Below are 461,373 nucleotides of genomic sequence, written 5' to 3' on the forward strand. Positions count from 1 at the left end.
CTGCTGCTAAAGGTGTATTTATGGCGGTTACCGGCTAGACTGGGCTGATCGAATTCGTAATCGCTGATCGGTTGACGGGGACTCGACGATGCGACGAGGCTGGTTCATTACTCTGCTGCTGATGTTTTTCTCGGTACATGCCCGCGCGCAAGGGCCGGCAGAAGAAGAGTTGCAATTCTTCGAGCAGAAAATTCGTCCTGTCTTGGTAAAGCACTGCTACAGCTGTCATTCGGCCGAAGCGCGCGAAGCGAAAAAGCTGCAAGCCGATCTCTACCTCGATTCGGCAGCGGGAATCCTCGCGGGTGGAGAAAGTGGCCCAGCGATTGTGAAGGGGAAGTCGGCCGAGAGCCTGCTGCTGAAGGCACTCAAGTTCGATGGCTTCGAAATGCCACCGACTGGCAAGCTGTCGAATGAGATTATCGCTGACTTCGCCAAGTGGATCGACAGCGGCGCTGCTGACCCGCGGCAGGATGGTAAGGTCGTCAAAGCCAAACGAGAAATCAACCTCGAAGAAGGTCGCCAGTGGTGGTCGTTTCAACCGCTCAGAGCCGTGAATCCGCCGCCGGTGCCGACGGGCGCTCGCATCCAAACGCCCATCGACCAGTTCATCCAGGCAGCGCTCGCTGAGCACAAGCTGACGGTGAATGGTCCCGCTAGCAAAGATAAGTTGATTCGCCGCGCTTATTTCGATTTGATCGGTTTGCCTCCCACGCCGGAACAAATAGCAACCTTTGTGGCCGATGATTCGCCCCAGGCATTCGAAAAAGTCATCGACGAACTACTTGCCAGTCCTCACTATGGCGAAAAGTGGGCGCGGCACTGGCTCGACGTAGCCCGCTATGCCGAGAGTGGCGGCTACGAGTTCGATGGCTTTCGTGGCGGAGCTTATCACTATCGCGACTGGGTCATCCGTTCTCTCAACGACGACCTTCCTTACAACGAATTTGTGCGTCAGCAGTTGGCCGGAGATAAGCTGCAGCCCGATGATTATGCCAGTGCCGCAGCCAGCGGCTTTCTCGTGGCTGGGCCTTATCCGGGGCAGATCACAGCCAAGACAGTCGAACGAATTCGCTACGACCAACTCGACGATATGCTCATGACCGTGGGTGGCTCGATGCTTGGCCTCACGCTGGGCTGCGTTCGTTGTCATGATCACAAGTACGATCCCATTCCCCAGCAAGATTACTATGCACTGGCAGCTGCCTTAGCCAAGACGGGACACGGCTCGCGGACGCTTGATCCCGACCCGAGTGCCACACAGCGGGCGATGGAGGCACACAGTGCCGCCCACGAGCCGCTAGTAAAGAGCCTGCAGCGGTTCGCGGCTGAGCAACTGCCGAAACACTTTGAAACCTGGCGAGCGGCCGAGCTCGGCAAGCAGCCTGAAGCACCGCGCTGGCAAATTATGGAAGCCGTCGACTGGGACGCTGAGCGTTCATGGCTTAAGGAGTTGCCTGGCGGCATCCTCGCTCACGATGGATTGCTCGTGGCCGGTGTGAACGTGCCAAAACGCGGTCAGGGTCGCAAAGTGGCAGCTGCCGAAACTTACAGCCTGAAGTTTCATACGCACCAAAAGAACGTGATGTCGTTCCGACTCGATGCGTTCACTGACAAGTCACTTCCGCAGCGCGGCCCCGGAGTGAACAACGACGGCAGCTTTCAACTGGCAGAGTTGAAAGTCACCGCGCGCCCTTTGGATTCCAAACTGAAGGATCCACCACAAGTTCTGAAGTTGAAGCCAGTCTTCGCGGCCTTTGAAGACAAAGATCAGCCCCTGGCTCAGGCTGTCGATGGCATGCCGGCCACCGCTTGGGTGGTGAAGACAAATGCCAAGAAGGACAATGCAGCGGTATTTGAACTGGAAGCTCCGCTGGCCGGCTTTGCCGGTGGAACCGAATTGGTTGTGGAACTGAAGTTCCGCGATTTGGGCATCGGCCGCCTGCGATTCTCGCTCAGCACCGAAGCCAATCCGGCCACGTGGGCCGGAGATTTTGTCCCACAACATGTGGGCGAAATTCGAGCTATTCTGGCAACCAACGGAAACAAGCTTCCGGCCGCACAGTACGAGGGAATGACGCGGTGGCTGGCTCCCTTTCATGCCGAGACCGCCAAGGCCTTCCGCACCGTGCGCGACCATGCCGCCGCCGAGCCTCGCCCGAAGTTAAGCGAGGTCTACACCACTGTTCCTGGCGGACAGGACGTGTTTCTGCTGCGGCGCGGCGAAGTCGAGAATAAACTCGGCAAAGCAGAGCCCGGCTTCATTCAAGTCTTACGGCGCGAAACGTCATCTCCGGTTTCGACATCAACGACAGTTGCCGGACCATCAATAGCTAGCACCGTTGAGCCACGCATCGCGCTGGCCGATTGGATGACAAACGTTGAGCAAGGTGCTGGACCGCTGCTGGCACGCGTGCAGGTCAATCGTTTGTGGCAACATCATTTTGGCCAGGGACTTGTCGGGACGCCGAACGATTTTGGCGCACAAGGCGAACGACCGACCCATCCTGAATTGCTGGAATGGCTGGCGAGCGAGTTTGTGAATCACGACTGGAAACTCAAGCCATTACATAAGTTGATCATGCTGAGCGCTACTTATCAGCAGGCGAATGATGTCAGTGCTGCGAATCTGAAAATTGATCCTGCGAATCGGTACTGGTGGCACTATCAGCCCCGCCGTCTGGATGCGGAGTTGATTCGAGATTCGCTCCTCGCCATTGGCGGCAATCTCGATAAGCAAATGTACGGCCCCAGCATCCTCGATGGCGTTCCGCGCCGCAGTATTTACCTGCGCGTGAAACGGAGTGAATTGATTCCGCTGATGACGATGTTCGATGCCCCGGAGCCGACGCAAAGCATTGGGGAACGAATTAGTACCACTGTGCCCACGCAATCGCTGGCGATGATGAACTCCCCGTTTGTCCGCCAACAGGCCGAGAAACTGGCGCAGCGGATCAAGCCGAATGCGGACACGTCGGTTGCTGCGGCGATTGACCAGGCCTATCAAATCACCTTCGCTCGGCTGCCGACCGAACCTGAAAGGGCTCGCCTGGTGGCGTTTGTGGAACAGCAAAAGGCCATGCTGGGAACGGATGCTGCGGCGACGGATAAGGCGCTGGTGGAGGTTTGCCAGTTGCTGTTGTGTTTGAATGAGTTTGTGTATGTCGACTAATACGAGCAGTGGCACCGGCGCCTGCTCACTCCGGCCATTGAATTTGTCCGCATCGATTGATTGATACGGAATTGCTAGGTTCTTTTGCAGTCCTAACCCCTCACCCCAACCCTCTCCCCGGAGTACCGAGGAGAGGGAGTAGGTCGAATGTGATGTTCAACGACAACTTACATCTCCCAAAACGTCGCGAATTCCTCAAATCCGCCGGCCTCGGTTTCGGCTCACTCGCGCTCGCGAGTATGTTGCAAAAAGATTCGCAAGCGGACGTGATACCCGCCGGGCCGCTCGCACCGAAGCAGCCGCACCTCCCCCCCAAGGTGAAGTCGATTATCTGGCTGTTTATGACGGGAGCCCCATCGCAAGTCGATACTTGGGACTACAAGCCTGAATTGCAAAAACGCGATGGCCAAGAACTGGCTGGTTCTGATCCCAAGACGGGCTTTTTCACCACCAGCGGAAAGTGCCTCAAGTCGCCATTCGAGTGGAAGCAGCACGGTGAGTCGGGCTCGTGGGTACCGGAGATTTTTCCGCACCTGTCGCAACATGTTGACAAGATGTGCTTCCTCCATTCGATGTACTTGCGCCAGAACAACCATGCTCCGGCCTCAATCGAACTGATGTGCGGCACGAACCGCCCCGGACTGCCTGCACTCGGTGCCTGGCTGACGTATGGCCTTGGGTCGCTGAATCAGGATCTGCCATCGTACGTGGTGATGCACGACACGCGCCCCCGCGGCGACGATCAGATCTGGTCGGCAGGCTTCTTGCCCAAAACGTACCAAGCGCTGGCGCTCGATGCCCGCCGCAAAGAGGCCATCGATAACCTGCTGCGCGATAATAAACACACCGACGCTCAGCAGCGGTCGCAGCTCGACCTAATGCGACAGTTGAATCAAGAACATGCGGCAACGCGGCCCACGCAAACGGATCTCGCCGCGCGAATCAATTCGTATGAGCTGGCCTATCGCATGCAAATGGCAGCGCCAGAGGCGATGGATCTGACGAAAGAAACTGCCGCCACGCACCAACAATATGGTCTCGATAAACCCGAGTGTGCCACCTTTGCGCGGCAGTGCCTCTTGGCGCGTCGCTTGGTCGAACGGGGCGTGCGTTTCGTCCAGATTTTCGCGGGTAAGGGTGTCGGTGGCGACGGGAGTGTGAACGATGTGCCGTGGGACTGCCACACCGATGTGCAGACGAATCATCGCTCTTGCGGACTGCATACCGATCAGCCCGCAGCTGCGTTGCTGGCTGACCTGTCGGCTCGCGGACTGCTCGAATCGACGCTCGTAATATGGGGCGGTGAATTTGGCCGTACCAGCGATTCACAGGGCGCGAAAGGTCGAGACCATAATCCGAACGGCTTCACCATTTGGATGGCAGGTGCCGGCGTGAAAGCCGGTTTGCATTACGGCGCCACCGACGAGTTCGGCTATAAGGCGGTCGAAAATAAGGTGCACGTCAACGACCTACACGCCACTTTGCTGCATCTGCTCGGACTGGAACACACCAAATTGACCTATCGCTTTAATGGGCGCGACTTCCGGCTCACCGATGTCGCCGGCGAAGTGCTGAAGGAAATCATTATCTGATGTCTGCGCTGCCTTTGTTGATGCGTCTTGTGCTCGTCGTGGCTTGTTTCCATTCGCTGACATACTCATTCGCCATGGCTGAACCGCCCCCCGTTGCTCCTGTGAAGACTGTCGTTGATACCTATCACGGGACGACGATTACCGATCACTATCGGTACTTCGAGGACTTCAAAAACTCTGCGGTGCAAGCCTGGGTAAAGCAACAGGCCGAGTATACCGAGCGTTCGCTCGAGGCGCTACCAGGCCGAGCAGCACTGCTCGCGCGCATTCAAGAGCTGGATGCCGGGATTCCATATACCTTGTCGGGTTTGACCCGCGTGCCCAGCGGCGAACTGTTTTACTTTAAGCAACTTGCCGGAGAGAACGTCGCCAAGCTCTACGTCCGCGAATCACAGCGTGGCACTGAGCGGTTGCTTATCGATCCCGAGAAGTTTCCTCCGCCCGCAGGAGGCGGCCACGTTACGCTCGGGTTCTATCGCGTTTCGCCAGACGCTAGCCAGTTGCTCTACGGGTTTGCTGCCTCGGGATCGGAGCAGACGACGCTGAAAATCTTCGACCGGCGAACCGGCCAGGATCTGCCCGAGAGCATCGATCGCATTGAGGCCGAGTATGCACTTCCCTACTGGTTGCCGGATGGTAAGAGCTTCGTTTACAGTCGGCGGCGACAGATCGGCACCGACGCTCCCGCCGCCGATGGCTATAAGTTCACACAGGCATTTCAGCACAAGTTGGAGAGCAATCCCAATCAAGACAGCCTGGTATTTGCCAATGGTGCTCCCGGTTCACCGCCGATGGCTGAAATGGATTTTCCGGCCGTTATCGCGCCCCTTGGCTCCGCCTGGGCCATCGGACAAATCAAGCACGGGGACGAAACGGATATCACCCTTTACGTAACCCGACAGGAGTCATTGGGCTCGCCCGCGCCGCGCTGGACAAAAGTCTGTGACCGAACCGATCTCGTTACGGAGTTTGCCGTGCATGGTGACGACATCTATCTCCTCACCGCGCACGACGCTCCGCGCTTCAAGGTCGTAAGGACCTCGCTCACCCATCCCGATTTTGCAACTGCAGAAGAGGTTGTGCCGCCGAGTGAGCAAGTCGTCGATTCTTTGGCGGTCGCCAAAGACGCGCTTTATGTCGGCGTGCTCGTGGGTGTTCCTAACAAAATTCTGCGAGTCCCCTACGCATCGCCGGCCAATGCCGAATTGATTGAACTTCCCCAGGATGAACCAGCGGCCCACATCACGGCTGCGCGTGCTGATCTGCCCGGTATATTTCTCAGCACGCGTTCTTGGACCCGCGCTGGCAAACTGTATGAATATGAGCCAGCAACCGGCAAGCTGACCGATACCGCGCTCCTCCCCACCGGCAAGTTCGACGCGCCGGATTGGCTCACTTCGACCGAGGTCATGGTCACCAGTCATGACGCCGTGAAGGTTCCGCTTTCCATCATTCACCGCCGCGATATCAAATTGAACGGCTTAAATCCGACGCTCCTCTCCGGCTATGGCGCGTATGGCTTCACGGCGTCCATGCGTTTCAAACCGACCGACCTGGCTTGGTTGGAACGGGGTGGCGTATTAGCGGTGGCGCATGTCCGCGGCGGGGGTGCCTTTGGCAAAGAATGGCACCACGCGGGGCGCAAACTAACCAAGCCCAACACCTGGAAGGACTTTATTGCCTGCGCCGAGTACCTCGTCCGAACCGGATACACTTCGTCTGCCAAACTGGCTGGCGAAGGCGGTAGCGCCGGAGGCATTTTGATTGGGCGCTCGATCACCGAACGGCCCGATCTGTTCGCGGCGGCCCATATTTCGGTCGGTTGCACCGACATGCTACGCTTCGAAACGACCATGAATGGCCCTCCTAATGTGCCTGAATTCGGCACCACGACTAAAGCCGACGAGTTTCAAGGTCTGCTCGCAATGAGCACGCTGCATCACATTGGCGACGGGGTAAAGTACCCGGCCGTGCTGCTGACGCACGGCGCCAACGATCCGCGCGTCGAACCCTGGATTTCGGCCAAGACCACAGCCCGCCTGCAGGCAGCCTCGGCCAGTGGCAAACCGGTTCTCTTTCGCGTGGACTATCATGCCGGGCACGGCATTGGCTCCACGCGCACTCAGCAGCAAGCTGAGGATGCCGACATCTCGTCCTTCTTGCTTTGGCAATTCGGCGACCCGGCCTTTCAACCCAGGCGTTAGTCCCACCGGAACCTCCCAGGATCAGCTTGTATCGAACTACGCATCCATGTAATCTGATGTGAACCTCACCACACTCCCTCCTGCCACCAACCACCCAGGTTGAGCGAAAGCCAGCTGATGGTTTGCTCTGTTTTCATCGCGCTGGTGCTGGCCTCCGCAGATCCTTCGGCCGCGGGCATCACTTCGCTAAGAATTGATCCACCGGCCCCCTTATTGCGCGGAGCCGACGCGAGCCAACAACTTCTGGTCACTGCGCTGCGCGACGGGGGCGAATTCGACACCACGGACGAAGCGAAATTTCAATCCTCGCAGCCCACCATTGCACTCGTTACTGCTGAAGGTGTCGTTCTGCCAGTCGCAACCGGGACCGCCAAGATCACTGCGGAATTCGGCGGACGAACATTTTCGGTTGACGTGAAGGTGGAGAATCCCACGCAGCTTCCATCCCTGCATTTTGGTCGGGATATCATTCCTGTGCTGACAAAAGCCGGCTGCAATTCGGGCGGCTGCCACGGCAAGCAAAGTGGCCAAAACGGTTTCAAACTGTCCGTGTTCGGGCACGACATCAAGGCCGACTATCATGCCCTCGTCAGTGAAGGTCGCGGGCGACGTCTCTCTCCTGCGGCGCCCCGCCAGTCGTTGTTATTGACCAAAGCGGTCAACCAGGTTCCGCATGGCGGCGGGCAGCGCTTGGACGTCGACTCGACGGAGTATCGTCGGCTCCTCCGCTGGGTAGACGCGGGAATGCCCCGCGGCGATGACGAGACGCCACACGTCGTCGCGATTGACGTGATACCCAAGCAGCCCGTCATGCAACCGCAATCGCGGCAACGGTTATTAGTCACGGCAAAGTACTCCGATGGCAGCTACCGTGACGTTACCAACGAAGCCGTTTACACCTCGAACGACGAAACTCGCGCAACCATTGATCCGGATGGGCGCATCGCGACGACGATGATGGCCGGTGATTCGGCAATTGTGGTTCGCTATCAGGAACTCATCGCTGCCAGTTTTGTCACGGTACCGTTAAATCGCGAACTTCTGGGAACCGCGCAGCTCGCGGGTTGGAATCGTGCTCACTTCATCGATCGTCTAGTGGCGGAAAAATGGGAGCGTCTGAAGCTGTCTCCTTCACCAGGGGCCGATGAGGCGACCTTTCATCGCCGCGTGTATCTCGATCTGATTGGCAAGCTGCCGACTCCGGTCGAAGTGACCACGTATTTGGCCGATCAAGCTGTCGACAAACGAGTTCAACTTGTCGATTCGCTCCTCGCCCGGCCAGAATATGCTGACTACTGGTCGCTCAAGTGGGCTGATCTGCTCCGCATCAATCGCGAAGACCTCGGTCCCAAGCCGGCCTATCGCTATCACCAGTGGCTCCGTCGCTCGCTCGAACGCAATCAGCCGTACGACGAGTTCCTGCGTGAGTTGATTACCGCCCAGGGCAATGGCGATACGAATGGCGCCGTGAATTTCTTTCGCGCATTCGATAAGCCGGACGATCTGTCGGTCGCTGTCAGCCAGGTCTTTCTCGGCGTGCGACTCGATTGTGCTAAGTGCCATCATCATCCGTATGAAAAATGGGGACAGGACGATTTCTACGGCCTGGCCGCTTTCTTCCCGCGCCTGCAGACAAAAAAGGGAACCGGAACCGACGTCAGCTTTTTCGTCGGCGACAAAGGAGATGTAAAACATCCGCAGACCAAAGAAGTCGTGAGTCCTCGCGTCTTGCTGGGCAAGCCACTGGAATCCGTTCCCGACACCGATCCTCGCGAGCATTTGGCTGCCTGGCTGGCCGCTCCCGATAATCCCTTCGTCGCGCGAGCGTTGGTGAATCGTGTGTGGGCACAGCTGATGGGGCGTGGCCTTGTTGAACCTGTCGACGACATGCGCGACACGAACCCGGCGACCAATGAGCCGCTCTTGGATGCTTTGGCTCGCGACTTTGTCGCCCAAGGTTTTGATCTCCGCCGCTTGATCCGCACGATAGCGACTTCGCAGGTCTACGGGCTCAGTTCGTTACCCAATGCCGACAACCTGCGCGATACGCAGAACTACTCGCGAGCCTACCGCAAACGGCTGAGTGCCGAAGTGCTGCTGGATGCCGTCTGCGATGTCACTGGCGAATCAGAATCGTTTGCTGGGATGCCCCCCGGAACGCGCGCCGTTCAATTGTGGGATCATCGACTTCCCTCCGCGTTTCTCGATACCTTCGGCCGGCCGCAGCGCAAGACCGTCTGTCAGTGCGAACGTCTGGCCGAAACAACCTTGGGCCAGGTCTTGCACCTGATGAACGCCCCTCCCGTCAACGACAAACTCAGTTCCCCTGTCGGTCGTGTCGCTCAGCTAGCCGCCAGCGAACGAGCGCCGGCGGAACTGATCGCCGAACTTTATTTGGCCGCCTTCGGCCGGCTACCGCGCGACGATGAAAAAACAAAAGCCCTCGCCGCATTTGCCCAGCCCGGAGCGACAAGGCGGAGTGCCGCTGAAGATATTCTCTGGGCTTTGCTGAATTCGTCTGAGTTTGTTCTGAATCACTGAACCCAATACTGCACGATTCCTTTACAAGGTAGTTCCATGACGAGCCGCTATTGCGACGGACACACGCGTCGGAACTTTCTGCAGGTCGGACTCTGCGGCCTGACGGGGCTTGGTCTGACTCCCTTGCTCCGCGCCACGGCAAGCGAAAGCAGTGCCAAGCCTGTTGCCGCCAAGGCCAAACGCTGCATCTTGATTTGGATGGACGGCGGACCAAGCCATCACGAATCGTTCGACTGCAAGCCCGACGCGCCCGTCGAAATCAGTGGGCCGTTCAGTCCCGTGGCGAGCAACGTCCCCGGCATTCAAGTTTGCGAACTGTTGCCCAAGGTATCGCAGGTGATGAACCTGGTCACGGTCATTCGCTCCGTCGCGCATCGCGATCCGGGGCATGGAGGCGGTAATCACTATCTGACTACCGGCCGCCCCACGCCCGTGCCCATCGGCTGCGGAGACTCGGCGAGCTTTCATCCCAGCCTTGGTTCGTTCATCGCCAAGGAGCGTGGTGCACCGCCGGGACTTCCCGCCTATGTGCAGTTTGCCTTGCCTGCGGCGCTACGTTCGGGCGGGCCGAACTTTCTCGGCAGCAAATACGCTCCGTTCCTGATTTCAAATAATCCGAACAATCCCGATTTCCAACTTCCCGATGTCACCTTGCCCCCCGGCATTGCCGAGGGGCGCGCTCAATCGCGGGTAGCGCTTCGCAAGTCCCTCGATAACCTGGAGCGAATCGGCGACGAAGCAGCAGCCGACCCGGCGCGGGCTCTCGATAGCTTTCACGAGCAAGCGCATCGACTGGTGACTTCGTCGCTGGCCAAGCAGGCCTTCGATATTAACGACGAACCGGAGAAGACTCGCGACGAGTACGGTCGCACGATGGTCGGTCAGCAGTGCTTGCTCGCCCGCCGTCTGGTTGAAGCGGGAGTGCCGTTCGTCACCGTGCAACACGCGGGCTGGGACCATCACACCAACATTTTCAAATACTTGAAAGATCGCTGGCTCCCCACGTTCGATGTCGCCTTCTCCGCCTTACTGCTCGATATGGAAGCGCGCGGACTACTGGAAGATACCCTCGTGTTGGCACTCGGTGAGTTTGGACGCACTCCCAAAATCAACAAGGACGCAGGGCGCGATCACTGGCCTGGCGCCATGTCGATTGTCGCTGCAGGCGCGGGTGTGCCGCGCGGTTTAGTGATCGGCGCGACCGACAAGCAGGGAGCGGCACCCAGCGAACGACCGCTGAAGGTCGAGGACTTCTTCTGTTCCATCTTTACCAAGCTGGGGATCAATCCGCACAAGGAGTTGTTGTCTCCCGAGGGGCGACCGATCGCCATCGTCAACGGCGGCAAACCGATCAGCGAGTTGTTTTAAGCGAATCCCTGGGAGTTGGTTCCTGTATGCTGAGCGATTGCACTCTCGTCCGCTGGTTTGTTGGTTGTTGCGCTGCGGCGCTAGTCGCAATGAGCGGTCCTTTTGCCAGCGCGCAATCGACTCCCAGAATTGAATTCCTCTTTCCGGCCGGAGCGCAGCGCGGGACCACTGTCGACGTGCATCTTGGCGGCGAGTTCATGCCACCTGGCTGTCGTTTGAGTATGGCCGGCGAAGGGATTGCTCTCGAGGCCGCCAGCGATCCCAATCGATACCGGTTCGCTGTCGCTGCCGATGCCAAAACTGGACCGCATGAAGCCCGGCTGTCGACAGTTCAAGGAGCTTCGTCCCCCTTTCCCTTTCTGGTCGGTGAGTTGCCCGAAGTCATCCATCGGGGCGAACAAAAGCCCTTGGAATTGAAGTTGCCGGTAACTGCCAACGGCCGACTGGACGCAGCTGGCGATATCGACGAGTACGGACTCACGCTCGCTGCAGGAACTCAAATTGTCTGCGCCGTAACGACCCGTGCCATTCGCTCGCCCGTCGATCCGATGCTGCGAGTGCTGGATGCCGCTGGCAAACCAGTGGCGAGCAGCTTTCCGCATCGTACGGCCGATGCACTATTGGTGTTTCGCGCACCGGCTGCCGGCCATTACACGCTTCAGATGTTTGATTTTCAGATGGCCGGCGGAGCTGACTTTATCTATCGCTTAACCGTGACCGATGGTCCATGGCTGGCTTACGCCTTTCCCGCGGGAGTATCGCGAGTAACGGAAACACCAGTCACTGTGTTCGGCTGGAATCTTCCTTCGCCGGGCGGAGAAAATCATGTGCTCAGCGTACCGCCGCAAAACGTGGAGCGCTTCGAACTGACGCTGCCCGGCTGCGTCAATCGCCTAAAACTCCCCGTCAGCGACAGTCCGAATCAAATCGAGACCGAACCCAACAATACGATCGAACAGGCGCCAACGTTGCCATTTCCTGCAACGTTGAACGGTCGTCTCGGCACGCCCGGCGATATCGACTTCGCTTCTTTCTCGGCCAAGAAGGGTGAGAAGATCGTGGTGGACGTTGACTCTGCGAACTTGCAGTTTGCGACGGACATTGTGCTGACTGTCCTTAGCGAAGCTGGCAAGTTGCTGATTGAAATTGACGATGCCAAGGGTTCGCGCGACCCGAGCTTATTATTTACCGCGCCAGCTGACGGTCGCTATTTCGTCTCGCTTCGCGATCGAAGTCGCGGCGGAAATGCAGAGTATATCTACCGCTTGCAGCTGACTTCGCAGCAGCCCGCCATGAGTGCCCGTGTCAACACGCCGTCACTGATGGTTCATAGTGGGCAGACTGCCAACGTCGCCGTCATCGTCGATCGAATCGATGGCCTGGCCGACGAGTTGGAAGTCACCGCCCTCGATCTGCCGGCGGGTGTTTCAGTGAAGCCGCAACCGGTGCCTGCCAAAACTCCTGCGACCGTTCAACTGCCGCTGACGATAGCCGAAACCACAGCGCCAGTTGGCGGACTCATCCGCATTGTCGTCCGCAGCACCAAGTCCGGCGAAGAGAAACAGAAAACGGCAATGATCGCCGAGGCTGCTACGGCTGGCTCCGGCAGTGAATCGCTGTGGCTGGCCATCAGTCCCGAGGTTCCGTTCACGCTCAAGACGACGACCACCATTCTCGATGCCCCTCGCACCGCCGCCTTTCCCTTTCCCGTCAGCGTAACTCGCAAAGAGGGCTTCACGGGACCAATTCAGCTGATTGGCGTCGAGCCCGATCGTCGTGGCACCTTGATTCCACTGACGGGTGAAATTCCGGCTGGCAGCGACAGCGGTTCGCTCCCCTTGGTGTTGCAGCACAAGGTGACGGAAGGCACGACTCACCGCAGCCGCGTAATGGGAGTTGCCGAAGTGCCGGGCAGTGATGGCAAGCTGTACGCCGTGTTTCATGTCGCTCCTGGCAGTATGTCCGTCGGCTGTCAACCCAGTTTGCTGACGATGACCGTTGCCCCGGGGATCGTCCAGCGCAGTCACGGAGAGACGCAGCGCCTGGAAGTGCAATTGATGCGGCGCACCACGATGCAGCCCATCACGCTGCGCCTGGCACTTCCCAAAGATGTTGTTGGCATCGAGTGCGAACCGGTTGAAGTCGCTGGCGATCAAAAAACTGCCCAGTTGGCACTGCGATTTCTTCCCTCTGCTGTCTTGCCGCCGCGAACAACAATTGAGATTCATGCTGAGTCTTCGCGCGATGGACTTCCAATTTACGCCACGACAAGTTTTCGTTTGGAATCGCAGTAAGGCAACTTTCACCGCGACGAAATTGAGCAAGGACCGCGAGTATGATGAATCGTTCCTGTATTCGCCAAGAGCATCGTGCCCATGCCTTCGACAACTATGCGGGGAATGTGGCCGAGGGGCTCACGTTGCGCAGTCGTCGCAACATGCTCAAAGCTGGCATGCTGGGCATGGCCGGTTTGCCACTCACGGAGTTGCTACGCGCCCGCACAGAAGCCGCCACAACTGGCCGCCCGATGAAATCGGCCAAGAGCTGCATTTTGCTTTGGATGACCGGTGGCCCGAGCCACATCGACACTTGGGACAGCAAACCCGATCGACCGGAGATCAACCGCGGACCGTTTGGCGTGACGCAAACCAAACTGCCGGGCGTGGTGATCTGCGAGCATTTGCCCAAGCAGGCTGCGATGCTCGACCGCTTCACGATCATCCGCTCGGTCGATGCCAAGCATAGCAATCACTCGCCCAACATCGTCTTTCAAACTGCCAACCTGCGCGCTGAGCCGCGCACCAATCCCGAGGCAGTGAAGTATCCCGCGTTGGCCTCGGTGATCGCCAAGCATCATGGCGCGAATCAGGCCGGTGTGCCTCCCTATGTCGCCTTCATGAAGTCGTCATCGCACCTGGCATTTTCGGGTTACCTGGGGAAGCAATTCGATCCCTTCATCGCCAACGATGCCTGCCTGCTACCCAAGTACGACCTTGTTGGCAACGACACTGGCGAACAAACAACCGGCAGCCTCTTTCAGCTACCCGACGGGCTTTCGATGGATCGGCTCCACGACCGTCGGCGACTGCTCACTGACTTCGATCGCCTGCGCAAAGGTCTCGATCAAAACGGTTCCATGGATGCGCTGTCGCATTATCAGCGACAGGCAGTCGAAATGCTCGTCGGTGGTCGGGCTCGGCAAGCCTTCGATTTGACGCGGGAAGACCAGGCCACTCGCGACCGCTACGGCAAACACTTGTGGTGCCAGCAGGCGCTCGTCGCGCGGCGACTCGTCGAGGCTGGCGTCGCCTTTGTGACACTCGATCTGAGCTATCACACGGCCAGCGGCACTTGGGATACCCACGGCGATAACATTCCGCCGTATGGTGGCATTAAGAAGGGGCTTGGACCATTGCTGCCCCTTTTCGATCACCTCCTCACAACCCTGGTGAGCGACCTCGAAGAGCGCGGCCTGCTCGACGACACTCTGGTGATTGCGATGGGGGAGTTTGGTCGATCGCCCACCATGGGAACCCAAGGAAGTACCGATGGCCGTAATCATTGGCCAGCCATCATGTCGATGTGCCTGGCCGGCGGTGGCTTGAAGCACGGGCAGGTGATTGGTGCCTCGGAGAGTGATGGGGGACAAATTCGCGAGCGCCCCGTGACGCCCGGCGATTTGGCTGCCACCTGGTTCAAATACTTCGACGTGCCAACCGGCGTGCAGTATCTCGACAACCAAGGCCGGCCGCGCAACGTGATCGATGGCGATGGCTCGCCCATCGCCGAATTGTTCTAAATTCGGCGATGCCTGGCTGCGTAATTGTCCACTACTTCACTTCGACCACGTCGACTTGAATGAACTGGCCATTGAACGGCTTGGGAGCGGGGGCCACATCGGGCACGACCAACTTCTTAAAGTTGGTAATCATCCGACCGTTCTGCCCATCGCCATGCAAGGTGATGGTTGCCCCGCCATCGATCTCGATGGTTTGGGTGTAGTCGATCGTGAAGATCTTGTGCCCGACTTTATCCTGGCGATTCAGGAAGTAGTGGCTCTCCGGCGAAGACACGCTGATTTGATAGATGTTGTAAGTGCCGTTGTTCTTCTCACCACCGATGTAGAAGTATTCGCCGACTTGCTTGCCGCCCTTGTACATCATTGGCTCGACCACGCCGCGGAATCGCAGCGTTACTTGATAGCGTTTTCCCTTCTCGCCGCCAAACTCCTTCTTTACCGTAAAGTTGTCCGTCGTCTTGGGATCGCCCGTGACCAGTCCGGATGGGCCGTCCGCACCTTCCTTCGGATTCTCGGGCATCGGATCTTTACAAGGGAATTCAAAGCGAAAACCATGAAGGGCGGCACCGGGCTTATCGCCTTCAGCGGCCTGGATCGACTGCAGACCAAGTTGGCTAACGATACCGACAACAGCCAGAGCAGTGACAGCAAAAAAACGTTTCATGAAAATCCTCGGAGTAGAGAGCGGTCGCGATAATCGCGCGGGAGGGATGCCAATGGAGTGAATCGTGTTAACGAAGTTTCCTACATGCGGTGGGAGCCGCAGATCAGAGCAACGATAACCTCTCCGGAGTTCACCTGGAAGCCGCAGACAGTATAAGCAGGTGAGACCATATTCCGTTCAACTTCCGTTGCAGCTGCCAAAAGCGATCCTCCGGCATCACGCGCGAGCTGGTGGCAAGTTGAGGTGGTTTGGAAGTCAGATGATCAGCATCGCGTCGCCATAGCTAAAGAAGCGATATTGCTGTTCGATCGCCCGCTGATATGCGCGGCGGATGAGTTGATCGCCGCCAAAGGTGCGGACAAGAACCAGCAACGTACTTTTCGGCAAATGAAAATTCGTCAGCAGGCCATCAATTGTCGAGATGTGATGCGGCGGCCGAATGAACAAGTCGGTCTGGCCCGTGAAGGGCTGCAGAACTCCGCCATTCACCGCCGATTCCAGCGTGCGGACCACGGTCGTTCCCACTGCGATCACGCGGCCGGCATTCGCCCGCGTCGAGACAATCTTCTGCAACGTCTCCTGCCCGAGTGAGGCCCATTCCTGATGCATCACATGATCTTCAAGTCGCTCGGCAGTTACCGGGCGAAAGGTTCCCACTCCCACATGCAAGGTGACCGCAGCGCGCGTGATGCCGGCCTTCTCAAGCTTCGATAAAAGTTCGGGCGTGAAGTGAAGTCCCGCGGTCGGCGCGGCGACGGCACCTGCGGTTTGGGCGAAGACTGTTTGATAGGCCTGCTCATCTTCGTCGGTCATTTCGCCATCGCGAATATACGGAGGCAGCGGCACGCGGCCGACCTGCTGCAATACCTCTAACGGATCGCCGAGAGGCTCGGGACGGACCACCCACACTCCACCTTCGAGTTTCGTCAGCAGTCGTAAGCGGGTGCTCTGCCGCAAATCCCAAGACAGCACCTGAATCGATTCTCCCGCTTCCAACTTGCCGCGGGTCTTGCTCAGAATCTGCCACGCACCGTGCTCATCCGCTTGCAAGAAAAGCCCGGTCCAACGAGCCCCGGTTCGTTCACGCCGGCCGACCAACCGGGCAGGAATGACGCGAGTGTCGTTCACCACCAGCAAGTCGCGCGGGCGCAACAGTTCCGGCAGGTCGCGAATGTAAGCGTGATCGATCATTTGCCGCGCCCGATCGACGATCATCAGGCGCGCATCGCTGCGCGTGGCGAGCGGATGCTGCGCGATCAGTTCGCGGGGCAGTTCATAGTCGTAGTCGGCAAGTTCCGTCATCGGTCGCGCTGATGTTGGTGCTGCAGGATGCAAGTTCGGTTACCCGGCGCATCGGCGCTGGAGACTTGCCATGAGACCTCGCTGAATCGGCCTTGTTCCGAACAGCCTCGCGAGCGAGTATAGGGGAATTGCGGCCCGCGTTATAGGCGGTCCCGTGCCCGCTCCTCCCCTTGATTTGCCTCTTGAGACCGCATGACGTCGCTTTCGCCGCGAGTAATCGTGCTGGTCATCACCGAACTGGACCCAGGCGGCGCCGAGCGAGCCTTCACGCACCTGGCCTTGCGTTTGGACAAGTCGCAGTGGCAACCAGTAGTGATTTCCCTGCGAGCGCGGCCCACGGCGGCCAATTCAATCCTGGTCGATCAGTTGGAAACGGCGGGAATTCAGGTTGAATTCCTGAATGCACGGCACAAGTGGCAATTTCCGTGGGCAATCTGGTGCTTGCGCCGCAGATTGCGCGAGCTGCGCCCCGCGATCGTGCAAAGCTTTCTGTTTCATGCGAATGTTGTATCGGCCCTGGCTGGACGCTTAGCCGGCACGAAAGTCGTGGCTGGCGTGCGCGTAGCCGACCCCAGCCGCAGCAGGCAGCGACTAGAACGCTGGCTATCGCCGCTCATCGCAAAATTTGTCTGCGTGAGCCAGAGCGTCGCAGATTTCTGCGAGCAAAGTGCGGGCATCGCGCGCGAGAAACTGCAAGTCATTCCTAACGGCGTTGATGTCGATCGGTTTGCGAACGCTACCTCCGCCGATCGAACCACGCTGGGTATGCCCGCAGATCGCAGGCTGATGATCGCCATCGGCCGACTCGAAAAGCAAAAAGGTCACGACTGGCTGCTACCAATTCTTGCCCGTGTATTTTCCGAGCTTCCGGCGCATGATTTACTACTCGTGGGCGATGGTACCGAGCGAACGCGACTGGAGCAGCAAGCGGTGCAGCTTGGAATTCGCCAGCGCGTTCACTTTCTCGGCCGGCGAACCGATGTTCCCGAGTTGCTTCGTGCAGCTGAGCTAATGGTCCTTTCGTCGCGCTGGGAAGGGATGCCGAACGTTCTACTTGAGGCGATGGCTGCAGGCCTTCCCGTAGTGACCACGCGTGTCGAAGGCGCGGATGAGATTCTCGGACCACTTGCGGCAAGACAGTGTGTCGCCAAGGGAGATTCACCTAGCTTCGAACGGGCTGTGCTAGCACTGGCTTGCGAGCCAGAACTGGCCGCCGCGTTAGGGAGGGCGAATCAATCCCGCGTGACAGCACGCTTTTCGCTAGCAGTCATGACGCAAGCTTATGAACAACTTTACATGCGGCTGACGAAGTCCTGAGAATTCTCGAAATTTCTCTTAGGGGCACTTTGGCGTCCCTTGCCGCGCAAAGACCGCGAATTGCTGCACGTTTGAGGCATTCCTGCTGCCGACAACTGCCGCTGCCCAACCAATCATTCAGTTGACGGACGCGAGGAGATTCGTATGTTGGGAACTTGTCCAATGACCCCAACAAACTGAGATACAAAATACAAGTTGTTGACCATGTTCAACTAAGTTGTATTGAATGTAGATTAGATAGTGTTCAGAATACGACAATGGTTTTGGTTGCAAATTGTCTTACGATCGTGTGCAGAGTTTGTCCGTGAGGTTGCGGCACTGGCGAGTGGAGTGTGGCGATCGGCCACCAGTCACACTTCATGCTGACGTTCCCGTAGTTCAGCTGCCGGTATTACGGAGGGCAAGATGTCCTCTGCCGCTGGGGTGAGTTGACCGAGCCTGATTGGCTCGGAAGGCTGACCAGCTTCGACCCATATGGGGGTGCACGGAAGCACTCCCGTGGTCGGGAAGCTGGTTCGACCGCGAGGTTGGCCAGGCACGTCAAGTGCCCCTGCCGGCGACCTGTCGCTGTGTTATCTTGCGGCATGGATTCCTTGCCCATTCACGTTGCCGTCTTGCCCGCCGAAATTGTGCAGTGGCTTAACCCGCAGCCCGGCCAGATTCTGGTCGATGGCACGCTGGGAGCCGGTGGTCACACGCGGCTATTGGCCGAGCGGTTGCAAGGCGCGGGCTATGTTCTGGCCGTTGATCGCGATCCAGCGGCCGTCGCAGCTGCCGAACAGAACCTGCGCGGTCTGAATGTGAAAGTGGCCGCGGCCAGCTATCTCGAGTTGTCCGAATTGCTGGCTGAACTCGACGTAAAGAGCGTGAATGGCATCGTGCTCGACTTGGGACTATCGAGCGATCAATTGGCCGATGAAAACCGCGGCTTCAGTTTTCATAGCACGGGACCACTCGACCTGCGCTTCAATCCCGAAGAGGGCGAACCCGCGTATCGCCTCCTGGCGAGGCTGCGCGAAAATGAACTGGCCGACATCATTTATCAATTCGGCGAAGAGCGTTTGAGTCGCCGCATCGCGCGGCAAATCGTCGCAGCTCGGTTGGAGCACCCGGTGCAGACGGCCGAACAACTGGCCACGCTTGTTCGCCGCTGTGTGCCGCGATCAAAGGATGGCATCGATCCCGCTACGCGGACGTTTCAGGCCTTGCGCATCGCGGTGAACGAAGAGTTGAAGGCGATTCAAATCGCCCTGCAAAAACTCCCGGCACTCCTGGCTCCTGGTGGCCGCCTGGCAGTGATCAGTTTTCATTCGCTCGAAGATCGGCTGGTGAAAGAAGCCTTTCGGAGCGATACGCGACTGAATGTACTCACCAAGAAGCCGCTCACCGCTTCGCCGGCAGAATTGGCTGCCAATCCCCGCAGCCGCAGTGCAAAGTTGCGGGTGGCCGAACGAATCGCCGCAAGTTAATGGCATGCTCATGTCTCTTCCTGCCAAACCCACTAGTACGATCAAATTACCTGCGATCAAGATCGTCAAGCGAATCGTCTCGGGTGGTCAAACGGGTGTCGATCGAACCGCACTCGAAGTGGCGATGGCCTTCCAGATCGAACATGGTGGCTGGTGTCCGCGCGGTCGCCTGGCTGAAGATGGCCCAATCCCCGCGCATTTTTTATTGCAAGAAACCGACAGCCCGCGCTATCACATCCGCACTGAATGGAACGTGCGCGATTCCGATGCCACGTTGATTCTGTTTCGCAATGCGATGAGTGGCGGAACGGACCTCACGCGTAAGTTCGCGGCCCAGCATCGCAAACAGCTCCTTTGCGTCGACCTCGCCCTGGGAGAACTCAGCGAGCAGGTGGTGACAATTCGCAGCTGGCTGCAACAGCACCAACCGGCTGTTTTAAATGTCGCTGGTCCGCGGGCCAGTTCAGCTCCCGGTATCTCTTTGCAATGCCGAGAGGTGCTCGCCAGTTTGTTCCGCAACTGATGCGCAGTCTTACTTCGGAATCAAGCCACGGTTCGTCACACTCGTAGTACCCATCCCTTTGCGCTTGGCCGGATCGAAGATACTGTCCGGAATATCAACCGTGGCAAAGAAGCCAGGGTTAGGTTTTTGCCAACGTTCCACTTCGCCTTGCAGGGTTTGCCCTTCGCGCAGTGAGACCATTCCGGGAGCACCGGTGCGAGTCCCCGACGACCAGGCTACCGTTTGATCGACGGTCAGGTTCAGGGACGAGATATAGGGAGTGATGGTAACTGACTCTTCGGAGACCGGCCTGCCGAACCCGCCCAGACGATAAGTGACCGTTTGCGATTCACCCTGCTTCATCGAAGCGGTCAGCACGGTGGTTGCATTGTCGTCACGAACCCAGCCATTCTTTTGAATTTCGGCTTCCAGTGCGGTTCGCACCTGAGCATCGTGTTCGCCACATTGCACGTCGAGTTTCACGGCGGTTCCTGGCTTCACGATCAATAGCGAGGCCGGATCGACGGCGTTGTCGGCTTCGTCGACCTTGGGACCAGGCAATTGCACAGCCCCCACTGCCAGGCCGTGATTCGCTCCTTGGCGAACCGAGGCGGCATAGACCAGGTGGCGATCGACAATTTCGTGCGTGCGCGTCGCCCCATGTTCAGGACGGGCATCCATATCCAGTTCGTAAGTCCACAGGGCCAGCCGACGTTTCAAGCTGAACAAGACCAATGACCCATGAAAATCGGAAGTCATCAGGCGGTCGGTGCCAACCCAGGTCATGGTAGTAGAAAACGGAGTGCCGATAGCTTCGGCGGCAATCCGTTCTTCCGCCGCGGCTGGATTGGTGACGTCCCAAATTCGCAGCGAATAGCGTTCGAGCGCAGCCAGTTTCGTGCCGTCTTCGCTGAGGGCAACGCTGGAAACGGATGCTGCTGCTGGTAGAGACGTGAGCGTTTGTCCGTTCGTCGTATCGATGATGCGCACGCGCTCGTCTTCGGGCAGCACGAGGTACTTGCGACCACCACTGATGATTGCGCTCGGAGCGAAGAACGATTCCTGCGAAACGCGATAGGCGATTTGCTTCCGTTCGGTATCCCAGGCGATGTATTTCTGCTTGTCTGCTCGCTGCAGAACCAGTTTCTCGTCGATGATGCGAGCCCAGGGTGTAGTGGCGCTGGGGCCTTTCTCTGCACGCCATTTGACGATTGGCTTTAGCTCTTTTTCGACAGGCGAAGCGCCCCATAAGGTGTAGGCTGTTTCCTCTCCCACGCCACCGCCACTTTGCGTCAGCAGTCGCTTCGCCTTGGGATGATAGTCGAGCACCACTTCACCGGGCGGGAGCATGTGCCGCTGCTGGACCTTCTGTTTGGCCAGCGAAACCCAGTACAGGCGGGTGCCAAACTCCTTCTCAAAACCATTGGTAACCACCCCCAAAATCCAACTATCTGTGCCGCCCAGGGGAATCACGGCGCTAATGCGATCGTGAAAATTGTCCAATGCCCAGGCAACGCCACCCTGTTTGATCTTTAGATAGGCGGGCAACGGATCGGGCGTGATGGCCGTTGTTTGTGCACCGAACGCGGGCGTAGAAGAGAACGCGTCTCCCGCAGCAAAGGTTTCGAGTGGAGGCGGTTCTACCCACTTCTTGCCGGAACTAATGTCGTCGGCAACTTTCTTTTGCAACGACTTCACAAACGACTGGTCGCTGGTACTCAAGTTGGCCACCTGAATCGTCAATTCCTTCATGTCGGGCTTACGAATGACGATCGCCTCGCCTTCGATCTTCAGTAGCGCCGCTTTGGTTTTGAAGGTGCCGCTGGGATCGGACCAGGTGCGAACGGGCGCGATTGCTCCCGACTCGCACTGGTAGCGCACCGCAGCATTCGCAAAAGCCTTGCGCTGGTTGCCGCCAGCGAATTCGTACTCGGCCATGACATCCCCGCGCGCGTTCGTAGCCACGACAGTCGCCGGCCACCACTTGCCGAGGAAGTTCACTTCGATCAAGTCGCCCTCTTTGTAAGTGTTGGCTCCACTCGCTTCGCGGGTTCCGGCAGCCAACAACCCAATCACCAAAGCACAAATGGGGAGTAATGAACGAACGGCGTTCATGGATGCTAGTTCCTGGGAAATCGGAAGAAGAAAAGTTTGGTGGGCATTTTAGGCACTCTGACCGAAGATCACAAACAATTCTCGTCGCCGAATTGGCACGGCAACTCTCGGCGAGATGTACTTGACAAGTAGTAAAGAGGTGTAAATAATTGAGGTGACCGTTTGGCAACTTGGTGGAAGGATCGTATCTGCTCGGCAGAAGCAGTTTGCGCGGCTGCGCGGAAATGTTTCTTGGCATCGCGAGTGAGGAGCAAGAAACGATCGTGGCGAGGTGCGCTGCAGAGTTTCAGCCACGGGGTTTATCAACAAACACGATGATTTCAGGTTTCGCAAGTTTGGCGCAATTCGTTGCAGCAGAACGGCTTGACAGTGCTGCACGCAAAAGGGGGGTGTTGATAAACCCTCGCGGTCCGGGGACGAAACCGGATACGGCGAATGCAACAACTGGAACCAGTAAACAAACCGATGGCACCTAGCGTGAGTGCAACGCAGCAGGCCACGACGGCGAATTTTGTAGCTCCACTGGAGAGTTCTGCTCTGAATCGCTTTGAATGCCGCAAAGGTGCTGGCAACTTGGTTTCGCAGCTAGGGCATGCTTCTTAAAATAGGTGTATGTCCAGTTCCAATCCCTTCGCCGAAGACGACGCGCTGCTGAAGGATCAGGAGCGGTCGCAATCGACAGCCAGTCCGCTCAATCCGTACGCAGCACCGCCGAGCAGCGGGGAGTATCACGCCTCGCGCGAGCTAGGCGTCGGGATCTGGCGCGAGCGGGATATGCTCGTGATCCATGCCGAGGCCGATTTTCCGCCGCGCTGCTTGCTTACCAATGAGCTGGCCGATGAATGGCGCAGCCAAGAGGTGAAGTGGTGGTACGCAATCGACTGGATGTCACGGAGGAAGACGTTTGTCTATGCCATCTCCGCCGAGGGCTACGCAGTAGAAGCTCGACAGCGACGCCGAAAATTCATGTGGGGACTTATCATGCTGGCGTTAGCGATTGCGCTCGTGACCGGCACCGCGCTAGTCGGACGTTTCGGCGGGAACATTGCGACTTTAGCGTATATTCTAGTATCCATCGGAGTCATTCTGCTGATATCCGGTTACCGTTATCAAAACACGCTGCAATTCCGTCAGATCAGAAAAGACTACTTCTGGCTGCACGGTGCGAAGCGAGCGTTTCTCGATTCGCTGCCGGCGTGGCCGGGAGTGGACTAAATTGGCGGACATGATCGGCCCCCCGAACACGCACTTTCAGCGTTCTCAGCCGATTTACAAGTGCTTTGCGCCTTGTCACACTGATGAACCAACCGTGCTTCGTTTGGCCCGCCCTATTTCCCGCGAACTTGAATCCAGGAATTCCTCTCATGCGTTACTTTGCCTCCCTACTCCTGGCCGCCATCGGCCTCGTTGCGACCCTTCAAGCCGAAGACAAAAAGTCGGATTGGGTGCAAATGTTCGACGGCAAAACTTGGGACGGCTGGAAGATTGCCGAAAACGAGAAGAGCTTCTCGATAAAGGATGGCGCCATCGTCGCCCATGGCACGCGCGCTCATGCGTTTTATACGGCCAACGATAAACCGTTCAAGAATTTTGAATTTAAGTGCGAAGTGCAAACCAAGACCAACAGCAACGCGGGCATTTTCATTCACACCCAGTGGCAGGAAAAAGATTGGCCGAAGATCGGCTACGAATGCCAGGTAAACAACAGCTACAACAAAGACCCGCAAAAGACGGGTGGCCTATACAACACGGTAAAAGTGCTGGAAGCTCCCGCCAAGGATGACGAGTGGTTCACGTACTACATCAAGGTCGACGGCAAACACGTAATGGTGAAGATCAACGACAAGACCGTGGTCGACTTCGAAGAGCCCGCCGACAAGTCGGGTACGATCAAGCTCAGCGAAGGAACCTTTGCTCTGCAAGCTCACGACCCAGGCAGCACCGTAATGTTCCGCAATTTGCAAGTTCGCCGCTTGCCGTAAGTTGGGAGTTGGGGGCTAGGAACTGGGAGCTGGGGACTTATGTTCTCAGCGTCTAAGTCGAATGTCTAGTTCTCAGCTCATGTCGATTGATTGTAAATTTCGCTTCGCCATTGTTGCACCTCATTCCTAATCTCCCAATTCCTAGCCACTAGCCCCCAGCCCACCATGCCCGTCATCACACCTGCTGCGCTCGAAAAGTTTGCTGAGAACCTGTTGCTCGCCGGAGGTGCTTCTGCCGAAGAAGCCACCGTCACTGCGCGAAGCCTTGTCGACTCCAACATGCGAGGCTACGACTCGCACGGTGTGATGCGGTTGCCGTACTACATTCAGGCCATCAAGGATGGCGAAGTCATCTCAGGCGCTCCGCTAACGGTGCTCGACGAAGGGCCGAGCCGAGTTGTGGCCGATGCCAACTGGGGCGTCGGTCAGGTGCAGGGCGTGCGGATGTTGAAGATGCTTGCCGAGAAGGCCCACAAGAGCGGGCAGGCCATTGGCACCATGACTCACTGCGGGCACATTGGTCGCTTGGGCGAATACTGCGAACTGGCTGCTGCCGAAGGGCTCGTCACGCTGCTGATGGTGAACTCGCACGGCGCTGCGGTGCGCGTGGCTCCGCCCGGTGGCAAGTCGCCCCGCTTGAGCACCAATCCTCTCGCCATTGGTGTGCCGCACAAAGATTCGCCGCTGGTACTCGACTTTAGCACCAGTGCCACTGCCGAAGGCAAAGTGCGAGTGAAAAAGATTGCCGGCGAGAAAGTTCCTGAAGGTTGGCTTCTCGACTGCGAAGGGAAGCCGACGACCGACCCGAATACGCTGTACGGCAATCCGCCAGGCTCGATTTTGCCGATGGGCGGAACGCAGGGCTATAAGGGCTTCGGGCTTGGTCTAATGATCGAGATCTTCACCGGGGCGATTTCTGGCGGCGTGACTGCCAGGCCGGAACTCTATCCCAAGAAGGGGAACTGCGTGTTTATGATGGTCATCGATCCGGGCCTCTATGGCGGTGCTTCGCACTTCAAGGCGGAGGTGGAGCAGCTGTGCGAATACATTCGCAGTTGCCCACGGATGGATGGTTGCGAAGAGATCATGCTTCCTGGCGATCCCGAGCGCAAGCTCTATGAACGGCGCAAGGCTTCCGGCTTATCGCTCGATGCTGAAAACTGGAACGCCCTAACCGCTGCTGCCCAAAAGTTGAACGTCGCCGTGCCGCAGGTCGCGTAGTTTTACTCGTAGTCGAGTTATTCCATGACTCGGTTGTTCCGGTCAGGGAATGACCGGACTACGGATTGACCCCGCCCTTACAAAAAGCCTGGCGGCAGAATGCTGATGCCCCAATAGATCATCAGCCCGGTGGCGGTAAGGATGGTGATCGTTGTGAATGCGCTCAGCCAGAGCGCTAGCAGCGTGAGGGTTCGACCGGCGGGATCGCGGGCACCAAGCCGCATGGTTCGCAAGTCGTCGGCAGCCAAAAAGACAACGGCAATTGACGGGACAATTCCGATTAATGGCAGCAGCCAACCGACCAGCATGAAGCTAGTGGCGGTAAGCCAGGCGACTCCACTGGCCAGAATCGTGATGGAGGTCAATATCAACAGCAGGCCGGCGCGATGATCGGCAGTCACCTCGTACTGCGGCACAAAGGGGCGACCACCGCTGCTGGCGGGCGCGGCGAAAGAGTTCTTGTCCCGCGTGGAGGCCGCATCTGCTTCGGCCTCCAGCACTCCGTCCCCTTCAGCATACGGATTCGCGCCGTCAGCTTGGGAGATCTGCTGCTTGCGAAAGCGGGGATCGTCGGGACGGAGCAACGGGTTCGACATAGCGGATTGGGTTAGGTTCCGATGCGGCAATGGGCCAGCATTTCGGCCGGCGTCATGATGTAGCTGACGAGGAACGGCCCGAACTCGGCGTACCGCGCACTGGCCTCGTCAAACCGCATGCGATAGACAATCTCGGTGAGGAACTGCGGATTCTTCGCCCAGAGCGTGACGCCCCATTCCCAATCGTCGAGGCCAAGGCCAACCGTAATCAACTGCGAGACCTTGCCGGCGAATTCCATGCCGCTGCGGGCGTGTTCGGCCATCTGGCGATTCCGCTCGTCGAAGGGGAGCAGGAACCAGTTTTCGCCAACCTTCCGCTTCTTGTTCATCGGATAGAAGCAGGTGGCCGGATAGGGAGGGAACTCGGGGGTCAGACGCTGCTTGTTCATCAGCGGCAGGCGATCGCCATAGGCCTTCATCTTGGCCTGATAGGTTGGGCTTCCCTCGGTATCACCTTCGGCGATCAAGCGCTTGCCGTATTGCTCGACGCTGGAGACGTACTCCGAGATTTCGGTGATCGACACGAACGAGTAGGTCGGCACGAGTGCCGGGCCCAAGCTGCCGCTGACGAGCGCTTGCTGCACCGCATCGATCTTGAGCGGATTCGCATCCATCAGCATCAGCCCGAAGTCGGCCTTCTGTCCGCTGACGACGCTGGTCTGTAGCCGTGCGCTGGCGTTCGGACCTTCTGGATTCAGTGCCGCGATGAGTTCTTCTTTGCCCCGGGCGATCTGCTCGGCCGACATGCCAGCGAGCACCCCGCGGTCAAACCGGTAGTAAAGATGGGTGCAGTGCCAGCCCTCTTTGGGCTCCAAACTGATCGGAATGGGTTCTGCTGCCGGAGGACGACCGTGACCGTGTGACATAGGAAGTTTTGAGCCAAATGCGGAGAGGACGGTGAATTTCGGCATTGTAACAGCAGGCCGCGGAATTCACTACCGACCAGCGTCGGCAGCACGAGTCACAATGCAATCAGCTCGCGGAGGATCCTTTTCGGAACACCTGCCACTTTCCGCCGCGCAAGTTCTGCAGGTCTGGTCGGCACTCCGCCCTGACAAATGCGGTTCGATGCGGCGCGCGGGCGATTTGGCAGGACGACAAAGGATCGCTTAGAATCCGCTGCGGATCAATGGTTGTCCCCGTGGTGCTGGCCGCCATGTCAGATGATCGCCGCAATTTCGTGCTGGGTGGAACATTGTTTTTGCATAGTGCTCAAACGCCGCGCTCCGCTGTTTGCCGATGAATGTGCGCGGCAACTGCTCGCAGAGCAGGCGAGTAAGAGAGCAGATTGTTTGTCGGGGCAGCGCTGGTTTGTCAGAGTGGAGTACCGACCTGACCTACAAACTTCGGCGGCTCGGTGCTGGCGTGTTCGCAAACACGTTGACGGCATTTCAAATCAATTCCATTCCATTCAAAGAACCGTGTTCCCATGGAAGTTCATTATCGACTTGCAGTATTTTGCGTATTTGTCGGGGTTCTCACTGCGCAGGCTGCCGGCGCGGATCCGCCCAAATTCGCTGTTCATTGCAAGATTGACAAGGCGGAGCATTCGACAGCCTCAGTCCTGCCTCTGCGAGTCGACATCAGAAACATCACCGGCTCGACCTTGGAGATTCCGAAAGAACTCGGTTGGGAGCACGGCACCATCGTGGTTTTTTTCGCAAGGCAAATAGTCAGGACACTTGGACCGAAATTGCTCCTTTCGACCGGTTTCCGGCCACCGGCGTCCGGCTTACCAAAGAATTTTTCCAGCCCGTTCGCTCGAGGTGTTACTATCTGGTAGTACCGCTCTGGCGGATATCCTACGATGCCCTGCAGTTTCGAGAATTAGATCTGCACGTCAAGTTACGCATCGGCAAAACGTCGGTTACATCCAACGAAGTTCGGATTCAGTTGGCGCCCGTGCCGCCCGAAACGCTGCAGTTCGTGAAACTGAATAGCGATTCGCTGCATCATTATCTTTCGGCCGATCGGCTGTTTTGGGATCGACCTTCGAATGAGTTAGTCGAGGCCTTGAGGAGTCTGCCTGAAACCAAGGCTTTGGGACCATGGCTCAAGTTGATGATTCGCCTGAGGCATCTTTGCTATACCGACCTACTACGGGAACAAGAGCTTCAGGACTTTTTTAAGGAACTGGACTCACTACCGCCAATCATGCGAGAAACTATTGGTCTGAAGTTGGGGCTTGAATTAAACAATTTTCTTATGCATCGCAATCGTGACAAGGAGCCGAATGTCCCCGTAATGCACGAAATGTTAGCAGTTGCGGAAGAATGCCTTGCTCCATGTCATAGCGGCAACAGTATGGCCGTGCATGTCCGGGAACTACTTCAGAGAACTAAACGTAATATGGCCAGCCGCGAGCCAGCAGGTCAAGTCGGTACTTCGCCCTGACAAATACGGTTCGATGCGGCGCGCGGGCGATTTGGCGAGACGACGAAAGATCGCTTAGAATCCGCTGTGGATCAATGGTTGTCCCCGGGGTGCTGGCCGCCATGTCAGATGATCGCCGCAATTTCGTGCTGGGTGGAACCTTGTTTTTACATGGTGATCAAACGCCGCGCTCCGCTGTTTGCCGATGAATGTGCGCGACAACTGCTCGCAGAGCAGGCTAGTAAAAAAGTAGGTTGATTGTCGGGGCAGCGCTGGTTTGTCAGGGCGGAGTACCGACCTGACCTACAAACTACGCTGAACACCGCTTATTATCGGCCTACAAGTTTACAACCGTGGCGCTGTAGGCTTGAACGCGGGTTGCCAGGCGTTAGCGCCGCTGACTTTCACTTTGCGCTTATAGACCCGGTCGCCGCAGGTCGCAAAGACAGTGTCGAACTTTTCGCCGCCAAAGCAGAGGTTCGAACACTTGCCATTGGGTGTGGGAATGATGCAATTCACGCGACCAGCCTGATCGCAGACTTGCAGGCCCATCTTCGTAGCGATCCACAGGCGGCCATCGCGATCGCAGCGCATCCCATCGGCACCGCTATCTTCGGCTGTGTCTGGCACATGCAGGTGATAGTACTTTTGCTTGTGAGCGAGCGAACCGTCAGGCTGGATCTGATAGCTGTAGACCCAATGCGTACGGCTATCGGCGACGTACAGCAGCGAATGATCGGGTGATACTGTCACGCCGTTTGAGAAGATCAAGCCTGAGTCGACGACCTTCTTCTCGCCTTGCGGGCTGATGTACCAGATCTGGCTCGGGCCTTTGTTGTCCCATCCGGGCTGGGTGACGTACATGCTGCCGTTGTGGAGCACGACGAGATCGTTGCCGCGAAAGCCATCAGCGACGACCGTGGCCTTGCCATCGGCGTCGTACTTCACCACTTGTTCTTTTCCCATCAGCACGGCGTACAGAGAGCCATTAGGTCCAAACGCCTGGCCATTCGAACGATTCGAGCTTTCGATAAAGGTGCTCACCTTCCCGTCGGCACTGAGCTTGAGTGTTTTCTCATTGGGAATGTCGTTGTAAAACACTTCTCCCTGGCCGTTGGCCGCCGGACCTTCGGTGAACTTGTAACCCTCAGCGACCAATTGCCAGCCTTCAACGGGTAGCAGGATTTCTTTCATCTGCGGCGAGCCAGCGCCGGCTTTGACCGGTTCCGGATAATTCTTCCACAGCCAGCGCATGGCATCGGGAAAGACTTCGGTCCCGTGCTTGCCGTTGTGTCCGCCGTCGCCCCAAACGTGATTCACTTCGTAACCGGCGAAGATTAACGAGCGCTCCAGTTCTTGGTTGGCCATCCACCAGTCCCCAGCGTAGATGTTTAAGTCGCCGCTGCCGTCCTGCAGAAAAATGCGGAGGGGTTTGGGTTCGACCTTGCGGACCAAGGTGGGATACTCGTTGCCGCCGCGCAAACCGACGTAGGTGCCAATGCCGCTGAAGACGCGACTGAACGCATCGGGGCGTTCCCAGGCCGCGGTGAATGCACAGATTGCGCCGCTGCTCGAACCGCCGATGGCGCGATCGTTGCCTTCTTTCGAGAGCCGGATTGCTCGGCCGTCGGTCGCGGTCTTCTTTTCGACTTCGGGAAGAATCTCGTCGAGGACGAAACGTGCATAGCCATCACCGAGGCCGTCGTACTCAAAGCTGCGGTTAAAACGATCGAGCGCTTCGCCATTCACAGCCTTCACACGACCGGGCTGAATAAAAACGCCAATGGTGATTGGCATTTCCTTGGCGGTGATTAGCTTGTCAAAAACCACTGGCGCATTCCATTGCACGCCGTCTTGATTCACATAGACGCAGGCCGGCTTCTCGGGGGAGTACTGCTGAGGAATGTAGACCCAGTAGTCGCGGGTGGTGCCGGGAAAAATCTTGCTCTCGGTAAAGCTAAATTTCAACACTTCGCCTTTGGGGGGCTCTTGGCCGTGCGCTGCCGGCGATGTCAGGTTGATTATCAACGCGGCTGCCAGAAGCAACGAACGGTGCAAAACAAGGTTCATCGAACGAACTTCCTGGGGGAGAGGTAACAAAGCTAGTAACAGCATCGACTAACGAGCCGTTTTGGCAGGAACGACTTCTGGCGGAAACTGCCTGTGTAAGGCAGTTCGCGCGGATTGCAAGATTGCCGGATCGGCGGGCGCTGACGAAGTGTTGTTGAGTTCGTGGGGATCGCTCGCATGCTCGTAGAGTTCCATCGCCAGGACTTTGCCCGTGTTCCAGTCGCGCCACTCGGTATAGCGAGCAGCTACGGTTTTCACGCTGTAGCCCATCGCAGTCGGGGTTTTACTGGGAGTCCGGTCGTAATACGCCGGGCGCGGATGCTGGGTGAACGCAATGGTATCACCTAATGCGGTGGCGTTAGTCAACGCCGGCGACAAGTCTTTGCCATCCAGCTTTTGCTCGGTCGTTAACCCGCAGGCTGCGATAAGTGTTGGAAACAAATCGATCAATTCGACGGGAGACAGCACCTTGCTCCCGCCGTTCTCGCCACTGGGTGGCACCACAATCAGCGGGACGCGTGCGTCTAGTTCGTAGCAGGATGTTTTGGCCCACAACTCGTGTTCTCCAAGGTGATAGCCGTGATCACCGACGAAGACGAGGTAGGTATTGTTGAGCTTGGCTTCTTCCACAGCCCGCAGGAACTTGCCCACCTGATCGTCGAGATAACTTGTATTCGCAAAGTAACCATGCCGCCATTCGGCAACGTCTTCGTCCGTCAGCTTAAGTCGCTTATCAGGGGGGCCGAGCAACTCCTGGCCTTCGTGCCTGGCAAGTTCTACCCCGTTCTTCGGCCACCTCGGATCGAGTTTCGGCAGTTGAGTCCGCTCGTAACGATCCCAATACTTCTTGGGCGCATTGAATGGCGCGTGAGGCTTCCAAAAACCAACCGCGAGAAAAAAGGGTTGGTCTTTAACTTCCTTCAGCACACGAATCGCTTCGTCGGCGACCCGGCCATCAAAGTAGGCTTCGTCGGGCACGTCGTAAGCGAATGTCTTGGGAGCTGTGGCGTGGTTCTTCAGGTCTGCGATGTTCACTCCCGGCAGTTTTGGTTGATCGTTGCCATGATTCTCGTAATGCAGAAACTCGGGAGCCGACCACGATTGGGGATCACCCTTCACGGCCGTGTGCCAATTGTGAAAAATCTTACCAACGTCACGCGTGACGTAACCATTCTTCTTGAAGACTTCGGGAATTGTGATCACATTCGGCCGCAAGTCGCGAAAGTGCGTGCCGTTGCACCATAGTCCCAGCGAATCGGGGCGTTGCCCGGTCATGAACGACGAGCGAGAAGGATTGCACAGTGCCTGCTGACAATAGGCACGCTCGAACAGCACGCCCCGCTTCGCCAAACTGTCGATGTGCGGCGTCTTCGCCAGCGAGCCATAACAGCCGAGTTCCGGTCGCAGGTCGTCGGCAACGATCAAGATCACATTGGTGCGTGGCTGTGCAGCAGTTGCACCACTGATGATTGCCAGCGAAAACGCGACCGACAGCAGGCTTAAGGAAGAGTGATTCAACATGGCACTCGATGCTCGCAATAAACGGGACTGTCGGCTCGGGGAGAGGCTGCCAGTTATACCCGTTGCGTAGTGGTTTTCACATCGTTTATCTCACCACCTGGAACTGACGGTGGGCTGACTTAAGCGACTGCCAGAACGAGAGAGATTCAAGTGACGGCTGGGCACGCAAACCGCAAAAGGGGGGTGTCCAACAATTGGGTCGATTGTTGGACAGCAGATAGCGCAACTCTTGGGTTTCCGAGGGATTTGTGTCCAACAATGAGGGTGCATGTTGGACACTTTGGTTGCAATTGGGCGGTAAGATTTCGCGGCGAAGGGCTGACCTGGCTGGTCAATCAAATTAGCCCACTTCCCGGGCTCTCGCCTCTAAGTACCATCAGCTTTTTTGCGTTAGAATGGGTAGCAACTCATTTGCAATGGAGGCTGGCAATGTCACGGCGACTGTTCTTGCAGAGTTCACTCGCGCTGGCTGGCAGCGCATCACCGACGGGCGCACTCCTCGCCAACTTGTCAGGCGCAACTGTTGGAATCAATGCGGCGAGCAGTGACAAGCAGAGTGAGGAAGTTCGTAACGTCGAACCTTTAGAACTCGCGATTGGCGGTGGCTTGGTCCGCTTGTTTCGCGGCACTCCGTTTTGCCACATCATGGTCGAGATCCCGCGCATGCGCCAGGCGTTTGCTGAAGAGGGAATTGCGATGCCACTTGTTCGCATTCGAGACTGGCTAACGCTCGGGAAGCTCAACTATGCGATTGACGTTTACGGAGTTCGCATGGCCGAGGCAAGTTGCGGCATGCTGCGGAATGTGACGAACGACGACGCAAACTACGCCACTCGCCGCCGCATCGCGGAAGATCAAATCCTGAATCATCTGCGCACCATTGTGCGCGAGGGTGCGTACTATCAGGCATTGAAATAACGCTGCGGTCTCGGCTTCCACTTCGCCATTTCAGCCAGCAATGCCTGCAAGGTTTACGCAAGCAGTACCACCGGAACAACGCCTACGACATTTCTGGTTGGAACTGTGCGCTTTTGCTTGTCGCGTCGAATTCGTCCGATAAGATTCACCTTGCAGGCCAGAAAAATCTTGAGCTGAATTCGAAAATTGCCGGTTGTAAGGAAAGTTTGTTATGAAGTCGCTACTTCGTCCGTCCTTCGCGCTGCTTGTGGCTGTCGTTGGGCTTTGTGGGTCGGCGACCGAATCGCAAGCCGAATGGCCTCGCTATCGAGTTTCAGCTTCCTATTCGCTCCCTTCAGCACCCGCCTATCGCCCCGTGTTACCCGGTGTGCAGATGCAGCCGGTCGCTCAAGCGTATCACCCGGTTTCACCACCACCGCCGGCCTTCTATGGTTCGCCAGTAGCACCTTCGTACTATGCTCCGCAGCCCGTCGCGGGATCGACGACCAGTTTTCATCCGTTGACTTCGCAGTACACACCGTACTCATATGCTCAACAGCCCTTCCCTCCGTATCAAGCACCAGTGCCACCGCGGTACAATCCGCAGATCAACACGGCATACTATGGCCCACAGCCTCATCAGACACCTTTGACGTTGCCGACAACTCCTCAATCGGTCCATACCTACGGCAACTACTATCAACCCGAGCGACCAGCTGCGTCTTACTCGCCGAATCCCGGCTTTCATTACCTGCAGCCGGCGCAAGGCCAGTACTAATCGCAACGCTTTTAGCAGGGAAGCCTATGTCGGTATCGTTTGCGGGTGAGTTACTCGCCATTGGGATTGCGCCGCAGGCGAAAGCACCGCTTGAACTATGCGAGTCAGTGGAAATCATCGCCGGGCGAGGCATCGTCGGCGATCGCTACTCAGCGGGCAAAGGCGCCGGGCAGAAGGGAAAGATCGACGACGAGCAGCAGGTGACATTGATCGCCGCTGAAGCCATAGCCGCGGCGTGCGAAGAATCCGGCCTCCCGATCACGCACCTGATTACCCGGCGAAATCTGCTCGTTCAAGGCGTACCGTTGAACGATCTTGTCTCCAAGACCTTTCGTGTAGGCGAAGTCATTCTCCGCGGTCTGCAGCCTTGCGATCCCTGTGGCTATTTAGAAAAGCAGACGTTTGCCCACATCAAGCAGGCCCTACTCAAGCGCGGAGGCCTGCGCACCGTAGTGCTGCAAGGGGGAACGATTCGCGTGGGAGATGCGGTGGAACTCGTTGAGTTGCCACGCAGCTAAGGGCCAGCTTTAGCGCGGCAAATCGAGCTTGCGAGGCAGATCGCGAGGATAGGGTGGCGGTAACATCGCCGGCATAGGCTGGCTGTTTTCCGCCGACCACATATCCCGCTCTTCATCCGTAGCGTAGTACGCGAGCCAGGTCTCGGCATCGAGATCTGCGTCGAGACAACGCCAGTTGAGATAGTTGTGAGGCAGGTCGATCATCTTTTCGTGCGAAGGCAGAATATCGCGGGCAATGAGGCAGTAGAGTTGGCGATCTGACAAGTGATCGGTTAGTTCCAGATAGATCCGGCGGGTACTTAGCTTTTCGATCACTGCGGTCAAGCGTTCGCGCAGTTCATCGTCGCTCAGCCGTTCGGGCGAAGCCAACTGCAGAGGAGGATTGAACCACTGGGCAATCGGCAGCGCGGGAGCCCGTTCCCAGGCCAGCATCGAGGCGAGAAATTCGTTCTCGTCCGAGGTGGGCAGTTGTTTGCAAGCCAGCACGTCGACCGATTCGTCCAGAAACGGCTCCAGCTCGTCACGCAGGCGAGCATTAAGGAGCAATTGGTCGACTTCCGTGTTTTCGCTTTGGGAACCCATAGCAGTCTCGAACCTTATCCAGCGGGGGAGTCCAGCGGCCGCGAGCAATGAGGGGGGAGTCGCAAACGCGCTGGCGTGATATCGACTTTAGCTACAGCGGCGCGGCTCTCCAACGCAAACTTGCGTAAATCTGTCGCGTGCGGCGCACTTTTTTGATGCTAGCCGCTGTAAGATCGTCACGAGCGTTTAAGTCGCTGTGAGCAAGCTTTTTGCAGATTTCCCTGCTTGCGGGATTGGTACAGTTTACGAGCGCAATCGCGCATCAAAACTGAAACGTCGGTGCCCTCTTATCGACGGATTATCTCGGGATTCAACCAGCCGAGAACCGGTTGATCGGGATCGACCAGATAAACCCGCACTTCTTCGGCGGCGGTAATGGGCTGGCCATGCTCATTGCGGTTTGATTTTCGCACGCCGGTGCTCGAAATGGCCAGCCGATCTTCGGCAATGCCGTGCCGATCCAAATAATCGGCCACACTTTGGGCCCGCGAAGTTGCCAGTTGGCGACCGCTCTTGGCCAGCCCCTCCTGAGTGCGCGAGCCACTGCGCTCAGCTGAAGTGGCAACCAGAATGCGGAACTTGCTCGCTGGGGATCTCTGCAGTAGCTTGGCCAGTTCGGCCAACTGTTGACGGCTCTCGGGCGTCAGAACTGAAGAGTTCTGTTCAAAGCCGATCCCTTCGGCCCAGACGCCCGCGCCAGTCTCGGCATCGACTTCAATCCGGTCATCCTGCCGTGCAAGTTGAGCGATCGCTGGCAGTGAAGCCGGGGGCTGCGTAGACGCCCGGTGCGGACGCCACGGCAGCGCCTCTTCTCCTGCAGGGGCCGGGGACTTGCTGGCCAACTTTGGTGCCGATTTAGAAGTTGTGTTCGCAGCGTATGAGGTCGGCTTCGGAGGGGTTGCCGTACGACTGGCTAACGGGCGGGGAGTGCCGCCGGCAAGTTGTGTTTCCGCCTGATCTAGCTTCTGTTCGAGTGACGCTAGTTGGGTTTGCAGGTTGCGATTGGCGTCGCGCTGCTGACGAATGGTTGCCAGCAGTTCGTCTTTTTCGCCTTGAATGCGCTGCACCTGCGTATTCGGGCTCGCGCAACTGCAGAGAACTGCACAAGCGAAGCAAAGGCCGATTCGGAATGATGTGCTGAGTTGTTTTAATGCCATGATTCGACTCCTTTCGAACCAAGCGGACAAACTTGTCGGCTTATTTTTCCAGACCAAACGTGCTGAGGGCGGCATCCATCAAGGCCATCGACATCGACGACTGGCTATCGAAGACCCACATGTTGAGCAGGATATCGACCGTCAGCATCCCGCAGCAAACAAGCATGATCGTGACCAAAAACAGCCCCAGTACGTTCCAAACAGAGTACGGTGCTTCGATCACCGGCACTTGTACGTAAACGGGCTGACCTGCCATGCCAGGCATGCCGGCCATTCCCATGCCGCCGGCGACGGGCATCGATTCGGCAAACGGCTCCATCACCATCTGGGCACTGGCGAAGGGATCTTCCGACATCGGTGCCGCACCCGCCGAGCGCAGCATCGTGGCGGCATCAGTATCGAACGATTCGGAATCTTCGAGGGCAATCACTTGCGAACCGCTATCCGATTCATCATCGCCGAGCGAATCGGTGGTCGACAACAGGAACTGATCGTCTTGTTTGAGTTGAGTCGCTTGGTCGGGATCGCCGGAGTCGTCGTCAAGCGCGATGACGTCGTCATCTTCGGGCAATTCGAGAGAATCGACGGCAGAACCGCCAAGATCGAGTGGCTCTTCCTCCAGCGAAAGACCGCTGTCGGTCGGCTTCAGGTTGATGCCTGAATCACCGCCGCGGAGGGCCAGGTCGCTGCCGATGCCGCTCCCAATCACACTGCCGCTGGCCATCCCTACGCTGTCGGAATCGAGATCGATCTCGTCCGAATCGTCATCGTCGATCGGGGCAGATTTCTTCGGTGGTTTCGAGATCGCAGGTTCGTCGTCCATCGACAGTTGCAAATCGTCTTCGCCCAGTTCCATGCCAGCACCAAGGGCCACATCGCTGCCGGACATCTTGATCGAACCGGTGCCACTGCCGCCGCCCAACTTGAGATCGGAACCGCCGAGAATGCCGGAAGCATCGAGCAGCGGGTTGCTGCCATCACCAGACATATCGGGCTCCGAAGCCAACTTCAAGTCGCTATCCGCAGCGGACTTCGCGCCCTTCTTCTTGCCAATGATCGTGCTGTTCGTGCCTTCGGGCGATTGGCCAAGTTCTTCTTCGCTGACGAGGATCGCTTCGTTGGCGTCCACATTGGAGGGAGACGAGAGGCCCGCGAGAGTCATATCAAAATCGTCGGCATTCAGCGCCGAGCCGCCGGCCCGCTCCGAAAGTACACGCTCGACTTCGTCGACTTTGAATTCCCAACCCGAGCCGGTGCGCACGCCAAAAATCTCGCCCTTTTGGCGCATCGTGGCGAGTTGGTCTTCCGTCACACCCAACTTCGCGGCTGCTTCACTGCTTGCGAGATTCTTGCCGGCCATTTCGTTACTCCGCGTCGACGGCCTGTTCAGGCCATCTGTTTTAACCGGCGTGGCGGCCGGTCAGCGCTGATCTGCGATGGATCGTATTTCGCGCGGCGTGGGGCTGCCGCTATTAAAGTCCTCCATGACCAGGTCCCACTGTACATTCCGAACACTTCGTAGGTTGATCGCGCCACTATTCCGGTCAATGTGATAGACGGCCATCACTTGTCGCCGCGGATCGACCACGGTGACTTGCTGCCGACCCTCAACATCCATTGATAGTGCAAGCAATTCGCCCGGCTGACCACGCTCGGCAACCCCCACGGGTCGCTGCGCTTGAGCTTGCGGAAAGTTGCTGGCACCCCAGACGAGAAGCACGAAACCAACGACGGCAAACCCCATCCACACACCACGCATTGCCAGCCTCCTTGCGAGTTGGCGGAAGATCGGGCCGTTACACCTATTCTAAAAGCCCCATTTTCCGTTTCAAGACTTATACTTACGCCGATTTTACATTCCGGACATCCGCCGGGCCGGAATAATCGGTCAGGTCGAATCGAACCGACCGCCCTATTTGGCGGGCCCAGCGAGCGCGGAGTGTACAAAGATGCCTCAATTCGCGAAAGCCGGTTTTTGCCAGCATTTCCTCCGTAGTCGAGTCATTCCATGACTCGTCCCCTGCGCCTCTTTCTCTGACATCCCCATTTGCCAGTGACAAAAATCCTCACAGAGCGACCGAGCAACGTCGCCCCCCTTACCTGACAGCTAGCGACGAATCTGCTAAAAAAGCCCCACTGCACTCCCCAAAACTTAGCTCAAAAACAGACTACTCTCAGCAAGGAGTTACCTCTCCCATGGCAACGAATTTTCCCCTGAACCGTAAGCTGCGAATGGCCCTGGTGGGTGGTGGACAAGGTGCTTTTATCGGCCGCGTGCATGCCACAGCCGCTGTCCTGGATAATCGCGCGGCCCTGGTCGCGGGCTGCCTGTCGAGCGATGCTGCCCGGGCCAAAGCCTCGGCCCCCGATTACGACATCCCCGAAAACCGCGCTTACACTTCGATCACCGAGCTGGTGCAGAAGGAAAAAGCACTCCCCGCCGATCAGCGCGTCGACTTCGTGTCGGTCGCCACGCCGAATCACACCCACTTCGAAATCGCCAAGACCGCGGCCGAAGCCGGCCTCAACGTCATCTGCGATAAGCCCATGACCTTCGACCTCAAGCAGGCTGAAGAACTGGCCGAAGTCGTCAGCAAGTCGGGTGTCGTCTTCGCCGTCTCGCACAACTACACCGGCTATCCCATGGTCCGGCAAGTTCGCGAAATGATCCTCGCCGGCGAATTGGGCGAGATCAACGCCATTCGCTCTAACTACATTCAAGGTTGGCTCCGGACCCGGCTGGAAAGTAGCGACCAGAAACAAGCGGCCTGGCGAACCGATCCCAAGAAGAGCGGCGCTGCCGGTTGCTTCGGCGATATCGCCACGCATGCTTACAACCTGGGCCGTTATATGACGGGCCTCCTCCCGAGCGAGATCAGTTGCCATCTGAAGACCTTCGAACAAGGCCGCGCACTCGACGACTACGGCACGGCCCTTATCAAATTCGAGAACGGCGCTTTTGGCTGCGTGACTGCTTCTCAAATCAGTCACGGCCGCGAGAACGACCTGTTCATCGAAATCGACGGTACGAAGGGGGCCATTCAATGGCGGCAAGAAGACCCCAACACACTCGTCTTCCGTCAGAACGGCCAACCTCACAAGCTTTACACGCGCAACGGCGGTCCCTATATCGGCAGCCTATCCGCTGCCTCATGCCGCCTCCCCAGTGGGCATCCCGAAGCCTTCTTCGAAGCCTTCGCGAATGTCTACCGCAGCGCGTACGACAACATGATCCTCCGCGCCGAGGGGAAGCCGTTCGAAAAAGTCGACACGATCTATCCGAACGTGAACGACGGCGTCGAAGGGATGTACTTCATTCAGCAAGCCGTCGAATCGAGCAAGCAGGGCGGAACCTGGCTGCCGCTGAAGCACCCTCTCGCGCGGCGTTAAAGGGACTCAAGATGACGGTCGTTTAACACCTAAACGTTCAACTTTTAATTGATAGTTGAACGCCAACTAGCAGTAAAACGCGAGGGTTGCGCTATCCGGTGTTCAATTAAGAACCTCTTAATTGAACACCCCCCGTTGGTGGTTGTTTTTTTCGGTGCTTGCGCTGCGTGAAGATTATTGGTTATCGATGTCGGTGCAACGGCCACTTACCCAGCCGTTGCCAGCGGGCGAGGTGCTGCCCCATTGGTAAGCGGAGCAGCATCGGCCGAGCGGACTAGTTCGGCAAACAGCCCATTCTGGGCAACCAGTTCCACGTACGATCCAATCGCGCTGATTCGGCCATCTTCAAAGACGAAGATCCGGTCGCAGTTTTTGAGCGTGGTCAAGCGGTGGGCAATGATAATCGTAGTTCGCTCGGTATTTTTGATCCCCAGAGCATTCTGCACCACGCGCTCGCTGATGTTATCGAGCGCGCTGGTTGCTTCATCGAGAATCAGAATCGGCGAGTTCTTCAACAGCAGTCGAGCAATTGCCAGTCGTTGCCGCTGACCGCCCGAGAGATTTTGCCCCCGCTCGGTCACCTCGGCTTGATAGCCTCCCGGCATCTGCATGATTTCGTCGTGTAAGTTGGCAAGTTCGGCCGCGCGCTGCACTTGGGCCAGTGTTACTTCCGAATTGCCGTAGGCGATGTTGTCGTGAATGGAACCCGAAAAGACGAACGGATTTTGTCCTACGTAACTAATCAGCTGCGCCATTTCAATTCGGCTTACATCACAAAGCGGTTTACCTCCGAGCAAGATTGACCCCTCATCGGGATGTAGCAACCGTAACAGCACTTTGATCCAAGTTGATTTTCCTGAACCCGATCGGCCCGCAATGCCGATTGTCTCGCCGTGCCGAATCGTGAGCGACAGGTGATCGAGCGCGCGGCGCATGCGATGATCGGGAGTGTTGTAATGCACCACCAGGTTTTCGACCTGAATTGCCGGCTCACCGCCTTGCAGTTTCAGGCCGTTGGTATCCGGCGTATCAAACGCACGATCCATGGGTGTGTGCAGCATCTGCAACAGGTCTCCCACGCGCAGGCTCGCCTCGTGACCCTCATCCAACACGCGGTGAACTTCGTTGAGCGGTGCCATCACATTCAAATACAAGACCGAAAATGTAAGCACGTCTCCGAACGAAATCTGGCCATTGATCGCCAGGTAAGTGGCCAGTCCTAGCACCACAATGTGGAAGAAGCCTTCGTTGAGCGCCTTCGCGCAGCCGTACAACGACATTTCAAAATGATGCCGCACTTCACTGGTGCGGCGTTTCTCGGCCCGATTAAACAGCCGCAGCATTTCTTGGTTATAGGTGTGCGCAACCCGAATGTATTCAGCACCATTCAATTGCTCGACCACCGCGCCGTCGATCTCTTCGCAGTCGCGCATCAAGCTCAGGCGCACACCCTTCTGCGACTTGAGTTGTCGCATTGTCAGAAAGACAGCCAGCGGAATCACGCCGAGCATGATCAGTCCCAACGCCGGCTGTTTAGTGAAGGCAACAAGCAACGCGAAGAAGCCGGTCAGAAATGCCGGTAAGCAGTCGAGAAACATCAGGCGCACAAAGCGAATCAAACCATCGACGCTGCGAAAGATCTTGCCGTGCAGCGCGCCGACCTTCTCTCCCGACAGCGAAACGAGATCGCCGCGCAGGGCATGACCCACAAGTTTCAACTGCATGTCGCGATTCAACCGCGCGACGCTCTTTTCGACAAACGAGCGGCGAACGACGTTCAGCCCTTCGCGAAACAAGTAGATGGCTGCTAGTCCACCCAAGATCCAACCCGCTGCCCAGTACATATCGTGATGGTTGAGCTTGCTCGTTGCGCCCGCTTGAATGCGATCGACGAGTTGTCCGAGCAGAATGGCCACGCCCGTGTTTGCTGCGCTCGTAACGCCCATGATGAGCGCTGCACTGCCGAGCGTCAGTCGATCTTCAATGGCAACAAAGGGCCAAACCTGAGTCGCGCGCCGCGCGAGCAAAGCTAGTTCGGAAAGGGTCCGCTGGGGAGTTTCCATAAGAGTTTCAACGACCTCTCGAGGTATATGCAGATAACCAACCGCCCGGAGAGGAGGGGCCTCCTTGCAAGCGACTCGCAGTGTGAGCAAACGCCATTCCATCCGCGTCGTCCCATGTCTATCTGCGGCCTATACTGCTAGAAGTAAGTCTTCTGATATGCGTTTTTATGATCGCTGCGCGTTCACTCTGATCGCAGCGAACGCATCTTTTCCGATGGTTTTGCCGCTAATTGCCTGCGTCGCTAGCAATGGATTTTTCGACGCCATTAGCGGTTTCTAACGCGTGTTTCCATTGCAGCACCCAGCGGCACAGCAGTTGCCTCTAAGGCTCGCATCTAAAACCCCTCAGGAGTCTTCCATGCCCACATTAACTGAATTGCAACGAGGCAATCCATTCCGTCCGCTTCGCGAAGACGCAACGTTTCAAAGTGAAGAGCTGATCACCGATTCACGAGCGACTCTCTCTCCCTCGCAACTGGTGGATCGCAAACTCCAAGCTCGCGTGCTGCCGGATTTTAATCGGCAGAAGTCCGACATCGTTCGCCCACGTGCCAAGTAATCGCCGCTGCCTTTGGCGGGTGCGCTGACGATCTTCCCTTCGAGAACCAGCAATGACATCCGCAACCACCTGCCCGGTTACGGCCGCGGCTGCTACCCCTGCGCTAGCTCCTCTGCGCGGAGAAGCTTTTAGCGCCGAACATCTGGAAGCTCATTTTGCCGAGTTAGCCAGAACGCTTGAGCTAGCAACAGAAAACTTTGAACGCGATCGTGATTTTTCCGCGCGCTTCGAAAGTAACGCCGTCCAGATTGCCGCCGTTTATCAGGTAATCACCAAGGCTGCGCGGCTCGGCGAAGTAGTACCCGCCGAGGCGGAATGGATTCTCGACAACTACTACGTTGTTGAGGAGCAACTCCGCGAAATACGTGACGACTTGCCGCGCGGCTTCTACCGCGAGTTGCCCAAGGTCACGTCCGGACATCCGCGTGTCTATGAGCTGGCTCGTGAACTGGTCATTCATACCGACAGTTCGCTGGACGAATCGTTGATTCAGCGCTGTGTGCAACAATTCCAAACCGTCGCACCTCTCACCATCGGTGAAGTGTGGGCGGTGCCGATCATGCTGCGCTTGGTGCTCATCGAGAATTTACGTCGCCTCTGCGAGCAGATGTTGCTCACCTATGAGTGTCGCCACTCGGCCCGGCAGCTACTCGACGAGTGGCGGCCCGAACGGAACTTCACGCTCGAAGCGCATGCCGAGCCGCGCTGCATTCCGACGATTATCCAACTGCTCGAACAGATTCCCGAGCGTGGACCGGAGCATCGCCCGGCGATTCGCTTACTGGAACGGCAAGTAGCCGATTTTGGCTGGAATCTGACCGATATCATCCATCACGAGCACAATCGGCAAGCCGCGAATCAAGTTTCGATCGGCAACGTTATCACCAGTATGCGGCTGATCGCCAGCCTCGACTGGATTGCTTTCTTCGAGCACGTGAATGCCGCCGAGCAAGTGTTGCGGCAGGATCCGGCGGGCGTCTATTCCCGCATGCACTTCGAAAGTCGCGACCACTACCGTCACGTGGTCGAAGAGCTGGCCAAGCGAACCGGCCAAACCGATATTCAAATCGCCGAGTTGGTGGTGAAGCAGGCCCGCGCTGCAACGTCGAGCGATGTCGACGTCGTCCGACGCCTGCACGTTGGCTATTGGTTGATCGACGAAGGTCGCAAACACCTCGAACAACAAATTGGTTATCGACCGCCGCTGCATCGCATCGTTCGCCACACCATGCTGCAGCGACCGCATGCCGCGTACTTTGGCCTGCTGACTGTCTTTTCGCTGATTGGCGTGGGCTGTATTGCGCTCCTCTGTGTCGCCCTGGGGATTTCACTTTGGCCAACACTACTGCTCGCCGCGCTCTGGTTATTTCCAGCCAGCGAACTCGCGCAAAGTGTCACAAATCTGCTGGTCACCAACATTTTGCCGCCGCGCTTGCTGCCGCGGTTTGACTTCAAAGCTGGCGTTCCGCTCCAGTATCCCACGATTGTCGTCGTCCCTTCGATGCTGAGCAATTCGCAGGAAGTCGATGCACTGTTGAATCGTCTGGAAAGTCACTATCTGGCGAATAGCGATGAAGCGCTGATGTTTGCCCTCCTCACCGATTTTAACGATGCTCCGCAAGAGGAGACTTCCAAAGACGCGCCCCTCGTGGCACGAGCGGTCGCCGGTATTCGCCGGTTAAACGCGCGCTATCGAGAAGGGGGGCGCCAGCCGTTCTATCTGTTCCATCGCCGACGGCAGTGGAATGCTTCCGAAGCAACCTGGATGGGTTGGGAGCGGAAACGCGGCAAGCTGATGGAGTTCGGCCGCTTGCTGCATGGCGAACAAGCCACTTCGTACGTCGTCCAAGAAGGCGATCTCGCCGCCCTCGCAAAATTTCGACAGGCGGAATTCACGCCATTCGTCATCACGCTCGACTCCGATACGCAACTGCCTCACGATGCCGCTCGCAAAATGATTGGCACGCTAGCTCATCCGCTCAATCGACCGCAGTTTTCGGCCAATCACAGCAAAGTTACCTCCGGATATACCATCTTGCAGCCGCGAGTGAATGTACATCTGGCCAGCGCTGGTCGTTCGTGGTTTGCCAAGATTTTTGCGGGGACGCCGGGTGTTGATCCTTACGCCACTGCCGCTTCGGACGTTTATCAAGACCTGTTTGGCGAAGGAAGTTTTACCGGCAAGGGGATTTACGACCTGCAGGCGTTCGAGCGTGCCTTGGCCGGCGCATTTCCAGAAAACGCGATCCTCAGTCACGATTTGATCGAAGGTTGTCACGCGCGCGTCGGACTGGTCAGCAACATTGAAGTTTACGACGGCTACCCCACCCGTTACGACGCCGAAGCGCGCCGCGCTCATCGTTGGGTGCGCGGCGACTGGCAGTTGCTCCCCTGGTTGTTACCATACGTGCCCTACGCCGAGGGTTGGAAGCGAAATCCGCTGTCGCTGCTATCTCGCTGGAAAGTGTTCGACAATCTCCGCCGCAGTCTTGTTCCCCCAGCACTCATCACAGGACTGCTCATCGGATGGTATCTAGCGCCGCGTGGCGCGTGGCTCTGGTCACTCGCCGCTGCCTTCGTGTTGGTGTTTCCGCTGCTGGCTCAGCTGGCGATGATCGCCCGCAATTGGTCGTGGAAGTTAAAGTTTGCCGAGCAAATCCGCGCGGTTTCCGGCGACGTGTTGAAGACAGTGTTGCAATGCGTGCTTGCCGCGGCAGTGCTGCCCTCGAAGGCCTGGTCGATGCTCGATGCCATTGCGCGCACCCTCGTGCGAATGTTCATCACGGGCCGAAGGTTGCTGGAATGGGAAACCGCAGCCGCCGTCGATATGCGGGTGGCCAATAGTCGCGGTTCACTACTGTTGCAGTTGTGGATGATCCCGGCGACGGCACTGCTGGTCGCGTTTACGTTGCCATTCGCAGCACTTCTGGCAGCAGCACCATTTCTCGTCCTGTGGTTTGTCGCGCCGGCAATTGCCTATTACATCAGTCAGCCGATTGTGATCGAACGTTCCCAGTGCAGCGAAACGCAAGCTGCCTGGCTGCGCGACGTCGTTTCGCAAACCTGGGCATTCTTTGAAGCCTATGTGGGAGATCGAGACCATTGGCTTCCGGTTGATAATGTGCAGGAAGAGCCGCACGAGAAGATTGCCCACCGCCTTTCGCCCACCAACGAAGGGCTTTATCTTCTGTCTGCACTTATCGCTCGCGACTTTGGCCTGCTCGGCACACACGGGTTAGTGCAGATTTGGGAAAACAACTTTCAAAGTCTGGAGAGGCTCGAGAAACTCAACGGGCATCTGTACAACTGGTACGACACCGAGACGCTGCAACCTCTGCTGCCGCGCTATGTCTCCACTGTCGATAGCGGCAACTTCGCGGCCTGCTTGCTCACCATGCAGGCTGGTGTGCACGACGTGCTCACGGAGCCGATCTTGCGCGATGAGACCTATCGCGGCGTGCTCGATAGCCTGGAACTGCTACGAGATGCCTACGAGCAAATTGGTGACGAAGATCCCGCGCAGCTCCGCTCGCTGCGGCAAACGCTCCGCCGGGTCGTGGGTGATCTCGAAGCGCTTCTTCCTGGTGAACCGAAGGAACTCAAGTCCTGGTATCAAACAACCCGGCTACTGCAGCAATTTGCCGAGCAACTGCCGCGGGTGCCGGATTCCAGTCTGTCGACCGCACAAGGTCATCACCTGAACAACAAAGTGCGGGTGGTCCGCAGTCGCCTGCAAAGCATCTGTCAGGATGTGGACCTCCTCTTCGCCTGGTTACCGATAATTGCTGAATCAACCGGTCGCAGTCAGTCGCTGCAGTTCAAGCTGGGTGCTGCCGCCAATTCATGGGAAGAGATCGAGAAGCTGCTCGATTCTGCGCGGACGCTCCCCCAAATTGCCACGCTCAATCAAGCAACCACACTTTCCTTCGACCGCCTACGTGAAGCCACCACCGACGCACCGTCACTACAGGTCCTGGAAGCGTTGTCGGCAGCCATCAGCCGCAGTTCTCGCGCCGCGACTGAGTTGCAACAACGGCTGGAACAGGTCAGTCACAAGGCCGAAGAGATGGCCCTGGCAATGGATTTTCGGTTTCTCTTCAATTCGCAGCGTCGCCTGTTTTCGATCGGCTACAACGTCGAAGATGGCCGCCTCGACCGCTCACACTATGACATGCTTTGCTCCGAGGCCCGGCTCGCCAGCTATCTGGCCATAGCCAAGGGAGATGTCGAAGCGACACATTGGTTTCAACTGGGCAGGCACGCGACGATTGCCGCGGGCAAATTCGCGCTGTTGTCGTGGGGCGGCACAATGTTCGAATACTTGATGCCGCAACTCTTTCAGCGGCAGTACGAGGGCTCGCTCCTGACGCAAAGTTGCCAGGCTGCCGTTTTGCGTCAGCAAGAGTATGGCCGACAAAACAATATCCCGTGGGGAATTTCCGAGTCGGCCTTCGGTGCGCTGGCGGTCAATGCCGACTATCATTATCGCTCGTTCGGCGTCCCTGGGCTCGGTCTCAAGCGGGGCCTCGCGAAAGACCTGGTTGTCTCGCCTTACTCCACACTGATGGCGCTCACCGTCGATCCCGCTGCGGCGGTGGCCAACCTGCACGTGCTGGAGGAAGAAGGCGCACTCGGCGATTGGGGATTTTACGACGCACTCGATTACACTCCGGAGCGCGTGCCTTTTGGCAAGCGGCGCTTAGTGGTGCGGTGCTACATGGCACATCATCAAGGAATGGGGCTGTTGGCACTTGCCAACGTGCTCGGCAAGAACAGCATTCAACGCCGCTTCAACGCGCATCCATTCGCACGGGCTACGGAACTTCTTCTGCAAGAGCGCGTGCCGACGGTGATGACGCCGTTCGAACCGCATGCCGACGAAGTCGAACCGGTCGCAGTGCAGCACGAAGAGCAACAACTCGTCAGTCGGCGACTGGTGGGAGTGCAATCGGCCAATCCGCGTACCCACATTCTCTCGAATGGCAAATACAGCGTGATGCTGTCGAGTGCCGGTGGCGGCTTCAGTCGCTCGCAACAACTTGATGTCACGCGCTGGCGATCCGATGCCACGCTCGATGCCTGGGGGCAGTTCCTTTACCTTCGCGACCTCGATAGCGACCAGATTTGGTCGGCCACGTATCAGCCCACGTGCGTCGAGCCCGATAACTACGAAGTAATCTTTGCCATCGACAAGGTCGAGTTCCATCGCCGCCAAGGTGAATGGGAAACACTGCTGGAAGTGGCCGTTTCGCCCGAGCATAACACCGAAGTCCGTCAGCTGCGAATTACCAATCACAGCGATCAGCCGCGGCGAATGCAAGTCACCAGCTATGCCGAAATCGCGCTGGCTCCGGCAGCGGCAGATCTGGCTCATCCTGCGTTTCAGAAGCTGTTTCTCGAAACGGAGTTCATTCCCGAAGAGTCGGCCCTCCTCGCCCGGCGGCGACCACGTGATGCTCAGCAGCAAGCGACTTATGCCGTACACGTCATGGCCACGCACACTGAGGGGACCAGTGATATTCAGTTCGAAACGAGCCGGCAAGAGTTTCTCGGCCGTCGTCATTCGCCGCTGAATCCACAAGCCCTGCGAGCGGCCAGGCTTTCTGGCACCGCGGGCGCGGTGCTCGATCCGATTTTCTCGCTCCGCACGACCATTCAGGTTCCAGCCGGCGAATCGGTGACGGTTGCCTATTCGACTGCGGTGGCCGCAACACGCGAAGAAGCGTTGGCCCTGGCGGATCAACACCACGAACTGCGCAACGTGCAACGCGTGTTCGAATTGGCTTGGGCCTATGCTCAGGTGGAACTGCGCCACCAGCACCTTTCTCCCGGGCAAGTACATCTCTACCAACGCCTGGCGTCGTACCTCCTCTATCCGCACCGCAGTTTACGGGGCGAAGAGGCTTTGCTTCGTTCGAATCGCCTGGGGCAAAGCGGGCTCTGGCGGCATGGCATTTCCGGTGATTTGCCAATTCTGGTAGCCCGCGTCACGGAACCCGAGCACGTTGCTCTTGTGCGCGACCTCGCACTCGCCCAGCGATTTTGGCGCGAGCGAGGCTTTCGTACGGACCTGGTGATTATCAACGACTATCCCGGCAGCTATCTCGACGCGCTTCAGGATCAGATGGTCTCGCTCATGCAGGAACTAAACAGCTCGGCCGAAAAGCCCGGCGTGTTTTTGCTACGCGGCGCTCATTTGCCCGCAGAGGAGCAGGCCCTGTTCGAAACGGTCGCAGCCTGTGTATTGCACGGCGAGCGCGGCACACTGGCACAGCAACTCGATGCGGGGAATCAACTGGCGATGAAATTGGCGGCTTACTCCACGCCGCGCAAACTCGAAACCAGTGGTCGGCAATGGATTCGACCGATCCCTGCACCCGCTGCGCCAGAACCATTGGAGTACTGGAACGGAACCGGCGGCTTCGCCCACGACGGTCGCGAGTATCGGATTCGGGTGAAGCCTGACCAATTGCCGCCAATGCCCTGGTCGCAAGTTGTTGCCAACGAACATTTGGGCTTCTTAGTGACAGAATCGGGGGGTGGGTATTCCTGGTTTGCTAACAGCCGCGAGAACAAGTTGACGAGTTGGTCGAACGATCCGGTCGTCGATGTTCCCGGTGAAGTATTGTATTTGCAGGACGAGGCGACCGGCGATTGTTGGCTGCCCCTTTCGGGCGGCATTCACACGAGTGAGTCATGGGCTCACTATGGGGCTGGCTTCGCTCGCTTCGTGCAGCACTCACCCGAGTTGCGGCAGGAAGTGATGCTGAGTGTCGATCCACAAGAACCGGTGAAGTTCGTGCGATTGAAGATCACCAATCGTTCGTCGCAGGCCAAGACGTTCGTCGCGAGCTACTATGCCGAATTGGTGTTGGGCGTGACGCGTGAGCAGACGCACCTCCATTTGCAAACCGAGTTCGACGCCCAATCGCAGGCTATCTTTTGCCGTAATCCGTATCACCCAGAATACGCTAATCAAGTCGCGTTTCTCAAAGTGCTGGGCGAAACCATCGGCTTTACGACAGATCGTGGCGAATTCCTCGGTCGCCATGGCACGTGGGAACGACCGCAAGGATTGCGTGGCAAGCAACTCTTGGGACGGGTGGGAGTCGGCTACGATCCGTGTGCCGTTGTCCAAACTCGGATCACTGTCGGGCCACAGCAGACAGCTGAAGTCGTGTTTCTGTTCGGTGCCGGTCAGGATGAAGCTCACGCTCGCGCGATCCTGCAGCAATTTCACTCCACCGCCATTGCCGAAAACGCCACCAACCGCAGTATCGCAGTGTGGAACGATATTCTCGGCGCGATCCAAGTAAAGACACCAAATCGAGCCTTCGACTTGCTCGTAAATCGCTGGCTCCTGTATCAAGTCCTGTGCTGCCGAATGTGGGCGCGCTCAGCCTTCTATCAGTCGGGGGGGGCGTATGGCTTTCGCGATCAATTACAAGACTCGATGGCGCTCGTCTACAGCCGACCGCAGTTGGTGCGCGAGCATTTGCTGCGAGCGGCCGCGCGACAATACAAACAGGGAGATGTCCAGCATTGGTGGCATCCGCCGTTGGGCAAAGGAACGCGCACGCGTTTTTCTGACGATCTACTCTGGCTGCCACTGGCAGTTAGCCATTACGTGCGCGTAACCGGAGACCGCAGTGTGCTGGACGAGTCGATTCCGTTTATTGACTCACCCGTGCTGCAGCCTCACGAACAAGAGCGCTACGAACAGCCGCGAGTCTCGAGCGAGACCGCTTCGCTTTACGAGCATTGCCTGCGCGCGATTGATCGTGGACTCCAATTTGGTCCGCATGGCTTGCCGCTCATGGGTTGCGGTGACTGGAACGACGGCATGAACAAGGTGGGCGAAGGAGGAACGGGAGAAAGTGTGTGGGTCGGCTGGTTCCTGCTGGTGCTACTAGATGAGTTCGCACCTTTGATGCGAGCAGCGCAAGATGTCGATAAGTTGCAGCATTACACCGAAACTGCCACGCAACTGCGCGCGGCACTCGAAGGCCAGGCCTGGGATGGAAATTGGTATCGCCGTGCCTATTTTGATGACGGCATGCCGTTGGGTTCTGCAGAGAACGACGAGTGCCAGATCGATTCGCTCGCGCAAACGTGGGCCGTGTTTGCCAAGGCCAATCCCGAGCGCAGCAGGCAGGGTGTGCAGGCGGCCGTCGATCGCCTGGTGAATCGCGAAGCAAAGATTATCTTGTTATTCACGCCCCCATTCGACCTTGGCGAACTCGACCCGGGTTACATCAAAGGGTATTTGCCGGGTATTCGCGAGAATGGTGGGCAGTACACCCACGCTGCCACGTGGATGATTCAAGCACTTGCTCAGTTGGATGAGCCGCAGCAGGCGATGTCGCTGTTCGATTTGATTAACCCCTTGCTGCACACGCAAACGGCTGCCGACGTCGCCAGGTATCAAACCGAACCGTACGTCATCGCCGCCGACGTATATGGTGTATCTCCGCATCAAGGGCGCGGCGGTTGGACCTGGTACACCGGTTCCGGAGCGTGGCTCTATCGGGTGGCCATCGAACAGTTGTTGGGGCTCAAGATCACCAGCGAATCAGCTACGCTCGAACCGAGTGTGCCACCTAACTGGAGTGAGTTTGAGGTAACCATGCAACGGAACGGCTCGCCGCACAAGTTGAAGTATAGCCGCGACGCCGGTGCTGCCATCGTCAATGGTGTTCAGCATCGAATCGATGATGGTCTCCACCAACAACCGGTCGCTATGCCGCCGGCACCGAGCACTCAGCCCAGCGGTTTGGTCGATACCTAAGTCAAGGCAAGATGCTTGGGTTAAATCAGCCGTAGAGTAGCGTTCATTCGGCGCTTGTCAGACGGGCTGCGGAACTGACTGCTACCATCGGGGCGACTCTTACTGTGGAAGGTTCGGGCGGGCTGTCTGGAGTAGTCCAGTACTTAGCGAAGACGGCGACAGCGATCCAACCCATCACCACCAGGTGATCGCGCAGATTGTCGGGCAGTTTGACTGAAGTTTTCATGGGGAACTCGCAGGTCATTCGGTTGGACGCGGACTGAGGCAACTAACTTGGCGAATTACGCAGAAGTCACTACGACTGGATCACGACCGACTTTGCGGTGGCACGAGAGTGGATGAGCAGACATCGACTTGTGGCTTTCCAGGCCGCGAATATCGAGCGTGCGGCCCACGACAAACCAGTCGTTCTTCAGGTCTTGCAGCTTGGCAAGTACGGTGTGATCGACCACGCGGGCCGACGAGAGATCCACAACAACTTTTTGCTTGTCATCCATCGCCTGCAGGCGTTGCTTCAGCCAAATCCAGGTGGTGAAGACCAGTGAATCGATTGCATTCACTACGATTCCCTCATCAGACTGCGTGGTCTTGATGTTGGGGCTGAAGATCGAGCGGAAGGAAATGCCCCTCAACAAGTGCAGTCCAAGTTCGACACAGGTGCCAATCAGAATGCCGACCAGCAGGTCGGTCGCGAGTACACCCACAATTGTCGCCACGAACACAAACAGTTGGTCGATACCCAGTTTGTAAGAGTGCATGAACTCTTTGTACGAAGCCAATCGCGAGCCGGTGTAGACCAGCATAGCGGCCAAAGCAGCCAGTGGAATCCGATGAATCAAGCTAGGAAGGAGACCGAGGAAACCGAGCAAAAATAGCCCGTGGAACATGTTCGAGAACTTGGTACGAGCACCGTTGTCGATGTTCGCCCGGCTGCGCACGATTTCCGAAATCATCGGTAATCCGCCGAGCAGGGCCGCCACTGTGTTGGCAACACCTACCGCCAGCAGGTCGCGGTCGAAGTTTGTTTTTCGCTTCCATGGGTCGAGCAAGTCGACGGCTTTCGCACTCAAAACTGATTCGAGCGAGCCAATCAAACAGAACATCACAATCCAGAAAATGCCCGTGCCGGTGAAGACTTTAGAGAAGTCCGGCGTTGCGATCGCGCCGAGCAAACTGCCAGGAACTGCAACCAGAAACTTTTCCGAGACTTCGTACTGATGCCCCCCGAGCGTGTACCGATGTAGTTGGTCGATGTTGAGGAAGTAAGCCATCGTCACACTGACCGCCACTACCACCAGCGGACCAGGAAGGCGGCTCAAGTAGGGAATCTTGACGTACGGCCACACAAAGAGAATTGCCAGACAGGTCAATCCGATCAACGCAATGGCGGGATTCATGCCGTGCATGATCGAGTGAGGAATCTCGGCAATCAGGTGCAGCGGCTCTTTGCCTTGCGCCGTGGCGCCCAACATTAGGTGCGATTGCTTAGCCATGATGATCACGCCGATGGCGGCGAGCATGCCGTGCACCACCGTTGTGGGAAAGACTTCGCTAATCACACCCATCTTGCAGAGAGCGAGGAGAATTTGAATCACACCGGCGACCACGCCGACTGCCAGCACGCTCCGATAGGCATTCCACTGCGCGGTTGGATCGTTCGGCACCCAGCCGAAAGCCAAGGCACATCCGGCGACAATCACAATTAGCCCCGCCGCGGGGCCTTTGATCGTCAATTGAGAATTGGTGAGGAAGGGAGTAAGTATGCCGCCCACGATGGCAGTGATTACACCGGCGACAGGAGGAAAGCAGCTCGCATTCGCGATGGCGAGACACAGCGGCAAAGCGATCAAAAACACTAAGAAGCCGGCTGTCGCATCGGACTTGAGCCGCGCTTGCCAATTGCCTAGTTCGGGAACGGAGCGGGACGCGACAGGAGCGTGTGAGTCAGACATTGTGCTTTTTTCTAGAAGTGGGCAGCCGAACATTCCGACTGCTGCTCCTAAAGCACGGGTTGTGCCGGCACTTGCCAATACGACTGACCGCTGAGCACCTTGAGAAATTGAAATGTTTGTCGTAAAGCCATGCCAGGCAAGCAACTACGCGCGAAACACTCGGCTCGTTTAGGGGGATTAGGCCGCCCTTGGCTTACAAACTTGTCAACTTGCCTGCACGTCAGGTGGCCAGCATCTAGCATGGGCATGAATAACTTTTTGCCAGCGGAGAATTGACCGGTGAGCGCGAGGTATTTCGTCGCATGATGAAGCGCATCGAGTTAATGAAGTTCATGGCACCCCTGGTGGGCATGAGTGTGCTGCTGGCCGTTCTCGGCGGAACCTCAGCCTGGTACGTGCAGCGGCAGCAAGTCACGGCATCCGATTCGATTGCGCGTGAAGTGCATGGCCTGGTGGCGATCCACAATCTCTACATTGTGATTCGCGAGGTTCGTTACCAACTGAATCAGTACTTGCGGTTTAGCGACGACGGGCGCCTGGACGAGATTGCCGGGCTCGATGGCCAGGTCGTGCAAATGCTCAAGGAGTCTCAGCAACTCTCCGACAAACCAATGCAGCGAGCCCAACTCCAAAAGGTGGCGGAGGGATACCAACTTTTTGCACAGGAGCTTGCCGCAGCCCGCAAACTGCCTGCGGACGGTCGCCACGCGATCTTGGACAAATGGGCGAATACCCAGATCAACGAATTAATTCTCAATCCGGCTCAACAATGCGTGCTACTGAACGAGAAAATAGTGACCAGCACGAATGAAGTGAATCGTCGCACTTCAAATCAGCTGACGCAAGTGTTTCTGTTTCTGGGCATTGCTGGCAGCGTTGCGGGGGTCTTAATGGGGCTGACGATTGCTCGCCGCCTGCAACGATCGCTGCAAGAGCTACACGGTTTTGTCGCGGGAGCGGCGGGACGATTAGAGGGACTGTCGGAACCGTTTCCTGCGCCCCCCACCGGTGAACTGATTGAGCTACGCCTGGGGGCCAAATCACTCGAACGCAGGGCCATTCAAGTGGTCGAGCAACTGCAGCAGCGCGAAATCGAAGTCCTCCGCAACGAGCAATTGGCTGCCGTCGGTCAACTGGCGGCCGGTCTGGCTCACGAACTGCGTAATCCGCTGATGCCGATGAAAATGCTTGTACAGGCGGCACTTTCCGGGCCAGCCAACAGTGGGCTCCAGGGCAGGCAACTGCAAATTTTGGAAGAAGAAATCTCGCGGATGGAGACGTCGATTCAATCGTTTCTCGATTTTGCCCGACCTCCCTCGATCGACAAACGCCGCACCGATCTCCGGCCGATCGTGGAACAGACGATCGAATTGATTTCTGGACGCGCGGCCGAGCAAAACATTGCCATTGAATGCGAGGTTCCTAAAATCCCCTGTGAACTCGAACTCGATCCGACCCAGATCAAGCAAGTGCTGCTGAATCTGTTGCTCAATGCGATGGACGAACTCGGCTCACATGGCAAGATTCGCGTCAGTGTCGAACTCGGTACTCCCTACGTCGAAGTCAACGATGGCGACGGACCAGTTGCCACGGCAGCCGGGGTGCGATTGGTGATTGCCGATAATGGCCCAGGGATTGCGCCGGACCTGCTTGACAAAATCTTCGACCCCTTCGTAAGTCACAAAGAATCGGGAACGGGCCTGGGTCTGACCATTTGCCGGCGTATCGTGGCTGGTCACGGCGGGCAAATCGTTGCCGCCAATTGCCCGGAGCGCGGTGCTGAGTTCCGGATTTGGCTCCCCGCCTAATGAATTGAAGTGAGCAACTTCGCTGTGAAGTGAAAGCCTAAGAACATGACAGCTCAACTGCTGGTGGTAGATGACGAGCCCAACATCTTGTTTTCGATCGAGCATTGCTTGAAATCGAACGATTTGCGGGTGATCACTGCCGGCACGGCGGTTAAAGGAATTGAGATTGTCCGCAAGGAGCGGCCCGATGCGGTACTGCTCGATATTCGCCTGCCGGATATGAACGGTCTCGATGCCTATTTGGAAATGCGCCGGCTCGATGCGAGCGTTCCTATCGTCCTTATGACCGCGTTTGCAAAAACGGCCACCGCCATCGAAGCAATGAGCCGCGGCGCATTCGACTATCTGATCAAGCCCGTCGATCTGGCCAATCTGAAAACCGTAATTGCCAAGGCACTCACCGTTAGCCGGTTGAATCGAGTCCCCGCTGTGCTGCCGACCGAGCACGAGTCGCTCGAACAGGCAGACCAGATTCTCGGTCGCAGTCCGCAGATGCAGGAAGTCTATAAAGCCATCGGTCGGATTGCGCAGCAAGATGCACCGGTGCTGATTCTGGGTGAAAGTGGCACGGGTAAAGAACTCATCGCCCGCGCGGTGTTTCATTACAGTCGCCGCAAAGACCGTCCATTCCTGGCCATGAACTGCGCCGCACTTCCAGAAACACTGCTGGAAAGTGAGTTGTTCGGTCATGAAAAGGGGGCTTTCACCGGTGCCGATTCGCGACGCATCGGTAAGTTCGAGCAGGTAAACGGCGGTACGCTCTTTCTTGACGAGATTGGCGACATGAGTCTGACGACGCAAGCCAAAGCGCTGCGCCTCTTGCAGGAACAGCAGTTTGAGCGGCTCGGCGGCAATGCAACGGTAAAGACTGACGTACGCATCATCGCAGCCACCAATCAGGATTTACCGCGGCGTGTCGCGTCGGGACTGTTCCGGCTCGATCTGTACTACCGTTTGAATGGATTTACGATCTCGCTGCCGCCGCTCCGCGAGCGCGCCACCGATATTCCGCTCCTCACCGATCACTTCCTGCGTCAAATGAGCACCGACTTGAACAAGCCAGTGCGCGGTGTCTCTGTCGAAGCTCGGCAAGTGCTGCAAGAACACGCCTGGCCTGGCAACGTGCGTGAACTGCAAAGTGCAGTCCGTTATGGAGTGCTGCAAGCTGCCGGCAATACTATCGAGGTCAGCGATCTGCCGGCCTCGTTGCGCCTGATTGGCAAGAGAAACGGCCTGTCCAGCGGCGAGCAACCAACAAGCTATGATCTCTCAGCGCGCGTGCGGCAACTGCTGGCGGCCGGCGATCGAGATCTCTATCGGCGACTTCAGAATGAGTTCGATGATGTGCTATTGAAACTGGTCTGGCAGGAGTCTGGAGGGAATCAGGTTCGCATGGCTGAGATCCTGGGCATCTCGCGAATGACGCTGCGCAGCAAACTCAGGGCGTGCGGACTACTGGGGGACGATGCCAACTAAATGCAGCAAATTCCGCCAATCTGTTGAACCAGCGCGGCACTTGCCGATAAACTGAACGTTGTCGCTTGAACGCAACCTTTCCTTTTGGCAATTCATCATGCAAACCAAAATCTGGCCCAGAATTTGGCAATGCCTGTTGTGGTCCTGTAGCAGTTGTTTGGTTTTTGCAGCGACGAATGCTTTAGCCCAAGCGCCAACGACCGTGCAGTTGCCGGTATTTCAAGTCTTTTCAGTCAACACAACTGTGTCTGTCCCCGATGGCGGCGGCATCCTGCTGGGTGGCATGAACCGGGCTGCTGACAGCAGCGTCACTCGCGGCCTACCACTTGGAAAAGGCCCGCTGACGGGAAGTCGTGGCCTAAGTAGTGTGCGGAGTGGTGCAAACATGAGCGTGCATGCCACGATCATCGACCATCAAGAACTCGATGCCGCTGTCCTGGCCGAAGCGGCCGCTCGACGCGCGGCGCGGGGTGAAGATCCTGCAGCAATGGCCGTGCATCAAAAGGCTGACAACCTCACTCGCAATCTGGCCCGCCCACAACGCAGCACGCCGGTTCACACTTCCGCGCAGCCAAGCCTGGCAGATATTCAAGAGCGGAACGAACTGGCAGCAGCGAACCGCTCCGCCGAAGCCGAGAGCTACCTCGCTAAGGCCCAAGCGGCGGAAGCAGCCAACAAGCCCGGCGTCGCCAAGATCTACTACCAAATGGTAGCGCGCCGCGATCAGGCTGGCCTCAAGCAGCAGGCCGAAGCTCGTCTGGCGGCACTGAATGCCCCCGCCGGCAAGTCGCTGGTTGCCAAGTAACACTGCAAAGTACTCAATGTGGGCTGCGGAACTTAGCGCTCCTGCGCGGGTTGATAGTGAGACGCCCTGCGCGCCTATTCGGCCTAGTATTTTCAGACTATATTCGTGGTCGCTCAGCAACCGATCGTTCGGCTGAGCGCAACGGGCCGTCGATGGCGAATCACGCCGGATAACCGCGATATGACTCTCCGCAAATTCGCTTGTTACCTGCTCATGCTCCTCGTCACACACGTGGCAGCCAGTCAGGCATGCGCGCAGGGCAAGGGTGGTGTTCTCGCACGGCGCTTGCCGGCTAAATTCCAAGGCCTAAGTAACGACCAGGCGCGCGAAATCGGCATGCTGGCCGAACTCAACATTAAATGGATTGGGGACATTCGCGAAACGCCCGGTGCCGACCCGGTTGTTGATTTGTTCGGTCCTTATGGTGGTCAACGGGCTACGACCGAAGACGAAATGGGCAATACCATCGTCGTCGACGAAAATGAACGGGGACTTATCGTTCTCTCTGGCCTTAGCCGCCCGCAAATGGGGAGTCTGCTCCGCATTGCAATGGATCTGAAGCCGTACTTGCGCGACTACTATCTGGCCCGCGCCAAACTGATCTCCAAAATCCGCCGCTGTCGCGATCGTGAAGAAAAAGAAACTGCTGCCGACGCCCGGACCTTCGAAAAAGAAGTGATCGAGCTAGGCAAACTGATGGGCGAAGCGGAGGCCCGCGTCGCCGTGAATCAGGCTTGGGCTTATATCGGTGCCGAAGCTGCTTTTGCCGAAGAGCAGAAGAACTACCTGCGCATGCTGCGGGAAAATCCCGATGCCTTCAAGCTCGATTCGCCGGCCGTGAAAGCCGCCCGCGACCTGCTCCAGCAACTCGAAGAGCCGTATCCTATCTTGCTGCAGGATACAGCCGCCAAGCTGGCTTCGTTTCTGGGTAACACGGCCGAAACCAACGCCGCTCGCCGGCCCCATCGCTCGGCCACGCTCTTGGGTAAAGCCAGCCCGCGCATGCCCGACGATGTTCCCCGCTTTCTCGAAACACTCACGCCCGCGCAACAAGATCGTCTGCTGCTTCTGTTGAATGCCGAGCGCCCTTTCACCAGCGACTACGTCAAAAAGCGAGTCGAGTTTTTGGTGGCCTTGGATGGCTTGAAAAAAGTCACCACGCTGCAAGACAAGAAGTTCATTGCTGCGGGTGCCCAGATGGGCGAGCTCGAAGCACGCATCGCATTGGCCCAAGCTCGCGCTTTCGAGCAATTACGCCTCTCACTTGCCCCTGCTCAACTCTTCTTTGTTGAGCAGAATCTGGTCAGCGGGCAGTAAACGAAAGAGGCCGGAATGCGCTGGACAAACGAAGTTCCGGCAGCCATTTGCGAGAGAAGATGTTCTCGCACGCTACGCTTTCGGCCCCTTCGGTCGAATCAACACAATCAGCAAAGCGCCAGGAAATAGGCTTCCAAATACGATTGTGGCAATAATTGTAAACCAGCGGTTGAGCGCAACCATTGGGGCAGGCATCGACATCAGCTCCGCCTGAATTTCAGATGCTTGTCCGCAGCTAATCGCGTAGGCGACCGTCCAGGCAAAACCGCAGATTGCGTTAAGCTGAGCGACTCGCCTCGCGACATTCGACCCACGATACAGGTAATATCCCGAGATGGCAAACACTAGCCCGCCCACTAACGTCAGGGGCATGTAAAAGAACCAGATGCCATGAATGGTGTCTGCTACCTTCATGACATCGATGCCATGTCGCTCGCCAGGACGCACTGGCATCATCCCCAGCATCGCTCGTTGCAGCGCGATAATCAGCAGGGCAAATCCAGCGAACAGGGTCATCAGGACGCCGAACACACCCGTAATAATTCCAGATGCAAAGTCGCTGCGAAGTGACATATAGCTACTGCAGAGTAGGCAGGAACAAAGTGTAGGGCGCGGTTCCTGCCTGCTTTAAAGTCTTGCTGAATAGCTGAACGCCAATGGCAATTATTCCCGCGTCTGCTGAAAATAGTGCACGCCCTTCTTGTTCGACGCGATAATGTCGAGCAGGCCATCGCCGTTCACGTCGGCCACTTCGAACTGCGTTCCCGGCCCGCTGTTGTGGTCGAACTGGTGCGGAATCCAGACCGGGCGGCCATTCTCGCGAGTCAGTTCGAACCAGTAGAAAACGGCTGGATCGTTCACCCCAGGATCGCCAGCTGCATGCGCCCACCAGCGCTTGCCGCAGACCAAATCGGGCAGTTTGTCGCCATTCATGTCGGCCAACATCACGCCGTGAATCTGCGAGAACGTCTTATCGATTTCATGTTGCTTCCATTGATTGGGGGCAACTTGCTCGTGCCACCACAGCCCAAAGGCGTGCGGGCTCGAGGTGACCACGTCATTGTCGCCGTCGCCGTCAAAGTCGTAGGCGTACATTTGCGCGGCCAGCCCAAAGTTCACGGGGTGAAACTTCCAAGGAGTTTCGCTGGGCGTGGCGGGTGCTTCCCACCATCCGCTGGCAGCCATGATGTCCTTGCGGCCATCGCCGTTGATATCTCCCACGCCAATCCCGTGGTCATACTTCTTCGCCCCTTGCACACCCTTTTCGCTAACCGCTGTCAAGATCCAAGGTTCGTTCGGATCCTTCGCAGGCTTGGCAAAACCCACTTGCCGATCAGGCCCATCGGAACTTTTCGTATCGGGAGCAAAGCCCAAAATCAACTCGCGCTTACCGTCACCATCCAGGTCGAGATACTGCGGGCTCTCGTTGTTGGTGACCGGCGTCACGGTTCGCTTAGTCCAGAGCTTGCCGGTTTCCTTGGGATTCTCAAACCACCACGTCGGCGTGCCGGGAAAATCAACAATCAGCAGGTCGCTCCAACCGTCACCGTTCACGTCTTCGGCAAAGCAGCAAAAGGCGTTGCTGTATCCCTTGGGGTTGTACTCTGGTGCCTTGTCGGTCAGTTGGTGCATCTTCCAATCAGGGGCTGCATACCAGACATAGCCGGCAGCGATGTCCTGCTTGCCATCTTTATTAAAGTCAGCGACCGCAACCCCTTCGCTGCGAAACTTATCATCCAGCTGTGTTCGCTGAAAGCGAACCTTGGGCGTTTCAGCGACCGTCAGCGCGGTGCTGACGAGCGCAAACAGAAGGGGGGCGGAGAGAGTCCGAAGCATGGCAAACCTTTCGTGCAGACCGAAATCAGTTTCGACGTGGACCGTGAAGACTGCATTATAAAGCCCGCTCCTGCGCGGGTCGAGCAGCCGATGTTTGGCGATTGAGAGAGCGGCGACCTTGGATCACCAAGAAACACACCGCCCCCGGTTATCTGGGTAGATAATCGGGGGCGTTTTCGGATCCGCGGGGAGGGAGTTCAGGATGGACTTGGGAGGCGAAATCGCGGCTGCGGTGTGTCGTTTCCCCTCTCGTCTCAGGTGCTGTCGTTCAATGATTCAGACTGCTGAGCGAGGGCAGGTTCGGTCAGCTTTGTTAGCAAGTTGCAGAGTGGGAAGCAGTTTGAAAACGTGGCGGTGGGCTTTGCTTCGCTCGGCCCACCTTTGACAATCGATTGGCAAGTTCGATTTAGAACCGGAATTCACCACCGACGTAGGCACCGTGCAGGAGCAGGTTGCCGTTGCTCTCGATTTGGCTCAGGTAGTGAGCATCGGAGAAGTCGTTGGGAATCTGGTGTTCGACCAAGCCGACACCGCTGACACCAACCATTCGGTAGCCAGCCTTCACAGAGAAGTGACAGTTGAATTGGTACCGAATTCCAAGGTCGATCTGGCCAATCATCGAGAGCTGATTCTTGCTGTTGTTGATATGGAAGGGATCGCCCGTCCAATCACCCGAGTTAAACGTGCCGTAGCCATTCTCGCCGCGGAACTCTTGCAGTTGGTTGATGCGGTTGTTGTAGATACCAGCTTTCGCCAAGCCGTACACTTGCAGGCAGTCGAGCACGTTCCAATTGAAGCCACCACCCACTTGAAAACCAATCAGGCGATTCTTCATGCGAACGTGGTAACACATCTCATTCGGCGAGCCGTCAAACACGTCATCAACATCGTCGGCTTCGAAAGAGAAGCCATCTGTAAAGTCGAAGTAGCGTACGCCCATCATCCAGCCGCAACCCCAGCGAGGAGCACAGCTTGGTCCGCACGTTCCGCCGTTGCAACCAGCACCGGTGCAGGTTGCCATGGGGCCGCCACCGATGAAGCCATTGCCATAGCATTGACCCAGCAGGTTGAGTTCGATGTTGTTCAGCGTGTTGTAGAAGCGGACGCGGTGGTGAACGGAGGTGTTGAACCAGTCGCTGGCAGGACCGGCTGGATTCACGCCATCATCGTAATCGATGGTCGAGAAATCGATTGGTGTACCGAGTTCGTTGGTGGGGCTGTAGGCATCCATCCAACGATCGCCAGGAAACAGCCCCCAGTAGGTCACTTCCAAGGCGTTATTGCCGCAGTTGAAGGTGCGGCCGAGCGTCGTTTCGAAACCGCCAGTCCATCCCATGTCACCACCGCACGAGCAAAGAATGCGTTCGTTGGTGGTGGTGTTTTCACTAATCAGAAAGCTTTCGCCCTGTGCGCGGGTCATGATCAGACCACCGGCGTAGCCATACCAAAAGTTCTGGCAGGGCGTGCCCGGCATACCGCAAGAGTCAGCCGTGGCGTCGTCATAGACAACGTCTTTGTCACCCCAGCCGCCGGTCGTGGCCTTTTTATAATCTTCGCTCAGCAGGCTGCGATCGGGCTGAGCCATCGGGGGAGCGGGCAGAATCGACGGGGAATCACTTGGGCTCGGCAGGTTGTCCGCCGATGGTGCCAGGTTCTCGTTATATGCGGCGACGGGCGAGACCGGATACGATTGCATTGCCGACGGAATTGGCAGCAACGAAGGTTGATTCAGATATTGTGCGTGCGCGGTATTGGCCAGACCGGCCAAACCAAGGGCAAACGCGAGACTGTGCGCATAGAAAGACTTCATGTAAACGTACTCCTTACGGGTGCGAGCCATCCTATTCGCGGTTGCGCCCTCCATTGTGCGCAACCGGGATGTGCTCGAAGGTCATCCTGGACTAGGGACCTCATGTCCCGCAAAGGCATCCGTTCCAAGGAGACGCGTCATGTGTCTCCACGCAGCGTTGTCCGTCGCCGCGTACTAACTGTTTCGTCAACAACTGGCCGCAGGTGTGTCGCAATCTGGGTCAGCGGGTAGGAATTTTCTAAAGGGCGGGTGAGTAAACGTCACCAGCGGTTTCCTGGTTGCAGCCGGACTTGCGGTCTTTGCCGAAGCGCTGCATCGCAGGGGACGACCGTCGCAACGACTCGTACGAGCGATATAATGCGACCACCGCGGTGGCCCTTTTTCACTTGCCTGCCAGCCGTTCGTATGCCCGGAGTTCCGCAACATGATCTGCGTCCCATCAGCATTTCGTCTGTCTGCCACATTGACCTTGCTCATGAGTATGAGCGGCCTAGTCACGCAGGCTCAGCCGGCAAAGATTCCTCCCGCGGACTCTGGGGAACAGGCAGTGCTGCCGGCCATACCGCCGATCAAACGGGTCTTGCCGCCGGAAGGGATTGAAGTGCCCACTAACGTCCGCGAACGACTCGTGAAAGAGTTGGAAGCCATCGGCCAGCGGTTTGTCGAAATCAAAGACCACGAGCTATCCGCAGACATCTTCGTCTTCATCAAGGCGGTGACTTATGCGCTAGAGAACCGCGAGTTTTACGATCCGAAGGATTTTGCCAAAGCCGATGCGCTGCTGAAGGAAGCGAATTTGCGGCTTGATCAGTTGGCAGCGGGCAAGCATCCCTGGACCACCGCCACCGGAACCGTTGTGCGCGGGTTTCATAGCGGCATCGATGGTTTCCCGCAGCCGTACGGAGCGGTCATTCCCAAAGATCATGACCTATCGAAGGTTGCCCCCCTATACGTTTGGCTGCACGGCCGAGGAGATAAGCAGACAGACCTGCACTTCATTTACGAACGGATGAGTAAGCCGGGGCAGATCGCTCCGCCGGGGGCGATTGTCGTTCACGCGTTCGGCCGGCAATGTGTTGGATATAAGCATGCGGGCGAAGTCGATGTGATCGAAGCCACGATGCATGCTGAAAAGCAGTACAACACCGATCCCAAGCGGCGCGTACTTATCGGTTTTTCAATGGGCGGCGCGGGCGCTTGGCATGTTGGAGCTCACTTTGCCGATCACTTCCGCGTGGTCGCACCTGGTGCCGGCTTCGCCGAGACCGCGCAGTACGTCAAGCTCAAGCCCGAAGACTACCCGGCGTGGTACGAGCAGAAGCTGTGGGGACACTACGACACACCGGCTTACGTCCGCAACTTGTTTAACTGCGATGTCTTCGCCTACAGCGGCGAACTCGATCGGCAAATTCAAGCTGCCCGCGTGATGGAAGCTGCCTATCAATCTGAAGGTCGCGAACTGACGCACCTAATCGGCCCCAAGACCGAACACAAGTACGAACCAACCGTGCTGAAGGAACTTCTCGCCAAGATCGATGAAGCAGTAAAGAAGCCCGCCGAAGATCCGCCCAAGAAGGTCTCGCTGCAAACCCGCACGCTCCGTTACGCCAGGCAACATTGGCTGCAACTCTTCCGGCTGGAAGAGCATTGGCAGGATACCCGTGTCGATGCCACACTCGATGGCAGCCAGTTCGACGTCACTACGAAGAACGTCGCCTTTCTCGGCATCATGCTCCCTAAGGACATACACGATAAAGACGGCAAGGTGCAAATCACAATCGATGGGCAGAATCTGGTGGTCGAGCGCAGTTCCAAAGGTTCCGATGAGATCTGTGCCATCTATAAAACTGACGGCAAGTGGGCCCACGAAGACTTAGCTAAGCTGTACACACGCGTTCAAGAGAAGGTGAAACGAATCGATTCGCACGGCCCGATCGACGACGCTTATCGCAATACGTTCGTCGTGGTCACTCCCAGCGGCAAAAGCAAAAACGCGCGGTTTCAAGCGTGGCAAGAGTTCGAACTCGAACATTTTCGCAGCCGGTGGCGCAGCTTGATGCGCGCGGAACTGCGGGTTATCAAAGACACCGAAGTGACCGACCAGATCATTAAACTGGCCAACCTCAGCTTGTGGGGCGATGCTGATTCGAATTCGGTCATCAAACAGATTGCCGCCGATTTGCCGATCAAGCGCGCTGGGGAGGATTGGGTTGTTGGCACGGAGAAGTACGATGCGGCCACGCACGTGCCCGTGATGATCTACCCCAATCCACTTGATAAGAACAACTGGCCGCCGAAGTACGTCGTACTTAACTCGGGCCTCACGTTCCGCGAAGCACACGATAAAACCAATTCCCAGCAGAATCCCAAGCTCCCCGATTGGGCCATGATCGACCTGACACAAGTGCCCGATGCCAGCGCACCGGGGAAGATCGTCAATGCCGGATTTTTTGATGAGAAGTGGGAATTGAAGCCAGTATCGAAGAAGTAGTTGCGGTTGCACTACCCAATTACGGCCACAAAATCCTCGGCCAGGCGGCCGAGGACTTCGCGCGTGACATGAGCCGGCACGATTTGCCGGGGTTGGCCCGCCGCTTTGTGGTAGCGGCGGAGGGTGACTTCGCCACCGCGGCGGACGAGAAGTTCGTAGTAACTACGACCATCATCGCCAACCTGCGGCGGACTTGAACGCATTTGAATTGAAACGCTCTCGGTGTCGGTCTCAAGCAGACTGATCGGCTCCATCAAGTAAGTGAGCCGTTGCTGAATCTTGTTGCTAAGAGCTTTCAGACTATCGACGGTGGCTGCGGCAAGGTTGGTCGACTGGTAATCGAAGCAAGTGAACGAGCAGCCCACGGCATCGACGACGTCGAGCTGGCTGACAATGCGGCCCGTCGCAGTGCGCACTTCCAGCTCACCGCCGCTGGGGGCGAGTCGTTGCAGTTCGAGAGCGATGTCTTGTTTGATGGTCATCATCAATCTCCGCCTGCCTTCCCGGCAGCAATTCGCTTACCAATTTCTCCGCTAGGCTTTCTTCTTATCTTCTGAACTCGTGTGCGATTTGCCGTCGAACGACCACAGCACTGTTGCCCCTTCTAACTTGGTTTCAATATGCACGGGCCGCTTCCACAGTTTGTAAAGCGACGTCAACGTGTCCTGTGCATAGTTCTGCTGCAGTTCTGCACCGCTGAAGCGATGCTCCAGCAGTAGTTCGCCGCGGTTCTTGTAGTTGCCGTCAGTCACGTAAATGATCGGTCGGCCCATGTTCGTTAAATTATAGAGAAGCCGCTGCTTTACGTTCGGAAATTCGCGGCTCTCGATTTCGTAGTAACCCGACTCCTGCTGATAGCCGAACGAGAACAACTTGTGCCGGCGGCAAAAGTCGAGCGTCAGGAACTCGTCGATGAACGTCAGATCGTTGTGAACCCTGCGAACTTCGAAGATCTTCTCCCGCCCTAGGCCCGCTTTCGTATTCCAGTGCTGTTGTTCTTGCCAGTCGTCGCAGTTGTCGAAGTCCTCACCAAAGGCACCACGATTCCAGCGGTCCTCGATATCGCGATACAACTCGACACCTAGCTTGTACGGATTCAGGCGCGTCCGCGATCCGGCCAACGTGCCGCTGCAGTGATCGGCGTAACAGATCAGGTCTTTGGCCTCCATGGCGTGCTTGGTCATGATCGTGCTGTGCCAGTAAGTGGCCCAGCCTTCGTTCATGATTTTGGTCTGTCCCTGCGGAGCAAAGTAATACGCCTCTTCGCGAATGATCGACAGCACATCGGCCTGCCAGTTCTTCAGCGGTGCGTTCTCGAGCACAAATAGCGTGACATCGCGCATCGGCTCTGAAGGGAAATTCTCCTTTCGCTCCAACTCTTTTTTCAGTTCAGCACGCTCGGCATCCATTGCTTTGCGTGGGTTCACGTAGTGGTCGAGATACCCTTTCGACTGATAGCGAGTGGGCGAAGTCGGATCGGCCGCGTCGTCATCATCTTCGTCGTGGCGCACCGGTGGTGGTTTGTCGTCGCGGCGTTTGATGTGTGGCGAGTAAATGTCGATCAGATCTTCCACGCTCAGGCAGCAGTCGATGAAGTTCTCGACTTCTTCGACGCCAAACCGGTCCATGTAGTTCCGGATGCGATTGCCGTGATTGGCCATGTCGTCGATCATGCGGCGATTGGTCTTCGCGAACCAGGCGTTGTTCTTGAAGAAGTCGCAGTGGCCATAGACGTGGGCCATCACCAATTTGTGATCCGTAATGCCATTGCTGCCGAGCAGGTAGGCGTAGCAGGGGTCGTTATTAATCACCAGTTCGTAGATCTTCTGCAATCCGTACGAATAGCCTTTTTGCAGCTGTTCGTATTCCATGCCGAACCGCCAGTGCGGATAGCGAGTCGGAAAACCGCCGTAGGCTGCGACCGCGTTCAATTGGTCGGCATCAACGACTTCGAAGATCGTGGGGAAGAAGTCGAGCCCATACGCGCGAGCATGACCTTCCATTTGTCGCTGAATTTCGATCAGCTCTTCGGTGAGGCTGCGAAATCGATGGAGAGCAGGCATGATTACTTCCCTTTCCCCAAAAACGTCTTGATCGATTCGTAGATCGCTTCTTTGTTCGCGATTTCGGATAGGACCAGTTGTTCATGCTCGCTGCCAAACGCTTCTTCCAGCACGCGGATGTACTCGCCACTGCCATAGGGACTTTCGACCTGGCCATAGCAGAACAGATTGCAGATCGGCAGCAGTTCGTCCTTGAGCATCGCCAGTGATTGCCGGTTGTCTTCGCCCCAGTTATCTCCATCGGAGAATTGAAACGCGTAGATGTTCCACTGCGTGGGGTCGAACTTCTCTTTGATTAGACTGAGTGCCACTTTGTAAGCAGTGCTGATGCGTGTGCCGCCACTTTCACGCGTGTGATAAAAGGTCTCCTCGTCGACCTCTTTCGCAGCTGCATCGTGAATGATGTACCGGCGCTCGATCCCCGTGTATTGACTACGCAGCCAGGTATCGATCCAAAACGCCTCGGTCCGGACGATCTCTTTTTGGTCGTCGGTCATGGAACCCGAGACGTCCATGATGTACAGAATTACGGCGTTCGCGACCGGTTCGGAAACCGTCTGCCACGAGCGATAGCGGCGATCATCTTTGTAAGGAATGACGCGTGGATCGTTAGGGCGATAGCTGCCCTCGGAGAGTTGCCGTTTGAGAGCCTGGACATATGTGCGGCGGAAGTGTCGCAGCGATTCTGGTCCTACTTTGCGCACGCTGGTGTAGCGAACCTTGTCATCTTCAATGTTCGCTTTGCCTTTGGGTTCAATCCGGGGGAGCTTCAGTTCCTGCCCCAGGATTTCGGCAAGTTCTTCCAGTGAAACATCGACTTCGAGGACGTGCTGACCTTCATCGCTGCCGGCCTGACCTTGCCCTGGTTCGCCATCGCCGCCCGGCGCGATGGGCTGGCCAACCTCACCTTCACCCTGGCCAACGCCCCCCTTGCCGTTTTGTCCGTAGCGGAAGTGGGGCACGTCAAGCTGCGGCAGCGGGATGGATACGAGATCTTTCCCTTTGCGGCCGATCATCTCGCCGTGCGTCACATACTTCCGCAGATTCTGGCGAATCTTCCCCTTCACAATCTCTTTGAAGCGGCTGTTGTCGCGATCAATCTTCATGACCATGGTCGCACCTTATTTCCGTTTCACATCGCCGCGGGCAAAGATACTGGCCACGTAATGCAGCACGTCGCCGGCGCTTTCGTCGTCGTAACCAAAGTCGCGGATCAGGCGGCTCTTGACCACATCGATCTTGGCTTGCGTGTCCTTGTCGACGACTTGCGACACGAGGCTCGTGAGCTTGATTGTGTCCTTTTGATCCTCGAACAATTTCAGTTGCAACGCGCGATAAAGTCGCTCGTTCGCCTTGTAATCGAAGGTCTTGCCATCGATCATCAGCGCGCCGATGTAGTTCATGATCTCGCGGCGGAAATCGTCCTTTCGACTCTCAGGAATGTCGATCTTTTCCTCAATCGACCGCATCATTCGTTCATCGGGCTCTTCGGTTTGTCCGGTGAACTTGTTGCGAACCTTTTCACGCTGAGTGTAGGCCTTGATGTTGTCGATGTAGTTCGCGCAGAGTCGCTTCAGCGCGTCTTCATCGGCGGCAATAGCCCGCTGAACTTCGTTCTTCACGATGTTCTCGTACTCCTCTTTCACCACGCCCAAGAGTTCGCGGTACTTCGCCCGCAATTCTTCGTTTGTGATGAGTGAATGATGCTTGAGCCCCGCTTCGAGTTCGTTCATCACCATAAAGGGATTGATCGACTTCGATTCGAGATTCGCGACCAATGCATTGCTGATCTTGTCCTGCACATAACGCGGACTGATGCCATGCAAGCCCTCGCTGATGGCCTCTTCCTTCATCTCCTTGATGTTCTCTTCAGTAAAGCCGGCCAACGTGCGGCCGTTATAGAGCTTCAGCTTCTGCAGCAAAGTGAGGCTGGCATTGTTCGGCGGTTCGAGCCTCGTCAGCACGGCCCACATGGCTGCCATCTCAATGGTGTGGGGGGCAATGTGTTTGCCCTTCACTTTGCCGCTGTTGTAATCCTTTTCATAGATTTTGATCTCGTCGCTCAAGCGAGTGACGTAGGGAACGTCGATCTTCACGGTACGATCGCGAAGGGCCTCCATGAACTCGTTGTTCTGCAGGCGGCGATACTCGGGCTCGTTCGTGTGGCCAATGATTACTTCGTCGATATCGGTCTGGGCGAACTTTTTCGGCTTGACCTTATGCTCCTGGCTAGCGCCGAGCAGGTCGTAAAGGAACGCTACATCGAGTTTTAGAACTTCGATGAATTCGATGATGCCGCGATTGGCGACATTAAATTCGCCATCGAAGTTGAACGCCCGCGGATCGCTATCGCTGCCATATTCGGCAATCTTGCGATAGTTGATGTCGCCGGTCAGTTCGGTGCTGTCCTGATTCTTCTCATCCTTGGGCTGGAAGGTGCCAATGCCGCAGCGGTCTTGTTCTGAGAGAGTGATCCGTTTGACGCGAATGTCTTGAATCACCTGCGTCCAGTCGCCGCCGTACTTCTTTAGTCGCTCGGTGTACATAAAGCGGCAGTACGGGCAGAGATCGCCGACGATCTTTACCTTGTATTGCTCTTCATCAGCATCGCCATTCAGATCTTTCAAAACGTCATCGCGGAAGCGCTCGGGTACGAGATGCAGCGGTTCTTCGTGCATCGGGCACCAGTGGACTTCCGTCGGCTCAGCTTCGTTCACCCAACCATGGGTATAGACGGCTCCCGCGTCGGTGGTCGAATACCGTTCTAAACCGCGCTTGAGGAGGCGCGCGATGGTGCTCTTGCTGCTGCCAACGGGGCCGTGCAACAGCAACACGCGTTTCTCAATGCCGTAGCCTTTAGCAGCCGACATTAACGCGTTGACGAAGCTTTCCAGCGTTTCATCGAGGCCGAAGACGGCATCGCGGCCGCCGTTATCGGGATCGTCGAAGAACTTGAAGTGGGTCCGTTTTACGCCGCGGGATTCGTCGTACACCGTAGTGCCGTACGAAATCACCATGTCGTAGACTCGCTCGAAGGCGTTGCGGGCGACTTGAGGCGTTTCTCGCACCAGATCGAGGTATTCCTCGAACGTGCCGACCCAACTCTTGCGACGGAACTGTTCCAGGTCTTGCCGACCGGCAATCAAAGAGATGATGTTCTTACCGCTGCTAGTCTTTAGTGATGTCATCGCACCGTCCTCCTCAGAACGCGCGTGATAGCTGCACGTTTGGTGCCCGAACTTGGCCACTTTCAATTGCGGGCCAATTCAACCACCTGCATGCTGCCTCGCTGGTGATGTTCCGGTCTGTCGACTGAACCTCATGTTCGTGAACTTCATGGCTCTCGCTCTGGCGGATGTGACACGATTTCCAGCCCTTTGACTCGCGGCTCTACCAACCGCGCAGCAGCCGATACTGCTGTCACCCGTGTTGGTACAAGCACGATGCGATTCAGCAGGCACAACGGGAAAGACATCGGGTTGCTGGCAACCGGCGGGGAGAAGATGCCGGGCAAGAATGCCGACGCTAAGTTGCGACCATGAGTCGCTGCGTCTCAAAGAACTTGCAAAAGAGCATTTCGTCAGAGGCGAGAGGATCGGTAAGGCGAGCCACCAGCTTACAAATGCTTTGGCTCCGGCTGTCCCTAGCCAATCAGTTCTCCTACCTCTCCTAAGTTAAGGTTATTTCGACATTCCCATTTCGGCAATAGCACATCGCTGCGAATTCCTCGACAAGGTGCAAAAATGCGGCCAAAAATGCAGCAAAACTGGTAATGATTCTGCTGACTAGCCCCACGCAAACTTGCTGGACAAAGCTTCAGTCCGAACGTTTGCCGCTCTTCCTCATCATGAAACGCTTCGGCGGCTCACCCCTTCGAGATACGTCAGCACGAGCGCCAGATCGGCCGGTGTGATGCCGCTAATTCGGCCAGCCTGAGCCAGCGTAATTGGACGTACTCGCAGCAATTTCTCGCGGGCTTCGGTGCGCAAGTGTTTGACCATCGCATAGTCGAAATGCTCGGGGATCTTTTTTTCCGAAAGTCGCTTTTGGCGATCGACCTGCTGTTCTTGTCGTGAAACATAGCCCGCATATTTCACGTCGTATTCAATTTGAATCGACGACTCGCGCGAGACTGCGCCCAATTGCGGCGCATGTTGAACGATTTGAGGCCAGGTGACTTCGGGCCGCCGGAGCAATTGTTCGAGTGTCACTTCGCCGGTCCGCTCGGTGCGCAGGATATGTAGCGCGCCGGAGATCTCTGCTTCTTTTTCTTGCAACCGCTGCCAGCGAGCATCGTCGACAAGTCCCGCGCGGCGGCCGATGGCCGTCAAACGTCGATCCGCGTTATCGTGCCGCAATAGCAGGCGATATTCCGCCCGGCTAGTGAACATGCGATAGGGCTCGTCCACACCGCAAGTCACCAGGTCATCCGTCAGCACGCCGATATAAGCCTGCTCGCGGCCAATCACGAGCGGTTCTTTCCCTTGCAACTTGAGTGCAGCGCTGGCACCGGCAATCAGGCCTTGCGCGCCAGCCTCTTCATAACCAGTGGTCCCGTTGATTTGCCCGGCGAAGAACAGACCGCCAACGCGCTTCGTTTCGAGCCACGGCCACAGCTGATCGGGAGGGCAAAAATCGTATTCGACGGCGTAGCCATAGCGCATGATCTGGGCCTTTTCCAGGCCGGGAATCAGCCGCAGCATCTGGTCCTGCACATCGCGGGGCAAACTGGTAGAGATGCCGTTTACGTACACTTCGTACGTCCGCCGACCTTCGGGTTCCAAGAAGAGCTGATGTTGCTCTTTCTCGGCAAAACGCACCACTTTGTCCTCGATGCTCGGGCAATACCGCGGGCCCCGCGATTGAATCTGCCCGCTGTACATGGGCGCCCGATGCAGATTCGCCCGAATCAGTTCATGTACCTGCTCGTTCGTGTAGGTGATGTAGCACGGAATCTGTTCGCGCCCCATCCGCTGCCGTTCGACCTCGCTGGTGAGAAACGAAAATGGCTCCGGGTCGTCATCGCCGGGCTGAAGTTCTGTGCGGCTGTAATCGATCGTCCGCCCATTCAACCGGCAGGGAGTACCCGTCTTGAAGCGCTGGACGCGGAATCCCAGCCGATTGAGCGCCCCGCTGATGCCCGCCGTCGTTCCTTCTCCTGCGCGGCCTCCAGGCGTTTGCACTTCGCCCGTGTGCATGATCGCTTGCAAGAATGTGCCGGTTGTGAGGACCACTGCAGGCGCGCGGTAAGTGATATCACCCCGCACACGCACGCCAACGATGCGCGCAGTTTGCTCGGTATTGCTGTCGGCGATTTCTTCGACGAGCAGATCCTCAACCACTTCCTGCCGGAGCGAGAGATTCGGTTGCTCCTCGACGAGCCGCTTTACTTCAAACTGATATCCCTTCTTATCCGCCTGAGCTCGCGGGCTATGCATGGCCGGCCCTTTGCGGCGGTTGAGCAGGCGAAATTGAATGCCTGTGGCATCGATGGCCCGCCCCATTACCCCACCCAGCGCGTCGATCTCGCGCACGATCTGACCCTTCGCCACGCCGCCAATCGCCGGGTTGCAGCTCATCTGGGCGACGGTATCGCAGTTGGTCGTGAGCAGGCAGGTCCGCAGCCCGACGCGGGCCGCAGCCATGGCCGCTTCGGTGCCGGCATGCCCCGCGCCGATCACCAGCACATCGTATTCGTAGTCACTGCGAGTCATAACTTCTTTCTGAGGTCACCCACTGCCAGACCGCAATCGCTGTTAATATCGACGAGCGGGCGGCTGGTCAGTTCGCTGCCAAGCGAGATAATTTTAGCAACCAATGCCCGTCAGCGTGGTCACCTCCCTCGCGAATCTCACTTCCGTGCCACCATCCACAACGAATCCGATCCGCCTGCACATCGGCGGCATGCATTGCGCCAGTTGCGTAGGACGGGTGGAAACCGCGCTCAGCCAAGTGTCAGGTGTGAAATCGGCTGCCGTTAATCTCGCCCTGCACGAAGCGGAAGTTCGGCCCGCGGGCGATGACATTCCCGTGCAGTCGCTGATTGCCGCAGTCGAACGGGCCGGGTATCAGGCCGAGGTAATTCGCCAGCAGCAGAATTCGCCAACAGCGCCCCATTCGCAGGCAGCCGAAGATCAAGAACAACGGGCCTGGGGCCTGCGTTTTCTCCTCAGCCTGGCAGGGCTGGTGCCGCTGGTCGTCATTCACTTTTTGCCCGGCGGTCATCATTCGTCGCCGCTGCTGGGGGTGACCCAGATTGCAATTGCTTGCCTCGTGCAGGTATTCGTCGGCTGGCCCTTTTTGGTGAGTGCCGCCCAGCGTGTGCGGTATGCCGCCGTAAACATGGACACGCTGATTGCCCTGGGCACCACTGCGGCCCTTGTGGCAGGCACACTGGAATGGATCACCCACCGCTCGGGCATGTCTCTCATGGACGGTGTGATGATCCTCACATTTGTCACGCTGGGTCGCTATCTCGAAGCCCGCGCACGGCGGCGAACTTCGCGTGCCATCTATCAACTGATGGATCTGACTCCCCGGGTCGCCAACATCCGCCGCGGTATTCAAGTGGTCAAGTTGTCGCTCGACAAAGTTCAACTTCGCGATGTGCTGGTGATTCGCCCGGGCGAGCGCGTGCCACTCGATGGGCAAGTAATCTCCGGCCACAGCGACCTGAACGAAGCCTGGCTGACCGGTGAAGCCTTGCCGGTCGAGAAGCAGGCCGGCGACAACGTCTTCGCCGGTACGCTTAATGGCAGTGGCAGTCTCGAAGCAACGGTGACCAAGCTGGCCGACGACACGCTCCTCGCGCAGACGATCGAGCTCGTGCGCCATGCGCAAAGTTCGAAGGCCAGTGTGCAACAGCTGGCCGATCGGGTCGTGCAATGGTTTGTCCCGGCGGTCCTGTTGATTGCGACTGCCACTTTCATCGCCTGGCTTGTGGTGAGTGGCGGCTGGCAATTGGCCTTGCTGCATGCGGTGGCAGTTCTGGTCGTGGCTTGCCCTTGTGCGCTGGGGCTCGCAACGCCCACTGCCATCATCGTCAGCTCCGGCGCGGCCGCGCAGCGAGGCATCTTCATCAAGAGCGCTGCGGCGCTCGAAGCGGCCAATCGGGTAACTACGGTGGTCTTCGATAAAACGGGCACGCTCACCGCAGGCCGCCCCGTTCTGCGATCCCTTCAGCCAGCCGAACACGTGAGTGAAGAGAGATTGCTCACCATCGCTGCAGCCATCGAGCGGCTGAGCAATCATCCCTTGGTCAAGGCCATTGTGCAGGCAGCCGACTCGCGACAATCGCCAGAGCAACTTCAAGCCACAGCGTTGCAGGTGCTCCCTGGCGAAGGGATCCAAGCTGATTCTTCGGCAGGGACCATCTACGTTGGCAACCAGCGACTGCTCGATCGGCTGCAGATCGTGCCCGGTGCCAACCAGCAAAATCAATCGGGCGAAATCAGGCTCCATGTCGTGCTCGCGGGAAAGTACCTCGGCAGTCTCGTTCTCCAAGATCAACTTGCCCACGGCAGTCAGGCAGCCGTGGCTGCATTACAGCAGTTGGGCAAACGAATTGTGCTGCTCACCGGCGATACTCGCGCAACCGCCGAAGCGATGGCACGCGAGGCGGGCATTCGTGAAGTGATAGCCGACACGAAGCCGGTTGATAAATGGCAAGTCATCGAGCAACTAAAGCACAGCGGCGAAGTCGTGGCCATGGTCGGCGATGGCATCAACGATGCCCCGGCATTGGCCGCAGCTGACTTGGGGATCGCGCTGGGCAATGGTGCCGACATCGCCATCGAATCGGCTGAGGTCGTGATCACGCAGCCCGACTTGCGGCGCGTCGTCACGACCCTCTCCCTGGCCCAGCGCACGCTGAGCATCATCTGGCAAAACTTGTTTTGGGCTTTGATCTATAACGTGATCCTCATTCCAGTGGCCGCGGGCTTGCTCTCTCCGTGGGGCATCAATCTCTCGCCATCGATGGCCGCAGCTGCAATGGCTGCGAGTAGTGTCTGTGTCGTGCTCAATAGTCTGCGGCTCGCGCGGCTATAAAAATCCAGCCGGTGCCTACCGCCACGCCAACTCCAGCTTCTTCCCGTGGGCCTCGTTCGCGGGGCCCACGCCATGCAGCGTCAGCTCAATTCCCTTGTCGCCGACCGCGGCTTCGACCCAACCGCTGGGCTTCTCCTTGGCAAAGACATACGCCACCGGCGGCAAGTTCACGAGGTGGATGCCGTCCTGCACTTTCTGCCCCCAGGCGTGCGTGTGACCATAAAACAGAATCTTCACGTGCTTGCGCGGAACCAAGATATCGAACAGCTCCTTCGTGTCTTGAATGCCGGCCACCTTATCGCCCTCTTTTTGCGGATGGTGATGCACCGAGATGATCGCGGGCTTATCGGCCTTGGCATCGAGTGCAGCTGCCAGCCACTCCAGTTGTGCGGTGCCCAACTTGCCTGGCGTCGAATTCACTTTCTCCAGCGAGTCGAGCATGAACCAGTTCGCCTGCTTGAGTTCCAAGATCGACACGTGATGCGATTCCAGCGGCGAAGCAGCAGCTGACTTGAGCGATTCCCGAAAGTTCGCGCGGTCGTCGTGATTGCCCAGCAGAAAGTGAAGTGGCACCGCCGACTTGCCGGCTGGCACAAGCAGCTGGGCTACCTGTCCGTAGTCTCCCATTTCTCCCTTCAAGAACGCGACGTCGCCATGGACGATGGCCGACGACAGTCGCCCGGCCGCTTCATTCACTTGTTGCCAGGCCTGTGTCAAATGGTCCGTCATGTTCACGCCGCGGGAGAGCAATTCCTTATCGGCCGAGATGTGCGTATCGGAGAGCAGGGCAATGCGCGTGGTTGCCGACTTGGCAATCTCTTCACCAGGCAAACGATTCGCGGCAATGACGGCAGCGGTCAGGCCAGCCCAGGCGAAAAATCGGCGGCGGCTGGCAAGTGGCTGATCGGCAGGCAAGATGTGAAACGTCATGAGGAGGTTCCAAGAGAGGGTCGTAGGTTGTGGTTTTGGGAATCGGATTTTGTTTTGATAACAGGTTTGAGATTCACCGGCGAGCAGTTTCGGGAAGTGGGGCGAGCGCGTGTCGGACACGCTGGGCGGCCGCGAGCAATCGCTCGCCTATCTGTCCCGCGTCAATGCCGCCGGTGAGTAACGTGCAAATAGGAGCGAATGGTTCGATGGTCGAATCCAGGCAAGGTAGATCGGCCGCGGTCACCTGTTCCTCAGCAAGTGAAGTCCAAAGTTCCGCTAGCCGCTGACCGGCGCTACCTGCTGCTGTTGCGTAGACAATTAACTTGCCGCGACAAGCACGGGATAAAGGTTCCGTGAATGATTCGATTTCCTCTCCAGCAACCACCCGGCAGTGGGCCGCGATCAAGCTTTGCCCGCGCAAAGATTCGTAAAGCTCCATACTCGCCGTATAGCGCGGGTTGACTTCAATCAGCGTCAACCCGGGACTCTCACCCGTCCGTCGAATGAAGTCGATGCCGAACAGCCCAATCAGCCCGGCATCTTCCACTAATCGAGTGGCAGTTTCCATTAACGCGGCCTCTTCGGCAGCCGTGAGTGGTGCCGGGGCGAGCGAACCGGCGTACTGAAATTCCTGCGGCGCACCCCAATTGGGACCGCACCACTGTTCAGCCACCCCCAGCAACTTGACCGATTTCCGGCTTGCCAGAAACGCAGCACTCAGCGGCTTCCCGGCCACGAACCGCTGCCAAACCATGTCCTTATAACCGCTGGTTCGGTTTCGGAAATTTCCGTTAAGTTCATGGGTTGCGTGTTCTCCAAGTGCTGCTCCTGCAGCGACTTGAGCTTCTGCACGGCCCTGTTCTCCACCATTCAGGTTTCCAGATTTCCAATTTCCAATTTCTCCAGTCTGCGGCTGTTCGCCCGTTTCTCGATTCCGGAAATTTCCATTAAGTTCATTCGATTCGTCCTCTTCAAACCCTTCACCGGTAATGACTTGAGTTTCGGAGGTGCCCAGTTTTCCACCAAATGAATTTCCAGATTTCCCAAATCCACTTTCCTCAATCACTCGCCCCGCGCCTCCTCGCTCCCGACTCCCAAATTCCGCCGCCTTTCGAATACCCATCCCGCTGCCCGATCGCAGCGGTTTCATCAACCAACCGTTATCTGTGATTGATTCCGGTGACAGGCAAGTTTCCGGATAGCTCATTCCGGAAATTTCCGTGAGCGTGGCCGCTAACCAACAGGGATCGCGCACCAATGCCAGCTGTTCGGAACCGTTCCCCAGAAGTGGACGAAGCTTCGCCAGCCGGGCGATCAGCCGGGGGTAGTTCTCTAAACTGCCGGTATAGATCCAAGGCGCCTGCGGACCCTTTGCCAGGGCTCGCAAAAATTCTGCCGGATAATTCTTGATCGGGGTCGTCGGCCCCAGCGTTTGCAGGTCGGCATCGCCGAACAGGTCGATTCCCCAGGGCTGATACCCGCCGCGCGCAGCAGATTCCGCCGCCGCGCGCACGCTGGCTCCCAGAATGATCAGCGTTCCTTTCTCTGCCATAGCCCCCTCTCCACAGCACGCACGAACTGCCAAGTCAAATTGTCAGCACTTTGTGATTACATGTCAAATTGTGGATCTCAACTTTCGTGAGCAATCCGCTCCGCACCCGATCCCGTCATCTTGTCACCCACTCTCCCCTCTCTCACCTTTCCTCCATCCGTCTGGCCCGAATAGACTTTCCAAGCTAGAGTAAGAGAAGTGGCAACAGGAAGCTTCGAGGCAGGCGGCAATTAGGCAAATATCGGACTCGCGTGCAGTACGAATACATCACTTCGCATCAACACCTGCGCGATTTCTGCGAGGTGATTGCTTCGGCAGAAATCATCGCCTTCGACACGGAGTTCGTCTCCGAAGATACGTATTTGCCGGAGCTTTGCCTCCTGCAGATTGCCGCCGATGGCCATCTGGCCATCGTCGACCCGCTGGAATTCAGCGATCTCACTCCCTTTTGGGAGCTCCTCTCGAAGCCGGGCAAAGAGTCGCTCGTCCATGCCGGCCGCGAAGAATTTCGCTTTTGCCTGCGTGCACTCGGCCATCGCCCCACGGACTGGTTCGATGTGCAACTGGCTGCCGGCCTGGTCGGGCTCGAATATCCCGCCTCGTACGGCACCTTGGTGCAAAAACTGCTAGGTAAGTCCCTCTCGAAAGACGAAACGCGGACCGATTGGCGGCGCCGCCCACTTTCGCAGCGGCAGATTGAATATGGTCTGCAAGACGTTGTCGACCTGCAGGCCATTCGCACGGTCCTGGTCAACCGGCTGAACGAACTCGGTCGGCTGGAATGGGTGAAGTCGGAACTTAAGGACTGGCAGGACGACGTCGAGCGGGCCGAACTGGGCGAACGCTGGCGGCGCGTCGGCGGCCTGGCTGGCATGTCCCCGCGAGCCCTGGCGATTGTCCGTGAACTGTGGATGTGGCGCGACGGCGAAGGTCAGCGGCGAAACATTCCCACGCGACGCATCCTGCGCGATGACCTGCTGTTGGAACTAGCCAAGCGACAAACTTCGGATCCCAAGCGAATGCGCGCGGTCCGCGGCATGGAGCGGGGCGAGATTCTCCGCCACTTGCCAAAAATCGGCAGCTGCGTCGAAAAAGCGTTAGCCATGAAAGACGACGAACTTCCGCAGACCGAACGCCGCAGCAGCCGTCCGCAATTGAACCTGCTTGGTCAATTTCTTAGCACCGCTCTCGGCAGCATTTGTCGCTCGGCCCAAGTGGCGCCGAACCTCGCCGGCACGGCTCAGGACGTGCGCGACCTGGTGGCCTATCGCCTCGACCTCGGCGGCTTTGCTGCCGACGAGAAGCCTCTTCTCGCTACGGGTTGGCGGGCCGAAGTTGTCGGCCAGGTCATCGATCAACTCCTCTCCGGCGAACTAGCAATCCGCATCGCCGACCCGCTCGACCACGAGCCTCTCGTCTTCGAACCGTGCACGCGCGGCGAATAGCGGTCGTCTTATTTCATTCTCTCCCAGCCGCGGAGCGGCGCAAGATGCCCAGCCCACGGCGTGAGCCGTGGGTATGAATGCAAAAGTGAATCAATAGCCCCGGTAGGGGCGACACGATTGCGGAAGCGCGAGATGTTATCTGCGCGGTCTCGGCGGGGACCAACATCTAAATCCGGTTTATTCTCCACCTCTTTCGCCCCTGCCGGGGCTTCCGTTTCGCGTGCGATCCTTTCCCACGGCTCACGCCGTGGGCTGGGCATCTGATCGCCGCTGCCGCGGCTGGGGAATAAACCGTTCGCTATCTCGACGACTTCCGACTTCCGACCTGTCCCGTCTACTGGCGAACGGACCGTGGGATCGGCGATGATGGTGAGGACGGGGCGATGGCATGCAACCTCAAGAAATCATCATTTTCGATTCCCTTTCTCCCTGCCCTTATCTCGAAGGGCAGACGGCGCGGTTGCCGCATCGTCAACCGTTAAAGCGGCTGACCCTCAACCAATTCGATGAGCGGTTAGAGATCGGCGATCGGCGCAGTGGAACGATGCTCTATCGCCCGGGCTGCCCGCATTGCCAGGCCTGTGAGCCGATTCGCCTGAACCTGCAAACGTTCCAGCCCAACGCCACGCAGCGGCGAACCTTTCGACTGGGAGAAGAACGACTCGAAACTCGCGTCGGCAGGCCAATCGTCGACGACCAGCGCGTGGAGTTGTTCAATTTGCATCGCGACTTGCGAGGACTCGACCGGGGGGATGACCCCATCGATGCTGCCGGCTACGAGCAGTTTCTAACCGACTCCTGCTGCCGCACCATTGAACTGAGCTATTGGCTGGCCGATCGGCTCGTTGGTATTGCAATTACCGATGTCGGCAGCCAGGCGCTCTCGGCGGTCTATTGCACGTACGATCCACGCCTGTCGGACCTCAGCATTGGCACTTACTCGGTGCTGAAGCAGGTGGAACTTTGCCGCGAGCAAGGTCGGCGGTACCTGTACCTTGGCTATTACGTCGCCGGGTCGCCGCACATGCTCTACAAGGCCAAGTTTCATCCGCACGAGCGGCGGATAAATGGCCAGTGGCAGTTATTTCCGTGAGGCGAGTGACCTCAAAAGATCAAAACTCGACCGGCGAAACGCCCTTCAGAAGGTCACCTACGGTCAAACTGGCATTGTATTTACGTCGATGGCTCCTAGAATTTCCTCTTTCCGGCTAGGTCTGCCCCAGGGACCCCGCCGGTCATTGAATCGTTTCGCAGATTTGGTTTCCGACACAGGCAACGAGCATGCTTCACCACATACGGCAAAATTCGAAAATTCTTCTGGCCGTTTTCGGCGTCATTCTGATTATCGCTTGGTTGGTTCTTCCTGCGATTCAGGGCATGTACGACTCGGCCGGGGGTGGTTCGCAGCGCGACCCGGTTGTGGTTACGTGGAAGGGTGGCAAGTTAACCGCCGGCGAATTGCGCCACTTGCGCGCGGTTCACAACACCACACTGCAATTCATCCTCTCGATCATTCAAGAGACCCGTACCCGTGGTGGCACACCGCGAGCCCCGGGCTACATGATGCTCATGCCCGAACAGCAATGGGTGGGCATTTCGCCCTACATGAACGAAGAAAGTCTCGTCAATACTCAGATTCTGGCCCAGCGCGCCCGGGCGATGGGTGTGGTTGCCAGCGACGAAACGGTGAAGCAGTTCCTGATCAAAATGAGCGACTTCATGCTCAACGAACGGGATCTGGCCGAACTCGTCGCCAAGGCAATTCCCGATGCGGCCATCATGGTGACGCAGGGTTCCGTCTTTGAGCACTTGAAGGACGAAATCCTCTCGCAGCAGATGCAGATCATGGCCCAAGCCGGCGTGAACACGCTGACACCGGGCGACTTGACCAATGTTCGCCTGCGCTTTGGCGATCACGGACTGCTGCCGCCGGGCGAAATGTGGAACTTGTACGAACGGTTCAATCGCAAGGTGGCGATTCAAGCGTATCCACTGGAAGTGACGAAATTCCTCGAACAGGTGAAAACACAGCCCACCGAAGAAGAGTTGAAGAAGCTGTTCGAAGAGGGACGCATGCTGCCGCCGAATCCGGAATTTCCGGAGCCCGGCTTCCGGCAGCCTCATCGCGTGGCCTTTGAATATGTAAAGGTCGAGACCGCTCCGTTCCTGGAAGCAGCGAAGAAGGAAATTACCGACGAGCAGATCGCCGCTGAGTACGAAAAAGGGAAGGCCGCCGGTCGCTTCAAGGTTGAGGAAAAGCCTGCCGAAACCCCAATGGACAAGAAGCCCGAAGAAACTCCCGCCGATCCCAACGCGCCGAAGGATCCCGCCGACCCGGCCAAGCCCGACGACAAAAAACCCGAAGAAAAGAAGCCTGAAGAAGCCAAGCCTGACGACAAAAAGCCGGCCGAAGCTAAGCCAGAGGAGAAGAAGCCAGAAGAAAAGCCAGTTGACGACACCAAGAAGGCCGCTGAGCCCAAAAAGAACGAAGGTTCAGCGATCTTGCGCGATGTCCAGCTAGTGAATTTCCAAAACGACGAGCCAAAGGCAAAAACCGAAACCAAGCAGGCTGAAGAAACCAAGAAAGACGAACCAGCCAAGCCAGCCGAAACCAAACCGGCTGATCCGAAGCCTGAAACAAAACCCGAGGAAGCAAAGCCTGCGGAAACAAAACCCACTGATCCTGCCGCCACCACTCCTGCTACTCCGGAACCGGCCAAGGAAGTCAAATTCAAACCGCTCGACGAAGTGAAGGAAGAGATTCGGACGCAACTGGCTCAGCCCATTGCTGCCGAACGTCGCCAGGCGGTCATTGGCAAGATCGTAGCGGCGGTCAATACTTACGCTCGTCAGTTCAATCGCTGGAAGGCGCATCAGGATCGGATCAAGCTCGACAAACAGGCCGCGAAGGTCGATGTCCCCAAGCCCGCGCCGCTCGACCTCGCAGCAATTCTGGGCGATGCCAAAGCCAAGGTCGAGATTGTGCCGCTGTCCGATGTTTATGAGATTCGCAAATTCGAACTGGGCCGCGATGCCAACCGCTTCGATACCCAAACCTTCCAGCAGTATCCGTTTGCCGCCGTGGCCTATCAGGAAAACGCCAGCACCTACCTGCCGGAAACGCTCCCCTTCTCGTTCGACAATAAGCAGTTCGTCGGTCTCTCGCCTACCATTTGGGTTTATTGGCGGACCGATGAACAACCGGCGAAGGAGCTGACCTTCAAGGAGGCCCGCGAGCAAGTCCTCGCTGCCTGGAAGCGTAAAGAAGCAATCAAGCTCGCTGAAGCCGAAGGAAAGAAACTGGCCGAGCAAGCCGCTGCCAAGATGGATTTGAAGGCCGTCGTCGACCCCAAGCTGGTCGTCGAGCCGCCCCCCTTCACCTGGATGACGACCGGTGCCCTTGGTGAACAATTCAACCAAGCTGCTCCCACCATCAGTGCCGTTCAAGGCATTCCGTTTGCCGGGCAAGATTTCATGCAATCGGTCTTCGACTTGAAGGTGGGCGAAGCCGGCACCGCGCTCAATCAACCACACGACACGGTGTGGGTCGTGCGTCTGGTCAGCGAAGAAACCGACCTGGCTCGTGATCGTGCTCGGTTCATCGAGACCGCCAGCACCCCCACAATGCTCGACTCGGCCTTCGGCGTCGAGAGCCAATTGCAGCGCGAGCTCTATCAAGAGCTGTTCAAAGAGTTCAACGTTCAATGGGTGCCGGCCTATCTGACCGGCGAACAAGAAGAAACGAATTAGCTCCTGGAGCAATTCAGCTTCAGAAAAGACGGGGCGGCAGACATTCTGCCGCCCTTTTTTTCGCACTTACTCGTCAGCTTTTTTTGCCCGTTCCAAAGCCTGGCGGCGAATCTCGTCCTTTGCTTTCGTCAGCCGATCGGGCCAGGTGAACTTTGGTGCCTGCTGCGGATCGTACCCGGCAAGGTGCCCCGTGAGTCGCGTCACCGGCTTGGTGTAGACCAGCTTCGTCTCGCCAAAGACTTCGCCACACAACGCAGCCAGCCCTGGATCGTATTCTTGCAGTTCGACCCGCGTATTCACGTGGTTGTGATCGTGGTCGGGCTCGCGATTGTTATCGAACCACGACTGCACTCCCTCGGCAAAGTACTCGTGGTGATTGACCGAGGCGTACTTTCCTTTCCACAAGCCGTTCTTCATCGCCGAGTCATACGTGGCCCGCAACCGTTTGTCGAATGTCGCATCGACACGGTCCAGCCCGCGCAAGTGAATGTTGTGGGCAAATTCGTGGATGAGAATACACTCGGTCGAATAAGGATCGCCAGCATAACCGAGCAAGTTCTCTTCGCCGCACGAACAATAGGGATCGCTCTTGCTGCCGCCGGTGCCGCGAGCCCGCGCATCCCAATAGTCCTTCGCGCTAATCGCTGCATACTCGCGCGGCGCGCGCAATTCGGCAAACTCCGGCAGGTCGGTGGTGAATTCACTCGCGCCGATGATGCACATGCGCGATCCGCTGGCGATCATCGCTTTCCGCACGTCGGGCCGGTGTGCCAACATCTGCTGCACCAGAAACGCAGCTTCCTTGATCGCGTAATCACTCACCTTCTCCGACGCGACAATCGGGTACCCCTCAACGTCGACATACTTTTTATAAAAGGCCGGCACCTTTAACTCAGCCGGCGGTGCGGTCACTTCGTACTCCGCAGCGTGCAAACTAGCCAGCGGCAGACACAAGAGAGAAATTACCCAGCACTTGCGCAACGTCATCTCGGCTTTCCTCATCATTGGCTGGCTTGCCAGTGCTTTTCGAAGCAGGGATCAAGCTACTTCTAGCCCCGTCATCGTGCCCGTGCTGGTCGCGAACTTCTCGACTTCCATTCCCGTCCGTTGCAGGACCGAAAGATACAGATTCGGCAGCGGATAGTTCTTGCCGCGGTTGAACGCAAGGTGTTGCCCATGCCGGAAGCCGCCGCCGGCAAACAGCACCGGCATGTTCTTATTATCGTGACTCGAAGCGTTCCCCAAGTTGCTCGTCAGCAATACGGATGTATGCTCGAGCAGATTCCCGCCGTGATCGTCGGTCTCTTTCAGCCCGCGCAGGAAATCGCCCCAAGCACGCACGATCTCTTTCTCCACGAGCGCCAGCTGCCGTAGCTTCTCGTCATCCTGGCCGTGATGGCTCAGGTTGTGATAACCTTCGTCCACTCCTTCGATCGGCAGCACGCCTCCCGAACCACCGAGATGCAGCGTGATGAATCGCGACGAGTCGGTCGCGAGTGCAAGCCGCACCATGTCGCTCATCAATCGTTGCCGGCCGATAAAGTCGTTCGGATTGCCAATGTCGATCGGCTTCGAAATATCAACCTGTGGCTTGGGCCGATTGGCCCAAGCTTCCGTATCCTTCAGCCGCCGCTCTAACTCGCGAACGCTGGTAAAGTAAGAATCGAGCCGGTCGCGGTCGCCGCGCCCCAATTGCGATTGCAAGGCCCGCGCATCTTCGGCCACAAGGTCCATCACGCTCCGCCCTTCGCGTGCCCGCGCGATCTGCTTCTTTTGCTCGGCGGGAGAATCGCTGAGAAACAAGCGCGCGAACAAGCGGGCCGGTGACTCTTCAGCCGGAATCATCGAGCCGTTTTCGGTATACGACGGACTATTGCTGCCGGACAGACTGAGCGTGAGGGAGGGAAACCGCGTGTGATGTCCCAAGTATTTGGCGAGCAACTGATCGAGCGAAACGGTGTTCCGCGACGCCGCAGCCGAACTCATCGGGGCCGCACTAAGCAAGCTCGCTTCAGCCCGATGCCCGCCCGAAACGCCCGGATGGGAAGTGCCGGAAATGACGGTGAAGTCGTTGCGGATGTTTTGAATTCCTGCCAGGTAGGGCGAGGCCTCGTAGACCTTGCCACCTACCTTGGGAAACAAGCTCTCGGCGTGCAGTCCCAGCCCCAGCGTCATTGCGACAAACCGTCGCGGCGGCGAGGTGGCCTGATTAGCACCGAAGGCCGGTGCCATCGCAGTTAGCCACGGCATCGCCAGCGAGATGCCCGCCCCGCGCAGGACCGTTCGCCGACTGAGCTGTTGTTGAAAGTTGAATTGAATGCCACGTTTCATGAGGTTCTCCTGCCATCATCCTACCGGATGCGCCACGACTCATTTGGTTAAAAACACGTTGCTCGCCGCAACTTCCTTCACAATCGTTCGGAAGCCAAAGCTATCCTTCGCCGTCGCATCCACAATTCGTTCCACTTCTTCCCGATCCGCAAAACTTACCGGACCACCCGTGCCATAGGTGAGCAACTTCTCCGCCAGATTTGCCGCCAACTGCCTGGGCTGATTCGCAATCAACGCGCGGAAGTCATCCACATTTTCAAACTTTCGTCCGTCCGGCATTTCATAACTCGCATCGATCTTCGGTCCTTGGGTTCGCTTACCGCTGGCCAGCAGGACGTACTTCTCTCGCCATCGTCCGGCGGGATCAAAATTCTCCAGTGCAAATCCTGGCGGATCGATCTTCACGTGACAGCTGGCACACGTATCCTGCGAGCGATGCTTCGCCAATTGCTCGCGCACACTGGTCGCACCGCGAATATCGGGCTCGATCGCCGGCACATTATCGGGTGGCGGAGGAATCGGCACGCCCATCAGACGTTCCGAAACCCACACACCGCGCACAACGGGCGAAGTGTTGGAACCATTGGCCGTCACCTTCAAAATCGCACCTTGGGTCAACACGCCGCCGCGATGACTCTCTGGCGCGAGCGTAATTTGTTGCAAGTTGTCTCCGGTAACGCCGCTCAAGTCGTAGAAGCGGGCCAGGCGACTATTCAAATATGTATAGTCGGACTTGACGAGCCGCGTCACGCTCTGATTCTTCTGCAACATCGTGGTGAGATACGTATGCGTTTCGTCGAGCATGCTGTGCTGCACGATCGAGTCATAATCGGGAAACAGCTTCGAATCGGGCTCGGTGAAATCGATCAGTTCCAGATCGAGCCATTGAGCCGCAAAGTCGACGACAAACTGCCGGCCGCGCTGGCCGGCAAGTAACCGTTCGACTTGTCCTCGCAGGACTGGGGACTTGTGCAATTGGCCGGCATCCGCGAGCGACGACAATTCTGCATCGGGCGTGCTGCCGGTCAGGAAATAACTCAGCCGAGCGGCAATCGCATGCTCATCGAGTTGGCCCGGCTCTTCGGTCAAATACAAGAACCGTGGCGAACAGAGCATTGCACGATAACCGATGCGAAGTGCTGACGAAAACTCAACACCGTCGTCGATCGCCGCGTGCACAATTTCGACATAGCGCTGCAATTGTTCGTCGCTGGCTGGCCGGCGGAACACGCGACGGGCAAACGCCTTGAGCAGTTGGGCCGCATCTTTTTTCGGAGCATTGGTCTCGACGTGATAGGTTCCGCCCTTCTTGTCCCGCACAACTTTCAGCGAACCAAACAGCAACTGACGAATCCCCTCGTGGGTCGCGCCATGATGAATCCGCTCCATCGTGATCTGTTCGATCGCGATACCGGGCACGTTCTGCGGGCCACCTTCTCCAGCGCCGACTTGCCCGCCGTTGAATCGCCCCTTCTTGAGCGTGATATCTCCCGGCCGAATCTCCAGCATGTGCCTGGCCGGCAACCACGCTTCGAATTCAATCTCCTTGGCGGCCTCTTCAGCTTCGAACGATGTTACCCAGTTGAGTAGCGGGGCGCTCGAGACACAGAGCCCCGTGCGCACGGTCGTCCATACGCCACCCGTTGCGGGCGCCTTCAATCCGGCTACGCGCACTTTAAAGCGATACCAGCCGCTCTCCTTAGCCGTCGTTACCGGCAACCGGCCATAGAAGATCAGTCCCGACGACCACGTCACCGCGCGGCCATCGAGCATCTCTGGCTCGCGCGTTCGCCTCTTCGGGTCGCTCCGGACGATTTCTTTGGGGCCGAAGACCTTCTGCAACGGTTCGTGTGGTGCCAGCGCGCGGTGAAAGGCCTCGTCCAGGGCCAGATCGACAACGGCCAGTTGCCGTTCCATTTGAAAGTGACTCATTGCCTGCCCGTCGGCCACGGTATTAAAGCCGGCCGAGCGCGCTTCTTCTGGCAATTGATCGGCGAGTGGAATATCGATTCCTAGCAAATCGTGCAGCGACCGTTCGATTTCTCGCCGCGTAAGCCGGCGCGATTGAACGCGGCCGATTTCGGCATCACGGGCGTGCTGGGTCTCGCGAATCCAGTTGCCTGTAGCCTGCAGAAACGCTTTCGTGGCCGCGACCGGCGGCCGCACGGCATCTTTCGGGGGCATCTCGCCACTCTGGACGCGGTCGAAAATGCGGACCCAAAAGTGCTCTGTCTTCTTATCACCAAGTTCGGTGCCAAGCTTCGTCAGATCGAGCCCCGCCTCGGCCGACTTTCCCGTATGGCAGTCGAGGCAATGCTCCTTGAGAAAGGTGGTGGGCTTGGCTGGAACATCCTGCGCGCCAGCGGCATTCACGCCGACCATGGCCAGCAGAATGAAGTGCGAAATGTGAGAGAAAGTACGCATGTGGCCAACCGGGAGGGAACTTGTCAATCGTGTCGTGGGGCAGGACCTTCATCATACCTGCTGGGCGGTTTGGAGCCCACCTGCTTTCTTGAGCCCGGGGGGCGATACCCACAGGCTGATGAGGCCCGCATCTTTGCCTCAGAATTGATCGGTTGGCAGTCACGCGAGGGTGTTCCTTTTCGAATCGCTTCATTCACAATTCTCTCCAGCTTGCAGTGGCATTTCGTTATGAGTCCGGCGATACTAACAATCCCGCCAGCTAACCGCGAGACAAGCCTCCATGCCTCGAACTCACCGCTCCAACTTTTGCCAGTCTATTTTTCCGCTGCTTGTCGTTTGCAACGCGACGATGGTAAGTGCGCAGGCACCATCGGCAGAGGATGTAAAGTTCTTCGAAAATAAGATTCGTCCCGTATTGGTCAAGCACTGCTACGAGTGTCACTCCAAGGACTCGAAAGAGGTCGGAGGTAAACTTCTCGTCGATAGTCGCGATGGGTTGCATCGGGGCGGAGAATCAGGTCCGGCCTTGGTCGCCGGCAAGCCGGCCAAGAGCCTTTTGATTCAAGCTGTTCAATACGACGGCCTGCAAATGCCACCCGATCAGCCCCTGCCCGAGGCGGTCGTCAACGATCTGATCGAATGGGTGCGACGGGGCGCGCCGGATCCTCGTCAACCCAAGGCTGTGGCGGTACGCCAGCGAGACGGTTCTACTGTTAGTGGCAACGAACCGTTGTGGTCACTCCAGCCGATCCAGAATCCGGCCGTGCCAGACGTTCTAAACGCTGAGTGGCCGCGCGATCCACTCGACCGGTTTGTGCTCGCCCGCATCGAGGCGGCGAAGCTCACACCCACCGCCGACGCAGAACCTCGCAAGCTCGCAAGGCGGCTTTATTTCGATCTGGTTGGCCTGCCCCCCACAATGAGCGCTGTCGAGGCGTTTGTTGCGGACTATGAATCGCGCGGCCCCGAAGCAACCGCGAATCTAATCGATCAACTCCTCGCCAGCCCGCAATTTGGCGAGCGCTGGGGGCGCTATTGGCTCGATGTCGCCCGCTATGGCGAATCGAACGGCAACGATGGCTTAAGCCGAAACCCGACGTTCCCCCATGCCTGGCGTTATCGCGATTACGTCATTCAGGCCTTTAATGCCGATACACCCTTCGATCAGTTTGTGACGGAGCAGATTGCTGGCGATTTGCTCCCGGACGACTCGCCCGAACAGAAAGATCGCCAGCGGATTGCCACCGGGTTTTTGGCCTTGGGATCAAAACCAGCCAAAGCGATGAACGCCAACTTTGAGATGGACGTGGTCGCCGATCAGATCGATGCGATTGGTCGCGGCATCTTGGGTTTAAGCGTGGCCTGTGCTCGTTGCCATGACCATAAGTTTGACCCAATTCCCACCCGCGATTATTACGCGCTGGCAGGAATTTTCACGAGCACTGAAACCATGTGGGGAACCGCGGCCCATGAAGGCTTGACGGCACCAGCCACCGATCTGCATGTGCTGCAAACTGCTCCGCACACGCCACCGCCGAAAGACTTTGTCGAGACGGTAGCAGTAACTGACTCGAACACGGGCAAGCCGAAAACCCCTCCTAAATCAAAATGGAAACCTGGTACCCCACTGGCCATGGGAGTTCGCGACCGCGCCAAGCCCGCCGATACCAAGGTGAACATTAAAGGCGAAATGGCGAAGACTGGCGAAGTGGTACCACGAGGATTTTTAACCGCCTGCGAATTGGCCGAAAAGTTGGAAGTTGACGCCACTCAAAGCGGCCGCCTGCAACTGGCCAAGTGGATCACGCACCCCTCTCATCCGCTGACCGCTCGCGTGCTGGCGAACCGCATCTGGCTGCAACTGTTTGGTGCGGGAATTGTCACAACACCAGACGATTTTGGCGTGTATGGAGAGCGGCCAACTCATCCCGAACTGCTCGACCATTTGGCGACCCGTTTGAAGGCTGGCAACTGGTCGATCAAGCAACTGATTCGCGCCATTGTCCTCAGTCGCACCTATCAACTGGCCAGCGATGCCGATGCGAAGTTAATCGAAGGGGATCCTCAAAACCGCCTGCTCACCCGCCACTCGCGCCGCCGGCTCGACGCGGAAATGCTGCGCGACAGTATGCTACAGGTCAGCGGACAATTGCAGTTGCAACCGGCCGAGGGTTCCCTCGTCAGGCACCGCGATATCCTGGTGAATTTGGCGGGTAATCTGCATCAGCCCAGCAACCATCGCAGCATTTATCTGTGCTATCTGCGTAGTTCGCCTCCACCGGAATTGGCAGCCTTTGATCTGCCCGATTTTGCCAGCGTGATCGGGCAGCGTGACGTGAGTACGGTGCCAAACCAAGCGCTGCATCTGTACAACAGTCCGTTTGTCATCGAGCAGTCGAACCATTTTGCTCAATGGGTACTAAGCGAAACGGCCTCGGCCGAGGGGCGGCTGCGATCGGCTTGGGAGCGTGCGTTGGGGCGAGAACCCAATCAGGCTGAAATCGCGAAAGCTTTGGAATTGGTGCGTCTGACAGAAACTGAGTTGGCCGATGAAGATAAGGCCTGGGCCAGTTTTTGCCAGGCGCTGTTGATTGCCAACGAATTTCGTTATGTCGATTAAAGTTTGCTGAACTAGCGTTGAAACAAAACCACTTTCCGGTGCGGAAGCTGTGATGAATTACTCGCGACGCGACCTGCTGCAAGCAACCTCCTGTGGCTTTGGATATTTAGCCTTGCAAGCCTTGATGGGGCAGCAGGCGTCGGCGGCACCAATCGCTCCGGCGGTGCCCAACACGCTCGCGGCTCGTCAGCCGCCACTGCTTGCGCGGGCCAAGCGAGTGATCTTTCTGTGCATGAGTGGCGGGCCCGCACAGATGGACACCTTTGATTACAAACCGCAGACCGGCAATAAGAAGCATCCCGGCTCTGTTTTTCCGTTCCAACAGCATGGTGAGAGCGGCCTGTGGATTTCGGATCTGCTCCCCGAAACAGCCCGGCATGCCGACCAACTCTGTGTGATTAACGGCATGCATGCCGATACCGGCATCCATGCTCAATCGTTCCTGCAATTGCACACCGGCGACCGTTTGCGCCAGCGCCCCAGCTTGGGCTCGTGGATCAGTTATGGACTGGGTACCGAGAATCAGAATCTCCCCGGGTTCATCAGCCTGAATACTTCGAAAAGCTCTGTCTATTCCAGCGCCTTCCTGCCATCGATTTTCACCGGCACACCGATTGGGGTGAATGGCGAGAACATGTCGACCGCTACCATCAATAATGTGGCCAGCGATCACTTGCCGCTCCCCGCCAAACGTCGGCAACTTGACCTGGTGCAACTGATGAATCGCCAGCACCTGGCTGAGCGCCCAGACGAACAAAAGCTGGAGAGCGTCATCCAGTCGATGGAGTTGGGCTTTCAAATGCAGGCGGAAGCGCCGGGCTGGTTGGACCTCAGCCGCGAGACGCAGGCCACTTTGGATCGTTATCGTGTCGGCAAGCAAGGCGAATCGGTTGGGGTTTGCAAACCTTCGGACTTCGGTCGCCAATGCTTGCTCGCGCGCCGCTTTGTCGAAGCGGGAGTGCGATTTGTCGAATTGAACCATGGCAGCTGGGATCAGCACAAGAATCATCGTCGCGATCTTCAGGCCAACTGCGAAGCCACCGACGCTCCCATTGCGGCATTGCTGGAGGATCTCAAACAGCGCGGCTTACTCGAAGATACCTTGGTCATCTGGGGCGGCGAATTTGGACGCCCTGGTCTCACGCCGGATGACGGCAAGAACGAAACTGATCACAATTACCGCGGCTTTACCTTCTGGCTCGCCGGTGGCGGTGTGAAAGGTGGCTATGTGCACGGCAAAACGAATGAGACCGGCGCGCAAGCTGTCGAAGGAAAAGTCCACTTCCGTGACCTGCATGCCACGATCTTTCACCTGCTGGGACTGCCCGCCAACGAGCTCACCTATTGGTACGCTGGCCGCGACCATCGGCTCACAGGCCCCGAGGGGGGGCAGGTAGTTCACGACCTATTTGCCTGAGCACTCGGGGACTCAGCTTGGCAAGTTGCCGTCGGTTTGCAATCGGCCAACTAAAATTCGCTCGGCAGGATGCGCAGTCAGGCTAGTTTCTGTCCTGCGCCTTCAACTCACCGTTCGCCTCTGAGCCACGACAATCAGAGACAATCACGCCAGCGCGAACCAGCCGATTTGGAATCTTCAACAGCGCCAAAACGCAGAGCGGCAAAGGTGCTGGTTCCGTTCATGTTGTTCTCCAACGAGAGATGCCAAGCGGGTCTCAAGCAGCGCATCGACGAGCGCCGGCCTCAAACAGGGCTTTCGATGAACGCCGTCAGAACCGAGCGAGAACTTGAAGGCAGCGTTTGCCGATCGGTCAGCGACAACACCTTAACATCGCAACAGGTATACTCCTGCGGTGAATACGACGTCGCTATCTTTGCTCGATCGTCTCAGCCGCGGCTCGGACCAAGCTGCCTGGAGCCGGTTTGTCGACTTGTACACGCCGCTGCTGCTCGCGTGGTGCAAGCGACTGGGATTGTCGGACGCTGATTCAGCCGACCTGATGCAAACCGTGTTCGTAACGCTCTGCGAAAAACTGCCGGCGTTTCGGTACGACCCGGCGCACAGCTTTCGCGCATGGCTCAAAACGGTGCTGCTGAATTCCTGGCGAAACCAGGCCCGCAAGCAGCGATCAGGCACCCCCGGAGCAGCTGCTGCGCTAGACCCCGATCAGCTGCCCGACACCGATCCGCGGTTGCAACTGGACGAAGCCGAGTATCGCTCGCACCTTGTGCGTCGCGCCCTCGCGATGATTCAGGAGCAATTCGAGCCGACTACCGCGCGAGCCTGTTGGGAATTTGTCGTTGAGGAGCGGCCCGCGCAGGAGGTGGCGGACGAACTGGGTATTAGTGTGAATTCCGTGTATCTCGCCAAATCGCGAGTACTTCGGCACTTGCGGCAAGAACTGCGTTGGCTACTCTGACGACCAACGGTTCTCTTGATTTTCGGCGTTTCTCAAGAATTTCCAAAAGGAGGTGACAGGTTTTCCATAACGACGTGTACTGTTCCTGCCAACATCGCGTCCGCGAAAGAGATATCTGCCATGCCTCCCCAGGTTACCTGTCCGCCGAACCGCGCGCTCGAGCATTTTTTGCTCGGCCGGTTGGAGGACGAGGATTCACTGTCGCTGGAAAACCACCTGACCAGTTGCACCAATTGCCAACAGCAATTGACAACCTTGGCGGCGGAAGATGAGTTCGTAGAGACGCTGCGGCTGTATTCGCGTCTGACCCCAGCCCATGAATCATTCGCATACTTGCCAGATGCCCCCGAGGAACTGGTTAAGTTGCTCGTGCCGCATTTCAAACAGATAACCCTGGCCATCGAAAGTACGATCGCGCTGCCGGTCTCCGCCGCCGATACGCCGACTTTTCCCAAAGGTTTACCTCTGCCCGCCACCTCGGCCGCCGACCCCTCACTGCCAAAGACAATCGGGCGGTACGAGATTCAAGGTGTGCTGGGGAGCGGGGGCATGGGGACTGTGCTCCATGCGCATGATCCGCTGCTCAAACGATCGGTGGCGATCAAGGTCATTCATGGCGAACTGCTTGCCGAAAAGGGTATCGCGACCCGCTTAGTGCGTGAAGCCCAAGCGGCTGCGGCAATCGAGCATGACCACATCGTTGCGATCTACTCGGTAGAAACGCACGAAGGTTTGCCGTGCATCGTTATGCCGATGTTGCGAGGTGTAACGCTCAAGCGGTGCTTGGAAGAAACCACGGGCCCACTGCCACTGGCCGAGATCCTGCGAATCGGACGCGAAGCTGCCAGCGGTCTGGCTGCCGCGCACTCCGCGGGTCTGATTCACTGTGACATCAAGCCCGCCAATCTTTGGCTTGAAACGCCGCGTGGACGTGTAAAGGTACTGGACTTCGGCCTGGCAATTGTCCACGGCGAGAACGATGCCGACACCGAGGCAATCTCCGGCACACCCGGGTATTTGGCGCCCGAGCAAGCTCGCGGCTTAGCCCTTGACCAGCGTTCCGACCTATTCAGTCTGGGCTGCGTGCTCTATCGCATGGCGACGGGGATTTCTCCATTCACAGGTGAACGGCGGATGCGGGCCTTATGGACGGTGCTTTCCGATCCACCGCCCCCCGCGACGAAGTTGAATCCCAAAGTCCCTACCGAGCTGAGCGACTTGATCGGCCGCATGCTAGCGCGCGATCCAAGCGAGCGGCCTGCAACTTCGGCTGCCGTTGTCGAAGCCTTGGAATCATTCGAGCGGCGTCTTGTCGATCAGCAATATCGCATGATTCGCCGACGCTGGTTCGCGGCCATGTTGGCAGTGGCGTTGATGAGTGGCTGTGCAGTTGCCTGGTGGGGAATGATGAACACACCAGCGGCTGAGGCTCCGGTGAAGGTGACTTTCAGCGGCGATGAGCCCTCGTTCGCCGTGGTGCTGCGACGCGATGGGCACGAGCAATCGTTGACGCTCGGCCGCGAAAAAACGCTCGACCTACAGCCGGGCGATTACACCGTCCGACCGGCGACCGAACTGCCAGGCCGGAGACTCGTGCCCGATCATTTTTCGGTGCTTGCTGACAAACCACAGGCACTGCGAATCGCACTTGTGGGCGAGATCACACAGCATGTGACGCATACTCAACCGGTGACCTGCGTTGCCGTGCGGCCCGGGTTGACTCCTCTGGTGTTGTCTGCAGGCCTCGACCGTACCTTGGTCGCCTGGGATCCCACGTCTTCAGCCACTCCGCGCTTTGTCGATCTACCACACGCTGCCCGCTGTTTGGCGGTTTCTCCCGATGGCAATTACGTGGCGACGGCGGGCGGTAACAAGCAGCCGCCCGCGGAACTGGCGATTCGGATTTGGGATGCACAGAAACTGATTCCGCGCGGAGAGCCCCTCGCCGGACATACCCGCATGATCACAGCGCTGAGCTATTCACCAAACGGTGAGCGAATCGCATCAGCTGGAGCAGATGGCGTATTGCTCTGGAATTTGAACACGGGTGAATCGCAAGCGCTCGTCCAGGAATCACCTCAAGTCATGTTCGCCCTCGCCTACTCTGCCGATGGCAATCAATTGCTGACTGGCAGTGACGAGGGGCAAGTCGTCGTTTGGGATAATCGCACACGCAAACGAGAGAGAGAGTACAGCGCCGGTTCTGCTGCGGTGCGCGCCGTAGCATTTCTTTCCGAACGACTGGTGGCCGCTGGTGACGATGGCGTCATCCGCATCTGGAACGCGGGCGCGCTTCAGCACGAATGGCTCGGTCACACAGAGCCTGTGTTGGCACTCGCCGTTTCTTCTGATGGCAGACAAATATTGTCGGGCGATGCTGCAGGAACGATTCGCGTCTGGTCGGTACCTTCCGGCCAGACAACTCATGTTTTGACGGGACACGATCGGGCGGTGCAAGCCGTCGCGTTTGTGGGCAACGGGAGACAGGCAGTATCCGGCGGCGCCGATGGCGTCGTTCGTTTATGGCAGTTGCCATTTAGAGATTGATTGGTTTGATCGTGGCCAGCGGGTGTTCCGCTGACAAGCGTACTTTAGTTTGCAGCTGAGGAGTTTAGATATGTTGTTGTCACGCACTAGTTGGTTGGCGTCCGTCGTTGCCGGATGCCTGTTGTTCTCTGGCACCACTGCGTCGGGTCAACAGACCGAAGCCGACGAGACGTCGAACGTCGTCGAGCAGATCGCGCTCGCAGCGGAATTGACCGCGTTTGGCCGGGGCGAATTGACCGATGCCACAGGTGTCAAGGACTTCAAGTCGGCAGAAGCACTGGTCGCTGCCGGCGGCATCCTGCTGCGAATCCACAAGCAAAGCGGCGGCAAAATGGCACCGTCAGATGCCACGGTGATGGATCAAGACGGCAAGGCGGTGGCGGAGGAAAGCGGCGCAGCCGAGTCGCTCGCCGACGAAGCGGCCGCGCTGTTTGATGAGGCCCGCGCCCTCCCCTCGAAGGACAAGGCCGCACTCGAAGCACAAATCAAGCAAGCGCAGACCGTCACAGCTCGCGCCGGCGGGTTAGGGCCACGGGTCGTCAGTCGCACGATTGTGACGGGCCACGCCCATACAGTTCGCATGGCGGTCCGGCCAAACGCTCCCGCGGTCGTTGTGCATGGGACGGCCAAAACTCACTTTCAAGCAATCGGTCCCGGCGGTAAAGTTATCTGGCACAGCCACGGCCCCAGGGGCATTTATCATCCCGGTGGTGCGAAAGACGTCACGCTCAAGGTTTTCAATCACGGCCCAGTTACCAAATACAAAGTCATTGGCAACTGAGGCGGCAATTAACGCTTGAAAGGTTTGTGGTCGACGGATGTTCCGTCGCCTTTAGTTCCCATTTGAAGAAGGAAGATCAGCTCATGTTCATGTCTCGATCAGGTTGGTTGGCTGCGGTTGTTGCCGCATGCATGATGTTCTCAGTCACAGTCGCGCAGGCTCAGAAGGCGGTTGAGGGATCTGCGGACCAAACAGAAGCAGAGAAGACCGCCGAACTCGTTGAAAAAGTGGCTCTCGCCGCGGAATTGACCGCCTTCGGCCGGGGCGAACTGGCCGACGCAACAGGCCTCAAGGATTTCAAATCACCCGAAGCACTCGTCGCCGCTGGCGGAATTCTTCTGCGACTTCACAAGCAAACCGGAGGTAAAGTGAATCCAGCCAATGCCGAGGTGACGGAAGATGGAAAAGCGGTAGCGGCAGAAGGTGAGACCAACTCGTTTGCTCATGAAGCAGCGGCCCTGTTTGATGAAGCTCGCGCGTTGCCCTCCAAGGACAAGTCAGCTTTAGAAGCGCAGATCAAGCAAGCTGAGCTGGTGACGGAACGTGGTGCTGTGGGGGGCCCCAGGGTCATCAGCCGCATCGTCAAGTCGGGCAAAGCTCAGCATGTGGATTTAGCCTTTGAGCCGCATTCGCCCGCGTCGATTTCGATGCGCGGAACCGGCAAGGTTCAATTTGAAGTGATCGGTCCAGGGGGCAAGGTACTGTGGCACAGCCAAGGTTCGTGGGGCTTTTACAACTTTCAACCTGGCAGAGCTGCTGACAACAAAGGAATCAAGATCAAGGTGATTAACGGCGGCGGACCACCAGTCGCTTACACAATTACCACCAACTAACCAAGTTGCGAACTGCACGATGTCGTATTTGGACGGGCTGCCAGGTCTGTCCAAATACGATCCACGTTCCGTCCGATCCAACGTCGGAACTGTTTGACCCACTACCCCACGATCACCGAGTCCTGCCATGTCGCTGCTCCGCTTCACCGCTGCCCTGTTGTTGCTTTCTCTCTTGGCCGCGCCGCTGCTGGCCCAAACCAAAGGGAAAAAGAACAAAAAGAAAAACGCCGACGAGCCGGTGCCCGCGCAGCCCGCAGAAACTGTTAAGCCGCTGGCAGCGGCCGATGAGGCAGAGGAAGCAGTCGAAGGTGAAGACATTCCGCGCGTGATTCCGGTCTTTGATCCTGGCTCGCATACGCAATCGATTTGCGCGATGGGCTTCAGCAGCGATAAGAAAAAACTAATCACCGTCGGCGAAGATTCGTCCATTCAGGTCTGGAGTACTTCGACTGGTGAGCGGCTCGATATTCTTCGCCTGCCGGCCTTTGGACACGAACAAGTTTCCAGCGTCAATGCCTGGCACACGGCCACGGTTTCACACGATGGTCGCTATGTGGCGATTGGTGGCGGCGTACGCCAATCGTTGTCCGAAGGAGACGCGTCCGAGCGCGCCAAGTTGATGGTTGTGGATATCGAAAAGCGTACCGTGAATCACCTGCGTGCTCCCAGCGGCGAAGTGACGGCGCTTGCGATTGCGCCCGACTATCGTTTGGCCGTGGCGTTCGGTGGACGCAGGAACGAAATCATCATCTACCCGGAGATAACTGCGACAGAAGTGCGGCGGCGCGAGAGCACGGTGCTGAAGGGGGAAGATCTCAAGCGAAACGCCGATTTTTTGCAATTCAGTCCCGACGGCAAGCAACTCCTGTCGAGCCACCGCGAACGCGACTTTGTATTCTGGAACCTCGGAACCAACGTGCCCACGATCACGCAGCGGTTCGGTGCTCAGGCCCAGACTTCGTGCATTGCGTGGTCGCCCGACCGCAAACAATTTGCCAGAGCTCTCTTGCCCGGAGTCCAAGGAAAACATGGGTTTGAAATTCGCTCCGCGGAAGGCAAGTTGCTTCAAGAGCATTTGTTCAAGGAGATTCAAGGATTTGCCTCGGCTACTGACCTGCGGTCCATCTCTTATGTGAACCCGCAAACCTTGCTCTTCTGCTCCAGTGATTCCAATGGGAGTGCGGAACCAGGTGCGTTTGCCTATCTCTTCGATCTGACTACCGGCCAGGCCAAGCGCATCTTCGAAGATTTCTCGGCAGGCATTTTTCACACGGCGGGAGCAGTTTCGGCAGATGGCGAACTCGGGGCAATCACCGTCTCGATGGGACTCGACGCGGTTGTCTTTCGTGTGAAAGACGGCGCGGTTGTCGCTCGCTGCGGAGCTGCCAGTCCTGTTCCTACGCTGGTGGGCTGGGCTGCTGCCGATCGACCGGCTGGTTTCGCCTGGTCGGAATTGCGTCATCGGCGAAAATTCAACACCGAACCCACCGACCTGCAGTTCGGCTTTGATCTGGTCAAGATGGAGCCGATTGCCGAAGTGCGTCCGGCGGACTATGGCGTCCTGCGAGAGTCTGTTGGCGAGTGGAGCATTCGGAAGCAGGTCAGCGGCAAGTTCGATGTCAACCGAGGCGAAGAGTCGATCGGAACCATTCAAGGCTTTAACGGAATTCTGGCGCGATCCTTGATTCCGCGCGGCGATGAACCGCCCCTGGTGATCTGGGCAGCGAATAAGATACGAACTGGCAGCTCGAGACTTAGTTTGTCGAAGAGCGATGGAACTACCGTCACGAGGCTTTTTCCCGACACGATCTTCGTTCGCGACGTGGCCCCGGCCCCCGATGGCCGCTTTGCGATTGTGTCCACCGGCGCGCATCAACTCAACATTTACACCACCGACGGGCAGGCCTTCCCATTTCTCAGCTTCGCCCGCGTCAATGGCGAATGGGTGATCTGGTCGCGCGAAGGTTATTTCGCGGCCAGTCCCGGCGGCGAAAAGCTGTTCGGTTGGGCGGTCAGCAACGGCCCCGACCGCTTATCGACATTTTATCCAGCCGAGAAATTCTCCAAGCACTTTCATCGCCCTGACTTGCTGAAGCGGGCGATTCAGCTTGGCTCGATCGAAGCAGCCCTCAAGCAGCAAACTGAAGCTCGTGCTCCAGCACTCGAACAGTTACTGCCTCCCAAGGGTACGTTGACGTTGCTCAAGCAAACCGATGGCCGCGTGCAAGTGCAAGCGTCGGCGATTCCCGGTGCACCGGACAAGCCCGTCGTCGCCATGCGCCTGCTGCTTGACGGTCGTCCCCTAACCAACGGAGTTGGAACCAAGACAGTTGCACCGGGAGAAAAGGCCGAAGCAACCTGGGAGCTTGAGTTTCCTGCCGGCACACATGAGTTGAAACTGCTGGTTCGCGGAGAGGACAGTTCAGCGGTTTCCGATCCGCTGGTTCTCAAAGGCCCGAAGTCAGAAAGTCAAATCTCTGTCTTGCATCGAATTTGTGTGGGGGTCGACCAGTATGCCTTGCCAGCGCTAAACCTCACCTCGGCCGCCAAAGATGCGACCGATGTTTTTGCTGCTTTAGAGCGACACTGCGTGGGCGAGCACAATCGCTTTGGCAGAGTGAATGGAACGCTGCTGACCAACAGCCAGGCGACTCGCTCGACCGTGCTTAAAGCGATTGCCGATATTCGCAAAGTGGCCAAGGCTGGCGATATTGTCGTCTTTCTTTTCGCCGGGCATGGAATTGCGCAGCCACACGTTGCGATAACGCCGCAAGGAATCAAACGCCTGGACGAGTACTATTTGATGACGCACGAAGCCGATCCCAATCAAAGCCTCAAGGACAAGTCACTTTCGGGCTCCGACTTACGACTGGCCCTGGCCGATATTGAATGCCCCGTGCTGCTCGTCATGGATTCGTGTCACTCGGCCAGCGGAGTAAAAGCATTCCGCCCCGCGACCGACGACCTCACCCGCGGACTCACCGATGCTTCTGCCGGCGTCACTGTGTTAGCAGCTGCCATGTCGCACGAAGTGGCTTCAGCGACCGCGGAGAATGGCCACTTCACCGCCGCCTTCCTCAAAGCGCTCCAGGTGGGCGAGGGCGTTCCGTACGATCCACACGAGCATGTGCTCTACACCCATCACATCTATTCGGTCGTCTTCTCGGAAGTTCGCAAGGCAACCAATGGCAAACAGAATCCCTTCTTGAACATGCCGTGGACCGTGCCGCCCCTCGCCCTCCGCGATGTCCCCTTTACAAAGTAAAGAGCCACACTTTGGCACAGGAAGCAAATTCAGAAAAAATGTGCTGCACGGCCTGCGCGAAACAAATCGTTAGCGATTGCGCGTAGTATATTTGCTATCGAGCCAAATTCCTGTTCTGAGGTGCTGAGCGATGAAAAACACCTGGGCGTCACATTTCCTGGTGGCGGTCGCCTGCTTTTTGCCAAGCGTTTTGGTTTGCCATTGCCAGGAAACTGCCTGGGCTCAGGTGACAAATGGTGGCAAGAAAGCCGCCCCGCCTTCCATTCCCGGTTTGCCGGAATTGCCCCCCGGTGTGGAGTTGCCTCCCGAAGTTCAATCGCAGCTGAAAAAGGCGTTACAGGAACTGAAAACGCTTGAAGACACAGCCAAGACGAAACAGACTCCCCAAGTTAAACTCGCTCCGGCAGCAGTTCCGTTGGCTCCGAACACCAAGCCCAAGAATCCAACCTCCGCACCGGTGCCTCCAAGTGCTACGCGCGTAGCCACTCCATCGGCGTCGGCTGCGACCACGTTCAAACGAGTAGCCAAGGAGAAGTCGCTGGCGAAGGTCGGCGAGCTCGACTTCACCAAGCGCGACAACAAGAAGCCTCACTTTTGGGTCAGTCCCGATGGTCGCCGACTGGCTTACTTGATCGACAAAGGAATCGCCGTCGACGACAAGCAGTATCAATACCAGAACTCCATTCGCCAGGCCGATCAGTTTGTGAAGAACTTCCGGTTCAGTCCTGATAGCCAGCGCACATCTTGGATCGTTCATCTGGGGCAGACCCAAGGTGAAGGGCAAGGAGAGACCCTGGTAATCAACGGCGTGCCCGAAAAGATCGGCTGGAACTTCATCGCCAACCATGATGGCGGCATCTTCAGTCGCGACAGCAAACATGTCGCCTATACGGCGCGCCGCTACGCCAAAGGCGATGTCGAATACGTGCTGGTCGTCGATGGCAAGGAAGTGGAAGTCTTCCTCAAGTCTCCGGCGTGGGCACTTACATTTACGGCCGATAGCCGGCGTGTGATCTGGGCTGAAGATACGGGTGACCACTATGAAATGCGTGAATCGAGCATTGATGGCAGCCAGCCGCGCATCGAGCGGAAGTTTGGTCCCGCTCAACTGTCGATGAATTTCTTTTATGGTCCGGCAGGTGAAGTGGGCTATGTTGCCAGTCAGTCCCAAGGCAACAAGTTCATTGTCTACGATGGGAAGGAACTGAAGCCAGGCTTCAAATCCATCAAGACTCTGCAACTCAGCCGCGACGGCAAGAATATCGCGTTCGTGATGGAACCAGAGAACTTTCGTGAGGTAGTGGTTGTCGACGGCAAATCGAGTCCCGCTTATGGCGGCCTGGAAGCCGATTATGTGAAAGACAGCCTCGCCCTGAGCCCCGTCGGCGGTCGAGTCGCGTATGGCATCGAGAATCGGCGCATCGAGTACCCCGTGATCGATGGGAAGCAAGGGAAAGGCTACGCGCGAGTTGCAGAGTTCACCTTCAGCCCCGATGGCAAACGTGTGGCCCACTGGGCCGTGCAAAACGGCAAGTTGCTAGTTGTGGCTGACGGCCGCGAGAGTGCCCCCTACGATGAACTGGGCCTCCCGGTTTTCAGCCCGGATAGCAAATCGCTCGCTCACGGCGCTGGTGTTGGCCAGCGCAAGTTTGTGGTTATCAATGGTCAACCGCAAAAGTCCTACGCCTTTGTCGGCGAACCTGAATTCAGTCCCGATGGTAAACGTTTAGTCTATCTCGCTGATCATTCGGCTGAGGGACCGACAATCCTCGTCGATAGCGGAAAAGAAGGAAAGCAGTACGACGTGATTCAGGAGCAGTTGTACTTCAGCCCCACGGGTCAGCGGCTGGCCATGGTCACATCTGCCAGAGATCACGAAATGGTCGTTGTCGATGGCGTAGAAGGAAATCGCTACGATCACATCATTACGCTGGGGGGCGGCAAAGTTGTCTTTGACGATGAGGTTCACTGGCACTACTTGGCGGTGAAGGACGGCGAAGTAATGCTTGTGGAAGAGACACTTGCGGAGTAACCTCTCGCCGGGGCCGAGGCGATTGCAGCGCTTGGCTCCAGCAATCATACTTGGCCGCCTGATACACATCCTTTATCTGGCTGCCGTTCTGCTAATCGCCTCACTTGTCGCGTCGAATGCTGGTGAAACGCCAAACATCGATGGCGGTCCCCATGCCGGTCGCTGGTGACCTCTTGAGATTCATTCACGAGGGTAGTCGCGGCGAATCAAGGGGAGGATTGCCATTCTTAACGATCACTCTGACCTGTCCCTTGTCAGCAATAAACAGCTCGTTGATTTCAGACAAGAACAAGCCGTGCTCGATTACGCCAGGAATCGAAGCTAGCCAGGTGGCGAGTTGCAGAGGGTCGTGAATGGCACCGAAGTCAACATCGAATAGATAGTTCTGCTGGTCAGTTACCGCTAGAGTGCCCTTGGGCTCGCGACGCCTGGATACGGCAAGACCCGCTTCTCGAAGACAACGTTCCACAAAGGCCGCGGCAAAGGGGAGCACTTCGAGTGGCAACGATTGACCAACTCCCAGCACTGGGGCAAGCTTGCTGGAGTCAGCGATAATAATTGTTCGTGTTGAAGCAGCGGCCACGATCTTTTCACGAAAGAGCGCGCCACCACCACCTTTGATGGCTCGCAAGTTTGCGTCGATCTGATCGGCACCATCGATTGTCAGGTCGACGATCGAAATGTCCTCAAACGAACGGAGGTTGATATTAAGCGCTCGCGCCAATCGCTCCGTTGCGAGCGAGGTCGCGGTAGCCTCGATCTGAAGTCCGGCAGCGACTCGCGCACCCAGCAGACGGATGGCACAGGCAGATGTACTCCCCGTACCAAGTCCGACAAGCATGCCAGCCTGAATTTCATTTACCGCGCGGGCCGCGACCAACGCCTTTTCTGCCTCAAGATCCAGCATGTTTAAACTTCTTGCTCGTTGGAAACTCTCAGGCAACAGCACCTTATTCGTCGCGCTCCGCATGCTTGCGACAGTTCCACAGTCGGAGAACCGGATTTGAATTCGTCCGGTGATATCCGACGATGCTCAGCGAAGCCGTGTCGAGAAACAAACGCGTGGCAGTCTCAGCTGGCCAATCCAGCCAGCGCGTTGTGAACATCTCCATGATGTGACCGCTTGAGAAGAGCAGTACGCACTCATCAAGCGCTCTCAGTCGCGCAACGACTCGCTCTGCTCGAGCGCAAACATCCGCAACGCTCTCACCTCCCGGGCAACCGTCGCGAAAGATTCGCCACTCGGGATTCGACTTGTGAATGTCAGTTCTCGTTAGCCCTTCATACTGGCCATAGTCCCACTCCGCTAAATCGCTGTCGACTTCCGCGATTGCTCCAAACCCAGCCAATTCACACGTCTGACGTGCACGTAGCAGCGGACTGACGAAGACCCGCGAAACGTTCAGTCCCGCGAGCCTTGCGCCGAGTTGGCGTGCATTTCGCTCACCGCGTTCGGTCAGTGGCAGATCGGTCAGCCCAGTATGTTGCCCAGTGAGCGACCAGGCGGTTTCTCCATGCCTTGCCAAGTAAATCAGGGATTCTGGTTCGCTGGACATCAGTTCCTCTACATCAAATGCTCGCTGCCCACTTGTCCGCTACTGCGAGCGGGCAGCAACAAATCATCCGACCATTGTCTTTATACCTGAGCGAAGTTCCTAGCGACGAACAACTCCACGTAGGTCACAAAGCGGTTGTCGTCAGTAACCAGGAGCAAATCGCAGTCAATAAACGGTGGTGCTACTTTCTGCTCGACCGGCCGGAATCAAATCGCCAAATTGACTCCGAACGAGTATGCTGTCGGCACGCGGGCCAGCACGCTCAACACACCGAGCGACACATTTCAGCCAAGCGAACCTCTCTGATCAGGAGTTGCCAACATGTCCCAACGTAAAGTGAATCTCTCGCGCCGCCGCGCCTTGAAAGCAGCCGTAGCGACAGGCGTCGCCTCAATGCTGCCAACGATCATCCCCAGTTCTGCCCTCGGCAGAGACGGTGCCGTCTCCCCCAGCGAACGGATTGTCGTTGGCGGCATTGGGATTGGCAACCGCGGCACTTACGACCTTGGTTGCTTTCTGGAACAGAAAGACGTGCAGTTTACGGCGGTATGTGATGTGAAAGAATCACGCCGTCTGGCGGTGAAGAAGATCGCCGATACAAAGTACGGCAACGCCAGTTGTGATATGTATCGCGACTATCGCGAGTTGCTCGATCGCACCGATATCGACGCCGTGTTGATTGCCACCGGACCTAACTGGCACGGCATGATGGCAATGACCGCCGCCAAGGCCGGCAAAGACATCTACTGCGAAAAACCCTGTACTAAGAATATCGCCGAGAGTTTGATTCTGAGGGATACGATGGCCCGCACCGCGCGCGTGTTTCAAGCGGGCACGCAGCGGCGAAATCTGCCGCACTTCGCCTTCGCCTGCGAGTTGGCCCGCACCGGCAAACTCGGCAAGCTCACCAGGGTCTATGCACATCCAGCTGGCATGAAGGCCGTCATGAGCGCCTGGCTGCCAGCCCAGCCAGAGCCGCAGAAGGAGGTTGTTGACTGGGACACCTACCTGGGGCCAGCGGCATGGCGTCCGTACAACCCGGCGCTCCTTAATGGCTTCAACTTTGAAAAAGGTGGCGGCCTCGTCGGCGCGTTTGGCGGCGGCGGGGTGCTGGAATGGGGCTCGCACTGTGTCGACCTGTGCCAATGGGCCGTGAACGATTGTCCGCCGCCGGTAGAATACAATCCGCCAAAGGATGGCGAACTCGTTTGCCGTTATGTGAACGGCGTCGAGCTAATCTTCCGCGAAAAAGGCTGGATTCCCCTCGGCTCCTGCCCGGTGCGGTTTGAAGGCGAGACGGGCTGGGTAGAAGCTGGCGACAGCGGCAAAATGGTCCTGAGTTCGCCGGCGCTTCTCGCTGGTCGCGAGGTTGAAGAAATCGGTGGTTACCCAGCCACATTTCACGTGCGCGACTTTCTCGACTGCGTGAAATCGCGAGGTAAGCCGAAGGGGAATGCGGAAGCGGCCTGCAATGCCCACATTGCTTGTCACGCAGCAAACGTGGCGATTGCCTTGAATCGTCCGGTGAAATACGACCTGGCCACGAATGCCTTCGTCGACGATGAGCCGGCGAATCGCATGCGCTCCGAAGCTCTCCGCGAGCCGTGGCGATTGTAGGCATAGAGTCAGTTCTTCGTCCGATGCGTCAGCTGTTCACTCTTCTACACATTCAGCTCTGGTTCACTTATATGCATATCAAGTATTTCTATTGCTTAGCCTTACCTCTGCTCTTCGCCTTAACACCCCTGGCTGCCGAGCCAATCAAAGTTTCGGCAGAGAAGGAAATGGAATTGCTCGCGGTTCTCCAGTCCGATGCACCTGCAGCCGACAAAGCACTTGCCTGCAAGAAGTTGGCGATTGATGGTTCCGCCGCTGCTGTTCCCGATCTCGCCAAGCTATTGCCTGACCCGCAACTCCAATCCTGGGCTCGAATCGCACTGGAAGTGATTCCCGGTCCCGAGGCTGACGAGGCCCTGCGAAAAGCAACCCAATCGCTCGAAGGTCGCTTGCTGATCGGCGTCATCAACTCGCTCGGCGTTCGCCGTGACGCCAAGGCTGTTGAATTGTTGACAAAACGCGTGGCAGACAAAGATGTCGAAGTGGCCTCGGCCGCAGCTGTGGCTCTCGGACGCATTGGTGATGCTGCCGCAACCAAGACGCTGCGCGAGGCCCTGGTCAATGCTCCGAAGCCAGTCAATTCCGCCATCGCGGAGGGCCTGATGTTGTGTGCTGAACAGCGGCTCGCTGGAGACAAGGCGGCCGAAGCAATCGAAATCTACGATCAGGTTCGCATCGCCCAAGTTCCCAATCAGCGTTTCCTGGAAGCGACTCGGGGAGCGATACTCGCCCGCAAAGATGAAGGCATCACGCTCCTGATTGAGCAACTGCGATCGCCCGAGAAGCGGCTCTTTCAACTGGCACTAAGCACCGCTCGAGAATTTCCCGGCTCCGCGGTCGATAAGGCCCTCGCCGAGGAAGTGGCCAATCTGAATCCAGATCGCGGAGCCTTGCTGATTGCTGCGATGACCGATCGCCCGAATACCGTCGTGCTCCCTGCGATTGTGAAGGCCGCTGGTACGGGTCCGAAAGAAGTGCGGATTGCAGCGATCACCGCCTTAAGCCGTGTGGGTGACGCGTCCACCGTGTCCGCATTGTTGGAGACCGCACTCGATGGCGACGCTGACCTGGCCGATGCTGCGAAAGCCACGTTGGCAGAGTTGAGTGGCGAGAAAGTGGACTCGCAAATTGCGGCGTTACTACCTGCAGCAACCGGGAAGCAACTCTCACTGTTGATCGAGTTAGTGGGTGCGCGGCGCATCGAAGCGACAGCCGCCTTACTCAAGGCACTCGATAGCAACGAAACCAACGTCCGCACTGCAGCACTCACGGCGCTCGGTGAGACAGTCGACGCTAAAGGCTTGCCGGTGCTCATTGCGCAAGTGGCAACTCCCAAGCGCGCGGAAGATGCAGCCGCTGCCGAGAAAGCACTGAAGGCGGCCAGCATTCGCATGCCAGATCGTGAAGCATGCGCTGCCGAACTGTCGGCAGCGGTCGACAACGCGAAAGCGTTGCCCTTGAAGGTCAAGTTGCTCGAAGTAATTGGTGCAGTCGGCGGCAAGAAGGCGCTCGCTGCGGTGGGAATGGCTGGCAAGAGCAGCGTTCCCGAGTTGCAAGACGTTAGCACCAGGCTGCTCGGCGAATGGACTACCGAAGATGCCGCCCCGGTTCTGCTCGAACTGGCCAAGATGCCTGGCCACAAATACCAGGGTCGCGCTATTAAGGGTTACATTCGTATTGCCCGGCAGTTCGTGCTGCCCGAAGATCTACGAAACGAGATGTGCGCCAAGGCGATGGACGCTGCGAAGCAACCGGGCGACAAGAAGCTGGTACTGGTGGTACTGCAGCGTTACCCCAACGAGTCCACTTTCAAAATGGCGCTCGCCGCGCTGAAAGTTGCCGATCTCAAAGCGGAGGCAACCGGCACAGTCATGTCGATCGCGCAGAGCCTCGCCAGCAAAGGTGTCGACGTGAAGGACCAACTTGCTAACGCCGGCATAGAGAAGGTGAAGGTAGAAATTTTGAAGGCCGAATACGGCGGCGATTCTGGCAAGAAGGATGTAACCGCTATTCTGCAAAGGCAGGCCACAGATCTGCCGCTCATTACGTTGACCGACACTACGTACAACAAGAGCTTCGGTGGCGACCCAGCCCCTGGTAGCGACAAGAGGCTCAAGGTTCAGTACAAGCTCAACGGCAAGCCCGGCGAGGCCACCTTTGCCGAAGGCGCGTTGATCTTGCTGCCAATGCCAAACTAAACATCAGGCAACTTCGTAGCACGGGCATTCGCCGTGCTACCGTCGTGAAGAGTGCGAAGCCGCCTCTCGAAGCTTGACTCGACGTCCCGCAGCGACGCACCGACGTTCGAATAGAGGCTGTCATCGCCAATTGAATCAGCCATTCACAATGGATGGCTTTGATGAGCGCAGCCAAATCTTCCATTTCTTGCCCTTTTTCGGTTTGGCCGCCCAGTTGGCGTAACGAATTCGTTAAATTGTCAATACTCAATAAACAAGCGCACCGCAGTTGGTGCCGTTTTGAACACGCTTCGCCTACTGGGATCAGTTACAGCATGCTGGCAATTCAACAGAGAAGTGTTCTGTGCTTAGGCCTGAGCTTGGCCTTGCTACTTGGCGCGGTCGCAGAGAGCGCCGATGTGGTTTGGGCGCCTGCTTTCACTATCCAAGATGTAGACTTGGCTCAATCATCGATCGAAAACGAGGGAGTGCGAACACCGCTGGAAAAGGCAGCGTTTGACAATATCTTTCAACTTGCCGCGGCGCGAGCGAGTCGTCCGGAGTTGAAGATTGTCGAAGGATGGCAATTAACTCTGGTATTCTCCCGGCCGACACTCGTGGGAACATCGTTGCTCAGTGCCAGTGGGGCTGAGCGTTCGCATTTTGTCGCGCAGCTATTGCGTTCTGAATTCGCAGGCAGTATAGCCCAGGCAAAGCCTTCCGACTGGCAAGAAATATCATCTGTCGAATCGTTCCCCGCAGACTTTCGAACAACAGCGATCCGTGTAAAGGCAAAACGCGACTATCGCGGCAAGTTGAGTTGGCTCGTCGGCAAGACAAAGCTCAGCAATCTCACTCCGGCTGCGGTGGGAAGCGGCGAGCAAGGTCCGTTTGGATCGCACCCCAACTCTATCCCGCTAGGCAGGCACTGGGTCAACACTGGAAAGGATCCTCGCCCAAACGCGCCGAAGCAACTTCAGCGCGGGCCAATCAGCGATGCAACACCATCGTGGTATATCCTCTCGTGGGACGAAGCGCAAACTGTCAGTGCCTTGCTGTTGAGCAGCAATGTCGATGACTTTCGCCTACTCGCTTATCGTGGTCAGGAAGGTTTGAACCCTGCGATTGCACATGCCAGCGCTTGGGCGCGGGTTGATTTCCATAGTCTGCACGAGCAACGGGGCAACGGTGAGCGATTGCACGATCGCTTGCTAACGTTCCCTGCCGTCAAGACAACGGCATTGAAACTCGAAATGACAAGGTGCGATGGCGGAGCAGTAGCCGCAATCGGTCAGATGGCCGCGTTGTCACAGTCCGCACTTTCTGCTCCGCCGTCTGCTTCGCTGGCGGGTAAGCCGATTCCTTATTTGCAGCCCTTTGATGGGCAGGTGGCAATGGTAATTACGAATGCAGAGGGCCGCACGATCCGTAACCTGGTTGCGCAAGTTGATCGAGCGAAGGGACCAAGTGTGGAACATTGGGACCTTAAGGATCATCGCGGCTTTACGGTTCCGCCCGGCAATTACAAGTGGAAGGCAATCACCTCGCCGCCACTGGGCCTCAAATACCAGTTGTCTGTCTATCCGAACGCTCCGCAGTTGTTTCCGGGCCAAACACCGTGGCAAACGGGCGAGTCGGGCGCAAACGGTTGGCTGGCCGATCATGCTCCCATTACTTCCGGAGCAGTCAGTGGTGACAGAGTGTATTTCGGTGCGCCCGGAGTAGAGGCTGGGGTTTGTCTAATTGAATGTGATCTCACGGGCCGAAAGTTGTGGGGCAAGCACAGCTTCGGACCTTTTGTGGGTGTAAGCCGACTTGCCGGCGACAATCGCCACCTTTACATCATTGAACGAGATTCGCTGCATCGCCTCGATCCTTCAACGCACAAAGTTGAACGATTGACCTCGCTGAGTTCCGCCGATCGCAAAGGGGACATTACTGGATTTGCTGCTCATCAAGGGCAAGTCGCCGTGGCGAGAAATTCGCCAGTGCCGTGGTTAGAGAACGCCACCCGCGCCGACATCGTCGATCTCGAACATTGTTTGCCCAAACTTCCTGAGCGTGTTCCCGATCCACTGGGTACGCGTCGGGTGCAACCCAATCCGCGGCGCGATTTTCTGCGATTGCTCCGCCTGACCGGAACGCCTGCCGGGCAAGCCCAAGTGTCGCCCGACAAACGCGAGACAACGTTTCCAATCACAATCGATACTTCGGGTGAAGGTAAGACTCAATACATTCTGCTCGCGTTCAAAGATCCGGTGTTTCTCGGCAGCCTGGTTCTGCCGTGCGTGGGACCCGAATACTTAGTCGACGTAAGCGTACTCAAGCCCACGGCGAAGTATCCACCGAATCCGCAAAATGAAGATGACTGGCAGTCCGCTCCCGTCAAGCCACGAACGGGTTGGACCTGCATTCCGATGCCACCTCAAGTCCGCACGCAAGGGCTGCGGATTCGTGTACGTCGGGCTAAAGATGCCGGTGAAGACAACCTGATCGACAATCTCCTAGCGGAATCGCAGCCGAAGAAAATTGCAATCGAGGAGTTCGATATCGACAAGCCCGCCAGTGGCGGTTCGTCGCCGAAAGTGGATGTCAAGAAAGCAGATAGTTGGTTTGCAAAATTCGAGGGACTCAAACTCTTAAGACGGCGTTTCACTGATGTTACATCCCAAGCCCAGATTCGCGTGAATTCTGGCGAAGTCAATTCAGTCGGCGAATGGGATGCGCAGCGCAAAGCGGCGCTTTCCGCAGAAGATCCTGGCGTCTATGTCATGGAGTGGCCCAGCGCTACCAAACTCGCTGGCCTCGCAATCAAAGAGATTGATGGCGCAGTCACTGAAATCGATGTTTGGGACGAATCGAACGATAGTGGCAGCGTGTCGCTGACGGATTCCCCTGGCTGGCGTCATGTGGCGACGTATGAGCAAGCGCGACGCGATAGTTACGAACCTTCGTACGAACGCAACGACGCTGCCCGCTATCTCGATGGTTATGTCTCGTTCGGCGGCGAAGTAAGTACCAAAGCCGTCCGTCTGCGTGTTGTCTCGCAATGGGCAGACAATGGCTCGCCGCGCGCTACCGCGTCATTGCGCATCGATCAAGGAGGGCGCAGTCTCGATCCGCGCCGCTGCCGCATTGCCGGTGTCGCAGCGCTGCAGTACCTGGGTGATGAGGCAAAGCTCGACACCTTGGCCTATCAGCGACTTGAACTTCGCGATGGTCAAACAGGTCAGGTGGTGCGCGAGTTGCAAGTCACAAATACGAACCCTGAGATCACCGGCACTCCCAGTTCTTTATCGTTTAACGAAGCAGGATCGTTATTCGGCATTCAGAATGGCACAGTAGTTCAGATCGACCAAACGACGGGGGGCGCGAAGACTGTTCTGCCCGATATCGACGGGAAGCGATGCATTGCCCACCGACTTGCAGCCGGTCCAAACAGTTCTCTGCAGGTATACGTGCTGCCCGAACGCGTGATTCACGTTTACGACCAAGCGGGCAAACTACTGCGCACTTTGGGGCACCCGGGTGGACAAGTTCCGGGGCCGTGGGATCCGGAGAAGTTTCACAAGGTTGAGAACATTGTGGTTGATCACCAAGGACAGACTTGGGTCGTGGAGAGCCAGGATGTGCCGCGGCGCATTGTCCAGTATGCAGCCGACGGCAAGTTCGTCCGCGAGTTTTATGGAAACACCCACTACGGCGGTGGTGGTGTGCTCGATCCGGCAGATAAATCACGACTCTTCTACAATCACGTGGAGTTCGCTATCGATTGGCAGACTGGGCACTCTCGCATCAAAAACATGCTTGCCGATCGGATGCCGGAAGATTGCATCCCGATGCGTTACGGCGGCACCACGTATCTGGTGCGGAACCCGCTTTCCTACAATTCCACACAAAGCACGGCAGTCGTCTATCGCTATCTCGAGGAGCAGGGCAAGGCGCAACTGGCGGCAGCCTTTGGAGAGGCAGTAACCTTCGAGCAATTGAAAATGCCCAGCATTCTCAAGCTCTTAGCCGATGGCAAAGTGCTCAAGGACTACACCTTTTTGTGGTCAGATCGCAATGGCGATGGCAAGGTTGATGCCGCCGAAGTCGTCTTCGAACTGAAAGCGAATGACAGTCAGCCACTGCGACTGGGTCGGTTTAACGAAAAGCTCAAATGCTGGGCCGGCAATAGCTACTACCAGCCCAAGCCTGGGAGTCACCTGGAGTTTGAGAAAGTAGCAGCACCTGAGTCGCTCACGGCAACCTACGAATTTTTCAGTGGCGACCTGCTGGCTCAGCGAGCGCCGGCCGAAAACCTTTCCAGCTCACAAAACGACGAACAAGAGACGCGGGGAGTCGACCGCGCAGGCAACCTGCGTTGGCAATATTCGACGTCTCACCCAGGGGTCTCTGGCTTGTTTCTGCCTCCTTGGTCGCCCGGCTACGTTACCAATGAGTTTGGCATCATCGGCCATGCGAAATCACGCGCCGGCGACCTCGGTGAGTTTGTCGTAGTTCACGGCAACAACGGCATGTGGAAAATCTGGACGGCCGACGGTTTACTTGCGGGGCAGATTCTCCGGCATAAATTCGATCCCCGGAGCACCGTTACCTCGACACAGTCCACGGTCAAGCGCGATCAATCCTTCAATGATCTGACTGCGGGCCAGGAGCACTTCCACGGATACTTCACCCAAACTGCCGATGGTCGCGACTACATTGTCTATGGTTTTAATTACATCGGTCTGTGGGAAGTAATTGGACTCGATGACTTCCGGCGAATGAGTGGAGAGCTAGTTGTGACGCCCGAAGAAGTGCGTCAGATCCGCTCTCATCAGGAAGAACTCGCCCGCCGCGAAGTAAAGAGTCAGGCTAAGGTGATGGACTGCTTGCCGATCAATGGAGATGAGATTGTAGAATCTGCAGAAGTAGAAGACGCGCGCCTCTCGCTCGGCTATGATCGCGAACACCTTTACTTGCGCTGGAATGTAACTGGCATGGGCAAGCTGGAAAACTCCGGTGACGACTTCCATCGCTATTTCAAAACAGGTGCTTGCCTCGATTTTCAGTTGGGCGTCGACGAACATGCAAGTCATACAAGGAAGGCACCAGTAGCTGGGGACCTCCGCTTGCTGTTCACCGTCGCCCAGGGTCAACCGCAGGCGGTGCTTTATCAGCCGCGCCTGCCAAACGCCGATCCCAAAGAAGCTTGGGCGACGCGAACAGATGCCGGAGGCACCACTCAATTCGATCGAGTAGTCCGCCTGACGAACGTCAAACTCGACTTCAAGCCCGATCGCATGCAACCGGATCGCTACACCTTCACCGCTGTCATTCCCTTAAAGGAACTCGGTTGGACTCCTCGCGACGGTCAGCACCTACGCTGCGACTGGGGAGTACTGACTAGTGATGACGGGCACACCGTCAAACGTCGCGTGTATTGGAGCAATACCCTCGCGACTGGCACTTCAGATGAAGCTTGGGAAGCTCGGCTCGATCCACATCTGTGGGGAACGCTGGCGGTCGCCACGAAGTCCCGCTCCGATCGCCAGTTTGACCTCTCGTTACCCGATGCCGGTCGCAAACCGACTGCAGGGGCAGATATCCTGGACAACATCCTGAATCAGCCCAAGCCAAATCAAAAGTGAGCCGGAGGAAAATGCTCTACGTGGGATTCGCCGTTGCGTCCGAAGTAGATGACGCGACGGCCAGTGATCTGCACGAAGTATCCCACGCAGCCGGCAGCCATCGTCTTACGGATGAAGGCCAGGTAGGTGTGCTCGTTCCGCTGGCTCTGACGAACGGCGGATTCAACGGCTGCCGGCATAAACTCATCGGCCGTAGGGTTTGTGGGATGGGGCGTGGCGACAACCAGTGAATCGCCATTCGGCTTGTAATAAGTGATTTCCTGGCGGCTATAGTCCGCGTGATAACGCTCCATGCCGATCTGAGTGAGCTTGCCAACGATTTCCGGAAAGGACAACTCACCGGTCAGCGCTCCTCGCGCGCAGACTTGAATCACCTCTGTTTGTTCCGCGTTCATGGATCTTCCTTTGAGATTGTAGCGACATTGTTCAATCGACTGGCAAGTCTTTCCAACCCTGTCGGCGGACGATGTCCCGGAGCAGGCTAATAAGCGAGGTTCTCTCGTCCGCCTTGAGGTGACTAAAGAATTCTCGATCGTTCTCGTCGGCAAGTTTGGCCAAAACCGGCACTAACCGCTTTCCCGCTGCGGTGAGCTCCACTGTTTGATAGCGCTGGTCGCCATCCGTGGTCGATCGCGCTACAAGCTTTTTGTGGCAGAGTCGCTGCATCAGCTTGGAAACAGTTCCCCGGGTCATCCCCACCGCCTCGGCAAGTTGACTTGGATTCGCCGCTCCCGCGTTCAACATTTCCCGCAACAGAACCCATTCGGCAACCGTAACACCGCAAGCCTCAACCTTGCGCGAGAAGGCATGCGAGACGTGGTTCGAGACGTAACGCAGCCAGTATCCCGCGTGGTCCTCCAAGGCACTTATCGACTTCTTTACCGCCATTTCTCCTCCATTAGTTTCCTAGGAAACTATAAAGTCGGGTCACTCGGCAGTCAACCGCGGTATGCAGGGAAACGTTCGCACTACAAAGCGAACTCCCCGTCGAACTCCAGGGACGAAACGTTCCCTGGCAGCGCTGTCACTCAACTATTTTCGAAACAAGCACTTCGGCCGCAGCGATGCTGGCCGGTTGGCTGCTAGGATACGTTTAGATGCCAAGGCTTATGACACCTCGCGGGTAGATTGGTTCTATGGATATGCTCGACTTCGGTGGATTGGCCAAAAATGCCCTGGAAGAAGCGCTGCGTGAGCGGGGGCATGCGAATGTTCTGATTGCCGGGCGAACAGGCGTCGGCAAGAGTACGCTGATTAACAGCGTGTTTCAGGGCAATCTTGCCACCACCGGCCAAGGCAGGCCCGTTACGCAGGACACGCGCGAAATCACCAAAGAGGGAATACCGCTCTCGATCTTCGATACGCGTGGACTGGAGCTGTCGGACTTCTCCAGCACCAAGTCGCTGAAGGCATTCATTACGGAGCGGCGTCGAGATCGCGATGAGAAGAAGCAAATCCATGTCGCGTGGCTTTGTATTGTGGAGGATCTCCGCCGCGTCGAGCAGGCGGAGACAGATCTCACGGCGATGCTCGCCGAGTTCATGCCAGTCGTCGCCGTCATCACCAAGGCCCGGGCGGATAACGGTTTCCGGGCTGAGGTGCAACGACTGCTCCCCGCGGCGAAAAACGTTGTTCGAACTCGCTCCATTCCCGAAACATTTGACGATGGTCACACCTTGCCACCGATGGGACTCGTCGATTTGGTCCAGCTCACGATGGAGTTGTTTCCCGAAGGGCAAAAGCGGGCTTTCGTCGCAGCCCAAAAAGCTGATCTGGCACTCAAGCGGCAACGTTCTCACTTGATCGTGGCGACTACGGCGTCTTCTGCGGCGGGGATTGGCGCAGTACCCGTGCCCTTCGCCGATGCGGCCATGCTTGTGCCAATGCAGATCGCCATGGTGGCCGGCATCACCGCCACCTATGGACTCTCTTTTTCCGATGGCTTTCTCAGCACGCTCGTGGCCAGCATGGTCGGCGGAACGGCAGCCACACTGACGGGGCGGGCAATCGTGGGTGGTCTGTTGAAGTTCATTCCGGGTGTCGGTTCGGTGGTGGGCGGAGCTATCTCGGCAGCTACCGCGGCTGCGGTAACCAGCGCCTTTGGCGAGGCCTACATCGCCGCGCTCGATGCTCTGTTCGCCAAGCACTTGGGCGAACCACCCAGCCAACAAGAAGTTCTGGAAGAGGTTCGGCGGCGCTTTATCGGCAAGTAAAGCTGCTCGGCGGTTCGTGCTCGTTTGAGTGCCTGACATGTTCACATTGCCTGCTTGCGCGAAACGGCAATCCGCTTGCGGTCGAGATCGACTTCGAGCACTTTCACTCGAACGACGTCGCCGACGGCAACGACTTCGCTGGGGTCTTGAACGAACGTATTGGCAAGTTGCGAAACGTGGATGAGCCCATCCTGATGCACGCCAATATCAACGAACGCGCCAAACTTGGTCACGTTGGTAATCACCCCTTCCAAGACCATGCCGACTTTCAAATCTTTCAGTTCGTTGATTCCCTCGGCGAACTTGGCAACTTTGAATTCGCTGCGCGGATCGCGGCCAGGCTTCGCAAGCTCGGCAAGAATATCCTGCACTGTCGGCAAGCCGATCTTCTCATCGACAAAGTCCGCAGCTTGCAGGCGAGTCGCGAGCGCTATGTTGCCGACCAGATCTTTCGTAGTAACGCCCAGCTTGGCCGCCATCTTCTGAACGACGTAGTAACTTTCCGGATGAACGGCCGAGTTGTCGAGCGGCTGATGACCATCGCGAATCCGCAAAAAGCCGGCCGCCTGCTCGAAGGCCTTGCGCCCCAACTTGGGAACCTTGCCCAACTCTGCGCGCGTTTCGAATCGGCCATTGGCATCGCGGAATTCGACAATTTTCTCTGCCAGCTTGGGTCCGATGCCGGCGACATGCGCGAGCAACGACGCACTCGCCAGGTTCACATCGACGCCGACCGAGTTCACACACGACTCGACTTCGCGATCGAGACTCTTGCGCAGTAGGGGCTGGTTCACATCGTGCTGATACTGCCCGACGCCAATCGACTTGGGGTCGATCTTCACGAGCTCGGCGAGGGGATCTTGCAACCGATGGGCAATGCTGATGGCCCCGCGCACGGTGAGATCAAGATCGGGATACTCGCGCGCGGCGAGCTCACTGGCCGAGTAAATCGAAGCACCAGATTCGCTGACCTTTACCTGCGTGATCGGGAGACCATTGTCTTTAATGACACCAGCGACAAACGCTTCGGTCTCGCGCGACGCAGTCCCATTGCCAATCGCAATCAGTTTCGCATCGTACTTGGTGATAAGTGCCAGCAGCGTCTTGCGAGCGCCTGCTAAATCGCTCGTCGGCGGTGTCGGGTAGATGGTGGTGTTCGCAAGGAACTTGCCGGTGCCGTCGACGACCGCGAGTTTACATCCCGTGCGAAAACCAGGGTCAACTCCAATCGTCATCTGCGGTCCTGCGGGGGCGGCCAGCAGTAACTCGCGCAGATTACTGGCAAAAACGGCAATCGCTTCTTCATCGGCTTTACTTTTCAGGTTTTCGAACACGGTCGATTCGATAGCCGGTAGGAGCAGCCGTTCATAACAATCTTCGACCGTCGTCAGCAACTCGGGATAAAACTCAAATTGTCGATTGTGAGCTAGTTCCGGCTTGATGTTTGCCAGCACGAAATCGTCATCTAGCTGCAAGCTCACTTTGAGCAGACCTTCTGCCTCGCCGCGATTCATGGCCAGCAGCCGGTGCGAAGGAACGCGTTTGACGGGCTCGCGATGATCGAAATACATCTCGAACTTGCTCGCATCCGCTTGCTTGCCGCGTTTAACGCTCGAAGCGATCACCCCCTGTTGGCTGGCATGTTCGATCAGCCACTGACGTAGCGGCGGATGCTGCGACCATTGCTCCGCGACAATATCGCACGCCCCTTGCAAAGCGGCTGCCTCATCGGCGACCCCTTTTTCCAGATTGACGTAGGGCTTCAGCACCGCGGCTTTGGAAAGATTCAGTTTCTCTTGCCGCATTAGCAAGTCGGCCAGCGGTTGCAGGCCGCGCTCGCGCGCGGTAGTCGCCCGGGTTCGCCGTTCTGGCTTGAACGGCAGGTATAGCGTCTCGAGCAGTTGCCGGTCAAAGCACGACCGAATCTGCTGTTGCAGTTCAGGTGTGAGTTGGCCTTGCTCGTGAATCGTTCTAAGAATCGTTGTTTTTCGCTGAGCCAGTTCGCGGGCCCTGGCGAGGGCATCTTCGATCTGTCGCAACGCCACTTCATCGAGTCCGCGGGTCGCCTCTTTGCGATAGCGGGCGATAAACGGAATCGTGTTCCCCTCGTCGAGCAGTTCTACTGCCGCACCGATCTGCTCGACATAAACGCGCAGCGCTGTCGCAATCTCGCGGATCGTCTGAGCCAGGTCAAAACATTCAAATGATTTCTCGTCCATGATGCTTCACAGAGGCGGTTTACGCTTCACTTCAACTCTCGCCAATCACTCGTCGTCGGGTTCCCAGTAGCGTCTGCAGCCCGCGAGTTTATCAACACCCCCCTTTTGCGTACATCACAGTTAAGCCGTTCCGCGGCAACGAATTGTGTTCAATTTACGAACTCTGAAATCATCCTCTTTGTTGATAAACCCCGTTGTTGAACCTTGGCGGCGTACCTCGTCGCCAAGAGTGCATTCCAGTACCAATTCACGCTGGCAGGATGAATTTGCTACTTAGCCCGACGCGTCAGCGAGGGAGCTATTCTGATATCGCGTTCCGCTGCGAGGAACGGTTGCATTCGATTTCCCCTCGCTGACGCGTCCGGCTGTTTGCAGTTGCCCCCGCACAAGCAGGTTCCTTCCACCACATTGTCAAAATAGCCAACTAAATTATTACTACTTAGTGAATATGTGTCAATCAAATGTCGCCAAGATTTGCCGTGCTGTTTTGCCCCAGGGGATTCTGGCAAATTGGCAAATCCTTCCTGCGAATTTCGTGGAGACACTCTATCTAGGGGCGACACGCCCCTTTGCACGCTACCATAGTGGGGGTAATCGGATTTCCTGCCAACTTAGCCCTGCCAACCTGCGATGTCGAGAAGTCCCATGCAACCTACGACCGAGTTAGGAAAGAGCCTGTCCAAACACATCAGCTCCAAGGGAGAGTTGATTCGCGCGATCCTCTGGTTCTGCGGGGCACTAGTCCTGGGGATCGGCGGTACGCTGCTCCTTTTGCTGCTCAACTCCCAAGGGAATCGCGGCATGCTCTTGCTGCTGGGGCTGGGAGCGACCGCGCTTGCCGTGGGAACGACCCTCCTGTGGCTGATCCCGGCGTTTCGTCGTTATGGGCAGTTTGTCGAACTGTACGAGCGGGGGATCGTCCTCACGCGCCGCGGCCAACAGCAGTCGCTGGCCTTTACAGACGTGAAGCAAGTGTCGGAAGACATTCAATCGAACCGCCAAACGCCAGGCGCGACAAGCAATACGACGATCGAACTTACGCCCAACACAGGCCCGCCCATCGTGCTGGCTGCGGGTTCTTTTTCGGACTTTGGCATTCTGCGCGACGCGATCCTGACGGGGGTCACCAAGGCGATGATTCCCCGGCTGGTCCAAATCCTTTATCAAGGGGGGAGCGAACGCGTGGGGCTTGTGAATCTGACGCGCGACGGCATCCTGCTTGATAAAACCAAGGGAGGCAAAGGCCTGCTCTTGAATTGGGAGAGTCTCGAAGGGGTCGATCTCGATTCGCAAACGGGGCATGTACTGTTGCAGACGTCCATCGGCGTGATCGACACCCAGGCTTGGATGCAGGCGATTCCACACTGGTTCTTCTTGCCGATCCTGGCCAAAGCAATGCGGCAGCGACTGGCGATGCCGGTGCCAGCTCCTGCAGCACGTAAGGCGTCGCCGCCGAAGGCCTGAGCGCGGCCCCTGCTCAGCTTCAATGTTGCTGAGCTTCAGACGTTCACATGTTGCCACTTGCCGCCGGCAAAGCGAGCCGAAATGAGCACGCTGCGGACGGCGACATCTGCGACCATTGCAATCCAAGCGCCCTGCGCTCCCCAACCGAAGCCAGGAATCTCGAGATCGGAAAAAGGGAGCGGGATCGAGCTGAGCCCTAGCCAGGCAGCACCGGGCAAACGAATGCAGATGAGACCTGCCAGAGTTGTCAGAAAGGGCCAGGTAGTATCGCCAGCGCCGCGCAGTGCGCCACTCGTCACTTGCAGGACGGCGAGGAACGGACAAGAGATGGCGACGATTCTTAGTAGTTCTCCCGTCAGGTGCGTCGTCTTGCCTGGTTCGCGGGCAAAGATCACTGCCAGTTGCTCACCATGGGTAAAGAAGAAGAATCCCGCGGTACACATCGTGGCCATTGCCAGGCCCGTCGCCACGAGCGTGCTACGAACCGCGCGTGCGGGGTTTTGTGCCCCCAGCGATTGTCCACACATGGTGGCCGCCGCAACTTGAAACGCAGAACCGGCCAGATACGACATGGCCTCGATTTGCACACCTAGCCCGTGCGCCGCCTGAGCTGTTTTGCCAAAGCTGTAAATGATGCCGGCATAAATCAGATGGCAGACAATGACCGCCAGCAGATCGAAGCCCGCCGGCAAGCCGATGCGCAGAATGCGCCGCATCGTCGGAATATCAAACTTTTCCCATTGCCAGGCGAGCGCAATGCCGCCGCGCCCGCGCAGCAAGATAACGAGCAGCACCGTAGCGCCGACAATGTGGCCGCACAAAGTCCCGATCGCCAAACCTTCCCAACCCAAATGTGGAAACGGTCCCCAACCGGTAACGAGGGCGGCACTCAGCAGGCAATTCGTCAGGTTTACTAGCACTCGGGCCTGCAAGCCGCTGACAGTATCTCCCGAGCCGCGCAAGCAAGCGGTGGCGATCTGCTCGAACATGATGAATGGCACGGCCCACGCGAGGATGACCAGGTATCGCTCGGCAAGTTCGGCAGTCAGGTCGGTGAAATTCATCGCCCGAATGAACGTCGGTCCGCCCCCAAAGCAGACTGCCATAACCAGCAGCGTAAGGAACAGGCCCAGCAAGATCGCCTGGCGCGTGACGTGCAGTGCTTGCTCACGATTGCCTGCACCGATAAAACGCGCTACGAGTGCCGTCGCCCCGATCCCCACAAACGAGAAGAAACTGGGGATCAACCACATGACGTAAGCGAGCAGGCCCATGGCAGCCAGCGGTTCTTCACCAACCAGAAAGTTGCCCGCCAGATACCAGTCAGTCAGACCGACGAGCAGATTCAACGACTCTTCGGCCAGCACCGGCAGGGCCAGCATCAACACGGGGCGCAGCACGCCGCCGCTGTTCAAGAGAGGTGGAGAGTCCGTGGCGTTCATTTCACGCCACGCAAGATCGACCACAACTCGCAGTGCCAAGGAACATCGGCCCGGCGAAAACCGGCGGCAAGGAAGTAATCAAGTTGGGTTGCGGCCGTTTCGTGGCAATCGTCACCACTGTTTTTCGGCTCGCCAAAGCGGACTACGTTCCGCTCGATCCAGCCTTGCGCAGCGGGATGAAAGCCCGTGGGAATAGCGCCACTTGCCATTCCTGCCCGCATGAACTGGGCCCAGCGCTCCATTGTGGCCTGGTACTCGGCGTCGTCTTCAGGGCGCACTTCGTCCCCATTCAAGAACAGCCCACCTGTTGCAAGTGTGCCTGCAACCTGCTGATAAAGTGCCTGCTTCTCGCCCGGATCGAGATGATGAATGGCCGAAGTGCTGACAAGGGCATTTGGTTGTTGGGCAAGCTTCGCGGGCCAGTCTTCTTGCAACCGACTCACGACAAATTCGACGCGCCCACCAAATGGCGCCAGACGACGTTCGGCGATCGCCAGGAAAGCTTCGGATTGATCGACGATGGTTGCCGTTGCTGCTGGCAATATTTTGAGGATGCGTTCGAGCAGCCGGCCAGATCCGCCACCCAGATCGACAATGTGCAAGGGCTCACTCGTCGGCCGCCCTGCTGCCAGGTCGCCGAGGATGCCGACGATTCCATCTTGCACTTGCACGTAGTACGGATGAATCTGCGGCGCGGCAGCATCGTAGCCTTCTGCGAACGAAGAGGTGTTCCAGCGATACTCGGGCATGAGCTTCCTCTTAGTTTTGAAGCGGCAACGCGATGACTTCGGCTTCCCCACTGGCCAACGTCAGTTTCTTACCCGGCGAGGCATGGATAGTGCGCACATAAGCGAGGGCCAGATCGGCTCCCAGGTTCGGCGAATAGCCAATCGATGTAATTTGCGCCAGCTTTTTCTCACCTTGCAGGATGGTGGCACCAGCAGCCAAGCCATGATTGGCCGGCAACTTCAGGCCGGTGAGGACTCGATTTACGTGGCCAAGTGCATCGAGCCGGGCTATGGTTTCCTGCCCCAGGTAGCAGCCCTTGGTGAAGCTAATAGCCTGGGTATTTCGCTGCACTTCTTGCGGCAGATTCTCTTCGCTGATATCGGTGCCGAATATCGGATAGCCCGCTTCGAGGCGGGCCAATTCAAAAGCTGCTTCGCTGCACACTTTCGCACCGGCAGCGACAATTGCCCGCTGAACGACTTCGCGCGCGGTCGCTGGCACACTGAACAGAAAATTGGGAACGCGGAGCAAATCGACCGTACGCAGCGAGACTTCTTCTCCCCCGATGCTTACCTTCGCATGGCTCAGCCGCTCCGCCGCGGGAGCGATGTTTAGTTTTTGCAGTACAGCGGCGGAAGTCGGCCCCGCCAACAAAAACTCCGCGTGATCGGTCGATAGGTCGCGGAACTCGACTCGTTCGGAAATGACAAACCGATCGAGATGCACAATGAGTTTCTCGGCTTGCCCCGGCGCACCATCGAGCAGCAGACGGTCGGCATCGCAAAAGACGAGCACATGCCCGGCAACTTTTCCTTGGTGGTTGGTAATGAACGCTTCGCAGCCCATGCCTGTCTGCAGCTTCTTAATGTCGCCGGTGCAGAAGGCTTGCAGGAAAGTGGCTCGATCTTCGCCACTGAGCGCTAGCTGAGTTCGAGGCAAGCTGACGAGGCCAGCGCCGGTCGTCAGAATTTGATAATCGGCCAGTTGTTCGGCAGTCGGTGCGGTCATTGCGGAAAATATGCCAAGCGAGTTGCCAGCATCCAGTTCGGGAGAGAATGAATCAGGTTCTCCATTATGGGCCTTGCTACGATGGCGAACAGGCGGGCAGGCAGAACGAATATGGCGAGGCCCATCTGGCGCGCAACAGAGAAGGCCGGGCGATTAGACCGCCCGGCCCTGTTGTGAAGTCAAGTTGTTATTCAGGTCGCTTTCGCAACCTCCATGCATTAACCGAAAGGATCTGCCCCAACAGCCGGAGCGGGTGCGGGAGCAGCCGCTGGTGGCAGGGCCGGAGCAGCACCGCCAGGAGCACCAAGCGGGGCCGGCGCTGGCTTGGCTGGCGTACGACGCTTGAACTCGTTGGCTGCAGCACTCTTACCGAGTTCGACAGTCCGTTCTTCTGGCTTGTAGCCCATCATCGCCATCAACTTTTGAATGTTGATGGTCTCAGTGCCGTACTTGTTCATTTCACCGAGCAGGAAGTTGTACTCGAGCAGGATTCGCTCGCCCGACTTTTCGTTCGGCTTCTCACCGAGCACAAGGTAACGCGTGTTGACCGTCAACGCGCCCACGCGCTTGCCATCGTCTTGCAACTCGGCATCGATGATGCCGCCACTCATCTGAATGATGTTGCGGATTTGCTCGCGATCGCTCAGGCCGTCCTTGTTGATGTCCATAAAACCGACGAGGGCGAAGTGCACCTTCTGCCCCGGCGACCAGGCTGGAGTGAAGATGATGTCGTTCGGCAGAATTGGGTTCGACGCCTTGTCTTCGAGAATGCGGCATTCGGCCAGGTGATCTTCGACGACGCGAACGACCTCAATACGCCCCTTCGGTTCGGCCTGGGCGACGCCGTTTTCATCGTGATCGAACACCGAGAAGGTGGTTTGGCGTTGCAGCCCGTCCTTTTGTCCGAGGTTGATCCAAACCAGGCGTTGGCCTTGGTTGATGAGCGTGACGCGACCGTCCGGAGCTTCGAACCGATTGACGGTCGAGTTCTGCATGTCGATCACTTTCTTCTTCATATTCTCCGAGACTTGCGACAGCTGATTGATCTGCGTCGAGAGCGTCGCGATGTTCTTCGCTGCGTCTTCGCGTTCTTTTTTCAGCGTGGCGTCTTTGGCGTTGATTTGCACCACGAACTTGGCAGCTTCGGCATTGAATGCCGCGCGGTCTTTGTTGAAGGTATCGGTTTGGTTCCCCAGGTCAGCGGTTGCTTTGGTCGCGACAGCTTCGGAAGCAGCCGTTCGGGCCAGTTGAGCATCGATATCGGCCTTGCTCTTGTCCAAGACTCGTTTGGCTTCTGCTTCGGAATCGACCATCGCAACTTGCTTGCTGTTGATAATTCCCAGCAAGTAGGCTGGCAGTGAGCGGTAGTTCAAAGCCGGTTCGCCCGCTTGCGGATGAATGGCCATGTCTTCGTCGAATTGGCGGAGCACCCGGGCGGCTACTTCGTCATCGCCGGCCGGCTTGCCAGCCAGGGCCGTTTCGCGATCGACACCATCGCCCAGCACAAACTGCAATACGGCGGCCCGATAGCTGACCTTGGCCGTGACTGCCTTGGCCGCGATCGCATCTCGCTCGGCCTGCGCCCGCTTGGCCAGATTTTCTTCCGACTGCGCATAGAAGATGTAAGTCGTTACCGCGAGGATGATTGTCAGCACCGCGAAAATGATCACGGCAATCTGCAAACCCTGACTCTCTTTGGACGCAGCCATCTACTTTCTCCTTCAGCCTTGCTGAAATTGTCAGTTTCCCTGCCACCGGCCGCCAAAAGAAAAGAGGTGCGGCCCGCAGCTTTCTGATATGCGTAATTCGCTGGCTCGGGGTTCGTTTATTCCGCAAGCGAATGCTTCGAAATGCCAACCCCTGGCACGCAGCTGCAACACGAACAAGCTGGGACAGATAAAACTGTCTCTTGCAGTCTAAATGGGGTTTCCGCAAGTGTCAACGAAATGCGGATTTAGGCGGCAATCCGCGCGCGAATCTCGAGTGGCACGTTGCCAAAAGGCAACACCTCTCCAAGTCGGCAACGTAAGTGTCCAACAAAGGACCTCATTGTTGAACACCCATTGCTCGGAAACTCGAGAGTTATGCACTTCATTGTTCAATTAAGGCACCCTTAATTGAACACCCCCCTTTTGCGGTCGGCGCAATGGAATAGCCCGCCACGATCGGTTGTTGCTTGAGATTGGTCGCCTTTGCTCCTTACAATAGAAGAACCACCGGCAACGATCGGGATGACCTTTGCCGCCCCACCTTTCCCGCCCACCTAACGCGACACGCGCTTCGACGGAACCGCTCATGACGAAACTGCCCGTTCGCCCTTGGTCTTGCCGCAGCTGGCTGCTGCTGGGAATGGCCGCACTTAGTGGCAGCCTTTCCACCGCCGCAGCTGAGCCGGTGCTCGCTCGCCTCGAACCGGCCCAGGTGCTACTGCGCGGAGCTGGTTCCTCTCAACAGTTGCTGGCCATTGGCGACGATGTGGGGCGAAGTTGCGACCTGACGACCAGCGTCACCTTTCGTTCAACCGATGCCGCGATTGCCACTGTCGATGTGCAAGGGCGAGTAACGGTCGTCGGCGACGGGAAGACAACCATCATTGCGGAACTCGCCGGCAAGTCGGTCGAATGTGCCGTGGAAGTACAGCAAGCGAAGTCGCTACGCCCCACCAGTTTCGAACTCGACGTGCAGCCCATCTTCGTCAGCAATGGTTGCAGTGCTGGAGCTTGCCACGGCAAAGCCCGCGGCCAGAACGGCTTTCAGCTTTCGCTCCTCTCGTTCGACCCCGACTTCGATTTTGCCTCGCTCACCCAGCACGCCCGCGGTCGCCGAGTCTTTCCCGGTGCCCCGGAACGTAGCTTGATCTTGCAAAAAGGCGCCGCACTGGTTCCCCACGGTGGCGGCGTTCGCCTCGAACCGGCCGGTGCCGATTACGAAACCTTGCGCCGCTGGATTGCCGAAGGTGCAACGCGCCGCGTGGCAGAAGAGCCCAAACTCATCGGCGTCACCCTCTTTCCCGCGCAAGTGACGCTTCGACCGCGCGAGAAACACCGCATCTTGGTCACGGCCGAGTACTCCGACGGCACGCGCCGCGATGTCACCGCACAAACGGCCTTTCAATCGAACGAAGCGGCCATCGTGAATGTCGATCGCAGCGGGCTGATTGCTGCCGGTCCGCTCCCCGGCGAAGCCACGTTGATGGCCCGCTACATGAGTGTGATCGCCACCTGCAACGTCGCGATTCCCGTAACCGGCGACGTCGATGCTAGTCGTTACGCCGCCTTGCCGCGCAAGAACTTCATCGATGGCCTGGTCTGGGAGAAGCTTCAATCGCAAGGGCTCCTCCCTTCGCAACCCTGCGACGACGCCACATATCTGCGTCGCGCCCATCTCGATATTATTGGCCGCCTCCCCACGCCCGCTGAGGTTCGGGGCTTTCTCGCCGACACCAGCAGCGACAAACGCGACAAACTCATCGACGCCCTGCTCGAACGGCCCGAATACGCCGATCATTGGGCCGGCAAATGGGCCGACTTGTTACGCCCCAACCCTTATCGCGTCGGCATCAAGACGGTCATGTCGATGGACCAATGGATCCGCGATAGCTTGCGCGCCAACAAACCCTATGACGAGTTTGTCCGCGAGATTGTGACGGCCGAGGGAAGCACTTGGAAGAACGGCGCGGCGGTTGTCTTCCGCGATCGTCGTGAGCCGGCCGAATTGACGACGATGATTTCGCAACTCTTCCTCGGCACGCGGCTCGACTGCTGCAAGTGTCATCATCACCCGTTTGAAAAATGGAGTCAGGACGACTTCTACAGTTTCGCGGCTTACTTTTCGCGCGTCGGTCGTAAAGGGACCGGCCTTTCGCCCCCTATTTCCGGCAGCGAAGAGGTGATTCTGTTCGGCAAGAAGGTCGTAGTGAAGCACCCGACAACCGGCCAGGAAATGGAACCTCGTCCACTCTACGGCACAGCGCCAGCGATCGCCGAAGGGGATGATCCGCGTCAAGCCTTGGCCGCTTGGATCACCGCCGACGACAACGAACTGTTCGTGCAAACGATCGCCAATCGCCTGTGGGCCGAGTTAATGGGGCGCGGGCTGGTCGAACCCGTCGATGATTTGCGGGCTACCAATCCTCCCTCGAATCCGGCATTGCTCGGCGCACTGGGGAGTCATCTGCGACAACAGAAGTACGACCTCAAGCAACTGATTCGTACAATTTGCACGTCGTACGTCTATGGCCTGAGTGTGCGCCCCGAGGGGACCAACGTGCAAGACACGCGCAACTTCTCGCGCCGCTATCGCACCCGCATGCGAGCCGAAGTGCTGGCCGACGCCATCTGCGATATCACCGGGCTCCCCGAAAATTATCAAGCGATGCCCGCTGGCTCACGAGCCAATCAATTGTGGACCACGCGCATCGACAGCCTCACGCTCGATACGTTTGGCCGCCCCGACCCGAATCAAGATCCTCCCTGCGAGCGAATGAGCGACGGCGCGGTGACGCAAGCCTTGCACCTGATGAACTCGAAGACCATTCAAGGCAAAGTGACCGACGACGCGGGAATTGCCAATCAACTCGCCAAGAGCGAGCGTTCGCCCGATCAAATCATCGAAGAGTTGTACATGCTCTGTTATGGCCGCCTGCCCGATGCCGCCGAGCGCGACATCGGCACGCAGGTCTTCGCCCGCCCCGAAACTTCCCGCCGTCAATCCACCGAGGACCTGCTATGGGCGCTGCTCAACACGCCGGAATTCTTCTTCCAGCGATAAAGTTCAGCGCGCTCGTGCTGCTGGCCAATTCGGCGCTCACGGCTGCGCCGCCGGATGTCACCTCGCTCTATCCAGCCGGAGGTGCGCCTGGCGAACAGGCAGCCGTCACCGCAACCGGCACGTTCGCCAATTGGCCGGTGCAAGTTTGGACCAGCGACAACCGCTTGCAGGTCGAATGCGAAAAAGAGAAGGGCAAGCTGAAAATTCGCATCGCCGACGACGCCATTGCCGGCATTGCCTGGCTGAGGCTCGTCGACGACGAAGGGGCTTCGACTCCTCGCCCGTTTGTCATTGCTCATCTCCCCAGTCTGTTGGAGAAGGAACCGAACGACAAACTGACACAGGCTCAGCAGGCCGCTCTACCCTTCGTCGCCCACGGTCGGTACGACAAAAGCGGCGATTCCGACGCCTATGCCGTTCAACTCACGGCCGGACAGACGGTCGTCGCCAGTTTGCAATCCCATCTGATTCTGGGTTCGCCCGCAGACGGCACGCTACAAATTTGCAACGAAGCCGGTCTGGTGCTGGCCATGAATCAAGATGCTGGTGGACTCGATGCGTTGCTCTCGTACACGGCCAAGAGCGACGGAACTTATTTCATCCGCACGTTTGCCCTCCCTGCAACGCCCAATAGCGGGATCAATTTCGCGGGGGGCGAACTCTTTATCTATCGCCTAACCATTACCACCGGTCCCTTTGCCGATGCCGCGTTGCCGCTGGCGATACCTCGCGGCGAGCCAACTCCGCTGAAGCTGGTCGGTTGGAATGTGTCCGCCGAGCCGGTTGTGGCCACGGAACCGGAACATCTCCAAACCGAGCCTTGGTACTGGTCGCCACCTGGCACTGCGGGACTTATTCCGCTCAAACGCGTCAGCATGCCATCCATCGTCGCCTCCGCTCAGTCACTGACCGCGGAAGGTCAAGCAATTGAAGCCCCTTGCTGCGTCTCAGGAGTGATTGCCCAAAAGCGCGAAGTGCATCGCTTTAAGTTCAGCGGCAAGAAGGGAACCAAGCTGACCATCGCCGCCGAGTCGCAGAGCCTGTCGTTCGATCTCGATCCCTTCCTGAAGTTGAGCACTGCCAGTGGCCAACCGGTGATCGAAGCCGATGACGCGGGCAAGCTGCGCGATCCCACGCTCAACGCCACCCTGGCCGCGGACGGCGACTACGTGCTCGAGGTGCGCGATCTGCATCGGAGCGGCGGACCACGGCATGTCTATCGCCTGACCATCGACGTTCCTCAGCCCAAATTGACCCTCAGCGTCACCGCAGGGAATCAACTGCTCGAAGCTGGCAAGACTCTCGAAATTCCCGTTTCGATCAATCGCCAAGGCTTTACTAGCGAAGTCTCCATCGCTGCCGTTGACCTGCCGATGGGAGTGACCGTCGAGGCAGTCACTTCACCCGCCAAAGGTGAAACGGCCAAACAAGTGAAGCTGATTTTTACGGCGGCCGCCGATGCTCAGGCAGGGCCCATTCGCATTGTTGCTCGCGATGCCGAGGATAAGGAATTGGCCACGGCCTTGGTGACGCAAACCCTCGGCGGCAGTACCTTCCAGCACAGCAGCATCTGGCTGGCAATTAAGAAGCCCAAATAGACGATCGAGTCGCCGGCAACATGAGCAATCCTCTTGACCGCACCGCTTCCCTCGCCCTGATGCACGAATATGTCAGCAGCGAAGCGCTGCGCAAGCACATGCTGTGCGTCGAGGCCGCCATGCGTGCTTACGCGCGCCAGTGGGGCGAAGATGAGGAAACGTATGGCACTGTCGGACTGCTGCACGACTTCGACTACGAGCGGTGGACCAATCCGCCCGATCATCCGCTGCAAGGAGCCGAAATCCTGCGCGAGCGAGGCTATCCCGAGCAGGTGATCTACGCGATCAAGTCGCATGCCGATTATCTACCCGATTGCCCGCGCGTCAGTCGCCTCGACAAGACCCTTTACGCTTGTGACGAACTGTGCGGATTCATCATCGCTTGCGCCGCGGTGCGACCAGAGCGACTCGTGAGCATGGAAGCCAAGAGCGTGAAGAAAAAGCTGAAGCAGAAGAGTTTTGCCGCCGCCGTCAACCGCGACGACATCGACCGCGGGGCTGCCGACTTGGGACTCGACCTCGATGAGCACATTCAGTTTTGCATCGCCGCGCTGGCAGCGATGCCGTCGGAAAGTTAGTCGTGCGCGATATTCTGCGGCCGATGCTGCCGATGATTGTGGTGCTGGCGATCCCGCTTGTGCCTTTAACGCTGCTGGGGTTCGATTGGCAGGATCAAATTGGCGAATGGGGCAAGTCGCGCGAGTCGCAAGCTTTGACCGCAGCTGCCATCATCGGCTTGCTCGCCAGCGATATCTTTCTGCCGATTCCTTCGAGCGTACTTTGTACGGCAGCGGGTTGGCAGTTGGGCGTGCTGCTGGGAACATTGGTCGCCTGGCTGGGAATGTCGCTGGGAGCTGCACTCGGTTTCGCGCTCGCCCGGGGCATCGGTGCGCCGTTAGTGGCCTGGCTGACGACACAATCCGACTTGGAGCGCGCAGAAGAACTTACGCGCAAGCTGGGCCCCTGGTTGCTGGTCGTCGGTCGCGGCATTCCCGTCGTGGCCGAAGCGAGCGTGCTATTTGTGGGGATGCACCAGATGAGGTGGCGAACGTTCTTGCCGCCAGTACTGCTGAGCAATTTGGGCCTGGCGCTCGCCTATGCGGCCTTTGGCCAATTTGCCGAGCGATATCAGTGGCTACCACTGGCGCTGGGCGTATCGATCGCGCTGCCGGTGTTAATGGCAGCGGCGTTTAGCGCGTGGATGAGAGGCAAGCAAAGCGCGGGCCCCTGACCTCATCCCTTACTACCAACCCAACCAGCTAGGGAGCTTGCCAGCGGGTGGCATGGGAATGACTCGAGCGCTGGTGATGCTGGGGTGAGATAGCACTTCATCGATGGCGGCCTTGGGAGGCACGGTATCGAGATTAAGGACCCCGACCGCTGTTCCACCGGGCACGGCACGACCTACGGTCATGTGACCGATGTTCACACTGTGCTTGCCAAAGATGGTGCCGACCGCGCCGATGATGCCGGGCACGTCGTTGTGCGTAAAGACGAACAGATTGCCGTCGATATAAGCTTCCAGGCGCGAGTCGTCCAGGCGAATCAACCGCGGCATGTTGTTGCCAAAGAGCGTGCCGGAAGCGACGTGAATCTTGTTCCCCGTCTTCACTTCAACCGACATCGACGAACTGAAGGCACCCATATCGGGGCGTGATTCTTCCGTCAGCACGATGCCCCGTTCACGCAGCAGCACTTCGGCATTGACGATGTTCACTTCTTCGTCGAGCGCCTTTTCGAGCAGGCCTGCACAGAAGGCGGAAGTCAGGAGCTTCGTGTTCCGCTTGGTCACTTCGCCACGATAAGTAATGTGACAGCCAGCTGCTCCGCTCGGTTGCCATTCGGCCATCAGCAGGCCCAACCGCCAGGCGAGATCGAGATAACCCTTCATTGCCTGTAACGTGGCGGGATCGACCGAGGCCATATTCACGGCATGACGAACTTCGCCCGTCGAGAAATAGTTAATCAGCAGTTGCACCGCTTCGAGCGCGACTTGCTGCTGTGCCTCTTCGGTGCTGGCACCCAGGTGAGGCGTGCAGAGGACGTTGGGCATCTTCAGCAGCGGGCTGGTAGTGTTCGGTTCTTCGACGAACACGTCGAGCGCGACGCCGCCGAGCTTGCCACTTTTGAGTCCTTCGACCAGCGCTGCTTCGTTGTAGATGCCGCCGCGGGCGCAGTTGATTAACCGGCAGCCGGGCTTCAATTTCTCGATCGCAGCCGAGTCAATCAGGTCGGTCGTTTCTGGCGTCAGAGGGGTATGCACCGTCAGGTAGTCGATATGCGGAAACATATCGGCAACCTTATCAACACGTTGAATTCCCAGCTTTTGCGCCTGCTCGCTTGAAAGGAACGGGTCGTAACCCATTACTTTCATTTGAAAGGCATTGGCCCGCTTGGCCACCTCCTGGCCGATGCGTCCGAGGCCAACGATGCCCAGCGTTTTGTCGGCAACTTGCGAACCCATGTACGTCTTGCGGTCCCACTTACCGCCGCACAGGGTCATGTGAGCTTCGGCCACGCGGCGCGAGAGAGCCAGCAGCAGCGTGAACGTATGTTCGGCCGTGCTCAGGGTATTGCCTGTGGGCGTATTCATCACCACGATGCCGAGGCGAGTGGCAACATTTTTGTCGATGTTGTCGGTTCCCACACCGGCCCGCGCAATGGCCTTCAGCCGCTTGTTTCCTTCGAGCGCCTCGCCGTTGATCGTCACCCCGCTGCGGCAGATCGCTCCATCAAACTCCGCGAGCGCGCTGCGCAGAGCGGCACCCTTGAGACCGGTGCGAACTTCGTACTCGATGCCGGGCGCAGCTGCCAGCATATCGAGACCTTCTTGAGCGATCGGATCGAGAACGATGATACGGGCCATGGGGAAAGGTAGAAGTTAGAAGGCAGAAGTGAAGACAACTCACACAGAGTGACGATTAGCCGTTGTTCTTTTTGAATTCGCGCATGAAGTCGGCAAGGGCTTCGACCCCCGCGACCGGCATGGCGTTGTAGATCGAGGCCCGAATGCCGCCGACGCTGCGATGTCCCTTAAGGCCATCGAGCCCGCGGTCTTCGCCCTCTTTGCAAAATTTCTTTTCGAGGGCTTCGTTTGGCAATCGGAACGTGACGTTCATCAGCGAACGATTCGCGGTCTGGGCATGTCCCTTAAAGTACCCACCACTGCCGTCGATCAAATCGTAAATCAGCTTGGCTTTATCCTTGTTCCGCTGATGCATCGCCTTCAGCCCGCCCACATCGTCCTTTAGCCAGCGGAGGACGAGCCCCATCAGGTAGATGGCGAAGGTCGGCGGCGTGTTGTAGAGCGAATCTTCTTTCACGTGATTCTTGAAGTTCAAATATCCCGGCAAGCTATCCTGCGAACGGGCCAGCAGATCGTCGCGAATGATGACGGCAGTCACCCCAGCTGGGCCCGCATTCTTTTGGGCACAGGCATAGACCAGGCCGATATTCTTGAAGTTCAAGGGGCGATGTAAAAAGTCGCTCGAAGCGTCGATCACCAGCGGCGATGCGCCAGTATCGAGCTCTTCAGCAAACTGCACGCCTTGAATGGTCTCGTTGCTGCACAAATAGGTAAAGGCAGCATCCGGATTCAGACCGGCCTCGGCTTGCGTGGGCAAGCGATCGTAATTGGTTGCTTTGCCGTCCCAAGTGACCTTCACCTGGCCTTCGCGCTTGGCCTCGTCGAGCGCCATTTTGCTCCACGAACCGGTGATGACGTAATCGGCGGCAGCGCTTTGGCCACGCAGCAGGTTCATCGGCACCATCGAGAACTGCAATCGCGAACCGCCCTGCAAAAAGATGATGTGATAGTTCTCGGGAATCGCCAGCAACTCGCGCAGCATCTGCTTGGCACCAGCCAGAATATCGAGAAAGCCCTGAGCCCGGTGGCTCATCTCGAGAATGCTCATGCCGTAGCCAGGCAGCGACACCAAATCCCGCTGAACTTGTTCCAGGACCGGCAGCGGCAACACGGCGGGACCGGGGGAAAAGTTGAAAACGCGCTGATTGGCGGTGACGGTCGACATGGAACAGCTACTCCCTCAAAGGACGGCCCGCTCAATCGACACGGATTGGGGGCAAAAGTTCAGCCAGGGGCAAACCGAGATTTTAGGATGATCGGTCGCAGTCGGGGAGGGGACAAGAGTCGTTTGAGGACTTCGCTCGGCTACTTCTCCCCCAGCAAATGTCGCGGCAGCCCGCAAGGGAAGACTGGACCGGTGCTTCAATCGCCAAACCGATTCGGCCGGCACCGGCGATCGTCTAGCCAACAACGGAAGCCGCGGTGGGTACTTTCTCAGCCTTAGCCTCGCCGAGCGTTGCGCTGATTGACGATGTATTGGTAAATGTGCTCAAGAGGCATCTGCGGAGTCGCAAGTTCGATCTTGTAATGCCAGTTAGAATACTTCTTACAACCTTCAGCGTCCGGATGAAACGTGTTCGGATCGGCAAGATTGGCGAGGTCGATCCCGATGAACCTGCCCGTATCGCTTTCGGCAATCTCCATCCGGCTAATATTGTGATACGGAATCTGAGTAATCACTTTCTTCCGGTTGACGACGTATTGCAGCCGATCATGCCCCATGACAAGGCCGCCCCGATTCAACAGCAAGACGATTCCTGCTGCAATCAGCAGTAGACCACCGGAGCCCAAGACGAGCGCCAGCAGGCCAGCGCCGCTGGTGAACTCATACCTTCCGGCGGGTCCACCAAAACTGAAGCCAGATAGTTGTGCGAGCGCGATAGTGCCTCCGAAGAAGAGCCCGATAAAGCCCATGCCAATCACGCCGAAAGCCATCGTGAGTGGAACTCGAATTTCGTGGCCGTTGATCGGCGCTGGAAGGGATGCCGCTGGCTGGTTCATACGATCCTTTCAGTTGTGCCGGCAGGCTGTGAAAATTTGGAGGAAAGGATAGCCAACCAGCGATTTCGCCACAAGCATCGGGACTCGGTACTACTGAACGCAGATGCTATGCTGCAGACTCTACGCGATAAACCTCTCTCCTTTGTTCCTGCCATGCTAACGCAAACTACTTCTGCCGAGCGTTGGCGCGCCAGGCTGCTGGTGCTGATTGCGGCGCTGCTTTGGAGCAGTAGTGGCTTCTTTGCCAAGGCTCCGGACTTCAAGGGTTGGCCAGGGCCGACGATTGCGTTTTGGCGGGCTCTGTTTGCCTGCGTCATCTTGTTGCCGATGGTGCGCCGCCCGAGTTGGTCGTGGAAGATGGTGCCGATGACACTCATCTTCGCCGCCATGAACTATACGTATCTCACCGCCATGGCCCGCGGCTCAGCTGCCAACGCAATCTGGCTGCAAAACACTGGCCCGATGATCGTGCTGCTGGTCGGTGTTTTGGTATTCAAGGAATCATCGCGCGGGCTCGATTGGCTAATGGCAGCCCTCTCTTCAGCGGGCATCGGGTTGATCCTCTACTTTGAATCCCAAGGGGCCGCCTTCGATGCCGTGCTCTATGGGCTGGCTTCGGGCATCACCTACGCCGGGGTCGTCCTCTCGCTGCGCATGCTCCGCGAGCACGAAAGTGCCTGGCTGATCGCTCTCAATCACATGGTGACGGCCTGCATCCTCGCGCCGTTTGCGCTGCCACTGCTAGCGCCGGTCTACGAACTTGAAGCCAGCGTCGTCGAGCAGTATTGGCCGCAGGGTCGGCAATGGCTGATGCTCGCAGCCTTCGGCATTTTTCAAATGGGACTACCCTATTTCCTCTTCGCTCGTTCGCTGCGGACAATTCCCGGCCACGAAGCGAGTGGCATCGGGCTGGTCGAGCCGCTGCTTGTGCCGGTCTGGGTCTGCCTGGCTTGGGGCTGGCGCGAGAACATGCCCGCCTGGTGGACCATCGCTGGTGGCGGACTGATCTTTTCTGGCCTCGTCCTGCGTTACTTAGGCACACTCCGCGATCAACCTGAACTCCCTGTCAGCAATAGGCCGGATGCCAACGAGGCACCGGCCAATGCCTAGGATTACGTGTGGTCAGCGCGCGGTCAGCGCTAAACTTACTCAAGATTGCTCAGCGATTCCGAACTGCTGTTGCGATCAATAAGCAGATCTTCCAGGCTATTGGCGAAGAACCAATCGAGACCTGCCTGCCCACGGAGGTTATCGATATCGTCGTCGTCAAACACCGTCGCAGCACCGAGACCGGAGTCGCCAGCCACTCGCAGCACATACGCGCCGTTGGCACCGGTTCCTTGCCGCAAATTATTAACGCGCGTTGCGTAGTTATTGCCACTTGTCCACTCAGCCATGATGGCAGTGAGCGCGGCAATGTTGGCATCGTAGCTAGTGGTTCCGGCAATCAGCAGATCGTCGCCGCCACCACCGTCGATGCCGGGTGGAATCAAATCGGCTTCGCCGTTATCCGCGCCCGTACCACCAATGAGCAGATCGCGGCCAGCGTTGCCAACGAGCGTATCGTTGCCGGCATTACCGACCACGATGTCGTCGCTGGTTCCACCCGTTAGCCAGTCGTCGCCAGAGCCGCCGAACAGGATGTCGTTGCCACCCAGGCCATTCAAAACGGCAGTTCCCGAGAAGCCACTGGCATCCATCACATTGTTACCCGCGCCACCTTCGAGTTCGGCGACCGTAATTCCCTGCAAGTTGAAGGAAGTACCGTCCGAGATCGACAAGTGAGAATCGGTCAGTGTGAAATTGGCGTTGCGGACAGCTGCGACCGAAACAAATCCTCCATTGCCGGTGAGTGAGCCCGTACCGGTCCAAGCGGTGATATCGAACGTGGCACCCGTCGGTCCCGCAATCAGATCGGCGACGGTGATGCCCGACAGAACTACATCCATGGCGTCGTCGGTTTGCAGGCGATTGTTCGCGAGTTCGAAGTTGGCGCTCTTCGTGGCCCGCACTACGTCGGTGCCACCGCCACCGGCGAATGTGCCTGAGCCGGTCCAGCCGCTCGCATCGAACGTATTATTGCCAGCGCCGCCAGTGAGATTGGCAATCTCGATGGTGTTGAGTGCCAGCGACATTCCATCGAGGGTCGTAAAGGCACCATCGCCAATCGCGAAGTTGGTGTCCTTGGTGGCCGTCACGATATCGTTTCCACCGAGCCCCGTCAGCGAACCAATGCCCGTCCAACCGGTGACGTTGAACGTATTCGCACTCGTGCCGCCAATCAGGTTGGCGATCGTGATGTCTGACAGAATCAAATCGAAGCCGCCGGAAACAGACACGGTGGAATCGGTCAACGTGAAGTTGCCGTTGCGAGTGGCTGCCACGGTATTGGTCCCACCGCCGCCGACTACCGCGCCGGTTCCGGTCCAACCGCTGACATCGAACGTGTTATTGCTCTCGCCACCAATCAGGTTCGCAATCTCCATTGTCGCCAGCACCATGTTCAAACCATCGCTGGCGGTGAGATAAGTGCTACCGAGCGTGAAGTTCGTATCCTTGATGACAACGAGCATGTCACTGCCACCTGCGCCGGTCAGCTTGCCACTTCCCGTCCAACCGCTCACGTCGAACAAGTGACTTCCACCGCCATCGGTCAGGTTTGCGACCTCGACGCTCGAAAGATCGAGCGCGAGCCCATCCGTCGTCGTCAGGTTGGCGTTCGTCAGGATGAAGTCGGTATTGCGATTGGCAATGAGCGTATCGCTGCCGCCGTTGCCAGCAACCAGGCCCGTGCCGCTCCACCCCGAAACGGTGAACGTATTATCGCCATCGCCGCCATTGAGGTGAGCCGATTCGACGCTCGCGAGACTCCAGTTGGGTAGCCCGGAAATGGCAAGCGAAGTGTTCGTCAGGGTGAAGTTGGCATCGTGAGAGGAGAGTATGGTATCGATATCTCCGCCACCATCGACGGATAGATTGCCGGTCCAACCAGCTACGCTGAAGGTGTTTGTCGAGGCACCACCTGTCAGTTCGGCCCGGCCGATGGCATTGAGCGTCATGAACATTCCGTTTGCCGTCAAATGCGAGTCATTCAGGATGATGAAGGTGTCATTGACGTAGATCACGCGGTCGGCACCACCGCCACCGGTAATCGAGCCAGTGCCGGTCCAGTCGCTTAGCGTGAACTGGTTCGCGCTGGCACCACCGGCGAGATTGGCAACTGCGATGCTATCCAAGGCGAAGAACTTAGTGCCGACTGTCAGCGAAGTGTCGCCCAGCACCATGTTGAGGTTTGCAGTCGCCACGACCGTATCGACGCCACCGTTGCCGGAGAACGATCCGGTCCCTGTCCATCCGGCAAGTGTGAACGTGTTGTTGCCGGCACCACCTGCGAGATTCACACTCTCGATGCCGCTGAGCGAATCAACTCCACCGTCATCGCCCGTGAGAGTCGTGGCGGTCACCGTGAAATTGGTGTCTCGTCCGGTTAGTGCCCAGTCGGTGCCGCCGCCGCCGATGAGTGTATTGCTCCCCAAACCGCCCAGCAGACTGTCGTTGCCACTGCCACCGTTGAGAACGTTGTTGGCCGCATTGCCAATCAGCACATCCGAACCATCACCACCAGTGACGTTCTCGATGTTAGCTGCTTGCCCCGCTTCGAACACTTGCAGCGTGCGGTTGGTATGGAAGCCAAGCATTTGCGATTGGCTGCTCAGATCGATTAACAGAGTATCGGTTGCATCTAGCGCACTGAAATTGAGAAGATCGGTTCCGCCACCGGGAAGTTCGACAATGGTATCGGTCTGTTCGATCGCGGTGGTCGTGAAGATATAAGTGTCGTCGCCGAGACCGCCGGTCAGAACGTTCGAGAGTTCGTTGCCAGTGAAGAAGTCGTTTTGCGCACTACCGATCACGTTCTCGAACGTCCCCGTGGTACCGAGTCGAAGCTTCAAATTGCTATTCACGGTTTGATTGGCGGTCACAGCCAGTTTGATCGTGACTCCAATCGTGGTCGTCGACGAGAAATCGAGCGTGTCGATGCCTAGAAAATCGTCGAGCTGATCGGTTCCCAGTTGCGAATCGGTGTCAAACAGATAGGTGTCATTGCCGTCACCGCCGTCGAGTGTATCGTTGCCCGCACCACCTTCGAGCGTATCGTCCGCTTCATTGCCCAGCAGCGAATCGGCCCCCGCGTTACCGATGAGGATATTCTGCTGGCTGTCGCCGGTGAGAATATCGTTCCCTGAACCGCCCGTGAGGTTCTCGATACCGCTAACTCCACCGGTGGCGGTAGCGGCTCCGGTCAGTAAGTTCGCATTGACCGACGTCGTAAACTCGCTGTAGTCAAGCGTGTCGCTGCCTTCCGCGCCGATCACACTACCGCTCACGGAGCTCCCTATCGCAAAAGCAAATGTGTCGTTGCCGCTGCCACTATCGAGAATGGCGATGCCGGTGAAGTCCACCGGGCCGCTGATTCCAACGATGTTGCCTGCATTCGCGCCGGTGACATTCCAGCGAGCATCGAGCGAGCCGCGATACACCAAAGCATCCTCCCCGCCGTTGCCAGCCACCGTCAAACCGCCGGCAAACTCAGCCATCGCTTCCACAATGAAGGCGTTTGTCGAACCGGTGCCACTCAGGCTGGCAGCGGTCGGGCTGTAGATTGCTCCATCCAGAATGATTAAGCCATTTGAGTTGAGATGGATCGCGACGTTCCCCGCTGAGGTGATACTTCCTGTGCCCATGAGAATGATGAAACTGTCTGCTTGAACAGTGACCCCAGCCGACCCCTCCATGCTGGAGAGCATTTGGATCAATTGCGCGGCCTGAACGTTAACCGAACCGCTCGCCGCCAAGATGGGCGCGGGCGTGAATAACTCGCCCGCCGACGTGGTGACACTGATGTTGCCACTCGAAGTCGTGATGCCGTTGATTCCATCAACGGTTCCCACCGTCAGTGAACTCCCCCCGACATAACTGACATCGCCACTCGACGTCAGCAAGGCAATGGTGACGACGTGATTGGCAGGCCCCCCCGTCGACAAATAGATGCCAGTGCCGGCTTCGATCGCTAAATCGACGGTGTTTATGCCGGCGGTCGACTGAGTCACTGCTCCTTCCGTCCGTAGGCTGAGTTGTCCAGTAACTGCCACAGCCCCAAGTTGGATATCCCCCGCGTTAATCAGGGTGACGTTCTCTGCATTGAGCGTAATCAAGCCCTGGAGATCGTTGGTCGGATTATCGAGCACAATATTCGCGCCACTGAATGACGCGTGTGTCGCATTGATGGCAAAATCCTGGGTAATGTTTCCCGCTGCAGCAACCGTTAGATCACCGGACACGCCGAAGCCGTGAATTGCCAGGTCGTTTGCATCGCTAATTGCCAGGTTACCATCGACACCGATGGAGACTGGGCCGCCAAAATCGTTGAGGGGATTGTCCCACACGATGTCGCCGGCACCACCCATGCTGAATACCGACGTGTTTCCCTGGATGACGATGGATGACGAAGGAGCCTGCTGAATGGAACCGCCAGCGATTAAAAAGAGATCGCCAGTGAGGGAGACATCGCCAAAGTTGAAAGAACTGGAGTTCGACAGATGAAGGCTGCCGGAAGTGACCGAGATGTTTCCCGACATCGCATTCTGGAGCGACGACAAGTAAATCTCGCCCGTGCTCCCTGCATCCAGAATCACGTCGCCCGCAACCTCGAGTCTCATCACTCCCATGATGGTTTCGGCCGCGATGAAAAGGTCGCCGGTGACAACTTGAGGTCCTCCAAGGCTCGGAGCAACCACGTCCTGAGCACCTTCCTGCCCATCGATCAGCAAGTCAGTGTCTGCCCTCAACGTGAGCGAGTTGATGACCAACGTTTGGTTACCGGCACCCAAGTTGAAGGCGAGAGACATGCCAGCGCTGGGGACAGCGAACTCAGTGACGGGAATCGAGTCGATGCCGCTATCGATGTGAGCAATACCCGTGCTGTAGTCGTTGATGGAAAGCTCGGTGTCGGCCGTCCCTGGCAGATTGAAGGTGACATTATCCGCGGTGCCCGTATTACGGATGTGGTCTGTTCCCGTAAAGGAGACGGTGCCGTAGTTTTCCAGGATGATGTTTCCTGAAGTTCCACTCGCGTAGTTGTAAGTGACCGAGCCTTGCTCGCCACCGATGATGCGCAGGCTGTCGGAAGTTGCGCCTTGGGGTTCGCCGCCGGCGAAGTCGATACCACCGACAGGTAGCGGATTACCGCCGTTGAAGTCGATGGTCAGCGTATCGTTGCCGTCGGCAGCATTGACGAGCAAGACACCTGTAATATCGTCCGCGAGAATATCGACCGTGTGCGCGTCGATTTGAATTGCTCCCGCCAGCGCGATCAGCGGAAAGTAGGGGTCTGAGATCCGTATATAGACGCCGTCGCGCGAGATCGTCAGGTCGTTCGAGGTTGTCCCGGCGGTGTCCGTAACAATTACGTTGCCACCGACGAGCTCTACCGTCGTTCCTAATTGCGAAACGGTGATTTCAAATTCACGCTCGGTTGCCAGACCGTCGTCATCGATGACAGTCAAGATGGCCGTGTAAGTTCCCGGCTCGGTATAGGTATGTGTCCCAGCTGCAGTGCCAAAGCCGTTAGCCTCCGTCACGCTGGCCGTCTCAATTGCCGAGCCATCACCCCAGTCAATCGTGGCGGTGTGTGTATCGAGAATGCCCGCATCGCTGAAATCTGCCGAAAGGGGAAACTCTTCCCCAACTTGCGCCGTGAGGTTGGAATTGCCGTCGCCATTGTAGCGGGCAATTGCAAAATCGAACGTGAAGTTGCCAAACTGACTGAACGTCGTGCCCGCGACCACAAAGCCGCCCATTGGATCGAGGGCGATCGAGTGCGCGTTATCAATCGGCGAATTGAAGTCGTCTAACTTGAATCCGTTCGTGCCGAATTGCGAATCGATGGTGCCGTCGCTGTTGAGTCGGGCTACGGCGAAGTCGTTGGAACTCGGTCCAGCGGTTATCGAGTATCCCGCAATCAGAACCTTACCGTCGGCCTGAATTGCCAGGTCCGAGCCCGTATCGATGCCGCCAAAATCGATCCGCGTACTACCCTCGTCGCCGAAGGACAGATCGTAGCTGCCATCGCTGTTCCAGCGCGACACTTGCACGTCACCGCTCTGAGTGGTGAAGACCCCGGTCAGTTTTCCGTCTGGCTGAATTGCCACCGAAACCAACCCATCTGGCGATGCATCGGTCAGAACTTGAACGATCCCATTCGTACCAAACGAAGAATCGAGTATGCCGCTTGGGTCGTACCGCAGCAGGGCAAAGCCCGCGTCGATTCGTGCGGCAACCACGATTTTGCCGTCGGGCTGCACGAGCACACTATTGCCGCTGTCGTTTCCATTTACGCTGGTAGTCGTAGAGCCCGCGGTGCCAAACGAGGTGTCGAGCGAACCATCGGGCATGATGCGGGTAAGTAGAATGTCTCCCATTCCCGCCGTGGCAACAAAGCCAGTGACTACGAGTTTGCCGTCGGCCTGCAGGGCAACATCTGCCGTGTGCACGTCGACATCGCCAAAGTGAAACTCGGCGAGACCGTTGACGCCAAACGAAGTATCCAGTGTGCCGTCGCTGTGGTAGCGGGCAACGCCCATGTGCGGCAAACCCATCGCTTGGATCGGCCCAGCCACGATAAACCGGCCATCGGGCAGCAGCACCAGGCTTTCGACAAAGTTCATCATCGCGCCGGGGAAAACCGTTCGTACCAATCCAGCATTGCCGAACGAGGTATCGAGCGAGCCATCGCGATTGTAGCGCATCACATTCCAGGACATCGCGGCACTCATGTCGTGCGCGGTGCCGGCAACTAGCGTCTTGCCGTCGGGCTGAACGACTACTTCAGTGCGGCCGAAGTTCATCGTTGGTCCGATAAACGCCGTTGTCACAAGCCCACTCTCGCCGAACGTCGTATCGACGGCACCATTCGCCTCGAATCGTACCAGGTTGACATCAAACTGCATTGCCGGCGGCAATCCCAGTAAGAATCCTGCGGCGATGATACTCCCGTCGGCCTGCATGGTGGCCGCCACTATATTGCTGCGGGGAGCAACGACGTCTGCTTCAGCGAGACCATCGATGCCAAAGGTCAAATCCAGGTTGCCGTCGGTGAGGTAACGTGCCACAGCAAATGACGGAATACCACTGCTGTTTGTAGCGGTACCCACCAGCAAGATTTTGCCGTCCGCCTGCAAGAACATGTCGTTGATGGTATCGTTGCCACCATGAAAGTCGGTAATGTTGAGTCCCGACGAACCCGGTCCAAATGCGCTATCGAGCGTGCCATCCGCAGCTAGTCGCATGAGTGTGAAGTCTTGCTCCACTTCACCAAAGCGACCAGCGAACACGACTTTGCTGTCGGGCTGAATCACAATCGCCTGGATTTCGTCGTCACCGCCGAGATCCGCAATCTCGTAGCCATCGTCCGAAAATGTGAGATCAAGTGCGCCAGTCGCTGTAACCTTCGCGATGAACAAGTCGCGCTGGCTGCCGTCCCACGTGGAACCGCCAAATACAATCCAGCCGTCGGCATGCAGGGCCGCATCGACCATTTGCTCGGAAAATACGCCCAAATCGACGATTGTTTTGCCACCTGTGCCGAAGGATGCGTCCAATGATCCCGAGGGCAACAGTCTGGCAATCGCGGTATCAACATCCCAGCCATCCGAAAGCTGGCCGACGAGTGTCAACGTTCCATTCACCGGATTGACGAGTAGCTTTTGCAGCCCCTCGGAGGTCCCGCCAAAGTCAATTTGCACCGAGCCCGCGCTGCCAAAGGACGTATCGAGTTGACCATTCGGCAGCAGTCGCGTCACCTGCATGTCCTGGTCGGTTCCGTTGTAAATCGAACCAGCTAAGAGGATGCCACCATCGGCCTGCAAGGCGATGGTTTGCGCAGAGAAGACTGCGGAACTGGGCAGCAAAACATCGCCGCCAGTTCCGAACGATGAGTCCAGGCTTCCGTCGGGCAAGTATCGCAGAAGGTGAAAGGCAGTCCCAGCGAACGAAGACTGATGCGCCAAGACGAGAATCTTGCCGTCGGGTTGGGTGGTCGACAGTGCCAACGGCATGTCAAACGAATCACCCGGCGCATCGGTAGTGACGTATCCGCCGCCGAAGGTTGGATCGAGAGCCGCCGGATTAGGCCCCGCGAAGACAAACGGAGCCACGTTGAGCACTGTCAACTCGTGCGACCACTCGGTACTACCTCCTTCGTCGTCGGTGACGATGACCGTAATGGTGAAGATGCCATCGTCTAAGTAGCGATGATTGCTGATTAAACTTCCCACGCCTTGCGATTCGGTAATGGAGGCATTCTCGAGTGGTGTGCCATCGCCCCAGTCGATTGTCGCAGTGTGCGTGTCGAAGCTGCTCGCATCGGCAAAGTTGATTACTAGCGGAAACCGGCTCCCTTCATTAATCGTAGCTGGCACTGGCGCGTCGCCCAGCAATCTGGCGATCGCAAAATCCAGGGTGAAACTTCCAGAAATGGTGAACGATGTTCCCGCGGCAAAGATTCCGCCCGTGGGCGAGAGGGCAACCGCCCATCCAGTATCTTGCGGCGAAGCAAAATCCAGAGTCTGGATTCCGCCCGTCCCGAAACCCAAATCCAGCGCACCGTCAGTATCGAACCTCGCCACGAGCATGTCTTGAATCGTGGGTTCAGACCCAAAGAACGTACCATTCACGAGTATCTTGCCGTCGGCTTGAACAGCTACTCCATAGCCTTCGGAATAGGTGCCGGGGACCGCCACATACGCCCAGCCGGCATCGCCAAACGCGGTGTCGATGGTGCCGTTTTCATTCACGAGGACCACCGCAGGACCTTGGCCTAAGTTGGTAAACGCGGTCGTCGCGCCGAGCACTTTGCCATCGGACTGCACGGCCAGCGATTGAATTCCGAAAGGGGTGATTCCCGGTGTGCCGTACAAGATTCCATCAGCACTGAACGTGGAGTCGAGTTCCCCATTGCTTGTGTATTGCACAAAGGCAAAGTCGAAGCCTGAGGCCTGACCAGCAACGACAATTTGCCCACCGGGCAAAACGACGAGCGCATTGAGTACATTGGAACCGTCACCCAAGTCGGTAATCGTTGTGCCGCCGGTTCCAAAACTACTGTCGAAGGTACCGTCCGTTTGCAGTCGCGTTACGAAATAATCGAACCCACTACTTCCAACTGTCGAACCACCGATCAGAATTTTGCCATCAGCTTGCACCGCAATCGCGCGGCTTTCATCGTGGTCGTTAATGTTGAGCGTAGTCCGACCAGCGGTGCCGAAGGTGTTATCGAAGCTGCCATCGGCATTCAGACGCACCACCACGACATCGAAAGTGGTAGTCAGGCCGAACTCGCTGCCAGTTAATAAGATCTTGCCATCGGCTTGGACGGCCAGCCCGCCGATTCGGTTGGGCGCGATACCAACATAGATATTCACCGAGCCGCCGTTGCCGAAGGTGGAGTCGAGCGAACCATCTGCGTTTAGTCGAGCCAGACTCAAATACCCGCCGGCTCCAATCGCCATCGAGCTTCCGGCAACCAGTGTTTTGCCATCTGGTTGCACGGCGAGCACGGTTCGTTCGAAATTGCTGAGCGGCCCCTGCAGGCCGGTAACCACGAAGCCATCGTCACTGAAAGTGGAATCGAGTTGACCGTTCGTATTGAAGCGGGCGAGGGTGATATCGGGATTGAAAAAGGTCGCGCCTGTGAATACTCCGCCCCCGATCACCAGCTTGCCATCGGCTTGCAAGCTGGCCGACACGGCATACGACTGGCTTGCATTAAAATCTGCGGTGGCCCAGCCTTGGTCGCCGAACGTAGTGTCGAAAGCGCCCGTGCTTCCATCCAAGCGCGTCAGCGCAATCGTCTGTCCACCGGAAGTCGTACTAGACGTACCGACAAGCAGAATCTGGCCATCGGATTGCACTAGCACATCGACCAGATTCTCGCTTTCGCTCTCAAGATTTACTTCGGCGACGCCATTCACGCCGAATGTCGTCACCAATTCTCCATTGAAGTCGTACTTCACTACGACGAATGTCGGTGCAGCAGAACCGGTCGTCCCCGCAACAAGAATCTCTCCTGTAGGCTGGATCACCACACCAGCAGGAATATCGTAGGTCGAACCCAAATCGGTGACGACGATCCCGCTGTCGCCAAAACTAGAATCGACGTTGCCAGTGCTTAGGAACCGTACGATGAGGAAATCGGTGTCGACACCATCGGAAACCGAGGCTGCCAAAATGATCTTGCCGTCGTCTTGCAGGGCGAGACCTTGAGGATAGTCGTTAACGCTGTAGCTAAAGCCGATTTGGCCATTGTAGGCGAAAGGTAGATCCGGACTTCCATCGCTATTAAAGCGCACAATGACCATCAAGCGAGAGTTACCTACATCGGCCGCACCAGCGAGCAAGATTTTGCCATCCGGCTGAATGAGCAACTCGGTCCCATATTCGTTTGTTCCCTCGCCCAGATCGTATGTGACCAGCCCGTCCGTTCCAAAACTAAGATCCAATTCGCCCGTCGCGGTGAATCGCTGCAGAGCAAGGTCGCCATCAGGTCCGCCCGTATAGCTGCCACCGAGCACAATCCGGCCGTCACTTTGCAAAGCGATTGCGACGGGACTAAAGGAACTGCCGGCCAGCATGGCAATGCCAGCAGTGCCAAACGTACTATCCAGTGAACCATCGACGTTGTAGCGCGCCAAGAAGTTCTTCGAACCGGCAAACGAGTTCTGAAAACCGAATACCACAATCTTGCCGTCGGTCTGAGTGATAGCCAGATCGTTGACAAATTCCAAGCTCGGGCCAGGCACATCCACGCTGTCACGACCATCACCGCTGAAGGTCGGATCAAGACTCGCGGGATTCGGTCCGTAATAGACCACGGGCCCCACGTTATCGACAAACACCGGGCTCGACCAATAAACGGTCGCTCCGTCGTCGTCGGTCACCGTCACATTGATCAGGTAGACCCCGCTCTCGGCATAGCGGTGGGTGTTCTGCATGATGCCGAAGCCCTGGTTCTCGTTGATCGAACCGCTGTCGAGTGGCGACCCATCCCCCCAATCAATCGTGGCAGAGTGATAGTCCGACACGCCGAGATCACTTAATCCAAGTGCCAAGCGATATCTGCTTCCTTCATTCACGTGATCCACGATCGAGGCATCACCTGCGAGGCGGATCACGGCGACGTCAGTGCTGAAATTAGCAAGATTCATCGTGGTGCCACCCACGACGATTTCGCCGCTTGGCAAGACCGCGATACTGGAGGCACTATCCTGCGGCGAATTCAAATCCACTTTCTGTTTGCCTGCTGTGCCGAAGGTAAGATCTAGCACACCCGCGGAAGTAAACCGCGCGATGGCGAAGTCTGAACCTGCCGGACCAGTTGATTGCGCTGTACCGGCAACAAGAATTTTGCCGTTGCTTTGCACCGCGACGCCAAATCCTTCGGCAAACCCATCGAATTGTGCAGTCGCCCAGCCATCAGTTCCAAATGTCGTATCCAGCGTGCCATTGGTATTCGCGCGCAAGACGGCAATTTCACCAGTCTCGGTATTTGTCACGCCGAGCAATTTGCCATCGGCTTGCACGGCCAGCGCTTGAATGGCAACGTCCACGCTTTCCGCTTCGCCCAGCATCACACCAGCGGTACCGAACGAAGTATCGAGCGCGCCAGTCGAGCTGTACTGGGCGAGGGCGAAACTGGATCCAAATCCATTAACTCCCCCCGCGAGAACAATCTTGCCATCCGGCAAGATGAGCAGAGACTGCGCTTGCGCACTGCTTGTGCCCAAGTCGGTCGTGGTCAGTCCACTCGTACCAAAGCTGGTGTCGAACGATCCATCTGCTTGCAAGCGAAGAACGTAGAAGTCTGCAGTTTCTCCGTCCGCTTGCGTGTGGCCGCCAACCACAATTTTCCCATCGTTCTGTACCGCGATTGCGCGTGGCACGTCTGAAGTATTGCCAAGTTCCAGTTGCACTGTGCCGGCAGTGCCGAACGAAGTATCTGCGGAACCATCGCCATGGAAACGACGAATGGCGATATCGAGTCCAGCCGCGCCACCTTGCACCGTGCCAGTTACAAGGAACTTGCCATCGGGCTGAATGGCAATGCCGCCCAGGCGGTTGAAATCGCCTAGAACTTTCACATTCAGTGTGCCGCCGGTGCCAAAACTAAGGTCGGGCGAACCATCGACGTTATTGCGCGCGATTCCCCAGCCGAGATCGCCCGTGATGCCCATGATCGTCGAGGCAATCAGGGTCTTGCCGTCGGGCTGCACAGCCATGACGGATCGGTCGAACGTAATCGTTGATCCCGCAAAGCCCGTTTGCACGAAGCCCGCACTGCCGTACGTCAAATCGAGTTGACCACTCGCGGTAAATCGCGCGAGCCCCAGGTCGAAGTCATTGACTGATGCAGCAGCGACTGCGATGCCACCCACTACCAGGCTGCCGTCGCTTTGCAGGTCAACCGCGGCGCCAAGAGCATAGGCAGAACCCAAATCGGTCGTAGCAAGACCACTAGTGCCGAAGGAAGTGTCGAGGCTTCCATTGTCATTCAGCTTCGTTAGTGCGAACAACGATTGTCCGCCACTGGGTTCGGTCGTTCCCGCCAGAATGATCTTTCCATCTGGCAGGACGAGCATGTCCTGCACTACGTCATAACCTCCGCCAAAATCAAACACGGCGACACCGTCGGTGCCGAAACTCACATCCAGCACACCAGTCTCGTCGTAGCGGGCAGCAACCATGTCCTGCGTTGCGGCATTCGTCGAACCGGAAATCAAGATGCGACCGTCGGTTTGCAACGCGATCGACCGCGCATAATCTTCCGTCCCCCCAAGGTCAGATAAGACTACGCCATCAGTGCCAAAAGAGTCGTCCGCCATTCCGTCCGCTAGGAAACGCAGCAAGACGACATCGGCACCAGTGCCGCTGACGTATGTCGTACCCAGCACCAAGATTTTGCCATCTGGTTGCAAGACCGCGTCTGTGACGTTTTCGGAGAGGTTCCCCAAGTCGACATGGACCCGCCCAGAATCCCCAAAGCTGAGATCAACGAGACCATTGGCCTCGAGTCTGAGGAGTGTGAATATCTGGTTGTTGTCACTGTACGAGTTGCCAATTACTAGCAACTTGCCATCCGCTGGCTGGATGAGCGTCTTGGCTGAATTATCGTAACTACCTTCGCCGAAATCGATCGTCGCCTGCCCTTGTTCGCCAAAGTTCGTGTCGAGCGCGCCGCTGGCGTTATAGCGACGGACGGCAAAGTCGCTATCGGATGAATTGGAGCCAGTTCCTGTTACCAGGATGCTGCCATCAGTTTGCAAGGCCAGCGAATTGGCGCTGAACGACGAACCGCCGACCGTGACCTTGCCCCCATTACCAAACGTGCTGTCCACGGTGCCGTTGGTGTTGTAACGAAGCAGGTAGGATTCCGCGCCACTGAAGCTCGATCCGAAGCCGAGAACGACGGTCTTGCCGTCCGGTTGCGTGATGGCGATATCTTGCAGGAAGTCGAGTCCCGGGCCGAGCACATCGGTCACTGCACTACCATTTGTGCCGAATGATGTGTCGAGCGTGGCGGCGTTGGGGCCCCAGTAGAGCACGGGTGCGACGTTTTGCACCAAGACCGACGTGCTCCCATTGCCCGTTTCGTTGTTTCCATCGGTCACGCTGGCCGTGATGGAATAGCTGTCTTGAATAGTGCCCGTCGGATCATCGTCCAGGTAGCGATGGGTAACCGTGAAGGTCCGCGCATTGGCGTCCCAGGTGACGTGGCCAGGCAGAGCTTGCAGGTCGATGGTTTCGCTGTTGTTCGGCGATAGTGGGTCACCCCAATTGAGAGTCAGGGAAAACGTCTCATCGGCATCCGGGTCAGCGATGGTGCCGACCAGGGTCGCCAACGAACCTTCCTGAATTGGAGCGATGGTTAAACTATCGAACGAGGGAGCCCCGGTCAGCACACGCCGCTCTTCGCAGGTTTCAAACAGCAGAGCGCGCTTTGCGTCGGTTCGCTGCTGAGTACTGCGCTTGGGCGAGGTGCGGCGATGTTTTCGGTCTTTTAGAACGGCCATGATATTCACTCCCTGAAAGCGTGGCGGTCGCTGTTCCTGCGATCCTCTCCACCATGAAATTGCGGCGTTAACGCAGTGCCCGAGGAGCCTCAAATTGGGCGACTGGGATCACTGTTGGTTCCTGAAAATGAGCCTTCGCAAGTGCGTGCCCCTTAACAACAAGATCAGCGGTTCATCGCTGTGACCGGGCCGACAGGAAGGAGCCCGATTTTTATGGGCAGTCGGTGGCGTTTACCCCAACCACACAGAAAGGTACCCGCGAATGGTGGCTGATCCCATTCGGGCCGAATATAAGGGGCAAAAGTGAAATGTCCACAGTGTAGCGGCGCGATTTAACTCACGAATCCGTCGATAGTTGCGGCAATAAGTTGCCATCACGGCGAGCGGTCGACGCGGATACCCGTATGTGGCATGTGTTTCCGACGCGAACGAGTAATTCACGGCGTTTTTTACTATACAAAAATCTTTTTTTGGCGATTTGTGGCAGGCCTAGTTCCGGGCCAAAGATGCTCGCCCCGGCCCACGCTGTGATTTCGTCGCCATTCCTCGCCAAACCCGCACAATCCTCACAACCGGCGAAGTTTTTTGCTTCGCACGACGGATCGCTGGCTGCAGGACTCGTAAATCACTTGATCGAAATTAGCATCAATTCTTCCGGATTCTCTCCCACCCTATCGGCGTAGTGCACTACTGCCGATTTCTCTCCCCACGGTGTGAGAACAGATCCAGTCCTTTTGCCGCACTTTTTCGCGACAATTTCTACGTTCGTTCGGATGATCCGACCCATGCTCAATCGCACTAAGTCGCTCTGGAATCGCTTCTTCGCTCGTAAGCAGTCCGCTGCCAAACGGGCTACGCCCCTGCGGCGCCGCAAGGCGTTCTTAGAATCGTTGGAAGAACGACGCCTGTTAGCGACGGTAGAAACCGCCTTTCCCTTCACAGAAGTTGGAGGAGTTGCGTTTACGTCACTGGGTGATACACCTGGGTCGAGTGCTGGGCGAACCTTTGACTACGACTTTGCAGCCAACCCATCGGCTGCGTACTTCGAAAACGGCATCGACTTTACTTGGGCTCCCAAATCAGCAGGCTTGGGACTGTCCGGAAATGCAAACTCCGCGAATGTCCTGCCGATCAACAGCACCAATCTCGTTCCGGGCTCGATAACGGCGACCAGCGCCCAATGGCTCATTACGGATGTGCCGTTCGACTCCACCGGCGATCATGTTCAAGATTCTTTCATTCCATTCGGACGTCTCTCGCTCACCATCTCAGAAACTTCGAGCCCGCTCCTCACCGGCGCGGCAATCCCTAGCGGTGTCGAACATATTGGCGTCGCAATTCGCGTCACAGATTCCTTCAAAGCAAATTTCAAGTTTGAAGTATCGACGGACGGCATCACCTATGTTCCCGCCGACACTTACTACACCAACAATAGCGCCGGAACCGGAGGTTCGCGAACCAGCTTCGCTGCCAGCGGTTGGTACGACAAAGTTCCCGTTCTCAGCGCGAACGCTGTTGCGACTGGTACCGCCAACGACGGAACTGATGACAGCTTTGAGCTCGTGCGACTCGGTGCAAACATTCAGGCGAGTGTTAACGGCAATCCGGTGTTTCTGCTCCCTGCGGCGAGCATCACCGGACTAACTGTGAACGGCTCGAACGATGACGATACATTGACCGTCGATGCTTCAATCGTCAGTAGCGGTCTGGCAATCATTTTCAACGGTGGCGCAGGCGGCAATGACACGCTGGAGTTCACCGGGACCGGGGTGACGAATGCCACACTCACGCATGCGAGCGCCACGGACGGCACAGTGATGCTGGATGGGACCACGCTAACTTACACGGGGCTGGATCCGATTCTGATCAATACGCCCGGAGCCAACTGGGTGCTGGAGTACACCAGTGATCCGGCACCGGTGACTCTGGCCGATGTAGCGGGCGATTTGCAGGTCACCCGCAGCGGTGTTGCCGAGCAAGTAACGATCAGTCCAGTTGGTCTGGCCAGCCTGACCGTGCGCACTGGTACCGGCGCCGATACCATCGAGTTCGACAGCTTGCCCGCAGGCTGGACTGCGGCCATCACCATCGACGGCCAAGGGGCTGCCGATATCCTGAACGTCAATACGGCCGACCTGACTTCGACCGGCAATATCACGCTCGCCGGCGTCGAGACGGCTAATCTCTCGCGCAACATCACCACCGGCGGCGTGCTAAGTGGCAACGCCACGACGGTCAACGTCGATGACGCGCCCAATGGCCAGATCGCCGACGCCATCGCCCTCGCGGCCAGCGGCGCCACGGTGAATGTGGCAGCAGGAACTTATACCGAGTTCATCCCTTCGCTAAGCAAGAGTTTGAACTTGAAGGGTGCTCAAGCTGGAGTTGATGCCCGCACCCGTGTCGCGGTACCCGAAACGATTCTGAATCATTCGCAGGGCGCGTTTAATGTGCTGGCGAACAATGTGACGATCGATGGATTCACGTTTCAGGGTGTGACGAATTCCGCATTTTTGGGATTTGCCGTGGCCATGGGCAACGGTGCATCGACTGGCACGCAAGTGCTGAATAACGTGTTTCAAAACAATATCGCTGGCCTGGCATTGGCAAACTCGGGCGCATCGCAAGTGCTCGTGAAACAAAACCTCTTCCGTAACAATAACGGTCCGGGTCAGCTGAATACCGACATTTACAGCGATCAGTTCGTTGCGGGGGCAGCAGGGCTCTCGAATGTCTTGATTGAGGACAACACATTCACCAACAGTGCAACCGTTGTGGACAGTTGGGCGATCGGCTTTAGCAATACCGCGGCCACACCGTTTACCAACATCACCATTCGCAACAACAGCATCGATAACCATGGTCGTGCGACCTACTTTTATAACACCGATAACTTGACCGTTACCGGCAACAACATGACGGGCGTCACCAACTACGCCATCGGTCTGTTTAATGGCAACGATCTTGTTTCGGTCAGCAACAATCGTATCGAGAACGGCAACCGAGGTCTGTGGATCACGAGTGATATTGGCGCACCGAATTCGGACGTTACAGTATCCGGAAATGCCCTGTTGAATAACACGTTGGGCAATATCATTTTGGAAGCGGGATCGCTTACCGGCACGCTCAACGCCTCGGCTAACTATTGGGGAACGACAAGCCCGGCAGCCGTCTTGGGGACGATTGACAATAGTCCGGCACTGCCTGTCGACTTCACACCACTACTCAACAACGACGAAAGCGTTCTGAATCAAGCTGTCACCGGCTTCACTCCTAACTATTCCGCACTGACCGTGCATGCAAGTGGTACTCAAGCCGGATCTACTGGTCGCGTTCAAGAAGCTGTGAACCTGGTGACTGATCCAGGGACAATCAATGTTCTTGCTGGCACTTACACTGAAAGTGCGGTCACTGCGAATAAGAACTTCCTCAGCTTGCTCGGCCCAGCAGGGGGAGGGGCGATTCTGTCGGCCGCGCTCAACGCCACCGGCACGGGCACGCTAACCGTGAACGACTTGGCCTTCACTGGCGGCACGTTCACGAACTATGGCACCGTGAATCTCGGCAGCACGTCGATGACTGCTGGCACTTACACCATTACCGGCACTTCCGTTCAGCGGGCTGGCGATCAGGCGACGGGAGCCGTCACGCTGTCGGGCGTCAATAACCTCTCAGCCACCGGTGGCAGCGGCGCAGACGCATTTACGGTCACACCTCCCATGGCCGGCCTCAACATTAGCGTCGATGGCAGTGGCGGGCTCGATTCCCTCACCTATAACGCCAGCGGGGCCACACCCACCGTCAACAGCACGAATGCCACCGACGGCAACATCACGGCACCGGGCCGCACGACTGTGAACTTTCTGAATTCCGAGTCGCTCAACCTCATCAACGTATCCACCATTGCGGGCACCAGCGGCAACGATGCCTTCATAGTCCGTAAGGCAACCAGCGGTGCGGACGATATCGAGTATCAGGTAAATCTTGGTCCTTGGGTCAAAATCGTTTCGCCGCCGCCAAGCGGTGTCGAGTTTCAGGGCCTTGCTGGCGACGACTTCCTCACTGTGGATTTCAGCGCCGGCAGTTTCACCGTCCCTGTCAAGTTTGACGGCGGCTCGCCAACTACGAACCCTGGCGATAGCCTCGCGCTCACCGGCGGTGCTTTTGCCACGGGTACGTTTGCCTTTACCGATGCCAACTCCGGCACGATCGATCTCACCGGCAACAGCCAAATCTCCTACACGGGACTGGAACCAATTGTCTCCACGGGCTTGACGATCAACGACCTGATCCTCACGTTCAACGGTGGCGCCGAGACGATCGAACTGACAGACGCTGCCGGCGCGAACATGTTCATCGATAGCACGGCTGGAGAGAGCCTGACGTTCTCCAATCCCACCAGCTCGCTCACCATCAACGCCGGCACAGGCATCGACATTGTGAATATCACAAGCGTCGATGCAGCTTTTAATGCGGCGCTCAACATCAACGGCGACGCTGACAGCGACACGATCAACCTGAACGCAGCGTTGTCGCTTGGGAGCGCCACCAGCATAGGCAATGTTGCGATTACGGCCGAAGCCATCAATATCGGCGCGAACATCAGCACCGATGCTGCAGCCACGAACGCTGGTAGCGTCACCTTCACCGGCCCCGTTGTCCTCACGGGCAATGTAGCAATCGATACCGACGCAACTTCGGGAACAGATGGTGCTGTTACGTTCACCAGCACAGTGAACGGCACAACAGCTGGCGCGCAGTCGCTGACAATCAACTCGGGTAGTGCGGCAATTGCGCTAAGCGGCGCTGTGGGCAATGCCGTGTCACTCTCTGGCTTGGTTGTCAGCACCACATCTGCTTCTCCCTTTGTTTTGCCGGCAGTCACCCTGGGTGCCAACCTCGATATATCGATAGGTGGCGCGGTAACTCAAACGGGTGCTCTGATTGCGGCGGGAGCTGAACTCAAAGGTGCCGGTAGCTACACCTTGAACAACGTTGCCAACAATGTGACCACGCTTGCGGCCAACTTGACGGGAGCTGGCAGCGGTGTTTCGTTTACGGATGCGAATACGCTGATCGTGGGAACCGTAGGTGCTACGACCGGCATCACCACAGCGGCCTCAAGTGGTGCCGATACGACCGGAAACGATACGCGGACTTCAGGAGGGGTGACACTTTCGGTGACGACCGGCAACTTAACGATTAGTGGCGCGTTGACCACTGGAAATGTAAGTGTTCCCGGAGCTTCCGCTGGCACTGATGCGGCGACTAGTGGCAGCATCACAGCAACCGCGACAGCGGGCAGCATTACGGTGGGTGCCAACTTGACCACCGGAACGGCCACTGAGGATGACGATAACAGCGGAAATGAGTCGACAATATCGGGCAGTATCAGCCTGACTTCGGCGACGGGTATCTCAGGTGTGGGACGCCTGATTACAGGGAATGCGAGTCACACGGGAACCGTCGCTGCTGGAACCGACACAGTAACCAGCGGTTCGATCACGCTCAACGTAACGGGTGCTGGCGATGTCGGGCTTTCGGCTACAAGTGCCCTGACGATTGGTACGGCAGTTGGGCTAGCCACGGCCACTGAAACCGTCACGGCAGGGAACATTACGATTACCTCTGCAGATCGGGTCAACAACGGCACCGTGGGTAGCGCGCTATCTGTGTTGTTTGGCAATGCCAGTGGCGGATCGGCAAACGTCGTTGGTGCCCTATCGGTGACTACTGACGGGCTCGCGGGAAATGCCGGTGAGATTCGTGTCACGAACTCAGGAACCACAGCAATCCGCGTCGGCACCTTGAATACTGCTGACGCCACCAGCCAGAACGTGCGCATTCAGACCGGTGGACCTCTCGCACAGACTGTAAGCTGGGCTCTCGATACTGATATCGTGACACTCTCGGCAGGAACTACTACTCAGACCGCAGCTATCACGGCTGCTCAGTTGGAACTCCTCGGCGCTGGCCCATATACCCTGACTCAGGCCAACAATGTGACCACGCTTGCGGCCAACTTGACGGGAGCTGGCAGCGGTGTTTCGTTTACGGATGCGAATACGCTGATCGTGGGAACCGTAGGTGCTACGACCGGCATCACCACAGCGGCCTCAAGTGGTGCCGATACGACCGGAAACGATACGCGGACTTCAGGAGGGGTGACACTTTCGGTGACGACCGGCAACTTAACGATTAGTGGCGCGTTGACCACTGGAAATGTAAGTGTTCCCGGAGCTTCCGCTGGCACTGATGCGGCGACTAGTGGCAGCATCACAGCAACCGCGACAGCGGGCAGCATTACGGTGGGTGCCAACTTGACCACCGGAACGGCCACTGAGGATGACGATAACAGCGGAAATGAGTCGACAATATCGGGCAGTATCAGCCTGACTTCGGCGACGGGTATCTCAGGTGTGGGACGCCTGATTACAGGGAATGCGAGTCACACGGGAACCGTCGCTGCTGGAACCGACACAGTAACCAGCGGTTCGATCACGCTCAACGTAACGGGTGCTGGCGATGTCGGGCTTTCGGCTACAAGTGCCCTGACGATTGGTACGGCAGTTGGGCTAGCCACGGCCACTGAAACCGTCACGGCAGGGAACATTACGATTACCTCTGCAGATCGGGTCAACAACGGCACCGTGGGTAGCGCGCTATCTGTGTTGTTTGGCAATGCCAGTGGCGGATCGGCAAACGTCGTTGGTGCCCTATCGGTGACTACTGACGGGCTCGCGGGAAATGCCGGTGAGATTCGTGTCACGAACTCAGGAACCACAGCAATCCGCGTCGGCACCTTGAATACTGCTGACGCCACCAGCCAGAACGTGCGCATTCAGACCGGTGGACCTCTCGCACAGACTGTAAGCTGGGCTCTCGATACTGATATCGTGACACTCTCGGCAGGAACTACTACTCAGACCGCAGCTATCACGGCTGCTCAGTTGGAACTCCTCGGCGCTGGCCCATATACCCTGACTCAGGCCAACAATGTGAGTACGCTGCTAGGAACAGTAACTGGTGCAGTCAGTTACACCGATGCCGACGCTTTGATTCTGGGTGCGTCCACTTACGGCAGCACTTTGGCAGTAACTACTGGCGGAGCGCTCACTCAATCGGCCGCGATTAGTGTGACTGGCACAGCGACATTCAACGCAGCGGCGAATAGCATCACGCTCAACACGGCAACGAATGCCTTCTCCACGGTGGTCAGCACCGGGGGAACAGTTTCTCTTCGCGATGATGGTGGGTTTGACCTCGGGGCGACGAGTGTGACTACCAATCTGATTGTGGAAAGTGCCGGAGCCATTACGCAGTCCGCGCAGATCAGCGGTAACGGCGGATTGTCGAAGACAGGTGCAGGCACGCTCACTCTATCACTCAACAACCTCTACACCGGCGCAACTGCCATCGACCAAGGAGTTGTCGTCGTCTCCGATCCTCTGGCTCTTGGCACGATTGCTAATGGCACGATCGTCACTGCGGGCGCTGTGCTCGATCTGAACGGCCAGGCAATTGGTAATGAGGGGCTCACGCTGAATGGGACGGGGATCTCGTCGAACGGGGCGTTGATTAATTCGAGTGGAACGGCCGCAAGTTGGTCGGGGGCGGTCACGCTGGGAAGTAGTTCCAGTGTTGGCGGGACGGGGAATATTTCTCTATCCGGAGCGATCGGTGACGGAGCGGGTTCGTTTGGCCTAACGAAGGTGGGCGCGAACACACTGTCGCTAACGACCACGGTAGGAAGTACGTATGAAGGCGGAACGACAGTCAACGCCGGCACGCTGCTGGTGATTAACACGAGCGGTTCAGGTACGGGTAGCGGGCCGGTGAGTGTCGATGGCTCCGCAGTGCTTGGTGGTACAGGATCGATCGCGGGTGCAGTCACGTTTGTCGCTGCGAGTACCGCTCGCCTGGCACCGGGGGCAAGTCCAGAGACGTTGGAAACCGGTTCGCTCACGCTGACGACGACGAACTTCTTTGATGTCGAAATCGGCGGCACCTCGCCGGGCGATGGGACAACTGGATACGACCAGTTGATCGTCGATGGCGACGTAACTTTGGATAACGCGCAACTGAACCTGATTAAATTCGGCACGTTCGATGTTGATCCGAATACGGCGCAGTTCTTCACGATCATCCAGAACGATGGAACCAATCCGGTCTCGGGTGTGTTCGATACGGCGGACGGCAGTGCAGCGTTGCCCGAAGGTTCGCCCGTCATGTATGCCGGCGGCACGCTGTATGTGTCGTACAGCGGCGGAGATGGCAACGACGTTGTGCTTTATAGCCAACCGACGGTGAATGGCACTCCGAATGCCGATACCCTGGTGCTGCGCAAAGTTCCAGCGCTGGCACAAGTGGAATACAGCTTGAATGGAGCAGCGTTCATTGCCGTGACGGACACGCTGCCGTTCACTTTCGACGGTCAATTGGGAACCGACCTGCTGTACGTCGACACGAGCAATGGCGACCCTATCTCGACCGGGAATGTCGCATTTATTGGTGAATTGCTCCGCGTGCAGAAGCAGACTGGTCCCATCACTGATACTGCCGACTATTTGCCCTCCACGATCAGCGGCGAAGGCACCGTCACGCTGACCGGTTTCGGCGATATCAATTTCACCGACACCGACAATGTTGACTTTATCAACCTACTAACTGTGAACATTCAAACAGCGACGCTCAACGATACGCTGACCATTGCCGATGGTAATACTGCGACGAACGGTGGCACCGTCCTTGCGCCTTATGTAATCACGGCAGCCAACGCGCTCGTGGTGGGTGGTGCAAACGTGCCGGTAGGCTTGCGCAACGTCACGAATGCGAACATCAGCACCGTGACCCTCGGTGGCGACGGCGACGACAGCGTCACCATTAACTCGGGCACTTCTGGCCACGGCATCACGAATCTCGCCCTTGCGACTGGCAACAACACGGGACCCGAAGGCGTTACCGTTTCCGGCGCATTGACGGTCGGCGGCAATTTGAGCATTGCTTCGCAAAACATTGCCGTGAACGCGCTGCTCACTGCAGCCATCACTGCCACGCTCAATGCAGGAACCGGGGGAATCACTACATCGGCAGGCCCGGATGTGGCTGCTGTCGACCTGATTGCATCCGCAGCGACCGGCATCGCGCTCGATACAACAGTGACGAACATCACCGCCACCAATAGCACCTCGAATGCAATTACGTTCGTCGAGAGTGATGGGGCGAACCTGCTCAACGTGCAAAGCACGGGCGGGAGCGTGAGTGTGACGAGCACCACCGGCGACTTGAACGTTACTACGGTATCCGCAACCACCAGCGCGACGTTGATCGCTACGACGGGTAGCATTACCGATGCAAATGCAGGGCTAAGCAATGTGTCTGCGGTTTCGCTGAGTGCCACGGCCGCCGCTGGCATCGATCTCGATACCACGATCACGACCTTGACGCTTGCCAATGTCACGGTCGCAGGCGTCATTAACATCGACGACCTGGCTGGCGGCCTGACTGTCACCAGTGCGACGACCAACAACGGCTCGATCACCCTGAATGCGACCAATGGCGACCTGACTTTGATGTCGGTAACTGCAGGTGGATCTAACAATATCCTGGCCACGACAACGACCAGCGGAAATGTGCTGGTAGACGAAGTGACCGCAACCAGCGACATCATCTCAATCACGTCGGCAGCGGCTATTGAAGAATTTGACGCTGACCTCGGCGACGACTTGTCTGCCAACGTTCTCATGCTGTCTGCAGTGACTGGGATCGGTGGGCTTGCCCAACTAGAGATCAATGCGAACATCACTGGCGTGCCCGCAGGACTAACTGCAAGCGTTAGTGGCGCCGGCGATATTAACTTGCGCGATTCCAGTGGATTGCGCGTGAACTCGGCCACAACAAACAGCGGCAACATTACACTCATCGGAGCAAGTGGCGGCCTGATATTGACGACGGTGACCGCTGGCGGCAGCGGTAATATTTCGGCAAGCACCCTGGCAGGGTCGGGCATTATTACTGTCGGGACACTCACCGCGACCGGCGATAGTGTCACGCTCAACGCCTTCACATCGATTGCCGACGATAATGGCGGTGACAGCAATGTGCTCGCCAACACCTTGAACGCGACTGCAGTCAGCGGCATTAACTTGGATACCGCTGTCGCTTTCGTGAATGCTGCGACAACCGGTGCAGGTAGCATCCTGCTTGACGAACTTGACTCTGTCGAACTGACGAGTGTCTCCACAGCGAATGGACTAATCACGATCACGGCGGATGGCGCAATCGATGCCGTTAGCGTGGCCTCGCTGACCGATGCCGAAGCCAACGACATTAGCATTACTGCCACGACAGGCAACATTACCGTCGGTGTAATTACGGCCGGCATCAATGTTGGCGATGTGACACTTCTCGCCACGACCGGTTCCATCATTGACAACGCCAACGACATTGCCACCGACATCACCGGCGACCTGGTGACATTGACCGCCGCTAGTGGCATTGGCCAAACCGGGTTGAATGAATCGCTCGATACCAGCGCTAACACGCTGGACGTGAGCGTGACGGCAGCTGGCGTGATTCATCTCAGCGAAGCCAATGCCGTAACGCTCAGTGCCATCGATACCGCGAACGGGCCGATCACCGTGACTGCTGGCGGAGCGATGATCGCCACCAGCGTGGTTTCAACCTCCAGCAGTGACGCCAACGATATCCGCCTGTCGACGACGGCTGGCAACATCGCGGTCGGCACAATCAATGCAGGGGCAGCCGGCGACGTGTTCCTGAATGCAGCAGCTGCAATTACCGATGTCGATGCCACGAATCCGGATATCATCACCGACGACCTGAGCCTGCTGAGCGGCAGCGGCGTCGGTACTGGCGATCCGCTCGAAGTGGTCGCTACCAATCTGGAAGCCAGTGGTGGAACCGGCGGCGTATTTGTGACAAACACCGGAGCCCTGACGATTGGCGGCATCGATATTGGCACCATCGGCGTCAGTGCAGGTGGAAACGACATTGTCATCACGACGACGGTTGCTCTGACAGTTGCCGAGAATGTGACTGCCACAGGGGCTGGAGTCGATATCACACTCACGGTCGTTGATGTGGCGGGAAGTGGCCAGGATCTGACAGTGAACGACGCCGTGACCATTTCGAGCGCGGCTGCTTCGGTCACGCTGAGTGCTGGTGACAATGCGGCGCTATTGGGGACGTCTTTAATTGCGGCTGCTACCACCATCACAATCAATGTGGATGCCGGCGATGCTGACGCCGGTACTGGTGGCATCTTCACAATGACCGCCGCCAGCGATTTCGATGCCACGTCCGCAGCGATCAATGGTGCTGGCGACGACGATTCCTTCGGCACTTTGCTCACGCGGCTTAATCCCGATGACGATACGCCCATCACTGCCAATGGCGACGCACCACACGGCACCCCGACGGGTGATAAGTTGTTCCTATCGATTGCTGCAACCGGAACGAACCTGACCGTGACCGACTTCGGCTCGGGTGTATTCAGCTTCGGCGGGCCGCCGCCAGCCAGCGTGGGTTATACCAGCATCGAAGAATTGAACGTGACCGGTGGTACCTACGACCTCACCATCAATCTCAACGCAGCTGAGTTCGATAACGACGGCGTGGCCGATGACCTGCGAGTTACCCGCAATGGCGCGCTAGTAGTGGTCGAACGAACGGGAGCACCGGACGCAGCTCCCGTATCAATGAGCGATCCACCAGACCGGATTGGCACTCTCTATCAAGACCTGATGACTGCCGTCAACTCACTGACGGTCATCGGCTCGAATGACGCAGACAGTGTGACGATTGATGACGTCGGTGGGCTCATCGACTTCGCGGGCACCGTTCCGGGCGTGACAAACAACCTGGAAGTTGTCGGAACGCCGGAATTCCTGTTCACGGGCGGCACTGGCAGCAACGTGCTTAACTTCCACCTAACGGCCACGGGCACGTCGCAAGTATATGGCATCGGCACTGGGTTGAACGGACCTGCTGCGACCAATGGCGAAATTCGCACAGCAAACGCCGCGAATGTTCTCTCCAGCTACTTCACTGGCCTGAGCGAAGTGAATCGAACCGGGATCGGTGCCAACCCAGGATCGCTGCAAGTTCTCGGAGACGCCGCCGGCAACACGATCAGCACATTTGCTCAGGGGAGCGCCACTCGTGTGAATCCAGTCGGTTACACCCCGTTCGACTTCAGTGGCAACAACTACAGCGCCTTCACCGTCGATGGCCTGGGCGGCGACGACAACATTGAACTTGTCAGTTTTGGTACTGCTCAAGACAACGACCCACCGATTACACTAGCCGGTGGAACTGGCAACGACATGCTCCGTCTGCACAGCACCAGTTCGAATACTGGACTCGTAACGATTTTGGGAGGCACCGGCAACGACACAATTAGCCTGCACGACGCCTCGAACACGGTGAATAACATCGCCGGTCTCGTCGAAGTCGATGGCGGCGATGGCATTGTTGCCGACAACGTCGACACTCTAATCATCGACGACCGTGGCGACACTGCAGCGGACAATGTGCTGGTAACGGCCGTCGATGCTGCAAGTGCCGATCTCTACAAAGTGGAAGGAATCAACGGGCTGACCGGGGACGACGTCGTCTTCCGCAACATCGACAATCTCGATTACACCGCCACCAGTGGCAACAACGAGATCGATGGTCAATTCGTTCCCACATCGCCCGCCCACGACTTAAGCGTCGTTTCATTGAGCGGCTGGCTCGGTGCCGATCAGTTCTATCTGTACACTTCGGATCAAGTTGGTGGCTCAGCTCCTCCGCCGTATGTTGGCGGCGACGCCAGTGGAGTCGACATTGTCTCGCTCTATGGCTATCGACCAGGTCCCGTTGTGCCCGGTGATGGCAACGACATTTTCGGCAAGACACCTGACAACATCACAGACACGGGGGCTATGGACGTCGGCGAGATCGTCTCCGACGCCGTTCGCCTGATTCGTCCGAGTGCTTCGACGGCAATTCAAATCAACGGCGGCAGCCCTACGGGTCTCGCTGCTCCGCTGGGCGATGTAGTCGGCGACGTGCTCAACCTCGATATCAGCGATCTGCCCAACACTTCGCGCGTGATCGTGTCGACCTTCCGTCCGGGCACCGTGGTCGCCAACGATATTGAACCGCTGACCTGGGCCGAGATCGAAGACATCAATCTCGTCGATCAACGCAAGCTGACCAACGTACAAATGGGTGACTTGTTTGTTCGGACCACAGCTGCCAACGACCTGGTTCAGCTCAGCCGCAATGCGACGGCGGCCAACCCCAGTCAAGTTCGGCTGCGTCTGAACAGCACGATTGCCAACTACAGTGCTTCGAACAAGACGATCGTCTATACCGGTGAGGGCGCAGACGTCATCACGCAGAGCACCCTGACCATTCCAGCCGAGTTCTACGGTGAAGCGGGTAACGACTCGCTCTCCGGGGCCAGCAATAACGATTGGTTGGTGGGTGGCCTGGGGAACGATCAGATCCAAGGTGGTGCGGGGTTCAACGTGATTTGGGGTGACAACGCCCCGACCAATCCTGGCGATTCTATTCCGCAAATGGCGGAAGAAGGGGGCAATGACACGATTGGCGGCGGCGACAATGCAGACGTGATCTACGCCGGCGGCGGCAACGATATTGTGAGTGCTGGCGGTGGCGACGACTATGTCAATGGCGGCCAGGGCAACGACGGCATCGACGGCGGTGCCGGCGACGATCGGCTGTACGGCGGACTCGGCAACGACACGCTCCAAGGCAATATCGGCAACGACTTGCTGTCGGGTGGCGATGGTGATGACTGGCTGCTCGGCAACTCCGGCAACGATGTGCTAATCGGTGGCACCGGTGCCGACACGCTCGATGGTGGCGATGGCAACGACTTGCTGATCACCGGCGGGTTGGCTGGCGGTGCCGAGAATAGCACCTGGACTTCAGAACCCAACACAACCACGTTCGCCGCCAACACCTTCAGCAGCGTAACGGACAACGACGATGCCTTGCTGGAATTGCTGCAAGCCTGGCGGAGCAATACCACACCGTCCACTCTGCCGCCACTCCTCACCCCGCTGAACATCCAGCACGACGGTGTCGATGACGATGCTTACGGCGGCTTCGGCCACGACCTCTTCAACTGGGAACTAGCCGACATGCAAGATGAACTTCCCACCGCTGCCGGACCCAACGACTACAACAACGCCTACACAGGTCCCGACTCTAACCTCCCGTAAGACGATTGTTGCCGTTGAGCGAATACCTCACTCGTTGCAGAACCAGCTGCCGAGTGAGTTGTTTGGGGAGTTCATCGCGCTGGGCCGTTGGGAATTCACGTCATATTTTGACGATGGTGCGGCCCACAATCTCGCCGCGCAAAATCTGTTGAATTTTCTCTTCCAACTCGCTTAAGGAGACTTCGGTCGCCAGCAGATTCAAATCGCTCATGCGCCAGGGGCCAGCTAACTGTTCCCAGATTCGCAAGCGACGATCGTAAGGAAGTGCAGCTGAGGCGATGCCCGCGAGAATCACGCCACGCAATAAGAACGGATGCACCGATAGCGACAATTCGGTACCACCGACCAGCCCGCACGCAGCCACCACGCCATAGTCGCGCAGTTGCCGCACAATGGTCGTCAAGGTTTGTCCTCCCACGGTATCGACCGCGGCTGCCCAGCGCGCCGAGAGGAGCGGTTTAGTTGTTGCATTTAGTACTTCGTCACGTCCGATGACTTGCTTCGCCCCCCAACTTTGCAGTGTACTGGCCAGCTGCGATTTGCCTGTGACGGCAACCACTTGATAACCAAGTTGCGCGAGCAACTTTACTGCCAGCGAACCGACCCCGCCGGTTGCGCCAGTCACGACCACTTCGCCTGCGTCGGGAGCAATTCCGTTTGTTATCAAGGCCTGCACGCACTGCGCGGCAGTAAAGCCAGCCGTGCCGAGAATCATGGTTTCCTTCAGCGAAAGTCCGGCGGGAAGTGGAACGATCCAATCGGCCGGAATGCGAACAAATTGCGACCAACCGCCCCAATGTCCTGCTCCCAGATCGTTGCCCGTGATGACCACACTTTGCCCGGGCAGAAATCTCGGGTTGGTGCTCGCTTCGACGATGCCCGCTGCATCAATGCCCGGCACATGAGGCAACGTGCGTACGACTCCCGGATGACCTCCGGCGGCCAGCGCGTCCTTGTAGTTGAGCGATGAGTACTCCACTCTGACCAGCACTTCATCGGCCCCCAGCGCATCAAACGGCAGTGAGCAGACTCCGCGCGTCACCTTGCCGGCCGCATCTTTTTCCACATAAAAGCAAGTGAAGTTGTCGATCATCAGAAACTCCAGGGAGAGGGATGTTGTCCGGCGCAAGTGTCCCCTACGCGGGAGAGGGAGGCGCAAAGCGCCCGAACGCAAGTCAGCACCTTGACGTAGGTTGTTCCCGCAGCATGAGTTACGGCTACTGGCTGGTACCAGCCCAGGTTGACAGCACAATCGCAAGACACCTAGAATCTGGAATTCTTCGGCGAGTTTGAAAGACTGATGGAACCAACGGTCGAAGTCAGCATTTCTTCAGCAGTTGGTGTTTACCGCAGTGAAAGGAATTATCTCCTTGGCGGTATAACTCAGTAACTCGATCGGTCGAAGATCTAACCTGTCCATCTAGCCGTCAAAGTCAACGTAACCTCGCAAGATTATACCCGTCGCTGCTGCCCGGTTTGGGCGGCTCAAAGGAGCACACCATGGGCGCCAATGTAGTCGAAATCAACGATACCAATTTCCAAGCCGAAGTGATCTCGAGCGATCAACCTGTGCTCGTCGACTTCTGGGCTCCCTGGTGCGGACCATGCCGTAAAATCGCGCCCATGATTGACGAATTGGCTTCGGAAAACGTCGGTAAGGCCAAAGTCGGTAAAGTGAATGTCGACGACAGCCAGTCGTCGGCCATGCAGTACGGAATCGAAGCGATTCCCACACTGATCATTTTCCACAAGGGCCAACCGGTGCAACGCTTTCAAGGCATTCCCAATAAGGCCCGTGTGCAAGAAGCGCTCGACGCCGCCAAGGCGTAAGTAGCGAACCTGTACGCGACTAAGTCAAAGCAAACCGGCCCGTGAATCTCGAATTCGCGGGCTGGTGTCGTTTCTTGGCTAAGCAGAGTTGGGATTGGTAGTGTGATGCTGTCAGCATGCCTAGTAAGATGACCATGGTCGTCCTCTCATCGACTTTGCACCCACAGGCAGCCGCATGACCACCGCCGATTTGCAAGCCGTTCATCAACTGCACGAAGCCTACGGCCAGATCACGCGCGAGCTGAGCAAGGTGGTTGTCGGGCAGCAATCGGTGATTGAGCAACTGCTCGTGGCGATGTTTTCGCGCGGCCATTGCTTGCTCGTAGGTGTGCCCGGCCTGGCGAAAACGCTCATGATTCGGAGCGTGGCCGATGCCTTAGCGTTGCAATTCAGCCGCGTGCAGTTCACGCCCGACCTGATGCCATCGGATATCACCGGCACCGAAGTGATTCAAGAAGATAAGAGCACCGGGCAGCGAGTGTTTCGCTTTCTACCTGGTCCGATCTTCGCCAACATCGTCCTCGCCGATGAAATCAATCGCACGCCCCCCAAGACCCAGGCAGCTCTGCTCGAAGCGATGCAAGAGAATCAAGTGACTGTCGGTGGCCAGCGGCATTTGCTTCCCGAACCGTTCTTTGTGCTCGCCACGCAAAACCCGATTGAGCAAGAAGGAACTTACCCGCTACCTGAAGCTCAACTCGACCGGTTCATGTTCCACGTTTGGGTCGATTATCCGAGCATGGAGGAAGAGCTGGAAATCGTCAAACGCACGACGGCGGAGCAGGATTTCAAGATCGTCCCCACCCTCTCAGCCGAACACATTCAGCAGCTCGTTCGCATCGTGCGGAAAGTTCCCGTGGCCGATCACGTCGCCCGGTATGCATTGCAATTGGTGCGAATGACGCGGCGCAACGAACCCGATGCTCCGGCCTTTGTAAAGGACTATGTCCTGTGGGGTGCTGGTCCGCGGGCGAGTCAATATCTGGTGCTCGGTGCGAAAGCCCGCGCGGTATTGAAGGGGCGGTTGTTTGTCACGCACGAAGATATTCAGGCCATCGCCCCGCCGGTTTTGCGGCATCGCTTGAAGACCAATTTCAATGCCGATGCAGAAGGCATTACGCCCGACGAAATCGTTCGCCGTTTGATTGCCCACGTCACTCCCCCTGCCGATGAGGATCCCGCTGGTGGAAAGCTCGCCGACATCGTTCGATCCCAGGCAGCTGGCTAAGCTGCGCGGACTGCGATTGCGAGCTCGGCACGTTGTCGAGGGGTACATCGCGGGTCAGCATCGCAGCCCACTGCATGGCTACTCGATCGAGTTCGCGGAACATCGCGAATACTCGCCGGGAGACGATCTGCGCCATCTCGATTGGAAAGTCTTCGGCCGCACCGACAAGTTCTACCTGAAGCAGTACGAAGACGAGACCAACCTGCTCTGCCATCTGATTGTCGATGTCAGCGAGAGTATGACGTATCAAAGCACCAATGCCGCGATGTCTAAAGCCGAGTACGCGCAATTGCTCGCAGCTTCGATCGCCTGGCTGGTGCTACAACAGCAAGATTCGGTGGGGCTGGCAACCTTCGATTCGCAAGTGCGTGCCTTGATTCGTCCCTCCGGTGCTGCACCTCAGTTGCAACAGATCTTGCAGGTACTTGAGCAGGCCAAGCCAGGGGCCAAGACTTCGGCCGGACAAATTCTGCACGAACTGGCCGAGCGGCTGAATAAGCGCGGCGTGGTCATTGTGATTAGCGATTTGCTGGACGATCCGGCAAATGTACTGGCGGGACTAAGACACTGCCGGCATCGTCGGCATGACGTCGTCGTGTTTCATGTGCTCGATCCGGCGGAACTCGACTTTCCCTTTCGCGGTCCCACCAAATTCAACGGGCTGGAAGCGATGCCCGAAGTTTTCGCCGAACCCGAAATGTTGCGGCAAGCCTACCTGCGCGAGTTCAACGCCTATCGCGAGCAGCTCGAAGAGGGCTGCCAGAATCAGCAGATCGATTATGTGCTTGCGAGTACAGAGACGCCGTTCGATCAATTGCTTGCCCGGTTCTTGGTCGCGCGGAGGACGAAGGTGCATTAATTCATTTAAGCCCGACGCGTTAGCGAGGGAGATTTTCCAACAACGATCGAGATTTAGTTCATGCGGCGAAAACTATCTACCGTTGAGGTCGTTTTGAAAAGTGATGAGGGAATCCATCTGTATCCAGGCATCGAATTGGATTCTGCAGAGAATATTTTTGTTGGCGATGACGTCGTATTGCTCCGCCCCGATCGCTCAGAACTGCGCCGAAAGATTGATGCGATCACTCCGATATACCTTGCCGGACAGATTCCAAAGGGGATGCCGATCGGTATACGAAATCTATTGGAAGCCGATGTTCCGATTGGTACAGAAGTCTTCGTTGAAGTGAAACAACGAATAAATCAGACGGAATCAAAACTCTCGTCCAACTAATGTTCTCACCGCACTTACTCGCGATTTGGCAACTCGGCAGCGGCGTCATGCTCTGGTGGGCTGCTGCTGCTGCGCTGCCGCTGTTGATCCATTTGTGGACGCGGCGGCAGTTTCGCGAGACGAAGTGGGCGGCAATGACATTCCTGCTGGCCGCGATGCAGAAGCACTCGCGGCGCATTCGGCTGGAGCAATGGTTGCTGCTGGCGCTGCGCGTGGCAATTCCCCTGGTGTTTGCGTTGGCGCTAGCGAATCCCCAGCAAGTCGGTTCGGCTATTTGGAACACACTAACGGGACAAGGTCGCACCGATCGCGGTCATTGCCTATTGGTGATCGATGGTTCGTTCTCGATGGACTTTCGCGCTGCGGGGGTTTCACGTTTTGACGAGGCGCGTCGCCTGGCCAGCGAGATGATCGACCAGAATCCGCAAGGAACCGGTTATTCGCTGCTGCTGATGGGTCAGCCGACACAAACGATCATTGGCGACCCGGCCTTCGAAGATAACGACGTGAAGCAAGAACTCGCTGGCCTTTCGCTGACTCACGGCGGAGCCAGTTTACTCAGCACGCTGACAGCCATCGAACAAGCGCTTGCCGAGGCGGAGAAGAAATACGGCGTGCTGCCGCAGCGAAGGGTTGTTTTCTTCACCGACCTGGGAAAAACAACCTGGGGCGAAGTGAGCTCGCCCGAATGTTTGCAGCGCTTCGCCGCCCTGCAGCAAAAGGGGATTAGTTGCTCGCTCGTCGATGTCGGGCAAGCAGGGGCAGACAATAGCGCTATCACCGAACTGGTTTCCGAATCTCCTTGGATCACGATTCAAGACCCAACGACCTTCCGCGTCGATCTTAGCAATGAACGCGCGGCCGGGGCGAGTTCCTCCGCACCGCAGCGCATGATAGTCGCGCTATATGTCGATGGTCAGCGCGTTGCCGAGCAGCGGGTCGATTTGCCGGCCGGTGGCCGCGCGAGTGTACCGTTTGTGCAACGAGTCGAAACGGCCGGCGAGCATGTGATCGAAGCGGTGCTCCTTGACGATCAACTCCCCGTCGACAATCACCGCTGGCGTTGGATCAATGTTCGCCGCGCGCTTTCCGTGCTCTGCATTGAAGGTCGCCACGGCGAGGCCGATCATCTGCTCCTGGCTTTGCGTCCACAACAAAACGAAGCTGCGCGGATTGAGGTTCGCCGCGCAACCGAGAGCGAACTGATCGAAGGGGACCTGAGCAAGTACGACATCGTAGCGCTCTGCAATGTCGGTCGCTTCAGCCAGAACGAAGGGCAGGCGCTTCGGCAATATGTCGAGCGGGGCGGTAATCTGCTGGTACTGCTGGGAGATCAAGTTCAGCCTGCCAGTTACAACGAGATTCTCGCCGCGGCCAAACCGCTGTTGCCCGCAAAGATTGGTGAACTACAGCGAGGAAACGATCTGCGCATCGATCCGTTGCAATATCGCCATCCGCTGGTCGCAGCATTTCGCGGCCATCAACGGAGCGGGCTGCTGACGACCCCCGTCTGGACCTTTCATCAACTGCAACCGTTGCCCGGGGCGAATGCAGCGCTCGCGCTGTCTACCGGCGATCCGGTTCTGCTCGAACGTTCGTTCGGTCGCGGGCGATGTTTACTACTCGGAATCGCTTCTTCGCCGCTATCGCTCGATCGCACCGTCGACCCGCCGCGACCTTGGTCCACACTCTCCACGTGGCCCAGCTTTCCGCCTCTCATTCAAGAAGCGGCTGCGTTTGTCGCGGCCAGCAAAGACCGAGATCGCACGGCGGAAGTTGGTCAACCGATCGAAGGCGAGTTTGCGGGCACGTTGCCGCGCCCGATTGTCATTTTGAGAAAGCCGAACTATGGCGCGACAGCGGGGAGCGAAGATCGCCTGGCCGTAACCGACGAACAAGGTCGCACGAGGTGGGTTGTGCCCGGACAGACGCGCAGCGGCAAGTACGAAATTCATTCGCCAGCAGAAGGAGAGCCGCTGCTCGCCAGCTTTGTCGTCAATCCTGATACGCGCGAAAGCAATCTTGAGCGAGTCGCGCTCGAGCAATTACCCGAGACGTTGCGGGCCACTGCTGCCACCGAATCAACGGCCACTGCCGGACAGTTCGGGCCGCCGAAGACCTGGTTTCGGGAACTGCTACTCGGTGTGTTTGGACTGCTGCTGACAGAATCGATCGTCGCCTGGCATCTGGGCCGAGGTGTGCGATGAACGACCAACTGGGGACATTCCTGCAGCGGTGGCTTGGCGATGGTGCTGTCGACAGTGCCCATGTGCTAGAGCATTCGCTCGATTCCACCTGGCCATGGCCGGTCTGGCTCTTCTGGCTGCTACTGTTGGCTGGCGTAACCCTTGTCATTGGCGTTTACATTCGCGAACGGGAGTCGGCCGGACGACTCGGCAAGACGTTGCTTGCCACTTGCCGAGTCTCACTACTGTTGCTGCTCGGCTGGATGTTGCTCGGTTGGACCTGGCAACAACATCGCACCGACCTGCCCGACCTCGTGCTGCTGCTCGATGATTCGGCCAGTATGGGGCTCGCCGATGAACTCGATGATGCCCCGCTGCGAGCAAGTCTCGTTGCCCGCCTAAAGCGTTTGAAGCTGGAAGAACTGACGCGGCTCAATATCGCGAAGACCTTGCTGCTGGAGAACAACGAGAAATTGCTGAGCGAACTGGCTGCCCGCTATCGGCTGAAGGTCGTGCGCGTGTCTGCACCGGGGCGCACGCCAGGAGGAACGGAAACGCCCGCGAAAATGATTACTTCGCTGTCGGCAACGCAGCCCGCCAGTCGTTTGGGAGATAGTCTGCGGGAAGTGATCGAGTTGCAGCGTGGCCGGCCCACGGCAGCCGTGGTGATGTTCACCGACGGGATAACGACCGAAGGAAGTTCGCTGCAGGACGCGGCACAGTATGCGCGGCGAAAGTCGATTCCGCTCTACTTTGTCGGCCTCGGCAACGAAAGACCGGCCATCGACCTGCAACTGGCCGATTTACTCGCCGATGAAGCGGTGTTTCTGGGTGACGCCATTAATTTCGAGTTCAGGCTCGCCTCGCGCGGCTATCAAGGGCCGGTGAAGGTCCGCTTGCTGCGCGAAGGAAGAGCGGAACCGCTGGCAGAACAGACGTTGCAAGTGACCGGCGATGATGGTTCGCAACTAGTTCGCCTCAGCACGCGACCACAGGAGGAAGGTGATTTCGATTTTATTGTGCAGGTAGAACCGCAATCGCGCGAGATCAACACCACGAACAACCGACTGACGCGCCGTGTCGCCGTTCGCGAGGAAAAACTGCGCGTGCTCCTGGCTCAGTCTTATCCCAACTATGAGTATCGGTTTTTGAAACACGCGCTTGAGCGCGAATTGAATCGTCCCGGTCAGGAAGGTGACGAACGTGGGTTTCGCTCGGTCTTGCAAGAGGCAGACCCCGAGTATGCCGAGAGCGATAAGTCGGCGACGGCAGTCTTTCCGGTCAGTCGCGAGGAACTATTCAAATACGATGTGCTGATACTCGGCGACGTGAATCCGGCGCTCCTCACCCAGTCGGTCCTCGAAAACATCTACGAGTTTGTGAATGTCCGGGGTGGCGGACTGGTGCTGATGGCGGGGCCCAAGTACATGCCGTTGGCCTATCGAGATTCTCCTCTGGCCGCGCTGTTGCCAGCCAATGTCGATTCGTTCACCGTGCCCGATCCCGACCAGGTGATCAAGACCAGCTTTCATCCGCGGTTGACCCCGCTAGGCATCAACAGCCCGGCGCTACAACTCACCGATAATGCGGCGGACAACTTGAAGTTGTGGAACGAGACCCTCGCTCCGCTGCGCTGGCTGGTGAGCACTTCGGACTTGCGTCCCGGAGTGCGCGTGCTGGCCGAACATCCCGAATTGCGTGGGCTCGACAATCAGCCGTTGCCGCTGATTACGTTGCAATTTCACGGGGCGGGGAAGGTGGTGTTTCATGCCACCGACGAAACATATCGTTGGCGGTATCGTGCGGGGGATGTTTACTTTGCCCGCTACTGGATTCAAACCATCCGCTATCTCAGTCGATCGAAGCTGCTCGGCGAAGCAGACGGTGTCGAACTGACCACCGACCGCGACGAATACGAGCAGGGTGAACAGATTCGTCTGCGGGCGAGGTTTCTCGACGATCGTAACTCTCCCGCAGAAGAAGATGGCGTGCTGTGCATCGTCCAGCACGATGCCGGCCAGCGGCGGAGTGTGCGATTGCGGCGCGACGCGCTCAATCGCGGCGTGTTTGAGGCAGTGATCGACGGTTTGCCCCAAGGGCGCTATCGAGCTTGGATCGCCTCGCCCGTGTTTCCCGGCAGGCCACCGAGCCGAGAGTTTCGCGTGCATGCTCCGCCGGGTGAGCTAGCCGAAGTGCAGATGAAAGCGGCCGAATTGCAGGCCGCTGCCAAGATAAGTGAAGGGAAGTTCTATCGCGTAAAGGACGCGGGGAGCTTGATCGCCTCGCTGCCTCCAGGGCGGCATGTGCGAGTGGAATCGTTGCCCCCCGAGCCACTCTGGAACCTGCCGCTGTTGCCGATCTTGTTCGTCGGCCTGCTCGCCACCGAATGGCTGCTGCGGAAAAAGTTCGGGCTGATCTAAGGAGCTTGCGCTGTACCGGCGGGAATCCGCGGCGGGATTAGCAGCGTCACGCCGAGGGGCAGAATCTGCGGGCTGGCGAGGCGGTCGATATTGGCGACATGAATCTCGCCAGCGCGCGAGGCATCGCCCAAATATCGTTCGGCCAGTCCAGTGAGTGTGTCCCCTTCCACAATGCGGTGACGCCGCCAGAGCGGACTAGGTTTTTCGCGTTCAATGGCTGTTAGTTCGTCGGCGGACGGGAGAAGGGGTTCATGTACGGGGAGGTCGCTCGCCGCGGGGGCATGATTGGTGGGGCGCACCGGAACCAGGAGCGATTCGTACGCCATTGGCAAAAACGGTGGCGCGGGGAGCGATTCCAACGGCGGTTCGTTGGCGGGAATTGCGTTGTAAGAGGCTGGGCGCGTGAGTGTTCCTGGAGGTGCGGATGACGAAATGACGGGCTGCAAATCGGGCGCAGGAGAACTGCCCGAGTTGGGATTCACTTGCAGTGTTAAGTCTTGCGGCAGCGACCAGGTCGAGTCGCCCCCTTCGTGTTCGAGCGCCAGAGTTTGAGCTGGCGGCGAGGGGGCATGACGAAAGGGCCAGGCTGCCGCGGCACCACCGGATATGACCAGGCAGGCCAACAGGAAACGTTTCGTACTCATAGCGGCAAGGCTCCGCAGCGACCTGTTCAGAACGGCCTTGTTCCGCAGTCACGCACACGCATTCATTCGTGGCAGCTATGTCCCGCGCCGCTCACGCTCGCCGACCAGCAGCGAGAATAATGATCCTGCTCTGTTATCGACCGGGACGGACCCGCGATTTCAGCCGATTGCCACTCGCTCGGGCGACTCCTACGCGAGGTAAGGCTTGCCAGCAGAAATTGAGTACAGCCGGCAGAGCTTTACAGGTCGCCGGCAAATGGCTGCACAAGCGGTGCGAGAAAGGCGTAGGCCTGGGCGGCAGCAGTGGGGGCTTCGTGGCTGTGGCGACTTAATTCCACGTGTACGCCGCCCCGATAATTGGTGCGACCGAGAGCGGCCAAGATGGGAGGGAACTCCATTTCCCCCTCGCCGAACATCAGGTGCTCGTGCACTCCCGCCCGCATGTCCTCGACATGCACATTGACGATTCGCGAACTCCAGCGGGCGATGTAATCGGCGATGGGGACTTCGCCCTGGCAATACAAATGCCCCAGGTCGAGCGTGACTTGCAGCCGCGGTGAATCGACCCACTCGAGCAGCCGCTGAAAGCGACTCATAGAGTCGATGAACATGCCGGGCTCGGGTTCGAAGCCGATATCGACTTGCAACAGTTCGGCAATGGGAATGAGCGTGGCCAAACTTGCAGCCAAGCGATCGAGCAGGGTTTGATCGTCGGCAGAATCGGCAGCCGTGCCGGACCAGAGCGAGACGCAGTCGCTTCCCAGTTCGGCAGCTGCTTCGGTCGATCGCCGGAGAAAGTCGACGCGACGAGCGCGGGCCTCCGCATCGGCAGAGAGCATGGTGGGCTGATGTTTGCGGCGGGGATCGAGCAGGAAGCGAGCACCGGTTTCGATGACCGACGAAAGTTTCAGCCGCTGCAACAGCGCACAGAGGCGGCGGAGATTGGCAGGCCACTCCGGGGCGAAGGGATTGAGTGGACCATGATCGAGCGTGATGGCCACGCTGCGGTAACCCAGGTCGGCAATCAGTTCAATTGCTTCAAACGGGTCGTGATGAGCCCAGCCATTCGTGTTGTAGCCGAGCCGCATGTTCGAACCCGCTTCTCTTCCTGATAACACGCCGCGAAACGCCGCTTGGACCCTAAGTGGAATAAACCCATTTGCCCAGCAGCATGGCGGGCGCGAGGAGCGACACCACAATAATGGCATAGGGTGGCGGGCCGGACGCCAGGCACAACGCGGCATCCAGCATGATAATCGAAAGGATCGCGTGCTTGACCGCACCTTGCACAAGTTTGGGGGAACCATCGAATGCGGCCGAGATGGTGCGGCGCAGGATGGTCACGGTCAGCAAGCCCAGCAGCACCCAATAAACGTAGTTGGGCTGAATGGTCAACTTGGTCAGCAGTGCGACGAGCCCCAGCAGCACCACGCCACTGGTCATCACCAGCACGCCCAGGAGTAACTTCCAGGTGTTGCTCTGTTCGGCTTCGAACTTCGCATAGATCGTGATGCCGAGGACGTAGATCCCCATACCGGCCGCGACGACCAACTGTGCGGCGGTATAGCCCAGCAACGAGTATCCGCCTAGATAAACGACTTCGTCTGCTCGCGAGGCACCCGCCAGACTCATTCCCAGCAGCACGTTCAACGAACGACACAGCCCCATGTTGAGCGGACCAAGTAAGGTCTTCTTAACGATCCCATCGTACGAGAGCACTGCGATGGCCAGCAGCGTGGCAATTACACCGCTCCGCCATGGAAAGGCGAAGGGCATCAATCGATCGTCTTGATACAAATAGCCCGCTAGCCAGCCGAACCCCACGCCCATCAGCAGCATCAAGAATCCCAACACGCGGGCCTGCGCCACGGGAATCTGTCCCGAGGGGAGTGGTCGTTGCGGGCGCTCTTGGCGGTCGACTTCGAGATCGAACACGTCGTTCAAAATCATGCCGGCCGTATAGAGCAGGCCCGATGCTGCGACCAAGCACAGGAGCGCGCCACCGGGACTGAACGAATGCCGGGCAAAGACGAAGCCCATCAGCACGTCGGCAATGGCGGTGAAGACATTGGGCAGACGCATCAGCCGGAGCATGGGAAGCAACGGCTTCAGGGGCGAGCGCGACGGGCGTTGATATTCGGGAGGAGAGGTCACGGGCCGATTTAGTTGGGCAAAACTCAGACTGCTATGGTATTGATGCGAGCGAGTCAGTCTGGTTGATCGAGCGGCCTGGAGCAATCCCCGAAGTGGGCGATTACTTGCTGGCCGTCGTCATGGTGCGGGCGGTCTGCAAGCCAGTGTTAAAGATGGCGTCTTCACCGGGCGTGCGGCTGAGTTGGCCATCGACGGGCTTGGCACTCTTTTGCACGGCGATATCCGGGGCAATCCCCATTCCGCTGATGGCCTGGCCACTGGGCGTGTACCACTTGGCGGTGGTCAAGCGAATGCCGGTGCGGCTGACGGCCAGCGGGAAGATTCCTTGCACGGAACCTTTGCCGTAGCTCTTTTCGCCAACAACCGTGCCACGCTTATGGTCGCGGACGGCACCGGCGAGAATCTCGCTGGCACTGGCCGAGTCGTGATCGATCAGAATCACCAGCGGTACTCGCCAGGTTCCTTGCACTTGCCCCTTATGATCGAAGTCTTCTCGCGGGCTGCGGCCACGGGTAGCGACAATCAGTCCGTCGTTCACAAACTTGTCGGCGACGTCGACGGCAGCCTTCAGCAAGCCACCGGGGTTGCCGCGCAGGTCGATCACCAGGCTCCGCATCCCTTGGTCGTGCAGTTTCCACAACGCAGCGTCGACGTCGCGGGCAGTGGTCTTTTGAAAGCTGGTCAGTTTGAAGTAACCGACGCCAGCAGTGGTGTCGATGATCCGCACATCTTCAACGCTCGGTACTTCAACGCGGCGGCGCGTCAGCTTCAGCGTCCGTTCGACCCCTTGAGCATCGCGGAGAATCACGGTGACGAGGCTACCCTCCGAACCACGCAGCAGATCGGCCAGTTGATCGGGCGAAACCTGGCTGCTCGACTTGTCGTCGACTTGAATGATGCGATCGCCGGCGCGGATGCCACCCAGGTCAGCTGGGCCGCCAGAAATGATGTTCACCACCAGCAGGCCGGCGGGTTCGGTCTTCAGTTCCACACCGAGACCCACAAAGTTACCTTCGATCTGGGCAAAGATCTCGTCCATCTGACTATCGGTCAGAAAACTCGAGTATTCATCCAGGGCCGCGGCCGCACCACTCGCATACTCCAGAATCACTGCCTGGGGGCTGATTGCATATCGTTGCTTCACCGTGCGAGCAATGGCTTCGACCAATTCTTTCGCCTGGTGACGATCTTCAATCGCCTGGCGTTCGGTCCAAAAGCGAATATCGCGTTGCAGCTGGTTGTGCTGCTCGGCGGTGAGTGCCAAGTTGTTCGAAGTGACGAAGATCGGCTCGGTCAGGGCAGCATCGAAGTTAGTGGTACCCTGGCGCAGAATATCGTGCCATTTGGGCTGATGAACATAGTGGGCCGAGACCTTGAGGAGCACTTCTTCGTAAATGGCGAGGGCTTCCCGCTCGGTGATCGTGTGAATGGCCTTGGTGTAGGTCACGTCGGCATAGCGGCGGGCAACATCGTAGTGAGCCCGGACCATTGTCAGCCGTTGCTTGAGTTCCGGCCGCTCGGGATGGGCTCGTAGGGCTTCTTCATAATGCGAAAGAGCTTCGGCCCAGCGTTTTTGCTGTTCCAGGCGCGAGCCCTGTTCGAGCGTCTGAGCGACGTCGGAATTGATGTCTGCGATCGTTGCCAGCGGCTGCTGGGCACGAACGATCGAGACTGGCCACAAGCCAATTACGGCTGCGGTCAGGGCGGTGCAAATCAAGATGCGGGAGCGTGAAGTCATCGTTCCGTCTCGGCCGACGGACACGCACGCTAACCAAGAACCGACGAGCCAACACAATCGCGCAAAGCGAAAGCTGGGACGTTGGTGGGGAGCGGGTGCCACGCCGTTTCAGGATGCGGGCGAATCATCGGGCCGGAACTCGACAAGCGGCGGGGAGCCGCTCGGCCGGAGCGAAAATTGGGGTCCCTGCTGTCGAAACAGCCGGGCTGGAGCCCCCAATATCCCGCTTGCCGGCTCCCCCCACATGCTGTTGAGGGCGGAGCTTCAGCCAGATGGAATATAGGACACGAAATGCGACCGGTCAAAGAAAGTCGCGCCCGACTGCTCCGCTTCCCTAAGCAATGTCGTGCGACAATCCGCACAGGCCACACAAACCTGCATACGCAGGCTGGTTCCACTCGGTTCGCCCTTAGCCAGCAGTAACGATTTTTCCATTCTTGCTGGCAAGCGAAGAGTTGCGGCCGCTGCTGCGAAGACCAGAAGTCATCCATCTTCGCGCGCCGCGACTATTCTTCTTCGCTCAGCTGCACCACCACCATGCTCAGCGCCAGTAGGCCCGTGGCGACAAACAGCACGTTGCGCAAACTAAACCAGCTGGCAGGCGCGGCGGCCGAATTAATCAGCAACACGCGGGTGCCGGTTGGTTCGAGCGGTATGAGCCGATGCTTGAACTTCGCCCCTGCGTACGTCCCCGCTACGAGGGTGGGACTAAGCACTGGCTGTTTCATCGCCTCTTGAACTGCTGGCCAAGGGGCCGGCCAGTGAGTCGGACCTTCTCCATCGTCCTCGTCAATCACGTTGGCAGCAACGACCGGCGGCGCACCAGGAGCACCCTGCAACAAGAGAATTTGTGCTGAAGGATCTTGTTTCGTCAGGTTGCCAGCCAATTGAGAAAGAATGACTGCCTGCTGCTGTTCCGTGGCGACGCGCAGCTGTTCGATTGCTTGCGCATCAGGCTCGCCGGGGCTCGACGGCCCGCGTTGCAAAAAAGTGGCCACGATCACGGCGACCAACAGCACCCCCACCAATCCCCAGCCGTAGCCAAGTTTTTCGCTGCGGCTCATGACGCGGTCACTTCTAATTCGCGAGTCTCGCTCGCCACCACTTCCTGTTCAGCAATTTTGGTTTCAGGAACCGCTGGCTTGCCTGCTCGTTTGGCAAGCAAGGCGGGATGAATTGCCGGATTACCCGCCGGTGTTTTGGCAGCGGTCTTGGCGGGAACTTTCTTTTTGCCGAACTTCTTCACTAGCGGAATGACATACAGCACAACGCCGGTTCCGCCGAGGAGCAAAATGGCAAAACCCGCAACATCAGACCAGAAATAGCCATAGTCGTGACTGAAAATCTTGCCGGTGTGCAGATCGTGCACGACCTTTTGCCAAGACATCCCCGCTTTGGGATCGCCTTTCTTTTCGACCACTGCTTGCTCCGACATCGACCACACAATCTCTTCGGGACCGGTTTGAGCGGCACGATCGACCTTCAGTTTGACGACCATCCCGTAACCGGGCTCGTTCTTAATTTCCATTCGCTCCAGCGGCACTTCGCCCCAAATCTTCACCCCTTCGGCAATCGCCAGGTTCACTTGCTCCCCGTGAGCTTGCCAGCTGTTTTGCTTCGCAAGCAGAGAAGACGGAGAACTGGCGGCTTTTTTCTCGCGATACTTGGTTTCATTTTCCGGCGAGGCGGCCATCTCGGTCGCTTTGTCCTTTTTCTCTTTCTTCATGTATTGCGGCTTCAGCCCCAACAAACGTTCGTGATTCAGCATCACGCCGGTAGCGGCAATCAGCCCCATCGGAATCAGCACAATCAAACCAACCCACAAGTGAACGTCGCGAAACTTGGGATAGAGCGACATTTAGAAATCCTTTGGTCTTGATGAGGGCTGCAGTTAGACAAACGGAGCAAAATCTGGCGCTAGGTCGATTAGTCGTCGCCCGAGTTGGGATCCTTGCCGCGGAAAGCTTCGAACTCTTCCTTCGATCCAAACGTGTGGACATTTCCGCCGACAAAAACGACGTTGAAGACGTTCTCGTGATAGGGCTTAATCGTGTAGATCCCCCGCAGCGTGTTCCATTTCGTTTCGCCAATCTTCCACGGATCGGGCATATCGCGCGATAGTTGAATGAAACTGGCGGCAGGGCCGTCACCGTTGTCGGCTTTTCCTTCCAACGCTTTTTTGATGTCAACTCCGGCATTGTGCTGGGCCAGGGTCCGAACGTTCAGCGCTTTGGCTTTTTTGGTCTTGGTGACGAACATCCCCTTCTTGGCGTCCCACTCGGTCGCCATACGTTCGGGGAGTTCTGGTTCGCTGAACGCGCGACCCTCGAACTTGTAGCTGCTACCCATGGACTTCCACATGGGGGCCGACGATTCATAAGAGCCAATGTCGCCCGGGCAGCGAAACATTTTCTTGTTGTTCTCGCAAAACGGCAGCAAGCCATACATGGCCGTCTGATTTTCGTGGGTAAGGTCACCGTCACCCACCGAGAATGGCATCACCCCGCCGTAAACGTCGATGTAATTGTGGGTGGCGATCCCGATTTGGCGCAAATGGCTCGAGCATTCGGCACGCTGAGCCGCGCGGCGCGCTGCCTGAACGGCAGGGAGCAACAGCGCCATAATGATGCCGATAATGGCGATGACAACCAGCAACTCAACCAGGGTGAAGGCACGAAGTCTGCGACTCCGTCGCAATTCAGTGAACATGGCGGCTACCTTGGGGCGGGGCACAATACAGGTGGGTAGTTTTAAGTGCCTAAATCAGCGATCGGTTTTAATGATACTGATTCTCAGTTCCTGATTGGGTGTAAAATTAAACCAACGGCAAATCGATGTCAACTACACACTTCGTAAAGGTTGCCAACTGAACTCGCGGCCATTCACACCCGCAGCACACTGCACACGCCATCGCTGGGCCAAAACAGCGAGGCAAATCTTAGTGACAGATGATTGACAACTAGTCACTAATTATTAATAATCGGGACGGCTGCTTTGGCAACTTGGTGGAAGGAGCGCGCGTGCGCGGTGGGAACCGCTCGCGTGGCTGAGCGGGACGAAAGTTCTTGCTCTCCCTGGCAATGAACCGCTCTCGGCGAGCTGCATCGCCGAGGTTTATCAACAGATAGGATGATTTCAGAATTGGCAAATTAGACGTAAATCGTTGTTGCAGAACGGTTTGATTGTGATGCACGCAAAAGGGGGGTGTTGATTAATCGGCACCGCAAAAATCTCATCCCCGCTGCATTCTCCATCTCGAATTTGAGCGCGGCGGCACTTACACTTTGAAGACACCCGCTTGGGCTACCCTCCGATTTGCGTCTCTCCAGGAACCTGTCATGCAAAATCAGTCCACTTCGCGCCGTACATTCTTGCGCCAGTCAGCAACCGTCGCCGCCACGGCGGCAGTTGTTCCTTATTTCCTCTCGTCCCCCAAGGCCTTTGCCAATCAAGACAAGAACGATCGCCCCCAGATCGGTTGCATTGGTGTCGGCAGCATGGGGACCGGCGATGCCCGCGCTCATGCCGGCTTTGGCGACATTGTCGCGGTTTGCGATGTGGACTCGAAGCATGCCGACCGTGCGAAGAACGACGAGAAGATCGGCAAAGGAAAGGCCGACGCTTACGAAGACTATCGCAAGGTGCTGGACCGCAAAGATATCGACGTCGTCAGCGTGGTGACGACCGACCATTGGCATGTGAAGATCGCCATCGAGGCGCTGCAAGCTGGCAAGCACGTTTTCTGCCAAAAGCCGCTCACGCTGACCATCGAAGAAAACCAACTCATTCGCAACGCTTGCAAAAAGTATCCCAATCAGGCGTTTCTGGTTGGCACCCAGCAGCGCAGCACGCGTAACCTGTTCCTCCGCGCGGTGAACATGGTACAGAAGGGACTGCTCGGCGATATCAAGACGGTCACCTGCGGCATCGGTGCCAGCCCGACCGGGGGTCCATTCCCGGTGGAAGAAGTCCCCGAGAATCTGAACTGGGATATGTGGCTGGGCCAGGCTCCGAAGGTCGACTTTCGCAAGAAGCGTTCGCACTACGAATTCCGCTGGTGGTACGAATACTCGGGGGGCAAGTTCACCGACTGGGGTGCTCATCACGTCGATATCGCCACGTGGGCGATTGGCGAAGACAAAGAAGGGCAAGGCCCGATTGAAGTCGACGGTACCGATGCCAAGCATCCGGTTCCCTTTGAAAAGGGATATCCCACCGTGGACGATCGTTACAACACCTCGCATGATTTCGCGGCCAAGTGCAAATTCGCGAGCGGCGTCGAGATGATCGTCACCAGCCGCGGCGACAATGGCGTGCTTTTTGAAGGAACCAAGGGACGATTGTTCGTGAATCGCGGCAAGATTACCGGCAAGCCCATTGAAGAGAATTGGGATAAAGACCAATTCACCGACGACGACGTCATCAAGATGTATAAGGGCAAACCGGCCGAAGGCCACAAGAACAATTTCTATCGCTGCATTCGCGAAGGTGGACTCACGGTTTCGGACGTATTCAGCCACGTCCAAATGATGAACACCTGCCATCTGGCAGCGATTGCTTCGCGCTTGGGTCGTTCGATCAAGTGGAATCCCAAGTCGGAACAGATCGTGGGCGATGACGAAGCGGCCACCTTCCTCTCGCGCAAGCAACGCGAAGGGTTCGAGATTCCAAAGGTGTAGCCCTTTATAGTGTGGGCTTTAGCCCACACTGGGTTGAACGAATGAACTGAGCCGGAAGCGTGAGCGCCCGGAGAATTGCGTTTTAAGAAAAAGCGAATACTCTCCGGGCGCTGACGCTTCCGGCGCGGGTGGGGTGGCGATCCCAAGCCACCATTTTGTCGCCCGTTGCGAATCGCGCGGCTGCTCGCAACAATAACCGTCCCCTTTCCCCGCACATTGTTCCAAGTTTTGCAGTCAGGAGTGTGTCTTATGCCGCGTCCGGTTACTCTCTTCACCGGTCAGTGGGCCGATCTGCCGCTGGAAACCATGGCCCGCAAGACGAAGGATTTTGGTTACGACGGCATCGAACTCGCCTGCTGGGGCGACCACTTTGAAGTTGACAAGGCCCTCTCAGACGATGGCTACTGCAAGCGGAAGCGCGAACTGCTCGATAACGTCGGTCTGCAGTGCCACGCCATCAGTGCACATCTGGTTGGCCAGGCTGTGTGCGACATTATCGACGAGCGCCACAAACTGATTCTGCCGCCCTATATTTGGGGCGACGGCAAACCCGAGGGTGTGAATAAGCGAGCCATTGAAGAACTGAAGAACACCGCCCGCGCTGCCAAGAAGTTCGGCGTCGAAGTGGTCAACGGCTTTACCGGCAGCAGCATTTGGCACTTGCTCTATTCGTTCCCGCCAGTGTCGAGCAAGATGATCGACGACGGCTTTAAGCTGTTTGCCGATCGCTTCAATCCGATTTTGGACGTCTTTGCCGAATGTGGCGTGAAGTTCGCCCTGGAAGTCCATCCGACCGAGATTGCCTTCGACATTTACACCGCCCAGCGGGCACTCGAAGCGCTCGATCATCGGCCCGAGTTCGGCTTCAACTTCGACCCCAGCCACTTGCACTGGCAGGGAATCGATTCAGTTGAGTTCATCCGCGCGTTCCCGGATCGCATTTATCACATGCACGTGAAAGACGCGATCGTCACGCTCAACGGCCGCAGCGGCATTCTGGCCAGCCACATCAACTTTGGCGATCATCGCCGGGGTTGGGACTTCCGCAGCCCGGGGCGCGGCACGGTCAATTTCGAGGAGATCATTCGCGAACTCAATCGCGTCGGCTACCAAGGGCCGCTGAGCGTCGAATGGGAAGACAGCGGCATGGAGCGAGAATTTGGCGCTCGCGAAGCAGCTGCCTTCGTTCGTCAAAAGGACTTCGCTCCTTCGGGCCGCGCGTTTGATGCCGCGTTCGAAAAGGCGTAGGCCGAACTTGCGAGTTGCTCGTTTGCTGAAGAGTGCTGTCGCTAGCAGGAACTGGCTAGCGACAGGTTCTACGACCGCGCAAGTGTCTTCCGGTTGTTTTATCTGTAACCGCAAGTCGTTACAGATATGCGGTTTGCAGCAATTCCGCGCGGGGCTACTTTCGTTTGCCTTGTGTCCGCGGATAGAATTGCTTCGTGGCGTCGCGGCCGCTCCTGGTAGTAGCAGCTGGAGCGGAGAGTCGGTGTTGCGATCAACCGACGCCTGCAGGAATGCCTGATTTAAAAGGATGCAACAATGCCAGCTACCATGAACCAACCCAATTCGAATCCACGCCGGCTGCTCGCATCATTTGGGCTCGAATCGGACTCGGCTGGCGCGAATGCCCATTACATCGACGCGGCTGAGTTCCGCCGCCTGATGGTGTCGAATCGCCGCATGGAACGGGCCGATCGCTTAGCCCCCAAAATGCGCGGCCTCCGCGATTTGGAGACCGGCGAACTCTATTTGACCGACGAGCGTTGGCTGCTGGATGGCAAGCGCTAAGGGCGGTTTCGCAGCTAGCCCGGGTCAACAGACTCTGATCAAGAAACATTGAGCGGCCGGCGAATCCTGGTGAATTCGTCGGCCGCTTTTTATTTAGATCCGGCCCACTGCCGGGTAAGTGAATGACAGGCTTGCTTCAGTTCTCTGCTATGAAAAAGGCGTCCGTGCCTTTGGTTTTTGACTGTTGAATTCTGCGGTGAAAGTGGCTGGAGTTAGGGAAGTACGATCGAGAATCCTTTGCCACCCAGCGAGAAGCCAGGGCGACTGATCGGGCGAACCGGCCGCGGCCCGTAGTGGTCGACCTCACGGGCCAGTTCGCGACCGATATAGCTGATGTCTTGCTCGATCGCGGCCAGTTCACTTCGCATCGACCGGCTGAAGCCAAGGCCGACACCGTACGCGTGATTGCCAAAGTGGCGAGCGGTTTGACGAAGGGTGCTCAGTTCGCGTTCGACGAGCGAGATGTTGCCAATGCGGGCGAACGATTGCAGGCGACGGGCCGAAAGTTCGAGTTGGGCAGCATCGACGATCAGTTCGCGGCGTTCCTGAAAGTTGATTCGTGATTCACGCACCAGAAAGCTCAGGTTGCGAGCATGACCGGCAAGTTCTCCGCTCATCGCACTAATGTTGCCCAAATGGTTATGACCGTGATCGGCCCGAGCGGGCGAAGCCACGCAGCTGAGCAGGGTGAGTGCAGCGAAAGTACCGAAGCAGAGCGAGCGGATGGTGGTCGTCATGGCCGAAACTCCCAGGACAGTTTTTTGAGTTGGTGAAGCCTCGTAATCCGTGGCCTCGATGAATGCTAGTAACGCAGCGAGCGTGCCAAACATAACGACGCGACCGCAGTCAAATATGCATAAGGCCATTAAGCGAAAAGACTTACAAGCGAGCGAAAATCCTGCCAGCAAAGCTTTCGCAGGCGTCACAGAATCCGCAAGCGGCGCGATCTGTCGCTAGTTTGAGGGCGCGCGAAGTCGATTTGATTCTGGCCGCCTTTCTGGAGTCTCAAATTCCCAGTCGCAATTGGCGAATCTCCCTGGGACGTCCCCCTGTTTCTGACCTGGAACTCGGTTAAGTTGCAGCAGGCAGTTCTGCTGGTTATCCCCGGCAACTGCGGGCTCTCCCGCTGAGTTTGTTTTTCGTTGGTCGAATGTCCGTGATCCAGCAAATAGCGGCAACGCGGCGCCACGTTCTCTTCTCGGTGAACCCGCGCGCCGGTGCACGCTTCCGGGGCGAACTAGTCGACCAACTGCACGACGAACTCGCCAAGTTCGATCTCACGACCGAAGCCTTTACCGATATCCAACTTCTCCGCACACGTGCGGCGGAACTCCTCGAGACCGAACAACTGCGAGCAGTCGTTGCCGCCGGCGGCGATGGCACCATTGCCCTCCTAGCCAATCACACGCCCCCCGGCGCGCCGCTGGCGATTTTGCCGCTGGGGACCGAAAACCTGCTGGCCAAGTACCTGGAACTTTCTTCCGATGCGGCCGTCCTGGCACAGATCATTTCCGACGGCTACACCCAACAGTTCGATATGGGCGAAGCCAATGGCCAGTTGTTTTCGCTAATGGCGGGCTGCGGGTTCGATGCGGAGGTGGTCCGCCGGCTACACAGTGACCGCCGGGGTAACATTCATCATTGGTCGTACATCAAACCAATTCTCGATTCGATCCGTAATTACGAATATCCCGAACTGCGCGTGCGGTACGCGCCGGCCGAACAAGCGGGGGATGAACTGACCGAAGAACTGTCGGCCCGCTGGGCGTTTGTTGTGAATATTCCGCGGTACGCCGGGGGATTGAACCTCGCGCCGGGCGCGGAAGGCGACGACGGCCTGCTGGATGTGTGCACATTTCGGGAAGGTTCGCTGTGGAATGGGCTCGTCTATCTCGGCGGCGTCTTGCTGGGACAACACGAATCGATGCAGGACTATTCGCACATTCGGACCCGCCGGTTAGTGATCACTGCCGAGCCCGAGGCGCCATTTCAACTCGATGGTGACCCAGGAGGAATGTTGCCGCTGGACATTTGCATTCGGCCGAAGCGCTTGACGGTGCTGGTCTCGCACTATCGGGCCGTGACGCAGCAGCCACAGGCAGTAGAATCACCGGCAGCCAAATAACGAATCGAACACAGGCCGCGAACGAGTCGCAGTCAGTCACCACAGGGAGAGTTTTGTGCCAGCCGATCAACCGACCACCCATAACCCGGCCCGGGTCGGACCCTATCAATGCGGCCGCGGGCAGCCACTGCTGCTCATCGCCGGACCGTGCGTCATCGAGACCGAAGAGCTAACGCTGCACATCGCCCAGCGGCTGAAGGAGATCGTCAGTTCGCGGCCGGTGAATCTCGTCTTCAAAGCCTCGTTCGATAAAGCCAATCGAACCAGCGGTGGTGCCTTTCGCGGTTCGGGCATCGAACGCGGGCTGCAAATCCTAGCCAAGGTGAAGCAGACCACCGGACTGCCGGTGACGACCGACATTCACGAATCAACGCAAGCGGCCAGCGCGGCCGAAGTCTGCGATGTGCTGCAAATTCCCGCCTTCCTGGCCCGGCAAACCGACTTGCTCGTGGCAGCCGCCCAAACGGGGCGAACGGTGAATGTGAAGAAGGGGCAGTTCATGGCCCCCTGGGATATGAAGCACGTCGTCACCAAGCTCAACTCGGCCGGTTGCGATAACGTGCTCCTCTGCGAGCGCGGCACCTTCTTCGGCTATGGTACCCTCGTCAGCGACATGCGCTCCCTCCCCATCATGCGCAAGTTAGGACCACCGGTGATTTTCGACGCTACACATAGCGTGCAAGAACCGGGTGGCCTGGGGAGTGCGACCGGCGGCAACCGCGCGATGGTCGAACCGCTCGCGCGGGCAGCCGTGGCAGTTGGTGTCGATGGACTCTTTTTTGAAACACATCCCAACCCCGATCAATCGCCCAGCGATGGTCCGAACATGATTCCCCTCGACGACTTTGCCGCGCTGCTCGATCGCGTACTCAAAGTTCGCGCTGCAGTGGAGGATTTCACATGAACAAGAACTATTGGCCTGCTGGCCTGGCCTGCGCCGGGCTAGCAATTCTCTCCGTCACCACAACCGGCTGCGTGCCGCGGGCGAAGACGATTACCGAAACAACCAGCACGAGCACCGGCAGCGCGCGGTCGGTCGATGAATTGACGCTGGGCTTCGAATCGCTCCGCAACCTGAACAACCCTGCGGCGACGGAGCGCGGTGCCGACGGTATCGTCTCGAACTCGTCAGCCAGTCGCGCGGTGTTCTACTTGAATCAGTGGCTGGCGCGGCAAGATATCGACGCGTTTCAGTGGCAAAGCGATCCAATGTTCGAGAAGACGCCGCAATCAATCCGCAAACACCCGGTGTTCGCACAACTCGACCAACTCGACTACACACTGCCCGATGTTACCTACCTGCAGCAGTGTCTCTGGTTGAACGACATCGCCCAGCGCACCACTCAGGAGCCTGCTCCGGCGGCGCTCCAGCCTTGGCTGCAAGAGATCGAGAAAAATGGCAAGATCGAGGCAGCCAATCAGCTGCGGCAGGCTGAGCGACTGTTCGATTGGACCGTTCGCAACATTCAACTCAATCCGCTGTTGCCGCCACCGAAGGGACCGCAACTCACGGCCGAAGAAGCCAAAAAGAGCGATAATCGGCCGCCGCCACAGCGGGGCGTTCCTGGCCCCGGCTATCAACAACTGCCGCGGCAAACATTGCTCTATGGCGAAGGCGACTCGTGGGAACGGGGCCGCATCTTCATTCAGTTGTGTCGCCAGGCGGGCATTCCCGCGGTGATGCTCGGCATGGTTCGCGATACCGAACTGGCCGGCCCGCAAGCCTGGGCAGCAGCGGTGCTCGTCGAGGAAGAGTTGTACTTGTTCGATCCGCAACTGGGCATCGCGATTCCGGGGCCCAATCGACAAGGCATCGCCACGCTGACGGAATTTGTTGCTGACGAATCGTTACGGACTGCTTTGCAGCCGCCGGAGGGTGAACCTTACGGTGTGACCGCCGAAGATTTGCAGAATGTGGCGGCACTGCTCGAAGCTCAGCCCGAAACGCTCTATCGTCGCATGGCCTTTCTCGAAGAGCCGATCAACAACGCGCGGGCGCATTCGCGGACGGAACAACGGGCCGAGGGGGACGATCGTCCCCGACTGGAGATCGTCCTCGCATATCGCCCGACGGAACTTGAGCCCAAGCTGCGGCGTGTGAAGCACATCAGCACAGTCGGACTGTGGCGCGTGCCGTTCGAAGCAGTCTTCTATTCGATGGCCTTGCCCGAAGTGGTTGCCAAGCAGCCCGAACTGGCCATGCGTCTGCAAGAGCGCGAGATTGTGCTCAACAAAGAAGAAATGGTTTACCTGGGCGACAAGCAAACGGTCGATCGTTCGCTCGTCGAAGGGCAACAGCAGAAAGTGCGCACGCCCCGCAGCGTGACGCTTAATCAGGGGCGCGATTATTTTCTCCGCGGGCGGTTCGAAGACCTCGATGGTCGCCCCGGCGCTCGTTCGGTCATGCTGTCGTTCCGACCTTCGGCCCAGGAAATTGAACTGCACGAATCGTCGCCCGCCTATCTGCGCGCCAAGTACGGCGAGCATGTCCCGCTGCCGGAAGATCCCAAGCAGCGCGCCCTCGGGCTGATGCGGATGGGGCGAATGATGCGTTCGGCCAAGAACAACTCGACCTATTGGTTGGCTCTTTCGTACTTCGAAACCGGCGAATATGCCAACGCCATCGAATGGCTCGACCCAATTGTCCGCGGCGAATTCCCCGACAGCCCGTGGCTCGACGGCGCGCGGTACATCACCGCGCGAAGCTACGAAGCGCTCGGCAAAACCGACCAGGCCCGCGAACTTTACCTGGCCGACGAATCGCCCCAAGCCGCCGGCAACAAACTTCGCGCCGAATGGCTCAAACCCCCAGTTGACGCGGCCAAGCCAGAGAAGCCGACCGACGAATCAGAGAAGAAGTAGCGAACGCTCAAATCTCCCCACTTAGCCCGACGCGAGCTCAGCAGAACTCCCCTCGTACAAAAAGGCTAGTGAAGCCGTGAACAACCCTAAACCGGCACGCTGGGAAGAGCGGATGGTCCCGTATCTGGAGAGCCTTGCCGCCAAGATGCTCAAGAGCCGCGAGTTTGGTTATTTGAAGAAGGTTGCCGACTTATTGGTGGGCCTGAATGGACCAGGGTGGAGTCGCTTGGCGGACGAAAACAGAGAGCAATATCTGCAGCAGATGAGGGAAGATTTTCACATGAGAGGGATGGGAGAATCGTACGGCTTTGACCCAGATTATTTGGCGGTGTGTGACCTGATTAACGCCGAGTACCAAGCAGTCAGACGTCGACTGTGAACTGCGACCATTTGCCTCGTCACTCTGGCGGGGCTTTTTCGTGCGCGGGTAGAATAGGGGAATGAATGAAAGCCCTCGCAAGCCTTGGCTAATCGCTGCTGCTGCAATTATCCAGGTGGTAGGTGCCGCAGTCATGCTTCGGGCGCTTTACACCGAATCATCTTTGCTGCAGATTATCGCAACACCTTTTCTCGGGGGCGGAACCAGTTGGCTATTCTATCTGACTTATGGCGATCAGTTCGAGCAGGAATTTCCGTTTCGCCGACGGCGGGGACCACCTCATCAAGGATGACCCATAACCAAACGAGCTACCCCAAAACCCTCACGACACATTCTCGTCGTCTCTTGACCATTCCACGTAACTGCCGATAGAATAAGTAATTAGGGCGGTGGGTCACAGTTGATTGCTGAGCGCAGCTTGTCACGCTGTTGAGGCCTGTGAAGCGCAGGTTCGCTCATCCCATTGCCTCGTTTGCCAGCGTAGTGTGACTACGCGCGACAAAAAGCTTGGGACGAAATGTCGCCACTCGTCATTGACGTAAATCAGACCGACGACCCGCGAGACGTAATTCACCGGGCCGTGCAGGCGCTGGTCGAAGGAAAACTGGTCGCGTTTCCTTCGGAAACGGTCTACGTGATGGCCGCGAGCGCGCTTAACGAAGCGGCCGTCCAGCGTTTGGCCGCCATCCGTCAGCCCGAACCGAACGAACCACTCTGCCTGGCGATTCGCAGCACCGACGACGCCATCGATTTTGCCCCGCAACTCCCTTCGCTCGGCCTGCGCCTGGCCCGCCGCTGTTGGCCTGGCCCGGTGACGCTGGAAGTCGAAGACGCTCAGCTAGAGAGCGTGATTCAACGGCTGCCAAAAGGTGTCCAGGCGCTGGTGGCACCGGAAAAGCGAATTCGGATGCGAGTCCCCGCGCACGATATGTTGCTAGGCGCCTTGCGACTTGTGGCCGGCCCGCTGGTTATGTCCGGCGCGCGGCGGGCGACCGATCCCGATACGATTACTGGCAAAGAAGTGGTGCAGCGCATCGGCTCCGAGATCGACTTGGTGCTCGACGAAGGGAAGAGCCGCTTCGGTCAACGGTCGTCGCTGGTCCGAATCACTGGCAATCAGTTGCAAGTGCTGCGGAGCGGGGTCATTTCCGAAGCCAATCTGAAACGGCTCGCCAGTTGGATGGTGATTGTCGTCTGCACGGGAAACACCTGCCGCAGCCCCATGGCTGAAGTGTTGCTCCGCAAACGCCTGGCCGAGAAGTTCGGCGTCTCGGCCGAAGAACTTGAAGATCGGGGCGTGCTAGTGCTGTCGGCCGGCATCGCCGCAGCACCGGGCGGACGAGCAGCCGCCGAAGCCATTGCGATCATGCGCGAGCGAAGCCTCGACCTGAGCCAGCACGAGAGTCAACCCCTCAGCGATCGCCTGGTTCGCTATGCCGACCTGATTCTGACGATGACCCGCGGCCATCGCGAGGCCATTGTTTCGCACTGGCCCGAAGCTGGGGCGCGAACGTTCACGATCTCGCACAATCGGGGCGATGTTGCCGACCCGATTGGCGGCCCGGCCGATCTGTATCGCAAATGTGCCGAGCAGATCGATGCCCATCTGGCCGAATGGGTCAACGAATTAGATCTCGACAAGCCACAGTAGCGGCCTTCTCCGACTAGCCATTGAGAAAGAACGATCATGCGGATTTCGATTGGGAGCGATCATCGGGGCGTAGCACTCAAGGGGCAACTTCTGCCATTGCTCGCGTCGCTCGGTCATGAAGTAGTCGACGAAGGGACCAACCAGACAAGCAGCGTCGACTATCCCGATTACGCCGCACTGGTGGCGGGCAAAGTGTCGAAGCACGAAGTCGACCGGGGGATTCTGGTTTGCGGCACCGGCGTCGGCATGGCCATCGCCGCCAACAAGTTTCCCGGCGTGCGGGCCACCATTGTTCCCAACGAGCGGGTTGCGCGGCTCTGCCGGCAGCACAACAATGTGAACGTCCTCTGCCTGTCTGAAGAGCAAGTGGCCGAATCGACTCCCATCGTCAAAGCCTGGCTGGAGACCGAATTCGAAGGTGGCCGCCACGCTAACCGGATCGACAAGATCACCCGCTGCGAACAGGCGAATTGCGGGTAGTGCGACAGGCATCTTGCCTGTCATTCTTTTCGAACCAAGTGGGAAAATGAGACACAGGCTGGAAGCCTATCCCACGAGGATTGGGCTTGCACGAGCTAGCCAGCATTGCGTAAGAGTCACCCTGGAATCGATCCGAGTTTAGATCGATCTGAAACCAGGGAGCTTTGGCATGACTTTGTTGCGATCTTTGTCGGCGGTGGTGATGCTCGCGTCTGCCTGCCCTCTATTGGGAGCCGAGCCGGCGCCCCAGCAGTACCTGGCCACGGTGCGAATTACCGAGAACCAGCCGGGGGGCGAGCCCAAGGTGCTGGCTGCTCCCAGGGTGATCTTTACAGCGGAGGGACCAGCGATCATCGAAGTTGGCGATGACAAGCGCAAGTGCGAGATTAGCTTGTCGGTAGCGGCGGAAGCAGCCCCCATCACGCATCTGGTGAAGGTGAAGATCATCCAAGATCCGAATTCCAAAACTCCGGCGGTGCTGGCTTCTTCCACACTCGCCCTGGCCGGTGGTAAGCCAGGCAAGATCAGCAGTGATCGCCTCGTGATTGAAGCAGCAGTCGAAACGCTGCCAGAGCCGGCTAAATAGGCGGGCAGAATATCTTTGAAAAACCACCGCGCCGTGACCAACCTAGTCACGCGTCGAGCATCTTCTAGTCACGGGATGCTCTATTTCAATTTGGTAGCAATTAGGTGCTTATTGCGCGCATAATCGTGCGCTATTCGGAAACTACTCTTGTTGTTTCAATTATCGACAAGGGATGACTATTCGCCGTTGCCGCCTGGCCACTGCACGCCGTGTGATTTGCTCAGTGCGAGAGGCTTGCCGAAAAACATGGCCCGATAGCGGAAAGATTCCGGAAATCGATTTGGCCGACTTTCGCGATAAATCACACCTTTCTATATCGCAAGTACTGTGCGTACAACTATTTGTGACATATCGGAAAGTTGTCGCGCACAAGAAATAGTGGAAATTGAATTTTGGAAATCTCCGGTCGCCAAGTCATTTCAGCACGATTTTCGGCGGCAAACAGGTGCTGGCCTAAGGGAGTCTTGATCGCCCGCGCAAATTCTTAACGCTCGTCTCTTTCTGGAACTCTCCGCCGGCCGGTGAACCCAACGGCGAGCGTTTCGCAGGTGATGCATCCGGATGTTTTGGAATCCAGTTCGGGATTGCTCAGCCTGCCCGTTCGCCCCACAATAAGCTGACGCCAGCAGTGGCAGTAACATTGCCCGGCTGATTGCGCTTCGCAGCAAGACCGCCGCGACTTTTGCCCAGCCCGCACATGGAAGAAAGCTCCCCCTCCCGGGGATCGCCGAGAGTGAAGTTATGAGCCCGCGTCCCGATTCGGAAGGTAAATCTGGCGGCAAGCGTGGGCCTGCCTGGATGGGCAAGCGTCAAGCGGCGGGGCGTGCCAAGGTTGAGCAGGATTGGAAAAAGCCGATCGTCCGCGGGTCGGTCGACGAGTATCGGTACAAATTCAAGCGAACGGCACTGTGGATTGGCTGCCTGCTGTTGTTCGGCGTATTCGTCGCCTATCTCATTCCACCAAAGAACACGCCGCTCGTCGTGTTCCGCGCGACCCGCTATCCGCTGCAGATGCCGCCTCTGTCGCTGGCCATGGAAGACGAAGCGTTCCTCAAGCAGATCAGTCCCTCGAACTTGCCACTGCGCGAAAGCGTGCCACTGCGGTACATCGGTGCCAGCGACGTGCAGTCGGGCGAAGAAGATAGTCGCCAGCGGTTCCTATCGCGGCTGAAAGAAGTCCAGCCCTCGGGGCCGGGGTGGTTCTCGCGCAACGACATGGTGATTATCTACATCAGCGCTCACGGGCTGGTGAATGCCGATGGCCAGGCCTGTCTCGTGCCGCCGAATGCCGACGCCTTCGATACCACGCGCTGGCTGCCAATCTCCAAGCTCTTAAGCGAAATCAGCGGACTGCCGAACCTGAAGAAGTCGCGTAAGTTGGTCGTGCTCGATTGCAACCGCATCTCGACACAGTGGCGGTGTGGCGTGATGGACAATCGCTTTGCCGATCAGTTGCCATCCATCGTCGATCATGTGAATGACCCGAACTTGTACGTCCTCAACTCCACGAGCCCCGGACAAATGGCTTGGGCAGCACCGGAATTGAAGGGTTCGGTGTTTGGGCACTTTTTAGCCCTCGGTCTGCGTGGCGATGCGAGTCACGAACATCCGCAGGATGCGAGCCGCGGTGTGGTCTCGCTCAAGGAATTGCACGCTTATCTTTGCGACCGGGTCGATGGCTATGTGCAACAGCGGCGAGCAGCGCGGCAGACGCCAATGTTGATCGGTCCCGATGGCTTGGAGGTGACCCGCGATGTCCCGCTCGTTTCCGCCGACTATTGGCAGGCCTGGCGAAGTCCAGCGAACTCGAAATCGGGCTTCGATGTCTTGGGTGAAGCGAAACGCTTGATTGAAGGCGAAACCAGTCCGCTGCGGCAAGCCTGGCAAGCCTATCAACGATTAGCAACCGCGGGACCGAACGATCGGGCCTCTGGTTTGCCAATTGCCTGGCGGCGCGGTTTTGTGATGGACCCGGTACGCTGGGCCTCGCTCGAACAGCGTCTGCTTGCACTCGAAGAGCGCCTGTTCGCAGGAGAGGAATATCAAGCGGGACTTGGCAATCAACTGGCTGCGCTCTACGACGAGTTCAACTCCGGCACCTGGCATTCGTTGCCACCGACTCAAGCGATTACGAACTTACGTCTGTCGCGTTGGGAGCAAATGGCAGCCGACACGCTGCCGGTAATGACCGAAGAGAATGTTCCCGGCTATGGCGCGGCCTTTGAGAAGTGGTTGAAGGATCCGCCCGATGAACGAGCGCGATTTCACATTCCTCCGGCCGATCTGCCACGGGCAACAAGTGAGATGCTTGAACGGTTTGGCTTGACTCGGGCCGAAGAAACGGCGCCGATCGATCCGTTTAATAGTGACCGGCTGAAACAGATGCTGGAGTTTTTAAAAATCGTCGACCCGAAAGAGCCGGTTCCTGCCGAGAAACTGCCGATTGAAGCGCACTTCCTAAAGTTGCTCGCCCGGGGATCGAATCCCACCGCAGACCGACAGATGATTGTGGGCATCAGGGCCCGTTCGCTGGCGGAACAAGCGGCCACTCCCTTGGACGTGCGAACGCACTATGCGGTCGAAAACCTGGTGAACGTAGCCGACGGCAAGCGGCGATCTGCCGAAGATCTGCTGTTTCTCGGCGATCTGTTTTCGCCAGAAGGGCCTGAGTCGCTGTGGCGCAGTGCCCGCGGAACCGCGACCGAAGAACTGCATGCGGCCAACAACAGCGGGTATCACGGTGCGATTCAACGGGCCGACACGCTAGGAGAGATGTTTCTGTTGCGCGACGAAATCTGGGCTCGATTTCCCTATGTTGCCGAATGGTTTTTTCGGCGCTCGCGATTAGCCTTAGCAGCGGCAGATATTCCTGGTGGCCAAGCGAGTGAAGATTCCTCGCGTGGCAGGCTCGAGCAACAATTCAACGACCACGTCACGCTGCTTAGCGAAGTATTGAACGCGAACGTGACATTCGCTGAACGACTGGAAGCGGCGCTTTTGAAGCGGGACAACGAGACGGAACTCCTCGCCGAACTGCAACTTGCTGGCGAACAGTACCGGCAACTTGATGGTCAGTGGCGACAACTGCTGGACTTGCTGGCCGACGATTCTCGCCCGCGCGAGCAAGAGGAAAACCGCTTTCTCGCCGGCACTTCGGTGCGGAACATTGAGCAGATGATGCATACGCCGGTGTACATCGGCGCGCGTGTCGAAGGGCTCCTCGCCAAGTATCAAAACACACTATTGGGCTGGTCGCAGGAAGAACAAGGCGCGCGCAAGGCGAAATCAACGGCTGCAAAGTCACCGGCGATTGCCGCAGACGAGTCCGTGTTTCGCGAGGGTTATCGCAGCTTTCTGATTCAATACCACAAGTTGCTGACGTACGAGTACAAGCTTCCCTACGAGCAACATCGGACGACATTCGACCTGAGCAGAGAAGATGTCTTGGCCATCGACCAGCAGCTGCGCCGGCAGGTGGTGAAGGATAAGCGAAACCTGTGGCAGAACGTGAAGAATGTCTTTGTCGACTACGACCAGGCCATGCAAGCCAAGCCTGTGGAAGCGGGCAAGTCGTCGCCAGCAGTGCAAGTACGTCGCGACCTCAGCTTGTGGGATCGCCGCGTCCGGAGCAACGCGACCTGGATGGCCTGTTTCAGCCAGGAACTGGTGGCCGATCAACTGGCGATTCCCACACCAACTGCCTGGCTGCGCGATGTTGACCATTGGCATTTGTCGTGTTGGCACGGTCATCGCGCCCTCGAAGACTTCTGGGGCAACGGCATTGCGCGCGATAGCAGCTCGCCGTTCTTCGACATTGTCGCGACCCGGTGCGCTCGCGCCGCGCAAGCGGAGCAACTGCCATTTCAGTACGACTTGCCCAACGAGCCGGTCGAACCACTAAGCGACTTACAGAAGTCACGATTGACCGCGCACGACCGGGGAATACAGATCGAAATAGAAGACGTGCAACTTCTCGATAAGTCTGAGACCAAAGCGATTCCGGTGAATGCCGCGGCCAAGCAATTGAGTGCGACAGTCGATCGCCAACCCATTAATTTTCCCGCTGGTTCTGCGGGTTTCTTCCTCAGTCGGGCCGGCGAGGATAAGCAACTCGACGCGAAGTTTGTGACTTATGGCGACAAGGGCAAGCCTTATCGCTTGCCTGTGCCAATTGCTGCCCGTACCAACGAAGCATTGCCGACCCACAAGTTGCCCTGCGTGCTGCAGCCGACCGATCTGGGCCGTCCACCCATCGATTTGGCGGGACACGTTTGGTATCGCGGTCATCAATGGGACAAGGCGTTTCAGTTTTACTACGATTCGCCCGATGGCGGCCTGACGCTCGTCACGGAACGGCAGTCGTATTCTGCCCCCACCGTACAAGTTCGTGGTAACGATTCGCCAACGGGGGCCATTTTGTTTGTGCTCGACTGTTCGTCGAGCATGACGAACAAGGATGGTCGCTTTAAAACGGCTTACTCGGCACTGAGCACGATTGTGAGCGATCTGAAATTGGTCGACAAAGGGGGCATGCAGATCGGCCTGATGGCTTACGGACATCGGACGCCTAACCGCGGCGGCTATTTTCCGGCACCCAACGACAAAATGTATTACGACGACACCAAGCTCGCCAGCGATCCGAATAACTTGACTGCAGATGGCAAAGCGGCGGCAACTCTTTACGGCCCAATGGAGTTCAAGGCCAGGTATCCGCATCCCGACGATGATATCGAGCTCATGTATCCGCCCGATCGGGGCTGGGGCGAGGAATTGCCGAAGCGCTTGGCTACGTTGAATGTGAATCGCTGCTTTGGGGTGACGCCCTTGTATGCCGCGGTGGCGGCGGCCATTCGAGAAGTGGAAAAAGTCGAGGGGGTGCAGTCACGGCAAGTGATTGTGGTTTCCGACGGCGTGAACATGCCGAACAACTGTAATTTAGGGCACACCAATCCGCTGGAGGACACCATTCGACCGAACGGTGAAATCCAGAACGCCAAAGACTTTGATCGCTTGGACGCAGCGCTCGCCGCGAGCAGCGACGTGAAGGTTCGCGTGGTTCTGTTCGGCGATGTTAAGCCCGGCATCGAGACGTCGCAGTTGAGTGCGCTCAAGAGCCTGGGGGCGAAGTACTCTAAGTTTGAATTGGAACAAATCAAGATTCCAGCGCTCATCAAGCAGAAGATCGAAGAAGCGTTCATTAAGCCGACCTTCACGGTTGCTCCGGCCGATTCGGACCGTCGCCCGCAGAGTGCCCTACAATTCAACGACATTTGGCAATTCGCCGAATGGCCGGCGCAGGGCGATTTGATTCCGCCGCAGGATCATCTGGTTACCGTTAACTCACCCCGCCTGCGCGAGCCGCTGCAACAGAAGATTCAACTCTCGGGGGGCGAAGCTTTGCAGCTGTGGTTTGAGACGGGATTGTCAACTCCTAAATTGTTCTTCGAAGCAGATGAAATGCAGGCGTTCGGCTCGCAGAAACTGCAGGCCGCGGGAGATATCGAGCGCCCCGCAAAGCCAATCATTGTGGAACTCGTGAAACCGGATGTGGGTGAAGCAAAAGGAGACGTGCGCCCGACAACATTCCGCCTCCGACTGCGAACCGAATCGAATGACGAGTTTATTGCGCGCCCGCGATACGTCTGGGCCGAGTTTCGCCCACTTAGCACCGATCCCAAGCATCAGGACTTGGTGTTTCAGATCTCCGATTTGCGGTTTGAGAACAAGACGCGAACGCCGGTGATGCTGTTCCCGATTCCCGGTTGGCCCGCCGGAGTGGACGCGGCCGAAATCAAGATTTGGGTCCGCTATGGCGGGCCACCTCTGCTGGTCACTCAACGAATCACTGCTGCCGATGTTGCGCTGCCGACGATTTTTGGCGATAAGCACGGTCTGCCCGGAGTGGAATTGGCAATTCGGCAAGAGATCAAGCCGGGGACTTCACGGCAGATTCAAATTATTGAGAATCACCCCGAGAAAACGCCTCTCGCGCGGCTGTATCGCACGCGCGTCCAACTGTCACTCCCGGCCGACAAGATTGAGCGCACCTACTTTCCGAGTTCGCATCGAGTGGTGCATACCTTCACTTATCGTTCGGCGCGAGAAATGGCGGCCGATATCAGCTTGGAACTTAATTCGGCCGAACAGATCAAGGATGGTTCGCTCTGGGCGCCACTGCAATTGATGCAAGGCTGGAATCGCTAGTTCGATCCCCCTATAGCCAAGTGGGGGCACTTGTGAATACGATTGGCGAATGAACATCATTGTGCTTTTGACAATCTATTGCGTTTGTATCATCGCAGCTTCGCTGGGTGGTGGAGCGCTCCCCTGGCTGATGAAGTTGTCTCATCGTCAGATGCAATTGCTGATGAGTTTTGTTGGCGGACTGATGCTCGGCGTGGCAGTTCTTCATTTGTTGCCGCACGGTGTGCATGAGTTGGCTCATGTAGTTCACGGAGCAGCTCTTGATTGGGCTGCGATGTGGTTGCTCGGTGGACTGCTGGGCATGTTCCTGCTGATTCGCGTTTTTCATGTGCATGCCCACGAGCATGGCGACACGAGCGACGTTGGTCATTCGCACGGACATAGTCACGGCCACTCCCATAGTCACGATCACGGGCCCAACTGCGAGCACGACCACGATCATCGTCACCAACATGAAGCGGGACTGCTGCATTTGGGGGCGAAGGAGGCAGACGACCCTGCGCATCGCTTCAGCTGGATTGGGCTGGCGATCGGCCTGTCACTGCACACGCTCATCGATGGCCTGGCGCTAGGCGCTGCAGTCGCTGCCGAAATTAATCATCACCACGCGTTCGCACTCGCAGGCTTTGGAACGTTTCTGGCCGTGGCCTTGCACAAACCGCTCGACGCGTTGTCGATCACGTCGCTTATGGCCGCCGGCGGCTGGACGAAGCGCGATACGTGGCTCGCCAATATTGCCTTTGCGCTAATGTGCCCGATCGGCGCCATTGCCTTCGTTGCCGGTGTGGGTGGAATTGGGGGTAATCAGTCGCTCGTCATCGGCTGCGCATTGGCTTTTTCAGCGGGTGTGTTCTTGTGCATTTCGCTGGCCGACCTGCTGCCAGAACTTGCCTTCCACGCGCACGATCGGTTTCCACTCACAGCGCTCTTGATTCTGGGGGTGACTGCCGCGTGGGGCATTGGCTTTCTCGAGCCGCATCACTCCCACGACATCCCGCCAGCACCCGCGGTAAAGACAATCGATCCAGGGCATTCGCACTAGGAACGCTTAACGCTTGCCCTTCGCCCGCGGATTCTCTGCTTGCCCGATGATCTCGAACAAAAAGCGACTGGGCTGAGTATCGCGCGGCTTGCCCCACTTCATTCGCGTCAGTGCGAGCGATAGCGTCAACTTCTCTTCAGCGCGGGTGATGCCGACGTAGCACAGCCGCCGCTCTTCATCGATGTCGTCACCCGATTCCGCTTTGAGCGTGCGATGGTGTGGCAGGATCCCCTCTTCGAGTCCGACGATATAAACGTGCGGATACTCCAGCCCCTTCGAGGCGTGCATCGTCAACAAGGCGATCGCATTGCGACTGAGCTGCTTGTCCTTCGTGTCGCCGAATTCCCGCTCGCCTAAAGTGACTTCGTCGAGGAAGTCTCCCAGCGAGACTTCGCTCTTCCCTTGCTCGTACTGCGCGACGGCGTTGACCACTTCTTCGATGGACGCCAGCCGATTCTGACGCTCATTGGGATCGGGATAGAGGCGATTGAGTTCCGCTTCGTAGCCAATCTCGCTCACTAACTGCCGCAGCAATTCGGCGAGCGCAGCGGGACGCCGCTGCTTACCAGCTTTAGTAATCATCTCCGCATGCGCGCGATACTTTTTGAGCATGTCGACGAACCGCAGCACCTTGTCAGCTGTAGCGCCAGTGCAAATAGTATTCAACTGCGGGCCCGACATGACGTCCCAAGCAGTTTTGCCCGACTTCACGGCGGCGGCAATGACTCCCTCAACAGTCTTGGCTCCGATGCCGCGCGGGGGCGTGTTGATGATGCGCAGCATCGCCTGCTCGTCACGCGGCGACTCGATCGTCCGCAATAGCGAAAGCAGGTCTTTCACTTCTTTGCGGTCGAAGAACGACTGGCTGCCGAGCACCACATACGGCAGCTTGGCCTTGCGAAGTTCCGTCTCGAACGGCCGCGGCTGTTCATTAGTACGAAACAGGATCGCGAAGTCCTTCGCCTCGCGACCTTCGGTGCGGATGACGCGGGCAATGTCGGCGACCACTTCGCGCGCTTCGTCGACTTCGCTGTTGTACTGCAGAATGCGAGGCTTCTCCCCTCCGGGCCGAGCGGCACGCAGAATCTTATCGTGCCGATGCTTGTTGAATACGATCAGCTTGTTGGCTGCGTCAAGGATGGCGGCGGTGCTGCGGTAGTTGTATTCGAGGCGCACCGTCTTGGCGTCGGGCCAGTCTTTGCCGAACTGCAGGATGTGCTTCACCTCGGCCCCACGCCAGCCGTAGATCGATTGATCGTCGTCGCCCACTACGCACAAATTGCGATGATCGCGGGCCAGGGCTTTGATAATCCGATATTGGCTGCCATTCGTATCTTGATATTCATCCACGAGGACATGGTCGAAGAGTCCTGCCTCGGCGAGTCGGACATCGTTGTGCTTTTCGAACAACTCTTCAGTACAGAGCAGCAGGTCGTCAAAGTCGACTGCGCCGAAGTTCTTTAGCGCCCGCTGGTACTTGCGGTAGCCCATCGAAGCGAGATGCTCCTTATCGGTTTGGGCGACTTGAGCGGTGGCGGCCGGATGGAGCGAGAGGGTCTTCCAGCGGCTGATTTGATTGATCAAGTCGCCGGGACGCATCATTTCGTCAGAGACGCGGATCTCTCGTAATACTTGCCGCGCCAGGCTTTCCTGATCGCCGCGGTCATAGATGGTGAATCGCGGCGGGTAACCCAACTTGGTGATGTGCCGCTTGAGCACTTTCACGCATTGCGAATGGAACGTGGAGATCAGCGGCTTGTCTTTTTGCTTGCCCAGCAGTCCAGCGATACGCTCCTGCATTTCGGCCGCGGCCTTGTTGGTGAAGGTGACCGCCAGAATACGGCTGGGGACGATGCCATGCTTGATCAGATTGGCAATCCGGAACGTCACTACGCGTGTCTTACCACTACCGGCACCCGCCAGCACGAGCAGCGGCCCGCGCAAGGTATTGACTGCATCCTGCTGAGGTTGATTGAGTCCGTTCGACATGGTCGGGCGAAGTTACTCGGGTGGTGCGGGGCTGCTGATCAGGCGCTTCAAGCCATCTTTCAAGAGCACGACATTAAAGTTAATTAACAGGCCGACGTGACAGCCGGTTAAGCGCAAGTAAGTGAGCAGTTGTGCGGAATGAATTGAAACGAGACACTCGACGGCTTTCAATTCAACGATCACTTGCCCTTCGACCAAGACATCGATCCGATAGCCAAGCATCAAGCCGCAGGCCTTTGTACACAACCGGAAGCTCTCGTTGGCGCTGGAAGGGAATATTGCGGGCGGATAGCTCGTGACAAAGACAGACTTCGTAGGCGGATTCCAGCAGGCCGGGGCCGAGGTGACGATGAACTTCGATTGCAGCGGTGATAATGTCGCCGGTGATGGAGTTGATTTCACGGGGCATGAGCAGGCTCCTAAGAGGAAACCGAGGGAGATTAGACCACGGAGACACAGAGAGCACGGAGAAGAGGAGATTTCAAGTGTTTTCTCTTCTCTGCGTCCTCTGCGCCTCTGCGGTTTTACTTCCGCTTACAACTCCATCGGGAATTTACTCAGGCACTCCACTCCGGTCTCCGTCACCAGGTAATCATTCTCCAGTCGCATGCCAGCACGTAGCTCGGGGGCATACAGGCCGGGTTCGCAGGTGAAGACGTCGCCGACTTCGAAGATGTCGTTCCAGTTGGGATTGAGGTGGGGTGCTTCGTGCGGGAAGAGGCCAATGCCGTGACCCAAATGATGATTAAAGACACCTAGCGGAGCTTGATCGAGAATCGCTTGCGCTTCGTCAAATAGTTCTTTGCAGCTTTTGCCGGGTTTTACGCTTTTCTCGACATGCGCGAAGACTTTCATGATGTGCGTCCAGGCCGTTTGTTGCTCGTCGCTGGGCTTGCCGTTGACGGCGATCGCGCGGCTGTTGTCGGCAAAGTAGCCGCGATAAGCGGGGCCGAGGTCGAGGATGTAGAGTTCGCCATCTTCGGCGGGACGGTTGTTGCGTGGCGGACCACCACGAGAGCCACATTGATAGTCGTTGCCGGTTCCGGTGAGCATTTCGCCATAGGCGGCGACAGCGACACCCTGCAGATGATTGAAGACTTCAATCTCCGTAATGCCCGGGCGAATAATCTGACGAGCCGCCTCGTACATCTTGCCGGTGCCGGCGATGGCAAACTTCAACCTGACGAGTTCATCGGGATCTTTCTTGCGGCGAAAGCGATAGAGCGTGGGTTCGATATCGACTCGCTCACCGGCGAGTGGGGCGAAGTGAGCGCCGAAGGAAGAGAACTCCACGCCGATTCGCTGGGGATTCACTTTTCCTTGGATCGCCTTGAGGAGGACTTCGGTCGAGGCGTGGCGCTGGTCGTTACGGAGCGTGGAGTGAAGCTGCGCGTCGTAAGTCACAATTTCATCAGCGGCTGCTGGTAGCTCGGGCTTCTTCGGTTGGCTGAGGGTGAGGTGGCCATCGGCGCGGACGGCTGCTGCGGGAGAAAACACCGGGCCGAAGCGCGGACCAACGAGATACTGGACGTGCTCGATCTGGGTGACGATTACAAGGTCGAGCTTCTGCTTCTGCATTTCGTCCAGCAGCCTTCGTTGCCGAGTTCGACAGGCATTCAGGTCGGTATCGCCCACAGACATGGGATATTTCCTTGGAAATCAGAGGAGTCAATTAAGAATGATCGCGGAGGATTTCGACGGCCGCGTTGCGACCGCAGGCACCCATTACGCCACCGCCTGGATGGCTGGCTGCGCCGCAAAGATACAGTCCGCTGATCGGAGTGCGATGGTCGGACCAGCCCGCAACCGGACGAAGCGAGAACAGCTGAGTGGGAATCATCGAGCCCTGCATGATGTTGCCACCGGTCAGGCCATAAGTTCGTTCAATATCGAGCGGACTGAGAACCTGCCGATGCAAGACCGCTTGCTTGATGTTTGGGGCATATTTCGCGAGCAGATCCAAGCAACGATCAGCGAACTGTTCTTTGATATCGTCCCACTGCTGGCCGTCCGCAAGTTTGTAGGGCGCGTATTGAATAAACATGTTCATCACATGTTGGCCGGGTGGCGCAAGCGTGGGATCAACGGCAGATGGAATGGTACATTCCAAAATCGGTTCCGTGCTGGGGCGGCCGTACTTGGCATCGTCGAAGCCCCGCTCCATTGTGTCGAGCGTTTCGCAAATGTGAATCGTGCCCCGATGATGCGGAGCAACCGTTTTTCCGGGCAGGCAGGTGAAATCGGGAAGTTCCGACAGCGCGAGATTGATCTTCAAGCTGGCGGAGGAATAGTCAATGTTCTGAATAGCTGAACGGAAATCGGCCGGCAGATCTTGTTCGCCCAGCATTCTTAGAAAGGTCTGATTGGCGTCGATGCTGGAAGCCACGATGGGGGCTTCCAGAATCGTATCGTCGGCCAGAGCGACGCCGACGACTTGGCCATTCTGAACCAGGATCTTCTGCACCGCGGCTTCGCGGCGAATATCGACATGCAAATCGCGACACGCACCTTCCAGCGCGCTCGCCAGGCCACCCATACCGCCCTGAATATAGCCCCACACACCACGCGCGCCGCCGGCTTGACCCATCACGTGGTGCAACAGAACGTAAGCAGTTCCGGGGTAGGAAGGAGAGGCAAAAGCGCCGATCACTGCGTCGGTGCCGAGTGTGGCTTTCAACACTTCGGACTCAAACCAGCGGTCGAGCACGGGGCGAGCCGCGCCCACGAGCAATTCGATCGCGGCGACGGTATCGTCGCCGAGCGAGTTCATCGCCGTATAGAGTTCCAGCAGCTTGCCGGCATCGCGGAGTTTCTTGGCAACTCCAATCTTGCGCTTGTCGGGCGAGATTGGCAGCGGATCGGGCGCGCTCTGCATCAGGAGCGGTTCGATAACCGCGGCGACCCGCTCAAGGAATCGGTTGTAGCGTGGATAAGCTTCCGCGTCGCGCTCGCTGAATTTGGCGATCTCGCGGCAGGTGGCCCGTTCATCGGGCCCCATCAGGAGTGAGCGGCCATCGAGGAGTGGTGTGAAGGAGGAAGGATTGCGCGGCAGGATATTCAGGCCGTAATGCTTCAAGCGGAAGTCGCGAATGATTTCCGGCAGCAACAGGCTGACAACATACGAAGCCGTGCTGATTTTGAAACCAGGCCACAGCTCTTCCGTCGTCGAGCAACCCCCTAAGACATGTCGCCGCTCAAGCACACAAACGCTTTTCCCCGCACGGGCCAAATAGGCGGCGGTGATAAGTCCATTATGACCACCGCCAATGATCAGGCAGTCATATTTGCGGCGTGTTGTTGCTGAAGGTGTGGCATGCATTGAGTTACGCCGTGGCCAACGCCGCAGCGGGGACCGGGAATTGAGTGCACAGACTGCTCACCTCGCCACGCACTCGCTCTTGCAACGCGGAATCGCTGGGGTTCTTTAGCGATGCGAGAATCCACTCGCCCACCTTCCGCATTTCGTCGCAGCCCATGCCGCGAGTCGTGAGGGCCGGCGTACCGATGCGAACACCGGAAGGATCCATCGGCTTGCGAGTATCGAACGGAATCATGTTCATGTTGACGGTGATTCCGCACTTCTCCAGCGTTTCGGTCGCCAACTTGCCGCCGATACCGAGCGGAGTGACGTCGACCAGCATCAAGTGGTTGTCGGTGCCCCCGCTGACGAGTTTCAAACCGCCGGCGAGGAGCACTTCGGCCAAAGTCCTGGCGTTGTCGATGATTTGTTGTCCGTAGGCTTTGAACTCGGGCTGCAACGCTTCTTGGAAGCAGACAGCCTTGCCGGCGATCACGTGCATGAGCGGGCCGCCTTGAATGCCAGGGAAGACGTTCCGGTCGATGTCTTTGGCCAACTCAGCGCGGCACATGATCATGCCCGCACGCGGGCCGCGCAGCGTCTTGTGCGTTGTGGTGGTCACAACATCGGCCACAGGTACCGGGCTGTTGTGCAAACCGGCAGCGACCAGGCCCGCGTAGTGGGCCATATCGACGAACAGCTTGGCACCAACTTCTTTGGCGATTTCGGCGAACTTTTCATGGGGGATCTCACGAGGATAGGCGCTCGCCCCGGCAACGATCAGCCGCGGCTTATGCTCGCGAGCCAACTTGGCGACCTGGTCGAAGTCGAGGCGATGGTCGCTTTGCCGAACGCCATAGCTGAGGAACTTGTACAGTTTGCCCGAAATGTTCAGCTTCATGCCGTGGGTCAAGTGTCCGCCGTGGGCCAGGTCGAGCCCAAGGACGGTGTCGCCCGGATCGAGCAGCGTCAAGTAGACGGCCTGATTGGCCTGCGATCCGCTGTGGGGCTGAACGTTCGCATGTTCGGCACCGAACAATTGCTTAGCGCGGTCGCGGGCGAGGTTTTCGACCACATCGACGTGTTCGCAGCCGCCATAATAGCGCCGACCGGGGTAACCTTCAGCATATTTGTTCGTCAGCACGCTCCCCGCAGCTTGCATCACAGCGGGGCTGGTGTAATTCTCACTGGCGATCATTTCCAGCCCGTCTTGCTGGCGGTGGGCTTCGGCTTCAATAGCGGCCCACACATCGGGATCTTGTTGAGCAAGCAGGTTCATGACGGTCTCTCAAAAGGCTCAAAGAGGAAGGCGGGCCGGAAACAACAAATTCTCAAATCCAATGGCCAAGTCGTCAATTGGGGTGGGGACAGCGCGACCGTGCATTGTTAGCTAACTCTCGCCCAGATAAGTCGATATCGCCCGAAAATATTGGCAGAAACGACAATTTGTCTGACTTTCGTTTCGGATTCTCGTCTCTGATACCTTCCATATTGAATGCAGCAGTCTGACGTCCCCTGAACTCACAGAGCCGATTCGTGTCTATGCTGGAGCCTGCTGCCATTCCCATTTCCTCATGCGTAGTTCCTTGATGACTAGCCGTTCCGATGAAACGCGCGGCCTCTGGTTGGGCCTGCTGGGCGTGACCATGTTTGCGATGACCCTTCCCATGACGCGCCTGGCCGTGGGGCCCGCAAGTGCTCCGCAGTTGCCGCCGATGTTTGTCACTGCAGGCCGAGCCGCATTCGCGGGGCTATTGAGCATCTTGTACTTGTGGCTGACTCGCGCGCCGCGATTGCAACTTCGGCATGTGCCAGCCTTAACCGTTGCTGCCCTCGGTTCGTGTGTTGGCTTTCCACTTTTTCTGGCCTGGGCACTGCGCGAAGTCGACGCCATGCACGCGGCCGTCGTGACAGGATTATTGCCCCTCGCCACGGCGATTGTCGGAGCCATTTACTTACGCCAACGACCAGCCATCAGCTTTTGGGTTTGTGCGGCGCTAGGCTGTGCGCTGGTGGTCATATTTGCTGCGATGAAGAGTCACAGCGGAATTACACTCGCCGACGGCTGGCTGGTGCTTGCCGTGATTAGTGCCGCCATCGGCTACGTCGGCGGGGCGCGTGTCGCGCGCGACATTTCCGCGGAGCAGACAATCTGCTGGGTGCTAATAATCGCACTTCCGCTCACGTTGCCAGTGACCATCGCCACCTGGCCCAAGGAGGCCGTTCATCCCAGTGCGTGGATTGGCTTCACCTATGTCACGCTCTTCTCGATGTGGATTGCATTTTTCGCCTGGTATCGCGGACTGGCGCTCGGCGGTACGGTACGCGTGAGCCAAGTGCAGTTGGTGCAGCCATTTCTCGCCCTGCTCTTTGCCGTGCCCGTATTAGGCGAAAAGCTGGAGCCTTTGACCGTCTGCTTTTCACTGGCGGTGATCGGCATCGTATTCCTCGGCAAGCGAATGCCAACCGAAACGCGGCTGCAGAATGTGGGCTCGTAGGCGAATCGTGCTGCGCTATCTACCAACCGTATCCAACTAAACGCTTGAGTGAGTTCAGCCGTCATAGTGTGGAAACTGGCTGAGCATCGATCACTTCGACTGCCTTGCAGGCAAGAGTTGAAGCGAAATTCACTGCAGTTTGGTCGACGCAGCTTGAAAAACATTGTGATTCCTGGCGTCAAGCTAAATCATCCTCTTTTGTTGCCTGCTTCGGAACAACTGTTGCAAGCGTAGGGGGCATCAGAGTTGTACCAATCGAACAAACGAAGGAATCAAGTCATGAGCGCGAGCAATCTGGACGAACTGTTTTTGGATCTCTTGAAGGATACGTACGATGCCGAGAAGCAACTTTCGAAAGCACTGCCGAAACTGGCGAAAGCGGCCTCGGACGAACATTTGAAGGAAGCATTCGAATCGCACCTGGGAGAGACCGAAGAGCAGATCGGTCGACTCGAGCAGATTTTTGAGATGCTCGAGAAACCAGCCCGCGGTAAAAAGTGCGCGGGGATGCAAGGACTGATTGAAGAAGGTAAGGAAGTCATCGACGAAGATATGCCGGAAGCCGTTACCGACGCAGCTCTAATCGCTGCCGCCCAAAAGTGCGAGCATTACGAAATCGCCGCTTACGGCACAATGGCCACCTTCGCGAAGATCCTGGGAATGAAAGAGGCCCTCGCCTTGCTCAAGCTGACGTTGGGAGAAGAGAAGGCTGCTGACGAAAAGCTGACGAAGATCGCGGGCACGATCAATTACGAAGCGCAAGAAGAAGTCGAAGCCTAGTTGGCTAGTTCAGAACAAAGTGATGGAGGGAAGTGTGACTATGGTCGTGCTTCCCTCATATTGTTTGAAGACCGCTCGCAACCCTAACCAGGGGGTGCTGAATAAGTCGGCGACTTATTCAACACGAGCTAGCGTAACTCTCGGGATTGGCGCGCATGAGTGTTGAAAAAGTCCTACTCTTTTTCAACGAGTGCGCTAAAACCGGTTTGGTAATGTCTGAGCAAACTTTAGGGACTAATAGCTGGTCCAAGTTGGGGCCGGCGCGGTGAACTCTAGCCGCTGGCGACTGAGGGGATGCACGAAGCTGAGACGGGATGAGTGGAGGCACAGGGGCGGATCGGTCATGGCGTGCGTTTGTGTGTCGCCGAGTTTGCCGCCGGGCAAGTAGGTTTGTTCGCCGCAAATCGGCCAGCCTAATTGCCAAAGGTGAACACGAATCTGATTCGTGCGGCCGGTGATGGGGCGAGCTTCGAGCAGACTGGTGCCATCGGCGAAACGCTCAAGGACGCGAAACTCGGTATCAGCGGCGAGTCCAGCAGCGTCGATGGTTCGTGAACCAAGTTCGCCAGCCGAGTCGCTGATGGGAAGGTTGCACCGAAAGTTATCTTCGGGCGGATGACCTTGTACGCGGGCGAGGTAAACCTTTTCGACCTCGCCGCGCTCGAATTGTGGTTGCAGCAGGCCGGCGAAATGGCGTGTGCGAGCGAAGACGACGATGCCGCTGGTATTGGCATCGAGCCGATGCGCGGGGCGGGGAACTTGCGGCGTATAGACAGTGTGCAAGATCGATTGCAACGTATTGCGATTGAAGCGGCCGCTGGGATGCAGCGGCAGTGGAGCCGGCTTGTTGAGGACGACGATCGCTTCGTCCTCGTGAATGATCTCGATGTGCGGATTGACATCCGGCTCACGCGTCGCTGGAATCAAATGCAGGTACCGCTCACCGGCGCGCACTATGTGCTCGGAAGTGACCGGTTCTTCCAGGCGAGTACGCACTCGCCCCGCGGCAATGATTGCCGCCCATTCTTCCCGCGGAACATGCTTGAGGATGGTGCAGAGAAAATCGAGGAGCGAGAGGCCATCGCAGGCCGAGGGAACGACAAGTGGGCGCTGATTATCGTAAGGCTCGCTGCCAGGGAGTGGAGTTGTCGCAGCCAGTAGTTGCTCCCGCCGTTTTGCCAATGTGCGAGCCCGCTGCTGTTCGTCGGTCGCATAGCAATAGGGGCAAGAAACGGCCTTTTGAAAACGAGGATCGCGCAGGTCCTCTTCGGTCAGCGGAGTCAGGCACGCGTAGCACTGGTCGCTCTCGGTTTCGCTGAGATTCGGGTCGAGCCCCACGCGCTGATCGAAGACAAAGCACTCGCCTTGATAATGATCGCCGCCGACATCCTCAAAATACTTGAGAATGCCGCCATCAAGCTGATAGATCTGCTCGAACCCTTCGCGCTGCATGAAGGGCCCCGCTTTTTCGCAGCGAATGCCCCCGGTGCAGAACATCACGATGGGCTGCTGTTTCAACTGGCTCGGCAACCGACTGACAGCGGCCGGAAAGTCGCGAAAATGATCGATACCGATATTCACGGCGTTTTGGAAGGTGCCGAGCTTCACCTCATACTCGTTGCGGGTATCGAGGAGTGTGACGGGGCGGCCTTCATCGAGCCATTGCTTCAACTCGCGCGGCGACAGCTTGGGGGATGGCGAGCGGGCTGGATCGATCCCATCCACGCCGAAGGCAATGATTTCTTTCTTGATACGGACCAACATCCGCGTGAAGGGTTGCCGCTCACTGGCGCTGATCTTCACCGCCAGGCTCTCGAGGCCAGGGATTGCTCGCAGGACAGAGAGCAGTAGTTCGACGCTGTCGCGCTCGCCAGCCACGAAGAGGTTGATCCCCTCGGTGCTGAGGAGGATTGTCCCCTTTAGATTCCAGGCCTTGCAGTTGCGCAGCAGTTCTTCGCGCAGCGGTTTGAGATCCGAAAGTTCGGCAAATTTGTAGGCAGCGATGTTGATGATCGAGGACATGGCGGGGCGAAAGAACAGCCGGAAAATGCAGCCAGAAGACGCAACCTGCATCGTACCGCGAAACCGCCCGGCTGGGGACGCCAGCTACTTGATGCCGTAGCAATACAGAAGTTCCTGATCGCGCAGAAACAGCCGACCGCCGCTGATGACGGGCGGAGTCCAGATGCGGCCTGAAGGCTTGCGCAATTTTGAAAGCTGCGGCAGTTGAAAGCGGCCCGATTCTTTCCAGCCACTGGGCGAAGCATCGATCAGTGCGACGGTGCCGTTGTCTTCGCTGTAGCAATAGATTTGGCCAGCGGCGACGGTGAGCGACCCTGCTCGCAACTTGCCTCGTTCCATCCAGACGTTCTCGCCGGTTTCGAGATTCTGACAAGTCCAGCCTTTGCCATCGGAGTAGCCGTACACATGCTCGCTGACGAGGGCCACGTTGCCGTGATGATTGGCCATGTTCTTGTTGGCGTACACCAGGTCCACCGCGAACTGCTCTCCTTCCTTGCGAACCTTTAGCAAATCGCAGCCTTGGCCGGCTCCGACGGTCGTGTAGACAAGATCGCCGCGAACAATCGGCGAGTTAACCACCTCGGTTCCAAATTTTGGCTGACGTCGATAGTTCCAGAGGACAGCGCCGTCCTTGGCAGCCACGCCGAACATGCCCTGGTTGGTCAGGACCACATATTGCCGCACACCACCGATTTCGGCGAGCATCGGCGAAGTGTACGCAGCCTGATCGGTGACCTCAGCACTGCGCCAAACAAGATCACCCGTCTTCTTGTTGAGTGCCGCGACTGTTCCCTTCGGTCCGCCGAGCGCGCAAATGAGGTTGTCGCCATCGACAAGCGGAGACCAGGTAAATCCCCAGCCGAGTTTCTTTGGCCCACCGCCAATGGGGTTCACCTCCGCTTCGAAATCCCGCGGCAAGTTCTTCTTCCAGACTTCGCCTCCGTCTTGGACTTTCACGCAAAGCAGATCGCCATTGCCACCGAGCGCGTAGCAGAGTTCGCCATCAATGGTGGGAGTAGCACTGGGGCCAGCGCTCCAGTTGTTTCCTTTGAAATCGAAGAGAGGGCCGACTTCGCGGGCCCAGAGTTCCGCCACGGTTCCATCGCTAACTTTACTCAGATCGAGACAGATCACGAACTCCGTTTCGCCGCGGGCGCCGAGCGTATAGAGTCGGTCGCCAACTACGGCGACGCCCGAATAGCCAATGCCCAGTTTGTCGAACGACCAAAGGAGCGCTGGCCCGCCGGCTGGCCAGCTTGTCAGCAACCCTTTCTCACTAGAGATGTCGTCTCGATTCGGTCCGCGGTACTGCGGCCAATCGGCAGCACTAAAAGTAAAAATGACGACGATGGCAATCACTAGCGCGTGAAGGGTTCGCATGGCTGGCCTCGACGGGAGTGGGAAAGGTGGGTTGCAGATTCTCGCGGAAGTTGCAGATTAGCAGCGATTGACGGAAACTGCCAACATTCTCGACCGCTCGCCACGATCGCGGGCCAACTGTTACGATTGTCGGACATTGGGCGAAACTTGTTTCTGGCAGCAGGTGATTCATGGCGGAGAGCAGTGTCTATTTGGCGGTTGACCTCGGCGCTTCGAGCGGTCGCGTGGTGGCCGGTTCCTTCGATGGCACCCAAGTCACCCTGGAAGAGGCGTACCGCTTTGAAAATGGCGGCGTGCTCGCGGGAGGGCATCTCTATTGGGATTTATTGAATCAATGGGGCAATGTCGTCAAAGGCTTGCGAGCCGCAGCTGCGAAGCACGGTAACCGTATTCGCAGCGTGGGAGTCGATACTTGGGGCGTCGATTTTGGCTTGCTTGGCAGAAATGATGAATTGCTTGGCAACCCGTATCACTACCGCGATACCCGCACCGTTGGCCTGATGGAACAAGCCTTCAAAACGGTTCCCCGGGCCGAGATCTTCGCCCAGACGGGCTTGCAGTTCATGGAGTTCAATACGCTCTATCAACTGATCGCCATGCAGCAAAGCAATTCGCCGCTATTGGAAATGGCCGAGCGCCTGCTGATGATTCCCGACCTGTTTCACTGGCTGCTCACCGGTGAGAAGGCCAACGAATACACCGACGTCTCGACGTCGCAGTTCTACAATCCGCAGACCGGCGACTTTGCGCGCCCGCTGTTGGAGAAGTTCAACCTGCCGACGCAAATGCTCGGCCCACTCGTCAAACCGGGCGACAAACTTGGACCGATTAAACGAGCCGTTGCCGAGGAAACCGGCCTGAACGAAGTGCAAGTCGTTCTGCCTGGCACTCACGATACGGCGAGCGCTGTGATGGCGGTTCCCGCGGCCAGTGTTCCTGGCGCGAAGCCCGATTGGTGCTACATCAGCAGCGGTACCTGGTCGCTGATGGGTGTCGAAACGCCGCAGCCCATCATCAACGATCGGATGTACCAACTGAACTTTACGAACGAAGGTGGAGTCGGTGGCACGACCCGAGTGCTGAAGAACATTGCCGGACTCTGGCTGGTGCAGCAATGCCGGCAGTTGTGGAAGCAGCAAGGTCACGAGTTCGGCTGGGAAGAGCTCACACGCCGGGCTGGTGAAACGCAACCACTCCTCTCACTCGTCGACCCCGATGCACCCGCGTTTGTTGCCCCACGCGATATGCCCGCTGCCATTCGCGAGTACTGTCAGCAAACCGGCCAGCCTGTGCCGCAATCGGAGGGCGCGGTCATTCGCTGCGCGCTAGAAAGCCTGGCTCTTCGCTACCGAATGGTTCTGGGATTGCTCGAGGAACTGGTCGGCGGGGAATTGAAGACGATTCATATCGTCGGTGGCGGTTCGCTGAACCGACTCCTCTGCCAAATGACTGCCGACTGCTGCAATCGCAGAGTTGTGGCTGGCCCTGTCGAGGCCACCGCCATCGGCAACGTGATGCTCCAAGCAGTCACGGATGGCACCGTCGGCAGCATTGCTCAAGCTCGCGAAGTCATCCGCCACAGCTTTTCCGTGCAGCAATATCTGCCGCAAAACACCTGGCCCTGGAACGGCGCCTACGAGCGATTTATGCAACTCGTTCAGCGGGCCAAGTAGACTATCTGCTAAGCCGCTCCTCCTCATGAAAGCCTCTCATGTTCCGCTCGCTGATTGTCTGTTGTTTGGCACTGTTCGTTACTCGTGCTGGCGTGGCCAATGAAGTTCTCGAAGCCGATTTGCTCGTCGTTGGTGGCACCGAGGCGGGTGTCGCGGCTGCAGTACAAGCAGCCCGCTGTGGCGTGCGGCGAATTGTGCTGGTGAGCGACATTGACATGCTGGGCGGCCAGTTTTGCGCTGAAGGGGTCGGGGCAATCGATGAATGGACGACCTACAAAGCAAAACGGGTCGAGTTTCCGCGTAGTGGTACCTTCAGCGAAATTATCGACCGCGTCCACGCCTGGAACGGCAAGCGTTTTGGGTTCATTCGCCCCGGCAACGGCTTTTGCTCGTCAGAGACGATCGAGCCCGCTGGTGCGGCGCGCATTTTCGAAGACTGGATCAATCCGTACAACGAAGCCAACAGCGGGCAGATCGAAATTCGCCGCTCGCTGCGGCCCACTGCGGTGCAACTCGAAAAGGGTGCCATTCGCCGCGTTGTCTTTGAGAGCCGCGACGGGCAGTCTTCGGGCTGTGAAGTGCAAGCCAGGCTGACGATCGACGCCACCGATTGGGGCGATGTCATTCGCCTCTCGGGAGCGAAGTATGCTGCCGGCCCCGATCTTCGCTCGCGCTTTGACGAGCCCAACGCACCGGATGGTCCGCTCGGCATCGATCGCAATGAGATGAACCCCATCAGCTATTGTCTGGTGCTGAGAGAAACGAGCCGCGATGCTACCATCGATCAGCCCGCAGGCTACGACGAGCGTACCTACCTGGGCACCTCGAACGCCACCACAGCCGACTTCAAGCAACTTGGTTGGCCGCCAAAAGCGCAGCAGATGGACGTGCCAGCGTTCGTTGCCACGTCGTATCCCGAAGGCGTTTATTCCGCGCAAGTCAGCATTTATACCCATCGCCGACTTGTCGACGCCAAGCATCTGCAACTGGGCGAGAACAAAGAAACAATCCTGGTGAATTGGCCAACGCAAGATTACCCGCTGTATGACTACCCCCAGCGCGTCGTCGATCACCTCGAAGCCACCGAGAAAGGAGCATCGCTCAAGAACATCGTCGATATGACGTACGCGCAGCGGCAGATCGTGTTTGACGATGCCAAGCTGCATGCGCTAGGCATGCTCTATCACCTGCAGACTGCGGTGCAAAAGAAGCTCGATCCCAAACAGATTGATTTTCGGCGACTGGAGCTGGTGAGTGACTTTGGCACCCCCGACCATTTGCCGCCGAAGCCCTACGTGCGAGAAGGACTGCGGCTGGAGTCGTTGTACATGCTGCGGGAAGGTGACCTGCGGATGCAGCGAGACGAACCCCGTTGGGCGCGACACATGGCCGCTGACAGCGTCTTCGCTTTTCAGTTCAACATCGACTTTCATCCCACGCGCCGGGTCTTCCTGAAGGATGATCGCAGTCAGCCTTGGGTCAACGTTCATACGGCAAATCGAAACTGGTCGACTCACACCGACCGCGCTTGTTTTCCGCTTCGTTCGCTGATTCCAGTCGAAATAAATGGCCTGCTCGGGGCATCGAAGAATCTGGGAGTTTCCAGCATTGTTAGTTCAGCAGTTCGCCTGCACGGACAAATGATGCTCAGTGGTCAGGCAGCGGGCACGGTCGCGGCGCACTGCTTGCGCGAGGAGATTCAACCTCGGGCTCTCGCTGCAGACCCCAAGCAGATTCGCGCCCTGCAATTGGCGCTGGTCCGCGGAGTTGAAGGGAAGCCAGGCGTGCTGCTCTGGCCCTACCAAGACTTGCGTGCCGACGACCTGCATTTCGAGGCCGCTAACATGCTCGCGGTGCTGGGCGTTTATCGAGTTGAGGATGATGTTGATTTTGCTCCGTTTGCGCCGGTCTCCCGCGCGGACTTAGCCGTGGCACTAACTCGTGCCCGGCGGTTGCTCGCGAAAGCTCCTGATTGGGCCGCGGCCGAAACTACCAGCTTCCCCGATGTTCCCAAGTCCGATTCGCGTGCTGCCAACATCGAAAGCCTGCGTGCCTGGGGCGCCAAATTGAATGCTGCCGAGCCCTTCGCACCCAATCAGACCGCTGACTGGAAAACCCTGCATAGCTGGATGGCTGCGCTTGGCATGAATCCGAGTGGCGGCCTTTCAGCGCGAGGAGGTTTGCCGCTTACCCGTGCTGAACTCGTCCAACATGTTTGGCTGGCGATTCGGGGGCGGATCGAAGACGCTCCGCTGCCCGATGGCTTTCTACAACCTGGTCACGATGCCGACGGCGACGGCCGGGAAGATCGCGAAGATCCCCTGCCGCTCGATCGCAACAACAATAGCTTGCCCGACCTGCTTGATCCAGCTCCAGTGCCGGCCGCGAAGTAGCCCTTACGGATCGACGTTTTGCACGTCATATTGATGACTGCAATTCCAACGCTGTGCCCGATAGCTCTTTCCCCAGAAAACGCCCGAGTGACTGACGAGAAATCGCCCGAAGAATCCAGTTCCGAAACTTCTCCCGTGGATGAAGTCGCTCTTGACCCTGCGCCTGCCAAGGAACCGGCAGTTGATCTCTATCCCAACGACACACTCGTGGCGGCTCTGGACCGGCATCAGATTCAGGTTCAGCCCGACCAGTTCAAGCTACTTGAGCAATACTGTCGGTTGCTTTGGGACTGGAATGAGAAGATCAATCTCACGCGGCACACGACCTACGAGAAGTTCGTCAACCGCGACCTGGTCGATACGCTGCAGTTGGCCACGTTGATTCATCCGAAGGAAGAAATCTTGGACGTCGGCAGTGGCGGCGGTGTGCCGGGGATCACGCTGGCGATCATGCGCCCCGATCTGGAAATCACCCTGAGTGAGACCACGGGCAAGAAGGCCCGCGTGCTCGAAGACATGGTGAAGCAGCTCAAGCTGCCAGTGACGGTATTTGCTTGCCGAACCGAGAGCATTCTGGACGACACGCGTTACGACGCTTTAACCGCTCGTGCGGTGGGGCCGTTGTGGCAGCTTCTGACCTGGTTCCGTCCCCATTGGTCGCTCATCGGCCGTTTGCTCTTAATCAAAGGCCCCAAGTGGACAGAAGAGCAAGCTGAAGCCAAACGACGCGGTCTGCTGCGGGAATTGGAACTGAAGGTCGGCGCGCAATACCCAATGCCTGGCACCGATTCCGATAGTGTGATTCTCAAGGTTTGGCACCAAGGTGGCCGCGAGCGCTAAGCTCCGCCGCCTGCACGCTGATTGTCGGCACGTGCTGCACGCCCTAAACTGAATTCATCGGGCGTGCAGGGATTGCCGCGACTTTTCTCATCAGCCAGTTAATGGAGCCTCTCTCATGCGCGATTCCTTCTCTCGTCGCCGCTTTCTGCAATCAACGTCCGCTGCCGGTTCGCTCGGTGTGCTGGGGGCGAGTTGGCTGAATCAGGTACCTGCTGTTACTGCTGAGGAAACAAAACCCGATCCCAAATCGGTCGTATTCACTGCCGACATCGAGCCCACCGTTCAACTTCTCGAAAATACCCAGCGCGACAAGCTGCTCGAAGAAGTCGCCGGCCGCATTCGCAAGGGAAAGCTCAACTATCAACAGGTCGTCACGGCCCTGCAACTCGCTGGCATCCGCAACGTGCAGCCGCGACCTTCGGTCGGCTTCAAGTTCCATGCTGTCCTCGTCGTCAATTCAGCGCATTTGGCGAGCCTCGCCTCGGCCGACGAAGATCGCTGGCTCCCGATTTTCTGGGCGCTCGATGCCTTCAAAGAATCGCAGGCCAAGGATGTCAGCGAAGGCAATTGGACGATGCCAGCCGTCGCGACCGGCAAACTTCCCGCTCCGCACGAAGCTCGCGAGCAATTGACCCACGCCCTGGAAAAATGGGACGCAGAGCAAGCTGACGTGGCCGCTGCGATCCTTGCTCGAACCGCTAGCGCTGGCGACATCTTCGAGCTTCTCTGCCGCTACGGCGCGCGGGACTTCCGTGCGATTGGCCATAAAATCATCTATGTCGCCAACGCATTCCGAGCGTTGCAGGTCATGGGTTGGCAGCATGCCGAGCCGGTGATTCGGTCACTCGCCTACGCGATTCTGAACCATCAGGGAGAAGACAACCCGGCGAACAACGATTATGCCGCGGATCGACCGTACAAGGAAAATCAAAAGCGGATCAAGGCGATTCGCAACGATTGGCAAGACGGCAAAGTTGACGCAGGTGCAACGAAAGAGCTGCTTGTTACGCTCCGCACTTCCTCCGCAGCCGATGCATGCGAAGCCGTCGTGCAGATGCTTAATCAAGGTGTCGCGCCGCAATCGATCTGGGACGGCATGCTGGTGGGTGGTGGCGAGTTGCTCATGCGCCAGCCGGGCATAGTCGGCCTGCATACACTCACAACCAGCAATGCGATTCACTATGCCTATCAGAACGTGCAGCAGGACGAAACGCGACGATTGCTCCTCTTGCAAAACGCAGCCTTTCTGACGATGTTTCGCGACGCGATGGAGAAGCGGGGCAAAGTCTCGGACGCAGAAGTTCTCAAACTGGAACCCGCCGACAAAGCGAGCGTGTCGCTCGACGAAATCTTCGCCGATGTAAGTGGCAACCGCGATGCCGCGGCCCGCGCGACGCTGGCCTATGCAAAAACGGAAGAAAACGCGGACGAGTTCATTCGCCGCGCGCGGCTGCTGGTGTTTCTAAAGGGTCGCGACTCACACGATTACAAATTTAGCAGTGCGGTGCTCGAAGACTATCGCCATTTGTCGCCCGAATGGCGGGATCGCTTCCTGGCGACCAGCGTTTACAATTTGCGGGGGTCGAAGGCGAACGACAATGAACTTGTCGCGCGCACTCGGCAAGCCTTTTCAGCCTAGAGTTTTTGGATTGTTTGTCCGGCATTTCTTAGAGGATTGGCTTCATGCACGAAGAGTTACTTAGCCTGCTTCCGAGGTCCGAATTCACCCGCCGCGGCTTTGTCGTTACCTCACTCGCCACCGGCTTCGCACTCGCGGTTCAGCCGGTCACGGCGGAAACGGTCACCACTGATACAGACGGCCTAGAAGCGGGCGAAGTGAAGATCACGACAGCCGATGGCGAAATGCCCGCGTATCGCGCGATGCCAGCCAAGGGAGACAAGTTCCCGGTCGTTCTCGTCGTGCAGGAGATTTTTGGCGTACACGAGCACATCAAAGACATCTGCCGCCGCTTCGCCAAACTCGGTTATCTGGCAGTGGCCCCGGAGTTGTATGCGCGGCAGGGCGATGTTTCGAAACTGACCGAGTTTCCGGAGATTTTGAAGATTGTCGCTACAGTTCCCGATTCCCAAGTGATGAGCGATCTGGATGCAACGGTCGCTTGGGCCAAGAAGTCTGGCAAGGGTGATACGAGCAAGCTCGCCGTCACCGGTTTCTGTTGGGGCGGACGAATTGTGTGGCTTTATGCGGCACATAGCAAGGACGTGAAAGCGGGCGTAGCCTGGTATGGCAGGCTGACAAGCGCTGTTGATGACCTGCATCCCAAGCACCCGCTCGATCTGGTCACCTCGTTGAAAGCTCCCGTTCTTGGTCTGTATGGTGCCGAAGATATGGGCATTCCCAACGACACTGTCGAAATGATGCAAGCCGCGCTCAAAGAAACAAAGCAGCCTTCGGAGATCGTTCTCTATCCGAAGACGCCGCATGGTTTTCACGCGGACTATCGGCCGTCGTACCGCAAAACCGAAGCGGACGACGGCTGGAATCGGCTGCAAGCCTGGTTCAAACAACATGGCGTTTCGCCGTAACGCTGCAAAGTTGCTCGCGCGATGTCCGATACGTTTGCCATCATCGGCGCCGGTCCTGCGGGACTGGCGACCGCCAAGAACTTTAGCCAACTCGGCCTGCAGGTCGAGTTACTCGAGCGCGAAGATGATGTCGGCGGCAACTGGTACTTTGGCCGCCCCGCCAGCAGCGTGTGTCATTCGACGCACATGATCTCGTCGAAGCGAATGTCGCAGTTGGCCGATTTCCCCATGCCCAAGGACTACCCGCCCTATCCGCACCATCGGCAGGTGCTGACCTACTTACGCGACTACGCGCGTCACTTCGGACTCTACCATGTAACGCGCTTTCAGACCGAAGTGCGCCGCATCGAATTGGCTGTTCAGAATGGCAGCGGCGAACATTGGCAAGTGACGCTAGAGAACGGTGAAGTGCGGACGTATGCCGGCGTGGTGATCGCGAGCGGTCATCATCACGATCCACTTTGGCCCGATCTGCCCGGCAACTTCAGCGGGCAGGTACTTCACGCCCGCGACTACAAGACGCCGGAGCAGATTCGCGGCCAAAGAGTGCTCGTGATTGGGGGTGGCAATTCAGGCTGCGATTTGGCCGTTGAGGCTGCTCAGCACGGCAGCACTTCGTTGCTCAGCCTGCGCCGCGGCTATCATTTTCTGCCGAAGTTCTTGTTTGGTGGCCCCCTCGATGCTGGCGGTGAATTGTTCGATCGCTGGCGAGTTCCTATTTGGCTGCAGCAACAGATTACCGCGTGGTTCGTGAAGATTGCGGTGGGAAGGCCCGAACGCTATGGGCTCCCCAAGCCCGATCATCGGCTGTTCGAAACGCACCCGATCGTCAACTCACAACTCTTGTACGCCGTTGGCCATGGTCATGTGCAAGTGCGGCCAGCGATCGAGAACATCACGGGCAATCGCGTGCGATTTGTCGATGGGCGGGAAGAAGATATCGATGTCATCCTCTGCGCTACTGGGTATAAAACGACGTTTCCGTTTCTCGACCCTTCGCTGCTGATGGCGGACGACGGCTCACCGCGGCTCTTCTTGAATGCGTTTCATCCGCAGCACGATCGTCTGTTCGTCGCCGGCTTGATTCAGCCCAATGGCTCCATCTGGCCGCTCGTTGATTGGCAAAGCCGGCTGATGGCAAAGTTCGTGCGCGCACAAGAAAGTAATCCCCAAAAGGCCGACTGGTTCCGCCAGCTGAAGTCGCGCGGGCACGATGACCTCGGCGGCGGCATTCGCTACGACCGCTCGCCGCGCCATAGCCTCGAAGTTGAGTTCTTCGCCTATCGACGCCGACTGAAAACGCTCGTCAGCAGCTTCGGCTAGGTGGCATTGTTAGTCGAGCTCCAAGAGCGTCTCATATCGCACACACTTCACTCGCGAGGCAATGTGCGGGAAATAGTCGTCGACATAGCCGGCCGCCGCCAGTGCGGCAAAGTCCTTGGCATCAGCTGGCGGCAGTAAAGATTTCAACAGCACGAGTTCGTCCGCAAGCACAACTTCGGCCAATCGGGCAGCGATGGAATCGGTCGTCACGCCCCAATGATGGGGCAGTGATTCTGGTTGTGTAGTCGGTTCAACATCATACAAGAACTGTTGCAAATCGAAGACCACTGGCAAATCGGCCATGCTAGTCGCATCATCCAAACACGTCCTCAAATCGGCAAACAAATCAATCCACCGACATTCGACCAACACCTCACTAAGAACTTTGGCGGTGGTGCTCAGTAGTTCGATGCAGAGCCAATGAGAGCGTTCTTCACCGAGCGCAAATCGCTGATTCCAGTTGCGAATCACATCGGCCAGTTCGCCGCCACCAGCAATCAGCACATTCGTCGCCGGCGTTTGTGCTGCCAACCAAGCTCTGAGCCGTCGGCCCAAGTCGGGCAGATCGAACAAACTGCCGCCGACCTTCACTACGCGAATCGGCGACCGGCTCATTGCTGGGCAGCTTCGCGCGAGAGAACTGCCAGCGCGTAAGCTGGTGCACAGCGGCTGTTGTCGGCACCAATTTCCTTATGCAGTAAAGTCCTCGCAAACGTTGCGTAGGGAGTTCCCTCTAACGCTGCCGCTGCAAGAAACTCGCCGTGTCCGGAGAGAATAATCTTTACCGGCGGCTCCGGCATTTTTTTAATCACGCGCTCGATGGCTTCGCGCAAGTGAGCCGTTTGTGCTTCGGCCAGATTGTTTGCCATGACCACGGCGTCCTTGTGATTGAAATTCTCGTGGTCAGCAGCAATCATTCGTGCCAGCCTTAAGCGTGAATTTGCTTTGGTTGCCGGTCGATGGTCGGCAGTATCTACGGCCAGCGAATCCTCTGGCAACTTCTCCAGCACGATGTACGCATCGCGCATCGTGGCAAAGACTTCCTGCACTAGCGGGCAGCTCTCTCCCCGGTATTTCACCGTGCAGGCCACCGCGCAAGCAGGGCTGCGCTCCACACCGGTATAAACCAACTCTCCACTTCGCAAGCGTTCCGTATCTGTCTTGCCAGTTGCCGCAGGAAGTCCGTTGCGCAAGGGAATGACATCGACAGTCGTGGAACCAACGTCGATCAACAAAGCCGGATTCTTGCCCGCAAACCTTGCGGCGTAACTGGCGAGCGCATGCCAATTGGCCGCGGCGACGAGGAGTGGATCCGCATAGGCAACTTGCGTGCTGACCATTTTTCCATCGACACGGTAGACCCGCGTGTGACGATTGTCGGAGCCAGCTGCGACCGACTTCAGAATGAACTTCACCCCTTCTGCTTTCGAGGTAAAGCAGTCAGCCAATTCGCCCGTCATGGTCACCACCAGATGATCGCTGGGAGGAGCCTCGCTGATGATCGTGCGCACTTGCTGCGTCAGGGCGTTCGGATCGCGCCACAGGGCGAAGCTATAAGACTCGGCGTACTTCTGGCCATTCGCGACTTTAATGTTCGCGCCGCCGATGTCCAAGGCAAGGTATTTGGCACTCATGAGGATTTGCTAACTGGGACAACAACGAAGGAATCAATCGGACGGGAAAGAGACAGCTGAATCGCGAATCGTACCATCGGCCGTGAATTCGAAGCTCTGCGGGCTGAATGACAGGCGGAACGACTCGCCAGCAGCGGCCTGCCACATGGCCTGCGCCAGATTCTGCTTGCCGGCTCGTCGCAAGGCAATGTAAGAAGTGGTCAGTCGAGGATTGATCTCGATCACCACATCTCCCGCACCATTCTCTGCGGAACCTAACACCATGTCGATGCCCACGTAACCGCGCAAATTGGGCAGCGAGTGGGCCGCTGCAACAGCGAGCGCTGTCGCGCGCTTGGCCAGTCGAAGCGGCAGCGGGGTCCGCCCACCCAAGTAAGCAAAGCGGCCATCTTGACTGAGAATTTGCTCGCAGGGAGGAAGGCAGGTGCATCCTTGCGGACCGCCAATCACGGCGGCACTCACCGGCAGGCCGGGGACGAACTTTTCAACTCGCCAACGAGGCGACTCATTCCAGTCCACCAGCTGCAGTTCGTCCGGCGAATTAACGCGTCGCACGTGCCTTGAACCCGCGCCATCAAGGGGCTTAATCACGGCGGGAAATAAGGACGAATCGAACACTTCTGGCATTCCTGCGAAAGAGCTGCCGAGCGGTACGGCCACGCCGCGCCGCGCCAGATGATCAGAAGTCCGCTGCTTGTCGCTAGCCAGTTCGACCAGTTCACTGCCCGGCGAAATCAATCGCCCCCCCGCTGCCTCGGCGACTTGCACGCGGTCGAGAAGCAGACCAGAGAATTCAGGTGCAATAATCACCGTGGCTGATGCTTCCTGAACCAATTGCCGAAACCGCGCTCGCTCGTCGGCAGTTGAGTGGACCGGAATCAACTGCTGTTTTGGCAAATTGGGAGGCGTCAGCCGCGCGTCGTGCATTAGCTGAACAACCGCGACTTCGCCCATGGCCGCAAAGTCCTCCGCAAGCGCGTCGCGCATCGCCCCCCCTTCGGCCAGCAGCGAACCGGCTGGCGGCTCGCTGTTGATCGACCAACAGCCTCCCGCCGTGAGAAACTCATAAATGAAAACGGTCTGCATGCGCTAACCCGGAAATTCCAGTCGACAGGTTGCCTCCATCAGCCGTGAGTTTATCAACACCCCCCTTTTGCGAGACTCATAGTTAAGTCTTTCCGCGGCAACGAATTGCGACCAACTTTGCAATCCTGAAATCATCCTCTTTGTTGATAAACCCCGCCGATGTAACTCTGCGGCAAATTCTGCCGCGATTGCGAAATTGCCAGCAACAGCAAGAAACGACCATTGGCCTGCGCGAAGGTTTCCCATCGCGCAGGCGTAAACCTTCCACCAGTTTGCCAAAACAGACGATCTATTTATGGTTACTTAGTGACTACTTGTCAAGCAACTGACGACGATATTTTGCGGCCTATTTGAGCCCGGGTGATACTTAGTCCTTCGTCCAGTAATCGAACACGAGCACCTTGTCGATGCGCGGGCCAACGAGCTTGACGAATTCCCCATGGGCCGGGTGAGGCAAATAAACGTCACGCCCTTTTTCGTCGGCAAACGTCACGACGAAGCCATGCGTAAAGCCTTCCGACTTCCCCTCGACGCTGACATCGGTGCCCGCTTCGTAACCCTTAATTTCCGCGATTTTCTTCGGCAACTGGCCAAAGGCGTCGACCACTTCCTGCACTTGTTCCTTGGTCACGTCCGACTTGAACTTGAACAACACCACGTGACGCAATAGACCCGTTTTTTGAACTTGCACGCCGAGAGCTCCCAGCATTTGATGAGCAACGAATTGATTCCCCGCGGCATTCAGGTGAACGCGGTCGCTGGTCAAAATGCCAGCCTCTTTGTTGCCTGAGTTGTTGGCCTTGGAGTGTTCGAGAAAGACCTTGCGCAGGTCAAGCATCTGCACTTTGGTTTCCTGGGCAACTGCCCGGCTGACGTCGCAGTATTCGTCGAGCATCTTGTCGAGCTTGTTGCTCCCATCGTGCTTCTCGCCAATGACCGAGGCGGTACACAGCACAACCTTCGCCCCGGCATCGCGAATCCGCTGAATGATGTCCTTCAGGCCAGCTTCGAAGTTTTCCTTCGAGGTGCCGCGACCACTTTCCGAGTGCCAGACGTCGTTGATACCGATGTAAATAAAGACAATCGTCGGCTTCTTGCTGAGCACATCGCGCTCGAGTCGCTTTTGCAGGTCGGGCACTTTGTTGCCGCTGATCCCCGCACCAAAGATCTCGACGGCCGGGTCGAGTTGTTGCTTGGCCAGTTCCTGCTTAATCAGCGTGACGTAGCCATCCGGGCGGACGCCGCCAGCAGTGATCGAATCCCCCAAAAACACGATGCGATCGCCAGCCTTCACGGTCACCTTCTCACTTTCTTCAGCTGCCAAATGAGAACTGACGAAGCCAACTAGGAGCGCGGACAGAACCGTTGCCATGCGCGCGGCGAAAGGGGCGGAATTCATGCGAAAGACCTCAAAGTGACGGGAATTGACCGATGGAACAAGCTCCGAAGTCTAACTGCTGCACCTCCGCCGCTCAATCTACCAACGAGCGGCGACTTGCGACCGCGATGGAAGCCGCTCACAATGAGCGCGGAACGACTTTGACTTCTAACCTGCTCCGGGAGATTTTTGCGTATGTCTCGCTTTGCCTCTTTTGCCGCTTTGCTCGGCGGTCTGCTCCTTCAAACTCTGGCCCTTGCTGGACCGACTTACACCGACCCCGATAAAACGGACGCTGACTTCGCCTATCAGGGTGAATACGCCGGCACCGTCAAGGAAGAGGGGAACGAACTCACGATCGGCGTGCAAGTGATTGCGCTAGGGAAGGGTAAGTTCCACGCGGTCGGTTATCCCGGTGGTTTGCCTGGCGACGGCTGGAACAAGAAGGACAAAGTCGAAGCCGATGGCGAAATCAAGGATGGCGTGCTGGTGTTCGAACAAGACGGCGCGACGGCCCACATCAAGGACGGCACGTTGACGATCAAAGCGGCCGACAAAGAACTCGGCAAGCTCAGCAAGGTGAACCGCAGCAGCCCGACGCTGGGTGCCAAGCCGCCGATGGGCGCCGTGGTGCTGTTCGATGGCAAGAGTGCCGACGCGTTCGAGGGTGGCAAGGTCAGCGAAGACGGCAACCTGTCGCAAGGTTCGACCAGCAAACAGAAGTTCGGCAGCTACAAGTTGCACGTCGAGTTCCGCACTCCTTATCAGCCCGAAGATCGAGGCCAGGCTCGCGGCAATAGTGGCGTCTACATGCAGGGCCGCTACGAAGTGCAGATGCTCGATTCGTTTGGCCTGGCCGGCAAGATGAACGAATGTGGCGGGCTCTACTCCGTGAAGGACTGCGACTTGAACATGTGCTTTCCGCCCCTCGCCTGGCAAACGTACGACATCGATTACACGGCCGCCAAGTACGACGAATCGGGCAAAGTTACGGCCCCGGCCAAGATCACGGTTGAGCTGAACGGAGTCGTCATTCACAAAGATGTCGAGCTTCCCACAGACCGGGGCACCACTGCTGCGCCGGTGAAGCCCGGTCCGGAACCTGGACCGATCTATCTGCAGAATCACGGCAATCCGGTTCGTTACCGCAACATTTGGCTGATCGAAAAGAAGTAATGAGTGGCTCGGCTGATGGCGATCATCGATAAGCTTAGCTTTGAGTCGAGAAGTAGAGGCGGATGTTCCAATTCGCATTATGTTCTCTGCCAAACCACCTGCTGCGACGCATATTGTCTGCAAGATGAAGAGTTGTCGAATCTTTATTTTGATCCGACCGATCCACCGAGAAAGATCAGCTTGCTTGGCGTCGATCAACAGGCAATCGATTGCCCAAGATGTATGGCTAAGGAATGGGACTATACGATCGTTGATCAACTAGCGGAGATTCCCAAAGCTTGGGGCTGGGCTGCAGCAAAAGGTTAGGTCATGCCTGATGATTTGCCGCTTTCAACGAATGCTGATGACTTCACCCTGCGTCCACCCGATGGACCAGGGCGCGAGGCGATCGAGCGTTTTCTCGATCCGCCGAAGTTGCCGGAAGAGCCCCCGGCCAAACCAAGCGAGTATCAGTTTCGCTTGACTGACATTCTCATTGTGACTGCTGGCGTGGGCCTGGGTCTCGCCGGCGGCAGTTGGATGCAGCGAGACATCTTTGCCGCGATCCTCGGTCTCGTCACGCTCATTGGCCTGATGCTCGTGCATGTCTACCCGCCCGAAACGCGGCTGGGCAAACTCCTTTGGGGCACACTGGTGCTGGCCTATTTGATTTCGGTCGTCGCGGCGATCTTCAGGCCAGTGGCGGAACAGCTGCCGTGATTTACTTCGCGGGCGGGCTGGCCGGCTTAATTTCGAAGACGGCCAGGATGGGAAGATGATCGGAGGCAACCGCTTCGTCCAAAACTTTCACTTCCACCACTTTCCAACGTGCCGCGGGTCGAAAGAGAACAAAATCGATTTGCTGCCTCGGCTTGTCCACGGGAACGGTCGGCAGTGGAGTCTGGTTCGCCAGAGTCCAGTTCGTTTGCAATTCCGCGACGGCATTGCTCCTGTGCACATCGTTGAGGTCGCCAGCAAGCAGTGCGCAGCGGTCGCCAAACTTGCTAACCAAACCGTTGATCGTCTTGGCCGACGCGATTCGCTCGGCATCTTTGCCGCGATGATCGAAGTGCGTTGCTAAAAACAGCAGTGGCTCGGCCAACTGCGGCACTTCAATCTCCGCCAGCAGAACTCCCCGCTGCTCGCCACTGTCGATTACGGGCAGCAAGTGATTCTTGTGAGCCGCAATGGGAAACCGCGACAGGATCGCGTTACCGTAGTGGCCCCCTTGCAACGGCAAGTTGGCACCGAACGCCACCTTCATCTCGGTCAGCTTGGCCAATTCTGCAGGCTGATCGATTTGCTTCGATCGCGGTACCACTCGGTCGACTTCCTGCAAAGCGACCAGGTCCGGATCGACCGACTTGATGACGCGGGCAATCCGCTCCAGGTCGAGTTTGCCGTCCGTTCCTTCGCCGTGATGGATGTTGTACGAAAGAACGCGAAGCTGTGCCGGGACTTCCTTTTCGCCGTTTTGCTGCGCATTGGCGAACGATGGGATCAACACGCAGCAACAGGCAAAAGTGGTAAGGAGAGTTTTTTGAGTTAACAACGTGTTTGGTTCCTGTCTCGAATCGACGGTCGGTGTGATTTCGGTGGTAAGCCAGTTGTAGATCAGGTCACGTCCTCAGACGCTGACGATTGCCCGCAAGTCCCACGAGCAGCTTTGGTCGCCATGAATCGAACTTCGTGTAATGGAACGATTATTGCCAGTTCCTACAAAACGACAATGTGCTATTTCGCGCGAAGCTTGATCGTTCGCAGTGTACGCTCCAGCACGGGCCAATCCTCTTTTCCCCGAATCGTTGTCGTGCCCGCGATGAATTGCAGAATATGCCCGTCAGCATAGTGGTGCGCCATCAAGCCCTCCACTCGCTGTCCGTCAACTCCGTCGAGCTGAAACTTCAACCACACAATGCCCGTTTCCTCGTCCAGTACGGGCACGCCAACTTCTGTATTGAGTTGCAGACCTGCGTTCTGTTCGGCCAACCGAGCGATTTGCTCACCTGAATCCCGATAGAGTTGCCGCACCGCTTTGATCTTTTCTTTGGGCATCGCGTCTGCTGGCAGCTTGCGCACGAGAATGAACGGATGAACGAACAAGTCGTTGGTTAGCACCTGGTATCCGGCGATATATTCAATTTTCAGCTCGGGGCCGGAAACCGCAGCACCTTGCCTGGCAAGATCGTCCTGTGAGATCGGTCCCCAACTTTTGGGCAACCGAATGGAGAATCCATGTTCTCCATTCTGATGAAGCTCACCTTCGAGCGTTGGTGCAACCGCTGTTTTCTCGGTGTAGGAAAGCTCGGCTTTATCACTTTGCTGCGAACAGCCAAGCGTGCAGAGCACCAGCAAAACGGCCAGCTCGTGTTTCATTCGACGATTCTTTCTTGGACTCAACGTAATTTCATTCACCAGACGTGCCGCACAACTCGCGGATGGCCACATGGCGCTCGCTGTAAACCTTGAAGGAGGTCGTGCGAGAGCGACGAATTTGACTGTCACAACTCAACCAAATCAGCATGCCGAAAAAAGACGGACAAAAGTCCCCGCGTTTGACTAGACAAGTTGTCGCAAGTACTACGCGGTGACCAGCAAAATTTTCAAATTGCGAGTAGCACGATAGAACTTCGGTTCAGTTTGATGATACTCGCTAACTGCCGTAAGTGCCCACCTCTCCCGGGTCGCTGAGTGCCGAGCAATTGCGCCGTCCAACCATTCGGCGTTGTCTCGCCGCGCGTCACAGTGATCACCCGCTGGCCTTCGAGGAAGCATCTGCGCGCCACTGCTTACTCGATATCTGGGGTACGTACCCCGCAGCGGAGTTTCTGTCATGGCGTCTGACATGTTAGGTAGTTCGGTTGTTTGTCGCAAATCACGCTTGGGTTCTGGAAGAAAAGTTCACGCCAAAAACTTGAAGTGCGTCAAACGACGCCGACTCTTTCTCGAGTCGCTTGAAGATCGCGCGCTGATGGCGGCGCTTTATTGGGATCCAGACGGGAACACGACGAACAACAACCTTACCACTGGAGCGGGGTTGGGCGGCGCTGGTACGTGGAACACCTCCTCGGCTGGCCGCTGGGTGGATAGCAGCAACAATCCGGTCACTTGGACGAACGGAAATGAAGCTGTCTTCTGGGGAACATCTACAGCAGCCAAGACAGTGACTGTCACGACAGTTTCGGCTTCCGCAATTACGCTAAAGACGACTGGGTATACGCTCGGCAGTAGCACTCTCACGCTGACCAGTCCCGCGACAATCACCACCGAGACGGGTGTTAGCGCTACGATTAGCTCTGTCGTCGCTGGCAGTGCTGGCCTGTCGAAGGTCGGTACTGGTACGCTCACGCTGAGCGGTACAAATACCTATGCCGGGACGACATCTCTGGGTGGCGGTACCCTCATTGCCTCGAATAACGCAGCGCTTGGCTCCAGTGCCGTAGCTAACTCAACCATCGTCTCTGACGGAGCAACGTTGGATGTGCGGGCGTCAATCGCAGAGCCTTTGAGCATTGCAGGTGCGGGAGTTGGTGGCACAACCGGCGCGCTCGTTAGCGGCTCATCAGGCAGTGTATCGGGAGCCGTTTCCCTCGCTGGCGATGTCTCGCTGGGAGGCACTGGAACCTTGACGATTTCGGGGGCAGTATCCGGAGGCTTTGGGCTAACCAAAGTAGGTGGTGGCCGCACGGCATTGAATGGAACAAACACCTACACCGGTATTACTACAGTGGAAGGTGGCACCCTACAGTTGGGAAGGCGCTCGTCGCTTTATAATGCAGCCACAGCCAGTTGGACGGACGGAAATATCACTGTCAATTCGGGTGCCACCCAACGCCGTGAACCCTTTTTGGCGAGAGTGAAAAAGTCTTGATGCGATTGAGGTTAGTGGCGATGCTTTCGTTTCTCACCGCGAAAGGATCGTTCACCGCTCACCCGAAAGGATTCGGGAATGTCGCATCAAGACCCTAGTCGAAGTCAGCAAGGTCGAAGTCAGGTTGTCGTTGCCGAGTTCCAAGCGGATCAGCTCAAGCAGTCACTGGAGCGATTGCTCGGCGAGGGGGACTGGGGTGCGATTCGGTTTCGTGACGACTGCACGTGGGGCCCACGGCAATTGGCGGCCACGGCGTTGCTCTGGGCTTGGTCGGATGAACTCACGCTGGGGGACCGCTTCTTTGCTGCCCGCAGATTAGCTCAATTTCTGTTTGCGCCGCAACAGGAGTTTGCCAGTTCGGTGCAAGCCTTCATGAAGTTGCTGCTGCGTTGGACGGTGCTGCTGGTCGGCGTATTGCAGGTGACGTTTCGACGGCAGATGCAGCGTGCATTACCCACCCTTTGGCGAGTTCATGGCCTGGTCCTCTTCGGCATTGATGGCAGCCGAGTCGACGTGCCGCGAAGCAAGTCACACGAGGCGGCACATGCTCCGGTTCGCGATGGTAAGGGACGAAAACTCAAACGCAATCGTCGCCAGAAACCGCGCACCGCGATTCACTCGCGCAAGGCAAGCGTCCCGCAAATGTGGTTGACCCTGCTGTTTCACGTCGGCACAGGACTGCCTTGGTCGTGGCGAATCGGTCCGACCGGCAGTAGCGAGCGCGAGCATTGGTTGGCGATGCTCGACGAACTTCCGAGCAATGCCCTGATCACCGCCGATGCTGGCTTCGTGGGTTACGATTGTCTGCGCGCCGTTGTTAACAGTGGTCGCCATTTCCTGGTGCGAGTCGGTTCGAATGTGCGTCTGCTGTACAAGCTGGGCTTCTCCCGCGAAGTCGTTGGCACGGTGTATCTCTGGCCCGATCGTGCTGCCCGTCGCAGTCAGCCGCCGCTCGTGTTACGCCTCGTCGTGGCCACTGGTGGAAAGTATCCGGTCTACTTGCTCACCAGCGTCGGAGAAGAAGAATTATCGCGCGGGCAAGTCCTCGACGTTTACCGTCGTCGCTGGGGCGTGGAACTCTTCTTTCGCCACTTGAAGCAAACGTATCAGCGCCGCAAACTTCGCAGCACCAATGCCGCGCATGCGCGTTTGGAGTTGGAGTGGTCGCTGCTGGGACTATGGAGCATGGCGCTCGATGCTCAGGTCCAAGCGACGCGCGTACAACTAGATCCTACTCAACTCAGCCTAGCGGGCGTCTGGCGCACGTATCGGCGGCTGATGCGCGACTATCGACATCCGCTGGCTCGGCAACAATCGCTCCCCCACCAACTCCCTCAAGCAGTGCGCGACACCTACGAGCGAGCCAACAAATCCAGCCGCAACTATCCTCGCAAAAAACGTCCCGACCCGCCCGCTGGCTCTCCCGAGTTCCTACTCGCCACCAAGTCCCAAATCCATCGCGCCCGCTACCTCACGACCGCTGCCTAAAAAGGGTTCACGGCGTTGGGTGCCACCCTGGCCTTTAATGTGGGAGGGGCAAATGAGTTCACTGCGACTGATATTCAAACCCTGTCAAATCTTGGGTCGGGGTTGGGTGGATTCCTCGGCGGTTCGTCGATTGGCTTTGATGCCTCCAACGCACCAAGTGACTTATTCACCTACTCAAATGCCATTACCGACACAAATAGCCTCACAAATTCAATCGGCGTAGTTGGCTTGGGTTCGGGAATAGTGGCACTCACCGGGGCGAACACTTATACGGGTGTTACAACTGCCCGCGGTGGCGTTCTTCAGTTTCCGACCATCGGAAACTTGCCCGGTTACAATCAGTCCGGACGTGTAACCGCCGCTGCCACTGGAGCAATTGCGGTGAATGTTGCCGGCCTCGGCCAGTGGACCGAGCTTGACATTTCGAATCTCCTGGCGGCAAACAACAGCGGCTTCGCCGCGAATTCCGCGCTGGGAATTGATACAGCGGCTGGAGACTTCACCTACAACAGCTCGATAGCTGGAAACTTAGGAATTACTAAGCTTGGGCCAAACAGGTTGACACTGGCTGCCTCCAACACCTATGCCGGCACTACCACCATTGATCAGGGCACTTTAACGTATGGCGTCAATCAAGCACTCGCAGGAAGCTTGACTTTTGGTTTGTTCAGCGGTCGGACGAACACTGGCACACTAGATTTAAATAACGCTAGTGCCAGCTTTGGTGGAGCGATCCTTGTTCAAACAAACAACGCCTCGGCAAATACGATTTCAGTAGGTGCCGGCCAGTCAATATCAACTTCCGGTGGATTGACGATTGGAATTAGCAGTAGCTCAGTCACCGCGACGAGTTTGAATGTCTCGGGAGCTGGCAGCTTCGCGATTGCCGGCGGAAACGTTAATGTTGGACTTGCCCAAGCAGCTACCAATGGTGCAAATAACAACACAGGCACTCTTGACCTGAGCGGACTGACAGGTGCTCTCGGATTTTCGGCCAATGTGACAAACTTCAACCTCGGCTTTGGTAGCACCAACCGGGGCGTTATCACACTCACTGAAACATCTAATTCAATTATCGCCACCACGCTGAATATTGGCCATTCGAATGGCTCAAATGCGCTTGGCACCAGTTCAATTACGCTAGGCGAAGGCACGAATACGATCCGTGCAGATACCATTAATATTGGCATCTCCAAGGCCTCAGGTAGATTGGCGTTTGCAAGTCCGGGTGTCGGAACGGGTACGGTTACGATTCGGAACAAGGCAAATTCCGGTCCCGCCGCAATCACCGTAGGCAGCAACAACGGCACTGGAACTGCGGGCAGCCTGACCGGCACACTCGATCTACGAGGTCACGATTCTTCGGTTGTGGCAAGTTCGTTAGTGATCGCCCTTGGAAGCAACTCGAGCAACGGAAGTGTAACCGGCATCGTAGAATTCGATAGGGGTACGTTTACGGCTTCAACGGTAACCATCGCTTCAAAGACCACGGGCACTGGAATTGCGACCGGCAGCCTCAATATTTCCGGCGGCAGCTTCGCGATTAACACAGGTGGAACACTTACCTTTGCCTCCGCCGTGGCCGTGGCAGGAACAGCCGTTGGTAATATCAGCGTTGAAGGCGGCACTTTGACGTCCAATATCAACATTGTTCGAGCGGGTGGCGTTGGTGTTAACTCTGCTTATTTGTCTGTGGATGGTGGCACGCTGAATATGGCTGGCGGCAGCGTCGGCACCGCTGCGATTCCGATTGCGTTCGAGTTTTCAGCGGGAACGCTGCAATCGCTTTCACAACTCAATGGTGGAGAAACGCTCACCAAATCTGGGAGTGGCGAGGGAGTCCTGGCAGGATCCAATACGTACACTGGGGCAACACAAGTCGATGGCGGCAAGTTGGTATTAGACGGGACGTTAACCGTGAGCCCCATCAACGTGAGCTCTAACGGAACTTTGGCGGGAAGTGGAACTGTCCAGTCGTTGACGTTCGCCAGCGGTGCCACTTTTGCCCCTGAATTGAATGGCGCAGTACCTGGTAGCGGCCCGGGATTTTATGATCAAGTGAGTGTCGCCAGCGCTGGCTTGGTTGATCTAACCGGCGTCACGCTGGATCTTAGTGGCAGCACTTATGCGCCGGTCGGGGCAGATTCCTTTACCATTCTTACAGCCGTTGGTGGAATCTCGGGAGAATTCGCCGGATTGCCGGACGGCAGCAAATTGGTAGTGAACAATCGACCGCTGACCATCTCCTACACTGCGAATAGCGTAGTACTGACCTTTGACGCAAATCCTGTAGTCAATGGCACCGGCGTTGACGACAGTTTCCTTGTCACGCAAAACGGGCCTAACCTTGAAGTAAGCCTGAACAATGTCGTCGTCCTATCCTCGCCTTTCGTGGATATCAACATCCTCACTCTGAATGGCTTGGATGGCGACGATACGCTGACAATCGACATGACCAATGGTAATCCGATTCCTACGAGTGGGATATCGTTCGCTGGCGGAGTTGGCGGCAACGATTCGATGGTGGTTACCGGCGGCAGCACAACGACAGTCATACACACGTTTAATAACGCCAGTGATGGGCGCATTGTGCTGGCCGGACCGATTGCCGGCACCATCAACTACAGCGGCCTGGAACCCGTCGATCAGGACATCTCAACTGAATTTGCGGAGTTCATCTTTCTCGGCGCTGCTGAAACCATCACGGTCACCGATGAAACGGCCAACGATGGGCAAATGCGAATCGATTCTGATCTCTTCGGTGAATTGACTGACTTCAATATCCCGACGTCGCGACTAACGATTCGCACGAGCACCGGCGCCGCAGGAGCAGACACACTCACTTTCGACTCGGTCGATGCTCAATTTCGCGCTTCGATAGAAATGTTCACCGATAACAACGATGTCGTGAATTTGAATGCGCCCCTGACGCTGGGCAACACTGTCGCTGAAGGCAACGTCATCGTTGCTGCCGCCAGCCTCGTCAATCTGAATGCCAACATCAATACGGATGCTGGCACCGCAACCGGTGGCGGTGATATCCAAATCTCTGCGCCCGTTGCGCTCGGGGCCAACGTGACGCTGGATACCGACCGCCCAACGGGCACCGATGGAACAATCTCCTTTGGGGCAACCGCGAATCTCGGCAGCAACGAACTGACACTAAATGCTGGTACGGCCAATTACACGATGGCAACGGTCATTAGTGGCACCGGCTCGCTCCGTAAGCTTGGCGGTGGTCGGCTCACGTTGACTGGTGCCAGCGACTACTCAGGTTCCACAACGATCGCCGCTGGTATTGTCGCAATCCAAAACGCTACATCCTTGGGGTCGGCTGCCGGCGGAACCATTGTTATGAACAGCGCTGCCCTGGAATTGCGAGGGAATATTAATGTTGTGGGCGAGTCGCTGGAAATTACCGGCGATGGCGACGGTGCCTTGCGCAACGTCAACGGCAACAACACGTGGGGCGGCAACATCACGGTGGGATATGCCAGCACGAACACCCGCATCACCATCAACTCCAGCACCAGCCTGTTGATTACGGGCAATATCAACGTGGCGGGCGCTGCCGGGAATTCACTTGTTTTTGAAGGATCGGGGCCGGCAGAGGTGTCGGGCGATATTTCCGGAACGGCAGGTCTGATCAAGAGTTCCACCGGGACAGCGGCGTTGACCTTGTCCGGCAACAATTCTTACACCGGCAGCACGGCAATCAGCAACGGAGTAATCATCGCAGCCAGCAATACCGCGCTCGGTGCGCCATCCAGTGGCATCACAGTCGCCGCCGGTTCTACGTTGGACGTGCGAGCTGACATCGGAACTGAGCCGATCACCAGCCTCACGGGGACTGGCGAAGGAAACATCGGAGCGCTGATTACCAGCGTAGGTACCGGCACTGTCGGTGGCACTGTGACATTCGCCGGCAATGCTGACATTGGCGGGGATGGGACCCTGAATATTACTGGCAACATTGTTGCCACGAGTGGTCGAACACTGAACAAAATTGGCGTGGGTACGACCAACCTCGATGGCAACAACAACATTGTCAGCGGGGGAACAACGGTCAGCGCCGGCCGCCTGAACGTAAACGACACGCTCATCAGCAACGTCGTCGTGAGTGGCACAGGCGTGCTTGGTGGAAATGGAGCAATCACGGGAAACGTGTCCAGTACCGGCACTTTATCGCAAGTGGATCCCGGCAACAGTCCCGGCACGCTCACCATCACGGGCAACTACTCAGCCAATTCGACGTTCGAAATCAACGACGATTATTTCACCGCCGGCGTCGGCGGCGATTACGACCAGATCATCGTCAACGGTGCGGCCAACACCATCAATCTGGCTGCTGCAACAGTAACGTTCGTGAGCGCGGGTGGCGGCACTGTTCCTGCATTACCCAATCTGATCACGCTCATTCAGAACGACACATTGAATCCGATCACACCATTCGCGAACCTTGCCCAAGGTGGAACTGTTACGCTGGGTGCGGGCCTGAATGCTCGCCAGTTCATCGCCTCGTACACCGGTGGCGACGGCAACGACTTGGTTTTGTTCAATGCCGCAGTTCCAGACGTGATTTACATTGATAACAACTTCTCAGGTGGCATTGGCCAGACTGTGAACGACGCCGACAAGGGAACCACCGGCAACGAGATTGCCATCTTCGGCGTGAATGCCTTCTCCACCTTCGCTTCTGCGCAAACGGTTCACCCAACGTTCGGCGGCACCTTCATCGTCAACGAGGGCACTTACAGCGAAGCCGTCGTACTCGTGAACGCTCAGACCCTGGAAGTGACCGGTATCGATCTAGCCCAGACAGTCGTCATCGGCTCGCTCGCGGCTGCATCGGCGACGCAGTCGATTGTGCTCCAGGGTTCCTCGAACCTCACCGTTGGCAATGCTGCCAACACCTCGATTACCGCGCCGATCAGCGGCACTGGCAGCTTCACCAAGCAAGGTGGCGGCACGTTGACATTGAACGGTGCAGTGGCCAATACGTTCACCGGTATCACCACGGTGACGACGGGAATTTTGACGCTCGGCAAGTCGGCTGGGGTCAATGCAGTGAGCGGCGATATTCAGGTCAGTGGTGGCACGCTGCAACTGGCTGCAAACAATCAGATCAGCGATACGTCGGCCGTTTCGATCAGCACCGGCACCTTCAACTTCCATAACGGAACCGCGCGCGATGAAACGATCGCCAGCCTGACCATGACAGGCGGATCGCTGAACACCGCCGCGGGTGGTACGCGCAACGACGTCACCGTCACCGGCGCGACCAATGTTTCGGCCGGCAACTTTACCGTGAACAGCGGGACGGTCTTCTCCACCAACGGACTCACGCTGACTGGTGGCACGAATATCGTGGGTGGCAACGACACAGTTCGTGAGAGCCAGATCGTAGTCGGGCCCGGCGGTCTCTCGATGGTTGGATCTCTGTTGACACTTTACCGTGGCACCTTAGCAGGAGCTTTCGGTGCTCACCTGGTGCTTAACGGTGACTTCACGGCTTCGTCAAGCGGAAGCAACCAGGCCCGAATTATAGACAACGGTACTGCAGTGTTCACCGCGCTACCTCAGATTGATCTTGGTGGCGGCGTGCGAACCATTACCGTTAACGATGGAACCCCAGCGACCGAACTCAATATCGGCGTGATAATCGAAAACGGAAGTTTGACCAAGGCTGGCGCTGGCGGCCTCCAGGTAACCTCGATAAATACTTCCACCGTAACAACCACAACCGTGAACGCAGGCCTGTTTCAGGTTGCTACCAACACCGGCACCTACGGCACCGACAGTTTGGAAGTGACTGGAGGGACTGCGCAAGTCACGTCCGGAACACTTGCTGTTTCCAGTACAGCGACCGTGACTGGCGGTCTGTTGCAGGTGGCGGGTGCAGCAGCCACACTCACCACAGATGCCCTCGCAATTGACGGCGGCACGGTCCAGGTCACGAGCGGCACCGCAACCGTTTCTGGCGCTGTGACCAATGCCGCCGGGAGTGGCCTGCTGGCGATCGACAACGGCGCAATGACGGTCGGCAACGGGTTGGATGTTGATCAGCTTCGCGTGGGCCTAACAACTACCTCGGCTTCCGTTGCTGCGACGTTAACCGTCAACGCGGGCGCAGTTGTCGCCGGCTCCTCCGGCCAGGATATGTTCATTGGTCGCCGGACAACGGTGGTCTCTGCGGGCGGAACTACCGTCCCTTCTACGGGTGTTATTGATTTCTCCAATGCGAGCAGCGTGACCCTAACCGCCTCGAACCTGTTGTTAGGCACCAATATCCTCAACACTCAGGGCAACTCCACCGGTGACAACACACGCGGAACACTTCTTCTTTCTAAGGCTGGCACCAACTCGATTGCCGCCACGACGGTTGTCGTTGGCAACTCAACCGCTAGCGGTCACAACAACAACACCGACTTCGGCTCTGAAGCGGCGAACGGCAATCGGATCGTTTTGGGCAACGCTCAGAACAATCTTTCGACCAATACGCTGACCGTCGGCGGCCTGAAGAGTCTCGGTCTCGTTCGGTTTGATGCATCCGGTGGCACGCTCACTTTGCAAGGCAATAGCGTTGCCACAACCACTTTGCTGATCGGCGACAACAACGCCTCTGGAACCGGCGTCAACAGTGCCGCCTTGATGGACCTCAGCAATGGCACGTTCAATGGTACGCTCGGCAACGTCACGTTGGGCCGGCATGGAGGTGGTGGTGGCGGTGGCTCCGGCGTGGGCACACTCACCATGGACGCTGGTAACGTGACTGCCTCTAGCTTGACTCTCGGCAATCCCAGCCTCGCTGGAACCTCAACGAATCCCAATAACACTGCCGGCACGTTGAACCTGAACGGTGGCACGTTCACCGTGAATGGAACGATTCAGAATAGCAACGGCGCAGGCTCCGCGGCGGGCACCGCAAACGTAAACCTGGACGGCGGCACGCTGCAATTCATCACGCTGACCCGGGCCAACGGACCGTTCAACTTCAACTTCTCCAGCGGCACGATTCAGAATGTGGTGAACCAGAACCTCACGATTTCGAACGTCGTGATCAATCTGCTCACCAGCGATCCTCACACGTTTGAGATCGACGCAACTCGTTTAGGCACAGTCGCCAGCACGGCCACAATTACGGGTGCTGGATCGCTCGAAAAAGACGGCGATGGAACGCTGCAGCTAAATAGCAGCAACACCTACAGTGGCACGACCAATTTGAACGATGGACGCCTCGTCCTCAATAGTCTCGTGGGAGAAGGGGCCATCCTGAATGCTGCGGGCACGGTCACTGTGCAGCCCGGCGCGGAACTGCAATTGCTGACGGACGAAACGGTGTCGTCGTTTGTGGGAATTGATAATCCTGCGAAAAAGGTGGATGGCTTGTTGGCGCTTGGCGCGAATCGATTGACGACCACGGGCGATGCGACGATCGCGAACGTTTCCGCCTCAGCCGGTGCCCGAATCGTTGCGGGAGGCGCGATCATCGATGGCGATCTCGACAACAACATCACCGGCCCGAACATCTTCCTGCAAGCAGCCACTGGCATCGGTTCGAGCGGTGCCAATGGTGCGATTGAAACTGCGGTCAGCAACATTCAGTTGTTCAACTCCACCAGCGGGGCGATCAGTGTGCTCAACAGCAACATGGGCGCGTTGCTTACGGTGAGCGATCTGCACCTGCTGGGCTTTGGTGCCAACAACGACGGCGGCAGCACCACCATCGTCAATAGCAGTCCGCTGACGATTGCCTCTGACAGCATCTCGCTGGGGGATGTGGTTTTCACCGCGTCGGATTCGGCGGCGGTGGGTGATAACCTGACGGTGAACAGCGGGGTTACGGTGCAATCGACGGGTGGTAGTGTGACGCTCAATGCGGGTGACGATGCGTTGTTGGATGGAGATGTGACGGCGGCGACGCAGGTGACGGTGAATGTGGATGCGGGAGATGGGGAGTCGAATGGAGTCGGAGAAGTTGCGCCGGGAAGCGGTGGGACGGTGACGATCAATGGTGTGATCACCGTCAATGGCGGCACTGGCACGACGTTCTTAAACGGCGGGGACGACTATGACACGTTCGACTTCGATCCGCAGACAACGACCTCGTTCAGTGTGAACGGCAACGCGCCGCACGGCACGGCCGACGGCGATCGCCTGGTGATCACGGTCCCGGCACTCACCGTGCAAACGGTCAGCGACGTGGGGAGCGGCGGCTTCTCGTTCGCGCCGACCGCCAATCCGGCGCTCGACCCGGTGACCTACGTCAGCATCGAAGAGCAGGACGTGACCGGCGGTCCGCTGAACCTGCTGATTGATCTCACGCCGGTCTATAACGGGGTCAACAATCAACTCACGATGCAGCGGGTCGGAGCCGACCTGGTGATCAATCGCCTGGGGACGGGCCCGGTCACCGGCAACTTCTACACCGGCACCCTGGCCACGATCAACTCGCTGGAGATTCGCGGCGGCGGGCAGAACGACTCGGTCGAAGTGTTCGACACCGGCACGGGCCTGCCCGACTTCGTCGGCACGGTGCCTGGGGTAACGAATAATCCAAACGTGGTGGGGACGCCGGAGTTCTTGTTCACCGGCGGTGCAGGCACCGATGTGCTGACGTTCAACCTGGGATTGGCCAGCACCGCCCAGGTGTACGGCATCGGCAGTGGCTCGGGAACTGCTGCGAACGACGGCGAGATCAGCACGACCAATCCGGCGAACACGCTGATCACCTACTTCACCAGCGTCAGCGAAGTGAATCGGGCGGGCTTCAATGCCACGGCCGGTGGGCTGCAGATCTTGGGCGACCTGTCAGGCAACACGATCAACACGACCGATAACGGTGGTGGTGAGACCCGCGTCCAGCCGACCGGTTACACGCCGTTCGACTTCAGCGGCGATAACTTCAGCAGCTTCGAAGTCTACGGCCTGCGGGGCAGCGACACGCTGACGCTGACCAGCTTCGGCAGCGGTCAGACGAATAACCCGACCATCGTGCTCGACGGCAGCAATCCGACCGGCTTCGGTGGTCCAACGGACGACGGCCTCGCCGACACGCTCCGCGTCCTCAGCACCAGTTCGAACACCGGACTGGTCACGCTGCTGGGTGGTCTGGGCAGCGATCAGTTCTTCCTCGCGGGTCCGGGCCTGACGGTCGACGACATTGCCGGCCCGGTGGTGGTCGACGGGGAAGACAACAACCTGGCGGGCAATAACGATCAGTTGTTCATCGACGACAGTGGCGACACGACCGCTGACCCGAACGTGCTGATTGCTGCAGCCGGCGGGATGAATGCGGACTATGCGGTGACGGGAATCAACGCCAGCGGAGTCACGTTCCGCAACATCGACAGCTTCGATTACACGGGCACGGAGCAGGGGGACACGATCGACGGCCGGTTCACCCCGACCAACGTGCCGCACGACCTGAACACGGTGGCCCTGCGTGGTTTCGACGGCGACGATCAGTTCCTCCTCTTCACGTCGAACCAATGGGGCGGGGTCACCCCGGTGACGGAGCTACCGTTCACCCGCGTGGCCAGCGGCGTGGGGACGATCAGTCTGTACGGCAACGATGGTGAAGATATCTTCGGCGAAACTCCGGCCCCGGTCATCGGGAACACGGGAGCCATGCACGTGGGCCTAGCCGTCCCCGCCACGACGCGGCTGATTCGTCCGACCACGGCCGCGACTGCGGGGGGAAGCACCATCTTCATCGACGGTGGCGATCCGGTACCGGCGCTCAATCAGGCCGGCGATACGGTGGGCGATGTGCTGAACCTGGATGTCACGGACGTGCCGAAGAACACGGCGATGATCGTGGGAGCCGGTTCGTCGGGGAACGTCCTCAGCGCCAACACGGCCCCCTTCAGTTGGGTCAGCATCGAAGACCTCAACCTGGTCGACAACGGCAAGCTGACGGGCGTGCAGATCGGCGACGTGTTCGGCCGCGGGACCACGGGGAACGACCTGATGCAGATCTCGGCCAATGCCACGGCCGCGCTTCCGCATCAGGTGCGGGTGCGCATCGGCGGCGCGATCATGAACTACAACGTGCCGGGCAAGGCCGTGCTGTACGGCGGCAACGGAGTCGACACGATGTCGCAGACCACGGCCAAGATCCCGGCTGTGTTCTACGGCGAAGCGGGCAACGATTCGCTGGCGGGTGGCTCGAACAACGACTGGCTGGTGGGTGGCGACGGCAACGACCAGATCACGGGTGGCGAAGGCCAGAACGTGATCTGGGGAGATAACGCGCCAACGAATCCAGGCGACCCGACCCCGCAAGACTTCCAGGGGGCGAACGACGGTAACGACACGATCAGTTCGGGCAACGGAGCCGACGTGATCTATGCCGGTGGTGGCCACGACTTGGTGAACTCCGGTGGTGGCAACGACTACATCCATGCCGGGGCTGGTAACGACAGCGTCGATGCCGGAGCCGGAGACGACCGGGTGTATGGCTACAGCGGCAACGATACGCTGCAAGGCAACAGCGGCAACGACCTGCTGTCGGGTGGCGACGGTAACGATTGGCTGCTGGGTCACTCGGGGAACAACGTGTTGATCGGTGGCACGGGGAGCGACACGCTCTCGGGTGGGGACGGCAACGACCTGCTGATCACCGGTGGGCTGGGTGGTGCCGAGAACAGCACCTGGACTTCGGCTCCCAACACGATGACCTATGCGGCGAACACCTACAGCGACCCAATGGATAACGACGCAGCCCTGCTCGCACTCCTGACGGCTTGGCAGCTGAACTCCAACGCCGCTGCACCACCGCCCGAAGTGCTTGCCCTGCTCCCCATCTTGACCGACAACTCGGACGACGACTCTTGGGGCGGCAACGGCAGCGACCTCTTCCACTGGGACGCCGCCGACATGGCCGACGAATCCCTCACCGCCCCCGGCCCCAACGACTTCAACAACCCCGCCACAGGACCAGACGTCCGACTACCGTAAATCCCAAGCCCCAGCAGCATTTCTGTCGACGAACGTTCGATTTCACCAAACGTTAATCCATTGGAGCAACCTAAACCGCAGCATCGTCTGGTCCCCCACCTTCAGTTACTTCGCTTGGTGGGCTAGCTCTTTCTGGGGCGAGCCGGCAATTACGAATTACGAGCAGCAGAGACCAAAAGATGTACTTCATCGAGTTGATACGCATTCCAATCTGAATTAGCGCGATTCTTCCCAAAAAGAGCCTGCACCGTCGGTCAGTGTTGCTTGTGGCGGCACAATCGGTCGTTCGACGCTCCAAGAACCACTATTGCCGGCGACCGTGGGTGAAGGGTGCTGGGGCACACATCAACTCGCTCGGGGAAGTTTTACGAAGTGCAATCCTCACCACCTGGTATGCTTTCTTATTCACGGCGCCGTGTTCTCGAAACCTTCTCAAAGCCAGTGACGTGAATCCTTTTAATGAGAATTACCAGTTCCTCCACAGGCAACTTACGATTTAGGATCATCGCCAGCATCTTCAACAGACCGTCAGATCCCGTGAAGTCACCTAATGGCGCATCCCCAAAAGCTCCTCCTTCACGAACTTCTTCAGCTGGTGTGCGATGACATCCATACTCGCTGCCGCTGGGGCTATAACCGGCCGCATGAACAATTCGCGACTTGGAGGCAGTTGTGGTTATCCGATCGTCTGGACTTGGCTCTAAGTCTTTGTCAATCCATTCCACGGTGCCTTGGTCAACACTTTCGATCAGCCGGTGACATTTGTCGCAGTGCCACTCAACGCCGTGAACCCTTTTTAGGCAGCGGTCGTGAGGTAGCGGGCGCGATGGATTTGGGACTTGGTGGCGAGTAGGAACTCGGGAGAGCCAGCGGGCGGGTCGGGACGTTTTTTGCGAGGATAGTTGCGGCTGGATTTGTTGGCTCGCTCGTAGGTGTCGCGCACTGCTTGAGGGAGTTGGTGGGGGAGCGATTGTTGCCGAGCCAGCGGATGTCGATAGTCGCGCATCAGCCGCCGATACGTGCGCCAGACGCCCGCTAGGCTGAGTTGAGTAGGATCTAGTTGTACGCGCGTCGCTTGGACCTGAGCATCGAGCGCCATGCTCCATAGTCCCAGCAGCGACCACTCCAACTCCAAACGCGCATGCGCGGCATTGGTGCTGCGAAGTTTGCGGCGCTGATACGTTTGCTTCAAGTGGCGAAAGAAGAGTTCCACGCCCCAGCGACGACGGTAAACGTCGAGGACTTGTCCGCGCGATAATTCTTCTTCTCCGACGCTGGTGAGCAAGTAGACCGGATACTTTCCACCAGTGGCCACGACGAGGCGTAACACGAGCGGCGGCTGGCTGCGACGGGCAGCACGATCGGGCCAGAGATACACCGTGCCAACGACTTCGCGGGAGAAGCCCAGCTTGTACAGCAGACGCACATTCGAACCGACTCGCACCAGGAAATGGCGACCACTGTTAACAACGGCGCGCAGACAATCGTAACCCACGAAGCCAGCATCGGCGGTGATCAGGGCATTGCTCGGAAGTTCGTCGAGCATCGCCAACCAATGCTCGCGCTCGCTACTGCCGGTCGGACCGATTCGCCACGACCAAGGCAGTCCTGTGCCGACGTGAAACAGCAGGGTCAACCACATTTGCGGGACGCTTGCCTTGCGCGAGTGAATCGCGGTGCGCGGTTTCTGGCGACGATTGCGTTTGAGTTTTCGTCCCTTACCATCGCGAACCGGAGCATGTGCCGCCTCGTGTGACTTGCTTCGCGGCACGTCGACTCGGCTGCCATCAATGCCGAAGAGGACCAGGCCATGAACTCGCCAAAGGGTGGGTAATGCACGCTGCATCTGCCGTCGAAACGTCACCTGCAATACGCCGACCAGCAGCACCGTCCAACGCAGCAGCAACTTCATGAAGGCTTGCACCGAACTGGCAAACTCCTGTTGCGGCGCAAACAGAAATTGAGCTAATCTGCGGGCAGCAAAGAAGCGGTCCCCCAGCGTGAGTTCATCCGACCAAGCCCAGAGCAACGCCGTGGCCGCCAATTGCCGTGGGCCCCACGTGCAGTCGTCACGAAACCGAATCGCACCCCAGTCCCCCTCGCCGAGCAATCGCTCCAGTGACTGCTTGAGCTGATCCGCTTGGAACTCGGCAACGACAACCTGACTTCGACCTTGCTGACTTCGACTAGGGTCTTGATGCGACATTCCCGAATCCTTTCGGGTGAGCGGTGAACGATCCTTTCGCGGTGAGAAACGAAAGCATCGCCACTAACCTCAATCGCATCAAGACTTTTTCACTCTCGCCAAAAAGGGTTCACGGCGTTGAGTGCCACTGGCTTGTTCCACCTGTCGGTTTATTCGCCATTTGTTCAAGTCTCTCCATAGAAAACAGTAAAAAGGTAGCCATTAGAGTTCATCAACTATGCGTTTCAGGGTTGGCCCGGCTCACTCCAGTTAAACGCGGTCATCACTGTGTGAGCGTTAACCGTATCGCTGCCGCGGATGTCGGGGCAGGCTTTGGCAAGAAAAGTCTACGCCGAGCTTATGGGGCCTACTCCCTAGCGCCCGGGCAACCGCATCCCAGGCTTCGACTCGCATGCACGCACCTGCGTCACTACGGCCGCTCGGCGGCTGAGCCACAACACACCTAGGGATTATTTTGTTTTGCGAACGAGCCGCGCGCAAAAGAGAGCTCGCGCTCTTACTTGTTTCCTCGACAGCGTCCGCATCTGCAAAAAACACGATTGGTCGGCCTTGAGCACGTTGCAGAATAAGCGATTGTTGCTGCAGCGATAGCTTTCCCTTCTTCCCAAAAATCGCGACAGCGTTGGTGCCCAGCCGCCAAACATCGGTGACGCCCTCGCAGATCACCACTGGTCCCGTAAGTTCGCTTGCCCATGTCAAGCCATATACCGCAGCACTCGCCGAAAACCCAGCAGCGGTCAAATATTTTGGGTCGTTGCGTCCTGCCGAACTCTCGGCGATCGCACGGGCTTGCCAACCGACTAGATGTACACGCTGGTGGGCTTGAGTGCTCGGGATCCAACCGTAAACAGGAATCACAAGCCGATGCCGAAATTTCGGCTTCACATCGCCGCAGAAATCGCAGTAATACACGCGCCAGCGCTCCCACAGCTCTTGGGGGTCAAAGTGGCGCGCTTCGAGATACTCCACCGCCGCGTAGTCAGTTTCGACGTCAATAATCGGTGTAATATTCGCAGGCAGGTCGACGCGTTGTGCTTCTAGGATTTTGCGCGGCGTACCATTTACCGGTGCCCTTCCGAGGGCAGGTAACACCCTGAAGCAGCTCCTACCCGGTTGCAGTTGCTTCCAAAGCTCATGCTGACGCGACCAAGAACCTGGGGTATCAATGTCGAAGCATTCATTATGGAAGCACTTCAACAGATGAATGCGCGGCTTGCCTGAGTTTGGGTGAGGGGTCCCGTATTGATACTGGAGCGACAGGCGGCCGCGCTCATCCCCGCAGAACGGACAGTCCACAGCATAGTGCTCGACATTTGTTGCGCCAAAATTGCGCTGGCTGGAGGCACGCAAACGGCCACCGCGGTGCCAGTCAGGAATCAATTTCGTCTCCTGGCCAACGCCCGCATTTGTGATGTGGACATGGCCGAATTCTGCGCAAAGACGACGGTAAAGTTCTGGGTTGAGCACGGGATTGATTTCGTTGATTTAGCGTAATTGCGGGTTCCGTCCTCGCGTCCAAGGTTTCGCGAGAACGTGCCTATGAAAAACAACAACTACACCACTTTTTCTTCTTGGAATATTTGAAATAGCCAGGACGCCAGGACGGGAATGCCTAACCTTCACTTCAATCTGAGCTTTCTTCGTACCGGAAGAGTCCCGGCTTGCTGCGGTCTTCCTAGGCGAAATGCCGAGAACCGACGTACTTCAATCCACGGAGGATGCGGCGCCTTGGTGGTGGGCCATCAGGACGAGTGCACTTAGCACCAACTTGTTCCTCCAGGCGCCGCGCAAACTCGCTACTGTTGACCGCTAGGCGGTTGTTCGCCTTGCAAAAGGTCTTGTAAATGTTGAAAAGGAACGGCAGCTCTTCTGATTTGTTCGGATCAAGCTCGCAATACTCGCCAAAGAACTGGATGAAGGGGTCGCTGTCGATCTGATGTTGGCGCTCAATCGCGTCGCAGGTCTTACAGGCACTAAACCGTCCGTGTTTGACAAGCCGAATCAAACCGTCGAGAAACCAGTTCGCGATTCCGGGAAGCTCGCCGAGCAACTTAGTACCCAAGTACTTGTCCGCATTCACGGCGGAAAAGCTCTCGGTAAACGGAATGATCAGTAGCCGCCGAAACACTCCACTAGAGCGATCGTTAATCGCCGGTAACGAATTGGTGCCATACATTAGCTTGGCGCGCGGGACAAAAGTTTCGGCATCGATCCCCTTGCGCTCGATTTGCAGCGCATCACCCGAGACGAGCTGCTTGAGCACACCCTCGTGGAATTTCTCAACGCGATTAAGGTCATTGCAGATGTTGGCGAGCTTGCCTTTCATCTGACTGGGCCGAAACGAATGACTAAGGTGCTCCAGCGCGACATGCGAGACATTGTCGCGGCCGAGGACCGCCTCCAATACATTCAGCACGGTCGACTTACCGTTGGCCCCAGTGCCCAGCAAAATGCAGACCTTCTCCATCCGCGGACCGTTTTCAGCTAGCGCCCAGCCGCCGAACTCCTGGAATCGCTCGCGACGACGATCGTGCTTCCCTTTGCGCGGCAGGATCTGTTGAATGGTTTGCATCCAGAGTGGACATTTGGCTGTTGGGTCGAAATCGAAACCCAATTGCACCGCCGAAAAGTGCCGCGGCGAAAAGTTGAAGAAGTCTGGCAGGCCCGTCCCAGCCAGCACCGGACTGAGATCAAGCAGACCGTTTCTGCAAGCGACATAGGGTGATGCACTTGTGCTCGCCGCTGCATCGTCGATCCACAGAGGGCCTTCGAGGCGACTCTCCACTAAACTGCATAGCCCCTGCAAATGGAGCATTACATCGCGCAGCAGTGGTTTCGTGGCTTGGCCGGTGCCAGCCACTTGCAGCATTTGGACGACCCCGGTTTCCACGCGCTCGGCTGACACCTCTCGCCAAACCTGACCGTCGAACCGTTGCCAAGTTTCGCGATAGCGCAACAGGCGGGGGACATGCACGTCCTCTGGATTCGAGGTGTCACTTGCGAGGCTGGCAACGTACCGCCGGGCGATACCTTCCGGCCCCTCGTTAGCCATTACTCCGTCGTTGGTGCGCGCGAGGTTTTTAATGGCCGCTTCGAGTTCGGATTTCTTGGGCTGAGGAAGGTGCTGCCGTTTGTAAGCTTCGCGGATTTTGGCCACCGTTTCACCGATCTGGGTGGGGTAGACAAGTGCTGCCGCTTCACACATTGCCTGCCGAATAGCAACCATGTGGTCCAGGTCTTCGTAATTCCGAATCGCAGACAAGCAGCAGACAAATAAGTTCTGCTTGGCGGAATGGCTCAGCTTCCCGGCCAACGTCACCTGAGGGCTAGTTTCCGCGATCGCTTGGAAGGCCGTCCAGCGGAAATGCGGCGACCATTGCTCGAGTTCCCGAAGCTCGACCGTGACCGCGCTGACGTCTGCGGCCACCAGGCATTCGGCGAATTCCTTGGCAGCTTGATCGTCCTCGGCGCTGATAAAGATTTCTTGCGATTGCGTGCGAACGATCACCCCAGCTCCCACCGGGTACTGCACAGGTTGAACCGCATCGGTATTTCCGGGCGGCTTTGTTTTTTGGCGTTTGCTGCGATTGGGCGGCAGAATCAGATTCCTCATCGTTGTAATCCTTGCTTGATCCGGCACCCGGCTTCTCAGGGCCTGTGTGTCGGAGGTTGAATGGTTGATGCGATATGCTCGACAACAGAGAGCGTGCCGTTTTTTACATAACCCGATCGATGCGACTTTGATTGTCGCGCCCGTGTGGCTGTGGGACTCGGCTAGCGGCTTGGCCTGCGAAGTTCCGCTTCGGCAGCTGCGATCCGATCGAGCCGCGAATTCGCTCCTTCTGGGGGCTGCTGGGGAACGGCGATACGCGGGACCGCCAACGCGGCGAAGAACCGTTCCAGCGCCTCCCGGCTGGTGCAGCGCGTATTGCCGACTTGCAGTGACTCCAGGATGACCCCGCGGCAACCACTGGTGGTCCACCGATAAACACAAGAGGTATGGACCTTCTTGCCTGCGCGCCGCCGCGGCAGGAGTGCTGCGGCTTCGGCCAGGGTTACAATCGTTTCGCCGAGACTGATCATTGCTGTCCCTTGTTTAAATGCGTCGACTCACGCCACCTCGCCTACCTTCGCGAGTCGACGCGGGACCGGGCACCTGGGGACAGCTGGGGACAACTGGGACATTTCGAATTTTTTTCCGGTCCAGGTTGAGACCGGGGGTAGAGGGCGCGGCGGATCAGCAAACCGTCGGCGCCCTAGGGCGAGCAGTTGATAACAGCCGGAGCAGCTCTGGTTATTCCGCCAGTACCAAGAATGTGTTGCTGTTTTTCTGGGGTGGCGACGTTCAATCAAGAACATCTGCGTCACCAGTCAGAGCGGGGCTCGGACATCGCCCCCGCGACATTTAGACACGAGCCGACTGCCAGCCAACGCGTACGGAAATCGCCAACTACAGCAAACAGACGATTCAAACTGAAACTTGCCGATGTTCAGGCCGAGGGAGCTTTCTTCTGCATGCGCTTAAGTTGCTTTCTGACAACTTCGATACTCACTGTTCCGCAGCAACCGGGAGCGATCTCTTTTCGCTCACCAACAGGTTTGCTGTTCCACGCGTTTCTGATTTCTGCTGGTTTCCTGTTCTGACTTTTCAATCTGAAAAAGTAGAAATCACGCTGCGAACAGCCATTTTCCGGCAGTTGATCTAATACAGGCCTGTCTTCGCTGTTCGTGCCGGTCAGCTCATCTGCTCGAATTGGCATCTGTGCCCAGGCACGGAGAAACTCTTGGCGCAGCAGGCCGCGCAGCGCACCACTTTCAGCGGCGCAACGCTGCATTAGCGGCCATTTCCAGCCGTGCTGCGCAAGTTCTCCCAAACCGTCAGTGACAAATTTCAGATCAGTTAGGTGCTGCAGGTCGGGGGCCATGAGCAGCGCGTGGTGATCGCCGAGAAAGGCGAGATCCCGCATAAGTCCCTCAGCAATTTCGGCGGCGAGTTCATGGTAAGACGAGGCCACTAGGCGGTGACGTGTGTTCCAGCAGCTAGGTCCGCTCAAACGAGGCAACGGCCGGTGAGTGGTCCCCATAGCCAGCCAGGGAAGAACTTGGGCGATCAGCGGCTGCGCTGTCTGCAAGGGGCCAGTGACCGCTTTGATCTTTTCAGCAATAAACAGCACGGGCTGTTCGCTTACTTGCTGGCCCTCCTGTTCCCAGACTGGTAATCCGCCCAGTAAGTCCCCGACGGAAGAGAGCATGCTGAAAAAATTGTGCACGTGAACGTACGGCACATAGAGTTTGCGGGGGGCTTGTTGGCTTACGTCGACTAACATGCGATGTTCCTCGTGGTTGTAACGATGTCCTCATTTCAACCGATGGTGCGCATGATTTCCACGCCCCGCTGCAGGTCGCGCTCCGCTTAAACCTGTGTAACATCGGCGGCCGCATGCCCCAGCACAATCTGTGCTCCCTCGACTCCGAACCGCTTGCGGACTTCAGTCGCTGCCGTATGGCGAAGCTGGTTCGGACTCCACAGGTGTTGCTGCCGCCAGGCGTTAGCTCGCCGGCGGAGTTCCGTTTGCTGATCTGACGCTAACTCGCAGCACTTCGCCTTCAACTCGACGGGCTTGTTGAACGCAGCTTCGCAGGCCCGATGGATGGCTCGCCGATAACTTGCTGTGGTGTAGCACTCTTGAGGTGAACGCTTGGGCTGGGAAACTCGGTTTGTGCCAGGGGCATTACCATGGGTTCGGGGAATGACCCGCCGTTGATGTCGTTGCGATTGACGTTGGGCTTCACTTTCCTTCGGCGAGAAGCAATACGACGCGGCAGGCCGCGCCAGGTAGGGTTGCAAAATTGCCTGGGCACGCGGTCCCAGGAAAATAACTCGCGTCTTTCCCTGGTGTTCGGTTTTATGGATTTCTGGGCGGTAGGTCCAAACCTCGCCGCCCCTGTCCAGGTCGCCCGGGCGCATCCGACAGACGTCTTCTGGCCGGCTCCCCGTCAGCCGCTGAATTCGCACCATGTCCCCGACCACGGCGGGCAAGAAGGCAAGGGTTTTCTCGACGATGGCATCATCGACTGGCCGAATCGGCTCAGTCTCGCGGGCGTCACAACGACCTTTCCGCAGGCCGGCTACTTCCCGCAACGCCTGGACGACGTTCGCGGCGATCATTTCCTTCGAGGTGGCCCACGAAAAGGCCCGCACGATGCGGGCAATCTGTTTGTTGATGTGCTTGCGAGACCAATCACGGGCGAGCATCGCTTGTTGGACGGCTTGCAGTTTGAGTGGTCCGAACGAATCCGCAGGCTCGGAGCCATAAAGGGCCTGGGCGACGGTCAGCGCGGCCACAATTTGAGTGACTTCGTTCGTGACCACGCCATTCTTGCGGTAGTACCCCTCGGCATACCGCTTATAAGCGGCGCACACCTCAACGAGCGTAACGCTTGACGTCGGATGCGAGTCGGTAGCTGCGCTTCGCTGGCGACCGTTGGCCAGCCACTCCGCGATGAGGCGATCGTATTCCAGGCGACTGGCCTTGGTTCCATGAGGTCCTAGGTAGTAGTCAGATCCGGCCAGGTTGACCACGGCCTGACCCGAGGCACGGTGCAAACGATATTTGGGAATTGCTGATGCCAAGCGAGGCATGAAAGGGCTCCTCCGAAGTTCAGCAAAACGGTACATACCGTTTTGCGCTCTCGGAAAAAGCCGCACTGCTCACATTGAGCAGGTGACAGCAACCACTGTCTCAGCAATGACTTAAGAAAAAGTTGCGGGGGCCGGATTTGAACCGACGACCTCGAGGTTATGAGCCTCGCGAGCTACCGGGCTGCTCCACCCCGCGTTATGTGGTTAGTAGAGAGTGATTTGCTGTTGAACAGGTTCGCTCTCGACTAGACAGGTAAGTTTATCAGATTTCGGCTGCGGGTCGAGGGGCGGTCCAACCTTTTCAGCAGAATGCCGAAAGATCCCGCTGAGCGTTGCTTGCCAAAGACTTAAGCCGCGCGACGCTGCGTTTTGACGCTTTCGCGGGCAAGGCGATGAATTTCGGTCACCGGGAGTGGCTGGAAAACTGTCTTGCCTCCGGCGGCCGCTTGCTCACGAAGTACCATTGTCTCGTTGTGGAGCATGCGGGGAAAGTACTTCCAAGCTCGTTCGAGGTCCGCCGCTTGCTGATCGGCAGAAATGATTACCAGGTCGGTATCGGCCAGATTGTTGGCGCAGCGAGCGAGAGCATCGAAGGGCGACCCCGGAACCAGTTGCACCTTTACATCGGGGGCGCGAACCGTGGCGAACGCTTGCTTCAGCGTCAGTCCATGTTGACCGGTCGGACGAGCCTCGAAAAGGTCGATGCCTGTATAGCGCAAGGGCAGGTTCTCGGGCTGCCACGACAGCACCTCGAACAAGCGCGTGGTGCGTGTTCCATCTCCCACACCCAGTTCCAAGACGGAACGGATTGTGCGGCCTTTAACGGCCTTGTAGAGCGCGCGATCGTTCGCGGGCTGGGAGAAATACAACAGCCATGTACTGCGGATCAGGGCGCCGGCGCTCAACGTCGCATTCCTTTGCGGCGAAACAGATTTCAGGCGAATAACCCTATCTTCGGCTCGCTTCGCCCGCGAATTCACTTGCTGGACATTGGCCCGCACTGCCTCGCGCTGGCTGCAACGAGAACCGGCGAAAATTCAAACTGTAACGATTAATGGGTTCAGGCTGACCACGATCCCGGTAAGTTGTGCCGCTGGTATCACCTGTCTGGACGTGGCCAAAAGCAAACATCTGCCCGTGACCAGACTAGTCACGACCGCGGCCATCATTGCTGCGTAGGTACTGACCTATAGTTTCGCGTCTGACTATTGGAAGGCAGCCACAGGGACGTTGTTGGCTGCAGACTTTTCACCCCTCGTGCCCGGTTCCGGGAAAGACAGCTGCTCCTCCGCGCGGCATGTCTGGCGGCCATGTGCTGCTGGCATCTGCTTGCGCGCCTCAGCTGTTTCGCTTGCTGGCTAAGAATGCCAGCGGTGCGAACTCCTGGCCGGAAAGACCTTTTCGGCGCGAGCAAGCATTGATGACACGTCCCACGTTGCAGGACGACCGCAAGGTCGCCTTTGAATCGTTTGAAGATCGCCTGGCCCTCACCGCCCAAGCGCTCAACGACCTGGCCGATGAGTGGCGCGATACGCCCATTCAAACCATGGCCGCTGCGGCAGCTTCGTCGACCAGCGAAGGGCATGGCTGGGCCGAGATCGCCTACGCGCGCAACGAGATGGGCCTGCGCGGTGGTGGCCAAACCGTAGCCGTGATCGATAGCGGCATTGCCTATGACCATATCGCCCTCGGTGGCGGACTGGGCGCTGCCTATAAAGTGGTCGGCGGCTGGGACTTTGCCGAGAACGATGCCAACCCTTACGACGATGGCCCCGCGGGCTTTCACGGCACGCATGTCTCGGGCATCATTGGCAGCAGCGATAAAAAGTACATGGGAGTTGCGCCCGATGTCGACCTCGTTGCGCTGCGCGTGTTCGACGACAACGGCGGCGGTACGCTGGAGCGAGTCGAACAAGCCTTGCGCTGGGTCCACGACAATCGCAATACATTTGCCAACCCCATCACCACGGTTAATCTCTCGCTCGGAACTGCGTGGAACAGTTCGAATCTTCCCGATTGGGCGGTGCTCGAAGATGAGTTCCGGATGCTCGAAGAGGATGGCATCTTCATTGCTGTGGCCGCAGGAAACTCATTCGCCACGTATAAGTCGGAGGGGCTCAGTTATCCCGCTGCCAGTCAATATGTAGTGCCGGTGGCAAGCATCGGCGCTAGCGGTCAGTTCAGTTCGTTCAGCCAGCGGAGCGACCGTGTCCTCGCCGCCCCGGGCGAGAAGGTCATGAGCACGTTGCCCGATCATTTCTACGGCGGCGACGGCTTGAAAAACGACATGGGTGCCACATCTGGCACGAGCATGGCGGCCCCCTATGTGGCTGGCGCGAGCGTCCTCTTGCGCGAAGCAATGGCTGCAATGGGCCAGACCAACATTACGCAAGACGTGCTTTACGATTGGCTCAAAAACACAGCCGATACGCTGTATGACTCCGTCACCAATGCCAACTACAGCAAACTGAATCTGCAGAAAGCTCTCGATACACTGGTCGGGGCCGATGAATTTGGATCGACCGCTGCAGATGCGACTTCGATTGGCAATCTGACGACGTCGATCACGGTCAGCGGCACGATTGGCAAAGTCAGCGATAGCGATTTCTTCCGCTTCACGGCTGCGGCAAGTGGGCAAGTAACGTTCACGCTCGATACGATTGGCGACTTGGCCGGCAAATGGCAAACGCCCGACGGGGGTACGATCAATGGCGACACCGTCACGATGAATGTGGTGGCCGGCCAATCGTATCGGTTGGGTTTGGGCACGAGTGACGGCATCGGCAAGTTCACCATCGAAGCCAAACTGACGAGCAGCACGACCGAAACTCCGCCGCCTCCGACGACACCGAATCCGCCGACGCCTCCGGCGCTCAGCGGCAATTGGGGAGTTGTGTCTGGCAATCTGTTCGATAACTTCAATCTGCAGACGCCCAGCAATTTTTATCAGCTGACGGCTGGTCGCACCGGCATGTTGACAGTCGAAGCGCTGTTTAGTGCGGCGCGTGGGAATATCGACATCGAAGTATACGATTCGCAAAACCGACTGGTCGGCAGCAGTGCGACGGCGGATAGCAGCGAACGGGTCGATATTAGCGTTACTGCGGGGAATGTGTACTACGTTCGCGCGACCGGCGTGAATCGAGACGTCGACTTTCGAGTGACGAACCTGGTTACCGTCAGCGGCTCGCAGGTCGATGTCGGCGGCACCTCTGCCCGCGACCTCTACACCTGGACGCATACCGGAACGCAACAGCAGCTTGCCGTGAATGGCGTTACTTACACGTTCGCCGCGAACAGCCAAGTTCAGATTCAAGGTGTTGGCGGAATCGATGCTTTGACACTCGTCAGCGCGACGGGAACCGTTGACACAATCACCACTCGTCCCGGTAGCGTGGATCTAGTCGGCAGCTCCTACCGGGTTTCCGGACTTGGCGTCGAACAAACCAATATTCGCGGTGATGCGAATGACCGCGTGACGATGTACGACTCGGCCGGCGTCGACTATTTAGAAGCGACTGCCACTTTTGTGGGTCTCGTCGGGACTGGGCATCAGACGATGGTTGAAGGAATTCGCAATATCACGGTCATCTCGCAAGGTGGTGGCGATGTGGCCCGCCTTAACGGCACGAGAGGGAACGATCGCTTCGTCATCGAACAGGGAAACCGCACGCTCACCAACAGTTCGTTCAATTTGCGAGTGGAGAATTTCGCCTCGGTGGGCTTTCATGGACTCGGCGGCACCGACACGGTAGAGATCACCGGCATGAACAGCAACGACCTGATCTACGGTCGCCGCGGCATCGGTCGCTACACCACCGCTGCCTACAAGACGGAGTTCTCCGACATCGACCAGGTGCTCGCCCAAGCCCGCGTTGGCGAAAAACTGAAGTCCGATGTACGCTCGGTCGACTACCTGTTCAGGAAGCTGTCAAACTAGGGCGTTTTTTGCTGCTCGGCAAACTTCGGACAGTGTTGTTGTTAAAGGGATTCGGCGAGTAGGGCTTCGTAGCCGTTGGGGGTGAGGTAGTCGAAGGAGGAGTGTCTGCGTTCGGCTTGGCGCAGCACGGCGCGATAGGCCTTCACCAAAGACGCCACCCGTGATCGTGTCAGCGCACTCCGAGAAGACTTCGCTCTATCGTAGGCGATTAGATCTCAACGGGGCGGTGGAGCAGGCTGAGGAACCACAGCGGGCTCTTGCCAGGGGAGTGAGTCCCACAGGATGGCTGTGCCGTCGCGACTCGCGGTGAGGAGGCGGCGCCCATCGGGCGAGGCGGTGGCGACCGTCACTTCCTGGGCATGCCCGGGTAGCGTGAGAACTTCTTTGCCGGTGGCTGGATCCCACACTTTAACGGTCATGTCCTTACTTCCCGTAAAGACTCGCGAGCCATCGCGCGAGAAGGCCGCTGCGGTCACGCTTGCCGTGTGCCCGGCCAACGTTACTCCCAGATACTCGCCCGTTTCGGCGTTCCAGAGGCGCGCGGTAGTATCGTCGCTGCCAGTCAGCACGCGGCGACCATCGACCGAAAACGCGGCTCGCAAGACGGCCTGAGTATGGCCGGTCAACACATGCAGCGTCTTGCCGGTGCGCACATCCCAAATGCGAGCCGTCTTGTCTGCTGAGGCGGTGAGTGCTTGCTTGCCATCGCGAGAGAAAGCCACGTCAGTCACGCTGCCCGTATGACCGACCAGACTTTGCAGCTGGCGTCCCGTGGTGGCATCCCACAGGCAGGCCGTTTGATCGTCACTGGCAGTGATGACTTGCGTACCGTCGGGCGAGAAAGCGCTGGCGTTGACAAACCGCGTATGCACGCCCCCCAACTTGAGCAGCGTAGCGCCCGTTGCCGAGTTCCAAACGCGGGCCGCTTTGTCCCAACTGCCCGTCACCAATTCATCGCCACTGGGCGAGAACTGCACGCTCGAGACGGCCGACTGCGGCGAAAAAGCGACCAGCAGCTTGCTGTCTGCGGCGTCCCACAGGTGTGCTTCCGCGCCACCGGCGGTGAGCACGCGATCGCCAGTCGGTGAGAACGTGGCCGACCAGGCCAGCAGCGTGGTGGCTGCCAAATCGAGGAACGGTCCCTTCCCCATGCCGGGAACAACCAGCTCGGTGCCGTCAGCCAAATTCCACAAGCGAACCTGGTTTTGGGCGGTGGCGGTTAGGGCTCGTTTGCCATCAGGCGTAATTGCGACTCCGGTGACGGCGATATCGTCAACGGGCAACGTGCGCACGAGCGATCCGGTTGCTAGATTCCACTGGCGAACTTGCTTGTCTGCGCAGGCGGTCAAAGCTGTGCCGCCATCGGACGAAACTGCCAGCGAAGTCACTGCAGCAGGATGCCTGAGCAGTCGCGCGGCGTCTTCTTTGCCAGTGGCCACATTCCAGACCGCCACGGTGTGATCGAGGCTGGCAGTTACCGCGGTGTCGCCAGTTCCCAAAAAGGCGGCGCTCGTCACGGCGCGCGAGTGCGAGCGGTTTTCCCACAGGGTTTTGCCATCAGCGGCCGAGAGCAAGCGAACTCGCCCCACGGCGTCGCCGGTCAGGATTCGCGCTTCGTCTTGCGAAACTGCGATGGCGGTAATTTCGGACGCGAGCCCCGCGAATTCTCGCAGCAGCTTGCCGGCCGGGCTCCAGATGCGCAGCGAACGATCGTCGCTTCCCGAAACGATGAAGTCCCCGCTCGGCGCGAGCGCGACGGCCGCGTGTGGCCCCGTACCGACCAGCACTGCCTGTTGTGCGCCGGTCGCTACATCCCAAATGCGGCTGGAGTTATCAGCAGCTGCGGTTAACACTCGTTTGCCATCGGGAAAGCACCAGGCGGCCGACGCGAGGTATTGATGTCCTTCATCGTAGGTCCGGAGTCGCTCGCCTGTGGCTGCATTCCAGGCTGATGCGGTCTTGTCTCGGCTGGCGGTGACGACCGTATTGCCATCGGGCGAGAAGGCCGCACCGAGAATCGAATCGCGATGTCCGTGCAAGACGCGGCCTCCCAAAATTTTCATCTCTTCGTACTGCGAAATGCGCCACAGCTTGACGAACCGATCGAGCCCGGCCGAAGCGATGCGGTCGCCACCCGGAGCAAACCGGGCAATTGCCACGCGGCTGGCGTGGCCGCGAAACTTCTTCACCAACTTGTGGTCCGGAACATCCCAGAGGCAAACCACATTGTCGTTACCCGCGCTGACGAGCATCTTGCCATCGGCCGAGAACTGAACACTGCGCACGGCCGCCGAATGCCCGGTGAGTGCGACGAACGGTGTGGCAGCCGAGGTGTCCTCCTTGACGCCTGGTCCAGTGCGATCGCTACCAAGAACTCGTTCGAGATCGACTTCACGCAGTTGGGTCGGATCCCACAGGAGGATCCGCTTGTCGTAACTGGCCGAAGCGATGGTGCGACCATCGGGAGCGAATGAAGCGGCGAAGACGGGGCCCGTGTGGCCGAGGAATGGTGGACTCGCCTTGCCCGTTGCCAGGGTCCAGACAATTGCCGAGCCATCCTGGCTGGCAGTGACGATCTGCTTTTCATCGGGCGAGAATTCAGCTGACCAAACCCACCAATCGTGCCCACGGAACGTGCGCGAGGTCCGGTCGGCCAGGTTCCAAAGGCGGGCCGTGTTGTCGTAGGAACCGGTCAGCAACGATTCTCCCGAACGAGAAAATCGCACGCTAATGACGGCGTCGGCATGGCCTTGCAGTCCACCGCGGCGCTGCCCCGATTGGGCGTCCCAGAGCGAAACATATTCAGGCTTGGCCGACGTGCCGGCAGCAATCGTTTTGCCATCGGGCGAGAAAGCCACCGCGAATACTTCCGCAGCGCCGGTGTTGATTTTGACGGGCGCGTCTTCCGAATTGATATTCAGAATTCGGATCTCGCCCCCCCAACCACCCACGACAAGCTGCTGCCCATTCGGAGAAATGTCCAGTGTTTCCATAGGTACTCCCGCTTCGAGTGTTCGTTCGTCGCGCGTGCAGAGGTAATAGAGGCGGCCCCACTCCCAGTTGCGGAGTTGCGGCGGGCATTCTTTGAGTAAGGCAAGCGCATGGTCGAAAGCGTTCTCTTGAATCTTGGACGAAGCGAGACCCAAGCGGGCGACGTACGCTTCGTATTCTTCCTTAACGCGCGCTTGCTCCGCGACCTGCCGTTGTTTTTGCTCTTCCTGCCTCGCCAGCACCGCGGCCGCTTTCTGCTCGTCGGCAATCCGGCGCTGCTGTTCTTCTTCGCGCTGGGCAGCGACGGCAATTGCCCGCTGTGTTTCGGCTGCTTCGCGCTGCAGTTTTTCTTGCTGACGGGCGGCCACGGCTTCCATTCGCTGTTGTTCGGCGATCTTCCGCTGCTGCTCCTCCTCTGCCCGCGCGCTTTCCGCGCGGGCTCGTTCCTCTTCGGCCGTTTGTTTCTGCTTCACAGCTTCGGCCCGTTCATTGCGGGCGACTACCTCCGCCGCCCGAGCCCGCTGAGCTTCGGCGCGAATCCAAAAGAACGCGCCGGTTACGATGAGCAACATGGCAGCCGCCAGGCCGGCACCGATTCGCCGGGCAGTGCGCAGGCGGCGTTGCCGCGAATCGCGCTCTTGCCGCGCTTGCGAGAGCTGCTCTCTCAGGTCTGCAAAGCGCGAATCCTTTGCGTCGAGCAGCGATAGCCCCAGGTCGTAATCGCCCTTGCGAAATGCACACTGGGCATAGGCCTGCGTCGCATCGGTCACGCCCACCTGAGCGCGGCTGTTGCCGGCCCACAGGGTGAATGCCTCCTGAAAGGCAAACAAAGCCCGAGCATACGTTTCGTAGTTGTCGGTACGGCGAGCCTCGGCCAGGTCGTCCAAGGCCCGCACGCTCAGCGCGATGCTTTCGCTGTGCGATTGATACTCGCGCAAGGCCGCTTGAAATTCCCGAACTCCCGGATAGCGATCTTCCTGCCGAGTGGCCATCGCTTTGCGCGCGATGTCGACGAGTTCGCCCGACTTGTCGGTCGTGATAATCTCGTTCTTGGCCGCCGACATCAGGCAGCGTGTAACGGTCGGTCCTCCGTGCGGTCGTTTGCCGGTGACGATCTCGAACAGGATCGCACCGAGAAGATAAACGTCGCTGGTAGCGTTGATCAGTTGTACGGGGCCGAACGTCATCTCCGGTGCCATGTAAGCCGGCGTTCCGCCCAACGCCACGTTGGCCGGTGGGTTAATCATGGAGAGCGCCAGCCCCCAGTCCATCACCAGTACTTCGCCGAACTCGCCGATCATCACGTTTTCGGGCTTCAGGTCCCGGTGCAACACGCCGCGCGAGTGGGCAAAGGCGACGCCGTCGGCCGTTTTCAGCAGAATCTCCAAGTTTTCTGCAGTCGACTTTTGCGGCAACAGCTTATCCCAGGGAGTTCCTTTCACATGCTTCATGGCATAGAAAATGGCCCCTTCTTCGTCGCGTCCCAGGTCGTAGATCGGCACGATATTGGGATGTTCGAGATCGCCGGTGATGACAGCTTCGGCGAGGAACTTTTCGCGCTGGGCCGATTGCTTGACGCCGCTCCCTTTGAGCATCTTGAGCGCGACGGTGCGGCGAATTGACGATTGACGGGCGGCATAGACAATGCCCATTCCCCCTTCGCCCAGTTTGCGCAGCAGGTTGTAGTCGATGCGCTCGACCAATTCGCTTTGGCCGTCTCCTTCGTTCCGCAGCACGCGCGGCTGAATGACCAGTGAGTTCTCCAGGCTTTCCGAACCGCTGCCACCGCTGTGAGACGACTTGCGAGCACCGGAGCCGCCAGGTGGTGCCCCACTTCCGCTTGCCGCGCGCGAGCCGGACGGTGGAGAGATTGCCGTGTGCGAAAGCGGCACTATAGAACTGCCTGGTGGCGAAACAGCAGTGTGTGAAAGGGGCGCACCCGGTTGCACGGAGAAGTCCTGGCTGCTGTCCCACATGGCTGTGAGATCGTTCCGATTCAGTGGGGTCGTTTTGCCGGCACCACCAATCAGTCCGCTGCCACTTCCACTGTCGCTGACGTCTATCGTTTTGAAGATCTCTTCGACGTCGTTCATTTCCTCGGGGTTTGGCGTGAACCGACCAGCTTGAATCGTCATGCCGGTGTTCGTGGGATCGATTGCAGCGGGGGGCTTCCCTCCCTTGGCCTTGCCTGTCGTTCCTTCGGGACGCTCAAGCGGCAGAATGACACTGGAATCGTATGTAGCGGCGATCTCGGTCGAGTCGTAGGTTGCAGCAATCTCGGCTGAGTCGTGCTTCGCGGCAATCTCGGCTGAGTCGTGCTTCGCGGCAATCTCGGTCGAATCGTAAGTGGCAGCAATTTCGGCTGAGTCGTTTTTGGCAGCGATCTCCGTGGAATCGTAAGTAGCCGCGATCTCTGGGGAGTCCGGCACGACCGTTCCGCTGCCGACGGCAGGCGGTTCCTGCGCGGGAGAATCGAACTCGAGCGTCGCGGAGCCAATATCCTGGACGGTCAACTGCCGTTCGCAAGCGGGACACTGAGCGGGTGACGACGCGTTGTCGTCAAAAGCGTGCGAGCAATGTGGGCAGGAGCGCATGGAATCACGACGTTCTGAAAATGCAGAGCGATGCCGACGCGGTCATGCGCCGGTGGTGTTTTGGATCACAGGGAACTCAGTCCAGCGACGCGGCAGTTTCCAGCCTGCGGCGAAGGCGCGCAGCCAACCCGAAGGAAGTGTCTGTCGCTTCCATCAAAGCTGCCTGCACAGAGTTGGGTGAGGGTTGTTCTTGGGCAGCGCCTTGCTTGGCATCCGGCTTCGCTGGGGGCGCGGGAGGGGCCGGATCCATGGGCGTTTTGTTGTTTTCGTCGAGCGGGTTGGCACCGCGACCTGGTTCACGAACGGGGTCGCCGATTCCTTCCGCGGTCTTGCGGAACTCCAGCACTTTACGTGGCGGCAGCCCAGCCTCTTGATGATAAATCCGATAGAGGCCGCTGCGCATCGAGGCCTTGCGAATGCGATCGAGCAGACCGGTCAAATCGCGCAGGTCCGAAAGGGGAAGGAGCGTGCGGCTTTCCTCCTGGCCGTCGACTCCGACTCGCACCAGATACAAGATGGCCAGTTCATTTTCGGCTTCATCGGCGGCGAAGGTCTCTGAGTAATACCGAACTTGCTGCGGGGGCAGCGAGGGTATCAACTCCAATCGAGACTGGCGCACCGGTTCGGTCGCAGCGAAGGAAGTCTCTTCAATGGGCAGCGGAACGTTCCGGCCGAAGCCTTCTTCCGACAACGAAGTGGCGATTGGCAGCGTCAGGGATTGATTCAGACGTTGCTGTTGCCCAATCGCTTGCGAGGACAGGTCAAAGAGTTGAATCTGCGGGTCGTTATAGACGGTGAAGTTGCTCACGATCTCCGTTCCCACGACCGACTGCAAGAACAAGAGCGGGTATTCGCGCTGAATGGTGATCGTGATCGGCGATTCTGGATTGCCCGAGACGATGTTTACCGTACTCGTGTTATCAGCGCTAATGAACCATGTCACCGTATCACCGGCGTTCAGGCCGCCAAGGACACTTTGCTCACCGTCTGCCCAGTCGACAATGATCTTTAGATTGCGCGCGAGTTCTGTATTCGGATCACCGCCAATCGTACCGGTCACTTCTTGAGTTGGGTCGCCAGGCAGCAGGACATCGTCCGGATCAACCTCGGCTAGCACGAGCACCGGAGGCGCGTTGCTGATCTGCCCGGTCCCGCTTTGCACGAACTTTCCGTCGACGAGCGTGCCGTTCAGAATCGTGATGTAACCATTCGCAGACACGACGCGAACCGAGCCATCCAGAGCGAACAGGCCTTGCAACTGAATATCGTCTGCTTCGTTGAGCGCGATATCGCCACCGGTGGTGACGACCGTGATCTGGGCTACGGCAGTGTCGAAGTCAGGATTGTTGGGGACTGCGGGCCCCAAGTCTCCCACGCCAATCTGCGCCGCGAGGTTCGCTCGAAAGGCTGTGAGATTGGTTGTTTCGTCGTTTTGTGCGTCCGTGATCTTGCCGCCGACATCAATCGTTACCACGCCGCTAGTGGTCCCAGCCTGCAATTGGGCAATCGCAGCGCCGCCGGTGCCACCGACGAGGATCTGAATCGCGAGCGGATCGTTGCTGGCGGTTCGAATCAGCGAACCCGATCCTTGCGTAAAGCCGCTCGTTCCCGCCTGGTCTTGGTTGGCTTTTAGTGTGATGAGTGCAGAGCCTGCTTCGAGGCCAACGTTGGCGGCGAGCAGCATTGCATTCTGAACTTCGACCGAGATATTCCCCACCGTAACGATGCCCGCGCCAAGGAACTGCACCGCATCCGTAATCACGCTGAGCATGCCGCCAATCCCGGCTCCACTCGTGCCATTGAAGATCGTCGTGCCGGTACCCGCTTGCTGGATCACATCGCCGATGGCGCGGAGCGTTGAGGCGAAGGTGACGTTTTGCGCGGAGACAATCGTCAGGTTATTCAAAGCTTGTAGCAGACCAATCGCGCCGCCGACTTCAATATTCCCCAGCCCACTTTCGAAGGTGAGGTTGAACATGCCCGGCGCGAAGCTATCGACCGACTGGCGGAGCAGGATGTCGCCCTCCGTAATGCCGGTCGAAGTTAGCGTAACATCGCCGGTGAGCAACATCTGGCCGTCGAACTCGATTCGATCGTCGGTGGTGGTGATCTCGGCTGCGGTGAAGATCGTCGCCGCACTGCCGATTTGTTCCACCACACCCCGGGCCAGAATATCGGCATCGTCGGTGAGTGTCAGCGTGCCGCTCGTTTCGAACGTGATGGTGCCGGGCCCATCCGGATGGATGTTCGTCGAATCGGTGTCGATCGACTGTTTGACGACAATTGTCTCAGCCAAGTACCACAAATTTCCGGTCGAATTCGCGGAGCCAAGTTGGAGGGCCACCTCCTGAGTGATTGTGTCGTTCCCGCCTTGGCCGTCGATCGTGGTCGCGGCGCGATAGTTCGCATCGATCGACAGCAACGTGATCTCGTCCATTCCTGGGCCGGCGAAAATCGTCAAGCTGCGCGAAGGATTCACGCTGCTATCGAGCAGGCCATCGGTCGCCGGGTTATCGCGCACGGTGATGACGTCGTCGCCGCTGCCGGCAGTCACGGAAAGATCCGCAATGCCCGCGTACTGAATGAATCCACCTGTGCCAAAGAAGGTTTCGGCCTGCGCGAGTGGCAGCAGCTTGTAGCCGGCAGTCGGGCCAGTCGGAGGAATGATCTGAAAACCGAGCGTCGTATCGCGGCTATCGAATCCGCCCGTGTTAGGAGCGAGGTCGAAATCATCGGTACGGATTCGGTATTGCAGAACGTCCGTGAGATGATCGAAGCCAGCGACGCCGTCGATGGCCGTCCAAGGGAGTGCGATTTCGTACAATGTCGCTTCGCCGCTGGCGGGACTGGCCTGACCTCCCGCCAGGACGATGCTGTTCAAGTCGAACGTGCCTAGCAGTGTTCCCGAGCCATCGAGCAGCTCCAACTGCAGATTGGCAAAGGGACCGTTTTCGTCGTTGGCACCTTGGGGATAACCTTCGATCAGCGCGTAGAGGTTTGATTCGTCCCAGGCGAAGCGGCCTTGGGCACCGGAGTAGTCCCAGCCGCCCGAAGCACCAGCCCCTTTGTTGAAGATGTCGCTCACCTGGTTCTGTGCGAGCGCTGAACCATAAATGGCCACGTCGGACATACTCCCGCTGAAGTAGCGGTTCGTGGGGTTGGCCGCGGCATCGCCGCCAAACACCCAATCGCCCGTGTTTCCGGCAGCTGCGGTCCATTGTGTGGGGAGGTTGTTGAGAAGCGGAGTATCCTCAACGCCATTGAGAAAGATGCGCGCGGACTGATCGGCTGCATTCCAAGTGATGACGACATGCGTCCACTGGTTCAAGCTCAATTGCGAACCGCTGACGACGATGTTGGTGCCGCCAACGTTCGCTGAAGGGGTGAATACGAGGCGTTGGGTAAGATTCGCATGCCCCAGCGCGGATCCGGCATCGGCGACAAACGACAACGACACTTCAATCTGCTGCGTGGTGTCTTCCAGCAGCGTATAGGTGGTTTGTCCGTTCGTGGGAGCCTGTGGTTTCACCCAGAACGCGATGGTCCCTTGCGATTTATTGAAGTCCAGTGAACTGCTATCGAGCACGCGGAGCACATCCCGGTCGCCATCGAAGGCGAGGGCATCGAGCGGAGTGATTGCGCCGGTGAGGGTTGGGCCGCCCCCCGAAACCAACATCGCACCATCGGGTGCAGCAGGAATGTTCAACTTGAGTGTGATATTCGTCCCACCATCGCCGGTGGCGTTGATGGTGCCGGTTGCATCGTCCAGGTTCCAGTAAGCGACCAGATTGCCGCCGTCGACATGCCCAACCTGGTTGAATACGATATCGTGCCCGCCCATGCCTTGAATGGTGTCGATGCTGCGGCCAGTGCCACCGTTATAGATCGTCGAGATCTGCGTGGTGGTAAGCGGGGCGTTGTACCAGGAGATGTCGTCCATCTTGCCATCGAACCAACGATCCGGAGTGCCCGGATCTCTGCCGACCGAAAACTCCTGGTTCACGGTATTCACGACATTGTTCCAGCCCGAGATGTTCTCGTTGAAACTGGAAGAAAGGTAAGAGACCTCCACTCCATTGATATAGATCTCCATCGTCCCGGAATTGGTCAGGGGCGAAGACCGGTCCCAGGTGTAGACCACGTGCTGCCATTGGCCCTGCCCCGTGCGAGCGCCGCCATTTTGAATTGCGTTGTCGGTGGAATTGCCCGGACCGCGACTGGGGCTACCGTAGAATTGCCCACTGCCGTCGGGCCGATATTGGAACTCGAAGCCGGAGTTGTCTGAGTTTTCGACGAATGTTCCCCGCCGGTCGACGGTGTCGCGCATGTAGACCCAAAAGCTGAGCGAGCCCTTGGTGCCGACGTCAAAGTTGGGATCCTGAAACGTGGCGTACGCTTCCGGATTGGTTAAATCGAGCGCGCCGTTGAACTTGCCGCTGGTGACAAACTGCGCCTGCGAACCGCTGGGACCGGCGTGCAACTTGATCGAAGTGCCACCGTCTCCGTCGATTGTCGTCACGCCAATTGCATCGTCCAGGTTCCAATAGGCAACCAAATTGCCGGAGCCGACACCGACCGGATCGAGATTGCCGTGCAAACTGTTCTGGGCATCGGCCACCGACTGAGTTCGCATGGCGGCGAGTTCGGTCGGCGTAAGGACTGTATTAAACCACGCGACGTCATCCATCAGGCCGTCGAAGTAACGCGTTGAGCCGGAACCAGGTGTCGTCGAAGCATCGCGCCCCATCGTCATGAAGGCGTTAGCTGTGCTCGCCACCACCGACCAGTTGGCAATATTCGAATCAAAGCCCGACAGGTATGTTTCGACACCGTTCACATAGACGTGCATCTCGCCCGTTGTAGCGCCGGTTTTCTTCCAGGTGTATTGCAGGTTCACCCACTGGCCCGCGGTTGCCGCCTGGCCACCACTGGAGATGGCGAAGTCGTCGGAATTTCCCACTAATCCGCGGTTCGTGCTGCCGTAAAATTGCCCGCCGCCATTTTCTCGATATTGGAACTCCAACCCCGTATTGCCGGGGCCTTCGAAGAACTGATTCCGCCGCGTGACGGTGTCCATCTTGACCCAGAAGCTTACGGTTCCTTCGTCGCCGACGTTGAAATTGGGGTCTTGGAACCAGGCGTAATCGCTGGTGCCGTTGAATTCGAGCGCGCCGCCGAACTTGCCCTGATTGGGCCGGAATTGTGGGGCAGGTGTTTGCGGCAGGTAACCGGTGTTGGCGTTCGTGGAACCATCGGGGATCACCGTCCCGGCCCCGGTGGAAAAATCGAAATGCAGGATCGACTGCAAGCTTGCGGCGGGGCGCGCCCCGGTTGCAAAAGCGATGGGCGCAAAATCCCATTCCTGCGGAGAGACAACACCATCGACGACCGGTGAAGGAACGCCAGCCGCGTCGACAGCGGCACCCGTGGGAACCGGGCCGCCACCGATGGTGTTATCGGTGATGGAAAATACATCGCCGGTCGTGTCATCTTCGTCAGTGACGATGAGTTGATCGGCACCGTCGCCACCGGCCGAGATGTAAATGGGGAACCGGAAGACGTCGACTGTTCCGCCCGACTGGGTTCCATTGCTATCGATTTGAATCAAGTCGTTGCCGGTGCCGGTGTCGAGTCTCACTTCGGCAGTAAAGTTGTCATCGAGCGTCTGTAAGAAGAGGTCATCGTCGCCGCCGCGGGTCTCAACCACGAGCGACTGCGTGGGATTGCGAAAGACGGTGGTGACGAAGGTCCGCGAGGCTGCCACAGAAGCAGTTTGAGAGTGCGCGTCCAGCGACAAATGATCGTCCGTAAATTGAATCTCGTCTGCCGCGTTGCTCCAGAGGAACTCGCGCCGCTGAGTTGCCAGGTGATCGACAATTTCGCCTTGCACACCTTCATATCGCAGCAGCGATGAACTGAGGCCCACCTGCAGCGAGGCGTCAAACAAAACCTCTCCCGTTGCACCACTCGTAAAATCGTGACGCACGACGCCAAACGATCCATTCTCCAACGTGATCTGCGACTCGGTTGCGCCCGTTTCACCGCCATGAAAAAAGACGCCTCCTTGAGGAATCGGGTTGCCAGTGGCGAAGTCGATGGTGAGCGTTTGCAGGTCGGCGAGTGTCATCGTCGCTGGCGAGTTGAACTGCAACTCATTGACGAGATCGAGATCGGCACGAAAGAACAATTGTCCGTTGATTTCGGTTTCGAGCGCGGTCCCATTACGCGATAAACGATAAGCGTCATCGCCGGCGACCAGCGTGGAGGTGAGCCGCATGTCCAAGGTGACAATGCTATTGTCGGGCTGCTTCACGGCACCCAGCGACTCTACGCCCTGCAGCGTGATGGTGGTCGTCGCATCGCTCGTAATGAGTCCACTCCCGACGCCGGTAACTGTCAGTAATGAATCAGCCAGCCCATCCAGATCGAGCGTCACCCGGTCGCCGGGATTCGTGGGAAAGGCGGGATCGCCAGCCGAGATCTCATACGAAGTAGTCGTACTTGCATCGACAGAAATCTGATCGCTGCCGCCGAAGGTCTCGAGCGCGACTGTCCCCAGTCCCGAATAGGTAATTTTGTGATAACCGATCCACTGCACGCGATCGGGAGTGATTGCCACGACGTCGTTTTGGCCGATGGTTACTTGCGTGGCGGCGGTGCTAATCACGCCTACATATAGCGGGTCGGGATCGAACGTGCTGTTGCCATATTGCATAAAGCTGGCGAGCTGTCCCGGATTAGGAAGCGTGGTGCTGCTCGGTGCTGTCTCACCGGGTGCGACCAGCGAACTGACAGCCGACTGCATCCGGTCGGTCGCAATCAGATTGGTGAAGCGAATGGCGTCGACGAGTCCGAAGCCGGTGCCAAAGGCCGACAGATCAATCAACGTGGCGAAGGTACCGTCCCCCGTCGTGCCACCGTCATAGGCCATGAACGAACTGGCGGGAATATAGACCCAGTTACTCCAGGAGTTCGAATCCACACTGTGGACTTGCACCATGATGGGCTCAGGTGCACCCTTGAGCAGCGAGCCGTTGTAAGTGCCCGATTCGTAAATGACTAAATCGGGATTCATGCCATTGGTGTTGGCAAGGGCTCGGCCATTCGACCAGCGCAGCTCAAAACCACCGCGTGTCGTCGCTCCCGGATCGGTACCGGTTGCCAGCGTGGTCGGCAGACGCAGCGCTTGCAGGGCGGCATCGTCTCCGCCTAGGCGCCCACCAATCGACAGCGACTCGTCAAAGAAGAGGTCATCAAGAAGGTTGGGATCGGTGGGAAATCCGCTGACGTGATTCGTCAGATAAGGAGAGCCATTGATAATCACGCCTTGCCCGCCCGGCAACTGTCCCAGCGGGAGTGTATAGAAGACGTCGGGTGTCACGCTTTGATCGAACGTCACGTCGGCAAACGAGTAGGGATCAGCGTCCACCGTGGCCGCCGGCGCTTCCGTTTTCAGCGTGTAGCGATCGGAACTATCGCCGAGCATGTGCATCGCGGCATCATTGCCATTTAAGCGAAAGCTCGGCTGGTTGCGGATCGTATCTGCGCCACCACCCTCGACATTGATCTCCAACGACTCAATGTTCTGCAACTGAATCGATGCGCTGCCAGTTACGTCGAGCCGGTCGCCGGCTAGCTCAATGATATCGCTGTCCGAACTGCCCATGATGATGACTTTGTCGCCCACACTTGGGTTGCCACCATTCAGCACGACGGAGTCCGGCAAATCAACGCTCAAATGAACTGTGATGGTGTCGGCACCACCGAGCGTTTGCACCGCCAGCAGTTCCACGCCGCTGTAGTTGATTTTGGGCTGCGTAACGCCACCGCTTTCGATGTCGATCGTGGTGGCGGTGATCGTTACTTCGTCTCGTTGAAAGTCGGTCGGCCCAGTGAGTGGATGGAGCACACCCAGATAGAGTGGATCGGGATCGAACGTGCTGGCACCAAAAAACGTGAAGCTGGCCAGCGGCCCCGGATCGGGGAAAATATTGCTGGTCGCGCCATTGTCGTCCGGAATCACAAAGCCGAAGCCGACATTGGCCCCCGCGCGCGGTTCGAACACGGCACCCACGGGATCGATGCGGTCGCCAGAGGTCATACTTACGATGCGAATGGCATCAATGGCGTCCGTGTTCGAGAGCCCAAACGACGACAAGTCAAACGCCGTCGCAAAGGCCCCTTCACCGGTGTTGCCGATGTAGTTTTGGCGCGAATCGTGCGGTTCGTAACGCAAGCGAGTCCAACCGCCACCGGCGACATGCACCTGCACCAGGAACCCATCGGGACCGGTTGGATTGCTGGATGATTCGTAAACGACAAAATCATCGCCATCCGCGTTCACTAGCGTTTGGGGACCGCTCCAACTGAGTTCAACTCCACTGCGAAGGTCTGTCCCCACATTACCGGCCGGCAGGTTGATCGCCCGCACCGTGGTGCCGCCAGCTAGTTGGCTGCCGATCGAGAGATTGCCCAAGAAGCCGGTGTTTGACTCGGGAAAAGCTACAGCACCGGTCGGGCCGCCCGGTGTCAGACCAATCGTGTACGAATCGGGACTATCGTTGACGGTGCCCACCGGAATGGCGGCGGCTGCGTTGGGTGTCGCTGTCTGATCGAACGTAAAGCCGGCAAACGAAAATTGCGGCGCTGCAGTTGCCGGATTAGCGGTGCGCACGACCAGCGAGTTGTTTTCCGTGAGACTATTGCCGGCATTGATGGCAAGCGACGTGGTCGGATTAAGAAAGGTGACGGTTTCGCCCAGGTTTGAATCGATCGTGGAAACGACAGCTCCCTGCTCGAACGTAATCTCGTCATCCCCGCTGCTGAAGTTGAAGACGCGATCTGTCGCGCTCAGGTTATCGGCGATGGGTTCGAGCCCGATGTAATCAATGCGGGCGTTGCCGGTAACATCGATGAAGCCGGACGTGGCATCGTGAAACTGATGACTCACCGTCGCGAATTTGCCGCCACCGGTAAGGGACAGACTATCGCCGGGCAATGAGGTGGGATTACCGCCTTTGAACAGAACCGCATCGGCCAGGTTGCCCTGCGAGAAATCGATCGTGAGCGAATCGATACCGTCAGCCGCATCAACGGTAATCAGATTACCCGTGATCGTACCTAAGGGAATCTCAACCGAATGTTTGTCGGCGCTTACCGATGCTCCGCTCACGCCACTGGCATCGAACACTGCCGTGGGGTCGTGAATCAGGTAATAGTCGTAGTTGTGAACGGTGCGCGTTGTGTCGGCCTGAATCGTGAAGGCGTCGTTGCGTCCACCGGCGGTAACGTCGGTCAGATGCAGATTTCCCGACTGCAATGTCAGCTGAGAAGTGATCGCGCCGGGTAGCGCGACGTCGAAGACGAAGCGGCTTTCGAGCGGCTTGATCGAGAGTGCGGCTGCAAACCGCTCGGCAAATGCCCGAACGCGACGCTTCGGACGTCGGCGTTTGGCGGTCAAGCTACGAAACCAATGTGCAAGTTCCATCGCGCACTGCCTCGACAAAACATGAGAAAATCGGCCAGGAATGTCGTATCCATGATAACCGAAACTCCCATTTCCCCCACCTAAATTGACGGTCGCGGCTAGAATTTGTCAGCAGGCCGGTTGTAGCGACTATTGGGGGTGGAGCGGCGCAATGCAAAGAGCTGATACCCTCGGCATCTTCGCGCCGATCCTATCTTTCGCGGTGATCGACACGACCAGCAGATGGTGGCGACGCCGCGCAGGTGAAACAGTGAGCGAGGGTGTGCAAATGACCAATTCACGGCGACTGGTTGTAACGATTGCGCTGACTTTTGTGACGATTGGCGTTGCAAATCACTCGGCCGTTGCCCAATTGGTGCAGCCGCTCCCCAATCCGAGCCCGCGCGGCCCCGAGTTAGTTCCGCCCCCCGCCACGCCCCGGCCGGCGCCAGCAGTCGGTCCGGTGATGCCCGAAGATCGACCCATCGGCCAGCTTTCGGCGACGATTGCGACCAGGTCGACCGACTTGCCCCCCGATGTCGCCACCGCCTATTTCAGCAAGGCCATGCCAGCCGACGAGGTTCGCCCGTGGCGCGACAATGTCTACTTCTGGGACGCTCCCGACTTCTGCTATCGCCCGCTCTACTATCAAGAGACGAACCTCGAACGGTACGGCTACTCGCCCTGCCCGCACTTGCAGCCGGCGCTGTCCGCGGCCCATTTCTTCGCCGCGACGGTAGCGCTTCCCTATTCGATGACGGTGCATCCTTCGAGAGAATGTGTCTATCCCCTGGGGTACTATCGCCCAGGGAGCCCGGCACCACGGCAAATCCAATGGCCGGAGTTGCAGCCAAAGGCAATCACTGCCGAAACAGCAGTCGCCGCCGGTTTGATCCTGCTGATTCCTTAAACCCGACTGCTGGGGAGAGAATCGCAGTTCCAGCAGCTTGTCTCAATAACATCAGAAAAATCTCTGCAGTGTGTTGTTTACAAGTGATTACTATTTATAGACAATATAAGCGGTCTGTCTTGGCAATTTGGTGAGAGAAGCGCGCCCGCAGAGCGGCAACTGTGCTCGCCGTCGCGAGCAACTGATTCTTGGTAATCCGGAAAGTTCACGAGTGTCGGCACTGAGCTTCATCAAACCAGAGGTTAATCAACAAAGAGGATGATTTCAGCATTCGCAAATTGGACGCAATTGGTTGCCGCAGAACGACTTGCCGGCGATGCACGCAAAAGGGGGGTGTTGATAAACCTCGTCGGACTGCATTGCCACTGAAAACCGGGCGATGCTAGTTGCCGGGCTTAGCCGCTGGAGAACGTCTGCTGCAAAGTACGCCAGAGGCGAGATCCCAGAGTTTGCCAATCGGCGGCGATCCTCACTCGCCCCAGCATGCCGACCCGCAAGGGGGCGGAAGGGGCTGCGTCGAGTTCGATGCGGGCCTGGTACAAAATCCGTCCGCCGCTCAATTCTTCCATGGCGGCACGATTGGGGTTGGCAGACGCAGGGGCCGCATCGGGCACTCGCAGCGCCGCGAGCAAGCTTGGTGGCAAATCTTTGGCGTCGGTGCGAGCGAGGTCGACGATTGTTCCCGAACAGAAGTGCACCGGACCTTGCTCAACCCACAAGCGGACTCGTTGCCCTTTGCGCACCCAGGGAAGGTCGCGCTGATCGATCAAGGCGCTGGCCTCGACCACTTCTGGTTCGGCAATTTGACAGACGAGCGTGCCCGCTTCGAGCAGGCAACCGAGATTGCGGGGCTCTAAGGGTGAACCGCTCCAGGCTGGCAAACGAGTTAAACCACCTTCTTCTGGAGTTGACGGAGTACTCGCCGGTTCGATGACGGCACCATCCCGTTGAGCGCGCAGCGTCAGCCGTTCGGCTTCCTCTGCGGCCTGCTTGAGTCGCTGGCGGACGTCTTCCAATGTTTTTTCTTCAGCAGGGATTAAAGGACCAACGCTGGGATCGTTGCCAATTAACAGTCGCAACTGGGCAAGTCGCAGTTGATGACGGGCCGCCTCAGCTGCGAGGTCGGTGAGTTGATCCTCTAGTTGTGGATTCTTGAGTACGGCCAGCGACTCGCCCCGTTTGACCCTCGTGCCGGGAGCAATCTGGTGGCTCATGATTCCCGGAACCGTCACATAGACATTGTGCGGCTGGGCAGGCTCGAGCCACATGGGCGCACTGACATGAAACGGAAGGGGGAGCAAGCCAATTGCCAGGCCAATGGCGAGCATCACGAGCGCGCTGAGCGTCACTCGGCCCCGTTGCACTCGCGGGCGGCGCGACCGCCGCAGAAACATTCGTCCGGCTGAGACCAAGGGGGGCAACGTTGCCCCGCCAATCACGACCGCAGCCAGTGCAATCGCCACGGAGGAGAGTCCATGCGGTCGTAGCATGGCTGTGAAAAACCAGAGTATCGCGCCGATCAGGAACCAGCCGTACAGCAGGGAAAGTGCTCCGTATAACGCCAGCGGAATGGTTCGCCAAGGCGACGACAGTTGATCGTCAGACTTCGGCCAGCCGAGAAGCAACTCGCCAGCAAGTTGCGATAGTGCGGAGCGCGATTCCTGGCCAAGGTTGGGGATTTTGACGAGGTCGGAAAGGATGTAGTAGCCGTCGCCTCGAATCAGTGGATTGGCATTGAAGAGCAAGGTGCTCACAGTGCAGATGAAGAGGACTCGCAGCGATAGAGCATGCACAAGTCCCGGTTCGCTGAAGCGCCATAAGAAGACCGCAGCTGCCGCCAAGACAAGTTCGACCAACATGCCAGCAGCAGAGACGACCACTCGCTTCCACGTTGGATGGAGACGCCACGCGTCGGAGACGTCGCAATAGAGCGCGGGAGAAAACAAGAGCAAGGTGACTCCCACAGCATGCACTTTGCCGCCGAAATGCGTTAGCGCCAAGGCGTGCCCTAGTTCGTGCAGGCATTTCACTGCGATCAGAGCAACGAGAAACCAGATTCCCTGGTCGAGTGCAAAAAAAGCTTCGGCTGCAGGCAAGCGATTCCAAAACTCAGGCCACTGCACAACGATCAGAGCAGCAGCTCCCAATACGAAGAGGCTGCACAGTGCGAGCACAGTCGGTGTGAGAAGGAATCGACAACGGCGATACAGCCAATCCACCCAGGCGGCAGCAGGGACACCGGGCAAGCGAATCGCCAGCGGATTGGCCAGGCTGAGGAGGAGTGTCTTGCGGCGAAAGGCAGCATATCGCCTGGCGACAACTGCACCTTGGCCGTGTGCATCGACAATTAGCAGACCCAGTTCGTGCAGGCGATGCAGGAATGCTTGCAGTTGCGCTGCGGTGAGTTGCAAAGGGGCGAACATCACTTCGAATCGTTGCCGCAATTCTTCGAGCGTGAGTCGCCCATCCAACATCCGCAGGAGAGCACACTCCTCATCGCGCAAATGGAAATAGCGCAGGCTAAGAGGATCCTGCACAACCCAAGCTTCGCCGGGGGCGGATTGTTCCAGAATCAAATCGGGCCGCATGCGAACCTGCAGTTGGCTCATCGCCCCTCCACCAACAGGCTGGCAGTCATGCCGGGACGAAGGAGCAGCTCCTTGTTATTCACTTCTGCCCAGATGCGGACCTGCGAGTTAATCGGGTCGATCTCAGGACTGACGAACACCACCTCACCTGGAAAATCACGCGCCTTGCCATCGGCACCCGCCACGCGCACGGTTGCTTTGCTACCAACCAGATTTATCTGAGCATGCTTGGCTGCCATAAAGCCTTCGACGCGCAGCCGATCCAATCGCAACACACGGGCCACCGTTTCACCTGGTTGAACCCATTCGCCTGGGCGGCGATGCAACTCGACAACCATCCCTTGCAACGGAGCACGAATCGTGCGGCGATCGAGCATTTCCTGAGCGGTGTGCCGTTCGTTATCGCGAATCGCTTGGGTGATCGTGGCGATCTCCAATTCGTGCTCGGCCTGCTTCACTTCCAAGTCTCCACGTTCGCGCACCAGGCGCTGACGGTCGAGTTCGGAATCTGAAACGGTCTTGGGGTATTTCAGATTTGTTTCCTCCGACCGTGCTAATTCCGCGCGGGCCACTTCGGTCGACTTCTTCGCGTAGCGGACGTTGATTTCGTTCGTCGCTTTGCGCGCGGCGATTTCGGCTTCCAGTCGTGCTCGTTCAAGTGCCAGGCGTTCGGCGGAGTCGAGCAACTGCGCGAGCGGTTCCCCTTCCTTCACCATCTGCCCTTCGCGGACGGATAGTTTGGCCACGAGACCCGCTTCGCTCGATGAAACGGCGACATCTTCCACCACCTTGATAACCGCGGAGGAAATTTCAATCGTTTCCGGCTCGGCGGCGATTGCCAATAGTGCGGTGAGAAGTAAGGGTAGATTGTGCATGGCAGGCTCGCGACAACAGCAAAGATTGAAAGGGTTGAGTGAAAGGAGTTCGATAGTTGACAGACGTGTTGCCTACAGTGTTAACCAAAGTCGAATGGTGTCGATCAAGTCGTGAAACCAGGCCTCTGCGAGCGTGCTGCGTCCGCAGGCAACCTTGGCAGAGACCAGACTGCCGGGTGTAATGTTGCCCAGTTCTGCGGGCGTCTTCGCAAGAGGTTCGACGGTCAAGCGCAGATGCGACCGACCAGCTTCGTCCAATTCGATTCGCTGCGCGATGCTGCGGACCACTCCCTGCTGAGCATTGCCAGGTTGACTGGTTAACGTCCAAGTAACCGCTTGGCCGCCGGAATTACTCCCTGCGGAGGCTAAGACTCGCCCGGCGCTGCGGCTAGGGATGCGGAGTTCCACTTTCCAGGGGCCCGCAGGATCGGCCACGGTGAGAAGTTGATCTCCGCGGCGGAGGGGACGCCCCACGAGCCGCTCGCGCGCGTTCCAAGTGACAACTTCACCATTGATCGGGCTGCGGACGGTTAGTTCCTCGCGCCGGCGTGCGAGCATCTTCAGCTTGTCTGCCAGAGAGGTTAGCTGGGCCTGCAGTTGTTGCTCCTCGGCCGTGAGAGTGGCCTCTCGGTTCCTTGACTGGACATCTCCTGGCCCAGCTTGCAAGCGCTGTGATTGAACGGCGGCGAGTTGCTTGCGCGCGGTGTCAGCTTCGCCTTGTGCTTCCTGCAACTGCTGTTCGAGTTCGGCGGAGTGAATGGTCAGCAGCAGGTCGCCGGCCTTTACCCGTTGGCCGTGGTCAACATGAACTTCTGTCGCTACGCCGTCCCAGGGGGCAAATATCTCGCGTCGCGCTTCACTCTGGATCTCGCCCGTGGCGCGGACCTGCACATCGGCCTTCAATAGAAATAGCGCGGCAATCGCGAGCGCTAGAACCACCAGTGCTGCGGCCCACCGAAACGCGGCGGTGTGCCAGGCAGATTGCCGAGCGATTCTTAGCCACAACCACTGACCGGGAATGCGTTGAACCAGCAAACCATGGGTGAGCGCGCCCGCGCAATGGGGTAGCATGCCGGCAATGACTGCCTGGGAAGCTTCGTCAAAGGTGCGCGAGTAGCACTCAAAAACCAGCGTCGCAATCAGCGGTTCGGCATCCGTTGTGGAGTCGGATGAGTTCGCCTCAGCGGCACTCGATTCGCTGGTCTTTATCGACCTTAGCGGGATCACCGCCAGCGCGACTGCGGGAGACACATCGAGGTGTTCCGCAAGCCGGTGTTGCACTTGAGGTGGCAGCGTCTCGTCGTCCGTTGCCGACGACGATGCCTCCCACCAGAGCGGATCGCCATTGACCGCCACTGCCGTGCAGAGCGCATCGAGTTGTCGAATGGTTTGCGAATGTCGATGAAGATGATCGGCGCCGCTGACAGCCAGAGTTCGATATCCCCGGCCGCGCCGAATGGCGACGGCGATGCGATCGCAGCCGACCGCCGCGCGGCCGTCGCTGGCGATGCGCTGAGCGATCTCAGCGAGCTTGAGGCTCGAATGCAACGAAACCAGCAGCGGTGCCAGCCGCGCCTGGACTTGCAACTGTGTTTGAGCTTCGTGCCACTCTGACTGAGCCTGAAACGAGGCCATGAGTTCGGCAATGGCGCTCAGTAGTCGCAATTGCCCCGCGACAGCTGCGGGGGGACTATCCGGTTCTAACCAGACGACCAACGCGCCGGCGGGGCGGTTGGCGATAAACCAAGGTGCCGCGGCGCAACTGGCGGGCTTCGCAGTTTCTGTGACCGCGCTATCTGCCGCCGGTCGAGCCACGCGGGGCTGTTTGGCATCGATTGCATCTGCCGCCGCGGCCTGTTCCTGGGCAACTTCCCCTTGCACACCGGCCGCAGAGTTGCCTGGCGATTCAACCCGCCGGACCAATCGGAGTCGCCCCTCGACGACCTTCCAGATTGCGGCGCGGGGCAATTGCAGTCCTCGCAATTCGTTCAGAACAGCCGTGTAGAAGCGATCGGCGATCGTTTCGGATAGCGCTTGCTGATGCAAGCGGTCGAGGGCTGCATCCACCTTTTGCCAGCCGTCAGAAGCGCCCTCTTTGGGCGCTATGTAAGTGCTCGCCATGGTTCAAGACCCTTGCGGCGGAACGGCTTCGGAACGGAAAGTGCGCGAACCACAAACCTACTACATCAATACCGGCGAGCAAGCAGCGGGTGCTGGCATTTGGATTCAGCGGTTAGGCAAGCTGTACGGCTTCGCACTGACCTTACCGATGGCACACGGTTGTAAGGAATTTAACGGCCGTACGGTTTACACCCCCCGAAGAATCCTTACGAGTGTACCACAAGGCCCGAAATTCATGGTGTTTTGGGTTCAATCGCTCGAATTGTCATATTAGGAACAATCGCACCTACCCTTGCCTTCGTTCCAATCGGCCCCCACCCGAGCGAGAGACTTCTGATAGCAAATCTTGTTTGCCCGTAGCCTGCCATCATGAAACCACTTCACTGCAAATTGCTGCCGTCAGAGATCGTGCTTGCCTGCACGCTGACGATTGCGCTGTGGAGCGGCTGTGCGACGTCGAAGACCTCCCAGACCGCACTGCATGAGCCTGCTGCCGTTCGTGCCATCGCACTTACCAAAATCGAATATCCCGATGCGGTGGCTCCCATTCGCGAAGATACCCTGACCAGCATTCCGCCGCGCACCATTCGCGAAATGGGATCGCTGACTTATTGGGATTTAACGCTCGAAGACGCGGTGCGGCTCGCGCTTGAGAACTCGAAAGTCCTCCGCGACTTGGGAGGAACAGTTGTCCGCTCGCCCGATGCCTCGGTCACCTCGACTGACCCGGCCATTCAAGAGACCGATCCCCGCTTCGGTGTCGAAGCAGCACTCTCGGACTTTGATGCTCAATTGCTGACGACGCTCAACAGCGAACGGATCGATCGCCGCCTCAATAACCGATTTCTCGGCGACCTCGGCTTCTTGTCCGGCCAAAAAGATCAGTTGGATACGCAGATCTCCAAGCGTACTGCGACTGGTACGCAGTTCTTTCTGCGACAGCATCTGGACTTCGACCGCGATAACAACCTGGGCAACCAATTTCCCGGCGGTGCGGCCAACGTCTTTTACGAAGGTGAAGTTCGGCAACCGCTGCTCCAAGGAAACGGCCTCGACTTTAATCGCATTGCGGGGCCAAACGGCACACCGGGCTCGTTCAATGGTGTGCTGATCGCGCGGATTCGCACCGATGTCAGCCTCGCAGATTTTGAGATCGGCCTGCGCGACTTTGTGAGCAACGTCGAGAACGCCTATTGGGATCTCTATTATTCCTATCGCGATCTGGACGCCAAAGTGCGGGCGCGCGACACCGCGCTTGAGACCTGGCGCCGCATTCAAGCCTTGAACCAAACGGGCCGCCGCGGCGGCGAAGCCGAGAAAGAGGCCCAGGCTCGCGAGCAGTTCTTCCGCTTCGAGGCTGAAGCGCAAGATTCGCTGGCAGGGCGGCCACTGGATGGTACTCGTACCAACAACGGCAGCCGCCCCGGAACATTTCGCGGTCTGCCCGGTGTACTCGTCAACGAGCGACGCTTGCGCCTGCTCATGAATGTTCCCACGCAAGGCGAAGAACTTATTCGCCCGGCCGAAGAACCCTCGTGGGCAAGCGTGGTCTTCGATTGGTCCAGCATTTCTGCCGAAGCGCTGGTCCGGCGTGCCGAGTTGCGCCGGCAACGGTGGCAATTGAAGCGGCGGGAACTGGAATTGATTGCGGCCCGCAACTTTTTGATGCCGCAACTTGACCTCGTCGGAAAGTATCGGTTCCGTGGCTTTGGCGATGACCTGATCAATCCCGATAGTACCGGCCTGCCGCGCTTTGACAACGCTTTTATGGACCTGACCTCGGGCGACTTTCAGGAATGGCAAGTCGGCGTCGAGTTATCGATGCCCCTTGGCTTTCGCCAGGCTTATGCGGGTGTTCGGAATGCCGAGTTGCGGATTGTCCGCGAGCGCAGCCTGCTGGATGCGCAGGAACGCGAAATTATCTGCGACCTGAGTCTCGCCATCTCCGAACTCGATCGTTCATACCTGGTGATGCATACCAACTACAACCGCTGGGTGGCCGCGCGGCAGCAGTTGGCCGCGGTCGACGCTGCCTTTCAGGATGACCGCGTCGAGTTCATCGCTGTCTTGGATGCACAGCGGCGCTATGCCGAGGCAGAGAGTCAGCAGTATCGTTCGCGTGTCGAATATGCCGTGGCACTCAAAAACGTTCACTTCGAAAAAGGGACGATGCTCGACTATCTGGGAATTGCTTCAGCTGAAGGCCCTTGGCCCGGCAAAGCCTACGACGATGCCCTCCGTCGCGATGCGATGCGGGGACGCGTTCATGCGATCCCTCGCAGCGCGCTGATTATCAGCACCGAAACTCCCACCGTCGAACTGCCTGCCAGCGCGCTACCGGAATTGCTCCCGCAGCCCCCTGCTGCAAATCCATGATGAAGCGTTGAATCGCAAACCGCCTCGCGCGGGTAGTGGGCTGATTTGATTGACCAGCCTGGTCATCGGGATTGCGATTATCGAAGCCATTCGCGCTGGCACCTCTTTAGGAAACCCAAAGCGTCAGCGAGGAGAGCGAGCGCGAGGCACGGAAGTGCAAGTCTCGCGAAATGCGTTGAGGTGACTCGCGTGGCAACATAGCGCGGGCAACAGCGAATAGCCTAACTCTCGCGACGGCTCTTAACCGCGATTAGCACGTGCCTCGCTCAGGCATTTCAAACGTGACGTCGCCGGTTTTAAATTGCGGCTCCAATGGCTAATAAAGTATAGTTTATTTAGTAAGTATCTGCTACAATGTTATCGCTATATTGCGACTAATGTTGTCAGTTACTCGGTTTCAGCAAGGGAGTATTATTCGCCGTAATTGCGTGCTGCACGACGGTCACCGAATGGCCGCTGGAAGGCCGCACAGCCAAAATTGATTATGGAAATTTCCGCAATCGATTTTGGAGGTTTCCACTAGCCGGCAAACAGTTGTGGCGAAGCGATGAATCGTAAAGACATGCTAAGGAGGTGCTTGCGAGATGCATGGCCGCCCTAAAGGCAGCAACCGATTATCGCGAAAGTTTAACTTGCCGGAAATTTTTTGGAGGCAATTTGGCCCAGGGGAATTCGGAAGTCGGCGGAACCAATGGTTAAAGAGGGAGGAATTAGTGGAGACTTAACTGCCAATAAGAGTTCGCCTGTAGCGACCGGACGAAGATGTGGGCGGCAACCTGACGGACAATTTCGCGGTTATCTGCCAGCTGGTTGAAACACGAGTGGTTTGAATGAGTACAAATGCCAGCTGAAATCGCTTAGTTCGTAAGCCTTGTCTTAGAAACCAGTTCCTGCCGCTCGGTTGAACTTATTCAGTTCACCGGCAGAAGATATTTGGCAGCCGAACGGGCATTCGTCTAAGATGGTGGCTTCGCTGTCAGGCCCTAAGGTCAGTGCAATCGGGACTGTGATTCGGGGCAAGAATTCGAAGTTCGCCGGGATCGACAATTATCAAAGGGAAATGGGTATGTCCAAAAGCCGCTGGCTGAATCGGCTGGTTGGGTGTTTCGTCTCGCTCGTGCTGGGGTTGCCCTGTGTTGTTTGGGCAGCACCGACGGCCGAACAGCGAGAGGAACTCGCCGCCATCGCGACACTGATGACCAAGGCCGGCAACCTGTTCCAGAACGGCAAGCACAAAGAGGCTGCCGACGCTGTGAAGGAAGTCCAGTCGCGGCTGGAGAAGATCGCAGCCGTCGGTGACGATCAGATCACCAATCAGCTTGTGCCCATTCACAAACGCCTCACCAATGCTCACGCCCTGCTGGAACTGGAAGGGTTGACACTCCCTGAACTCAAGCCCCTGGCGGCTCTGGCTGCCGTCGCTGCCAAGCCCGATCCCAATGCACCTGCCGGTGCACCAGGCGGCGCGGGCGAGGTGAGCTTCACCAAGCAAGTGGTGCCGATTCTGAATAGTCGCTGCGGTGGTTGTCACGTGCGCAAGGCAAGCGGCATGTTCTCGATGGCTTCGTATGCCGCCTTAATGAAAGGTCCGCCAGCTGGCCTGGTCATCTTTAAGGGAGATGGCAAGGGGAGCGTGTTGATGGAAAAGATCGACGATGGCGAAATGCCGCCGAGTGGTCAAAAGATTCCTGCAGCTGAAATTGAAATGCTCCGCAAGTGGATCACCGAGGGTGCCAAGTTCGACGGTGCCGATCCGATGGGCGATATCACGGCCCTCGCAACCGCCGGCACACCTGCCGCGACCCCCGCCGCCCCCATTGTGCAGCAAGCGACCGGCAAAGAAACCATTAGCTTCGCCAAAGACATTGCCCCCGTGCTGGCCGCCAATTGCAATGGCTGCCACGGTACGAATCGTCCGCGCGAGAACTTCAGCGTGAACACGTTCGAAAGTCTGCTCAAGGGTGGCGATGCCGGTGTGAACATTCTGCCCGGCAAGCCTGGCGATAGTCTCCTCATCAAAAAGTTGAAGGGAACTGCCGCCGATGGTGGTCGCATGCCCTTGAATCAGCCCGCGCTGGCCGACACGGTGATTGCCAAGTTTGAAAAGTGGATCGAAGAAGGGGCGAAGTTCGACGGGCCCGATGCCAAGCAGCCTGTGGCAGAACTGGCGGCCATCACCAAGGCGATTAACTCGACGCACGAGCAGCTGAGCCAGGACCGCGCGGTGGTGGCTTTGCAAAATTGGGCCCTCACTTTGCCGGGTGAAGAGCCGGCCCGCATTGAAACCACGAACTATTTGGTGCTTGGAAACGTTGGTCCCAACACATTGACAGAAATTGGTGAACAGGCCGAGGCGCTGGCACCCAAGGTTGCTGAGGTGTTTAAGGCTCCAGCCGATCAGCCGCTCGTCAAAGGTCGCCTGACGCTCTTCGTCTTCCGCGATCGGTACAGCTATAGCGAGTTTGGCAAGATGGTCGAAAGGCGGAGTTTGCCGCAGCCTTGGCGCGGTCACTTCAAGTTCAGCACCGTCGATGCGTACGCGGGTGTTGTCGTACCGAAAGCAGGCACCACACAAGACTATTCGGTGCAAGGGTTGATCACGCAGCAGTTGGCCGGAACTTACATGGCTTCGCTCGGCAAGGGCGTGCCCTATTGGTTCGCTGCCGGCACCGGCCGCGTGGTGAGTGCCCGTCTTTCACCGGGCGATGCGCGCGTTGGTGCGTGGGACGAAGCGGTCCCGGGCGTGGTGAGCTCGATGCCTGCTTCCGATGCGTTTCTCAATGGCAACATGGAACAGGAAGCTGCGGACATTGCCGCTTATAGCTTTGTCAGGACGCTAATGGCCGATAGCCGCAGGTTCCAAATGTTGGTCGATGCGCTACGCAAAGGTGGCGACTTCACCAAGTCGTTCTCGGACGTTTATGGCGGCAGCCCGGCTCAAGTGACTGCTGCTTGGGCACCGAAAGCTGCCAGTTCCAAGCCGAAGACCACACGCCCATTGCCACCGAAGAAGTAACTCTGCCTGAGAAGGGGAGTCCGATTTAGCTCGCAAGGGAGTCGAATATATTCGGCTCCCTTGATGCGTTGATGGTGTCAATAAAAAAATCGTAATTTCGTCAGCGAAATATCTTTTGTCGCATTCGCGGCATCGCTAGAATCCCGAATAGTTCACCGCGGCCCTGCCTCGCGGCGTGTGAATTTCTTCTCTGTCGGGGTCTCATCCAATGTACCTCTCTCGTCGCAAGGCTCCGGGCTTTACGCTCGTCGAGCTGCTGGTTGTCATTGCCATCATCGGCGTACTTGTGGCTCTGCTCTTGCCTGCAGTGCAAGCCGCGCGCGAAGCTGCCCGCCGGGCTTCTTGTCTGAACAATCTGCGTCAGCATGGCATCGCGACACAGAACTTTCATGACACGCATCAGTACCTGCCGCCACTCCGCATTGCGGGCAGCGAAGGTTGGGCCAGCTACTGGGTGATGATCATGCCTTATATGGAACAGAAGGCCTTGTATGAGAAGTGGAACTTGAAGCTGAAGTATGCGGAGCAAACGGCGGAGGCACGGCAGACGCAAATCAAGAACAACTTCTGTCCTTCGCGCCGCATGAACGGGCTGAGTAGGTCCGAGGGCTTTGCGGTTGCCGATAGTTCTGCACCACCGGAACCGAGTGGCGGCTCGAGCGAGCAACGCTTTAGCGCCGGCAACAACTTGCCCGGCTCGGTGGGCGATTATGCGGCGTGTGTCGGCGATATGCGTGGCACTCCGAATGATCCCAATGCTCAGAATTGGTTCAACACCAACAGCAACGGCGCGATCATTATTGGCAGCCCCGACCCGGCCCCGGCCAATCCAGCTGCGGCCGGCTTTGCCGTCAACACTTGGACCTGCAACACGCGACTTTCATCAATTGAAGATGGTACCAGCAACACGTTCCTCGTCGGCGAGAAGCACGTGCCGAACAAGATGTTCGGCCGCTTGAAGGTGGGTGACGGTCCGATTTATAGCGGTGCGTGGTCCGCATTTCCGGGTCGGATTGCGGGCATCGAAGATCCCCTCGCGCGAGGTCCGAACGATATCACGCCGAGCGCCGGCGTGGTCGACGGCATCTATGCTCGCAAGTTTGGCAGTTGGCATCCGGGCGTTTGTCAGTTCGTGCACTGCGATGGCAGCACGCGCGCCGTGAACACCACCATCGATAGCGCCACGCTGCGCGCCATGGCAGTGCGCAACGATGGCGAAGTCATTAAGAACTGAATGCTTCGTCGACAGACGCAGAGTCGCCTCAAGATCTCCAGCGGGATTTAGTCAATGCATCGCTCCATTCATTCTGGTCGACTAGGCTGGTTCGCTCTGGCTTGCATCAGCGGCCTCGCCGGTTGCAGCAGCGACGTGCACCCTGTTGAAGGGCTGGTTGTTTGGAAGGACAACCAACAGCCGGCCAGCGAACTGGCCGGCTCGTTGATTCAATTTGAACTGCCCGACCTGGACATGAGTTCGCGCGGGCAGATCAAGGCCGACGGTTCCTTTCAACTCACCACTCACCAACAAAACGACGGCGCGCCCCTGGGCGAACATATCGTGCTGATCATTGAAGTCGGACGGCAGTCAATCAATGGCGGGAGTCAGTTAGCGCCGGGCAAGATCGATACTCGCTATGCGTCGCCTCGCACTACCGACTTGAAGGTCACTGTTACGCCAGGGAAGAACCAGCCGCAGTTGGAAGTGGAGCGTTTCAAATTGTGAGGGCGGGACCGTCGCCGGCAGCCTGCGAGTCCACTTATTCCGCCTGCGTGGGCTGAGACGCATGTTTTTCTGCAGTCCATAAGCCTTTCCGCTTTACGCGGTCCTAGCGTGACATCCGATGATGACGATAGCAGCAACCGATGTGGTGGCTGCTCCTCTCAGGCAGCGCGAAGGACCGGCGTAATGGCGAAGTTTGTGGCCCGCATCGATGAACCCGGCGATCCGTACCCGCCGCACATCGCGTTGCCGAAAGCCTTGCCGCAATCGTCACAGGTTAACGGCGTGCGCGGGCTGGCCATTGTCCGTGGTCAGGCTCGGCAGATGTTCCGTCCGATCGAAGGCCCGGTCTTCATGATTGGTACCGCCGCCGACTGCGACCTGGTATTGGCCGACGACGCCTTTCCCGAGACGTTTCTCTACCTGTATCAAAAGAACGGCATCGTCACGGTGCGCCGCCTGGGTACGGGACCAGAACTCTACGTCGACGAGATGGAAGTCGATGCCACCGAGTTGCAGCTTGGCTCGCTGCTGGAATTTGGGCCGTATGCGTTCCGCCTGGCGGAGGAGTCGGCCGAAGGTCCAGGCCACGATGCCGGCCCCGACAGTGGCCCCGATCGCAGCGACGACAACGAACCCTTTTTGCCGGCCGACTATTCGGCTTGGGAAATGAACGAGTCAGCTGTGGTCGACAAAGTGCGGGCATTGCTTGCCGATGTGCAGGCCAGTTTGCTCGCCGCGAAAGAACAGCAATCGCTTCGTTTGTTTGCTGGTAATCAATCCCAGCCCATTAGCAGCCGCCCCTTGCGACGACAAAGTGCCTGAGTTAACGATCGATCGAGAAGTGAGTTTCAAACGCGTCTATGGTTCAAGCAGCAGCGACAATTTCCGGCCTGATCGAATTTGAGCCTGCCGAGGCGCGGGCCAATCTCTACTTGCGTCAAGGCAGCGACGACACGCTCTCGTCCACCCTGCTCAGTCTCGCCCACGAACTGCTCAGCGACACCGCGGATCACCCGAATTGCGGCTGGCTAAGCGAAACCGAAATCGTGGCAGACACTCAATCGCTCGAGCGCGATCTGCTCGTCATCTATCATCGCGTACAAAGGCGAGCTAATTAGCCTCGCGAAAAGAGCCGCAGCGCGTTGGCCGTGGTGAGTGCGGCCAAGTCAGGCAGCGAAACTCCTCGCGACTCGGCCAAACACTCAGCGGTGTGAATGACTAGGCGAGGTTCGTTTGGCCGCTGACTGCGAAACGGATGAGGTGTGAGATAGGGAGAGTCCGTTTCCACCAGAAGTCGATCGGCAGGGATTGTTGCCGCGACCGCCCGCAGGTCAGCCGATTTCTTAAACGTCAGCATGCCGGCAAAACTGATGTGCATGCCAAGCTTCAGGAACTCGGCGGCCTGCTCGCTAGTTCCGGTGAAAGAATGCATCACTCCACGCAGAGCGCCGCGGCTACGCGCCTCTTGCAGCATCGCGAGAATCTCGGCAAACGTTTCGCGCAGATGAATCACGAGCGGTAAGCCGGTTTGCTGCGATAGGCGAATATGCCGCTCGAAATAATCCTGCTGCAACTCCAGCGGGCAGTCTTTCCAATAGAGATCGAGCCCCGTTTCGCCGAGGGCTACAACTTCGGGCTGATGAGACAATTGCTCAATGCGGGCCCAATCGCCGGGGAGTGCTTCGGCCGCGTGATTGGGATGAATTCCTGCCGAGCTACGAATCACCAGCGGAAATTGCCGAGCTAAGTCATAGCACTGCGCACTCGAGTCAGCTGAAGTACCGACGGCTAGGATCCGCGTAACGCCAGCGCTCTTCGCGCGGTCGATCACTCCCGCAGTATCGACCGCCAATTGCGGGTCAAACAAGTGCGCGTGCGTGTCGTAAAGTTCCATGCCCAGTTAGGCTGCGGTCGCCGCAAGATCGGTAGCCACTTCTTGCAGATTCTCCAAGTGCCCCTTGGCTTCGCCAAGCACTTCTTTGGCCACAGCTTGAGCATAGGGGGCAAACGCAAGCTTGCCGATCATGTTGTTAATAACCGCGATCGACCGCTTTTGCCGCTCGATCAATTTGCCTACCAGAAAATCGACCGACAGGTCGTGCCAACCCGTAAAGAAAATCGGGAACTCGCCGTTATCGACGGGGCCTGATTCCAGGATGATAGCAGCCAGCCGATCGACCGTCCGAGCCTGATCTTCGACCATGTGTTCGAGGACGGCCCGCGCCTTGGGATGCGCGGCCAAAGCCCAAGGTTTGGCATAGCTCAGATACATCGCCAGCGACTTGCTATGCATGGTGAGCAAGTCGTTCAGGATTTCGTAGGTCGACGTTTCGGTCATGGGAGCAATCACTTGGCCGCGGTAAGCCGTGGCGAGAACTTTTGAGATTCTAGAACAGCTGACTGGCCGCAGCCAACGCCAGCCGATTGAGTCCTTCCCAGTTGATCATGAGGGCTGCTGTGGGCAGCGTGATCAGCCAGAGGAATGCGCTGGCAAGCGAGACATCGGAGAAAATGAATGGCCGGCGATCGCGCGGCTCTTCATCGATCGTCATGATCTTCACTACGCGAAGGTAATAAAACAGGCTAATGGCCGTATTCAACCCACCGATGACAATCATCACCAGCAAAAAGAAACCATCCTTACCGGCGAACTGATAGGCTTCGACTAGCGAAGCGAAGATCGCGAACTTGCCGATGAACCCCGACAGTGGTGGTAGACCAACGAGGCTGAACAAGATCAGCGAGAAGCAAATCACCGTTAACGGGCAGCGCTTGATTAGTCCCGCGTAATCAGCCAGGTCTTCGCTCCGCATCGCGTTGCGCAGGAAAGCTACGACCGCAAAGGCCCCCAAGTTCATAAACAAGTAGACGGCGATATAAATCGCCAGGGCAGCGATTGCCCGCTCTGCACCTTCGGGCCTGACGGCACCCAGGACCATTACGGCGGCGACAGGCATCATCATGTAGCCTGCGTGGGCGATGGTGCTATAGGCAAACAGACGCTTGATATTATTCTGGCCATACGCGGCCAGATTGCCGAACGTGCAGGTGACGATTGCGAAAAAGGCAACCAACCGGGCGATGAACCAGCGGATGCTCGAAAGTGCTGCGTTGCCATCCGCTCGCAGGGCGGAGGGTGACTTCTCGACGAGCGGAGCGACTGCAGGGTTTACAGATTCGGTTGGAGCAGCAGCTGTTTCAGCGGGCTTAGTTTCCGCAGCTTTCTCTGCTGCTTGGAAAGCAACCTGATACTTGGCGGCATCGACGGCACCATTGCTCACAGTGCCGGGAGCAGTTGCGGTTTCGGTGGGCTTCCAATTTGCGGTGCGTTCGCCGGGGGCAACACCGGGTGGTGACAAAAGGCCGAGCCCGATGGTGACGCGAACGAGCAATGCCAGGGCCCCAGCCTTGGAAGCAACACTGAGAAAAGCGTTGACCTCGGCTGTTGCACCTTCAAACACATCTGGGCACCAGAAGTGAAAAGGAAAGGCTGACAATTTGAATGCCAGGCCGACGCTCATCATCAGGCCACCGAGCGCGAGGACCATCAGTTCGCTGCCGCTGAAGTGCGGGCCGTCGCCAATTCGCTCGGCGAGGGTCTGAGCCATGGTGGGCAAATGGGCCGTATTGAGAAGCCCAGCCAACAGGCTAATGCCGTAAAGCATCACCCCCGCAGCACCGGCACCATAAACAGCGTACTTGAGCGCCGCTTCGCTGGCAGTGCGCCGTCCTTTGAGCAAGCCGGCCAGCACATACGACGGAACGCTCGCCATTTCTACAGCCAGGAAAATGGTGAGCAAGTGATTGGCAGACGCCATCAAGCAGAGGCCAAGCGTGGAACCCAGGACCAAGGTGTAAATGTCTGGACCATCTTCCAAATCGGGAATCCCAGTGAGCCAGGTGAAGACGACGAACAGGGCCACGAATAGCAACAAAGCAGCTCGCACATAAACCGAGAAGCCGTCATAGACGAGCATGCCGGTGAAGATTTCCATCCGCGCGATGGCCGAAGGATCGATCTGTCCTTCGCCGGTCGGCAACGAGAACAGGTTGCCAGGTGCGGCGAAGTAGAGCGCAACCAAACTTCCCGCCAGCGCGATATAGCCTGCGTTCAACTTGCGACCGATGTTGAACAGACGGACGAGCAGCATCAACAAAATCGTGGCGCAGATGATCAGTTCCGGCAGAAACACGGCCAGGCTGGAATCGGGCACGATCGATAGAAAGCTCGCATTGGGCGAGCCCTTAGTATCGACGATCAAGTCGCTGACAAGCTGGTGAAGGTTCACGGCTGGCTATATCTCGTTCGGTGGGCTGGCTTAGGAATCGCTGTTAACTTGGGCAACCACAGGTGCTTCGATGGCTGGTAAAGGACGGACGGAAACCTTCTCGGTTTCCGCTTTTGCCTTGGCTTCGGCCTTTTGAGTCCGCTCGGCATCCAGCATTGGCTGCTTGACTTCGGCGGTCCAACGAGCGAGGTCGTTCACCTGGCGATCGATGGTCTTATCCATGTAGGTCAACACGGTTTGTTGCGGGAACACACCAAGCAGAATCGCGAAGAAGAGCAATGTCATGCCGATCAGATTCTCGCGGGCATTGGTGGGCGTGATGTGATCGCCGTGCGGGCCCTTGTATTCAGCACCCAGGTAAACACGTTGCAGCGCCCAGAGGATGTAGGCGGCGGTGAGCACGACCACCGCAGCCGAGATGACTGCGAGGACCATGCTGAATTTCCAGACGGAGAGGACAACGAACACTTCGCCGATGAATCCGCACAACGCGGGCAAACCAAGACCAGCAAAGAACAGGCCCATTGCCATTGCGGTGTAAACCGGCATTCGGCCAAACAGGCCGCCGAACTCTTCCAGATTTCGGTGATGCACGCGGTCGTAGATAATGCCGACCATAAAGAACATGCCCGCCGAGCTGACACCGTGGCCAATCATCTGGAACATCGCGCCTTTGACGCCCATATTCCAGTAATCGGGATCGAACAGGTTGCCGGCTGTTGCCGACCACACACCGATCCCCAGTAGCACGTAACCCATGTGGCTGACCGAGCTATAGGCCACCATTCGCTTGAAGTCTTTTTGAGCCAGCGCGGCGAAGGCACCATAGACCATACTCACTACGCCCAGAATGCATACGACCCACATCAGGTCGTAGCCGCCGTGCGGACAGATGGGATAACAAATGCGCAGAATGCCGTAGCCGCCCATCTTCAACAGCACGCCAGCCAAAATCATGGAGATTGGCGTCGGAGCTTCGACGTGGGCATCGGGCAACCAGGTGTGAACAGGTACCGAAGGCACCTTGATGATGAAGCCGATGAACAGCAAGAGGAAGGCCCACCATTGCAGCGAGCGCCCGAGAATTTGAGAATCGAAGACCTTGGTATGCTGCCCCAAAGCGGAGAGGGCCAGAATGTTAAACGTATGAACCGGCTGCACAACGGCTTTGGTGGCAGGATCTGTTGCCGGAACCTGAAACGGAGCCAGCGCAACCTCTTGATCGACAACCAAGGGCTGCGGCCCACTCCCACCTCTGGCAAAGAGAACCTTCGCGGTTGCCTCGTTGCCGTTAATCGCAGCGGCTACATCCGTTGCTTTTGCACCCTCGGCAAGGGTTACTGTCACGACATTGGTGGCAGCATCGTGGGCAGCGGCGGTTGCTGCCCCACTTACCGCTTTGATCTGCAGAGCTCGGTCGGCCGCTTCAGCTTTTCGGACGAAAACCAGAGCGCTGGTCTTTTTGCCAACTATCTTAACGCCCAACTTTTCATTGACCGCATCGCCGAGGTGCAGTTCCTCCCAACGAATCGGTCGATCCGTGCTGTCGGGTTGAGCCACGTATTCATTACGCAAGGTTTGCAAGTCGCCAGCAAAATAGAGCATCAAAATGGCGATGAGCATCAACACGCTGCCAAGCAGCGTATAGAGGAAGAACTTGATTGCCGCATATTCCTTGCGGGGACCACCCCACACACCGATGAGAAAGTACATCGGCAGCAGCATCACTTCCCAGAAAACATAGAACAGGAAGAAGTCGAGTGCCATGAAGACGCCGAGCATGCCCGTTTCGAGTAGCAGAAACAGAATGCAGTAGCCCTTCACGTATTTGGTGATTGACCAACTGGCTCCCATCGCGAGCACGCTGACGAAGGCGGTCAACATGACCAGCGGAAAGCTGATGCCATCGAGACCCATAAGGTATTCAATATCGAACGAGGGAATCCAGGCCACGTTGAACGTGTTCTGCATCTGGGCTTCCGCCGTGTCGTAAGCCGTGGGCGAATTGCCCAAAAAGCCGATGACGCACAGCACCAGCACCACGCCGGTGGCTGCGAGCGTGACGTAGCGGATCATGTCGACCTGGTCGGCAGGAATCAGCGCGATGATGAGCGCCGCAATCACGGGCAGGAAGACGATGAGCGACAGTAGCAGCAGTGCGGGATCCATAATTCCAATCCAAACGGATGATGTACTCTGCGGTTTATTTCTTTGCCTACCGATTCGCCGTTAGCGAGCCAGGAGGGGCGTCCAGAAAAAGCTGATCAACACGAAAATGGCGATGGCACCCACGATGATAAACATCACATATTGCCGCAGGTGACCGGTTTGCATCGACCGCAGGCTGAGCCCCGTCGAATACGTCCAGCCGGCGAAAATATTGATGCTGCCATCGACAATGCCGCGATCGGCAATCAACTCGAACTTCTTTGAGAACCAGACCACCGCGCGCCCGAGCCAATCGATGAAACCATCGATGTAGCGACGATCGAAGCCGGCAATCAAACGGGCTTTCATCAGGGTGGGTTGCACGAAGATGAAGTTATACAACTCGTCGAAGTAATACTTATTTACCAGCAGGTTATAGATCGGCGAGAATTGCTTGCGCACGTCGGCCGGATTGAGATAACCCAAACCGTACATGAGCGTGGCCAGGCCAATGCCCGCGAGCCAAGTACCGGTAGCGAGTAAAGTGGCCGGGGCCACAATCTTGCTGAAGTTGGCCGGATCGTGAGCAAAATGCTCGGTTGGCCAGACTGCTCTGGTCCAGACGCCCGGCATATTCATGTGCAAGCCAAGGGGCTCCGATTGATCGAGCAAGCCGCCGAGCGTCAAGCCGCTAACCAAGCCGCTCCTATCGGCAACTACCATGAAGATCGTACCTCCCACGAGCGAGGCGACCAACATCGTGAGCACCCACGGCATCGTGAGCGATAGTCCGCCGTGGTGGGCGTGATCGTCGTGGCTGTGGGAGCCATGACCGTGGGAATCATGGCCATGCGCATCATGCTTGGCCACGACCGGAGCATGGCCGTGGTCGTCATGCCCGTGAGCATGGTCATCGTGGCCGTGTGCGTCGTGCCCATGGCCAGCAGCCGAACCTTTGAACCAACCTTCGTTGAACCCCTTGGCGATGAAGAAGGCCGCGGCGATCGCACCAAAGCCGAGCAAGCTAGTATTCCAAGCCACGGCAATGGCAAACACCGACAGAATCACCAGCGGAATGTACATCACTGGGGGCGATTCGTGAGCGTGATCGTAAGCGTGGGCATCGCGAGGCTTGCCGACGAACGTCATGTACCACATGCGAAACATGTAGAACGCAGTAACGGCGGCACCACCGGCAGCAGCGATGAAAAATACGCCCGACCAGGGAACATTCGGGTTATTGATCCAGAATGACAGGGCTTGCTCGAGGATCATGTCCTTCGAATAGTAACCGCTGAAACCGATCAGGAACGGGACACCCACGCCAGCGATGGCGAGACAGCCAATCAACATGGTGATTGCCGTGACCGGCATCTTGGTGAGCAGGCCGCCCATCTTCCGCATGTCATTCGTATGCACGGCGTGAATGACCGAACCTGAACACATGAAGAGCAAGCTTTTGAAGAAGGCGTGGGTGATTAAGTGCATCAGGCCGGCTTTCCAACCGCCAACGCCCAGCGAAAGCATCATGTAGCCAAGTTGGCTAACCGTGGAATAAGCGAGCACGCGTTTGATGTCATTCGCGGTGATCGCAATGGTAGCGGCCATAAAGAGCGTAATCGCGCCGATCGTGGCAATGACCAACAATACTTCGGGCAAAAAGACAGGGAAAAAACGGCCGACGAGATAAACGCCAGCGGCAACCATCGTTGCCGAGTGAACGAGGGCCGAAACCGGAGTCGGGCCTTCCATCGCGTCTGGCAACCAAACGTGCAGCGGGAACTGGGCACTCTTGCCCACGCAGCCGCAGAAAATACCAATGCCAGCTACAACGAGGAGCCAATAGCCGAAGCCCTTGCTTCGCCAGCCCTCAACGCGGGAAGCGATTTCCGCTTCTGCGTTTCTTTCACCGTCTGGCACGTTGCGATGGTCGCTAACGATCTGGGCGATCTCGTTTTTTGCGTCCGATAGCACCATGCCGGTGGGGACTTGCAACTGATGGTGAGTTTCTTCGGGACGGACGAGCGAAAACAGGCCCCGTTCAGTGACCTTATCGCCTTGGTCGTTCACTCTTTCGATGTCGCCGAAGGCAAACGTGCCCAAGCTGGACCAAAGAGCCAACAACCCAATAATCATGCCGAAATCGCCGACGCGATTAACGATGAATGCCTTGTTCGCAGCCGTCGACGCGCTGTTCCGTTCGACGTAAAAACCGATCAGGAAATACGAGCAGATACCAACCAGTTCCCAGAAGCAGAACACCATGGCGATGTTGCCCGCGAGGACCAGGCCGAGCATGCTGAAGCAAAAAAGTGACAGCGCTTGAAAGAACCGCGGGAAACGCCCCGGGCGTCGCAGGTGGCTGCCGTCGGACAATGTCACTTCATGATCGGTGATATCGTGCAACTCATCGTGCATGTAGCCGATGGCGTAAAAGTGAATGCAGGAAGCGATCAGCGTGACCATGCAAAACATGACGAGCGTGAGCGAGTCGATGTAATAGCTGATCGTGACGCGCAACTTGCCGAACTGCCCGAGCAGATAGTACTCGCCAGTTAGCGCGGGGACCGCCTTGCTGTGATGTTCGTGCTCGTCATGCCCGTGGCCAGCGGCATCGGCGTGACTGGGCCCATGATCGCCGGTCTTCTTGTCGTCGTGGCTGTGACCGTGGTCAGCGCCATTTTTATCGTCGTGACCTGCGTCCGAATGTCCGGGATCAGAGCCTGCATCGGCAGAGGCCGAATCCAGCGCGCCGTGCATATCGACGGGCGGAAAGTGATTGGGGAGCCACACGAACAGCAGAGCAATGAACGACAACACGGCCGAACCAAGGATCGCACCGGTCGCCACAAAGGCACCCGCTTTGCCCAGGTTGAGCCACGTCGCGCCAAGCAGGATGACGAAGAACGACGCCAAGGGCAGGAGTACTGCCGCCGCCAGGATGTATGGGAGGACGTCCATTAGCCCTTCAACTCGTCTGCAGAATCGACGTCGATCGTCGCGTGATTGTTGTAAAAGTTCAGGGCAATCGCGAGGGCGACCGCCGCTTCAGCCGCTGCCAGTACGATCACGAACAGCGCCATCAACTCGCCATCGAGGCCAAGCGTATCGTCACGCAGGTACTTGCTGCCGAACGCGACAAAATTCAAGTTCGCACCGTTCAGGACCAATTCAATGCCCATCAGCACACCCAGCGCGTTGCGTTTGGTGGCCATGCAGACGACGCCGAGCACAAACAGCACGGCACCGACCGCCAGGTAATGGGAAACCGAAATGGGATCAGCCAGCGGATTCATAGCTATCGCCAAACTGCAACATGAAACCGGAAAACAGAACGACTAACCGTTCACTAATCCATTTGCGACCAGGGAGTGGGACGTCCCGTGGCCACGCAGAGAAAAATGAGCAGAACAGCGGGGATGAGCATGGAGAGCGCCAGGAGCGCTGCCAGGCCAACACCCACGCCGGCGTTCGTCAAAAACAACAACTGTGCGAGCGGCACAAGCATGAGGCCGACAAGCCCCCACCGCTGCCAGTAATAAACGACGATTAGGAGCCCAATGTTGGCCAAAAAGGTCAACACAAGCACGGGAAAAATCCAATCTGGCAAAGCATCGACGCCAGCCACGAACGACTTCGTCCATTCGCCGACTTTGCCGCCGGTCGGGAGCGGAACTTTGCCCGCCATGAACATGATCGTGGAGAAAATCAGGTACAAGTTGGTGAGGACGCCAGAAACAATGCCGCCGACAATCGAGAGCGGCATTTTGCGATCAGGTGCAGTTGTACGAGCAGGGGCCTCAAGCACTCGCCCGGTTCTCACTCGCTTGGTGCGGGCCATATAGCCAGCACCAATTAGCACGGTGAGCAAGTGCATCGAGACAATGACGAAGGGCAGCATATAGCCGACCATGCCGCGACGACGCAATTCGCTCGGTTCACTCAGCTTTTCGACCCGAATGCCAGAGAGAGCCAAGCCAATCGGTGTGCTCGTACGCGAGTCGGCAATTTCAATCCGCCGCGCGACAACCACTTCGCCTTCTTTCAGCGTCGGGGGATTCCAACTATCGATGCTAAAGCCAGCCCGCAGCAACAACAGCAGCAGCGAACCGCCAACAATCAGACCCAGTACCCATTCGCCAGCGCCGGTCTTCATGTTGATGAAGCGTTCTTGCGCGGTGAGCATGACGCCGAAGATCAGCAGCACCAGCGTGCCGCCGACATAGATCATGAGTTGCATGGCACCGACGAATTCAGCGCCGGCGAGAAAAAACAGACCAGAGATGGCACCCAAACAAAGCGTAAGATAAAAGGCCATCCGCACGATGTTGCTCGTGGCAAGCACAGCTGCCCCGAAGCCGCAGGCGAGGAGCGCGAAGAACAGGAACGTGACGGTGTGCCAGTTCAGCAAGTCAGCAGCAAGCAGGGTCATCGGGCCACCTCCGGGCTCGAAAGCAAGCTGACTTCGGCATTGGACTTTGGATTCTCAGTCATTTGAGTAGTTTTGACGGCAGCCGGTGCGGCTTCTTGGGCAGGTTCGACCTGCTTATCGGCAACAGTTGACTGGGGTTCCAGTACCCAGCTTTCGCGAACGCCGGCGCGGCCGATCCACTGTCCACGCGTACTTGCCGCGGGGAACCACGGACGCTTCTGCGTTTCAAGAGCCACGCTCGCGCGACCGGGGCTAGTCCAGGTGTATTGGTGCGGCCCTGGAATCAACTGGCAGATGGATGGCCAGGCGTTCAACTGCCAGGTCACCGCGCCCAGGAAGCAAAAAGCAGCTAACGGAACGCAATACTTCAAGCAGGTCGTGAGAACCTGGTCGATACGCAGACGAGGCAAAGTCCAGCGAACCCACATCATGATCGTGACGAACAGGGTCGCCTTGAGAATGATATTGTGAACACCGCCGACTTGGGCCAGGAAGCCGGTCAAACGCCACTCGGTTTCACCAGGCTTGTAAGCCCATTCGAGGCCAGTAATCGCTGGCAGAATCTCACTGAACAGCGGAATCGGTCCGTTCCAGCCACCGAAAAACAAGATCGCGGCCAGTACGCTGACGGAGAACATCGAGCCGTATTCTGCCATGAAAAAGAAGCTCCAGCGGAGGCCCGAGTACTCCGTATGGAAACCGGCAACCAACTCGCTCTCTGCTTCCGCCAGGTCGAAAGGTGCGCGATTCACGCTGGCAATGGCACAGGTGAAATAGACCCAGAACAACAGGAAGGTGAAGGGGTCATTAAAAATCAGCCAGTTGGTAAACCAACCGTCTTGCTGATTGCCCATGGTGCTCAAGTTCATAGTACCGAGAATCAGCACCGGAACGACGATGCACATGCCCATCGGCACTTCGTAACTAACAACCTGGGCCGCTTCACGCATGCCGCCGAACAGCGACCACTTCGAGCCCGAAGCATAACCGGCGAGGATCACGCCGAAGACTTCCAGCCCGAGAATTGCCACGAAGAAAAACACGCCAACGTTGACTTCGGTCGCCGACCAGCCATTGGCGAACGGCAAAACCATATAGGCGGTGAAACCGGCCGCAAAACTTACATATGGCGCCAGCTTGAAGAGCATCACGTCCGCGTCTTTGGGCGTCAGGTCTTCCTTCGTAATCAGCTTGATGCCGTCAGCCAATGTCTGCAGCCAGCCGAACTTGCCACCGACCCGCGTGGGACCAAGGCGGTCCTGAATGCGGCCGGCTACTTTACGTTCGAGCCAGATAAAAATGAGTGCGCCGACAGCGACGACCTGGATCAGCAGGGCGATATGAACGATCGCAGCGATCGCATATCCCCAGAAGTTATCGGGACCGACGGTCCCGCCAAACCAGCTGGCGATCCAATCGAGGATTTCAGAATTGATGAACTTGGCCACAGAGATCCGGTCCCAAGGATGCCAGAACGCGCTACCAGAACGTGCAAAAGTCGTTTCTGCGAATCAACTTCCGTGTTTCCCCGAGCAAGCGCACTTGCAGCTAGCCCGGGGTCTCCCCGAAAGATCGTGAAATATGGCACAAGCGACCGCGCATCGACAAGCCCCCGCACGCCCTTTTTTCCAAAGAGGAGCAGGAATCTCTGGTTGCCGAAGTCCGCACAGCAGGGCCAGTTACCAAAATGGTGAGTGTTCCCCACTGACTCGGCTGCAACGCTACTCGCGTCGGGCGCGAACGATTCGAATCTTCGTCGATTTCGACAGCTTATCCCCAGCGATTTACCACTCCGGTCCGGGTGAAAATCTGGCCGAGAAAACGTGCACGATCTCGTTCGCCTGCTTCCAATTGTCCCGCAAACGAATTCAAATCACCGCAGGTCCTTCAACGAACCGAAGCTCTCCCTATCAAATTTGCACCAACAACTGAGGCCACTCATGACCACATTCTCCCGTCGCCAATTCGTCCAGGCATCAGCCGCTCTGACTGCAGGGGGCCTGCTCGCCAAGGGGTTTGCAAATTCCGCACAGGCAGCCGAGAAAGCCCCAGCTGCCAACAAAGAAGACGCCGCCCTGGCCTTCGGTCTCGTTACCTACATGTGGGGTGCTGACTGGGATGTGCCAACCTTGCTAGAGAACTGCAAGAAGTCGCAAGTCCTGGGTGTGGAGCTTCGCACGACGCACGCCCATAAGGTGGAACCGACTCTCAACGAACAGCAGCGGGGCGAAGTGCAGGCGAAGTTCGCCGACGCCGGCGTAACCATCGTTGGCATCGGCAGCAACGAGCGCTATGACCATCCCGATCCAGCCAAGCTCAAAGCGGCCATCGACGCCACCAAGGACTTCATTCGTCTCAGTCACGATATTGGCGGCAGCGGCGTGAAGGTGAAGCCTGATACCTTCCACAAGGACATTCCGCACGAAAAAACCATCGAACAAATCGGTAAGACGCTCAATGAACTGGGCGAATACGCTACCGGCTTCGGCCAGCAAATTCGCCTGGAAGTACATGGCCAGTGCGCGGAACTGCCAACCATCAAAGCCATCATGGATATTGCCACCGACGAAAACGTCTTCGTCTGCTGGAACAGCAACCCAACCGACCTGAAGGGTGACGGTCTGGTCCACAACTTCAATCTCGTTCGCAAGCGCTTCGGCTCCACCGTTCACATTCACGAACTCGAATCGAAAGAATACCCGCACGCCGATCTTTTCAAGCTCCTGGTCGACAGCGGCTACGTCGGCTGGCTCCTGCTCGAAGCGGCCAGCAAGCCCGCCGATCGCGTCGCTGCGCTGACCGAACAGAAGAAGTTGTTCGACCAAATGGTGGCTAAAGCGAAGGCTTAATCGATCCAACCTACTTCAAGCCATACTTCAACCAGTATTCCAGAAAATCGAGTTCCAATTGCAGTGCGTCCGCAGTTGGAACATGCGTCTTGCGAGCTGACATAGCGACGCGATTTGGCTGGCCGAGTCGTTCATTTATTTCGGTCAGGTGTTGCAGCGGAATCCAATTGCGGGGCGGATCTTCGGTGCCGCCGGAGACAAGCACCGGCCGCGGCGCCATGAGCGCGTGCAGGTCGACGAGATCTTCGCCGGCATCTTTCATTCGCTTATAGAGGCCGGTGCGCGGATTGGTCTCGGAAGGAACTCCGGCCTTGCGCTTGGCGTTGGGTTCGTACCCGAGGTACCAGGGCTCCCAATAATTGACGTTGGAGTTCTTCTCGTTGAAGACAATGCCCGGGTCTGACCAAACCGCACAAGCAAAGGGCTGATGGAGGCACGACGCGAACATCGACCATTTGCCGCCGTACGAGAGCCCGATCACGCCGATTCGCTGCGGATCGACTTCCGGCATCTGAGCGAGAGCCGTGTGACAATTGGCAGCGACATAAGCGAGCAACGTCAGCGGTTGGCGTCCCTGTTCGTCACCCGCTTCGGTGAGGAGTTGCCGTGTATCGAGCCAGATCTTCTCAACGCCGCCGGGCGTGCCGATGGAGAGTGTGACAAAGCCGCGCTTCACCAATTGCAGGCCGTAGTCGTGCGTGCCCCGCCCTTTTGCTCCTTCGCCAATACTAGTCTGCGGTTCGTAGAACGGGACGAAGACCGCGGGAAAGGGACCAGTTCCCGCAGGAATCAACAAGTAGCCATCGGCCTGCTTGCCGTCCGGCGAAATTTGCACGCGCACGTGATGCTGCGTGTAGCCCTCGCGCGAGACCGTTTCTAGTTTTTCGACTTTCGGTTTCTCAACGAGGGGCGGCCAGGCACCGAGTCGCTCGTGCCACTTCGCAGCAATTTCCTTGCGTCGGCGCTGCCAATCCTCCGGAGTCTTCGCTTGCTCGCCGTTGCTAAATAACAGCGGCGAACGATACTCCCCCCGTTGTCCGGCGAACTCCGCTGGCGGCTTAGTGAAAGGCTCGATCTTTTTCCACAACTCAGCTTTGCTTGCGGGCTCGGCAGCGAGACCCACTGAGGTGAGCAAGCACAAAGACGCACACACAATGATTCGTCGAATGCCAGCCACGTTCTGGTTCCTCATGGTTTTCAGTTCACTCGTGCGTTTTGTTCATTTCGGCTGCGGTTGAACTCGGTCGACGACCAGCACGCGTACATCGCAGACGTTGGTGTGAGTGGGGCCGGTCTTGATTAGGCCCCCTAGCTGCTCAAAGAACCGATAGGCGTCGTTACGGCGCAAATAGACGTGCGGGTCGAGGCCAAGTTGCTTCATGCGCGCGAGTGTTTCACCATCAATGAGCGCGCCGGCGGCATCGGTTGGGCCATCTTCACCATCGGTTCCGCCGGAAAGAATCACGGCACCCGCTAACGTGTCGGCTTGCTGGTCGAGCAACTGGCACAGCGCGGCAAGTACCAACTGCTGATTGCGGCCCCCCTTGCCACGCAGTTCGGCGGGAGCCAATTGCACGGTCGGTTCGCCGCCGGTAATCAAGCAATCGGGGCCCGGCGCGTGACGCATTTGCTCCGCCATTGCAGCCAGGTGAACGCCAATGTCTTCGGCCGCACCTTCGAGTTCGCGCGAAGCCAACATCGCGTGCGAATAGCCACGATGCTCGGCTTCAATGCCTGCTGCATCGACGGCGACGGCATTGTTGCCGATGATCACATTTGTCACTTGAGCGCGCGGCTGTTGGTTAGAGTAAGTTGCCATCCGCGCTTGCAAGTACTTCGTCGCAGCAGGAGCCAGTTCGAGCGCGTTAAAGCGCTGCAACACGGCCAGCGCAGCTTGCGGCGTTGAATGATCGACAACCGTCGGACCCGAGGCGATGATTTCGAGCGGATCGCCCAGAACATCGGAAATAACGAGTGAAATCAAACGCCCAGCGCTGCAGACCCGTGCCAGTCCACCACCCTTGATGCGGCTGAGTTGTTTGCGAACCGTATTGAGCTGTTCGATGTTCGCACCCGCGCCACTCAAGTGCCGAGTCAGTGCCTGCTTATCAGCGAGCGAGATGCCCACGGCCGGCGCCGGCAACAAAGCCGAGCCACCACCCGAGATCAAGCAGAGGCAAAGATCGTTCGGCCCCAGCGAGCTAGCGATCGAAAGAATCTGTTCTGCGCCGTTAACGCCTTCAACTGTTGGTTCGTTTTGGCCGGCCGGGCGGGCCGCATGCAGGTGAATTGGCCCCGCCTGCAATACTGAATCGGCGGTTACGCAATCGGCCGGCACATTCAGCCAACCCGTGACTTGTTTGGCGCTTAGCAACTCGGGCCCTAGTGCTGCGCACAAGCCGGCGGCCATTCCCGCGCCTGCCTTCCCCGCACCGACAACAGCGATCTGCCGAATCTCGCTCAGCGAAAGAATCCCATCGCCGATGCGCAGTTCGTCACCTTCCACCGCCACGTTATCGAGCACCAGTCGGTCACTGCGAACGGCAGCAACTGCTGCATGCCAAATGGCCAGGGCATCTTCACGAAGTTGAGACGGGGAACGGAGAGGCTTCATAGCAGCTAAACGCAAAAACAAAAGTTGGCAGTCCATGACGACTGCCAACTTTACCATGCCTGGGCCACGTTCGTGGGATAGGCATTCTGCAAATCAACTGTCAGCCCAAGGCGACTGTTAACTGCGAGCCAGTTCGCGCTGACGGCGTTTTTTCTTTTTTGCAGCCAGGCTGCGACGACCGGCTGACGACGACGCCCGCACTTCTTGAATGATGAGCGAGTGCCACCCCGTGGCATAGGTCTCGTAACCAGGGGAGAGGGCGTGCGCGATGCAGCAAGCCTTGTTACCGACGGTCGAAACCGTGTAGTCCTTCTTGCGGGCGAACAATTGGCTGCGATCGGCAAAGTCGATCACATCGTCGAGTACTCGCCCTGCAGAATCGGCCAGCACCCGCCCTGAGTCATCGACGATGCAAACGCGCGAGCGGCGCTTCTCGTCGGCATCGAGCGAGACGCCATTTACAATGGCCTGAGCCAGCGATTCCCAATTGAAGACGATGCCCAGCACCCCCAGCGGTCGACCATTCACATCGCCCCCTTCGCGGACGACGCACGAATAGACGAGTGACAGGCGATTGTTCACCGCGGCACTCCGGTGCACACTTTGAAAGCCAAACTCGCGGCCGCTGCGCGTGGCGAGCGCGGCCTGAAACCAAGGGCTCGAGGCGTGCTCGGTGCCTTGCGAACGATATTGATCGGGGCGACCGTTGGCGATGATCTGTCCGCTCAGGTCGCAAAGCACCAGGTCGTAATAGACGGTGTAGGAATCGAGGATCACACCCATTCGCTGCGAGGCGAAGTTGTAAGCCTCCGGTGTCCGCTGCGTGAGGGCGTTCACCAGGCTGGCGTCTGTCGCCCACCAGCGCACATCGCAGGAACGTTCGTAGAGATTGCGGTCGATCAGGTCGATGTTCATCAGCGCGAGGTCGGACAGGCGAGTTCCTTTGAACGCGGTCGTCATCTGTGCGCTGACCTTGCCGATGCGGGCAAGAGTCTTTCCCGACCGTTGCTTCAGGTTCGCAACCACGCGGGCTGAACTGTTCGAAAGGCCGGCGATTTCCATGGCAACAATGTTGAAGGCCTTGCCGGCGTCACCCGCGCGAGCCGCTTCGATGCGGGCATTGAGCGCGAGTACGCGAATTTGGTCGTTGACGGTGTCGATTGCGGCGATCGTCTTGTTCATCACCTTATCGAGCGTGCTGGTGAGTTCGGCGACGGTTTCGGGATTGAATTTTTCGGTTTGCGGAGTGCTCATTGTCGTTCTCGATTAATACGCGAAGGGTGACGCTGGTCGCTGCATGCGCGAGCCGGGTGTAGCAAGTTGGAAGGGCGGATGCGTTGGCCGGGTTGTGAACACCGACGGCCGAACGTGATGATCGCACCCGTATGGCTGAGTTCTTCCGCCAAGAAGCCAACTGCCAAGCGCGACATCGAACCATAGCACGGGTTTCCGTACACCCATGCGGATTTGGCGTAGCCTGCCAAGTGGCTTCAGGCAAGTCAGTTTCGCGTCAAAACTGATGCATTCTTAATCGCAAGATGCCCGTTCTTCAGGCATTTTGGGCAAACACTAAGTGAGTTGATCGACAGCTGTGCGAATGTTCTTCATAAACGGTTTTATCGGAGATCGTCAAAACATGCTCTATGTTTGTGGGGCATTTGCGTAGTTGGTTGGGGCGAAGCTTGGCGGAGCATCCCTCACCTGCCGGTCGATACAACCGGCATACTCGTACCAAGCGCACGCACGATCTATCGACTTTCGAGTGAAATTGAAATGAACGCCGCCGATAACGAACTCATCGATATCTTCATTATCGAATCGACCGAAAGCCTGGCCGACCTCGACCAGCGTTTGCTGGCCATCGAGACCGCGGGAGAAGCTGCGGACCCGGAACTTGTGAATCAGCTGTTCCGCGCGGTTCACTCGGTCAAAGGTGTGGCCGGCTTCCTGGGATTCGAAAAGATCATTCAAGTTGCGCATCATTTGGAAAGTGCGCTGAGCCTGGTGCGCAGTCGCCAGTTGATAATTAACGAAGACAGCATCGAAACGCTGCTGGCCGGTGGCGATTTGCTTCGCCGCCTGGTGCAAGATGCTCGTCAAAGTGGCAACTACGATGCGCAGGATATGATCAATGCCCTGCAGCGATTGAATCAATCGTGCAAAGCTTCGGCCGAACAGCAACTCGAATCAGCTGAGTCTGGTGTTGCCGCACTGCAGGCGGAATTCACTGCAGTTCCAGGCGCAATCGCAAATCCAACAGCGCCCCGGGCCAGCAACGAGAATCTGGCAGCAACTGCTGCCGCGCCCGAAGCCAGCATTCGTGTCCCCGTGCCGGTGCTTGAACGGCTGATGAACCTGGCCGGCGAGTTGGTGCTGACCCGCAATCAAATGCTGCAAGTGATTGGGGCCGATCGTCGTCGGAGTCTGTCTGGACTCGGAAATCGTCTCGATCAGGTGACGAGCGAACTGCACGACGCCATCATGAGTGCGCGGATGCAACAGGTCGGTACAGTTCTCAATCGCTTTCCACGCCTGGTGCGCGACTTGAACCGCCGGTTGAACAAACAGTGCGTGCTGCAAATTGAAGGAGCTGAAGTCGAACTCGACCGCACGATTCTCGAAGCAATTGGCGATCCCCTTACGCACCTGGTGCGGAATTCGGTCGATCACGGCCTGGAGATGCCGCATGAACGGGTCGCTGCAGGGAAGTCGCCCGAAGGGGCGCTGCTGCTGCGCGCTTTTCACGAAGCAGGCAAAGTTCACATCACCTTGAGCGATGATGGCAAGGGAATCAACGTTCAGCGGGTGCGCGAGAAGGCAATCAGCCGCGGCTTGATCAGTGCGGAACAAGCGGCGTCGCTCTCGCACCGAGAAGTAGTGCAGCTGATTTTTCAACCTGGGTTCTCTACTGCTGAGACTGTGACCGACGTTAGTGGCCGCGGCGTGGGGATGGACGTCGTCAAAACAAGCATTCAGCGCGTGGGTGGTACGGTTGAAATTGAAAGCACGCCCAATCAAGGGACGACGGTTCACATCTCGCTGCCGCTTACTTTGGCAATTATCCCGTCTTGGATCGTCACCCAGAGCAACTTTCGTTTCGCGATTCCCGAATCGGCCATTATCGAACTAGTACGCCCGCAAGCGGGGGACAGCAATCTGCGCGTCGAGACCTATGCCGGTCGCCTGGCACTGCGCTGGCGAGATTCGCTGCTGCCACTACTGCGGATGAACGATGTGCTCCCCGCCAACATGCAACAGGCAGACAAGCGAACTGCAGGCACTCCGCAGAACATTGTGATTGTCGAGACTGGCCGGCGTCGCTTTGGTCTGGCGGTTGACTCGGTCGAAGGGCCGGAGCAAATCGTGGTGAAGGCCCTCGGTCGTCATTTGCGCGATTTCAAGATGCTCGCCGGCGCTGCGGTTCTGGGCGATGGCAGCATCGCGTACGTGCTTGATATCGCAGGTCTGGGCGCTCAGACGAATTTGAAAAGCGGTAAAGACACCAGCCGCGCGGTTACCGAAGTTGCGGGAGAAGAGCAAGAACTGCAAACGGTGCTATTGATTCGCAATGGTGCGGGTAAGTTGCTGGCCGTGCCACGACCGATGATTACTCGCATCGAGCGAATCGATACCACGCAAATCAAGACCACGGGCTCACTCCGCACGCTTACCTATCGCGTGGGCACGCTGCCGATTGTTGAGGTTGTCGATGCTGGTCAGCCACAGCAGTCGCTCAATCAAAATGCTTACGTCCTCGTCTTCAATTCGGCAGGTCGCGAAGCCGGCCTGCTTGCACATGAACTGGTCGATGTTTGCGAAGCGTCTACGAATGTCGATACGACCCTCTTCTACGGCAATGGCCTGATGGGTTCGCTGACGATCGACGGCGAGTTGACTCGCCTGATCGATGTCTACGAACTGCTCGATTGTCAGTTGCAACAAGCTCACTCGAATTGTCGAGCGGAGAAACTAGCTGACGAGCCGAGCGGCGTTGTGTTGCTGGCGGAAGACTCCGCCTTCATTCGTCAGCAGGTGGGGCGCGTGGTCAAGGCAGCCGGTTATCACGTGATTATGGCCGAGAATGGCCTGAAAGCGTGGGAACTGCTGCAAGCTCAACCCGAATTGTTCGACGTTGTTCTGACCGATATCGAAATGCCAGTGATGAATGGCTATGAGTTCTGTACTCGCATTCGCGGCGACGAACGATTTGCCAAGCTACCAGTCATCGCGCTCACGTCGCTCAACAGCGATGAGCAAATTCATAAGGGCGCAGAAGCGGGCATCGATTAATGGTTGATCAAGATGGACCGCGAACAACTCCTCACCGCCATCGCGCAGTTGCTGAAGAATCGCAAACAGCTGGCCGCACGCTAACACCCGATGGAAGGAATGACTCATGTCGCAACTCATGGCTGCTACGAGTGCGGACTCGCTGGAACTGATCACGTTTCGCACGGGCGATATGCTGTTCGGTTTGAACATTCGTCAGGTGCGCGAAATCAATTGCCAGTTGCCGCTAACACCCCTACCTTGTGATGCCAGGCACCTGTGTGGCGTCATCAGCCTGCGGGGCGATGTTCTCACGGTACTCAACCTCAATGCCTTGGTCGGGTTGCCACCAAGTCCGCGCCGCAGCGATGGTACGTTCGTCATTTTTGAAGTCGACGGCGAGCGGATGGCGCTGTGCGTAGATGCAGTCGACGATATCGTCAGCTGCGAGCGCGCACAGTTGTTGCCGGTACCCGAAAGCTTTCCGGTCCGCTGTGCGAGCGATTTCAGCGGCGTCCTGCCGACCGCTAGCGAATTGCTCTACGTGCTCGACCCGCAAATGTTTGCCGCCGAGCGGCGCGAAGAGTAAACGCTCGGCAGGGCTCACTGGCCGCCACGACTACCCGTTGTGGACAGCTTGCGCTTCGTCCGTTGTAATAAACGGCGAATCAAGGCGACCCTGAGGCGAACCGCGAGCTGCTGATCAATGCCGGCCGATGCGATTGCGACAACACGAGCTCTCGTCGACGAGATTTATCGCACCGAATCGCGCCGTGTCTATGCCACGCTCGTGCGGTTGCTCAATGACTTCGATCGCGCGGAAGAAGCCCTGCACGAAGCGTTCGCAGTGGCCGTGGAACAATGGGCCACCGAAGGTGTGCCAGCCAATCCGGTGGCCTGGCTGGTCTCGACGGGGCGCTTTAAGGCCATCGATGCGATGCGACGGCGCGTGCGCTTCGATGCTTCAATAACCGAACTGGCAGCGCGGTTTGAAGATGTAGCCTCTACCAATGCTGCCAAAGCGGGCGAAGAAATTGCCGACGATCGCTTGCGGCTGATCTTCACCTGTTGTCACCCGGCCATCGCCCCCAGTACTCAAGTTTCGCTCACATTGCGCGAAGTCTGCGGGCTAACGACCGAAGCGATCGCGAGTGCTTTCATCACCGCGCCGGCAACCCTCGCCCAGCGCATCGTGCGGGCGAAGGCGAAGATTCGCGACGCGAAAATCCCCTATCAAGTTCCCGCGCGAGAAGAGCTCCCCGAGCGGTTAGAGTCGGTACTGCAAGTTGTCTATTTAGTCTTCAACGAAGGCTATTCAGCTTCGTCGGGGAGCGAACTGACTCGGCCCGACCTATCGGGTGAAGCGATCCGCCTTGGCCGTTTGCTGGTGGAACTGCTGCCGGAACCTGAAGTCATCGGACTCCTGGCACTCATGCTGTTGCACGAATCGCGGCGCGCGGCCCGCACTTCACCGAAGGGTGAAATCGTGCTGCTGGAAGAGCAAGATCGAACGCGCTGGAATCGCGAGCAAATTGCCGAAGGAAAGACGCTTATCGAGCGGTCGGTGGCATCGCGCGCCTTTGGACCGTTCACCATTCAGGCAGCCATTTCGGCCGTCCACGCCGACGCTCCGACCGCTGCCGAGACCGAATGGAACCAGATCGTCAGTTTGTACGATGTGCTGCTGCGAATGAATCCTTCGCCGGTCGTTGAGTTGAACCGAGCCGTGGCGGTTGCGATGCGGGACGGTCCTGCCGCCGGGATCACCTTGATCGATGCCCTCTTGGCCCGGCAAGAACTGGTCGACTATCACTTGGCGCATGCTGCCCGGGCCGATTTGTACCGTCGATCCGGCCAGTTAGATGCTGCCCGCAATTCCTATCGGCAGGCGTTAGCGCTGGCTCGGCAGGAGCCGGAACGGCGATTTCTCGAAAAACGGCTAATGGAACTGGGTTAGGCCGCTGAAGTGAACTTTTTCGAACAAAACCAAACGCCTTGTCGATTTGGTCCCGAGCAGGGCGACTACTCAGTAGACAGCCTGTTATTCCCGCTGCGAGGAGTTCGCAATGCAATATATCTGCCTGATCGCCGCCGAAAACATGATGGAACACTTCACTGCCGAAGAAGCGGCGCGGCAATACGACGAATATCAGGAAATTACCGAGCAACTTCGCCGCAGTGCTCAACTGGTCAGCTGCAATCGACTCAAACCACCCGAAGATGCGACGACGGTGCGCGTGCGGGGTGGCAAAGCACAGGTCATCGATGGCCCCTATGCCGAGACGAAGGAGCAACTGGGGGGCTATTACGTCATCGAAGCCAAGGATCTAAACGAAGCCATTCAAATCGCCGCCCGCTTTCCGGGGGCCCGCTATGGCTGCGTCGAAGTTCGGCCGATTGCCGTCGATGATCAGACCCGTACTGCACTGGGTTTCTAGTTGACCCTTGTCGAAAACCAGACCACTTCAGCGACAATCATTCAAAGGAACTCGCGATGAAATACATGCTCCTCATTTATAGCGACGAAAACAATTGGACCGCCGAAGAGCGCGAGGCTTGTATGGCGGAGTCGGCAGGCCTGTGCCACGAGTTGCATGCTCGCGGGCAGTTTCTCGCCGCGTCGCCGCTGCATCCAGTATCACTCGCCACCAGCGTGCGAGTTCGCAGCGGGAAGCGACTCGTTACCGATGGTCCCTTTGCCGAAACGACCGAGCAATTGGGCGGTTATTTTTTGCTCGAAGCCAACGACCTGGATGAGGTCATCGCAATTGCCAGTCGCATTCCGGGCGCGAAAAAAGGTACGGTCGAAATTCGCCCCATCTTTGAATTGAACACGCTGCCGGTCGCTGCTGCTGCCGACTTAGCCACCGCCAAGTAACACAACTGGTTGCTGGGCCTGCGATTGAACTGTTGTGTGCCGGACTCGCTCGCATCACTTGCCAGCTGGTTGCCGTCTGGCCTCTTCGTACAAATCACTCACCTTGTCTGGGAGAAAACGAATGAAAGTCATGGTCTTCGTCAAAGCCACCAAAAGCTCCGAAGCGGGCGAAATGCCGCCACCAGAACAACTCACCAAGTTGTTTGAAGAAATGGGCAACTACAACGAGCAACTTGTCAAAGCGGGCATCTTGCTGGCCGGCGATGGCTTGCAGCCGAGTTCGAAAGGGGTTCGCGTCCACTTTTCCGGTCCTAACCGGACGGTGACCGACGGCCCATTCGCCGAAACCAAGGAGCTCGTCGCCGGGTATTGGTTGTGGCGCGTGAAGTCGCTGGAAGAAGCGATCGAGTGGGTCAAGCGTTGCCCGAATCCGATGATGGAAGACTCCGAGATCGAAATTCGGCCGGTTTTCGAAGCGGACGATTTTGGCGAAGCGTTTACTCCGGAGCAGCGCGAACGAGAGGCAGCGATTCACGCGAAAGGTCTGGGCCTGGAATTTCCGCGCTACGAAGACGGACAGGAGATGTTGATTGCGGGGCACAACCAGAGCTACACGATGGAGACGCGCAGCCAGATTCCGCAGCAGTGGGAGGTGTTCGCCCCGCACATCGGCAAGGTTCCGGGGCAGCAAGGGACTACTTCGTATGGCGTCTGTTGGAACGTCAAGAACAAGTGTGACTTTGACTACCTCACCGGAGTCGAACTCAAGCCGGGAGCCAAACTGCCCGCTGGCTTCACGCCGGTGAAATTGGCCCCTCATCGATACATCGTTTTCACCCACGTCGGTCCAATTACGTCGTTCCCGCAGACCATCGAAACGATTTGGTCGAAGTGGGCACCCGATTGCGGCCTGAAGTTAGCCGCCGCTCCTTGCGTTGAACGCTACACGGCCGAATTCGACCCGCAGACTGGTGGCGCTGAAATCTGGATTGCCCTGGAACGCTAAGAACGCGAACTTAGCAGCCTCCCACCCAACGCGACTCCAATCGTCCGGGCAAAAATAGCACGACAAATCTGGATGCCAGCTGCTTGACAAGTATTCACTAACTCGTCACAATATAAGCGACTGTTTTGGCAATCTGGTGGAAAGACTTGACTGCAAAGCGTGAGGATTTCGCGCCGCTGCGTGGACTGTTGCCTGGCTTTGTCTGCAACGGGCCCGATGCGACTGAGATGCGTCGCTGCGGTTCATCGACGGGGGGTTTATCAACAAACAGGATGATTTCAGAAATGCCAAGTTGAGCGCAACGCGTTGGTGCGAATGGGCTTTACGGAGTTGACCGCAAAAGGGGGGTGTTGATAAACCTCCGCCAGACTGCGTCGGGTGCCGAGCCACCAAGAGCGCGATCACTAGTGATCTACGAGAGCTGATCGTGCGGCGCAAATGTGCGTTGCTTTCTGCGTGCGCGAACAGCAATTTGCATTCGTCAGCAATCGCGTTGCTAGCAACAATTGCTCCTGTCAGCAGCCAGCGAACTGAAATTGTTTCGTTGCGTAGTTATCTGCTAGAGTTCGCAAGTCGAAATCGGCCTGCTGGTTAGATTTACTGCTTGGGTGGAAGGAATCGAACATGCGGAATCGTCGTCATTGGATGGTGGCTGTCCTGGGCCTGGTTGCTTGGGGCGCGTTGGCAACTGGCAGCGGCTCGTTCGCCCAGGCGGCAGATGAACAAAGAATCGTCGAGCAGGCGACTGCTTCGCTGCATGAGACGATGACTCTTTCCGTCAAGCGCATTCCCGAATCGCTGCTCGAAGATGCCGAGGCTGTGGCGATCATTCCGAACGTGATTAAGGTTGGTCTCGTCGCCGGCGTACAACGCGGCCGCGGCGTGGTCCTCATTCGCGATCAGGAACGTCACTTCGGCCTGCCGCGATTTGTTTCCATCACGGGCGGAAGCGTGGGCTGGCAAATTGGTGCCCAGTCGACCGACTTCGTGCTGGTTTTCAAGTCGAAGAAAAGTGTGGCCGGTTTGCTCGAAGGAAAGTTCACCATCGGTGCTGATGCCGCCGCAGCAGCGGGGCCCGTTGGTCGCCGCGCGGGGGCAGGAACCGATTTGGAATTGAAAGCCGAGATCTATTCATACTCGCGCAGTCGCGGGCTGTTTGCGGGAGTCTCGCTCGATGGTTCCGTGATTCAACTCGAACCGCAAATGGAAATGAACTTCTACCGCCCTGGTCCCGGCGGCATGCCCACACCAGCCCCCGAGGCTGCCGTGAAGTTGCTCGAGACGCTCAGTAAGTACACTTCGGCTGCCGATCATGTGGTTGCCGCGGAAGGCGCGCCGCTGCTGCCCGTCGATCCGACGCAGCGGATTGAGGCGGTTCGTGGTGAACTGGCCCGTTCGGTCGCACAATTGAATACGATTGTCGATGAATCGTGGAAGCGGTATCTCGCCATGCCAGCCGAAGTTTACGAAGCGGGTAAAGCCCCAACTCCGGAAGCGCTCGCGGTCACCCTGCAGCGGTTCGATGCCGTGGCTCGCGACCCGCAATATCGCCGACTAAACGAACGGCTTGAGTTTCGCGCTACGCTCGAACTGTTGCACGAATACTCCGCCACTCTAAGCGAAGTGGGACACGGCAAGCTTTCGTTGCCACCGCCCCCCGCCGCAATTCAGTTGCCTTTGCAGCGGTAATTTGCCGCTGAAGCGAACGCTTTCGGTTGGCGACTCACCCTACTTCAACGGGTACCGCTCTTGCCGCCCCTGCCGATTTTAACGGGCGGCAATCTCCCATAAAACGCGTGCGGTTAATGCGAGAACGCCGTCGTAACTGGCCTTCTAATACAAACTTGCGTTTTTCTGGCGACGTTTGCGATTCTGAGCTAAAGTTCGGATGTCGGTTACCCGAGCACTCGCGAGCTTGACCATGGATGGCCCGTCAAGCTGGCCCTGAGAGCAACTTTCCTCGTTGTTCTGCTCCCAGCGGTGGGGCCCAGAGAGTTCGATCGCCGAAGGTGGCAATCTGCGGAGTCAGGTCGTCGCCCGTGCCTGCTGCGCTCGATTTCGAGTGGCTTCGGGCATGTACGTTCTCCCCAACCAAGTCGAGAACACCGTTGCTTATCACCGCTTAGACCTACAGGCTTGTGCTATGAACTGTCAGGAATTGGCTCACAAGATCGAAACCATGCAACCCGGCGCCGAGACGAAGGATGTCGCTCGTCTGTGCCTGTTGCTTGCGAACGCCACGAACAACGTGGACGTGCTTCGCGACGAGCGCAAGCTCACCGCGACCTGGCGCGAGATGGGGCTGCGCTTGCAGGCCGCCACCGATCAGCATGCGGCGATGACCGAAGAACTGGAGTCGCTGGCTAAGGCCGACCCGCGCAAATTTACCCCGGAACAAATCTGGGTGCTGATTCGAGCCATCAAGGTGCAAAGCCAAATTCTGCAGCTGTATGTCGGCGATCCGCTCGTCGAAGCATAGTCGTTTGCTGCAGTCGCCATTACCCCTTCAGTCTTGCCGCTAGAACTTTGGCAGCTTCGCTGATGTCTTTATCGGAATCTTGCTGGCACTTTTCGATGGCTGGCAAGGCTGGTTTCGCAGCTGGCCCCAGACTCGAGAGACAAGCCAGGGCCAGCTTCTTCGCGTTCACGTTGTTGCTTTCCAACGCCTTCGTGAGCGCCGGTTGAGCAGTTGGCCCGATGCGAACCAGCGCCTCGGACGCAGCCGTTCGCACCCGCTCGTCTTCATCGGCCAGGGCATTTCCCAAGTCAGCTGCCGCAGGTTCGGCATTGGTAGACAGACTTCTCAACCGGCCAGCAGCGACCAGTCGCACGGCCGCTTGTTTGTCTGTGAGGGCTTGCCGAAGGGTGGGGAGTGACTGTTCCGGAGTCGCGACCTGCGTCAGGGCAAAGATTGCGGCCGAGCGAACTCGTTCGTCGGGATCGGTAGTCGCCGACTTCGTCAAACTTGCTGTAAACGCTGTTCCTTTGGTGCCGAGATTTCCCGCCAGGCGAACAATGGCCACGCGGTTCTCGACCTTGGTTTCGCGCTCGGGATCGAGCATGGCCGTCAGTTGCGGCTGGGCGGTGCTCATGTCCGCTGCGTTCATCTGCCGCACTGCTTGCAGGCCAATGCCGCGAATGGTCGCGTCTTCATCGGCCAGCAAACCGGTGAACGCCGCGACGTGCAGGGGAATCGCTGGGTCGAACGAACTGAGCAAATGAAACGCTGCGCCGCGCCGCACTTCGAGTTGCTTATCGCCCAACAGCGGCAGCAACCTCGCCGTAGCATCGGGCCCGAGTCGTTCGAGTTCCAGCGCGGCAGCTTCACTGATTCGCCAGCCACCGGGGCCCGTTGGTTCGACCAGCTTCGCCGCGATCTGGCGGACGGGATCGTTGGGATCGGCCGGCGGAAGTGAAGTAACCCGTGGCTTGATCGTCGGCGTTACCTGTGCTTGCGGAGTCGGCTGAACCTCAGGCATCTCGCTTGTTTCGGTCTTGGATTCGACAACTGTCGTGCCTGGACCCGGCGTGATAACAGGCGCAGGAACATTCGTGCCGCAACCGGCCAGGCAACAACCGCAGACAGCTGCAATACGCAGGCTCGAAACTCGCATGGGTCAGTTCCTTGGAGAGGTGCTGTGGCAATCACGCCCCTGTGTGATTGCCGCAGCCTTAGTGCAGCAGCAGATCGATCGTGCCGACCACGAACAAGCCGAAACTGACGATCGCATTGACGTTGAAGAACGCCACATTCACGCGCGTCAAATCGCCCGGCTTGACCAGGGCATGCTCGTAAACGAGCAGCAAGGCTACCGCCATCACACCACTGCCATAAATCCAACCTAGCCCTATTTCCGGGCAGAGCAAGGGCAAGAGCCCGAGCAGGATCAGGGTGACCAGGTGACACGCAGCTGCCAATCGCAGTGCGCCGGCGACGCCGAGCCGCGCGGGGACGCTGCGCAACTTGGCCTGCCGATCAAAATCGGCATCCTGACAGGCATAAATGATATCGAAGCCAGCAACCCAGGCCAAAACGACAAGCCCCAGCATTACAGCCGGCAAAATATCGCGCGGCTGCACCAGCAGGATCTCGCCCCGCAAAGCAATCCAAGCACAAACCGGTGCGAGCATCAGCGCGATGCCGAGCCAGAAGTGAGCCAGCGAGGTGAACCGCTTGGCATAGCTATAGCCCAGCAAAAACAGCAACACCGGCACAGACAATACGATCGGTAGCCAATTGGGTAGGAACAGCAGCGTGCCGGCGAAGAAGATGGCCGATGACGCAAGTGTGAACAGAATCACCGTCGGCAGCGACAAAAGACCTGCGGGAATATGCCGCATCTGTGTGCGCGGATTCGCCGCATCGATATGCCGATCGACGAGTCTGTTAAAGGCCATCGCCGCGCTGCGGGCACCGACCATGCAGATCAAGATGCCGAGCAGATGTTGCCAACGAAAGGCGATCGTCACATCGACGCCTGCCGGGACCGGAGTCGTCCACGCCATGATCGCGGCCAGCAGTGCAAACGGCAGCGCAAAAATGGTATGGCTGAACCGAATCATTCCCAGCAAATGGCGAAAGGTGGCGAACATACTGTTTTTACCGCAGAAAAGGACGGACCATCACCGTCATTGTCGCCAAGGAGGGGGAATTTGGGAATGCCGTGCTCAAAGCGGCGACGATAGCAAACTGAAGATGCCTCGGCCGGTAAGCACCTGCCGTTATTGAACGGGAATGGACGACCATGAAACAGACCATCGTCAAAATCGGCACCCTCGGCTTGCTCCTCTGCACAACAACATTGCCGGCGCGCGCGGACTGGTTCAATTACGTCGTCCGCACCTCGGGGTTGGGCTGGAGCAGTGGGTATCATGCCTACGATCAATGCCCCCCACGGCCAACCCACGGTCATTTTCCGATCAAGCATCCGTTCGCCATGCCTGGCTATGAAATGCACAGCGGCCTCAGTAGCGGTGCCCACGCCCCGTACTATTTTGAGGAACAAGCGCCGAGCACCCCGCAACCCGCGCCCACTCCGGCCGAACCACTTCCCAGCGCGCCCTCGGGACCGATGAGCGAGCGCCTGCCTGATCCGCAAGCTCGTTACCAGCCGCGCAGTCGTTATTTTGAGGCCTTGCAGGCCGAGCAGCAGCAGGCTTATCCCCAGCAAACAGCCACTCGCCCGCAGGAAACCCGCCAGGCGCGCCGGCCGTCGAATGCGCCACCGTTCTAGCAATTCATTCCCAGCAAGAATGCCCCGAATCCATTGATGCAAACTGCTCAACGGGGGGAAAATATCAACTTCCTTTGCTCATTGCCGGGACGTGACCTAGAGTTCAGACGACAGGCAGTAGACTCTTTTGACTCTCTGCTTGCTCTACTCCCCGGCCGATACCTCTCACAACTTTTCTGAGAGGTGCCGCCGAACTTTTCTTCGTTGTTTGGGTAAAGGGCAACGCCATGGACCGATTGCTTCTCCGTTTGTTATTGGACGAGGATGGGCCGACTGCGGTTGAGTATGCCGTGATGCTGGCTCTCATAGTTGGGCTCTGTGTCGGCGCGATTACGTTCTTAGGAACGCAAACCAACGGGGCCTTTGAAGACAGCCAGACCAAGATCAACGCGGCCATTGCCGGAAGTTAATTTCGCTGGTGACGTTGCAGTCGAGCTGATCGCCAAGCGCGAGCTAGAGTTTCCCAGGTAGAACCTCTCTTTGCGAACCCTTGGTGTGTGTCCGATGTCTGCTACGCTCAGCTCGCTCGATCGCTTTGCCCAACAGGCCGAGCAACTCTACTCGCTCCCCGCCGTCGCACTGGAAGTCTTGCGACTCGCGGGGCAGCCCCAAGTCGATCCACGGCAGCTCAAACTGTGCCTCGAAAGCGACCCGGCACTTGCGGCCCGCATTCTCAAGGTCGTGAATAGTTCCCTCTTCGGCCTCAGTCGCCAGGTCAGCGATCTGCAACAAGCGCTCGCACTCCTTGGTCTTAAGCCGCTCAAAGCACTGCTGCTTGGCTTCAGTTTGCCGCCGGAGTTGTTACGCGGCATCCATGCCGAAGCATTGCAACACTATTGGCAGCACACGTTGCTCAAGGCCGTTGCCTGCCGACTGCTCGAACAATTCGTTGCCAAGAGCGACGAAGAAGAAGCGTTCATTGCTGGCTTATTGCAAGACGTGGGGATCCTCGCCCTGCTGCAGCAGTTGGGCGAAAACTACGCGACCATGTATGTGCAGACGCGCCTCTGCGGCGGTGATTTGCAAGCAGTGGAGATTCCCACGCTTGGGTTCGACCACCTCTCCCTTAGCGCGCGAATGCTGATGAACTGGCGGCTGCCGCCGAAGCTGTGCCAAGCGGTTGCGGTACCGCCGCGCGAGCGGGCCGTCGAACATGCACCGACCCCTAGCCGGCAATTATGCCAGATTCTGCACTTAGGCGAATTGCTGACTCGCTACGTCGAACAACCTCACGACGCTGAACTCGCGCAACTGCTCGAAATTGGCGAGCGCTATTTCGAACTCGGGCCCGTGCGCTTGCATTCGGTGCTGACAGAACTTGGCCCCCATTTCGAATCGTTGGCTGGCGTGCTGGCGATTGAACTCCCTAGCGGACCAAGCTCGCAAGAATTACTGCAAGCAGCGCATCGACGGTTGGCTTCGATCACTGCCGAGATGGTGCCAGAGCTGATTCAAATGCAACGTGCGGCTGACGAAGCCACAGCGCTCGAATCGGTCCTGCAGACAACACGCGATTTGCAGCATCTTGCCAATCACGCTGCGCGGCCGGTCGGCGAATTCAAACTCGGCGACCACAAGAGCGAGCGGCGAGCCGATGGCGGCAGCGATTTTCTGCATCCCTCCAATAGTTCACCCTTGCGACGAACCACACCAGTCGCCTCATTGGCCGCAGCAGGCCAACCAGCACGCACAGCCGCCGATCCCGGTCTGCTGGGACGTTTGACAAGCGTGCTGCAGACTTGCCGGCAGAACCGCAGTCCGTTGTCGCTCGCGATCTTGCAGCTCGATCATTTTGCCGATGCTCAGTTCGTTTGCGGTATTGAACCCACCATGGTGTTCCTCGAACGATTTCGTCGCCATCTGGCCGAAGCGACCGGCGTTCTCGGCCCCTGCTTACAACTCACCAGCACGCGATTCGCGCTGCTCTGGGGAGACTGCTCGCGTAGCGATGCCCTGGCCACACTGCGCAACGTGCACGACCAATTGCCTGATTGGCAGGACGAGAGCCTGCCCCCCGATGCTCCACGTCTGAGCATGAGCGCGGGTCTCGCGACGGTGTCGCTCCCCAGTCGCAACTTTCCGCCGAACGATTTAGTTGCCGCGGCGCAGCGCTGCCTCGATGGCGCGCTACACTCAGGCGGCAACACGATCAAGAGCATTGAGCTCTAGTCAAACGTGCGGCACAACATGCCGCCGTCGGCCGAAATCACAGTGCCGGTGATGAACGCACCCGCATCGGTGCTGAGCATCACAACAGGCCCTACCATGTCGTTCACCTGCCCCCAACGCTTGACTGCGGTGCGATTGGCGAAGATCTCTTTCTGCGCTGGCGTGAGAATGCTCATCGGCAAGTCAGTGGCCACTGGTCCCGGAGCGAGGCAATTGACCGTGATGCCACTGGGTCCGAGTTCGAGTGCTTGAGCGCGGGCCATACCGATTAGCGCAGCCTTGGTTCCCGAGTACAAACCACGGGCGGCATTCGAGGCGAGAGCCATGACCGACGACGTGTAAATGATCCGGCCCCATTTGCGCTCAATCATTTGCGGCGCGATGTATTTCGACAGCAGCATGCAGCTGGTGAAGTTGAGTTCCAGGATCGAGTCCCACGTATCCATCGTCGTATCGACGAGGTTCTGTGGCTTATTGCTTCCAGCGTTATTGAACAGAACGTCGACGCGCCCCATCTTTGCCAGCACCGCATCGGCCAGCTTCTTTACTTCATCTCGATCGCCCATATCGGCGATGAAGTACTCGACCTTCACATCGAGTCCTTTGCCAATTTCAGCGGCTGCCTTCTTCAGTTCGTCTTCGGTTCGTGCGCTGATAGCGATATTCGCGCCCGCCTCGGCCAGCCCACGGGCACAGGCCTTGCCGATGCCTTTGCTACCGCCGGTAATGAGCGCCGTGCGGCCTTTTAGATTGAATAGTTCGTCGAGCATCAGAAGTGGTCCTTGGCGGGATTGTGCGAGAGTAAATCGCGGGGCTGTTAAGCGAACTATCGTGGCCTGAATTGCCGCTGCGATCAAGTACGCACAAGCGGTGTGAAGCAAGCGAGCGAAATGAGCGATTCGATTAACGTTACGCCTTCTGCACGCCCGGTCTTCCAGCCTCAACAACAAACGACGCGCGAGTCAACATCTGGCCGCCGGGCTTGAGCACTTCAGTGACAACTTGATAGTCGCTGCGCCATTCCTTCGCTGACAGATCGCAGCGAACATAACCGCGTTCGGTATTGAAGAACTTAACGAAGGGATTCTCGGCAAGGGTAGCAGTATGGTCTTTTGGCTTGTCGACGCCGTTGCCGCCGGACGAAAGCGAAGTCCCCACGAACTCGCTGGCAACAACACAGGAATCGAGCTTATCGAAATCGCAAATTAAATCGTTGGCCCAGTTGCTATGAATGTCACCCGTGAGGACGACGGGGTTCGCGATCTTCCGCTCGTGAAAGAATTTCAACATCCGGCGCCGATTCATTTCATAACCCGGCCATTGATCCATGCTGAAGGCGGCCAGTTCACCCGGCATCCGATCGACACGGGCCATCATCACTTGCTGAGCCAGCACATTCCACTTGGCTGTGGAGCCAACCAGGGCATCCTTTAGCCACGCCTCTTGCCGGTCGCCCAGCAGCGTTTGCGAAAGGGACAGCGCTTCATCTCCTTGCGGTTTGCGGCCGTCGCCGTGCGGCTGATCGCTGCGGTATTGCCGAGTATCGAGCACGCAGAAATTTGCCAGACGGCCGAACGATACTCTGCGATAGAGTTGCATGTCCGGCCCATTGGGCAACGCACTCAGACGGAGCGGCATGTGCTCGTAGTAGGCCTGATAAGCACGAGCGCGCATTGCCAGATAGTCCCGCGTGCTGGGCGACGGCCTGTTGTCTTTACGCAATTCAGGAACTGCACCGGCGCAGTTGTTCTCGAATTCGTGATCGTCCCAGGTGACCAGCCACGGAGCAGCAGCGTGCATGGCCTGCAGGTGGGGATCGGTTTTGTACTGCGCGTGACGATTGCGATAGTCTTCCAGAGCGTCGAGCTTGCCACCCACATGTTTGCGGACGAGATTGTCTTTGCCGGGACCTTCGTACAAGTAATCGCCCAGATGCACGACCAGGTCGAGATCGTCCCGCAGCATATGCTCGTAAGCCGTGAAAAGACCGGACTCGAAGTGCTGACATGAAGCAAAGGCGAACTTCAGTTTGTCCACCTGCGCATTGAGCGTAGGAAAAGTTCGCGCGCGGCCAATGCGACTTTCATCCATTCCCACTCGAAAACGATAAAAGTACCAGCGGTCGGGCTTCAGTCCCGCCACTTCCACGTGCACAGAATGAGCCCAGGCGGGAATGGCTGTCGTCTTGCCAAATTGCACGGTCTTGGTGAACTGCTCATCTTCGGCCACTTCCCAAGTTACAGCGACCGGTTCGTTCGGCATGCCGCCACCAGTGAGTGGATCAGGAGCGAGACGTGTCCAGATCACAAAGCCATCGGGTGTGGGATCACCCGAGGCGACACCCAGCTTAAAAGGATCGTCTCCGGTCTTTAGCCGCGACAGGACCGCGCCTTCAGCACGCTGAGCCCAAAATGCGGCCGCAGCCAGCGACGTGCTGGTGAATAGGAAGTTGCGGCGGGTCGAAGTGCCTAGGTCGACGTAGGGAAACTGCCAGCGTGACATCATTTGCTTCCTGAGGGAGCGTTGACAGGTAGGTAGCTGAGAGACTTCGGTCTTACGTGCTCGCCGCAGGTCCGATTCTGAACCACGTTCGAGTTTTGTAACATGCGGGCGAATCGATGTACAACTTCTGAATTTGCACTGGCCGCTTCGTTGATCTCACCAACGTAGCACGACCTTCACCTTGGCCGAGTGCTTCTGCATGTTGGGACGCCAACGCGACCTTCGCTCTAGGCTTCCCGTCACGCTGAAGAATGGCCCTGAGTTCGCGCAGCCCAAACGTCTGCAACACTCGCCGGGGTGCACGGTTTATGTAAGCCGATCCTTATTCGCGGAGGCAGCATCGAGAATCTCAACTGCAACATGGATCGCTTCTCGCGTGAAATTTGAGGTTTTGCGCGAGGCATCCCCGTCAGCGAGACAAGCGGATGCGGGCGAATCTAGGGGTAGATTGCGTTGAAGTGAAGCGCGGTTGCTTTACCAACGTCATTTGGGGCAGGGGTTGGGCGAATCTTAAGAGACGCCTTCGGGGCCACGGACGGTGTCACTGAGGCGGATTACTTCTTCGACTGGCAGGACGAAGATCTTGCCATCGCCGATATTACCATCGGCCCCGGTGCGAGCGACGTTGGTGAGCGTATCGAGCGTTGGCTGGAGGAAGTCCTCGTTGACCGCGATCTCAAGAGCCACTTTGCGGAGCAGGTTCGTTTTGTATTCGGCCCCGCGATACGTGGCCTTCTGCCCTTTTTGGCGTCCGTAACCGTGAGCATCGCAGACGGTCATACGTTCGACGCCGATTTTGGCGAGCGCCTCTTGAACAGCTTTTAGTTTGGTGGGTTGAATCAGAGCCAGGATTAAGCGCATGCACGCGTTCCTTCCATCGCAGATGTCGAAGTGGAACGGAGAGGAGCGTTTAGAATAACGTGGCACATGAGACGCGAATAGGCTTCGGGGGAGCAATCGCGCGGCTTCGCAGCCCCGCAATTCGCCGTGCGAGTGGTGGTTTTGCTTGCTCTCGACAGGTAGGCAAATTAGGATGATCGCTGCGAGGCGAAGTTTCTGCGCAGCCGGTGCGCGGTGATATTTGCAGACTTTGGTTCTGTTCGCAGTTTGGCCAAGTTGGTTTGAGCCCTGCGGCAATCCACTATTCGGCGGGCTTTTACGGAGTTTTGGTGATGATCAGGAGCATTCGGTGGATGTTGTTGTCGGCAGCAAGTTGCGCGCTGCTCGGCTCTGTCGGCTGGTCGCAAGACACGCTGCTCGACGAGCTTTACGGTCGGGGCGTGCATTCCTATAACAGCCGCAATTACACCCGGGCTCACGGCTTTCTGACCGAAGCCATTAACGGTGGCAGCACAGACCCGCGCGTCTATTACTTCCGCGCTCTGGCTTATAGCAAGTTGGGCCGGCCCGATGAAGCTAAAGCTGACTTCGATAAAGGTGCCGCCTTGGAAGTAGCCGCCGGCGACGTCTATCCCATTGGCAAGTCGCTCGAACGCGTCCAAGGTCCCGACCGGATGGCATTGGAGAGTTACCGTCAAAATGCCCGCCTGATGGCTCGGGCTAATTTGAATAAACGAGAAAACGCTCGCTTTGAAGAAATGAGGCGAAACGAAGCAGACGTCCTGCGTGGACCCGCGGGGGGCGCGGCAGGAACTGGTCCGGCACCGGCTAGTCCGGCGATGCCAGTTCCGGCAGCGAACGATCCGTTCGGAGCACCGGCTGACCCATTTGGTGGCACTCCAGCGCCGGCACCAATGCCCGCTCCAGCACCTGCGGCACCTGCCGATCCAGCCGATCCGTTTGGTGGGGCGTCTGCACCTGCTGCAATGCCTACCCCGACTCCGGCTCCGATGCCAGCTCCGGCACCAGCCGCGCCTGCTGGTCCAGCCGATCCGTTTGGCGCTACTCCAGCCCCTGCAACGCCTGCACCGATGCCAGCTCCGGCACCAGCCGCGCCTGCTGATCCAGCCGATCCGTTCGGCGCTGCTCCTGCCCCGGCAACGCCTGCACCGATGCCAGCTCCGGCACCAGCCGCGCCTGCTGATCCAGCCGATCCGTTCGGCGCTGCTCCTGCCCCTGCACCGATGCCCGCTCCGGCACCAGCCGCGCCTGCCGATCCAGCCGATCCGTTCGGCGCTGCTCCTGCTCCAGCAACTCCTGCTCCAATGCCTGCTCCTGCACCGATACCCGCTCCTGCACCAGCCGCGCCTGCTGAACCAGCCGATCCGTTTGGCGCTGGTCCTGCTCCAGCAACGCCCGCACCAATGCCTGCTCCGGCGACTCCTGCCCCGGCACCAGCAGCCGACCCCAACGATCCGTTTGGCGCTGCTCCAGCCCCGGTAACTCCAGCACCAATGCCTGCTCCTGCCCCAGCCGCGCCAGCCGATCCAGCCGATCCGTTCGGCGCTGCTCCTGCTCCAGCAACTCCGGCTCCAATGCCTGCTCCGGCGACTCCTGCCCCGGCACCAGCGGCCGACCCGAACGATCCGTTTGGCGCTGCTCCTGCTCCTGCTCCTGCAACTCCGGCTCCAATGCCTGCTCCGGCGACTCCTGCCCCGGCACCAGCGGCCGACCCGAACGATCCGTTTGGCGCTGCTCCTGCTCCTGCAACTCCGGCTCCAATGCCTGCTCCGGCGACTCCAGTTCCAGCGGCCGACCCCAACGATCCGTTTGGCGCTGCTCCCGCTCCAGCAACTCCTGCTCCAATGCCTGCTCCTGCTCCAATGCCTGCTCCTGCTCCAATGCCTGCTCCGGCGACTCCTGCCCCGGCACCAGCAACCGCCCCCAACGATCCGTTCGGCGCCGCACCGGCCACAAAGCCCGCTGACGTGAAGGATGATCCTTTCAAAGATGACTCCGTTGTTCCCGCTTCGGCCACTGCGCCTGCTCCAGCAGCTAAGCCCGCCGCGCCGGCTCCAGCGCCTGTTCCAGCCAGCGATGATCCGTTTGCTGATCCAGCTCCGGCCCCTGCGCCAGCAACGACACCGGCACCGATGCCTGTTCCAGCACCGACTCCCGCGCCTGCTCCCGCTCCAGTTGACCCCTTTGGCTAGTCGATCCGACGAATGCTTGATCGTGTCGGTGTAGTGAGTTCAAAGGTCATTACCCACGGACCAAGCGTTGTTCGCTGAGTCAGACACACGAGATTGATGATCAGCGCCGCCATCCTGCCTGGGATGACGGCGCTGTTGTTTACCCCCGCCCCAATTTCTCTCCTTTCCGATCGCCAGGGAACACGAGCATGAACTGCTTGCTTCGCCCGCGCGTCTTCTTTACCGCCTGTTGCCTATTGTTGTGCAGCTGGACTGCATCCTACGCTGCTCCGGCAATCACCAACTTGTCGTTGCGGGGACTGACCGCCGGCAAAGCAGTAACGCTCGCCATCGACGGCAGCGAACTCACCGCCGATGCGCGCGTCGTTCTGCCGGTGCCCATTGCCTCGCAGTCGGTGAGACCAGGTGCGAAGGCGAACCGATTGGAGATTGAGATCACCGTTGATGCTGCCGCCTCCCCTGGCATTTATTTGCTGCGGTTAGCAACCAAGAATGGCATTTCGAACCCGCTGGCCATTGGTATCGACCGTTTGCCTCAGGCGGCCTTTAGCGAAGCAATCTCCTCGTTGCCAATTGCGCTCACAGGTAGCTTGCCCACTGGCCAGTCGCTGCGCAGTTCGTTCACCGGCAAACGGGGTGAAACGATTTCGCTCGATGTAGAGGCCCAGCGAATTGGGGCTGCAATCAAGCCCGTGCTGCGTCTGCTGGACTCCCGTGGAACTCAAATCGCGTACAGCCCTCCGCTTCGCTTGTTGGGTGGCGATGCCAGGTTGTCAGCCACTCTCCCCGCCGATGGTACCTACTCTGTTGAGTTGCACGATCAATTGTATCGCGGTACCGCACCCAGTCATTTCCGGTTGAAGGTAGGTGCGTTGCAATTCGCCGATCAAGCTTTGCCAATGGCTGTCGCGCAGGGAAGCAAGGCAACCACTCGCATGCCGGGTAGCGCTGTAGCCGAGGATATAGCCGTCGATGCTTCTGCCTTTCCAGGTGCGGGAATAATCCAAGTCACGATTCCAGAAAGTGTGCCGCACTTCACCGGCGGTGCGCCTCGCTTGCTCGTGAGCAACGCAAGTGAAATGGTGGAACCAACTCGAACACCGGGGCAATTGCCGGCTATGTCTGCAGTGCCAGCGGGTGTGAGTGGAGTACTTACGGCTGGCGGTGAAGAAGATCGGTATACGCTGGCCGTCACGCCGGGGCAAAAGCTGCGGTTGGAAGTATTTGCACAAAGATTCGGCTCGCCCCTTGATGGCGTTCTCACAGTTTACGGTCAAGCAGGCAATCCACTGAGTACCAGCGACGACCGCGCAGGAACAAGCGACCCGCTGTTAGATTTCACCGTGCCTGCTGGTGTGAATCAAATGCAACTTGGCGTGAAGGATATGCAAGATCGTGGTGGCCCGAATTTTGTTTATCGCCTTGAAGCTCGCGATGCAGCGGCTCCCGACTTTTCGCTAACCTTGTCCACCGATCGATTGAACATCCCCGCGGGTGGCACGCAGGTGCTGCTCGTGCAAGCCACGCGCGCTGGGTATCAAGGCGATATCGACCTGAAGTTGCACGGACTACCGAGCGGCATTTCCATCCAAGGGAATAAGATTGTCGCCGGAGCATCCATTGCCCTTGTCACTCTTTCAGCTGCCGAAGGTGCCGCCGGCACGGACGGTCTGTTGCTGGTTAGCGGCACTGCGTCGCAGCTGTCGCAACCCATTTCGCGTTTGGCACTGACCCCGGAAGTGCCAGGCTCCGTTTATCAGCCTCATTTGCGCCAACAGTTTGCGATTGGCGTCATGAACGCTTCCCCAATTTCCTTCGCCTGGAATGGTGACGCCGCCGATGCACTTGTTCTCGGCGATAAGTTGACCGCAAAGTTGGCGATCAAGCGGAGCGGGACTGTCACCGGCAACGTGCGCGTGCGACTCCTCACCACACAGCCCGGGCCGAAGAAAACCGTCAAAGAAGGAACGCAAGACAAGGTTGTCGACAATGTGAATGCCGCGCTGCGGCTGGATGGTTCGCCAGCGTTCAAGCCCGACCAAACGGAACTCGACGTGAACATTCTCGTTCCTTCCGATCTGCCGAAGCAGAACTGGGATCTGGTACTGGTGGCCGATCTACTGGCCACTGACGGCAAAACAGTTACATCGTCAATTGCCGCCCCCGTTCGCACGCTCGTGCCAGTGGCGCCGTTCGAATTGGAACTCACCGGTGAGTTGACGCTAGAAGGCAAGGCAGGCATGGGCGAGACCGGCAAACTGACCGGCAAAATCAATCGCGTTGCTGCGTTCAAGCAACCGGTGGTGGTAACGCTCGAAAACCTGCCAAAGGGTTACGTCGCACCCCAATGGATCGTACCCGCGGACAAAACCGAGTTTGAATTCCCGCTTACGTTTGCCTTTGGCAGCAAACCAGGACCACTAAAGGACGCCAAGGTCGTGGCCTTAGCCGCTCCGGTCTCGGTGAACTCGGTACGCAGCAATTCAGTCCCGGTGAACATCAAAGTCGTTGCGGGTGAGAAGCCAGTCGCTGAAGCGCCGCGAGAAGTGTTCGAAGACGATGAGAAGTTCATTGCGCTGCTGACCGAAGGTGGTGGTAAAGCGGTGCCGGAGAATCGCGACAAGTTCAGCGGTCAGGTTTGCCTGCGTGTGAATGGCGATCAGAAATCCAACGCCAAACTGCCGATGCTCGGCCTTAACGTCCGAGAGAATCCCGGTCCTGGCGAAATTCGATACATTCGTTTTGCCTGGAAAAAACAGGGTGGTAATACCATCTGCTTACAACTGAATCACAACGGTGCCTGGGGTCCCGGCGGCAGTGGTCGCGAAGGTGCGAAGTTTCGCTATCATGCCGGTCCCGGCGGCGAGTGCTTCGGCGGTTCGCTCGCTATTGACGACAAGGTGCCGGCCAAGTTCGAACAGGTCACACGCGACCTGTTCGCAGACTTTGGCGAATTCACACTTACTGGAATGGGTTTCGCGGCAGTTGACGGACAGGCGGCACTATTCGACCATATCTACCTGGGACGCTCGCTGGCCGATTTTGATTTGTTGATCGAATTGCAAAAGTAGGCGGCGCGCTTAGGTTAGCTATCTCCATCGCCAGGATGCAGACGCCATGAGCGGCACTGTGGTTTGTCCTGCCTGCAAGCATTCGTTTCCTAAGCCGGGGATTCAACCCGGTGCCGTCATTCGCTGCGAACGCTGCTTTCAACCGTTCTTACCGAAATCGATTCAAGCGAGTACTCCAACACCGGAACCTCAGCAATCGCAACTGGTGCTCACGCCCTTAGCGCCTCTGCAGCCGCTGCAACCCTTATCTCCATTTGCTCCCGCTCCCACGTTGCTGTCTCAACCCGGCTATCGTGAGCCCCCGCAACCTGTGGTCGCGAAGTCCAGTCGAGCGCCGATCATTTTGGGTTGCCTGGCGTTGTCGCTGGTCTTGCTCGTTTTTTGTGGTGGAACTGGAGTGCTGGCGTATCGGTTTGCAGGCAACCTCATTGCCAAGGTAGAGCATGAGTCAGGTCCCGGGCGGAACATCAAGGTCAACACGATCCCAGTACCTGAGTCTGAAGCGCGCAAGATGGCAAAAGAGCGGATGAATGGCACTGGTGCCCGGCCCGCAGATTTTATTGCTCCGCCCAAACAGAAAATCCCTCAACCCGAAAATGTGAAACCGTACGAAGGCGTTCGTCCGCAACTTGCACCACCACCGTATCCTCAAGTCCCTGAATTTGGCCGCCCGGATTTGATGCCACCATCACCAGTGAGACCACCATTCACCCGCCCGAACCCAGCGGTGCGCCCTGTGCCTCGCCAGCCCCAGACCGACTCCGAGAAGCTCGATCAAATTCTTGCCCAACTGAATGATCCAGCGAGCGGTCGACCCGCTTGGTTTTCTCTCACTGATTTGAATCGCCTGCCGGTCATGGAAGAGCGGCGCGCAGAAGTCTCTGCTGTGCTGAATCAGCAGTTGCGCTCAAGTGACCCAAGTTCCCAGCGGGCTGCAGCGGAAGCCGTTCGCAAATGGGGTACGGAAGATAACATTCCGGTACTGCTCGAACTCCTGAACTCGCCCGGTCCAACATCGAACCGCGAGGTCATTCAGGCACTCGTCGAACTCAGTCCAACGAAGGAAACGGCGGCAGCCCTAATCGCCAAATTCGACAACTTCAGCAATCGCTCAGCGATTCAATCGGCACTGGTCAAACTGGGGCCTGTTGCCGAAGAACCGGTGATCGCTCGCCTGGAGAACGCCAAGAGCATTCCAGAACGAATGTCGCTCATTCAATTGCTGGGAAATATCGGGGAGGAAGCTTCTGTCGAACTGCTCGAGAGGATGGCAAATGGCAACGATTTCCTGATGAAGTCAACTGCCAAGAATTCCCTGGACCGGATCAAAGCGCGAATGAAGTAACCCTCCGATCGATTCGCAGCGAGGTGGCATTATTCCGGCTGGTTAAGCTGTAATGCGGCCCTGAACCGGTCTGGGCGAACGACCCGACTCGTCGTAAACTATCCTCTTGCCACCGTCGATAAACTGGAAACTTCCAGTCGATGGACAACCCCCGGAGGGTAAGCGAATGGCTAGCGGTCACACTGGAAATGTGATGCCGGGCAACCGGTTGCGAGTTCGAATCTCGTGCCCTCCGCTCTTGTAAACTACGCCCCCGCCTAGAGTTGCGGGGGCGTTTTCTTGCGCCTGCGTACTGGCGAGACGCGATGTTTCAGCGGAATGTAGCCCAAGTGTAGCCATTCTCGCGCTTACACCTTGGACGTTGGCGAACGTAGAGGGAGATTTCGCCAGTGTCACGCCGTTTCCTCGCTATCCAACATCTGGTCGAATTTGCCGGCCGCCTCCAGCTGTAACGAAGGGAGCACGTGGCTGTACGTGTCCATCGTCACGGAAATCTGCGAATGCCCCAGTCGCTCCTGGACAACCTTCGGATGAACGCCTTGCGAGAGCAGCAAAGTCGCCGAGGTGTGACGTAGATCGTGAAATCGTATTTCGGGAAGATTCGCGCGCACCAGCAGCGGCTTGAAATGTCGGAAGTGAAAATGGCTGCGGCGAAGCGGACCACCGTGGTAATTGCAGAACACGTAGCCACCACCAGCGAATCCTTCTTCGAGCATCCTCGCTTGGTGTTGAACCAGCGCATCGATTGCCATTCTCGGTAATTCGATCCGCCGCCGGCCACGCGCGGTTTTTGGCTCTGTCAGGGTTAACCTGCCGCGCAGTTCCACCAAAGCGTGCTGGACCATGATGGCCTGGCCGGCGAGATTCACGTCGGACCATTGAAGTCCGAAGAGTTCCCCGAGCCGCATGCCGGTGGTAACACCCAGGACAAAAATAGCCTCATACCGATCCCCTTGGGCCGCGGTAAGCAACGTCTTCACTTGTTCCACCGTGTATGGACTGATCGACTTCTTCTCAACCTTCGGACGGTCGACGTCAGAGCACGTATTGAATGGGATCAGTCGCCATTTAACGGCCTGTCGAAGTGCGCGATGAAGGACGGCATGCGTTAGGCGAATGGTGTCCGGACTTTTCCCAGCTTGCTCCAGAGTCGAATAGAGTCCGTGGATATTGAGCCCGGTGAGACGTGCCAATTGCAGCCCTCCGAGGTAGGGTTTGATGTGCAGGTTCACGGCTCGCTCGTAGTTATCAAATGTCGTCATCCTCACTCGCGGTTTGGCGCCATCCTTCAGCCACCGATCGAGATACTCTCCGACCTTGATCCGCTGCGGCTCGATATCCGACAAGTGTGTGATCTCGCGTGACAACTTGCCGAGCTTCTCTTGAACCTTTTGCTTCGTATCGCCAAACAGTGTTCGCCGTTTACGTTTGCCGTCGTTGTTGTAGCCCACGCTGATCGTAGCACACCAAGTCCCGTCGGCCCGCTGATAGATCGATCCCTCACCACGTCCACGGCGTTTTCGCGACATCTACTTTTTCTCCTTGAATTCCTGTAACCAGTTTTCAACGGTTGATAGTTGGGATCCCACACGCTTGGCAATCTGCTTGGCGGTCAAACCCTGCTCCGCAAATTTCACGCATTGATCTCGGCGGAGACGGTGCGCTTTCTGCTTGCAGGCAGAGCTACAGAGAGTGCGTGTGGTGCGAGCAACCTGGGGCGACACTTCGAATGACTTGCCGCAAACCTCGCAGGAGCGGTATTTCTTGTTTTCCAGGACCGCCAGCGCGAACTGCAGCCAGATTGCATCGCGAAGTGACTTGGGAACGATTGCCAGCTTCCGTCGGTATCTGCTTTCATGAGGAAAGAGAAGAATTCCAGACGTGTTAGCCGTTAGATCGCTCAGTACATCAGTTAGCGCGTGTTCTGCCGCGGCGGCGAGTGTGAGTTTTGCACTCGCCTCTTGCGTAAAGGTTCTTACACGGGCCAATGCTTTTCCGTCTTCGTCGACCACATTTATCGTTCGAAGCTTTCCGTTCCAACCGAATTGCGCGAACTTCTCGATCCCACTTCGATTGGAATTTCTTAAGGAGTCCCACAATCCAATCAGTGCTCGCAACTTGTGAATCTCTTCTCGCCAGTACCCGAGACTGTCTCCAAAGACGGCCCCGCGCATTACCCAATGTTTGATTGTCGTTTTCGCCTCAGTCATGCCAGCGAAAAGCGCTTCTTCGTAGTAACGCGATAATCGGACGTCCGACGTTGGCTTCAGCATGCGTTCCTCTTTATCCTGAGGCACAAATAAGCGGCCGCCTGTCAGGGCACCATAACGGTTGGCAAATTGTTGAATCGCCTCGGGTGATGGATCTAACGCGGCGAGTTCACGAAACAGGCCACTCGAATCCAATGGTTGGTACTTGATGGACTTAGTATTCAAGCCAAGAAAACTCATGCGGAAGTCGTTAGACACCAAAACACGATCGCTTTTTCGTTCGACGCTCCACGAATCGGACACCGGTCGAAGATCTCGCCATTGAAATCCATCGGGCGGCAGGGGCCACTGAAACGAGACAACTGCGGAAGTGATCAACATCAAAACGCGTCCTGGGAAAATGTAACCGATGTCGTAACCGTAACTATGGCAGTTACGGTTTGAACGGTCAATGTAGCCGCGATACCATTACTCGCATGATTACGGTTACGGACGATCAAGTACCAAATAGGAGAGAACAAATGGCCCGAGCATTGGAGAAGCCCGCGGAAACAGTGGAAGGACGGCTCTGTCCCATTCGGGATGTAGCGCGCTACTTGAGTCTCAGCCGTTCAAAGATCTACGCAATGATGGACGCTGGTGAGCTGCCTTACGTCAAGCTTGGCAAGAGCCGCCGCGTGAATTGGACGGACGTGCTGAAGCTCATCGCGGACAACACGATTGGACGAGCTCAGTCCTAGCGCCAGCCGGTCTCCGAACGCGGCTTAGGAGCCGCAGGAAGGTGCAAGGATGGCAGATCTGTTGGCCGTCGCAGAACAATATCGCGATTGGGCGCTATGCGCCATTCCGGCAGATCGTAATCGCAAGATGCCAATCGGCTCATGGAAGCCCTTTCAAACAACGATGCCCGCGAAAGGGTTCTGGAAACGCGTCGCTGATGCCGTGTGTGTCGTTACCGGTAAGGTGAGCGGTAACCTGGAAGTCATCGACTTCGATTTCAAAGCAGAGTTATTCCCGGCTTGGATGCGACTGCTACATCAAGCGAAGCAGGAGCTATTCGATCGGCTTGTGATCGAGCAAAGCCAAAGCGGCGGCCGGCATGTGTTCTATCGTTGCCCTGGAGCGGTCATTGAGGGCAACCAGGATTTGGCGCAGCGACGATTCACCCGGGAGAGCGGCGACGCGTTCACCTACCAGGGAAAGACGCTGACTCCAGTTAAGCGTCGCGGGCAGTGGATTGCCGATGCGACGTTGATCGAGACACGGGGCGAGGGTGGCATCATTCTCACTGCTCCATCTCCGGGATATGTCCTCGTCCAGGGTTCGTTCGAATCCATCCCCCTCGTGACACCTGAAGAGCGCGACGCCTTACTTGGGGTTGCACGGGCGCTTCATGAGATTCGCGTGGAGAAGAAGCCGCCAGCCTCGAGCAAGCCAGCGAATGGCAAGCGGCACGCAGATCGCCCCGGCGACGATTTCAACTCGCGGTGCGACTTCCTCGGGTATCTAGAATCGAAGGGTTGGGAGTTCATCACCAGCGATGGCGAGAACAAGCTGTTGCGGCGTCCAGGTAAGACGGGGTTCAACTGGTCCGCATCACTGCTCGGAAAGTCGCTGTACGTTTTCAGCACGAACGCGGGACTGCCAGCGAATGAGAGCTTCAGCCCCTTCGGAGTTTACACTTACCTTGAGCATGACGGCGACTTCGAGAAAGCAGCGGCAGAATTGGGTCGTCAGGGATTTGGTGCGCCGGCGAAGCCAGCTCGCAAGTTTGACCAGAACGAGCACAACCCCCGCAACGATGAATACACCGAAGCGCAACTAGTGCCCGAAGTCGACCTGACTGGCATCATGGGCAAATCCGACAGCGGATCACATCTTCAACGCGATGACTTGAACACCGCTGAAATTCCTGCCGGCGAAACCAGCACGGTAACTATCGTCGCGCCGCCACGGCCAGAACGACGGCAATCAACCATCGACGACGAAAGCTACTCAATTCCTGGCTTCATCGATTCACTGATTGATTACACGCTCGACACAGCGCCGTATCCCAGTCGACCCCTGGCATGGGCCGGCGCTGTCGCGTTGCTATCGACATTAATTGCTCGCAAGATCAAAGGACCTACCGGGCTGCTAACCAATGTCATGACGCTAGGGCTCGCCAGTTCCGGTAGCGGCAAAGACCATCCGCGCCGTATCAGTCAACGCATACTCCACCACGTGGGCATGGAGGATCGTTTGCAAGGACGCATCGCCAGCGGTCAAGGTCTTGAGGACCTGCTCTTCGCCCAGCCTGCGCAACTGTGTCAGATCGACGAATTCGACAGCACTTTGGTTAGCATCAACAAGCCAGGCGATCCGATTGGGGCTGAACTCGGCGCGCGGCTGATGGACCTCTATTCCGCATCGCAAGGTAGCTACTGCGGACGCGTGAAAGTTCGGCAGGGGGAAGCCCGAGCAATTGTTCGTCATCCACACGTATCACTATTTGCAACGTGTGTGCCAGGGAACTTCTTCGCAAACTTGACACCAAAGCTGTTGAGCAACGGCCTGATTGCTCGCATGATCATTGTCGAGAGCGGGGAACGTGGACAAGGGCAATCAGTTCGGACCCGAGCATTGCCGCAAAACATCGTTGACGCCGCGGAGTTCTGGAGAGACTTCAATCCCGGTGGCGGCAACCTGGCCGATGTAATGTACGCCAAACCACTGGAAATCGATTACACGGCGGAGGCAGACAACGTATTCGAAGCTGCCCGCCGCAAGATCGACGCGAAATGGGACGCCTGCCATCGTGCTCAGAACGACGCTGGCTGCTCCATCTGGGCCCGCGTGATCGAACAGGCCCACAAGCTCAGCCTGATCTATGCGTGCTCTGAGGATCGCCGCAACTTACAGGTGGGCGAAGAGGCGGCCATTTGGGCCACCAACTTTGCCGAACGACAAGCGAAATGGTTGCTTGATCGTGTTGCTGAGCAAGTCGGCGAGGAAACGAAGTTCGAGGTCGCGGCCAAGCGGATCCTCGACCGTATTCGGCTGCGTGGCGGCAGAACACACCGCTCGGACGCACTCAAAGGTTCACGAGTGCTGGCCAAGGAATTCGACGCCTTGTTGCACACGCTCGAGCAGCGGGGTCAAGTCAAACGCGAATTGCTGGAGGGATGCGAATGGCTGCAACTCATATAAGCCAGTCAATTCCCGGGCATTTCCCAAAGTTCCCAAACTTCTCAGCAACGGTGAGTCGAGCGCCGGGAATTTGGGGAATTATGGGAATTGATTGGGAATCAAGAAATGCGAGAAATATCCCCTATTTCATTGTCTCTTCTTGTTTCAATTCCCAATTCTCAGCCAACCCCACCCGCGCGTTTCAAAACCCCACTTCACGGTTGTACGAAGGGCACATTATTGCCGTTTCTGCGCACGGGAGGGGGTGGGAATGGGAACCGGGGAAACGTCACGCGCCGTTGCGCCTCCGAACCCTCACTCCGGCGCGTTGTCGAAGCTGGCCGACCAATGGCCATGCGACCGTGTTGCCACGACGTGCAATTCTCTGTCAGTCATTCAACCACCTTTCCAAGGACCGGAGTCTGAAATGGAAATTGAACTGAGCCAGAGCGTCCACGTCAAATCGCCAACCTGCCAGAACATCGACTGGTATTCCGAAGGCGAGACTCGCGTTGTGAGGTTTGACGGCGTGGAGATGCGGATTCGCTTCATCGGTCGGAAGGGGCGACGGGGAAGGATTCTGGTGGAGGCGCCGGCGGGGGCGGTGTTTCAAACCGTGATTTTAAACTCGGACACGATGAAAGTAGAATAACGGTGTCGCAATGTCGAGCGACCTTGCAGTTGTTCTTACATTGCCAAGATTTTTCCCAACTCAGCGCCAGAGCAAATTCGAAGTCGAAGCATCTCATCCCAAAGATTCAGACACTCATTGCGAATTGCCTCGTCGGAGGACTGCTCGTAGCACCGCAGCGTTAGGGGCACGATCTTGTGCGTGGCAGCCCAGTCAAACCGATAGGCCCGGTTCTCCGTTACCTGCCACGCTCTGAGCATTGCGAGAATAACGTCGGCAATTGACTTCCAGCGGTTCGTGAGATCTCCCTTCTGCCGTTCGAAGCAAGCGACAACTGGTGATGGGTCTTCGGTGAATGAGCGGGTGGCGACATATGCTTCCAGAAACTCACTGGCACCGTCCATCTCAAAAAAATCATCGGATCGAAGGATGGAACTGGCCCGACGTCGAACATTCTCGTCGTCATCCTCTGCAAATCTCAGAAGGAAACGAGCTGTTTGACTAACAGACCTTTGCATGCGAGCAACCTGTGCCAATGCATGCACCAGTCCTCGGCGCTGCGCAACTGACCCTTCGACGCACTCCCCAAACTCCTTCTGAAAAAGCGCATCAAAAACCCATCGAGCAGCTAGTTGCTCGGCACCGTTTTCGGCGACATCCGCAATTTCGGATTGAACCATCTCCCGTATTACCGGGACCAGTGCATCCGCAAATTCAGGGAACGCAAAGTTGTAAAGCCTGAGCGCCTCCCGACACGCGGCCACTCTCGAATCACCCTGAACAGCCTTCCTAAACCAATCGATCGCCAGCGGCCGGCTAACATTCCAAATTGGCAGGCAAATCCCGACTGCTGCAACTCGCACAGCTGGGTGTGGGTCGCAAAGGAGCTTCTCAATAGCTAGGCGGAACGACTCCAGATGGTGTGGATGATCGTAAAGTATTGCTGCAATCGCCAAAGCAGCGCAACCGCGAACACAATTCAGAGCGTTTGTATGCAGGTCGTCGACGCTGCACTTTGACGCTGGTACATTACAGTTAATGTGCAATTGATTCTCCGGCGGGTCCGGGTGGATGCAGCAACGGTAAAGATCCTCGATGATCTTCGGTGTAATCGTCAAATCGCCCCGTTGCATCACAAGACAACAGAATTGCTTCGCTAGCCACTCATGGGAGAGGTCTAGCGGACGGCAAAGAACCTCGTCAATCGCGCCAGCTGCAGCCGCGCGCCATTCTCCTTTTTCGTCATCGGGAATCGAGCTCGGAGCTCCGTCACATATAAGCCCGCCGAGAATCGCAGCATGGTAATCCGGTGCCGCGTCCGCTGGAAATCTTAATGCCAGTCTTGCGAATCGTTCTGGTTCGCGTTCCGCAGCGATCCGTAGATTGGAGGCAAAACGTTCAACCGAGGTGTCGATCGTCGCGTTCTTCAAGTATCGATAAGCACGACGGCTTCGATCGTTCGGGATGCTCTGGTTGCCAATTAGTCCCAACCATGCTCGATCGCTTAAACGCTTCTCTTTTCGCATCGCAGAGCGCACCAAGCCACCTCTCGCTCTTTGGCGGACAAAAAGAGACTTACCTTTGCCCGCGAACTTCCGCTCAAGTACGCCGATCATGCCAACCGTAGCATCTGCACGTCGCGAGGGGCACAGTGCTGGCAATAGGTGAAGCTGAGTCTGGCCAATGTTGTTGTCAAAGTAGCCTTGCCTTACGTACTGCAGGTAAAACTTCGAGTGACGCAATTCATCTGGATCGGTATACCGCATCAAGGTCATTTCGACATCCGCGAACACCGAATCCGAGCAATGGAGCGACATCTTCTTGATCAGATGGCGAGCACTGAGCCAGCGGGGCCGTCGGGGAGAATTACCACATCGCAGTCGGCGTTTGTCAGCAAGCAGCCAATTTAGACTGGCGTTCGCGAACTCTGCTGGTAAGTACGCATATGCCTCGACAAGCAAACGTCGGCTACAGCGGCCCGGGAGGCCTTCAATCACTGCCGCTGCTTCGAAGAACTTACTAGGGCTGCGCTCTGCAAGACGACGCAATGCAGCTGACACTGTTCTTTTCAGCGAGAGGGGCACTTTGCGGCCCTTTCTCCTCGCACTATAGAAATGGTATCCCTCCTTTAGGCTGCGCCGCACGTCAGCAAAGTTCCTGCGGACATATTCAGCGTAAAGGGGCAGCAGCAGACGCATTGCCAGAAACGGAGCAATGCCGGCCGCACGCTTCAGCTCGCAAAGGGATGGGTCTTCCTGAGAACCATAATGCTTGGTTCTAACGGACTCATCGCCCGCCGACGCAAATTCCGTATCAACAATTGTAGCGAATAGCCGAATTGCTCGCTTTGGATGCCTTTTAACAAGCTCTTTCCAGTCAACGTATGTCACGCCAGAGCCGCGCGAGATACATTTCAGCCTAAGCTGAAACATCAGTTTAGAATCCTTGCTTACCTCATTACTCAATATTGAAAACACTTCTTTGGCTAATTCCGCACTGCGTTGAATTAACGGTTCACAAAGACTCATGATGATGTCTTCGCAAGAATCACGATGCCGCGTCATTAGCCAACAGCAGATTCGAAAATCTCGCTGATCTTCCGCTCCCAGCCATTCATTTAGCAAACCGCGATTAAACAGCTCGCGGAAGCAGCTGGCGTTGACTGCTAGTACTTCGCTTTCGATGTGCTCTTTCCAGCTATCATCTTCCCAGTACTTCAGCACGAGCGATTTGGCGTTCTCGTCTAGTTCTGAGTGACCAAGCACCTCCATAACTACCTGTTTCAGGTGAAATCGCACTTTTGGCGACCCCAGGAGTGCTTCAATGGTGCGTATGAATCGCGACGGATCCTCATCCTGCAGAAGAACTAGTAGCTGTCGAAGTTGCTCTCTGCGATACAGCGTCATTTGGGAACGCTCGCCGAGCCAATTGAGTGCTGCATCAGGCTTCGTCCCCATCAATGTGAGCACACGGTCGGCGATAAGGAAATCGAGGTGCGATTGATGGGCGAAGCTCACAGTGCCAGCAGCGACTCGAATGACCCCCCAGGATCGGAGCTCCGTTGTTAGTTCAGCGTCATGCTCGATAACTCTGATTGGCGCAGATAACGAAGCAGAGTTTTCCATCCAGTCCACTAACGCGTCGAGACCAGATTTCAACGCCGATGCTTTAATTCCTGACTTCTGCAAACATTGACGACGGTTGTTCCAGTAAGCTCGCAACAGGTCCGTCGTGGATCGAAAGTCCGGAGATCGATTATCAGAAGCTACGATGGCAATCCAAATTGCGAGGTTGTTAACCGTCCGCAGTAATTGCTTCTGGCGAATGCTCAGCGTGCTGTAATCGACCTTCTGCAAATCAACAATCTCTTTGACTGTAGATTCTTCCAAATCCAGAATTGGTATGCGGCGAAAGGAAGTCTGCTTTAGCCAGTCGCAAATTTGCGGATCGTGTTCAAGGTCAAAGCTGCGGCAACATAGGACCACCGAGATTCGACTTCCGAGCGATCGAAGGGTCATCACCTCTCGAACGATGGATTTACATACATCAAGCCCTTCCGCCGACTCCGCGCTCGTCCATCTTAAGGCGTCAAGCTGATCAAGAATCAGAACACAGTGCATGCCTGCCGCAGCTTCGTGCAAGCAGCGGGTGGGAGATTCAGGCAGGTCCAAATTAAGTCCGAACTGGCGTGCGCTCGCTCTTGGTCGCTTGCGGTCGAGACGCGTCGCAAGGAAGGGAATTCCCCGCTTCTTCAATAACATGGTCAATTCGAAGAGGACCCCGCTCTTTCCTTGACCGGCATCGCCATGCAAGACCACGGCATCTATGCCTTCGTCTAGAAGTGCCAACAGCGCACCTGATTCGCTTCGATGTATCAGTTTGCCGCCCGCCAGATACGGTTCAATCGATTCTCGAAACTCCTGATTTAGCTCGCCGATTCTTACGGTTACACGAGGATCATTTGCGAGTCGACGGGAGGGCATACCAAGCCGGGCGAGCTCATCAAGGACATCGACGGCGCTAATTCTCTTGCGAAGGTTTGTTTCAGCGAAATTTGCCAGTGCATTGACAACGTGTTCGGGCTTCCCCTCGATAGCGAGTTGGGCGAGCAATAAGACCCTTGCGCGGGATTCGCGGTCATCCGAAAATAAGTGGAAACGCATCCGCCGCAAGAGGTCGAAAACAACAGCTCGATCGTGCGGTCTGTCTGCGTATAATCCCCATTTGTCACACAATTCCTGGAACGCGTTCACCGCGTGCTGGCTGCGGTTGACGATCTGGTGCGTGAAAAATGCCTCTGGATCACCGTTGGAATCACGAGCGCTATTCGCCAAGTCATCCAAGACCGGCGCCGGGATTGCCGAAACAAGGGAATACTCGTGCGACTGGTCTCGTTCAAGCTGAAATCTTGCACGAGCCAAGATTTGGCGAGAATCTAAATCTGCAAGCGGCCACTTCTCCTTCACGCCGTTGCGCACTTTACACTGTTGTGCCTCGCGCATCCCATCGAGTCGTTCAATCCAAAGGTCAACGCCAGCTTCATCATCGCCAATGGCTTCGACTGTGACACTTCTGATTCGCTCATGGAGCAACAACAGCAGTTGCTGAACCACCCAAGTTCCTTCGTATCGGTCACCTAGCTTTGCCCAATACCCACCTGCTTCATTGGACATCTCCTCACCCTCAGTTTTCGAAAATCAGGTCCATCGGTTTTGTGTGGCGACGTGTGATCTGCCGAAGCGACGCGGTCTACGCTCAGCATCAAGAGTCAATTCACTGAAGTGTACCAGTGCAACGGAAAGCGGAGCAGGTACACTTTCTACATGCAACTCTTTCCCCTGCTACTGCCCTTAGCCGTCGATGTCGACATCCTGGCGTTGCCGAAGTTGGTCGCCGCAATAGACTCGACGCAACGTTCCATTCACATTTAACGGGCACGAAAGTCATTTCACATTCCCGCAGAAATCGCCTACAATAAACTGTTCAGTGATCGACGCGTTCTCTGGTCCGTCGATCCGCCGCCTGGGCTTCCCGGGCAGCACTCCGCATCTCGGAGCAACCAGCACTCACGTGCTCAAGGTATGCTCCGATGCAAATCGAACAGTGGTCGATCGACCGCGTCAAACCGTACCCCAACAACCCCCGCGTCAACACTGACGCCGTCGCGGCAGTAGCGGCCTCACTGAAGGAATACGGTTGGCGGCAGCCGATTGTCGTCGACCAGCACGGTGTGATCATCGTTGGGCACACGCGCTGGAAAGCAGCCAAGAAGCTCGGCTACACCGAAGTTCCCGTTCACACAGCGACCGATCTCACGCCGGCGCAGATCAAAGCGTACCGGATCGCGGATAATCAGACGGCTAACATCGCTGAATGGGACAAGCAGTTGTTGCCCATCGAATTGGCCGATCTGCAGGAGATGGACTACGACCTCACCCTTCTCGGCTTTGACCAGGACGAGTTGCAAAAACTGATGGGGATCGAGATCGCGGAAGGCCAGTGTGATCCCGACAATGTCCCCGCGCCGCCCGACGAAGCGGTCACGAAACCTGGTGATCTGTGGATCCTCGGTAATCATCGACTTCTCTGCGGAGACAGCAGCAAGCCTGAGCAACTCGACCGATTACTCGACGGTGCGCAGATTCATCTGGTCAACAGCGACCCACCGTACAACGTCAAGGTGGAGCCTCGCAGCAACAACGCGATTGCAGCGGGCCTGAGTTCATTCGCGGGCCCGAAGCATCACCAGTCGCTTGATGTGGCTCGTCACCCGGGCAAGGCTAAGCCGACGCAGAAGAAGCTCCGCGCGAAGGATCGACCGCTCGCCAACGACTTCGTAACCGACGAAGCGTTCGATGATCTGCTCGATGCCTGGTTCGGTAACTTCTCGCGTGTGCTTCTTCCCGGCAGGAGCTTCTACATCTGGGGCGGCTACGCCAACCTGGGCAACTACCCGCCGTTCCTCAAAAAGCACGAGCTGTATTTCAGCCAAGGCATCATCTGGGACAAGCAGCACCCGGTCCTCACGCGCAAGGACTTCATGGGCGCGTTCGAGATTGCTTTCTATGGGTGGAAGGAAGGAGCGGGGCACACGTTCCTCGGCCCGAACAACGCTACCGACCTCTGGCACGTGAAGAAGGTCAACCCGCAATCGATGGTGCATCTGACCGAGAAGCCAGTCGAGCTTGCCGCACGCGCCATGCAGTATTCATCACGCCCCGGTGAGAACGTGCTCGATCTCTTTGGTGGCAGCGGTTCGACGCTGATCGGTGCGGAGCAGACGGGACGGAACGCTTATCTGATGGAACTGGATCCGCTGTACTGTGACGTCATTGTTCAGAGGTTCGAATCTTTCACTGGAAAGAAGGCGGAGCGAGCAGAAGCGGAGGTGTCGGCGTGACCTCACTCATCCAAAGTGTAAGATATTGCCACCGATACATTCTCGTGAGGCCAGAAGCCAATGATCACCGGCCGCAACAGAGTATTTGTGTGGGTGCCCCTGCTCCTAGCCATCAGTTGGATTTCAGTAGCGGTCATCGACATCGATTCGAGCAGCGAGGTCTTTCAAGTCCTCGCAATTGGTTACTTCTTGGGATCGATGTTTGCCCACACGACCCTCGCCGCGGCCTGGGCCGCATATGGTCCTGGTCGCCTACTCTGGCGTGTCCCACTTTCCCTGCTCTGGGTGGTCTTACTTGGGGCTGCAATCCACATGAATGCCCTTTTATACGGTACTCCCGCCGATGCGAGCGTCACAATCGGCATTTGCTTTCTGCTTCAATGGCTACTACTTCAAGTGCCGCTGTGGGGACTGCGGGCCGGCTTGCGTTCGCGCCTGAAACATGTGGACGACCAATTGCCCTTCGATGCTTCGCCTTGGCAGTTCGGTATCGGCCAACTGATGATCGTCACTGCCATCGTTGGTTTTGTTTTCGGTGCAGGACGACTCGCCATTGGAACGTTGCTCAATCACATCAAAATAGGCGGTGGCGAGCAACCGATATTTGTGTTTCTTGCCGTGAGTGCAATCGTGTTTACGCTGCCGCTGTTGATCGCCGTCCTACTCAAACGTCGGACTATCGTAGGAGTGTTGATCGTGTTGTTCCTTATTGGGGCCGGAACAGCGTCGGAGGTGCCTTTGTTACGAATCTTCGCCAGCGGTTCGCGTCCCAACTTCCTGGACCTCCTCGCAGTCAACGGTGCGTCGTCAGCTGTGATCATGCTTTTTGCTTTGGCGGTTCGCCTCAATGGGTACAGCCTAGTCCGATTGCCGCCACCTGGGGCCTAACAACCAAGCAGGCACGAGGTGGTTTGTGCGCGACGCAACGGTTGGCCCAACGTTGCGATCTTCCGGTATGGTCCGCCTCCTGGGCCAAGAAACGCAAAACGCCCCAACGTGGCGAACGTGGGGCGTCGTGGGGCAAAGTCTGGCGAGAGGCGCTAACCGTTGAACGCAAAGTTGCCACGGTCGGTCTTCTTGAACCGGGCTTCCTTCCCCTTGGTCGTGATCTCCCGCAGGATCGCGCTGTAAAGCGTGGCGTGGGGCGTCTTGCCACCGGGGCTCGTCCAATAGCCCTTGGCTGCGATCCCTTCGATCATCGACTTGGTATTCATCGGCTCTTGGGTTTCACCCAGGAGCTTGGCGGCAGCGTCCAACGCCGACATCTTCTTCTCTTTCGCAGGCTTCGCCTTGGCAGGCTTCTTGCCTTTGACCTTCGCCCCCTGCGGCTCTTTGCACTTCGTGCAGAACTTTTCGTCACCTTCTTCGGTCCATTCGTGGTCACCACCCTTGGGGCAGGTAACGATGGGCTTTGTCGCGGGCGCTTCGGGCTTGGCGGCGGGTGCCTCGGCCTTTGCCTTCTTCGCTGGCTTGGCCTTAGTGGTCTTGGTGGCAGGCTTCTTCGTGCTGATCTTCTTCGACATCGCTGTTCTCCGTGTGTAGCTGGGAATGAAATGGTTCCGACAGACACACATGAGCCATGGAATCGGGAGAACATCAAGCGGAATGTGACGACAGATGCGCACAATAATGTGAATACATTATCATCTGTAGCGTACTACATACTGCACTTTACAACACGAATATATCAGTACATGATGGCAGGAATGTGCGTAAAACAAGGCGAATACTGGTGTTTTTTCGTAGGTACTTCCAGGCCGGCTACGCCTAGCGCGCGGTCCGTAAATAGGGGAATTTTGGCAAGAGTGACGTTATTTTCCGGCGGTAAGTAAGAATGCGCGCTAAACAGCGTTAAACACGGGGGAAACAGGGCATCGGCGCAAATTTGCCCTCACGGACGGGCGGATTGGGGCCAATCGAGGGTAAGCGGAAACTGACACCGAATAGCGCCAAACACGGGAAATAACGCGGGTCAGTGTCAAAAAGGCATAAAAATCGAGGGTAAGCGGAAATGAGCGCAGACTCCAACAGCCCTAAATCCGCCTCAGAAGCGGCCGCCCAGCGGGAAGCGGCGGCTGCCTACAAGAAGGTTCTGTCGGGCGAATCCCTCTCTAACCGCGAACAATCGGCGCTGAAGAAGTTCGAACGGGATAAGGAGGAGAAGCTCCGCTGGCAGTACTACGGCAAGATCCCCCAGAAGCATTGGCGGGAGATGTCCGGACGCCAGACGAAGGTACTGCACGAGCAAGCTGGTCTTTATGGCCTGCCCTTCGGCGGCGCGAACATCAGCCTGCCGGACGTGGTGCTGGCGCTTCATAACTTTCTTGCCGCCAATGCCCGGAAGCTGGCCACACCGGATGACGAACTGATGCAGTCGGGGGCGAATAGCCCCGCGCTCGAACGGTACCGAGAGGAACGGGCTACCCTCGCCAAGTTGGAACGGCAGGAACGAGAGGGGACCTTGCTCCCACGCGATGAAGCGCGAGATGGTCTGGGCCGGATCGCCACCCGGCTGCGCGCCGCAGGGGAACTGTTGGAACGGCAGTTCGGACCCGAGGCGAGGGAGATTCTCGATGAAGCCTTGAGTGATGCGGACCGGGAGATCGAACAGGTCTTTGGAGGCACGGATGAGTCCGATCCTCAATGACCTGCGGTGGTGCATCTCCCGGGCACGGGCACCAAGACTGCGAACGATGCGGCAGTTTGCCGAGGCGGAGATCGTCATTCCAGACGGTCCGTTCGAAGGGAGACGGTTCCGCTGCGATCGCCAGCCTTACACCGCGCTCTGGCTCGATGCGGTCGATTCGGGGAAGTGGAGCCGGTTCGTTGCAACCGGACCCACGCAGTCGGGGAAGACGCTGTCGTGCTTCGTGCTCCCGCTTCTGTATCATCTGCTGGAGATCGGCGAGACGGTGATCTGCGGCTTGCCCGATATGGATATGGCCGGCGACAAGTGGCGTGAAGATATTCTGCCGGTCATCGAACAGTCCCGTTACCGAGACTTACTACCACGTAAGGGTGGCGGTAGTCGCGGCGGACGCGTTGATGCCATGCAGCTGCGAAATGGTGCCACGCTGAAGTTCATGTCGGGAGGCGGCAACGACAAAAGCCGGGCCGGTTTCACTTCGCGGGTGGTCGTCATCACCGAGACCGATGGCCTGGACAGACCGGGGGCCGCGAGTCGCGAGAGCGATAAGGTCACCCAGCTCGAGGCCCGCACTCGGGCCTACGGTAGTCGCAAACGAATCTACATGGAATGCACGGTCAGCACTGAAGAAGGTCGGACCTGGCAGGAGTTCGAAAGCGGCACCCACAGTCGAATTGCACTTCCTTGTCCGCATTGTGGCAACTTCGTTACTCCCGAGCGTGAGCATCTCATCGGCTGGCAAGCGGCCGATACCCAGACCATGGCGAAGAACCAGGCTCGGTTCGTCTGTCCGCAATGCAGCGAGCCATGGACCGATGACCAACGGCGGGAAGCGAACGTGCGGGGACGACTTTTGCATGGCGACCAGTCAGTAAATGAAGCCGGTGCTGTCACTGGTTCGGATCCCGAGACGGATACTTTGGGCTTTCGCTGGTCCGCGGTTCACAATCTGTTCCTCGGTGCCGGGGATGTGGCCGCCGATGAATGGCGAGCCAGTCGAGCGACCGAAGAAGAATTGGCCGAACGTGAGATGCGGCAATTCGTCTGGTGCATTCCGGTTGAGGCCACTAAGTGGAACCAGACACCGCTGGCGGTCACCGAACTAGCCGCTCGGCACGGAAGTTGGGCGAAGGGGATCATCCCCGCGGATGCGAGGTTCCTGACTGCGGCTATCGACATCGGCAAGTATCTGACGCATTGGGCGCTGATTGCTTGGCGCGAAGGAGCGACCGGGCACTTGGTCGACTACGGACGGCTGGAGGTTCCGTCTCAGGACCTCGGTGTCGAACAGGCGGTGATGGTGACTCTGCGGCAGTTTCGCGATCTAGTCACCAACGGCTGGCCGAAACTCGGCACCGATAAGCCGATGATCCCCGATCAGGTCTGGGTGGATGCCGGTTATCAGACCGACGTTGTCTACGCCTTCGTGCGGGAGTCGGGCAATCGCTTCCGGCCAGCAGTCGGTCGCGGAGCAGCACAGCAGCGCCGCCAGAACTACAACCAGCCAACGCAGGCGACGAACACGGTTCACCACATTGGCGAAGGCTTTCATCTGGCCGTGCAGCAAGCGGCGGGAGTTTACTTGGTCGAGGCCAATGCCGATCACTGGAAGACCTGGGTGCATGCGCGCTTGAGCACACCACTTACGAGTCCCGGTGCATTGACCTTCTATCAGGCCGGCCCACACGAACACTTGGCACTAGCCCGCCATCTGACCGCGGAGACGAAGGTCGAAGAATTCATCGCGGGTCAGGGCGTGGTAACGCGGTGGGAACGGATTCGGAAGGATAACCACTGGCTCGATGCGATCTACAACGCGTGTGCAGCGGGCTATCTGGCGGGAGCTCGATTGATTGCCGAGCAACTACCGGAGCAGTCCCGAAGGTCTGCGGTGATCAGTTCTGGCCATACGCGAAGGGACGGCAGTCCGTGGATTGATCTCAGTCGGTGGCGGGGAATTCGAGGGAGCTAGGGTGGAGATGAAACGGTCTTAACTTTACCGATTGCTCGTCGTAGGCTGGGAAAGTCATTAGCCACGAGGCTCAGCCAATGATGAATTTGGACACATCGGGCGAACGGCGGTGAGTCGGGCCTGCCGACACAGCATTGAATGCCAATCAGCTTGATATCTTCGGCGACCCACAGGTCATTTGGCCCGATCCTGGTAATGCCTTGCCACAATCCACAACCGCTCATGCCCTTAGGATTCGGCAACGTCCCGTCACCGCACTTCAAATCCTCATGCCTGTCATAACGAAATACGATGTCGCGCGACTTTTTGAATGGGAATCGCGAGTCTTCCAAATCGCCCCATTCATCAGCGGCAAGTAGAGGAAACGCATAATTGATTGGCTGAAGGTCCACATTGCCCGACTTTGACATCCTGTGATTGTGTGGTGCTTCACTCCAATCTGGATATCCCCACAAAAATGAATTGCGTCCCGGCTGCCCTCGTCCGAAGTTGCAGATTCGATCGATCTCAATTGCTTGGTGGCCTAGACTTTCCGATGTACCAGGGACAATTGCGATGTAGCCCACGTCCATCTCGCCATTCACATTTACGCGCAATACCGACTTACCCGCTTCCTCCACGCGAGTAATTCCTTTGCGTGCCAACAGAACTTGCTGCGGCATGGCAGTTGGACACAAATCTTCTTTTAGAACATGGCCGCATGTCGCTATGAATTCTTGATTGGCGATTCGGACGAATACGCCCGTTCCCTCACGGCAATTTCTTCCTTCAAGTACGGCATAACGCAATGAACGTTCAGCAAGATTGTGCCAGATCGCGTCAAACTCGCTTCGATGCTGATCAGATTGAGCTCGTGTTTCAAGCTCACGATTCAAAAACCGTAGGACGGCAGCAATTTGGCGATCACTGACTAATCGATCTCCGGACAAAAAGCTGTTAAGACGCTTCCGATTGACGCGGCAATAATAGGCGACCGAAGAGACTGGGAGGCGAGTTTCACGCAGCAGTTTTCGGATTCTCCGTGCGGCAGGCGAGAGAGGCAAATCAGGCCCTTTCACTGACTGTTAAGGTGGATTGCACACCGAACACGGTGAGTAACTTGCCTGTGCCCGGCTGAGCGATATCGGAATGCGGCTCTTGGAAAGATGGCGGCAGCCGCCTCGATGGTATTTCTCGCCAGTTGTCGTCACGTAGACAGTCACCGTCATCTCAGTAAACGGAGCTTGCAGAGGCACCATGCTTGGCATGGGTAGCGCAGGAATGGAAGCTGCCGCATCACTCTTTCCGCTGCGGAAATCCCAGGGAGCGATTGGCCGAGAATCTCGCCAAAGACCTACCGCTTGATCGCGGGCCAAGTTCTCTGCCGCTGCGAGATTTTGATCGGTGCTATACTTCTTGTAATGCCACGCCATCCCCTCGTTGACCAGTTCGAGGTTGATGTGCCTGTTTCCAAAATACACATGGCCGAGCGTGCGGCCGTATTTATCCGTCTCTTTCCACTCAACGCGAACAACCTTGCCAAACACCTTATCGGAGAGGGCTTTCTTGGCCTGAGTTCCGAATGCCTGATGGCTCTCCGGAGCGTCGATTCCTTCCAGGCGGATCGTGTAGTTTCCCTTTTCTTCATCGATGAGTTTGATCGTATCGCCATCTGTGACGCCGACTGCTTTACCTAGAGCAACCTTCCCGCCAGGCAAGTACGTCGGTGGGAACTTGACCGTGTGGAGATATGCCTGGTCCACAGCGCTGAGCTTACCGAGCGGAAGCGTGAGCAGCTTCCCGTCTTCGCGTTGAAGTTTCGCCTCGTTTGAATCCCACCTTGCCGCGACAGCGATAACGGTGAATTGCCCCGAGTCGTCCGTCCATTTCCGAAATATGTCGGGACATGGCGGCGGCGCAACTTGTGCAGGTTCGGCTGTAAGTGGGGCGTCGACTTCCGGAACAACCGCAACAGGTGCCGGTGGCAGGGCGCTTTTTATGACAGCCTTGTCGCTGTACTCCGTTGTGGGACGGAACTGAAATGTCGCTTCGGCAGTAGTAGAGGGAACGGCGGCCGCCTTGACCGCCGCCCTGTGCTTTATTTCCGTCTTCTGGGGCGAGGAGAGAGATTTAACAAATGCAATTGGGCCGCCACAGCAGAAGCCCACCGCGCAAAGAACCACGACGGCTGAGGCCGTTAGAGTAGAGCTGGCTTTTGTTCGACGCCCCATTAAATGCACCTATTGAGAGGGTGTATTCTGTTCGTCGTAGGGGTGCCTGTCAAACTTTACGGAATGGCACCGTCAAGTTAGCCGAGGATTTGAGCGAGCGCATTAACGGCCGAGCGTGCTGCTTCAATACCGCCGAGTTGATCAACCAGCTTTTTGGCGAGTACTAGTTGCTCAATTCCGCCGACGGGAACTGAACCCTTGAGTACCGTTTTTGGGCCGCGATTGCAATCTTCCCACCTGCGATGGAGTAGCGATCGACTTTCATCTGGTTGCCATTCAGATGCATAACAGGATAGCCGTCCATCCTGCATAACCAGGATGTCGCAGCGAATCATTTCATTTTGCGGCCCTTCTCCCATCCGGTAACTTAAGCAGTGACCGCCGCGCGTACACCGCCTGCAACGTTCGCCCGGTTCGCTTGGCAACTGTTTTAGCCGGCAATGTTCGAAGCAACTTAAGTTCCTTCGCTGACCACGGAACCCCCGCAGCTGGCGGCAAGTTACCACGTTCAGCCCGGGCCTTCTGCGAAGCTGACATCTTGGCGCGACTGGCTTCTGTGTGCCGCTTGCCGACATTGGCTTGCCGAAGTATCTCCACAACGTGAGCCGGCCGCGGCTTGCCTCTCTTGGCTGCGGCAATCTTTGCCCGTCGCTCGGGAGACCTGGCAGACGGTGCGATTGCTTTCACGAATGCCGCCACGCGCTCGGGTGTCTGATGCTCGACGCGAATCAGCCGGTTGCCCTCTGTATCTTCGACACCAAGTGCGCGCCGCCATTTCCATACGGTGTTTGTGCCGACTCCCCACCAATGTTTGATTGCGGGGACTGCTTCTTGTCGCACTGCCCGGGCAAGGTCACCAGTGAGCACCAGGGACAACGCTGAGCCCTTCTTGCCGACCGGCCAAGGGATGCGGCCGTCAGAGATACGAAAGATGGTCACCTCGCCGCGGGCATCGCAGTCGACCTTCTGGCCGATCTTGAAGCGAGTCGATTGATAGGGGCCAAATCGTAGTTTGGTGGGATCTACTGGCATGAGCCAGATTCTAATTTGTGCCCAGCCGCTTTTCTCGCCGGAACTAACGGTCTGACATTTCACCGTTTGACACCGCCGAATTGAAGGTAAGAGTTGATTTGCGGCGGCATTCAAGCAGGTTGCCGCCAAGATGCCTGATTGTGACGACGCTTGCAGGTGAGCGTTGCAGTCAGGCTTTTTCGTGCGCAAATCAGCACGAGCGCATAAAACGACCCCGGCACGAGCAGCACCGGGGCGAGGTTCATCGTGGCGGGGCAGTGCCTTGAATCACCTTCAAGATTTTTAGCACGCGGATGACAGGTGATGTCATTGCGAAAATTTCACGCATGACCTGTGTCGCAACTCGAACACAGTCTGGGGCCTGCTTTTCTCGTCACCTATCCATCCGTACACTACCGGCATGGACTCGTCAGAACTCACGCTCGAACAGATCGAAGTCTTACTTGAACAGGAGCTGGCTTCCCTTGGCCGCTACGCACAGCTGGCAAAGCGGATGCGTGAGCGTGGCTTTCCAGGCGACGATGAGCTAGTTCGGTTTGTAGAGCGTGCCCGCGCTGCAAGCCAAGACCTGCGGATGTGGTTGCACTACCGCTATGGCGAACTGAAGTACAGGCAATCGTCGCTGAAGATGTGCCCACCGGCTGTTAATCCAAGTTCGGGAGAGCCAACCGAGTAGATCGAGCCCCGCAACTCTAGCGGGGCTTTTTCGTGCGCGAGTAGAATTGGGCGTATGGAACAGAACCCCTACGAGTCACCTCAACCATCAAGCGATCCTCCCCTTGAGGCCACGCCGTCTTTATTTCGAGATACCCTGAATCTTTTGTTTTGTGGGGCGGTACTGTACGTGCCCATAGCGCTCGCAGTGATTATGGCTGCTTCAGCATTCGATGCACTCAGTTACCGAGGAATCCGCCGGTTAGAGCTCTTGCTGGCCATTTTGTGCTGCTTTTTGCTTGCGAGAATCTATTGGAGGTTTCGGAATCACCTGTCTAAGCGAATGCCATGACCAACCGCGCACCCCTCATCGTCGCCATCGTCTTGCTGCTGCTTCCGGTGCTGTACGTGGGGAGCTACTTGGCGTTGGTGGTGCCGGGAGGAATCCCGCGAGTTGGAGTTTCCAATGTTGATGGGAGAATGTTCCGCCAAATATCACGTGAGCATGATTACCGGATTGATAGTGAGCTGGCGAGTTGGCTCTTCTGGCCCCTCGAGCAGATCGACCGAAAGATGAGACCTGAGGCGTGGGAGCAGTCGGGGAACTTGTTGGAAGAGGACGTTCGTTTCCCTCCGCCCTTAGTTCCGACTTCCCCTAAGCCGAATAGCGAGTAGCAGTTCACTTCTCCCGCCAGAATTCGGCACTTCGCTGGCTTAGAAAACTGCGTGGATGCCTTGAGCGCAAAACGGTACGGTACAGCTTTGCGAGTTTGTCGTTTTCAACCCGTACCGCATTTCCTGCAGCAGAACTAACCATAAGTGCTGCAGACCACGGAGCCCATTGGCTGAACGTTGAAGCCGTAATCGCTATCGTCGAGGAGCATGAAGTACAGCGGGTTCAAAGTCCAAGCAGTTGTCGTAGATCGAACTAGGATTGCCTTTCAGCGAGTACGTCACCGGAGCATCCTCTTCGCTTCCTGAGCCCGTGTTTTCTACAGGCGACGGTCAACATCAGCGTCTGGGCTTGGGGTACGACGCCAGGCATTGATCCGCCTACCTTTACCGGCACCATGCGCGTCACGATCACGGAATGAAACGTCCTTGCCATTGCGACAGTTGCCAGGTCGGTGAACCGTGGGTCCGACGACGCGATTGCCGTTTTTGCTGGCTTTACTGGAACGATTCGCGGTATGGAGCGTTGTGGGGGCGATTGCCATCCAGCTTGAAGCAGACGCCAACAACCGGCCCCGGCACGGAACTGGAGAAGCTACTGGCGAGTCTGGGGGTCTCGGGGTGGCATGGCTGCAAGTGCAGCGACCGAGCAGCTCAGATGAACCGCTGGGGCGTCGGAGGTTGCCGTGAGAATATCGAGACAATTTGCGGCTGGATGGAAGAAGATCAACTTCGCTGGGGATGGGCTAATGAGCTCAAAGCAGCTGCTGCGGCGTTCTCGACCGGGATCGCCTTCAGACTCGATACGGTAAACCCGATCAGGAGTTTGGTGGATTTAGCGATCAAGAGGGCCCATTAGGAAGCCATGCTACCTATAAGGCACAGGGGTGAGCGAGTCGCGAATTAACTCGGTGGTGTTTCGCGACAACGGGCCGAAAACCGAACCGACGCCCGAGCAAATCCACCTTTGCGACACCCGTCCGATCTGGACGCCGTGGGGCTAGGGCATCGACCGCAAGCGGCTCATCTGGCTGATGACCAACTGGTGTAACCCGCAACGCAAAATGCTTCACCTGCAACTTCCGTTAGCTGCACCAGCGAACGCGGAAGGAATTGTTCCAGTCCTCACCGCGTCCGGAACATCGGCTACTAGCAAGGCGTAAAGAGCCGAACGGCAAAGTGGTATCGGTCGAATCATGGGCCGCCGTGGGTGGCGGGTCCAGTGAGCGAAAGTATATTTAGACGCACGATAAAACTCAGCAAACAGCAACACGGCTTATATGTGGTAGTCCTGCTGATCACTTGGCCGTTGCGGCGGCTTGATGTCTCGCTTGGGATACCGAAGCAGATACGCTGCCAAGCACGATATAGCAGTTGCAATTCCGGCAGGTAACGCGACGTGGATGGCATTTCCTCGCGGGCTCAACACAAATGCAAAGCCCAGGTAAAGCAATAAAACACCGAACACGACTCTCAGAAACTCCAGCGGCAGATGCGGCACAAGTTTCGCCCCGAAAAAGGCTCCAACCATGAATCCCAAGGCGATAAGTCCAACGACCGGCAAACGCACAAATCCGTGCTGGTAATAGACGAGAGCTGCAAAAATGCCGATTGGTGGAATCATCACGGCAAGACTGGTGCCTTGCGCTTCAGCTTGGCTGAATCCGAACAGCAAGATCAGTCCCGGTACCAGCACAACGCCGCCGCCGATCCCCAGCATTCCGCTTAGGACACCAATGCCGACGCCAAACAGGAATAGTAGTGACCACTGCACAATACACTCCTCGGTGCGAGGTAGTTCACGGCAACTGTACTCATTGAATAGAGTCGTTGCCCTGTCGATAAAGTAGGAAAGTTTTATACCCACCGCTGACGTTGCTCGCGTTGAAGCCTGCCTGCCGCAAAATCCTGGTCGCGAGATAGCCTCGTTGTCCCACTTGGCAATAGGCAGCGATTTCGCGATCTGCAGGAAGATCCTTCAGGTGTGACCGAAGCTCGTCGACCGGAATATTAACGGCATCCAGTATCGACCCGTTGGCAAACTCCTCTGGTGTTCGCACATCGAGTAGAAACGGCCGGGCGTTCGGCGGAAGGGCCATTAGCGCTGCGACATCGATTTGTGGATGATCGCCGCGCAATAAACCTGCGGCGACAAACCCTGCCATATTGATCGGATCTTTCGCCGACCCATACTGCGGCGCATAGGCCAATTCCATTTCTTCCAGATCGAATACGGTCATGCCTGCTTGGATGGCGACGGCGAGAACATCGATCCGCTTGTCAACGCCTGCGCCGCCGACCGCTTGTGCGCCGAGGACACGTCCCGAGTCGGGATCGAAGAGCAGTTTCAGCGTCATGCCTTCCGCGCCTGGATAGTAGCCCGCGTGGTGCGCAGGGTGAACATAAATCATGCGGAAGGGCCGGTTGACTCGACGCAGGACTTTTTCCGAAGCGCCGGTGATTGCTGCCGTGCGTTCGAAGAAGCCGAGAATAGCGGTCCCCTGCGTCCCACGGTACGTTACCGAGCGACCGAGCACATTGTCGGCAGCAATCCGTCCCTGGCGGTTGGCTGGTCCGGCGAGCGGTACTTGAATCGCGTCGCCCGATACCACGTCTTTGACCTCGATGGCGTCACCCACCGCGAAGATGTCCGGGTCGCTGGTTTGCAGGTGGTCGTTGACCCGAATGCCTCCACGAGGTCCGACTTCCAGCCCCGCATCGACCGCTAACTTATTTTCGGGGCGCACACCGATTCCGAAGATGACCAGTTGAGCAGGAATTCGTTGCCCGGAATTCAAGCAGACGACCAAGCCATCGGCGGTCTGCTCCAACGCTTCAGCAGCCTGGCCGAGCGGTAGTGTGACGCCTTTGTTCGCCAACTCTTGAACGATGGGCGTGGTCATCTCGTTGTCGAAGGGCGTTAGGATTTGCCCATTCTTCTCGACAACGGTGGTCGAAATACCACGTCGAATGAAATTCTCGGCTAGTTCCAGACAGATGAAGCCGCCACCCACTAGAACAGCCTGCTTCACGCCCCGGTGAACCTGCTCCTTGATCCGGTCGGTGTCTTCAAGGTTCCGCAACGTGAACACGCCGGGCAAGTCGATGCCGGGAATCGAAGGTCGAAAGGGAGCCGCCCCGGTCGCAAGGATCAGCTTGTCATAGGCTTCCTCGTATTCCCGTCCCGTTGCAAGGTCACGAACACGGACGATCTTGGCCAAGCGGTCGATGGCCTCAACCGACGACCGAATTCGCACGTCGAGCTTGAAGCGGGAACGCAACATTTCCGGTGAGGTGACAAGCAATTTCTTCCGCTCAGCGATCTCGCCGCCGATATAGTAAGGCAAACCGCAATTGGCGAAAGACACATCCGGCCCCCGCTCGAAGAGGATGATCTGAGCGTCTTCCGAAAGCCGGCGGGCGCGAGCGGCGGCCGAGGCACCTCCAGCGACGCCGCCGACGATGAGGAGTTTCATGGGAGTGGTTCCTTCCTGTCCCGGTAGGACTACGACTTCAAACGTAAAAACTAATCGAAAAAGAATGCAGGTCGGCCTCGACCGAAGGCGGCCAATTACGGCTTCGATGACTCCGTTTTCTCGAACACAACGAGGTAGTTTTCCTTCAGCAGGTCCTTTACTTCGGCTACCCGCTTAAATCCGCATTCGGTGATTTCCTTCTCGACGACCTCCTGCCCCGCCCGGACGTGATTCATAACCCAGTCGGTGCTCTTGCCGGCAATGCGTTGATAATCGACCAACACCACTCGGCCACCCGGTTTGAGAGCCTTGTGAATCGATTGCATCGTCTTGTGGGGAAACTCGAAGTGATGGTAGGTGTCGCAGATGAACACGAGATCGACAGACATCTCGGGGAGTCCCACTGAATCTGGCTTACAGACCACACCTTCAATGTTCTTTAGATTGCCTTTCCTCGCCGCAATCACGATGTGATCGACGAAGTCTTGAGAAATATCGACGGCAAAGACTCGCCCTTTTTCGCCAACCAGCGGCACGAACAGGCGTGTGAAGAGGCCTGTGCCAGCCCCGACGTCGGCAACGGCCATACCGGCGCGGACCTGGCAAGCTTCGACGATCTTGTCACGATGATCGAATGCCTCTCGCCCTTCCTTCTCAAACTTCCCTTGGAACTCGCCTACATCCGGCTTCTGAAAAGGTTTGTTGATGCCGGGAGCGACGCTCTTATCTTGTCCATAGAACGTGGCGGTTGTGAGCAGCAGGACCATCGCCGTAGTAAAGCGACTGATCGCAAGTTTTTTGTTCCGCATGATGGTACCTCTTATGTGCTGGGTTAAACCGCCCTACGAAATACGGCGAACGTAAACCGTTGCGTCGTGCCGCCGGGGGTGGGATGAGAATGTTCTAACTTCTTAACGAGTGAATAGTCCGCCCCCAATGTTGCTGCAAGCGACCGAGCGTCATAGCGACAAACGGGCAGTCCACTGCATTTTTCGGGGCCATCGAGGGCGAAGGTGCCGAAGACGACGTATCCGCCCGGGCGCAATGCTCGCCTCAGTTGAGCCAAATACGCGGCACGATCATCGAGCGAGGTGAGAAAGTGAAATACAGCCCGATCATGCCAGATGTCATAGGTGCCGAGTTGCTGAACTTCCGTAATATCGGCCTGAATCCATTTCACACGGTGGGCCCGCTCCTGAAGTCTGGTCTGGGCCAATTCCAGCGCCGCGGCTGAAACGTCAAGTACCGTCACTTCCCACGTCCCAACGGCGATAAGACAATCGACGAGCAATGAAGCACCGCCGCCAACGTCAATGATCCGACCCCCGGGCGCAATACTCTGAATCAGTGACAGCGACGTGGTTGGCTCTGCTTCAAACCAGCTCACGTCAGTGGCTGACTTCGTGTGATAGACATTCTCCCAGTGCGAGCGACGATCCATAAGGCAACTACTCCACGTCGTCGGTTAGGTAACCAACCGGCAATCGATCCGTCAGATCAGGCTCGTCCCCGCAGCATGCCATCCCAATACAGTCGCGGCAAAGCGTAGGCCTTGAGCAGATACATTGAGAGACGCTCCTTCGACTGATCGAACGGAAATGTCTCTTGGGGCTTACCTTCGTAATCGAATTCGGCAAGCACCAGTTTACCGTAGCCCGTAACAATCGGGCAGGAAGTGTAACCGTCGTATTTGGCCGCCAGTGGCTCCCCCTTGATTGCCGAGATGAGATTCTGCACGAGCACTGGTGCCTGCTTGCGAATCGCGGCACCGGTTTTCGAGGTCGGCAAGCCGCTGCAATCACCGATCGGGAACACGTTGGGATACTTGGGGTGCTGTAGGGAGTATTTGTCAACATCCATCCAACCGGCAGCGTTCGCCAACGGGCTCGACTTGATGATGTCCGGCGCGCTCATCGGCGGCGTGACGTGGATCATTTCGAAGGGAATGGTAATACGCTCGTGCGTGTCGAGATGCTCGAAGACTGCTTCTTTTGCGTCGGGCTTCACTTCCACGAGGTTGTGCTTAAACCGGAGGTTGATGGCTTTCCGCTCGGCAACTTTCTCCAGGGTCTTGCGATACTTTTCGACGGCAAATAGATTTCCCTGCGCCGATGCGAAGATAACTTGGGATTTGTCACGCACGCCGGACCGACGAAAGTGATCCTCGGCGAGGTACATGATTTTTTGCGGCGCACCGCCGCACTTGACGGCCGTATTCGGCATCGTGAACAGAGCCGTGCCACCCTTGAAGTTGCGCACGCATTCCCACGTGTAGTCGACTTGTTGGTAGGAGTAGTTGCTGCAGATCTGCTGACGGCCGAGGCCCTCTTTCAGTCCGGGGATTTTTCCCCAATCGATTTGAATGCCGAGGCCCACCACGAGAAAATCGTAGCCGATCTTCCGCCCCTGCCGCGTCACGATGTAATTCTCGGCGGGATGGAACTCGGCGACATGCTCGTGAATCCAGTCAGCTCCTGACGGAATGAACGCCGATTCCTCGCGTTCGCTTTGCTCTTTCGGAAATACGCCCGCGCCGACTAGCGTCCACAACGGTTGGTAGTAATGCTTCGTGGAGGGTTCCACAATGGCGACATCGTAGATCCTCAGCTTGCGGCGCAGTTGCGCCGCCACGGTGATGCCGGCTGTGCCGCCGCCGAGAATTAAGACCTGGTAGTGATCTTTGAACGCTGGAGCAGTCATCGGTCGTCTTTCTTACGGCTTGGCCGGCAGATCGTGATTGCGACGGACTTCGTCGAATCCGTTCTTGATGAACAAGGAAACAACATCGGCATGGGCTTGAATGAGTTTGACGACATAGGCATCGTCCGAAGTTTCCGTCACGCGCATCCCCTTCTCAGTCTTTTCATAGACGAACTTGATTTTGTCAGTGTGGCGGAAGACTTCGGCGAACAGCGGATCACGCAGGTGGATTGGCTGCTTGTCCTTGACCCGCTTCTCCATCGAAGCCACATGCTTTTGAACCGCCGCCACGACTTCCGGCTTTTCGGATTCGGTCAAGGTTTCGACACCCTGGTCCGTCTTTTTGACATCGCGTCGAATGTCGTCACGATGCTCCAGAAGATCGTGAAACAGATCGCGATCGGCCACGAAGGCCGTATCACTGCCTGGCCCTCTGCCCATCGGGCCTTTCCCTGGTCCCGGCTGTGCCATGACGGGCGAGGTAACGAGAAGTCCTGCCACAACCAACACAGCAGCTCCAAGTCCTTGAATGTTCATGTGATGCTCCAGCTAAAAGGGCGTTAGTGGATTGAAATGTAAGCGTAGCCATCGAATTGTTTGTTGGCGTTGACCGTCATGGCCGATACGGCCACGGCCACATCGCCGGCCACGTCAGCGGCGGCGAACTTGTTGCGAGCCAAAGACTGGCCGCAGACAAAGACCTCGACACCACAGGCCTTCAACTCGTGAATCAGTTCCAGGTTCGGATTCTTCGTCGCGGCAGTGTGTTTCGCATAAGCGGTATCACCGAGAGCCGCTTTGGTGGCGCTGCCGTGCAGCACGAGAGCCAATTTCACGTCGGCCGGTTTATGGCCCGCTTCCGCGTTGAGGTTCAAGTAACGGGCCACGCTTTCGAGCCCTTTGTTCAGTTCGTCGTGTTTACTATCGGCAACAATATCGAAGACAATCTTCGCTCCGCGCCGTGGTGGCTCGGCTGCTTCAGGTGTCCGCACGATCCCGCCAAAGCGTGCGATTTGCGGAAAGACAAAGGCCGGACCATCGGCAACCGCTCCATAGGTAGCGACGGAAACGAGTCCCGCGAAAACGAGCGCTAAACCACGCATGAATGATCTCCTAGTGCCAAACGGTACGAAAAATGACGTATAGCGCGACGACAACAATCGCCGCTGCGAAGACTCTCTGGAGGACTGGCCCGGCTAATCGCTGAGCAAGTGCGCTACCGGCAAAGAGCCCGGCGATGCTCCCTGCCGTGAACACACCCGCCGTTGCCAAGGTGAGGTCCTTGCCAGCCAACAAATGGTTGGCAGTTCCTGAGGCGCTGATGAGTGTGATCACCAAGAGCGACGTGCCGATGGCTCTCTGCATCCCCATGCCGCTGAACATGACCAGTGCCGGCACGATGATGAACCCGCCACCAACGCCAAACATCCCCGAAAGTACACCTGCGCCCAAACCAACGAGTCCGAGGAGCATCGCGCATTGCGAGGTGATGCGGAGTTTGCCTTCCGGATCTCGGCGGCAAGTTGGGCCCGCGTTGTCGTCCATGATGATCGGCAAGCGAGCGGTCGCGTCTCTGGCCTTGGTCCACATTCGAACGGCGATCACGAGCATGAGCATCGCGAACAGGCTTAGCAGAACCGCCTCTGGAATGCGGTCGGCCAACCACGATCCCAGGGGCGCACCCAGCATACCGGCAATGGCAAACAGCAAGCCTGTCGGGAATTCGACCATCCCACGCCACGCCCGTTGCACGAAGCCCACTAGTGAAGTGCTGCCCACCGTCAGTAGAGAAACTCCAACTGCTTCCCGCGCCGGCACGCCCAATCCATACACGAGCAGCGGCACGGCGAAGATCGCGCCTCCTCCCCCGGTTAAACCGAGGGAGAACCCGACCAGGGCTCCTAGTAGTAAGGTGAGCAACAACACGAAACATCCTTTCGCCGTGACCGAATTGAGTTAGGCTCCTGTGCCAACCGTGGTTTCAACTTGCACCGGCAGCTTGGAAGCCGCCCAGGCTTTGAAGCCTCCGACCATATCGAGCACGTCGGGACGACCTGCGTTTGCCAGCACACTGGCCGCGATGGCAGAGCGATAGCCCCCTTCGCAATGCACGACGACGGGGCGTCCTTTTTCAATCTCGCCGGCGCGATCATTCAGGTGATTCAGCGGGATATTCACGCTGCCGGCGATATGTCCAGCCGCCCACTCTTTCTCGCTGCGCACGTCCACTACGGTCGGCGCGGCATTCGAAGCCAGTTGCTCCGAAAGCGCCACGGCTGTGATGCGGTCAATCTTGGCGACCAAGTCGGGCCGATGACGTAAGGCATCCATGCCATCGCGGAGGTAACCAGCGACATTGTCATAGCCGATCCGTCCCAATCTCATAACCGCCTCGGATTCTTTACCAACTTCCGTCACAACCACGATGGGATGATCGTGGTTGAGCACCGTTCCGCACCAGGTTGCGTACTTTCCTTGAATACCGACATTGATCGAACCAGCCAGATGCGCGCCCTCAAAGTCAATGGCTTCACGGACATCGAGAAGTTGTGCGCCCTGGTTCTTGAGTCGCAGTGTTTCCTCAAGCGATAGCGCGTTTAGCGATTCGGACAATGTCTCATCCAGATTTGGCCGCTCTTTACGGTTCAGAATCGCATCGTGAACGAAGTAGCTCGGTGCCTCCGGTTGCTCTTCAGTGACGATCTTCTTGAACTCCGCACGGCTCATCGGCTGCAAGGCATAATTGAACTTCTTCTGCTGACCGATCGTGGAAACGGTATCCTTGCTCAGGTTCTTGCCGCACATCGAGCCAGCACCGTGGGCCGGATAAACGAGCGTCTCATCGGGCAGCTTCACCAGTTTGTTGGTGAGCGAGTCGTAGAGCATGTCGGACAGTTCGTCCGCCGTGACGCCGATCGATGCGAGCAAATCCGGTCGGCCAACATCGCCAATGAACAGCGTGTCGCCGGTCAGCACGGCATAGGGCTTCTCTTTGTTCTTGGCGAGGTCATACACCAAGATCGAGATGCCTTCGGGTGTATGGCCGGGTGTTTCCAGAATCTCCAGACGCACATCGCCAAATTCGATTCGATCTCCGTCTTTCACCTTCGTCGCTGCGAATTCCGGCTCGGCACGTTGACCGAGATAGATGTTCGCCCCGCACTTGTCCCGCAGTTCGATGTGACCCGCGAGAAAGTCAGCGTGGAAGTGCGTCAGGAAAACGTATTTGACTTCGCAGCAGACTACCGCGGCGTCCGCGATGTATTGCTCGACGTCACGCTGCGGATCGACCACGACCGCCGTGTGCGTCTTCTCGTCGGTGATGAGGTAGGAAGCGTGCGAGAGACAGCCGAGATAGTATTGCTTGAGTTGCATGATTGGGACTCCTTCGAATTTGTGGGAAAAAGCTGGAAGCTTGGTGTTTTCATTCATTAACGCTTGGCACTGGGGAATCCAGCGTCGAGCAGGGCATCAAAACCTGGCTTGAGGGGACGCACGTCGTACCCTTGCTTCTTTAGGATTGCGGCCGCCTGCACGCACCGACCACCGGCGGCACAATGCAGGTAGATCACTTTGTCCTTTGGAAGCACCCGCGCCAGATCTTCTTTGCGCACGCCTTGCTCCAAGGCGCTCAGCGGCAGGAGCCGTGCATCACGGAGATGGCCGTCTTCCCACTCCTCCTTTTCACGCACGTCCACCAATACGGCCTTTTGTTCGGCCACGCCAAGCTGGACCGTTGCGAGTGAATCCTTCGTATGCTCCACAGCAAACGTCGAAGCCGGCGCGAGAACGGCAGCAGCAAAGAGGAATGCACCCACGCGACAAGCAGCCCCAGACGCGCTCGAGTTGCCCGAAACTTGATTCCACGGCATCCGGGCCAAGATCATTGCCATTCCACAAGTATCCGTGATGCCGGCGAACATTAGCCCGGCACCCACGAACGCCGATAGACCGGCGAAGTAGGGATGGACCGTTATCGCCAGCACGGCACCGACCAACACCAGAAACCCGGCCGCAATGCGCACCTGGCGTTCCAGCGAAATCGCTTTTTTGCCGCGAACCACGGGCAGCCCGGCTGCTTCGCAGCCGAGCGTACCTCCTTCAACGTTGACCACGTTGACCAGGCCCGCTGCAAGAAGTTTTTCGCACGCCTGTTTGCCACGGCTCCCCGAACGACAGACAACGTAGAGGTGCTGATCGGCGTTACCGTTGCGCTCAGCTTGGATCGCTTTCGGATCGAGTCGGTCTAGCGGAACATTGCGGGCAAAATTGACGTGAAGCTCGCGAAACTCAGCCGGGGTGCGAACGTCGATCAATTCCAACTGCTTGCCGGCTCGACGCAGGCTTTCAAGCTCTTGAGGGGTGATGCTCTGGGGCATGGTGAACTCCTTTACCGGTTGTGACGTATGGTAATGTCGTGATGTGACGATGTATGAGTCAAAAAAAAGACTACCGAACAGTTTCGACGCCGAAGCGCGATTCAATACAGGACATGATGCTGGCCAAATGTGGCTCGGCTACCGAGTAGTACACGAAACGACCCTCCTTATCCGCCTTCAAAAAACCGCAACGCTGCATGAGCCGCAAATGCTCCGAAGCCATGTGACTTGGAATTTCACATGCTTCCGCCAGCTCGCCCACGGTGTGTTGCCCCTGGAGCATTAACTGTACCATTCGCAAGCGGTGGGGATGCGCCAGCGTTTTCAAGCACTCTGCCGCTTGAGCAAGTGCCTCTAAACTAGTCAGCTTTGTCTTTGTTTTGGCGGCCATAGCTCTCTTCTCCTTGCTCAATGATATCGGAAGATTCCGATGTGTCAATCTATCATTTCCGCTTCCTTACTCAGAAACAGGCATTTGCCAGTGTGTGACAGCTATGACGACAACGCACACTCCGCACAGTATTTGTGCGAGTTCGCGCGCCCGGCCCCGAGCTGAAGACAGATTTCCCGGAGTTCAACGGCAGATATGAGCCGTGCGTCGGTGGTGAACTCCTTGCCACCGCGTCTTAGATTTTACCGGGGGTGTTTTCGGAGGGCGATCTGACTGAGCCTATTCCCTTCGGGCATGAATCCGCGAGCCAAGATGCAAAGAAGGCTCCTGAAACTCAGGCCGCAAAATTGCGAGAATAGCTTTTCAAATCGAAACCGTTCCTTCGGGGTGACCATGATGCGTTTCGGCAACTTCGACCTGAGGATCTGGTTCTCGACCTTCAGGTATTTGATCTGGCGGGCCAGCTCCTTCTGTGTGGCGCCGGCGATTACGAGCAAGAGCGACTGAAATACGTTGACCATCGAATTACACTGGGTTTGACGCAGCGAATGATAGGAGTGCGTTTTTTTTGCACCCCGCCGGGACCGTTGGCCATCTGAAACTACAGTCGACTTCGGATGAGCTGTCGGACGACGTTGCACAATCGCATCCGAGAGCGCAGAGAATGCGCACCGCTGTTAACCGGATGCTCAAAAAGTTCGAAAAGGGTTGCGACCGCTTCGGACACCGATCGGGACTCGGAATCGGCAAGTACCGCTCTCACAATTACTTATGAAAATCGAAAAAGAGAGTACTGTCACGTAGAGGGTTGTGCACAGGGAGCGACGAATCGTTGGAGAAGATGGCCGCGGGTTGTCGGCACGCGCATTGCTGCGATGAAGCTTTGAATCATGAGCGCGCTTCGCGAAGTTTTGTGACTTGTTCGGTGAGCACGACGGCCCTATTATTTTCAGCAACTATTGAAGTTTTGTCAAGGACATAGTATGCTACGCTATCGCAAGTAAACATTACTAAGGGAAGTGAATTCGGCATTAGCGGGAAAGTCGATGTGTGTGCGCGGGTTGGCTACGGGTCGAAGCGTGGAGCGCGAATAATGGAAATTGAAAATGGAATGTTTCCGATACTGGCAACCTGGAAGGTGATGCACGGGAAGAGGTTAAGAACAAAAAGACAGGCCAAGCAGATTGTGGATTATGGAAATTTCTGAGTAGGCCGATTCGGTGAGCGAATGCCATCGGAGAGTGAAATCGAGAGTGGATTGTGGAAATCAAATTTGGAAACTTTCCATGACTGGCGAGTCGGAAGTTGTTGAACGAAGCGAGCTTATCGATGAAAAGACACTGTCGTCACGCTGCGAATTATGGAAATTTCTGTTCGGCCGCTCAGCGGAGGATTGGGGAGATTGCGTGAGGCAGGTGCCTCGGAAAGGGAAAGTGAAAGACTCGGATTAGTGGCGGTTGAGTTGCCGCTATTGAGTGGAAAGGAAGCGGGCCGAGGCTGGTACTGCGTTCCCAGCAGATTCAGATGAATCGCGATCTGTAGAGTGATAGAATCTCTGCTCGTTTTGGCGGTTTGATGTGTCTGCGGGTGGTTCGCAGTCGGTGAAACGGTCGGCTCTTTTGTGAAGCAATGAACTATGCGATTACTGCACAACTTAGCTGTCTTGATCGTTGCTACCGCGGTGGTCGGCAACGCAAGTCGCCAACTACATTCCGCGGAACAAACTGCCGCGCCGCAGCAGCCGAACATCGTCTTCGTGCTGGCGGATGACTTCGGCTACGGCGATGCGGGATGCTTCAATCCGGAGAGTAAGATTCCGACACCCAATATCGATCGGCTGGCGAAGGAAGGGATGAAGTTTACCGATGCCCATTCGGGTTCGGCGGTCTGTTCGCCAACGAGGTACGGCATTCTCACCGGTCGTTATGCGTGGCGAACGCACCTGCGGCGCGGAGTGCTCGGGCCTTATGATCCGCCGTTGATTGCTGCCGATCGGCCGACGGTGGCATCACTGCTGAAGGGGCACGGTTATCATACTGCGTGCATCGGCAAGTGGCACTTGGGTTGGGATTGGCCGCGTCAGGGTGGCGAAGTTGTGTTCGATCAGCCAATTAAAGGTGGGCCGACCGCACGCGGCTTCGATCGCTACTTTGGCACTGATGTTCCAAACTATCCGCCCTATTGCTTCATCGACAACGAACGCACGGTGGGGCAGCCCACGGACATGAAAACGGTGCGCGATTTGAATGGCCGGCTGGGGCCGATGTTGCCGGGCTGGCAGTTCGATGCGATCCTCCCCAAGCTCACGGAGCAGGCGGTGGAATACATCGGCACGCGGGCACGGGAGAAGCAGCCCTTCTTCTTATACTTTCCGCTCACTTCGCCGCACGAGCCGATCGCACCGTCCGCACGGTTTAAGGGGAAGAGTGGCATTAACGACCTGGCTGACTTCTTTATGGAAAGCGACTGGGCCGTTGGCGAGATCATTACTGCGCTCGAAAAATATCAACTGGCCGACAACACCCTCTTCATCTTCACTTGCGATAATGGTCACGCCACCTACACCGGTTTGCCGCCGCTGCAGCAAGCGGGGCACAAGGTGAGTGGTCCGTTCCGCGGCTACAAGACCGACATTTGGGAAGGTGGTCACCGAGTGCCGTTCGTCGCTCGTTGGCCAGGCAAGATCAAAGCGGGGACGACCTGCGACGAAACGATTTGTCACACCAATCTGCTGGCCACATCACTCGATGTGATTGGTGCCAGCCGGACCCAGGATGTTGGCGAGGACAGCTTCAGTATTTGGCCACTTCTGCAAGGAAAGCAATTGACTGAACCCACGCACCCCTATGTCGTTCACCAGGCGGCCAATGGCATGCTGGCGATTCGTCAGGGAAAGTGGAAATTACTGGTGGGCGCGGCGGGCGACGCGACGAAAGGCAACGCGCGCGAGCAACTGTACGATCTCGACACCGACCCAGGGGAGGTCACCGATTTGGCCGCGGCAAACCCGGCAGTTGTCGAACGGCTGCTGGCCCTGTTACAAAAATCGATTGACGATGGCCGCAGCACCCCGGGCAAGCCGCTAAAAAACGATGTAGCGGTGCGCCTGCGCGCGGCCTCCGTTGACGGCAAGAAAAAGAAATAGCCTTCTCCCCCTCCCACCTGTGATCCAACTTCTGGAAGCAAACAATGTCGCGCTGGTAATTCCCCTACGTCGACCTGGTTACTTCGACTCGTCGCAACTTCCTCTTCACTAGCACATCGCGCTGGCCGCGGCTGCTGTGTGGGCTCATCGTGCCGAAGGCGCGGTCCTGTCGCGGCTCAAGACGGAGGAATACCCCTTTAAGTTAGTGGTTGCTTCGGGTGATCCCACTCGCGGTACCTTGTGAGGTGGCCGAAGACGAGCAGTTCAATAAGATCGCGCAAGCCGGTAACCCTGACTGAACTTGGCGGTCGTTAGCTGTCCGCACCAAGAAGGTGAGCAGGTGTTCGTTCCGCAACGATGGTTAGGTAACAGCCCAACTTTACAGCGATGGCGAAGTTCATTCTCTGTGCTGTTAACCTGAGTTCAAAACTCACGACTGGGGTATCCGGCCGAACTCTCCTCATTACTGCTTAACACAATACCGCGTACCAACCTCAGACGAAAAACAGAGAGCGCGGCTAGTAGGAGAGTCCCGATCAGGGAGCTCCTATTTCGGCCCTAACTTGGACCGACCCAACGGTTAACGCGAAACGCCAGCCAGAGAGTTCTACCGGCGTTTGTCGTTTACGCGTCGTTCTGCAAGGAGTTACGGCGAGTACCGAACTCTCTCGGGCGTCCCTGCAGCGCTCTCTATTTTTGCCCCACGGCCGATTTCGCCGCCACTCTCGCGAGAACTCTCGCCGCTCTCTGGTTTCGCCCGAAATTTGGTTAACAGCCTCGTTCGGCTCAGGGTAATGGTCGGGACGCAGATACTAACCATATAGCGCAAAAGGTAACTGGCTCGGCTCTACGTCGGCCTGTCAGAACGAAGCGGCATGGGAGTGTCGGTACACATTCAGAAGTGAGGGATGGTCAACCGCTGGACATTGATGACTCGCTTTTTTGCTGCTTAAACTCACGAATCAGTGACGCAATCTCGTCGGCCTTGGTGTCGAGCGCGAAATGGCCTGCATCCAAGATATGAATCTCGGCATCAGGGACGTCGTGCCGATAGCGATCAGGCTCGCGGATGTCGAACGAGAGATCGTATTTGCCCCACAGCACCAGCAGGTCTGGCTGCGTCTGTTGGAGCCATCTTTGCCACTCAGGGTAAGCGGCGACGTTCGTGCGATAGTCGTAGAAAAGATCGCTTTGAATTCGTCGCTGGCCTGGCGAACACAGAAATTCATATTCGTCGCCCCACAGGTCGGGGTCGTAAAGTTCGACGTGAGGATCGCTACCGAGATGCCGGAGTTTTGCCGCTGCTAACGACAACAAGCTACTTTGCATTGCCTCCTCGTGAGCGATCCGATCTTCCCAGAAGGCACGTCGTGCAGCCCAGCGCGGTCCCAGGCCTTCGTTATGCGCCACCGCATTTTGAATGATTAGTGCTCGAATTCGCTGGGGGTTCGCGAGTGCCATCCTAAACCCGACTGGGCCACCGTAATCCTGCATAAACAGCGTGTATTCCGATAGGCCAAGCGCCTCGGTGAAGCCCGTCATGGCGGCAGCAATCCGGTCGAACGTGTATGGAAATAGATTCGGATCGGGCCAATCGCTGTGGCCAAAACCGGGGTAGTCCGGGGCAACGAGGTGGAAGCGGTCGGCCGAGCGAGCCAGAAGAGGCTCGTACATCCGAGAAGACGATGGCAAACCATGCAACAAGAGCAGTGTGGGCAAATCCCGAGAACCGGTTTCTCGATAGAAGATTGAAAGCCCGTCTACTTTAATCGTGCGATAGTAAGTGCGTTGGCTCATGGTGTCTCCTCTCCAACGACTAGCGCCTGCGTACCGTGTGTCTCTGACTAGCCTATTGATTACGCTTCACCGGGAGGCCCGTTTGTTGTCGGTATTCCAAGGCGGGTAAGCCCCCGACACCCCAATTCTCTGTTTCTACTTCCTGAATCAATACGTGGGTCAAGGCAGGCGGCTTATCGAGCACGCGTGTAAGTACCTCGGTCATGCCGCGGATGACTTCTGCTTTCTGCTGAGGTGTCGCACCCTCGCGCGTGATCTGAACGGTGACAATGGGCATGTTAGCTTTCCTGCAAAGGGAGTTTTAAAAAACTGGACTACGGCAAGCGGAAGTAAGATTGCTTCGCCTTACCACTTGCCGGCATGAGCACCGCCGTCGACGTGCAGAGTCTCGCCGGTGACGAACGAAGCCGAATCCAAGTACAGTACCGCTTCGACGATTTCTTGAATCTCTCCCATGCGCCCCAGCGGATGGAGACGGGAGAGGAAATCGTAGGTCTCGGGGGCATGCATTGGTGTCTTGATAACTCCCGGGGCCACCGCGTTGACGCGAATGCCCTGATCCGCATATTCGATGGCCAGCGAACGTGTTACCGCGTCCAGGCCTCCTTTCGTGAGCGACGCCAGCGCTGACGGCACTCCTTTCACTGGTTGGTTTACGAGGGTCGTGGTCAGGTTGACAATGTGCCCGCTCTGCTGCGAGAGCATCTGACGGACAGCTTGTTGCGAAACGAAAAAGAAACCTGCCAGGTTGAGCGAAAGCTTCGCGGCAAAGTCGGCTGCGGTGTACTCTGTGAAGGGCTTGGCGATGAACATGCCGGCATTGTTGACAAGGGTATCGACGCGGCCAAATTTCTCGACCGCACGTTGAATCACGCGCACACCTACCGCCGGATCGGTAATGTCGCCGGCAACAGTGAGCAAACTTGGTGAATCTTCTGCCTTGATGGACCGCGAGTTCGCGACGACGCAGTAACCGCGTTCGAGAAATCCGCTGACGAGGCCGGCACCAATTCCTTGCGAGGCACCTGTAATCACAGCTACTTTACGTTGGTTGTTCACAACACTTCTCCAGTTCACTTTGAAATGGCTTATGGTTCTTTGCAAAAGTCGATGAAGCGATCCGTGGCTTAGACGAGGTTGATTGACACGTCGATATTTCCTCGCGTGGCCCGAGAATACGGGCAGATTTGGTGTGCGCCATCCACCACCGCCTGGGCAGTCTCGCGTTCCAGTCCAGGTAGGCTGATGTTCAGTCGTGCGCGTAGCAGGAATTCGTCGCCGCACAGGCCCAAGTCGACTTCTGCATCAATGGCGGCGTCTGCTGGCAGTTTTCGATTCATCTTGCCAGCGACCAGCATCATGGCACTCATAAAACAGGCCGACCAACCGGCGGCAAAGAGTTGCTCTGGATTGGTGCCCGTCCCGGCCATGCCCGGTGACGAAAGTTTGATATCAAGTCGTCCATCTGAACTGCGCGAGGTGCCATCCCGGCCGCCGCTGGTGTGGGTTCGTGAGGTGTACAAGATTTTTTCGGTCTGAGTCATCATCATCTCCTAGATTGAGTCAGTATCGTGACGGTCGTCTGTGTCTATCCGGCTTCACATGTACTAGGCGTGGCGACTGGACAGGCGCCGTTCCTGGCACCTAAATCAGCAGATGAAGCAAAACAAGATTCGGACCTATTTGCGGCGATATGACACCGATTCCGCGGCATAGGCATAAGTCCATCGCCACTTGCAGGGCTTCATTCCCGTCGAGTTGCTTTGCCGCGTGTGTAAGACTCACTAACCACACGGGTATATCTCGGAAAGTGGCGAGCAGAGGCTCCGCCAGATAGCTCCTACCAAAGCGAGGAAACTCAAATGTCGACTCTACTTGATCCTCTCGTCGTGGGTGATTGGAAATTACCAAACCGCGTGGTGTTGGCACCGTTGACGCGGACCCGGGCAAGCGCGGGACGTGTTCCGAATGCGATGATGGCAGAATATTATCGGCAACGGGCAGGCGCGGGGCTGATGCTGACGGAAGCCACTAGCGTCACGCCGATGGGCGTGGGCTATCCGAATACGCCGGGCATTTGGTCGCACGAACAGATCGAAGGCTGGAAGCTGGTAACGCGCGCGGTGCATGCAGCCGGCGGACGGATTCTGTTGCAGTTGTGGCATGTGGGGCGAGTTTCGGATCCGTGGTACCTCGCTGGCGAATCGCCCGTCGCTCCCAGCGCTATCGCGCCGGCTGGTCATCTCCATCTGTTGCGACCAGAGCGACCGTTTGCGATTCCTCGTGCACTCGAGACGGCCGAGATTCCGGGCATTATCGCGGCCTACAAGCAAGGCGCGGAGAATGCCGAGCGCGCTGGCTTCGATGGCGTGGAGATCCACGGCGCGAATGGTTACCTGTTGGATCAATTCCTGCAGGACGGTTCGAATCACCGTACCGACGACTATGGCGGCTCGATTGAGAACCGCGCGCGGCTCCTGCTCGAAGTCACCGACGCAGTTACTTCCGTCTGGAGCGCCAAACGTGTGGGTCTGCATCTAGCGCCGCGTGGCGACATGTATTCGATGGGAGATTCGAACGCAGCAGTCACCTTTGGCTACGTCGCCGAGCAAGTCGGCAAACGCGGCATTGCCTTCATTGCAGCCCGCGAATCCGTTGGCGCCGGCCGGCTCGGCCCCGAACTGAAACGGAAGTTTGGAGGCGTCTATATCGCCAACGAAGGCTTCACCTTCGAGACTGGAAATCAAGTGCTCGCTGCAGGCGACGCCGACGCAGTTGCGTTCGGCGCACTCTTCATCGCAAACCCTGATTTGCCTCGAAGATTCGCGCTCGGCGCCTCGCTCAATACGCCCGATCCGCGCACGTTTTACGGCTCAGGACCGCAAGGCTACACGGACTATCCGGCATTAGACGCAAGTGTTACGGCTGCAGAAGCGGAGCATTCATCGGCAGCATGATCGCACTTGCTGAACTACTTCGGTCACCTGGGCCAAAGAATAACAGAGCCTCGTTCGGTCCGGAGTACTGGTCGGGACGCAGATACTAACCGGAGAGCGCGGGGGCTCACTTCGAAGTGTCGGACCTAGGGAAATTAGGGAGCTAACCTCCTGCTGCTGACTGGGGAAAACTTTATTGCGACTTTCGTTGAAATTGAACCGGCTTGACCTGACCGATTTTTGCCCAGGTCGAGTTCAACGGCCCTCAAGATTCGATCGGTAAACCGCTCAAGTCCACCACGCTTGCGTATTACTTCAGCAATTTCCATTGATAAGTTTCTCGCACGCTGCTCCCCAAGCAATGCCGATGTTATAACGATGCGTTCGGGATCCTGCCCTCCCGATGTTTTGGTTCATCTTCTGCTTCAAGAACTACATCGGTGGCATCGTCATGCATCAGTCTGTTAAGCGCTGGTTTCAATCGCTCAAGCACGCTCTGTTGAGTGATAAAGGCCCTTCGGCGGAGCGAGCAAAGAACGGCATTCGCCGAGCTGCGCGGAAGTCATTGCGCTTGGAAGCGCTCGAAGAGCGCTCGATGTTTGCGGTTGCTGTTGTCGACAATGGTAGCGAGTTGGTCATCTCGACGAACGCGAACGATAACGTGAAGATCTCCGCTGCGGCCGGAATCTTGTCAGTTTCCAGCACAACTGGCTTGGTTAATGGCAACGCACAATCAGGTGGCGTCTCCACCGCGACTTTCAATCTCGCGGACTTCACAACCATTAATGTGTTTAGCGAAAACGCAAGTCCGTTGAGATTCGAGAACGTCGAGATCGCGGGCAGCGCCGAATTCGCCAACGAGTCTATCGTTGCGATTGCCAACCATATCGATCTGACAACGGGCCCGCTTAGTGTGAGTGGGTTGAGTCTTGCGACCGCGGTTCTTGGTGCCGCAATTACTGTCGATCACGCGATTAATTCAACAGGTAACGTCAGCCTCATCCCTCTCGGCGCGAGCGTTTCCGTGCAAGCGCCAATTAACGCGGCGGGGAGCAACGTCACGCTGATTGCAGGTACTTTGGTGCCGAGCAACTTTACGGTGACGCAAACTTCCGCTGGAGCCATCACGGCTGCTTCGGTGCGTGCGGATGGCGCTGGTGGAGTCGATCTGTCGCCGGCCGCGAATGTAGTGGGGACAATTGCTGGTGGGGTAAGTGGGGCCGGCAACTTCAAATTCAATAACGACGCGAATTTGACGGTTGGGCTGGTAAACGTCAACGGAATCCAGGTGACGAACGGCGACGTCAGCTTGTCGGTCACCGCTACTCACTCGATTACCACCGACAGGCCCATCGGTGCGAATGGCACTAACAAAACAATCACGCTCGCTGCCGACAGCATCGATCTTGATGAGGGGCAAAGCCTCGGCGCCGCGAACGTAGTGCTGCAGACCGTCGGCGCTGGCGCTAACTTGACGCTGGGCAACGCGGGGCTGACGAACAACGAACTGAATGCTATCAATGCCACCAACCTCACGGTTCAAGCAGCAGGCACCATCACCGTTTCGGGTGCCATAGACCTCGTTGACAACGTCTCGCACTTGATCACCCTGCGCGCCCCGGCCGTCAACGTCGCCAATAGCATCAGCGGCAACTCGTCGACCGGCACGCTGCGGTTCGAGACTAATTCGCTGTCGCTCAACGGAGCCATACCGCATTCGGTCTCCGCGCCCGCCGTGGAAATCTCCACGACGGCTAATGTCGCCTTCAACAGCACGTTCAATGCTGGCGGCATGGACTTCATGCCCGCCGAACTGGCTGCTCTCGACGAGGGTATCGTCGATACGCTGCGGATCATCACGACCGGCGACATTTCCTTTACAGGCCTGACGACCGATTTCGCGGATGGATTCACGCTGACGTCCAGCGCAGCCGTCGCGCTCCAGGCAGGCGGCACGATTTCGACCAGCTCAGGCGGAGCCATCATTGCTTCGCAGTTGGCTGCCAAGGGGAACTCGGTGGCGCTGACCAGCACGAGCAACATGATCGCCTCGCTCGCCGGTTCTGCCTCGGGCGGAAACTTTGAAGTTACCAATAGTGGCGCGATGACGATAAATACGGTGGATGTCGGTGGCCGAGGCATTGGAGCCACGGGCATCAATGTCACCGGCGCGGGCAATGGAATTGCAGTGACTGCCGGCGGCACGTTGACGGTCAGCCAAGTGGTAAAAGCTCCCGGCGACATCACGCTGACGACAACGGGATCAACCTCTGATCTGGTGACGCAACACAATTCCAACTACGGCATCAATTCGTCGGGCGGCACGACCACACTCGACTCGGGACGCGACATCTTCCTCGGCACCGCGCTCGGAACCGGCGACGTGATTGGCGAAGGCCTCGTTCTGAATGCCGTGAACGATATTTTTCTCGATACCACGACGTATGCCGAAGCGGACGGCGCGGCCGGTGTGACGGTGACGGCTGGCGGCGATGTGCAGATTATCCGCTCGATTGCGTTCGCTTCCCGCCTCAACAGCAACGCCGCCGGAGCGCCAATTTCCATCACGACAGGAGCCGGCAAGACATTCGTCGTCGACTCCGGTTCTAGTGGCGGAGTCGCGGCCAATGGCGGCAACATCACGATTGAAACCGACAACGCCGAGTTGACCTCGTGGGCGATCGCGACCTCCGGAACCGTTACGTGGCAAACAGTGACGAACGGCCGAGGCATCACGCTTGGATCGGAGGTTGCGGGGAGCCTGAGTCTGACGGACGCAGAACTTGACCTGGTGGAAGCGGGAACGCTAGTCGTCGGCTCGGCGACAACTGGAGCGATCACCGTTACGGCAGACATCACACGTACGGCGAGCACCGCGGTCGAGCTCATTTCCGCCAGCAATATTGTGCAGAACGGCGCAGCTGGTTCGATCAACACGGGCGGCGGCACACTGTTGCTCACCCCCGGCAGCACGGCAGAATATCAGCCGAATCGCTCGGGCGCTGATATTACCGCCAGCACGGCGAGTTTTACGAGCGGCAGCGACTTGGACATCGTACTCAACGGCACGACGGTGGATACGCAGTACACGCAGCTGAATGTTGCCGGTACGGTCAACCTGACCGGTGTTGATCTTGCTTTGTCTGGCAGCCACACGCCAGTGCTGGGTAACGTCTTCACGGTTGTTTCCGCGACGAGTCGATCCGGGACCTTCAATGGACTGGCCAACAACGACGAGATCACGTTGAACGGCGAAACGTTGCGTATCAATTACACGGCGACCAGCGTAACGCTGACCGCTATTGGCGATCCGCCTGTCGTTGATGCGGTCGGACCATTCTCAATTCCTGAATACAGCGCGATTGCAACTGCGGTTGGCACTGTCACGGCTACCGATCCCGATGCGAACCCCACTTTCACCTGGTCCATCACGGCAGGTAACACGGGCGGTACGTTCGCGATCAACAATGCAGGCGAGATTACGGTCGCCGATAGTAGCCTGCTCGTGTTCACCACCAACCCCACGTTCACGCTTACTGTGCAAGTCAGCGACGGGATCTATACCGATACCGGATCGGTCACCATCAACCTGACCAATGTGGCAGACTACGATTATGGCGACGCCCCTGTAACCTACGGCGTAGCGCAGCACTATGAAGGCGACACCGGCACGGGGCCGCTGCTGGGAACTCGCGATTATGAATCCGCCAGCCAGCCCAACGCTACGGCCACCGGCGATGATGCCACAGGCACCGATGACGAAGATGGCGTGACGTTCAGCTCGACCACGCTGCAGCCGAGAATCAATGCCAACGTCACGCTGAACGCCAGCGCGGCGGGCATCGTCGATGCCTGGATCGATTTTAACCGCAACGGCATGTTCGACGCGGCTGAGAAGATCGCCAGTGGATTGAGCGTCACAACTGGGGCGAACACCTTCGCGGTGACCGTTCCGGATAACGCAGTCACGGGCACAACCTACGCTCGCTTCCGCATCAGCACTGCTGGTTCCACGCTGCCAACCGGACTCGCCAATGATGGCGAAGTGGAAGACTATCAGCTTACGATCCAGAACTTTGCTGCCGGCACGGCGGTGTTGGTCGACGATCCCGAGAATCCGGGCCCGACGAACCCCGACGTGCTAGTGATTACGGGGCGTGACAATATCAGCGATGCGATCGTGGTCCGCACCACGTCTCCGGGCATGGTTACGGTTTACATGGCTCCCGGTGGATCGCTCGGCACGTTCCCGCTCGCGTCGATCAGCCGGATGATTATTTCGGGGCGGTCGGGTAACGACTCGATCGTGGTGGAATCGACTGCGGCAAAGCCGATTAACGTTCCGACCACCATCTACGGCGATGCCGGCAACGATTCAATCTCCGGCGGCAGCGGCCCGGATACGATCATCGGCGGCGATGGCGTTGATTCGATGGCTGGCAATGCGGGGAACGACATCTTCATTGGCGGCAACGGCAACGATGTGATTGCAGGTGGCGCTGGTTTCGACCGCATCATCGAGCAACCAGGTGCAGCTTCGGTCTTGGCCACGCAATTGATCGTCGGCACCTCAACGGATCGTTATAGCCAAATTGAGCAAATCGAACTCACCGGCACGGCCGCTGGCAACAGCTTCGTCATCAACAACTCGACAGCCAATGTGCTGATCGATGGCGCGGGGGGCAACGACACCTTGAGCTACACCGGCGATGGCAATTTTGTACTGACCAACTCGTTGCTGACGAGAACGTCGGGCGCGACGACAGCAACAGTGACGGTGACCGACATCACCAGCGTTTCTTTGATTGGCGGTGCCGCTGCCAACAAGTTCACCGTCAGCGAATGGACGCGGACGCTCGCCGTAAATGGCGGAGGCGGCACCGATACGATTGATGATTTTGGCAGCGACAACTATGTGCTGACTCCGTCGCAGTTGCAGCGATCCGGCAGAACGGCCGTCTCGCTTGTTAGCGTCGAGAATGCAGTTCTCACTTCGACTACCGGCACGGTCGATGGTACGTTCACATTTGATAACTGGGCGGGAAGTGCAACTGTGAATGCCGGCGCCGGCGTCGACACGCTCGTCGTGATCGACAACGCGGCGACCATGACCCTGACCAATGCCAAGCTCACACGCACCGGTCGCGGCGCGATCACGTTCTATGGCATCGAAGCGGCCGAACTCACAGGCGGCGCGAGCGCCAACAACATCAATGCGTCGGCCTTCAGCGGCAAGCTGCAAATCGATGGCAAGGGGGGCAACGACACGCTGACCAGCGGTTCGGGCGTCGCGATTGTTTTTGGTGGCGAAGGAAACGACACGCTAGTTGCCGGCAGCGGACCCGCGGTACTCGTCGGCGGTAATGGGAACGACACGCTCAGAGTTGCAGGGACGCCACCAGGCGGTTCCACCGCTGGCCATGCCATTTTGATTGGCGGTGCTGGCATCGATAAACTCACGGGGGGCGCCGGCGAGGATCTGTTGATCGACAGTTCAACGGACTTCGACCTAATCGCTGCCGATCTGGCCAACCTGCTGGCTCACTGGACGGGAGTCGGCTCTTACCAGACCCGCTCAGCTCAACTCGCCAGCGATCTCAATGGGCAACTCAATCCCGACGGCGTATCTGATACGCTCAGCGGCGGCATCGGGGCTCTCGATCTGTTCTTTGCCAACCTCACCGGCAGCGCCACGGTCAAGGACAAGCTCCTCGACCTCAACAGGCCGAGTACTGAAATTACCATCAACAACGTCTAACTTCGGAAGAAGTAAGGCGATGTGACAATGCTTCGGTCACATCGACGCAGTTTCATCGGACGGGCTACAAGTCGGGACGCACGTACTAACTGAGAGCGTGGGAGGCGTTCGCCTCACTGCCCAAGGTGGACGTTCGTCCCCATCGCCGCCATCCTGCATATCGGCCTACCTGAGGGCCGGTAGGCCGGCAAGGATGCAATACCTCTTACGGCCGCCCTAGTCAGCAGGTGCGCAAAGAGGGCTCGCCCAACCAATTATGGCGAATCGAATGGCGAATTGTATCTCTCGGCTTTTCATTGCCCGCGGCGGATCTCAGACGCCTGATAGCGAATCTCGAAGCGATAAACTCGCTTTACCCGGCAAGTAATTTCCCACGTTTCGGGGTTGATCCGCTCGGGCACGTCCATGCGATGGATGTCGACCATCGCGTGAAAGCCTCGTTCCGAAAAGACGTCGATCATCATGCGTAAGGCTAGCGGGTCGTCGAACAACTCGTCTTCGGTGTTAATCTGCGTGTGGCCGGAAATCGCGTGGGTCCGGATGATCGGAATCATCTTGTCCTCAATGAATCGCAGGACACTTTGGAACAAAGGCCGTTGGTTCTGTTCATATTGTTCCAAACGTTCGACGAGCTCCTGCCGGGCGTGTAGCGCCAGTTGAGCTGCCTCAGGAATTCCTCGAATCAGGTCGAATAGTTCGTGGCTCAGGTCGAGAGAACTTTGGTAAGTGAACTCGCGGGCGATGTTCTGCTGCACATCGTCGAGATTGCCTTCGGCGTCGATGAAGTGAAAGTGGAAGAATTTTCGCAGCGACTGCAGAGCGTCGAACGTCGTGTCTTTGAACGTTTGGTAGCGATTGCGGCACAATTCGGGATCGACATCGGTCACTCGCTCTTCCTTGAGTTGACCTACGCCAGTCTCGCGGACCAGACGATTATGCTGCTGGATCTCACGGCCGCGTTTCAACTGCCGCTCGACGCTGATCTCTTCACTGACGAACAACAGCGCGATGCGGAACATCGGCTTGCGAAAATACCGTGACAGCGGCGAGTTACGAAGGTCGTCGTGCAGCGTCAAGAGAGCGTTGAAGAACAGCTTTAATGTCTCGGCCTGAACGATCGTCCGCGGAAATCCGTCGATAATCACTCCGTCTTGATAGACGGGTTGCAGCAACTGCTCCAATAACAGGCCGATCACTTCACGATCGCCAACCATCTTGCCAGCGTTCTTGATCGCGACTGCCTGCGGTGTCGTCAGCAAGTCGCTCACAACGACCGGCGGCTCGGAGATGTCACGTGTCGCGGCGATAAACGGCGTGTTTGTGCCTTTGCCGGAGCCGGGCGCGCCGCCCAGCCAAATGAAGTCGCGTGGAAAGCGGAGGTTTTCACGACCGTACTTTTCAACAAGAGCGTCCCACACCGCCGAAAAAATCAGCTGCGCGTCCTTAATCTCAAGGTCGCCAGGAGTCCTTGCGGGAGCGTCAGATACATCGCGGCTAAGATTCGTCATTGCAACAAAATGCCGACAAAAAGAGGAATGTGCGGGAAATCGGTGTCCTCGAGGCCGTCATTATTTGCTGACGACTGCCTCTCGTCGATCCCTCCCATCTCATGTGTCCGATTTGGTTTAGATTTCCTTCGTGGAGCGGTTCATCCAAACCTTGCGACAAGTCTGCTGGAGCGCTTTCATCGTCTTCGGCGAGCAGCACCTGAATCATCTCTGCTCGGTGTTCGACAACTCCCGACAACTAGACCTAAGGTTCAAGCTGTCGCATCCGCTCGAGAAGGACCTAAATCTTACATTTGCAGGGCCCCGCCGAACGAACCAATTTTCACTGGCCGGCAACGCGCCGACCTACGCTCAGTTTTAGAGTTGATTGATGGCCGCCGACCAAACAGCTTCAAACTCCGCTACTGAAATCTCTCGCGGGCTGAAATGTTTGTCCGATGCAATCTCAGCAAACGATGGAATTGGTTCAGTGGTAAGACGTGTGTCGCCAGACTGTGAGCGCTCGCCCGCAAAGCTCATACGGCCGTCGCGGGAAACCTCAACCTTGCGAACTTCGAAGCGATGTTCGTCAAGCTCGGAGTATAGCTGCACCGGATAGTCGGAATGCCGATGAATCCATTGCACGCAGATGTACGTCGTTGTCATATGATGATCAAAGCTCGGTCATGAGTAACTGGGCGATAGCTGAGCGCACACTGAATGAGTGCGTAGACGGGCCTGTGAGAAGTCTTGTGTCAGCTAGCAGAGATTGGGTAGGTTTGAGTACCTCTTTCTGAATCGGAGTCAGCGAGTGATGCTCTCAAAAGCGGTTAGGAAACTCGAAGGCGACCAAGAAAGGGGCGCAGCTTAAACAGCGAGTTGTCGCAAGGGAGCTTACGACTGTTGGTTGGCCAGCAACGATCAACACCTGCGATGGCCCGACCAGCTGAAATGTGCTGAAATCAGGCGACTTGCATAAAAAATTCCCCGCCGGAATTGTAATCCGGCGGGAAAAGTTTGTTTGTTTCCGACGAGAATCAAAGCTCGTTAGGAAATGTCAGTCAGGGTGACAGGATTTGAACCTGCGGCCTCAACGTCCCGAACGTTGCGCTCTAGCCAGACTGAGCTACACCCTGAAACACCGCCAACAACTTGCGATCGAAACGGCTACGTTGCTCGCAAACCTATTCTTACTCCGACGAGTCGCAGTCGATTCAACTGGTAAAGACCGACTTGGGACCAGCTGAACAAGGGATACACTTCGGAGCCAAATAGTTCGCGTATCATAACTGAATTGGACCTCGCGTCAACGCGTATCCGGCCAGCCAGCACCCTGTGGACGGCCCCTGCGGCGCGCAGCGCCGCTGGATAGAATGGAAATTCGCTCGTCACCTTCCGCTATTGCAGTATTTGCCTGATGTCCACTTACGATACCCTGATCATTGGCGCCGGCATGTCGGGATTGGCGGCAGGCATTCGCCTGGCCTACTTCGACCAGAAGGTCTGCATCTGCGAGCGGCACAGTACGATCGGCGGGTTGAATTCGTTCTATCGCCTGCGCGGTCGTGACTTTGATGTGGGCCTGCACGCGGTTACGAACTTCACGCCCAAAGGTGCGAAAAAAGGGCCGCTCGCCGTTTTGCTGCGACAGTTGCGCATGGCTTGGGACGATCTGGCACTCGCGCCACAAATTGGCTCCGCCGTCGCCTTCCCGGGAATCGAGTTGAAGTTCAACAACGATCCCAAGTACCTGCAGAGCGAGATCGAGAAACTCTTTCCGCAGCAGAAAGACAACTTCCAACGCCTGCTCGATAAGATCGCCGGCTACGACGACCTCAATGCCGAGATGTTCACCCTCTCCACACGGCAGATCCTCGGCGAGACTATCAGCGATCCACTTCTGATTGAAATGATCCTCTGCCCGCTGATGTGGTACGGCAACGCGCGCGAAGACGATATGGACTGGGGACAGTTCAGCATCATGTTTCGAGCGATCTTTCTCGAAGGGATGGCCCGGCCGTTTCGTGGTGTGCGTTTGATCCTGAAGAACCTCGTTCGCAAGTTCCGCGAACTTGGTGGCGAACTCAAGCTGCGCAGCGGAATCGCCAAGATTCATGTCGATGGCGAGCGGGCCGCGGGTGTGGTGCTCGACAATGGTCAGGAACTGGCCGCGAAAGTGATTCTCTCTTCCGCTGGCGTAGTAGAAACCTTGCGACTGTGCGACGACCTGTCCTCCGCAGAACCAGCGCGGGCCGGGCAGTTGTCGTTTGTCGAAACGGTTTCCGTGCTCGATCGTTCACCGCAGAAAATGGGCTATGACCGGACGATTGTCTTTTTTAATGACTCCCCCAAGTTCCATTGGCAGAGACCGCACGATCAGCTGATCGACGTCCGTACCGGAGTCATCTGCTCACCCAACAACTTTCGCTACGCGCCCGATGAGGGCGAACTCCCGGACAACATGATTCGCATCACAGCGCTCGCCGACTTCGATCGTTGGCAAGCCTTGTCGCCGGAGCAGTACCAACTTGAGAAGCTGCGCGGCTACGACGCGGTGGTCGGATCGGCCGTTCGCTTCGTCCCCGATTTTCGCAGCTATGTGATCGATACCGATATGTTCACGCCCACGACGATTCGCCGTTTTACCTGGCACGATAACGGTGCCGTTTACGGCGCGCCGGAGAAGCGACTCGATGGGCAGACCCATTTGAAAAATCTATTCCTGTGCGGCACAGATCAAGGTTACGTAGGCATAATCGGCTCGATCATTAGCGGCATTAGCATGGCGAACATGCACTGTTTGAAAGCCGGTGGGGGGTGAGCGGCGATAGCTTGCCACCCTATTCCAGTTACAATGAAAATTCGGCAAACTCCGCTTACCTTCTCCATCGATCAAAACCTCTGGCGAGTCCTGGCATGCTAGTTCGTTTGCATATTTCGTTAGCTTCATCTGGGCTGGCAGTTTGTAGCGCGTTAGTCCTGATGCTGGGGGGGTGCGGACAGGGGGAATACGAGTCGCGGATGGGAAATATCGGCCAGATGATGGCCGCCAGACAAGCCGCGCTGGTGAACAACCTGGTCATGAAGGAATACTTTCCGGTGACCGACCCGACCAATGCACCGTCGGGAGTCAAGTTGCGGCTCCCCCTTAAGTTTTCTGGTGGCCAGGCAACCAGTCTGGGGGCCGATATTGCGCGGGCCAAGCTGGCACAATTCGACATCCCTGGTTTTTGCTACACGTTAGAGACGATGGTGGCCGATGATGCAGGGAAACAGCTGCCGACCACCTTGCACCTGTACGTGGTGAGCAAAAAAACTACCACGGCCCAGCAGCTGCGCGATTCCATCAAGCAGCAAGCAGTAGTGGTCTCGCCCGAGGCGAACTGGGTACTTGTGCCCGCGGGCAAAGCGCCTGGTGCCCTTGCCGGCAATATGATTGCGGTGACTGGGAACTTCGATTTCGAAATGAATGGCACCATCGAGAATCTGCCTGGCACGATTCGCCTGTACATGTATGAAACCCCAGAAAACATTGTGATCCTAGGCTTTAGGCACGATAGCAGCACTGGCAATGAGAAAGGCAAACTTGCATTGTCAATCGCTTTCGCACTCTCATCAGTAGCACTCGATGTTCCAGCTCCGGCTCCCGCAGCAGCGGCCCCTGCCGCCGGTTCATAGCGATAGGCTCGCAATTCACTAAAGGTTCGACTCATTACGGAGATGAAAAACGGTCATGGCTGAGTACACCAAATTTCAGCAGAATGCGATCAAGAACTTTTACGACAATCGCGACACGATTGCCCTGCAACGCGTGCAGGAACTTGTGACCGAGTTGTATCTCTCCGAAGGGAAAAAGCTGCAGAAAAATTGGGACAGCGTGATCATGCACCTGTCGAAGTTGAACGTCGATAAGAAGACGCTCGACCACCTGCGCAAAGAAGCCAAGCCCGAATTAGTGGCTTCGCTCGTCACCCGCATGCTCAACAAAGAAGACGCCAAGCCCGTCGTCGGCAAGCGGTAATCCGCACGGCGTTTCATCGCGGCAATAGCCGAAACAACGCTGGTCGAGATCGCTATACTGCAGCAGCCGCGCGAGTGCTAGACTCGCGCCATCGTTTCGTCTTCCTTCTGCCGTTAGCGACCACCGCTCATGCCCGCATCCGCTGGTCTCGACCATATCCAGCAGCACCTGTTGCCTCTACGCCAGCAGTTGCTCGCTCATCCTCTTTACTCGCGCATCGATAGTCTGCCGGCGCTGCGAACGTTCATGCAGCATCATGTCTTCGCAGTCTGGGATTTCATGTCGCTGCTGAAGACGTTGCAACAACGGCTGTGCTGCGTAAACGTTCCGTGGCTGCCTCCGGTCAATGGTCAGGCGGCCCGGTTGATTAACGAAATCGTTCTCGGCGAAGAGAGCGACGAAGATGGCCAAGGCAGTTATGCGAGCCATTACGATTTGTATCATCGAGCGATGATCGCCTGCGGTGCTGATACCGGACCGATCGACCGCTTCGGCCGCCTGTTGCAAGGTGGTCTCTCCGTTGATGCCGCCCTCGGCGAGGCGGAACTTCCCGCATCTGTTCGGCAGTTCGTGGCGCATACGTTTCAAATCCTGGCAACCGGAAATCTCGCGGCGATTGCCGCGGCCTTTACGTTCGGTCGCGAGGATCTACTCCCCGCCGTCTTTCAGCGAATTGTCGATGAGCTCAATGTTGAGTCCAGCGGCGGGCTCGATCAGTTTCAGTTTTATCTGCAGCGACATATTCAACTCGATGGCGATCATCACGGGCCGATGGCAGGTCAGCTGGTCGAGATGCTTTGCGGCCACGATCCAGCCCAATGGCAAGCTGCTGAGCGCGCGGCAATCTCTTCCTTGCAAGCCCGCCTCGTACTGTGGGATGGCATGTTGGCGGCGATCGAAAAGTAACTGCGAACGCCACTCCGTTTCGCGTCCGATCGGGGCAAGTCGTTTCGGCCTGACTTCGATATACTACGGCCTGCAGAATTGCCTCCGTCGCTAGCTGGCGTTTACGCTCGCTGGTTCAAAACCGCATCGATTTTCCATGCTCCGCTTTCAGGTTATCAACGACGCCCAGAGCGCCCAATGGACGCACGGGGCTGGCCCGTTTGAACTCGGCCGTGCGCCGTCCGAATCCACAGCCGTCCCACGGTTCGTCATCGAAGATCGTTACGTCTCGCGCAGTCAATTGCGGGTCGAAGCAGCTGGCGCTGGCCAAGTCCGCCTCGAAAATCTTGGTCAGGCACTGGAACTCGGCGATGGCAGTTCGCTGCAACCGAATGAGGTTCGCATCCTGCCGCTTCCCGTGAAGCTGACCGCTGGCTACTCGCGCATCGAAATCTCAGACGAGTTGCCACTGGGTGAACCGGACAACGCTTACGACACCATCTCGCGCCCGGTTCGCATCGAACGAGCTGCTACCGCAGGTGCAGTGATTGAAGTCGGCGAGTCTCCTTCGCCAGCCACGCTCACCAAGTGGTTCGAAACGCTCCTCTCCGTGCAACGAGCGGCAGCTGGTACGGCCGAGTTCTACGAAGAAACCGCGCGAGCAGTGGTCGATCTGGTTGGTCTCGATATGGGCCTGGTACTGGTCCGGCGCGGAACGGGGTGGGAAACGAAGGCGATGCATGAAGCGGCCGGCGCTCGCTTCAGTCGTGTGAGCCAGGCCGTCCTCAACCATGTTATCAGTCAGCGACGCACGTTCTATCGCGCCCTGGCAGGTATGGAGAACTCCGCCAGCCTGGCGCAGGTCGATGCGGTCGTCGCTTCACCGGTCTTCGACGCTCACGATGAAATTGTGGGCATCGTTTACGGTTCGCGCGGCATTCAAGTCGGTACCAAGCGTCCCGGCATCGTGCCAATGGAAGCCCGGCTCGTGCAACTCCTGGCTGGTGCCGTCAGTGCTGGTCTCGCCCGCATGGAGAAGGAAGCTGAGGCCGCTCGGAACCGCGCCCGTTTCGAACAGTTTGCTTCGCCCGTCGTGGCGGCTGAACTCGAACGCAATCCGGCGCTGCTCGAAGGAACGGAACGCGAGATCACGGTGCTGTTTTCCGACCTGCGTGGCTTTACACGCATTTCAGAGCAACTTGGCGCCCGCGATACGTTTCAACTCGTTGGCGATGTGATGGACAAGCTTACCGAGCAAGTTCTCAAGCATGGCGGCATCATCATCGACTACTACGGCGATGGCCTCGCAGCCATGTGGAACGCGCCCCTCGATCAAGCCGACCATGCGCGCTTCGCCTGCAGAGCCGCGCTCGCCATGCAAGCCGAGTTGCCCGCCTTGAGCGCTCTCTGGCAAGACCGCCTGGGGAAGCCTTTGCAGATTGGTGTCGGTCTTAACACCGGCCCAGCCCGCGTGGGAAATGCTGGCAGCCGGATGCGACTGAAGTATGGTCCGCGTGGACACACGGTGAACGTCTCCAGCCGCATCGAAGGAGCAACCAAGCACCTGGGCGTTCCGGTGTTGGCGTCAGCTGCCACCCAGAAACTGCTCGGCGACGAATTCGCGACCCGCCGCATTTGCCAGGTTCGCGCCGTGGGTCTGGAAGGTTCGGTGGAACTGTTCGAAGTCCGCGAGGCACCAGCTGACAATGCCTGGCAGCTGCTCCGGACCACCTACGAACAAGCACTCAAGCTGTACGAGTCCGGCCAATGGCTGGCCGCAGTGGATTTGCTTACCCCCGGCAAGGCAGACCCGGTGGGACACGAAGACATCCCTTCCAGAACACTCCTCCGCCTCGCGCGCGAGGCCGCGCACAACCCATCGTCAAGCTTCGATCCCGCCTTTAGGCTCGATGGCAAATAGCTGGTCTTCGCCTTCAGGCGCATCCAAGCTTGAAGCGCAGATAAGCGAATTGCTAACTGTCAGTAGCGTCTCGGTGGCTTCATGCCGAACTTCATGAGTCTGAGATGAACTTCTCGAAATTCCTCCGCAGTTTCACGATCGGCTTTCTCGGCCTAAGTCACATCATTCGGTCTGAGCAGAATATGAGGTTGCACTGCTGCGCTGCAATTGGTGTGATCATCGCCGGTTTTGTGTTTTCGCTCGCCGCATGGGAATGGGTGGTGATTTTGTTTTGCCTCGGTTTGGTAATCTCCGCCGAGTGCTTGAACAAAGCAGTAGAGCGACTCGCTGATCGTGTTACGCGGGAACAGGATCCACTCATTAAGCAAGCGAAGGATTGCGGTTCGGCGGCGGTCCTGGTGGTTGCGATTACGGCGGCCGCAGTCGGCGGCGTGATTTTTCTGCCCAAAATCTGGGCCTTGGCGGGGCGGTGAGTCATGCTCGGCGAACGGCCTCTGGGCGAGAACTGGTCAGCCACATTTCGATGGTGGTTCTTACCGAGTTGGCTGGGGCTAGACGCTCCCTTTGTCGTGTTGACCTGGACCTGGGCGACAAGTCGGGCAATGGATATAACGCTGCCGAATCGTTCCGGCATCGCCCTGTTTCTAGTGGTTTGGTTTATTTATCTGGCTGACAGACTCTTTGACGTCGCTCGTTGCCAGGACTGGTCGAAGGCCACGGGGCGCATGCGATTTGGGCGATCGTGTCGGCCTGTATTTTGGCTCGGTCTCGCTTTTTGTAGTGCAGGCCTGTTGGCGATTGTATGGGCCGGTTTGCCGACGGACGTGCTACAGCGTGGCGCAATAGTCGCCCTCGGTGTGAGCCTGCATTGCCTGGCATTTGTGACACCAGTTATTTTTCCAGCGAAACTTCGCGGAAAGGAGTTTGGCGTTGGCTTGTTTTTCGCTCTGGGTGCATACGCTTGCTTGGGGGCGAAGCTAAGTGCGCTGCCGCTATTCGTCGCAATTGCGATCGTGGTGACATTCAATTGCTTGGTCATTGCCGCCCGCGATGCCGACAGTGACGAGACGAACGACAGCGGTGCTGCCTCTCGCTGGTGGATGTCGATGAAGCGCGACCTGTTCTGGCTCGGACTAGCTCTGACTGCAACGGCGACTTTCTGTTCGATCTTCACGGATGAAGCAGCGTTTTATCTTGCCCTTGCCGCTGCTTTCGCCGCACTCACGCTCCTGCATCACCAGGCTCATCTCTTGAGTGGCGATGCCGTCCGGGCTTTGGCAGACTTCTCGTTGTTCACTCCGATTCCAATCGTGATTGCGTTGACATGAAGAGATGAGCAGATGCATCGTCGATTCAACGCAACTGGTTCTTGAAGACTTTGCCGTCCTTCATAATGACGACGAAGTTCTTGGCCGGGTCAGCGATTAGGTTGAGGTTATCGAGAGGATTGCCGTCAACCACCAACAGGTCGGCCAGTGCGCCTTCTTCCACCACACCCAGCTTGCCGGGATAGGGATTGCGCTTCCCAGACATGGCGAGCAATTCGGCATTTGTGCTGGTCGCCATGACGAGTATTTCGGCGGGGGTATACCAGCGTGCGAGCGCGACCAGCAGTTGTCCCTGGCGACGGGCTAGCGCTGGGGAGAAGATGATGTCGGTGCCCCAGGCCGTCTTAAGTTTGTGCTTCCTTGCCAGCCGATAGGCGACATCCATCCCGGCAAGTACCTCAGCAAACTTGGCCCGCTGCAGTGAACCCGGCGGAAAAGCGTTAGCCATCTCGTCGGGGAAAGGCTGAATACTCAGCCAGATGCCGCGCTCGGCAATTAACTTGGCGTTTGCTTCGTCCATGAGGTGACCATGCTCGATGCACTTCACGCCAGCATTGATGGCCCGCTTCATCGACTCGGGGGTGTAAGCATGCACAACAACATAGGTGCCCCAGTTCTCCGCGGCTTCAACGGCGGCACGCAACTCAGGCTCAGTGAAAGTGCTCACATCGAGCGGACTGTGGGGCGAAGCCACCCCTCCACCGCCTGTCAGCTTAATCTGAGTCGCACCGAGCATAAGCTGTTCCCGCACACGCACGCGCACTTCGTCTGGACTGTCAGCAACCATGCTGCCGCCGATTTGTTCCATGCGCGAACGTGCGCTGCCGAGGGTGCGCGGCAACTCAAATGGCTGGCGGAAGTCGCCATGACCGCTCGTGACGGTGATGATCGCGCCGGACGGATAGATCCGCGGGCCGGCGACAACTCCATCGTCGATGGCACGTTTGAGCCCGAAGACTGGCCCACCCACGTCCCGAACGGTAGTGAACCCACGCACTAAAGTGTCAGCTGCTTCCGCGCCGGCGACCAGGTTGGCATAGCCGACATCCCACTTCAGCGCCTCATCGGGAGTCGGCCGCACCAGCATCGCGTGCCAATGGGCGTCGATCAGGCCCGGCATAAGCGTGCGCCCTCCGCCGTCAATAATGGTTGCCTTCTCTGGCGCCGAGATGTTGCCGCCGATCTTCTCAATCTTGTTCCCGACCACAAGTACGGAAGTGCTCGCAGTAAGATTGTTCGACTTGCCATCGAACACCTTTACGTTTTTGAACAAGGTAGCGCTCGGCTGACTCGCGTCGATCACTGCGCCGGACTGAGCAACGCGCGCGTGGGGCGTTGTCATGTCACCCTTCGGCCGTTGTTCGAGCGCTTGCACGGGAGCGATGAGGAAACCGAGGAGCCAGCCAGCGGCGGGTATTAGTACGATCCGAGTCGATAAGTTGCCCATCGCGAGGTCTCCATCAGCAGGTGTTAAGCAGGTCAGGCTCACTCTCGACATGGTCACATCTGGTGTTATGGAGAATTCTACGGCCTTGTCGGTTTATTGGCACGCGCAATTGACATAGGGTAGCTTCCCCTTTGCCCCCTGAGTCTTGCCGGGTGCGATTGTCAGCCAGCCAGCATGCGTGTTTTGGGAAGCGGGCGAGCAATCCTCGCGTGCCATGCCGGCATTCAGGCCGCTAAGGCGGGGGGTGTTCAACAAGGGAGTCAATTGTTGAACAGCAACGTGCGTAACTCTCGGGTTTCCGAGCGATTGGTGTTCAACAATGAGGGTGCATGTTGAACAAGTAGGATGAAATTGAGCGGAGAGATAGCGCCAAGAAGAGTCGAGCGGTACTGGACCATTTTCGCTCAGCAGCGGCGGTTGCCTGCGATGCGTGCCCAGTCGGGACATGTTGCCAGCAAAGGCAGGAAAGCGGCACTGGCATGGCAAATTGCCAAGCGAAACTGTAGCGATTGCAGAATGATTAACGATTAAGTTGGCTGCAGCCGATTAAATCGCTAATTACGAACAGGCTGCGTCCCTGCCGTGAATTCAACTTATCCATACGCGGCATTCGCCCCCAGATTTCAAGGCGACGAACCGAAGTGCCAGCGCGCTCTTGCGGGAGGGAAGTCATGCGAATATCGAAAGTGCCAATCCTGCTGGCCGGCATGTTCATGTTTTTGGGTTGCGAAATTGCGCCAGTCCCCGAGGCGACGAGTTTCGGCCGCTTTGAAGGGGATGTGGTCGCCTCTTGGGATAACGATGGCCGCAATATGACGCTGCGGGAAAACTTCATCTTCATCGACTCCCAGAATCGAGCCTGGCATGCACCCGCGGGAGCCGTGGTCAACGGCGCTTCGATTCCGGCAGCGTTCTGGTCGGTGATCGGTGGACCCTTTGAAGGGCAATATCGGAGCGCTTCAGTTGTGCACGATGTAGGTTGCCATCAAATGACCGACTCGTGGCAAGACGTCCATCGCATGTTCTACGAGGCCTGTCGCTGTGGTGGTGTTGAAGAGGGGCGCGCCAAGATGCTGTACTATGCCGTGTACCATTTCGGTCCACGCTGGGAGGTGGTAAACGAGACGCAAGTCGAGACGACTTCAACTCCCGACGGCACACCCGTGCAGCGTGAAGTTTCGGTGCCGACAATGGTGCGCATCGATCCGCCACCACCGACTGCAGAAGAAGTCGAACAAGTCGCGGCGCTCATCGACGAAGAGAATCCAGCTCCGGCGGTGATCGAGAGAACCGATCGCGAAGCGCTCCATCGTCGTCCACGCGGCAGCTATGGGAAAGGTCGCCCCAAGTATGGACCGAGCGGCAACACAGTTGGCGACTTGGATCGTTCAAACGCTTCGCGTCCCACCTGGCAGCGGCCCGATTCAAACGGTGTGGCTGGGAGCACAACGCCCTGGAACGGTCCACAGTTCCGCTCGAACGAGCGCCCACCTGGCTTCGATCCACGAGGAATGCCCCCGCAAGGTTCAAGGGATCGCCTAGCCCAGTCCGAACGCTGGGACGGCGCGCAACCAGGGCGAAACGCAGTCGACGGGCAACGATCCGGGCCATTGCCGGCAATCACAGCCGAAGAAAATCAGTGGGCTCAAAACATTGTTCGCGCGCATCTGCAAGCTCAAGCTGGCGAACATCGACCTGCCGAGTACAACGTCGAACGGACAGAGCGTGGCTATCGTGTCCAGGTTCAATACGTGCAGCTTAACGAACAGGGGCAACCGGCCGCATACACCGGCAGCAGCATGATGCGACTATCACGCGATGGCCGTGTGATGGAAATGATCAATCGTTAGGCCGAACTATCAGCGGGCGGGTGTCCCTATTCAGCGGTTGAATCTGCGGGGTCGGCTGAGGGCACGCTATCAGCGGCTTGCCCCAGGAAGAAAGAACCAGAGAAAACTGCTTCGAGAAATCCTCCCATTCCGCTCGACGATCGCCCAGCAATGGTATTCTCGGTCGCATATCCCGCGAATGCGATGCTTCCGTCAGCAGTATCGGCTGTTCCATACCAGAGCGAAAAACTGCCGAGATCCACTGCGTACCAGGTGCCCATGTTCGACTCGTCACGAAAATCGGCGATCAATCTTCCCGTGTCATAAAATCGCTCGTTGCCGGATTCACCGTCGATGGCATCCGCATCGCCCGCGACAGTCTAACCGTTGACACGAGCACGGGTCCAATAGTTCGATGACGTTGAGTCGTTGGTCTGTGCGGCAATTTGCCCATTCGCGCGGTCCCTGGTCCAGTAGCTGGGAGGGTCGGACGTCGCTGCTGTGGTGCCTGTCGTGGACGTATTCGAGGTACCTGTCGAGCCCGAAGTATTACCCGTAACATTTCCTGGAGCGCCATTTGGATTTCCTACGGTCCCGTTGTCACCGGTTGCAGTTGGATTCGCTGTAACTCCAGTCGTATCGTTGCCAGCACCCGTTTCATCGGATTGAGTGTTCTCGGAGGTTGGGACTGTAGGTGGCGGAGCAGCGCTTGAGCGCTCGAAAGTCAGTGTTCCTTGCTCGATCGCACCGGCTTGAAACATGACTACGTCGTATCGCTTACTCCCTAAGCCGTTTGTGGGGCCCGGTCCCGAGTCTTGCGCAGCAGCGATACTCGACAATAAGAATAAACCGCCCGCTACGGTCGCATTGATTCGTAACCTCTGCATGAACTGCCTCCTTGAACGTGATGGTCGTTGGGGGCAGGCATTGTGGATTCAAATGCAAATGGCACGCCGTCCTTGCGTAGCGGCGAGTGCCACGCCACCGCGCAGCGGGCATGAGCGACGAAAAGCAAGACTTTGGGGATCGCAGCACCATCGTTGGTTGCTCGAAAGGCCAGTTCACAGAAGAGGTTAAGGCAAATCGCGAAAAAGTACACTTTGAAGATGTCATACTTTGCGCCCAACCAGTAGGTAGCGGCGATGTGGTCCGCATTCAAACAGCTTGTCGCTTGGCGACTCTCCCTTCCGAAACCTATGGGGCCACGCACCACCCCACCACAAGATCCAGCACCACGGCATGCGTGCGTCTCGATCATTAGTCGCGCGCGGCCAAGCTGTTCTCAAATCGGAGGACGGTTCATCGGAAAATTGCCGATGATTTAGCAACCGAGATCATGATGCTCGATGCCAATTGCCTGCTGCTCTCAATTCGATTTCGCCTATCGCTTCGTCATTATCGCGCTAGAAGCGGTGATTGATCTGCACTTGCAGTTCGTTGTCGAAGAAGCGGCGGTCGACGCCCGCGAGGAGGGGGACCACGCAGGCCACCCGAACCGAGGTCACGTTGTTGAACTGGGCCTGAAAACCAGCGGTGACGTTGAGAATGTCGAAGCGATTGAAGTTGTTGGTATAGGTGATGGGCCGCGTCCCCGCGTTCCCGACCACGATATCCGTATCTTGCAGGGCCGAGGTGTAGTGCAGTTCCAAGATAGCTGCCAGGCTGGTCAGTCCGTCGTTGAACTCGTCCTGAAAGAGCCAGTACCCCGTCCCCAAGTCCGCGAACAGCAGGTTTTGTTCGTTGAACAGACCGAGCGTTGTCGCGGGGCCACCGACGGGACCAGCGTCAATTCGATTGCCATTTGCGGCCAGATCAAGTTGCAAAAAAGCGTTGATGAAATACGGCCGATCTCCGCCCCATAACATTCCAATGAAAGGAAGCAAGTGGAGTGAGTCGTTTTGAAAAGTGATCTCGCTCGAGGGGAAGCTTACGAAGTCGGTCAACGTGAAGTTGCTGCCGGTCGGCGTATCGATGCCCATCCCCGCGACAATTGCCAACTCTTCATCGACAAAAAGCAGGTGCTTAAGGATTAGCGCCAAGTTGCCGACTTGCCCACCATTGCCGCCAATCCCGGTGCCTTGAAAATCGAACGCTCCTTGGAAAGGCATCCGAACTTCGCACGACCACGTGCCGTCGAAGAACGTCTTCTCGATGCCGAGGGTATAGCGGTCGACGGGAAACAGTTGTGTCGTCGGGCCTCCCGGCCCAAAGAATGGAGTCTCGGAGAACTGCAAGGCATTCTGAAAATGGCTGTAAGAGAAAATTAGCCGATCGGTCGGTAACGCTCGGTTGTTCTCACCGATCTTAACCCGTCGACTACCACCGGCAGAAGGAACGGTGAAGGTTCCGAACGACTGGTTTGCTGACCCACCTTCAAAATTGGGACTAAAATTCAGGTCGCCACCGGTTTGGAAGTAATCGCCGAACATATCCGGCGCACTGGCCAGCCGGTTGTTGGTTGGGCTGCGCGAAAGGCGAGGCGCATTCGCGCCCGAACGGGGCGTTGATAACGACGGCATGCCTGCTGGCGGCTGTTGTTGAGCTAGCACAGAAGTAGAAGCCGATACAAACGTAGCCTCAAGCTCGTCGCTAGCAGATGGTGTCGAGCTTTCCGTTTGAGTCTGGCTTTGCGCAACTGCCGATGCGCTTGCCATGACAGCAAGTGCAACGGGTAATAAGGCTGCTAAGAGCCTGTTTGTTTTCCCCGGCATGCGACACTCGCGGCTAGGCTTTAAGTCGAGCAATCACCCCTGTCAGCGTTTCGAGAATGACTGACTTATCGTTTATCGACGGGGAGCGCCACGAAGCTTTGCAGGACGTGGAGATTTGCTCAGATCGCTCGAATGTGCCAAGTGCTATCACTAATCAGTAAGCGTTTTTTGCGTAGAGGGCAATTCGCTTTCGCGGAGCAAATCTCCAATCTCTTGCAGCTGCTGAGCATAATCCGAGTCGCCGGGAAAGTCCGTTGCTAGCTTGGTCAGCTCGTCACGTGCGCGGCGCAAATTGGTGAGGCCTTCCTCGCGCTGACCGGCGAACACTTGTTCGGCACCCAAGGCCCGTAGCGCGACAGCCAGATCGCGCCGATGACGGGGCAAGGCTGAGGGCGCTTCACCGAGCGGAGTGAGAATTGCACAGGCCTGTGTGAATGCGGCAATTGCCGCAGCGCCTTGGCCATCATCGCTATCGAGATAGCCACGGTTCAGTTCCAAGCTGGCGAGTTCCACCTGATAGTCAACAACTTCCGGGTTTTGCTCGGCCAGTGGCTTCAGCCGAGCTCGCGATCGACCGTACCACTCGCGCGCAGCAGGCACGTCATCAGTACTCGCTAAATCGCCAAGCAGGCGATAACAGATCGAGAGGAGTCGCCGATTTTCGAGATCAGCTGGATCGCGCTTGACGACCTGGTCGAACGAGTCCGCTGCTTGAATGAACTGCGCTTTCGCGTCGGGCATGTTCCCGGCCTGCCGCGCCAGATTCGCGAGTCCGTAAAAACCTTTGCCCAAATCGCGCTGCAGCTTCCAATTCTCTGCATCTTTCTTCAACGCAGCAGTGCGAATTTCCTGCGCCTTCACGAACTGCTGCCGCGCTTCCTCGGGTTTACCTGCTCCGCGCAACGAAACACCCAAATTCATGTACGTATTGGCCAGCATTCGCTGATACTCGCTATTCCCCGGAGCCAGCTTGGTGAGCGTCGTCCGCACCTGGGCAGCAGCATCGTAGGTTTGCTGCGCGGTGGCATGATCCTTCTTCGTGACCAGCGCCGTTCCCAGCGCGTTGAGTGTGTTGCCGTATGCTTCTAGCCGCGCGGGGTTGTCGGGAGTCGCCTGCACGAGTCGCTCCTGCATTTCGCGCGCGGTCTCGTAAAGCGGCAGGGCTTTGTCTGTCGATTCAATCGCCTCCGTAATCAGCGCGATGCGAAAGTGGGCGCTGGCCAGTTCGTCTTGCACGCGCGGATCGCCCGATCGCTGCTGCAAGAAGCGTTGGTAGTAACTGAGTGCGCGCCCGAGCAGTTCTTTACGCAGCGGCTGCAAGCCGGGCTTGTTGAGTAAGGTGTTCTCGCTGACTTGCGTGAAGAGGTCGTTGACGGCCTCCATCGCTTGCCGACGGCTTTCTTCGGACTGTGCAAGGGCCGCCGACGTTTGCACATAGCCAACGGTGGTAGCGGCCAGTGCCGACATCAGTCCAAACAACGCAGCAGCGGAAGCCGCAGCAATAAACGGATTGCGTTTGCACCAGCGCCAGCCGCGGGCAATTGGGCCAATCGGCTGTGCCAGAATCGGTTCGCCGCGCAGGAAACGGCCAAGTTCCTCGGCCAACTCCTTCGCCGTGGCATAGCGTTTTTCGGCTTCCTTTTGCAAGCACTTGTGGCAAATGGTTTCCAGATCGCGGGGAATGGCCGGGCTGAGTATCCGCAGCGCCACAGGTTCATTTTCCAAAACTTGCTTGATCGTCTCAAACGGGCTTGCACCGCGAAACGGAGGCCGGCCACTGAGGAGTTCGTACAGAATGGCCCCAAGCGAATAGACATCGCTCCGCACGTTCACTTCGTCGATGCGGCCCGCTGCCTGCTCCGGCGGCATATAGCTGGGCGTGCCGACCACCGTTCCCTGCATCGTCATTTGCGACTGACCACCCTCCACTTGCTTCGCCAGCCCGAAGTCAGTGATCAGCGGCACGCCGGCAATATCGAGCAGCACGTTCGAGGGTTTGAGATCACGATGCACCACCCCTTCGGTATGGGCATAGTGCATGGCCGCCGATATCGTCTGCATCAGTTCCGCGGCATGCTTCGGACTAAGGGCCTGATCCTTCAGCAAGTCGGCCAGGCTTTTTCCTTCGATGTAGTCCATCGAGAAAAAGTGCTGCCCTTCGCACTCGCCGACGTCGTGAATGCCCACGATGTTGGCGTGCCGCAGGCGGGCGGCCGATTCCGCTTCCGAATAAAACCGTTGCACCTCCAGATCGTCCGCAAAACGCCCAGAGAGAATCATCTTGAGGGCGACAATTCGGTTCAGCTTCAGGTGCTTGGCTTTGTAGACAATTCCCATGCCTCCCTTGGCGATGGTATCGACCAGGTCGTAGTTGCCAAATCGCCGCGCAGGGGGCTTGGCAGCTGCCAACGACGGCGGCATCGACATTGCCGTCTCTATCGGCGCGGCCGAGGCTGGCGGCAGAGGACGTTTGGGAGGTGGCAAGGTCGCATCGGACGCGACTGCCGGTGCATTTTCCGGAACACGCGCGCTGGCTTTGGTCGGTGGCAAAGCCTGCGTGAGATCAGATAGGTTCGTCCCAGTCAGCCCGCTATCTTTGGGGGGCGGTTTAGCCAACGTCATATCGGACTGATTATTGTTTTCGGCCACCGGTTGGCGAGCGGCAACTCGCGGCGGAGTCAAGGTTGCATCGCTGGCGAATGAACCTGTTAGCTGTCCTGGCAACAGACTGTGCAGCCAAACTGTGAATTGCGCTGAGCTCGTTCCTGTAAAGCTGGGGAAATTGAGCTTCGCGTGCGCGATGGCGGCATCGACGACTGCGGAGGAACCAACGGCGGGAGTTGCCGTCATCAATTGGCTGCGCGCGAGGTCCAGCAACGTCTCCAATGAAGCTCGATTCCCTGCGCGGGCTTCGGCAATGAGTTGATCGATGGGAGCAGGTTGCTGGGACATAGGCTTATCATACCGGCAGGTTCGAACCGCGTCCGCTATGGAGTGGGAATACGGATTTTCCTGATCGAGTTTTCTGACCAGCACCCAGCTACCTCGGATCAAAGTTTCCCGAAAGTTGGCTCTGTGCTAGACTCAGGCACCTTCAGCTGCAGACTGCTGGAAGGCATTTGTCCGCCACTCGACCATTCCCAGAAACGTACTGCTGTGCTGAGCGACCGCAAGGCCTTCTATACACTGCACCTGCGCTGGTTCGTGGCGATGGTCGTGGCCACCGTAGTCGCCATCAGTTGGTACGCCGTGGCCAGTTACGGTCGCGATCGTTGGCCTGGCGGCAGTTCGCTGGTCGGACTCACGTATGGTGTGCTGGCCGCGGCAATCATCGTGTTCGAATGTCTGCTCGTCGTACGGAAGACCTCCCTCTTTCGAACCTCGCGCTGGCTGGGCTCGGCCCAATTCTGGATGAAAGCCCACATCTGGCTGGGACTACTCGCCGTACCCCTGGTCATCATGCACAGCGGCTTCGATTGGGGGGGCTGGCTATCGTCGCTGGTGGCAGGAGTATTTGCGCTCGTGACGGCCAGTGGCATTTATGGCCTGTATATGCAGAACATCATTCCGCGCCGCTTGCTGGAACTCGTTCCTGACGAAACAATTCACTCGCAAATAGACGATGTCGCCCAGCAACTGGCCGCCGATGCTCGCCGCCTGGTCGGCCTGCGGGTTGAGAATGCTGCATTCAACGATCGAGCTGAGAAGCATCTACGACGAGGCGCGACGCGAACTGTGGTTTCCGGCGCACCGCGGCAAGTGGGGACCATCGTGGAACGCTCGCCTCGACCGAATCGCGAGTTGCCTCAAGAAATCGTTGCGCCGGCGGTTCTGCAGAATGCATTGGTGCAAGACATTGAGCCGTTCTTGCTGACGGGGCGCAGTCCGCTGAGGCGGCTTGACACTTCGCAGCGCTGCAGTTGGTACTTCGAAGAGTTGCGACGGCGCATCGACACAGCGGAGATACAGGTGGTTGTTAGCAGCCTCGAGCAATTCTGCGAGCGGCGGCGGCAAATGAACTTGCAGCAGTCGTTGCACTTTTGGCTGCATGGGTGGCTGAGTATTCATCTGCCCTTGGCAATGGCGCTCGTTATCTTGCTGGTCGGTCACATCTGGTTCGCCCTGCGTTACAGTTAATCACCGATGAAGGCCAACAACATTCCATCGAACCGAGAATCGAGCAAGCAGCGGGCCCTGCGCATTGGGCTGAGCTATCTGGCTCGCAGCGATGCCTTCGTCCGCAGTAAGTTCTTCTGGGCGGCCGTTTGTTCGTTTCTCGCCGTCGCTTATCTCGGCTGGATTGTTGTGGGCAGCGAACCGGCAGTCGCGCAGCTATCGCCCGCGCCACTGGCTGCGGTGCATGCCCGCTCGAACGGCCGATGCGCAGACTGCCATCTCGACTATGTTCCGCTCGGTGCCAACTCGCACGGGGTGAGTCTGCTGACCTCCGCGTTCAACGGCTTTCAGCATTCGCAAACTATTGACGCAAATAAGATTTCGCAGGCCAGTTGCAGCAGTTGTCACGAGCGCCACGTCGTCACGCCGCATAATCCCAACCAACGGCCCGACGATGTGGCAAGTTGTGCCTCGTGCCATGCAGAACATCGTGGACATGCGGCACAGCTGACTCGTCCCGACGACCAGTCCTGCACCATCTGCCATGCAGATATCGCCGCCCACCAACTTCGGACCGATCCAACAAATCCGCTGCCGAATGTCTCTCACTTTGCTTGCTCGTCGGCGGCCAATCCACCGCATCCCAAGTTTCGTTCGCTACCGAAGACGGACGACAACCAGTTCAAGTTTAACCATCAACTTCACTTGCGACTGGGCCAGTGGCCGAACAACAGCAGCGAGTCGAAAGGGCCTTGGACCCTTGGTCGGATTGCTGCGGAGCTGCGGGAACAATACCAAACCTCACCGGGGCAACCAGACACAACGGCCGTGCAGCTCGATTGTGCGTCGTGCCATCAGCCCGATCGTAACGGGCCTTCACCGCAAAGCGGCAAGTACATGCAGCCCGTTCGCTTCGAGCAGCATTGCCAGGCGTGTCATCCGCTGGACGTCGCTTCGGTGGCCAGTGGCAAACCGCTGAACTTGAACATTCGCCACGGGCTGAAGCAGGACGAGATTCGCGAAGCGCTTTTCGCTGGCTTAGTGAAACATCAGGCCGGAGAAACCGCTCAGAGTTTGCCTCACTTGTCACCGAACACCCCTATTCCCGGCAAGACGCCCGGCAACAACCTGGCCCAGAACCTGGCCGATCAATCGCAAACCATTGCGTTGCAGACCAAGCTGTACAACGACACCTGCTTGAAGTGCCACACCGAGCAAGAATTTCCACCCAAGATCCTGCACGAGCCGATCGACTTCCCACCGCCGAAGTTTCCTGACCGCTGGTTGCTGCAGGCCCGCTTCGATCATGGCGCGCATCGCGACTGGGCGAAGTGCAGCGACTGCCATGCCGCTGCTGATGCGCAGCCTGGCGAGGGGAAGACGCAACTTGACGATTCTCAAGTGATGATTCCGAACATCGATAACTGCGTGCAATGCCACGCTCCCACGAGCACACATAGTCATTTTCGAAGTTCGGCGCGCTTCGACTGTGCCGAGTGCCACCGCTATCACGACCACTCCGCGGGAAAGCAATAAAATGCAGCTTTCTCCGTGTTATAACGTTGTCTCCTTGCTCGCCTTTCTCGCTGCGCTCAGCGGTTGTCAAGAAGCGGTAGCCCCGCTGTCTGCTGTCGATAGTCGACTGGCCTCGGATGTTACCAATGAGGCAGTTGTCCGTCCTTCGTCGCCACCCAACTCGCCCCATCAGTTCGTTGGCCGCATCTCGTGCTCGGCAACGGCCTGTCATGGCGCAACGGACCTAACGAAGGCCAGTTGGCACAACGCCTATCAACTGTGGTCTGCCACCGATCCGCACCGACGCGCGTTTGATGTGCTGTATGCCGAGCGTTCGGTGCAGATGTATCGCAAGCTGAAGCAGGATCAGGCCGAGCACATCAACGAGCCGGTCTATTTAAAGTTTCTGGAAGAGACCTGCATCGGCTGCCATGCGACGCCCATTGCCGGTTCGCTCGCGAATACCTCATTCACCTTTCAAAACAGTCCCGCAGCCTATTGGCAAGGTGTTTCGTGCGAATCGTGCCACGGCGCTGCCAGCGACTGGATCGAACCACACGATGCAAAAGCCTGGCCTGAAAGTGGTCAACCCGAGCGTGCTCGCGTTGCTCAACATACGGGCTTTCAAGATCTGCGCTCGCTCAACGATCGCGGAGCAGCCTGCGTGAAGTGCCATGTGGGCCCGCAATCAATGGGCACTCGCCTGTACGACGTGAATCACGACTTAATCGCCGCAGGTCATCCGCGCCTGACTTTCGAGTTGCACGCGTATCTCGACAACCTTCCCAAACATTGGGATGAAGCCGCTGAGCAAGCTCGCCATGACAAACAGATCGCTACAAGTCCCAGTTCGTTTCATTTCGATACTTGGCTCGCTGGCCAACGACAACAGCGGCAGCAACTGGCGGCCCTCAAGCAAGCGCGAACTGAAACGAACGCGGCACTCCCCGCTGGCCCCTGGGCCGAATTTGCCAATCGCGACTGCCGCGAATGTCATCATCCTATCGGTGAACCAACCTTCCGCTTGACGACTCTTCTTAAGCCAGCGCCGACCACTACGTTATTAGACAGAATCAACAGCCCCACGACCGTGCAGCAGCGGGCTGAAGTGATCGCGCGACTCATCAGCGATAATCGAAGCGCCCCCGGTTCAAACGTATTGCCAACGTGCGACGCGGCGGTGCAGATCTATCTCGCCGCCAAAGCGTTCGCAGCTGATTTGCCCGCAGGTGATGACTCTACAAGGCTTAACGCTGCGCTCACTCAACTACAGCATATCCTCGCGCAGCACGCCGGGGCCACGCAGTACGATTTCCCAGGCAAGTTCGACCCGCGCCAAACAGAACTTCAGCAGGCATTCACCGCGCTCGAAGCCACACTCCTTCAACTTTCGCGATAGTCTCCAGTCAGGCCCAGCCCGCATGATTATTCAGGAACTGCAACGACTGCAAACGGAGCACGGCTATTTGCCGCGGCAAGCGCTGCGTCAATTGGCCGACCGCCTGGCAGTCCCGCACTATCGCATTCAAGAGGTCGCCAGCTTCTATCCTCACTTCCGCCTGTTTGCCGGCGAGGCGGAGGAAGCTGAGGGGCGAAAAGCTCTGCCGCAGATCGAAGTCGCCGTTTGCCGCGATATGGCTTGCCGACTCCGCGGCGCAGCCCAGATCACCGAACAACTGCAGGGCGTCGCCGAGAGGAATGCAACAATCGCAATTCATGAAGTATCGTGCCTCGGCCGCTGCGATCGTGCGCCGGCCGTGCGCGTGCATACGAACAGCGGCGATCACTGCGTGCGCAATCTTCTCGGCCGCTCACCAGCTGAAGTGAGCGACATAGTTGCCCGCATGGCATCAGCCACTCCAGAAACTGCGGATACTCTGCCCGATGACAAAGATGGCTTGCTTCCCCACTCGGCCGAAACTTGGAAGATGAATGCCTACGCTGGGCAGTCTGCCGATCAGCGTTACGCCGCCCTTCGCCAGTGGCTCAGCGTGCTGCAGAATCCACCGAGCACGCGTGCCAAACCAACCGACGCTCCGCCCAGCGCCGGGCGCGACGACAAACCGGCTCACCCGATCATCGCGGCCCTTTGGACAGCCAACCTGCTTGGCATGGGTGGAGCCGGTGGTCGTGCCTGGAAGAAGTGGGACGAAGTGCTGCGGGCCAAAGGGCATACCAAGTACGTCGTCTGCAATGGTGATGAGAGCGAGCCCGGTACTTTCAAAGATCGCGAGATTTTCCTTCGCACGCCGTATCTGGTCATTGAGGGGATGATTCTCGCCGGACTCTTGCTACGGGCGAAGAAGGGGTACATCTACATTCGTCACGAGTACGAAGAGCAAATCGCCGCCGTCCGCGCCGAGATTGAACGCGCCCGCAAGTTAGGCCTTTGTGGTAAGAGTATCCTTGGCACCGAACTGGGCTTCGAGCTCGAAGTATTCGTCAGCCCAGGTGGCTACATTTGTGGCGAACAAACGGCCCTCATTCAGGCTATTCAAGACGAACGCGCGGAACCGCGCAATCGCCCGCCAGAATTGCAAACGAACGGCCTGTGGGACATGCCGACGCTCCTCAACAACGTCGAGACATTCGCCTGGGTTCCGGCGATTCTCACGCAAGGCAACAGCGACGGTGCCTGGTACTCGGCGCTCGGTCAGCCCAAGTCACTCCCCGTCAAAGAGAATGCCACGCCCCACTATCAAGGCGCGCGGTTCTTCTCCGTCTCCGGCGATGTTGCCCAGCCCGGCGTCTACGAAGTTCCCATCGGCATAACCCTCGGCGAGTTGATCGACCATTATTGCGGCGGTATCAAGGACGGGCTGCCACTTAAGGCGGTCGCCACTTCGGGACCATCGGCTGGTTTTTTACCTGCGACCATCCCGCTCGATGCTTTCAGCCCGCGCGTGCGGCAAAAACTGGCTGACCATTGCCTTGTTTCTGCCGGCGACAAAGAATTTCAACTCCGCCGCTTGCCGCTGGAACTGGGCGTGGTGCGCGATCTGAACTTGATGCTCGGCGGCGGCATCGTCGTCTATGCCAGCGATGCCGACCTGGTCGATCAGGCCGTCGCTTGCCTCAGGTTCTATCAGTCCGAATCGTGCGGCAAGTGCGTTCCCTGCCGCATTGGTTCCACCAAACTGGTCGAAATTGGCGAGGACTTGCAAGCCGGACGGCTGACTGCTGCCGAGATCGAAAGCCTGCTCGCAAATCCGGGCGGGCGAGTGTTGGATTTGGCTCAGGCAATGGCCGAGACAGCGATCTGCGGGCTGGGCAACGTGGCCCCTAATCCCCTGCGTACTTTGTTGTCTTATTTTCCCAGCGATGTGCGACGTCACGTTCGCGCGGAGCAGTGAGTACTTATGCCGGCTAAGATCTTTGTCGATGAAATCGCACGAGCCTGGGAAGAAGAAGGGCTCTTCGCGCGCGACTTGAACGGCCAGCTGATCCGGGCGGAAGATGCGACTGCCAAGCAATACGCGCAGTTCGTCACGATGACGATCGACGGCCAGTCAATTTCGGTTCCTCGCGCTACACCCGCGGTCGATTCGCAAGGAAACATCATTTTTCTCGATGCGGCCGGTCGCACGCAGCCGAGGCAAACAACCATCCTCGATGCTCGCAATGCGCTCAAAAATCAAGAGCAGCAATCGGCAACTGCCAGCGACTGCGAACACTTCATTCCCACCGTCTGCCATCTTGCGCATCTCAATCCGGCAGGTGTCTGCCGCGTCTGCTCGGTTGCCGTGGCGAAGCAGGATGCCAACGGACGAATTTCGGTCCAGGACAAACTGGTCCCTGCCTGCCTGCAGCCGGTTCAGCCGGGAATGATGGTCTACACGCTCGACTGCCCGGCGGATGCTAGTACCACCGACGACTCCAAAGCCCGCGAAGTCGCATTGGCCGCGCGCAATCGAGTGCGCACGAATGTGAAAACGCTCGTCGAACTTCTCGCCGCCGATCACTTGCCAGGGCTTCGACCCGCTACTGCAACGGGCGAAGCGAGCGACCTCGAACAACTCCTCGACAAGCTCCAGCAGAAAGGGCTCGGTATCGAGCGGACTCGACTCGCGCCGCGTCGCAGCCAGGGTTCGCCAAAAGTTAATGGGCACGCCCCGCTTGCCAACAACGCTTCGCAGCGTGATACCTCCTCGCCCCTGATCGTGGTCGATCATCAGGCCTGCATTCTGTGCGATCGCTGTGTCCGTTCCTGTAGCGACATCAAGCAGAACTTCGTGATCGGCCGCACCGGCAAGGGATATCTCACCGAGATTGGGTTCGACCTGAACGAACCGATGGGTGAATCGTCGTGCGTGGAGTGCGGCGAATGCGCGCTCGCTTGTCCCACGACTGCACTCACCATTGTGAAGCCACCGGAAGAACCAGCCTGGTGGCTGGAGCAAGTCGGCGGAACCAACAGTGCAACGGGCAAGCTATTTTCAGGACATCCCGGCAAGTCAGCTGCAACTCCCGCATCGCTGGCCAATCATCGCTATCTCGGCCACCTCTCTTATCGCCAGCGGCAATGGTTTCAGTATTCGGTTGTCCGCTGGGAACTCCAACCGGGCGACGAACTTTGTCGCAAGGGGGAATATGGTTTTACCGCGTTCCTGCTGGAAAGTGGCCAGTTTGAAGGGTGGCGTCAGGATCCGCGCGACGCGCAGTCAGACGCAACAGCGAATCCAAGTGCCAGCGGGGGAATTTGGAGCTACTTCGGACTCTCCTCAGCCACAACCAAGCGCACCGCCAGCGTGGAGCTTGGCCAGCCCGACTTTGAGTGCGGCACCGAGGCCATCATCTTGGGCGAGATGACGCTCATCAGTCATCAGGCGCGTAGGGCGACCTTGCGCGCCAAGACGTCGTGCGTCGTGTACGAAATTCGCCGCAATGTGCTCTATGCACTGCAGCGCCACCCGCACGTTCGTGAAGAGTTAGATCAGGTCTATCGTGGCCGCGCGCTGCGCGACGTGCTGCAGTTCGTTCATCAGCGTGCGGGACGAAACTTAAGTCACCGCCTGTTTGGCGAACTGGGGCAAGAAGATCTCGAAGCGTGCCGGCGATTTCTGGATCAAGCGAGTCGGCAGCCCGTATCAGCGACGAATCCCAAGCGGCAGGTCGACCTGATTCGCGTCGAGCCCGGCCAGGTGATCTGCCGGCAGGACGAACTGGCGGAAGATTTTTACATCATTCGCATCGGCCACGTGAACGTGACGCAAACGATCGGGGGCGAAGAGCGCGTGATCGACTATTTCCGTCCCAATCACTCCTTCGGCGAAATTGCCTGTGTGGCCGATTGGGACGAACTGCAAACCGAACTCTCGCTGAAGCCCGATGCCAGTCGGCGAACGGCAACCTGCACCGCTCTGGACGACGTCGAACTGGTGCGGGTCGACAAGCAGATCTTTCGTCAGTTGCTCTTGCAGGTGCCTGCCCTGCGAAAGATTGTGCTCGCAAGGGCTAAACAGTTGAAGGGTTTCTCGCCGCCGGCAACCACACCAGGTGCCCGACCAACCACCAACACGCCGATCCTGCGCGAGTTCACCGAACAAGGTCTTTACAATGCCCAGCGTTTGCTGGTGCTCGATCTGGAAGCATGTACGCGCTGCGATGAATGTACGAAGGCTTGCTCCGATACGCACGACGGCGTCACGCGGCTGATTCGCGAAGGCCTGCGCTTCGATAAATGGCTCGTAGCCAGTTCGTGCCGCTCCTGCACCGACCCTTATTGCCTGGTAGGCTGCCCCGTCGATTCGATTCATCGCGATGGCGAGCGGCTAGAAATTCAAATCGAGGATCATTGCATCGGCTGCGGGCTGTGCGCGAAGAATTGCCCCTATGGCAACATCAACATGCACGAGCAGTCGCAAGGGAAGGCGACGATTTCGCACCGCGCAAGCACCTGCGATCTCTGTCATAAAATCGTGGGGCCCAATGAAGACGTCAGTTGCGTTTTCGCTTGTCCGCACAACGCCGCGTTCCGCATGAGCGGGACAGAGCTACTGGCGAAGATCGAAGGTTATCGGCCGGTCTAGAATAGCTGCCAAGAGCGCTGGTCATTAATGGCCGTGCTTGAGCCCGTCCGTCTTATAGGTTCCCCCGCCCCCTTGCGCGCGGCGGCCGTGCGTCCAATTGAGCGCCACGCGCTTGGGAAAAAAGCCGAAATAATCCCAGCCGAAGGTTCCTTCGTCACTGTGGCGGCCTTCGCCCAAGAGGGGAACGCTGCCGCCGACATAATAGCCGCCGTAATAGCGCGTGTTCGCAGGAATCGCATGCGCTCGAACCGACTGCGCGAACCCGGCGCGGCAGTGATCTCCTTGGCGATAATCGAAGCCGCCACCGCCATAGGCAAAGTTGATCGCCGCTGCTTGATCGGCCGACAGTTCATGAACCTCTTGCGCATCCGCGTTGTCGACTGCGCATAGAAAACACAGCGATAACACAATCATCAGCAGAATTAGTCGCAGTGTCATCTCACATCCATGTTGAATCGGCCATGCCTTATCGCAACGGCGGGTTACGGTTGAACTTCTGCGAAGGCAGACGAACACCGCGATAGAACACTTGATCGGCCTGCAAATTCACCGGCGGAACATAGCCGCGCTCGGCAGAGAACGTAACGACGTCGTCTTGATCGACACCGTCGCCACTGACTCCCAATCCCCCGTTCAATGTCGCCCCCACATACAGCGGCGTACTGCCGGGAAAAAAGACGACTCCATTTTGATTGGCGATGTTGTCTACGTCATGAAAGTTGCGGCCGGCGTGAAAAGAATCGAAGCCGAACACCGTTTGGAATTGCGACGCCAACATCGGCTGGCCAATATTCTCAGCAGTCTTGCGGTTGATTCGGGTCTTGCCGACACCAGTGGGGACTTCCACATCGTTTAAAATGCTGAAGATCGGCGGCAAACCGTCGATGCCTGCCGGATAACGCGGTGTGGCCAGAAAACGGAAGGTGCGATTCGTAAAAGCCAGACCTGTCGCCGGCACGAACAGATTCGTGCTCTTGGTGTTCGTGTAAAGATCGGGGCTGCCGACGACGCCGTTCGTCTTGGCCTTGTTTTTGGTCAGCTCGGCAACCGTGATCGAACCACGGGCCAGCAGCTGGTCATCATCGACGAGATCTTCGGGCTGAATGGCCGAAGCGTCGGCGTAATAGGCAGTATTGCGGGCCTTGGCGACCGCTACATCGATGGAGAATACCGTGGCATCCTTCATGCGGTACAAGCCCAGCACATTGCCATCACGATCGGCAATTGCAAAGACCATCGCCGTCGGCGCGCCGGGCTTGGCTGTGGCACCGGTGAGATTCAGTCGAATCGCCGCGCGCGTTTTCTCCGCTTGGGCAATTCCCTGGGTGACAATTCGCTCGATGTCGGCCACCGTCAGCGAACTGGCCCCAGTTGGCGAGACGTGCGGCGTCACCAGCCAGCCGTCGGGCATGGTTTCTCCCGGCAGATATAGTTCGTTATCGGCAGGCGTAGCGGGGTTCATATCGGCCCCCGGATCGACCACCTGATCCATGCCGCTGGTCCCATCACCGCCGACCATAACTTGCATGCCAATGCGCTGAATGGTTTCCACGCCCGGCAGTCGATTCTTGGCCGTTGGATTTGGCCCGACTAGTTCCAGTGTGACGCCAGCCAGGTCGATGCGACCTTGCTTGGCAAGTACGTCGTAACTGGGAAGCGCGGGGACACCGTTGATCGCGTTAATTTTTACCGACTGATTCTTGAGGGTCTTCAGTCCCGTTGCGCCACCAGCAGCGGCGAAGGCAATCCATTCTGCTTCGAGCACTTTGGGCGCGTTCAAGCGTTGTTCGTTGGTTTGTGGTTTCGCATTTTCGTTGGCGGCCTGCACAAAGCCCTGTTCAAACGTCGCATCGCCATTCATGCCGGGAAAAAAGACGCCAATTCCCCCGACCACTACGGGCTTCCCGTTAATCACCTTCACCAGTGGAATTCCACCAGGCAACGTAGCGATGCCGCGCGACTGAGCATAATCCAAGCGATTCGACTGGAAACCGTAAGACTCGGGTGCTTCGAGTAATTTCCCGGCCGGCACAAAAGCAGGATCGACATTGAACCGGCTCATCAGGTTGATATCGTCGGCGCTCCCCTTCACGCCATCGAGTCCCGGGTGAACGATACTATCGCGACTCTGCCGTTCGATGCCGAACAAATCGACCGGCGGCGTATTCTTTACACCTTGCGGAAAGTGACCGCCGACACCAATGGGCGCGACAAACCCCGGACCAAAGGTGCGGGCGGTGGGGTCGGCATCGTCAAACGGATTGTTCACCAGCGGATCTGGGACGTTGGGATTCGACTGCACTTCCCGCTGTGTGACGGTCGACTGGCTCAGATTGCGAACGGTCCGCGAAGTAAGCGGCGCTTGATCGTTGGCAAAGAAGGCCGCCGTGCGGGCTTTGGCCACTGCACCATCGATGGCGAAGATTTGCAGCGCTTCGTCGGTAATGTTGTCGAGAACATCTTGTTCGAGACGAACACCCAAAATGTGGCCACCCCGGTCAACGACTGCGATGATTGCATCTTCCGAGTTCGATGCTGCCGCTGCTCGCGCCAGCAATACCTGCACTTCGGTTTCGGTAATGGTGTCGAGCGTCTTGTCGAGTTGCAGCTGAGCTAGCACTGCAGGCGAATCGGGCAGCGGCATTCCCGCCATCAATTCGCGCCGTTCGAGGCACTCCAAACCAAGCCGTCGCCCCGCACGCTTCGAACCGTAAACCTCACTCGCCAACATCTTTACAAGTTCCCTTCACTGCAGGCTCAGCCGAATCTGGTCATCGTAGTTCTGGAGTGCTGGCAACGCGAGCGTTTGGTCAGTGAGCGCATGGGCTATGGCCGACTTCGGCCGAGCTTGACTCAAACTAACTATCGGCCCCGCAATCTCTTTAATTGATCTTATCGGGGGACATTACAGTCGATATAACCGCTACGTTTTACCACCGTCTTTACTGGTTTGAGTATCAGCACTTACGCTTCGGGCTGCCGCTCCGCTGGTGTTACCTTGAACCATCTTCATGGAGCCACCTCGCTGTCAGGGCTTCGTCGCGGGCTCTACAGCTCGCGCTGGTTCCTAGCACTGCGCGCGGTCGCCGTGCTGGCTTTCTTCCTTGGTGGAATTGCGGCGAAGCAAACCCATGCGCAGGAAGTTCTTCCTCCCACGCCGCCCATGCTGATTCGTCCGCCCGTTCTCAGCGGGCCGCAGTTGACTCAGCCGACCACGCCCGACTTTGTTCCGCTGCCTCACTTCATCGAAGAGCCCGACCTGCTGTTGCAGTGGCCCGTCGATCCGCCCCTCGGCTATACCGGCCCTTCGGGCATTCGTCCCGAAGAGCCGCAACTCGATAGCCATTTTGTTCCGCTGGCCGATCGCTGGCGCAGCGGCTTTCCCGAGTGGGATCGCTACGACAAGGGTCATCCCGCGCAAGACGAGTATCCGTTTGTCGAAGGGAGCAAGTGGGATCCTTATCACCAGAACTTCCTCAAGGGTGACTATCCCATTCTTGGTCAGCACAACTTTTTCATCCTCACTGCGACCGAAAATCTGCTGCTCGAAGCGCGCCAGGTTCCCACTCCGAACACTCCCTTCGAAAGTACGCCCGATCCCGGCAGCGAAGAGTTTTTCGGCGATCCCGACCAGTACTTCATGAACAATAACCTGTTGATCTCCACCGAGTGGAATCACGGCGATGCGGGTTTCAAGCCAGCCGACTGGCGCGTGAAGCTAACGAACATTTTCAACATCAACCACCTGGTCGCCGATGAATACGGCGTTGTCAGTCCCGATGTGCGCAAAGGTACCGGACGATTTCGCGAACGATACGCACTGGAGGAATGGATATTCGAAACGAAGCTCGCCGACTTCGGTCCCGATTACGACTTCGTATCCGCCCGCGCCGGTTCGCAGTTCTTTGCCAGCGATTTCCGCGGCTTCATCTTCGCCGACGTCAACCGCGCCTTTCGCCTGTTCGGCACGCGTTTCTCGAATCGCGATCAGTTCAACCTGATCTATTTCGATCAGACCGAAAAAGACACCAATAGCCTGCTGAACACGTTTGACGACCGCCATCAAAACACGCTTATCGCCAATTACTATCGCCAGGATTTCATCTGGCCCGGTTACACGGTCTCGTGCAGTTACCACTACAACCGCGACCAGGCCAGCGTCGAGTTCGATAAGAACGGCTTCCTCGTGCGGCCCGATCCGGTAGGAGTTTTCGCCGAACACGAAGTGAACTCGCACTACTTGGGCTTTGCCGGCGATGGGCACATCAATCGCGTCAACATCTCGCACGCGTTCTATTGGGCGCTCGGCAAAGACGAGCTAAATCCGCTGGCCGGCAGACCGGTGAATATTAACGCTCAAATGGCAGCGCTCGAGCTCTCGTACGACCGCGATTGGATTCGCTTTCGCACGTCCTACTTCTTCGCCTCGGGCGACGACAACATCTTCGATGGCGAAGGGACCGGTTTCGACACCATCTTCGACAATCCGAACTTTGCCGGTGGTCAGTTCAGCTATTGGCAACGGCAAACGATCAAGCTCTTCGGCGTGAACCTGACCAACCGCATGAGTCTGGTCCCCGATTTACGCTCGAGCAAGTTCCAAGGGCAAACCAACTTTGTGAACCCGGGCCTACATCTTTTTAACATGGGTTACGACGCGGAACTGACACCCAAGCTGCGGTCGATCAACAACGTGAACTTCCTCTGGTTTGATCAGACCGAAGTCCTCGAGCAGTTTGTCTTTCAGCCCAACATCAACGCGTTCATTGGTGCCGACGTGAGCACCGGCGTCGAATATCGCCCACTGCTGAACAATAACATCATCTTTGTGGGCGGAATCTCGATGCTCATTCCGGGACCGGGCTTCGACGATTTGTACGCACCCCTCGATGGCCAGGCCAACACGCTGGTGGCCGGCTTCGCCAACTTAGCTTTGACCTATTAACAAATATGCGTATGCCTTGCTGGAACACAACTCGCATCGCCGCACCTTGGCTAGGCCTTGCCTGCTGCCTGCTGACAGCCAACGTTCAGGCCCAAGTGTCGCCCCCCGGTGGTGAGGATCTATATCGTCAAACGGCCGACGACGCCCACCGCAAAAGTGCCAGCTGCGTGAAGTGCCACACCGGCGTACACGACATGCATGCCAAGCCGACCGTCAAGCTGGGCTGCATCGATTGCCATGGCGGCGATGCCAACTGCGACAACAAAGAAGGTGCCCACGTTCGGCCGAAGTTTCCCGAAATGTGGCCCACTTCGGCGAACCCCGTCCGCTCGTACACGCTGTTGAATCATGAGAGCCCAGAGTTCGTGCGGTTTGTGAATCCCGGCGACCTGCGCGTCGCCCACATCAGCTGCGGCAGTTGCCATCCGCAGGAAGTGCTGCAAGTGCGCAAGAGCATGATGACCCACGGCTGCATGCTGTGGGGCGCTGCTCTCTACAACAACGGGGCGGTTCCCCACAAAGCGTCGCGCTATGGCGAAAGCTATACCATGCATGGCACGCCTCAGCGCATGCAGAACGTCTGGAAGCCCGAAGAAGTGCCGCAGATCGCCCGCGACTTGCGCGAAAAGGCGATGGTCCTCTATCTTGATCCGCTCCCACGGTTCGAGATCAGTCAGCCGGGCAATATCCTCCGCGTGTTCGAGCAAGGAGGCCGCTTTCGCCCCGAGGTCGGCATTCCCGAACTGGGCGAAGAACCGGGCCGCCCGCGCACGCGCCTCAGTACGCGTGGTTTGGGAACCGAGAACCGGACCGATCCCGTGTTCATTGGCCTGCAGAAGACTCGACTCCTCGACCCGACGCTCAACTTTCTCGGCACCAACGATCACTCTGGCGACTACCGCAGCAGTGGTTGCAGCGGCTGCCACGTGGTCTACGCCAACGATCGCTCGCCGGTTCATTCCGGCCCCTATGCCCGCTTTGGCAAAAGTGCATTTGCCGCTCCCGAGCCCGACCTCAACGGGCCGAATCAATTCGTCACCAACGTCGATCCCACCATTCCCAAGGATGAGCGCGGCCACCCGATCGCGCATCGCTTTACCACGGCAGTTGCCACCAGCCAGTGCATCGTCTGCCACATTCATCCCGGCACGAACGTACTGAACACCTACATCGGCTTCATGTGGTGGGATAACGAATCCGATGGCGAACTGATGTACCCGCGCGAGCAAAAGAATCCAACGAGCGAAGAGCTCGCGCAATCGCAAATGTCGAATCCCGACGAGACCGCCGCGCGCGGCAATTGGTCCGATCCGAACTTCCTGGAGCGCGTCGCCGAGCTCAATCAAATCGCACGGCATAACCAGTTCGCCGATTTCAATGGTCACGGTTGGGTCTTTCGCGCCGTCTTTAAGAAAGACCGCCAAGGGCGGCTGCTCGATCCTTTCGGCAAGCCGGTTGAAAACCTTACTACCGAGAAACTGCGGGCCGCCGTGGTACAGCCCGAAGAGCAATACGTCCCACCGATCATCACTCCGGAACCGCAACAAGTCTGGCCCGATCCGGCTCGTCAGCAAACACTAGCCAGCAGCAAGAGCTGTGCGGACATGCCCGTACACCTGATGGACATTCATCAAGAAAAAGGGATGCATTGCGTCGATTGCCACTTTGTGCAAGACGCTCACGGCAACACCAAGTTGTATGGCGAAGTGCGCGCTGCCATTGAAATCACTTGCATCGACTGTCACGGCCCCGCCGACAAAACCGTGATGCAGCGGCTGCACGAAGGAAAAGGAATGCGCACCAGCGGTCCCGCAGCGGAGCCCGCTTCCGCCAAGAATCCGCGCGGCGGTCGCGACCTGATGGCGCTGCGCACCCCCGATGGCCGGCCGCGGTTCGAAGTCCGCCCCGTTACCCGTCCCGATGGCCGCCGCGAACTAGCGCTCATTCAGCGGGCAATGGTGGAAGCAGGCCGCGAGTGGGAAGTGAAACAAACGGCCGATACGACAAACCCGACCAGCTACAACTACAACCAAAAGTCGCACATGGCCAAGACCGTGCGCTGGAGTGAACTCGACGGCAAACTCACCTGGGGGGGCGTGGTCCAGGAACTGGTCGATGCGAACGGCAAGAAGGTCGAAGTCGTCGATCAAAAGCCCTGCGCGCATCAAAGTGGCAATATGAGCTGCATGACGTGCCATTCGTCGTGGAATCCCAGTTGCTTCGGCTGCCATCTGCCGCAAAAGGCGAACAAGAAGGCACCTGCGTTGCACAACGAAGGAGACGTCTCGCGCAACCTGGTCGCTTACAATTTTCAAACTCTTCGCGACGATGTCTATATGCTCGCCCGCGACGGCCTGGCGACTGGCAACAAGATCAACCCTGCGCGCTCTTCGTGCGCGATCCACGTCACTTCGTACAACGGCAATCGCGAATCGATCTATCACCAGCAGCAGACCATCTCGGGGAGCGGCATGAGTGGGATCGCCTTCAGCACGAATGTGCCCCACACGGTGCGCGGTGCTCATCCCAATCTGCGCGGCGTTGTTCCTGCCGGCGCTTCAGAAACCAAGATGTGCACTGACTGTCACGTCTCGGTGAACAACGACAACAACGCGATTATGGCCCAGCTGTTGATGCAGGGGACCAATTACACCAACTTCATGGGGCGCTATTGCTGGATTGCCGCGGGCGAACATGGCCTGGAAGCAGCGGTCGTCACCGAGCAGAACGAACCCCAAGCCGTGATCGGCAGTTCGTTGCATCGCATTGCCTTTCCCGACCATTTCAAAAAGCATGTCGAGCACGACTTGGAACTGGAACACGCTCACGAGCATCCCGGGCTCGATGTGCTCGAGCAACTCAGGCGGCCCATGCGTAAGCCGGAAGTGTTGATGGTTCAGCCGCGCGGCGAATATCTGTATGCCGCTTGCGGACCCGATGGCTTCCGCGCGTTCGATATCGCATTTATCGACGACAAGGCGTTTTCGGAGCGAATTACTACGGCACCGGTTTCGCCGCTGGGGCAGCGCCTGCATGTGCCCACCAAGTATGCCACCGCAATCGCCGCACCGAGTACGCTCGCGCCCGATCCGACACGCGTGCAGCCGCCAGAGAATCACGAACAGCCGGTTCATCCGCTCTATGCCTACATTTATGTCACCGACAAGTACGAAGGACTGATTCTCGTCGGCGCGGGCACGCTGCTTGACGGCAATCCGCTCAACAATTTTCTAGAGCGGGCCGTTACGTTCAATCCCGATGGCATTCTGTGCGGCGCGCGAAACATCACGATCGTCGGGCACTACGCCTACATCTGCTGCGATGCCGGGCTGGTCGTGGTTACGCTTGAAGATCCCAAGACTCCCAAAGTCACGGCCGTCATTGGGCACGAAACGCTGGAGCATCCGGTCGCCGTGCAGGTGCAGTTTCGCTATGCCTTCGTGTGCGATGAACATAAGGGGCTGCACATCTTCGATGTGACCAACCTTCATACGCCGGTACACAAGGGTCTGCTGCACATGGAAGAATGCAAGAACGTCTATGTTGCCCGCACCTATGCCTACGTGGCCGCGGGCAAGCATGGCTTGCACGTTGTCGATGTCACGCGTCCCGAACAGCCCGTGCTCGACCAGGTGTTCGATGCCGGCGGCTGCTTGAATGAAGTCCACGACGTGAAGCTCGGCATCACTTACACCAGTGAGTTTGCCTACTTAGCCGACGGTCAGAACGGTCTGCGCGTGGTGCAACTTACTTCGCCCGATACGCCCGGCAATGCCGGCTTCAGCCCGCGACCGACGCCGCAGCTTGTCGCCACTTATAAGCTGCCGAAAGGTGGCCACGCCCTGGCCATTGGCGAGGCGCTCGACCGCGATCGAGCGGTTGATGAATCGGGAAGTCAGATCGCCGTCTTCGGGCGCGTTGGCGCGCGGCCACTCAACTGGGAAGAGCAGACTCGCATGCATCGTCGCCTTGGCCCGTTGCATCCCACGCGCGCCGGGGAAGTCTGGCAAGTCAGCGACGATCCGCTCGATACGCGGATTTACAACTTTCCACCGGCGCTGGGCCAGGTGCGAATGGCGATGCCCTTACTGGGGCCGTGGCCGCAGCGGCGGTAGGCTCGGCGATGCCATTTGGTATTGCGAATTCAACTCCGCCAGACGCCGAGCAAAGGCGACGGAATCGAAATGGCTAATCGCCGGCAACGTGATCTGTAATTGGTCGACGATGCTCTGCTGCCGAGTCGCCGGCAATTTTAGCGCCAGCACATCCACGGCTGGCTGACCGGGTTCCTTGGCCACATCGAACAGCTGCTCGATGGCTAACAACTGTTCGATCAACTGCGCCGCTGGCTCGGCTGCACCGCGGGAATAAGGAAGGCGGGCATAGTCTTTGTTGATTTGCCGCACCGCCCAGGCAATTTGCCGCGCACTGTGATAGTCGCGCGTTTCGACTTGGGCCTTGTCCGTCAACAGCAGCAACGCATGGCGTGCCGAAGCATCGTCATAGCGGCTGTACTTTAGGCGCTCGATTAGCTTGGTTAGTTCGACCTGCAGCGCATCGGCTGATATGCGAATTTTCTCGGGGTCGCCAAAGACGGTCGCGGTAATGGCCCGTTCGAAATCTTGTTGCGCTTGTTCCAAACTTTTTAGCGGTTCCGCAGCTGCCTGCGGATCGTACTGAACCGAATGCAGAACTCCCAGTTTGGCGAGCGCCATGGGCCAAACTTGGGCCGGTGGCCGACCGAGTGGATTCTTCCCCAGCGGTCGCTCGGGAAAGACCGAGCCGCTCTTTAGTTCATGATGGCACGAAGCGCAGTCATACAAGGCGAACTCTGGCCAGGCGGGGCGCGCTGCTTGATCTGCTCCACCAGTCGGTGCTTGCGCGGCGAGCGTATATTCCTTGACGAGTTTCGCGTAGGCCTCAAGCACGACAGCACCCGAGACTACAGCTTCTTTTAAGCGCGGCAGATCGGTGAACGGATCGTGCTGACCAAACTGTGCCGCAGGAAAATTCGCTTCGCGATAGCTGACGCGCACCTGATCTTCAGGTACATCGGTGTTGAGCACCGCACGCAACCGCGCCCGTTGATCGACTCCCAGATCGGCCAGCGGGTTGTTTGCTTCTCGCCCGGCGAAGTTCGCCTTATCGGCCAGCGAACGCCAATGCACCGGCATCTGTGTCGCAAAGGTGGAGTACTCGAAACTCGGCAGCGGTGGATGCCCACCGGCGTACCACGCATGAGTGACGAATTTTCCTTCGGCATAATTGCCCACATGGCAGGAGGCGCAAACGCGGGCGCGCTCGGCTGGATCGCGCACGTCTTTGAAACCGAGCGATTCTTTCCCCTGGGGTGTGACGAGTCGCCACCAAGGGTACGCATGCGGATCGGTCCACTGCAGTCCTGGCCCATGACAGGCCTGGCACGAAACACCGAGGTCGAGCGGCACCGGCGGATGAGCTGTTTGACTCTCTTGTGGCCAGGTCGCGTGACAATTGAGGCACTGCCGCACTGTTGCAACTTTCGCTTGCAACGCGGGCTTCTGGCTAAGCATGGTCAGTTTCGCATCTTCAAACGCATCAGCCAGATCGAAGCCGAGAATCCGGCTGACGAGGGCCTGCTTTGCCTTAGCCCCAGCCACATCGTTTTCGTCGCGGCCCATGTAAAGGAGGCGGAAGGCATCGCGGTGCTTGTCGTACTTTTGCCAGACGGTCTCGGCATTCTCGCCAAGAAAGTCTGAGCCATACACGCCTCGCTCGTGACAATGCACGCACTTGCCGTTGTCCTGAAAGGCATGCGCGAGCGGCAGCTTCTTCTCGGCCGGCACTTGCCCCCAACTGGCGCTGGCGACAAACAGCCACGCGAGCAGGCAGTAGGGCGCGATGGTGTAATTGCGGAAGATCATTTGAGTAGTAACATCCGCCCGTGCATTTTGTCGGCGATCGTCTTTAACTGAGGGCCCAGTTCCTGCCGATGTTCGTGAAACTGCTGTGGTTCGTCGCTGAGTACCGACTTGGCAGAGCCCCCTTCGAACTGCAACCACGTACGGACAAGCGTCAAGTCAGCAACCACCGACTCGTGCTCGGTCAGTCGGCGATTGTACTCTTCGCTGCCGAGGCGTGCGAAGAACTGCGCTTTGGCTAACTCATCGCGATAGGTTCGTTCCGCAGCCACGAGAGCCAGAAACTGCTGCGAGCGAGTTTCCCAGTCGGACTCGCCGGTAGGATTGCTTAGCGAAGTCGACAACGTGAGCAACAATTTCTCAGCGCTGAACGATTCATCTGGCGTCAGATTATTGAACCGTCGCCGTGCAGCAGCGCTGGCCGCGAGCACTTGGGATTGCTTCGGCGGAAAAGTTTCGCTGAAGATGGTGCGCAAGGTTTGCAGCGACGAGTCGTTATCGGCGCTGCGATCTGCGGCTTGAAGCGATTCGACAAACGTCAAATGCCAGCGGCTCCAGTCGGGACGACCAGGATCGCGCTTGGCAACCAGCAGGCTACTGGAAACGCGAAATCGCTGATGGCAGGCGAAGCAGTTGTACTCGGCAAATTCTGGCCAACGTTCCGGCACGCTTCCACAGCGAGCTTCCAATAATTCCAGACTGGCCTGCGCACCGGCGACTTGCCCTGCTGCCCACAGCTGCACCTGAAAGTCGCGTGTTTGTAACCGCTCGGGCGAATCGTCCCAATGTTTGTGGCGAATCAAGTCGTGAAACGCAGTCAGTTCGTAGCGTAGCGGTGGATGCCCCGCGGCAATCATGTCGTGATTCATATCTTGGTCGGCGGAACCAACATGACAGCTCGCGCAGGCTTTACCACGAGTGTGCAGATTCTTCGTATCGAGCATGCCAAGTGAAAGTAACTCAGCGCGATTGACATCACGCTCGTAGTGCCTGGTGATCCACTTCTCGGCATTGCCGTGGCACGATTCGCAGCTGATACCGTGCCCCAGGTTGTGATTTGCCGTCAATTCAGCTGCCATGCCAACCGGATCGTGACACTGGTTGCAGCGAGCCTGCATCTTGGGGTCGGGCTTACCATCGGCTCGCTGACTGGCGCGCGAAAGAATCGTTTGGAACCGATCGCTCTGCAGCGTGGCCCGCGCTTGCGCATGCGGATCGTCTTGCAACCAGCGGACATACTCCTCGCGCGGCCGTGGTCGGGCGATGTTGTCGATCTGTCCACCATGACACGACACGCTGCTGCAACTGAGCGACCCCATCATCTTGGGCGCATCAGTTTCTTCTCCAACGGCCGCTGTCATCGCAGTGGTAGCCAAAGCCAGCGCAATACTCACCAATGGCCCGGGCAACCACTGCCTACTCCACCGGCGGTTATTGAAGGAAGTACGCATTTCACTTGCTATCAGCTGGCCACTTACTCGTGCTCATCCCCGCTGGTCTGCAATTAGCGCCTTTCGACCCGATGGCACCCTTGCCCGGAAACAAGATGGGAAAGTGCTGTGCATTCCGGTTACGAAAGATTTAACTGCTCAGCCAGAGCTGAGGAATAATTTGCCCAGGCCGAATAGTTCACGCAGTATGCAAGCCAGCGTGGAATCGACGACTAATGCTGAAGCGACAGCAGAAGTGAATGCAGCACGCCGTACGACGGCTCAGGAGTTCACTTCAGCAAATTCGCAACCTGCTCTGTTACCGAATGCCGACCTTCTGCAGCCATTTGAGAGCATCTTCCGGCCAGATGCGGGCATCCTTCGTCGAATGCAGCCCGTAACCATGACCGCCGGTGGGATAGAGCTTGAATTCATGCGCTACTTTGGCTTCGTCGAGCGCCGCATGATAGACCTTGCTACCGATAACGTGGTTCTTGTCGTCGTCGCTATGAACGATCAGCGTCGGCGGAATGTTCGCTTTCAGGTTGAGATCTGCAGCGACGTCCCCTTTCCCGTCATCCAGATAGGCTGGATAAACAAGCACCGCAAAGTCTGGTCGGCAACTCTGCTTATCAACCGCATCAAGTTCGCGATACGTTCGCTCACCAAATTGCGTGCTGGCTTTCGCCGCGAGATTTCCCCCTGCCGAGAAGCCGATGACTCCCAATCGTTTCGGGTCGACGTTCCATTCCGCCGCGTGGGCGCGGGTAAGGCTCAAGGCTCGCTGAACGTCCTGCAGCGCGCCCTCGCGGTTATTCGGGTTGCGATATTTTAAGACGAGGGCCGTGATACCCTGAGAATTTAACCACGCCGCAATCGCCGTCCCTTCTTTATCGATGACGACATAGCTATACCCGCCGCCGGGACAAACGATCATCGCTGGTGCGGGTGAACCTTGCTTCGGCGCGGGAAACAGGGTCAATGTGGGGCGGCTGACATTGGTGATGCGATGGAAGGTATCTTTCGAAGGCCTTTCAGCCTCGGGTTGGTCGGCACCGCGACCAGGCATTTTGTCTGCTGGCCAGACATCAACAGCAACTGCAGGAGCAGCGACCGGAGGTGAGACTGGGCTGGCAGGTTGTGCGTAACTGGAGCGCCCGACTACCAAACAAATGAGGAGGCTGCTGCCGAAACGTGACATCGTATGGTTTAGGTTGGTCATCAGTTCATTCCTTTGGCAGCCTGAGTGGAATTCAAGACAAGTGGAAGTTCTGCAGCCATTCGCAGCGCTAACCTACGCTGCAGCCAGTGTACGTAGCAACAGACGAGAAAGGCAGACCCTCGTTGGTCGGCACGCTCGATTCTGCCAACCGACCTTCTCGACCCCGCGCGGCGAAGTTCTTGGAGCTTGGAGTTAACTTTCCGAAACAGTTGCGAGCCTGAGGATGAAGTTGCCGAGTAACGATTCACCGATTGACCGGAATCGCCCCAGCCAGAATAGCCAGGCAATTTTTATATAGATGTACTTGACAACCGATTACTAGTTATTAATAATCTGATTGGCTGTTTGGCAACTTGGTGGCGGTGCGTACCTGCGCTGCAGGAACAGTTCTCGCTGCGCGGTACTGTTCTTGATCATGCCGGCAAGAACCGATCGAGGCGTGGCGCGCCGCTGAGGTTAATCAACAAAGAGGATGATTTCAAAGCTGGAGAAATGGCCGCAATTCGTTGCCACAGAACGCCTTAAAGGCGACGACCGCAAAAGGGGGGTGTTGATAAACCTCAGGCCGCTGGCTCAGACCACGATGCACACCGTCTAGTCGCGAAGCACTCAGCAACGAACTAGAATCGTCCGGTGAACTCCCCGTTCGCACTCGTGGCTAGATTCCCATCGGTCCATTGTTACGTTCACCAGCATGACATACTCGCTCACTGCCATCTCCACATTGCTGCTCATGCTGATGTCGCTGGCGGCTCTCCAGGCTGAGGAAAATGTTACACCGGCCTTACCCTTTGCTCCGCAGGTAATTAGTCGGCTGAGCTTGGATGGCAAGCCGCGGTCTCTGTCGATTAAACAGGGGACCGATCTGTGGTTGGGCTACGACTTGGAACGGGCCACGGTCCTTAAAGCGTGGCAGGCTCCGACGGGCAAACCCGGATTGCTCAAGTCTGGCTTTGTGACTCGATCGGCAGGTACGACCGCCTTCGAGGATAAGGCGGATTCGGCTTGGGAACTTCAACGCGGCGACAAAACAGTACCCCTGTCAATTCGCTATCTCGGCTGCTCTCACCGAAAAGACCACATTGAATTGAGATGGGAATTGCTGCACAACGCAGGCAAGCTGAATCTGTACGAACGGGTTCCTCTGGTCGCCCCAAAGGACGAACGCTTCTCGCGGGAATTGCGAGTGGAAACACTCGCGGTTGGTGAAGCGTTGCTGCTTCCCTCCGCTGCTCGAAAAGCCTGGAAATTGACCTCTAACCCAGACGCCACCGTGGCTACCCTGAAGGGTACCGAATGGCAGCGACTAACACTGCCATGAAACAAGCTCCTTTTACTTTCGTTCTACTTCTGTTCTGCATGACCGGAGCACTGCTCCCGGCCGTGGAACCGTCGCGCGAGCTTGATCTGCCCGCGAAGCAAATATTTTCCAAAGGCCCCAATGCCTATGCCGGCGAAGTGCTGGAAATTACCAAGGGGCGCGGGGCAATCATCGGCTGGTATGTGCAGGCGAAGCAGGCAGAACAAATCACGGTTTCGATTGAATACGCTTGCGAGCGGCCGCTCGATCAGGATTATCAGCTTTCGTTCGATGGCATGGATCGTTTCTGGAAAGTGCCTGTCACACAAAAAGATGAGTGGGGGCAAGTCAAGCTGGGGACTTTTCGAGTGCGGGCCGGGCTGCCTGTTTTGGTGCTGCTCGTACCGCCGTCCAATCGCAAATACGATCATCCGCTCCGCTTTCGAAAGTTAGTTCTCGCAGGTGAGACAGCTGGCAATTTGTCGCTTGCTAACCCGCCGAAGGAACCCGATTCGCCCGATGCAACGCCAGGCTTCGGTCAAAAGCTTACCTCCTTGCATCCAGCACTAGCTGTGCATGACCTGCGCGACGAGGCTCTTACGTTGCGGATTAGTGGTATGGCGCTTCGTGGGCCGCGCGAACTGATCTTTACGACTTGGGACGGTGACCTTTATTCGTTCGACTTGACGGCAATTCCGGAAAGTGGGCCGCCGCCGTTTCGCCGCATCGCGCAGGGGCTTTCAGAACCGATGGGGCTGGCCGTCTCCAACGGCCGCATCTTTGTCACCGAAAAAAACGAAGCAACCGAACTGCTCGATGAAGACGGCGATGGCACGTTCGAGACTTATCGTTGCCTGTCTCATGACTGGCCATGCACGACGGATTATCACGAGTACCTCTTCGGTGCTGTGGTGAAGGACTCTCAGTTGTTTTTCTCTTCCAGCGTCGGTATGACGATGCGCGATAAAGACAACCGTCAGGCTCCGCTGCGCGGCAGTGTCATTCAGGTGCACGTCGATACGGGCAAAACGGACATTGTTGCAGGTGGATTGCGCACGCCGGATGGCATTGGCGAGGGACCGCGCGGTTCGCTGCTGGTGACCGATAATCAAGGCGAATGGCTACCCGCCAACAAACTCATCTCGGTACAAAAAGGTGCCTTTTATCAGTTCCGCAGCCGCGAGCCCTGGCATCCGCTGGATCGTCCCCAGGCTACGCCCCCGGCCGTGTGGCTGCCCCAAGGTGAAATTGCCAACTCACCAACCGAGCCAATTCTGTTGCCAGCGAACTGGGGACCGTACGCGGGCCAAGTCGTGTTCGGCGATGCGACCTTCGGCGGCTTGCAGCGGTCGTTCTTAGAAGAGGTAGACGGCATCACGCAGGGGGCTGTGTTTCCCTTTTCGCAGGGCTTTCGGCACCTGTTTCATCGCTTCGAGTTCAATGAGGCCGGTGACCTCTTCGCCGGAGGTATCGCCCGCGGTGCTGACAAAGAGTTTATCCATCGCGTGAGTGGTCTCTCGCGCATTCGCTACACGGGTAAGGAAGTGTTCGAACCGTTGGCCGCCCGCCTGCGATCCAACGGTTTAGAAGTCGAGTTTACGCTGCCCTTAGCTGAAGGGAGCGGTTGGGATCCGGCCGGCTACTATGTAACTCGCTGGACCTATCAAGGAACACAGACTTACGGCGGTGCCAAAGTTTTGCATCGTCGTGCTGAGGTGCGTTCAGCCACCGTCTCCGACGACCGTCGACGTGTGTTCCTGGAGATTCCCGATCTCAGCGAGGGCGAAGTTCTTTATGTCCGCATTCCTGAATCGCTCCCATCGGCCAGTGGGCTTTCGCTCTGGACGGGCGAGTTTTGGTTCACAGTCAATCGCATTCCCCAAGATCATCCCGGCGTCATCAGCGCCGCGCCGGCTAACATGCTGACAACCTCAACTCCCTACTTCCGCTTCTCGGAAGGGAACGCGGGGCGCGTTCTTTATCGGAACTATTGTGCTTCATGCCATAGCCTCGATGGACTCAAGTTAGTCGGGCCGACATTCATCGGCCTCGTTGGTTCCACTCGCAAAGTACGTGATCCGGACTCGGGCAAAATGTACGAGGTGCGTGCAGATGCCAAATATCTGAAGCAGTCCATTCTCGAACCGAACGCCCAACTCTTGGAGGGCTATCCCGCGAATCTGATGCCCCCCGTCGGTGCAACGCTGACCGAAAAGCAACTCGGCACGCTGATTAGCTATGTTACGAAGGCCTCGGATGCGGAGTTCGCGCGCAAGGAGGCGACCTACGCACGAGCGATGAACCTCGCGTGGACTTCGAGTGATTTTCCGGAAGTGGGCGCTCGCTTGACCCAAACCAAGGTCGAGCCGCTGACGCTTGCCCAAGGGATGCAAGCGTTCATGAAGGCGCAGTGCCTGCAATGCCACGCGGTTTCGGGTGTCGGCGCAACTGTCGGTCCCGATCTGGTCGAGTCGGTGAAGAAGTACCAAGGCCAAAAGCTGTTGCAGCAGATCATCGAACCGTCGAGCGAAATTCATCCGAAGTACCAGACGCAGCAGTTTCTGCTCGATAACGGTCAGGTCGTGATCGGCGTTGTCCTGAAGGAAGACGAACACGCTGTTTTCGTCGCGAAAAACCTGCTCACGCCCCATGAGTTGACCAGGATCGAGAAATCGTCGATCGAAGAACAAGGCGTCTCCAAGGTATCGGCCATGCCCAACGGCCTGTTAAATGGACTGACGAAGACCGAGATTCTTGAAATGCTCAAGTTTCTCGAAGCTGGGCCTGAGCCGATTATCCAACCCATCACACCCACCAAAACCAAGTGAGCTACCATGCACCGCTTATCTCCATCCATCGCTCTCGCCTGTCTATTCGCAGCCTTTCAAATGTCAGCCCTCGCGCTCGATCCTGAAGAGGAAAAGCTGGGGTTTGTGGCGCTCTCGGATGGTAAGACCTTCGAGGGCTGGAAGCAGAGCGGCAACTGGGTGATTGAAGACGGGGCCTTCGCACGGGTTCGCCCCAGCGGGCAGTTAACGTATGAGAAGCAACTCATTCCCGATGACTTCGAACTCCGTTTCGACTGGAAGGCTTCCAAGGGATGCAACAGCGGGGTCTATTACCGACCAGGTCAGGTTGAGTATCAGGTACTCGATGATGAGAACAGTCCCTACGGCGAAAACCCGCGCCAGTCAGCCGCCTCGATTTTCTTTTGCATGGCACCAAGCAAACGCGTCGCCCGTCCGCACGGCGAATGGAACACCGCCCGAATCTTGTGCAAAGGGAGCATCATCGAACATTGGCTGAACGACCAGCGCGTGCTCTCGTTCGACTACAAGGATCCGAAATGGTCGAAAGAGGTGGAGTTGCTGCGGATTCGCGGCGGTGACCTAACCAAGCGCGGCGGCAAGTTGCTGTTGCAAGACCACGGTCAAGACGTGGCATTTCGCAATCTGCGACTCCGCACGATTCCAGCCGACGAGAAGCTTACTCCCGATCCCACTTTTCAGCCCCTGCCGGTGACCGGCGTCGCACTACAAAAAGAGGAGGCCCGAGTGCGCGGCATGCTGGAGAAGGCGAAGCCAAAGAGCCCAGCGGCCAAAGGCGCGAAATAGCGTGTCGCCGAACAACAACCAGAAAGGTGCCCCGCAATCCCTGCGGGGACTTCTTTCTAAGGGTCGACTGCAACGGGCCTATTGCGCCAAGTCGGCGCGATATTGTGGTGGAGATCAGGAGACTTCAATCTGGCCCCTGATCAACTCGTGGCCGCTTAGCGATATCGACGGCAGCAGTACCACATTCCATTCGCGCCTTGAGCGTAGCCGACATCGACTGTCGCCATTCCGCTGTTGCCATAGCAGCAGATGCTATAAGCGGCTTGCGCAGTGGCCCCCATTCCGCAGCCTTCATAGCCGGGGTTGCCGCCGAAATGTCCGACCACGCCGCGCGAAGCCATAATATTGGCTACACCCTGAGCAGTAGCCGTGCTATACGACGCGGTGACAGCTTTCGCCGACTGAGGTGCGGGTGAACTGTGTGCGGCCGCAACGACCTTCACTGGTTGGCCCGTGGTGCTGTGAGATGCCTGGGCGACTTTCACGGGCTGGGCGCTGCTATTGGACGCCGCGACAACTTTCGGCGGTGCCGAAGTAGTGTTGTGAAAGGCAGGGGCAACGCTCACCGGCTGGGGGTAATAACTGCCGCCACCACGTGACCGTCGTGCCTCCGCAGTATTCGCAACCAGCAGCAACATTCCGCAAACAAATAAAGCAATCCGTTTCATTCGATCAAACTCCATCGTGAGAACAAATCAAAAAACCAACGTTGATCGCGGTTACATCACATCTCTCCTTCTGTGTGTGGAATCCTGCCTGGGGCTTGCCATCACTTCGTGAGACAAGCCCCTGTTGTGCGACTAAGCGCGGCGTCGCCTGCTACGACGAGGCTGTTGCTTCATCGCATTGCGACCGCGGTGCAGTGCAGCGTTAGACGTTAGGAATGCACGATCCGACCATGGACCGCAAAGGTAGGTTGGTGATGGGCTGGCAGGCAGCTTGTCGACTTGCGACCATTCCGCGTCCCGTCAACAGACAGTGGGACTTGTCCCATGCGGAATTGCCTCGCATCTTGCGAGGGCTTTCAAGGGGCCACCTTGCCCCACAAAGCTAGCAGCCGTTGTTCCTTTGGAACAACAAGCAGGCCAACTGTGGGTCTCAATGTAGCGTGAGACGAATGCCGGGAAAGGCCGCCTTGACAAGTCGTGAACTGGTGGTTCGCAGGATTCCAAAATATTGCCGTACTCTAAACTAATACCGCAGTGTGTATGGCCACGTCAGCGCGCATGCACAAGACCGCGGATCACGTTGTCAGGCCCAATCGTTACACCGCAGCTTGAATTGCCTGCTTCTCGTGCGCCTTTGGATTCGGCGATCGTACCGTGCCGGAATATCTTAAATTGCGAGGGCCGGATTTGAACCGACGGCCTCGAGATGCTTAGCCAGTTTTTTTGAGACACCCAAACCCAGTAGTGTTTCGCTGACGCATCGGGGTAGACTGCCGGGCGTGCGAATACAATGCGGAAGCGCTCACTTTGCCAGTTGCTTTCCTTCGAGAGGTGTGACATGGGTTCACGCGCGGAATCAATTCTGCTTGCCGTGGTTGTATTGCTTTCTTCCGCAACAGCTTCCGCTCAGCCGTCGCTGCAGTGGGTTAATGGCCCGCAACTAGTATTCGAGCGGGAGAGTCAATCAAGCTGGGTGACGTTCGAATTAAACCGACTCACCGATGTGGAAGTAGCGCTCGTCGATCCGGCCAGTTCGCTCGTGGTCCGTCATCTGGCGGCCGGCGTGCTCGGCGACAATCCGCCGCCGCCACTGGTCGCCAAGTCGCGATCGCAGAAGATCGCCTGGGATGGAAAAGACGACTATGGCCTACCCGTCGCCGATCCTGCAAAGTTGACGGTGCGCGTCCGAGCGGGGATGAGCGTGAAGCTCGACCGCATCGTAGGCGGAGACCCTTACGCTTTTTGGTCGGAATTGAGCGGCCAAGGGGATCATGCTCAATGGATGGTGACTGGATTGGAGGCCAAATCCGATGGCAGCGTGTACGTGCTGGGAAACTCCACGTTCTACGGAGCGCCGACCATCCGCCAGTACGATGCCAGGGGCGCTTATCGCCGTACGGTTTTTCCTCCGCCCGCGGGAAAGCCTGTTGACGATGTGCAGGGCTGGGGCATCAACGTCCGAGACGACGGAACGTACACACTGCAGAGCCGCAGTGGTTGGGGCCAAGCTTCTCCAAGCAAGACCCTCTTGAGCCGAGGAGGCCAGGCGCTCTGCGCCACGCTCGTACCAACTTCCGCAAGCGACAATTTGTGCCTGACGAGCGTGGCTGGCCGCGATTTCGGCAATCAACAAATGACCATCGGCTGCGATGGCACACTTCGCGAGAATCAGGTCAACGTGATGCTGGGGGGCGAGCCTCTACCTACCCGAGGATTCTCGGGCAATTTGTTCTCGGCGCTTTCCTCCGACGGCAAGTCGCTGTACGTCAGCGGCCTGTTTGCCAACGACAATGCTCAAGGCATCTCCACGACCGGCTTTTGGCGCGATGGGCAGGTCTGGAAAGTGGATCTGGCTACACGGAAGACTCAAGTCTTTTTTTCGTTAGACGAGAAGGACGTGATTGCCACAATGAAAGCTCGCACCGCTTCTTCGATCGGGCATACCAGCGCTAACCCCTACGCAGCGCTGCAGGGTGTTGCCACCGATGCCGAGGGGCGAGTGTTTATCTGCGACCGCCAGAACAAGCGCATTGTAGTTCTGGACGACGAAGGAAAGTTAATCCGTGAAATTCCTGTCGCCTATCCCGATGCCATCGCCGTGAATCCGAAATCTCAGGCGCTCTACGTGACCACCCGTTTCGGCGACTACGGCGGCAATGGAGAAATGGCGCTGCTCAAGTTCGGCGATTGGACAAAGGACGATGCACCGGAGGTTTCTCTGCCGCTGCGCAGCGGCATCGGCAAGTTCAGGGAGAATTCACACCTAGCGGTGGTCGAGGACAAGGGTGAGATGTTTGTCTGGGTTGCCTACACCACGCTGCCTGTGCGCGTTTATCAGGATTCGGGTACGAGCCTGGAGTTAGTCAAAGATTTCTATGAAGCTGGTCCGCAGCGTGCCCTGGATTTGCAGCACATGGAGGTCGACCAAAAGACCGGTGATGTCTACATCGCCGATGCGCAGGGTTTCTGCTTCCGGATTACCGACTGGAAAGATCCGCAGTTCGTGCTCTGTAAGCAAGACGCCAAGACGCCGCTCCGAGCATCCAGTATCGCTATCGATGCGCGCAGCCGGCATCTTTATACGCACTATCACTGGGGCACGCCGGTATATCGCTGGTCAATGGATGGCGATTTCTTCACTCCTGCACCGGCGGGTGTCTTGCAAAAAGAAAGCGTTGTTACGATTCCGGGCCGACCTGTGCCGACTGTCGGATCAGCCCATGCAATCACCCCGCCGATCGCCTGCTCATGGATCTTCACTGGTCTCGGTGAGCGAGGCATCGCGGTCGCTCCCAGCGGCGGGCTGGCGACTTTGGGAGTGTTGCCCGATAAGAACAATCGTGCGGATGACTACAGCGGCCCGCTGCATTACTTCAAGCCCGAATCGGCCCGAGTACCTTGGCAACCGCTCCGCTTTAGTGGATTCGGAGGCCAGAAGCCTCGCTCCGGTGGCATTCGCTTCGATCCTCGCGGCAATCTGTACGTTGGCCTGCACAATGGCAACGTCAACAATATGCCGCAGGGGTTCGACAGAGACCCCGACTTCAAAGCGACCACGGGACGCATCTACAAATACGCACCCACTGGCTCTGTCGAAGGCGGCACGCTATTTCCCAAGGAGCCAGCGGCGCCGGACAAAGTTTACGACATTCATTACGGTCCGCTTGGGCCGCAATCGCGCACCCCGCGCTTCGGTGTCGACGGCTATGGCCGGGTCTATTATCCGACCGGTCAGTTGCCGCGGGTGTCGGTGATCGATAACGAAGGCAACCCGATAGTCACCTTCGGCACTTATGGAAACCGCGACTCGATGGGCGGGTTACCCGGCGACCTCGTGCCGACCAAGGATCTGCCCATGGCGTGGCCCAACAGTGTGGACGCGACGGACGACCACATCTACGTTTCGGACATCGTGAACGTTCGCCTGCTGCGGATCGAGAAGCAGTTCGCACTCAGCATGAATTCCGAGTAGATGGCGCTTGAGATCGCTCCGCCGTTTCCCTTTCACTCGCGGTAAGATAGAAGCCCGCCTTTTCACGAATAGTTTCCTCATTCAATTGGAACTTCGATGTTTTCTGACCAACGCTTTCTCTGGTGCCAACGAGTGGCGAGTTGTGTGGGATTGCTGCTGATCGGAATTCCAGCAATTGCGCAGCTACCGCCCTACGATGTTTTCCCGCCAGCGAATCCGCCTTACTACCGCGTGCGGTACGAGGCCTCGAAAGAGCCGGGCGAATTGATTTTTCCGGTGAACTATACGGTCTGGATTCCTCCTGGCGTTAAGCATTTACGCGGTGTGATCGTGCATCAGCACGGTTGCGGCGAAGGTTCGTGCAAGTCGGGGCTGACGGGTGCCTACGATCTGCATTGGCAAGCTCTAGCGAAGAAACACGACTGCGCCTTGCTCGCCGCGGCATATGAGCAGCCGGAAAAAGCTGACTGTCAGATGTGGTGTGATCCCCGTAACGGATCTGGCAAAGCGTTCGAGAGGTGCCTCGCCGAGCTCGGTGCAAAGTCGGGGCATCCAGAATTGGCCAAGGTTCCCTGGACGCTCTGGGGGCACAGCGGCGGCGGTCACTGGGCCGGGGGCATGGTGCTATTGCATCCAGATCGCGTCGCGGCCGCCTGGTTGCGCTCTGGCGTTCCGCTGCTGAAAGTTGATCCGGCAAGGCCCGGAATCAAGGCCCACTCGCTCGACGCTGCCGCCTTAAGAGTCCCTTTGATGTGCAATCTGGGAACCAAAGAAGGAGTGACGGTCAAAGATGGTCGCTTTGCGGGCGTATGGCGAGCTAACGAGGCGTTCTTTGGGGAAGTACGTTCCCAAGGGGGGCTAATCGGCGTCGCAGTCGATCCACTTTCAAGTCACGACTGCGGCAATCAGCGGTACCTGGCGATTCCCTGGCTCGATGCGTGCCTGAGTGCGCGATTGCCAAAGTCCGGCAGCGAGTCGCTCCACGACATGCCAATCGAGCATGTGTATCTCGCCGAGCCCACTAGTCTGGAAGCCGTCGCCGCCGCAAAGTTCAATGGCGATGCGCGGAAGGCGGCCTGGCTTCCAAATGAATCCATAGCGCAGGCTTGGATGCAGTACGTCAAAGACACTGCAGTGGTGGACACGACTCCGCCTCCCGCGCCGACCAACGTGCGTTTCAGCGGCAACGAATTGAGTTGGGAAACTGAAGCCGATTTGGAGAGCGGACTCGCAAGTTTCATCATCGAACGCGACGGCATGCCACTCACGAGCATCCCCGAAAAGAGCAGCAACCCCTTCGGTCGCCCGATCTTTCAGAATCTTCAATACAGCGACACACCCACTCAGCCATTGGTGCCGCTCCGCTTTTCCGACTCGACCGCCAAGCCTGGCAACAAACACACCTACCGAGTCATTGCGGTGAACACGCTGGGCCTGAAGTCCTCGCCAAGTGCCGATGCCACCTCGGAGCGGCCGCAATAAGGCTGACGATATCACTGCCTGGCGATTGCTGTCTCGAACGCGTTCAATTGCGGGTCGTTAGTCTGCTTCATATGCGCGAGCAACTTCTGGCTCAACTGCGCGACATCGCTTGCATACTTCGGTTCATGAATAAGATTCCTCCGCTCGGTCGGGTCCACTGAAATGTCGAAGAGCATCAAGGTTTCGCCTTCGACTAATTGCTTTACGCGAGATTGAATCGTCGCGTCGGTCGAAGCGCTCATCGCGGCAAAGCTCAGGCCGCTCATGGCCTCGACGCGGAACTTATTGGGACCGCCGACCCATGCATGAAACATCAACGCACGGTCTTTCGTGCGAACGCACCGCTGAGCGAACGACTTCCCGCTGCTCACGGTGTTGACATGCGTAATAACAAAGTCGCGATCGGGCTGCGACTCACCTTTCAGGAGTGGCACCCACGAGCGCCCATCGATTCCCTCCGGCGCTTTCACGTCGACCAACTCCAGCAAAGACGGCATCACGTCCACGCTGCTAACGAATTCGGTGTGCACTTGCGACTCCATTCTGTCGGGGACGCGTATCAGCACGGGGGACCAGGTGCCGCTGAGATACACGGTCGCCTTTGAGAAGGGAAACGACATCCCGTGGTCGGACATGAACACCACAATTGTGTCTGCATCGCGTCCTGCATTCGTGAGTTCTTTCATCAACAGGCCAAACGCAACATCGAACCGACTTACGCTTGAGTAGTACTGGGCGACTTCTTCGCGGACGCGCGGGATGTCTTCGAGGAACGCAGGAACTGTTACCTCGTTTGGTTTGAAAAGTCTTGCTTCATCGAGCGGTGCGGCCGCTCTCGCTTGCTTGCCGGCACCGTCAATGAATGGCCGGTGCGGGTCGCAGATATTGGCGTTGATGAAAAATGGCTTCTTCTCCTGTGCAGCGGCGGCCAGCATTTCACCGAACTTCTCCGCGAACTTCGTCGGCTGCTTGCCGAGTGCTTGGTCGCCAACAGCGTGCCAAGGGAACTTCTCGGCAGGTGCCATGTGCGCTGCCTTGGCAATGCAACCGGTGTAATAACCATGGACTCGGAGCACTTCGACGAGTGTTGGCACGTCGCGGCGAATCGGGTCGAACCCGAGTGCGCCGTTGCGATGCGGAACTCGTCCCGTCATCAATGCCGATCGCCCTGGCTGGCAGATCGGCACCGTGACATGACTGTTGACGAAACGATGTGCACTCTTCGCAAACGCGTCGAGGTGAGGCGTAGCACCCAGCCTGTTGCCGATCCAACCACTGGAGTCGGCATTCATGTCGTCAGCCGTGATAACAAGCAGATTCAAGCTTTTGGCCGCATCTGCAGCCAGCACGCCACTCGCGGAAAGTAGCAGTATGAAACTGACGAAGATGAACTTCCTGCACAATTCTGCTGTGCGGCTCAGGCTGAAATCGGATTGAGGCAGGCAATCATCAATTGAAGCAATCATCTCCATCCTCTTCATTTTTGGTCTTGCGGTATGCTTTTGAGCGAGCGGCGATCGCATATCCAAGTCGGCATATTGCCGCGTTTAATTCAGCGTCGTCAGCTTCTCACGCTCCCGTGCAGGGCTGCGCAGCAGAAGCACGAGGACCAGATTCATGAATCACCTGGTCGCGGCTGATTTTAATGCGGAAGCTCCGCGTTTGGTACTGAAAACAACTCGGCCCGCGTGAGGAGTTAATTCACGCGGGCCGTCGTTGTTTGGCACTAGTCGGGAGATTGGTCTCGCCCGGTACCTGGGTGCCGATGAGGTTCAGAAATTACGCATTGTCGTTGCTGATTTCGGTGGTCGGCTTGTTGAGATCCGTAAGCTTATCCTTGACCGATGTGGTCCCGGTGAGATTCGCGAAGAACAGGTCGAGCGCCGTCAGGCCACCGGCCAGAGTGTCGACTTTGTTATCGGGAAGCAGTGCGCCAAACAGGTCACTAGCAATCTGCGCCGAGCGATCAGCATAAAGTCCAGGAGCGGTCCAGTTGGCCAGCAAGGCTGCGAGTGCCAGGGCGTCATCGTCGATGGAGGTCGCACTATCGATGAGCACATCTTGGCCAGTGCCACCGGTGAGTTTATCGACATCTGCTCCGCCGATCAAAATGGCATGTCCCGTCGCCCCTGGGGCGGGTGCTGTGCCGACCTTGAGTGTGTCGTTTCCGTCACCACCCACTAGCACTGCTGCTCCCTTCCCACTGGTGAGCGTGTCGTTACCGGCGCCACCGAATAAGTAGGAAACCCCCAGTCCACTCGTGAGCTTGTCGTTGCCGATGCCGCCGATGAGGGTCGTCGGGCCACTGCCACCGGTCAGCGTGTCGTTGCCGGCGTCCCCATCGATAATCAAGTTCCCACTGAAGGCTGAGGCGTTGATCGTGTTCGCGCTGGTGCCACCCTTGAGTTCAGCAGCCTCGAAGCCGCTGTGCTTGATCGTGCCGCGGCCAGTCCGCGTGAGCGTCGTACTGCTCAACGTCATTGACGAGGCGTTGTCTGTCACTTTCAGCGTATCGACACCACCGTCTGCCTTTAGTTCGGCAGTACCAGCCCAGTTGTCGATCGTGAAGGTGCTATCCACTGCGCCTGTAACCGAAGTGAGTACTGCATTCTCAATGGTGCCTATGGTCACGTTCGGCTTGGCAGGACGCTGCAGCAAAGTCGGAGTCAGCACAAAGCCCGTGCTTCCCGCCGATTCAATCGTATCGGTACCGCCAGCGCCGATAACGTTGAGGGGCTTGGTCCAATCGGTCACGGTGAACTTGTTGGTCGATGAACCACCGGTGAGCGTCGCCGAGACGATGCCATTCATATTCACCGTCGCCGTCGTCGTGCCCGACGTGCGCGTGAGGAGTGCATCAGTCAGCACGAAATTGCCGTCACCCGTATAAGACACCGTGTCGCCGCCACCTTGACCATCGATCGTCACGCTGGCCGTCACTCCGCTGAAGACGAAGCTTTCGAGGCCAGTGGTCCCCTTCAATTCGATCCGTTCGATCTGGCTATACGAATCGGCCGATAAGCCCACCCGAATGCTCGTCGCCGAGACAATTGCGGAGCCGGTCATTTCGACAATCTTATCGATGCCCGCGCCACCCACGATCTTGTCGTTACCCAGGCCACTAACGAACGTATCGTCACCCGCGTTGCCGGCCATGGTGTCGACCCCATCACCACCAATGATGATGTCGGGCCCGCTACCGCCGGAAATCGAATCATTTCCTTCCTCGCCATAGATAGTCGATGGTTTGCTGATTGGGTTCACCGTGGTCGATTCAATCACAATCGAATCGTTGCCACTTCGACCGAAGATCACAATACGACCGAACGAGGACAGCGGGAAAGAACCAATCGATACGGTCGGAGCGATGTAAACTGTTGCGATAGAATTCTTCGCACGGACGACGATCGCGTCGTTGCCGTTGCCCGGTGTGCCGCTGCCGACGGGCGTACCAGTAATCACCAGCACAAATTGTCCAGGGTTCTCCGGGTCAGGCAGCACTTCTGCGCCGGGCGTTCCCGGTGTTTCCAGGGTAATGGCATAGTCCTCGACTTCGCCGTCGAGGGCCAAACCATCCGGTGTACTGATGCCAGCCGTGCTGATGCGAAAGCGAGCATACGTGGTTCCTTCGCCGACACCATCCGGAACACTAACCGCGAGGGAATTGTTGGTAGACGCCAGCACGAGACCAGTGGCAACTCGCTCGTTAGCGTCATTGAAGTCGCCGTCCAGATTGAAATCGATCCAAGCATCGAGTTTCTTCCCAATCGCGGAAGTGTTCACCACGAAGTTCGCCGACATACCCCGGATCAAGTTGGATGGCAAAGTCACGCCGTTGTCATCTGCACCATCTCCCACAGCACCAGTCGAGAATTGGCTCGAATTCTCCGCATCAACGCTGGCACCCAAGCGGAGACCGGTAATCTGGTGACCAGCGACTCCATAGCCGGCTGGAGCATCGCCATAATCGATCGCGCTGATCGATGTCGCTTCGGTATCCGAATCGTCACCTGTCACTACGCGAACTTCGGTCGAAGCGGTGACCGTTGCCGTATTCGAAATCAAGTCGCCGCTAAAGAGTGCCGTCGAATCGACGTGGACAACCACGGTCAATGTCGCCGAGTCACCGACAGCCAGGCTGCCGACCGTCCAAACATAGTTAGTCGTAGCTGGCGCTGCTGGCGGTGAGGTTGAACCTGTTAGCGTGGAGACAGAGACCACACTCACGCCCGTCGGCAGAGTGAGGACATCACTGAGCACGATTCCATTGGCATCGGTAAGGCCATTGTTCGTCACGGTCACAGTATAGGTCACATCGCCGGGTGCACTCACGGTCGCCACCGAACCGACCTTCGTTACGGTCAGGTCGATATCGTTGTCAACGATGTTCAACGTGGCTGTGCTTTGCGAACCGATTTGAGCATTCGCCACCACCGCCAGAGCAAGGTCGGCCGTTTCCGTTCCTTCGGAAACCAAATCGTTCACGATGGTCATCGTCACCACTTGGCTAGCGGTAGTCATCGTGACGTCAATCGTCGTCGAAGCATAGTCATCCACTGGCGTTGCCGTACCCGTTCCTGGGAACGTGACTTGAACACCAGAGCTTCCTTCGGCGGTATCGCGTGTCAATGTGACCGCGGCAGTGATCGTGCCATTCTCGTTGATGGTGTAGGTCGGCTGCGAGAATTGAATCGTCGGCGTGAAGAGCACCACATCGTTGCCATCTGTGCCGCGAATATACGAAATCTGCTTATTGAAGCCGTTCACATCCACCAGCGAACCGCCCGCTAGCGCCGCGAATGTTCCTGTCACGGGATCGACCAGGTTGTTATCGATCAGCGTGAATACATCAGCCGGCAGTGCGGTGTGTGTGCCGGCAATATCAAGTGCTGCAACACCCAGCGTCACCAGGCCGTTGACGATCAGTTGGTCATAGCTACCGGCGGTGTTGCCGTTAATCGTAAATGCCAAGGTGTCATTGCCATCTAAGAGGACATCACCATTCGACGTAACCGTCGCAACACCACTTCCCAATACCAGCGTCACGCTCTTGGACGAGGTATCGACATCGCCCGTGTAACTTCCTCCTTCGGTCACTACCGTTCCGCCAGTGGTGACCAGATTCACGCCTTCTTGAATCCGCGGCACAGTCCCAGTTTGCGCACCAGCCGTGTGAACGGTCAGGTTCGAGAAATCGCCTTGGAAGCCTGGCGCGGCGGGTGCGGTGTCTGTGCCAAAGGTAAGGTAGGGCGTGTAATCGACATTGGCGGCTGCTATTCCCAGAATGCCGGCAGAAATGGTTGCCAGCGTCGAAGTTCCGAACCAGTTGCCACTGGCATTGATGATCTCCGCATTCGACTCACGATTGAAAATAAAGGAAGGGCCACTCAGGCTATTGTTTGTGATGACATTGGTGGACTGCGTACCGTTGAACTGATCGTCGATGCGGATGTCGCCGTAGCCGTTCACCAAGTCAACAGTGGTGCCATTGTTCGTAAAGACGTTATTGCTGACCGTCGTGTTCTGCGCACCACGAGTGGAGTCGGCCGTATTGCCGAAGGCAGTCAGCCGTAGGCCGTACAGTGAGTTATTCGAGAACGTATTGCGAGCAATCGTGCTATCGAGCGGACCACCGGCAAAGCCGCCCGTATTTCCCGTAAACGTATTCTCCACGATTTGCGCATCATCGAACGACCGTTGCCCGGCATTGAAACCGAGGGCAAAGTTCTGAATCAGGTTGCCACTCACGAGTGGTGCGCGCACACCGCCCGTTGTTCCCACATTTCGATTGCCGTCGACGAACACGCCAGTCCCGCCCAAAGTTCCCGCTTGTGTCACGTTGTTATTCGTGAAATGCAAACCGTAGAAGGCGTCTGGGCCGTCAAAGAATACGGCTTGCGATGAGCCACTCGCCGCGACGAAGACATTCTTGTCGAACGTTGCTTCCACGGCCGGACGGTTCATATAGATTGCGGATGCCGTGAAGCCAGTTGCGACGGCTACATGATTGTTGATGAACTGCAAGCTGGTGTTGGTGCCACTGCTGTTGCCAACAACGCCCGTAGCGCCACTCACACTTCCCACAAAAGCGATGCCATTAATGATCGCTGCATTCGAGCCATTCTGCAGGTCCAACGCCACTCCACTGGCGGGTGCAATAATCGTTTCCACCGCTGGATTCGGCGCACCGACCACGCGGCCGCGCGCATCAACTCCCGCCTGAGCGCCCAGCAGATTGATCTGCTTCGCAAGAGTCACGTTTTCGGCATAAGTTCCCGCTGCCACATTCACCGTCGCGCCAACGGCGGCCACAGCGATGCCGTCTTGAATCTGGCCGCTGGGTGCGTCGTTGACGTTCACCGTGGTGGCGGTGGAGCCGGTCACGGTGTTGGTCACGTTGGCGTTCAGGTTGATGGTCGGTGCATTCAATGTCGTTGTGCCACTGAAGGTGGTGATACCGCTAACGGTAATTGCATCACCAACCTCAGTCCCCGTCGTGATGTTCAGGGACGTATTCAAGTGCGAATTGCTCGCGCTGACGATTTCGATATCGTCGACGCCAGCAACGGTGTCCGTATCGATCACAATGGCAGCGCCACGGACGCGAGCATTCTCAAATGCCACGCCACCCGAGGAGCCGGAAATCTTCAGGGCAGGGGTAACACCGTCGATGAGTGTGTCGTTGGCGATATCGACGCTGTCATTGGCATTGGGCAATAACAGCGTGAACGTACCACCGACAAAATCAAAGTCGATTGGCTCCAAACCGGTAAACACCACCGTCGAACCGCCAAAGTCGATGGTGCCATTTCCAGTGACGGCAGCGTCAGGCGTATAAGTCGCATTCTGGGCTGTCGCCGTAATACGAAGTGCATCGCTGGTTCCGCCACCACCGTGGAACGTAACCGGCTTACCGATCGGACCAATCACCGTCAGCGTGTCGCTCCCCAGTCCGCCTTCAATAACCAAGCTGTCGATTGCGTCAAAGGTGTAAACCGTCGAATTCACCGTGACGATGTAGTTACTACCACTCACAGTGACCGAAATATCGTCGTCGGCGCCCGTACCGGAGACCAGTGTGCCGCCAGCGAGCGTGCTCAGAACTGCGGTGTTGGGCTGATAGCCGAATGCTCCCGAAGTATCATCCCCCAGCGCGAGCCAAGGATCGCTATCAACAGGTCCCGTCTTGCCGGCAGCTACAACCGCAGCTGCATTGCTGCCCCACCAATTCTTCTCGGCATTGACCGTTCCCACGGTGGAGTTGACGATGCCGGGGAAAGTACCATCCGTTAAGAAGTTCTCGGTGATGAGCATGTTGGTTGGCGTGATCGTCGGAGTCGAACCCGTCTCACCAATCAAGATGGCTCGGCCAGGGGCAGGAATGTTCTGAAAAATATTGCCTTGCACCAGCACGTCGTCCAGCGTGGCGGGATTTGCGGCATACGAGCCGATGTCCCGCGGCTTGATGGCCAGAGCGCCGCTGACGTCGTTCGGGCCGGCACCCGTGCGAACACCCGAGTTATCGAAAATGTTGTTCAGGATCTGAATATTGCTGAAGTCACCAAATTTCAAATTCAACTCGATGCCCGAGTTGCCGTTGCCGTTGCTGTTGCCAACTGCTGGCGCAGGTAGCCCCAGGCCGGTATCTTCAATCGTGTTGCGCTCGATCACGGCGTCGTTTAACTTCTCGAAATACAGCCCCTTCCAAGCATTGTTGAAGATGTAGTTATCCGCAATCAATACGTTGGTGAAGTTGTTCTCGTTGGTTGTCGACGCAACGTCTGCGTAGTTGTGCAGACCAATCCGGTTATTGCTGAGTTCGCTGTTGATCAGCGTGAAGCCATTTACCGGAGTGGGAGCATCGACATAAATGCCACCGTTATAGAAGCCGGACAACGTTAAGTTGTCCATCAGCAGGTCCGTAACCAGTCCCGTCCCGTGAATCCAGACACCCCTGCGATAGTTGCCCGTCGTCGTCCCTTCGGTGCCATTCGCGCTGATGTTTTCCAAGGTGACAAACGACACCGCACTGCCGATGTCGATGGCATTGGTCTGAATCCCCTGAATCGTCAGATCTTTGACAATCAGGCGACTAGCTGCCGATGCTCCACTGCCGGTGATCGTGATTGCCGATGAGGGAATGCCACCTACCGAACCATCGATGATCGTGGTTGGGCCGGCACCATCGAGCGTAAGACTTTTGTTGATGACGACGTTATCGCTATAAGTTCCCAGGAGCACATTCACGGTGCCGCCAACGGTTACCAGGTTCACGCCTTCTTGCACGCGACCGACAGCCCCAGCTTGCGTGCCAGCCGTGTGAACGGTCAGGTTCGAGAAGTCGCCTTGGAAGCCTGGCGTGCCGGCATCGGTGTCTGTGCCGCTGTTAAGGTATGGCGTGTAGTCGACGGTGCCACTGGTGGCAGCAGTCACTCCCGCGAGTGTGCTGGTACCAAACCAGTTGCCCGATGCATCGAGAGTGCCCGTGCCATTGTTGCGCACAAGGAAACTGCCGCCGGAAGGTAAGGTGAGACTATTATTCGTGACCGATAGCAGCCCGGCAGGAATTGTTTCTGCAGTGGGAACCGAGATCGCGTTAAACGAACCACTAATAAAGTTATTCGAGACAATCACTGGCCCGGTGAACGACGTGGGGCGAAGGCGAATTGCGCCACGGTTGGCGTCGTTGCTGGTATTCGCATTCGTGATGGTGTTTTGCGACACGATCACGTTGCTCGCCGCTCCAGCAATCTGAATCGCCTGTTGGGCAGTCCCCGAAATCGAATTGCGGAGAATCGAACTGTTGGTTAGCGCATCGGTGCTGATGCCACCAAACACGGTCGTGGTAATAGAGTTGTCGGTAACTTCGGCAGTTGTGACACCGCCGGCACCAGCCGTCAATTGCATCGCATTGCTGGTGGAAGTGCTGAAGTTATTGTCAACGATGGTGGCATTGAGAACTGCGCCAGCAAAGCCCGTCATCAGGGCTACTTGCCCGGAATTCTGAACCAGATTTCGTTCGAAGGTGACGTTGGTCGTGCCTACGTTCACATTGTTGTTGGTACTCAGCGGGACCGACGAGCCACTGAACTGGAACCCACGAACCACGTAGTCTCCCAGCGAACCATTGGCAATGTTCAGAGTGCCGGAAATAAGCGATTCTGCCCCGCGCACACCCGTATTGGGACTGACCGCGGAATTCGCTCCCAACAGCGTGACTGACTGGTTGGCAACGATGCTCTCGGCATAAGAACCTGCTGCCACATTCACCGTTGCGCCAACGGCAGCCACTGCGATGCCGTCTTGAATCTGCCCGCTGGGCGCGTCGTCGACGTTCACCGTCGTGGCGGTGCCGCTCAGCACATTGGCGGTGATGTTGCGCGAGAGATTGGCGGTCTCGATGCCGGCGAGCGTGATGCTGCCGGTCGACGTCAGGTCAGCTGTATTGACGTTCAGAATGTCGGCATCCCCTTGGCCATCGATGGTGATGGCGGCGGACCAGGCAGCGGGCAAACTATCGAACTCGATGGTGTCGGCACCGGTGCCGGTGCGAATCGTCAAGCTCGCCAGGCCGGCGGGATTGATCGTCACTTCTTCGGCCACACCGGCGCGCGTCACCTTCAGGTTCGCACCATCGGCGGCCAGCGTCACTGCGGCGGCATCGGTCGTATATTCCAGCACCCAGTTGGCCCCGGGTGTGGTGACCAGAATCGGATCGAGCCCGGTATAGGTCAGCGTCTTGCCATCGAGCAACAGGCTGCCACTCGTGGCATCGGTGTGCGTCAGCGTGGCACTGGCGAGACCGGTACCAACGAACGACAGCGTATCGTTCCCCCCCGCACCACCATTAAAGGTCAAACCACCAGCGGGCAACGGATTGCCACCGGTGAAATCAATCGTCACCGTGTCGTTCCCGGCCAGCGTCTCGAGCGTCACGTTGCCTGTGATGCTGGCGAAGGGAATCTTGACCGTATTCGCATCAATGGCGATGACTCCGGCACCCGCGGCCAACGCGTTGAGTGGATCATGAATGACCAGGAAGTCGTCTGTCAGATCGCCGGGGGTACCGTTGTTGTCTCGCGACAACGTCAACTGATCGTCGGTGTCGCCACCGGCGATATCGGTCAACAGCACATTCCCCGAACCATCTAGTTCAACACTTGTGGATCCCTGCCCAATCAAATACCTCGCCAGAGCAAAGTCGCTTGTGTAACCCAAGTAGGGGTTGTACGAGCGACCGACCACCACCACGTTGCCATCGGCTTGTACCACGGCACCATAGGCTTCGTCGTCCTGCCCCTGGAAGTCGGTGGTTTCTTGGCCATCGGTCGAAAAGGTGTTGTCCAGACTTCCATCGGTGTTGAAGATGGCAATCCCAAAGTCTTGTTGCAGCGGGCTTCCGACGTAGGAATAGCCCACAACCACGAGACGGCCATCCGCTAACGCGACGAGTGATCGAGCATTATCCGAACTGCCGAAGTCAGCAGTCGCAATTCCGTCACCAGAGAAGGTGCTATCGAGCGTTCCAGTCGAAGTTAGCTGCGCCACGGCAAAATCGGAGTTTCCCATTCCAAGGACAATCGCGATTTTGCCACTGGGGGTGACGACCACGGCGCGAGCGTCCCGAGAGGACGTTGTGGAGGGCAAGATCTCGGCTTTGCCATCGCCGCTGAAGGTGGGATCGAGCGCGCCATCGGCCGTGTACTGAACAACCCCGGCAAAAAAGGTGTAGGTGTCGGTAGAGCCATCGTAGTCTTGGCCATAACCAACCGCGACCACCTTATCGCCCGGCAGGAGCGCGATCCCGTTGAGGACGTCATAGTGATCGCTACCACCTAAACCTATGTCGGTGAGGACAGATCCGTCCCCGCCGCCAAAGGTCGTATCTAGCGAACCATCGGTGTTGAATCTGGCGAGGGCAAAGTCGTAGCTCGCACCTGCATCGTAGTTGTACTGATAGCCACCTACGACAATCTTGCCGGTGCTCTGAATGACCAGCCCCTGACTATAAGCGAGATAGCTATTTGTAACTACCACTCCACCGGAGCCAAAGGAAGTATCCAGCGAACCGTCACCATTAAGTCGTAGTAGACGGTAGCCAGTCAGGAGCAATATCTTGCCATCCGGCTGAACCGCCACGGCTCGTGCATCGTCATAGCCCAGCTGCAGGGTACCGTCGGTGCCGAAGGATGAGTCCAACGAGCCGTCGGTGTTGTACCGGGCGATTCCCGTGCTGCCACCGAAGTAAGGGCTATAGCTATATCCGACTGCAATCAGTTTGCCGTCGGCCTGCTGCACCGCAACACTGCGCGCTTGATCGTCAGAGGTGTAACCGCCAGCTTCGAGGCCGAAGTTGATCAGCACCTTTCCATCGACGTCGAAGGTGGTATCGAGAAGGCCTGCTGCGGTGTAACGAGCAATACCAAAATTATTGCCGTACCCACTAGAAACATTCGTGTAGGCGTGTCCGGCGACAACGATTTCGCCGGTGGGAGCAATGGCAACGCCATAGGCATAGTCTCCCTGGGCACTAAAGTCGGTCGTGAGGGTTCCATCGCCGGAGAAACTCGGATCGAGCGCACCATCGGGATTGAATCTCGCGACTGCGAAGTCGATGCTATTCGTGGCAACCTCGTAGGCATAGCCACTGGCCACGACCTTACCATCTGCCTGCAGGGCGAGTGCGAAAATCGAACCCGAGTAACCGTCGAATGCTGCCACCGCAATCCCGTCGGTGTCAAAGCCAGTATCGAGAAGGCCCGCATCGGTCAGACGGACGACTGCAAACGAATCAAATCCGGTATTGGCCGCGATCGTTATTTCGCCGGTCGAAGCGACAACGACATCTCGCAGATCGGAAGAGGAAGATGTGGACGAAAACAATTCGGCCTTGCCATCGCTGCTGAACGATGTGTCGAGCGTGCCGTCGGGCAAGTAACGAGCGGCTGCACCAAAATAGGTATTGGAAGAACCGTCGTAATCGCGGCCATAACCCACGGCAATGAGTCGATCGCTGCTATCAACGGCCAGTCCCTGCAGGTAATCATAGTCATTGGCATTTGCTGTAATGCCCATCTCGGTCGTTATATAGCCTGCCCCTCCTCCAAACGATGTATCTAGCGAACCATCGGGATTACGGCGTTCTAAGGCGAAGTCGTAATGAGTAGCAGAGTTGTAACGCCGTCCGCCAATCACAATTTTGCCATCGCTTTGCTGTACAAAATCGCGAGCAGAACCCGCGTAGGAGAGGCTTACGAAACCACCGGAGCCAAAGGTTCCATCGAGGCTGCCGTTGGCATTGAGCCGAATCAATTGGGAATTGCTGGTGAGCAGGAGAATCTTCCCGTCGGCCTGCAGTTGCACTCCCCGAACTTCACCCGAGTTCAACAATAACAGACCGCTTGTGGCAAAGGTCGTATCCAGGGAGCCATCGACGTTTAGCCTTGCAACTGCCGTACGGTCGCCATAGACGTAACCATCGTAACTGCGGCCGGCCACGATGACCTTGCCATCGGCCTGCTGGACCGTGACGGCCCACGCGTAGTCTTCGGTGTTGATGTTGAGCAGGTCACCAAAGTTGGTGGTAACCAGGCCGTCGCCATCGAAGCTGGTGTCGAGCGCACCTGCTACCGTGAGGCGGGCGACGGCGAAGTCCCGTTGATAGGAAGTATTTACATCGAGCGAGGTATAACCAGAAATGGTGATCTCGTCAGTCGCTGACAAGGCTAACGCTAGTCCTACGTCCTCAGTACTGCCAAAATCAATTGTCACCTTGCCGTCGCTAGAAAAGCTCGTATCCAAGCTGCCATTGGCATTGAGGCGGGCGACAGCGAAGTCGTAGCCAGCGCCTGAGTAGGCATGTCCACCCAATACCAGTTTCCCATCCGCCTGGGCGCGAATTGTATTGGCTCGGTCGTCGCTGCCGGAAAAATCGATCGATACCCGGCCATCGGAATCAAAACTCGGATCGAGCGCGCCGGCACTGGTAAGTTGCACGACTTCAAAGTCGCTGGAGTAATTATATCCCGCGATGGCAATGGCACCGCTGGGCGTGACTACGACTGAAGTGGCGCTGCCGTCACTCAGAACCTCGGCCTTGCCGTCACCGCTAAACGCCGGATCGAGCGCTCCATCGGCATCGTACTGGGCAACTGCCCAAAAATAAGTATATGAACTGCCGTCGTAATCGTAGCCACGACCGACGGCGACCAGTTTGTCACCAGGGGCCAGTGCTAAGCCTTGCAAGTAATCGTAATCGTCGGAGCTTTCCGTGGTTCCCATGTCTGTAGTGACATAGCCAGCACCTGCGCCGAAGGTGGTATCAAGGGACCCGTCGATATCCAGTCGAGCGAGGGCAAAGTCGTAGCCTGTGGAATCGGAATAATCGTAGGCGCGGCCGCCCAGCACAATTTTCCCAGTGTTTTGAATGACGATCTCGTTAATGGAAAAGATTGGTAAAGTAGCGATGCCATCCGTATCGAAGGAAGTGTCGAGCGAGCCATCGGAATTTAATCGGGCAACCTGGTCTCCACCACCGATCACAATTTTGCCATCACTCTGCAGTTCGATGTCCTCGATAGTGCTCAAGTTGACTGGCAATACGAGGCGACCAAGATTGCCGAAGGAACTATCGAGCGAGCCATCGACGTTGTAACGAGCGAGAGTCGAACCAGACGTAAACGGACTGTAGCTATAGCCAGCGGCAATTGTTTTGCCATCGGCCTGCTGCACAGTGACTGCGTACGAGAAGTCGTCCGAAAGATCGGTGTCGTGACCGATATCGGTGAGCACGATGCCCCCATTGCCGAACGTGGGGTCGAGCGAGCCAGCCATCACCCGGCGTTCTTCGAGCGATTCGAGAAAGGCGCGGCGGCGGGCGGGTGCAGATTTGGCAGCAGAGGGTTTGCGGGCGAACAGACGATTCCAGAGAGTCTTGGTGCTGCGGAGCATGGATGCGGATTCCCAAAGAAAGGGGGGTTATGACTGCACACGCGGTTTCGGAGGGGGGAGCCAACCGCTATCGGGGAGAATCACATCGTAAATGGACATTCTATGCATTAAAACCACCTATTCGGGCTATCAGAGGCGTCATTTTGGGCATAGTTTATGACATAGGATGTCTCTCACTAATCGCCATAAGTTGCCTAGAGTTACGTGGTTACAGGGACCGAACGCGCATTTTTGGTTGAATTTTTCGCATATCGGGGCGAGCAAGAAATTCCTCCAGTGGCTGAGTTTTTCAACCGAGCAAACGAAGGGGCCGGGTGAATTTCTCAACCGATGAGGGTTGAGGCCGAGTTGAGAAGAACGGCAGTGGCAGTGCTGAGCAACTTACGACGCAAGCTGGCAGCCCAGCTGGCAACAGGGGGGTGTTCAACAATCGGGGCCATTGTTGAACGCGCGCTAGCGCAACTCTCGCGTTAGCGAGCAATGTGTGTTCAACAATGCACGCGAAATTGAACACTTACGTGCGATTCAACGTGCCAACCGGGGGCCGGTAAAGCGACGTAAGTCTGTCGGCCACATTTTCGGAGCAAGACGAACAGGCTCGACGTCCTCGTGCCTGGATTCGCGGCACTTCGCGCGGCGGGATGCGGCGCTAATCACCACCCGTGTGGCCCATGGTTTCGCCGAGCTTCTGGGTCCTGCCAGCGGCTTTTTCACTTTCCACAACATTCCATTCGTGAAAATTCTGGCTCACTTCAGCGGGATCTGCACGTTGAACGTGCCGTCGCGGTTCTTGTTGTCGCTGGCGGCGCCGAAGAGGACGATGGGCGTCTCGCCGTCGAACAGCATCGCCGGCCGCTCGATTGTGCTGAAACTCGTCGTGCCATCAGCCCATTGGTAGCGGGCGCCCAGGACCTTCGGGTGGCTTGCCGGCTTCCAGTTCAACCCATCCTCCGACTGGAACAGCGCGATGCCGCCGGAGGCGCTGGTGAACTTGCCCACCACGTCCCGCGCCACTGCGTAGTACCGGTTGCCATACTGTTTGCTGAACCAGAGGTATGGATCCTCGGCCAGCATCCAGTGCTTGCCGGCGTCGCCATCGTCCGATTCGAAGATGCGCCCGGGTTTCTTCATATATGGGCCGGCGGGTTTGTCGGCCATCGCAGCGCCGTAGCGAACCTTGCCGCCGCCGATCTTCCCTTCGACGTACTCGACAGCCTTATAGACCAGCAGCACCCCGCCATCGGCGTGCTCGCAGCCGGCGGGGTTGGTAACGCAGAGTGAATCGAACGCGGTCTTGTCGTCGCTAATGGTCACGATCGGCTGGTCAAACCGCTGCCATGGACCGTTGGAGGAATCGGCGATGGCGACGCCGATGCGCTGGTGATTGCGGTGCGTCCAGTTCAATCCTTTGCCCAACACGCCGTCGCCATAATTGCCCACATAGAATAGGCAATACTTGCCCCCGATCCGCGCGATGTTCGGGTTGTGCGTGCAGGATCCGTCCCAGAATTTGACACCGCGGGCCGCCAGCGCCACGTCATGATGTTTCCACGGACCCAGCGGCGAATCGCCCACGCCGTGAGCGATCTCGGAATTTGTCACCCATGCCTGGTGCCCCAGCTTCCGCGGCCAGCGCGAATAGAACACGTGATACTTGCCGTCATCTCCCTTGATCGGCGCCCCGCACCAGATGTTGTAATCCGGATCGGAGAGCTTGGCCGTCACCGGCGCGGGATTCACCATCGCGCCCAGATCAAGCTCGCCGGCGCCGGCACCGGAAACGGCAAGCAGTAACACGAGACTACATAAGATCATTGGGAATGCGACCCGAGGTAGTCAAGGAACTGAATCTGGCGATTAACTTCATCGAACGGACAACAAAGCTACTTCTTGAACGCGGCATGCTCGGGATCTCCTGTCGCCAGCAGAAACGCGAGCAAGTCCAGAATTTGTTCCTTGTCCAGAGTATTCAGCTGACCGGTGGGCATGATCGACAGGGCTGATGGCAAGCGCGAATCGATCGACTCCTTGGCAATCTTGTGTTCCTTGGGCACCGGCGTTGTGGAATACAGCACAATCGTTTTCTGATCCTCGGAAACGACGTTGCCGGTCGCGATCGTGCCGTCATCGAGGGCCAGCGAAATTGTGCGGTACTTCTCTTCAATGTTGCGTGAAGGCTCCAGGATCTCGTGCAACACGGCTTTCGCATCCCCCTTGTACTTCTTGACGACGTCTTGAAGGTTGGGGCCAACCGTGCGTGTCGGCATCATGCCGTGATGACCATGATGATCGCCACCGGCGTGGCCAGCCGCGAGCGAGAAATCCTTATCGCCCAGTTTGTGGCACTGCACGCAGGCCAGTGAATTGAACAGCATCTTGCCCTGGGCATAGTTCCGCTGTTGCCCGACGCGTTTCAAGTCGGCTACCAAGTCGTCGATCTTCCACTCCGTGAGCTTCTTCACCGGTTGCGGATTTTTCGCCAGGAACTCCTGCAGATTGTTGGTGACGAACAGCGTTCCGCGCATGAGCTGGTGGTGTCCCGGAAACGAGCAGATATAAGGGTAGGCGCCTTCGGCCGTCGGCGCAGTAAATTCAATCGTCTCTTCCTGACCATAGTCCACCAACTTGATCGACCACAGAATGTCGTTGCTCTTGGGAACAAATCCCACTTCAAATCCACCAGCTCCCAGGGCGATCGCCTGCAACCCGACTTCATCGGCTTTGCCGGGATTCACGAGCATGATGTTGTGGGGCATGAAATCGGCATTGCCAAATGTGAGCCGGACTTTCTTGCCGGGCTTCACGGTCAGTTCCTTGACGTCGTACATCATCCGCTCGGGAATCGTGCCGATGCGGATGGTCGTAAGCTCGGGGGTATCGCTGAGGATCCCGGACTTCTTCGCGACAGCTTCCAGGGAATCGGCGATCACGCCGCCGTGGATGGTCTTGTCCACGTTCTCCCAGAAGTGCTTCACCGTACCAGCCGCGATCCGCGCGTGAGGCACTGGCGACTGCAGCAGAACCTGGTTGAGGAGCCCCTGGTTCTTGACGTTGTGCTGCTGATGCAACCAGAGCGCTTCCAGCAGATGATGCGCATGTTCGGCCTTTGTCGGGTCGAATTGCCTGGTCCACTTCTTGGCGGCGGCGATCACTTCTTTAGTGTCCCGGCCGCTCAACTCGACGCGAGTCCGGTGGCGGATGCCGTCGACCGGAGACTTCAAGTTTTCCAGCAGAGTGGGTATTGGCTGACCATGAATCGCCACTGGCTGCTGCAAGGGGCGATCCTTGGCGGTCATTCGGTAGATGCGGCCGTGCGCGTGATCGCGATTGGGGTCGCGAATGTTGTGCTGCATGTGGCCGATGATCATGTTGTGCCAGTCGCTGACGTACAGCGAACCATCGGGGGCAAAGATTGCATCCGAGGGGCGGAAGTTCTTGTCGGCACTCATCAGCAGGCCGCGCGACTTTTCTTCCGTCTTGCTGCCATCGGGATTCGTGCGGACGGCGATCAACTCGTCACCGGCCGGTTCACCCCAAACGTTGCCAGTTTCCGGATTGCGCTCGAGGTGATAGTGCTTGATCCCCAGGAAACCAATGACGTTGCAGATCAGAAAATCTCCCTGCATGGATTCGGGAAAATGCGCACTGCTGACGACTTCGCTGGCCGTCACCGGCCGGACTTCCTTTTTGAGCAGCTCTTGCATCTTGAAGCCGTTCTTATCGGGGCGGACCTGAAAGGCCCGGCCGCCCGTGCCGTCGGTGGCGTAGTGATAGCCCCAATTGTCGAACGCAATGCCGTGCGGGTTCGGCGAATTGCCGGCATGCAGCGCAATGGTGAACCGGCGCGGATCGAAACGATACATCGCGCTGGCAGATGACTGCAACGATGGCCCCCAGGGATGCTCGTGGTTGTGCACCATGAAGACGCCGCTTTGCCAATAGATGCCGCCGTCCGGTCCATAGATTAGGTTGTTGGCGCCGTGGTGCGTGTCTGACGAATCGACGCCCTGTAGCATCACGATGCGGACATCGGCCACATCGTCGCCGTCGGTGTCTTTGAGAAACAAAATCTCTGGGGCGCTCGTGACGATTACGCCGCCGTTCCAGAACTCGAAGCCCAGCGGGTTTTGAACCTTCGCAAACTCCGTCACGCGATCCGCGCGACCGTCGCTATTATCATCGTGCATGATGATGAGCGCATCGGTCATGGGCTTGAGCGGCTCCCAGTTGGGATAGGTTGGCCACACCGCAACCCACAGCCGGCCCTTGGTGTCGAACTGCATTTGCACGGGATTTGCTAGTTGGGGGAACATCGCCTCGTCGGCGAACAGACGCACCTCAAAGCCCTTGGCGATGCCCATGTACTTGATGGCTTCTTCGCCGCTGATATAGCTCAGTGTCCCTTCCTTCACGGCGCTCGAGCTTTTGCTCTTGCCACCGACATTGGAAATAACTTCGACGGGTTGCGGAACATTGCTGTCGTCGACGGGCACATCCTTGCCGCTGGCAACAGCCCACACTCGCACGTCGCGATTCGCAGCCATCACGTCGAGCATCGACAGTTCGTGCTGCAGCACCGCAGCGTTCGTTTGATCATTGGTAAAGGCCAACTTGGAGCGGCCACCCCAGATGTCGTTGCCGTCCCGCGCGCGGTAGCGATTGTTCCAAATCAGATCCTTGTCCAATACAGCCTGCCTCAGCGGCTGCAGCGAGGCCGAAGCGTTCTCCGCTTTACCGAGTAAGGCCTGCGAGATGACTTCCGCCAGACGGCGATTCCCTTCGTCCGACAGATGCACGCCGTTGATCGTGAGCGGCAGGCTCGCGTCCGCGAACAATTTTTGCGTCGGATGAAACAGATCGACGTAGCCAACCCCAGCTTCCTTGGCGGCGGCTTCCGTCGCCTGCGCATAGGCTTCTAGTTGAGCGTTGTGAATTTTGCCATTCGGTACATTTGCATTACGCGTATCTTCGTGCGCGATAGGGCTGAACAGTACGATGCGCGGCAGGCTCTTGCCATTGGGTTTTGCGCCGCGCGTTCGCTTGACGAATTCCAGTAGCTGGGCTTTGTACTCTTCAGGCTTCCCGTCGTACGATTCGTTGTAACCGAAGAAAGCGAGCACGACGTCGGCTTTCACGTGCCGCAGATAGTCGGTCATGGAGGTCGCGCCGCTGCTCCGCGGATACGAATTCGGCCGATCGCCGCTCGCGCTCAGGTTGCGAAACCTGACTTGCTTCTCTGGCAAAGCGCTCTGCAGCAAAGTCTCCACCCAGCCATCGTGCTGCATGCGGTCCGCCAGGCCGTTACCCAAAATGGCGACGACATCACCTTGTTGAAACTGAAACGGTGTCGGGTCGCGATAGTCGGCCGGCACTTCCGCCAGCGAAGCTTCCGGCTTCGAGCCTTGGTCGCCACCAGCGGCCAATTGCACTTTTCCGCCGATTGGTTGGCCCGGCTTGCCATCATAGGAGAGGTACTGCAACTTGCTGTCCTTCTTGACGTCAATATCGAGCCCCTGCGGCGCTGCGACACCTTTCAGGGAAAAGACTACTTTGCGATCCGCGTCGAGCAGCGTGAGCGTGAAGCCTGCGAGGCGGCTCTCAAACCCACTCCGATTCCACACGCTGACCTTGTCGATGTCTTTCAGTTCCCCCAGATCAAGCTCCCACCAAGGATTCTTCTCACCCGAATTCGAAGTGTGCGTCTGCCCGTTCTTCTCCCAGTTGGGATGCTTGTTGCCGTCGATGGCCCGCGAAGCCCCCGCTCCCCCATTCGTGCTCGACTGAGTCGCTTTGCCGCCAGCAGCGATATTGCGGCCGGCGCTGAACACTTCTACTTCAGCCAGCGTCAAAATGCGTTTGTCGCCTGGCAATTCAATGCGGACGAAACGAGCTGGCTTGCCTGTGACGATTGCCGCAGCGGGTTGGGCCGAAACTGCACTCGCTTCCACTTTGGCAGTTGGAAGAGCTTTCGCTCCGGTTTTCTCGGGTGCATTTTTCTTGGCATTCGGAACAGTTGGGTTCTTTGTGTTGTTGTTTGCGGGAATTGGAGTTTCGAAACCCGCGTAAGCTTCTGGTTTGATGCCGCGGGCATAGGCTCCGCCGCCAAACGTGTTCGGCTTGAATGGCCCCACAAAGTCGATCTTCGCATCAGGTTTAATGGCGTCTTCCAACCCCAGCGCCCAGAAGCAGCCGTTGACCAATAGCCGACGATAGCCGTCGTTGAGCAAGTCTTCCGAAGTGCCGTATAGCGACGTGAAAACGCGGGCGGTTTTTCCCGCTGACGACTTGTAACTTCGAGTCCACTCCGAAGGCATCGGCGGCTTAGTCTCGTCGGCGGGCGACCCGGGAGTCATTCCGTTAAGCGGCTGAGCCATGGTCAAGATCTCGCCATCCACCGGATTGCCCACATACCCACCGGCTTGCACCCAAACATCCTTGACGCCGCGCAGGATGGGATGGGCCTGCTTGTCGGCAACGAGCGTGATGCGAGTGCTTTGCTGATGGTTCCTGCCGTAGTGTCCGATCCACGTTTGACCGAGCACCTGGTGGCCGAAGCCGCGATCGTATTCGGGCCCCTTGTAACTGGACGAGTACTTCGCGAACGGATCCTGTCCTTTGATCTGAAAGGCATGCGTCGCGGTGCGCAACCCGATGACAGGCCCGCCGCGGTTCAGATAGTCGTCCAAGTGCTTCATCTGCTCCGGCGGAAAATGCTGAAACCGCAGGAAGACAACCGCCAGGTCGGCGGTGTCCAGGGCTTCCATCCCCGGCATGTTCGAATTGCCGGCAACGATCTCGCCGGTTTCCTTGTCGATGTTGAACAGGACAGTGCATTTGAAGCCGTGATGTTTGGCAAGAATCCGCGCTAGCGCCGGCAACGACTCCTCGGAGCGATATTCATGGTCGCCGGCCAGGAAGACGATGTGCTTCCCCTTGCCCAGACCTGCAGTCCCTTCGAACACCAGCGTGTCCGCGGCCGCGAAACTGCTCGGAGCGAGGAGAATTGCAAATACGCATGCTAACGCCTTTGCAAAAGCTGCGTGGCCGGCAATGAATTTGCGAAAACTGTTCATCATTTGTTCATCTCTGGAGAGGAAGATCGCCGCCTGCTGGCGTTCACTAGCGTTGCGCGTGATTTGCTTGCGGTGCGGCATGCAGTTTATAGGAGGGAAGTTTGCTCGAACTATCATAGTTGCTGGATTCCCCTCCAGGTACAGCCGAGGAAGTTACTGCTGAAAGTCCAGAATGATGACTTGCTGCGGTTGCACATTCAGCGTTACGGACTCGCCAAACTTCCATTCCCTTTTCAATTCTTTCGCACTCTCGCCATGGATGACCGACAGTTGAAACGGGCCGCTATTCGGTAGCAGGCCAAAGCGACGATCAAGCGTGAACGAGTATGGCTTTACCGTTTTACTTGGGTTGTGGATCGAAACATATCCCTGCGTTTGGGTCCAACCGGTGTAGCCATACACCTTGCCGTCGATGTCCGGTTGAAATCGCTTCAGGCTGAGTTGCCCTTCGTCGACCGTGGTCGCTCCGATCGGACTGTCGCCATGCATTCGCGCACGCTTGAAGGCCGGCGCGGTTCGATGTACCCACTTGAGGCCGTCGGCCACAACGTCGAAATCCTGGGCATCGAGCGAGTTCACGACGAAGTACAGTTCGACGGTCAGTGTGCCACGCGAAAGGGCCAGGAAGAGATAATCCTTGAACGCTTCGGGACTGGCGTCATCGAAACGATTTCCATCCTTCGCAGGTTCATGATTGAAGAAGCTATTCAGCGGCACTTGATTGCCATCGCGTCGCGTCAATTGGTAATACAAGCCATCGCGGTAACACATTTGCAACGTGCGGTCGCCAGGGGCCCCGTCATTGCAGTTCACCAGGCTCAAGACATCGAGGTGCATCAGCCACCAAGGGCTGATCGTCGCGCCGTTGTGGCACAGGATGCGAACCTGCGGGTTTTTCGCGTGCATCTTGTCAAAGATGGCAGCCAAACGCTGCGTCGCAACGGTGATGTAATAGCGTTTCATTTCGTCGAACTTGGCATCGTCGATCCGGGGATCATTCGCCGACATGCCATCCGACGGTAGCAGCGAAGTGGTGACCGGCGTGCCGCGATGTGGGATGGTTTCGAACAACCGGCTTTGCATATCTCCGAAGATGCCATCCAGCTTGAAGTAGACCGAACCCATGTCCACCATCTCTAGCAGTCGCTTTTCGAGTAGCGACAGATACTTCGGTCCCGCCATCGACATCGCCTTCTTGGCGCGCCCGCTCTTGGGGTGCTTCTCGCCGACGAGTACTTCGAAGCCGCTTTGTTCCAAAACCTCAAGATTCGCGGTCGCTCCAAAGAGACATGCTGGACTTGCCCACAATCCCAGGTGCGAACCTTTGGCTTCAATGGCCGCACGCGCCGACCTCAGATCGGCGTCGAAGTTCGCTTCGTTGACCGGAAAGATACCTTTGCTCCAATCCGCCAAAGGGGACCGCGGCGGCCGCGAGTTTTGCCAGCCGTCGTCGATCACATAGACGTCCAGCGGACGGCAGCCTCGCTTTTCCACAAGCTCTTGATGCAGCGTGTCCAGCGACTGCTGCAGTTTCTGCTGCGTGATTCCACCACCAAAGTCGAACCAGGAGTTGTACTGCACGCTTAACTTTGCCGGTGAAGCACGAATCTCGTCAATGTAGTCCAGAAAGGCGTCTTGGACAAACTCGGGATCGTCGCAAACACCAAAGACCGCGCGATGCGTCGTAAACCTCCGCCCCGGCTGCAACGTCACTCCGTCTTGAACGCCGCAGCGCAGGGTCTCACCTTCCAGACGATTCCAAGCTGCGGGAAATTCGACGCCCCAGAATGTCGCCGTCCCGTTCGTATAGAGTGGCTGACCCAGCGCCGGCAGAAAGCGGCCATAGGCCCGCATCAAGTCTTTCGCCTTGTAAGGGGCGAATGCTTCGGCAATGACCAGTGACTCAATGTCGACCAATTCCAGAGTTCTTTCCTCGTCCGAGACGATCTCCAGGTGCTTGTGGCCATACCGCTTCCCAGGTCGTAGCGTGTAATACACCTCAACGCGCACGCCGTAAGTGGTGTTGCGCAATTCGATGCGAATTCGCTCCGCCGTTGCTTCGCTGGAAGTAACTTCAAAATCTGCCGCGGTCAGCATGACGTCGGGCTGTTTGGAGTTCACATCAGCCGAGAGCCGCAGGCGAAATTCCTCCGCGCCGGTGGGTTTCAATTCCTTGCTGTCCAGCTTGTTGACGAGGCACGCAGTTCTTAGCCGTCCGTTCTCAACGACGACGGTTCTGGCCAGAAACTGATTTTCCAGCCGCAATTCTGCCGCAGATGAACTTGTGATTGCGCCGGCCAGACAAATGGCCAAGACCACGATGAATCGTTGAGGAAAGGGCTCACTTACTAGCATTGTTTTCACGCTGGCCTTCGGCAGTTTTCAGCAAGGGCTTCGAGGATCTGGTATCATTTGTTGCAGTTTATCGCTGTATTGTTAAACCTGCTCGCACGTAAACGACCGACGATTAGCACAATCCTTGCATCTCTGCAGGTTCAGCTATGACCCTTGTTTCGCCGGCCTTAGATCAGATTCGCCTGGATGTGTCGACGCGCCAGCTCTTCGAACTGCTTCCCGACGTCTCCTTTTTCATCAAGGACAAAGCCGGACGTCTAATCCATTGCAACGAAGTCCACCGCCGCGGGATCTTTCGCTATGGAAACGCCGATGATCTCTACGGCAAAGCGAACCACGATTTCTTCCCGAACGCGCTCGCCAATTCCTTTGCGGAAGATGATCAACGCGTGATTCGAGATGGCGAATCGATTGTGGAACAGTGCGAGCTGAACATCACTTCCGCAGGTTCACTAAGTTGGTTCTGCACCACCAAGGTGCCTGCCCGTGATTGCCACGGCAAGATCGTTGGGCTCGTAGGTATCAGTCGCCGCCTAGAGGCCGCTGACCATCGCATCGGAGATTTTGAACTGCTATCTGCAGCCCTCGACCACATTCAGAAGAACTTCTCGCAGCAAATCCGTGTTCAGACGCTCGCCGCAGCGTGCCAGCTTACCGAGGCAACATTTCGACGTGAATTCGAGAAGCTCTTTCGGATGACGCCATTGCAGTTCATTCTCCGCCTACGACTCCATGAGGCGTGCCTGAGACTATCGGCCAACTCCGATTCGATCGGCGACATTGCGTATCAGTGTGGCTTCGACGATCAGAACTATTTCGCCCGGTTTTTTAAGCGGACGATGAACATGACCCCTTCGGAATTTCGCGCGAGGCAAAATCCTCGGCAAGACAGCACTCGGCCTGAGAACCGATCCGAAAAGTGATTAATCTGCAAATCACGGTTTTCGCTGACAATTCGTGATTTCGTAGCGACGGCGTGCGAACATGTCGACGATCGGGCGGAAGGCGTCTGCCAGCGATTTGACGGACGAGAAATGGGAGTTGATTGAAGTCCTCATATTCCTCCGCCGCTACCAGGCGGGCGGCTGCAAGCCACCAACCTGCGCGAGGTGATTCGTATATTGCGCGGGCTGGTTGTCAGTGGGATATGCTACCGCGGTAAGAACGTGTCTTAACGTCGCAGGGGCAACCCTTTGAATTCGCAGACCGGAAACGGACCGCGGCAGTTGTTCGAACAAGTCCTATTTGACAAGCCATGCGTCAAATGGGGCACATCTGCAAGACTTCAACGCGTTTCTCGTGGCGACCTCAATTGGCATTGGGAGCTACCAGAACTGTGACAGGCCGAGACAACTCAAGCGATCCATCCGTCAGAGCGACTCGCACGCTCAGGCAGTGAATTCCCAGCGCAAGCGGGCCGATTTCAAACACTGCTTTGCGGTCCTGCAACTCACCATCCACAAGCCAGTTTCCGCCATCGTAAAGACTGATCGTTCCATTGGGAATCGCGGCTTCGGCCTCGACTTTGATTGCCAACCTCTCTTGAGGATTGAATACGGGCAGGGGGCGCTTGTCCCCTTGTGGCAATGGTGAGGTGATTCTCAGCAAGGACTTGTCGACAACGAACGCTTGCCAGGCATGTGCCGACTGCGGACCAGGAAGCCAACAGGCCTTGTTCTTCTCTCCCGAATACTTCGCCGCTGGACCGATGATTGCAGTGGATCCTTTCCAAGTCGATGGGGCCCCATACCAGGCGAGGCTGGGATCGCATGAGCGGAGTTGTACTGGGCCGGTGAGTGGTGAGGCGTCGGCGGGAAGCCTTTGGCGAATCACCTCATCGAAAAACGGCCAAAGCAAATTGTTCGACTGCCCCCATTCGTGTCTGCGGCCCCACTGCACAGCAATTGCCCAACTTGCATCGAACTCTGCTCGGCGTCGTGGAAGCAGTGCCTCGTGCTGTTCCATTTGTTTGCCGTCACGTTCCCCAAAGATACTCATCATCGGTATGCGAGCGGTGCGATCTGTCTCTGGCCCCACTTCGAGACAAGCCAACCCACAAGCTATGAATCGGTCAGGCAGTTGCTCCGCCAGGGTGACGCACATGCCGACGCCCGCTGACATGCTCGCCGCAATCAGCGGTGCATGAGCAACTTCGGGGTGCTTGCTCTGGAGAGCGAGATCTTTGAGCCCCGCCAACAGCACCGGACCAAACTCTGCTTTCTCGACTCGCATGAAGTTGCTGCCGACGAGTGCGAACTTCCAATGTCGGCACATCGCCCGAGACTGCTCTTGCTCGACGCCCGTAATGTTGAAGGGCATCAGATAAATACCACGAATGCATGCTTCTTCTTCCGGCAGCCAGAGCGAGAAGACGACATGGTTTAGGCCGCCATCGATCCGATCAGCTGACTTCTTCGGTTTTGCCAGAGGGACGGCGGTTTGGTAGATCGTTTCGCCTGGTTTGCCCAAAGAAGAAAACGGCGGAGGATCCACAGCCGCAGCCAGAGACGGCAGCAGTAACAACAAAAGCCAGCAGGAAACCAGGCGCAACACAGACTCACCTCACAAAACAGAGAGCTTAAGCCAGCAGTTCAGAGATAACGCCAGTTTGATCCAGATCGCGTAATCCTGGATCGGGCACTCCGAACTTGTCGCGCGGTTTTCCCACCGCATGTAATAGGGTGCAAAACAGATTGGCGGTGGTCCGATGACGCTTAGTTCCGTAATTGGGAAACTGCAGATATCTCCCCTCGGTTTTGAGTTTGCCACCCAGATTGCCAATGAGCACAAGCGGCCACTCATACAAACTGGGATGATGTCCCTCGCCAGAATCACTGAGATAGACGATTAATGTGTTGTCGAGCATCGTGCCCGTCCCTTCAGGAACGCTTTGCAATCTCGAAGCCAGTCCGGCGATCAACTTCGTGTGGAATTTGCGGAGTTCGACAAAGCAGTCTTCGGACGATGCTCGTCCATAGGCGCCGCCATGCCCGATGCCATGCAGGTCGGGAATGCCGAACTCGGGAAACTTGCCAAATTGCTGGCCACCACCACCACTCGCCAGAGTAACGACATTGGTAAGCCCCGCAACGAGCGCTGCAGCCGCCGTTTCGAACTGCGCTTCAAGAATTAAGCTGGAGACGCTTGTTGTCGCCCTTTCACCAAGATTGGGCGCGTTCTTCTTTAGCTCTTCGGACATAGCAACGAGCTCTCGTTGCCGACTGTGCAACGTTTCAAAAGCTTCCAGATACCGATCGAATTTTTGCCGTTCGTCACCTCCAAGTTCCGCCCGCGAACGGCGCACGTCATCGGCCATGAAATCCAGCAAGTTGGTGCGCCGGTCGAACGCAGCCTTGCCTGAACCCTCAGCTACGCTGCCAAAGAGAGACTGAAACGCCAGTTCCGGCGAACATATGATGGGAATTTCTTTGCCCGTTCCGGCCGCCGAAATGCGGTAGTTCATTGGACCATCGCCCCCGTTTAGTCCCAGGGCAACGTGCGAAAATGTGCCGGGCAACGCTTCGCTGACCGCGGAGTCGATGGTCTGCTGCATCGCGCCGCGGTTGGCGGCATACGCCCCAAGGGCCCCGTGATTTGCCGAGTGGTCGCTGAGTGCAATCCGCCCCGACAATCCCTGAACGAAAGCCATGCGGTCGCGAAATGGGGTGAGTGGCTGCAATGCTGGATGAAGTTCTTGATTCTTGAGGCTGAGTTCTTCGAGTAGGTCGTTCGTAGGACGTTCGTTCCGCCCATCTGGCCGGCGTTTAATACCCACAGGCACCAGATGGCTTGGGTTCATACCGTTGCTTTGCACAACGAAGACAATTCGTTTGCGATTCGTCTGTTTTTCATCGCCGGCCGCTTGCGCTGCAATCTGTGCCAAGATTGGCGACAACAACGTGGTACCGGTCCCGAGTGCGATCCCTTTCAACAGACTGCGACGGGTCAATTCGGTGTTCACTCTTGGACTCCTGAAGTTGTCGACTGCACGGCCTTGGGGATTGGTTCAGTACTGTGAGGCAGATCGGAGCGGAATAAAAAAGAATCGGACGTCAGTAGCGAAACTAGGAGAGCTTTGAAGCTCCCGCCGCTTTCTCGGTAAGCGCGGTCAGCCTCTTGCAGTGTGAACGCATCATCGAGAGTTTCGTTGCGTCCGAGGAAGTAGCGGAACACGTGACGCACAAACACCTGACGCACACGGTCGGAATCCGCTAGTCGGCGAAGCATTTCGCGCGGATCACCGACTTCTCCATCGAGCCGCTGATCGCCGCTGTTCGCGATCGCTCCCGATGTATCGAGAGGCACTTCACGATTTACTGGTCCCAGTGGTTTTCCCTTCTTATCGACATTCTTCTCCGTGGCCTCCAAGTCACGCACTGTCTCGGTCGTGCGGTAGCGGCCGTAATGATCGAAGTTCTCAAACGGCAAGCCCAATTCGTCCATCTGCTGATGACACTTCCAGCACTTGGCTTCTCGTGTCACCTTGAGGCGTTCCCGAAAAGTGAATTGCGGATCATCAGGAACCTGAGCCACAACGCCAATCGGCAGATCAGGCACAGTTCCGCCAAGCAGTCGTTCGCGGAGCCAACGCCCACGCCGAACCGGATCATTATCAAAATTCGTACTCCAGGCGATCAGCCAGCTCGGTTGCATGAGGATGCCGATCCGCTGATCTTCTGGCAGCAGTGTGGGTTGTTCCTTAGGCCACTCGGCAAATCCATACACGGTATCCACGCCTCCCAGCCATTCCGGCTTATTTTTCGGATTTTTGTCAGGCGGAGGGACTACGTCGAACGGGACTCCGACCAAGGGACGGTCCTGTTTTGACTTGTCAACTTTGGTGTTGTAATTGACGAACGAAAGTTGCGTGGTGAGCAACTCGCGCAAGACCTCGCGGTCTTGCTCCAGAATATGGAGCACCAGGCGATCCGTATCGCTGACCAAGATGTGAGGTACATGCTTGATTTTGTCGCGAGGTTTATCTTTGAAGACATCTGGCGCGCGGTGATATTCGAAATACTCTCGAAAGAATCGGAGCAATCCGGGCTTTTTGATTTTGGGGTCATCCAGAATACGCCGCACATGTGTGGCCGCTTCCTCCTTGGTAAGCAGTTGCCCCTTTTCAACAGCCTGCATCATGCCCCCTTCGCGCCGATCGCCTAACGCGAGGCTCACTGCCCGCGCCAATTCCAAGGGCGAGAGCATTCGCCGACTCGAACCATCTGCTCCCGCTGCTCCTCGCTCCAGGCGATACATCGCGTCAGCGCGGACGAGCACAGCTGCGAGCATGGTTTTCACCGCAGCGGGTCGATCGCCAGCGGTAGCGCACTTTTCATATAGCGCGAGGAAACGCTCGATCTCCTGCGCGTCTGCCTTGCGCCCAATCGCCAGGCGAAACTGAGTTTGCACGGCCGACTCCAGTTGGCTGCGAGCCGGCTCCCGTGTGGGATCCATCAGCTTCACGAACTCTCCGATGGTGTCGTTCTTGCCTTGTAACTTGCCTTCTTTGATCTCATGCGCCGTTTGTCCCGCAACAATTAAGTCAGCATTTCGCAGCAAGACCTCGGTGCTGGGTTCATCAATAGCGTATAACTCCGCAAAGTCCTTAATGCCACGCTCGGGAATCACCGTGAACGGCTGCACAATGCCATCGGTGCGGCCACGATGCACTTCGGTCACAAAGCCTTTGTAGCCGTCCGGGCTTAGCCTCCAGACGCGCGCCGGCGATGACGCCAGTGCAATCGCTGGCTTGCTAAAGAGCAGGTCATGGGGAATCAAATTCCCTTCGTTCGGCAACGAATATTTCTGCCGGCTGGTCTGCTGAGACAACCATTCCAGGATGGTCTGCCGCTTTTTGTCTTCGATGGGGGGCTCTTTTTCGGGAGGCATTAGCCCATCGCGAAGCTGATCTCGTACCAAGATCCAACGCGAACGATCCTCAGCAATATTCGTGCGTAAGTCATCGAGGCGGATATCCCCTTCTTGCTTACTTGGGCCGTGGCACTTCACGCAGTGCGACTGGATGACTTCCTTGGTGAGCACCCACTCTGCGTCTGCTGCAGCCACGATTGCGTTTGGCGTCAGTGCAGACAGAACCAGCACCGCGATGTGACGAAAACAATTCAAGTTCGCTGACTTGGGATGGTTCATAGAGAGTACTTACTGGGCGCTGGAAATCGTGCGGATGAAATATTCCTGCCAGGCGGTGATGTGGCCCACCATCCGCTCCCGCGCCAGTCTTCCATCCTTCGCTTCCAGCGCTTCAAGAATGCTCAGATGCTCGTGCATGGCTTGCTGAAGTGAATCAGGCTCGGTTGCAGCTCGATTAAGTCCCTTATGCAGCAAACGGTAGCGACCGATGTCTTGAGCGAGGCGGCGGTTGCCGCTTGCCTGGGCAATTGTGGTGTGAAACAGGTCGTCGAATTGGGCCCATTGCGAAGTCCAACTCTTGAGCTTGGCCTTGCCCTGCAACGATCTAGCCGCTGCTTGAAGTGGTGCCATCTGCCGGGCATCGAGACGTCCAGCGGCCAACTCCGCAGCCGGACCTTCGAGAAACTTGCGCAATTCAAATATCTCAAAGACGTCGTCGATCGTAATACCAGCAACCCGCGCGCGGCAATTTCGCTCGCGCTGCACAAGTCCGTCCTTGGCGAGTTGACGCAACGCGTCATGCACAGGCATTCGGCTCACACCGAATTCGCGCGCCACCCCTAACTCGCTGAGCACGGTACCCGGGGAGTACTGCCCAGCCAGAATTCCCTGCAGCAACCGGTGATAAACAGCTTCCGACAAAGGCTCTTCGTCGGTGAGTTCATCCGCCCGGACAGTTTCTGTCTGAGCCTTGGGTTTGTGTCTAACTTTTGTCGCCACGGAACACCAGCTAAATGAATCGACTTTCCAGGAACTGCATGCAGTTCACAAAAGCCTACTTCGAGTCTTGGGCCTTTGTCAACTATTCCGCAAGGAGGAACCGAAGAACTGCAAGTTCATGCGCAGTGGAGGATTGCTAGCCCGCGGGCCAGGCTCATCTGTAAAATGCCAAGGCCAAGATAAGAAAGACAAGACCTCGCGCTATCAGCCGGGCAAGGGCCATCGGCCGGATATCAAGCGGTAGTCAATTTCGCAGAAGCCTTTAAACCCCCGCCGCGGGGCAGGGGTGAGAGTAAGCTTGCGCGTGCTGATTTACTTACGGCCGATCGTTGAACGATTCACGTAGGATCTTTTCGTAAGCCTGGGTGGCGGTTTGGTAGGCAGCCTCGGCCGCGGGGAGTTCGCTGGCGCGAATCTTGGGAGCTTTTTGCTTCCAGCACTGGGCGACGGAATCGATGCACCACTGGGCACTTCGCTGGCTCGCGCGGATAGGCTGCTTGTCGACTTCGACGAAGATGGGATTGGTGTGGCAACTGGGGAAGATTCGCAGGGCGATCCAGCTGGAACGTTCGGGAACATAGTCGAACTGGATATCGGTCACGTTGCCGTCGGCGACCATTTCCTTGGTCTCGACAACGTGGCCATTGACGATCAGTTCGACGGGGACCTTGTTCGAACTGCCAATGCGAGCCCGTTCGATATGCCAATAGGGTTTTTGCACGAGCGGCAAGCGGCGGATGTCCTCGCGGGGAGTCTCTTCGAGGAGACCACTTGCGCGGCAGGTGACTTTTAACTTCTCACCTTTGGCGGCAGCCAGAAAACTCTTCCGACCCTTGTCGCCAGGTTCGCCCACACCGAGCTTGTTGATTTTGAAGTCGAGTAAGTGACTGAGTCCATCGCAGCAGTAAGAGCGGCCATCGCGGAGGCCATCAACCCAGCGATCGAAATCGATCTGGCCTTGAATGGCTGCCACGTTTTCACCGTCGGGCTTGGCGACCGCCGCGGCGATTTTCCCCAACGCTTCCTTCACCGGCGGTTGTTGGTCCATCTTTACGTAGATGCGACCGAGACCGACGCGATCGCCATAGATGCAGGGAAAATCAGTCTCGCCGCTGATGCGGCAGGTGTAGCCGCAGTTGAGTGTGTGGTACCAAACGTTCAGTTCCCACACGATGGGCGTATCGACGGCAGAGATAAAGTCGCAGACGTCGTGAACCACATCGACGACGTACTCATTCGCGCCGATGCTGTCGTACGGCGGCAAGTTGTAATTGGGAAGTTGATCTCCGGGGACCATCAGCCCCCAGCCGCTGTGCGAGAAACCGACGACGCCACCTTGTTCTTTACCCCACTTCAGCACGGGCAAGTCCCAACTGGGCCATTCGTCGATTGTCTTGGTGCCGGGATAGTCGTCTTCCTTAAGCCGCAGCAGGCAGAGATGCCCGGCATGCGAACTGGGAAAACCGCTGACCTCGACGTCATAGCGCATCAAATAGTCTTTGGTCGATAGCTTGTTGATGGTCCCTTCGAAATATTGCTTCTGGTAGTACCAGCACGGGCCCCACGAAAGGACACACCCGACGTTCAAGTCTTCGCCCAAGATGTGCCGCATCATATCGGCGGGGGTGACCCCTTCGATCGGTGCTTCGTAGTGCTTGCAACCGGCCGCGTGAACGTGATGGTCGCCGGAGATCCAGCCGAGGTCAGCGACTTTGATCCAACGCTTGAGGCGGAACGATTCACGATGTTCGGCCGCGACCGGAACCTGAATGGTCCGTTTGAGGATTCGATACTCTGGGCCGCGGGTATAGAGCGCTTCGTAGGTGCCGGCGGGAAGCAAGACTTCTTCGCCATGATGGCGATAGACTTGATCGTGAAAGTAGAAGTCGGGAGCGAGGCGGCGTGCACGGGCCGGATAGATGCGCCCTTCGGGATCGCGAAAGACGAACTGACCTGTCGTGGGCTGGCCATCGTCGTCGATCACGTCGAGTCGCACGCGGACGGCGGGCTCGCAATTGAAGACAATCGCCAGTTCGTTGCGAAAACCAAGGTCTTGTGTTCCCTGGCCAATATCAAACAGGAGTTTCGCTTCGCGCTTCCCCTTGTCTCGGCTGTACACCTGGACGATGCGATACTCCAGTTCAAGTCCCGTCAGTTCCTTGGTCAATGGCTGCGAGTCATAAGCAACGAGGTCCATCCAGCGGTCGGGAACATCCGTGAGTTTGATAGTCGGGGCCGGTTTAGGACTAGCGGTCGACGTCTTCAGCATGGGTGCCGCGTTCGGGCTCGTCATGCGTAGGGCCGCGGTTACTCCCGCTTCGTTGTGGACCTTGATGAGATAAACTCGCCAACCTTGCTCGTTGAGATCGGCTTTGGCAGCGCCGCGAGTCACGCTAACGCGGCTCTCGGGATTGATGTTCACTCCAGCCAAGGCGCGGGCATCGAAGACCTTTTGAATTGCTTCGAGCGCGTCGGCAGCATCGGTCGTTTCGAGGGCAGCGTCGAGCTTTGCCAGTTCGTCCTTGGTCAGCGGTTCGCCCAGGAATTTTAAGGCATCGACGAGGCGTTTCGCCTGAGATTTCACAGGCTGAACTTCAACCGCCCGGACGATTTCCAATTCGGCACTTCGAAGTGGATTACTCGCCAGGAAAAGGAGCGCCAACGTTGCCAAGAGCGAACGTACGTACGCCCGCGAACCTGCTGCACCACGAAGAATTGCCCGCATCGCTGGCTCCCTCTGACGAATGTCTCAATCGCCCCATTGAACTCGGTGCCATTTCACGCGAACCTATCTTGGAGCACGCGAGTCGTTCCGGGCAAGTGTTTTCGCGTTTTTCCTGAGCCGGAAGTATTCTGTCTTTACTTCTGCATTCTGCCTTTTCACCTCTGCATTCCCCCATGATTCTGCTGATCGATAACTACGACTCCTTCACCTACAACCTCGTGCAGCGGTTGGGGGAAATTGATGCATCGCTCGATATTCAAGTCCATCGCAACGACCAGATCACCTGCGACGAGATCGAGAAGTTGAAGCCGACACACTTGATTGTTTCGCCAGGTCCCTGCACGCCGACCGAGGCCGGTATTTCGGTCGAGTGCATTCAGCGGTTTATGGGAAAATTGCCGCTGCTCGGCGTATGCCTGGGGCATCAATCGATTGGGCAGGCGACCGGCGGCCTGATTGTGCGGGCTAAACGGCTGATGCACGGCAAGACCGATCAGATTTATCACGATGGGGTGGGTCTGTTCGAAGGGCTGCCAAACCCGGTAACGGCGACCCGTTATCACAGCCTGGTGATTCGTCCCGATACGCTGAATCCTGATTTCATTGTTTCTGCCTGGGCCGATGCTCCCGATGGTTCGCGGGAGATCATGGCCATTCGGCATAAAACGATGCCACTGGTCGGTGTGCAGTTTCATCCCGAGAGCTTCTTGACCGAATACGGCCACCAGATGCTGCGGCAATTCCTGACGATGCAGGTCAAGCGATGATCAGTGTCGAACAGGCCTTGGAACTGGTGCTGCAACATGCGGGCAAGCTGCAGCGCTGCCGGCAGGTGAATATCGAGGCAGCCTTGGGCTGCATCCTGGCCGAAGATGTGGTGAGTGATGTTGATTCGCCACCGCACGATAAGTCGATCGTCGATGGCTATGCAATTCATGAAGGGGATTTGAGCGGCGAGAACCAGTTGCAGATCATCGAGCACATTGTCGCCGGTCTCGTGCCGTCTCGTTCGTTAGAAAAAGGCCTTGCCACTCAGATTATGACCGGCGCGCCCATTCCCACTGGCACTGCTGCAGTGGTAATGGTGGAAAAGACGAGCACTCAAAACAAGGGAGATCTGGAGTTCTTGTCTCTCACCGAGCGGAGCATTCGTCCTGGGCAGAACATTGTGCGTCGCGGGCAGTCGATGAAGCTCGGCGACGTAGTGCTGCGGCAAGGAACGCTGCTGCGGGCGATTGAGATTGGGCTGCTCGCCGAAGTGGGGCGAGAAAGTGTGTGGACACTCATCGATCCAGCGGTTGCGATTCTTCCCACCGGCGACGAAATTGTTCCACATACGGAGAAGCCACCGCCGGGAAAGATTCGCAACAGCAACAGCAGTTTGCTGGCCAATCTGGTTATGCAAGCCGGTGGTCAGCCGGCAGAGAGCGACATCGTTCCCGATCATGCAGAAACACTACTCCAGGCGATTGAAGAGAATCTCGATTGCGATGCGATCTTGCTCTCGGGTGGCGTATCGGCTGGCGTACACGACTTGGTTCCAGCGGCCCTGGCCAAGGCTGGCGTAAAGCAGGTTTTTCATCACGTGAATTTGAAGCCAGGTAAGCCACTCTGGTTTGGCTTCTTCGATCGGGGCGACGATCGTCCCCCCTGTCTGGTATTCGGACTGCCGGGAAACCCGGTCAGCGGGCTGGTCTGCTTCGAGCTATTTGTGCGACCCGCCCTGCAGAAGATGCGGTGGATGAAGCCGCGTGGACTGCCTATTCAGCGGGCAACATTAACGGTGGAACATAAGCACCGGGGCGATCGCCCCTCCTATTGGCCCGCTGAATACGACTCCGATTCTGGGCAGATCTTGCCGTTGTCGTGGCAAGGGTCGGGCGACTTGAGGTCGCTGACGGGAGCCAATGCTCTGGCCTATTTTCCTGGCGGCGATCGGGTTTGGCCAGTCGACGAAGAGGTGACTGTCTACCTACTGCCTGCCAGTTCGTAACTCAAGTGGCAATTTCGTGCCATTCATGAAAGTCGACCGTTGACATCGGTCCGCCAGTACTTAACATAACGGGTGCTGGTTTTATCCCCCCTTGTGCGACCCTCCCCGCCTTGCACCCAACCAGCCTGCACTCTCGCCGATTGCTGCCCTCCGAAATTCTGCCCGCCAAACCCGCCGTGAAACTTCGCTTAATCAGCCAGGATCCCCTGGCATCGCCGCGTGAGATCGTGCTCGAACACTTCCCCGCTGATATCGGTCGGGGAGTGGATGTGTCGCTTCGCATCGACGACCGTTGGATCAGCCGGCGACACTGTCAGCTGAACATCGAAGGTGATGACCTGGTCGTCCGTGATCTTGGTTCGCGTCACGGCACCTACGTCAATGGTCAGGCAATCGAGCAGGTCTGCTTGCAGCCAGGCAACGAACTCTGCTTGGGGCTGAGTCACTTCGTCGTCGATCTGCTCCGCGAAGAATCGCTTGTCCCTGCCGGCCATGACTCCGGCGAACTCGACCTGCCCATACGGGGCAACGGCCGCCGCGTGATGGCAATGGCCTATTAGAGGTTTGGTCGTCTAATCGACCGTATCGGTCGGCCCCATGGGCAATGCCGGTTTCGCAGGTGCATTCGGATCGGGCTTAGGCGGAGGGGGCTGACCTTCGCAGGGAACTGTCATTCCCAGGCTCTCTCTCCAGGTGTAGTCGACCGTATAGGGTTCCCAGCCCGCGAGGACTCCCATTTCGTCGCACACACTCCGAGCAGCCACATAGGCATCGAAGCTGTCGTTCCACACGAGAAAGCGGATATAGAACTTGTCACCATGCTTGGTCTGTAAAGATTTGAGACCGCGGCGGAGATTGGAACTGGCGGCTGTTGCCTGCTTGGGGGATTCGCCTCCTGTCGGTTTCAACTCGAAGACGATGTACAGATTGAAATTGACCACGGCCAATTGGACGCGAAAGTTGGCGTCAAACACGCGGGCGTTCTTGTTGAAGGTCTGAACGAGCTTCTCGCAATCGATCTTTCCATCCTTGGTTTTCATCGCGGGCTGTCGCAACAGAAGCTCCACCTGCTTTTTGCAGCGGTCGCGAATCTCGGTGGGGAGGAAGGGGACAATCTGGCCATCGCGCACGATGATTCGGTATTGAGTCGCGCCAGCGGGAGCATCGCGAGGATTCGGCAAGCTGACAATCTTGGCCGGCGGCGCTGCAACGACTTCGGTCTTGTCGAGGAGAGCTTTCAAACGCGCAAGTTCTTCTTCGGTAGCCACCAATTTGGTGGCAAGCTCTTTGGACTTTTTCTCGTTCTCGTCGACCTTCGTTTCGGTCTCTTTGAGCTTTTCGGCGGGGACGATTTCCGCTGGCTTTTGCTTTTTCAAGGCTTCTATCTGGGCGAGGAGCACACCGAAGTTATCCGATGGTTCCGTGGTGGTAACAGTGGGCAGCTTGCTGGCCAACTGTTCGCGCAGCTTTCGCAGTTGTTCTGCCTGTTGCTGGGCCTTGGCGAGATCGGCGGCCGAAACGTTGAGCTGTGAGGGATCGAGATCCAGAATTCGCTGCACGGCACTTTGGACGTTCAGTGTGGTGAGCATGAGCACCATCACCAGCACCCCCACCACATTGGTGAGTGTGTCGAGAAGTGAATCGAGATTCATGCCGGCCTCGCCACCCTTGCGTCTTGCCATGATGCTTCACTTTCCTTGAAACAGGGTGAGGTCAAGCTTGCCTTGCGAACCGATGGCCAACTTGCCGTTGGTAACCGCCCGGTTGCGAGCGACACTGCGGGCAGAGTTATACGTTGCGACCCCGTCCGGACGAATTAAGAATACCACGGTCGACTTGGCATCGGCCTTGACCTTGTCGAGCAACTTGATGAATTCGGCGTGACCACCCATTTGCGCCTTGGGGATGCGCAGCGGTTGCGGGCGGTCGTGCAGAACAATGCTCGCTGCCGCACATTCGACAAACACCGGCTTCAAGTCGGAGCCCGTCCCGCTGGGTTGGATTTGCACCTGCGCCTCTGCTGGCGGGGCTTTGATCTTGGCCAGTTGCTCCTGAAGCTTGGCCAATTGTTCGAGCAATGGCTTCAAGCGCTCGTCCAGTTCTTTGTTTTCTTTTTGCAATTGTTCGAGGCGAATGATCTTGGCTGCCAGTTCGATCTGACGTTGACTCGCAGTCTCTTGGTTCGCTTTGGTGGTTGCCTGTAGTTCTACTAGTTCCTTTTTCGCTGCGGCAATATTCTCGGCGACAATCGTAGCTTCCTGCTGCGCTGATTGCAGCTGAGCAATTTTCGCTTGCAAAGCCTTGAGCGCTTCTTGATCCAACTTGGCCTGATCGCGGAGCGTCTTGTACTGCGTCGCGCGGGCTTTGGCTTCCTCCGCAGCTTGGGCGGCAGCGGCAGCATCGGCCTGGGCCTGGGGATTGTCCTTCCCAATTTGCCCAAGCGTGACGGCGGTAATCATCAGCACCAGAATTCCGATCACTGCAGCGAGAATGCTGAGGAACGGAAACAGGCTGACAGCGTCGTCGATATTTGCCTTTTTTGCCATGATCTAGATCAGAAGCGGAGCTGCGAACGAGTGACAACTTGGGGCGAACTCACCGTCGGCTAAACCACCCCTTCTTGGCTGGATGCTGCACCTGAATCACGACTTGCTTGCCGTTAAGTTGACTCAACGTGTCGTTCAAGTTGAGGACGGCCTGCTCCAGAAGTCCCATCTGCTCTTCCAGCATCTGTGTCGATTGTTGGACGACGGCCGTGACTTGCTGTTGACCGCTGGTCACTGCCGCTGTCTGTTGTTCGGCCGCACGGGTGGCCCAGTTTGCCTGATCTTGCTGGGCCTGGCTGAGGTTCTGCGTAACTGCTGCGATTTGCGTGGTCAGTTCACTCAGCGAGAGGACCGCCGTGTTGATCTCTCCCAAGCGTTCGGAATGCTGCAATTGCACCCCTTCCTGCATGTGAGTCCAACCCTGAGAAATCTCCGCCGTCAGTTCTTTACCGATTTCTCGCAGGCGCGCCGTCCACGCCCGCAGTTCTGCCTGATGCGGCACTAGCGCGGCATTGATTGCCTTTTGTAACGTCGCATCGCTCGATGTCACGGGCGCGCCGGCATCTTCATCGATCAGTCGCTTCAAGAGATTTTCGTTGCAGTAGTCTTCCACCCAGTTCAGCAAGTCTTCTTCGGCCTTCTGCAAGGAACTGGCTGGAAACTTGAGCAGCAGGCTCATGATCAACGCGACGAGCGTCGTATCGAACGCCACACCAAGACCACCCGTAATCGCACCGAGTGACTTCTTGATGCTCTCTACGTCGGAGGCTGCCTCTAAGCTGCCGGAGAGATTACCCACCGCATCGCCCAACCCTTGGACGGTACCAATGAAGCCCAGAATGGGAATTGCCCAGATGAACACATTCAGTAGCGAATAACTCGAGCTGACCGCGTTGTTATCGAGTTCCGCTTGCGACGAAAGCATTGTCGAAACTTCCGACGAACTCCCTCGTACGCTGTAGTGCTCTAAACCGCGCAACACGCGACGCGCCAAAAAACTGGCACCGGTATCAACCGGCAAGCTACGCACGTTCTCGCCAAAAGCGTGGACGTTCTGCCGCGAGATTTCTTTACCGATACTTTCGGGCAGCAAGTCGAAGAGCATCGACTCTCGCTGTCTGTAGAGCTTGCGCGACTTGAAGATCAAGATTGCGACGGCCCAGAACATCAGGAAAGCTTCGGCGACGGTGACCCAACCGCGATCGAAAAACAGATCGCGAAAATACATTTGCGGCAGCGGGGCCAGAATCGCGTAGAACGTCACCGTGAACAGCAGGCCAATGGCGGCCGTCCAAATCAGGCTGACATTCGTGCCGTCATCGTTGCTGGCGTGCGTTGTCTCTTTCGTCTTTGCCTTCGCTGTTTTCTTGCTCCCTGCGACAACAGGAGGCGTGGGTGCAGCCGCCGCCGGAGTGCCGAGGGAAGGGACAGCGGAAGTGGCTGCGACGCGAATTGGATTGGTAGTAGCTGGCGCAGGGCTGCCCCCCAAGGTGTTCAAATCGAGCGATGCCAGATCGAGAGGAGCCAGGGGATCTGGCTCGACGGGTGCAGGCTGCGGCACCTTTACCTGGTGCTTGCAGTACGGACAACGAGCGTTCCGTCCGGCAAGCTCTTCTTTCACGCGGAGGCTTTTGCTGCAGTGGGGACAAGCGAAGTTGAAATACATGGCACTCGTAGTGTCGGCCTGCGACTCGAAATGAAGAAAACTGCCAGCCGTCAAGCTCATGCAGGTCCCTTCAGTTTACCCAAGTAGGAGTGCGGCGTTTTGCTCATTTCGAGGGAAGGGAGTCGCGAATTCTCCGCAACTTTGCTGCCGACTCGGTCTCTACAAACCGTACGGCCGGTACGACCGACAAGCGAAACTCTGGCGATCGTGGCAATGCTCCGCTCGCCGTGCAGCAAGTTGAATACGCGTGCGTTGGCGGACCGATGAAACAAGAGACACCCTAACAGGTGTCTTGGGCAAGGACGCGCCCCCACACGGTTATGGCCTCGCAAGCAGCCCACGCACGGGCTGAATCTTAGCGCGTCATGCTTGAGCAACGCAATCTCCGACTAGATCTCACCGCGCTCGGTTTGGTGGCGGTGATCATTTTCTTGACGTGCGCGCTCGTTACATATCATCCGAACGATCCCGTTGGTCCCTTGCCGCCGCCCCTAAGCCTGCTGATACAGCCCGACTCGCTGGCAATTCCCGCCAACGAAGTGACTCAGAACGCCTGTGGATTCTGGGGCAGCCTGGCCGCCAACCTTCTCTTCACCACCTTTGGTTACGGCGCGTATTACCTGGTGGCGACGCTGGCCCTGATCGATTTCCACCTGCTACGGCGTCGACAAATTGACCGGCCGCTGCTGCGCGGCATCGGGTGGATCCTCTCGCTGGCCGGTGCAACGACGATCATCGCGGTCACACTGCAAAACACTTCGCCTGGGCCGGTGATCGGCGCGGGTGGCTACGTCGGCGCCCTCGGCAAAGCCATGGTCGAGGCCCATTTTGCGGCAGCGGGCGGCCTGATCCTGATGAGCAGCATTACGATTGGCGGTCTCATTCTGTGTACCGACGATACGGTGATGCACGTCGCTCGCGGCGTTGCCGATCTGGCGAACAGCAGCCAGCGAGTCTTCGGCGGAGCCCACGCAACGGCCGAAGCTGCCGCTGCTGCCAAGGCCGGCAAGCGAACCCGTAGCGATCTCGACGCCAATAGTGTTCCCGACGATGCTGCCTCGCCGCTCAAGCTCAAGGGCAAAAACAAGCTGGTGCTCAACAAGGAAGAAGCAGCGAAATCGCCTGTTAGCGTTGCTGCTCCAGTCGATGACGAAGAGGAAGAGGCCCCCGCGCTGCCGATCAAAGCTCCGGGCAAGACCGCGTCCACTGCCGCCGTCGCTCCTGTAGCTTCGCCAGCAGCTGCCACCAGCAACGCCGCTCAGCCCGATAGCATCTTTAAAGTTCGCAATCCTCTCGAAAAGCGCAAGGAGTTGAGCGAGCGCGAGAAGCTGAATATCGACGAGACCAATCCGCTCGGCGAAGAAGAGTACCAACTGCCAAGCATCGAACTGCTGCAGCACGGTAAAGATATCGATTATGACAAGCAAGCCACCGAGGTCCGCCGCAAGGCCAAGATCCTGGAGAAGACGTTTGCTGATTTTGGCTTCAACGTGAAGGTCGTCGAAATCGAAACCGGCCCCGTCATCGCTCAATACGAAGTGGAGCTTGAGGCCGGGTTGCGGCTTTCAAAGATTACCAACCTGGCCGATGACCTGGCGATTGCCCTGCGCGTACCGAGCGTCCGCATCGTCGCCCCAATTCCCGGCAAGAACACGGTTGGAATCGAAGTTCCCAACGAAGATCGGCAAGTGGTTTGCCTGCGCGAAGTGATCGAAGAGTCGCAGTCAAACTCCAAAGTCAAGAAAATGCCGATTCCGCTCTACTTGGGCAAAGACGTGAGTGGCAACGCGATGGTTGCCGACCTGGCTGCCTTGCCTCACTTGCTCATCGCGGGTCGCACCGGTACCGGTAAGTCGGTCTGCTTGAATACAATCATCACCTCGATCCTGATGACCCGCGGTCCCGATGAGGTGCGGATGCTGATGATCGACCCCAAAATGGTCGAACTCAGCGGTTATGGCCGGCTGCCGCATTTGATGCATCCGGTGGTGACCGACATGCGCAAAGCCGAAGCGATTCTTGCCTGGGCCGTCGACAAGATGGAAGAGCGCTACACGCTGTTGGCCCGCGCAGGCGTCCGACATCTGTCTGGTTACAACCAGCTCGGCGAAGAAGAGTTGATGGAC

281 protein-coding genes and 3 tRNA genes (1 of these 284 cut by a window edge) are annotated in these 461,373 nt (G+C 57.6%); 142 read left to right on the top strand and 142 right to left on the bottom strand.

Going from position 1 to position 461,373, the window contains the following annotated elements; translation table 11 throughout:
- Positions 1 to 88: 88 nt before the first annotated feature.
- The 7 genes from ETAA8_RS16345 to ETAA8_RS16375 all read left to right on the top strand — a co-directional run bounded on the left by ETAA8_RS16345 (position 89) and on the right by ETAA8_RS16375 (position 14,673).
- A complete protein-coding gene (locus ETAA8_RS16345; protein WP_145090369.1) occupies positions 89 to 3,169 on the top strand; it encodes a PSD1 and planctomycete cytochrome C domain-containing protein in 3,081 nt (1,026 codons plus the stop codon).
- Positions 3,170 to 3,321: 152 nt separating this feature from the next.
- The gene (locus ETAA8_RS16350) at positions 3,322 to 4,761 is read left to right on the top strand and encodes a DUF1501 domain-containing protein (RefSeq protein WP_145090372.1); all 1,440 of its coding nucleotides are present in this window, start codon (positions 3,322 to 3,324) and stop codon (positions 4,759 to 4,761) included.
- Complete coding sequence (locus tag ETAA8_RS16355) at positions 4,761 to 6,965, top strand: prolyl oligopeptidase family serine peptidase (RefSeq protein WP_145090375.1); 2,205 nt, start codon at positions 4,761 to 4,763, stop codon at positions 6,963 to 6,965. Before ETAA8_RS16350 ends, ETAA8_RS16355 begins: the two co-directional genes overlap by 1 nt.
- A gap of 117 nt (positions 6,966 to 7,082) precedes the next feature.
- Positions 7,083 to 9,506, top strand: a complete 2,424-nt coding sequence (locus ETAA8_RS16360; RefSeq protein ID WP_145090378.1) for a DUF1549 domain-containing protein — start codon at positions 7,083 to 7,085, stop codon at positions 9,504 to 9,506.
- Positions 9,507 to 9,542: 36 nt separating this feature from the next.
- Positions 9,543 to 10,874: a DUF1501 domain-containing protein gene (locus ETAA8_RS16365; RefSeq protein ID WP_145090381.1), complete on the top strand. Its 1,332-nt coding sequence runs from the start codon at positions 9,543 to 9,545 to the stop codon at positions 10,872 to 10,874.
- 89 nt (positions 10,875 to 10,963) lie between these two features.
- Entirely contained in the window at positions 10,964 to 13,168 is a 2,205-nt protein-coding gene (locus ETAA8_RS16370) for a PPC domain-containing protein (protein WP_202921884.1), read from the top strand.
- A gap of 41 nt (positions 13,169 to 13,209) precedes the next feature.
- Entirely contained in the window at positions 13,210 to 14,673 is a 1,464-nt protein-coding gene (locus ETAA8_RS16375; protein WP_202921885.1) for a DUF1501 domain-containing protein, read from the top strand.
- Positions 14,674 to 14,704: 31 nt separating this feature from the next.
- Here the strand turns inward: ETAA8_RS16375 and ETAA8_RS16380 are convergent, their stop codons facing one another.
- Together ETAA8_RS16380 and queA are read right to left on the bottom strand one after the other, a co-directional pair.
- Positions 14,705 to 15,337: a hypothetical protein gene (locus ETAA8_RS16380; RefSeq protein WP_202921886.1), complete on the bottom strand. Its 633-nt coding sequence runs from the start codon at positions 15,335 to 15,337 to the stop codon at positions 14,705 to 14,707.
- Between the two features lie 255 nt (positions 15,338 to 15,592).
- On the bottom strand, positions 15,593 to 16,639 hold the full coding sequence (gene queA / locus ETAA8_RS16385) for a tRNA preQ1(34) S-adenosylmethionine ribosyltransferase-isomerase QueA (RefSeq protein WP_145090387.1): 1,047 nt from the start codon (positions 16,637 to 16,639) through the stop codon (positions 15,593 to 15,595).
- Between the two features lie 192 nt (positions 16,640 to 16,831).
- Here queA and ETAA8_RS16390 point away from each other — a divergent pair, with 192 nt between their 5' ends.
- The 3 genes from ETAA8_RS16390 to ETAA8_RS16400 all read left to right on the top strand — a co-directional run bounded on the left by ETAA8_RS16390 (position 16,832) and on the right by ETAA8_RS16400 (position 19,948).
- A complete protein-coding gene (locus tag ETAA8_RS16390; RefSeq protein ID WP_145090390.1) occupies positions 16,832 to 17,956 on the top strand; it encodes a glycosyltransferase in 1,125 nt (374 codons plus the stop codon).
- Between the two features lie 593 nt (positions 17,957 to 18,549).
- Positions 18,550 to 19,425 carry a 16S rRNA (cytosine(1402)-N(4))-methyltransferase RsmH gene (gene rsmH, locus ETAA8_RS16395; RefSeq protein ID WP_391484813.1) on the top strand — a complete coding sequence of 292 codons (876 nt, stop codon included), beginning with the start codon at positions 18,550 to 18,552 and terminating at the stop codon, positions 19,423 to 19,425.
- Positions 19,426 to 19,429: 4 nt separating this feature from the next.
- Entirely contained in the window at positions 19,430 to 19,948 is a 519-nt protein-coding gene (locus tag ETAA8_RS16400) for a putative molybdenum carrier protein (protein WP_238397783.1), read from the top strand.
- Between the two features lie 9 nt (positions 19,949 to 19,957).
- On the opposite strand, the gene ETAA8_RS16405 is transcribed toward ETAA8_RS16400, so the two are convergent.
- A complete protein-coding gene (locus ETAA8_RS16405; protein WP_145090396.1) occupies positions 19,958 to 22,042 on the bottom strand; it encodes an SHD1 domain-containing protein in 2,085 nt (694 codons plus the stop codon).
- A 612-nt stretch (positions 22,043 to 22,654) separates the two neighbouring features.
- Here ETAA8_RS16405 and ETAA8_RS16410 point away from each other — a divergent pair.
- The 3 genes from ETAA8_RS16410 to ETAA8_RS16420 all read left to right on the top strand — a co-directional run bounded on the left by ETAA8_RS16410 (position 22,655) and on the right by ETAA8_RS16420 (position 25,245).
- Positions 22,655 to 23,257: a hypothetical protein gene (locus tag ETAA8_RS16410; RefSeq protein WP_145090398.1), complete on the top strand. Its 603-nt coding sequence runs from the start codon at positions 22,655 to 22,657 to the stop codon at positions 23,255 to 23,257.
- Positions 23,258 to 23,406: 149 nt separating this feature from the next.
- Positions 23,407 to 24,024 (top strand): 3-keto-disaccharide hydrolase, encoded by a 618-nt coding sequence (locus ETAA8_RS16415; RefSeq protein ID WP_145090401.1) that lies wholly within the window; start codon positions 23,407 to 23,409, stop codon positions 24,022 to 24,024.
- 165 nt (positions 24,025 to 24,189) lie between these two features.
- A complete protein-coding gene (locus ETAA8_RS16420; RefSeq protein ID WP_145090404.1) occupies positions 24,190 to 25,245 on the top strand; it encodes an Ldh family oxidoreductase in 1,056 nt (351 codons plus the stop codon).
- 77 nt (positions 25,246 to 25,322) lie between these two features.
- On the opposite strand, the gene ETAA8_RS16425 is transcribed toward ETAA8_RS16420, so the two are convergent.
- A complete protein-coding gene (locus ETAA8_RS16425; protein WP_145090408.1) occupies positions 25,323 to 25,841 on the bottom strand; it encodes a hypothetical protein in 519 nt (172 codons plus the stop codon).
- Positions 25,842 to 25,852: 11 nt separating this feature from the next.
- Positions 25,853 to 26,707: a hydrogen peroxide-dependent heme synthase gene (gene hemQ, locus ETAA8_RS16430; protein ID WP_145090412.1), complete on the bottom strand. Its 855-nt coding sequence runs from the start codon at positions 26,705 to 26,707 to the stop codon at positions 25,853 to 25,855.
- A 763-nt stretch (positions 26,708 to 27,470) separates the two neighbouring features.
- Between hemQ and ETAA8_RS16435 the strand changes: the two genes are divergently transcribed.
- The gene (locus tag ETAA8_RS16435) at positions 27,471 to 28,235 is read left to right on the top strand and encodes a hypothetical protein (RefSeq protein WP_145090415.1); all 765 of its coding nucleotides are present in this window, start codon (positions 27,471 to 27,473) and stop codon (positions 28,233 to 28,235) included.
- A 324-nt stretch (positions 28,236 to 28,559) separates the two neighbouring features.
- On the opposite strand, the gene ETAA8_RS16440 is transcribed toward ETAA8_RS16435, so the two are convergent.
- Positions 28,560 to 30,284 (bottom strand): SMP-30/gluconolactonase/LRE family protein, encoded by a 1,725-nt coding sequence (locus ETAA8_RS16440; protein WP_145090418.1) that lies wholly within the window; start codon positions 30,282 to 30,284, stop codon positions 28,560 to 28,562.
- A 48-nt stretch (positions 30,285 to 30,332) separates the two neighbouring features.
- Positions 30,333 to 31,805, bottom strand: a complete 1,473-nt coding sequence (locus ETAA8_RS16445; protein WP_145090421.1) for a sulfatase — start codon at positions 31,803 to 31,805, stop codon at positions 30,333 to 30,335.
- 258 nt (positions 31,806 to 32,063) lie between these two features.
- Here ETAA8_RS16445 and ETAA8_RS16450 point away from each other — a divergent pair, with 258 nt between their 5' ends.
- From ETAA8_RS16450 to ETAA8_RS16460, 3 genes are all read left to right on the top strand, one after another.
- On the top strand, positions 32,064 to 32,723 hold the full coding sequence (locus tag ETAA8_RS16450) for an FHIPEP family type III secretion protein (RefSeq protein WP_145090424.1): 660 nt from the start codon (positions 32,064 to 32,066) through the stop codon (positions 32,721 to 32,723).
- 211 nt (positions 32,724 to 32,934) lie between these two features.
- Positions 32,935 to 33,480 (top strand): hypothetical protein, encoded by a 546-nt coding sequence (locus tag ETAA8_RS16455; RefSeq protein ID WP_145090426.1) that lies wholly within the window; start codon positions 32,935 to 32,937, stop codon positions 33,478 to 33,480.
- 26 nt (positions 33,481 to 33,506) lie between these two features.
- Entirely contained in the window at positions 33,507 to 33,998 is a 492-nt protein-coding gene (locus ETAA8_RS16460) for an MOSC domain-containing protein (RefSeq protein WP_145090430.1), read from the top strand.
- 9 nt (positions 33,999 to 34,007) lie between these two features.
- Here the strand turns inward: ETAA8_RS16460 and ETAA8_RS16465 are convergent, their stop codons facing one another.
- The 4 genes from ETAA8_RS16465 to ETAA8_RS16480 form a co-directional block, all read right to left on the bottom strand.
- Positions 34,008 to 34,580 carry a hypothetical protein gene (locus tag ETAA8_RS16465; RefSeq protein WP_145090433.1) on the bottom strand — a complete coding sequence of 191 codons (573 nt, stop codon included), beginning with the start codon at positions 34,578 to 34,580 and terminating at the stop codon, positions 34,008 to 34,010.
- A 287-nt stretch (positions 34,581 to 34,867) separates the two neighbouring features.
- The gene (locus ETAA8_RS16470) at positions 34,868 to 35,737 is read right to left on the bottom strand and encodes an OmpA family protein (RefSeq protein ID WP_202921887.1); all 870 of its coding nucleotides are present in this window, start codon (positions 35,735 to 35,737) and stop codon (positions 34,868 to 34,870) included.
- Positions 35,738 to 35,777: 40 nt separating this feature from the next.
- Complete coding sequence (locus ETAA8_RS16475; RefSeq protein WP_145090441.1) at positions 35,778 to 37,097, bottom strand: helix-turn-helix domain-containing protein; 1,320 nt, start codon at positions 37,095 to 37,097, stop codon at positions 35,778 to 35,780.
- Between the two features lie 60 nt (positions 37,098 to 37,157).
- A complete protein-coding gene (locus tag ETAA8_RS16480) occupies positions 37,158 to 37,496 on the bottom strand; it encodes a hypothetical protein (RefSeq protein WP_145090444.1) in 339 nt (112 codons plus the stop codon).
- A gap of 437 nt (positions 37,497 to 37,933) precedes the next feature.
- Between ETAA8_RS16480 and ETAA8_RS16485 the strand changes: the two genes are divergently transcribed.
- A complete protein-coding gene (locus ETAA8_RS16485) occupies positions 37,934 to 39,127 on the top strand; it encodes a Gfo/Idh/MocA family protein (protein WP_202921888.1) in 1,194 nt (397 codons plus the stop codon).
- Positions 39,128 to 39,333: 206 nt separating this feature from the next.
- Here ETAA8_RS16485 and ETAA8_RS16490 read toward each other — a convergent pair whose 3' ends face one another.
- On the bottom strand, positions 39,334 to 41,190 hold the full coding sequence (locus ETAA8_RS16490; RefSeq protein ID WP_145090447.1) for an ABC transporter ATP-binding protein: 1,857 nt from the start codon (positions 41,188 to 41,190) through the stop codon (positions 39,334 to 39,336).
- Positions 41,191 to 41,548: 358 nt separating this feature from the next.
- Here ETAA8_RS16490 and ETAA8_RS16495 point away from each other — a divergent pair, with 358 nt between their 5' ends.
- Together ETAA8_RS16495 and ETAA8_RS16500 are read left to right on the top strand one after the other, a co-directional pair.
- Positions 41,549 to 41,749, top strand: a complete 201-nt coding sequence (locus tag ETAA8_RS16495; RefSeq protein WP_145090449.1) for a hypothetical protein — start codon at positions 41,549 to 41,551, stop codon at positions 41,747 to 41,749.
- 52 nt (positions 41,750 to 41,801) lie between these two features.
- Positions 41,802 to 50,537: a GH36-type glycosyl hydrolase domain-containing protein gene (locus ETAA8_RS16500; protein WP_145090451.1), complete on the top strand. Its 8,736-nt coding sequence runs from the start codon at positions 41,802 to 41,804 to the stop codon at positions 50,535 to 50,537.
- Positions 50,538 to 50,580: 43 nt separating this feature from the next.
- Here the strand turns inward: ETAA8_RS16500 and ETAA8_RS16505 are convergent, their stop codons facing one another.
- Both ETAA8_RS16505 and ETAA8_RS16510 read right to left on the bottom strand, forming a co-directional pair.
- Positions 50,581 to 50,763, bottom strand: a complete 183-nt coding sequence (locus ETAA8_RS16505; protein ID WP_145090454.1) for a hypothetical protein — start codon at positions 50,761 to 50,763, stop codon at positions 50,581 to 50,583.
- A 55-nt stretch (positions 50,764 to 50,818) separates the two neighbouring features.
- Positions 50,819 to 52,489 (bottom strand): SulP family inorganic anion transporter, encoded by a 1,671-nt coding sequence (locus tag ETAA8_RS16510; protein ID WP_145090457.1) that lies wholly within the window; start codon positions 52,487 to 52,489, stop codon positions 50,819 to 50,821.
- 302 nt (positions 52,490 to 52,791) lie between these two features.
- On the opposite strand from ETAA8_RS16510, the gene ETAA8_RS16515 reads away from it, so the two are divergent.
- The 4 genes from ETAA8_RS16515 (at position 52,792) to ETAA8_RS16530 (ending at position 57,895) form a co-directional block, all read left to right on the top strand.
- Positions 52,792 to 54,297: a sensor histidine kinase gene (locus tag ETAA8_RS16515; protein ID WP_145090459.1), complete on the top strand. Its 1,506-nt coding sequence runs from the start codon at positions 52,792 to 52,794 to the stop codon at positions 54,295 to 54,297.
- 45 nt (positions 54,298 to 54,342) lie between these two features.
- Entirely contained in the window at positions 54,343 to 55,773 is a 1,431-nt protein-coding gene (locus tag ETAA8_RS16520) for a sigma-54-dependent transcriptional regulator (protein ID WP_145090462.1), read from the top strand.
- Between the two features lie 244 nt (positions 55,774 to 56,017).
- Positions 56,018 to 56,578 carry a hypothetical protein gene (locus ETAA8_RS16525; protein WP_145090464.1) on the top strand — a complete coding sequence of 187 codons (561 nt, stop codon included), beginning with the start codon at positions 56,018 to 56,020 and terminating at the stop codon, positions 56,576 to 56,578.
- Between the two features lie 180 nt (positions 56,579 to 56,758).
- On the top strand, positions 56,759 to 57,895 hold the full coding sequence (locus ETAA8_RS16530) for a hypothetical protein (protein WP_145090467.1): 1,137 nt from the start codon (positions 56,759 to 56,761) through the stop codon (positions 57,893 to 57,895).
- Positions 57,896 to 57,967: 72 nt separating this feature from the next.
- Here ETAA8_RS16530 and ETAA8_RS16535 read toward each other — a convergent pair whose 3' ends face one another.
- The 3 genes from ETAA8_RS16535 to ETAA8_RS16545 all read right to left on the bottom strand — a co-directional run bounded on the left by ETAA8_RS16535 (position 57,968) and on the right by ETAA8_RS16545 (position 61,541).
- Positions 57,968 to 58,468, bottom strand: coding sequence for a hypothetical protein (locus tag ETAA8_RS16535; protein WP_145090470.1), 501 nt, complete (start codon positions 58,466 to 58,468; stop codon positions 57,968 to 57,970).
- A gap of 90 nt (positions 58,469 to 58,558) precedes the next feature.
- Positions 58,559 to 59,731 (bottom strand): FG-GAP repeat domain-containing protein, encoded by a 1,173-nt coding sequence (locus tag ETAA8_RS16540; protein WP_145090474.1) that lies wholly within the window; start codon positions 59,729 to 59,731, stop codon positions 58,559 to 58,561.
- A gap of 406 nt (positions 59,732 to 60,137) precedes the next feature.
- The gene (locus ETAA8_RS16545) at positions 60,138 to 61,541 is read right to left on the bottom strand and encodes a hypothetical protein (protein WP_145090478.1); all 1,404 of its coding nucleotides are present in this window, start codon (positions 61,539 to 61,541) and stop codon (positions 60,138 to 60,140) included.
- A 424-nt stretch (positions 61,542 to 61,965) separates the two neighbouring features.
- On the opposite strand from ETAA8_RS16545, the gene ETAA8_RS16550 reads away from it, so the two are divergent.
- Positions 61,966 to 64,032, top strand: a complete 2,067-nt coding sequence (locus tag ETAA8_RS16550; RefSeq protein ID WP_145090481.1) for a prolyl oligopeptidase family serine peptidase — start codon at positions 61,966 to 61,968, stop codon at positions 64,030 to 64,032.
- An 11-nt stretch (positions 64,033 to 64,043) separates the two neighbouring features.
- Here ETAA8_RS16550 and ETAA8_RS16555 read toward each other — a convergent pair whose 3' ends face one another.
- The 5 genes from ETAA8_RS16555 to mnmG form a co-directional block, all read right to left on the bottom strand.
- A complete protein-coding gene (locus ETAA8_RS16555; RefSeq protein ID WP_145090484.1) occupies positions 64,044 to 64,517 on the bottom strand; it encodes a hypothetical protein in 474 nt (157 codons plus the stop codon).
- Positions 64,518 to 64,565: 48 nt separating this feature from the next.
- Complete coding sequence (locus tag ETAA8_RS16560) at positions 64,566 to 66,095, bottom strand: SpoVR family protein (RefSeq protein ID WP_145090487.1); 1,530 nt, start codon at positions 66,093 to 66,095, stop codon at positions 64,566 to 64,568.
- Between the two features lie 2 nt (positions 66,096 to 66,097).
- Positions 66,098 to 67,207 (bottom strand): DUF444 family protein, encoded by a 1,110-nt coding sequence (locus ETAA8_RS16565; protein ID WP_145090490.1) that lies wholly within the window; start codon positions 67,205 to 67,207, stop codon positions 66,098 to 66,100.
- Positions 67,208 to 67,216: 9 nt separating this feature from the next.
- On the bottom strand, positions 67,217 to 69,283 hold the full coding sequence (locus ETAA8_RS16570; protein WP_145090493.1) for a PrkA family serine protein kinase: 2,067 nt from the start codon (positions 69,281 to 69,283) through the stop codon (positions 67,217 to 67,219).
- A gap of 657 nt (positions 69,284 to 69,940) precedes the next feature.
- The gene (mnmG, locus tag ETAA8_RS16575; protein ID WP_145090496.1) at positions 69,941 to 71,809 is read right to left on the bottom strand and encodes a tRNA uridine-5-carboxymethylaminomethyl(34) synthesis enzyme MnmG; all 1,869 of its coding nucleotides are present in this window, start codon (positions 71,807 to 71,809) and stop codon (positions 69,941 to 69,943) included.
- A 145-nt stretch (positions 71,810 to 71,954) separates the two neighbouring features.
- On the opposite strand from mnmG, the gene ETAA8_RS16580 reads away from it, so the two are divergent.
- Positions 71,955 to 74,144, top strand: coding sequence for a heavy metal translocating P-type ATPase (locus ETAA8_RS16580; RefSeq protein WP_202921889.1), 2,190 nt, complete (start codon positions 71,955 to 71,957; stop codon positions 74,142 to 74,144).
- Positions 74,145 to 74,159: 15 nt separating this feature from the next.
- On the opposite strand, the gene ETAA8_RS16585 is transcribed toward ETAA8_RS16580, so the two are convergent.
- Both ETAA8_RS16585 and ETAA8_RS16590 read right to left on the bottom strand, forming a co-directional pair.
- Positions 74,160 to 75,074, bottom strand: a complete 915-nt coding sequence (locus ETAA8_RS16585; protein ID WP_145090501.1) for a metallophosphoesterase family protein — start codon at positions 75,072 to 75,074, stop codon at positions 74,160 to 74,162.
- A 73-nt stretch (positions 75,075 to 75,147) separates the two neighbouring features.
- Positions 75,148 to 76,626, bottom strand: a complete 1,479-nt coding sequence (locus ETAA8_RS16590; RefSeq protein ID WP_145090504.1) for an ATP-grasp domain-containing protein — start codon at positions 76,624 to 76,626, stop codon at positions 75,148 to 75,150.
- A 251-nt stretch (positions 76,627 to 76,877) separates the two neighbouring features.
- Between ETAA8_RS16590 and ETAA8_RS16595 the strand changes: the two genes are divergently transcribed.
- The 3 genes from ETAA8_RS16595 (at position 76,878) to ETAA8_RS16605 (ending at position 81,821) form a co-directional block, all read left to right on the top strand.
- Positions 76,878 to 78,071: a ribonuclease D gene (locus ETAA8_RS16595; protein ID WP_145090507.1), complete on the top strand. Its 1,194-nt coding sequence runs from the start codon at positions 76,878 to 76,880 to the stop codon at positions 78,069 to 78,071.
- A 388-nt stretch (positions 78,072 to 78,459) separates the two neighbouring features.
- Complete coding sequence (locus ETAA8_RS16600) at positions 78,460 to 79,164, top strand: arginyltransferase (RefSeq protein WP_145090510.1); 705 nt, start codon at positions 78,460 to 78,462, stop codon at positions 79,162 to 79,164.
- A gap of 188 nt (positions 79,165 to 79,352) precedes the next feature.
- A complete protein-coding gene (locus ETAA8_RS16605; RefSeq protein WP_145090513.1) occupies positions 79,353 to 81,821 on the top strand; it encodes a SurA N-terminal domain-containing protein in 2,469 nt (822 codons plus the stop codon).
- A 66-nt stretch (positions 81,822 to 81,887) separates the two neighbouring features.
- On the opposite strand, the gene ETAA8_RS16610 is transcribed toward ETAA8_RS16605, so the two are convergent.
- From ETAA8_RS16610 to ETAA8_RS16620, 3 genes are read right to left on the bottom strand one after another with little or no spacing between them, the layout of a single operon-like run.
- Positions 81,888 to 82,808 carry a hypothetical protein gene (locus tag ETAA8_RS16610; RefSeq protein ID WP_238397784.1) on the bottom strand — a complete coding sequence of 307 codons (921 nt, stop codon included), beginning with the start codon at positions 82,806 to 82,808 and terminating at the stop codon, positions 81,888 to 81,890.
- Positions 82,809 to 82,859: 51 nt separating this feature from the next.
- Positions 82,860 to 84,152: a DUF1552 domain-containing protein gene (locus ETAA8_RS16615; protein WP_145090519.1), complete on the bottom strand. Its 1,293-nt coding sequence runs from the start codon at positions 84,150 to 84,152 to the stop codon at positions 82,860 to 82,862.
- A 39-nt stretch (positions 84,153 to 84,191) separates the two neighbouring features.
- Positions 84,192 to 86,576, bottom strand: coding sequence for a DUF1592 domain-containing protein (locus ETAA8_RS16620; RefSeq protein ID WP_145090522.1), 2,385 nt, complete (start codon positions 86,574 to 86,576; stop codon positions 84,192 to 84,194).
- 280 nt (positions 86,577 to 86,856) lie between these two features.
- Here ETAA8_RS16620 and ETAA8_RS16625 point away from each other — a divergent pair, with 280 nt between their 5' ends.
- From ETAA8_RS16625 to ETAA8_RS16660, 8 genes are all read left to right on the top strand, one after another.
- Positions 86,857 to 89,196: a PSD1 and planctomycete cytochrome C domain-containing protein gene (locus ETAA8_RS16625; RefSeq protein ID WP_145090525.1), complete on the top strand. Its 2,340-nt coding sequence runs from the start codon at positions 86,857 to 86,859 to the stop codon at positions 89,194 to 89,196.
- A gap of 52 nt (positions 89,197 to 89,248) precedes the next feature.
- Positions 89,249 to 90,613 (top strand): DUF1501 domain-containing protein, encoded by a 1,365-nt coding sequence (locus ETAA8_RS16630; protein ID WP_145090527.1) that lies wholly within the window; start codon positions 89,249 to 89,251, stop codon positions 90,611 to 90,613.
- Between the two features lie 394 nt (positions 90,614 to 91,007).
- The gene (locus ETAA8_RS16635) at positions 91,008 to 91,574 is read left to right on the top strand and encodes an RNA polymerase sigma factor (RefSeq protein WP_145090530.1); all 567 of its coding nucleotides are present in this window, start codon (positions 91,008 to 91,010) and stop codon (positions 91,572 to 91,574) included.
- Between the two features lie 120 nt (positions 91,575 to 91,694).
- The gene (locus ETAA8_RS16640) at positions 91,695 to 94,121 is read left to right on the top strand and encodes a WD40 repeat domain-containing serine/threonine protein kinase (protein ID WP_145090533.1); all 2,427 of its coding nucleotides are present in this window, start codon (positions 91,695 to 91,697) and stop codon (positions 94,119 to 94,121) included.
- A gap of 70 nt (positions 94,122 to 94,191) precedes the next feature.
- The gene (locus ETAA8_RS16645) at positions 94,192 to 94,902 is read left to right on the top strand and encodes a hypothetical protein (protein ID WP_145090536.1); all 711 of its coding nucleotides are present in this window, start codon (positions 94,192 to 94,194) and stop codon (positions 94,900 to 94,902) included.
- Between the two features lie 83 nt (positions 94,903 to 94,985).
- Positions 94,986 to 95,735 carry a hypothetical protein gene (locus ETAA8_RS16650; RefSeq protein WP_145090539.1) on the top strand — a complete coding sequence of 250 codons (750 nt, stop codon included), beginning with the start codon at positions 94,986 to 94,988 and terminating at the stop codon, positions 95,733 to 95,735.
- A gap of 127 nt (positions 95,736 to 95,862) precedes the next feature.
- Positions 95,863 to 99,000, top strand: a complete 3,138-nt coding sequence (locus ETAA8_RS16655) for a caspase family protein (protein ID WP_145090541.1) — start codon at positions 95,863 to 95,865, stop codon at positions 98,998 to 99,000.
- A 130-nt stretch (positions 99,001 to 99,130) separates the two neighbouring features.
- Positions 99,131 to 101,032, top strand: coding sequence for a PD40 domain-containing protein (locus tag ETAA8_RS16660; RefSeq protein ID WP_145090544.1), 1,902 nt, complete (start codon positions 99,131 to 99,133; stop codon positions 101,030 to 101,032).
- 184 nt (positions 101,033 to 101,216) lie between these two features.
- On the opposite strand, the gene rpiA is transcribed toward ETAA8_RS16660, so the two are convergent.
- Positions 101,217 to 101,939 carry a ribose-5-phosphate isomerase RpiA gene (gene rpiA / locus ETAA8_RS16665; protein WP_145090547.1) on the bottom strand — a complete coding sequence of 241 codons (723 nt, stop codon included), beginning with the start codon at positions 101,937 to 101,939 and terminating at the stop codon, positions 101,217 to 101,219.
- 43 nt (positions 101,940 to 101,982) lie between these two features.
- Positions 101,983 to 102,588, bottom strand: coding sequence for a histidine phosphatase family protein (locus ETAA8_RS16670; RefSeq protein ID WP_145090550.1), 606 nt, complete (start codon positions 102,586 to 102,588; stop codon positions 101,983 to 101,985).
- Positions 102,589 to 102,909: 321 nt separating this feature from the next.
- Between ETAA8_RS16670 and ETAA8_RS16675 the strand changes: the two genes are divergently transcribed.
- From ETAA8_RS16675 to ETAA8_RS16685, 3 genes are all read left to right on the top strand, one after another.
- A complete protein-coding gene (locus tag ETAA8_RS16675; protein WP_145090553.1) occupies positions 102,910 to 104,205 on the top strand; it encodes a Gfo/Idh/MocA family protein in 1,296 nt (431 codons plus the stop codon).
- Positions 104,206 to 104,276: 71 nt separating this feature from the next.
- On the top strand, positions 104,277 to 106,403 hold the full coding sequence (locus ETAA8_RS16680; RefSeq protein WP_202921890.1) for a HEAT repeat domain-containing protein: 2,127 nt from the start codon (positions 104,277 to 104,279) through the stop codon (positions 106,401 to 106,403).
- A gap of 437 nt (positions 106,404 to 106,840) precedes the next feature.
- Positions 106,841 to 112,018, top strand: a complete 5,178-nt coding sequence (locus ETAA8_RS16685) for an NHL repeat-containing protein (RefSeq protein ID WP_145090559.1) — start codon at positions 106,841 to 106,843, stop codon at positions 112,016 to 112,018.
- On the opposite strand, the gene ETAA8_RS16690 is transcribed toward ETAA8_RS16685, so the two are convergent.
- Both ETAA8_RS16690 and ETAA8_RS16695 read right to left on the bottom strand, forming a co-directional pair.
- A complete protein-coding gene (locus ETAA8_RS16690) occupies positions 112,009 to 112,413 on the bottom strand; it encodes a DUF1398 domain-containing protein (RefSeq protein WP_145090562.1) in 405 nt (134 codons plus the stop codon). The genes ETAA8_RS16685 and ETAA8_RS16690 overlap by 10 nt on opposite strands.
- 31 nt (positions 112,414 to 112,444) lie before the next feature.
- Positions 112,445 to 112,906 (bottom strand): MarR family winged helix-turn-helix transcriptional regulator, encoded by a 462-nt coding sequence (locus ETAA8_RS16695; protein ID WP_145090565.1) that lies wholly within the window; start codon positions 112,904 to 112,906, stop codon positions 112,445 to 112,447.
- 248 nt (positions 112,907 to 113,154) lie between these two features.
- Here ETAA8_RS16695 and ETAA8_RS16700 point away from each other — a divergent pair, with 248 nt between their 5' ends.
- Positions 113,155 to 114,231 carry a YcjF family protein gene (locus ETAA8_RS16700; protein WP_145090568.1) on the top strand — a complete coding sequence of 359 codons (1,077 nt, stop codon included), beginning with the start codon at positions 113,155 to 113,157 and terminating at the stop codon, positions 114,229 to 114,231.
- Positions 114,232 to 114,272: 41 nt separating this feature from the next.
- Here ETAA8_RS16700 and ETAA8_RS16705 read toward each other — a convergent pair whose 3' ends face one another.
- Positions 114,273 to 116,450, bottom strand: coding sequence for a Tex family protein (locus tag ETAA8_RS16705; protein ID WP_238397785.1), 2,178 nt, complete (start codon positions 116,448 to 116,450; stop codon positions 114,273 to 114,275).
- A gap of 645 nt (positions 116,451 to 117,095) precedes the next feature.
- On the opposite strand from ETAA8_RS16705, the gene ETAA8_RS16710 reads away from it, so the two are divergent.
- The gene (locus ETAA8_RS16710) at positions 117,096 to 117,914 is read left to right on the top strand and encodes a DUF6585 family protein (RefSeq protein WP_145090570.1); all 819 of its coding nucleotides are present in this window, start codon (positions 117,096 to 117,098) and stop codon (positions 117,912 to 117,914) included.
- Between the two features lie 35 nt (positions 117,915 to 117,949).
- Here ETAA8_RS16710 and ETAA8_RS16715 read toward each other — a convergent pair whose 3' ends face one another.
- The 4 genes from ETAA8_RS16715 to ETAA8_RS16730 form a co-directional block, all read right to left on the bottom strand.
- Positions 117,950 to 119,356: an MATE family efflux transporter gene (locus ETAA8_RS16715; protein WP_145090573.1), complete on the bottom strand. Its 1,407-nt coding sequence runs from the start codon at positions 119,354 to 119,356 to the stop codon at positions 117,950 to 117,952.
- Positions 119,353 to 120,105 (bottom strand): class I SAM-dependent methyltransferase, encoded by a 753-nt coding sequence (locus tag ETAA8_RS16720; protein WP_145090576.1) that lies wholly within the window; start codon positions 120,103 to 120,105, stop codon positions 119,353 to 119,355. Before ETAA8_RS16720 ends, ETAA8_RS16715 begins: the two co-directional genes overlap by 4 nt.
- A gap of 10 nt (positions 120,106 to 120,115) precedes the next feature.
- On the bottom strand, positions 120,116 to 121,093 hold the full coding sequence (gene ygfZ, locus ETAA8_RS16725; protein WP_145090579.1) for a CAF17-like 4Fe-4S cluster assembly/insertion protein YgfZ: 978 nt from the start codon (positions 121,091 to 121,093) through the stop codon (positions 120,116 to 120,118).
- A gap of 218 nt (positions 121,094 to 121,311) precedes the next feature.
- Positions 121,312 to 122,802: a hypothetical protein gene (locus tag ETAA8_RS16730; protein WP_145090582.1), complete on the bottom strand. Its 1,491-nt coding sequence runs from the start codon at positions 122,800 to 122,802 to the stop codon at positions 121,312 to 121,314.
- Between the two features lie 586 nt (positions 122,803 to 123,388).
- Between ETAA8_RS16730 and ETAA8_RS16735 the strand changes: the two genes are divergently transcribed.
- From ETAA8_RS16735 to ETAA8_RS16750, 4 genes are read left to right on the top strand one after another with little or no spacing between them, the layout of a single operon-like run.
- Positions 123,389 to 125,863 (top strand): DUF1549 domain-containing protein, encoded by a 2,475-nt coding sequence (locus ETAA8_RS16735; protein WP_145090585.1) that lies wholly within the window; start codon positions 123,389 to 123,391, stop codon positions 125,861 to 125,863.
- Positions 125,821 to 127,461, top strand: coding sequence for a PPC domain-containing protein (locus tag ETAA8_RS16740; RefSeq protein WP_145090588.1), 1,641 nt, complete (start codon positions 125,821 to 125,823; stop codon positions 127,459 to 127,461). The genes ETAA8_RS16735 and ETAA8_RS16740 overlap by 43 nt, the downstream gene beginning before the upstream one ends.
- A gap of 20 nt (positions 127,462 to 127,481) precedes the next feature.
- Complete coding sequence (locus ETAA8_RS16745) at positions 127,482 to 128,039, top strand: HDIG domain-containing metalloprotein (protein WP_145090591.1); 558 nt, start codon at positions 127,482 to 127,484, stop codon at positions 128,037 to 128,039.
- A complete protein-coding gene (locus ETAA8_RS16750; protein ID WP_145090594.1) occupies positions 128,000 to 128,692 on the top strand; it encodes a TVP38/TMEM64 family protein in 693 nt (230 codons plus the stop codon). Before ETAA8_RS16745 ends, ETAA8_RS16750 begins: the two co-directional genes overlap by 40 nt.
- A 12-nt stretch (positions 128,693 to 128,704) precedes the next feature.
- Here ETAA8_RS16750 and serA read toward each other — a convergent pair whose 3' ends face one another.
- From serA to ETAA8_RS16765, 3 genes are all read right to left on the bottom strand, one after another.
- The gene (gene serA / locus ETAA8_RS16755; RefSeq protein WP_145090597.1) at positions 128,705 to 130,327 is read right to left on the bottom strand and encodes a phosphoglycerate dehydrogenase; all 1,623 of its coding nucleotides are present in this window, start codon (positions 130,325 to 130,327) and stop codon (positions 128,705 to 128,707) included.
- Between the two features lie 55 nt (positions 130,328 to 130,382).
- On the bottom strand, positions 130,383 to 131,492 hold the full coding sequence (serC, locus tag ETAA8_RS16760; RefSeq protein WP_145090600.1) for a 3-phosphoserine/phosphohydroxythreonine transaminase: 1,110 nt from the start codon (positions 131,490 to 131,492) through the stop codon (positions 130,383 to 130,385).
- 275 nt (positions 131,493 to 131,767) lie between these two features.
- Positions 131,768 to 132,328, bottom strand: a complete 561-nt coding sequence (locus ETAA8_RS16765) for a hypothetical protein (RefSeq protein WP_145090603.1) — start codon at positions 132,326 to 132,328, stop codon at positions 131,768 to 131,770.
- 108 nt (positions 132,329 to 132,436) lie between these two features.
- Here ETAA8_RS16765 and ETAA8_RS16770 point away from each other — a divergent pair, with 108 nt between their 5' ends.
- Positions 132,437 to 133,438 (top strand): DMT family transporter, encoded by a 1,002-nt coding sequence (locus ETAA8_RS16770; RefSeq protein WP_145090606.1) that lies wholly within the window; start codon positions 132,437 to 132,439, stop codon positions 133,436 to 133,438.
- A 35-nt stretch (positions 133,439 to 133,473) separates the two neighbouring features.
- Here the strand turns inward: ETAA8_RS16770 and ETAA8_RS16775 are convergent, their stop codons facing one another.
- Entirely contained in the window at positions 133,474 to 147,453 is a 13,980-nt protein-coding gene (locus ETAA8_RS16775; protein WP_145090609.1) for a PKD domain-containing protein, read from the bottom strand.
- 785 nt (positions 147,454 to 148,238) lie between these two features.
- On the opposite strand from ETAA8_RS16775, the gene ETAA8_RS16780 reads away from it, so the two are divergent.
- On the top strand, positions 148,239 to 161,711 hold the full coding sequence (locus tag ETAA8_RS16780) for an autotransporter-associated beta strand repeat-containing protein (RefSeq protein ID WP_145090612.1): 13,473 nt from the start codon (positions 148,239 to 148,241) through the stop codon (positions 161,709 to 161,711).
- Positions 161,712 to 161,811: 100 nt separating this feature from the next.
- Here ETAA8_RS16780 and ETAA8_RS16785 read toward each other — a convergent pair whose 3' ends face one another.
- Positions 161,812 to 162,804 carry a YhdH/YhfP family quinone oxidoreductase gene (locus ETAA8_RS16785; RefSeq protein ID WP_145090615.1) on the bottom strand — a complete coding sequence of 331 codons (993 nt, stop codon included), beginning with the start codon at positions 162,802 to 162,804 and terminating at the stop codon, positions 161,812 to 161,814.
- A 407-nt stretch (positions 162,805 to 163,211) separates the two neighbouring features.
- On the opposite strand from ETAA8_RS16785, the gene trxA reads away from it, so the two are divergent.
- The 6 genes from trxA (at position 163,212) to ETAA8_RS16815 (ending at position 170,609) form a co-directional block, all read left to right on the top strand.
- Entirely contained in the window at positions 163,212 to 163,541 is a 330-nt protein-coding gene (gene trxA, locus ETAA8_RS16790; protein ID WP_145090618.1) for a thioredoxin, read from the top strand.
- Positions 163,542 to 163,716: 175 nt separating this feature from the next.
- Entirely contained in the window at positions 163,717 to 164,769 is a 1,053-nt protein-coding gene (locus ETAA8_RS16795) for an AAA family ATPase (protein ID WP_145090621.1), read from the top strand.
- Positions 164,726 to 165,628 carry a DUF58 domain-containing protein gene (locus ETAA8_RS16800; RefSeq protein WP_238397786.1) on the top strand — a complete coding sequence of 301 codons (903 nt, stop codon included), beginning with the start codon at positions 164,726 to 164,728 and terminating at the stop codon, positions 165,626 to 165,628. The genes ETAA8_RS16795 and ETAA8_RS16800 overlap by 44 nt, the downstream gene beginning before the upstream one ends.
- A 60-nt stretch (positions 165,629 to 165,688) precedes the next feature.
- Positions 165,689 to 166,003, top strand: coding sequence for a hypothetical protein (locus ETAA8_RS16805; RefSeq protein ID WP_145090627.1), 315 nt, complete (start codon positions 165,689 to 165,691; stop codon positions 166,001 to 166,003).
- Positions 166,003 to 168,210 carry a BatA domain-containing protein gene (locus ETAA8_RS16810; protein WP_145090631.1) on the top strand — a complete coding sequence of 736 codons (2,208 nt, stop codon included), beginning with the start codon at positions 166,003 to 166,005 and terminating at the stop codon, positions 168,208 to 168,210. The genes ETAA8_RS16805 and ETAA8_RS16810 overlap by 1 nt, the downstream gene beginning before the upstream one ends.
- Positions 168,207 to 170,609 carry a hypothetical protein gene (locus tag ETAA8_RS16815; protein WP_145090634.1) on the top strand — a complete coding sequence of 801 codons (2,403 nt, stop codon included), beginning with the start codon at positions 168,207 to 168,209 and terminating at the stop codon, positions 170,607 to 170,609. The genes ETAA8_RS16810 and ETAA8_RS16815 overlap by 4 nt, the downstream gene beginning before the upstream one ends.
- Here ETAA8_RS16815 and ETAA8_RS16820 read toward each other — a convergent pair.
- The 7 genes from ETAA8_RS16820 to ETAA8_RS16850 all read right to left on the bottom strand — a co-directional run bounded on the left by ETAA8_RS16820 (position 170,606) and on the right by ETAA8_RS16850 (position 177,854).
- Positions 170,606 to 171,253 (bottom strand): LysM peptidoglycan-binding domain-containing protein, encoded by a 648-nt coding sequence (locus tag ETAA8_RS16820; protein WP_145090637.1) that lies wholly within the window; start codon positions 171,251 to 171,253, stop codon positions 170,606 to 170,608. The two genes, ETAA8_RS16815 and ETAA8_RS16820, sit on opposite strands and share 4 nt — an antisense overlap.
- Positions 171,254 to 171,492: 239 nt before the next feature.
- Positions 171,493 to 172,341, bottom strand: coding sequence for a sugar phosphate isomerase/epimerase family protein (locus tag ETAA8_RS16825; RefSeq protein ID WP_145090640.1), 849 nt, complete (start codon positions 172,339 to 172,341; stop codon positions 171,493 to 171,495).
- A 52-nt stretch (positions 172,342 to 172,393) separates the two neighbouring features.
- Positions 172,394 to 173,407 carry a UbiA family prenyltransferase gene (locus ETAA8_RS16830; protein WP_145090643.1) on the bottom strand — a complete coding sequence of 338 codons (1,014 nt, stop codon included), beginning with the start codon at positions 173,405 to 173,407 and terminating at the stop codon, positions 172,394 to 172,396.
- A 100-nt stretch (positions 173,408 to 173,507) separates the two neighbouring features.
- Positions 173,508 to 175,145, bottom strand: a complete 1,638-nt coding sequence (locus ETAA8_RS16835) for a S41 family peptidase (protein WP_145090645.1) — start codon at positions 175,143 to 175,145, stop codon at positions 173,508 to 173,510.
- 506 nt (positions 175,146 to 175,651) lie between these two features.
- Positions 175,652 to 176,209, bottom strand: a complete 558-nt coding sequence (locus ETAA8_RS16840) for a hypothetical protein (protein ID WP_145090649.1) — start codon at positions 176,207 to 176,209, stop codon at positions 175,652 to 175,654.
- Positions 176,206 to 177,003, bottom strand: coding sequence for a PepSY-associated TM helix domain-containing protein (locus ETAA8_RS16845; RefSeq protein ID WP_145090652.1), 798 nt, complete (start codon positions 177,001 to 177,003; stop codon positions 176,206 to 176,208). The genes ETAA8_RS16840 and ETAA8_RS16845 overlap by 4 nt, the downstream gene beginning before the upstream one ends.
- A gap of 68 nt (positions 177,004 to 177,071) precedes the next feature.
- On the bottom strand, positions 177,072 to 177,854 hold the full coding sequence (locus tag ETAA8_RS16850; RefSeq protein WP_145090655.1) for a type II secretion system protein: 783 nt from the start codon (positions 177,852 to 177,854) through the stop codon (positions 177,072 to 177,074).
- A gap of 629 nt (positions 177,855 to 178,483) precedes the next feature.
- Between ETAA8_RS16850 and ETAA8_RS16855 the strand changes: the two genes are divergently transcribed.
- The 3 genes from ETAA8_RS16855 (at position 178,484) to ETAA8_RS16865 (ending at position 181,615) form a co-directional block, all read left to right on the top strand.
- Positions 178,484 to 179,824, top strand: coding sequence for a Gfo/Idh/MocA family protein (locus ETAA8_RS16855; protein ID WP_145090658.1), 1,341 nt, complete (start codon positions 178,484 to 178,486; stop codon positions 179,822 to 179,824).
- Positions 179,825 to 180,073: 249 nt separating this feature from the next.
- Complete coding sequence (locus ETAA8_RS16860) at positions 180,074 to 181,072, top strand: sugar phosphate isomerase/epimerase family protein (RefSeq protein ID WP_145090661.1); 999 nt, start codon at positions 180,074 to 180,076, stop codon at positions 181,070 to 181,072.
- A 294-nt stretch (positions 181,073 to 181,366) separates the two neighbouring features.
- A complete protein-coding gene (locus tag ETAA8_RS16865; protein WP_145090664.1) occupies positions 181,367 to 181,615 on the top strand; it encodes a hypothetical protein in 249 nt (82 codons plus the stop codon).
- Positions 181,616 to 181,827: 212 nt separating this feature from the next.
- Here ETAA8_RS16865 and ETAA8_RS16870 read toward each other — a convergent pair whose 3' ends face one another.
- A complete protein-coding gene (locus tag ETAA8_RS16870) occupies positions 181,828 to 182,352 on the bottom strand; it encodes a hypothetical protein (RefSeq protein ID WP_145090667.1) in 525 nt (174 codons plus the stop codon).
- Positions 182,353 to 182,816: 464 nt separating this feature from the next.
- Between ETAA8_RS16870 and ETAA8_RS16875 the strand changes: the two genes are divergently transcribed.
- The 10 genes from ETAA8_RS16875 (at position 182,817) to ETAA8_RS16920 (ending at position 196,944) form a co-directional block, all read left to right on the top strand.
- Entirely contained in the window at positions 182,817 to 183,740 is a 924-nt protein-coding gene (locus ETAA8_RS16875) for a diacylglycerol/lipid kinase family protein (protein ID WP_202921034.1), read from the top strand.
- 55 nt (positions 183,741 to 183,795) lie between these two features.
- Positions 183,796 to 184,644: a 3-deoxy-8-phosphooctulonate synthase gene (kdsA, locus tag ETAA8_RS16880; RefSeq protein ID WP_145090672.1), complete on the top strand. Its 849-nt coding sequence runs from the start codon at positions 183,796 to 183,798 to the stop codon at positions 184,642 to 184,644.
- Positions 184,641 to 186,602 (top strand): tetratricopeptide repeat protein, encoded by a 1,962-nt coding sequence (locus ETAA8_RS16885; RefSeq protein WP_145090675.1) that lies wholly within the window; start codon positions 184,641 to 184,643, stop codon positions 186,600 to 186,602. The genes kdsA and ETAA8_RS16885 overlap by 4 nt, the downstream gene beginning before the upstream one ends.
- Before the next feature lie 76 nt (positions 186,603 to 186,678).
- A complete protein-coding gene (locus ETAA8_RS16890; protein WP_145090678.1) occupies positions 186,679 to 186,981 on the top strand; it encodes a hypothetical protein in 303 nt (100 codons plus the stop codon).
- 61 nt (positions 186,982 to 187,042) lie between these two features.
- A complete protein-coding gene (locus tag ETAA8_RS16895) occupies positions 187,043 to 187,273 on the top strand; it encodes a hypothetical protein (RefSeq protein ID WP_145090681.1) in 231 nt (76 codons plus the stop codon).
- Between the two features lie 225 nt (positions 187,274 to 187,498).
- A complete protein-coding gene (locus ETAA8_RS16900; protein ID WP_145090684.1) occupies positions 187,499 to 188,632 on the top strand; it encodes a Sua5/YciO/YrdC/YwlC family protein in 1,134 nt (377 codons plus the stop codon).
- A gap of 36 nt (positions 188,633 to 188,668) precedes the next feature.
- Positions 188,669 to 189,112: a ribose 5-phosphate isomerase B gene (gene rpiB / locus ETAA8_RS16905; protein ID WP_145090687.1), complete on the top strand. Its 444-nt coding sequence runs from the start codon at positions 188,669 to 188,671 to the stop codon at positions 189,110 to 189,112.
- 169 nt (positions 189,113 to 189,281) lie between these two features.
- Complete coding sequence (locus ETAA8_RS16910; protein ID WP_145090690.1) at positions 189,282 to 189,698, top strand: hypothetical protein; 417 nt, start codon at positions 189,282 to 189,284, stop codon at positions 189,696 to 189,698.
- 741 nt (positions 189,699 to 190,439) lie between these two features.
- Positions 190,440 to 195,902, top strand: a complete 5,463-nt coding sequence (locus ETAA8_RS16915) for a hypothetical protein (protein WP_145090693.1) — start codon at positions 190,440 to 190,442, stop codon at positions 195,900 to 195,902.
- A gap of 49 nt (positions 195,903 to 195,951) precedes the next feature.
- A complete protein-coding gene (locus tag ETAA8_RS16920; protein ID WP_145090696.1) occupies positions 195,952 to 196,944 on the top strand; it encodes a ZIP family metal transporter in 993 nt (330 codons plus the stop codon).
- 6 nt (positions 196,945 to 196,950) lie between these two features.
- Here ETAA8_RS16920 and ETAA8_RS16925 read toward each other — a convergent pair whose 3' ends face one another.
- The 6 genes from ETAA8_RS16925 to glyA form a co-directional block, all read right to left on the bottom strand.
- On the bottom strand, positions 196,951 to 198,933 hold the full coding sequence (locus tag ETAA8_RS16925; RefSeq protein WP_145090698.1) for an ATP-dependent helicase: 1,983 nt from the start codon (positions 198,931 to 198,933) through the stop codon (positions 196,951 to 196,953).
- Between the two features lie 12 nt (positions 198,934 to 198,945).
- Positions 198,946 to 199,155, bottom strand: coding sequence for a GxxExxY protein (locus ETAA8_RS35285; protein ID WP_238397398.1), 210 nt, complete (start codon positions 199,153 to 199,155; stop codon positions 198,946 to 198,948).
- Positions 199,106 to 199,342 carry a GxxExxY protein gene (locus tag ETAA8_RS35290; protein WP_238397399.1) on the bottom strand — a complete coding sequence of 79 codons (237 nt, stop codon included), beginning with the start codon at positions 199,340 to 199,342 and terminating at the stop codon, positions 199,106 to 199,108. The genes ETAA8_RS35285 and ETAA8_RS35290 overlap by 50 nt, the downstream gene beginning before the upstream one ends.
- A gap of 125 nt (positions 199,343 to 199,467) precedes the next feature.
- The gene (locus tag ETAA8_RS16935; RefSeq protein WP_145090701.1) at positions 199,468 to 200,574 is read right to left on the bottom strand and encodes a M24 family metallopeptidase; all 1,107 of its coding nucleotides are present in this window, start codon (positions 200,572 to 200,574) and stop codon (positions 199,468 to 199,470) included.
- 31 nt (positions 200,575 to 200,605) lie between these two features.
- Positions 200,606 to 202,252 carry a phytoene desaturase family protein gene (locus tag ETAA8_RS16940; protein WP_145090705.1) on the bottom strand — a complete coding sequence of 549 codons (1,647 nt, stop codon included), beginning with the start codon at positions 202,250 to 202,252 and terminating at the stop codon, positions 200,606 to 200,608.
- A gap of 4 nt (positions 202,253 to 202,256) precedes the next feature.
- Positions 202,257 to 203,510, bottom strand: coding sequence for a serine hydroxymethyltransferase (gene glyA / locus ETAA8_RS16945; protein WP_145090708.1), 1,254 nt, complete (start codon positions 203,508 to 203,510; stop codon positions 202,257 to 202,259).
- A gap of 310 nt (positions 203,511 to 203,820) precedes the next feature.
- On the opposite strand from glyA, the gene ETAA8_RS16950 reads away from it, so the two are divergent.
- A complete protein-coding gene (locus ETAA8_RS16950; RefSeq protein ID WP_145090711.1) occupies positions 203,821 to 204,729 on the top strand; it encodes a DMT family transporter in 909 nt (302 codons plus the stop codon).
- A gap of 279 nt (positions 204,730 to 205,008) precedes the next feature.
- Complete coding sequence (locus tag ETAA8_RS16955) at positions 205,009 to 205,509, top strand: ferritin-like domain-containing protein (protein ID WP_145090714.1); 501 nt, start codon at positions 205,009 to 205,011, stop codon at positions 205,507 to 205,509.
- Positions 205,510 to 205,743: 234 nt separating this feature from the next.
- Here ETAA8_RS16955 and trhO read toward each other — a convergent pair whose 3' ends face one another.
- Positions 205,744 to 207,582, bottom strand: coding sequence for an oxygen-dependent tRNA uridine(34) hydroxylase TrhO (trhO, locus tag ETAA8_RS16960; RefSeq protein WP_238397400.1), 1,839 nt, complete (start codon positions 207,580 to 207,582; stop codon positions 205,744 to 205,746).
- A 33-nt stretch (positions 207,583 to 207,615) separates the two neighbouring features.
- Positions 207,616 to 208,911, bottom strand: a complete 1,296-nt coding sequence (locus ETAA8_RS16965) for an outer membrane protein assembly factor BamB family protein (RefSeq protein ID WP_145090717.1) — start codon at positions 208,909 to 208,911, stop codon at positions 207,616 to 207,618.
- Between the two features lie 170 nt (positions 208,912 to 209,081).
- Here ETAA8_RS16965 and ETAA8_RS16970 point away from each other — a divergent pair, with 170 nt between their 5' ends.
- The 6 genes from ETAA8_RS16970 (at position 209,082) to ETAA8_RS16995 (ending at position 217,687) form a co-directional block, all read left to right on the top strand.
- Entirely contained in the window at positions 209,082 to 210,584 is a 1,503-nt protein-coding gene (locus ETAA8_RS16970; RefSeq protein WP_145090720.1) for a rhamnulokinase, read from the top strand.
- Positions 210,585 to 210,622: 38 nt separating this feature from the next.
- On the top strand, positions 210,623 to 212,977 hold the full coding sequence (locus ETAA8_RS16975) for an FAD-dependent oxidoreductase (protein WP_145090723.1): 2,355 nt from the start codon (positions 210,623 to 210,625) through the stop codon (positions 212,975 to 212,977).
- 87 nt (positions 212,978 to 213,064) lie between these two features.
- Positions 213,065 to 213,817, top strand: coding sequence for a 16S rRNA (guanine(527)-N(7))-methyltransferase RsmG (gene rsmG, locus ETAA8_RS16980; RefSeq protein ID WP_202921035.1), 753 nt, complete (start codon positions 213,065 to 213,067; stop codon positions 213,815 to 213,817).
- A 115-nt stretch (positions 213,818 to 213,932) separates the two neighbouring features.
- On the top strand, positions 213,933 to 215,456 hold the full coding sequence (locus tag ETAA8_RS16985; protein WP_145090729.1) for a twin-arginine translocation signal domain-containing protein: 1,524 nt from the start codon (positions 213,933 to 213,935) through the stop codon (positions 215,454 to 215,456).
- Between the two features lie 44 nt (positions 215,457 to 215,500).
- On the top strand, positions 215,501 to 216,364 hold the full coding sequence (locus ETAA8_RS16990) for a dienelactone hydrolase family protein (RefSeq protein WP_145090732.1): 864 nt from the start codon (positions 215,501 to 215,503) through the stop codon (positions 216,362 to 216,364).
- A gap of 21 nt (positions 216,365 to 216,385) precedes the next feature.
- A complete protein-coding gene (locus ETAA8_RS16995; protein WP_145090735.1) occupies positions 216,386 to 217,687 on the top strand; it encodes a flavin-containing monooxygenase in 1,302 nt (433 codons plus the stop codon).
- Positions 217,688 to 217,696: 9 nt separating this feature from the next.
- Here ETAA8_RS16995 and ETAA8_RS17000 read toward each other — a convergent pair whose 3' ends face one another.
- The 4 genes from ETAA8_RS17000 to ETAA8_RS17015 form a co-directional block, all read right to left on the bottom strand.
- Positions 217,697 to 218,302, bottom strand: coding sequence for an amino acid kinase family protein (locus tag ETAA8_RS17000; protein WP_145090738.1), 606 nt, complete (start codon positions 218,300 to 218,302; stop codon positions 217,697 to 217,699).
- A complete protein-coding gene (locus ETAA8_RS17005) occupies positions 218,299 to 219,321 on the bottom strand; it encodes a hydantoinase/oxoprolinase family protein (protein WP_145090740.1) in 1,023 nt (340 codons plus the stop codon). The genes ETAA8_RS17000 and ETAA8_RS17005 overlap by 4 nt, the downstream gene beginning before the upstream one ends.
- Positions 219,322 to 219,354: 33 nt before the next feature.
- Positions 219,355 to 220,407, bottom strand: coding sequence for an ATP-grasp domain-containing protein (locus ETAA8_RS17010; protein WP_145090743.1), 1,053 nt, complete (start codon positions 220,405 to 220,407; stop codon positions 219,355 to 219,357).
- A gap of 367 nt (positions 220,408 to 220,774) precedes the next feature.
- The gene (locus ETAA8_RS17015; RefSeq protein WP_202921036.1) at positions 220,775 to 221,806 is read right to left on the bottom strand and encodes a DUF459 domain-containing protein; all 1,032 of its coding nucleotides are present in this window, start codon (positions 221,804 to 221,806) and stop codon (positions 220,775 to 220,777) included.
- A 174-nt stretch (positions 221,807 to 221,980) separates the two neighbouring features.
- On the opposite strand from ETAA8_RS17015, the gene ETAA8_RS17020 reads away from it, so the two are divergent.
- Genes ETAA8_RS17020 through ETAA8_RS17030 form a run of 3 tightly spaced genes read left to right on the top strand, consistent with a single transcriptional unit; the run spans position 221,981 to position 223,660 of the window.
- Positions 221,981 to 222,961 (top strand): 3-keto-disaccharide hydrolase, encoded by a 981-nt coding sequence (locus tag ETAA8_RS17020; RefSeq protein ID WP_145090746.1) that lies wholly within the window; start codon positions 221,981 to 221,983, stop codon positions 222,959 to 222,961.
- Positions 222,962 to 222,976: 15 nt separating this feature from the next.
- Positions 222,977 to 223,267 (top strand): hypothetical protein, encoded by a 291-nt coding sequence (locus tag ETAA8_RS17025; RefSeq protein ID WP_145090749.1) that lies wholly within the window; start codon positions 222,977 to 222,979, stop codon positions 223,265 to 223,267.
- A gap of 3 nt (positions 223,268 to 223,270) precedes the next feature.
- Complete coding sequence (locus ETAA8_RS17030) at positions 223,271 to 223,660, top strand: hypothetical protein (RefSeq protein WP_145090752.1); 390 nt, start codon at positions 223,271 to 223,273, stop codon at positions 223,658 to 223,660.
- Position 223,661: 1 nt separating this feature from the next.
- On the opposite strand, the gene ETAA8_RS17035 is transcribed toward ETAA8_RS17030, so the two are convergent.
- Both ETAA8_RS17035 and ETAA8_RS17040 read right to left on the bottom strand, forming a co-directional pair.
- Positions 223,662 to 224,492: an endonuclease/exonuclease/phosphatase family protein gene (locus tag ETAA8_RS17035; protein ID WP_145090755.1), complete on the bottom strand. Its 831-nt coding sequence runs from the start codon at positions 224,490 to 224,492 to the stop codon at positions 223,662 to 223,664.
- Between the two features lie 182 nt (positions 224,493 to 224,674).
- Positions 224,675 to 225,316, bottom strand: coding sequence for a hypothetical protein (locus ETAA8_RS17040; protein ID WP_145090758.1), 642 nt, complete (start codon positions 225,314 to 225,316; stop codon positions 224,675 to 224,677).
- A gap of 457 nt (positions 225,317 to 225,773) precedes the next feature.
- Between ETAA8_RS17040 and ETAA8_RS17045 the strand changes: the two genes are divergently transcribed.
- From ETAA8_RS17045 to ETAA8_RS17055, 3 genes are all read left to right on the top strand, one after another.
- Positions 225,774 to 226,811 carry an autotransporter-associated beta strand repeat-containing protein gene (locus tag ETAA8_RS17045; RefSeq protein ID WP_145090761.1) on the top strand — a complete coding sequence of 346 codons (1,038 nt, stop codon included), beginning with the start codon at positions 225,774 to 225,776 and terminating at the stop codon, positions 226,809 to 226,811.
- 78 nt (positions 226,812 to 226,889) lie between these two features.
- Positions 226,890 to 228,299, top strand: a complete 1,410-nt coding sequence (locus tag ETAA8_RS17050) for a transposase (protein ID WP_145083689.1) — start codon at positions 226,890 to 226,892, stop codon at positions 228,297 to 228,299.
- Positions 228,300 to 228,314: 15 nt separating this feature from the next.
- Positions 228,315 to 239,261, top strand: coding sequence for a beta strand repeat-containing protein (locus ETAA8_RS17055; protein ID WP_145090765.1), 10,947 nt, complete (start codon positions 228,315 to 228,317; stop codon positions 239,259 to 239,261).
- A 401-nt stretch (positions 239,262 to 239,662) separates the two neighbouring features.
- Here the strand turns inward: ETAA8_RS17055 and ETAA8_RS17060 are convergent, their stop codons facing one another.
- The 9 genes from ETAA8_RS17060 to ETAA8_RS17100 form a co-directional block, all read right to left on the bottom strand.
- A complete protein-coding gene (locus ETAA8_RS17060) occupies positions 239,663 to 239,986 on the bottom strand; it encodes a hypothetical protein (protein WP_145090767.1) in 324 nt (107 codons plus the stop codon).
- A gap of 71 nt (positions 239,987 to 240,057) precedes the next feature.
- Positions 240,058 to 241,467: a transposase gene (locus ETAA8_RS17065; protein WP_145083689.1), complete on the bottom strand. Its 1,410-nt coding sequence runs from the start codon at positions 241,465 to 241,467 to the stop codon at positions 240,058 to 240,060.
- Positions 241,468 to 241,743: 276 nt separating this feature from the next.
- On the bottom strand, positions 241,744 to 242,934 hold the full coding sequence (locus ETAA8_RS17070; RefSeq protein ID WP_145090769.1) for a hypothetical protein: 1,191 nt from the start codon (positions 242,932 to 242,934) through the stop codon (positions 241,744 to 241,746).
- 208 nt (positions 242,935 to 243,142) lie between these two features.
- Positions 243,143 to 245,080, bottom strand: a complete 1,938-nt coding sequence (locus ETAA8_RS17075; protein WP_145090772.1) for a DNA primase family protein — start codon at positions 245,078 to 245,080, stop codon at positions 243,143 to 243,145.
- 161 nt (positions 245,081 to 245,241) lie between these two features.
- Entirely contained in the window at positions 245,242 to 245,550 is a 309-nt protein-coding gene (locus ETAA8_RS17080; protein ID WP_145090775.1) for a DUF1580 domain-containing protein, read from the bottom strand.
- 407 nt (positions 245,551 to 245,957) lie between these two features.
- On the bottom strand, positions 245,958 to 246,794 hold the full coding sequence (locus tag ETAA8_RS17085) for a hypothetical protein (RefSeq protein ID WP_145090778.1): 837 nt from the start codon (positions 246,792 to 246,794) through the stop codon (positions 245,958 to 245,960).
- Positions 246,795 to 246,880: 86 nt separating this feature from the next.
- Positions 246,881 to 248,110 carry a site-specific integrase gene (locus tag ETAA8_RS17090; protein WP_145090781.1) on the bottom strand — a complete coding sequence of 410 codons (1,230 nt, stop codon included), beginning with the start codon at positions 248,108 to 248,110 and terminating at the stop codon, positions 246,881 to 246,883.
- A gap of 122 nt (positions 248,111 to 248,232) precedes the next feature.
- Positions 248,233 to 248,306, bottom strand: a tRNA-Met gene (locus tag ETAA8_RS17095).
- A gap of 151 nt (positions 248,307 to 248,457) precedes the next feature.
- Positions 248,458 to 249,015, bottom strand: coding sequence for a hypothetical protein (locus ETAA8_RS17100; protein ID WP_145090784.1), 558 nt, complete (start codon positions 249,013 to 249,015; stop codon positions 248,458 to 248,460).
- Positions 249,016 to 249,530: 515 nt separating this feature from the next.
- On the opposite strand from ETAA8_RS17100, the gene ETAA8_RS17105 reads away from it, so the two are divergent.
- Positions 249,531 to 252,050: a S8 family serine peptidase gene (locus tag ETAA8_RS17105; protein WP_202921037.1), complete on the top strand. Its 2,520-nt coding sequence runs from the start codon at positions 249,531 to 249,533 to the stop codon at positions 252,048 to 252,050.
- A 215-nt stretch (positions 252,051 to 252,265) separates the two neighbouring features.
- On the opposite strand, the gene ETAA8_RS17110 is transcribed toward ETAA8_RS17105, so the two are convergent.
- Complete coding sequence (locus ETAA8_RS17110) at positions 252,266 to 257,554, bottom strand: protein kinase domain-containing protein (RefSeq protein WP_202921038.1); 5,289 nt, start codon at positions 257,552 to 257,554, stop codon at positions 252,266 to 252,268.
- 157 nt (positions 257,555 to 257,711) lie between these two features.
- Complete coding sequence (locus tag ETAA8_RS17115; protein ID WP_145090793.1) at positions 257,712 to 267,122, bottom strand: LamG domain-containing protein; 9,411 nt, start codon at positions 267,120 to 267,122, stop codon at positions 257,712 to 257,714.
- 151 nt (positions 267,123 to 267,273) lie between these two features.
- On the opposite strand from ETAA8_RS17115, the gene ETAA8_RS17120 reads away from it, so the two are divergent.
- On the top strand, positions 267,274 to 268,011 hold the full coding sequence (locus ETAA8_RS17120) for a hypothetical protein (RefSeq protein ID WP_145090796.1): 738 nt from the start codon (positions 267,274 to 267,276) through the stop codon (positions 268,009 to 268,011).
- A 395-nt stretch (positions 268,012 to 268,406) separates the two neighbouring features.
- On the opposite strand, the gene ETAA8_RS17125 is transcribed toward ETAA8_RS17120, so the two are convergent.
- From ETAA8_RS17125 to ETAA8_RS17135, 3 genes are all read right to left on the bottom strand, one after another.
- Positions 268,407 to 270,620, bottom strand: coding sequence for an HlyD family efflux transporter periplasmic adaptor subunit (locus ETAA8_RS17125; RefSeq protein WP_145090799.1), 2,214 nt, complete (start codon positions 270,618 to 270,620; stop codon positions 268,407 to 268,409).
- Entirely contained in the window at positions 270,617 to 271,474 is an 858-nt protein-coding gene (locus tag ETAA8_RS17130) for an efflux RND transporter periplasmic adaptor subunit (RefSeq protein WP_145090802.1), read from the bottom strand. Before ETAA8_RS17130 ends, ETAA8_RS17125 begins: the two co-directional genes overlap by 4 nt.
- A gap of 72 nt (positions 271,475 to 271,546) precedes the next feature.
- Entirely contained in the window at positions 271,547 to 273,595 is a 2,049-nt protein-coding gene (locus tag ETAA8_RS17135; protein WP_145090804.1) for an efflux RND transporter periplasmic adaptor subunit, read from the bottom strand.
- Between the two features lie 369 nt (positions 273,596 to 273,964).
- Between ETAA8_RS17135 and ETAA8_RS17140 the strand changes: the two genes are divergently transcribed.
- The 6 genes from ETAA8_RS17140 to ETAA8_RS17165 all read left to right on the top strand — a co-directional run bounded on the left by ETAA8_RS17140 (position 273,965) and on the right by ETAA8_RS17165 (position 281,828).
- Positions 273,965 to 275,971, top strand: coding sequence for a TolC family protein (locus ETAA8_RS17140; protein WP_145090807.1), 2,007 nt, complete (start codon positions 273,965 to 273,967; stop codon positions 275,969 to 275,971).
- A gap of 1,066 nt (positions 275,972 to 277,037) precedes the next feature.
- Complete coding sequence (locus ETAA8_RS17145; RefSeq protein WP_202921039.1) at positions 277,038 to 278,987, top strand: c-type cytochrome domain-containing protein; 1,950 nt, start codon at positions 277,038 to 277,040, stop codon at positions 278,985 to 278,987.
- A gap of 208 nt (positions 278,988 to 279,195) precedes the next feature.
- Positions 279,196 to 280,221 carry a DUF1559 family PulG-like putative transporter gene (locus ETAA8_RS17150; RefSeq protein WP_145090814.1) on the top strand — a complete coding sequence of 342 codons (1,026 nt, stop codon included), beginning with the start codon at positions 279,196 to 279,198 and terminating at the stop codon, positions 280,219 to 280,221.
- Between the two features lie 54 nt (positions 280,222 to 280,275).
- On the top strand, positions 280,276 to 280,710 hold the full coding sequence (locus ETAA8_RS17155; RefSeq protein ID WP_145090817.1) for a hypothetical protein: 435 nt from the start codon (positions 280,276 to 280,278) through the stop codon (positions 280,708 to 280,710).
- A gap of 183 nt (positions 280,711 to 280,893) precedes the next feature.
- Positions 280,894 to 281,532 (top strand): FHA domain-containing protein, encoded by a 639-nt coding sequence (locus ETAA8_RS17160; protein ID WP_145090820.1) that lies wholly within the window; start codon positions 280,894 to 280,896, stop codon positions 281,530 to 281,532.
- A 38-nt stretch (positions 281,533 to 281,570) separates the two neighbouring features.
- Positions 281,571 to 281,828, top strand: a complete 258-nt coding sequence (locus ETAA8_RS17165) for a hypothetical protein (RefSeq protein ID WP_145090824.1) — start codon at positions 281,571 to 281,573, stop codon at positions 281,826 to 281,828.
- On the opposite strand, the gene ETAA8_RS17170 is transcribed toward ETAA8_RS17165, so the two are convergent.
- From ETAA8_RS17170 to nuoH, 8 genes are read right to left on the bottom strand one after another with little or no spacing between them, the layout of a single operon-like run.
- A complete protein-coding gene (locus tag ETAA8_RS17170; RefSeq protein WP_145090826.1) occupies positions 281,825 to 282,604 on the bottom strand; it encodes a TatD family hydrolase in 780 nt (259 codons plus the stop codon). The two genes, ETAA8_RS17165 and ETAA8_RS17170, sit on opposite strands and share 4 nt — an antisense overlap.
- A 6-nt stretch (positions 282,605 to 282,610) precedes the next feature.
- The gene (locus ETAA8_RS17175) at positions 282,611 to 283,048 is read right to left on the bottom strand and encodes a hypothetical protein (RefSeq protein WP_145090830.1); all 438 of its coding nucleotides are present in this window, start codon (positions 283,046 to 283,048) and stop codon (positions 282,611 to 282,613) included.
- Positions 283,049 to 283,097: 49 nt separating this feature from the next.
- Positions 283,098 to 284,999, bottom strand: coding sequence for an NADH-quinone oxidoreductase subunit N (locus ETAA8_RS17180; protein WP_145090833.1), 1,902 nt, complete (start codon positions 284,997 to 284,999; stop codon positions 283,098 to 283,100).
- Between the two features lie 30 nt (positions 285,000 to 285,029).
- On the bottom strand, positions 285,030 to 287,168 hold the full coding sequence (locus ETAA8_RS17185; protein ID WP_145090836.1) for a complex I subunit 4 family protein: 2,139 nt from the start codon (positions 287,166 to 287,168) through the stop codon (positions 285,030 to 285,032).
- A 60-nt stretch (positions 287,169 to 287,228) separates the two neighbouring features.
- Positions 287,229 to 290,108: an NADH-quinone oxidoreductase subunit 5 family protein gene (locus ETAA8_RS35600; protein WP_145090839.1), complete on the bottom strand. Its 2,880-nt coding sequence runs from the start codon at positions 290,106 to 290,108 to the stop codon at positions 287,229 to 287,231.
- Entirely contained in the window at positions 290,108 to 290,443 is a 336-nt protein-coding gene (gene nuoK / locus ETAA8_RS17195) for an NADH-quinone oxidoreductase subunit NuoK (RefSeq protein WP_145090843.1), read from the bottom strand. The genes ETAA8_RS35600 and nuoK overlap by 1 nt, the downstream gene beginning before the upstream one ends.
- Positions 290,444 to 290,496: 53 nt before the next feature.
- Complete coding sequence (locus ETAA8_RS17200; RefSeq protein ID WP_145090846.1) at positions 290,497 to 291,579, bottom strand: NADH-quinone oxidoreductase subunit J family protein; 1,083 nt, start codon at positions 291,577 to 291,579, stop codon at positions 290,497 to 290,499.
- Complete coding sequence (gene nuoH, locus ETAA8_RS17205) at positions 291,576 to 293,027, bottom strand: NADH-quinone oxidoreductase subunit NuoH (RefSeq protein ID WP_145090850.1); 1,452 nt, start codon at positions 293,025 to 293,027, stop codon at positions 291,576 to 291,578. Before nuoH ends, ETAA8_RS17200 begins: the two co-directional genes overlap by 4 nt.
- 492 nt (positions 293,028 to 293,519) lie before the next feature.
- Between nuoH and ETAA8_RS17210 the strand changes: the two genes are divergently transcribed.
- Entirely contained in the window at positions 293,520 to 294,428 is a 909-nt protein-coding gene (locus ETAA8_RS17210) for a TIM barrel protein (protein WP_145090853.1), read from the top strand.
- A gap of 10 nt (positions 294,429 to 294,438) precedes the next feature.
- On the opposite strand, the gene ETAA8_RS17215 is transcribed toward ETAA8_RS17210, so the two are convergent.
- The 3 genes from ETAA8_RS17215 to ETAA8_RS35305 form a co-directional block, all read right to left on the bottom strand.
- Entirely contained in the window at positions 294,439 to 295,605 is a 1,167-nt protein-coding gene (locus tag ETAA8_RS17215) for an alpha/beta hydrolase family protein (protein ID WP_202921040.1), read from the bottom strand.
- Between the two features lie 42 nt (positions 295,606 to 295,647).
- On the bottom strand, positions 295,648 to 297,042 hold the full coding sequence (locus ETAA8_RS17220; protein ID WP_145090859.1) for a glycerate kinase type-2 family protein: 1,395 nt from the start codon (positions 297,040 to 297,042) through the stop codon (positions 295,648 to 295,650).
- 117 nt (positions 297,043 to 297,159) lie between these two features.
- Positions 297,160 to 298,296, bottom strand: a complete 1,137-nt coding sequence (locus tag ETAA8_RS35305; protein WP_145090862.1) for a methyl-accepting chemotaxis protein — start codon at positions 298,294 to 298,296, stop codon at positions 297,160 to 297,162.
- A 519-nt stretch (positions 298,297 to 298,815) separates the two neighbouring features.
- Here ETAA8_RS35305 and ETAA8_RS17230 point away from each other — a divergent pair.
- The 8 genes from ETAA8_RS17230 (at position 298,816) to ETAA8_RS17265 (ending at position 307,674) form a co-directional block, all read left to right on the top strand.
- The gene (locus ETAA8_RS17230) at positions 298,816 to 301,332 is read left to right on the top strand and encodes a hybrid sensor histidine kinase/response regulator (RefSeq protein WP_145090865.1); all 2,517 of its coding nucleotides are present in this window, start codon (positions 298,816 to 298,818) and stop codon (positions 301,330 to 301,332) included.
- 106 nt (positions 301,333 to 301,438) lie between these two features.
- On the top strand, positions 301,439 to 301,900 hold the full coding sequence (locus ETAA8_RS17235; protein WP_145090868.1) for a chemotaxis protein CheW: 462 nt from the start codon (positions 301,439 to 301,441) through the stop codon (positions 301,898 to 301,900).
- Positions 301,901 to 302,017: 117 nt separating this feature from the next.
- Positions 302,018 to 303,268: an RNA polymerase sigma factor gene (locus tag ETAA8_RS17240; RefSeq protein ID WP_145090871.1), complete on the top strand. Its 1,251-nt coding sequence runs from the start codon at positions 302,018 to 302,020 to the stop codon at positions 303,266 to 303,268.
- Positions 303,269 to 303,377: 109 nt separating this feature from the next.
- Positions 303,378 to 303,749 carry a YciI family protein gene (locus tag ETAA8_RS17245; protein WP_145090874.1) on the top strand — a complete coding sequence of 124 codons (372 nt, stop codon included), beginning with the start codon at positions 303,378 to 303,380 and terminating at the stop codon, positions 303,747 to 303,749.
- A gap of 56 nt (positions 303,750 to 303,805) precedes the next feature.
- On the top strand, positions 303,806 to 304,189 hold the full coding sequence (locus ETAA8_RS17250) for a YciI family protein (RefSeq protein WP_145090877.1): 384 nt from the start codon (positions 303,806 to 303,808) through the stop codon (positions 304,187 to 304,189).
- 121 nt (positions 304,190 to 304,310) lie between these two features.
- Positions 304,311 to 305,195: a GyrI-like domain-containing protein gene (locus tag ETAA8_RS17255; RefSeq protein ID WP_145090880.1), complete on the top strand. Its 885-nt coding sequence runs from the start codon at positions 304,311 to 304,313 to the stop codon at positions 305,193 to 305,195.
- A 624-nt stretch (positions 305,196 to 305,819) separates the two neighbouring features.
- The gene (locus ETAA8_RS17260; RefSeq protein WP_145090883.1) at positions 305,820 to 306,884 is read left to right on the top strand and encodes a lipid-binding SYLF domain-containing protein; all 1,065 of its coding nucleotides are present in this window, start codon (positions 305,820 to 305,822) and stop codon (positions 306,882 to 306,884) included.
- A gap of 385 nt (positions 306,885 to 307,269) precedes the next feature.
- Entirely contained in the window at positions 307,270 to 307,674 is a 405-nt protein-coding gene (locus ETAA8_RS17265; protein ID WP_238397401.1) for a hypothetical protein, read from the top strand.
- Positions 307,675 to 307,693: 19 nt separating this feature from the next.
- Here the strand turns inward: ETAA8_RS17265 and ETAA8_RS17270 are convergent, their stop codons facing one another.
- A complete protein-coding gene (locus ETAA8_RS17270; protein ID WP_145090886.1) occupies positions 307,694 to 308,809 on the bottom strand; it encodes a HEAT repeat domain-containing protein in 1,116 nt (371 codons plus the stop codon).
- 58 nt (positions 308,810 to 308,867) lie between these two features.
- Positions 308,868 to 309,788: a UbiA-like polyprenyltransferase gene (locus tag ETAA8_RS17275; protein ID WP_145090889.1), complete on the bottom strand. Its 921-nt coding sequence runs from the start codon at positions 309,786 to 309,788 to the stop codon at positions 308,868 to 308,870.
- A 152-nt stretch (positions 309,789 to 309,940) separates the two neighbouring features.
- On the opposite strand from ETAA8_RS17275, the gene ETAA8_RS17280 reads away from it, so the two are divergent.
- The 3 genes from ETAA8_RS17280 (at position 309,941) to ETAA8_RS17290 (ending at position 312,598) form a co-directional block, all read left to right on the top strand.
- Complete coding sequence (locus ETAA8_RS17280) at positions 309,941 to 310,429, top strand: hypothetical protein (protein WP_145090891.1); 489 nt, start codon at positions 309,941 to 309,943, stop codon at positions 310,427 to 310,429.
- A 227-nt stretch (positions 310,430 to 310,656) separates the two neighbouring features.
- A complete protein-coding gene (locus ETAA8_RS17285; RefSeq protein ID WP_145090894.1) occupies positions 310,657 to 310,839 on the top strand; it encodes a Flp family type IVb pilin in 183 nt (60 codons plus the stop codon).
- A gap of 94 nt (positions 310,840 to 310,933) precedes the next feature.
- Complete coding sequence (locus ETAA8_RS17290; protein WP_145090896.1) at positions 310,934 to 312,598, top strand: HDOD domain-containing protein; 1,665 nt, start codon at positions 310,934 to 310,936, stop codon at positions 312,596 to 312,598.
- On the opposite strand, the gene ETAA8_RS17295 is transcribed toward ETAA8_RS17290, so the two are convergent.
- From ETAA8_RS17295 to ETAA8_RS17305, 3 genes are all read right to left on the bottom strand, one after another.
- Positions 312,595 to 313,368 (bottom strand): SDR family NAD(P)-dependent oxidoreductase, encoded by a 774-nt coding sequence (locus ETAA8_RS17295; protein ID WP_238397402.1) that lies wholly within the window; start codon positions 313,366 to 313,368, stop codon positions 312,595 to 312,597. The two genes, ETAA8_RS17290 and ETAA8_RS17295, sit on opposite strands and share 4 nt — an antisense overlap.
- Before the next feature lie 139 nt (positions 313,369 to 313,507).
- Positions 313,508 to 315,103, bottom strand: a complete 1,596-nt coding sequence (locus ETAA8_RS17300; protein ID WP_238397403.1) for an alkaline phosphatase D family protein — start codon at positions 315,101 to 315,103, stop codon at positions 313,508 to 313,510.
- Between the two features lie 507 nt (positions 315,104 to 315,610).
- On the bottom strand, positions 315,611 to 315,961 hold the full coding sequence (locus ETAA8_RS17305; RefSeq protein ID WP_145090902.1) for a P-II family nitrogen regulator: 351 nt from the start codon (positions 315,959 to 315,961) through the stop codon (positions 315,611 to 315,613).
- Between the two features lie 311 nt (positions 315,962 to 316,272).
- Here ETAA8_RS17305 and ETAA8_RS34695 point away from each other — a divergent pair, with 311 nt between their 5' ends.
- The 4 genes from ETAA8_RS34695 to ETAA8_RS17325 all read left to right on the top strand — a co-directional run bounded on the left by ETAA8_RS34695 (position 316,273) and on the right by ETAA8_RS17325 (position 322,804).
- Positions 316,273 to 318,153, top strand: coding sequence for a tetratricopeptide repeat protein (locus tag ETAA8_RS34695; RefSeq protein ID WP_202921041.1), 1,881 nt, complete (start codon positions 316,273 to 316,275; stop codon positions 318,151 to 318,153).
- 188 nt (positions 318,154 to 318,341) lie between these two features.
- Complete coding sequence (locus tag ETAA8_RS17315) at positions 318,342 to 321,224, top strand: hypothetical protein (RefSeq protein ID WP_145090905.1); 2,883 nt, start codon at positions 318,342 to 318,344, stop codon at positions 321,222 to 321,224.
- Between the two features lie 46 nt (positions 321,225 to 321,270).
- On the top strand, positions 321,271 to 322,569 hold the full coding sequence (locus ETAA8_RS17320) for a HEAT repeat domain-containing protein (RefSeq protein ID WP_145090907.1): 1,299 nt from the start codon (positions 321,271 to 321,273) through the stop codon (positions 322,567 to 322,569).
- A gap of 153 nt (positions 322,570 to 322,722) precedes the next feature.
- Positions 322,723 to 322,804, top strand: a tRNA-Ser gene (locus ETAA8_RS17325).
- Positions 322,805 to 322,961: 157 nt separating this feature from the next.
- On the opposite strand, the gene ETAA8_RS17330 is transcribed toward ETAA8_RS17325, so the two are convergent.
- Positions 322,962 to 324,098: a site-specific integrase gene (locus ETAA8_RS17330; protein ID WP_145090911.1), complete on the bottom strand. Its 1,137-nt coding sequence runs from the start codon at positions 324,096 to 324,098 to the stop codon at positions 322,962 to 322,964.
- Positions 324,099 to 325,160: a helix-turn-helix domain-containing protein gene (locus ETAA8_RS17335; protein ID WP_145090914.1), complete on the bottom strand. Its 1,062-nt coding sequence runs from the start codon at positions 325,158 to 325,160 to the stop codon at positions 324,099 to 324,101. It lies immediately after the preceding gene.
- 140 nt (positions 325,161 to 325,300) lie between these two features.
- On the opposite strand from ETAA8_RS17335, the gene ETAA8_RS17340 reads away from it, so the two are divergent.
- From ETAA8_RS17340 to ETAA8_RS17350, 3 genes are all read left to right on the top strand, one after another.
- Entirely contained in the window at positions 325,301 to 325,519 is a 219-nt protein-coding gene (locus ETAA8_RS17340) for a helix-turn-helix domain-containing protein (RefSeq protein WP_145090917.1), read from the top strand.
- A gap of 49 nt (positions 325,520 to 325,568) precedes the next feature.
- Positions 325,569 to 327,968, top strand: coding sequence for a bifunctional DNA primase/polymerase (locus ETAA8_RS17345; RefSeq protein WP_145090920.1), 2,400 nt, complete (start codon positions 325,569 to 325,571; stop codon positions 327,966 to 327,968).
- Between the two features lie 406 nt (positions 327,969 to 328,374).
- The gene (locus tag ETAA8_RS17350; RefSeq protein WP_145090923.1) at positions 328,375 to 328,599 is read left to right on the top strand and encodes a hypothetical protein; all 225 of its coding nucleotides are present in this window, start codon (positions 328,375 to 328,377) and stop codon (positions 328,597 to 328,599) included.
- Positions 328,600 to 328,634: 35 nt separating this feature from the next.
- Here ETAA8_RS17350 and ETAA8_RS17355 read toward each other — a convergent pair whose 3' ends face one another.
- Positions 328,635 to 333,251 carry an NACHT domain-containing protein gene (locus tag ETAA8_RS17355; protein ID WP_145090926.1) on the bottom strand — a complete coding sequence of 1,539 codons (4,617 nt, stop codon included), beginning with the start codon at positions 333,249 to 333,251 and terminating at the stop codon, positions 328,635 to 328,637.
- 416 nt (positions 333,252 to 333,667) lie between these two features.
- Between ETAA8_RS17355 and ETAA8_RS17360 the strand changes: the two genes are divergently transcribed.
- The gene (locus ETAA8_RS17360) at positions 333,668 to 334,978 is read left to right on the top strand and encodes a DNA modification methylase (RefSeq protein ID WP_145090929.1); all 1,311 of its coding nucleotides are present in this window, start codon (positions 333,668 to 333,670) and stop codon (positions 334,976 to 334,978) included.
- Positions 334,979 to 335,071: 93 nt separating this feature from the next.
- The gene (locus tag ETAA8_RS17365) at positions 335,072 to 335,866 is read left to right on the top strand and encodes a hypothetical protein (RefSeq protein ID WP_238397404.1); all 795 of its coding nucleotides are present in this window, start codon (positions 335,072 to 335,074) and stop codon (positions 335,864 to 335,866) included.
- 152 nt (positions 335,867 to 336,018) lie between these two features.
- Here ETAA8_RS17365 and ETAA8_RS34700 read toward each other — a convergent pair whose 3' ends face one another.
- The gene (locus tag ETAA8_RS34700; RefSeq protein ID WP_202921042.1) at positions 336,019 to 336,501 is read right to left on the bottom strand and encodes an HTH domain-containing protein; all 483 of its coding nucleotides are present in this window, start codon (positions 336,499 to 336,501) and stop codon (positions 336,019 to 336,021) included.
- Between the two features lie 488 nt (positions 336,502 to 336,989).
- Here ETAA8_RS34700 and ETAA8_RS17375 point away from each other — a divergent pair, with 488 nt between their 5' ends.
- Both ETAA8_RS17375 and ETAA8_RS17380 read left to right on the top strand, forming a co-directional pair.
- Complete coding sequence (locus tag ETAA8_RS17375) at positions 336,990 to 337,625, top strand: hypothetical protein (protein WP_145090935.1); 636 nt, start codon at positions 336,990 to 336,992, stop codon at positions 337,623 to 337,625.
- Positions 337,606 to 339,597, top strand: a complete 1,992-nt coding sequence (locus tag ETAA8_RS17380) for a terminase gpA endonuclease subunit (RefSeq protein WP_202921043.1) — start codon at positions 337,606 to 337,608, stop codon at positions 339,595 to 339,597. The genes ETAA8_RS17375 and ETAA8_RS17380 overlap by 20 nt, the downstream gene beginning before the upstream one ends.
- On the opposite strand, the gene ETAA8_RS17385 is transcribed toward ETAA8_RS17380, so the two are convergent.
- The 4 genes from ETAA8_RS17385 to ETAA8_RS17400 all read right to left on the bottom strand — a co-directional run bounded on the left by ETAA8_RS17385 (position 339,594) and on the right by ETAA8_RS17400 (position 342,839).
- Positions 339,594 to 340,640 (bottom strand): hypothetical protein, encoded by a 1,047-nt coding sequence (locus ETAA8_RS17385; RefSeq protein WP_145090941.1) that lies wholly within the window; start codon positions 340,638 to 340,640, stop codon positions 339,594 to 339,596. The two genes, ETAA8_RS17380 and ETAA8_RS17385, sit on opposite strands and share 4 nt — an antisense overlap.
- Positions 340,641 to 340,661: 21 nt before the next feature.
- A complete protein-coding gene (locus ETAA8_RS35610) occupies positions 340,662 to 341,807 on the bottom strand; it encodes a thermonuclease family protein (RefSeq protein ID WP_145090944.1) in 1,146 nt (381 codons plus the stop codon).
- A gap of 77 nt (positions 341,808 to 341,884) precedes the next feature.
- Complete coding sequence (locus tag ETAA8_RS17395) at positions 341,885 to 342,142, bottom strand: hypothetical protein (protein WP_145090948.1); 258 nt, start codon at positions 342,140 to 342,142, stop codon at positions 341,885 to 341,887.
- A gap of 1 nt (position 342,143) precedes the next feature.
- Positions 342,144 to 342,839 (bottom strand): NUMOD3 domain-containing DNA-binding protein, encoded by a 696-nt coding sequence (locus tag ETAA8_RS17400; RefSeq protein WP_145090951.1) that lies wholly within the window; start codon positions 342,837 to 342,839, stop codon positions 342,144 to 342,146.
- Positions 342,840 to 343,239: 400 nt separating this feature from the next.
- Between ETAA8_RS17400 and ETAA8_RS17405 the strand changes: the two genes are divergently transcribed.
- Both ETAA8_RS17405 and ETAA8_RS17410 read left to right on the top strand, forming a co-directional pair.
- Complete coding sequence (locus tag ETAA8_RS17405; protein WP_145090954.1) at positions 343,240 to 343,515, top strand: hypothetical protein; 276 nt, start codon at positions 343,240 to 343,242, stop codon at positions 343,513 to 343,515.
- Positions 343,516 to 344,823: 1,308 nt separating this feature from the next.
- The gene (locus tag ETAA8_RS17410) at positions 344,824 to 345,024 is read left to right on the top strand and encodes a hypothetical protein (RefSeq protein WP_145090957.1); all 201 of its coding nucleotides are present in this window, start codon (positions 344,824 to 344,826) and stop codon (positions 345,022 to 345,024) included.
- A 417-nt stretch (positions 345,025 to 345,441) separates the two neighbouring features.
- Here the strand turns inward: ETAA8_RS17410 and ETAA8_RS17415 are convergent, their stop codons facing one another.
- The 11 genes from ETAA8_RS17415 to ETAA8_RS17465 form a co-directional block, all read right to left on the bottom strand.
- On the bottom strand, positions 345,442 to 346,032 hold the full coding sequence (locus ETAA8_RS17415) for a sulfite exporter TauE/SafE family protein (RefSeq protein ID WP_261343558.1): 591 nt from the start codon (positions 346,030 to 346,032) through the stop codon (positions 345,442 to 345,444).
- Positions 345,980 to 347,641: an FAD-dependent oxidoreductase gene (locus ETAA8_RS17420; RefSeq protein WP_145090964.1), complete on the bottom strand. Its 1,662-nt coding sequence runs from the start codon at positions 347,639 to 347,641 to the stop codon at positions 345,980 to 345,982. The genes ETAA8_RS17415 and ETAA8_RS17420 overlap by 53 nt, the downstream gene beginning before the upstream one ends.
- 95 nt (positions 347,642 to 347,736) lie before the next feature.
- Entirely contained in the window at positions 347,737 to 348,450 is a 714-nt protein-coding gene (locus tag ETAA8_RS17425) for a class I SAM-dependent methyltransferase (RefSeq protein WP_145090967.1), read from the bottom strand.
- A 23-nt stretch (positions 348,451 to 348,473) separates the two neighbouring features.
- The gene (locus tag ETAA8_RS17430) at positions 348,474 to 349,082 is read right to left on the bottom strand and encodes a class I SAM-dependent methyltransferase (protein WP_145090969.1); all 609 of its coding nucleotides are present in this window, start codon (positions 349,080 to 349,082) and stop codon (positions 348,474 to 348,476) included.
- 56 nt (positions 349,083 to 349,138) lie between these two features.
- A complete protein-coding gene (locus ETAA8_RS17435; protein WP_145090972.1) occupies positions 349,139 to 350,341 on the bottom strand; it encodes an NAD(P)/FAD-dependent oxidoreductase in 1,203 nt (400 codons plus the stop codon).
- Between the two features lie 12 nt (positions 350,342 to 350,353).
- Positions 350,354 to 350,878, bottom strand: a complete 525-nt coding sequence (locus ETAA8_RS17440; protein WP_145090975.1) for a hypothetical protein — start codon at positions 350,876 to 350,878, stop codon at positions 350,354 to 350,356.
- A 23-nt stretch (positions 350,879 to 350,901) separates the two neighbouring features.
- Entirely contained in the window at positions 350,902 to 351,444 is a 543-nt protein-coding gene (locus ETAA8_RS17445; protein ID WP_145090978.1) for a DsrE family protein, read from the bottom strand.
- A gap of 10 nt (positions 351,445 to 351,454) precedes the next feature.
- The gene (locus tag ETAA8_RS17450) at positions 351,455 to 352,267 is read right to left on the bottom strand and encodes a sulfite exporter TauE/SafE family protein (protein ID WP_145090981.1); all 813 of its coding nucleotides are present in this window, start codon (positions 352,265 to 352,267) and stop codon (positions 351,455 to 351,457) included.
- 30 nt (positions 352,268 to 352,297) lie between these two features.
- Positions 352,298 to 353,716, bottom strand: coding sequence for an MBL fold metallo-hydrolase (locus tag ETAA8_RS17455; RefSeq protein ID WP_145090984.1), 1,419 nt, complete (start codon positions 353,714 to 353,716; stop codon positions 352,298 to 352,300).
- Positions 353,717 to 353,772: 56 nt separating this feature from the next.
- Complete coding sequence (locus ETAA8_RS35715) at positions 353,773 to 354,720, bottom strand: rhodanese-like domain-containing protein (RefSeq protein WP_202921044.1); 948 nt, start codon at positions 354,718 to 354,720, stop codon at positions 353,773 to 353,775.
- 70 nt (positions 354,721 to 354,790) lie between these two features.
- On the bottom strand, positions 354,791 to 355,111 hold the full coding sequence (locus tag ETAA8_RS17465; RefSeq protein WP_145090987.1) for an ArsR/SmtB family transcription factor: 321 nt from the start codon (positions 355,109 to 355,111) through the stop codon (positions 354,791 to 354,793).
- Between the two features lie 1,636 nt (positions 355,112 to 356,747).
- On the opposite strand from ETAA8_RS17465, the gene ETAA8_RS17470 reads away from it, so the two are divergent.
- Positions 356,748 to 358,256, top strand: a complete 1,509-nt coding sequence (locus ETAA8_RS17470) for a sulfatase family protein (protein WP_145090990.1) — start codon at positions 356,748 to 356,750, stop codon at positions 358,254 to 358,256.
- A 912-nt stretch (positions 358,257 to 359,168) separates the two neighbouring features.
- Here ETAA8_RS17470 and ETAA8_RS17475 read toward each other — a convergent pair.
- The 4 genes from ETAA8_RS17475 to ETAA8_RS17490 all read right to left on the bottom strand — a co-directional run bounded on the left by ETAA8_RS17475 (position 359,169) and on the right by ETAA8_RS17490 (position 361,597).
- A complete protein-coding gene (locus ETAA8_RS17475) occupies positions 359,169 to 360,053 on the bottom strand; it encodes an alpha/beta fold hydrolase (protein WP_145090993.1) in 885 nt (294 codons plus the stop codon).
- A gap of 52 nt (positions 360,054 to 360,105) precedes the next feature.
- Complete coding sequence (locus ETAA8_RS17480) at positions 360,106 to 360,330, bottom strand: tautomerase family protein (protein WP_145090997.1); 225 nt, start codon at positions 360,328 to 360,330, stop codon at positions 360,106 to 360,108.
- A 68-nt stretch (positions 360,331 to 360,398) separates the two neighbouring features.
- Complete coding sequence (locus tag ETAA8_RS17485) at positions 360,399 to 361,112, bottom strand: SDR family NAD(P)-dependent oxidoreductase (protein ID WP_145091000.1); 714 nt, start codon at positions 361,110 to 361,112, stop codon at positions 360,399 to 360,401.
- Positions 361,113 to 361,180: 68 nt separating this feature from the next.
- Complete coding sequence (locus ETAA8_RS17490) at positions 361,181 to 361,597, bottom strand: organic hydroperoxide resistance protein (protein ID WP_202921045.1); 417 nt, start codon at positions 361,595 to 361,597, stop codon at positions 361,181 to 361,183.
- A gap of 318 nt (positions 361,598 to 361,915) precedes the next feature.
- Here ETAA8_RS17490 and ETAA8_RS17495 point away from each other — a divergent pair, with 318 nt between their 5' ends.
- Positions 361,916 to 363,010: an alkene reductase gene (locus ETAA8_RS17495; RefSeq protein ID WP_145091003.1), complete on the top strand. Its 1,095-nt coding sequence runs from the start codon at positions 361,916 to 361,918 to the stop codon at positions 363,008 to 363,010.
- Between the two features lie 382 nt (positions 363,011 to 363,392).
- Complete coding sequence (locus ETAA8_RS17500) at positions 363,393 to 368,747, top strand: beta strand repeat-containing protein (protein WP_145091006.1); 5,355 nt, start codon at positions 363,393 to 363,395, stop codon at positions 368,745 to 368,747.
- A gap of 293 nt (positions 368,748 to 369,040) precedes the next feature.
- Here ETAA8_RS17500 and ETAA8_RS17505 read toward each other — a convergent pair whose 3' ends face one another.
- From ETAA8_RS17505 to ETAA8_RS17515, 3 genes are all read right to left on the bottom strand, one after another.
- Positions 369,041 to 370,255 (bottom strand): nucleoside monophosphate kinase, encoded by a 1,215-nt coding sequence (locus tag ETAA8_RS17505; protein WP_145091008.1) that lies wholly within the window; start codon positions 370,253 to 370,255, stop codon positions 369,041 to 369,043.
- Between the two features lie 357 nt (positions 370,256 to 370,612).
- Positions 370,613 to 370,900, bottom strand: coding sequence for a DUF6881 domain-containing protein (locus ETAA8_RS35915; protein ID WP_145091011.1), 288 nt, complete (start codon positions 370,898 to 370,900; stop codon positions 370,613 to 370,615).
- Positions 370,901 to 371,295: 395 nt separating this feature from the next.
- Positions 371,296 to 371,370, bottom strand: a tRNA-Pro gene (locus tag ETAA8_RS17515).
- Positions 371,371 to 371,651: 281 nt separating this feature from the next.
- Between ETAA8_RS17515 and ETAA8_RS17520 the strand changes: the two genes are divergently transcribed.
- From ETAA8_RS17520 to ETAA8_RS17550, 7 genes are all read left to right on the top strand, one after another.
- Positions 371,652 to 373,055, top strand: coding sequence for a phytoene desaturase family protein (locus tag ETAA8_RS17520; protein ID WP_145091014.1), 1,404 nt, complete (start codon positions 371,652 to 371,654; stop codon positions 373,053 to 373,055).
- Positions 373,056 to 373,150: 95 nt separating this feature from the next.
- Positions 373,151 to 373,912, top strand: coding sequence for a hypothetical protein (locus ETAA8_RS17525; RefSeq protein WP_238397406.1), 762 nt, complete (start codon positions 373,151 to 373,153; stop codon positions 373,910 to 373,912).
- Between the two features lie 55 nt (positions 373,913 to 373,967).
- On the top strand, positions 373,968 to 374,255 hold the full coding sequence (locus tag ETAA8_RS17530) for a hypothetical protein (RefSeq protein WP_145091020.1): 288 nt from the start codon (positions 373,968 to 373,970) through the stop codon (positions 374,253 to 374,255).
- A 129-nt stretch (positions 374,256 to 374,384) separates the two neighbouring features.
- A complete protein-coding gene (locus ETAA8_RS17535) occupies positions 374,385 to 375,161 on the top strand; it encodes a DUF3050 domain-containing protein (protein ID WP_145091022.1) in 777 nt (258 codons plus the stop codon).
- A 136-nt stretch (positions 375,162 to 375,297) separates the two neighbouring features.
- Positions 375,298 to 377,061, top strand: coding sequence for an adenylate/guanylate cyclase domain-containing protein (locus ETAA8_RS17540; protein ID WP_145091025.1), 1,764 nt, complete (start codon positions 375,298 to 375,300; stop codon positions 377,059 to 377,061).
- Positions 377,062 to 377,165: 104 nt separating this feature from the next.
- Positions 377,166 to 377,534 (top strand): diacylglycerol kinase, encoded by a 369-nt coding sequence (locus ETAA8_RS17545; protein ID WP_145091028.1) that lies wholly within the window; start codon positions 377,166 to 377,168, stop codon positions 377,532 to 377,534.
- Between the two features lie 462 nt (positions 377,535 to 377,996).
- Entirely contained in the window at positions 377,997 to 378,389 is a 393-nt protein-coding gene (locus ETAA8_RS17550; RefSeq protein ID WP_145091031.1) for a hypothetical protein, read from the top strand.
- Between the two features lie 25 nt (positions 378,390 to 378,414).
- Here ETAA8_RS17550 and ETAA8_RS17555 read toward each other — a convergent pair whose 3' ends face one another.
- Positions 378,415 to 379,836, bottom strand: a complete 1,422-nt coding sequence (locus ETAA8_RS17555) for a metal-dependent hydrolase family protein (protein WP_202921046.1) — start codon at positions 379,834 to 379,836, stop codon at positions 378,415 to 378,417.
- 671 nt (positions 379,837 to 380,507) lie between these two features.
- Here ETAA8_RS17555 and ETAA8_RS17560 point away from each other — a divergent pair.
- Positions 380,508 to 381,686 carry a DUF1353 domain-containing protein gene (locus ETAA8_RS17560; RefSeq protein WP_145091034.1) on the top strand — a complete coding sequence of 393 codons (1,179 nt, stop codon included), beginning with the start codon at positions 380,508 to 380,510 and terminating at the stop codon, positions 381,684 to 381,686.
- Positions 381,687 to 381,712: 26 nt separating this feature from the next.
- Here ETAA8_RS17560 and ETAA8_RS17565 read toward each other — a convergent pair whose 3' ends face one another.
- The 3 genes from ETAA8_RS17565 to ETAA8_RS17575 all read right to left on the bottom strand — a co-directional run bounded on the left by ETAA8_RS17565 (position 381,713) and on the right by ETAA8_RS17575 (position 387,328).
- Complete coding sequence (locus ETAA8_RS17565) at positions 381,713 to 381,946, bottom strand: hypothetical protein (RefSeq protein ID WP_145091037.1); 234 nt, start codon at positions 381,944 to 381,946, stop codon at positions 381,713 to 381,715.
- Positions 381,947 to 383,068: 1,122 nt separating this feature from the next.
- Complete coding sequence (locus ETAA8_RS17570; protein ID WP_145091040.1) at positions 383,069 to 384,184, bottom strand: hypothetical protein; 1,116 nt, start codon at positions 384,182 to 384,184, stop codon at positions 383,069 to 383,071.
- Positions 384,185 to 384,526: 342 nt separating this feature from the next.
- Positions 384,527 to 387,328 (bottom strand): serine/threonine-protein kinase, encoded by a 2,802-nt coding sequence (locus ETAA8_RS17575; RefSeq protein ID WP_145091043.1) that lies wholly within the window; start codon positions 387,326 to 387,328, stop codon positions 384,527 to 384,529.
- A gap of 204 nt (positions 387,329 to 387,532) precedes the next feature.
- On the opposite strand from ETAA8_RS17575, the gene ETAA8_RS17580 reads away from it, so the two are divergent.
- The 5 genes from ETAA8_RS17580 to ETAA8_RS17600 are packed head-to-tail and all read left to right on the top strand — an operon-like array spanning position 387,533 to position 396,036.
- Positions 387,533 to 388,513 carry a hypothetical protein gene (locus tag ETAA8_RS17580; RefSeq protein ID WP_145091046.1) on the top strand — a complete coding sequence of 327 codons (981 nt, stop codon included), beginning with the start codon at positions 387,533 to 387,535 and terminating at the stop codon, positions 388,511 to 388,513.
- A gap of 6 nt (positions 388,514 to 388,519) precedes the next feature.
- Positions 388,520 to 390,028, top strand: a complete 1,509-nt coding sequence (locus ETAA8_RS17585; RefSeq protein ID WP_145091049.1) for a cytochrome c3 family protein — start codon at positions 388,520 to 388,522, stop codon at positions 390,026 to 390,028.
- A 1-nt stretch (position 390,029) separates the two neighbouring features.
- A complete protein-coding gene (locus tag ETAA8_RS17590) occupies positions 390,030 to 391,406 on the top strand; it encodes a multiheme c-type cytochrome (protein WP_145091052.1) in 1,377 nt (458 codons plus the stop codon).
- 22 nt (positions 391,407 to 391,428) lie between these two features.
- Positions 391,429 to 393,360 carry an NADH-ubiquinone oxidoreductase-F iron-sulfur binding region domain-containing protein gene (locus ETAA8_RS17595; protein WP_145091055.1) on the top strand — a complete coding sequence of 644 codons (1,932 nt, stop codon included), beginning with the start codon at positions 391,429 to 391,431 and terminating at the stop codon, positions 393,358 to 393,360.
- 6 nt (positions 393,361 to 393,366) lie between these two features.
- Positions 393,367 to 396,036 carry a cyclic nucleotide-binding domain-containing protein gene (locus ETAA8_RS17600; RefSeq protein WP_145091058.1) on the top strand — a complete coding sequence of 890 codons (2,670 nt, stop codon included), beginning with the start codon at positions 393,367 to 393,369 and terminating at the stop codon, positions 396,034 to 396,036.
- Between the two features lie 24 nt (positions 396,037 to 396,060).
- Here the strand turns inward: ETAA8_RS17600 and ETAA8_RS17605 are convergent, their stop codons facing one another.
- Both ETAA8_RS17605 and ETAA8_RS17610 read right to left on the bottom strand, forming a co-directional pair.
- Entirely contained in the window at positions 396,061 to 396,474 is a 414-nt protein-coding gene (locus ETAA8_RS17605; protein ID WP_145091061.1) for a hypothetical protein, read from the bottom strand.
- A 28-nt stretch (positions 396,475 to 396,502) separates the two neighbouring features.
- Entirely contained in the window at positions 396,503 to 398,767 is a 2,265-nt protein-coding gene (locus tag ETAA8_RS17610) for a hypothetical protein (protein WP_145091064.1), read from the bottom strand.
- A gap of 267 nt (positions 398,768 to 399,034) precedes the next feature.
- Between ETAA8_RS17610 and ETAA8_RS17615 the strand changes: the two genes are divergently transcribed.
- Together ETAA8_RS17615 and ETAA8_RS17620 are read left to right on the top strand one after the other, a co-directional pair.
- Positions 399,035 to 400,981, top strand: a complete 1,947-nt coding sequence (locus ETAA8_RS17615; RefSeq protein ID WP_145091067.1) for a hypothetical protein — start codon at positions 399,035 to 399,037, stop codon at positions 400,979 to 400,981.
- Positions 400,982 to 400,992: 11 nt separating this feature from the next.
- On the top strand, positions 400,993 to 405,096 hold the full coding sequence (locus tag ETAA8_RS17620) for an LVIVD repeat-containing protein (protein WP_238397407.1): 4,104 nt from the start codon (positions 400,993 to 400,995) through the stop codon (positions 405,094 to 405,096).
- Here ETAA8_RS17620 and ETAA8_RS17625 read toward each other — a convergent pair.
- From ETAA8_RS17625 to ETAA8_RS17635, 3 genes are all read right to left on the bottom strand, one after another.
- Positions 405,067 to 406,884: a multiheme c-type cytochrome gene (locus tag ETAA8_RS17625; RefSeq protein WP_145091074.1), complete on the bottom strand. Its 1,818-nt coding sequence runs from the start codon at positions 406,882 to 406,884 to the stop codon at positions 405,067 to 405,069. The two genes, ETAA8_RS17620 and ETAA8_RS17625, sit on opposite strands and share 30 nt — an antisense overlap.
- A complete protein-coding gene (locus ETAA8_RS17630) occupies positions 406,881 to 408,242 on the bottom strand; it encodes a multiheme c-type cytochrome (protein ID WP_202921047.1) in 1,362 nt (453 codons plus the stop codon). Before ETAA8_RS17630 ends, ETAA8_RS17625 begins: the two co-directional genes overlap by 4 nt.
- 388 nt (positions 408,243 to 408,630) lie before the next feature.
- Positions 408,631 to 409,533, bottom strand: a complete 903-nt coding sequence (locus tag ETAA8_RS17635; RefSeq protein WP_202921048.1) for an alpha/beta hydrolase — start codon at positions 409,531 to 409,533, stop codon at positions 408,631 to 408,633.
- A 694-nt stretch (positions 409,534 to 410,227) separates the two neighbouring features.
- Between ETAA8_RS17635 and ETAA8_RS17640 the strand changes: the two genes are divergently transcribed.
- Genes ETAA8_RS17640 through ETAA8_RS17650 form a run of 3 tightly spaced genes read left to right on the top strand, consistent with a single transcriptional unit; the run spans position 410,228 to position 414,447 of the window.
- A complete protein-coding gene (locus ETAA8_RS17640; RefSeq protein WP_145091080.1) occupies positions 410,228 to 410,854 on the top strand; it encodes a hypothetical protein in 627 nt (208 codons plus the stop codon).
- The gene (locus ETAA8_RS17645; protein WP_202921049.1) at positions 410,851 to 413,661 is read left to right on the top strand and encodes a c-type cytochrome; all 2,811 of its coding nucleotides are present in this window, start codon (positions 410,851 to 410,853) and stop codon (positions 413,659 to 413,661) included. The genes ETAA8_RS17640 and ETAA8_RS17645 overlap by 4 nt, the downstream gene beginning before the upstream one ends.
- 6 nt (positions 413,662 to 413,667) lie before the next feature.
- Positions 413,668 to 414,447: a 3-keto-disaccharide hydrolase gene (locus ETAA8_RS17650; RefSeq protein ID WP_145091086.1), complete on the top strand. Its 780-nt coding sequence runs from the start codon at positions 413,668 to 413,670 to the stop codon at positions 414,445 to 414,447.
- Positions 414,448 to 414,602: 155 nt separating this feature from the next.
- On the opposite strand, the gene ETAA8_RS17655 is transcribed toward ETAA8_RS17650, so the two are convergent.
- Complete coding sequence (locus ETAA8_RS17655) at positions 414,603 to 415,115, bottom strand: hypothetical protein (protein WP_145091089.1); 513 nt, start codon at positions 415,113 to 415,115, stop codon at positions 414,603 to 414,605.
- A gap of 838 nt (positions 415,116 to 415,953) precedes the next feature.
- Here ETAA8_RS17655 and ETAA8_RS17660 point away from each other — a divergent pair.
- Positions 415,954 to 418,587 carry an SMP-30/gluconolactonase/LRE family protein gene (locus tag ETAA8_RS17660; RefSeq protein ID WP_202921050.1) on the top strand — a complete coding sequence of 878 codons (2,634 nt, stop codon included), beginning with the start codon at positions 415,954 to 415,956 and terminating at the stop codon, positions 418,585 to 418,587.
- A gap of 96 nt (positions 418,588 to 418,683) precedes the next feature.
- Positions 418,684 to 420,069, top strand: a complete 1,386-nt coding sequence (locus tag ETAA8_RS17665; RefSeq protein WP_238397408.1) for a hypothetical protein — start codon at positions 418,684 to 418,686, stop codon at positions 420,067 to 420,069.
- Between the two features lie 11 nt (positions 420,070 to 420,080).
- On the opposite strand, the gene ETAA8_RS17670 is transcribed toward ETAA8_RS17665, so the two are convergent.
- The 5 genes from ETAA8_RS17670 to ETAA8_RS17690 form a co-directional block, all read right to left on the bottom strand.
- The gene (locus ETAA8_RS17670; protein ID WP_202921051.1) at positions 420,081 to 421,535 is read right to left on the bottom strand and encodes a sulfatase family protein; all 1,455 of its coding nucleotides are present in this window, start codon (positions 421,533 to 421,535) and stop codon (positions 420,081 to 420,083) included.
- 313 nt (positions 421,536 to 421,848) lie between these two features.
- Positions 421,849 to 434,019, bottom strand: a complete 12,171-nt coding sequence (locus ETAA8_RS17675; RefSeq protein ID WP_145091098.1) for a GEVED domain-containing protein — start codon at positions 434,017 to 434,019, stop codon at positions 421,849 to 421,851.
- Positions 434,020 to 434,766: 747 nt separating this feature from the next.
- Positions 434,767 to 435,816 (bottom strand): glycoside hydrolase family protein, encoded by a 1,050-nt coding sequence (locus ETAA8_RS17680; RefSeq protein ID WP_145091101.1) that lies wholly within the window; start codon positions 435,814 to 435,816, stop codon positions 434,767 to 434,769.
- Positions 435,817 to 435,902: 86 nt separating this feature from the next.
- Entirely contained in the window at positions 435,903 to 441,095 is a 5,193-nt protein-coding gene (locus ETAA8_RS35720) for a PVC-type heme-binding CxxCH protein (protein ID WP_315851570.1), read from the bottom strand.
- Positions 441,096 to 441,245: 150 nt separating this feature from the next.
- On the bottom strand, positions 441,246 to 443,456 hold the full coding sequence (locus ETAA8_RS17690) for an alpha-galactosidase (RefSeq protein WP_145091104.1): 2,211 nt from the start codon (positions 443,454 to 443,456) through the stop codon (positions 441,246 to 441,248).
- A gap of 137 nt (positions 443,457 to 443,593) precedes the next feature.
- Between ETAA8_RS17690 and ETAA8_RS17695 the strand changes: the two genes are divergently transcribed.
- Positions 443,594 to 444,370, top strand: a complete 777-nt coding sequence (locus tag ETAA8_RS17695) for an AraC family transcriptional regulator (protein WP_145091108.1) — start codon at positions 443,594 to 443,596, stop codon at positions 444,368 to 444,370.
- Between the two features lie 385 nt (positions 444,371 to 444,755).
- On the opposite strand, the gene ETAA8_RS17700 is transcribed toward ETAA8_RS17695, so the two are convergent.
- The 5 genes from ETAA8_RS17700 to ETAA8_RS17720 form a co-directional block, all read right to left on the bottom strand.
- Positions 444,756 to 446,000 carry a hypothetical protein gene (locus ETAA8_RS17700; RefSeq protein WP_145091111.1) on the bottom strand — a complete coding sequence of 415 codons (1,245 nt, stop codon included), beginning with the start codon at positions 445,998 to 446,000 and terminating at the stop codon, positions 444,756 to 444,758.
- A gap of 25 nt (positions 446,001 to 446,025) precedes the next feature.
- Positions 446,026 to 447,408: a DUF1552 domain-containing protein gene (locus tag ETAA8_RS17705; RefSeq protein WP_145091114.1), complete on the bottom strand. Its 1,383-nt coding sequence runs from the start codon at positions 447,406 to 447,408 to the stop codon at positions 446,026 to 446,028.
- Positions 447,405 to 449,597 carry a DUF1588 domain-containing protein gene (locus ETAA8_RS17710; protein ID WP_145091118.1) on the bottom strand — a complete coding sequence of 731 codons (2,193 nt, stop codon included), beginning with the start codon at positions 449,595 to 449,597 and terminating at the stop codon, positions 447,405 to 447,407. Before ETAA8_RS17710 ends, ETAA8_RS17705 begins: the two co-directional genes overlap by 4 nt.
- 9 nt (positions 449,598 to 449,606) lie before the next feature.
- Positions 449,607 to 450,317 carry a GntR family transcriptional regulator gene (locus ETAA8_RS17715; RefSeq protein WP_145091121.1) on the bottom strand — a complete coding sequence of 237 codons (711 nt, stop codon included), beginning with the start codon at positions 450,315 to 450,317 and terminating at the stop codon, positions 449,607 to 449,609.
- A gap of 316 nt (positions 450,318 to 450,633) precedes the next feature.
- A complete protein-coding gene (locus ETAA8_RS17720; RefSeq protein ID WP_145091125.1) occupies positions 450,634 to 453,042 on the bottom strand; it encodes a CehA/McbA family metallohydrolase in 2,409 nt (802 codons plus the stop codon).
- Between the two features lie 173 nt (positions 453,043 to 453,215).
- Between ETAA8_RS17720 and ETAA8_RS17725 the strand changes: the two genes are divergently transcribed.
- The 3 genes from ETAA8_RS17725 (at position 453,216) to ETAA8_RS17735 (ending at position 455,595) form a co-directional block, all read left to right on the top strand.
- Positions 453,216 to 453,809, top strand: coding sequence for an anthranilate synthase component II (locus ETAA8_RS17725; protein ID WP_145091128.1), 594 nt, complete (start codon positions 453,216 to 453,218; stop codon positions 453,807 to 453,809).
- Positions 453,806 to 455,035: a molybdopterin molybdotransferase MoeA gene (locus ETAA8_RS17730; protein ID WP_145091131.1), complete on the top strand. Its 1,230-nt coding sequence runs from the start codon at positions 453,806 to 453,808 to the stop codon at positions 455,033 to 455,035. The genes ETAA8_RS17725 and ETAA8_RS17730 overlap by 4 nt, the downstream gene beginning before the upstream one ends.
- Before the next feature lie 176 nt (positions 455,036 to 455,211).
- The gene (locus ETAA8_RS17735; protein ID WP_202921052.1) at positions 455,212 to 455,595 is read left to right on the top strand and encodes an FHA domain-containing protein; all 384 of its coding nucleotides are present in this window, start codon (positions 455,212 to 455,214) and stop codon (positions 455,593 to 455,595) included.
- Between the two features lie 12 nt (positions 455,596 to 455,607).
- Here ETAA8_RS17735 and ETAA8_RS17740 read toward each other — a convergent pair whose 3' ends face one another.
- Genes ETAA8_RS17740 through ETAA8_RS17750 form a run of 3 tightly spaced genes read right to left on the bottom strand, consistent with a single transcriptional unit; the run spans position 455,608 to position 459,307 of the window.
- Positions 455,608 to 456,717: a type IV pilus assembly protein FimV gene (locus ETAA8_RS17740; RefSeq protein ID WP_145091137.1), complete on the bottom strand. Its 1,110-nt coding sequence runs from the start codon at positions 456,715 to 456,717 to the stop codon at positions 455,608 to 455,610.
- Between the two features lie 6 nt (positions 456,718 to 456,723).
- Positions 456,724 to 457,581, bottom strand: a complete 858-nt coding sequence (locus tag ETAA8_RS17745; RefSeq protein WP_145091140.1) for a hypothetical protein — start codon at positions 457,579 to 457,581, stop codon at positions 456,724 to 456,726.
- A gap of 49 nt (positions 457,582 to 457,630) precedes the next feature.
- Positions 457,631 to 459,307 (bottom strand): MotA/TolQ/ExbB proton channel family protein, encoded by a 1,677-nt coding sequence (locus ETAA8_RS17750; protein ID WP_145091143.1) that lies wholly within the window; start codon positions 459,305 to 459,307, stop codon positions 457,631 to 457,633.
- A 305-nt stretch (positions 459,308 to 459,612) separates the two neighbouring features.
- On the opposite strand from ETAA8_RS17750, the gene ETAA8_RS17755 reads away from it, so the two are divergent.
- Positions 459,613 to 461,373 carry the 5' portion of a DNA translocase FtsK gene (locus ETAA8_RS17755; RefSeq protein WP_145091146.1) on the top strand. Its footprint extends 1,089 nt past the window's final position, so the window shows 1,761 of its 2,850 coding nt (coding positions 1-1,761); it begins with the start codon at positions 459,613 to 459,615; its stop codon lies off the right edge, out of view.

This window comes from Anatilimnocola aggregata, from assembly GCF_007747655.1.
Classification (GTDB): Bacteria; Planctomycetota; Planctomycetia; order Pirellulales; family Pirellulaceae; genus Anatilimnocola; species Anatilimnocola aggregata.

Excerpts from the sequence above, each read along its gene's own strand:
- rpiB (WP_145090687.1), top strand. The coding sequence starts at position 188,669 with ATGCGGATTTCGATTGGGAGCGATCATCGGGGCGTAGCACTCAAGGGG.
- glyA (WP_145090708.1), bottom strand. The coding sequence starts at position 203,510 with ATGAACCTGCTTGCTCAACAAGATCCCGATGTGTGGGCCGCTATTGAA.
- nuoK (WP_145090843.1), bottom strand. The coding sequence starts at position 290,443 with ATGAATCCGCTGGCTGATCCCATTTCGGTTTCCCATTACCTGGCGGTC.
- ETAA8_RS17295 (WP_238397402.1), bottom strand. The coding sequence starts at position 313,368 with ATGCTCGACGAACTATTCAATCTAAAAGGCCGCACGGCGCTCATTACC.
- ETAA8_RS17015 (WP_202921036.1), bottom strand. The coding sequence starts at position 221,806 with ATGAATTCCGCCCCTTTCGCCGCGCGCATGGCAACGGTTCTGTCCGCG.
- ETAA8_RS17045 (WP_145090761.1), top strand. The coding sequence starts at position 225,774 with ATGGCGTCTGACATGTTAGGTAGTTCGGTTGTTTGTCGCAAATCACGC.
- ETAA8_RS16970 (WP_145090720.1), top strand. The coding sequence starts at position 209,082 with ATGGCGGAGAGCAGTGTCTATTTGGCGGTTGACCTCGGCGCTTCGAGC.
- ETAA8_RS17185 (WP_145090836.1), bottom strand. The coding sequence starts at position 287,168 with ATGGATCCCGCACTGCTGCTACTGTCGCTCATCGTCTTCCTGCCCGTG.
- ETAA8_RS16445 (WP_145090421.1), bottom strand. The coding sequence starts at position 31,805 with ATGTTGAATCACTCTTCCTTAAGCCTGCTGTCGGTCGCGTTTTCGCTG.
- ETAA8_RS17030 (WP_145090752.1), top strand. The coding sequence starts at position 223,271 with ATGCCTGATGATTTGCCGCTTTCAACGAATGCTGATGACTTCACCCTG.
- ETAA8_RS17380 (WP_202921043.1), top strand. The coding sequence starts at position 337,606 with ATGAGTCCGATCCTCAATGACCTGCGGTGGTGCATCTCCCGGGCACGG.
- ETAA8_RS17080 (WP_145090775.1), bottom strand. The coding sequence starts at position 245,550 with ATGATCAGTCTCGGCGAAACGATTGTAACCCTGGCCGAAGCCGCAGCA.
- ETAA8_RS35305 (WP_145090862.1), bottom strand. The coding sequence starts at position 298,296 with ATGAGCACTCCGCAAACCGAAAAATTCAATCCCGAAACCGTCGCCGAA.
- ETAA8_RS16500 (WP_145090451.1), top strand. The coding sequence starts at position 41,802 with ATGACATCCGCAACCACCTGCCCGGTTACGGCCGCGGCTGCTACCCCT.
- ETAA8_RS16815 (WP_145090634.1), top strand. The coding sequence starts at position 168,207 with ATGAACGACCAACTGGGGACATTCCTGCAGCGGTGGCTTGGCGATGGT.
- ETAA8_RS17440 (WP_145090975.1), bottom strand. The coding sequence starts at position 350,878 with ATGAACATTCAAGGACTTGGAGCTGCTGTGTTGGTTGTGGCAGGACTT.
- ETAA8_RS17280 (WP_145090891.1), top strand. The coding sequence starts at position 309,941 with ATGAAACAGACCATCGTCAAAATCGGCACCCTCGGCTTGCTCCTCTGC.
- ETAA8_RS16720 (WP_145090576.1), bottom strand. The coding sequence starts at position 120,105 with ATGCCCGAGTATCGCTGGAACACCTCTTCGTTCGCAGAAGGCTACGAT.
- ETAA8_RS17050 (WP_145083689.1), top strand. The coding sequence starts at position 226,890 with ATGTCGCATCAAGACCCTAGTCGAAGTCAGCAAGGTCGAAGTCAGGTT.
- ETAA8_RS16770 (WP_145090606.1), top strand. The coding sequence starts at position 132,437 with ATGCTGCAGACTCTACGCGATAAACCTCTCTCCTTTGTTCCTGCCATG.
- ETAA8_RS17125 (WP_145090799.1), bottom strand. The coding sequence starts at position 270,620 with ATGAGCCAACTGCAGGTTCGCATGCGGCCCGATTTGATTCTGGAACAA.
- ETAA8_RS16920 (WP_145090696.1), top strand. The coding sequence starts at position 195,952 with ATGAACATCATTGTGCTTTTGACAATCTATTGCGTTTGTATCATCGCA.
- ETAA8_RS17355 (WP_145090926.1), bottom strand. The coding sequence starts at position 333,251 with ATGTCCAATGAAGCAGGTGGGTATTGGGCAAAGCTAGGTGACCGATAC.
- ETAA8_RS16780 (WP_145090612.1), top strand. The coding sequence starts at position 148,239 with ATGCTCAATCGCACTAAGTCGCTCTGGAATCGCTTCTTCGCTCGTAAG.
- ETAA8_RS16775 (WP_145090609.1), bottom strand. The coding sequence starts at position 147,453 with ATGGCCGTTCTAAAAGACCGAAAACATCGCCGCACCTCGCCCAAGCGC.
- ETAA8_RS16415 (WP_145090401.1), top strand. The coding sequence starts at position 23,407 with ATGCGTTACTTTGCCTCCCTACTCCTGGCCGCCATCGGCCTCGTTGCG.
- ETAA8_RS35285 (WP_238397398.1), bottom strand. The coding sequence starts at position 199,155 with ATGCTTGGCTATCGGATCGATGTCTTGGTCGAAGGGCAAGTGATCGTT.
- ETAA8_RS17590 (WP_145091052.1), top strand. The coding sequence starts at position 390,030 with ATGCAGCTTTCTCCGTGTTATAACGTTGTCTCCTTGCTCGCCTTTCTC.
- ETAA8_RS17505 (WP_145091008.1), bottom strand. The coding sequence starts at position 370,255 with ATGACGAATCTTAGCCGCGATGTATCTGACGCTCCCGCAAGGACTCCT.
- ETAA8_RS17115 (WP_145090793.1), bottom strand. The coding sequence starts at position 267,122 with ATGGAACTTGCACATTGGTTTCGTAGCTTGACCGCCAAACGCCGACGT.
- ETAA8_RS16555 (WP_145090484.1), bottom strand. The coding sequence starts at position 64,517 with ATGATGACCATCAAACAAGACATCGCTCTCGAACTGCAACGACTCGCC.
- ETAA8_RS17360 (WP_145090929.1), top strand. The coding sequence starts at position 333,668 with ATGCAAATCGAACAGTGGTCGATCGACCGCGTCAAACCGTACCCCAAC.
- ETAA8_RS16765 (WP_145090603.1), bottom strand. The coding sequence starts at position 132,328 with ATGAACCAGCCAGCGGCATCCCTTCCAGCGCCGATCAACGGCCACGAA.
- ETAA8_RS17560 (WP_145091034.1), top strand. The coding sequence starts at position 380,508 with ATGCGAATATCGAAAGTGCCAATCCTGCTGGCCGGCATGTTCATGTTT.
- ETAA8_RS17020 (WP_145090746.1), top strand. The coding sequence starts at position 221,981 with ATGTCTCGCTTTGCCTCTTTTGCCGCTTTGCTCGGCGGTCTGCTCCTT.
- ETAA8_RS16865 (WP_145090664.1), top strand. The coding sequence starts at position 181,367 with ATGCCAGCTACCATGAACCAACCCAATTCGAATCCACGCCGGCTGCTC.
- serA (WP_145090597.1), bottom strand. The coding sequence starts at position 130,327 with ATGGCCCGTATCATCGTTCTCGATCCGATCGCTCAAGAAGGTCTCGAT.
- ETAA8_RS17525 (WP_238397406.1), top strand. The coding sequence starts at position 373,151 with ATGCTAGTTCGTTTGCATATTTCGTTAGCTTCATCTGGGCTGGCAGTT.
- ETAA8_RS16520 (WP_145090462.1), top strand. The coding sequence starts at position 54,343 with ATGACAGCTCAACTGCTGGTGGTAGATGACGAGCCCAACATCTTGTTT.
- ETAA8_RS16940 (WP_145090705.1), bottom strand. The coding sequence starts at position 202,252 with ATGCATGCCACACCTTCAGCAACAACACGCCGCAAATATGACTGCCTG.
- ETAA8_RS17420 (WP_145090964.1), bottom strand. The coding sequence starts at position 347,641 with ATGAAACTCCTCATCGTCGGCGGCGTCGCTGGAGGTGCCTCGGCCGCC.
- ETAA8_RS17520 (WP_145091014.1), top strand. The coding sequence starts at position 371,652 with ATGTCCACTTACGATACCCTGATCATTGGCGCCGGCATGTCGGGATTG.
- ETAA8_RS16605 (WP_145090513.1), top strand. The coding sequence starts at position 79,353 with ATGCTTCACCACATACGGCAAAATTCGAAAATTCTTCTGGCCGTTTTC.
- ETAA8_RS16825 (WP_145090640.1), bottom strand. The coding sequence starts at position 172,341 with ATGCGGCTCGGCTACAACACGAATGGCTGGGCTCATCACGACCCGTTT.
- ETAA8_RS16405 (WP_145090396.1), bottom strand. The coding sequence starts at position 22,042 with ATGAACGCCGTTCGTTCATTACTCCCCATTTGTGCTTTGGTGATTGGG.
- ETAA8_RS17395 (WP_145090948.1), bottom strand. The coding sequence starts at position 342,142 with ATGATTCGCTGCGACATCCTGGTTATGCAGGATGGACGGCTATCCTGT.
- ETAA8_RS16850 (WP_145090655.1), bottom strand. The coding sequence starts at position 177,854 with ATGTTCACTGAATTGCGACGGAGTCGCAGACTTCGTGCCTTCACCCTG.
- serC (WP_145090600.1), bottom strand. The coding sequence starts at position 131,492 with ATGTCGACCGTCACCGCCAATCAGCGCGTTTTCAACTTTTCCCCCGGT.
- ETAA8_RS34700 (WP_202921042.1), bottom strand. The coding sequence starts at position 336,501 with ATGTCGAAGAAGATCAGCACGAAGAAGCCTGCCACCAAGACCACTAAG.
- ETAA8_RS16670 (WP_145090550.1), bottom strand. The coding sequence starts at position 102,588 with ATGTCCAGCGAACCAGAATCCCTGATTTACTTGGCAAGGCATGGAGAA.
- ETAA8_RS16550 (WP_145090481.1), top strand. The coding sequence starts at position 61,966 with ATGATCTGCGTCCCATCAGCATTTCGTCTGTCTGCCACATTGACCTTG.
- ETAA8_RS17250 (WP_145090877.1), top strand. The coding sequence starts at position 303,806 with ATGAAATACATGCTCCTCATTTATAGCGACGAAAACAATTGGACCGCC.
- ETAA8_RS16935 (WP_145090701.1), bottom strand. The coding sequence starts at position 200,574 with ATGTCTGTGGGCGATACCGACCTGAATGCCTGTCGAACTCGGCAACGA.
- ETAA8_RS17635 (WP_202921048.1), bottom strand. The coding sequence starts at position 409,533 with ATGACCAACCTAAACCATACGATGTCACGTTTCGGCAGCAGCCTCCTC.
- ETAA8_RS17405 (WP_145090954.1), top strand. The coding sequence starts at position 343,240 with ATGGACTCGTCAGAACTCACGCTCGAACAGATCGAAGTCTTACTTGAA.
- queA (WP_145090387.1), bottom strand. The coding sequence starts at position 16,639 with ATGACGGAACTTGCCGACTACGACTATGAACTGCCCCGCGAACTGATC.
- ETAA8_RS17140 (WP_145090807.1), top strand. The coding sequence starts at position 273,965 with ATGAAACCACTTCACTGCAAATTGCTGCCGTCAGAGATCGTGCTTGCC.
- ETAA8_RS16570 (WP_145090493.1), bottom strand. The coding sequence starts at position 69,283 with ATGACATCACTAAAGACTAGCAGCGGTAAGAACATCATCTCTTTGATT.
- ETAA8_RS16615 (WP_145090519.1), bottom strand. The coding sequence starts at position 84,152 with ATGAAACGTGGCATTCAATTCAACTTTCAACAACAGCTCAGTCGGCGA.
- ETAA8_RS16565 (WP_145090490.1), bottom strand. The coding sequence starts at position 67,207 with ATGGTCATGAAGATTGATCGCGACAACAGCCGCTTCAAAGAGATTGTG.
- ETAA8_RS16995 (WP_145090735.1), top strand. The coding sequence starts at position 216,386 with ATGTCCGATACGTTTGCCATCATCGGCGCCGGTCCTGCGGGACTGGCG.
- ETAA8_RS17085 (WP_145090778.1), bottom strand. The coding sequence starts at position 246,794 with ATGTTAGTCGACGTAAGCCAACAAGCCCCCCGCAAACTCTATGTGCCG.
- ETAA8_RS16535 (WP_145090470.1), bottom strand. The coding sequence starts at position 58,468 with ATGTCACTTCGCAGCGACTTTGCATCTGGAATTATTACGGGTGTGTTC.
- ETAA8_RS17235 (WP_145090868.1), top strand. The coding sequence starts at position 301,439 with ATGTCGCAACTCATGGCTGCTACGAGTGCGGACTCGCTGGAACTGATC.
- ETAA8_RS17285 (WP_145090894.1), top strand. The coding sequence starts at position 310,657 with ATGGACCGATTGCTTCTCCGTTTGTTATTGGACGAGGATGGGCCGACT.
- ETAA8_RS16655 (WP_145090541.1), top strand. The coding sequence starts at position 95,863 with ATGTCGCTGCTCCGCTTCACCGCTGCCCTGTTGTTGCTTTCTCTCTTG.
- ETAA8_RS17725 (WP_145091128.1), top strand. The coding sequence starts at position 453,216 with ATGATTCTGCTGATCGATAACTACGACTCCTTCACCTACAACCTCGTG.
- ETAA8_RS17555 (WP_202921046.1), bottom strand. The coding sequence starts at position 379,836 with ATGGGCAACTTATCGACTCGGATCGTACTAATACCCGCCGCTGGCTGG.
- ETAA8_RS17155 (WP_145090817.1), top strand. The coding sequence starts at position 280,276 with ATGCATCGCTCCATTCATTCTGGTCGACTAGGCTGGTTCGCTCTGGCT.
- ETAA8_RS16660 (WP_145090544.1), top strand. The coding sequence starts at position 99,131 with ATGAAAAACACCTGGGCGTCACATTTCCTGGTGGCGGTCGCCTGCTTT.
- ETAA8_RS16785 (WP_145090615.1), bottom strand. The coding sequence starts at position 162,804 with ATGATCGACAACTTCACTTGCTTTTATGTGGAAAAAGATGCGGCCGGC.
- ETAA8_RS17500 (WP_145091006.1), top strand. The coding sequence starts at position 363,393 with ATGTTTTGGTTCATCTTCTGCTTCAAGAACTACATCGGTGGCATCGTC.
- ETAA8_RS16400 (WP_238397783.1), top strand. The coding sequence starts at position 19,430 with ATGCTCATGTCTCTTCCTGCCAAACCCACTAGTACGATCAAATTACCT.
- ETAA8_RS17000 (WP_145090738.1), bottom strand. The coding sequence starts at position 218,302 with ATGAGCCGGTCGCCGATTCGCGTAGTGAAGGTCGGCGGCAGTTTGTTC.
- ETAA8_RS17210 (WP_145090853.1), top strand. The coding sequence starts at position 293,520 with ATGACCACATTCTCCCGTCGCCAATTCGTCCAGGCATCAGCCGCTCTG.
- ETAA8_RS17745 (WP_145091140.1), bottom strand. The coding sequence starts at position 457,581 with ATGGCAAAAAAGGCAAATATCGACGACGCTGTCAGCCTGTTTCCGTTC.
- ETAA8_RS17660 (WP_202921050.1), top strand. The coding sequence starts at position 415,954 with ATGGGTTCACGCGCGGAATCAATTCTGCTTGCCGTGGTTGTATTGCTT.
- ETAA8_RS16460 (WP_145090430.1), top strand. The coding sequence starts at position 33,507 with ATGTCGGTATCGTTTGCGGGTGAGTTACTCGCCATTGGGATTGCGCCG.
- ETAA8_RS17695 (WP_145091108.1), top strand. The coding sequence starts at position 443,594 with ATGACCCTTGTTTCGCCGGCCTTAGATCAGATTCGCCTGGATGTGTCG.
- ETAA8_RS16470 (WP_202921887.1), bottom strand. The coding sequence starts at position 35,737 with ATGGCATTAAAACAACTCAGCACATCATTCCGAATCGGCCTTTGCTTC.
- ETAA8_RS16870 (WP_145090667.1), bottom strand. The coding sequence starts at position 182,352 with ATGACGACCACCATCCGCTCGCTCTGCTTCGGTACTTTCGCTGCACTC.
- ETAA8_RS17470 (WP_145090990.1), top strand. The coding sequence starts at position 356,748 with ATGCGATTACTGCACAACTTAGCTGTCTTGATCGTTGCTACCGCGGTG.
- ETAA8_RS17545 (WP_145091028.1), top strand. The coding sequence starts at position 377,166 with ATGAACTTCTCGAAATTCCTCCGCAGTTTCACGATCGGCTTTCTCGGC.
- ETAA8_RS17150 (WP_145090814.1), top strand. The coding sequence starts at position 279,196 with ATGTACCTCTCTCGTCGCAAGGCTCCGGGCTTTACGCTCGTCGAGCTG.
- ETAA8_RS17400 (WP_145090951.1), bottom strand. The coding sequence starts at position 342,839 with ATGCCAGTAGATCCCACCAAACTACGATTTGGCCCCTATCAATCGACT.
- ETAA8_RS16540 (WP_145090474.1), bottom strand. The coding sequence starts at position 59,731 with ATGCTTCGGACTCTCTCCGCCCCCCTTCTGTTTGCGCTCGTCAGCACC.
- ETAA8_RS17130 (WP_145090802.1), bottom strand. The coding sequence starts at position 271,474 with ATGCACAATCTACCCTTACTTCTCACCGCACTATTGGCAATCGCCGCC.
- ETAA8_RS17640 (WP_145091080.1), top strand. The coding sequence starts at position 410,228 with ATGACATACTCGCTCACTGCCATCTCCACATTGCTGCTCATGCTGATG.
- ETAA8_RS17005 (WP_145090740.1), bottom strand. The coding sequence starts at position 219,321 with ATGAGTGCCAAATACCTTGCCTTGGACATCGGCGGCGCGAACATTAAA.
- ETAA8_RS16895 (WP_145090681.1), top strand. The coding sequence starts at position 187,043 with ATGAATGAAAGCCCTCGCAAGCCTTGGCTAATCGCTGCTGCTGCAATT.
- ETAA8_RS17245 (WP_145090874.1), top strand. The coding sequence starts at position 303,378 with ATGCAATATATCTGCCTGATCGCCGCCGAAAACATGATGGAACACTTC.
- ETAA8_RS16990 (WP_145090732.1), top strand. The coding sequence starts at position 215,501 with ATGCACGAAGAGTTACTTAGCCTGCTTCCGAGGTCCGAATTCACCCGC.
- ETAA8_RS17540 (WP_145091025.1), top strand. The coding sequence starts at position 375,298 with ATGCTCCGCTTTCAGGTTATCAACGACGCCCAGAGCGCCCAATGGACG.
- trhO (WP_238397400.1), bottom strand. The coding sequence starts at position 207,582 with ATGCAGGTTGCGTCTTCTGGCTGCATTTTCCGGCTGTTCTTTCGCCCC.
- ETAA8_RS17230 (WP_145090865.1), top strand. The coding sequence starts at position 298,816 with ATGAACGCCGCCGATAACGAACTCATCGATATCTTCATTATCGAATCG.
- ETAA8_RS16485 (WP_202921888.1), top strand. The coding sequence starts at position 37,934 with ATGGCAACGAATTTTCCCCTGAACCGTAAGCTGCGAATGGCCCTGGTG.
- ETAA8_RS16985 (WP_145090729.1), top strand. The coding sequence starts at position 213,933 with ATGCGCGATTCCTTCTCTCGTCGCCGCTTTCTGCAATCAACGTCCGCT.
- ETAA8_RS16515 (WP_145090459.1), top strand. The coding sequence starts at position 52,792 with ATGATGAAGCGCATCGAGTTAATGAAGTTCATGGCACCCCTGGTGGGC.
- ETAA8_RS35610 (WP_145090944.1), bottom strand. The coding sequence starts at position 341,807 with ATGGGGCGTCGAACAAAAGCCAGCTCTACTCTAACGGCCTCAGCCGTC.
- ETAA8_RS16425 (WP_145090408.1), bottom strand. The coding sequence starts at position 25,841 with ATGTCGAACCCGTTGCTCCGTCCCGACGATCCCCGCTTTCGCAAGCAG.
- ETAA8_RS16640 (WP_145090533.1), top strand. The coding sequence starts at position 91,695 with ATGCCTCCCCAGGTTACCTGTCCGCCGAACCGCGCGCTCGAGCATTTT.
- ETAA8_RS16710 (WP_145090570.1), top strand. The coding sequence starts at position 117,096 with ATGCAACCTACGACCGAGTTAGGAAAGAGCCTGTCCAAACACATCAGC.
- ETAA8_RS17170 (WP_145090826.1), bottom strand. The coding sequence starts at position 282,604 with ATGGAACTTTACGACACGCACGCGCACTTGTTTGACCCGCAATTGGCG.
- ETAA8_RS17495 (WP_145091003.1), top strand. The coding sequence starts at position 361,916 with ATGTCGACTCTACTTGATCCTCTCGTCGTGGGTGATTGGAAATTACCA.
- ETAA8_RS16355 (WP_145090375.1), top strand. The coding sequence starts at position 4,761 with ATGTCTGCGCTGCCTTTGTTGATGCGTCTTGTGCTCGTCGTGGCTTGT.
- ETAA8_RS17720 (WP_145091125.1), bottom strand. The coding sequence starts at position 453,042 with ATGCGGGCAATTCTTCGTGGTGCAGCAGGTTCGCGGGCGTACGTACGT.
- ETAA8_RS17565 (WP_145091037.1), bottom strand. The coding sequence starts at position 381,946 with ATGGGCACCTGGTACGCAGTGGATCTCGGCAGTTTTTCGCTCTGGTAT.
- ETAA8_RS16715 (WP_145090573.1), bottom strand. The coding sequence starts at position 119,356 with ATGAACGCCACGGACTCTCCACCTCTCTTGAACAGCGGCGGCGTGCTG.
- ETAA8_RS16795 (WP_145090621.1), top strand. The coding sequence starts at position 163,717 with ATGACCACCGCCGATTTGCAAGCCGTTCATCAACTGCACGAAGCCTAC.
- ETAA8_RS17200 (WP_145090846.1), bottom strand. The coding sequence starts at position 291,579 with ATGACCCTGCTTGCTGCTGACTTGCTGAACTGGCACACCGTCACGTTC.
- ETAA8_RS16805 (WP_145090627.1), top strand. The coding sequence starts at position 165,689 with ATGCGGCGAAAACTATCTACCGTTGAGGTCGTTTTGAAAAGTGATGAG.
- ETAA8_RS16490 (WP_145090447.1), bottom strand. The coding sequence starts at position 41,190 with ATGGAAACTCCCCAGCGGACCCTTTCCGAACTAGCTTTGCTCGCGCGG.
- ETAA8_RS17490 (WP_202921045.1), bottom strand. The coding sequence starts at position 361,597 with ATGACTCAGACCGAAAAAATCTTGTACACCTCACGAACCCACACCAGC.
- ETAA8_RS16370 (WP_202921884.1), top strand. The coding sequence starts at position 10,964 with ATGAGCGGTCCTTTTGCCAGCGCGCAATCGACTCCCAGAATTGAATTC.
- ETAA8_RS17265 (WP_238397401.1), top strand. The coding sequence starts at position 307,270 with ATGTACGTTCTCCCCAACCAAGTCGAGAACACCGTTGCTTATCACCGC.
- ETAA8_RS16705 (WP_238397785.1), bottom strand. The coding sequence starts at position 116,450 with ATGGACGAGAAATCATTTGAATGTTTTGACCTGGCTCAGACGATCCGC.
- ETAA8_RS17570 (WP_145091040.1), bottom strand. The coding sequence starts at position 384,184 with ATGCCGTCGTTATCAACGCCCCGTTCGGGCGCGAATGCGCCTCGCCTT.
- ETAA8_RS17090 (WP_145090781.1), bottom strand. The coding sequence starts at position 248,110 with ATGCCTCGCTTGGCATCAGCAATTCCCAAATATCGTTTGCACCGTGCC.
- ETAA8_RS16620 (WP_145090522.1), bottom strand. The coding sequence starts at position 86,576 with ATGCGTACTTTCTCTCACATTTCGCACTTCATTCTGCTGGCCATGGTC.
- ETAA8_RS17350 (WP_145090923.1), top strand. The coding sequence starts at position 328,375 with ATGGAAATTGAACTGAGCCAGAGCGTCCACGTCAAATCGCCAACCTGC.
- ETAA8_RS16625 (WP_145090525.1), top strand. The coding sequence starts at position 86,857 with ATGCCTCGAACTCACCGCTCCAACTTTTGCCAGTCTATTTTTCCGCTG.
- ETAA8_RS17175 (WP_145090830.1), bottom strand. The coding sequence starts at position 283,048 with ATGACCGAAACGTCGACCTACGAAATCCTGAACGACTTGCTCACCATG.
- ETAA8_RS17740 (WP_145091137.1), bottom strand. The coding sequence starts at position 456,717 with ATGGCAAGACGCAAGGGTGGCGAGGCCGGCATGAATCTCGATTCACTT.
- trxA (WP_145090618.1), top strand. The coding sequence starts at position 163,212 with ATGGGCGCCAATGTAGTCGAAATCAACGATACCAATTTCCAAGCCGAA.
- ETAA8_RS17670 (WP_202921051.1), bottom strand. The coding sequence starts at position 421,535 with ATGATTGCTTCAATTGATGATTGCCTGCCTCAATCCGATTTCAGCCTG.
- ETAA8_RS16390 (WP_145090390.1), top strand. The coding sequence starts at position 16,832 with ATGACGTCGCTTTCGCCGCGAGTAATCGTGCTGGTCATCACCGAACTG.
- ETAA8_RS16965 (WP_145090717.1), bottom strand. The coding sequence starts at position 208,911 with ATGCGAACCCTTCACGCGCTAGTGATTGCCATCGTCGTCATTTTTACT.
- ETAA8_RS17220 (WP_145090859.1), bottom strand. The coding sequence starts at position 297,042 with ATGAAGCCTCTCCGTTCCCCGTCTCAACTTCGTGAAGATGCCCTGGCC.
- ETAA8_RS17075 (WP_145090772.1), bottom strand. The coding sequence starts at position 245,080 with ATGAGGAATCTGATTCTGCCGCCCAATCGCAGCAAACGCCAAAAAACA.
- ETAA8_RS17335 (WP_145090914.1), bottom strand. The coding sequence starts at position 325,160 with ATGTTGATCACTTCCGCAGTTGTCTCGTTTCAGTGGCCCCTGCCGCCC.
- ETAA8_RS17630 (WP_202921047.1), bottom strand. The coding sequence starts at position 408,242 with ATGACAGCGGCCGTTGGAGAAGAAACTGATGCGCCCAAGATGATGGGG.
- ETAA8_RS17430 (WP_145090969.1), bottom strand. The coding sequence starts at position 349,082 with ATGGATCGTCGCTCGCACTGGGAGAATGTCTATCACACGAAGTCAGCC.
- ETAA8_RS17645 (WP_202921049.1), top strand. The coding sequence starts at position 410,851 with ATGAAACAAGCTCCTTTTACTTTCGTTCTACTTCTGTTCTGCATGACC.
- ETAA8_RS17145 (WP_202921039.1), top strand. The coding sequence starts at position 277,038 with ATGTCCAAAAGCCGCTGGCTGAATCGGCTGGTTGGGTGTTTCGTCTCG.
- ETAA8_RS17455 (WP_145090984.1), bottom strand. The coding sequence starts at position 353,716 with ATGCAACTCAAGCAATACTATCTCGGCTGTCTCTCGCACGCTTCCTAC.
- ETAA8_RS16650 (WP_145090539.1), top strand. The coding sequence starts at position 94,986 with ATGTTCATGTCTCGATCAGGTTGGTTGGCTGCGGTTGTTGCCGCATGC.
- ETAA8_RS16740 (WP_145090588.1), top strand. The coding sequence starts at position 125,821 with ATGGGCGCTGCTCAACACGCCGGAATTCTTCTTCCAGCGATAAAGTTC.
- ETAA8_RS17750 (WP_145091143.1), bottom strand. The coding sequence starts at position 459,307 with ATGAGCTTGACGGCTGGCAGTTTTCTTCATTTCGAGTCGCAGGCCGAC.
- ETAA8_RS17255 (WP_145090880.1), top strand. The coding sequence starts at position 304,311 with ATGAAAGTCATGGTCTTCGTCAAAGCCACCAAAAGCTCCGAAGCGGGC.
- ETAA8_RS17160 (WP_145090820.1), top strand. The coding sequence starts at position 280,894 with ATGGCGAAGTTTGTGGCCCGCATCGATGAACCCGGCGATCCGTACCCG.
- ETAA8_RS17275 (WP_145090889.1), bottom strand. The coding sequence starts at position 309,788 with ATGTTCGCCACCTTTCGCCATTTGCTGGGAATGATTCGGTTCAGCCAT.
- ETAA8_RS17270 (WP_145090886.1), bottom strand. The coding sequence starts at position 308,809 with ATGCGAGTTTCGAGCCTGCGTATTGCAGCTGTCTGCGGTTGTTGCCTG.
- ETAA8_RS16975 (WP_145090723.1), top strand. The coding sequence starts at position 210,623 with ATGTTCCGCTCGCTGATTGTCTGTTGTTTGGCACTGTTCGTTACTCGT.
- ETAA8_RS17340 (WP_145090917.1), top strand. The coding sequence starts at position 325,301 with ATGGCCCGAGCATTGGAGAAGCCCGCGGAAACAGTGGAAGGACGGCTC.
- ETAA8_RS16480 (WP_145090444.1), bottom strand. The coding sequence starts at position 37,496 with ATGCGTGGTGTGTGGATGGGGTTTGCCGTCGTTGGTTTCGTGCTTCTC.
- ETAA8_RS16885 (WP_145090675.1), top strand. The coding sequence starts at position 184,641 with ATGAACAAGAACTATTGGCCTGCTGGCCTGGCCTGCGCCGGGCTAGCA.
- ETAA8_RS16845 (WP_145090652.1), bottom strand. The coding sequence starts at position 177,003 with ATGTCGCTCTATCCCAAGTTTCGCGACGTTCACTTGTGGGTTGGTTTG.
- ETAA8_RS16925 (WP_145090698.1), bottom strand. The coding sequence starts at position 198,933 with ATGTCGAACGGACTCAATCAACCTCAGCAGGATGCAGTCAATACCTTG.
- ETAA8_RS17040 (WP_145090758.1), bottom strand. The coding sequence starts at position 225,316 with ATGAAACACGAGCTGGCCGTTTTGCTGGTGCTCTGCACGCTTGGCTGT.
- ETAA8_RS17410 (WP_145090957.1), top strand. The coding sequence starts at position 344,824 with ATGAACCGCTGGGGCGTCGGAGGTTGCCGTGAGAATATCGAGACAATT.
- ETAA8_RS17475 (WP_145090993.1), bottom strand. The coding sequence starts at position 360,053 with ATGAGCCAACGCACTTACTATCGCACGATTAAAGTAGACGGGCTTTCA.
- ETAA8_RS16350 (WP_145090372.1), top strand. The coding sequence starts at position 3,322 with ATGTTCAACGACAACTTACATCTCCCAAAACGTCGCGAATTCCTCAAA.
- ETAA8_RS16680 (WP_202921890.1), top strand. The coding sequence starts at position 104,277 with ATGCATATCAAGTATTTCTATTGCTTAGCCTTACCTCTGCTCTTCGCC.
- ETAA8_RS16645 (WP_145090536.1), top strand. The coding sequence starts at position 94,192 with ATGTTGTTGTCACGCACTAGTTGGTTGGCGTCCGTCGTTGCCGGATGC.
- ETAA8_RS17105 (WP_202921037.1), top strand. The coding sequence starts at position 249,531 with ATGACACGTCCCACGTTGCAGGACGACCGCAAGGTCGCCTTTGAATCG.
- ETAA8_RS17600 (WP_145091058.1), top strand. The coding sequence starts at position 393,367 with ATGCCGGCTAAGATCTTTGTCGATGAAATCGCACGAGCCTGGGAAGAA.
- ETAA8_RS35600 (WP_145090839.1), bottom strand. The coding sequence starts at position 290,108 with ATGGACGTCCTCCCATACATCCTGGCGGCGGCAGTACTCCTGCCCTTG.
- ETAA8_RS16420 (WP_145090404.1), top strand. The coding sequence starts at position 24,190 with ATGCCCGTCATCACACCTGCTGCGCTCGAAAAGTTTGCTGAGAACCTG.
- ETAA8_RS16590 (WP_145090504.1), bottom strand. The coding sequence starts at position 76,626 with ATGGCAGAGAAAGGAACGCTGATCATTCTGGGAGCCAGCGTGCGCGCG.
- ETAA8_RS17605 (WP_145091061.1), bottom strand. The coding sequence starts at position 396,474 with ATGACACTGCGACTAATTCTGCTGATGATTGTGTTATCGCTGTGTTTT.
- ETAA8_RS17320 (WP_145090907.1), top strand. The coding sequence starts at position 321,271 with ATGAGCGGCACTGTGGTTTGTCCTGCCTGCAAGCATTCGTTTCCTAAG.
- ETAA8_RS16675 (WP_145090553.1), top strand. The coding sequence starts at position 102,910 with ATGTCCCAACGTAAAGTGAATCTCTCGCGCCGCCGCGCCTTGAAAGCA.
- ETAA8_RS17375 (WP_145090935.1), top strand. The coding sequence starts at position 336,990 with ATGAGCGCAGACTCCAACAGCCCTAAATCCGCCTCAGAAGCGGCCGCC.
- ETAA8_RS16840 (WP_145090649.1), bottom strand. The coding sequence starts at position 176,209 with ATGAGCCGCAGCGAAAAACTTGGCTACGGCTGGGGATTGGTGGGGGTG.
- ETAA8_RS16745 (WP_145090591.1), top strand. The coding sequence starts at position 127,482 with ATGAGCAATCCTCTTGACCGCACCGCTTCCCTCGCCCTGATGCACGAA.
- ETAA8_RS16410 (WP_145090398.1), top strand. The coding sequence starts at position 22,655 with ATGTCCAGTTCCAATCCCTTCGCCGAAGACGACGCGCTGCTGAAGGAT.
- ETAA8_RS17620 (WP_238397407.1), top strand. The coding sequence starts at position 400,993 with ATGCCTTGCTGGAACACAACTCGCATCGCCGCACCTTGGCTAGGCCTT.
- ETAA8_RS16810 (WP_145090631.1), top strand. The coding sequence starts at position 166,003 with ATGTTCTCACCGCACTTACTCGCGATTTGGCAACTCGGCAGCGGCGTC.
- ETAA8_RS17240 (WP_145090871.1), top strand. The coding sequence starts at position 302,018 with ATGCCGGCCGATGCGATTGCGACAACACGAGCTCTCGTCGACGAGATT.
- ETAA8_RS34695 (WP_202921041.1), top strand. The coding sequence starts at position 316,273 with ATGATCAGGAGCATTCGGTGGATGTTGTTGTCGGCAGCAAGTTGCGCG.
- ETAA8_RS17305 (WP_145090902.1), bottom strand. The coding sequence starts at position 315,961 with ATGCGCTTAATCCTGGCTCTGATTCAACCCACCAAACTAAAAGCTGTT.
- ETAA8_RS17315 (WP_145090905.1), top strand. The coding sequence starts at position 318,342 with ATGAACTGCTTGCTTCGCCCGCGCGTCTTCTTTACCGCCTGTTGCCTA.
- ETAA8_RS16440 (WP_145090418.1), bottom strand. The coding sequence starts at position 30,284 with ATGAACCTTGTTTTGCACCGTTCGTTGCTTCTGGCAGCCGCGTTGATA.
- ETAA8_RS17300 (WP_238397403.1), bottom strand. The coding sequence starts at position 315,103 with ATGATGTCACGCTGGCAGTTTCCCTACGTCGACCTAGGCACTTCGACC.
- ETAA8_RS35915 (WP_145091011.1), bottom strand. The coding sequence starts at position 370,900 with ATGACAACGACGTACATCTGCGTGCAATGGATTCATCGGCATTCCGAC.
- ETAA8_RS17585 (WP_145091049.1), top strand. The coding sequence starts at position 388,520 with ATGAAGGCCAACAACATTCCATCGAACCGAGAATCGAGCAAGCAGCGG.
- ETAA8_RS17730 (WP_145091131.1), top strand. The coding sequence starts at position 453,806 with ATGATCAGTGTCGAACAGGCCTTGGAACTGGTGCTGCAACATGCGGGC.
- ygfZ (WP_145090579.1), bottom strand. The coding sequence starts at position 121,093 with ATGACCGCACCGACTGCCGAACAACTGGCCGATTATCAAATTCTGACG.
- ETAA8_RS17535 (WP_145091022.1), top strand. The coding sequence starts at position 374,385 with ATGCCCGCATCCGCTGGTCTCGACCATATCCAGCAGCACCTGTTGCCT.
- ETAA8_RS17610 (WP_145091064.1), bottom strand. The coding sequence starts at position 398,767 with ATGTTGGCGAGTGAGGTTTACGGTTCGAAGCGTGCGGGGCGACGGCTT.
- ETAA8_RS16700 (WP_145090568.1), top strand. The coding sequence starts at position 113,155 with ATGGATATGCTCGACTTCGGTGGATTGGCCAAAAATGCCCTGGAAGAA.
- ETAA8_RS17530 (WP_145091020.1), top strand. The coding sequence starts at position 373,968 with ATGGCTGAGTACACCAAATTTCAGCAGAATGCGATCAAGAACTTTTAC.
- ETAA8_RS17065 (WP_145083689.1), bottom strand. The coding sequence starts at position 241,467 with ATGTCGCATCAAGACCCTAGTCGAAGTCAGCAAGGTCGAAGTCAGGTT.
- ETAA8_RS16855 (WP_145090658.1), top strand. The coding sequence starts at position 178,484 with ATGCAAAATCAGTCCACTTCGCGCCGTACATTCTTGCGCCAGTCAGCA.
- ETAA8_RS16915 (WP_145090693.1), top strand. The coding sequence starts at position 190,440 with ATGAGCCCGCGTCCCGATTCGGAAGGTAAATCTGGCGGCAAGCGTGGG.
- ETAA8_RS16465 (WP_145090433.1), bottom strand. The coding sequence starts at position 34,580 with ATGGGTTCCCAAAGCGAAAACACGGAAGTCGACCAATTGCTCCTTAAT.
- ETAA8_RS16585 (WP_145090501.1), bottom strand. The coding sequence starts at position 75,074 with ATGACGTTTCACATCTTGCCTGCCGATCAGCCACTTGCCAGCCGCCGC.
- ETAA8_RS16860 (WP_145090661.1), top strand. The coding sequence starts at position 180,074 with ATGCCGCGTCCGGTTACTCTCTTCACCGGTCAGTGGGCCGATCTGCCG.
- ETAA8_RS17480 (WP_145090997.1), bottom strand. The coding sequence starts at position 360,330 with ATGCCCATTGTCACCGTTCAGATCACGCGCGAGGGTGCGACACCTCAG.
- ETAA8_RS17025 (WP_145090749.1), top strand. The coding sequence starts at position 222,977 with ATGGCGATCATCGATAAGCTTAGCTTTGAGTCGAGAAGTAGAGGCGGA.
- ETAA8_RS16910 (WP_145090690.1), top strand. The coding sequence starts at position 189,282 with ATGACTTTGTTGCGATCTTTGTCGGCGGTGGTGATGCTCGCGTCTGCC.
- hemQ (WP_145090412.1), bottom strand. The coding sequence starts at position 26,707 with ATGTCACACGGTCACGGTCGTCCTCCGGCAGCAGAACCCATTCCGATC.
- ETAA8_RS16475 (WP_145090441.1), bottom strand. The coding sequence starts at position 37,097 with ATGGCCGGCAAGAATCTCGCAAGCAGTGAAGCAGCCGCGAAGTTGGGT.
- rpiA (WP_145090547.1), bottom strand. The coding sequence starts at position 101,939 with ATGCTGGATCTTGAGGCAGAAAAGGCGTTGGTCGCGGCCCGCGCGGTA.
- ETAA8_RS17675 (WP_145091098.1), bottom strand. The coding sequence starts at position 434,019 with ATGCTCCGCAGCACCAAGACTCTCTGGAATCGTCTGTTCGCCCGCAAA.
- ETAA8_RS17445 (WP_145090978.1), bottom strand. The coding sequence starts at position 351,444 with ATGCGTGGTTTAGCGCTCGTTTTCGCGGGACTCGTTTCCGTCGCTACC.
- ETAA8_RS16345 (WP_145090369.1), top strand. The coding sequence starts at position 89 with ATGCGACGAGGCTGGTTCATTACTCTGCTGCTGATGTTTTTCTCGGTA.
- ETAA8_RS16380 (WP_202921886.1), bottom strand. The coding sequence starts at position 15,337 with ATGAAACGTTTTTTTGCTGTCACTGCTCTGGCTGTTGTCGGTATCGTT.
- ETAA8_RS16495 (WP_145090449.1), top strand. The coding sequence starts at position 41,549 with ATGCCCACATTAACTGAATTGCAACGAGGCAATCCATTCCGTCCGCTT.
- ETAA8_RS16505 (WP_145090454.1), bottom strand. The coding sequence starts at position 50,763 with ATGAAAACTTCAGTCAAACTGCCCGACAATCTGCGCGATCACCTGGTG.
- ETAA8_RS17345 (WP_145090920.1), top strand. The coding sequence starts at position 325,569 with ATGGCAGATCTGTTGGCCGTCGCAGAACAATATCGCGATTGGGCGCTA.
- ETAA8_RS17595 (WP_145091055.1), top strand. The coding sequence starts at position 391,429 with ATGATTATTCAGGAACTGCAACGACTGCAAACGGAGCACGGCTATTTG.
- ETAA8_RS17575 (WP_145091043.1), bottom strand. The coding sequence starts at position 387,328 with ATGTCCCAGCAACCTGCTCCCATCGATCAACTCATTGCCGAAGCCCGC.
- ETAA8_RS16610 (WP_238397784.1), bottom strand. The coding sequence starts at position 82,808 with ATGACGTTGCGCAAGTGCTGGGTAATTTCTCTCTTGTGTCTGCCGCTG.
- ETAA8_RS17260 (WP_145090883.1), top strand. The coding sequence starts at position 305,820 with ATGCGGAATCGTCGTCATTGGATGGTGGCTGTCCTGGGCCTGGTTGCT.
- ETAA8_RS17120 (WP_145090796.1), top strand. The coding sequence starts at position 267,274 with ATGCAAAGAGCTGATACCCTCGGCATCTTCGCGCCGATCCTATCTTTC.
- mnmG (WP_145090496.1), bottom strand. The coding sequence starts at position 71,809 with ATGACTCGCAGTGACTACGAATACGATGTGCTGGTGATCGGCGCGGGG.
- ETAA8_RS35715 (WP_202921044.1), bottom strand. The coding sequence starts at position 354,720 with ATGCCCCAGAGCATCACCCCTCAAGAGCTTGAAAGCCTGCGTCGAGCC.
- ETAA8_RS16950 (WP_145090711.1), top strand. The coding sequence starts at position 203,821 with ATGACTAGCCGTTCCGATGAAACGCGCGGCCTCTGGTTGGGCCTGCTG.
- ETAA8_RS16900 (WP_145090684.1), top strand. The coding sequence starts at position 187,499 with ATGTCGCCACTCGTCATTGACGTAAATCAGACCGACGACCCGCGAGAC.
- ETAA8_RS16450 (WP_145090424.1), top strand. The coding sequence starts at position 32,064 with ATGAGGGTGCATGTTGGACACTTTGGTTGCAATTGGGCGGTAAGATTT.
- ETAA8_RS17655 (WP_145091089.1), bottom strand. The coding sequence starts at position 415,115 with ATGAAACGGATTGCTTTATTTGTTTGCGGAATGTTGCTGCTGGTTGCG.
- ETAA8_RS17290 (WP_145090896.1), top strand. The coding sequence starts at position 310,934 with ATGTCTGCTACGCTCAGCTCGCTCGATCGCTTTGCCCAACAGGCCGAG.
- ETAA8_RS16735 (WP_145090585.1), top strand. The coding sequence starts at position 123,389 with ATGACGAAACTGCCCGTTCGCCCTTGGTCTTGCCGCAGCTGGCTGCTG.
- ETAA8_RS17625 (WP_145091074.1), bottom strand. The coding sequence starts at position 406,884 with ATGATCTTCCGCAATTACACCATCGCGCCCTACTGCCTGCTCGCGTGG.
- ETAA8_RS16820 (WP_145090637.1), bottom strand. The coding sequence starts at position 171,253 with ATGAGTACGAAACGTTTCCTGTTGGCCTGCCTGGTCATATCCGGTGGT.
- ETAA8_RS17650 (WP_145091086.1), top strand. The coding sequence starts at position 413,668 with ATGCACCGCTTATCTCCATCCATCGCTCTCGCCTGTCTATTCGCAGCC.
- ETAA8_RS35720 (WP_315851570.1), bottom strand. The coding sequence starts at position 441,095 with ATGATGAACAGTTTTCGCAAATTCATTGCCGGCCACGCAGCTTTTGCA.
- ETAA8_RS17425 (WP_145090967.1), bottom strand. The coding sequence starts at position 348,450 with ATGCGGAACAAAAAACTTGCGATCAGTCGCTTTACTACGGCGATGGTC.
- ETAA8_RS16455 (WP_145090426.1), top strand. The coding sequence starts at position 32,935 with ATGAAGTCGCTACTTCGTCCGTCCTTCGCGCTGCTTGTGGCTGTCGTT.
- ETAA8_RS17165 (WP_145090824.1), top strand. The coding sequence starts at position 281,571 with ATGGTTCAAGCAGCAGCGACAATTTCCGGCCTGATCGAATTTGAGCCT.
- ETAA8_RS16360 (WP_145090378.1), top strand. The coding sequence starts at position 7,083 with ATGGTTTGCTCTGTTTTCATCGCGCTGGTGCTGGCCTCCGCAGATCCT.
- ETAA8_RS16730 (WP_145090582.1), bottom strand. The coding sequence starts at position 122,802 with ATGGCTGCGTCCAAAGAGAGTCAGGGTTTGCAGATTGCCGTGATCATT.
- ETAA8_RS16630 (WP_145090527.1), top strand. The coding sequence starts at position 89,249 with ATGAATTACTCGCGACGCGACCTGCTGCAAGCAACCTCCTGTGGCTTT.
- ETAA8_RS16600 (WP_145090510.1), top strand. The coding sequence starts at position 78,460 with ATGCAACCTCAAGAAATCATCATTTTCGATTCCCTTTCTCCCTGCCCT.
- ETAA8_RS16695 (WP_145090565.1), bottom strand. The coding sequence starts at position 112,906 with ATGGCGGTAAAGAAGTCGATAAGTGCCTTGGAGGACCACGCGGGATAC.
- ETAA8_RS35290 (WP_238397399.1), bottom strand. The coding sequence starts at position 199,342 with ATGCCCCGTGAAATCAACTCCATCACCGGCGACATTATCACCGCTGCA.
- ETAA8_RS16835 (WP_145090645.1), bottom strand. The coding sequence starts at position 175,145 with ATGACTTCACGCTCCCGCATCTTGATTTGCACCGCCCTGACCGCAGCC.
- ETAA8_RS16510 (WP_145090457.1), bottom strand. The coding sequence starts at position 52,489 with ATGTCTGACTCACACGCTCCTGTCGCGTCCCGCTCCGTTCCCGAACTA.
- ETAA8_RS16365 (WP_145090381.1), top strand. The coding sequence starts at position 9,543 with ATGACGAGCCGCTATTGCGACGGACACACGCGTCGGAACTTTCTGCAG.
- ETAA8_RS17435 (WP_145090972.1), bottom strand. The coding sequence starts at position 350,341 with ATGACTGCTCCAGCGTTCAAAGATCACTACCAGGTCTTAATTCTCGGC.
- ETAA8_RS17330 (WP_145090911.1), bottom strand. The coding sequence starts at position 324,098 with ATGTCGCGAAAACGCCGTGGACGTGGTGAGGGATCGATCTATCAGCGG.
- ETAA8_RS17665 (WP_238397408.1), top strand. The coding sequence starts at position 418,684 with ATGTTTTCTGACCAACGCTTTCTCTGGTGCCAACGAGTGGCGAGTTGT.
- ETAA8_RS17010 (WP_145090743.1), bottom strand. The coding sequence starts at position 220,407 with ATGCAGACCGTTTTCATTTATGAGTTTCTCACGGCGGGAGGCTGTTGG.
- ETAA8_RS17135 (WP_145090804.1), bottom strand. The coding sequence starts at position 273,595 with ATGGCGAGCACTTACATAGCGCCCAAAGAGGGCGCTTCTGACGGCTGG.
- ETAA8_RS17465 (WP_145090987.1), bottom strand. The coding sequence starts at position 355,111 with ATGGCCGCCAAAACAAAGACAAAGCTGACTAGTTTAGAGGCACTTGCT.
- ETAA8_RS16375 (WP_202921885.1), top strand. The coding sequence starts at position 13,210 with ATGATGAATCGTTCCTGTATTCGCCAAGAGCATCGTGCCCATGCCTTC.
- ETAA8_RS16955 (WP_145090714.1), top strand. The coding sequence starts at position 205,009 with ATGAGCGCGAGCAATCTGGACGAACTGTTTTTGGATCTCTTGAAGGAT.
- ETAA8_RS16530 (WP_145090467.1), top strand. The coding sequence starts at position 56,759 with ATGACTCTCCGCAAATTCGCTTGTTACCTGCTCATGCTCCTCGTCACA.
- ETAA8_RS16545 (WP_145090478.1), bottom strand. The coding sequence starts at position 61,541 with ATGAAGTCTTTCTATGCGCACAGTCTCGCGTTTGCCCTTGGTTTGGCC.
- ETAA8_RS16690 (WP_145090562.1), bottom strand. The coding sequence starts at position 112,413 with ATGAACGCGGAACAAACAGAGGTGATTCAAGTCTGCGCGCGAGGAGCG.
- ETAA8_RS16560 (WP_145090487.1), bottom strand. The coding sequence starts at position 66,095 with ATGCCTGCTCTCCATCGATTTCGCAGCCTCACCGAAGAGCTGATCGAA.
- ETAA8_RS17710 (WP_145091118.1), bottom strand. The coding sequence starts at position 449,597 with ATGAACCATCCCAAGTCAGCGAACTTGAATTGTTTTCGTCACATCGCG.